This window comes from Methylomonas sp. BW4-1, from assembly GCF_052474385.1.
Window position 1 is genome coordinate 4,542,073 of the sequence record NZ_CP184125.1, and the last position, 459,339, is coordinate 5,001,411.

A 459,339-nucleotide genomic window follows, 5' to 3' on the forward strand; every position below is an offset into this window, starting at 1 on the left:
ACTCATCACCACCGCCTGTTGTGTACGTTTGTCGGCAAGAAATTCTGCCTTGCTTAAACCTTCAACGAAACCACAAGCATCGGATGCGGCTTGTCGCATGTGTTCCAGGTAATCGGCAAGGCGGTTGACCGTCATACGGGTTGAGCTTCGGCCAATATTTGTTCGCGGAATTTGGCGGGCAAATCGCCGGGAGTCAGAAGATCGACCGGAACTGCCAGCAAATCTTCCAGTTCAAGTTGTAGTCCGCCAAGATCAAATAGTGTGGCACCGGGCAACGTATCTACCAGCAAGTCCAGGTCGCTGCCGTCGCAGTCTGTACCGTAAAGCACCGATCCAAATACGCGCGGATTGGTCACTCTGTAACGATCCACAATTTGGCGTATCGCCATGCGTTTTGAATCTAATGCTTCCGACGGTTTCACCTGTCGGGTGCCATAATGATTGAAAAATGATCCATTGATTTTAAAGCGATTTTTCATTATTTGTGTCACACATAATATCCACTTTTGACACAATTAATGAAAAATTCCGGATTTTGTGCCACTAAAATTGAAAAATTTCGAGCCCATCATTCTGACAGAGCAAATTCGGGGATAAGCCGATCATCACGCTTTTGAAATCAATGATAAAAGGTGGCCTTAGACCGATCGCTCAACGTCCCGCTGGAGATAGTTAGAGCGGGTCGGCTTGAGCGTAATGTTAGACACCAACCGTTCGCGCACTAGATTTCACATCCCTTTCAACCTTAGCGCTTTGTGTTCGAAACTTTCCTTCTGGAAGAGTTTCTACGTGTATACCGAGAATTCTTGAGTGGAAATGAGACAAACAATCTTCTGCGTGTTCAATTAGTTCATCAAATAGTTGGGGGCAGTCTATGAGCAAGGTTTCATAAAACTCACGAGTTAGGCTAAGTAGGTCACGCTCAAATCTAGAACGCTTCTCATGCGTTAAATCGTGACTTATAGAATGAATCTCACGCAAAATAGCCGTTTTAGGATCTCGGCGACCAGTATTTTCCTCAACCAATGAGGTGACGCATGAACGAAAAAAATAACATACTGATTCGGCTTGAGTTTTATTGTATCCAGATGGGGGCATACAGGCACCTTTCGAGAGTTGGGTTAATTAAAAATTTGCAACTTATCTGTTCTGGCAAGCAAATTCATACATTATTCTAAGTGCTACAAATTTGGCTCGATTTACTAGTAGAGCTACAGCTATGCAAAATACGATAAAAGCCATTCCTAGTAAATATTGGGCTTCAGCGCGGGGTGTCCTATTTTGGGACTTTCCTGTGTTAGCACTTTTAGACTTAACGGGGTCAGAAACCAATGTGTCTAAAGCCTGAATGGTCGAAAATCCGACCACCGCTGACTGAAATGATGAGGAAACGTTTTGCAATTCAAATTTGCTATTATTTTGCGGATGGGAATTTTGCAAAAGAATCATTAATCCTAAAAACTGAATCAATAACAAAAACGAGGTCAAAATCAGCCAATTATCAATATTAAAGAGATGCGTCGCAGCTTTTATGCGTTGCTTCCAGGTATCTGTATAGATGTCTTTCAGGCTTTGTTCTTTCAATATTTCTCGATGAAGACGTCCGTATTCGCGAAAAACATCAGAGCCTTCCCGATAATATTGGAATAAGAGGATGGAAAGAATTCCTAAATACAATATCCACGCGATGGGTTCCCGAACATCCAAATGGCTAAGGGTGTCAAACTCTTTGAGAAAAAACTCCATTACTCTGCCCGCTGGATATTATCGTTTTGACTGGTAAACAAGCATCCAAATATGCTGATGACCGCGGACATTGATAGAGACCGCAAACGGTGGGAAAACATACCATGAGTCCATCGGCATATCGAAGAGTGGTTTTTCTGCCCAGATAGTCGTGTAAAAAGATGCAATCCATCCCGCCAATAGTCCGAATACGGAAAACCAAACATTACGGCGATGAACAGGGGCGAATATCGCCACCAAAACAGGCCCAAGAACAGATGCCTGGATAGCATAAATCGCGTAAACGATGCTGCTAAGTTTAGCTTGGTCGTCACCGTAGTGACTGCGTATACACCAATATAAAATACCAACCCCAATCAGGCAACTCATGGTTCCATAACGTGCCCAGTTCAGTTCTCGTTCGTCGTTGAAGGAGTTTTCTGGAAGCCAATGACGAGTGCCGTCGTAGTGAAACACAAACCCGGATGCAGCAATTAGTGTATCGAGTGTAGAAAGCATAAACGCAACTACAATATAGATAAATGCTGGAACAAGAAACCAAGTTTCACTTAACACAGAAAGTATATTAGGGCTTTCAACTCCACTTGCCTTTGTCAGAATTGCTAAAACCAGAACCAAGCACCAAGAGCCCGTTCCTTCCACCCCTGCGGCGATTAAGCCGCTCGATAATTTGTTACGTTCGCTTGGATTATCCGCATTGAATTTAAGGGACTGAAGTCTTTGGAGTGCTGAAATGTCGATCAACTGCCACGTAGCGTTAGTGACTACCAAGGCAATAACTCCCCATATGCCAAATCCCAAGGGTAGATTATTGGGTCTGGAAAAGACTTCTCTGCCGATAGGGATACCAGTGCTTGGTTCACCACGAATATAAAAACCATAAATAGCGGCGCTAAAAATTAGTATGGCAAGAACGTAGAAAATTCCTCGGTCGAACCTATGCGTCTCATAGGTTGGATCGATATGAAAGAGATAGGTACGACGATTAGCTGCATAAACACAAAAGGCTATAACGATGCAAGAGACTATTAGAGCCAGACACCAATTTCCAGATTTTGCCGCATTCAAAGATAACGAAGCAGCAACTATTCCTATGAAAATATATGCAACCTTAACCTGAAAAATATCGGTATCTATAGCTGCTCTATAACCACCCCACATAATGTACGAGCCTGCCGTCAAAAGAACTAAAACAAAACAAACAATGGCGAAACCGCCTTTTGGTGGCTCAACTGTAAGAGCGGGAAAAACAAAATATGTTAGGGCATAATCGATTTCGGCCAGCATGGTTCCGCCCAGTCCGCAAAGTGAGGTTATGGCTAACAATTTTGCCAACCATTTCCGTCCCAAAAACGCATCAGCTACATAACCGTGAATAGTGACGACCGAATCAGATTGGAATCTCAAAAACCGATCAAGGAGCTTTAGGCTTACAAGAATAGCAATTAAGACATAACCCGCAAACCAAGCTAGCGGGACAATGAAGGCGTAAATCCCATACGATTGGAACCATAGCAGGAATAAATAAATAGACGCCACCTGCATCGAGTAACCAACCGTCCCAGTTACAAACTTGCCAGTATCGAGTCCGCCATCATAAAGGAAAAAGTGGTGAGCACTTTCGGGTTTAACACTGGGTCTCAATGCCGAGCCAAAGGACAAAAGTAATGGAAGAAAGGCAGCGATAGCTGCTAAGGCAATACTCCCACCAGTGGCAGTATCAAGCAAATTTTGCGACATATGATGCTGACTCCTTTGACTGCCTAACTTGTAATTAAATAGCTTCCGTAAATCACCAAACTAAGACTCATTTGTGAGATAGTTGATCAGTTAGCATGCAATTTTCCTTTCTGTATATCATTCGGTGATCAAAAATGATGGCCGGGAAAGACCATACCCCTGCAATTGAATCACTTCAGAAGACAGACCGCAACGGGTCGATAAGGCCAATACTCTACACCCCAAAACCGACATTCATCTATGTCATAACCAAAATGTTATATCGCTTGGGCTTCGTACAATATTTTATCGCGCCACTTGGACGGAAGATCGCCAGGAGTCACAAGATCGACTCTTACAGCAAGTAAGTCTTGCAATTCGACCTGCAGACCACCAAGATCAAATAAAGTCGTACCAGACAAGATATCGACCAGTAAATCAAGATCGCTGTCGTCGCGGTCAGTCCCATGAAGCACAGATCCAAAAATCCTTGGATTGACTGCGCGAAACCGTTCAACCATCTGGCGTATCTCTATGCGATGCAATTCCAGCGCTTCTGATGGTCTCACGAGTGTAACTTTGTCATACAAAACACCATGTAATTTTCTCCTTCAATTCGAATGGGTTGCCCATTTCCATTGTCGCGGTTTCTATTAAAGCTGTCTTCGAAAATGAAAATTTTTCAGGTGATGTTAAACGCTTCTTTAACGTCGTCGAGTAGACGGAAATTCACCCTTGCCATCCCCCCTAAACTGTTGAATACTTCAGCTAATTGTTGGACATAGCCCAGCAATCTGCAACTATTAAAACGCCGAAGCCAAAAGAGACAAAGCAAGAGACCCGTGCGCGAGTTTCTCTATTTGTAATAGGTTCTCTATTACCTGAACAGAGTGAGATGAACGAAATCGAATATTTGAGTTGACACCATCGTATTGACATGTATTAGCTCAGACCTGATCTGACAGTTACCGTTTTTGCGGGGTGTCTGTCAGATTAGATTTGGTTCAGATTTTTTTGAGCCCAAATCTGTTTTCCATCCAGCAAGGTATCCATCGGCGTTCTGCCGTTGCACATTCTGCCCTGATGAGTTCGGTCATTGTTGTAATAAACCAGCCATTCGTCCAGATCTTTTTGGAGTTCATCCAGGTCGCTATAGAGCTTTTTGCGGAACGTGACCTGATAGAACTCCTGCAAGATGGTCTTGTGGAAGCGTTCGCAAATCCCATTGGTTTGCGGCGACATGGCCTTGGTTTTGGTATGGTCGATGTCGTTGATCGCCAGGTATAGCTGATAATCATGCTGTTCGACCTTGCCACAATATTCTGTGCCGCGATCCGTCAGAATGCGTAGAACGGGTAATGCGTTGGCTTCATAGAACGGCAATACTTTGTCATTCAGGATGTCCGCGGCAGTAATCGGCGTTTTGGTGGTGTACAGTTTGCAGTGAGCGACTTTGCTGTAGGTGTCCACGTAAGTCTGCTGGTAAATCCGCCCAACCCCTTTGAGGTTGCCAACGTAAAAGGTATCCTGCGAACCCAGGTAACCGGGATGGGCTGTTTCGATTTCGCCGCAGGCTTGATCATCCTGCTGCTTTTTCTCCAACGCCGCAATCTGCGCATCGCTCAGCATTAACCCTTCGGCGGCTACCTTGGCTTCCAGTGCTTTAAGCCTCTTTTTAAAGTTCTCCAGGTCATGCCGTAACCAGATGGAGCGAACGCCGCTGCCGGATACGAATACCCCTTGTTTACGCAGTTCATTACTGGTTCGATGCTGTCCATGCGCTGGCCACTCAACCGCATAGGCTTTCACTGCCAGCTCAATGCTTTCATCGACGCGATTCTTCAGATTCGGAGACCGGCGGTTTTTGTCGATTAAGGCATCAATGCCACCTTCGGCTACCAGCTCTTGATAACGATAAAACGTATCGCGCGAGACACCCATCACCTTGCAGGCTCTGGAGACGTTATTCAGTTCTTGGGCTAAATTTAACAGCCCCGCTTTGTGTTTAATGATCGGATTGTTTGTATGGATCATGAGAGTTACCTTTTGTGTTTTGTGTAAGGATTCGACACCCCTATCAAAACCGGTAACTCTCATCTTTTCAAGTCGATGTGTCAGATCAAGTCGTGACTAATACAGATAAAACAACGTAAAGAGCCACTTACGAACAACGTCCGGAACCCTATGTCCATTGGCAGTATAAAAACGGTAAACATAACCAAATAGGCTTTCCCCTTGCTCCAATTGTGGACTAACAGGGTAATCACTAAACGGAATCAACATACCGCCTCCTTACGACGTTTACGAGCACTACTGAAATTACCGGATTCGAACGGCTCATTACCCCGATCCAGGCGGCGGAACTCAAACTCTGGATTGAAGGGATTCAGCTTGCCTACGCCCTCCCACCAAAGCTCCTCGGTGAAGGCTTGCTCCAGCAATTGTGGCCCAATCTCCTTCACTTCCGTTTCCAATGCGATTCTCAACGCGGTGGCCAAGAGTTTCTTGATGTAGGCAACACGGCCATCGCTGGCGTAGTGCAAGCGCATACCCAGTTCATCCCAACCAAACCGGCCACACATCAGGGGGAGTGGTAGGCAGGAACCCAATGAACGAAACAACTGGAGGCATTCGGCGTGAATGGAACTTTTGTCACTTTGGCCCAAAGCTAAGCGAATTCGCCGGGAAAAGCGCCGCCGTAATTGTTCATTGACTTGTAAGATTTGTTCGAGACGAGGCAAGCCAAGAAACACGGTTGGAACACCGGTCTGATCGATTAACGATTTTAACCAGTCGCCTACCATGTAATGCGTGGTAGCTTTGCCTCGGTCGTGAATATGCTGGGCTTCGTCGAACAAGATCATTTCCACCCTGCAGGCCCTACATAACGTAATGACCCGCGACGTTTTCGCTGAAACTGTACCGGTGGTTGCTGCCGGATCACCCAGTTTTTCAAGCAGAGCCGAGGCCATGCTTGATATAGTGGCTGCCGAAGGAACCGACACAATCAGTACCGGAGTGACATCCCGATCCGGCAATGTAAACTTAGGATATTGCTGCTCGATCCATCGGCAAATACTGCTTTTTCCGGCCCCGCTTTCCCCAAGAACCAGCAAATGCTGAGCGATGCCGGTCTCTCGAAACAGCGCAAGATTCACTTTAACCGCATCGACCGCGACGACAAAGGGTGGAAAAGGAATGTATTCTTCATCAAAACGTTGTAGCTCGTCGAAAATTTCTTTGAAGTTCATTCTGGTTCTCCGGGATTGCGTTTCAGTTGGAACGAAGTGATGATGTCAGGTGCCGTCGGTTGCGATCCCTCGTCGAATAGCTTGGGAGATTTAAGTTTTTTAGGCTTCGGTAGCTGAGAGGTATCCGATTTTTTGATGGTTGGGGTTTCCGATCCGCTGGGTTTGCTGCTGCTAATACCGCGTAAAGCGGCACTACGACGTCTGGCCACATGTTTGCGATTGGTCATCAATTCTTCGATCGATCGTGACAATTCAGATCGTGCCCGTTCAAGGGCGACGCGATCAACTGTGGCTTCACCTTGCTCACGCAAATGTTTGCGAATAAATTCGTTCTGTTTGACGGTAAGCCCCTTAGCAAACTCGTAATCGAGTGCTTTCACCGCGACCGGCTCGGCATCATTAGGTCCCCATACCTGAATTTCGCCCAAATCTTCCGGATCATAGACCACACGGACTTTAACGCCTTCAGCAAAGGCTCGCAGTATGGGACCGAGTTCATCTGAGCTATAACGGATACCGTTTAAAAAAATCCCGTCGCGACGCAATGACCGTTCAGCAACTAGGCCAATACGGCGCTGCAAAGTGCGTAAATCATCAGGAAGTACCGGCTCATAATGGGAAATGCCTTCGTGCCATCGAGCCCAAGGCGTTGTATTTATCCCTCGATGCCTATCTTGGGCATAAATATCAACAAGCCATTTTTCGAAGATGTGATTGAATTCGGCAAAGGTCATCAAGGCGGCCTTTTGCGAATCGTAATCGCCGCGCAGATAAAACTTAGCAAAACTGGTACCCGGTAGCTGGTGGGCAAAGAAATAGTTAATCGTTTTGAGATAGCGCTCGACCACTCCTTTGAAACGCGGCGTATGTTTGGGGCAATATTGGATACGGATTCCCAAGTCGTAAGCGATGCTTTCCAAATCGTTGCTGTGGAATTCCAACCCATTGTCTGCCACTAAAACTTCTGGTAATCCGTAACAAGGCCAGCGATTTTCTGTTTTTAATGATGGCATCGCGGGGGTAGCCGGATTTTTGGGCAAAATGGCATGCCGAAGTGCGCCCATTACCGCAGCAGTCGAGGGACTATCGAAACTCAAATAGTAGCCAAGCAACATTCGGCTATAGTGGTCGATTATCACTGTCAATGTCGGCCTACCTAACGGCAGCCAAGTTTTTTCGTCGATCAGGAATAGATCAAGCGGCGTATGGTCAATTTCAACCCGCTCCAGGATACGGGAGGTTTTCGCACCGGCTTTGCCGATCCGAAAGCGATTATCGGCTACCGCCTTACTCTCTTTGAGGAGTGCTATTTCGTAAGCCCCCACTCTTGCAAGAAGCCGATAAAGCGTCCGCATCGTAAAGGGCTTGATCTGCTCATTCCGCGACGTCCTCGCATTCTCGGCTTCAAGCTTGGCCAGGAATTTGGTGTAAATAGTTGGAACGGAAGCCTGCGGCGATACTTTTAATGCCTCGTCCACTGCCTCGGATACGAGTTGAAGAATACGATCATTTTGCCGCGACTTCTTAAGCCCACGAAGATCGGTACGCGGAATCATCGCTCGAGTGTCATTTGTCGACCGGTAACGCCGGAACCAACGATATACAGAGGTTGCGCTGGGTGGCGTACGGTCCTCCATTTCAGCCGCAGCTTGTTCAATCAACGGTTTGAGGTAAGTCGTTGTGAAAACTGGATCACCATGTCCCAATATATGTTCAATGTAGCGGCGTCGACGTAAGGCTTCACATCGTACGCTTTCGGATAATTCATCCAGAGGTCGCGAAAATAATGGCGCCGAATCCCTTATGGTGAGCTGAGCCGGTTTCGCAGAAACATTACCCTCCCCATATTCGTTTAAAATCGTCTCCCGCGTGACGATGGACAAACAGCCATCGGTAACACGTTCTATCAGCAATTCGCCGTTGGGTTGAAGCCGAGCAATTCGATATTCAGCACCATTCCAATCAAAAACCGTATTCTTGTGCAATGCAAAACCAGCCATTGTCTGCCTCCATATTCAATTCAATCAGGGTGTCTTGAGAAATAGGTTGGTCCAAAGAACAGCGCAGATGGCCGGCTAGCAGTAGACTGTAAGGATCTATATCATTTACCTCGATAAATCGGCTGTAAGGATCAGTACACATTGTCAATGGCAAGTTTGTTGCCTTTGCAATCGATATAGGAAAACGATGACGTATCTTATTGATGGCAACCGTCATGGCATCCAGCGATGGTGGAATTCGTCGAGCCCGATGATAGATCCAGCGTAAATTTGATAATCGAGGTTCCTGCCGAATAACTTGATCGGTCAAAATGACAAAAGTGGTTTCCGATCGACGCAAGTACTCGGCTACACGGTCAAGTTTGTGCTGTACATCGTCATGTTGAAGGCTACGTGTCGGCTTCACCTCAATGAATATGATTTCTCCGGTAGTCAACACCAGCTCAAAATCAGGCGTATAGCGCCGCAACCTTGCTTCATCCGGATAGTGGATGGTGACGGGTTGTTCTCGATACCGAACGATATTCGGCGAAGTTTCGAAAAGATAAATCGCTTCCAGCTCAAGCAAACCTTCGTGGTGAACCATCCGCCCGTTCTTACGACTGGGAAATTTTCCACGAACGATCCCGCCGGATGGGGTGATGATATTTCTGGCTCTTTTATGGATGTCGCCATCAGGTTGACCTCCACGCCAAGCTCCCTGCCAAAGATTTTTTGACATGACTGCTCCTTCTGGAGATGAAAGCAGAGCAAGCTCAACCCTACATCTCCAGCTGCTGTATATGACATACCGATTTTTAGGCACAAAAAGACCTGAACACGGTCAAATGAACGTGTTGGAAACCGGTTATAAGATGAAAATGGCTTGACGCTGGGGGGAGGTTGTAGCGATACTGGAGATGCTAATCGGTAGTATCGTTAGATGCTTCCCAAAGCGGGGCAAGCCGCAAGGTTTGTCTCGCTTTACATGGCAGCCTCCTCGACTTTGTGACGTTTTGTTCTACGCATTGATCTGACAATTTGCGGCTTTTGCGGATCGCGAAAACGTACAATTTCGCGAATCACACGAACTTGCGCTTCCGACAGTTCCGATAGATATTCTCTTAAGTCCTTAAACATCCAGTACACGTCTTCCCTGGTATCCAAGTCGATTGTGAATTTGCGTTGAGATGCCTCCCGCGCCTCATGCAATTTTTGCCGTTCTTCAGGCGAAAGCGACAGCACGTCGCATATACGTTCTACAAGCTCTATTGTGGGCGGCCCCTTCAGGCCAACCTCGAGTGCGGAAATATAGCTTTGTTCATACCCAACCATTTCGGCAAGTTCGCCTTGGCGTATGCCATAGCGTGAACGAAGCGAAATTAAGCTTTGGGAAAATGGACTCATGCTTTAACTGAATCAGGAATTAGTCTTAACCCAAGAATAATAAAAATCCGACCAGTAAGCAACAGCCTTAAAAAGACAAATGCTTTGTGAATCAACCAAATACATGCATTTTGGTAGTACGGAAGTATATATTTTGGTACTGCGAATTAGGTATATTGGTCAGGGATATTCTATTTTTACGCAAGATTTTCCAGAAAAACCTTGTCCGACAAGCCGGCAAACTTACTTATAAATCAATCGTGAGCAGCCATATATGAAATGAATTTCTTACAAAATGGCGATAGCGCTGGGCCCAAACAATAATTTGATACCAAAATTTTTTTGAATTCGAGAGATTGGTACGCTGAAACTGTCTTGGATTTAGCGGCCGATATTGACCTGATGAATATGCAAAACAGGCCTTACAGGCCAGAGATCGAGAGGTTTGGAGACAAGTGGAGTTCGCGACACCGGCACGCTGAAATTGTCTTGTTTTTATAACGCAATTGCGAATTCCGATGAAATCCGTCACCTATTCCAATTTCAAAACCTCCAGGCATTTCAACCGAAACCTGCCAGTAGCGCCTACCGGCCACTTTACTAAATTCAACGATTTCAATGTATGTCCGCAATAAGACCGAAACCCGTCACATAACGTCTGAATTATCGATCTGGCACCTACAATGAAGGCCGGGGCAACCTTGATTCATAAGCCACCAGAAGAGCTCGTCCAGATTCATAAAACTCTCGGAACGTCGCTGCCAGGGTATCGCTTTGAATGCCTCTTGTACCAATCCATCCAGCGTGAATGCTTTGGGCAAACTGCGAGTTGGTGAGATATCGGGGTGCAGTCGTAAACGTAATTTGAGTGCCGCCACCAGAACCTTTAGGCCCATTGGGCCCGACTAAGAAATGCATGTATTCCCGAGGAATGTACATTCCCTTGATAAGTTCCCCAGACGCCGGTCTTAGACCAGTCGCGGGTACCAGCTTTAGCAAGAATCCATCGTCGTTAAGGCGATATTCTTGGTGAGACTGAATTGGAGCAGCGTTGTGGATGGATTTGTACACCTGGTCCATGCGTGCGAGTTCAGCACGGAACTGATTATCTGGCCGATATAGAACAACGCTTCCTTCTTCACGCATCAGCTTGTACTGAACCAAGGCAAAGAGTTGGAATTCTTCGTTGTAGTAGATGAGATCTACGCCGAGCGTGTGCTCGAGCGCATTTCTGTTTGCATAATGGACTTCAAGCCGCCTGCCACCTTGTTCAAATACCGATACGCCCGCTTCATGTTGTGGCGACATGCCCGGCCAGTTAAACAGGTCATGCTGTATTGCCGACTCTTCTTGAACGTAGCGCTGCGGAATTCCCTTCATGAATGACGAGCGCCCAGTTCCAAGGTTGGCTAGCTTCGCTGTTGCAGCGCTCTCGTTCACTTCAACGACAGTATCGTCGTAAGGAACCCATTCGCTCAATACCTGATTGCGGAGTAGGTTGCTTCCAGAAAAGATGTCCAAGGCAATGCCGAGAGCCTCGCGCTCTTGAAGTAGAATGTCTGCCGCCTCACCATTCAGGCGATAACCTGAATATCGCCGTAGGGACAAGATTCGGTCAATGTCTTCCACCAAATTTGGTCGCTCGGCTTTAATTGCGGAGATTAGTGCCGCCCAAGTGGCGGGTGGAATGATGCCACCTGCGCCTTGGGAGGTTTTAATGAAGTAGCGTTGAAGCCTTTCATTGAGACGCGATTCAACTGCACGAATGGAAATCGCATTCAGATTGACCAGTCCAGAGAAATCAATGCGGTTCTTAGACGTGACAACACGCTTCCCTTTCTTCGCCAATGATATGTAATCAATAGTCGAGTCAGTAAAGCTAAGCAGGGCAATGTTCAGTTTCCCAAGCTCCCAGTCTGGAACGCTCAGTGCATCGGAAAACGACTCGTAGCCTTCATCCGCTGTGTCTAGAATAAGATCATTTCGCCGCTCTTCGTCGAAGCGAAGCAGCAATCCGGTGGCTTTGGTAGACATGGATGGTTATCGATATGGAATAAGCTGGCTAGTATAGAGCTAAAGGGGCGCAAAGCGGAGCGTCCCTTTGAGCGAGGGGTTATGTGCTGCTTGGCAATGGGAATTTGCCTGCAGCGATTTCATCTTTCATGGCCGATATAAGTATGGCTACGGGGTTGCTCCCTGAAACCGATTTCATGTCACTGGCTACCTCGCCAGACATTTGGACGATACGATCACTAAAACCGCCCGAAGAAATGTAACCTTCTAAATGTCCATCTTCCTCTGCACGATAGACAACTAATTCGAATTCGTTGCCGTCGTATTCGTGAATTTCTTTGGCTGCAAGATTCATGTGATAAAACATCTTTTCTCCTATGGCAAATAACAAGCTATTAAGCTGTTAACCGAATATCTGGTTGATTTTGGGGTGAAAACGCAGTCAAACCCATAACTACCATTAACCAAAACATCACTTTCCTTGTGAAACCGGTAGACGATTAGGGGCTGTTGCCGTTTTACATGGGTAACCAAATAAAAGCGCAGGCCAAAGCGACAACGCCTTCAAAATTGCGTTTCAATTTGTCATATCGCGTCGCGATGGCTCTGAAATGTTTCAATCGCGCAAAGACATTTTCAACGCGGTGGCGATATTGGTAGAGGCACCAATCCATTCCGTCATTCCCGACGATTGAATTTTGTTTTCTAGGAATGATAGGGACACTCCCTTTCTCTCGAATTTGAATCCGTAGAGGTTCACTGTCATAGCCTTTGTCAGCGACCGTGTAGTCAGCCAAAGGCAGTTTAGCCACTAATTCCGGCGCTTCTTTGCAGTCATGGACTTCACCACCGGTGATCGAGAAATGAATAGGCAGCCCACAGACATCAACGGCCATATGGATTTTCGTGGTGTGACCCGCAACGGATTTCCCAATCGCGGCATCCTGTTCATGAGCCGCACCACTACTATGCTGATGCGCTTTCACGATACTGCCGTCAATAAAGGTCCATTCCAAATCCGGTGCCACAACCAGGCCTCGAAAGATGCCCATCAGTTTTTCTTGCAGTGACCACGCATTAAACCGTTTGTAGACTGCATTCCACTTACCAAACGTGGCAGGCAGGTCTCGCCAGGGGCAGCCGACTCGCATGCGATAAAAAATCCCTTCTACCGTTTGCCTGAGCGAAGGCTTGTCATAAATCCCCAGGCTTAACAGGATGGCTTTGAATTTATTCCAGTATGCATCCGTAAACATTTGTCGCGGCATAGCTCACTTGTCTTCTGATTGAAAAATCAATCAATGAGGCAGAGCCGTTCGATTTCAAGGCTATCGTTTCAAAATGGCAACAGCCCCTAGTTTCTTATTCTGACGATCAATATCATTTGTTCCGGCTCAATAAAAAACCAGACTGCCATTAGGTCATCTGGTTTTCTAAGGCGTTACTGAAAATTTAGCAGTAGGAGAAATTGCCGGATTTTTTCATTATCTACGTCACTATTTTTTCACTAACTTGTCATTTTTTTCATTAATAGTGTCATCCGACAATCACCGTTATACATCCAAGTTGGCCACATCCAAGGCGTTCTTAACTATGAAATCCCGACGTGGTTCCACCACATCGCCCATTAGGGTGGTGAAGATTTCGTCAGCGGCTACTACGTCGTTGATGGTAACTTGCAGCATGCGGCGGCCGTTGGCGTCGAGAGTGGTTTCCCAAAGCTGTTCCGGGTTCATTTCGCCTAAACCTTTGTAACGCTGGATGTGTTGGCCTTTTTTGACTTCTTTCATCATCCATTCGAATGCTTGCTTGAAGTTATCCACTTGCTGTTCGCGTTCGCCCATGCGCATGACGGAGGTTTCGCCGAACATGCTGAGGGTTTTTTCCACGTAGCGGGCGATTTTTTGATAATCGTTGCCGGCGAAGAAGGGCGCATGCAAGACAAAGCTTTTGGTAATGCCATGCAAGCGTTTGCTGACTTCCACATCGAAGTCGTCGCTGCCGCGATATTTTAGTTCGGTGTTGAATATGGCTTTATGGCCACCCTCGTTCAGATTTTTTTGCAGCAAATCCAACCAGGCTTGCAGTTTTTGTTGATCGGCTTTGATTTCGTCGCTTAGCACCTGCATGTAGGTCATTTGCTCTAAGTACAGGTCATCGTAGCGTCTGGACAGGCGATTGATGATGCTCATCACGTCGGCAAATTCTGTCGCCAGCTTTTCCAGGCCTTGGCCTTGGATGACCGGGGTATCGGCATCGGTTTGTAATTGCGCTTTATCCAAAGCCAGTTGAATCAGGTATTGGTTTAAAGCGTTGTCGTCTTTGACATAATGTTCTTGTTTGCCTTTTTTGACTTTATACAGCGGCGGCTGGGCGATGTAGATGTGGCCGCGCTCCACCAGCTCCGGCAATTGCCGATAGAAGAAGGTCAGTAACAGAGTACGAATGTGCGAACCGTCGACGTCCGCGTCGGTCATGATGATGATGCGGTGGTAGCGGAGTTTGTCGATGTTGTATTCGTCTTTACCGATACCGCAGCCCAGCGCGGTTATCAGGGTGCCGACTTCTTCCGATGAAATCATACGGTCAAAGCGGGCGCGTTCCACGTTAAGGATTTTACCTTTCAACGGCAGGATGGCTTGGGTGCGGCGATCACGGCCCTGTTTTGCGGAGCCGCCCGCCGAGTCCCCTTCCACTATGAACAGTTCAGATAGGGCTGGATCTTTTTCCTGGCAATCGGCGAGTTTGCCGGGTAAGCCGGCGATATCCAGCGTAGTTTTGCGGCGGGTCATTTCGCGGGCTTTTCTAGCGGCCTCGCGAGCTCTTGCGGCATCAATGATCTTGTTGACGATGGCTTTGGCGACTTGCGGCTGTTCCAGTAGGAACTCTTGCAACTTTTCGTTCATAGTCGATTCGACCAAGGGTTTTACTTCCGACGACACCAATTTGTCTTTGGTTTGCGAGGAGAACTTAGGATCGGGCACTTTTACCGATAACACGGCGGTTAAGCCTTCGCGAGCATCGTCACCGGTAGTGGCAACTTTCTCTTTTTTAGCCAAGCCGTTGGTTTCGATGTATTGATTGATGGTGCGAGTCAACGCGCCTCTAAAACCGGCCAAATGCGTGCCGCCGTCGCGCTGGGGGATATTGTTGGTGTAGCAAAACACGTTCTCCTGGTAGGAGTCGTTCCATTGCATCGCCACTTCCACCACCACGCCCTCTTTCTCAGCGATAAAGTGGAAAACTTTTTCAAACAGCGGGGTTTTGTTTTTATTCAGATGTTGCACGAAAGCGCTGATGCCGCCTTCGAATTCAAATACATCTTCTTTGCCGGTTCTTTCGTCGCGCAGGGAGATTCTTACGCCGGAATTCAAAAACGACAGTTCGCGCAAACGCTTGGCGAGGATGTCGTAGTGAAATTCGATATTGGTGAAGATAGTGGGGCTGGGTTTGAAGTTTATGTAGGTCCCGCTGCCTTCACAGTCACCTATTACTGCTAAGGGCGCTACTGGCTCGCCGAGGATGTATTTTTGCATGTGCAGCTTGCCGTTCTTACGAATCTTCAGCGTTAGCTCTTCAGACAAGGCATTTACCACCGAGACACCTACGCCGTGCAAGCCACCAGAGACTTTATAGGCGTTGTCGTCGAACTTACCGCCGGCGTGCAGGATAGTCATGATAACTTCAGCAGCGGAACGGCCTTCTTCTTTGTGTATATCAACCGGAATGCCGCGACCATCATCGTAAACGGATATCGAGCCATTTTCGTGAATCACGACATCGACGCCTTTGCAGTATCCGGCTAATGCTTCGTCGATGGAGTTATCGACGACTTCGAATACCATGTGATGCAAACCGGAGCCGTCATCGGTATCGCCGATGTACATGCCTGGACGTTTTCTGACTGCATCCAATCCTTTAAGTACTGTGATATTCGAACTGTCGTAATTTTCACTCATGGGTATATCCATTGTGTTGTGTTTTACCGCAACGATGCCTGGCTTTCATATCGCACATGAAGCCGTTGTATCGTGTGTGATGGGAGTTGTTAATTTTTTATTATTTGTTCCACGTGAAACATTAAAGTTGTTTTACGTCGCCTTGTTCCACGTGAAACCATTTATAGTTTTCTACTGAACTTAAATCACCAAAATCAGCTATATCGGTACTGCTGATAAAAACCTGGCAGTTCAATCCAACGAGGTATTTTATCAATTTTGCCCGGTTTTCTGTATCCAATTCGGACGCTAGATCGTCAATGAGAATACAGCAGGAGTATGGGCTTTCCTGATTCAATAAAGTCACTTGTGCCAACATCAGTGCCAAAACTAAGAGCTTTTGTTGTCCGCGTGACAGATAGTCTTTAGCCAATCTTTTATCTTGATAAGTGTGAAAGTCCGCCCGGTGCGGTCCGCTATGGGTAAAGCCGTAGCGTATGTCTCGCTCCAGATCGTTTTTCAAAATTAAGTCTAAGGCTTGCCTATCATCCCAGCCGGGCAAGAAGCGTAAATCAACATCCTCCTTATTTAAGAAATGGCTAGCCATTTCTAAAAACACCGGTTGCAAGCTCGCTAAATAGGCCAAGCGAAAATCGTTAATCACCTGCCCATATTCCACAAGTTCCTTATCCCACGCCGGAAACTGTTTGAGTTGCCGCGTTTTCAACAAGGCATTCCGTTGCTGCAAAGCCTTATTAAACTTGCGCCAACAAGGCAGAAAGTTTTTGTGTTGATTAAAAATACCCCAATCCAAAAACTCCCTTCTAATCTGCGGCCCGGAATCGAGTAAACGATAACTCTTGGGATGAATCAACTGCACCGGCAATGCATATGCCAAATCCGCTTTTTGTCTATCTTCCTGATCGATGCGGATTTGGCATTGTTTATTGTCAATCTGTATCCCCAGCGTACTGACCGAACCGGACTGTTGTCGATTTTGCGCGGAGATGGTCAATTGCGACTGCTCGAAAGCAATGGCCTGTTTGGTATGGGTAGTTCTAAAGGAGCGAGATCTACCCAAAATAAAAATGGCTTCCAACAGCGAACTCTTACCGCTGGCATTGGCACCAGTGATGAAATTAATAGCAGGAGACGGCGAAATACTAACAGAATGGATGTTTCTGACCGACAGCACATCCAGCTTTAACAAGGTCATAATCCCAGGACAACCTACATCCGCATTGGCATCACAATAAATTTAAATAATGGCTGTTCGGGTTCTTCGATGAAACAACTGCTGGCGTTGCCGGCTATGGTCAGCACCGCCATTTCTGAATCCAAGTTGGATACTGCATCCAGCATATATTGCGAATTAAACGAGATGCTCAACGGCTCGCCTTGATAATCGATGATCAATTCTTCCTCGGCCTCGTCATGCTCGGGATTATGGGTACTGAGTTTCAACAAATCGCCGGAAATATCGAAAGTCACACCCTTGTATTTTTCATTGGACAGAATCGCTACCCGCGTTAACGCATCTCTCAAGACTTGTTTTTGGATCAACAACGGACTCATAAAACTTTGATTGAACACTTTACTGAAATCCGGGAATTTGGCATCGATCAGCTTTGACGAGAACACTACATCCTTGTAATAAATTCGGATGTTGTTGCTGGAAAACTGGATGTTCAATTCTGCGTCTGCATCGTCCAGCAAACGACTCAATTCCTGCACCGCTTTTCTGGGCATGATGATGCGGGATTCATAGCCAGTCGCTTGACCGATATCATCTTCATAAATCGACAAACGATGACCATCTGAAGCCACCAGTTTGAGTTTGGAATTGCTAACGTTGAGCAATAAACCGTTCAAGTAATAGCGTACGTCCTGATTAGCCATGCAAAACACGGTTTTATCCAGGGCTTTCTTGAATTTGCCGGCATTCAGCAAAAAGCTATGCTCAAACTCGGACTCGTTGAACTCCGGATAATGTTCCGCCGGTAAAGTACTCAAAGAAAACCGGCTGCGGCCGGAGACGACCTTAACTTTATCGTCTTGCAACTCGAAATGAATTTCCGCGCCATTCGGTAATAAGCGGCAAATATCCAGAAATTTTCTAGCGGGAACGGTAATTTCCCCGGAATGCGCTATTGATTCGATATTTAATTTAGCAACAATCTGAATTTCGGTATCCGTACCGGTCATAACCAATTGTTCGTCGCTGGCTTGCAACAGCACGTTGGACAGAATCGGCATGGTCTGTCTTTTCTCGATAACGCTGACGATTTGCTGCAACGGCGGCAAAATTTGATCTCTGCTAATAATAAATTTCATATAAATATCTTTTATATATTGTTACTACTATGTAAACAAAAAGCTGTGGAAAACCTGTTTTACCTAATTTAAATCAAAATCTTAGCATGTATCAAACATTGTTGTCGGATACCTATTTAGCTTGTATGGGGTTTGTGGATAACCTAAAGGACGTATTTTCGGCACACTTTATCCACAACTTACACGCAATTAATGCGATAAGGTTCTCAACAGGTTTTTGTAATCTTCCGCCATCTTTACATCGTCGTCTTTCAACTCAGCCACGCGCTTGCAGGCATTGATGACCGTAGTGTGATCGCGCCCACCGAAGGCGTCGCCGATTTCTGGATAACTGTGAGAGGTCAACTCTCTAGCCAAACACATAGCGACCTGTCGTGGCCGAGTGATGGACTGCTTGCGGTTTTTTGAGGATAAATCGGCCACTCGGATCTTGAAATACTCGGCCACTGTCTTCTGAATGTTATCGATGCTGATCAACTTGTCTTGCAAACTAATCAAATCGTGCAACGCTTCCTTGGTAAATTCCAAGGTAATGTCGCGGCCGGTAAATTGCGAATTGGCTACCACGCGGCGCAAGGCACCTTCCAGATCTCTAACATTGGAAGGTATGCGTTTAGCAATAAAGAAGGCGATATCTTGATCCAGATCCACACCCACCTGCATAGCCTTTTTTATCAAGATCGCGGCCCGGGTTTCCAGATCCGGCGGTTCTATCGCCACCGGCAAGCCCCAACCGAAGCGAGATTTCAAACGGTCTTCCAGACCATCGATTTCCTTCGGATATTTATCGCAGGTTAAAACCACCTGATGTTTGTTATCCAGCAGGTTGTTAAAGGTGTGGAAAAACTCTTCTTGCGAACGTTCCTTGCCCGCCAGAAACTGGATGTCGTCCATCAATAAAATATCGATGCTGCGGTAGTACTCTTTAAACTGGTTGATGCTGTTTTGTTGCAGCGCCTTGACCATGTCCTGTACGAATTTCTCGGAATGCAGATAGACGATATTGGCATCCGGTTTTTTCAACAAAACCGCGTTGCCTATGGCATGCATCAAGTGGGTTTTACCCAAACCGGAACTGCCGTAGATAAACAGCGGGTTGTAGACCTTGCCGATGTTATCCGAAACCGTCATCGAAGCGGCTCTGGCCAATTGATTGGATTTACCTTCCACAAAGCTCTCAAAAGTGAAGGCTTTGTTTAAAAAATTCGGTTGATTCTTCTTTTGGGTCGGACTCTTGCTGAGTGTTGGTGCTTTGATAGCCGGCGATTTTTTACTGCCGATTTCAAACTGCACCGCCAAGGTTGCATTGGAAAACTCGTTGACCGCATCTTCGATGATCGCGAAAAAATGCTGTTTGATATGGTCGATAATAAAGCGGTTGGGAGCAAGTAATTTTAACTGGCTGTCGGTTTCCACTGCTTGCAGCGGCCTGATCCAGGTGCTGAAATCGGTACTGGGAATTTCATGTTCAAGCTTGGCCAGGCAGTTGTTCCAAATCACACTCATCGGCATTCAAGAAGGGGCTTAGAAAGGCCTTGCATGATACCACAGTGACCGCTTAGGGCTTGACTCTGTGGACGTTATCAGAAAAGAATGACGGCCGCATGGATAACCCTCATTACTACACATGATTTCGGGCAAACTTTATATTATTTCTGCGCCATCCGGGGCGGGCAAAACCAGTCTGGTTAAGCAACTGATTGCCGAGACTGACGATCTGGCCGTCTCGGTGTCGCACACTACCCGGGCAATGCGCAGCGGCGAACAAGATGGCGTCGATTATTTTTTCGTCTCTGTTGACGAATTTAAAGCCATGATCGAACGGCAAGCCTTTTTGGAGCACGCGCAAGTGTTCGATAATTTCTACGGCACCGCACAGCAGACCGTGGAAGATAATCTGGCCAAAGGCTTGGATGTGATCTTGGAAATCGATTGGCAAGGCGCACAGCAGGTAAGAAGAATGTTGCCGGAAAGCTTGTCGATCTTCATCCTGCCGCCATCCATTGAGGTATTGAGCCAGCGTTTGCAAAATCGCGGTCAGGATAATCCTGAAGTGATTGCCCGACGTATGCGCGATGCGGTGACTGAAATGAGCCATTATCCGGAGTACGACTATCTGATCGTTAACGACGATTTCAATCTGGCTTTGCATCAACTGAAAAGCATTGTTACCGCAAACCGCTTAACCCAAAGTCAACAACAACAAACCTTGGCGCCATTGCTGCAAGATTTACTTAACTAATAAAACTAACAACACTTATGAAAACTAGAAAAACTTCTTATCTCTTTACGACGTTGATTGTTTCGGCGTTGACCATTGCCGGCTGCTCCAGTGATGAAGCGGAAACCCCAAAAGCTAGCGCTAGCGCCGGCACTGCCAAAAAAGCGGTACACAGAGTAGATACCGGCGAAGCCACTGAACCCGAGAAACGCCAGTTCGAAAAAGAGTTTTCCGCCAAATGCGTTGAACGGGAACTGAAAAATTCGAATAACAAAGACGTCGATGAAAAACGTTTTCAAGAAAGCTGCGACTGCATCGCCGAACACATCATGAAAGACCTATCGGAAATCGATGCCGAGAAATATCTGGAAGACCACGAAGACACCCACACCTTGCAGATCAAATTCGACGCTGCGGCTTATTTCTGTTTGCAAAACAAACCGCAACCCAAAGGCCCGCATTTGTTTGGCAAACCGCAATAACAATGTAGGTTGGGTTGGGTCGATAACGCACAACTCAACATTCAAAGCCCCCGTGTTGGGTTACGGCTAGTGCCTAACCCAACCTACACGATTTCTCTATCCTTCATCCCCATGACCCAATCTTCCGAATTATTTTCTCAAGCCAAACAATACATTCCCGGCGGCGTCAATTCGCCGGTGCGTTCCTTCAGCGGCGTCGGCGGTACGCCGGTATATTTTGATCGCGCAGCCGGCGCTTATGTTTACGACAGCGAAGGCAAGCGTTACATCGATTATGTCGGTTCCTGGGGGCCGATGATTTTGGGCCACGCGCATCCGGCCGTGATCGAAGCCGTCAAGCACAGCGCCGAAAAAGGTTTGAGCTTTGGTGCGCCCACCGAGATCGAAACGCTAATGGCGCAAACAGTTTGCGAACTGCTGCCGTCGATAGACATGGTACGCATGGTCAGCTCCGGCACCGAAGCCACCATGAGCGCGTTGCGCCTGGCACGCGGTCATACCGGTCGCGACAAGATCGTTAAATTCGAAGGTTGCTACCACGGCCATTCCGATTCCTTGCTGGTCAAGGCCGGCTCCGGCGCGTTGACCTTCGGCGTCCCCAGCTCACCCGGCGTACCGGCCTCGGTCGCTGCCGACACCCTCACGCTGACTTACAACGACAGCGATGCGGTACGCAGCACCTTTGCCGAACTGGGCGACAAGATCGCTTGCATCATCGTCGAACCGGTGGCCGGCAACATGAACTGCATCCCGCCGGAACCGGGCTTCTTGCAAACCTTACGCGACGTCTGCGACCAATATGGCAGCGTACTAATTTTCGATGAAGTAATGACCGGCTTTCGCGTCGGCTTGCAAGGCGCGCAAGGTCTATACGGCATCAAGCCGGATTTGACTACGCTGGGTAAAATCATCGGCGGCGGCCTGCCGGTCGGTGCTTTCGGTGGCAGCCGCAAGATCATGGAATATCTGGCACCGCTGGGTCCTGTCTATCAAGCCGGCACTTTGTCCGGCTGCCCGGTGGCGATGGCCGCTGGCTTGAAAACTCTGGAATTGATCAACCAGCGCGGCTTTTACGACGCCCTGACTGCCAAAACCTCAACATTGCTGCAAGGCCTGCAAGCTGCCGCCGATCAAACCGGCATCGCCTTCACTACCAATCAGGTCGGTGGCATGTTCGGTTTGTTCTTTAGCAATGAGAAATCGGTCAGCCGTTTTTCCCAAGTGATGGCTTGCGATGTAAATCGCTTTAGGCAATTCTTCCATGCGATGCTGGACAAAGGTGTGTACCTGGCGCCGTCGGCTTTTGAAGCTGGATTTGTCTCTGCCGCGCATTCTGATGAGGACTTGCAGGCAACGGTGGATACGGCGGCTGAGGTGTTTAAAGGATTATAAAAAATGAGTTTGGTGGAACGATATACAGAAACCTTTTAGCTACTTGTTATGTTTTTCAGCAGTCTCACTCCCAATGGAAGAACCGAATGTATACACCTCTAAAGTGGCAACAAGCTAGCCAGCTTCCATCACATACTTATATTTGTGGTTATTGCGGGGTGTCAGTTGCATCTGAAAAAGGTTGGTATGCGCAAGCTCAGTCAGGCCAAACAGCCGGATTTCTTTATATTTGCCATAAATGCTCACGGCCAACTTTTTTCGACTACACCAATATCGGAAAACAAACCCCTGGGGTGGCCTTTGGTGAGACGGTTCAGTATATCCCTGATTCAGGTACTGAAACACTTTATAACGAGGCGAGAGCTTGTATTGGGGCTGGTTGCTATTCATCAGCGGTCCTGTCATGTAGAAAGCTACTAATGCATCTGGCAGTCTCTCTCGGAGCCAAAGCAGGAGAGCCGTTCATTAATTATGTGCAGTTCTTGACTGACAATCATTATGTGCCTCCTGGAGCTAAAGGTTGGGTTGACCATATTCGTAAAAAAGGTAACGAAGCAAATCATGAGATTACATTGATGACTCAAGCTGAAGCCGAGGAGCTATTGGCTTTCGTTCAGATGCTCCTAAAAGTTATATTTGAGTTTCCTGTTTCAATTCAAAATAAAATTGCACCATTAAAGTCTGTGTAGCTCCGATTAGCGAAGCGTAATCGGAGGCATGAAAGCCTGCCTTCGTGCGGTTACGCTACGCTAACCGCACCTACCAATCACTTTTCGACGCGGTGCTTGGGCCAGTCAAGTGGCTGGGTTTCGCGTTGCTCTCCCCAGCCTAACTATTCTCCGGTTTTGAGATAGATCGGTTTATTTCTAACAAACGATCATCGCGTTCACGCACCAGCCAATACGTCACGCCCAACACCAATGTCGCTGCTGCCAAGGCCAGCAATACATCGGCGGAAGTTTTGCTCAGATCCAGCACGATAAACTTGCGCGCCAATGCCAACATCGCAATCAACAGCACGACCTTGGTTTGAATGACACTTTGTTCGCGGGTCACGACGTATTGCAAGGTGTGATTAAACTCCAGCGCGATCAGTAAGGTCATGATTTCGCCGAACACCTGTTGAAATATTTCGTGGTCCAAAGGATTCAACGCATCGAATACTAATCCGCCGATTACGCCAACGAATAACCTGAACAACGCGACGCTGACCACCAACATCACCAAAAAAGTCAGGGCAAACGCCACACCGCTTTCGAAGCGTTGATAAAACGTCAATGCATTCCAGTCCCTACAAAAACTTCGCCAACTTGATATGTGATTTTTCATGCCGTGTACTCCGTGATCTTCAAAAGATAAATGCACTTAGTATGAATATGCGCGAAAGTAGTTGCCGCGAGTTAGAATTTCAATATCCCCCATTCTTGGCGCGGCAGCGGTTTTTACAGCTGTCAGCCAGCCCGCGTAAATCCGATTAGCGAAGCGTAATCGGAGGCATGTAAAGCTCCCATTCGTGCGGTTACGCTCCGCTAACCGCACCTACCAAACCTTGTTTTTTCTGACATAGCGAATAGCCGAGTGGCTAGGATCATTCATTACCGTAGCCCAATAACGACTTTCATCCTATAATGGTACGGAACTTCCGTACAGGAGAAAGCCATTATGGAAACCGTAAGCGTCAATCAATTTCGGGACAATTTAAAAAGCTACGTCGAGCAAGTGGTCGATAATCACGAGCCATTGAAAGTCACCCGCCGAGCAGGCGATGCATTTGTGGTGATCAGCGCAGACGATTGGGAACGGGAGCAGGAAACGCTTTATGTGCTGCAAAACGCCAACCTGATGGCACAAATCGCTGCTTCCGCCGCCACACATACTCAACAACAAGGCTACCGGCCAAGCGAAGAGCAATTCAATGAGATCGCTGGCATTTGAAGGTAACACTTGGGCTGTCTACGAAGAGCTTAGAGACAAAGACAAAGTTTTACACAAAGCGCTGTGCAAACTGCTCAAGGAAATGCTGCGCGGCGATCCCGCAACCGGTTTGGGCAAACCGGAGCCCTTGCGTCACAATCTTGCCGGACTTTGGTCCAAGCGGATTTCGCACAAAGACCGGCTGATTTATAAGTTCGACGATAACTGCATTTATATTTTTGCTATCGGCGGACATTACGACCAACATTGAAAGTGAGTAACTGAGCGTCGCCATCGCTCAGCGGTACAATTTTGATTTTCGCCATTCCCACCCGCTAATCCCAAGCCTACAATCTCTCCTGATAACTCAAAGCACGCTTTCCCAGCTTTGAAAACCAAAGATTTGTGCTTTCTGGCCAAATCGTATATTCCTTGTCTAACTGATTTGGACGAAATAGATGAATAAGCAGCCAACTAACTTGCCAGCCCCCTGCCCCAAAAAGCAGAGGTATCGCCTAAACCTGAGTAATTTAGCCCAGCGTAAGATTTCTGGTCGGAAACTGCTTTACGCCACTTGTCTACTTGTCGGGTTTTCCAATATAAGCCACGCCGATTTTGTTACCCATCCGCTAACCGACGCACCGTCTCCAAAGCCATCGGAACCAACAACGCCGGCCGCGCCGGAAACCACTGATACCGGCCAGCCTAACCAGGCCGAGATTGACTTTAACGAGCAGTTTGGCGAAAAGAAACTGGGTACCTGCAGCATGACCTACAAGATGGAGGGCTTTTCGCTGGCTTATAAGCAATACGACGGCACCGGCGAAATCACCTGTCGCAATGGCCAAAAGGCCGCAGTCAAGCTGTCCTCAAAAAGCATAGGCTTTACGATTGGTTATTCGGTTATCGAAGGCGAAGGCCATTTCACCGATGTGAAATATATCAGCGAAATTTTTGGCGATTACATTTCGCTGGGTAATCACTTTGGTATTAAAAACTCGGTGGATAGGCAAGTATTGACCCGTGGTGAAATTTCCCTGGTGTTGATGGGTAAAGGCAAGGGCTTTGACATTGGTTTTACGATTGGGGATTTGTCGATCAAGCCGCGGTAAACCGTCTGCTTGATTTATTAAGAGGATTTCGATGGAAACAGGAATAGGGATGGCACTGGCGGCAATACCGTTGGCGGCTTTGCTTGGTTACCTGACTTGCGCCTGGCTGAGCGTTAAGCGGCAGCGCGAATTGCAAAGTCAGTTAGAGCATCAGCAACAGCAAGTCCAGCAACAAGCCGTTAAATTGGCCGTGGCGGAAGAGCGGGTTTTGCTGTTGGCGCAAAAGGAATCCGAGTTGCAGATGTTACAGCAACAATTGTTAGAGTTGAAAACCGAAAACGCGGATCTCAACGCTCGTCAGCAAGAACAACACAAAAGCAACGCTGAGAAAATCCGCCTGCTGCAAGATGCGGAAAATCAGCTAAAAACCCAGTTCGAGAATCTGGCGCATAAGATCTTCGAAGAACGCGGCAAGCAATTTACCGAACACAATAAAGTCAGTATCGAAAGTTTGGTCGCGCCACTTAAGCAACAGCTCGGCGAATTCAAGAGCCGCGTCGAAAGTGTTTACGACAACGAAACCAAAGACCGCATTTCCTTACGCGAGGAAATCGTCTCGTTACGCCGCGATACGGCCAAAATGAATCAGGAAGCGCTGAACCTGACCCGCGCCTTGAAAGGCGATCATAAAATCCAAGGCAACTGGGGCGAAATGATCCTGGAAAAAGTCTTGGAACAATCCGGCTTGCGCAAAGGTATCGAATACGAAACTCAAGGCGCGTTTCGTGATGAAGACAATCGGGTGTTCAAGCCCGATGTCATCGTCCGCTTACCGGAAAACAAGGATGTGATCATCGATTCCAAAGTCTCTCTAGTAGCCTATGAGCGCTATTGCTCAGCAGAGGACGATACTCAGCGCATCGAAGCCCTGAAACAACACACCGAAGCGGTCAGAAACCACATCAAAGGCTTAAGCAATAAAGACTATTCCAGTTTGAAAGGTTTACGTTCACTGGATTTTGTATTGCTGTTCATGCCCATCGAAGCTGCCTTTATGGCGGCTTTCCAGGCCGACGAAAAGTTATTCAATGACGCTTTCGAACACAAGATCGTCGTCGTTACGCCGACTACCTTGTTGGCGACTTTGCGCACCGTGCAAAACATCTGGCGATACGAACAACAAAACGAAAACGCCCGCTTGATCGCCGATAAAGCCGGCAGCCTGTACGACAAGATCAGAGGTTTTGTCGAAGACATTGAAAAACTGGGTAACCAACTCAGCACGATACAAAAAACCTACGACGGCATCGTCAACAAATTGAGTAGCGGCAGCGGCAATCTGTTGCGTCAAGCCAGCGCTTTTGAAGAGTTGGGGGTTAAGGTCAAAAAGAAGCTACCTAAAAGCCTGACCGAACAAATGTCATCGGAGGATTGATGTTTCCGTGATCTGAAATACTCAGGTCCAATCATCGTAGTAATAATAACTTTATATATATCTTTAGATTGTTATTACTATTAAGGCGGAAAAATCTGTGGAAAACACTGTTTATATGAATTTATTCATAGCCTTATTAAAAATTAACGCTGTTATACAGCGGCGTTTTAGCTTGTTTACAGTCTGGGGATAACTAGAGTCCGGGTTTTTACAGACAACTTATCCACAAACTCCTAGCTGTTCGACCAACAAGTTTTCAACAGAAACTGTGTTTTTTGGCAGGCTTTTTTCCGGCGATACTCGCAACAGCTCATTAGATAGGAGTAGCACTATAAGCGCCATCTCTTAACATCGCCCGTTGAAATACACCTACCCGGACACTATGTCCGGGTAGACTCAAGAAAACCTTGTTGCGTGCTAACATGACCAAAATTTCCAAAAGCGGAATGTTTACTGAATTAGGCTAGAGATACTCATGGTCAACCCGGCAGAATTACGCCCCAAAATAAAAGCTTGCCTCAATGCACTGGATGCCACCCGTCCGGTGGTATTCGGCAAGCATCCCTTGATTGCGGACGGCGTCAGCGAAGACCTTTACGTGGCAGGTTTACACGGACCTGATAGGCCTCTGGTTAGGGTGTTGGCTGATCGCATAGATTTCGACGAAGGCGGCGGCACTTACTTATTTTCCGGTAACCGTGGCACCGGCAAAACCACCGAATTGATGCGTCTGGCGGAAATGTTGCGCGAGCAGGGCTGCGAAGTGTTTTATGTCGATATGGCCGAATACCTGAATTTAACCATGGCCGTGGAAATCACCGATTTTCTGATTAGCATGCTCGGCGGCTTATCGGAAAAAATCGAAGAACGCTACGGTCACGATCCCGCCAACATCGGCTTTTTCGAACGGGTTTGGAATTTTCTGCAAAGCGAAGTCAAAATCGAGGAACTTGGTTTGGAAGCCGGCGAGGATCTCAAAGCCAGCTTGAAAATGTCGCTACGGGAAAATCCCACCTTCAAGAAAAAGCTCCAGGAAGGCACCCGCGGTCACGTCGCCAGATTGGTACAGGAAGCGCGCAAATTCGTCGAAAACGTTGTGGCTGTCGCCCGCCGGAAAGCCAGTCAGCCGGATAAAAAAGTAGTGTTACTGTTGGATTCGGTGGAACGCTTGCGCGGGGTCGGCGACAGCGAAGATATAGGTAAAGTGTTCAAGAGCGTGGAAACCATTTTTTCCGGGCATGCCGACAAATTGCGTTTTCCGCCGTTGTATTTGGTTTGCACTATTCCACCGTATTTGACGGCCTTGGCCGGTAGCCTGGGGGCTTTGTATTCCGGCGGCAAAATCTATATGCTGCCCAGCGTGCATGTTTACGAAAACCGCCCGCAAGACGGCGCAGCGCCGGTACCTTCCGAAACCGGCCTGAATGCGATGGTGGATATTGTCGGCCGGCGTTTTCCTGAATGGAGCACATTTTTTACCAGGGAGCAATTGCTACGTTTAGCCGCCAACTCCGGTGGCGATTTGCGCGATTTTTTCCGTCTGGTCGGTTTATGCATCACCGAAGCGTTGTATCAGGAATCGCTACCGCTACCCGATACGGTATTAGCCAGCGCGGAAAGCGCCTTGCGTAACGATATGCCGCTGGCTCGCGACGACAAACAGGTGTTGGCGCGGGTTTTGGAAAAGCACGACCGGCAATTGGAAAGCCTGGACAAACTCCCGGACTTTGCCCGTCTGACCGAAGGCAAATACATCCTCAACTACCGCAACGGCGACGACTGGTTTGATGTGCATCCGCTGCTGCGCGACATCGTTGCCAAAGGTGACTGACACCGACTATCAAACCGAGCTGGACAGCATTTGGCGTAGGCTGCGCCCGCATCTGGAATGGGCGCGCGGCTTTACGCTGGCGGTGTTGTTCAGCCGGCATCCCGCACCGATCCAGGTCTTGAAACAGCGCCTGCAAGACTTGCTGAGCATCAATACCCTGCCGTTAAGGTATTTCGTTCTGCAACAGCCTGAAGAACTCGACACCACCTTGGCGGCGATACTCGCTGCCCGGCCGCTGGGCGACAAACGCCCGCCCTTGTGGTTGGAGTTAAGGCTGGATGGCGATAGCCAGCGCCGGGCGGTCTGGCAATTGCTGGCCCGCCTTAACGAAAGACGTTTTTTACTGGAACGCGACGTCGCCTGCCCGCTAATCTTGCTGCTGCCGGCCGAGTTTCGTCTCGATGTGCCTAGCATGCTGCCGGATTTATGGAGCATCCGCAGCTTTACCGCCGATTTACCGACGCCAGTGCCTATCGTCCCGGCCAGTCGCGCAGAGAATGTGCCGGCTCCGGCCAGTTTGGCGGCCAGCTGCGAATTGTCAGCTGCTGAACTGGAATGGCAGCGCTTGTGGGAACACACTACCGACAAACAGCGGTTGTCGGCGGATGCGGCTTTCGCCGCGCTCGACGCGGCTATTGAGAGAACGGATTATGCCGCCGCCGGGCAAGTTGTAGAACAAATGTCGCCGGTGTTGCGGCGGTTGGCTAATAAACCTGATGCATCCGACGCCGTGCGTAATTTCAGCATAATTCTGGATTACACCGGCGATATAGACCAAGCCTTGGGTCGGCTGGAAGCCGCGCGGGCGGCCTATGCCGAAAGCTTGGGCTTTTGTCGGCAATTGCGGGAGGCGCTGGGCGACAGCCCGCAAGCGCTACGCGATTTGAGTGTGTCGCTGGACAAGATCGGCGATGTGGATAATGCCCTGGGCCTCCTGGAAGCCGCGCGGGCGGCCTACGCCGAAAGTCTGGACTTGCGCCGGCAACTGCGGGAGGCGCTGGGCGACAGTCCGCAAGCGCTACGCGATTTGAGTGTGTCGCTGGACAAGATCGGCGATGTGGATAATGCCCTGGGTCTCCTGGAAGCCGCGCGGGCGGCCTACGCCGAAAGCTTGAGTTTGCGCCGGCAACTGCGGGAGGCGCTGGGCGACAGTCCGCAAGTGCAGCGCGATTTAAGTGTGTCGCTGGATAAGATCGGCAATGTGGAGCAAGCCTTGGGCCGCCTAGAAGCCGCGCGGGCGGCCTACGCCGAAAGCTTGAGTTTGCGCCGGCAATTGCGGGAGGGGCTGGGCGACAGTCCGCAAGCGCTGCGCGATTTGAGTGTGTCGCTGAACAAAATCGGCGACGTGGATAAGGCTCTGGGTCGCTTGGAAGCCGCGCGGGCGGCCTACGCCGAAAGCTTGAGTTTGCGCCGGCAACTGCGGGCGGTGCTGGGCGACAGTCCGCAAGCGCTGCGCGATTTGAGTGTGTCGCTGAACAACATCGGCGATGTGGATAATGCCCTGGGCCGCCTGGAAGCCGCGCGGGCGACTTACGCCGAAAGCCTGGGCTTGTTCCGGCAACTGCGAGAGGCGCTGGGCGACAGTCCGCAAGCACTGCGTGATTTGAGTATTTCGCTGGATAAGATCGGCAATGTGGAGCAAGCCTTGGGCCGTCTAGAAGCCGCGCGGGCGGCCTACGCCGAAAGCTCGAGTTTGCGCCGGCAACTGCGGGAGGCGCTGGGCGACAGTCCGCAAGCGCTGCGCGATTTGAGTGTGTCGCTGAACAACATCGGCGACGTGGATAATGCCCTGGGCCACCTGGAAGCCGCGCGGGCGGCCTACGCCGAAAGCTTGAGTTTGCGCCGGCAACTGCGGGAGGCGCTGGGCGACAGTCCGCAAGTGCAGCGCGATTTAAGTGTGTCGCTGGATAAGATCGGCAATGTGGAGCAAGCCTTGGGCCGCCTAGAAGCCGCGCGGGCGGCCTACGCCGAAAGCTTGAGTTTGCGCCGGCAATTGCGGGAGGCGCTGGGCGACAGTCCGCAAGTGCTGCGCGATTTAAGTGTGTCGCTGGATAAGATCGGCAATGTGGAGCAAGCCTTGGGCCGCCTGGAAGCCGCGCGGGCGGCCTACGCCGAAAGCTTGGGCTTGAGCCGGCAACTGCGGGAGGCGCTGGGCGACAGTCCGCAAGCGCTGCGCGATTTGAGTGTGTCGCTGGACAACATCGGCGACGTGGATAAGGCCCTGGGCCGCCTGGAACAGGCGCGGGCGGCCTACGCCGAAAGCTTGGGCTTGAGCCGGCAACTGCGGGGGGCGCTAGGTGACAGTCCGCAAGTGCGGCGCGATTTAAGTATTTCGCTGGCAAACGTCGGCGATGTCGAGCAAGCCCTCGGACTGTCGCGTCAGGCAGAGGTCTGTTTTAAGGAAAGTATGGAGCTAGCGGCGAAATTGGCTGAAGCTTTTCCCAATGTTCCGCAATACGCCAACGATCTGGCCTGGGTAAGTGCCCGTCTGAAAGCCCTGGATAGCGGCGATCAGCTAGACTAAGCTGCATACGCAGTATGTCGCCTTTGCCCAGTTTGTGATGCCGATGATAGGTGGTAGCATGCGGCGAGTTGAATTGCCTTGTATCCAAAGCCCAGCGGAGGCCGCTTCTATGAATCAATACAATCCGGACGTTTTCAGTCAGCTACATATCGACATCGCCCGCAATTCCACCGACGATTTCAATCTGTTTCACGATAGCCGGAAGTGGCAGAACATTAACGGCAATCCGTTTAATGGCCCGATTACCTTGGGGTTTCAGCTGGAGTCTTTAATTGAAGGCAAGATTGCCGACTATCGCCGGCAACATGACGAAGAAAAATTGCTAGCCGAACAGGGCTTGAACTTCAGCAATTACCAGTTTGCTTTTGCCAATGCCATTAAGCCGAACCAGGCGATTGAAGTGGATATTAAAGACTCGGTATTTAAAAATGAACCGTCGCCAAGCTTGAGCAATCGGATTATCGTCAAGGCCGACGGCAAACTGGCCTTGACCGGCTATAAAAAAGAAACCGCCGAACCGCTGTTTTTAGATCAGCCTGATTTGTCCCGGGTCGGCGAATTAAAAATCCAGCCTGACCGTTGTTTTTTGAGCAATGGTTTTTTTCTCAAACGCAAGTTCATGATGACCAGCAATGCCAAGAATTTTCTGTGTGCATCGCTGCGTGATCAAACCCAGTATTTCGACGAGCTACAGGATAAGGTGATTTTCCCGGAGATGTTTCCGTGCGCATTGCTCTCCAGTGCCTTACTGGAAAAGGCCTTGAAATGGCTGCACGATTTCGAGCGTAACCCCATGGTCTATACTTCGCACAAAATTTCCATCGACAGACGCTGTTTGTCGCAGCTTAAAAGTAACGACGCGGTGCATATTTTGATCAAACCCGCAGCGGATTGTGCAGCGCACGATTTCGGCGATTTGAACGCCACACCCTTGGATTACGAATGTTACGGCCTAGTCAACAATCACAACGCCTTGTTGTTTAGAGCATTGATTTCGCTGGTGCCGCTGGAGTTAATCCGCAAGGCCATGGCATAAATAACTCTGGATGCAGCTAGTGCCATTTTTTAGGGGATAAAATGAAATATTTGTTGTTGACGTTGCCGCTATTGCTGGCTGCTTGCGAAAAACCAGCGCCCACGGCATCAGCGCCCAGACCGGCTTTAGTGGTGACAGTAGGCGAACAAACTGCAGCCGCCCCTATTATATTGATAGGCGAAATTCGCTCCCGCTACGAAAGTGCTCAAGGTTTTCGCATCAACGGCAAAATTATCGAACGCAATGTCGATACAGGCGCAGTGGTGACGAAAGGTCAGCTGTTGGCCAAACTGGATAGTATGGATACCGGTTTATCCACCCAAGCGGCGCAGGCGGAAGTCCGGGCGGCGGAAGCCGATTTGGCCTTGGCCCAAGCAGAGCTGGACAGACAACGCCAATTACACGCCAGCAAATTCATTTCCAACCAGGCTTTGGATATTCAGGAAGCGCAATTCAAGGCGGCGGCGGCCAGGGTAAAGCAAACCCGCGCGCAAGCCGCGGTAACCGGTAACCAGTCGCGCTACACGCAGTTACTGGCGGAGCGGGATGGCGTGGTTACCCGCATTCAGGCCGAACCGGGCCAAGTGGTTGCCGCCGGCGAGCCTATTGTTCGTATCGCCGTGCCGGAGAATAAGGAAGTCGAAATAGCCGTTCCCGAGTCGCGCATGTTGGGCATCGCTGTCGATGTGCCGGCGGAAATCAGATTGTGGGCCAACCCCACTACCGTATATCAAGGTAAAGTTCGGGAAGTGGCACCGGCGGCCGATAATCTCACACGTACTTTTCAAGTACGTGTGGTTTTGCTGGATGCCGACGATTCGGTGCGTTTGGGCATGACGGCCGGCGTCCGTTTTTATCATCAGGACACCAAGGATTTTTTATTACCCACCACAGCGCTTACTCAGCGTGACGGTCAATCCGTCGTCTGGGTGGTGAATCCGGCGAACGGTGAAGTTCAGCCTAGAACCGTTCAGGCTGGCGCGTTTCGCGAAGATGGCGTGTTGATTGCCGGCGGTATCCAAAAAGGCGAACAAGTCGTGGTGGCGGGGGTGCAAACTTTGATACCCGGCCAGAAAGTTAGGGCAACGCCGCTGCGGAGCCAACCATGAAATCGGGCTTCAATCTCTCCGAGTGGGCTTTGCGGCACCCGGCATTGGTGTTATATGCCATGTTGATGCTGACCTTGGTGGGGATGCTTTCGTATACCAGGCTGGGCCAGTCTGAAGATCCGCCGTTCACTTTCAAAGTGATGGTTATCCGCACCGGTTGGCCCGGTGCCAGCGCGCAGGAAGTGGAACAACAAGTCACCGATAAACTGGAGAAAAAACTCCAGGAAGTACCCTGGCTGGACAATTTACGCAGCTATTCCAGACCGGGCGAATCCTTAATTTTTCTGTCGGCCAAGGACTCCACACCCGCGGCGCAAGTCCCGGACATTTTTTATCAGGTTCGCAAAAAAATCGGCGATATTGCTTACACCCTGCCGGCAGGCGTTGAAGGGCCGACATTCAACGACGAGTTTGGGGATGTATACGGAAACTTGTATGCCTTGACCGGCGACGGCTACGACTATGCGGAACTGAAGCGTCACGCGGAAACGTTGCGTGCCGAACTGCTCAGAGTGAACGATGTCGCCAAGGTTGACTTTTTCGGCGAGCAGAAACAACGCATTTACGTCGAATTGTCCAATGCCAAATTAGCGACCATCGGCATCGACGTTGCCACCTTGCTCCGCACCTTGCAAGCGCAAAATCTGGTGACGGGCAGCGGTAGTTTCGATTCTGAAAACGAGCATATTCGGATTGCGGTAACCGGTCGTTACGATAGATTGGAAGAACTGCGGGACGTGCGTTTTCGCGCCAATAACAACGAATTTCGGTTGGGCGATGTCGCCAAAGTCAGCCGCGGCTTTGAAGATCCCCCCAAGGACCGGGTGCGTTATAAAGGTCATGACGCGCTGTTGATCGGCGTGGCGATGCGTGCCGGCGGCGATATCATCAAGCTGGGCCGCGATTTGGACCAGGCCGTAAACACTACCCAAGCCCAATTGCCGGTGGGTTTGGAATTGCATACGGTGTCTTCGCAGCCGAAAGCGGTGCAGCGCTCGGTTAACGAGTTTGCCAAATCGCTGACCGAAGCGGTCGTCATAGTATTAGGCGTTAGCCTGCTGTCTTTGGGTTTACGCACCGGCATCGTGGTCGCGATCACGATTCCGGTAGTGTTGGCGGTCACTTTTTGGCTGATGCATCTGTTTGGCGTTGGCCTGCATAAAATTTCCCTGGGTGCATTGATTTTGGCTTTGGGCTTGTTGGTGGACGATGCCATTATTGCCGTGGAAATGATGGCGTCTAAGATGGAACAGGGTTGGGATAGAACCCGTGCTGCCGCATTTGCCTATACATCCACCGCGATGCCGATGCTGAGCGGCACATTGGTCACGGCTGCCGGCTTTTTGCCGATTGCCACGGCCGCGTCTTCTACCGGCGAATACACCCGCTCGATCTTTCAAGTGGTGGTCATCGCCTTGTTGGTCTCCTGGTTCGCGGCGGTAGTGTTTGTACCGTATTTGGGCCATCGCTTGTTGCCTGACTTGAGCAAGGGACAAGAGCAAGCGTCGAGCTGGGCGCGGATTTGGGCCAAATTGCGGAACAAACCACATACCGAACAGCCCAAGAACCACGCCCACGAGCTTTATCAAACTCCCTTTTATCTGCGCTTCCGAAAACTGGTGGCCGCTTGCGTTATCCACCGTTGGCTGGTGATTGTTTTAACCATAGCCATGTTTATTACCGCGATCTTCGGTTTTAAGTTTGTCCAGCAACAGTTTTTTCCGGATTCCACTCGGCCGGAGTTAATTGTCGACTTGCGCTTGGCGGAAGGCGTGTCGTATGCCGCCACCGAAGCCGATGTGAAAAAACTGGAGGCCTGGCTGGATGAGCAAAGCGGCATCGACAATTACGTGGCTTATGTCGGCAACGGCAGTCCGCGTTTTTATTTACCTTTGGATCAGCAATTACCGCAACGCAACTTTGCGCAGTTTGTGGTGTTGACCAATGGCCCAGCGGAACGAGAACAACTGCGCGATAAACTCATCCATTTGTTTGAACAGGATTTTCCGGATATGCGCGGCAGCGTATTACGTTTGGAGAACGGCCCGCCGGTAGGTTTTCCCGTGCAATTCAGAGTCTCCGGGCCGGATTTATCAACGCTACGCACGATTGCTCGCCAGGTGGCGGATGTGATGCGCGCCAACCCTTATCCGTCCAACGTGCAGTTGGATTGGGAAGAGCCGGTGAAAGTCGTGCGCGTGAATGTTGACCAATCGAAAGCCAGACTGCTGGGGATTAGTTCCAGTGATATTGCCAATATTGTCAACGGTGCGCTACAAGGCTTGTATGTGACCGAATTTCGTGAAGGCATCGAGCGCATCGACTTATTGGTGCGTGGCGCCGAAATCGAACGTAAGCATTTATCGCGTCTGCAAAATTTGATGATACCGATCCCCGGCGGACGCAGTGTGCCCCTGTCGCAAGTCGCGGAACTGGAATACGGTTTTGAGGAAGGTTTGATTTGGCGGCGTAATCGCATTCCTACCGTCACGGTGCGCGCGAATTTGTATGGCAATATGCAGGCGCCGATGGTGTCGGCTCAGATAGAAGAACAACTGGTCGACATAAAGCGGCAATTACCGCCCGGCTACCGCCTGGAGACCGGCGGCGCGGTGGAAGAATCGGCCAAAGGCGGCGATTCGGTCGCGGCCGGTATGCCTTTGTTCTTTCTGACGGTATTGACTGTGCTGATGATTCAGTTGCAAAGCTTTTCGCGGATGGCCTTGGTGTTATTAACAGCGCCGCTGGGACTAATCGGCGTGACCTTGTTTTTGTTGATTTTTCAACAACCGTTCGGTTTTGTGGCGATGTTGGGTACCATCGCACTTTCTGGCATGATCATGCGCAACTCCGTAATCCTGGTCGATCAAATCGATCAGGATAAGCAGGCCGGACGTTCGGATTTTGATGCGATTGTCGATTCGACGGTGCGCCGGTTTCGGCCTATCGTACTTACGGCGGCAGCGGCGATACTGGCTATGATTCCCCTCACCCACAGCGCGTTTTTCGGCCCGATGGCGGTGGCGATTATGGGAGGTTTGACCGTCGCGACTGCGTTGACGCTACTGTTTTTGCCGGCTTTGTATGCAGCTTGGTTCAGAATCACTGTTTAATTTTTAAGGTTTAAAAACCGGTGTTTTCGGGTGGGTGAAATTCAGGTTTCGAATGCCCCGGTATGAACTGGAGAAAAGCATTACAGGAACGACCGATTAATGGCTGGTCAATGAGTTGATCTTTCCAGTTGCCTTTTACATCTGCACTGGCATATCGGCAAAACTCAGTTTTGAAAATATCGATCATTTCAGTAAAGCAGTGACCATTTTATTTTGGTGATAAGCAACGTTGTAAACCGCTTATTCAAACGCGGTGATTACCTCGCTTTCCAACTTGCCGGCTTCCATCCAGGCGCTTACAGCCGGGCAAGCCAGCACTGAGTCCACATATGCCTGCGCCTCTTTATTGGTTGCCAGTTGATAGCTGTGAAATCGCAAGGCGACGGGGGCGAACATCGCATCGACTATGGTAAAACGCCCAAATAACCACGGACCGTCGTGGCGGTGCAGTTGCCGGTAGTGTTGCCAAATTTCACCGATATGTTCGATGTCCGGATGTACTGCTTCCGGCAAGGGTTTGGCTGAGGGTGTTCGCTTGCAATTCATCCCGCAATAGGTTCGCAGCGCCGTAAATCCGGAATGCATTTCGGCAGCCAAGGAGCGGGCCGCGGCGCGTTCGGCAAAATCCTCCGGCCAGCCTTGGGTTTGCGGAAAGCGTTCCGCCAGATATTCCAATATTGCCAGCGAATCCCAAACCTTAAGCTCAGCATCCAGCAAAACCGGTACTTTACCGGTCGGCGAGTATTGCAGCAGCTTGTCTTTCGAATCCTCTCGATACAGCGGAATGCGGATTTCCGTGAAATCGATGTCGTGATATTTCAAAAACAACCAAGGCCGTAACGACCAGGATGAGTAATTTTTGTTACCGATGACTAAGGACAGACTCATAAACGAAAACTCCTTTGCAGATTATGGATCGAGAATTTATTAAATCGGATATCGTCGTCCCAGAGAATGTGTAAACCCAGGGAAATGAGAAGCCCTGTTCCACTCTCGAAGGCTTGACAGCGAAGAAAGCCTTTAGGTACAGGCGCATCATTCTCGCCGTTTTATAATAAATAACCGCATAGAGCAATGCCATTTTGTAATGGATTTTTAGTTGGGTTCTACGGCTGTGCTATTCAACGGATGGAATCAGCGGCAAATCTTGGTTTAACAACAGTCCTCACCGATGTCTTCAAACCAAATCTTTGGCGATTGAGCAATAAAACGGCTCATCAACTCGATGCAGACGGGGTCGTTCAATTCCACAATCTTGACGCCGGCTTCTTTTAGCCAGTCCAGATGCCCGGAAAAGTTGCTTGATTCGCCGACAACCACCGTGCCGATATTGAATTGCCGAATCAATCCCGAGCAATACCAGCACGGTGCCAAGGTGGTGACCAAAATTTTGTCGCGGTAGCTGGTCTGCCGGCCGGCATTGCGGAAGGCATCGGTTTCGCCGTGCACGGACGGATCGTTATCTTGCACGCGGCGGTTGCGGCCCCGGCCCAGCAAGCTGCCATCAGCATCGAACAAGGCCGCGCCGACCGGCACGCCGCCTTCGTCAAAACCGGCTTTTGCTTCGGCAAACGCCACGGCGAGCATCTCCTGATAGTTCATCGCAACTCCTAAAATCAATTGGGTATGTTTGAAAATCCGTTCTACAAAGGCTGGGTAGATCAGTATGGGGTTAAGTCGAGTTTTAGGTCTCCAAAAACCTCTTTTAAAAAGGGGCTGGGGAGATTTTCCAAACCTAAGCGCCTCGATCCGTTATTGCCAATAAGCGAACACAATGCCAACAAACACCGCCAGACCGAACCAGTTGTTATTCAAAAAAGCCTTGAAACACTTGGGTTTATCGAAATGAAAAATCAATTTTTGCTGGTAAACTGCCAGACCGCTGGCGATCAACAGACCGGCGTAATAGGGCCAACTGAGCTGTTGCATTATGCCCACTGTAAGCAACAAGCCGATAATCACTACTTGTAGACCTGCGGTAATTTCCCGCACCCGTTTGCCGAACAAAATGGCCGTGGATTTGACACCGATTTTCAAATCATCGTCGATATCCACCATCGCATACATCGTGTCGTACACCAGAGCCCAGAGCAGCACCGCTAGATATAAAATCCAGCCCACCAAGGGGATTTCGTTGGTTTGCGCTGCAAACGCCATCGGCACCGCAAAACCAAACGCTGCGCCGAGAAAAGCCTGCGGCAAATGGGTAAAGCGCTTCATGAACGGATAACTGGCCGCCAGAAACGCGCCGATGAAGGACAAACCGATGGTGTACCAATTCAGAAGCAACACCAAACTAAAAGCGGTCAGACACAATACTGCGAACACGATCAAGGCCTCCTTCGGACTAACCTTGCCCGCCGCGATAGGCCTTAGTTTGCAACGATCCACATGCGGATCGAAATCCTTGTCGGCGTAATCGTTAATCACGCAACCGGCTGCCCGCATCAGCACCACGCCCGCGAAGAACACAGTCAGCACCAAACCGTCCGGCCTGCCGTCACTGGCAATCCACAAGGCCCATAATGTCGGCCACAGCAAAATGAAAATGCCAATGGGTTTATCGAAGCGGGCCAGGAGCCAGTATTGGTGGATGCGGTTTTTTAGGTTAATCATTCAAAAAGCGATTATTTTGGGAGAGCGATTGTCTGTTATTGAAGTTCGCGGCAAATTCAGGAAGATTGTTCCCAATCCCGCTGAGCTAGGGCAGATAAAGATTCTACAGACTCGTTCGGCCAGAGTTGTTTTTGCCACTGTGTGTAATCGAATTTGTCGCGCTTAATCAGCATGAGAAACCGCTCGGCATCAACCATGCATAAGGTTGAAAAAATCGATTCGAATCCGCTATGGATGATTTCGGCGTCAGTTTTCATGAGTTGCCTTCAGCACATGATTTATTGATGTCGCGACACTTCTTAAGTTTCCAATCGTATTTTGCCCGTCGCATATTGATGTACCAGCGAAGAAATTAGCGTTTGATACGGGATACCAACATCTTGAGCCCGGTTTTTAATTAATGTCACATCGCCCAAACTAAGGCGAATAGTGACGTTTTTTGATTTTGATAGATATTCTTTAGCGGCCTGTTTTGCCAAAGCAATTTCTTCATCCGCGCTGACACTACGCACCAGTTGTTCATTTTCCAATGCGGTTAATATCGACATTTCTTCGTCATCGAACATGGCTTTACCCTTTGTAACGTTTTTTGGCTTTACGGCTTGGAATGATGGTCTTAAGAAAAATGCCGTCTTCGTTCTTTAAAAATGGCACCAGATAGACATAATCAAGCGCTTCAACCACATAGATTTTTTGCTGCGGATACTGAATTTGATCGGGATGGTCGAACACATCCAGTATCTTACCGGCATTGATTGCCGCGATAATGTCCTCAAAGCCGATACCTCGGCTTTGCTTCAGCAATTCATTTTTTTCGCGTCCAAACGTAATCATCAAGCTCTTGCTCGGATACATACATTGTATTGCATTTTACGGGCGACAAGACCTAGCCACCAGCTTTATCTCTAATCGTCTGAATAATCGAAGTCGTCGAATGCCCCTCGATAAACGACAAAATCTTCACCTCGCCGCCGTTGGCCAAAACGCTTTCGTGGCCGGCGATACTGGTGATGTCGGTGTAGTCACCGCCTTTCACCAAGATGTCGGGCAGTAATTGGTCGATGACTTCTTTCGGGGTGTCTTGTTCAAACTCCACCACCCAATCGACGCATTCCAGAGCGGCCAGCATTTCCATGCGGTGATCCAGTTTGTTCACGGGCCGCTCAGGGCCTTTCAGGCGTTGCACCGAGGCATCACTATTGACCAGTACTACCAAGCGGTCGCCCAGGGTTTTGGCTTGTTGCAGGTAACGGACATGGCCGGGATGCAGGATGTCGAAGCAGCCGTTGGTGGCGACGATTTTTTCGCCGTTTTGCTTGGCGGCGGCGCGCTCGGCCAGCAATTCCGGCAAGGTGCATACACCCTTTCGATGGGCGCGGGGGCCTTGTAGCGCGGTGGCCAGTTCGTCGGTATTGACGGTGGCGGTACCCATTTTGCCGACGACAATGCCGGCGCCGATATTAGCCAGTTGCGTGGCTTCGGCCAGCGGTTTTTTCGCGGCCAGGCTGGCGGCCAGCACGGAAATGACGGTGTCGCCGGCGCCGGTGACATCGAAAACCTCGCGGGCGTGAGTCGGTAGGTGTAAGGGTTCGGCGTCCTTGCTGAGCAGGGTCATGCCATTTTCGCCGCGCGTGACCAACAGCGCTTGTAAATCCAACTCGGTCAACAAATTCATGCCGCGCTCGACGATTTGCTGCTGGTCGGCGCAGCGGCCCACCACCGCTTCAAATTCGCTGAGGTTGGGCGTGATCAGCGTGGCTTGCTGGTAAATCGAAAAATCGCTGCCTTTCGGATCGACTAACACCGGTTTGTTCAACTGCTTCGCCAATTTAATAAATTGTTGTACCTGGTTTAGAGTGCCTTTACCGTAATCGGAAAGAACGATCACTTGCGACTGCATCAATTCGGCATGGTATAGATGCAGTAACGCATCGCTATCGACATTGTTAAAACCGTCTTCAAAATCCAGCCGGATCAACTGCTGGTGCCGGCTCATCACCCGCAATTTAGTAATCGTCGGATAACCCGGCACCGCTTGAAACAGGCATAAAACCTTGGCCTGTTGCAGCAAAGCTTTCAACGCCGTCGCCGCTTCGTCTTCGCCGGTAAAACCCAGCAGCGATACTTTTGCACCCAGTGCGGCGATATTCAAAGCCACGTTACCGGCGCCGCCCGCCCGTTGTTCGTCTTGTTTGACGTGTACCACCGGCACCGGCGCTTCCGGGGAAATCCGTGAAGTGGCGCCGTGCCAGTAACGATCCAGCATCAGGTCGCCGACCACCAGCACGCGGGCGGTTGAATAGTTGGGTAATTGCATGGCTTTGGGAGCTTATCCGTGATTCGAAGGGTGCTATTATAGCCGCAACCCGTCATGATTAAGGTGCAAACCATGAGCGTCAAAATCTACCATAACCCGCGTTGCGGCAAATCCCGCGATACCTTGAAACTATTGGAAGCGCAAGGCGTCACGCCGGACATTGTCGAATATCTTAAATCGCCGCCCACCGCCGCTGAACTGCAGGACATTCTGACCAAGTTAAATATAAAGCCGCGCGACTTGATGCGCACCAAAGAGCCGGAATATAAAGAAAACGGTTTGGACGACAAGTCCTTGAGTGATGCGGATTTGATCGAAGCGATGATTAGAATCCCCAAATTGATCGAACGGCCCATCGTGCTAAAAGACGGCAAAGCCGCCATCGGTCGGCCGCCGGAAAACGTGTTGGCGATACTTTGATGGCGAAAATCTTGATTCTTTATTACAGCCGCGACGGCAGTACCGCGCGCATGGCGCAGCAGATCGGCCGGGGCGTGGAATCGGTAACCGGAGCGGCAGCGGTGTTGCGCACGGTGCCGGAAGTATCCGCGGTGTGCGAGAAAATCGCCGACAGCATTCCTGATGCCGGCGCGCCGTATGCTACTTTGCAAGACCTGGAAACCTGCGACGGCTTGGCGCTGGGTAGCCCTACGCATTTCGGCAATATGGCCGCCTCGTTAAAGCATTTTCTGGATGGGACGACGGCATTATGGTTTTCCGGCGCTTTGTCCGGTAAGCCCGCCGGCGTGTTCACCTCTACCGGCAGCATGCACGGCGGTCAGGAAACCACGCTGTTATCGATGATGCTGCCCTTGATGCATCACGGCATGTTCCTGATGAGCCTGCCGTGTAACGAGATCGCCTTGCGCGAGACGGTCAGCGGCGGCACACCTTACGGGCCCAGCCATGTCGCCGACAACGACACCGAACTCACCGAGCATGAAAAACGCCTGTGCTGGGTGCTGGGGGAACGTCTGGCGAAAACCGCATTGGCGTTGCGAGCCAAATAAGGCCTTACGGTTACAATATTCCCAAGGCCTTGAGACAGGCCTTGCCCAACTCTACCCGCTTGGGTGCGTCGGCGTCTTGAGTGATGTCGATGTTCAATGCAAAGCTGTACAGACGATTTCCGTGCATGATCCAGCCCACCCACCAGCCGATACCGGGGTTGGGCGCGTTTAACCAGCCGGTCTTGCCGTATAAAACCCGTTCGCCGCTTTGCTCGAGCATGGCGATTTCCCGGACTTTGCTCTGAACATCGGCAGAGAGCGGTAATTGATCCCGCGCCAAGCGGGCCAAAAATGCCGTCTGTTCCACCGCGCTGATTTGCAGCGGACCATCCAGCCAAAACCGATCGACTTTGTCTCCTATGTCGGCGTTACCGTAGCCCAGGTTGGCAACTCCCTCGCGCATCCGCTCGTGGCCGATGCGCCGGGCCAGTGCTTGATAAATCGGTACGTTGGATAGTTTGATCGCCTCGCGCAAGCCCATATCCCGTTCCCAGTCTTTGATCATTTGTGCTTGGCCGCCGTATGGCAACGGTTCGTCTACGCTACTGACCGCGCCTACCGACAAGCCGATCAAACTATTGGCAATCTTGAACGTTGAGGCCGGGATGAAGCGGGTTTCCGCGCGAATTTGGTCGTGGCCGATTAGCCTATCCGCATCGACATCGTAGGCTACGAAAGTGCCATGCACGCCGGCTTCGCTGAACAGTGTGGCGAGCGCAGGACTATCCACCCATTCGATGGCGTTAACCCGGCCGGCAAGTAGTAACAGTAGAGTGGCGAATAGCGGTTTCATCAGGATTGTGCGTAGGCTAGTTTTAAGGTGTCTATGTCTATTTTGGTCATTTTCAGCATGGCCTGCATCACCCGTCCGGCTTTTACCGGGTCGGGATCGCTGATCAATTCAAGCAGCACATTCGGCACGATCTGCCAGGTTATGCCGAATTTGTCTTCCAGCCAGGCGCATTGATTCTGCTTGCCGCCCGCGGATAGTTTTTCCCAATAGTGGTCCACTTCTGCTTGAGTTTCGCAGTGTACGACAAACGAAATTGCTGGGGAAAACGGTTGCATCGGGTACGTCGGGCCGCCGTTGAGCGCGGTAAATACTTGTCCGTCCAGCTCGAAATTGGCAGTCATCACGCTGCCCTTCGGTCCTGGTCCGGCGTCGCCGTAACAATTAACGCTTAAGACTTTCGAATGTTTAAAAATGGATACGTAAAAATTCATCGCCTCTTCGGCTTGGTCGTCGAACCATAAAAATGGGGTGATTTTGGGCATGGTGTTTACTCGGTAAGTTATAAAAGTGATGGCTGGTTTCCCGACTTACAAGCTAGCTACCAGCTCGGCTAGTTGGTCGGTGGCCTTGCCCCAGCCTTCGTGAAAGCCCATTTCTTCGTGGGTTTTCCGGTCTGCCGCGCTCCAATGCAACACGCGCGCGGTGTAGCGGGTTTTGCCGGCTTCAGGTGTAAACGTGATGATGCCGGTCATGAAGGGTTTGGCGGAGGGTTCCCAGGCGCTGGTGTAGGCGTCGGTGAACACCAAACGCTCGTTTGGCACGACTTCAAGATAGATTCCTTGGTTTGGAAACTCCTCGCCGTCCGGGCCACGCATCACGATGTTGCTGGTGCCGCCGGCTCTGACATCGAGTTCGGCTGCGGCCACGGTCCAGGGCTTCGGACAAAACCACTGCTTGAGCAGCGCCGGTTCGGTCCAGGCTTTATAGAGTTTCTCGGGTGGCGCATCGATCAGGCGCGTCAGCATTAATTCACGCGATTCAGCTGTTTGTTCTGTTGGCTTCATGGCTTGTCCTCTGAAATTGAAATAGATGATGACTTTTCGGCGATGGTCTTTAGCTCGGCTAAACCTTCCTCGAATTTGCCGCCTATCATTTTGTCCATGCTGAACACCAGGCTCATTACTTTAGACAGGAAGGGGCTGGGGCCGTATATGGCCTGCGTGACATGAGTAACACCGCCTTCGGTTTGTAGCGTAAATTCCACGCTGTTCTCGGCTGGAAATGGTTTAATAAAAGTCAGCCGCAGCATCAGCTTTACGGGCGGATTGGTTTCCAGAATCTCCATGCGACCCTGGCCTATCTCCTTGTTGCCGTCCCATTCATAGACCGCGCCGGGACCGCTGGCTGCGCCGCTGTATGAGCGCTTCATGCCCGGATCTACTTTCTCCCAAGCCGACCAGATTTGCATATTGTGTAAATCGTTGATCAACGGAAAAATCTTATCCGGGGCCGCTTTGATGGTGATCGAGCGTTGCACGCGGAAGGTATCGGGTTTGCTTGCCGCATAGATCAGCAGTGCCACGACTATGACGACGAGAACGATAAGGATGGTTTTGATCATGGTTTTCTCCTAAGGCATGGTAAGTTCAATCGCCGGGTAAACCCGGAATCTCGATCAGCGGCCGCACTTCGACGGTACCCTTGCGCGCCATCGGAATCTGCTCGGCGATAGCGAGAGCCGCGTCCAGATTCGGGACGTCGACCAGATAGTAGCCGCCCAGTTGTTCGCGGGTTTCCGCAAACGGGCCGTCGGTGATGAAGCGTTTGCCGTCGCGCACCCGCACGCTGGTCGCCATGGTTGTGGGCTGTAGCGGGCTGGCGGCCAGATATTGGCCGTTGACTTTGAGCTTGTGCGCGAGTTGGGTGGATTCGGCATAACAAGCTTGCCGGTCGGCTTCGTCCAGGCTGTGTTCTTCGAGATAAATCAGTAGCATATATTTCATCGCGTTCTCCGTTAGCCTGGGGAAATCGCACCCGGTGCCATGTAGACCAGTTCCCAGATATGGCCATCCAAATCCTGAAAACCGTGCGCATACATAAAGCCGTGGTCTTGCGGCTGGTTATAAGTGCTGCCGCCGCCGGCGACCGCCTTGCTTACCATGTCGTCCACCGCCTCGCGGCTTTGGCAGGACAAGCAAATCAACACCTCCGTGCTTTTCGTGGCGTCGCAAATGGCGTTAGGTGTGAAGGTGCGGAACTTGTCTTCCGTCAACAGCATGACGAAGATGTTCTCGCTGACGATCATGCAGGTCGCGGTCTCATCGGTAAATTGCGGGTTGAAGGTGTAGCCCAGCGCGGTAAAAAACGCCACGGATTGATCGAGGTTTTTTACCGCCAGATTGACGAATATTTGCGTGTTCATATTGCTCTCTTTGAAGGTACAAGGATGCCGAAATCGGCCGCGTTAAGGTTAATCGGTCGCCTGGGCCGCGAAGAAAGCCTCCATTCTGCCCTGGAACTCGTTGGGGTCGACATCTTCGATATGCGTGGCGATCAGCCATTTATGGCCGAATGGGTCGGTCACTGCGCCCATTCGGTCGCCCCAGAACTGGTTGGTGGGCGGCATGATTTCCGCCGCACCGGCTTGTATGGCAGCGGCGAACATCGCATCGCTATCAGTGACATAAAGGTGCAGTTTCACCGGCGTACCGCCCAGTGCCTGCGGCGAAATATCGCTGCAATTCGGATTCTCGTCGGCCAGCATGAAGTGCGAATCGCCGATTTTAAATTCGGCGTGGGCGATAAGTCCGCCGGGCGCGTTGAGGCGCATTAGCTCTGTGGCGGCAAAGGCTTTTGCATAAAATTCCAATGCCGCCGCCGCGCCGCGCACCACTAGGTAAGGAGTTAAGGTGTGGTGACCGTCGGGGATCGGTTTGATGTTGTTCATGGCTGTGCTCCTGGTATCGAGTGTTGATTGAGAAAAAGATTGCTTACATCTGTTGTCGAACCGCGAATGCCAAAATCGACAAGCCGCAGAAATTTTTTTCCACTAGTTGGCAAACTTGCCGGCTAACGCAAATTGTCCGGTTCCAAAAAACCCAACGCTTGCAGCGTTTGCCGGTCTTCCGCTATTGGCCGCACTTCCACGCAACCGTGTTTTGCCCCTGGAATCCGCGCGGCCACCTGGATCGCCTCGTTTAAATCGCTAGCCTCGATCAGATAATAGCCGCCGAGTTGTTCCTTGGTTTCCGCGAACGGGCCGTCGGTGATGCTGACTTTACCGCCGCGCACCCGCAGCGTGATGGCCGCATTGGCCGGCAGCAGCCGATTGCAGCTCAGGTAATGGCCGCTGTTGCGGATAGCTTGGGTAAATTCGGCGTATTCGTCAAAGTGTTTGGCTGAATCCTCATCGGTCATCTGTTCCATCACGGTTTCGGCGCAAATCAGGCATAGGTATTTCATGGTCAACTCCTGGGTTAAAAATAATGTTCGCACTGAGTAGTCGTTCGGCGCTGGGCATATTCGACAATTGGAACGTTTTTATCGTTGAAACAGGCTATCGAAAGTGGTGTCGATGCATGGCGACAATTTCCAGTGCTTGCCCTGAGCCGAAGCCGGCTGTCGCTTACCATGGAAAGATCGACCTCAATTTTTCGCAACCTAACCGGAGATGAACTATGACGCTTTGCCCTTGCGGCTCCAAACTAGATTATGCCGAATGCTGCGGCCCGATTATCGACGGTGCGCCGGCGCCCACCACCGAAGCCTTGATGCGTTCGCGTTACACGGCTTTCGTGCAACGCAAGCTGGATCATGTCGAGCGTACCCATGCGCCGGAAATCAAAGAGGATTTTAATCGGGCGGAAGCCGAGCGGATGGTGGAAGAATGCGAGTGGCGCAGCCTGGAAATCCGCAACGCCACGGAAATGGCGAATGGCTATATGTCACCAGCGGGGCGCCACGATAAAACTAGCCAACCGGAAAGAATTGGCGGCGCCGGTATTTGCCGACAAGAAAATCCTGTCTCGCGAGGATTTTGATGCAGAAAGGCAGGCCTTGGAGGAACAGATCCCGCAGATTCGCCGCTATGTGGACTATATGTTGAAGTACACGCCACAGCTGGTCGATAGTCTGGTCAAAGTGTCGCTTAAGCCCAAAGGGGGCAAGTGGTGACTAGCCTTTCGTCATTCTTGACCGCGATTCGCCACCTCAATGCCCAGCAGCAACTAGCGGTTTTGAAAGGTTATGTAGAAAAAATCGCATCGGAACCTGGCCTGGCGGAATTTCATCGTGATTATCTTAGCGGGGCCAAAGAAATGCAGTATTTAGCTGGGTAAGCCGGATAACTATTCGCCGATTGCCGGGTGCCACAAATAATGTAAAAACCGATTGGTTTCTGTCAATAGAACCTGAATGGGAGACATGTTTGCAAATATGCTGACATTATCAGCGAGCCAGTTACGCTCTACTTGGGAGACCGTAAAGATTCGTTGGCAAAGAGTAATATCCCCGATTTTGTTACATCTGGTACGTTACGCCGTAGTCGAGGTATAACAAGCAGCTAGCTGTGTCACCAGTCACCATTTTAAATTGGTTATGGTCCAGTGGTAGGGCTGAAAGGCTTATAAATCGGAAAATCACATGTGATGGCATGAAACCTACAAGGCATTTGGATACTGTGTTTTTCTGAAAGCCGAGGTTGCGGAACGACTATTTTCAGGCGCCTCAAATCACTGCTGCCGCCCCCCTGATCAGGCCCTACACAGTAAGCTTTATTGGCGTAAGTAGAATGTTATCTGCCTTTCAAGACAACATCAGTGGACAGGTCCAAGACCTGACCTCGTCGCTGTTGGCATACAAGAACACCGCCAAGTCTTCTTCAAACCCTATCACGACGTTTATGGCGTCGTTGGCGATAGAGTGTATGTTTAGCGGGTCGCCAATGGACGGCTGAACATGTAGGCGCCGCTGGCGCGGCGATTGTTAGGCGGATAAACTGTTAGGAGTTTTTGACTAGTAAGCGCTTGTCAGCCGTTGATGAAATTCATTCAACTGTGAACGACTCAAATTATAGGAATGCTGATTAAACATCAGCCAACTCGGTTGGCTAGTATGCTAATAAAAGTTCGGTACTATTTTTGGTAAAACGAAAAATTAGGGGCTGTTGCCGTTTTACATGGGTAACCAAATAAAAGCGCAGGCCAAAGCGACAACGCCTTCAAAATTGCGTTTCAATTTGTCATATCGCGTCGCGATGGCTCTGAAATGTTTCAATCGCGCAAAGACATTTTCAACGAGGTGGCGATATTGGTAGAGGCACCAATCCATTCCGTCATTCCCGACGATTGAATTTTGTTTTCTAGGAATGATAGGGACACTCCCTTTCTCTCGAATTTGAATCCGTAGAGGTTCACTGTCATAGCCTTTGTCAGCGACCGTGTAGTCAGCCAAAGGCAGTTTAGCCACTAATTCCGGCGCTTCTTTGCAGTCATGGACTTCACCACCGGTGATCGAGAAATGAATAGGCAGCCCACAGGCATCAACGGCCATATGGATTTTCGTGGTGTGACCCGCAACGGATTTCCCAATCGCGGCATCCTGTTCATGAGCCGCACCACTACTATGCTGATGCGCTTTCACGATACTGCCGTCAATAAAGGTCCATTCCAAATCCGGTGCCACAACCAGGCCTCGAAAGATGCCCATCAGTTTTTCTTGCAGTGACCACGCATTAAACCGTTTGTAGACTGCATTCCACTTACCAAACGTGGCAGGCAGGTCTCGCCAGGGGCAGCCGACTCGCATGCGATAAAAAATCCCTTCTACCGTTTGCCTGAGCGAAGGCTTGTCATAAATCCCCAGGCTTAACAGGATGGCTTTGAATTTATTCCAGTATGCATCCGTAAACATTTGTCGCGGCATAGCTCACTTGTCTTCTGATTGAAAAATCAATCAATGAGGCAGAGCCGTTCGATTTCAAGGCTATCGTTTCAAAATGGCAACAGCCCCTAATGTATTTTTGGAAAATTATTTATGGCTAGAGCGGATGTTTTAGTGAGCCTGATTCGCTCCGGCAGTCGAGGAGATCAGGTGGCTTTTCGCAAAGCCGCGGAATCCTTAATTGCTGACGAGCGTGACAAAGGGCATCGAATTCTGGCTGATCGCCTACAAAATTCGTTCGGTACCGAAATAGTTCCTCATCGTTCTGTTACGGCGCAAAAACAAAATGACTTGGTTTATGAAATAACGCCTAAGCGTTTGCTATCGACAGTCTTTGTTCCAGAGCTAGCTCTGGAACAAATTAATGATCTAATCGAAGAACAGCACCGTTCAGAATTGTTACACGCCTATAGTTTGTCAGCTAGAAATAGAATTTTATTGGTTGGCCCACCCGGTAACGGTAAAACCAGCTTGGCGGAAGCGATAGCAACCGAATTGATGTATCCCCTGGTTTCCATCCGCTACGATAGTTTAATTGGTAGCTACCTGGGTGAGACCGCCAGCCGGTTGAAACAAATCATCGATTACGTAAAAACTCAGCGTTGCGTTTTGTTTTTGGATGAATTTGAAACGATAGGTAAAGAGCGCGGCGATACCCATGAAACCGGCGAAATCAAACGTGTTGTAAGTTCTTTGCTACTGCAATTGGACGATTTGCCGGATTATGTAGTGGTCATCGCAGCCAGTAATCATCCTGAACTGCTGGACAAAGCTGTGTGGCGGCGTTTTCAGGTGAGAGTTGAACTGCCCCTTCCTTCACGGGATAAAATCGCTTTATTCATTGCCGCGATGGAACAAAAGACATCGGTCAAATTCGGCTTAGCCGCCGAAACGATGGCTAAAAAAATGCTGGGAACAAACTTTTCCGAAATTGAAGAAGTCTGTCTGACTATTGTCAGGCGAGCAATATTGAGTAAACAAACCGATAACGCCAAAAGTATTAGGGGCTGTTGCCATTTTGAAACGATAGCCTTGAAATCGAACGGCTCTGCCTCATTGATTGATTTTTCAATCAGAAGACAAGTGAGCTATGCCGCGACAAATGTTTACGGATGCATACTGGAATAAATTCAAAGCCATCCTGTTAAGCCTGGGGATTTATGACAAGCCTTCGCTCAGGCAAACGGTAGAAGGGATTTTTTATCGCATGCGAGTCGGCTGCCCCTGGCGAGACCTGCCTGCCACGTTTGGTAAGTGGAATGCAGTCTACAAACGGTTTAATGCGTGGTCACTGCAAGAAAAACTGATGGGCATCTTTCGAGGCCTGGTTGTGGCACCGGATTTGGAATGGACCTTTATTGACGGCAGTATCGTGAAAGCGCATCAGCATAGTAGTGGTGCGGCTCATGAACAGGATGCCGCGATTGGGAAATCCGTTGCGGGTCACACCACGAAAATCCATATGGCCGTTGATGCCTGTGGGCTGCCTATTCATTTCTCGATCACCGGTGGTGAAGTCCATGACTGCAAAGAAGCGCCGGAATTAGTGGCTAAACTGCCTTTGGCTGACTACACGGTCGCTGACAAAGGCTATGACAGTGAACCTCTACGGATTCAAATTCGAGAGAAAGGGAGTGTCCCTATCATTCCTAGAAAACAAAATTCAATCGTCGGGAATGACGGAATGGATTGGTGCCTCTACCAATATCGCCACCTCGTTGAAAATGTCTTTGCGCGATTGAAACATTTCAGAGCCATCGCGACGCGATATGACAAATTGAAACGCAATTTTGAAGGCGTTGTCGCTTTGGCCTGCGCTTTTATTTGGTTACCCATGTAAAACGGCAACAGCCCCTACTACTTCTGTGTTACATCAATGGCAAAGCCGATATAAGCCTAAACCACAAGGAACGGAGTAATGGCTGAATTACCTTTATTGATTTTTCCCCAAGCAAAAATTGTTGATCCTCCAAAGGGAAGGCCGGGATTCTCGACATCGAATGTCCCGCCAAAGCAAGTACAAATTTCACGGTTAACACCGCAGTTTGAAAACCTGGAAAAACAATTTCGAGCCGATCAGGCGATGTTGTCCGCTTCAATCGCAGGTTTGGAGCCGGAAATGGTGTTGGTAGTTGAAACGGCTGGTCGGATAGAAGATTTTCAACGCGCTATCGCCAATACGCCAGGGTTGGAATGGCTAGCCGAATGGGATGAAGAATTTGAGCCAGATGAGTATTTTTTCAACAAGGATAGTAAGCAACAGAAAACAGATAAGCAAGTTGAAGGCCGTTTATATCTTGCCATGACCAATCAGCAAGGTTTGGATGAGTTGCTAACTCTATGGAAATTATGGCAAAAAACCAACGACTTACCTCCGGGCAAAGCCAAGTGGAGAGATGTGTTTTCCCAGATCAAAGTTATTCGACGCTGGGGAATACAAGAGCAATTAATAGAAACCGGTGTTCTCGATAATTGGCGCGAGGACTTGGAATACGAGGATACCGCGCACCAACTCATCAATTTCCAAGTAGAGTTTTTTTACCGTAAGGACAGAAAAACCAGAAAACAAAACGAAGCAGTTTTTAAAACCTTACTGGAACAATTGTCCGGCCAGTTAATCAGTCCATTTCTTGAGTACTCGGAAATCGGCTTTCATGCGGTAAAAACCCAACTATCCAGAAATAGCATTCAAGCGATAGTCGAAAAGATTGATCGCAACGAGTTGGACATCCATTTACTGAAGCTGCCGTCGATAATGTTTTTTCGCCCAACCGGGCAATCGCTTGCCAGTTCCCCCGATGAGACGGCGCCAATAGAAACTGCGCCGGAATATCCCGTCAGCGGCGATCCGATAGTTGCAATTTTAGACGGCGTACCGTTCAGCCAACATACATGGTTAAAAGACCGGTTACTTTTGGACGATGCTGACGAACTGGAAAACGAATATCAGCCTGGCGACAGAAAACATGGCACTGCGATGGCTTCGTTGGTCATACACGGTGAGTTGGATGCCAACGAAGCTCCGTTAACTAGACCGATTTATTTTCGCCCGATTTTGCAACCTGACCCACATGCGAGAAATCGGCGTGAACATGTGCCGGATGAGGTTTTTTATGAGGATCGCATCGAACGTGCCGTCCGGCGTATGTTCGAAGGCGAAGGAGAGATTCCCGCCCAGGCCGATACGGTAAAGATCATTAACTGTATTAGTCACGACTTGATCTGACACATCGACTTGAAAAGATGAGAGTTACCGGTTTTGATAGGGGTGTCGAATCCTTACACAAAACACAAAAGGTAACTCTCATGATCCATACAAACAATCCGATCATTAAACACAAAGCGGGGCTGTTAAATTTAGCCCAAGAACTGAATAACGTCTCCAGAGCCTGCAAGGTGATGGGTGTCTCGCGCGATACGTTTTATCGTTATCAAGAGCTGGTAGCTGAAGGTGGTATCGATGCCTTAATCGACAAAAACCGCCGGTCTCCGAATCTGAAGAATCGCGTCGATGAAAGCATTGAGCTGGCAGTGAAAGCCTATGCGGTTGAGTGGCCAGCGCATGGACAGCATCGAACCAGTAATGAACTGCGTAAACAAGGGGTATTCGTATCCGGCAGCGGCGTTCGCTCCATCTGGTTACGGCATGACCTGGAGAACTTTAAAAAGAGGCTTAAAGCACTGGAAGCCAAGGTAGCCGCCGAAGGGTTAATGCTGAGCGATGCGCAGATTGCGGCGTTGGAGAAAAAGCAGCAGGATGATCAAGCCTGCGGCGAAATCGAAACAGCCCATCCCGGTTACCTGGGTTCGCAGGATACCTTTTACGTTGGCAACCTCAAAGGGGTTGGGCGGATTTACCAGCAGACTTACGTGGACACCTACAGCAAAGTCGCTCACTGCAAACTGTACACCACCAAAACGCCGATTACTGCCGCGGACATCCTGAATGACAAAGTATTGCCGTTCTATGAAGCCAACGCATTACCCGTTCTACGCATTCTGACGGATCGCGGCACAGAATATTGTGGCAAGGTCGAACAGCATGATTATCAGCTATACCTGGCGATCAACGACATCGACCATACCAAAACCAAGGCCATGTCGCCGCAAACCAATGGGATTTGCGAACGCTTCCACAAGACCATCTTGCAGGAGTTCTATCAGGTCACGTTCCGCAAAAAGCTCTATAGCGACCTGGATGAACTCCAAAAAGATCTGGACGAATGGCTGGTTTATTACAACAATGACCGAACTCATCAGGGCAGAATGTGCAACGGCAGAACGCCGATGGATACCTTGCTGGATGGAAAACAGATTTGGGCTCAAAAAAATCTGAACCAAATCTAATCTGACAGACACCCCGCAAAAACGGTAACTGTCAGATCAGGTCTGAGCTAATACAGCAGATTTTGCCTGAACTTGCTCTATCAGAATGAATGGCGCGAAAATTGTCACTATCGGTGTCAAAAAGAGGATATGAGTATGCGCTAAAACCATGAGATACCGCTTTAAAATCAATTGCCCATTTTTCACTAATTCTGTTACTCGACACGGATTTCCTGCAATCTGCGCGCCAAAAAGCGCCGTTCCGGCTCCTGGCGTGTTAAAGCCAGAGCTTGCTGGTACGCTGTGATCGCTTCGTCGGTTCTGCCCAAGAGTCGGTACAAATCTGCTCGGGCCGCGTGCGCAAGGTGATAATCGCTAAGGTCGCCGTTCTGTAAAATCGCATCGATCAAAGCCAGCCCGGCTGCCGGTCCATCCCGCATCGCTACCGCGACGGCCCGGTTTAATTCGATCACCGGCGAAGCAGCGATGCGCAACAAGACGTCGTAGAGTGCGACGATTTGCGGCCAGTCCGTGGCGGCGGCATGGCTGGCGTTAGCGTGCAGCGCAGCGATAGCGGCTTGCACGGTATAAGGGCCAAAGCGCCGCGATCCTAAGGCTTTCTTTACCAGCGCCGAGCCTTCCTCTATGCGTTTCCTGTCCCACAAGCTGCGGTCTTGGTCGTCCAACAAAATCAGTTCGCCGTCGGCGCCGGCTCTGGCGGCGCGGCGCGATTCGTGCAGCAGCATCAGCGCTAATAAGCCTTGCGCTTCCGGTTCTGGCAGCAACTCCACCAACAAACGTCCCAGCCGTATCGCTTCTTCCGACAAATCATGGCGGGTAAGTGAGTTGCCGGACGAAGCGGAGTAACCTTCGTTGAACACCAGATAAATTACCCGTAACACGGAATCCAAGCGTTGTGGTAGCTCGGCCGGCGCCGGCACTTGATAGGGAATCTTGGCATCACGGATCTTGGTTTTGGCGCGGACGATGCGTTGGGCCAGCGTCGGTGTCGGCGTCAGGAAGGCGCGGGCGATTTCCTCGGTCGCCAGGCCGCAAACTTCGCGTAGCGTCAATGCGACTTGGGCATCTGGGGACAGCGCTGGATGGCAACAGGTAAAGATCAGCCGCAGGCGGTCGTCTTCCAGGCCTTCGTCATCCGTGTCGCTGGGTTCGCTGGCTGGATCAGCCAAGGTATCGGCATCTTCCAGCACGTCGAAGCGGGCTTGCCGGCGCAGGCCGTCTATGGCCTTGAAGCGACCGGCCGACACCAACCAGGCGCGCGGATTGGCCGGTAAGCCGTCGCGCGGCCATTGTTCGAGCGCGGCGCGAAAGGCATCGTGCAACGCTTCCTCGGCCACATCGAAATCGCCGAGCAGCCGAATCAAGGTGGCCAGCACATGGCGGGATTCGCTTTGGTAGATGGCGTCGATTTTTTCGCGCACTGTCGTTTCGCCTCCGTCGGCTTTCAGCCTTGTGCACTCAAGCTGCGCATCACTTCATGCCAGCCGGCTTCAGCGTTGGCGCCGACTTGTGTGAACACCGTTTGCAGCTGTTGCATTTGGGTGCCGGTCAATTGCGCTTCCAATTTCGCGCCGTCCGGCGTTAAGCTGAGTTCGCGCACCCGTTTGTCGTGCACGGCCGTGTCTATCATGACCAGCTGCATGTCCATTAACTGCCGCAAAGGCGCGTTCAAAGCTTGTTTACTGACGCTGAGCATGCCCAGCAGCGCGTTCACGGAAATCCGCGGGTTGCGGCCGACGAAATACAAGATCCGGTGATGCACCCGCCCCAGTCCGCGCTCGGCCAGGATGCGGTCCGGCTGTACGGTAAAGGCACGATAGCCGAAGTAAAACTGTTCGATAGCCAAGCGTAACGCGGCTTCGCGCCTGTCCGGCGTCGGCATTTCATCAAGCGGGGAATTATCGATAGCTGCTATTTGGTCAACCATATTGACATTATAGGCAGGCAGCCGTTAGCATGGCTATAGGTCAACTTTATTGACATTTATCAATGCCCGCCATGAACTCATTATCGCCGCAATGCCCTATCCGTTTTTCCGCACGTACCCAAGACCTGCATACCTCGCCGATCCGCGAAATTCTGGCCGTCGTCGACCGCCCCGGCATGATTTCCTTTGCCGGCGGATTACCGTCGTTGGACAGCTTCCCGCAATTCACGCTAGATGCCATGCCGCAGCACATGTTGCAATACGGCGCCAGCGAAGGCGAAGCGGAGTTGCGCGAGCGGATCGCGGCAGACATGCAAGGCATGGGTGTTAAGTGCACGGCCGAACAGGTGTTGATCCTGTCCGGCTCGCAGCAAGGCATCGATCTGGTTGCCAAATTGTTCATCGATCCCGGCACGCCGGTGGCCGTGGAAGCGCCGACTTATCTGGCGGCCTTGCAGGTGTTCCGCTTTTTCGGGGCCCGCTTCCTGGCTTACGATGCCGGGGCGCCCGACCTGGATACGTTGCGGCGGGAACAACCGGCGTTTGCCTATGCGATCCCCACGTTCCAGAATCCCAGCGGTCGCTGCCTGGATGCCGGGGAACGGGCCGCTCTGGCCGCCGCTTGCGATGCCGGCAATATTCCGCTGTTCGAGGATGATCCCTACCGCGATTTGGTGTACGACGCTTGCGAACGCACGCCGGTATGCGCCAGGTTGCAACAAGCGCCATGGATTTATCAAGGCTCGTTTTCGAAAAGCCTGGCGCCGGGCTTGCGCTTGGGTTACCTGGTCGCGTCGCCGGAACTGATGCCTTTTTTGACCCGCTTGAAGCAGGCGGCCGATTTGCACAGCAATCGCCTTAGCCAATGGCTGGTACTACAACAACTGAACAATCCCGACCGCAGCCGGCAATTGGCGGATTTGGCCGGCCATTACCGCCAGCGCCGCGACGCTTTTGAAGCCGCACTGCGCCGGCATTTTGCGGATTTGGCAGTTTGGCAAACCCCGCCCGGAGGCCTGTTTTTCTGGCTGACGCTGAATCGCCGCATCGATACCCGCCAGCTGTTGCCTAAGGCTATCGAAGCCGGCGTGGCGTTTATGCCCGGCGAACCCTTCCTGCCAACGGCGGTGGATGCTTGTGGCCAACTGCGTCTGAATTTCAGCCATGCCAGTAGCCAGGATGCCGAATCAGGCTTGCGGATTTTGGCTGATTTGGTGCGAGAGTTTGCTTGAGTTAGCGTTGCAGCCGCGCCAGGTTATGCAAGCCCACAGTGGGCGCGGCGCCGAAGGTCTTACGAAATTCGTGGCTGAAATGGGCGGAATCGGAAAACCCGCTGGCATGGGCGGCGGTCGTGAAGTTGTGGCCCTTGATGACTTCTTGTATCGCCTGCCGCATGCGGTTCCAGCTGCGATAACGGCGAAACGGTACGCCGATCTGCTGGCTGAACAGATGCTGTAGCCGGGACGCGGATAGTCCAACATTCGCCGCCAGCGTCAGCACCGACGTCAGGTCGTCGCCCTGCGCGAATAAAAATTCGATGATTTGGCTGATGCGTGGATCTAATCTGTTGGCTTGCGACCGGCGTTTCGAAAAATCCAGCAGATCGGCCAGGGGCTGCGCGGTCCAATTCGGGCTGTAGCGATCTTCGTAGAGATCGCGCATGAAGGCGATTTCTCCGCCATTACCGACCAAGGCACCGTTCACCGAGCGGGTATCGCGGATTAAAGGTAACAGCGCCTCGGTGCCGGCGATGGTCGGTTCAATGTAAAACACCGCCAACGGGTCGCCGCCCACATCCAATTCGTGCCACACGCCTGCAGGAATCACCGCCGTGCGGCAAGACAGCCAATCGCTACCCGCTATTTTCAAACGAAATTTCCCATACAGACCGGCTAGAAACACCGGTGCACCGTGTTGGTGGTTGGCGTTGTAATACAACGGGCCGCAAAAAAACGTGCGGCCGCCGCTGATGTCCCACAACGCATCGAAAGGGACGGCGGTAGCACGTTCATACAAGCCTGGTGTATTAGTCATCGTTTAAGCTCCCTGTCGCGTCCGGCTCGCCGGCAGTTTGCCAGGCAGTCTAGTCAATGCACAGGTTGTTGGCAACGGGCTTGGGGCGTTTGCCTTAACCGGCATTCAATCAGCGGGGCTAAGCTCCCCATTACTTTGAGGATAATCATGAGCAAGCAAACATTTCCACCCGAACCGATGACCAACGTATTCCTACTGGCGTTTGCCATATTTTGCCTGGCGATAGCCTTGAGCATTGCCTGGGTATTGGGCTTTACGCTGTTTTTTCCTGACGGCGCGTTGGCCGGCCATTTGGTCGAAAGGGCGGACATTATCCGCGCTCACATCGATTACCTGATGATGGCCCAGTTTCTGTTCATTTTCTTTTTGCTGTTTCGGCAGTATGCGGTCACGCCGCCGGTTTGGGTGGTGAGTGCCTGTTGCTTTGGGGCGTTTTTCAACCCGCTGTCGTTTTTACTAAGGGGATTGTCGGCCAAGCCGGTGGCCTCCGCTTTACCGGTCGAACCGCACTTCCCGATTCAGGCCGGCATCAGTTTTACCCTGACCACGGTCGGTTTTCTAACGGCGGCGATTCTGGTAGCCCGAGCGGCCTGGAAATCGAGATCGGAACAGGATTAACCCAAATCGTTTGGAGGCGCTTGGGCAGCTAGACAAACCGACTGACAGAGGTTGAGCGTTGGAATATTCTTTGATTAGTTTGGGTCTTGGGTTATCTTTGCAAACAACACCGAGCCAAAATGTTTATTTCAGCGAAAGCGATAGTCTGGAAAACGCAGTAATAAGGAGTTATCCGGCAGATGGCTGGGATTATAAGACAAACGATGTCGTGCTCTTTTCAAGCGTTCCTGCTGAGTTGACCTTTAATTCGAACGTTGGGCGTAACCATAACTTATCCTGCTATGTGCATAGACTCGATCACTTCATTCCTATCTTCCGCGGGAACCGCTGGCTGGCAATTTTTGAACTCAAACATCGTCATAGCATTTGTCGGTGGTTTAACCGGCGCTATTGGTGGTGCCCTTGGTGCACAGCGCATTGTTGAGCGTTCACGGAAGCTAGAAGAAAGTCTAAAGGAGCTTCGATACACAAACGCCGCGATTATGGTCGCCCATACGATTTGCAATGCGGCACTCGCACTAAAGAAGCAGCATGTTCGACCAATGCATGATGCATTTCTACAGCTGAGGGGAGATTTGGAGGCATTTAAGGACAAACGGAATGCCAAGCAAATTGCATCGGATGTTGAGTTCCATCTCCAAATGGATATGCGCACTTACCCGGCTCCAATTTTGCCGGTTGAAACTTTGAAGCACTTAGTGTTCCAGGAACTCTCCGCAGTCGGCAGGCCATTGGCTCTCGTTGCAGTAATCGAGCAGTCCCTAATCGGTTTGAGTGGTGCAATAGCGAAGCGTGATCAACTTGTCCAAAAATTTGCATCGGGCGAAATTCCTGAGAACAACTACGCGCACTACTATTTCGGTCTACCTCTTCCGGGTGGTCATTTGAACCAGGAGTACCCGGATCTTGTTGAGGCCATATATAGCTATACCGATGATCTATCATACTTTAGCTATCAGCTTTGCAATGACCTCATGAAACATGGAGCCAAGGTAAGAGCAACCCTTACCAAGAAGCCGTCGAAACAATTGCCAAACGTAAGTGAGGCTGATTTTTCCGGGCCGCTAAAGTCAGGACTTTTGCCACCGGACTCACAATACAGCGACTGGGTGAACGCTTTCATCGAAAGGCCTGAAAAGTGACGCCCATCCAATCGGACGCATATTTTTTGTCGTTCCTCCGTTACGCTTCGCTAATCTGAGCTACTCGGGCTGTCGTCACCCCAACTCACGTTCTGTTCGCCGGCCACACCGAATAATCGAGTTGATGAGTTAGTAGTGCAAGAACTTAAATCGTCGGGCCGCTTATAAGGGTCGCTTTTGATTTTTACCAAAAATGGATACAGTGTCCGCCATGAACAATATCTCTATTACAGATATTCTCGAACTGCCGTTGCAGGAACGCATTCAGCTGGTTGAGCTTATTTGGGACAGCGTCGCCGCAGTACCTGAAGCCGTGGAAGTATCACCGGAGCTTAAAGCCAAACTGGGACGCCGCATGATTGAGTTCGAGCGGAATCCGGAGTCCGGCTATTCCTGGGATCAAGTAAAATCCCGACTTAAAGATGGCTCATGGCGTACCGCCTGAAATTTTCCGCAAGCGCTTTACGCGAAACGGGCGAAGCCCAAGAATAAAACCAATCCCCCTTTGACAAAGTCCATAAATAGACTTATTTTAACGTAAAGTTTAGATAAGTTGTTTTGGAGGGCTTATGTTGTCAACTGCTCAAGCGCAATTACCGGCCGACAGCGCGCTGGTGGCTGGCGCGGCATTACGGACCTTTTTTAATATTGCCGATGCCTGGGGTTTGAATGTCGAGCAGGCCATGGTTTTACTGGGGCTGGATTCGCGCAGCACTTATTTTAAATGGAAGAAAAACCCGGAAAGCGCCAGTCTTAACGCCGATAAACTGGAAAGGCTGTCTTATATCTTTGGGATTTATAAAGCCTTGCAGATTTTACTGCCCAAGCCGGAAGCGGCGGACGGCTGGCTGCATCAAGCCAATCAGGCCGCGCTGTTTTCCGGGCAATCCGCGTTGCAACGCATGCTGTCCGGGCGGGTGGCGGATTTGTATGTGGTGCGCCAATATCTGGATGCGCAGTGCGGTTGGGCCTAATGGCGGTAGCGAAAATCAGTCGGATAGATTGGCGACCTTGCTGGCGCTTGGTGCCCAGCCGGTTTCCGCCGACGGGTTTATTCGACCGAGTGGCCGATCCGGCCGATCTGGACGTGGTGTTCGCCATTGAAGCGCTGACTAACGACAGGCTGCGCGACGAAGCCGGCGAAATTAGCTTGGTCGCGGCGGCGGACCGGATTGCCGGGCCGGGGACTACGCCCATCATGGCTGCCTTCACTCATCTCAATCCGGAAGGCAGCCGGTTTTGCGACGGCAGTTACGGCGTGTATTACGCCGCCAGAGACATCGACACGGCGATAGCCGAGACCCGTTTTCATCGCAGCCGGTTTCTGGCTGCAACCCAACAAGCGCCGATTGACATCGACATGCGCAGCTATGCCTCGGATTTGAATGCCGAGCTGCATGACATTCGCGGCCAGCAAGCCGAATTACCGGAAATTTACGACGCCGACACCGGCAATTATGCTGCCGCGCAGGCCTGGGCTAGGCAGTTACGAGCGGACGGCGCGGATGGTATCGTCTATTCCAGCGTGCGGGCGGCGGGCGGCGAATGCGTGGCGGTGTTTAAACCGCGTTTGCTGGCGCCGGTCAAACAAGGCGCGCATTATTGCTACGTGTGGGACGGCCGGCAAATCAGCGCAGTTTATAAAAAAGAACTTTACCATCCCGGTGTGTAACGGATAGCCATGCTCGATTTGCCAGTACCCAGCCAAGAAAACGATTTTTACGAAACCCATATTCAATTGCTGCTCCAAAGCTATCAGCAATTACTGGGCAAGCCGCTGTTGGAACAGTCCGCAAGCATGGCGTTGGGCCGGCAAGTCTATGAAGCCGATTTTGCCTTGCTATCTCACGACACCGCAGCCGATCCGGTATTCAACTATGCCAACCGCACCGCACAAGATTTATTCGAGCTATCTTGGCCGGAATTTATCGGCATGCCGTCGCGTCTCTCGGCAGAACCGGTCAACCGCGAGGAACGGGAGCGCTTGCTGAATCAAGTGACCAGCCGGGGTTATATCGACAACTATTCCGGCATACGTATCGCCAAATCCGGCCAGCGCTTTTTGATCGAGCGCGCGGTGGTGTGGAATGTCCACGATAGCGCGCAACGCTATGTTGGTCAGGCGGCTTGTTTTAGCGACTGGCGCTTGTTACCCTGAGTCTGACCCTTTCGATCCACTCACTGTCTGCGAGAAATTTATGCTGAAAATATCCTTAAAACATAGCGGCCGCTTATGCTGCGGCTTGTTGCTCATGCTGGCGGGCGCGGCGCGGGCCGATGAAGTGGGTTGCGTGACCACGGCCTGGAAACTAATCGGTGCCAATCACAAGGTTTGTGTCGATGCGTTTGAAGATCCGAAAATCCCTAACGTGATTTGCCATATCAGCCAGGCCAGATCGGGGGGGATTTCCGGCGGCTTGGGTCTGTCGGAAGATCCGTCGGAATTTTCGCTGGCTTGCCGGCAAACCGGGCCGATCACATTGCCGGCCAAACTGAGCACGGAAGAAACCGTATTTTCGGAGAGCACCTCGCTGTTTTTCAAGTCCACCAACATTACCCGTTTATGGGATGCCAAGCACAACACCCTGGTATATCTCGCGATCAGCCGCAAAGTGATCGAGGGTGCGCCGGCCAACAGTGTATCGACGGTGCCGGTGATGCCTTGGGGTAAATAGGGCGTTGATCGTTATCCCAGGTCCAAAGGCTGGTCGGTAACCGGTTTAATCCATTTCAATAAGGTCTCGTAAAGCGTGGCCGGTAGAATCGGTTTGCCGATGAAGTCGTTCATGCCGGCGGCCAGACAGTGCTGATGATCGCCTTGCATCACGTTGGCGGTCATCGCAATGACGGGTAGGTCGCGGCAAGCCGGGATTTGCCGTAACAGCCGGGTGGCTTGATAGCCGTCCATCACCGGCATTTGTACATCCATCAGCACACAGTCGTAGTCGTGATGCCGCAGCTTGTCCAAGGCCAGTTCGCCGTTTTCGGCAATATCCACCGCTAATTGCGCTTGTTCCAACAGCTCGATGGCGACGATGCGGTTGATTTCGTTATCTTCCACCAGCAACACCCGCCGCCCCTGCAGCCGCGCCAATTTACCGATGTCTATGCTGGTACGGTGACGGCGGATTTGGAAATTACGGATGGTATTCAAATCGGTGGCGCCCAGCAGCACATTAAAGGTAAAGGTGGAGCCGATACCCGGTTCGCTGCTGACCTCTATCGTCCCGCCCATTTGTTCGATCAGCTGCTTGGAGATGATCAAGCCCAGGCCGGTACCGCCGTAATTGCGGGTTACGCTGCTGTCGCCTTGGCTAAAAGCTTGGAACAACTTGGTTTGCTGTTCGGCGGTGATGCCGATGCCGGTGTCGCTGATGGCAAATTGCAGACGCACCGAGTGCGCATCGCGGCTGATTTCGTTGAAACTGACGGTTATCTCGCCGTGCTCGGTAAACTTGATGGCGTTACCGATGAGATTGATTAACACCTGCCGCAGTCTTTGCGGATCGCCGACTACCGCGTGATACTCGCCGACCGGCGGCCTGATCAGTTGAATCCCCTTATTCGCGCTGAGTTGCAGCATGGTGGAAAACACATGCTCCAGCATCTCTTCCAGCAGAAAGGGTATGGTCTCCATCTGCATTTTGCCGGCTTCCATTTTGGAGAAATCCAGAATGTCGCCGATCAGTGTCATCAAGGACTGCGCGGACGACTCCACCCGTTTCAGATATTCGCGCTGTTTAAAGCTCAGTTCGCTATTCAGGCACAGTTCCACCAAGCCGACAATCGCGTTCATCGGCGTGCGGATTTCATGGCTCATATTGGCCAGGAACTGGCCCTTGGCCTGATTGGCGGATTCCGCCTCCCGTTTGGCGAGCTCAAGCTCCTGCGTGCGGCTTCGCACCTGGCTTTCCAAGTCGGTCTCGTGCGCCTGGATTTGCGCCAGCATATTGTTAAAGGCTTCGGCCAAATCGCTGATTTCGTCGTTACCGGCATAATCCGAGCGCCGGCTGTAATCGTGGTCTTTTTCGATTTGCCGCGCGGTATTGGCCAATTTCAACAGCGGGCCTAAAAACGAACGTTGCAAGCGCTGCACATACAAGGCCACCACGCTCAAGGCGATCAAGATAATACCGGTGTTAATCAGGGTATTGAACAGCAAGGAGTGGTAGGCGCGTTTCAGGTCGGCAACCAGGGTAATGTGGCCGACAATTTGTTTATTTTTATGCAAAATCGGCTGCGTGATCTGCCGGGTTTTCGATAGCCAGGCCGGCCACCAGCCGTGCCAATTGCTTGCCGGTTTTGCGTAACGGACCAGCGTGACGCCGCTGGGAGTTTGGATTTGCCCGGCGATGATGTCCGGGTCGTGGGCCAACGCATCCAATATTTCCTGGGCGGTTTGATTATCGTCGAACAACAAGGCAAAGCTGCTGTTTTGGCCGATCATATTCGCGGTCAAGGTCAATTTTTGCCCAATGTTCTGCTGCAAAGCCGAATATTCCCGAATCGACAGCGATACCGTCGCCACCATCAGGCTTAACATGACCATCACTCGCAGGATTTTACCCAGCTTGCGGCTGATGGAAATGCGAGGATTTGTTGACGCTGTCATTCTAGTATTTCGGCCATCCGCAGTAATTTCGAACTCAGCTTTAAATCGGCTGATTTCACCGCGGCTAAATTTACCACCAGTTTTAACCTGTTGTCGCGCAACGTAAATTGCACCATACCCCCGTGGTTAGCAAAGTTTTCCACGTCGCCGACCAACAACACATGATGCTGGCGGGCTTGCTCGGCTAATACCGGTGTTAAGCCGGCCAAGTCGCTTAGAAACAAGATGCTACATTGGGTGATGTCGGGGGCGTCGGCCAGATTGACATGAACCGCATTACCGTTGATTTGTTGGCCTTCTAAAACCGGCAAGTAGGCGCGTAACAGGCTGCGGCCTTGCAAACAAATCGTCACCGGCGCAGCGCTGGGCCACTGCGCCAGCTCGGCGAAATGAAACAGATAGGCGGTCTTTAATTGAAACTCCCGGCTTTGGCTATTTTCCTCCGCGCGCGCGAAACCGGCGAACCAAACGCAGACACTGAGTAGCAAAAGGGTGTGCAGACGCATCGGCGCAATAACCTGTCTTAAAAATGCCAGGAGATTTGCGCCAGATAGCCGCGTTGAATCTGGCTGGCGACCGGTATGTACAGCACGTCGCTGAATTCAGGATGTTGATCATCCAGCAGATTTTGCCCGCTTATCGATAACTCCAGATTTTTGTGCGGATGCCAGCCCAGGCGTAAGTCCAAGGAGATATAGGCCGGAATGCTGCGTCTATCGATATACACTTCATCGACATAGCGCGCCCAGGCATCCAGTTCGATTTCGCTGGTCAGGTTGTATAAAGAGCGCAGTGAGAGATTGTGTTGCGGATTGAAATGTTCTTCGGTGAGTGGATCGCGAAACCAGGGCTGGTTTTTATCGTAATTGACCGAGAATTGGTTGGCGCTGTAAGAGGCTTGTAGCCGCCAATCGTGGTTTACCCGGTAATTGAGCGCCAACTCCAGGCCGTAACTGTCCACTTGCCGGTAATTGGCCACAGTGGCCTGCTTGATGTTGCCGTACGTTGGGTTGTTATAGGTCACACTGGTAAATTTAGTGCCTTGCATCCGGTCATAGATGTTGTAAAACAAGGCGCTGTCGATATCCAGACTAGTGGAAACTTGCCAACGCCAGCCCAATTCGTAGGCCAGCAAGTTTTCCGTGAGCATGTCCGGGTTGGCTTTGGCTTCGAAAAATCGGTTGGTATCCGGGATTTGTTTGAATAAACGAATGCTGTGTTGCGCCCTATTCGGCAGGACCACGGCGCGCGACACCGCGGCCCACAGGCTGTGCTGTTTGTTGGGTGTCCACAGCAGCCGGGCGTTGGGCTCGGTTTCCCAGCCGGTGAAGGTGAAATGCTCCACCCGGTTGCCCAGCGTTAGGGTCAGGTCGTCGGTCAAGCCGATTTGATCCTGTAAAAATACCCCGACATTGTGCTGCGTTAATTGCTCGGGTTCGAAACCCAGGGTCAGCGTGTTATCGAAACTATCGGAGATATTTTGATAGTTCACCCCCCACATCAGTTTGTGGTTGTCGATGATGGCCGGCAGGGTGTGTTGAAAGTCCAAATCGTAATGCGAGCGGCTCATCCGATTCATCGCCAATTGCCATTCGGTTTGGGTAAACGCCATATTCAGGCGCCAATCGTGGCCGCTGTCGGTGCGATGAGACCAATTGCCCTGCAAACTGCCGGTCACGCCGTCCCTGCCGAAATCGTCGTTTTGCCACAGCGGCGCGGTCGTCGAGGTTTTGCCGATATAGTAGCCGCCCAGCCGGTAACGGGAGACGTTGGCTTCCAGCATCAATTTATCCTGGGCGCTGAGCTGGCTGTCCAACCGAAAATTGGCCGTCTCAGTATCGCCGGTGTCGTGGGTGTCTTGCCTGCCGGCTAAATCAATACTGGCGTCCCGGACCATCGTGCTGATGGTGCCGCGCAAGAATGTCGATTCCGATAACTTTTGGCCGTAGCGAATCCCGCCGAAGCCCCGTTCCTCGGTGCCGCCGCCGGCATTGAGCAAGCCGCCCTGGGTATCGCGGGCCGAACGGGTGATGATGTTGATGGTGCCGTTCACCGCATTAGCCCCCCACAAACTGCCACTGGGGCCGCGCAACACTTCGATGCGCTCTATATCCGGCAGCGAAGGATTTTGCTGGCCCCAATACACGCCGCTGATCAATGGATCGTAGATGCTGCGGCCGTCTATCATCACTTGCAGCTTGTTGGCGTATAGATCGTTAAAACCGCGCGCGCTGACCGCCCAATTCCAAGCATTGATTTTGGCGACGTTCATGCCCGGCACCATGCGCAAAACTTCCGGGAGGCTGGTGGCGCCGGAGCGGCGGATGTCTTCCGAGGTGATGACGAATGCGGCCGCCGGGCTGTCTTTAACCGTTTGTTCCTGCCGCGCCAGACTGGATACTTCCAACTCAGTGAGTTCTTCCCAACTTAGCGGCAGCAATTCGTTGGTTGCTTCGATGTCTGCCGGGTTTCCTTGAGCAAGCACGTTGGCATGCACCAGGCAAAGTCCGCTGCATAAGTAGGCGAATTGACGCAGATAAGGGTTAATCAGCATGACATTTGGGCTTGAAGAGGCAAGGTTCCCGTTATTATAAAAGCCTTAACCGTTAACTGGGCAAATCAGTTGATGATGGGTCAGGTCAATAGAGATCCATTACAAACTTGGCAGCTTGTGGGCTTTAATAAAAGCTTCTCTCCCCGGGGGTATCGTAAAAGAGGAGTTTTGTTCCTTCTCCCTTCGGGAGAAGGTTGGGATTAGGGTTATAAAACAGTGACTTACCACCGCTCTATAAGCCTCTGCCGGGGGAGAGGCTTTTTTTGGGAATTGGCTATTGATTCTTAGCGCCGTCGGACCATGCTTAAAGCAAGGCCTCCAATGCCTCGCATTCCGCGCTAGTCAATTCAAACTCGAAAATGGCCAAATCCTCAAGGATATGCTCGGCGGATGTGGTGCCGGTTAAAGGCACGATGCCTATCTGCGTTAAATAACGGAAGAATATTTGCGCCGGGCCGCGCTGGTATTTTTCCGCCAGTGTTTTCACCGCCGCGTCAGCCAAGATTTTGGGATTGGCCGTCAGCGTCCAGAAGCTTTGATAGACGATCTGCCGCTGCCGGCAAAACGCCCGCAGTTGTTTGTCGTAGCCGGTATCGGCATAAAACCGGTTCTGCAATACGGCCGGTTTAACCGTCGCATTGTCGTACAAAAATTCGAACAAGGCTGGATCGTAGCAATTGCTGATACCCAATTGCTTGGCGCCGCCGCTTTGCTGGATAACTTCCAGCGCTTGCCAAACCTCCAACAACTGCGCGCGATCCGCCAGCGGCGAATGCAGCACCAGACCATCCAGATAATCGGTTTGCAGATTCTTTAACGACACTTGGAAGGATTGTGCCACTTGCTCGGGCAGACCGGCTTTGGGGTCGTAAGGGATGCGTAACGGATCGTGGCCGTTCAATGGCGTGAACTTGGTTTGCAAATATAGCTCGGATCGCTCCAAGCCCAACGTCCGGCAAGCTGCCGACACGCCTTCGCCAACCCCGGCCTCGTGATAATGCTTGGGCTGGCAAGCCGTGTCGATTCCGCGAAACCCCAGTGTTAGCGCCTGTTCCACCAGTGCGGCGGTACGCTCCTGCTTCCAGGCCGTGCCGTAAATAATGCCCGGCATGCGCACGCCGGCGGCGGAGAGAATAAAGTCGTTGCTGCTCATCACGGCTCCCGAAAAAGCCTTGATCTTCGGTGATAGCGGCCTGGGCGTCAATTACTGAGGCTACTAAAATCCGGGATTGTTGAGTGAGCTTAGCGTGGGGTGATGGGTTGGGTGCTTGATATTGTCGGCTGAGTTCGGCCAAAGGCAGACAGATGGTTTTTCTGACGAAGGTCTGCTGATAGATCTATAACCGCCAGCCGTAATCCCAAAAAGGTGCGGCCACCTATAGGTTGTGCAGAGCTATGCGAGGCGCAACAATCACGAACGGTGCGCCTGACGGCAGCACCCTATAATCTGCGCACCTTATGGCCTTCATGCAATATGCGAGCTGTTATTGCCTTTAACTTGTCTTTGATAAGGGTTGCACGTTCAAGATCGGTTGGCTGAGTTTTACCGCTTCCAGGTTTTTGAAAGGGGGCGAGTTCGAAGATCGATACTAACAGGGCTGTTGATAGTTTCATCTCTTGTAACATCTGTAATCGCTGATCCGATTCCGCTAGTCTGACTTCTGATAATTGTTGTATCGCTTGTTTTAAGCCTGAAAGGTAAGTGTTTTTGATCTTTGAGTTCAACTCCGCTGCGGACATTTGGCCTCTGCGAAAAGTAACTATGTCGAGATCGAGTAAAACAAGTTCATGAAAAATACTATTAGCGCCCTGCACCAATAAGGCTTGATTTTTTAGCTCTGATTTAATGTTCAATGTTGCCTGGGGCGACATCGAGACTAAAGCTGTTGTAGCGATAACCGTCGACGACAGGCCTATTATTAGGTGTTTTTTGACGCGGTGTTTGAAACTTTCCATGTCCAAGCGTTCCGGTAACAGTAAACCCAATAAGCAACCAGTTAGCATACCGCCGATATGCGCCGCGTTATCAATGCCGCGATTGATAAATCCATACAGCAAAGCATAAAAAACAAACAACACTATGCCGCTCAACCTTCGTTTACTAAAAATTTTTGGTAAGCGCTCCCTGTGTTGATACATACCAACCATTAGCGCAATAGTAACGCCTAACACAGCCCCGGACGCACCTGCGGAGACTGCGTATTGCGCACCAAAATAGAGGCTGAGCCCATTGCCGATCAAACCGGAACCTAAATAAATCAGTGTAAAAGGCAGATGACCGTATATACGTTCCACCACCCCACCAACGACATATAGCCCCGCCATATTGATGCCTAAATGTATCAGGCTACCATGGAGAAACATGGCGGTTGCCATTCGCCACCATTCGCCACGTTGAACATCAAATGCAGTATTACCGCCCCAACTCAGTAGCTGCTCGGGTGGCGTTTGCTCTATTTTCGCCCCGGTATGCCACATTGCAATCCAAACCAATACGTTGACACCAATTAGCAACCAGGTGATCCACGCTATGGGAGCATAAGCCTCCAACTGATCATGAAACGCTTTTTCCTCGGCAAGCGGATTAGTGGCGAAATTGTTGGCCGATTGACTGGCGCTAGAATTAACTGTGGATTTGCTAGTTGATTGAGCGAAACCCAAACGCTGATTGATTATTTCCAGCAACTCGATTTGATCTTCTGCAGACAAAGACGATATAGGTAGCACTGGTCGCGCGGGGTTAATGCCAGTCCAGGTCATAGAGTCATCAATAACGCCTACCAAAGCTTGCAATCTGAATTGAATGAAAGGCATGTTCTTGAATTTGGAAACATTCGCCTCCACCAACTCGCCCCAGCTATGCCGTTTAATTGCGCCCGCAAACAGTAGCGATTCTATGCCATCGTCATCCAATGTAACAATTGGTTGGTCGTAGGGTAAACGGCGTTTAAGAAAGCTATCGAATATCGCCACAACCACATATGTGAAAACAATCGGAAGCCAAAGCCTGCCGTATTCGTGTTTCTTGCTGATGACAATAAGAAATACCCAGGAAGCAACCAGCCACCACCACAAGCTGTTTCGATATTTGGCCAAGGGGCTCTTGGGAGATGCATAAAATTGTTTGTTGGTTGTTGCAGATTGAGTTCTGTGCATGACGACCCGTTGTTGATAGTCTGCTCCAATTATAGGCAGAGGAATTGGAGAAATGTTGGCCTTGAAATATGCGATTACGTGAGCTAATCGTGCTTACATTTTGAAGGATGGCTTATTTCCCATTTGCTGCCCTGCAATTTAATCTTATTTGTCGGCTTAGGGGCGAGTCCGCCGATCCAGCAAAGCATGGACAGCAAATGATAGTTTGTTTCCCGTTTCGCTTTGGCTTGGACTCTCAAACTATCGGCCGGGATTCTCGGAAAGTCGGCTTGGCTCCTTGAAAGATCCACTTTGACGAGCAAAAAATCGAGGGGATACTTCCGCATATCGCTGGGGTACTTCGGGAACTGGACGAGGTCGCTTGGAAGGTCTAAGGGCAGCTTCGCAAGTACCCTGTTGATCTTCCGAAGTAAGCCTTCGGTGTGGCGTCGAAAGCGGCCTAAGCCCAACCACTATGCCAATCAAGATAACTCGGATCGTTGATATGAAAGCATAGCAGGCGGCATATGCTGTTGCTGTTTTATAATGCCATTTTGAAGCATGGGCTATTGCCTGTACAGCCATGAAAAAAATCATCCAGAAAATTTCCGCCGGGCTCTCCGAATCCACATTGCCAGAAAAAGCGCAGGCGCACTATGCCGCCGGGCGCTATAAGGAAGCGAGCGATTTATTCAAGGAACTGTTAAAGCAATCGGCCGACGCCGAAACCAAACGCTGCTTGGCCGATTGCTATCTGCAAAGAGCCTGGGCGATGGCCGGTAAGGCCATGTTCAAGGAAGCTTGCGTGCTTTGGGAAAATTACGCGGCTAACGCGCAACCGCCGCTGCAAGCGCAAGACGCTTACCTGTTATGGTTGCTGGCCGGCAAAAACGAGCGCAAAGCTTACGCCCTATTGGATGGGTTGAATGCTCGGCAGTTGGACGAAGAGTTTCCGGTGCTTTCGGCTTATCTGGGGATGCTGCTGGTCTCCGGGAGCACAGAGTTGTTGCCGCATTTGCCCCAGGATTCCGCGCTGCGTAAACATTGGGAATGGGTCAGCGAAGCGCTGGCGGCGTATCGCAACGGCGAGCGGGAACTTTGCGAGCAGGCCTTGAAACCATTGCCGTTTCGTTCGGCGTTTCGCGATTTGCGCAGCTTGCTGAAAGCGCAGCTGCTGGCTGGCGCGGACATCGAACAAGCACCGGCCCTGTTAGCCAAAATCCCCGACGAATCGCCTTATCAACCGCTGGCTAAGGCCTGCTTGGCGTATCGGCAATCCGGCGCGGATTTCGTCGCCAGCCTGTCGAGTCTGGAACACAATCAGCGCCGCATCGTTGCTCAGGCCAAAGGTCTCAATGCCCGTCAGAGCCAGTTATTGGAAGCGCTGGTCAAACTCAACGGCCAGCCCGACACCAAGACCCGCTTCAATCTGGTCCTACAATATCGCGACGTATTCGGCAACGCTGCCGCGCAAGCCTATTGCCTGGGGGCCTTGGCCGAGTATCCGGGCGGTGAAAAAGACTATTTCAAACACTTCGCCAGCAAGGACCCGTTCGAGGAAAACCGCTTGCAGGCCTTGTTGCACGAACAAGCCGAAAACGCCTACGACGCCGGCTTTTTCTGGCAACGCTGCATCGATATTCTGAAACAAGACCGGCCGGCCAATGACCGAAAAATTGCGTTGATCCTCAGGCGCATGGCCGATAAGGCTTATTCCGGCGAAGCGGCGGCGATGTTGGCCGACAGCCTGGAGTACGATCCCGACGACCGGCAAAGCTATCTGAAACTGTTAACGGTTTACCAGGAACAGCGGCCGAATGCGGCTCAGTACGAACACTGGTTGGAGCGTGGCCTGCAACGTTTCCCCAACGATACCGATCTGCTGGTGCGGGCAGCCAAATCCGCCGCCGCCAGAAAAGCCTTTAAAAAGGCGGCGGCCTATGCCAAAGCCTTGTTGCAGATAGACCCCGTTAATACCTTGGCTAAACAGCTATTGTTTGCCAATCATATGGCCCATGCCCGCCGCTTGGTGAAAGCCGAAAAATTTCATTTGGTGGAAAAGGAAATTCAAGCGGCCGAACAATTAACCATCGATAAAAGCCTGCGCCGCCAAGCCGAGTTGTTGCGCGGATTTTATCTGTGGCAGGCCGAGGACAAAGCCCAGGGCTTGCAACGCATCGCCGATACCCTGGCAAGCCTGTACGACGATCCGGTTAATATGCATGTGCAGGCGCAGATCGAAGCCGGATTGCTGGAACTGCCGACACAGGGGCTTAGCCGCGCGCTGCCCGCGTTTAAGGACTATCTGCTGTCCGCCCCGCAATTGCAGCGGCTGATCGGCTTGCTGGATTATTACGACGAGCAATTGGACGATAACAGCCTGTTGCTGAAAGCCCTGGACAAAGTCAAAGCGCCGCTGAAAAAGTCGGTGGAATGGCTGCTGGACCATGAAGCGCTGCTGCTCGCCTGGTGCCAGGCTTTAGAGAAGGTCGGCCATTACGAGCTATTGAAGCACTGCGCCAAAATGGCTCAGGCCCGCCGACACACGCCGGCCTTGATGTATTACCGGACGCTTGCCGAATGCCAGGGCGATGCCAGCCACTTGGATTTAATGAGCTTATACCGCTTGAAAATTGGGTTGGCAGACGCGCGGGCGGATAACGACAACAGGACCGCCGGGTTGATCGCGCGCTTGCTCGAACGGGTCAGCGGCACTCCCGAGCCGCTCGAAGATGATGCTGAGGACTTCGACCAGCCGTCAATCAGCGACGATCCGATAGAGGACTTGTTCGGCCCCATTCCGGATGCCATGTTCAAGCGCATCGAAAAGAAAATCGAGGAGATCATGCGCAAACGCGGTCCCGATTATTTCGCCGCCCAAATTATGCGTCAATACGGCGACCAGCTCGGCCAGCAACGTCTGGCGATCTTGTTTATGAACCAGGATTTCCTCTGGTCGGTGGCTATACTCGCCGGCGCGGAGGAACTTAAGGTCGAGATCGGCGTCGGTTTCGACGACATCCTCGCGCGATTTGAGAATAACTCCCCACAATATTCACTGCCTTTCAATTGAGTACCGATGATTTCACCGTACCGTATTCTGGGCGTGCCCGAACAAACTAGCGACGCCGACATCAAACAAGCCTATTTGCAGCGGGTCAAGGACAATCCGCCCGACCGCGATCCCGCGCGCTTTCGCGAAATCCAGGAGGCTTTCGAAGCGATCAAGGACCAAGACTGCCGCTTGCGCCACGCATTGTTTGCTATGCCGCGTGTCGAATTCGACACGTTGCTGGCGCAAGCCTTCGGCCAATCGGCTACTGGCGAGACTATGCCGGTGGACGATTTCCTAAAGCTGGCGAGCACGCTGACCATCGAAAAATCGCTCGCTCAATTGACTAAAACGCCATCATGACCACAGAAACCCCGCAAGACGAGTTGCTGACAGCCTTGCAGCACTATCTACAGGAAACCGACTTCGCCCATCTGACCGCTCTCGACCAACCGGATTTGACCGCCCTATTCAGCGATTTGGCCGGCTTGAAAACCGAAGTCAAGGCCGAGTCGCGGCAATTTAAAGCCACGCTGGAGAGCTTGAGCGAGGCGGTCGTTGCGCTGAAAGCCGACAATCAAGCCCTAGCGGAGGAACTGGCGAAAGCCAACGAACGCCTGCAGCAACAACGCCGGGAGGACGAGCGAGCCCTGCTGCGGGAATGGCTGGATATGTACGACCGGCTCGATGCCGGCTATCGGGCCGTGCAACAGTATCGGCCGGTCGATGGCTTGTTCCGACATTCCAAACCGCAGGACGTGCGCTTCATCGCCAGCGTTGGCGAAGGTCAGGAAATCACGCTGAAGCGTTTGGAACAGATGCTGCAACGCCGACGGGTGTTTGCGATCGATTGCGTCGGCCTGCCCTTCGACGCGCGGACGATGACGACCATCGCCATCGGCAACGATCCCACGCAGGCAAACGCGGTCGTGCTGGAAGAACTGCGCAAGGGCTTTTTAATCGACGATCAAGTGCTGCGCTTGGCGGAAGTCAAGGTCAATAAACTTTAAGCATTCAGGGAACACATATGAACGACATCATCATCGGCATCGATCTAGGGACCACCAACTCGGAAGTCGCCATCGTCGAAAACGGCAAAGTCACCGTGATCGCCGACAGAGGCACAAAAATATTGCCGTCTTTCGTCGGGCTGGACGATAACGGCGAGATTCTGGTCGGCGCCAGCGCCCGCAATCAATACCTGATTTATCCGGAGCGCACGGTCAAGTCGATCAAGCGCCTGATGGGCCAAGATACGCGAGTCACGATGGCCGGCCAGGCTTACACGCCGCAGGAAATTTCAGCGATTATCCTGAAACGCTTGAAAAGCATTGCCGAAGCCTATGTTGGTCGGCCGATAGCCAAGGCAGTGATTACCGTGCCGGCCTATTTTTCCGACGCTCAGCGCCAGGCGACCCGCGAAGCCGGCGAAATCGCCGGGCTAGAGGTGGTGCGGATGATTAACGAGCCGACCGCCGCCGCGCTGGTTTACGGCGCCGGTCAGCTCGAAGCCAAGCGCATGCTGGTTTACGACTTGGGTGGCGGCACCTTCGATGTGTCGGTGGTGAACGTGCAGAACGGCGTCGTCGAGGTGCTGGCCAGCCATGGCGACAATCACTTGGGCGGCGACGATTTCGACCAACTGATCGTTGAGCGGATTTTGGCGCATATTCGCCAGCAATTCGGCATCGAAGTCGAGCCGCACGGCAAGGCGATGGCGCGTATCGTGCGGGCGGCGGAACAGGCGAAACTGCGCTTGTCCGACGAGCCGTTTGCGACGATAGAGGAAGAATATTTGCTGGAACGCCAAGGCACGCCGCTGCATTTGACGCTGGAACTGGCGCGTTCGGAGTACGAAGACCTAATTGCCGACCACATCAACGCCACGCTGGACGCTACTCACATCGCGCTGAAGGGCGCCAAACTGATCGCCTCCGACATCGACGAAATCATTCTGGTCGGCGGCTCGACGCGCACGCCGTGCATCCGCGAGCGCCTGTTCGAGGAATTCGGTTTCGAGCCGCACGGCGAAGTCGATCCCGATCTGTGCGTGGCGATGGGCGCGGCGATGCAGGCGGCGATGATTAATGGCGAGGACATCGGCACGGTCTTGGTCGACGTAACGCCGTATACCTTCGGCACCTGCGCGGTCGGCTACCTGGACGGCATGCCCTATCCTTATCAATACATACCCATCGTGCATAAAAACAGCGTGTTGCCGGTGCGCAAGTCCGAAGCTTTCGAAACCTTTCACGACAATCAACGCGAAGTAAACGTGCGGATTTTTCAAGGCGAGGACCCGGATGCGCTGAACAACGTCGAAATCGGCGAATTTTTGGTCGAAGGCTTGTTGGACGTGCCGGCGGGCAACATTATCACCTTGACGCTGGAACTGGATTTGAACGGCATCTTGCATGTGTCGGCCCGGGAAAAAGCCTCCGGCAAGGAAAAAGCCATTACCATCAACAACGCGATTTCCCGCTTCGATAGCGGCGAACTGAGCAGCGCCAAACAGCGTATCGACGGCTTGTTCGGCGATTCGGCCGGTGGCGAGGCGGATTCGGTTCCGGAAAGCCCGGCCGTGGCTGCCGCGCGGCAAGTCATCAAGAAGGCCGAAGCCTTATTCGAAACCGTTTCCGCCGAAGACAAAGAAGACATGGTGGATCTGATCGAAGCTATCTCGACGTGTCTGGAAAGCGGTGACGAGGCCGGTCTGAAACAGCCGGTCGAGCGCTTGAACGACATCCTCTACTACTTGGAATCGTGATACCGCGCTGCCCGGCTTGCAACGCCCGGCTCGGCGCGGCCACGGCGTGCCCACGTTGCGGTGCGGAGTTGCAGCACATCTCTCGTAGCCAACGCTTGGCCGAGCAGTGGCTAGGCGTCGCATTACAAACTACGCGGGCCGGACGCTTGGCTATCGCGGTGCCTGCGGTGCTGCGCTCCTTGAGTTTCAAGCAAACGCCGGCAGCCAAGCTGTTACATGGTTTCTTGATCCAACAGTTGTATCGGGCGCTGTACGAAAATTTGGGCCGGCAGGATTGGCAAGAAGCGCGTGGCATTCTCAGTCTGTTACAAATGTTGCAAGCTGACAATGAAACCTTGCGCCGATTTGCCGAGATGATTGCCCAGTTGTCGGCGTAAGCGGAATCAAATCATAGTGTTGCTTAGGCTGTTAGCGGATTGCCGCTAAGCTACACATCCCGGCAATTCAAATCCTTTAAGACTTAAATTGGCGACAAGCGCAAGTGCGCTTGGTTATAGTGTCTGAGTCCAACTACGGGAAATAATCGTGAAAAAACTCCTGCTTACGCTGCTGGCCATCCTGCTGATCATTGAGGAATGGTTGTGGGATTTCCTGTCGGCTTGCGGACACTATCTGGCTCTGCTGCTCAGGCTGGAAAGTGTTGAGCGTTGGTTGGCGCAAACTTCGCCGGCCATGGCTTTGCTGGCATTTACGATTCCGGTATTGATCGTCACTCCGCTGAATCTGGCTGCGCTGTCTTTGATAGTACATGGCCTGTTGTTGCAAGGTATTTTATTAGAGGTGTTCGCCAAGTTACTCGGTACCTTGCTGGTGTCGCGGGTGTTTAAATTGACCAAGCCGCAGTTGCTGACCTTCGGACTTATCGCTTTTGTTTATCACACCGTGATGGGCTGGCTGCAATGGGCGCACGCCAAGATTGTCGATACCGAGATTTACCGTTGGTCGCGACAGGTAAAAGCGCAGGTGAAGGCCAAAGTGAAAGCGTGGTTGGGCTAAATTCTTTCCCGTTAATCGGTTTTCGCGCCAGTCAGCTTTTGCCGCTGTTTGAACAACACGTAGCCGCAGCCAATCAGGGCCGCTATCATCAACATCGCACCCAGCAGCTGCGCGAGTTTAGCCAACAGATGATCCTGCGCCATTAGGCCGGATTCGGTCAGTAAATATTCCCAATCGTGAAAACCGTAAGGGGCGGAATGGCCGAAATTGCCGCCCAGCAAGGGCAGTTGCCCGGCGCGAGCGTCGTTTATATATGGGGCAATGTCCAAGAAGTTCTCGCCCACCCACCATAAACACAAGCCGGCGCCGAACGGATCGCGGGTTTTTAGCAGCAAGGTCAACATGCAAATTGTCGGCATCAGAATTTGGCCGAGGGTGCCGCCCAGTGAGGTGATAAATTGCCCGAACGGCCGGAAAATCACATGGCCGGCTTCGTGAAACGGCAGGTTGACCAGATGCAGAAACGACGCGCCGACCGCGTTGCTAGCCAGGCCCGGGGTAATCAGCAACCAGCTCCACAGCAAAAATCCTGGTAATAATAGGCAGCGGCCGATAAAGATGGCTTCGTTGTCCCGGTAGGCGTCGTCGCTAAATACTGTGTCCGCGGGTGCATCAATAGTAATGACAACTTGTGGGCGTTCCACCGCCGGGGAGTTTGTATCGCCGTGGTATTTGTAATATTTGGCAAAGACGATGCCGCAGTGCGGGCAGGATTCCTCCGCGGGCAGCACATCCCGATGACACTTTGGGCATGGCTTCATGTTGGGGCTCCAGGCTTGGTGGGGGAAGATGAACACAGCTTATTGCCCATAAACCTTAGCAGCAAAGGCGGGGATTTTTTCTGCTTCGGCAAGGTTTTATTTGTGCGTAAGGTAGCTTGCCGAAGCAGCGAGTTTTTTGAGGTTAATCATGTTGGAACTGACATTTACCAGAGCCGAACCGGCTGATGCCGAGCAATTGGCGGAGCTTATCAATGCGGCGTATCGCGGCGAATCCAGCCGGCAGGGCTGGACCACCGAAGCCGATTTGCTGGATGGCCGGCGCACCGATGCGGCGGATATTCTGGACTTAATCGCCGGTGCGGGGTCTATGATTTTGCAGTGTCGGCGGCAGGGAGATTTGTTAGGTTCGGTGCATTTACAAAAAGTCGATCAACAGGGGCATATCGGCATGTTGGCGGTCGCGCCGGCTATGCAAGGTTTGGGGATTGGCAAGCGTTTGTTGGCGGCGGCGGAAGCAGAGGCCGTGCAAACTTGGGGAGTTAATCATTTGGTGATGGCGGTGATCCCTTGTCGGGCCGAGCTGATGGCGTTTTACGAACGGCGCGGCTATCGGCGTACCGGCATCAGCAAAGCGTTTCCGATAAATCCCGAGATGTGGACGCCAAAAGTGGCGGATTTGTCTCTGGAGTTATTGGAAAAGTGCCTGTAAGCCAGCTTGTTTAAGCGCAGAACCTAGGTCGGTAAATTAACGGTGGCAATCACTTGATTGCCGTTTCCAAGGTATTCCAGTGAGTCGAAACTCAGCATTCGCGACAAGGCTATGCCGCGGCCATGCAGATCGGAGGCGCGTTCCGGGGAGAAATCCAGGTAAGGAGATGGATCGAAGCCTTTGCCCTGGTCTTTGATGGTAAAGATGGTCTGAGTGGGTGTTCTAACGATTTTAACCTGCACGAATTTGTTTATATATTCGGGCAAACCCAGTCGGCGCTCGATTTCTTCCCGCCAACAACCTTGACTTACCAATTCGGTTTTTTCTTGATAACTAATGCCCAGATTGCCATGCTCGACGGCGTTGAGCAGCAATTCGGAAAGCCCGGTGGCGACTTTTTCCGGGTTGCATGACAACCCGGTCAGCAGTGCGGTCAAGCCATTGACCTCGCTCAAGGTCCGGAAAGAAAACTCCGCTTTTCTCAATAAACCTAGCGCCACCTTTTTGTTGCTAATCCGGGTTCTCAAAGTCTTGTGGCGGCGGCTGTCTTCCAGCGCTGCCGCTACGAAAGCCAGTAAAATTTTTTCGTCGTAGGGCTTGGTAAGGTAATGGTAAACCCCGGCTTGAATGCCTTCCACGATCGACTCCCGCGATGACTCGCCGGTCTGGAAAATAACCGGCAGATCGCTAAAGCGCGGGTCAGCTTTGATCTTGGCCAATAAGGCCATGCCATCCATCTGCGGCATGTTGCGGTCGGTAACCACAATGTCAAACGGCTTTTCGCTGCTGTTCAACATCTGCCAGGCTTCGAGCCCGTCCTCCGCGGATTGGACTTCGTAACCGGCAGATTGCAGATATGTGCGGAGAATGTCCCGCATCAGTTTCACATCGTCGGCGATGAGGATGCTGGCTTTATAGTCGGAATTGGATTTCAACGCCAAATCTCCTTGAGGCTACGGATAATGCAAACATTTTAGTAGCCCTGGCCTCATAGACAGTCTGCTGTGATAGAAAATAGCGTTTCGAAACAAAGTTTAGCGGCCAATCCCCATTTTGCCCACACAGTGAGTATCGATAATTTATTTTTGCGAATTTTCAAATATATGTTGAATGAATCATAAAAGCATACGGGCAAAAATGCTGCTTGCTTTCGGCGCGGCCCTGTTTGGCCTGTCATGGTTGAATCGCAAGCGCGACATGGCCTAGCTTCCGATAACTCTTTTGTATTCTAAGCGGCCTGGTTAGCCTTATCCGAATGTCTTCGATTAAGGCTAACCAGGTTTATTGAAGCCCGCGCTTTTAAGGGTTTGCCCTCACGTATGTCTCAGCTATAGTGAGCATTTTCAATCGGTTGCCACCGACTGCACGGGTTGTATCTTGCTGCAATCTTGGTTGATGAGCCGAGCGACGCGGCGTTATGCCCCGGTTTCCTTATCCTCGTCCACCGACATATCGGAAATTTCCTTTAAACGGGCGACGGCTTTGAAATTGACGCTGCCTTCCGGGTACTGGCCTTCCGCATTGATAGTGCCGGCTTCTTGTCCGGTGAGCAGGCTCAAGGCTTCATCGACGCTGGAAACAGTGTAAATGGCAAATAGGCCTTGCTCGACGGCATCCACCACTTGCTGTTTCAGCATCAGATTGCGTTTGTTCGATGCCGGAATGATCACGGCTTGTTTGCCGGTCAAACCGCGTGCCGCGCACAGTTCGAAAAAGCCTTCGATTTTTTCGTTGACGCCGCCGATGGCTTGTACTTCGCCGTACTGATTGATCGAGCCGGTCATCGCAAAGCCTTGCTGAATCGGCGTGCGGGTCAGTGCTGAAATCAGGCAGCACAGCTCGGCCAGCGAGGCGCTGTCGCCGTCGATGTGGCCGTAGGATTGTTCCATGGCAATGCTGGCGGAGATAGCTAGCGGAAATTGCTGGGCATAGCAATGGCCGAGATAGCCGCTCAAAATCATCACGCCTTTGGAATGGATGGGTTGGCCTAGTTCCACTTCGCGTTCGATATCGACAATGCCTCGGGAGCCCGGATGCACGGTAGCGGTGATCCGCGCCGGCGCGCCGAAGCTGCTGCCGCCGATGTCCATCACGGTCAGGCCGTTAACTTTACCGATGGCTTCACCGTCGGTGTCGATCAAAATGGTGCCTTCCAGCATTTCTTCCAGAATCGCTTCGGCGATGCGGCCGTTGCGTTGCTCACGCGCCGATAGTGCCAGTTCGATCTCGGCCTTACCGATGTTGGCCGCGTTGGTTTGGCCGGCCAACAAATTGGCTTCGGCGATGATTTCCAGGCAGCTGTTCACGTGAGCGGACAGGCGTTGCTGGTTTTCGGCTAAGCGGCAGCTGTATTCGATCAAGCGCAGCAAGGCGCCATCGGTCAAGGCTTTGGCGCCGGAGTCGGCGGCGTGGCGTTTTAGCAAGGTCACAAACTGGCTAACGTTGTCCGGGCTGCGTTTGATATGGTCATCAAAGTCGGCCAGCACCCGAAACATTTCGTTAAATTCGCTATCCAGCTCTTCCAGCAAATAATAAATATCGCGCGAGCCGACCAGAATCACTTTGACATTGAGCGGGATTACGCCGGGCTTTAGGGTGATGGTATTGATGCCCAACTCGGAATACGGTGATTCAATCTCGATGCGGCCGGCCTGTAATGCACGTTTCAGGCCCTCCCAAACGAACGGGTAAGTCAGCACTTTTTCCGCGTCCAGAATCAGGTAACCGCCGTTGGCGCGGTGCAAGGAGCCGGGGCAGATGCGCCGGTAACTGGTGACCAGCGTGCCTTGGTCACTAATGTATTCAATACGGCCAAACAAGTTTTGATAGATGGGGTGCGGTTCGTAGATCACCGGTGCGCCGTTGCCATCGTGTTTGCAATCGACCAATATGTTGGGTAGGTATTGCTCGATCAGTGCCAGGCGCTTGGCGATGATCTCCCGGCTGTCCTGGCTGCGGCTGGGCATCAGCAATTCGCCGATGGTATTGCTCAGGCTTTTTTCGATCTCCGCCAGATAAGTAATCACGTCATCGACGTTTTGGTATTTGTCGTTCAGTTCGGCCAGCAGCGGCTCCAACGCTTGCTTGATGGTGTCGTTGTCGAGCTGGCGGGTTTCTTCCACCAGCGTACGCCGCCATTGCGGCAGTTCTAGCAATACGTCGCCGAGAAATTCTTCCAACTCTTCCGTGTGTTGGTGGAAGGCATCGCGCTCCGCTTGCGGCAGTAGAGTGAATTGGTCTTCATCCAGCGCCTTGTCGTTGCGGATTGGTAGAAAAGTGATGGTGTCGCTGTCACGATACAGCGCCACGCTCATCTCGCGGGCTTTGGCGTCGACCAGGTCGATGGCGGCGTTGTAACGCTGGTTAAAGCGGCGCTCTATCGCCGTCTTTTTTTGTTGGTAACTCGGGCTTTCGAAGGCGGCGGGAAAGGTGGCCAGCACGTCGTCGATCAGCTTTTCGATGTCCTTGGCAAAAGCATGCCCTTCCCCGGATGGCAGTTCGATAGCCACCGGCTCGCGCTGATTCTCGAAGTTATCGACGTAGGCATAAGACAGCGGCGATTCTTGTTGTTCGGCATAGGTGCTTAAATAATGGCTGACCATGGACAGGCGGCCGGTGCCGGGGTCGCCCATCACGAAGATGTTGTAGCCCGGCGCCTTCATCGCAATGCCAAACGCTAAAGCGGATTGAGCGCGCGTTTGGCCGAGGATGACGTTGTGTTGTGCGCTTGGCACGGCACTGGGCAAGTCAATCGCCAGCTTTAGGGCCGAGACCGGCAATTTCAATTGTTCAAGCATGATGCGGGTTATTTGCTGTTAGGCATCGACAGCATGTGGCTCATGCGTTCGGCTTTGGTTTTCAGATATTCAAGATTGTCTTGATGAATGCGGGTTTCGATGGCGATGCGGTTGTTCACCTTGATGCCCAACTTGGTCAGTTCGTCTATTTTCAATGGATTGTTGGTGATCAGTTCGATAGAGCGGACTTGCAAGCTATTCAAAATCAGCGCGGCAATGTCGTATTGGCGTTCGTCGGCCAAATGACCTAGCTTGATATTGGCATCCACGGTATCCAGGCCCTGGTCTTGCAGGTTATACGCCTGAAGTTTTTTCAGCAAGCCGATGCCGCGGCCTTCCTGACGTAGATAAATCAGTACGCCGCAACCGGCGGTATTGATAAGATCCAGCGCCATGTCCAGCTGTTCGCCGCAGTCGCAACGCCGTGAGCCCAGCACATCGCCGGTAAAGCACTCGGAATGGATGCGGACCGGCACGTCTTCCTTGCCTGCTACCTCGCCTTTTACGAAGGCGACGTGTTCTTTTTTGTCGAGGCTGTTGCTGTAGTAGTGCAGGATGAATTCGCCGTGTTTGGTGGGAATTCGGGTTTGAACTTTATCTTCTATGCTTGCTTTCACTGCTGTGGGAGTCCTCAATCTGCGGCATTAAGCGGCAAGTGCCCGCTTCTGCTTGGCAGCAGAAGCGATGGCCACTGGCCTGGAGCCTTTCGTAATTGCTGAGTTGGCAACGATTACGAAAGGCTCCAGGCCAGCGTGTTTGGCTTTGCGGCGATAGCGGGTTTTGTCGGCGAAAACCTGCGCTTTGTTGAACTGATGGGCGAATTTCGCCACCGGGTTTTTATTGGGCTTGTCTTGCAAGTCCTTGTTGGGGTTTTGTTTTCTCATGCTTTTTTCTCCGCAAGCTATTAAAATAACGTTTTATTTGAACATAGATTGCCTGTGAAATTCCAGAAAGACTTTGATGTGATAGTAGTGGGTGGTGGCCATGCCGGTACCGAGGCAGCCTTGGCTGCTGCCCGTTCTGGGGCGCAAACTCTGTTGTTATCGCAAAACATTGAGACCCTAGGGCAGATGAGTTGCAACCCGGCCATCGGCGGGATTGGTAAGGGTCATCTGGTCAAGGAGGTGGATGCGCTGGGCGGCATTATGGCGCAGGCCATCGATAAAGGCGGCATCCAGTTCCGTATCTTGAATGCCAGCAAAGGCCCGGCGGTACGGGCGACCCGGGCGCAGGCGGACCGGATGCTTTACAAGCAAGCGGTGCGCACAGCGCTGGAAAATCAGCCCAATCTGGCGCTGTTTCAACAAACCGTATCCGATCTGATCGTGCAGGGCGACCGGGTGACCGGTGTCAAAACCCAGATGGGGCTGGAGTTCAACGCCAGAGCGGTGGTGTTGACCGCCGGTACCTTCTTGGCTGGCCGTATCCACATAGGCTTGGAAAATTACAGCGGCGGTCGCGCCGGCGATGCCGCATCGATTGCCTTGGCCGAGCGTTTGCGGGAGCTGCCGTTTCGTATTGGCCGTTTGAAAACCGGTACCCCGGCGCGTATCGACGGCCGAACCATCGATTACAGCAAGTTGCAGGAACAGCACGGCGACACGCCGCTGCCGGTATTTTCCTTCATGGGTAGCCGCGAACAGCATCCGCGGCAAATTTGCTGCCATATCACCCGCACCAATCAAGAAACCCACGACATCATTCGCTCCGGTCTGGATCGGTCGCCGATGTATTCCGGGATTATCGAAGGTGTCGGTCCGCGTTACTGTCCGTCTATCGAAGATAAGGTAGTGCGTTTTGCCGACCGCGATTCGCATCAGATTTTCGTCGAACCGGAAGGCTTGAATACCAACGAGGTTTACCCCAATGGTATTTCCACCAGTTTGCCGTTTGATATTCAGTACCGGTTCATCCGAACTATGCTCGGTTTTGAAAATGCCGAAATCGTCCGTCCCGGTTATGCCATCGAATACGATTTTTTCGATCCGCGCGATTTGAAAACCTCGCTGGAAACCAAGCACATGAACGCACTGTTCTTCGCCGGCCAAATCAATGGCACCACTGGCTACGAAGAAGCTGCTGCCCAAGGCTTGATCGCCGGTTTGAATGCGGCGCGTCTGGCCAAAGGCCTGGAAAGTTGGTGTCCTGGCCGTGACGAAGCCTACATCGGCGTAATGATCGATGATTTGATCACGCGCGGCACCGCCGAGCCGTACAGGATGTTTACCAGTCGCGCCGAATATCGTTTGCAACTGCGCGAAGACAATGCAGATCTGCGTTTGACTGAACAAGGCCGCGAGCTGGGCTTGGTTGACGATGCCCGCTGGCAGCGCTTTGAAGAAAAGCGTGAAGCCATCGCCAATTTACAAGGCAAGCTGGCAAAAAAATGGATACGCACCGAATCTGATGAAGCCGCACTGGCCGAGCAATTGTGGGGCAAAAAGTTGCTGAAAGAAGCCAGCCTGATGGAAATGCTGCGCCGAGCCGGAAGTGGATGTCGAGAATCTGCTGCGTTTCAGCGATGAAGCCGAAATCGATGAGCAAGTGGCCGAACAGGTGGCGATCCAAGCCAAATATGCCGGTTATATCGATCGTCAGCAAACCGAAATCAACCGTACTCAACGTTACGAACACTTGAAGTTGCCGGAAAATGTCGATTACAGCCTGGTCTCTGGGCTCTCCAATGAGGTCAGCGAAAAGCTCAAAAAACAACGCCCGGAAACCTTAGGGCAAGCCTCGCGGATTCCGGGTATTACCCCGGCGGCGATTTCATTGTTGTTGGTGCATTTGAAAAAGAAAAGCGCTTGATGGACGTCTGTCGCGAAAAACTGGAGCAAGGCTTAAGGGCCTTGTCGATAGAGATTGGTGGCGAGCGAATCGATGAGTTGCTGCGGTTCGTCAACTTAGTAGCAAAATGGAACAAAGCCTATAACCTGACGGCGGTGCGCGATCCGCTGGAGATGGTCAGTCTACACATTCTGGATAGTTTGGCGATTCTGCCGTATCTTCATGGTTCGCGTGTTGCCGACATCGGTACAGGTGCCGGCTTGCCGGGCATTCCGTTGGCGATTTGCCGGCCGGATTGTCATTTCACCTTAGTCGATTCCAACTCCAAGAAAACCCGCTTCGTCCAGCAGGCTTTGCTGGAGTTGAAGCTGAAAAATGTTGAGGTCGTGCATAGCCGCGTTGAACTGCTGGAGCCGGCAGAATTATTTTCCACTGTGCTTTGCCGGGCGTTTGCCAGCATGCCCGACATTCTGCAGCTCACCGGTCATTTGCTGGCGGAGGATGGTGTGCTGCTGGCGATGAAAGGTCAGCAGCCCGAGCAGGAACTGATAGACTTGGCCGCAACATACAGCGTGATTCCGCTGACGGTGCCCGGCATAGACGCCGAACGCTGCCTGATTCGACTGGAGAAACCCAAGCATGGCTAAGATTATCGCGATTACCAACCAAAAAGGCGGCGTCGGCAAAACCACCACTAGCGTCAATCTGGCGGCGGCATTGGCGGCTACCAAGCGCAAGGTGTTGTTAATCGACCTGGACCCGCAAGGCAATGCGGCGATGGGCTGCGGCGTGAATAAGGAAGAAATCGAATATTCCAGCTGCGAGTTGTTGCTGGAGGAAGTGCCGGTTTCGGAAATCGTCGTGAAAAACAAGCAGCTGGGTTTTGATTTGATTCCCGGCAATGCCGATTTAACCGCTGCCGAAGTGCAGCTGATGAGTGCGCAGCATCGTGAGCGGCGCTTGGCCGACGCTTTATTGGCTATAAAAGATCAGTACGACTATATCTTGATCGACTGTCCTCCATCGTTGAATATGTTGACCTTGAATGCGATGGTGGCCGCCAACAGCGTGTTGATTCCGATGCAGTGCGAGTATTATTCGCTGGAGGGATTGTCTTCACTGATGTCCACCCTGCGCAGCATCCGCGATAGCGTCAATCCCGGTTTGTATCTGGAAGGTATCCTCAGAACCATGGTGGATAGCCGCAGCCGGTTGGGCAAAGACGTCTCGGATCAACTGATTGAGTATTTCGGCGACAAAGTCTTCCGGACCACTATTCCCAGAAACATCCGTCTGGCAGAGGCGCCAAGTCATGGTGTGCCGGTGCTGGCTTACGATAAAGCTTCACGCGGCGCGATGGCCTACATCGCGTTGGCGGGTGAAATGATCAGAAAAGAAAAAGCGGCAAAAAAATGATACAAAAAAAACGCGGTTTAGGGCGAGGTTTGAGCGAGTTGCTGGGCGATGTGAGCGCGCCGGTGCCGGAAAAGTCTCAAGACACGCAAAGTTTGCCTATCGAGTTTTTACAGCGCGGCAAGTATCAGCCGCGCAAGGACATGGATCCGGAGAAGCTGAAGGAGTTGTCGGATTCGATTGCCGCGCAAGGCATCATACAACCTATCATTGTTCGAAAAATAGATAGCGAAAAATACGAAATCATCGCCGGCGAACGCCGGTGGCGAGCGGCGCAATTGGCCGAGTTGCAGGACGTGCCGGTATTGATCAAGGATTTGGATGATCGTTCGGTGATGGCGATAGCTTTGATTGAAAACATTCAGCGCGAGGATTTGAATGCGCTGGAAGAAGCCGAGGCTTTGCACCGTTTGCAGGACGAATTCGAACTCACCCATCAGCAGATCGCCACTGCGGTAGGCAAGTCGCGCACCACGGTCACCAATTTATTACGCTTGCTGGAGTTGGCGGGCGAAGTGAAAGGCATGTTGGGGAAGGGTTTGCTGGAAATGGGGCATGCCCGCGCCTTGCTGGGGTTGGACGAAGCCAAACAAGTCGAAATTGCCAACAAAGCTGTGAAACAAGGCTTGACCGTCAGAGCGGTAGAAAAGCTGGTGCGCGAACAGCATGAAGATAAGCCTGCGGTAGTAAAGAAAATAGATCCGGATACCTTGCGTTTGCAGCGTGACCTGAGTGAGCGGACTGGTGCCAAGGTGGAAATCAATCATCAGAGCAGTGGCAAAGGCAAATTGATTTTTACATACACCAGTTTGGAAGAGCTGGAAGGCATCATAAAAAAAATCAATTGAGTGCTTCGGGGCTGGCAAATGTCGTATTTCGGTCATGGTTCGGTGCTTTGTCGGATTTGCTACATTGCCGTTTTGGGTAACATTGCAGAAAATCAATATGTTACGAAATGGCATGTGTATTGCTATAAGCGTTGGGATTGAGCGTTTGGAATACGTCTGTAGTGGCTAGGTGTGGACAGTGGGCTCGTTGGGATAGTCTTGCCAAATCAACAAGGTGGCAATGCCAATTGGTTCCTACCGGACGTGCTTACCTTGCTTTAGAAGTGCTGGCTGGATATAATCGCCCAGCTCAAGACGAAAGGGGAAGTAAATGACAGCTAGAAATGATTTTTCTACTGTCAGAAAAGTAGTTTTTGGACAAGTCCTGATGGCTGCATTGGTGGCGTCGGGATTTTTATTGATAGGCGGTTGGAAAAGTGCAGTGTCTCCGTTACTCGGAGGATTCGTGGCTTTGCTGCCTAATCTGTATTTCGCCTACAAAATCTATCTTGCCAAGGATTTGGGCGCGCAGGGTATCGTTAATGCATTTTATGCAGGCGAAACGGTTAAGTTAATTTTGACGGTAGCCCTGTTTTCTATCGTGTTACAGATTCCCTCTGTTGATTTCTTAACGCTGATGGTGGGTTACATCGCAGTGTTGTCGGTTTTTTGGTTTGCGCTGTTTTTGTGGCGTGATTAGTTTTTTTGCGAGGACAAATGAGTACTGAAGGTGGCGCAACAGGTTATATAGTCCATCACTTGACACCATTGTCGGTGGGTGAGGGATTTTGGACATTGCATCTGGATACCTTGTTTTTCTCCGCGTTTTTAGGCGGATTGTTCATTCTGTTCTTCAAAACGGTGGCGGAAAGAGCAACATCCGGGGTGCCTGGCTTGGCGCAAAACATTGCGGAAACCTTGGTAGAGTTCGTCGATACCCAAGTTAAGGACAGTTTCCACGGTCGCAGTCCTTTGATCGCGCCGCTATCGTTGACGATCTTCTGCTGGGTGTTCATGTGGAACGCCATGGACATGTTGCCGGTGGATTTGTTGCCGATGATAGGTAGCTTGATGGGCATGGAATACATGCGTGTGGTGCCGAGTACTGATTTGAACGGTACCTTTGCATTGTCGATCAGCGTATTTTTCCTGATCTTCTTTTATAGCATCAAGGTTAAAGGCTTGATGGGGTTTGCCAAGGAAATGACTTGCACGCCTTTCGGTCCGAAAATGATGCCATTCAATCTGCTGCTGAAAACAGTCGAGGAATTGGCTAAACCCATCTCCCTGGGTCTGCGGTTATTCGGTAACTTGTATGCCGGTGAACTGGTATTTATCCTGATCGCCTTGCTACCGCCTATCGTTCAGCCGTTGCTGGGCTTCCCTTGGGCTGTATTTCATATTCTGGTTATTACCCTGCAAGCTTTCATATTCATGGTGTTGACCATCGTTTATTTGAGCTTGGCCCACGAAGATCATTAATAGTTTTATTTTCAACTTTCATATCAATACTTAGGAGACACTATGGAACTCGCATCATTAATTGCCAACGTACAAGGCTTCACCGTTATCGCAGTTGGCATCATTTTGGGCTTGGGCGCAATCGGTACTGCTATCGGCTTTGGTTTGCTGGGCGGTAAATTCCTGGAAGGCGCTGCTCGTCAACCTGAGTTGGTTCCTATGTTGCAGGTCAAAATGTTCATCATCGCCGGTTTGCTTGACGCGGTAACCATGATCGGTGTCGGTCTGGCTCTGATGTTGACCTTCGCAAACCCATTCCTTTCAGCCGTTCAATCTGTCGCAGGTTAATTAGCAATTATCGGATCAAGTTGAATGGGCTAATCCCTGTTCGCGTACCGATAGAATGACAACGGCATTACGAGGAAAGCATCAATGAGCATCAATGCTACTCTGATCGGGCAGATGATAACTTTCACACTTCTGGTTTGGTTTACCATGAAGTATGTCTGGCCACCGATCATTGCCGCTCTGGAAGAGCGCAAAACCAAAATTTCCGAAGGTTTGGCCGCGGCCGAGAAAGGCCAGGAAGAAATTAAATTGGCCGAGAAAAAAGCCAAGAGCCTGCTGAAGGAAGCTAAAGAACAATCGGCGGAAATCGTCAGCGCAGCGCAGAAACGCGCCAATCAGCTGGTTGAAGAGTCGAAAGATCAAGCCAAAAAAGAAGGCGAGCGTTTGCTTGAAGCAGCAAAAGCCCAGATAGAGCAGGAAATGCTGCAAGCCAAAGAGAGCTTGCGTAAAGAAGTATCCTCACTGGCTTTGCGTGCAGCTGAACAGATTTTGAAAGAAGAAATCGACAAAGCCAAGCATCAAGACATTCTCAGCAAAGCAGCTGATCAATTGGGTTAAGCAATGGCTGAGTTATCGACATTAGCAAGACCTTACGCGGAAGCAGCTTTCAAGCGTGCCAAGGAAACGGGGTCGTCCAAACAATGGTCCGATTCTTTGACGTTTTTGTCTTTGGTCATTCAGGATGAGGCATTGGCTAACATTGTCAAAAATCCTCGGGTTGGCAAACGGCATACAGCGCAGTTGATTCTGGATATTTGCCAGGATCAGATACATGACGAAGCCAAGAATCTTCTGAAAGTGTTGATAGAAAATGACAAGCTGCCCTTACTCCCGCAAATTTCGGTTATGTTTGAGCAGTACAAAGCGGATGATGAAGGCTACGTCAATGTTGATTTATACAGTGCGTACTCGCTAACAAAAGCCGAGCAAGGCAAATATGTCGCCATGCTGGAAAAGCTTTTGCATAAAAAGGTCAATGCATCCGTTTCTGTCGATAAATCGTTAATTGGGGGCATCCTCGCTAAAGCGGGCGATAAAGTCATCGACGGTTCTATCAAAGGCCAGCTTCATCAATTAGCTAAAAGACTTTAAGAGTTAGAGCGGGAAAATAAAATGCAATTAAATCCATCAGAAATAAGTGATCTGATCAAAAAGAAGATCGAGAACTTCGACGCCCATGTTGAGGCACATACCGAAGGCACCGTAGTCAGTGTCACCGACGGTATTGTTCGGGTTCACGGTCTGTCGGAAGCAATGCAAGGCGAAATGCTGGAATTCCCTGGCGGTCTCTTACGGCATGGCTTTGAACCTGGAAAGAGACTCGGTCGGTGTGGTAATGCTCGGTGCTTACCAACACATCACCGAAGGCGATACCGTTAAATGTACCGGTAGAATTTTAGAAGTGCCGGTGGGTGAAGCATTGTTGGGCCGTGTGGTCGATGCCTTGGGTAACCCTATCGACGGTAAAGGCGCCATCGAAACCAAATTGAGCTCCCCAATCGAAAAAATTGCCCCCGGCGTTATTGCCAGACAATCGGTAGATCAACCGGTGCAAATCGGTTTGAAAGCGATTGACTCGATGATTCCGGTTGGTCGCGGCCAACGTGAGTTAATCATCGGCGACAGACAAACCGGTAAAACAGCCATTGCGATTGATGCGATCATCAATCAAAAAGGTACCGGCATTAAATGTATCTATGTCGCTATCGGCCAAAAACGTTCTTCTATTGCCAACGTGGTTCGCAAACTGGAAGAGCACGGCGCGATGGAGCACACTATCATCGTGGTGGCTTCGGCTTCTGAATCGGCAGCGCTGCAATTTATTGCACCCTACACCGGTTGCTCAATGGGCGAATATTTCCGCGACATTGGTGAAGATGCGCTGATCATTTATGACGATTTGACCAAGCAAGCTTGGGCGTATCGCCAAATTTCCTTGCTGTTGCGTCGTCCGCCAGGTCGTGAAGCCTACCCTGGTGACGTGTTTTACATCCACTCACGTTTGCTGGAACGCGCTGCGCGTATTAACGCGGTTGAAGTCGAAAAACTGACCAACGGAAAAGTAAAAGGCAAAACCGGTTCATTAACTGCATTGCCGATTATCGAAACCCAAGGCGGCGACGTATCGGCTTTCGTACCGACCAACGTAATCTCCATCACCGACGGCCAGATCTTCCTGGAAACCGGTCTGTTCAATTCGGGTATTCGTCCTGCGGTTAACGCCGGTCTGTCAGTATCTCGGGTTGGCGGCGCGGCACAAACCAAGATCATCAAAAAGCTGGGCGGCGGTATTCGTCTGGATTTGGCGCAGTTCCGCGAATTGGCGGCGTTTGCGCAGTTCGCTTCCGATTTGGACGAAAGCACACGCAAGCAAATCGAACGCGGCCAACGGGTTACCGAGCTGATGAAACAAAACCAATACGCGCCGATGTCGGTTGCGGACATGAGTGTTTCCTTGTACGCGGCTAACGCTGGATTCCTTGATGGTCTGGAAGTTAAAAAAGTCCGCGATTTCGAAGCGGCCTTGCTGGACTTCATGCATGCCGACGAATCTGCTTTGATGGCTAAAATCAACGAGAAAGGCGACTACAACGACGACATTCAAAAAGGCATCCACAATGCCATTGAACGTTTCGTCAAAACCGGTAGCTGGTAAAGGGTCCGCACATGGCTGTTGGCAAAGAGATACGTACCAAGATCGCGAGTATTAAAAATACTCAGAAGATTACTCGGGCCATGGAAATGGTGGCGGCGAGCAAGATGCGTAAAACCAAAGACAGAATGCAGGCCACCCGGCCTTACGCGAAAAAGATAGGCCAGATCATCAAACATCTGGCTTATGCCAATCCCGAATACAAGCATCCTTTTTTGATCGAACGCGAAGTGAAGCGCATCGGCATCATCGTAGTGAGCTCCGATAGAGGTTTGTGCGGTGGTCTGAATGCCAACTTGTTTCGAAAAGTTTTAGGCGAAATGCAGCAATGGCAAAGCCGCCAGATTGAAGTAGACGTTTGTACCATCGGTAGCAAAGCGGCGGGTTTTTTCAGCATGATCAAAGCTAACCTGATAGGACAAGTCTCGAAATTGGGTGATACGCCACATCAGAGCGAAATTATCGGCACGATCAAAATCATGCTGGATGCGTTCACCGCCGGTGAAATTGACGAGTTGTTTTTGATTAGTAATGACTTCGTAAACACCATGACACAAAAACCGGTGGTACAAAAATTGTTGCCGGTTGCTGTGGGTGATTTGGCTGAAGAGTCCAAAGGTCGCTGGGATTACTTATACGAACCTGATGCTAAAGAAGTATTGGACAGTTTATTGATCCGATATGTGGAATCCGCGGTTTTCCAAGGTTTAGTGGAAAACAACGCCTGCGAGCAGGCTGCCCGAATGGTGGCAATGAAAAGCGCATCCGATAACGCAGGGAATATCATTAAAGAATTGCAACTGGTTTATAACAAAGCCAGACAGGCGGCAATTACGCAAGAGATTTCCGAAATCGTGGCCGGCGCTGCCGCTGTTTAGTGCATCAAGACAAGTTTAGAGATTTTAAAAGAGGACGACATAATGAGTTTGGGTAAAATCGTTCAGATCATCGGTGCGGTCGTAGACGTGGAGTTTCCACGCGATAACCTGCCGAAAGTATATGATGCGTTAAATGTTAAAGGCGGTCTGGTTTTGGAAGTTCAGCAGCAATTGGGCGACGGCGTAGTCCGGACCATTGCGATGGGTTCCACCGACGGTTTGAGCCGTGGTGTTGAAGTCAGCAACTCTGGCGAAGCGATCAAGGTACCGGTCGGTCAAGCAACTCTGGGACGCATCATGAATGTCCTCGGTGAAGCGATCGATGAAAAAGGGCCTATCGGTGAGAAAGAGAAGTGGACTATCCACCGTGACGCGCCTTCGTACGACGAACAAGCGCCAGCCAACGAATTGTTGGAAACCGGTATCAAAGTAATCGACTTGGTTTGCCCGTTCGCGAAAGGCGGTAAAGTCGGTCTGTTCGGCGGTGCCGGCGTAGGCAAGACTGTTAACATGATGGAATTGATCCGTAACATCGCGATTGAGCATAGCGGTTTCTCGGTATTTGCTGGCGTCGGTGAGCGGACTCGTGAAGGTAACGACTTCTATCACGAAATGACCGACTCCAACGTTATCGACAAAGTATCACTGGTTTACGGTCAAATGAACGAGCCACCTGGAAACCGTTTGCGCGTCGCGTTGACCGGTTTGACCATGGCGGAGTTTTTCCGTGACGAAGGTCGTGACGTACTGTTCTTCGTTGACAACATTTATCGTTATACCTTGGCGGGTACCGAAGTATCGGCGCTGCTGGGCCGTATGCCTTCCGCGGTAGGTTATCAGCCTACACTGGCTGAAGAGATGGGTGTGTTGCAGGAACGGATTACCTCGACTAAAACCGGTTCTATTACCTCTATCCAAGCGGTCTACGTACCCGCGGACGACTTGACCGACCCGTCGCCTGCTACAACATTTGCTCACTTGGACGCGACCGTGGTATTGTCCCGCCAAATCGCCGAGCTGGGTATTTATCCGGCTATTGATCCGCTGGATTCCGGCAGACCGTCAGCTTGATCCTTTGGTTATCGGTCAGGAACATTACGAAGTTGCCCGTTCGGTACAAGGTATTTTGCAACGCTACAAAGAACTGCGCGATATTATCGCCATCTTGGGCATGGACGAGTTGTCGGAAGACGACAAACTGACCGTATCCAGAGCGCGTAAAATCCAACGCTTCTTGTCGCAGCCGTTCTTCGTTGCCGAAGTCTTTACCGGTTCGCCTGGTAAATACGTATCTTTGAAAGATACTATTGCCGGCTTCAAAGGCATTATCAGCGGCGAATACGACAGTCTTCCCGAGCAAGCTTTCTACATGGTCGGCACAATCGACGAAGCCATTGAAAAAGCCAAAGGCATGTAAACCACCTCATAGGAGAGTTTTAACATGGCAATGACAATTCATGTGGACATCGTCAGCGCGGAGCAGGAAATTTTTTCCGGCTTGGCTGAAATGGTCTTTGCACCGGCGGAAATGGGTGATGTAGGCATTGCGCCGCGCCATGCGCCGTTAATCACCAAGCTTAAGCCCGGTGAAGTGCGGGTTAAGCTGAGCGATAAGGACTATCAAGCGTTTTACGTGTCCGGTGGCTTTCTGGAAGTTCAGCCGCATTTGGTGACCGTTTTGGCGGATACCGCGATCAGAGCAAAGGACATCGACGAAGCGGCGGCGCTACAAGCCAAAGCCAGAGCGGAAGAAATGCTCAGCGATAAATCGGGTAAATACGATTACGCGATTGCGCAAGCCGAATTGGCACAAGCTGTAAACCAATTAAGAACCTTGGAAAGATTAAGAAAACGTGGTGCGTAAACCAATTATCGCGTAAAAATATAAGCCCGATGACGCAACGTTATCGGGCTTTTTTTGTTTTAAGGAATAGCAATGTCGATTAAAACCATCATCTTGGCGGCCGGCCAAGGCACCAGAATGCGTTCGTCGCGGCCTAAAGTACTGCACGAAATCGCCAATAAAGCGTTGTTGCAGCATGTCTACGAAACAAGTCTTTCGCTGGAAAATAATCAGATTTTTATCATCTACGGCCACGGCGGCGAGACTGTCAAACAAGCTTTGATTAGCTTGGACGCTACCTGGATAGAGCAAAAGCAGCAACTAGGCACCGGGCACGCGGTACAGCAAGCCATTCACCACGTCGACGATCCGGACACCGTATTGATTCTATACGGCGATGTACCTTTATTAAAGGCCAAAACCATCCAAACCTTATTGCACAAGGTCAGCTTGACGTCCTTGGCATTGCTGACGGTTAACCTGGACGACCCCACCGGCTACGGCCGCATAGTCCGCGATAAAGATCATGCTGTTGTCAAAATAGTCGAGCAAAAAGACGCCAACGAAGTGGAATTACAAATCAGCGAAGGCAATACCGGCATCCTGGCCTGCAAAGGTAGCCAGTTGAAGCAATGGTTGTCCAGGCTGAGCAATAACAACGCCCAAAACGAATATTATTTAACCGATATTATCGAAATGGCCGTGGAAGATGGCCTTACCGTCGAAACCACTCAAGCCGGTAGCCAGGACGAAGTGCTGGGTGTAAACAATCGCAGCCAATTGGCGCATCTAGAGCGCGTGTATCAAGCGGAACAGGCGCAAGCATTGATGGAAAAAGGCGTTACCCTGCGCGATCCGGCCCGCGTGGATGTGCGGGGCAGCTTCGCCGAACTGGGTCAGGATATTGATGTGGACATCAACGTGATTTTCGAAGGCGTTAATCGCATCGGCTTCAATGTAAAAATCGGTCCCAATTGTCTGATTAAAAACGCCAGCATCGCCAACGATGTCGAAATTCTCGCTAACAGCGTGATCGAGGACGCCTCGGTCGGCGCCGGCAGCCGCATAGGCCCGTTCGCCCGGCTGCGGCCGCAAACCGAGCTGGCCGATCATGTGCATATCGGCAATTTTGTGGAAATCAAGAAGTCCACTGTCGGTACCGGCAGCAAAATTAACCATTTAAGCTATATTGGCGATAGCGAAGTGGGTAGCAAGGTCAATATCGGCGCCGGCACCATTACTTGCAATTACGACGGCGTGAATAAATTTAAAACCATCATCGAAGACGGCGCGTTTATCGGCTCCGATACCCAATTGGTGGCACCGGTAACGGTCGGAAAAAACGCGACAATCGGCGCCGGTTCGACCATAACCCGAGATACGCCGGAAAATCAATTAACCCTTAGCCGGAGTAAGCAGCTTAGCGTGCCTAGCTGGCAGCGTCCGGTCAAACTGGCGGAGATTGTTCCCGACAATTCTCCGCACTCGTTAGCTCCTAGTAAGTCGGAGAAATAGTATGTGTGGGATAGTCGCGGGCGTTGCCCAACGCAATGTGGTACCGATATTGATAGAGGGTTTGAAGCGTCTGGAATACCGGGGCTACGACTCTGCCGGCTTGGCTGTCGTCAATAGCGGAGAAATATTCCGCAAGCGCGAGTTGGGCAAGGTTAAAGGCCTGGAAGCCCTAATCGCCGCCGACCCGATCGAAGGCCGCATCGGCATCGCCCACACCCGCTGGGCTACTCACGGCAAGCCCAGCACCCGCAATGCCCACCCCCACGTCAGCAAGGACCGTGTCGCGGTGGTACATAATGGCATCATTGAAAACCACGATCATTTACGCACCGCATTACAGGAAAACGGCTACGTCTTCACCTCGGAGACTGACACCGAGGTCATCGTACATAAGGTTGCTGAAGAACTGAAAGACGCCGACAGCCTGCTCGACGCCGTCACCAAAACCGTCAAAAGCCTGCGCGGCGCTTATGCCTTGGGCGTCATCGACAGCGAACAACCGGATTTATTGGTTGCCTGCCGTAAAGGCAGCCCGCTGGTCATCGGTATCGGCATCGGCGAATATTTCATCGCCTCCGACATTGCCGCCTTGCTGCCGGTTACCCAGCGCTTCATCTTCCTGGAAGACGGTGATGTGGCCGAATTGACCATCAACGGTGTCACCATTTTCGACGAAGCAGGCCGCCGCGTGGTTCGCCCGGTCATCGAAAGCCAGCTGAAAGCCGACTCGGTCGACAAAGGCAAATACCGCCACTACATGCTCAAGGAAATCTACGAGCAAGCCTGGGCGGTTTCCGAAACCCTGGAAGGCCGCTTCATCGACAACCGCCTGCAGGACAACGCCTTTGGCCACAACGCCGGCGAAGTGTTCGATCAGATCAAATCGGTGCTGATCCTGGCCTGCGGCACCAGTTACCACGCCGGACTGGTCGCTCGCTACTGGTTCGAAAAATACGCCCGCGTGCCCTGCTCGATCGAAATTGCCAGCGAGTTTCGCTACCGCAACCCGGTGGTGGCGCCGAATACATTAGTAGTCACCATTTCCCAGTCCGGCGAAACTGCCGACACGCTGGCCGCATTACAGGAAGCCAAGAAGCTCGGCGTCAAACACTCGTTGGTGATCTGTAACGCGCCGGAAAGCTCGCTGGTGCGAGAATCAGATCTGGTGTTGATGACCCGCGCCGGCCCGGAAATCGGCGTTGCTTCGACCAAGGCCTTCACCACCCAGTTGGTGGCCTTGTTGATGCTGATCATCGCGGTCGGCCGCCGCTTCGAGCTCAGTGCCGACCAAGAGGAGCACATCGTCTCGCAACTGTTCGCCCTGCCCGGCAACATCGAAAAAGTGTTGAAGCTGGACAATGCCATCGAACTGTTGTCGCAGCGTTTCGCGGACAAGCACAACGCGCTGTTCCTCGGCCGTGGTACCCATTACCCGATCGCAATGGAAGGCGCGTTGAAGCTAAAGGAGATTTCCTATATCCACGCCGAAGCCTATCCGGCCGGCGAATTGAAGCACGGCCCGCTGGCCTTGATCGATGCCGAAATGCCGGTGGTCACGGTCGCGCCCAACAACAACCTGCTGGAAAAGCTGAAATCCAATATCCAGGAAGTCAGCGCCCGCGGCGGACAGTTGATCGTGTTCATGGACGAGGACTTGGCCGAAAGCGATGCCGCCGACGAAAACGTACAAATCGTCAAAATGCCCAGCGTCGCCAACGCCATCTCGCCGATTATCTACACCATCCCGCTACAACTGCTGTCCTACCACGTCGCCGTACTGAAAGGCACCGACGTTGACCAGCCCAGGAACCTAGCCAAGTCGGTGACGGTGGAATAGCGGCAGATTTGGCGGAATGGATTCCGAATATGTTGGGTTTGGGTTTAAGGGTTTGTCGGGTTAAGTCTCGGCAAATCCTTTTTTATTGGCTGTGATTTGCTCGTTGTGTTTTGAATTGTCCGACGACCGGGAGGAGAGATCGGACCCAAGCGGAAATTGGTGTATTTAATCCGGCACGCCGGTTTGATATTCAAATAACGAAAGTTGTAGGGTGGATAAGCGTAGCGTCATCCGCCATAGAGTAGAAGAATTTTAAATTAGGTGGATGGCGCTGCGCTTATCCACCCTACGGTCCTACTGAATCAAAATTTGGTTATTAAAATGAGCATTGACAAAGAAGTAAACAAAGCCAAGCAAGAGATAGTTAAAGACGGATTAGATATGTCTCTTGGTGAAATTATGCGTATCTATGAGCGCGGAGAGCTTGTCATTCGTCCAGAGTATCAACGTTTATATCGATGTGATGAGTCAAAACGCACAAGGTTTTTAGAGTCGCTTATTTTAGGTATACCTATTCCTCCTATATTTGTCTTTACCGATGAAAAGGGGAGGTGGGAGCTAATTGATGGATTGCAACGCTTATCCACTGTATTTCACTATGCAGGTATTCTTATGGACGAAAATGGCTCAAAAATTGCTCCATTTACTCCATCTGGCACAAAACTACTCCCCTCTCTGGATGGGTTACACTGGGAGCCTATTAACGATGATGATGAATCGGCTCTTCCGATGTCAATCAGGTTAGATGTAGAGCGTTCTCGAATTAGGGTTGAGATATTAAAGCGGGAAAGTGATCAACGAGCAAAATATGAACTCTTTCAGAGGTTAAATACCGGTGGAGCCAGACTATCAGAGCAAGAAGTAAGAAATTGCGTATTGGTAATGCTTAACAAGGAACTCTATGAAAAGCTTGTTGTGGCTGCTCAAAATGCAAAATTTGTCCAATGTACCGCTCAAACTGATAGGTCAATTTCCGAACAAAAACCTATGGAGCTGTTGATTCGATTTCTAGCCTATAGATACAAGAAGTATGATCAAAAAATTGATGTACATGATTGGCTTGATGAGGTGGCGATCGATATTGCTACGGATGATAGATATGATATTGATCATGAGTTAGAGATTTTCTACAGAATATTTGAAATTCTTGAAAAGTCTCTAGGAAGTGATAGCTTTAAAAAGTTTGATAATGGAGTTTTTGAAAGAGGATTCTTAATTTCGGCTTATGAAGCAATTACTCATGGAATGTCTCATAAAATAGATAATATTGAAAAATGTGGGATCAATTCTCTTGTCGATTCAATAAAAAAAATGTGGGGAGATGAAAGGTTTTCTAATAATGCAAGAGCAGGCGTTCGGGGTACAACTAGACTGGCAAATATTTTGCCAATAGCGAGTACTTGGTTTTAACATGAGAATCAAAACTATTCATCAGTTTTCAGCAGCCTTGAATGACGAAATAACTTGGCGTAAACGAGAAATTATTGAATTAAGGATGCATGCCGCTAAGAAAGATAATGTTGTTAATAAAACCATATTGAGAGCGGGAGTCGCTGTGCTGTATTCTCATTGGGAGGGTTTTATTAAAGCATCTTCTGAACTCCTTCTAAATTATATCTCTAACCAAAAGCTAAAAAATGATGAGTTGAGTGATGTGTATGTTATTCAATCATTTAAATCTCATTTATCAAACCTTGCAGAAACTAAAAATGCAAGTATTGCAGTAGAGTCATTGAGATTTATCTTAGATGAGATGAATAAAAGCGCCTGTATTAAGTACAAAAACTACGTAAATACGGAGTCTAATTTGAGTTCAGAAGTATTTGATCGTATTGCGAAATCGGTCGGTGTAGATGTGAATAAATATATGCATTTATACCCATTCATTGACGAATCAATAGTTAATAAGAGAAATTATATCGCTCACGGAGAATACATGGATGTAAACATTGATGAGTATAAGAGGATATCGGATAGAGTATTCGATCTCATTAGATACTATAAAGATGACATCGAGAATATTGCTGTTAGAAGGTCATACGCGAAAGGACCGTAGGATGTACTGAACAGCGTGAAGCGCATAGTTCGCGATTGGTTCGGTTCGTAGACGCACCACACACTACGCCTATTTTCGGCTAGGCAATTGCCATTGGCACTATTGTATTCGTCCGGCGGTTTTGGTCGCTTTAAGTGTATTAGTCACGACTTGATCTGACACATCGACTTGAAAAGATGAGAGTTACCGGTTTTGATAGGGGTGTCGAATCCTTACACAAAACACAAAAGGTAACTCTCATGATCCATACAAACAATCCGATCATTAAACACAAAGCGGGGCTGTTAAATTTAGCCCAAGAACTGAATAACGTCTCCAGAGCCTGCAAGGTGATGGGTGTCTCGCGCGATACGTTTTATCGTTATCAAGAGCTGGTAGCCGAAGGTGGCATTGATGCCTTAATCGACAAAAACCGCCGGTCTCCGAATCTGAAGAATCGCGTCGATGAAAGCATTGAGCTGGCAGTGAAAGCCTATGCGGTTGAGTGGCCAGCGCATGGACAGCATCGAACCAGTAATGAACTGCGTAAACAAGGGGTATTCGTATCCGGCAGCGGCGTTCGCTCCATCTGGTTACGGCATGACCTGGAGAACTTTAAAAAGAGGCTTAAAGCACTGGAAGCCAAGGTAGCCGCCGAAGGGTTAATGCTGAGCGATGCGCAGATTGCGGCGTTGGAGAAAAAGCAGCAGGATGATCAAGCCTGCGGCGAAATCGAAACAGCCCATCCCGGTTACCTGGGTTCGCAGGATACTTTTTACGTCGGCAACCTCAAAGGGGTTGGGCGGATATACCAGCAGACTTACGTGGACACCTACAGCAAAGTCGCACACTGCAAGTTGTATACAACCAAAACGCCCATTACCGCAGCGGATATCCTGAATGACAAAGTATTGCCGTTCTACGAAGCCAACGCATTACCCGTTCTACGCATTCTGACGGATCGCGGCACAGAATATTGTGGCAAGGTCGAACAGCATGATTATCAGCTATACCTGGCGATCAACGACATCGACCATACCAAAACCAAGGCCATGTCACCGCAAACCAATGGGATTTGCGAACGCTTCCATAAGACCATCTTGCAGGAGTTCTATCAGGTCACGTTCCGCAAAAAGCTCTATAGCGACCTGGATGAACTCCAAAAAGATCTGGACGAATGGCTGGTTTATTACAACAATGACCGAACTCATCAGGGCAGAATGTGCAACGGCAGAACGCCGATGGATACCTTGCTGGATGGAAAACAGATTTGGGCTCAAAAAAATCTGAACCAAATCTAATCTGACAGACACCCCGCAAAAACGGTAACTGTCAGATCAGGTCTGAGCTAATACACTTTAAGCCTTCCCTCTCAGGCCACAGCAAGTATGGCCTGAATCAAGAGCATCCATAAAAGTTAAATCTCAACCCCGAATTCCGCTTCGCTGCATCCAGGCTACGGGCTTTACCGAATTAAAAAGCCATTTCTAACATATAAAATCACTCCTTTTTAGAAAAATAGCCTACGCTTTTTCTCTGCGGACTGGTTTTGCCGGTTCGCGTATTCGGCAACTATTTAGGAGATTGAGATGAGTCAGAACTTGTTATCCTTAACTTTCAGCGACACGGCGTTGGCGGAGATAGACGCGGCTTTGAATACCTTGGAAACCCATTTCGCCGGCTTTGCATCGCTGTCGCCCGACCAGCGCCGCAATATTTTGAAGATGGGCGATAAGACTGAAGCGTTCTGCCGGCAGACTATGCTGCTGTCCGCGCAAAACGCCCAGGCCATTCCGCCCAATCTGAACATGCCCGAGGCGCAAGCGGACATGACCAGCCTCGACCAACTCCGCCCGCGCTTGCATCGGCTGCGGGATTTGCAGGCGCGCGGCGACGATACCGACATGGCGCTGGGCAGCGATATTTACAGCTTCTGCCTGGACGCTTACGCTTCGTTAAAAATCGCCGGCAAAGGCGCGGCGTTGGAAACGCTGCGGCAGGCGATGGCGGTACGTTTCAATCGCAGCGCCAAGAGCAAAGTGGAACCAGCCGCCGTCTAAGCTTGACGGTGGAGTTTGCAACCGGCCGCGGGGGACGGCCGACCGCAATGCTATACCGCTGAGGTTTAACGCTACTCACGCCAGGCTTTTTGCCCTTCCCGAATGCCTTTTAGCCTTAACCGATAAGCAATGTGGAATGGCGGCAAGCCAAAATGCCATGCTCGCAAGGTGAATAGCTGCAATCGCAAGCCGGCCTAAGCAAGTGCACAAGCTAAAACAGTTCTCGTCCATAGCAAATCCCTTTAATTGCCAGCCAATATAGCTTTGCGCGCGAGGCAAAAAGCTATTCGGGTACCCCAACTTGGTTGAAACTCAAACCTACTCAACCTTGCGCGCCAGCCATTTAGCCGTTCGTGCAAGGTAAATAGCTTCCATCGCAAACCTGCCTGGGTGAGCGCGCAAGCAGAAACAGTGTTCGCCGATAGCAAATCGCTTTAATCGCAAACCACGATAACGTTGCGGGCTAGGTAAAAGGCGATTCGGTTAAGCCAAATGGGTGTAACCCCAAGCCTGAAAGCCTCGCGGGCAGGCCAATAAACGATTCGCGCGAGGCTTGTGGCTTTGCCCTTAAGCAAGTGGAGGTGGCCCGTAAAGCGTTTGTTTCGTCAGGCGGATTGTGGCTGGTCTAGCGGGTTCAAAATCCGCCTGACTTTGTATCGGCAGCTTGCTGGGGGTGATCAGAACAGGCTTAAGCCGCGGGTTCTAGGCGCTCCAGTAGCTGCACTATTTGCAGATTGACTTCGCGTAATTGGCTGAAATCTGCGCTGTCGCCGTTTCTGCCGTCCAGCCGATGACGTTGGAGTTGTTCCGCCAGGATTTGTTGTCGGGCTTGGGCCCGCTCCAGTTGTTCCAGTAAGCGCGCATCAATGCCGCGTTCGTGTTTGAGCCGTTCCAGCCATCTACCCAGATGCGATTTTTTCGAGTTCAGGATAGGCCAGCGCGGACTGCTGCCGGTTGGGGGATGCAGACATTGCTCCAGACGGCGCAACCAATACTGCTGCTGAAGTTTCAGTAATTCCAATTGGTTTTGCCAATTCGTCAGGGAAAGTCTGGCGCAATCGGTCCAGGCCTGAGGGTTGCGATAGCTGTTGACCCAAGCCAACACCGCGTCAGCCGGCATCGCTTCGGCGATGGCGGAACCTTGGGCGATGCTGCATCCCAAATCGATCAGAAAAATCCCGTGTTCTATATCTTCCACGCCTTCGGCAACCGCTTCGCGCTTGAACGCCTTGGCCAGCGCAATCACACTTTCGACGATGGCCATGTCATCCGGGTCGTCTATCATGTTGCGGACAAAACTCTGATCGATCTTTACCGTGTTGATGGTCAAATGCCGCAAATGCGCCAGCGACGAATAACCGGTGCCGAAATCGTCGAGCGCACAGGGTACGCCCAGGTCGTGAAAGCATTGTTTCAGCGTCTCCCCAACCGAGATCAAATCCTCCAGTACGCTACTCTCCAGCACTTCCAATTCCAATTGCCAGGAAGGAATTTGCGGGTATTCCGTTAGTAAGGTTTCCAGGGTTTTTATGAAATCCGGCCATTGCAGATGGCGCGGGGAAATATTCACGCTCACTTGTAGATTCAGGCCGAGATCGTGCCAGATCTGCAATTGTTTAAAGGCTTGCCGTAGCACCCAGTTGCTCAGGTCAATTTCCAAGGTAGTGTTTTCCACTATGGGCAGAAATTCGGCCGGCGGCAATACGCCGCGTTGCGGATGATGCCAACGGATCAGCGCTTCCGCGCCGACCACTTCGCCGGTTTTGATATTGACTCTGGGCTGGTAATACATGCAAAACTGGTTATCCATCAGCGCCTGGCCGACTTCGGCCAAAGCTTGCTCCAAACGGCTGGGGCGATGATTGATGCTGCTCGATTGTCCCGGCAAATGATCGTAAATCCGATAGCGGTTGCGGCCATCCAATTTGGCCTGATACATGGCTTGGTCGGCGTGGCGCAATAGAATATCCGGATCTTCCAAATCCAGCGGATAGATGGTCACGCCGCTACTGGCGGCAATCCGCACATGGCGGTTTTCCAACTCGAACGGTTCGGCCATGGCCTGATGAATGCGGGTCAAGGCATCTTCGCATTGCTGCACCGATTGCAAATTTTCAAATAACAACGCAAATTCGTCGCCGCCCAGCCGGCAAACCGTATCGCCTTCGCGCAGCTTTAACTTGATGCGTTTGGCCACTTCCACCAATAACTGGTCGCCGGTTTCGTGGCCGAAGTTATCGTTAACCTGCTTGAATCCGTCCAAATCCAGATAGCATACCGCCAATAGCGATTCGGCGCGTTTGCTGTGGGCGATAGCCTGGGCAAAGCGGTCGGCAAACAAGGCGCGATTGGGCAATTGGGTGAGCGGATCGAAATGCGCCAGCACTTCCAGGGCTTGCTGCTGTTGCTTACTCTCGGTGATGTCCGAGAACAAACCCAGGTAATTGATAATATTGCCGGCGTCATCGCGCAAGGCCGAAACCGTTAACAGTTCGGCATACAAATCCCCATTTTTCCGCCGATTCCAGACTTCGCCTTGCCAATGTCCGGTCTGGTTTATGATGGCCCACATAGCTTCATAAAACTCCGGCGCTTGCCGGCCGGATTTCAGAAAGCTGGGATTTTGTCCCAATGCTTCCTCGCGGCTATAGCCGGTGATGTCCGTGAAGGCGGCGTTGACATCAATGATACAGGCGTTGAGGTCGGTAATGATGATGCCTTCGTGGGCGTCCGAAAAGACCCGCGCCGACAGCCGTAGTTTTTCCTCGGCCGCTTTGCGTTTACTAACATCATGGACAATCCCGCGCATCCGCACCGGTTTGCCGTTACCGTCGCGCTCGACCTGACCCACCGAGCGCATCCAGCGCTTTTCGCCGTTAGGGGTTTGGATACGGTACTCCACATCGTAATTGGCGCCGCGTTCAAGGTGCTCGCGGGTCGCTTCCAAAATTAAAGGCCTATCCTCCGGACAAACCACTTCCAGGAAATCATTCCAGGTATTGAGTGGCTTATGCGGAAAACCCAATTCAGTTGTGACGATTTCCGACCAGAACTGGCGGTTTTTCAGCAAATCTGCTTCCCAAATACCGACGCCGCCATAGATTTGGCTTATACGAAAGCGTTCTTCGCTCTCTTTTAGTGCCAGTTCGGTCTGTTTGCGCTCGGTAATATCCTGGACTAACACGACGAAACGGTCGGGGCCGGCTTTATAGCTATCGATGGCATACCAGCGGCCCAGATCGGTCACACAGTTTTCAAAATGTTGCGGCTCGCCACTGGTATCCAGCCCGTCAAAACTGGCGATCCAAGCTCCCTCGGTATTCGGCAAAACCTGCTTCACGGTTTTGCCTATCCAGTTCTCGCGGGCAATGCCGGTCATTTTTTCAAAGGCCGGGTTAATATCCAGATAGCGATAATCGACGATTTTGCCGCTGTCGTCGCGTATTACCTGATGTAGCGCAAAGCCCAGCGACATATTGGTGTAAAGCCGCGCCAGGTCGGCCTCGCTACGTTTGCGAGCCTTGATTTCCTTACGCAGCCTGAACACCCAATAGACGAAAAACAACAGGGCCAGCAGCGCAACGGCGGCGGATCGCAATAGCGCGTCCAGTTGAATGCCTTGCTCGACCTTCAAAGCCATCCAGCGGTTAATAATGGCATCGTGTTCGGCTTGGCTGATACTGGAAAGAGCTTTCTCCAGTAGCGACCGCAAGTGCGGCTGAGATGTGAGTGCGGCCATCCGGGTTTCGTTGACGTAGCCAGGTTGGCCGGCAATATGCAGATTCAATAAGCCTTGTTGTTTGATGGCGTAACTGGCCGAAGCCGCATCGCCGATATAAGCATCCACCTTGCCTTCGGCCAGCAGATTCAGTGCTTCTTGCACCGAGGGGGCGGTCAGCAACTGTATTCCTGGGTAGTCTCTGCTCAGCAATTCCTGCACAAAATACCCTTGCTCGATAGCGACCCGTCTCCCCGTCAGTAGTGGCAGGGAATCGATATAAGCACTGCTTTTGTCGCCGATGATTACCGTCGGCGTGCTTATATAAGGCTGGGTAAAGCTTAAATATTGTTCGCGATCCGGGGTTTTGGTCACCCCGGCGAGCATGTCCAGTTCGCCGCGTTTGGCCATGTCCAGCACTTCCTGCCAGGATTTGTCCATGATCAGCACGAACTTCACGCCCAATCTCTGCTCGATTAGCTTGAGGTGTTCTGCAACCATGCCTTGATGCAGGCCAGCGGCATCCAGCCATTCGTATGGCGGAAAATTCTTGTCTATGCCCACCCGAATTTCAGGATGCTCGGCCAGCCACTGCCGTTCCGCGTCGTTCAATGGCAAATCGGCGGATTGTCTGTTGCCATAGACAAACTCATTGAGTTGGCCGTCGCTTAAAGGACGCGCTAATTTCAGGTTGGCATAAATGTCGGCTACCCGGCGTAAGCGGGCAGCTTCTATCTGGCCCAGCGGGATGTAGTCCGGCATGATCAGCTTACGGGTTTCCTCGGCTTCGTAGCGCAGCTGTTCCGGACTGAGTTTGCTTGGGTATTTGTGCTGGATCAGCTCGATCAGCCAATCGGGGTGAGACAGCGCATATTCCCAGCCTTTCAGGCTGGCCCGGAGGAAGCGCTCGGCGCGGCCGGGATGTTGCTTTAGCTCGTTGTGGCTGGTGAAAAGCAAGTCGCCGTAAAAGTCGATACCGTAATTTTGCGGATTGATAATATTGAATTTGATACCGGCGGCGCGAAAGCTGAATGGCAGGTCGGTGATATAGCCGGACATCACATCGACTTTATCCGCAATAAAGTCGGCGTTGTTAAAGGTCTCGGCAATTTTTTGATAGCGGCTTTCGTTTAGATTGGCTTCGGCGAGTAAGGCGCGTATCTGCGCATTATTCTCGCCGACCACATCGTACATGATGCGCTTGCCGGCCATTTCATAAGGGCTGACGATGCCGGAAGCTTGTTTGCTGAACAGCACCAGCGCATCGTGCTGAAATAGGGCGGCTAGAGCCGATATGGGCTTGCCGTTGGCATACTGGGCAATGATGCCGGAATCGCCGATGCCGTATTCGGCTTCCCCGGATGCGACCTGTTCTACGTAGTCCTGGTCAGGATTGCGCTCACGTATCTCTACCTGCAAGCCTTCCTCGGCATAATAGCCTTGCTCGATAGCCGCGTAATAACCGGCAAATTGGAATTGGTGAAACCATTTTAATTGCAGCGTTACTGGTTCCAGCGGCCGGTTTGCTGCGGGTGTGCCAGCGGTGCTGGACGTACAAAACAGTAAAAAAAATACCGCGGACAGTCCGAAAATGGTTTTTTTCATAAATGCCAGTCGTGGCCTGTTTTGAAAGTAGGGTTATTCTACAGCCAAAGGCAAACGGGCCAGGCGGATTTAGTCGGCTGTCGCGGAAGTGAACAACGATTGAAATTTATTTTTGCCGGCGTTGGATTTACGTTGCTGGGTATGTGCCAGCGCCATTTTGGCTTCGTTTTGCAACTGGCTATCGGCAAATACTTGCTGTTTGCGCAGCGGGGCCTGGACGGCCTTGTGCAAATATTCCTCAGCTTCCGCGCTGCGATCCTGTTGCAGCAAATAATCGGCGTAGAAGTAATTGGCGTCGATACCGTTAGGGTTGATTTTCAGGCTGGCTTTCAACATTTGCTCCGCAAGCTGATTATCCCCAAAAGATACCGGCCAGCCAGGCACCATGTAATACAGCGTGCCCAGCGTGACATAGGCCGCGCCATCCAGCGCATTGGGATTTTGGGCGATGGCTTCTTCCAACAGCGTCTTGGCGGTTTGCAGGCTGGACAAGGCGCTCAACGAAGATTGAAACGCCGCATTGGTGGCGATAATCGTCGCTTGCCAGATTTTCGGCTCGGCGGCGTTTGGGTAGCGTTTGGTTAATTCCGCGGCTGTTTCCAGCAATTGCGGATAAGTTTGTCTTTGCCGGGTTTCGTCGCTTTGATAATAAACGCTGGCCCACTCGCTTTCCAAGCGGGCAATAGCGGTCGCCAGCTCCGATGCATGCAGCGGGTCGGCGAAAAGTATCAATAAAACAACAAAAGTAGCTTTGCTCATACACTCAATATAGAGCATTGCATTTTGGATTTCAATACGTCCTTTAAATTATTGTTTTAACAAAGTATTGCCTATCGCAAAAATTCGCTAAGCGCCAGGCTTTAGAGAGGCGGCTTAGGTCTATGTTTGTAGCGCTGTAGCGACTCTGCAAATATCTTGTCCCAGTTTTGCAACAAGCGCCGCAAACCTCAGAAAACGGCAGTTTTTATCGCCTATTTGGATTGTTGCCGCTTATTTATCCCAATCCTTGAACGGATACTTGCAGAGATTATTGTTGTAATAGCGTATGTCGTCGGTAACTTCCATGCCGACCCAGTCCGGCCTAACAAAGGCCTCTCCTACTGTCGACAATTCGATTTCAGCGACAATCAAACCTTGGTTATCGCCCATGAATTCGTCAATTTCCCAAACATGCCGGTCGCGATAGACAAAATGACGGATTTTTTCCACTAACGGCTTATGGCATAGCTCGTCGAGAATACTGTTGGCGTCATTCAACGGGATTTCATACTCAAACTCCTGACGATGGCTGCCGATAGTGGCGCTCTTGATATTCAGCCAAGCCTGCTTGTCGGAAATTCGCACGCGCACCGAACTGAGCGGGCTGCTGCTTAAATAGCCCTGTTTGTAGTGTACGGAATGATCGATTTCGCCGCGCCAGTCGTCGTTCGCCAGCAAAAACTTATGTTCAACCTCAAGTGCCATCGTTGTTTTCCTTAGATTAGGTAGTGTTAAGCAATAATTCTTTATTATAATGCTGGGTAATTAGGTTTGGGCGGTAAGCCCGCGCCTAATCACTGCTGCTGTTCAATCAATCTGGAGAATAAAGATGGCTTTTGAATTACCTGCATTACCGTACGCAAAAGACGCATTGGCGCCGCACATTTCCGCAGAAACGATCGAATTTCACTACGGCAAACATCACCAAACTTATGTCACCAACCTGAATAATCTGGTTCCCGGCACTGAGTTTGAAGGCTTGTCCCTGGAAGAGATCGTGAAAAAATCCTCTGGCGGCGTATTCAACAACGCAGCGCAAATCTGGAACCACACCTTTTATTGGAACAGCCTGTCTCCCAACGGCGGCGGCGAACCTACCGGTGGTTTGGCAAATGCCATTGACAGAACTTTCGGTTCTTTCGAGAAATTCAAAGAAGAATTCACCAAATGCGCAGTCACCACTTTCGGCTCAGGCTGGGCGTGGTTGGTGAAAAACGATAAAGGCGGTCTGGAACTGGTTAGCACCAGCAACGCCGGTTGCCCGTTGACCGCCGGCCAAACGCCGTTGTTAACTTGCGATGTTTGGGAACACGCTTATTACATCGATTTCCGCAATCTGCGTCCTAAATATCTGGAAGCGTTCTGGGCCTTGGTTAACTGGGAATTCGCCAGCGCCAACTACGAAGCTTAAGCTTTAGAAGGCGCGGGCCGGCGTCCTCACAGGCCCGTCCGCGCCGCTTTTGCCAGACTTATTTCTCGCGCTTTTCAATACAAGACTGGCGCTAGCCGAGCTTAAAAAGCCGCAAGCCTCTACCTCGTCCTCTCCAATTCAACCTATCGTTTCAACAACCAAGCTATCGCTATTATCGGCAAGGCAATCCCTTAAGCAGTATTAGCCTATGCCGAATAGCTGCGAAGTACTGTCACGGCTGTCTGGATTTTCCCGGTACGCCGAACAACAATATCAGCCAGAATATCATGCCGCTGCAGCAGCCGATTACCGCTCTTTGCGGCAAATTGAAGGCTTGATCGGGAGAGACAAAGCCTTCGATCAACCCGGCGAAAATCAGAAATGGGGTTACCGCAAGCAGTACTTTGCCGGCACTGATGCTGGTTTCCTGAAACGCTTGCAGTCGATTGCGGGCGCCGGGTCGTATTAGGGCTTCGCCGAGTTGCAAGCCCATCGCGCCGGCGATGATGATGACGCTCAATTCGACTACACCATGGCCAATGATGAAGGCAAACAACCGCCCGTCCAGCTGGTAAGCGGCGGTAAAGGCAAAGATTCCGCCCAGCATGAAACCGTTGAAGCCGATGATGTAGAGGGTGCCGACGCCGTAGAATGCCCCCAAGCCAAAAGCGAAGAGTGTCACCGTGATGTTGTTGGCGGCAATGCTAAGCGACAATACCGAGGACGGCGCGACGTTGAGCAGGCCGTCGGTCCATAATTCGCCTTTCTGAACGTGGTCTATCATCTTCGGCGAGGCCAGCAGACCGATCAGATCGGGATAGCTGCCAATCAGCCACCAGCCGGCGGCAATCCCCAGCGCGAACAGCGCAAAGGCGCTGAGGATAGCGGTTTTCAATTCCCGCATCAGCCGCGGTATTTCCCAATGATATAAATCGATCAGCCGCGCCAAAGGATGACTGGAGGGACGGTAGATTTCTTCGTGGGCTTTTAGGAACAGATTTTCCAGGTAACGGGTAATCATGGCTTTGCCGTTTACCCGGCGCGACAAGGACAAATCGCTCAACAGGGATCGATAGCCCGACAACAGCTGGCGGGCATCACCGATTTCCCGGTTGTGGCGGCTAGCCGTCGGTTTAAGGATGTTTTCCAAGCTTTCCCATTGGCTTTTCCGAGCATTTAACCAGTGGGACAGCGCTTGAGATTGGTTGTTTAACTGCTGCATCGCCGACTCAGGATTTGGTTAACAAGCTTTTCAGAGCCAGTTTTAAGGCCTTTTCTTGCGTGTGTCTGCCGCTTTCTTCAGGAATGTCGCGGCCGATTCTGCTTAAAAATTGTTTAGCGAACAAGACCCGGCGCTCGGTGGCCAGTTCGTCCCAGCGTTTCAACAAATCGAGCAGCAGGGCCTGATCGTCGCCACTTAAACGGGAATGCAGGGTTAACGTGGAAATTTGCTGTAAGGAATTGGTCTTGTCGACGCTGTCATACACCAGTACCAATCCCGCCGCCAAATCGCCAATCCGCTGGTGCTTGGCGGTGAAGGCGACAGCCACCAGGCCGAGAAAATAAAAGCCGGGTAGCGAGTCGATCAGGCGAAATACGTTGCGCAATAACAGGGCGCCGATACCGGGGGTGTGCCCTTGTAAATCCACCAGTCGAACACCGGTCATACGCTTACCTGGTGTTCGTCCTCCCATCAGAATTTCCAGCACCGGGTGATACAAAAAATATATCAGCAGTGTCGGTAAGATTAAAACCAGGCCGGTGTAGTCAGGATGTCCCAGTTTAAACACGTTGCGCAATTCTTCCCAGTTAAAAAACGCCAAGCCGCAGATCGCTACCCAGCTGATCGCCAACAAAAGCCGTATATGCCAGTCGATGACGAAGGCATAGGAACGCGCGCCCATTCCGGCAATTTCCAACTGGTAATCCATACCGTCCGCCGATTGGATGTGCAGATAATCCTGAAACGAACCGGGTTTATTCAAGGTGGTATTCATCATCTTATTAAAAACAGTTTGGTTGTTTATACAGGTTGGTAATCGCATCCGTTATCAGGCTGCGGCGATGGTGTCGCGCTTGTTCCGGTAATAAGCCAGTATCCGCCGGTCCAGATTCTGTGCGGTGGCGCTGGTTACCGCTACGCCGCTGCCCTGTAAACGCTTACGGGTCAATTCGCGGCCGCGCAGGTATTCCAGAATGGCGAATTTCCGATACGGGTCCTGCCAATAGAGCCCGCTTTGTTTCAGGTTGTCGCCAATCGCCGGCTCATCCAGAGTTGCGACCAAGACTTGATGTTTGGTGGAAAGCAATTTTCCGGCCTGAACTAGCTGCAAAGCGGCTTCCGGCTGTTCCAGTTCGGTCAGAAAAATCACCAGACCGCGCCTTTTCAGCAGTTGCTTGACCTCCAGTGCGGCATTGAGGGCATTGGCGTTCTCGTTAAAGACTGTGAGTCGGCTCAACAACTGGCGTATGGCCCGGACCGATTTCATCCCGCCGGCCATAGGGGTTTTATCGACGGTTTGTTGGGCGTAGGCCAGACAGGCGATCCGGTCGCCTTGGTAGCTGGCGAATTCCGTCAATTTGGCGGCGACGTTAATGTAATGATGTAAGCGATCCATGTGTTCGCTTTGCAGGCGGCTGCTCAAGCCGCAATCGATCAGCACCACAATTTCCAGCAAATGTTCGCGTTCGAAGTGCCGCACCATGGGCTTGCCGCGCCTGGCCGTGGCCTTCCAGTCCACGCTGCGCAGGGAATCACCGCGCCGATAATCGCTTAAATCCAAAAATTCAACGCCGCTACTGCGGGCCTGGGAGCTGCCGCGGCTACCAAGCTGTTGCATGCCGGATAGGTCTACGAAGTTGTTCAGCCGGGCGGGTTCTATCCGGATTGCGATGTCGTCGTCTATCCGCCGCGACCACCAGCACAAGCCGAACGCGCCCAGCTGTTTTACATACAAACGGCCCAAGGATGTGCTGCCCAAGCGGGTGGGTGTAATCGAAAACTGCCGGCTTTGGGTTTCATGCGCGCCCAGTAGCCAACGCTGCAACGAGTTGTCGCCGACAATGGCGGCGGGGTAGTCGCTTTGGGTTTCGAAGCGGACCTTGGAGCCGGCCCGGTTGCTGACTTGAACGCTGTAGCCAACCGACTCGCCCAACGCCAAGGTGGCCGAGACTTGCCTATGCAACTCGATATTGTCCGTCAACTTGAAGCGCTCCCAAGCCATCAGCGTAATCAGCAAGGCTGCCGGCCATCGCCAGAAACCTTGCAGTGGATCGCCGCTCCAGATACCGACGATGGCAAGCAGAACAATCAATCCGGCCAGCAGCAGTGTCAAACGCGATATCGACATTAACGATTTTCCGCACTGCGGGGAACGGCGACCTGGTTTTCGATTTCCCGGTAGATTTGAATGGTGGAGTAGCCTTCTAGCATAGCCTCGGAGCTGAGCAGTAACCGATGCCCGACTACCAGCGGCGCAACCGCTTTGATGTCATCGGGGATCAGGAAATCGCGGCCGTCCAGAACCGCTTCGACCCGTGCGCAGCGCATCACGGCAAGTGCGCCGCGGGTCGACAGGCCCAGGCTTAATCGCGGATGGTTGCGGCTGGCTTCCGCCAGCATGATGGCATAATGGTACAAACAGTCCTCAACATGAACAGCGGCGGCCTCTTGGCGCGCTTGCTGCAGCAGCGTATCGGGCAGGGCTTGGATTTGTTGCAACGCCGTGCCGTGCCCGCCGCCCGGTTTATCGTAGTGCCTGAGCACCGCCACCTCCGCCGGCATTTGCGGATAAGCAATATCCAGACGCACGAGGAAGCGATCCAATTGCGATTCCAGCAAGGGATAAACGCCCTCGAAATCGAAGGGGTTTTGGGCGGCAATCAGAAAAAAATTGTCCGCCAGCGGGTAGGTTTTTCTATCCAGCGTCACCAGTTTTTCTTCCATTGCCTGCAACAATGCCGACTGGGTCTTGGGGCCGGCACGGTTGATTTCGTCGACCAGCACTACTTCGTTAAACAACGGGCCGGGGACGAATTCGAAACTGTTAGCCTCGGTGTTGAATATATGCAGACCGGTAATATCGGACGGCATCAGGTCGGCGGTACCTTGGATGCGTCCGAAACTACCGCTGATCAATTGCGCCAGCGATTTGGCCAACAGGGTTTTTCCGAGGCCCGGCGCCCCCTCCAGCAGCACATGGCCGTCGGCAATCCAGGCGATGATCAAACCGTGCAGCACCTCATCCATGCCGAATACCACCTTGCCTATTTGTTGCCGCAGGTGAAGATCCAAATTTTGCGCCGCGTTGTTGCTCATAGCGTGACTGTCCTGATGTAAGTAATGGTGTTGGATAAACGCAGTAATGAAAGACGTTGTTTAGCCAACGCCTGTTTTAATAGCTTGATCTGGCCGTTGCTTACCCGGCTATGCTGTTCCAGCCAAAGCCAGACTTCCGCTTCGCTGCGCATTCCCCACCGAGCATGAATATCCGCCAACAGATGCTTGACCAGGGCCTCGGCCAATACAGGCTTGTTCAGGCGGCGCGCGAAAAATTCAGCGGTAACATTGATGAAATCCCGAGTGGACAGTTGGCTGCCTGTTTGGCGCACCGGCGCCAGGCGGCTGGTGTAGCCGGCCACGTAAAGCAGCCAGAATATGCCAAAGCACCACAAGGTTTTATGCAGCCGTTGGTCTTTAAAAAAGTGCTCGGGATCGTAGAGTTCGGACAAACCGAAATGGTAATCGTCAAACAGCAATCGCCCTTCCGGCGCCAGCGATTGTTTGAGTAGATTGCCGATAAACCGGGCGTTGTCTGCTTGCCCCAACCGCTGGTTACTAAACAAATCCGGGGTCAGCAGCAACACGATCCGGCCGGCGCCGGCATTCATCCACCAGGCGGTGGTGAGATGGCTATCGCGCTCGGACAGCAAGCGCAGCGAGAGATTCTCAGACTCGCTGCCGGTCAGCGTCCATGCGGCCTTTAACAAGTTTGCCGAGGTTTGGGTCTGTAGGCTAGTTACACCCTGTAACAGGGGATGCGAGGATTGAGCAAGCAACCGACTGTCTTGAGGAAGAGCGTCTTTGAGGTTGTTTTGTAGGGTGTTTAGAGTGCTTTGCAGGGTTTTATCATGCTCTGCTTCCGAGTCGCTTGGCTCGTGTTGCTGATCGGCCGAATCTAGGTTCCAGTCGTAACGCAACAAAAAATCCTTAACATCGCAAAAGCAATCCTCGGCAGAGGCCCAACCCGGGTGTTGATACACGGCGCCCAGAATGATCAGCGTGTTGCCTTGCTCCAGCCAGTCCGCCAGCGCCGGCCACTCCGTTTCTCGGATCTCTTTGGAAGCAGGCATGCTGGCAATCATTACATTGCCGTGCTCCGGAAGGGTTTTGTCCTTATGCAGATCGCTGTAGCGTTTGCGAAAACTGACGACATTCAGTCCTTCGCGTTGTAGCCAGCTAAAAAGCCCTTTCAGACCATCTGCTCCGCGGTCTTCGCTGGTCGGCAGCGATAGCGGCTTTTGCGCTTCAGGATGGCGCGGCGACAACAACAAAATCACTAGCGCCAATGCCGCCAGTGCGGTTAGAAGGGTAATCAGGCGTTCTTTCATGAGCGCAAATTGCCCAATAGCGCCTGCACCTCGCGCCGGTAATTGCCGACCAAGTCCGCATCAACAGGGCGATGGCCGTAAAGCAAGGGTTCGGCTTGGCGGACCAAACGGGAAAATGCCGAGTCCGCTTGTCGGGCTTGTTGTTGAAAGTGACTAACGAGTTGCCGATGGGTCAGGCTGGGGTCGGCCGGAAGCAGTTGGCGCTGGATTAGTGCGTTTATCAGTTGCGCCAGCAAGGCGCCGATTTGCTCTTGCGGTGTTAAGGTCTTAATCGCCGGATGCGAAGCCGATGATTGCGTTTCAGCGAGCTTATCGGCGGGAGTGACGGGTTGGCGCTTGCCGGCAAATTTGCGAAAAACCCCGGCCTGATACAACTCGCTAATCACCAGCCAGGCCGATAGCGCCAGCAATAAGGCAATCGACACGTAGATGATAATCTCTGCCGCTTGTTGCGATGGCTTCAAGGCCGCGAGCCAGCGCTGCAACTGCTGGTATTGGTCTTCATGGTCCGCCGGCTTGAGGCTATTCAGCCAGTTCAGGACGGCTTGCCACCAATTCGCTTGCGAGTCGTCGGTTGGCGTGATCAAAATTTCAGCTAACAATAGCGTCAGGCCTTCCTGGCGGATGGTCCCAGAATTATTCAGGCTGTCGGCTAAAAGCGCCAGTTGCGTGGCGCTAACGCCGGCAGTTAATGGTGGATCGAAACTGGTCAGCAGGCCCTGGTTTGCCAATTCCTTGAACAGAGCCGGACAGTGTTTTTTTATATCTAGCTGTTGCCCGGATTGTTGCCGGGCAAGGTTCAGGCAGGCTTGTAAGCTGTTGTCTTGCGCCTGGGATGAGCCGGCCAGACACAACAGCAGTAAAGCAGCAAACCGCATTATCTGCCTAGGCGAGAGGCAAGGTCGCTGCCCGATTTACGCAACTTCAAGTCGTGAAACTGCACGTAACCCAGCGCGAAAAAATAGGGCATGAAAAACACCGACAATAAATTCATCAAAATCTGCATCAAGACTTGATTGTCTGCCGGCGCCAGAAAGGCCATCAAAAACCCCAGCGCAAACAGTACCGCCATCCAGATGACCATCGGTACGGTAAAGATTGTCGCAGTCCGCCACCAATGCCCCCAAACTAAAGAGTGGCTGGCTCTAAGAGCTCTATAGCCGCCAAGGCCGTCGATGACGATGAAATAGAGATAAAACATCAGCGATAAGGTCACGATCAAGCCCGGTATCAGCAGCAAGATATAGCCCAGGATTATCGCAACCATATACAGGAACGCGGCAAAAAACATCGAGGGAAAGGCTCTGAATCCGGCCGTTATCGCTTCGGAAAAACTGTCTTCCCGTTCATTGGTCACATTATCCAAGCGGTAAATAAGGGCGGCATAGAGCACGAAAGACACCAAGGAGAAAACCATGACAAACGCTAATATCAGTGACAGGTTTTCAGACAATAATTCCAGCGCCGCAGTCTGTGGTGCGGCCGGATCGGGCTGCAAAGTTGCAGTCAGCAAACCCATGGCGATATACAGCACGGCAAGTATTGAAAGAATGCCCCATAGTCTGCTGAAGCAGGCCGAGTACAGTTTGATACTGGCATCCAAAATTTTCGCAATACTGGCGGGTTCAGTGGCTAATAGTCGCATGAGTAAATTCCTAAATTGAAGGTTGCGGATCTTGGCTCCCGCTAAATGTTCGAAAACAAATTGTGATAGCCGTTAGGAAGCGAAGTATAGACAATTAATTCTGAATTGGTCTATGCGTAAATGTCCTGAATAGCAGGCGCCGAAGCCCTAGCGCAGCAGGGACTCCACTCGGTCGGTCCGCCTTAACTGATTTGATCGGAATACGCAAATCACTATGGGAATGGCCGTCGGCATCATTACGCCGACGGCTTAATGCCAGAAAGTGATAAGAGGGTCTTGTGCTAAATCACCTGAGGAATAGCAGAGCGGGGCCTATTTATTCCGAAAAAAGGCTTCTAACGCCTTTGCCCGGTCGGCACCGACGATTTGCGCGTGCGGCCGGCTTTCGATCAGTTGTATATAAGCTTCAATGCCCGGAATATGCGTATTCACCAAATTCTCCCCGTAGATTTTTTGGGTGGCAAAGCCCACCAATTGCAGATGCGGCCAAGCCACGATGTCTGCCGTACTGAAACGGTCGCCCAGGGCATAGGGCGATAATTTCAGCAGTTTGGCTAAGCCCTTTAATCCGGTATCGAGCTTGGCTCTGACTTCGTCCTTGGTTTCTGCCGATACGGTGTTGCCGAACAGAAACTCCCCATACAGGCGGCGCGCAATCAGTTCGACGTTCAATTCAAGATGTTGGATAAACTCCCGGCATTTGCCGCGCTCATAAGCATCGGCCGGATACAGCGGATGTTCTGGAAATGCATCTTCCAGATACTCCAGTATCGCTTGCGATTCGGATAGATAACCGTCGCTGGTTTTGATGAACGGGACTTTTCCCAACGGCGAACGCAGTAACAATTCTTCGCTCTGGCTGGGCGGGGTAAACTCTTCGATGAATGCTATATCCTTTTCCATCAACGCAAATTTGACTTTGTTGTAATAGTTGCTGATTGCCACGCCGTACAAAGTAATCATCGAATAATCTCCAGTAGTTGAATTAAAGACTGCGCTATAACAGACCGGTCAGTCTATTGAAATAATACATACCGGTCTGTATAGTTGCAAGCTGTTTTTTCCAGGTACTTAAATTATGGCCCGTAATCTCCAAGATCACATTTTGCAAACTGCCTCTGCGTTGTTTTACAGCCAAGGCATCAAGACCACCGGCGTCGATGCAATAGTAAAAGCCGCCGGCACCACCAAAATGAGTCTGTATAAGTACTTTCCGTCAAAAGACGATCTAGTCTTGGCGCATCTAAGCAAAAGCCGGGAGGCCATGTTGAATCGTATCCTTATCGGTATGGAACAGCGCGCCAGCGGACCCAAGCAAAAGTTGCTGGCGGTGTTTGCGGTATTCGATGAATTATCATCCAGCCCGGAGTTTCGTGGCTGTCCGTTCATCAATGCTTCCGCCGAATTTGCGGAAGCCTCCAACCCGGTGCAATTGGCTGCCGCCGAATTTTCCGATACCTTCCGGGCAATATTGGCCGATTTGGCTCGGCAAGCCGGCGCGCAGGACCCGGAGCAACTGTCCCGGCAATTGGCCATGTTAATTTCCGGAGCCATCGTCAGTGAACAGATGCGTCGGCAGTCGGGAGCAATGCGCACCGCCTCGGCGGCTGCAAACATTCTGATTGAGCAAAGTCTAAGCCACGCGGAACCATCCTGTTAACACTGCTCGTCTTGATGTCCTGAGGGTACTGAGTCTATCTAAGGGCCAACCGCCTTAGGCTTCGACGAGTCCAGCCCGAACGGGGCGCCGGGGATAAATAGGGCCGGGTTAATAAGCCACGCTGCCCACAACTGACTTACAATATCGCTACCTTAGGCCTCACCCGGAGGTCCCATCATTCTTTGGACTTAAGCGCACTTGAGCTCACTACGCCAACTCGTCTCCCAAACCGCCATCTACGGTCTCAGCAGTATCGTCGGCCGTTTTTTGAATTATCTGCTGGTGCCGCTGTACACCTACACCTTCAGCGCCGGCGAATACGGCGTGGTCTCCGAGTTTTACGCCTATGCCGGATTTTTTGCGGTGCTGTTGGTACTGGGTCTGGAGACGGGTTATTTCCGGTTTCGGCAGCGGCCGGAGTTTAGCAGCGACGAGGTTTACCGCGGCGCTTTAAGCTTTTTGTTGATCGCCAATCTCGGTTTCATCGCAGCAATCTACTATTGGCAACAGCCATTGGCCGACTGGCTGCAATATCCGCAGCATCCGGAGTATTTGTTGTGGTTCGGTTGGATTCTGGCGCTGGATGCCCTGTCGGCACTGCCATTTGCCCGGCTGCGTGCCGAAAACCGGGCCTGGCGTTTCGCCGGCATCAAAATGACCGAGATATTCATCGCCATCGCCCTAAATCTGTTGTTTTTGCTGGTCTGGCCCAAATTGAAAAGCCTTTGGCCTGATAGCGAGCTGGCTGCCTATTACGACCCTAAACTGGGTGTGGGTTACATATTTTTAGCCAATCTAGCCGCCAGTGTTTTTAAGCTGCTGCTGTTACTGCCGCAATTTCGCGCGGTAAGATTTCAGCTCGATCCGCGAGTATTGGCGCCGATGCTACGCTACTCCTTGCCCATGGTCATTATCGGCTTTGCCGGCATGGTCAACGAAATGCTGGACCGGGCGATTCTGAAAGTCTTGCTGCCGTACGATTTGCCTACCAATCTGCAGATGCTGGGCATCTACGGCGCCTGCTACAAACTGTCGATTTTGATGAGTTTGTTCGTGCAGGCCTTTCGCTACGCCGGCGAACCGTTTTTCTTTTCCTATGCCGGTCGCGCAGACGCCAAACGCGCTTATGCACTGGTGATGCAGTATTTTGTGATTGCCGGGGTGTTTATCTTTTTAGTGGTGATGCTATTCATCGACCTGTTCAAGTATTTTATCGGCGAAGAGTATCGAGTGGGCCTGGAGGTGGTGCCGATATTACTGATGGCTAATTTGCTGCTGGGGATCTATGTCAATCTGTCAGTCTGGTACAAACTGAGCGACCGCACCGGCTTGGGTGCCTGGGTATCGCTGGCCGGAGCCGGCCTGACGATTGTTTTGAATATCTGCTGGATACCGATTTGGGGCTATGTCGGCTCGGCGTGGGCAACGCTGGCTTGTTATTTGTTTATGGTGGTTTGCTCTTGGGCTTTGGGCCGGCACTATTATCCGGTGAGCTATCCGCTCATGAAGATCACCGGTTATTTTGCATTGGGTTTGGCGCTATATTTTGCCAACCGCTACGTGTTGGATATTTATCAGGTGAATGTCTGGCTGGCCGGTAGCCTGGGCTTGGCTACTTATATAGGCATTGCCGCTTGGCTGGATGTCAGGCCGATATTACAAAGGCGGCGTAGCGCTTAAGCTTTCGGCAACTGTTCGACATAAACAGACCTCAACCGAGTGGCCTGCAAAATCTTGCTACGCCGCTCGGCAGCCTGCTGCAAAAACAGTTCGCGAGTCTGCGTGTCCGCGCTAGACCACAGGCGGATTTCATCCAGTGAGCGGTAACAGCCCAAGCAAATATCGTCGTCGTTCAGACAACAGTTACGGACACAAGGCGATGCCGGGAAGTTTGCGGAGTTAATCATTTCATATCCAATGTGTCACTGAAAAACTGCTGAGCCTGTTCGACATCCCGGCTGATTTGCAGTTTCAATTCGCTCAGCGAGGCAAAACGGATTTCGTCGCGCAGCTTCTTTTTAAAATGCACTTCCACGTAATGCCCATAAATGTCTTGATTGAAGTTGAATAAATGCGTTTCCAAGACCACTTTAGCGCCACCGTCGAAGGTGGGGCGGGTGCCGACATTGGCGACCCCTTGATACTCGTTGCCATTCAAACCAGTCATCGTCACCGCGAATACGCCCACGACCGGTGTATTTTTCCGAAACATCCGCACATTGGCCGTAGGAAAGCCCAACTCCCTGCCGCGTTTGTCGCCATGCGCCACCCGGCCGCAGACCGAATAATCCCGGCCCAGCATCAGCTTGGCCTGCTCCAATTGGCCTTCGCCCAGGGCATCGCGAATCAGCGTACTGCTGACTCGCAAACCGGCCAGCTCGAAAGAATGACTATCTTCCACCGCAAAACCATACTCCTGACCGCGATGCTGCAACAGCGCAAAATTGCCGCGCCGCGCCTTACCAAAGTGAAAATCGTCACCGACCACCAAATGCTTGACGCGCACGCGCTCGACCAAAATGTCGCGAATGAAATGCTCCGCATCGCAATCGGCCAGGCTGCGGTTAAAGGGTAAAACCAGCAATTCATCGACCGGTAATTTAGCAAACTGAATGGTTTTTTCGCGCAACCGGGTCAGTCTGGAGGGTGCGTGGTCGCCGAGGAAATACTCCAACGGCTGAGGTTCAAAGACCATTGCCACCGTTGGCAAATTCAACCGCCGGCCATGCTCGGCCAGCTTTTCGATGACCAACTGATGTCCAAGATGCAGACCGTCGAAGTTGCCTATGGTCAACACACAGCCGTCGCGTAACGGCTCAAGATGATTTAAACCCCTGATTAGGCGCATGATGGCTGTCTGACTAAAAAGCCTAATTCTATCAGTAACCACCGCTGAGCGACCATGCCGGCAGTTGCCCGTGCATGGGGCGGCAGTAAATTTCGTCTTGCCGCGTCATGGTTTTCCACCGAATATAAGCCACCCTAATTCTCCGGCATACCCGACATGACAACGATAAACAGCATTTGCATCTATTGCGGTTCCAGCGCGGGCCGGATCGAAGCATACGGCGCGGCCGCGCAAGCCTTGGCCGCCGCACTGGTCGATCACAACATTCGCTTGATTTATGGCGGCGCCGGCATCGGCATCATGGGCACGGTGGCCGATCAGGTGTTAAAGCTCGGCGGTCAGGCCATTGGCGTTATTCCTAAAGCCTTGGCGCACAAGGAAGTTGCCCATCCTAACCTCACCGAATTGCACGTCACCCAATCCATGCACGAGCGAAAAATGCTGATGGCCGAACTGGCGGACGGCTTTATCGCACTACCCGGCGGCATCGGCACGCTTGAAGAGTTATTCGAGATTTGGACCTGGGCGCAGCTAGGTTTTCACCAAAAGCCCTGCGGCGTGTTAAATGTGGCGGGTTATTACGATGCCTTAATCAGCTTTCTGGATCACGTCACGGCGGAGCAATTCGTCAAACCGCATCACCGCGGCATGTTAATGGTCGAGTCCGACCCAAATTTGTTGCTGGACCGCTATGTCAGTTACCAGGCGCCTGCCGTAAAACAGTGGGTCAGTAAAGACGACACCTGAGCAAACGCGCCAATCTGCGTCCGGGTTATTTTCATGCGGATTGAGAGTTTACGGTCTTGGACTATCATCGACAGTACGTAACAGGCGATTTTTAGGGTTTGATGAATATGGCTAAGGTAAACGGCAAGAAATTGAATCGCAGAGTGGCTTTTCGCATCCATGAGCAAGCCAATCTGTTCTATCGCAAGCTTGATCATGATGGACAAATGCAAGCGCCGGAAAATTTCCATGATTTACTCGGCAACAGCAATCCGCCCGATACCGTCTCGCCTGAAGCGCTACCCGATTCGCAAAGCCAGGAAAACGACACGCTCAACGTCAATATCAGCGCCAGCGGTATCGCTTTTACTGCGCAAGAGCCGCTGCAAGCCGGCGATTATCTAATGCTGCGAATATTGCTGTTATCCAATATGACCGCAATCATGACCTGCTGTAAGGTGGTGTATTGCAAGCCCAGCAACCCTTACGAAAACGACCGTTATCCGTATTTAATCGGCGCCCAATTCGTCAATTTGACGCCTGAAGACACGGCGCTGTTAAACAAGCATATCGACAAAACCAAAACACAACAGCGGGCCGTGAACGGCCTGCTGTTAAGCCTGGCCTTATTAATTCTGGCCATGCCGGATGCCGCATTCGGGTTGTTAATGGGCTTGGTCCATCATGTTCTCGAAGCGGTTTTGCATGTGGCACACTTGATGTTCGAGTATGCCGAATATAATCTGGATCATGTCATAGAACACGCATTCCATACTGATACGCATACTACCCAAGTCATCGTTTTTTACATTCTGTGTACGCTAGGCCTGATTGGCTTGTACTTCCTTTGGCGCATTATTCCCCGTCATTGTCGGCGGGCCGGCAATAGCCTGATAGCCTTCTGGTGCCGCAAAAAAGCCAGTTGTCTTTATTTTTGGAGCCAGCAAGCGCTGGTGGATAAGATCAAGATTGTCGGAATCGGCGTTATAGCCGTGACCGGCTATGCCTATTTTGGGATGTAGGGGCTATGGTTTGCCCCTGAATTAGGCTGGACCGACATAACAGCCCAGCCCTGTTCAAGCCTTACAGCGCTTTATACAGTTCGATAGTCTTGGTCAATTCTTCAGTCGCTTTAGCTACGTTACCGGCTTTAGACTGGATCTGTCCTTGCATCAAAGAGGCGTGAGCTTTTTTCGCGGCTTCGGAGTTGCCGGCAATCGCTTCGGAACTGGTTCTGGCGGCTTTCAGATGAATCTGCGCGGCGGAGAAATCGCTTTTGCTGACTTCAACCATCGCTTTTTCGATGTGAGCGATAATGCCTGCGGCGCCTGATTGTGCTGCTGCAACTGGCGCTTCTTCAGCAGCAAAGGCACAAACGTTGACCAGACTCAAAGATGCTGCCAATGACAGCGTTAAAACTGCTTTTGTAAATAATTTCATTAAGTAGATTTTGTGTGATGGTTAATAGGTCCAATGCCCTAAAAAACACGTCATCACAGAATAGATTTTTTGCACCGGCAACTTATGGGCCTAAGTTCGTCGTGAAGTAGCACCGGTACAGCACCCTTTGCCATATAGCCGGCAAAAGGCTTGAAGCAAATCCATGCTGATGGGAAGTATCTTTTTTCCTACTGGGTCCAATTGAAAAACGTTATTGCTTTTCAAGCGCCATCATAACGGATTTAGCGTGCCGGCAACGGACCATTTGCGCCGGGCAGTTGCGACAAGTGGCCGCAACGCGCCGATTTGCAGATTTATCGGGCGCAAGCTGGCGCCCCGTCGCCGGCAATCATTTATAATGCTCTCCCGCCTTTTGCCGCATTCAGCCATCATGATAGACACGCTATACATCGAATCCGCTATCGAGCAGCACCCGCGCGTAGCGACGATTCGGCGGCGTTTTCCGCAAGCGCGGACGGTGGTTTGTGAGCGATACGGTGAGGTGTTTAATCCAAAGGCGCAAAACTTTCGCTTACAAAAGCAACATCCGGCGCTGATTCTGGCGGAAAAATACCAAAAGTTCGTGTTGCCGGCGCCGGCCGGTTACGGTATCGGCGGCCAGCGCAATTATTACTTTTCGCACATGCTCAATTGCTTGTACGACTGCCGTTACTGTTTTTTACAGGGCATGTACCAGTCGGCCAATTATGTGTTGTTTGTGAATTACGAGGACTTTCAGGAGCAGATTCGCCAGACCTGTCTGCAATCGCCCGATCAGGATGTGTATTTTTTCTCGGGTTACGATTGCGATAGCTTGGCTTTTGAACCGGTCACCGATTTTGCCGAACAGTTTTTGCCGGTGTTTGCCGAATTACCCAATGCCTGGCTGGAGCTGCGTACCAAGAGCACACAGATCAGAAGCCTATTAAACCGTGAGGTGGTGCCGCGCTGCGTGGTGGCGTTTAGCCTGTCGCCGGATGCGGTAGCCGATAAAGTGGAAGCCAAGGCGCCAAACGTAGCCAAGCGCATCGAAGCCGCCGCCAAATTGCAGCAACAAGGCTGGCAAATCGGTTTGCGTTTCGACCCGTTGATTTATCAGCACGACTATCGGCAGCAATACCGGGCCTTGTTCGAGCAAGTCTTTGCGGCCATCGATGCCCAAGCCCTGCACTCTGTCAGTCTGGGGGTGTTTCGTTTGCCGGAACAATATTTCAAAAAAATGCATAAGCTATATCCGGATGAAAGATTGTTCGCCAGCCCGCTGCAAACCGCGTCCGGCATGGTGTCTTACCGCGCCGACCTGGAGCAGGCGATGATGGCCGATTGCGCGCAAATGCTGCTGGAATACATCCCGCACAGCGCCTATTTTCCATGCACACTGTAAAGCGCACGGTATTGGTGACCGGCGCCAGTTCCGGCATCGGTCGGGCGATTGCCCGGCAATTGCTGGCGCAAGGGCATCACGTGATTGGCACATCGCGCGACTGCCGGAAGTTTTCCAAACATCACCCCCATTTTATCGGCCGCGAGCTGGATCTAGCGCAATTGGCTGACGTGCCGCCGTTTGCCAAGCAACTGCAAAGCGATTTCCCGGCCTTGGATGCGGTGGTATTTGCCGCCGGTTACGGCCAATTTGGCGGTTTGGAGCAGTTTTCCTACGCGCAAATCGAGACGCTGATGACCGTCAACTTTACCGCCCAAGCCTATCTGACGCGGGCGTTGTTACCGAAACTGAAGCAAAAAGCCCATGCCAACCTGGTGTATATCGGTTCGGAAGCCGCGTTAAAAGGCAGCCGCAACGGCAGCATCTATTGCGCCAGCAAATTTGCCTTACGCGGCTTCAGCCAGGCCTTGCGTGACGAGTGCGGTAAAAGTTCGGTGCGGGTGTCCTTGGTTAATCCGGGCATGGTCGATACCGCATTTTTTGCTACCTTGTCATTCGCCCCCGGCAAACAGTCCGGCCAAGCCTTGCTGGCGGAGGATATTGCCGACGCGGTGTCTTATATCCTGCAAGCCGGCCCGCATTGCGTCATCGACGAAATCAATTTAAACCCCTCCAGCAAAGTGATCGAATTTAAGAAATAACCCCACATGCTAGCCAAACTCATCGTTTATTGCGCTTATTACCTCAAATCCGCCGACGGGTATCGCAGAGCCAAGCTGTTTTTTTACGATTTGTTAGAAAACAGCCATAGCCGCAAAAAGAAATATTTCGACGCGACAATGATCGGCTTGCTGATTTTGAGCGTGATTTTTCTGATTTACGATATAGAGCACGAAGACAGCAAAATGGGGGGGTATTTCGAGCTGGCGATTTTGATGATATTCATCATCGAATATCTGATCAGGGGTTGGATTTACTCGGACACCTATAAAGTCATTATCGAGGAATACGAGAAAGCGCTGTATTTGAATCTGGATTTCAATCTGCTCGGGGTGTTTCGCAAAGCCTTCGTCAGGGATATTGAGTACATCACCTCGCCGTTTGCGATTATCGATATTCTGGCCATTTTGCCCAGCTACCGGCCGTTGGCGATCCTGCGTATCTTCATCATATTCCGGCTGTTCAAGCTATTCCGCTATTCCAATAGCGCCAAATTGTTCGCCGACGCTTTGGCGAGCAAACGCTTCGAATTGATGACCTTGTTGATCTTCACCTGCTTTTTGGTGTTTATCGCCAGCGTGTCGATTTACATGTTCGAGTATCAGGCCACCGATAGCGGCATCCATAATTTATTCGACGCCTTTTATTGGACCATCGTGACTTTGGCGACGGTGGGCTTTGGCGACATTACCCCGCAGACCACAGGCGGCCGCTGGGTGACGATTTTTTTGATATTGGCCAGCTTGGGCGTGTTGTCGTTCTTCACCTCCATCCTGATTGCCGCCTTCAGCGAGAAAATGCTGTCGGTGCGTGAATCCAGAACCTACGCCGAACTGGACCGCTATGACAATTTCATCATCATTTGCGGTTTTGGCCGGGTAGGACAGGAAATTGCCCGGCATTTACACAACGACAGACAAAAATTTTTAATCATCGATAGGGTGCCGGCGCGGATTGATTTGGCCAAGAAACGCGGTTATCTGGCGATAGAAAGCGATGCCAGTAACAATGAAGTGTTGATCAACGCCGGTATTTGCCGCGGTGCCAGTGCCATCCTGTGCATCACCGGCGACGATGTGATTAACGTCTACGTGACCTTAACCAGCCGGCACTTGAATAAAAACCTGCGCATAATTTCCCGTGCCAATCGGCATGACAACGTCAATAAGCTCTACCAGGCCGGCGCTGATAATGTCATCAGGCCGTTTGAGATTGCCGGATTGCTGGCGGCGGAATTTGTCGGTCAGCCCGTTGCTTTCGAGGCCATCTCCGGCATTTTGCATAATCAAACCGAGACGGTGATGGAGTCGGTATTGGTCAGCGAAAAGTCGCCGCTGGATAATCAAAAAATCGGCCAACTGGATTTGCAGCAGCGTAAGCTCACCTTGTTGGGAGTGATCAGCGACAATCCGATTCATCTGAAACACAAGAATAAATACCAGGTGAATCAGCAACATTTTTATTTCAATCCGGAAGTGGACTTTATCCTGCGGCACGGCGACATGCTGGTGTTATTGGGCCGTAAGTACGGTATCGATCATTTTCGGGATCAGGTGGAACAGCGCCGTTTATTCAGCAGGCATCCCAAATGAAAAACATCGCCGTATTCGGTTACAACCGGCTGTCGTTCGAGGCCATTAGCCGGCTGGACAAAGAGCTCTATCAAATTACCGTGATCGATCACGACCCGGCCAAAGCGGCGCTGGCGCGGGAAAACGGCTTCGAAACCGCCAATATCGATTTCCGTAGCGACGACGATTTGAAGCTGATCGGCATTGGTGCGCATATCGATACGCTGTTTTGCTTTTTCGACACGGACTCGGAAAATGTATTTCTGACGCTATCAGCGCGGGCACTGGATAAGGCGTTGAATATCGTGGCGATTGTCGACAGTCCGGAGTCGGCGGAAAAACTGATAGCGGCGGGCGCCAACAAGATTATCGACCCGTATGAAATCTGCGGGCGCAAAATTCACGATATGCTGAAGCGGCCGGATATTAATGATATTTTCGATCACACTGTATTCGGCAGACACGATTTACATCTGGCCGAGGTGGCGATTCCGGAAAACAGCTATCTGGAGAATGCCCATGTCAGCCAGCTGCATTTAAGTTCGCAGTACAATTTGATACTGATCGGTATCGTCAATAAACAAGTCAGCGAACGCCTGCATTTTGTAGCAGAGGAATTTGATCGCCGTTTGAGTGTTGGCGATATATTGGTGATATTGGGGCCCTCGCGGGAAATTAGAGCGTTTAAGAAAGACGTCGAAAATGAGTTTTGTAAAATCTAGCCGGCACTTGAACTGCGCCCTGCCGATTTTATTTTTTTTCCGCCAATCCCAGCCAGCGCGCCAAAGCCGCTAGCGAAAAACCCTGAATCAACACCGACATCACCACAATAAAACTGATCAGGACAAAAATCTCCCCGGCTTCTTTGATGCCGGCCGCCAACGGGAACGTTGCCAGTACGATAGGAACGGAACCGCGCAGGCCCACCCAGGACACCAGCAGCTTTTCCTTAAAACTGATCTTGGCCCACAGTAAACTGATGAAGACGCTGACCGGGCGCGCTACAAACATCAGAAACAAACTGATCGCCACGGCCACACTGGCCAAGGACGACAATTCGGCGCGATAGGGTACCGACAGCATGCCCAAGGTTAAAAACATAATGATCTGCATCAGCCAGGCGAAGCTGTCATGGAAGGCATTGATGTAATGGTGGTGGGTAACTTCCCGGTTCCCGGCCACAATGCCGGCCACGTAAACGGCCAAAAAGCCATTGCCATGCATAAACGTAGCGCCGCTATATGTCAGCAGCACCAATGCTATGGAGGCGATGGCATACAGGCCGGCCGAACTTAAGCCCAAGCGATTAAGCAGCCAGACCATGAAACGACCGGCGCCATACCCAACGCCCACACCTATCAGCAGTTGCAACACCAGAAACATGCCGCCTTCCAGAAAGGCTGATTCGCCCCCGGTCGAATAGTTGAGCAAGGTGACTGTCAGCAACACTGCCATCGGGTCGTTGCTGCTTGATTCAAGTTCCAGAAGCGGTTGCAACTTGCCTTTTAAAACGATTTGACTGGAGCGCAACACGGAAAACACCGCAGCTGCGTCCGTGGAAGAGACAATGGCGGCCAGCAGCAGGCCCTGGGTTAGCGTGATGCCGTGCACCCCCAGCGAAAACGTGCTGAACGAGCCGAGGATAAACCAGGCAAAACTGCCCAGTAGCAGCATGGTGATAAACACGCCTAGCGTGGAGAGGCACAATCCCTGCCACAAAACCGGGCGAATATTGGGCCAATGCGAGTCAAGACCGCCGGTAAACAAAATAAAAATCAGCGCAAAATCGCCGATAAACTTTGCAATTTCCGGGCTATGAAGTTCAGGTCCACCGAATTCGCCAATCAGCCAGCCGGTCAATAGAAAAAACAGCAGCGAGGGAATTCCCACTTTGCTGGCCAGTTTGCTGGAAAACACGCTGATTAATAACAAGCTGGCGCCAACCAGGCTGACTAATTCAATGGAGGGCATGGGTGATTCTCTGTAATCCGGGATTCATGGTCTATTTGTGGTTGCAATTTATGCGCGGGTAAGGGTTAGAAAATTAGTAACTATTCAGCGAATCGCAAAATGCTACAAATCGCTGAGAAATTGCGCCCTCTCCCGCTGGAAAGGCTACGCTGTGCTTCGTGGTGAATAATTGGGAAAATTATTCATCGTGCTCATGATGTATGGGTAAATAAGCTATCTTGCAAGCCCGGACCGGCCTTTTCTGTCCCGTCCGAAATAGCGCCTTATGTCCCACGCCGAATTGTTCCGTGCCGGTAAACAAGGGCGATTGCCTCGCTCAGCGCGACGCGGTAAAGTCTAATGCTGGAGCAGAGCTGCATCAGCATGCTGAAAACGGCAATATTTCGCATAAGGAGCACATCCGCTACCAAAATGGCGAGTTCGATTGCCTGGACAATATAGCCGGAATGGAACCGGTTCGGCTATTTCTATGATCTCAATACCATGGCTATGAAACGTTTCAAAAACATCCTGTATGTCGCCGAGTTTGCCGTCGATCAGAGTCTGGCTATTGCGCGGGTGATTGCTCTGGCGGAAAACAACCAAGCCAGATTGACGTTTTTGCATGTCGTAGAACAACCGCGTCTGGGGGCTTTGCTTGATCTTTTTACCCCGGAGCAGATCGACATGCAGTTGCGCGAGCAGGAACGCCATAAGCTAGAGGCGTTAATGCTTGGCTATAGCAGCGTAAATCCCGTTGATTTGCAAATCCGGATTGGCAGCCCATTTATCGAAATCGTACGTCAGACATTGGATGGCGACCATGACTTGGTCATCAAATTGGCGAGGGGCGGCCAGGGTATTCAAGGCCATTTGTTCGGCAGTACGGACATGCATTTGTTGCGTAAATGTCCGCGCCCGGTCTGGTTGATGCGGCCGGCAGAAAAAGCCAATTATGCCAAAATCATGGCCGCCGTCGATTTCGATCCGTGGTCTGCGGACGGGACAGACGACAGCTTGAACCGCAGAATTTTGGAACTCGCCAGCTCGGTGGCGCTCTCCGATTTCGCGGAATTGCATCTGGTGCATGTTTGGGACTCGATGTTGAGCGCGTGGGCAGGCGAAATTCCCTATAAAACCGTCGAAACACAGATTGAAGCCGAAAGAGCCCGCTATCAGTCCGGACTCGATGACTTGGCGGTGAAATTACGGCATTGGATAGGCGATGAGGCTTACAATTACTTATCGCCACGACTTCATCTGATCAGAGGGAGTGCGCGGGACGATATTCCCGCTTTGGCGGCTAGGCTTGACGTAAATTTACTCGTGATGGGGACAGTAGCGCGTACCGGTATCAAAGGCCTGATCATCGGCAACACTGCCGAAGTCATCCTTAACGGTATCCTCTGTTCGGTACTTGCAGTCAAGCCGGACGGCTTTGTTTCTCCTTTAGCATGACGAGTCCATAGGACGTCGTTCTGCGAAAATCCGATATTATTAGCGGTATCCAAACATTCGCACCATTAATTCAAGACATAGAAAATGAATTTTTTAAAATTTAGTCCGCGTATTGGTTTTTTCCTGGCGTTTGCTGCCTGCGCTTCGCTGTTGGCGGTTGGCGCCTATTTGCAATTTGTTGAAGAGTTGGAGCCTTGCCCGCTGTGTATTTCGCAGAGGTTGGCCATTCTGGCGACAGGCGTGATTTTTTTAATCGCCGGCTTGCATAATCGCGGCCGCAAAGTTTACGCGCTGTGCAGTGCGGCTGCGGCGCTGATTGGCGCCAGTGTTTCGGCCCGCCATGTCTGGTTACAACATCTGCCGCCCGAAGAGGTGCCGGAATGCAGTCCGGGGCTGGAATACGTGTTTCAACATTTCCCGCTGGCGGATACGATCAAATTGATGCTGACCGGCACCGGCGAATGCGCGAAAGTCGATTGGACCTTGCTGGGCCTGAGTATTCCGGCCTGGACCTTATTCGCGTTTTTGTTGTTGGCGGGTTGGGCGGGCCTACAGTTTTTTAACGATGCCGATGCCGTCTAGCTACGGGATTCGCAAATAGGTACAGCCATGTCAAAAGTCGCCGGTGTTAGCTCCCTGATTTTTTCGCGGCACCCAATTGTTGCAACTGCAGCAGTTACCGCGTCGAATCGATACAGCTTCGCAACAGGTTATGCACAAAAACGGAGCATAGCCTGCGCGGCATTGCGATAGCGCCTGCGATATTTAACACAGATTAATTTTTTGCGTAAGTCATTGATTTATAATTGGCAAATCAGCTGGCTTAAATTTGCACAATTTAACAAATGTGTAATAAAAACCGACACTAAGCGATTCTCTCAAAAGCCTATCCACAGAGTTATCCACAGATTTTGTGGGTAACTCAGATTCCTCAATCCTGTTAAGCACTTAGCCGGCTAATATCAAAAAAACATCACGAGACATGCCTAACTGTGACACTTCCGGCAATTTAATTTTGAAAGTTGCCGTGCCAGTTCCGCTGGACCGCTTATTCGATTATTTGCCGCCACTTGGTGTTAATGTGCCCGCATTGCAAGCAGGTGTCAGAGTGTTGGTGCCCTTCGGTAAGCGCCAGCAGGTAGGGATTTTGCTGGCGGTCGCGGACAATTCCAGCGTCCGGATGGATAAACTCAAACCGGCTATCGCCGTTCTGGATACCCAGCCGCTATTGGCGGACACAGACATTCAGTTATTACGCTGGGCCAGCCGCTATTATCACCACCCGCTCGGTGAAGTGCTGGCCTGCGCATTTCCGGTGGCCTTACGTCAAGGCCGGCCGGCTTTACTGCAACACCAACCCTGTTTCGGCCTCAGCCCGCAGGGTCGGCTGGTTTCCCCGGAACAATTACGCCGCGCACCCAAGCAACAAGCACTATTGGCTTTGTTGCAGGCCACCGGGAGTGCGATGACAGGTACCGCGCTTAGCGCCTATAAGCCGGCGTTGAAAGCCTTGCTCGATAAGGGCTTGGTCACGGCGCAAGAATCCGTTCCGGGCGGCGGATTAGCCGTCACTAAGACCGCGTTACCGGCAAATCCCGACCAGCAGGCGGCTATCGATGCGGTCATCGCCAATCTGGGCCGCTTTGCCGTATCCTTGCTGGAGGGCGTGACCGGTAGCGGCAAAACCGAAGTGTATATGCAGATCATCGCCGAGGTGTTGGCGCAGGGCAAACAGGTGCTGGTTTTACTGCCGGAGATCAGCCTGACGCCGCAATTGGAGCAGCGTTTTCTAAAGCGTTTTGCCGTGAACATGGTGTCCACCCATTCCAAATTAACCGATAACCAGCGTTTGCAGGCCTGGCTGAGCATGCAACAAAGCCATGCCTCCATCATGCTCGGCACCCGTTCCGCACTGTTCACGCCGATGCCGCGCCCCGGCCTGATCATTCTCGACGAAGAGCACGACAGCTCGTTCAAACAACAGGAAGGTTTTCGCTTTTCCGCGCGGGACGTCGCCATCGCCAGGGCCAAGGGCTTGGGTATCCCGGTGTTGTTGGGTTCGGCGACGCCGTCGCTGGAGAGCATGGCGAACGTCGCCCAGCACCGCTACCAACTGTTGCATTTGCCTAATCGGGCCGGTAACGCCAAGGCCCCGAGTTTTCAGTTATTGGATATTCGCAATAAAAGAATGCAAGCCGGCCTGTCTGAACCGCTGCTCACGGAAATCCAAGCCACGCTGGCCAAAAAACAACAAGCGCTGATTTTTCTCAATCGCCGCGGCTACGCGCCGGTGCAGATTTGCCATGGCTGCGGCTGGGTGTCGCGCTGCCGGCGTTGCGATGCCAATCTGGTGATTCACGCCGCCGACCGCTTGCTGCGCTGCCATCACTGCGGCAGCGAACAACCCTTGCTCAAACAGTGTCCGGCCTGTAAAACCGGCGAACTACAGGCGCTAGGTTTGGGTACCGAACGTATCGAACAGACCCTGGCAAGCTTGTTTCCGGACAAGGTGGTGGTGCGTTTGGACCGGGACACCACACAACGCAAGGGTTCCCTGGAACAATATCTGGAGCGAATTAACGATGGCCAGGTCGATATAATTCTCGGGACGCAAATGCTCGCCAAGGGCCACCATTTTCCGGGGGTGACGCTGGTCGCCATTCTGGATATTGACAGCGGCCTGTTCAGTATTGATTACCACGGCAGCGAGCGACTGGCGCAATTGATCGTGCAGGTCGCCGGCCGTGCCGGCCGCGCCGATCAACCCGGCAAGGTGGTATTGCAAACCCGGCATCCGCAACATCCCTTGCTGGAGACCTTGCTAAGCAAGGGTTATCGGGCTTTCGCGCAAAGTGCCCTCCAGGAGCGGCGGCAGGCCGGCTTGCCGCCGTTCGGTCATCAGGCCTTGCTGCGGGTGCAAGCCGGCAAGGCCGAGGAACCGCAACAGTTTTTACAGGCGGTTTGCCGGAAAATCAGCGAGCTAAATCCCGGCAAAGTGCAGGTTCTGGGGCCGGTGACGGCACCGATGGCTAGGCGCGCAGGTTTATTCCGTTACCAGTTGCTGTTGCAGAGTCCGCAGCGCAAAGAATTGCATCATTTGCTGGACAATTTGTTACCCGCCATTTATGCGTTGAAGGAAGCCAAAAAGGTACGTTGGTCGCTGGATGTCGATCCGGTGGACTTGTACTAGCCTGTCCGCCAAAATCCGGCGATTTAGTCCGGTTTATGTAATAATTCCCGCCCTTTACGACGGACCGTAGCAAAACCCATAGACATCTAAATCAGTAACTTAAGCGCCGTTGGATGGCACGCTTACAAACTAGGTGTCTATGCCTATAACTAAAATAAAGAAGGTATTTTTCAATGTGTTGGAGTGGAGAAGCGTCAGGCGTGTTGGCTGCCGCAGGTTTAACGACCGCCGTTTACGTGGCTTACAAAGGCGAATCCAAGGAACTGTGGATTCCGTTAACTTACTTTGCCCTGATGGAACTACTACAGGCGGCAACGTATGTGTATATCAATCTGTGCGATAACCCCAATAATCAAGTGTTAACCCTGCTCGGTTATCTGCATATCGCTTTCCAGCCGTTTTTCGTGAACATGGTGGCAATGTACTTCATTCCGGAAAGCGTCAAATTAAAGATTAGAACCACGGTTTACACCTTGTGCGCGATCAGTTCGTTGGCAATGCTAATCAAGATGTATCCGTTCGCCTGGGCCGGCGACTGTGTTCCCGGTACTGAAGGCTTTTGCGGCGTGCAAACCTGTTCGGTGTCCGGCGAGTGGCATATTGCCTGGCAAATGCCTTTGAACGGATTGATGTCGCAACCCGTGACTTGGTTGTTTGGCTTTAATTGGGGCTTGCATGCGTTTTCGTATATTTTGGCGGCGTTCTATTTGCCGATCATTTATGGTTCCTGGCGCTTTGTGGCCTTCCATTATTTGATCGGTCCCTGGATTTCCGACGTCACCACCAACGATCCGAACGAGTATTGCGCGGTATGGTGTCTGTTCTCGATTGCGTTATGCGTGTCGGTGATCAAAACCCCGATCAGAAAACATTTGCATGTGAAGAAATGGCCGTTCTATCAACGTGAAGTAGGCGACAGCTTGTAACATGACTGTCAGTAAACAGGACATTCTCGACGCATTTCAATTTCGTCACGCCTGTAAGGAATTCGACGCCGAGCGCAAAATCGCCGGCGCGGATTTCGATTTTATTTTGGAAATTGCCAGGCTCTCGCCCAGTTCCTTTGGGTTGGAGCCTTGGCAGTTTCTGGTCGTACAAAATTCGGAATTACGGGAAAAACTGCGGGCGGTTACCTGGGGAGGGCAAAAGCAACTGCCTACCGCCAGCCATGTGGTGTTGACCTTGGTGCGGAAAAGCCATTTCATGCGCTACGACAGCGCCTATCTGCAACATATCATGCGCGAGGTGCAGAAGTTTCCGGAAGACATCATCGAATTGCGTAGCGGCTTGATTGAGAAATTTCAGCGCAGCGATTTTGATTTGCTGGGTTCCGAACGCACCCTGACCGACTGGGCAACCCGGCAAACCTATCTGCCGCTGGCGAATATGATGACGGCGGCGGCGCTGATCGGGATCGATTCCTGTCCGATAGAAGGTTTTGAGCGTGTGGAAGTAGAACGGATCTTGGCGGAAGACGCTGACGTGAACTTGGAACACTGGTCCGCGGCGTATATGGTGGCCTTCGGCTACCGGAAAAATCCGCCGGCGCGGCCGAAGACCCGGCAATCGCGCGGTGCGGTGGTACGCTGGCTGGCTTAATTCAGACGGCAGCCAATGAAATCGCTGTCGTTCAGCGACAAGGAATAACGTGCCACGGGTCGGCGCACACCGATAAAGCGCTCGCGCCAATACGGCTGTCTGAGGTCGGACACCATCACCTGCCCGGTCCGGCTACTCGGTGCATGCACGAACCTTTCATCGCCGATATAAATCCCCACATGCGAAAACGGCCGCTCGGTGGTGAAAAACAACAGATCGCCCGGTTGTTTTTGCTCGGGCTGTACGGCCGGCAATTGTCTGGCTAAGGATTTGGTGTCGCGCGGCAGGCGCACGCCCTGACGGTTATACACGTAATACACCAAACCGCTGCAGTCAAAGCCCTGGCTGGGCGACTCTCCTCCGTAAACATAAGGCGCACCTTGCAATTGCAGCGCATCATTTGCTGCGATCCGGTTGCCGCCTTCGGGAGCGGGCAACATCGTCAGCGGTGCTTTTTCCTTACTGGCGCAGCCAGTCAGCTGGCTGAGCATGGCAATCGCCGCTATCTGAACCAGCAGTAATAAAGCGCGGCGGTAAGATAGACAGATGGACATCGGTTTTATCGGCAATAAAATCATCAATTTGCATATTATAGACAGGCTATTCGCGGTCCGCTCGCCGTATATTGCTAACCGGCTATGCATTTGTAAACCCGATCCAGATATTGAGAGCCTTGAATCGGCCACTAGCTGACCATCGCACTTTGGCGTCATTGACCCAAGTGGAATGCATAGCTGCCTGATAGTGCTTATGATTGTACTACCGGCGCTGGTCTTGCGTAGCCTCGATGCAGCGTTAGCGGAATCGAGGGTGTCGACCATCCGTCATCAGAGTAACCTCTGCAAATTTTAAGGGTGTTGGCCTTCGAATCCTTGATTCCATCGAGGCTACTTGCTGCCTGTCAATGATGCCTTAGTTAAGCGTGCCTACGTCAATGGCATTTATTTTTCGCTTAATTTGTAAATAGCATTAACTCTTTTTTTAATTTTTATGGAAGATGGAACAAAAGTAATTGAATCGCCTTTGTAGGCGGATTTCTTAAACATTCTGTCCAATCTATCATTTGAACTTGACAGACCGAATGCATCCTCGATTGAACCAAAGCTTTTTTCTGATACGGCAAACACTGAACCCAATTGTCCGCCTGTACTATTTGCCATTACTTCCGCTTTGGTTTTTGCATCGGCACAAGCATCTATGGTTAATTGCTGTTCAATATCTTTGCGTTCTACAACATCAAACGTTGAATAAAAATCAGACACATTTTTGAGGCTGACTAGTTTGTTCATCAATAATTTATATTTATTTAAATCGCTCAGTCTAAGATTAAATTTCTGTTGAACATCGTAGCCTAATATCTTTAACTGTCTCCCGTTATCATCAGTTTCACGAACGGTAGTTTTATCAATATCGTATGACTCAATATTTTCATCAGAAATATCGATTCCATCGAATAACTCTTTTAGTTCAAGACTTTGTTTTTGTAAGTCTTTGAATGCCTTATCTGGATTTTCGTCAAAAGTTTTAATGTAAAACGTAAAGTCAACTAAGTTTGGTTGCACTTCTCTTTCAGCTTCGCCTTCTGAATAAATAAATGGGGTATCTGGCATTTGAATTGCGAAAGCAGAATAGGCAAACAACTGTAACGCTATAACAAAAATAAGTTTGTATATCATGTTAATCCTAAAATTTACTGTTGTAGTCAATGACAAACATAGCAGAAATAGGTAATTCAGTGGTCACCCGTATAAATCTTCCGCAACGGACGTAACGGATAATATATGACTGCTGTACCACGGTCAGTGGACATCCAAATAGCTGCTACAAAGGGCGGCTTGAGGTCGGTTGTGACAATTCATCACTTCCAGAAACCGCAATTCTCTACTGGCATAATCTTAAAGAAATTGGCGATTGACTGTAAATTTGGAACAGAGACGGTTTGGTTTGGTACGCTCAAACTGCAAAACGCCAAATTATTATTTGGCTTTTGCCAACCAGGGACGCGCCAGCAACAGTAAACTAAGCAGGCTGCAAAAAACCATGTAGTGTGAGTAACGAAAATCGGGTGAAGGGGCTGCCAGCATCAAGCCCAGCTCATGCAGGATGGCGCTGGAAGTTAGGCAAATGACTTCGATGTTGGCCGTCACGCCACGAAAAGCAGCGGCAAAAAATAGACAAATTGTCAGCACGAAATAAGGCCAGGGTTGAAAAAACCAGTATTCGACGTACTTCGACATACCCGCCTCCAGCCACTCTTGTAGTTTGGTCGTTTGTGGATGGGAACCATAGGCTTGCTCTAAGTCGCTGGGAAAGTCTTTGCCCATTATTACCGGGCTCCAACTGTTATCGGGCACCAAACCCAACACATATTTCGATACGGCCAAGCGGTGACGTAACCACAAAACCGGCTCTGCGAGTATGGTGTTTATCCACTGCGTATGCAGCGTTTGCCGTTGCAGGTCGGAGAGGCTTTCAAAGCCATGGATCTGCGATTCCATCGAGTTTTTTGGCAACTGCAAAGTGGGCGGCTTGGTACGGAAAACCTCCCGCCAATACATCGGCGTATAGGCCTTTAGCAAGGGTTCGACGGAACCCGTTGAATTTAGACTGCCCGCCAATTGATCGAAAATAGCTTGTTGTCGGCTTTTATCTTCAAGCCGTTTGATGACGCCGGCAATATCAAATGAGGCGTTGGCGACCCAGGGATAGGTATGTCGGGCGGCAAGCCGGTTGTTTATCTCTCCGGTCGCTACAAATAAGATCAGCGTAAGCGCCGCGCCGGGAACGACTGCGCGTAACAAGCCCAGTAGGCCATTTTTGGGATATAGGCGATATATCGCAAAGCTGAGTATGGGGATTGTGGCGAAAAAGGCATTGTGTCTGATCAGGATGGCTAACCATAAGACCAAAGCTGTCAGTGCGAACAGCAGAAACGCAATGCGCGGGAGTTGTTCGTCATGATTTTTTATCTGTCCCGCCATGCCAAAAGCGGTGAACAGCGCGCCCCACATCAGCATGTCTTTCAAAATCGCGCCGCTGATACCGAACAACGGCGGCAAAAATAATAGTGCGCCAAGTAGTGGCGCTAAGGCCTTGCCGCCATAGGGCTTAAAAAAGGCTTGAAAGCTCAGGTAGGCGCCGGTCCACACCAACCCAAGTTGCAGAAACAGCATGCCCGCAGGACCCGGCAGGATGCTATCGGTGAAACGCCAGATAATAGCCATTAACGGCGGATGCCAGTCGGAATAGACGCCTTCGCGGGCTTCAAGGATTTGATTGACCGCGTCATAGCACATGAAGCCCGGATACATGATGCCGAAATGGAAAAGGAATCCACCAATAAAAATCCATTCGGCCTGCCGCATTTCCGCCACCGCGCTAATTTTTCGAGCCAATGACATTAAGTTTGACAATATTTGAAACCGCAATGTTGAAACCGAAGTATTTCCGGTGGGTTCAAAGCTTGTTGAGCCGAACAATCCCCCACCCCGATTAAGACTGTCGTGAAAAGCCACTATCTTGAAGAAAGGAACTACCCCGATGATAGCCTCGTATTATGGCAAATCCGCTTCAGCCCAGGTCGAACAAATCCATCTGCTTATACTGACCCAAGCGCTTATCACCATTTTCCAACCCGGATAAGGTCACACCCAGTAATCGAACCTTGGTGGTGCCGATGCCGGTATTTTTCAGTAATTCGGTCAATAGCAGTATAGTGTTCGGGCTATCGCTGATCGGTTCTGCCAAGGTGCGTCCTCGGGTAATTTGCACAAAGTTTTGATATTTGATTTTCACAGTTAGCGTATAAGCTGTCAGCTGTTTTTCCGCCAATCTGATTAGGGCTTTTTCCAGCAAATCCTGCAAATAGTGCAGAATGGTGCTCAGGTCCGCGATGTCGTGGTCGAAGGTGGTTTCGATACCCACCGATTTGCGGGCTCGATTGGCATTGACCTGGCGCGGATCAATGCCCCGGGCGATGTTGTAATAATATTGGCCGGCCTTGCCGAAATGCCGTTGCAATTCCGCCAATGGCAGTTGCTTTAGATCCTTGCCGGTGACGATGCCCAAGTCGTACATTTTCTGTTCGGTAGCGCGGCCGATGCCATGAAACTTGCCGATAGCCAGATTTTCCACAAACTCCGGACCTTGTTCGGGCGTAATCAGATACAAGCCGTCCGGTTTGCCCAGATCCGAGGCGATTTTCGCGAGAAATTTATTGTAGGAAATGCCGGCGGATGCCACTAACTCGGTTTGTCGGCGTATCTCCTGCTTGATGTGCTTGGCCAGCAAAGTCGCCGAGCCTTGGTAAAGCTCGCTGTCGCTAACATCCAGATAGGCTTCGTCCAGCGACAAGGGTTCGAAACGCTCACAGTAACGAGCAAAAATACCCCTGATAATTTCGGAGGCTTCCCGGTAAACATCAAAACGCGGCTTAACGAAAATGGCTTGCGGGCAAAGCCGGTAAGCATGCGCGGAAGGCATGGCGGATCGCACGCCAAACTTGCGGGCTTCGTAACTACAGGTGGCAACTACACCGCGTGAATCGGGCTTGCCGCCGACAATGATGGGTTTATGACGATATTGGGGATGGTCGCGCTGTTCAACCGCCGCATAAAATGCATCCATGTCGATGTGGATGATTTTGCGCGGCGCTGACTCCATGGAGCTTACTGCTTGCCGAGCAATTCCAGTTTGGCGGTTTCATTCCAATCGGAAAACGGGAACGGCAGTTGCTCGGTGTTGAATGTCAAAAACAGCAGAATATGATAATGGTAAGTGGACAGGCTACGGCCGAAGTTAAGGATGTTGGCATTAGCATCGCCGCTAAACAGCACGGAACCGACCTGCAGCAAGATTACCAACCACAACAACAGTTTAACCAAGCTGTCGATGGCCGCGAACACCAGCATGAAAATGATGCGTTTCCACGTCTCGATTTTTTTCAGGTTTTCGTTAATTTGTTCCTGCATGATGGCATTAACCTCTGTTCATCACGTCCCGCAAGTCCAGCGCAGCGGCATTGGCGCGGGCTATATAGTTAGCCATCGCCAGCGAATAGTTGGCGAAGATACCAAAACCGTCGCCGTTCAAGACCACCGGACTCAGGGTTGGCGACAAGGCATTTTCCAGGGCCTGGATCATATTGTCCAAGGTATTCATCGCCCGCTTGTCCAACAAAATGTCGGAAAAGTCATGCTTGATGGCTTTCAGAATATGTAATAACGCCCAGCAGGAGCCGCGCGCTTCGTAGAATACGTTATCGATTTCCATCCAGGGCGTTTGGCCGATGGTCGGCATATTGATGTCGATCGGATTGGATGGATCGCCGTGGGTTGCGCCGGAAAATTTGTCGGTACTGGCCGCCAAGCGGGTCGAGAGACCACCCAGCCGCTTGATGACAACCTCGGTATATTGCCACAGGTTATCCGCTCTGGAGTGAAACTGCGCGGCCTTTGAAGTGGAAGACGGATTTTGCAGGCGAACCATGTAAGCGTGCAGTGCTTCGATACCTTTTACGTATTCGGATTCGGTGGACGGCAAAGCCCAGGAATTGCGTTCGTAGTAAAAATAAGGTTCGGCTTTTGCCAAATCAGGGTCTTCCGCGGATTGCGATTGGTCGCGGGCGAAATGGTTACGTAATGCGGTGGTGCCGTCGCGCAACATGACCAGTGCACCGTATTCGAAGTTTTGAATGTTATCGCAAAACAGACCGGGAGGCGCCACGTCGTTGGACAGGTAACCGCCGGATTTGAACAGAATCACGTCGGCGATATGCGCCAGCGTGTTGGCATACACGTAGCCAATCGGCATTTGATCGGTATGCGTGACATTCATCCGTTCGATCGCTTCGTCCTGAACGCTGAATTGCTCGGGCTCGCGGCTCCACCATTCGCCTAACACCAGCATGACAATCAGAACAACGCCTAACAGCGAACCAAAACCCCAAAGTATGCCCTTAGACTTTGCGTCTTCGTAAGCTAATGGATTATCTGACATGTGGTGCGTATCCTGGTCTGACTAAATAAGTGAGCAAAAACCGTGCTTTCCGATAAAGATTTTTTGTGACCATGTTAGCACGGATATACCAATATGGCGCGCCCGATTTCAGTGCAGTTGCTTGTCCAGCGACGCCGGCATGGCACTGATCAATGTCGGTGGTAATTGCACGAAAAAGCCTTTGCTTTGCAGGCTGGCAATGACTTTTTCCGGATTTTCCCGGGCTAATTTGCGATCCGGGCTCAACTGCAACTCCATCACAAATGTTAAGCGGCCAAGGCTTTTGAACAAGGCTTCCGGCACCGCGGAAAAGTCGTCCTTTTTGTCCAGATATAAATAGAGTTCGTCTTTTTTCAGGCTTTTATAGATGAAACATTGCATGATGATGACCAGTGATCGCTAATGCTGCCAATTCTAATGGTTTTTGTTTAGAATTTTCAGTCCCCCGTTTGCCTAAAGCCCAACATCATGGAAAACCAGTCCGCCGCTTCAAACGCTTTTTTCAGAATTGCCTGTTATTTCGAGGGTTCTTTAGCGGTATTGGCGCTGGCTTTGGGCTGGCTTGCCGACCTCGATCCGTTCGCCAATCTGGCGTTTTCCGAGGCAGCATTAGGGATTGGCTTATTCGCAACCGGGCCGCTACTGGTATTGTTTTTTGCGATGCAACAGCTTAGCTATCCGCCCATCCAAAAGATTCGCGATTTACTGCTGGAAACCTTGGGCGCTAGGCTGGCATATCGGCATTGGACCGATTTGCTGATACTGGCTGCGATTGCCGGCTTTGCCGAAGAAGCGCTGTTTCGCGGGTTTTTACAGCCTTGGCTGGAAAATGGCTGGGGTGCGAGTGTAGGCTTGTGGGTTAGCAATGTGCTGTTTGCCTTGGTGCATGCGGTTACGCCGCTTTACGCGGTTTTAGCGATGTTGATGGGCTTGTATATGGGGGTAATGCTGGATTACGGCGGCGAACGCAATCTGCTGATGCCCATGGTGATTCATGCCGTTTATGACTTTGTGGCGTTTGTTGTTATCCTCCGCGACTACCGCAACCGCGCTCGTTAGGAGTTATCGATGTCCGTTCAAACCCAGCCATCAGTCGAAGATTTGCGTCCGCACTGGCTTATCTGTGCAGGCGCGTTGCTAACGATAGTGGGCTACAACCTGGCTTGCCATTTCTGGGCCAGCGAATTGCAACTAGGCGTTGACGAAGCGCAGCGAGTGCTGATCAGGAGTGTGCTCTACGGCTTAGCGATTTTGTTGTTTCCTGTTACTAAACTGCTGCGGCACATCCTGCTGCGTCTGAATCAAACGATGCCGGGACCGAAAACCGCTAAGCAGCGCTACTTGTCTACGATAATAGTCACGCAGTTTCTGATCGAACTCGTAAGTTTGTTCGGCTTCGCGATGTTCTTTCTCGGCGATGGATTTAACACCTTGTATATTTTCAGTGCGATGGGCGTGCTGGGAGTTTTCCTGCATAAGCCCAATACCAGCGAATATTTAGCGATTGCGGCGGCACTCTCAAGCGAAAACCAGCACGGACCTAAATACCATTGACTATTTCCGATTTTTCGGATTGCAGGTTAAGTTGTACAATGGCTGGCTTATTTACGATTAGCCACCCGGTGTGATTATGCAAATCATTCAAGAAGCTCTCACCTTTGACGATGTTTTATTGGTGCCCGCCCACTCCAGCGTACTGCCGCGCGAAGTCGAACTAAAAACCCAGCTGACTCGCAAGATTAAGCTGAACATCCCGCTGGTGTCCGCGGCAATGGATACGGTAACCGAAGCCCGCCTGGCTATCGCGATTGCTCAGGAAGGCGGCATCGGTATCATCCATAAAAACATGACTGTCGAGCAGCAGGCAGCGGAAGTCAGAAGGGTTAAAAAATACGAAAGCGGCGTGATCAAAGACCCGATTACCGTCTCTCCTAACGTCACCGTTCGCGAGGTAATGGAATTAACCCGCGCTAAAAACATCTCCGGCGTGCCAGTGGTGGATGGCGAAGAATTGGTCGGCATCGTCACCAGCCGTGACTTGCGCTTCGAAACCCGGTTGGACGAATCGATTCGCTCAATCATGACGCCTAAGGACAAGCTGGTTACGGTCCACGAGTCGTTTAAGCATAAAGAAGTCATAGACTTGCTGCACAAGCACCGTATCGAGAAAGTGCTGGTCGTCAACGATGCCTTTCATTTGCGCGGCATGATCACCGTCAAAGACATTCAAAAAGCCAAAGACAACCCGCAAGCCTGCAAGGACGAACAGGAAAGACTGATCGTCGGTGCGGCGGTTGGCACCGGTGCCGATACCGGCGAACGGGTTGGCGCGTTGGTGGAAGCTGGCGTCGATGTCATCATCGTCGATACCGCTCACGGTCATTCGCAAGGCGTGCTGGATAAAGTGCGCTGGGTAAAACAAAACTTCCCGCAAGTCCAGGTGATCGGCGGCAATATTGCCACCGCAGCGGCCGCCTTGGCACTGGTCGAAGCGGGCGCTGATGGCGTCAAAGTCGGCATCGGTCCGGGCTCTATCTGTACCACGCGGATTGTCGCCGGTGTCGGCGTGCCGCAAATCACTGCCGTTAGCAATGTCGCAGATGCGTTAAGAGGAACAGGCGTACCTCTGATTGCCGACGGCGGCATCCGCTATTCCGGCGACGTTGCCAAAGCTTTGGCGGCCGGCGCGCATGCGGTGATGTTGGGCGGTTTGTTTGCCGGCACTGAAGAGGCGCCCGGCGAAGTGGAATTGTTCCAAGGCCGATCCTACAAATCTTATCGCGGCATGGGCTCTTTGGGTGCGATGTCGCAGCAGCAGGGCTCCAGCGACCGCTATTTCCAGGAAGATACTGAGCAAGTCGAAAAATTGGTGCCGGAAGGTATCGAAGGCCGGGTGCCCTATAAAGGCAGCGTGTTGGCGATTGTGCATCAATTGTTGGGTGGCATCCGCTCCAGTATGGGGTACACCGGCAACAGCACGATTGCTGCGATGCATGAGAATGCCCAGTTTGTGCGTGTCACCAGTGCCGGTATGCGCGAAAGCCATGTGCATGACGTGACGATTACCAAGGAAGCGCCGAATTACCATATGAACTAAACCGGCCCTCAGGCTGTTGCTCTCGGGTCTGCGCTTTCGCGTCGACCCGCTTTAATCGAACACAAATCACAGAAATAGCTCAATGTCCGAAACGTCTTCAACTCCATGCAATCTTTGCGGCGGCAACCACGTTGCCGTGTTATCCATGCGCAGCCGCAGCGGCGCAGAGTTACGCAGCGTCATCTGCAAGGACTGCGGACTGGTCTGGAGCGATCCGTTTCCGCACGATCCTCGCCAGTTTTACGAAGAAGATTATCGGCTGGCATACAAAAACACCTATGCCCCCAAAGCCAAACACATCTTGCGTGCCGGCCGAGTTGCGCTGACCAGGCATGAAAAAATCAAGCACTTATTGCATAAACCGCAAACCCTACTGGACGTAGGCACCGGCGGCGGCGAGTTTGCTTATTTAATCAAATCGCTGGGCCACGATTTGCACGGCATCGAACCGAACAAGGGTTACGGCCAATATTCCGCCGCGCAATACGATCTGAATTTGCAATTTGGCTTTATTCAAGATGCACAGTTCGAAGAAAGCAGTTTTGATGTGATCACCATTTGGCACGTATTGGAGCACACCGAAGATCCTTTCTTTGTTTTAGGTAAGTTGCGCAGCCTGTTGAAAGCCGACGGCGTGTTAGTAGTGGAAGTACCGAATATCGAGGCCACCTGTCAATCACCCAGCAGCACTTTTCATGAGGCGCATCTGTACAATTTCAATTTGGCAACACTGCGGCGCATGGGTGAAAAAGCCGGTTTAATTGAGGAAAGACATGTGTTTTCCGAAGACGGCGGTAACGTCACGCTATTCTTCAAAAAGGCCGAGTCGGTCGCCGATCAAGTCGCCAGCTGGGGAATTCCCGACAATGCCGAACGCATTTCTACGATTGTACGCGGCCATACCAATTTAAGACATTACATGCGCGCGGCGCCCTATTTACGGTTTATCAAACGCATGAGTCGTTCGCTGTTCGAAAATCGGGACGTCAAAGGTTTCGATAACAATAAAAGCCTGCTCGATCAGTTGTATCGAGGCTTGTAGTACGCTCGTCACTTAGATTTTCCGGTGGGCTCGTAGTCGGCTCACCCTACATTTTTGAAAGGTTTCCCGTCATGTCATCCCACGCGACCAACATCCATTCCGACAAGATCCTGATTCTCGACTTCGGTTCGCAATACACCCAACTGATCGCCCGCCGCATCCGCGAAATTGGTGTGTATTGCGAAATCTACTCCTGCGATTGCAGCGCCGATGAAGTCAAAAACTTCGCACCCAAAGGTATCATCCTCTCCGGCGGCCCGGAAACCGTGACCAGCAGCGACACCCCGCGCGCGCCGCAAATTGTTTTTGAGTTGGGCGTGCCGGTCTTGGGTATTTGCTACGGCATGCAAACCATGGCCGAGCAGCTGGGCGGCAGAGTGGAATCGTCCGATCACCGCGAATTCGGCTACGCGCAGATTCGTGCCCGCGGCCATTCCAAATTGTTGTTGAATATCGAAGATCACGCTTCACCGGAAGGTTTCGGCTTATTGGACGTCTGGATGAGCCACGGCGACCGCGTCGTCGAATTGCCAACCGGTTTTAAATTGATCGCCAGCTCAGACGGCGCGCCAATTGCCGGCATTGCCAACGAGGACAAACAGTTCTATGCCTTGCAATTCCACCCGGAAGTCACCCACACCAAACAGGGCGGACGGATTCTAAGCCGGTTTGTGTTGGAAATCTGCGGCTGCCAGGCGTTGTGGAATGCCAGCAATATCATTGAAGACAGCATATCCGCAGTCCGCGAAAAAGTCGGAGGCGATCAAGTTATTTTGGGCCTATCGGGCGGTGTCGATTCTTCGGTAGTCGCCGCCTTGCTGCATCGCGCTATCGGCGAGCAACTAACCTGCGTGTTCGTCGACACCGGCTTGCTACGCTTGCACGAAGGCGATCAGGTGATGGCGATGTTCGCCCAACATATGGGTATCAAAGTAATTCGCGTCGATGCCGAAGCCCGTTACATGGCGGCACTAGCCGGCGTTAGCGACCCCGAACAAAAACGCAAAATCATCGGTGGCCTGTTCGTGGAAATCTTCGACGAAGAAGCCGGCAAACTCACCGACGCCAAATGGCTGGCGCAAGGCACCATTTACCCGGACGTCATCGAATCGGCTGGCGCCAAAAGCGGCAAGGCGCATTTGATTAAATCGCATCATAATGTCGGCGGCCTACCGGAAAACATGAAGTTGAAACTGGTCGAGCCCTTGCGCGAATTGTTCAAGGACGAAGTACGCAAACTGGGCTTGGAGCTGGGCTTGCCTGCCGACATGATCCACCGCCATCCCTTCCCCGGCCCCGGCCTGGGCGTACGCATCCTCGGCGAAGTCAAAAAGCAATATGCAGATTTATTGCGCCAGGCCGATGCAATTTTCATCGAAGAACTGTATCGCCACGACCTATACCACAAAGTCAGCCAAGCCTTCGCGGTGTTCCTGCCGGTGAAATCGGTGGGCGTTATGGGCGACGGCCGCAAATACGACTATGTGATCGCGATCCGCGCTGTCGAAACCATAGATTTCATGACCGCGCGCTGGGCGCATCTGCCTTACGATTTCCTGGATTTAATCTCACGCCGCATCATCAACGAAGTGCCTGGCATTTCCCGCGTGACATATGACATTTCCGGCAAGCCGCCCGCGACGATAGAGTGGGAGTAATAGCTTCAAATTAAAATGGAACTTTGAAAATGACTTCAGGTCAGTGCAAGTGCGGGGTGTGAAAATTTGCTCCGCGCAATAGCTTATTCATTGTTTCTCCCAAGCCGGTAGTCAATTGTTTTGACTACCGGTTTTTTTTGCGATGAATGAGCAGTCTTGGTCGCCATGCCGAATTAAAGTTAATAAAACGCGGCTTAACCTACGCCGGTTCTTACAGGCAAACGTCCGTCATTCGCCTAACACCCCATCATTGGCGCCCCCCGGTCTTAGCAGGTATAGGCTGGGTCATGTCGATGTCGGCAGCTTCTTTTCTTGAATATTGAATGTTTCGTAACTGGGCTGTTTATGCTGCACGTTGCGAAAAAACTTAAGTTGAAGGTATGTCCAAATCATTTCCTTTGCGGCCGGTAACGGTCCGCCAAATCAACCAGTCATTCTCGATTTGTTGGCGATTTTGACGTTGGTCAAAGCCATCGAATAACAGCCTGTGTCCGATACGGCAATTGTTGGGTATTTAATGACAATAAGATGAATGCTCCCAGGCACATTTAGAATGGTTTTCAGGTGGAAAACGGTTAGATTATTTAGGCAAAAATGCAAGGGATTAATTTTAATTATGCACAAAAAACTACTTGACACTGTCGGCGGCCAAAGACTGCCTGGTCCTGGGCTCTAATGTTCGTATATTGCATGTAAGTTATTGATTTTAAATTGTATAAACTGTTGTCTAAAATTGAGTCAATTTAAGCAAAGGCCCCAAAAATTAGGCATTTAGAGCGCGAAAAAACTTTTTATCCCCAAGGTTATCCACAGCTTTTGTGGATAACACCATAACTTAGTTGCCTGTCAGTCAGTTAGCGCTAAAAGCTATATTCCCGTGCAGGTTTTTGTCTTATTTCCGACACGGTTGCAACTTGGCCTGCCTGGGATTTTGCAAAGGAATGTCAGCGGATGGTTACATTGGCGGAGGCTTTTGATTACAGTATTTTAAATGTGGAGTTCGTTGCGGTGCTGATTCTAGTGTTATGACAGGGCTCTTAAAAACCGTTCGCCTTATGCTCTTGAGCGAACTCAGTCTGTCGATGGACGCACCCACCTGGGCTCAGACGAGCTCAGCCCGGACGGATTACCCGAGATAAAATACTGCCGGGTTAATAAGCTATCGGCTCCAACTGCGCTGAATAGAAATTAACTATGTTAAATAACTTTTCCAATTAGGTCATATCCCGCATTATTTGTAGCGTGTTGCTCCGGTAATCCCGGGCAATTTGCCGCCAAATGCCCTAAATACCGCTATTTTAGTGCTCTGGCATGAATCTTGGTTGTTCGCCCAATTAACGACACCAAAATCCGCATATCCTAACCATGAGCAATGCTCTTCATATCTCCCGCCTGATCGAAACTTACGACGAGGAATTGCGCCGGGTGATGTTTAGACGCTGCGGCTGCCTGGATACCGCCGCCGACATCGTGCAGGAGACCTACCAGCGCATGTTTACCGGCAATTTGTGGCAGCAGGCCGACAACCCGCGCGCCTTGCTGCATCGCATCGCCGCCAATCTGGCCACCGATTACGAACGCCGCCGCAATACTCGCAATCAACATGTAGAGCATGACGATACCGGCGACGCGGCCTTGCAGGTTAGCGATGGTATCGATCCGGAGCAAATCAGTCTGGCGCGCGAGCGCCTGGACCGCTTGGTCGCGGCGATAGATAGACTCCCCGCCAAATGCCGGACGGTTTTCGTACTGCGCAAGTTCGAGGAACTGAGCCACGCCGAAATCGCCCAGCGCCTAGGCATATCCCGCAATATGGTGGAAAAGCATCTACGCAATGCCTTGGCCGCCTTGCAAGAACACGACGATTTTTAGCTGATTCGCTCCTGTTTTCACAGGGTTATGCGTCCTATAATGGCGAGCCACCAACCCTGAATTGCGTCCGATGAAAAACTTCAGCCCTTATCGCTCACCGCTACGCAGCAGGATGCATTGCCGCCTGTCGGCTGTAAATGGACATAGGCAATGAAAATCTCTGCCGAGATTAAAGCCGCTGCCCGCGACTGGTGGGTCAGGCTGGATAGCGGCAAACTTAGCCCTAATGAGCACGCCGAATTTACCCGCTGGTTGGCTGCCAATCCCTTGCATCGTCAGGCTTACGAGCAATTACGCGAGTTATGGGGAGCCCTGGACGCTATCGCGCCGAGAATAGCGATTCCGGCCGCCAGCAAACCCAAGCAGCTTGCTTGGCGATGGCAGTGGGCGCTGCCTGCCTTAGCCGGCGGCTGCCTAGCCTTGTGGTTGTTCAATCCGCTATGGCTTATATTGCGCGCCGATTTTCATACCGGCTTTGGCGAGAGGCGCGACGTGCATCTTAGCGACGGCTCGACGGTGCATCTGAACAGCAACAGCGCATTGGAAGTACATATCGACGGCGCACAGCGGCAATTGACCCTGCTACAAGGCGAAGCCTGGTTTGAAGTCAGCCCCGACAAAGCCAGGCCGTTTCGGGTAAATACTGAGCACGGCAGTGTCACCGCGCTGGGTACGGCATTTAACGTGCGGCTGCGTGACAGTAAAACCGAAGTCAGTGTCACGGAACACAGCGTGGCGGTGGACTTGCAACAAGCCGACGGCAAAACGCTGCACACCGTGGTTGCCGAAGGTCAGCAAATAGCCTATAGCGCCGAATCGGGACTGAGCAATGTGCAACACATCGATAGCCAGGCCGTTACCGCCTGGCAGCGTGGCAAGCTGGTGTTCGAGAACCGGCCCTTGGGCGAAGTGCTTGCCGAGCTGAATCGCTATCATCGCGGCTTTTTGCTGATCAACGATCCTGAACTGGCCCAACGCCGCGTCAATGGCGTGTTTCGTACCGACCAAGCCCTATCGGTGCTAGCGGCTTTGGAAACCTCTCTGCAACTGCACTCAACGCGGTTTGGTGATTATTTGATCGTGCTGCACCGCTAAACGAGTTTACGGCATCGGTGGCGTTTATTGACCGGGCAAAGGCATTGAGGCGAATGCTATTTAAGGGCCGGGTTAATAATGCTCCCGGCAAATTCCCGTTTTGATCTACTCGATAGTTGTTGTCAGCGCATTGCTGAAATTATCCCTCTACCAATTATCCGAAAAATAAATTTCAAACGCATTGAACTTGGCAACTACTTGGCGGAATTAACCTCGGAATGCAATTTGCTTTGAGCAAGTCCCCTATGTTGCCTCAAGGCAGAGCCGCATTCACCCTCGGCAGTTGGTCAATGCCGACGCAGCAGCATCGTTCCCATGGAACAAAAATCGCAGCCAACCTGAGGCTTGCCGCTGGTTAGCTGTACCTTAATGATCTTATCGACAGAGGATAGAGGTATGAGATTAAACATTGCTAAAACAGTAATTGCCGCCGTTTTGTTAATCGGTGCAGCGCCAGCGAATGCCAGTGCCGTGCATGATGCCGCCGGCGATTATCTGGCAACTTATTTCGGCAGTAAGACCGGCGATCTGGATGTGATCAGTGCCTCGGTTACTTACAATCCGGCCAGCGATCTTTTTCATTTCGAAAGTACCTTTGCCGGTAACCTCGGCGGCTCGCCGTCCGGTTTCTACATTTGGGGCTTCGACCGGGGCGCCGGCAGCGGGCGGTTTACCGCAAACGGCTTGCCGCAAGTACTGTTCGATTCGGTCGTGCGTTTCAACATGGACGGCAGCGGCGTGGTAAGCCTGTTGACACCGACTTCTTCCACTACCGCCTTCGCCGCGGGGACCGCCAAAATTAAAGACAACCAGTTGATTGCCGACATTGCCGCGAGCTTGCTGCCCTCGAATGGTCTTGCCAAATCGAGCTACACCTGGAATCTCTGGCCGCGCGACGGGGTTCTGCCTGCGGGTTTTGGACAAATCTCCGATTTCGCTCCCGATACCATCAACGCCCCCGTGCAAGTCGTACCGCTCCCCGGGGCGTTTTGGCTGTTTGGTTCGGTGTTTGCTATGTTCAAGTTAGCCGGCAACAGCAAGCAGCGTTTTGCGGTAACAGTAAAATCCATTTGATAGCAGCACATTGAAAGCTGGCAAACCCGTTCCTGTTGTTTTATAGAGGCTTGAGCGGGTTTGCGACTTCATTCCTCGCCGGACGGCGCTGCCAGATAACTTACCTCTACCTCCGTCAAGCCGCTGATGCCGATTTGCTTGGCCGCGCCTTGCGATAAATCGATCAACCGATTCGGGCTGAACGGACCTCTATCATTAATCAGCACATCCACATAACGGCCATTGCGTAAATTGGTAACCCGTACTTTTGACGGAATCGGCAAAGTTTTATGCGCCGCCGAAAAGCCTTGCGGATCAAAACGGCTGCCGTCGGCGGTACGATTGCCCGATTCCGCGCCGTACCAGGAAGCCAAGCCGATTTCCCGGTAACCATTTCCCGATGCCAAAGGGTAATACGTGATGCCTTTAACGGTGTAAGGCTTGTTATAAGCGGCGTTGCTTTGATACGCCGGCAACCGGGCCGGCATGGAAGGCTGCGGTGGCTCGGATGCGCAACCCGCCAGCAGGCTGAGTAAAATCAATAAAAAACCTGGATGGGCAAGCGCCTGGATTAGTTGGTTTCGCGACATTCGATTAACTCCACAGGGCGTAATTTATTGGGCGCGCATGCGCTGGCAATAATCTAAGCATAATTTAAAGCTCCCGTTAAAATCCGTTTGCTTTATCAGCGCCTTTCCAGTCTTCCGAGTAGTCGACCGTTGCCGGCGCGAGTTCATCCCGTCAAAATCGGTCAGCTCTGACCGGTTTGGTTATAATGCCGGCATCAGGAAATAGACAACTAGGGCCGGGATAGCGATTTCTTTGTTTGCCGACGCGGCAAACGCCACTTGAGGGGGAAAGATACATGGCGGGTGAATTACATAAAATCTTGATTGTTGGCGGCGGCGCGGCGGGATTGGAGTTGGCCACCGAATTGGGGCAAAAACTCGGCAAAGCCGGCAAGGCGCAAATCACTTTGCTGGATGCCGCGTCCACCCATATTTGGAAGCCTTTGCTGCACGAAGTGGCGTCCGGCACCTTAGCAGAAGCCGAGGAAATCGAATACTTGGCCCAAGCACACAGCAATCACTTCCGCTTCTTGTTCGGCAGAATGGAAGGTTTGGATCGGGCCAACAAGGAAATTATCGTCAGCGCGATTACCAACAAGAAAGGCGAAGAGATCATTCCGCAACGCCGCTTCAAGTACGACACGCTGGTGATGGCGGTCGGCAGTGTCAGCAATACCTTTGGTATCAAGGGCGTGGATAAATATTGCCGCTTTATCGATACCACCAAGGAAGCCTTCCGCTTTCAAAAACAGCTGGTGGAAACCTATTACATCCAGTCCTACGCCAACCAGAGCCATCAGCGTGACAAGCCGCTGTCTATCGTCATCATCGGCGCCGGCGCCACCGGCGTGGAATTGTCCGCCGAGTTGCACGAAGTCACCAAATTGCTGGCCACCTACGGCTTGGAAGGTTCGATAGACGTCAACATTACCATCATTGAAGCCGCGACTAAATTGTTGCCAGCCCTGCCGCCACGGCTGTCGCAAGCCACCCAGGAGCAATTGATCAAACTCGGCATTCAGTTAAAACTGGGCCGCAAGGTCACGGAAGTGACCGAAACCGAAGTACTCACTTACGATGGCGAAGTGTTCGATGCGGACTTAAAAGTCTGGGCCGCCGGTATCAAAGCGCCGGACTGGATGAAAGACCTGGATGGTTTGGAGTCCAATCACATCAACCAATTAGTGGTCGATCAAACTTTGCAAACCAGCGACCCCGACATTTTTGCTATCGGCGATTGCGCCGCTTGCGAATGGGTCGGCCACGGCAGCAATGTGCCACCGCGCGCTCAGTCCGCCCACCAAATGGCCTCTACCGTGGCCAAAACCATCATCAACCGCTTGAAAGGCAAACCGGCGGCGAAATTTGTTTATCGCGATTACGGTTCGCTGGTGTCGCTGGGTAAATTCAGCACGGTCGGCAGCTTGATGGGTAGCTTGATGGGCACGGTCAGCGTCGGCGGCTTGATTGCCTATGGCGTGTATTTGTCCTTGTACAAAATGCACCAAGTGGCCATCCACGGCTACTTCCGCACTGCGATGTTGACCTTATCCAATCTGTTCCGGCGCAGTACCCACGCCAAAATGAAAATGCACTAACCCACAACTCCATTGAGCGATACACATGTTAGAAATCGAATACGAATTCCGCGAAGAAGACCTGGTCCACTTTAATGAGGAAAGGCTGAAAAAAGACCCGGAAATGCAGAAAAAAATCCGCCAAAACCGTATCTTCGCGCCCGGCGTGATGATGGCTATCGCCTTGTTTTATTACGTGTATTACGTGGACATGACCACCACCGCCTACATCACGATCCTGGCGCTGGCTTGGGCGATTGCGTCGCCGTTCATCATGAAAATGGACATGCGCCGCCAGTTTTTCAACAAATACACCGAGGCGGAAAAAAAGGCCTTATTCGGCATTCATTGGCTGAGCATCGAGCCGGAGTTTTTACAAGAACGCGCCCCCGGTGGCAAAAGCAAAACCCCCTGGAAAGACATGTTGCGGGTGGAGAAGCATAAAGATTACGTTTACATCTATGTGGATATCGATGCGGCGATTGTGATTCCGCGCGCCACGGTTAAAAAAGGCGATTTGAAGGCGTTTGCCAAGCAGGCTGAGGGGATGATTGAGAGGGCAGGTTGATGATGCTTTTTCGTATATCTGGTGAATGTGGAAGATATACGGAAACCACATAACTACTTGTTGGAGCTCTAGGGGAAAAAGTCGGTGAACGCGAAAGAGAAGGTGGAGACTGGCCTTGCCGAGCTCGTCGAGGAAGGTGGCAAACTGCTCACCAAATTCGAAGATAAGAAAAAGCCTGAAGTGAGGCTCGACTATCAGGTTTGGTATTCGAAGGCACTGCGAGCCATGCAGCTTCTAGCAGCTGATCGCTACGAAGAGTTTCGTCGGTACTACGAGCCTGACCCTAAGCGAAAGAGCCTTGGTTATGGCACTTACGTAATTCATGATTACATCAAGGGGGTTGCTCCTGGCGCTTATCAGCTCCGAGACTTCGACACTCGCGGTCAAGCCGCAATGGGTGTCTATAATCAGCTTTTGCTCCTTACTTCCGTAGTCGCGCGTTCAAAGTCGGTTCTTGCAGACATTCAGGGGACTTTGTTGGCAGAACTACAAGACGAAGAAATTGATACAGCGGAAGCTCTTCTGAGGGTAAACGCTCGTGCTGCAGGTGCCTTGGCCGGAGTCATTTTGGAATCTCACCTTCAGAAAATAGCTGAGCATCGAGGGGTGAAAATCGCCAAGAAGTCTCCAACAATCGCAGATCTAAACGAGCCGTTGAAGACGGCCGGCGTTTACGACATTACGGTCTGGCGCAAACTCTCGTATTTTGCAGATATCCGCAACCTGTGCTCACATAAGAAGACGGAGGCACCGACGAACGAGCAAGTTCGGGAACTAATAGATGGCGTTCGGTGGGCTATCAAGAATGTTGCCTAGCAGCCCGTTCTATCGTTCCCACGCGGTCAATAGGCTTTCATTTTTGGTGTCGCTAACGCGACGGCTGGTTTAGAAGTCGGGTCTCGGCCCGACAGCCGAGATACTTTCTTTTGCATCGCCAAAAGAAAGTATCCAAAGAAAAGGCGACCCGGATGCTGCTTATTCCCTGCGCTCCTCGCTTTTGACCGGGGTTGCCGAAAGGGGCTTCCTGCCCCTTCGGCAACGCGCCGCATCCCTGCGGCGCCCCTAGCGGGCTGTTCCGTTCAAAAGCTCCGGTGCTCGGCGCAGCATACGGGAACAAAACCATCCCGATTTCACAGCACCTCTGTAGGTAAGATTCATCTCGTTCCCACGCGCCGCGTGGTAATGCAAACCAACCGCGCTGCGGTGAGCTAAAACCAATCCCGATTCCATCCTACCCGGCATAAATCCAGGCACTTTAATAACGCCAATGCTCCGGTAAATCAACATAACCGCATTTAACCGGATTCAGGTGGATATAATCCAAGGCCAAGGCGCAATTAGTAGGGCGTCAATAGGCGTAGCCGTGTTGCGCCGTCTGTTGGCCTTAAATCATTCGGCGCATTACATGCTAATGTTGGAGTTATTGCCTTGCAGCAGCCATGCTTTATCCTGCATGCGTAGCGGTCTGAACATCGCTCTCCACTACGCAATGATCCCCACAAAATATTAGAGCGTGCTAATCTATACATGCTTTGGATGTTAGAGCATGGCGAATTAGGTTAGACTCTGGCTGCATTTGCTTATGCTGACGGTTAAGCCACGACAAAAGACGCATCCGCTATCTAGGCCAAGGCTATGGGCCGCCCCGTCTCACTGACAGGGTGACTCAGTATCTATAAAGGCCTTCGCCGCAACGTCGTTCGAAAGCAGAGGACCTGCAAATTATTGGGAAATTAACGAAGCCCACCGGTTCATCGGGTGGGAGGAGCAAGCATGGAACTGTTACTGTTTCTAATTGGCGAAAAATATTTTTGCCTACCGCTATCCAGCGTCAAAAGGATTGTGCCCATTTCCCCGGTTTATCCCTACAGCGGGCAGAACTCCGATCCCTTCTACGGTATCGATGGCGAGGTTTTTCCTTATGTGTCGCTTTGGGATTTATTGGATATCAAGTCGAAATACTTTGAATATGAGGAATTAAAGTCCTTTTTGGAAATTCGCAGAAAAGATCACCTGGAATGGATTGCCGAACTGGAATATTCGGTCCGCAACCACGGCACCTTCAGCAAGGCCAGAAACCCCAGGGAATGCGCGTTCGGTAAGTGGTATTACGCTTACACACCCCGACACAAAAGACTGCATTTGCTGTTGTCTTGTTTCGAAAGGCCGCACGCCGCCATACATGAACTAGCGGATAAATTGCTGAATATGGCGGAAACCGGCCGTGTCGATGAAGCTTTGTCGGCTTTGAATCAGGCTAAACACTCCACGTTAATGGAGCTTTTGAATATTTTCGACTCAACGATTGAATTGGTTGTCGACCTGCAAAGACGCCTAGTCCTGCTTGCCAAACATGATGCCAATTACCTGGCTATCGGCATTGATGAGGTGTCTGACATTGTTAAAGTGAAGGCGTCGATGCGTCGTGACAACCCTATTACAAGGTCCGAGCATTTTTCTGAGTTCGTCTCCTTTGAAAATGGCCAGGCTGTGCCGATTATTAATCTTGCATCCTTAGCCAACAATGCGCCGGGGTTGACGGGTAAATCAGATAATCCGGTAATTTAGCGCCCGCAGTGCGGGGTGGATGATGAAATCATCCTGACTTCCAAGTTGTCGTTTTATATTTTAATACCGATGGCTTGGGCTATCAGTTTTTGATTCAGGGCGGTAGCGGTTCGTGATAAATTTCCATACATTCTCCTTCGTAGCCCGATGACCACCATGACCACCATTCGCCAAGCCGATTTCATCCAAAGCATCGCCGATGCCTTGCAGTTCATTTCCTATTACCACCCCAAGGATTTCATCAATGCCTTGTATGTAGCTTACCAAAAGGAGGAAAGCCCGGCGGCGAAAGATGCAATGGCGCAAATTCTCATCAATTCGCGGATGTGCGCCGAGGGCCGGCGGCCGATTTGCCAGGATACCGGAATTGTCACCGTGTTTTTAAAAATCGGCATGGACGTGCGCTGGGACGCGAAATTGAGCGTGACCGAGATGGTCAACGAAGGTGTGCGGTGGGCTTATCTGCATCCGGACAACGTCTTGCGCGCCTCGATTCTGTCCGATCCGGCCGGCAAGCGCATCAATACCAAGGACAATACGCCGGCGGTGGTGCATATGGAATTGGTGCCGGGTGACAAGGTGGACGTGGAAGTGGCCGCGAAAGGCGGCGGCTCCGAGGCTAAATCCAAATTCGTGATGTTGAACCCGGCCGACAACATCGTCGATTGGGTGATGAAAACCGTGCCGACCATGGGCGCGGGTTGGTGTCCGCCCGGCATTTTGGGCATCGGCATCGGCGGCACCGCCGAGAAAGCCATGATTTTGGCTAAGCAGGCGTGCATGGGCTCGATCGACATTCAGGAGCTGATCGCCCGCGGCCCATCGAATGCTATTGAAGAGTTGCGTCTGGAGCTGTATGACAAAGTCAACGCACTAGGCATCGGCGCGCAAGGTTTGGGCGGCCTGACCACGGTGTTGGACGTGAAAATCCTGGATTACCCGACTCACGCCGCCAATAAACCGGTGGCGATGATTCCCAACTGCGCTGCCACCCGCCATGCCCATTTCGTGTTAGACGGTTCCGGTCCAGCGCTGCTGACGCCGCCCAAACTAAGCGACTGGCCGGCAATCACCCAATCGGCCAGCAGCGCTCGCCGAGTCAACATCGATGGTCTGAGCAAGCAAGACGTTGCCGACTGGAAGCCCGGCGAAACCTTGCTGCTGAGCGGCACCTTGTTAACCGGCCGCGACGCCGCCCACAAGCGCATCGTCGATCTGTTGAACAAAGGCGAGTCCTTACCGGAAGGTGTCGATTTAAAAGATAAATTCATTTACTACGTCGGCCCGGTCGATGCGGTGCGCGATGAAGTGGTCGGCCCGGCCGGCCCCACTACCGCCACTCGGATGGACAGTTTCACCGACACGGTACTGGAAAAAACCGGCTTGCTAGGCATGATAGGCAAATCCGAACGCGGCCCAAAAGCGATTGAGGCCATCGCCAAGCATAAATCAGTGTATTTAATCGCGGTCGGCGGCGCGGCTTATTTGGTATCCAAGGCCATCAAACAGGCACGGGTCGTGGCTTTTCCCGAGCTGGGAATGGAAGCGATTCACGAGTTTGTCGTCGAAGATATGCCGGTGACGGTGGCGGTGGATAGTCGCGGCGAGTCGATTCACAACACCGCGCCGAAAGAGTGGCAATCAAAAATTGGGAAGATTCCGGTGGTGCTGGCTTAGGCTTTAGTGCGAGAGGGAGTTTACGCCGCGCCTTCAAACACGATGCCTTCATAAATCTCGGCGACCGGTATTTCCAGGCCGATGGATTGCAACAACGCCCGCTCGCCGGCTTGATATAGCCGTAAATCCCATTGCTCGGCGCGGCGGTAACACTCCACGCGCTGCGTGTCCTGAGCGATCAGCACATACTCTTCCAAACTGGGCAACTTCCGGTAGTGATGAAACTTTTCGGCTCGGTCATAGCGCTCAGTAGCGTCCGATAACACTTCAATAATCAGTTTCGGCTGGCTGTTGTAGTGCTCGGCGGTGTCGGCTGCCGAGCAGGTGACGTGTAAATCCGGGTAGAAGAAACAGTCGTCGTGGGCGGTTTGCACGCGAACTTTCATTTCTCCGGAATGAACCCGGCAAGGTGTTCCGCGCAGGTAAGTATGCAAAAAAGCGATTAAATTGGTTGCGACGGTGTCGTGTGCCCGTTTCACGCCGACCATCGCATACACCTCGCCATTAATATATTCATGCTTGATGTCGCTGACTAATTCGCCTTGCAGATAATCCGCGACGCTGATCGATAATTTTTCCGCTAAAGCCATGTGCATGTCCTCGTGTTTACCCGCCAGCGATTTTAACGGCTAGAGTCGTCAATAGATAGTGTCGGCCCAAACCTTGGCCGGCCTAAAAACTCGGGCTAAACTCAAAACTCTTTTTTTGCTTGGTCGTCCATGTCTATCGTTGCGTTGTTATTTATCGGTTTCTCGTTCGGTGCGGCCTTGCTGTTGCTGGCCGGCAATATCTTGCAAGCCAGGGAACCCGTACGCTTTACGTCGAAATTGGCCGGGTTTCTATTGATAGCCGGCTTGGCCGGTATCCAGAGCCTGCATTTAGGCCACTTGCTGAATCGATACGACCTGGTGCATTCCGCGCTGTACCTGTTTCTGCTGTACGGGATTGCTCCCAGCTTCTATTTTTACAGCCGGCAACTGTTACGTAATGCAGCCGGTTATAGCCGGTACGATGTATTGCATGTCTTGCCGTTTGCACTGTGCATGATTTTGCCTTATCGATTGGCACTGCCCGGCGCTTTTTTGGTTGGCGGCGGCTATTTGCTGTGGCTGGCGAAAACAGTCTATGCGCTACGCGGACAAAGACAGCGCTTTCATTGGGAGCTATTGGCGCTGGGGATATTGTTTGCCATCGCGGTTGCAGTTTTAGTGTTGGGCTTTATCTGGCCGCTACTGGATGAAGCAGACTTTATTACTGTTTACAGCATCTTGATCGGTTTGGCCTTTTTCGCGGTGGCGTTGACCTTGCTGCGTTTTCCCGGCATCGCCGCCGATGTGTCGGAAGCGGTGCAGGCGGCTTATGCGGAATCGACCTTAAAAAATATCGATAAACTGGCAGTGCTGGCCAAACTGGATGCATTGATGACACAGGACAAACTATATGCACTGGAAACCCTGAACCTAGGTTTGCTGGCCGAACAACTCGGATTGAGCCAGCACCAATTATCCGAACTGATCAATACCGAATTTCAACAAGGTTTTTCCCGCTACATTCGCGAACAACGCATCGCCGCTGCTAAAAAACTGCTATTGGCGGAACCCAATGCGTCGGTGTTGTCGATAGGCTTGACGGTGGGCTTTAGCACCCAGTCCAATTTCTACGCGGCGTTTCGAGACATCGTCGGCGTCGCGCCCGGACAGTATCGAAAAACACACGCCGGCTAAACAAAAAACTCCAGTTTTATCATTTTGTAAATCCGTAACACTTTGAAGTTTATCGGGTTATATCCCGCGTAAATTATTTCTATTCCTGTCCTATCAATTCGGAAGTTCGGCCGTTTCGTGGTCGTTAATCTGCTCCAGCCTCTCAACATTTGGAGCACAACCATGAATATTCTATTAACCGGCGCGACCGGTTTTATCGGTAGCGCCGTATTACACGAGTTGCTGCGACAGGGTCACCAGGTCACGGCCTGTTGCCGCCACCCCGAACGCCTACACATCGATAATCCAAACCTGACCCGATTAAACTTGGATTTTGCCCAAGCCGGCGTAATTGACTACTGGCTACCGCACCTGCAAGCTGTCGACGCAATCGTCAATTGCGTGGGCATTATTGCGGAGGACAAAAACCAAAGCTTTGCCCAATTGCATAGCCAAGCACCGATAGCCTTGTTTCAGGCGGGGGCACGCGCCGGCGTGAAAAAGATCGTGCAAGTTTCCGCTTTGGGTGCCGACGCGGGTGCCGAATCGAATTACCATCTCAGCAAAAAAGCCGCCGACGATGCCTTACGTGAGTTGGCCCTGGATTGGTTTGTACTGCAACCGTCGTTGGTTTACGGGCCCGGCGGGCAAAGTAGCGGTTTGTTTCATGCGTTGGCTGCCTTACCAGTGCATGTTCTGCCGGACGGTGGCTGCCAGCTTTTGCAACCCATTCATATCGCCGATGTAGTTGCCACCGTCTGCCGTTGTCTCGAGCCGGCGGTGTCCGGGCGTAAGACCTTGGCTTTGGTCGGTCCGAAGCCGATAGGTTATGCCGATTGGCTGCAAGGGCTTAGGCGACGATTAGGCAAACCCAAGGCCGGAACTTGCTCCGTACCGTACCAATTTGCTCTGAGCATGGCTGATATGGGCAAATGGCTGGGCGAGCCGATTTTGAGCAAAGACAACGTAGCGATGCTGAATCGCGGCAATTGCGCAGATTCGGGCCCACTTACGCAGTTTTTAGCTCGAGCGCCCATCAACGTGAACGAGCAATGGTTCGAACAAGCGGCCAGCCCAGCCGAGCGTTGGCATGCGGGTTTGTATTTTCTCAAGCCTTGGTTGCGATACGTGATTGCCTTCGTCTGGCTATGGAGCGGCATCACCTCGCTGTTTTTCTACCCGCATCAACTGAGCTATCAGTTATTGGCACCACTCGGCATCACCGGCGTGGGCGCGCCAATAAGCTTATACGGCTTGGCAGCCATGGATATGGGCTTGGGTTTGGCGACCTTGGCGCGGTTTAGGATTAGTCAGCTCATGCTTTGGCAGTTCTGGATCGTCCTCGGCTATAGCCTGACAGTGGCCGCATGTTTACCGGAATTTGTATTCCACCCATTCGGTCCGCTACTGAAAAACCTGCCGTTTTTAATGTGCTTGTTGATGTTTAGAGTAATGGAAGGAGAGCCGTCATGATGTATTTATCGTTAAAATTGATCCACATCCTCAGCGCCATCGTCCTGTTTGGCTTGGGTTCCGGCACGGTGTTTTATAAAGTGATGGCGGACAGAAGCGGCGATCATGCGGCAATCGCCACGACCAGTAAACATGTAGTGTTGGCCGATTGGTGGTTCACCACGCCGACCGTGATTATCCAACCGCTAACCGGCGTGTTATTGGCCGATCAATTGTCGGCTTCGTTCCGCGACGGCTGGCTGTGGTGGACAGTGGTGCTGTATTTAATCACCGGGCTGTGCTGGTTGCCGGTGGTGATTTTGCAGATCCGCATGCGCGACATCGCCACCGAGGCACTGGCCCAAGGCCGAGCCTTACCTTATCTGTACCACTATTATTCCAAGATCTGGCTATGGTTGGGCGTGCCGGCCTTCTTCGGCATGATAGGCATCACCACCTTGATGGTATTTCACAACTCACTCTGGAGCTAAGCCATGTCTGTGTCATTAATGCAAAAAGTGTTGGGCGCCGACTGGCAACAATTGCCTGAGGTTATTCAAAGACATTACCGAATTAGCGACGGCCAACAAAGCCGGCTAGTGGGAACGATGGAAATTGGCTATCCAATTTATCTGTTTCCCTTGATTTGGCTGATTCATTTGTTCGGTGGCTTGTTACTGTGGCGCGGGCAGGCGGCACAAGCCGAAGTGGACAAGACCGCCGACGGCGAACTATTGCATTGGCATAGGACGATGACTTACGCCGATGGTAAAACTGATTGCTTTAGTTCCAGGATGAGTTATGCGGCTGACCACGAGTTGGTCGAACTCATAGGCTTTGGTTTTGGTTTGCGCTTGCACGTCAGCGTCGAAAACGGCGAATTGCTGTATCGCAGTAACGGCCATTTCTGGCAATGCGGGTCGCTACGCCTGAATATTCCGGATTACTTATTGCTAGGTTCGGCCAGCATCAGCGAACGTGCTGTTTCAGAAGACGAGTTCTATCTGGATTTCAGCATCCGCCATCCCTGGTGGGGTGTGAGTTATTACTACCGGGGTAACTTTCGCTATGGCTGATAGGGTTTATCGATGGGAAGGGCGGCTACAGAGCGGGATACAAACGCGGCTCTTCCCAAGCATGCATGCCCGCTATACCTCTGTGTTCCGGTTTTCAAGACGACCCGGAATAATCGCGGATAAGTTCGAATATTGTGGGGTGAGCTCTTGCATGGCGGTGTAACCGGAATGGGTTTGAGCCTGGTTAGTCCAGGCACCATTCCGGCTGAGCGCGAACGGCTGCGACGTGTTGACTGAAGAAACCCAGCATGGCCGGTTGGCGCGTCTTGACCAACTGTTTTTACCAAGCCGGATGTCCAAAATATCGCCAGATTTGGTTGGAATTATTACAGGATATAGCGTTGTCTGAAGTTCCGGGTGGCGATTAAGCTTTCTCTGTGGGCCTCGCAAAACTCTGGCGTGTAGTATGTGTGGTTCCCGCTTGCGCGGGAACCACAAGATTTTTAGCCCACTTCCGCGACCAAACTCGGGTAATCGGTATAGCCAACTCTCGGATCCTGCCCCGCGGCCCCATAAAAGGTTTCTGCATGGTAGGGGTTAAGGGCCACATTTAGTTGCAGACGCCGGACTAAGTCGGGATTGGCAATATAGTCCTTGCCAAACGAAACGGCATCCGCTTCGCCGGCCGCAATGACTTGCTGCGCGGTTTCTCTATTAAAGCCTTCGTTGGCAATCAACACCCCGCCGAAACGCTTTTTCAACGCCGGGCTGATGCGGGTCTCTCCGAGCGATTCTCGGGTAAAAATGAACGCAATGCCGCGTTTGCCCAATTGCTCGGCTAGATAGCCAAAGGTATTTAAGGGATCGGAATCACCCATCGTATGCGAGTCGCCTCTGGGCGCAAGATGCACACCCACGCGACCCGGTCCCCATACCGAAATGGCCGCATCGGTTACTTCCAGCATTAAGCGGGCGCGGTTTTCCACCGAACCGCCGTAAGCATCGGTTCTTTTATTGGTGCTGTCCTGCAAAAATTGGTCTAACAGATAGCCATTGGCGCCGTGAATCTCCACCCCGTCAAAACCGGCAAGTTTGGCGTTTTCCGCGCCTTTGCGGTAAGTCTCGACAATCCCGGGGATTTCGCTGATGTCCAAGGCTCGGGGTGTCACGTAGTCCCGCATCGGCCGGAGCAGACTAACATGTCCCAAGGGCGCAATCGCACTGGGCGCGACGGGCAACTCGCCGTTTAGGTAGTCCGGATGCGACACCCGGCCGACGTGCCAGAGTTGCAGGAAAATTCGTCCGCCCGCTGCATGTACTGCTTGGGTGACCTTGGTCCAGCCTGCGACTTGCTCATCCGACCAAATGCCGGGCGTGTCCGGATAGCCCACACCTTGCGCGGACACGCTGGTGGCTTCGCTTAAAATCAGCCCGGCATCCGCTCGCTGTGCGTAGTATTCGGCCATCAGCTCGTTAGGCACCCGGCCGGCGCTGGCTCGGCAGCGTGTCAAAGGTGCCAGCACGATGCGGTTAGGTAAATTGATGTCCCCCACTTTGATGGGCTCAAACAGGTTGCTCATATCGTCTCCATGTTAAATGCAATTGTTAGCTGTTTTACCTGACACCATATCATCCAGCCAGGTATTTTATGGAAATATGCAATCAGGCGGCACCATTCATGCCGTGCGCGGAAAAGTCTTATTAAGAATTGTCCTTAGTTAAGAGATGTTTAAGCCTGCGGGTGAACAATGAGCCGCAACTGAAGATCCCGGATAAGGAGGGTTTATGTTCAGGCTTACCACACTATTGGCAACCATCTTGCTATTTTCGAGCGCAACATTTGCGCATGACGGCAACTGGGGCGGTAGACATCATCATAGTTACCAACGCGAGCACTACGGGTATCACTATAACAATCCGTATTACCGCGCATACGTGCCGCCGCCCGCAGTCGGCTATTACCAGGCGCCGGCAGATTATTACGGGTTGCCGCCAGTGAGAGGGTTTGTCTATCAACAACCCATCCCCGCACCGCGGTGTGACCGGAATATACGGCAAGGTTGGTAGTCGTGAACACGCGAATACGCCTTGCCCTGATGTTTTTGAGTCTGACGATGTTGAGCGGTTGTGTGGCTTACGCACCCTATGCCGAGTCTTATCCCGCGACGTATACGCCGTATGGTTACGGTAGCTATAGTTACGGCTATTCGGCGCCTGTTGTGCCGGTCCCTGTGCCAATGTACCGCGGCGGGTGGGGATACGGAGGCCATAGGGGCTATGGCGGGCATCACGGTCACGGACATTTTGGTCACCACGGGCATCATTAAACTGCGTTTCAGCCAGGTGGCGCGTGACATTATGTCGCATTCCAGGTATTAGGAAACACTGATACTATACTGACCATTGCAGAGATGTTCAGCGCAATAACTTCCTCCCTTAATCCGGCCTCGTGTCGGAATTTTTTTGCCTAAAAATCAGCCGTCCGATAAAGGGCAAATAAAGACCAGTCATATTAAGGACCAGCTTAATAGTCAGGACTTTATTTGTCTGAGCGGCTCGAGCAAAGGTTTTAGGCCGTTGTGATCCATTTCCTGCATCAATGCCAATAGTCTGCCTAATTCACCGGCAGGAAATCCCTCGCGCGCGAACCAATTGAGGTAGTGGCCGGGCAAATCGGCGATAACGCGGCCCTTGTATTTGCCGTAAGGCATAGTAACGCTGACCAGTTTTGGTAAATCTTCGGGTTTCATGGATAAGTTTCCCTGGCTATTCCCTCTGCCCTGTTAAGCTTAAATAACGTGCATCGTCCTACTTAGTTTGAAATGACAGGAAGTTGCACAAGATAGCGAAATGGTCCTCAAACAGCGCTTCTTCCAGTGCCGGCAGCTGCGTGATCGGTATCCAGGCCACGCTTTCAAGATCGTCCGCTGCTTTTATCTCCGGCCAAGTCTTATCCGGCCAAGGTGTTGCCAAAGCAAAGTGATGCGCATGCGTGATGACGCGGCCACGGCACGATCTTCTGGGGTGGGAAAACACTTTAACCTGTTGCAGGCAGTCTCGCAAAGCGGCATCCGGCAGGTTCAGGCTGGTTTCTTCCTTCAATTCGCGGATCGCGCCTTGCAGCAATGATTCGCGTTTTTCCAGAAAGCCGCCGGGGATAGCCCATAAACCTTTGCCAGGATGATTCTTGCGTTTACCAAGTAACACATGGTCGTTGAAGGTGACTACTGCATCAACAGTGGTTGAAATAATATCCCAGGGAATGTCGGCATAGACTTGATTCTCTGCATGGATTTTGGCGTATTCCGCTTTTAATACCGCGTACTCAGGATTCTTTGCCCAATCATTTAAAAAATCCCGCACCGGCACGGAAATCCGGCTGGCGATATTTGCCAACGCGGTCTCCGCGCTTTCCGCCGCAAACAATTGGTGGCGTAGCGCCGTGGCATCAATATCCAGCTCGGACTCTATCGCCTCCATCGCCCAATCGGGAAAATTATCCAGATAATACGTGGACTCGTCTTTGTTAAAGCCGACCAACGCAACCCGTTCGCCGTCGGCCACACATGCACCAACTTGCCGCCGGACATCGGCATTCCACAGCGTGTCGTCGTAGTAATCCCGCACCGGTAAAAACGTGAGGCGGGCTCGCTCGCTCTCCGGCAGCGTGGCGGTGATCATGGCCGCCCGTTCGGTCCATTTAAACGGATTGCGGATATTTCTGGACTGAAAGGACGAACCGACAATCACCAGCACCTCGTCAGCAATCTCCAAGGCCCGGCGGGTTAGTTGCTCGTGCCCCTTGTGATAAATTTGGTAACGGCCAATCACAATGGCTTTTTGGTGTTTTGTCATCGCTTTTAGCCTTAATGTTTGGCTGCTATCGGCATTTGCCGGCCGGCGCCAAACGCTCTGGGTCGCACCCGAATGATGGGCGGTGCTTGCCGGCGTTTGTATTCGTTGCGGGCTATCATGCCGACGATGCGTTGATACACCGCTTCACCGGCCGCGGTGGTTCGATAGCCAGCCACAAACTCTTGGGCTTGTTGATATTCATGGGCAGCCAGCTGCTTGCCTTCGATCAACAGTTTCAAGATTTCATCCAACACCTCGTAAGGCGGCAAGCTATCGGTATCTTTCTGATCGGGCGCCAATTCGGCGGAAGGCGGTTTGGTTAAAATCGCCGCGGGAATAATCTCGCGATTGGCGCGTTGGTTGATATAGGCGGACAGGCGGTACACCTCGGTTTTGTACAAGTCGCCAATCAGGCCCAAACCGCCGTTGGTGTCGCCGTACAGCGTGCAATATCCCACCGATATTTCGCTTTTGTTGCCGGTGGTGAGTACCATCGCTCCGGAGTGGTTGGAGTAAGCCATCAGGATGGTGCCGCGCAGCCGCGCCTGCAAGTTTTCCAAACTCAAACCGCGCAATTCGTCGCTAAAACTGCTGTTAAATTGCTCGGCAAAATCATTCACCAACGTCTTGATCGGATAGCTGTAAAGCGGTACGCCCAAAGCCTCGCACAGTAACTGCGAGTCGCTCACCGAACCGCTGCTGGAAAATGCCGACGGCATCGTGATAGCGATGACATTTTCCGGCCCCAAGGCCTCGGCGGCAATCGCAATCGTCAACGCCGAATCAATACCACCCGACGAACCCACCACCACTTTTTTGAATCCGCAGCGCCGCACATAATCGCGTAAGCCCAGCAGGATATGTTGCAGAATGAATTCCTGATCATTATCTGCTTGAGGTTCGGCCGGTGACGGACTGATTTGAAATCCGCCTTCTGCAAAACGCAGCGTGTCTATCACGGTTTCGAAAGCCGGCCATTCCCGCGCAATCTCACCATCGGCATTCACAGCAAAGGAAGCCCCGTCAAATACAATACTGTCTTGTCCGCCGACTTGATTGACATACAGTATCGGTAAGCCATGCCGGCGGGCGGCGCCGCAAATCACTTGTTGGCGTTGCGCGCGTTTGCCGATATTGGACGGGCTGGCATTGATGCTGACCACCAAGTCCGGGCGCATCCGGGCCAGTGCTTCGTAAGGATTAACCGGATAATCGTCGGCATTGTCGTTCCAACCGTCCTCGCAAATCATCAGCCCTACTTTATAACCGGCGACGTCGATACTCACCGCGCCCTGTTGACCCGGCTCGAAATGACGGCGCTCATCGAAAATATTGTAGGTGGGCAATAGTTGCTTGTGATATTCCGCAATAGTCTCGCCGTTACGGATGGCAATCAGCGCGTTATACAGCGGCTTGCCGGGCCCGCTTGCTTTTATGGGTGTGCCGACAATCGCAATGAGGTCAGGAAACTGTGTCGAGAAAGCGGTTAGCTCCGCCAGCGCCTCGTAAGCTTTGCGAATAAAGGCCGATTCGTTTAACAGGTCGCCGGGGTAATAACCGCACAATGACAACTCCGGGAATACTAACAGTTGCGCTTGCTGTGCGGCGGCTTGGCGATAAGCATCTTTGGCAATCACCAAGTTGCCGGCAAAATCGCCGACCATAGGATTGATTTGGGCGATGGCGACGGTCAAGGGACGTGTAGACATAACAATTCCTATGCAGAATTTAGGCGTAGTGATTAAAAATCTGCCGTAAATAGGCAATAAATGTTTGGTCGTTGCATAAGGTCTTGCCGGGGGCATCGGACAATTTCGCCACCGGGTCGCCGTTGCAGCGCACCAGTTTCATCACAATATTCAAAGGCTTGGGGCCGCCAAGATCGTTGGTTAAATTTGTGCCGATCCCAAAGCCCAACTGAATGCGGTCCCCAAAGTGCTGATAAAGACTGATTGCCTTGGGAATATCCAGCCCATCCGAGAACACCAAGCGTTTACCATGCGGATTGATGCGTAGTTTTTGATAATGGCCGATGGCTTTTTCGCCCCAAACCACCGGGTCGCCGGAGTCATGCCTCAGGCCGTCAAACAATTTGGCAAAATACAAATCAAAATCGCGCAGAAAGGCATCCATGCCAATGGTGTCGGTCAACGCCACACCCAAATCGCCGCGAAACTCCTGCGCCCAATCTTCCAAAGCCATGCGTTGAAATTCGCGCAGCCGCACCACGTGGGCTTGGTAGGATTGCAGATACTCGTGAGCCATCGTGCCTATCGGCGTTAAACCGAATTTTTTGGCCAGATACACATTGGACGTGCCTTTGAACAAGCTCGGCACTTCGGCTTGAAACGTCTGCACCACTTCTTCTTGCCAGCTACCCCAGGCGCGCCGGCGCAAACCAAAATCGAAAATCTCGAAGGCATGGGTTTTTGCGGGTTGCTCGGCAAAGGCTTTAAGAGTGGCTAATTTTGCCTGCAAGCGGCGGCGGCCTTCCGCCAATAACGCCGCTTGGTCGAAGCGGCGAAAATACAGTTCCGAGACGATGTACAAACAAAATATCTCGAAATTCATCACATGCACTTGCGGACCCTGGGCTTGAATTCTCAGGGTGTCGCCTTCGGCAAATGCCTTGATGTATTTGCTTCTAAACCGAAACAAGGACAGGAACTCGATGAAATCCGGCTTTAAGTACCGCAGCCCGGCTAAATAGGCCAGTTCGTCATCGGCAAATTGCAGGGAACACAGGTGATCCAGTTCTTGTTTGACATCATCCAGCAAGTCGGCCAGCGGATATTCCGGCGTGCTCCGGCAGATAAAATCGTATTCGGCGCTGGCTTCCGGCCGTTTATGCAGCATGGTTTGCCACATCGGAAATTTGTACAAGTCGTTTTCAAGCAGGCTTTTGACGATGGGAGTCATGTGCATTCCTTAGTATGGGTTATTTTCGGGGACCAGTTCCAAAGCCATTTCGGCGCTGGTTGCCAGACGAACGCCTTGTGCGCGCAGTTCGGTAAAAAATTGTTCGACGGTCACTTCGAATCCACTGACAGGACTCATGCAGTCAGTCAGGATCACCAGCTTGTGTTTTAGCTCGGCGGCGCCGAACTGCAAAATGTCGTTAATCGTTTCTTTGACGCAGTGGCTGCTGGCTTGGCCGGCGATTAATAAACGATCCGATTGAGCGAGCATTTCCAGTATGGCCCGATTCAACTGCGTGGCCTGATCGGCGGGATCAGGAATGACGGCTTTCAGTGCGGAAAAGCTTTCCGTCCAAATGTTTTCACCTTTTTGCACCAGCGTAACGGGTTTGGAGGTTCGCGTTTCCCAATGGCTTAAGGCTTGCGCCAATTCGGGGTTAAGCTTGTGTCCCGGCGTCCCGATTAAACAATGCGGCGGCCAAAGGATAAAAGGCCGCTGCATCTGCTCCAGTTGTTGCAGGTAGTTTAGAACATAATCGTTTTGCGCCGGTGACACCGGTGTGGCGGTCAGGCGGTAGCGGCCTGCTAAAAAGTCAGCGGCGGTCACCCGGGAAAATGGGGGTGGGGCTACACCCTCTTCAGTTAGCCAAGAGCTGTTGTGTGCCAGATCGATCATGTGATGGGTGTCGAGCGTGGCGATAACGCCGGCAATGGCAAGTCCGGCTTGTTCAATCAACTGCGCCAGTCTCAGGCAATCCTGATAGGCGCCCGGCACGGGCAGGGCCGGAGCATAGCCTTCGGGGGTGTTATCGCAAAAGTCGTTTTGCGCATCAATGATCAGTAACTGAGTATTTGCCATGAGCTTTAACCTGCGACGATAGTTGAGATGGGCTTAGCTTAACCTTGTTAGTTACATAATGCAACTAACAAAAATTTATCGTGCGCTATTTTGTATGCAGCTATAGTTATAATTCTTTACTAACTAAGATGCCTCAAGTAGCCCAACTCAATATTGCTATGCTCGAACCCATTATTTCAACTGTTGATATTGTCTTGCTGATCATCCAAGAAGATCGCTTGTGCGTCACGCTGTCCAAACGCGACAAAGAACCCTACGCAAACCAGGAAGCCTTGCCCGGCGGGTATATTCACGCGCAAGACGATAGGGATTGCCTGGACGCCGCGGTACGCATCCTGCAACAAAAAACCGGTTTGCTGCCGCCCTATTTAGAGCAACTGAAAACCTTTGCCGGCGCAGCGCGTGACCCGCGCGGCTGGTCGATCTCGGTGGTGTATTTTGCTTTGGTCGATGCCGATTTGATCCTGTCCGCAAACCATCCCGGCCTGACTATTTGTGCAGTGGATGCCTTGCGGCGCCTACCGTTTGACCATAACGACATCATTGCCGCGGCGGTGGAGCGGATTCGTAACAAGTCGCAGTATTCCTCCTTGCCTTGTTACTTGGCCGGTGAAACCTTTAGCCTGCCGAGATTGCAGAAAATTTACGAGGCTTGCTTAGGCGAAACCCTGAACAAAGTCAGTTTTCGACGAAAAATGGAGGAACTGGGGGTGCTGGAAACAGTAGAAGGGCAAACCGAAGCCGCCGGCGCGCATAGGCCCGCGCAGCTTTATCGGTTGAAAAGCGAATTTAAAAATCAGTTGAAGCTATTGGTGCGCGGATTATAGATTCCGGCCTTTTTCGGAGTCGCTTTTTTGCATTAAGCCATCCAGCGTCAAGCCGCAACTCGGCGCAAACGCCTGCATAAAAAACACTACTTCCGGCTGCTGCAATTCATGAATATTCTGAGCCAACTGCGCGGCGGCCATTTCAAACTCGGTGTTGCCGGCTTTGAGTTCGGCCTGGCATTTTAGATAAGCGGAAATCTTGTCGGCCGCTTTGATGATTTGCTGATGAGCATCCGGCAGGCTTTCGTGTTGAATAAACGAGCGGAAATCCTCGCGCAATGCGTCCGGCAACAAGTTCAACAGCTCGGTTTCGGCCTGTTGTTCGATTTGCTTGTAAGCGCCGAGTATCGCCGGTGAGTAGTATTTGATCGGTGTCGGCAAATCGCCGGTAATCACTTCCGTCACATCATGATACAGCGCGGCGGTGGCAACCGCATTGGCGTCGAGTTGGCCGTCAAAATAGCGATTTTTGATTAAGGCCAGCGTGTGGGCAATCACCGCCACTTCCCAGCTATGCTCCATGACATTTTCTTCATGCGCGTTGCGCTTCAAACCCCAGCGCTTGATCCAGCGCAAGCGCGATAGGTACGCATAGAAGCTGCTGCTAATGGCTGGCATTAATGATCGCTATAGGTTGTGGTGCAGACTTTGCGTTCATCGCAATGCACGGTTTTTTTGATGGTCGTGGGCTTTTTGGCAGATTGATTGGCGGCCAAGTTCTCCGGGCTGTCCACGTATTGGCTCGCCGGTCTGATGCCGGCTTGGTTATTGGCTAACAAAGTCAGCGTATTGCCGGTTTGCGTGATCTGGAAATATTTTAAAGTATTCATGCCAATCAACACTTCATCCAGATGGTCGTTGATGTGCGCATCAAGATTTTTAATGACAGCACTACCCAGAACCAAGCTGGTGATTTGAGTCGCGCGATCCGCTACTTTGCCGCCGGCAGTATTGGATTGCACCACGCCGCCGAAGGGCAAACCGGCTTGGATTGCCATACTGCTCGGAATCACGGTTTTGGTCGCTCCGGTGTCGATTAGAAAAGGCATAGGCACATTATTGACTAACACCGTACCGCGAAAATGGCCTTGCGGGTCGGTTTTTAAAACCACGCCGCCGGCTTTGGGAGTAATCAGATTAGATTGTGGTTGGGCTTGCGGAGCCATAGCCACCGGAAGCGGTATCTCCGTCTGCCTTTTGGACTGTTGGAACCTCAAAAAGGCATCGGCGCCGTACCACAGGGCGGCAATGGTTAAGACCGGAAACAAAAGATAGCGAATGCCGCTGTGACCGGATTTTCCGCGATCCCGCTGCGTCGTCCGATGAGCGACCACATCAGGGCCGGCAATATTAGACCCTGGTTGATATTTTTCCCGGTAGTAGTCGCGATCCTGTATGCCCATGTTCCGTTCCGACAATCTGCGTTCAGCGAAAAAACTCGTAGCATTCTCAGCTAGCGCCGATTATTACCTAAAACTTAGCATACCGGTGAGCGGGAGGGAGAAAACGGGGCTCCCGCTTAAGCGGGAGCAACGATGTTTGAGGGCCGGGTTAATAAAACCGGGTTAACCGGGTCCAGTGCCGATCAATCCACCGCTTATGCGAAATACAACGCGCGCAGCTCACTTTGCGATGCAGCGCTCAACTCTTTGCCATCGCTTTTGCGGGTGACTGTGTACACACCTTTACCGAGAACGATTTCCTCGCCATCGCTGGCAAAGCCAACGACGTTATGATTGGCGTCGAAAGGAATCCGATGCAAACCGCCGTTGTGGCTGTTGAAGTCGGCGATAATACCCATATGCGGCGGGTTTTTTACCGAATCCCACCAAGGCAGTTTGCCGGCATCCTGCGCCCAAGTTTCACTCAAGGCTTCCGGCGGCAGGCAACGTTCGACCAGGCGCTGGCCGATCACAGCAAATTGCATACGCGCGATTTTCTCGGGTTCGGTGCCGACCATATCTCGCGTTTCCAGAATATCACCACTCAGATACGCATCGCTTGTTGAAACAACGCGGTTCCATGTGCCGTCAAGATTTTTGTGTTCAAACATTTTATTCCCCTTAGTCGATTTGATTTGGACAGGCATTAACCGCCAAGCAAAATCATGACCAATTTCCGCCGGCGCCAAAATTCGGCAATAACTGTTTGTTTTTAAAACTTAAGGCCGCTTCGACTAAGTCTTACGTCGGGCTCAAGGCGAAGCATATGTTATTGATTCCGTTCGTGGTAAGTTTGTCGGGCCGCCAGTGCAATCAATGTGTTAAGAGTTTCCTTGTAAATACAAACCCAGCCCTTTCATCGCTATCTCAAAACCCGCAAAAAGCTCTATCTTCGGGAACGCTTGCCAACTGTCCGACAATTTATCGAATTCCCGACAAAAACGCTCAGTATCGTAAGGTCAATCTGAGTGAAGAGATGTCGAAAGCCTGGTGCCCCTTTTCATGCTAAAGATCAATAATTCGTTTTGCGGCTACCAGCGTCCGCGTTGGTGATTCTCGAATCCCGGCATTTGCTGAGGTTGCGGTGGGTAGACGAAACCCCTTACTGGCGGTAACCCATAATAGTCGGCAGGAGCCTGATAGCCGGTCGGAGGCTGAGGAACGTAGCCGCGATAGCCACCTCGATAGCCCTGAAAACCTTGATTTCTTTGATAGTTTTGAAAATCACGATCACGATCCTGTTCATAGTCATTGCTGTAATCGTCTCGGCGATTGTATTGCCGCAGTCTCGGGTTGCTGCCGGTATTGTCGTTGCTGCGTTTGCTGACGTGGCGTGTAGACCCAGTCATCTTGATCGCCGAAGGCCGTGCCTGACAAAAGCCAGCCAAATACCAAAACTATCGCTTGCTTAACCATAAATCCTCCTAAAGTTGGATTTTAGTGAATACTCGTCAGTTTACTAAAAGATGGCGTCGGACTCAGTCATTTAGGTGTTGAGCAATTGTGCGCTCAGACCGATAAATATCTAAAAATTAAATATACATATGCAATTTAATCATTAATAAGCTGAGTGACTGCGCTGGCATAATGAAGTCACTTATCGAATATTATGAAGTTTAAGGTGATTGTCTATGAATTTAATGTATACGGCATCCGGTTTTGCCGTGGGTATGTTGGTGGGTGTTACCGGGGTTGGCGGCGGTTCGTTGATGACGCCGCTTCTGGTCTTTTTGTTTGGCTTTAAACCCGCCGTCGCGGTAGGCACGGATTTACTGTATGCGTCGATTACGAAAACCGCAGGGGTGTTTGTTCATCACGGTAAGCACGGTTCGGTAGATTGGAAAATCGTCGGCTGGTTGGCGTTGGGTAGCTTGCCTTTTGCAGGTGTAACACTTTATGTGTTAAAAAATCTGATGGAGGTTGGCAAGGAAGTGACCGGTGCAATTACCTTTACCTTGGGTGTGGCCTTGTTGCTGACCGCTCTGGCCTTGCTGGTTCGCAGTATTTTGTTACGCAAAGCGTCCAAGAGTGCGGAGATTGATGACGAACACAGCAACCAGGGAAATAGTGGCCGATTTTCACCACGTTGGGAAAAAGTTGCCACGGTTTTTACTGGTGCGGTGCTGGGGGTGTTGGTGACATTGTCGTCGGTTGGTGCCGGAGCTTTGGGAACCGTTGCTTTGCTATTTCTTTATCCAAGAATGACGACCTTGAAAATTGTCGGTACCGATTTGGCGCATGCGATACCTTTGACCGCCGTGGCCGGTTTGGGACATTTGAGCCTGGGGAATTTCGACCTGGATTTGCTGATCAGCTTGCTGCTGGGGTCGGTGCCGGGTATTTGGGTCGGCAGCCATCTAAGTGCGAAGATTCCCGAATATTTTTTGCGTCCGGTGTTAGCGACTTTACTGCTGGTGATAGGCTTAAAATTCGTATTGCAATAAGCCCAATCTGGTTTTCTGAATAAAAAAGCCGTGCTCGTCTTTGTGACGAGCACGGCTTTTTTGTTTGCCTATTTCGGTGCGCGTTTGCGTTCGTTTTCAGTCAATAAGATTTTACGTAGACGAATTGATTTAGGCGTCACTTCGACCAACTCGTCATCGCTGATAAATTCCAAAGCTTGTTCCAGCGTCATTTTTTGAATTTTGGCGCAGGTCAAGCTGTCGTCAGAGCCGCCGCGCGAATGTTGGTTAAAGGTTTGGGCTTGGTCGGGTTAACCACTAAATCGTTACCGCGAGAATGGATACCGACCAATTGACCTTCGTAGATTTCATCGCCATTAACCACCAGCAACTCACCGCGAGCTTGCAGCGGATACAGTGAATAATCGACCGCTTTACCTTTGGCCATGGAGATCAACACGCCACGCACGCGATTGCCCACCGCGCCTTCTTTCACCGGACCATAATGATCGAATACGTGATAGAACAAACCCGAACCGGAGGTTGCGGTCAGGAATTCCGTTTGAAAGCCCAACAAACCGCGGGAAGGCACGACATATTCCAGACGGATGCGGCCTTTACCGTCCGGCACCATGTCTTTCAGGTCGCCTTTACGGTCACCCAATTTTTCCATGATGGTGCCTTGATGCTGCTCTTCCACTTCAATCGTGACATTTTCAAACGGTTCTTGTTTGATGCCGTCGATTTCCTTGATGATCACTTGCGGGCGCGAAACGCCCAGCTCGAAACCTTCGCGGCGCATGTTCTCGATCAATACCGACAAGTGCAATTCGCCACGACCGGACACTTTAAATTTATCCGGATCGTCGGTGGTTTCAACACGCAGGGCCACGTTGTGCTGCAACTCTTTTTGTAAGCGGTCGTAAATTTGGCGAGTGGTAATGAATTTGCCTTCTCTACCGGCAAACGGCGAATTGTTGACCTGAAAGGTCATGCTCACGGTCGGTTCGTCGACCGATAGCGGCGGCAAGGCAACTACATTGTTAGGGTCGCACAAGGTTTCCGAGATTTTCAGATTCTCGATACCGCAGAAGGCAATGATGTCGCCCGCTTGCGCGGTTTCCACTTCGACGCGCTCCAAGCCATGGAAACCATACAGTTTCAGCATGCGGCCACTACGGGTTTTGCCTTCGTTATCGATAATGGTCAATGGCATGTTGCGCGAGACTTTGCCGTGCTTGATACGGCCGATGCCGATTACGCCGACGTAGGAGTTGTAATCCAGACTGATGACTTGCATTTGGAACGGTGCGTCCACATCAACCGGCGGCGGCGCTACTTTATCGACAATAGTTTGGAACAGCGGTGTCATATCGCCGCCGGATACGTCGGCTTCCAGGCCGGCGAAACCATTTAACGCCGAGGCATACACAATCGGGAAATCCAATTGCTCGTCGGTGGCGCCGAGGTTATCGAACAAGTCAAAAGTTTGGTCGACGACCCAATCAGGGCGCGCGCCGGGACGGTCTACTTTATTGATCACCACAATCGGTTTTAAGCCCAAGGCAAAGGCTTTTTTGGTAACAAAGCGGGTTTGTGGCATTGGGCCGTCGACCGCGTCAACTAACAATAAAACCGAATCCACCATCGATAAAACCCGTTCGACTTCGCCGCCGAAGTCGGCGTGTCCTGGGGTGTCGACGATGTTGATGTGATAGCCGTTCCAGTCGATCGCGGTGTTTTTCGCCAGAATGGTAATGCCGCGTTCTTTTTCCAGCGCGTTGGAGTCCATCACCCGTTCGTCGACTTTGGTGTGTGCGTCGAAGGTGCCGGATTGCTGTAGAAGTTGGTCGACTAAGGTGGTTTTGCCGTGGTCGACGTGGGCGATGATCGCGATGTTTCTGAGTTTTTCTATCACAATAATTTATTAGATGATTTTTAAGGAACAGATAGGCCGAACGGACAAGCCGCCCAGCGGGATTTAGTTTTGGTTTTCGCGCGGGCGCGGACCGGTTGGCTGAGGGATTAACTTTGTTGCCAAGGCAAGCCGTGAAAACGCCAGCCGCCGGTATTGCCGCGATGTTTGTTTTCATCCAGCGGGCCTTCGAAGCCTTCCAAAATGTTGATCAGATGCTGATAACCTGCCGCTTCCAGGGCTTTGGCGGCATCTACAGAGCGTTGTCCGCTGCGGCATAAGAGCAGTATCGGCGCGGCTTTATCCGGGGCGTGCTGTTGTACTTGCTCCACAAAACCCGTATTTAACTGCATGCCGGGAAATTCTTTCCAGGCCACATGAATGGCTTGCGGCGGGTGGCCGACAAAGCTGTGCTCAATGGCTGTCCTGACATCGATCAGTACCGCTGCCGGGTTGCTTTGTAATACCGCCCAGGATTGTTTGGGGTCGAGATTTTCTATCATTAATTTACCGCTTCATTTTTGCCCGATAAAACAGGCTTCGTTTCTGTTGCCGAATTGCACATCGCCGAGTTTTGCGTATTCTTGGTAAAAAACTATGCTTAAGGGGCTGAATAGCCGCAATAACTCGTTGTTTGCCAGTAAATACTCGGGATTGCTGGGGCCTTGTTGGTCAAGTTTGTTGCGGGTAAATGTTTGATAAAACAGCAGGCCGCCCGGTTTCAAGGCTGCCATTATCGCATTACACAGGGTTCGGTCAAGAAAACGACTGATGACAATCACATCGTAAGTCTGCTTTGTAAGTGTTTCGGCGCTGATATGGCATTGCTGAGTGGTGATGGAAAGGCCTTTTTCGGCAGCCTGTTGTTGCAATATTCCCAGGCCGACCGAGGAAATATCCCAGGCATCGACGGCCAGCCCGGATTCGGCCAGTAATATCGCGTTGCCGCCCAGGCCGCAGGCCAACTCCAGCGCTTTACCTTGCTTGGGTAGCAAATACCGATGCCGCGCCAACACCTCGGCTGGCGCAGGTGCGGCGGTGGAATCTCGATAAATGGCGTCCCACTTACTCTGCAGATCGGTCATGGGTTCATGCCGATTCGATGCGGTAGCCAGGCTTGAATAAACTCTAAAAACGAACGGACTTTGGCCGACAAGTATTTGCGATGCGGGTAAACCGCATAAATTTCCAGCGGCGCGATACCGTATTGCTCCATCACTACTTGCAGCCGGCCTTGCTCAATGTCTCGGCCGACGATGTAGCGCGGCAACATGATCAGGCCCAAGCCATTCACTGCGGCGTTGCGGATCGGATCGGCCATGTTGGCTTGCATCCTGCCCGTGACGGTAACGGTGCGTTCGCCGAGTATGCCCTTGAATCGCCATTTGTTACGCGGCGGAATCGCCCAGTTAATCAGGCAGCTGTGGTCTTCCAGGTCTTCAGGGTCTTGTGGAGTGCCATGTGCTTTAAGATATTCCGGGGACGCGCAAACAACCAGCGACGAGCTGGCCAGTTTTCGGGCCACCAGGCTGGTATCGTTGAGTTGTCCCAAATAGATAGCCAGATCGACGCCCTCATCAATTAAATCGACTTGTCCGCCTTTCAGCACCATTTCCACCGATAGGTCAGGGTAGTTTTTTAGATATTCGGTCAAGCCCGGAGAAATATGGCTGGCGCCGATGACTGGCGGTGCCAGAATTTTCAGTGTGCCACGTGGCTCTGTTTGCAGGTGAGTGATCGCCGATTCCATCTCGGCCACGTCCAGTAGGACTTGCTGGCAGCGCTCCAGGTAAGCCTCGCCGGCTTCCGTCAGGCTTAAGCTGCGGGTTGTGCGATTGAATAAACGTGTGTTCAGTTCGCTTTCCAGCTGCATAATATGTTTGGTAGCCATCGCTCTGGAAATATCGAGATCTTTGGCTGCTCCGGCAAAGCTTGCCGGCTTTGGCGACGCGGACAAAGACATTCATGCTGGTTAGTTTGTCCATGGTATCTCCTGGAAAGTAAAAAATTCACTAAAAAGCGTTGACATTTTTATTGTTTCTAAATTGTATACAATTTATTTATTAAAAGCCTAATTGTAAACTTTTTTCTATCCTGTATAGTGCGCTGCAACTGAAGAGCAAGCACATGAAGTCTTGTCAAGCGCAAGATTTAAAAATAGAGAATTTGAGCACAATGAACGACTTTAAAAAAGACATCTTAATCGGCGCTCTTTTTATTGTCGGTGTTTGGAGCTTTATTTCCGGCTTGTTCGTCATCTCTACTGTGCTGTTCGCTGTCACCTCCATATTTAGCAATATGTCGACTAAGGCGCTGCTGAATAGCTGATCCAAGAATTTGTAACTACCTCCTGGTGTTGTAATAACGAGCGGAACCTCCTTCTAAGCACTCCGCTGGTTTTTTTGCCTTCCTCTGCGCAAGCATAGGGAGGCTTTTTTTTGCCGATAGATTTTTTTTGGCTGCTTCGGCAACGTGCTATGATTTTGCAATTTTCAATCCAAACAAAAGCTAATGAGCGAAGTATTACAGCAATTGGCCGAGGTTCTTGAGCAGCGCAAGTTGCAAACCGCCGATCAGTCCTACGTAGCCAGTTTATACGCCAAGGGCTTAGATCATATTTTGAAAAAAATCGGCGAAGAGGCTACCGAGACGGTGATTGCCGCCAAAGACGGCGATAAGGATAAAATAGTGTATGAAACCGCCGATCTTTGGTTTCATTGCATGGTGATGTTGGCGCATCAGGAACTCGGGCCGGAACATGTGATCAGTGAGTTGCAAAGGCGCTTCGGATTGTCCGGTTTACAGGAAAAAGCGCAGCGCGATATTTCCTGATAGTAAAAATTAAGGAGTGAACAATGGGTTTAAGCATCCCTCATTTATTAGTAGTGTTAGTTATCGTGATCTTGGTGTTTGGCACCAAGCGCCTGAAAAATATCGGCGCCGATCTTGGCGAAGCGATTAAGGGCTTTCGTTCTGCCGTTAAGGAAGGCAGCGAAGATAAGGCGATTGCAAGCAAGGAAGAGGAGCCTTTGGAAGGCGAAGTCACTAATAAAGAAAAAGACCGAGCTTAGTCTGCGATATGTTCGACGTCGGTTTTTCAGAATTGTTGATGGTGGGGTTGGTAGCGCTATTGGTGCTCGGCCCGGAAAAATTGCCGAAAGCGGCCCGCTTGGCTGGGTTTTGGGTAGGAAAAGCCCGTACTGTGTTGGCCACTGCTAAGGCGGAAATTAAACAGGAATTGCACGCCGAGGAAATGCGCCAGTTAATCCAGCAACAGTCCATAGCCGGCGAATTGCAGAAAGTGGTGCAGGATACTCAGTCGGCTCTCGACGATATTAACTTCAATGCTCAGGCAGCGACAGAAATCAATCAGGACGATGACAAGCCAAGCGCCGCTGGATAACGAGCAGTCATTTTTTAGCCATTTAGTCGAACTGCGCGACCGCTTGTTAAGGGTCGTGTTATGCGTGCTGCTGGTATTTGTTGGTACCGCAAGCTACGCCAACGAGATTTACGCCTATCTGGCCGAGCCGCTGTTAGTGCACATGCCGAAAAACAGCACGATGATTGCCATTGATGTGGCCTCGCCGTTTTTCACGCCGTTCAAGCTTGCGTTTGTGGTGGCGGTGTTCGTTTCCATTCCCTTCATTCTTTACCAGTTCTGGGGTTTTGTGGCGCCCGGCTTATATCGCCATGAAAAACTGATGGTGGCGCCACTGTTATTGGCTAGTACGCTGTTGTTTTATAGTGGTGCGGCCTTCGCCTATTTTTTGGTATTTCCTCTGGTATTCGGCTATCTCACGTCGGCGGCGCCGGCCGGCGTGGCGGTGATGACAGATATAGCCACTTATCTGGATTTTGTATTGGCGATGTTTTTTGCCTTCGGCTTATCGTTCGAAATTCCGATTTTCACTATTGTGTTGGTCTGGACCGGCATCATCACCCCGGAAACGCTGTCTGAAAAAAGGCCGTATGTCATCGTTGGGGTGTTTGTCATCGCGATGTTTTTGACGCCGCCCGACGCTTTGTCGCAAACCCTATTGGCAGTGCCAATGTGGTTGTTGTTTGAATCCGGATTGCTGTTTTCACGCTTATTTGTCAAAAAAGAATCGGCAGCTGAGAATCGTGAGTAGTATCGCTCAGCGTTTCGCCACGGTACGCAAGCAACTCCGTCAGGCCGAAATCAATTCGCAGCGTTCACCGGGGAGTGTGCAGTTATTGGCGGTCAGCAAGACCAAGCCCGCCGCCGATATTGCCGCAGCCTACCGTTTCGGTCAGCGCCATTTCGGCGAAAATTATTTACAGGAAGCGCTGAAAAAACAGCAGGAATTGGCGGCATTCAATATCAGCTGGCATTTCATTGGGCCGATTCAATCCAATAAAACCAAGCCTATTGCCCAGCACTTTGCCTGGGTGCACAGCGTTGACCGCCTAAAAATAGCCGAACGCCTCAGCGAGCAGCGTCCGGATTTTTTGCCGCCGCTGAATATCTGCTTGCAGGTCAATATCAGCGATGAAGCGAGCAAATCCGGCATTGAATTGGCCGATTTGCCGGTGCTGATCGAACAAGTCGGTAAGCTGCCCAATTTGCGTTTACGCGGGGTGATGGCGATTCCGGAGCCGCAGCAGGATTATCTGGCGCAATGCCTGCCGTATCGGCGGCTCTATCAGGCAGTGCGGCAACTTGATCGTCACGATCTCGATACTTTTTCGTTTGGCATGAGTGGCGATTTACAGGCGGCGGTTGCCGAAGGCTCAACGCTGGTGCGGATCGGCACGGCGCTGTTCGGCGAGCGTCCTAGCCAATAATTTGTTTTTCATGGATAATGCAGGGTATTTTCCGATAAATCCCCATTTTTCAACGCGATGAAACAAAAGCTGGAATCCCTGTTACAACAAGCCGTTACAGCCCTTAAAACTCAAGGTATTCTCGAAAACGATTTTATTGCGCAAATCAATTTGGAGCGCACCCGCGATGCGCAACACGGCGATTTCGCCACCAATTTGGCGATGTTGCTGGCCAAGCCGGCCAAACTTAATCCTAGACAGCTGGCCGAAAAAATCGTCGCGGCGCTGCCGAGCGATGCGCTGATCACCAAGGTTGATATCGCCGGCCCCGGATTTATCAATTTCTTCATCAATCCCGATAGCCAATTTCAGGTCGTCAAACAGATACTCGATACTGGGTCGGAATACGGTTTGAGCAAGATCGGCGTTGGCAAGCGAGTGCAAGTCGAATTCGTTTCCGCCAATCCCACCGGGCCTTTACATGTCGGCCACGGCCGCGGCGCGGCTTATGGTTCTGCGGTGGCGGATTTGCTGGCGGCAGCCGGTTTTGAAGTCGAACGCGAATACTATGTGAACGATGCCGGCCGGCAGATGGATATTCTCGCCACCAGCGTCTGGTTGCGGTATCTGGAAGCCTGTGGCGAAGTTCTGCCTTTCCCTAGCAATGGCTATCGCGGCGAGTATGTCCGAGATATTTCCGCGAATTTGCATAAGAAAGCCGGCGACGCCTACCGCAGAGCTGCCGCGCTAGTGATGGCGGATTTGCCCGCCGACGAACCGCAAGGCGGCGATAAGGAAAAACACATTGATGCGTTGATCGACCGAGCCAAAACCTTGCTCGGCGAGGCTTATAAAGAGGTATTTCAAGCCGGTCTGGACGAAATTCTGGACGACATCAAAGACGACTTGGCTGAATTCGGCGTGAGTTATCAACAGTGGTTTTCCGAGCGTTCGCTGATGGACGATCATTCCGTTGAGCAGGCTTTGCAGCGTCTGGATGCGGCCGGCTATCTTTATCAGCAGGAAGGTGCTACTTGGTTTGCCTCCAGTCGCCTGGGCGACGAAAAAGACAGAGTGGTTGTGCGCGACAACGGCCAGACCACCTATTTTGCTTCTGATATTGCCTATCACATGCACAAATTGGATCGGGGCTTCGATCAAATCGTCAACATCTGGGGTGCCGACCACCATGGCTATATTCCGCGCGTGAAAGCGGCGATGCAAGCCTTGGGCGCCGACGAATCCAAACTGAAAGTATTGCTGGTGCAATTTGCGATCTTGTATCGCGGCGACGAAAAAGTACAGATGTCGACCCGCTCCGGCGAATTTGTCACCCTAAGGCAACTGCGCAGCGAAGTGGGTAGAGATGCGTGCCGCTTTTTTTATGTGATGCGTAAATCCGAACAACATATGGATTTCGACTTGAAATTGGCTACTTCCAGAAGCAACGAAAATCCGGTTTATTATGTGCAGTATGCGCATGCCAGGGTGTGCAGCGTGTTGCGCCAGCTCGACGAAAAAGGCCGGCAACGCAATCCGCAGTTAGGTATGGAGCATCTGAATCTGTTGACCGAAGAGCAGGAAGCCGCGTTACTGACTACACTTTCCAAGTACCCGGAAACTTTGGAACGTGCTGCTGTGAATTACGAACCTCATCAATTGATTCATTACTTGCGTGAACTGGCCAATCAGTTCCACAGTTATTACAACGCGCACCAGTTCCTGGTGGACGACGATAAGCTCTGCAACGCACGCATCAATTTGATTTGTGCCGTGAAACAGGTATTGGTCAATGCCCTATCCCTATTGAAAATCAATGCACCCGAAGCGATGTAATGGCCAGAGACTATAAGCACCGCGTTCAAAGTCCCAGTTACACCAACAGCCGTAGAAAACCGAAAAAGTCCTCGGTCGCACCTTGGCGCTGGTTGCTGGTCATCGCGCTGATTGTAGCTTTTGGGGTGTTTTTGAACATGATCCGCAAAATGGTACCGGAGTTGGTGGCAGGCAAGTCGGAGGCGGAGATCCCGCAAGTAGTGGAGAAGTTAAAGCAAGAGTTACCGGTCAAACCGCAAACTCAAGCGGTCGTTGAGCCGGAAAAACCGGCGGAGCCGCCGCAACCAGCGGAGCCGGAAGAACCGCGTTACGATTTTTATACCATACTGCCACAAGCGGAAGTAGTGGTGCCCGACTACGAAATCAAAACCCGGGTGCGCGAGCAGCTAGTTGGTAAAACCAAGGCGGCCAAATACATTATGCAGGCAGGTTCCTTCCGGGAGGCAGCGGAGGCTGATCGCCATAAGGCCAAGCTGGCATCGCTCGGCATAGAGTCCCGGGTCGAAAAGGCTAAAGTCGGCAATGTTATCTGGCATCGGGTTAAGGTCGGTCCCTACGATAATCCCGCCAGCGTTTCCACGATTAAGGAATTGCTGCAGAAAAACGGCATCGGTGTGATTGTTACCGAAAGCGGTCAATAAGCGTTCAAAAAAATCCAGGGATTTGCCTGGCATTGTTCAAGCAATTCTCCAGCGCAATGCTGTGTATACTGCGGTAGTAAATTAGATTGACTGGCTTGCTGTTTTAAGCTCTGATAACTTCAACAATTACGAGAGGAGAGGTCTTATGGTTAACAAAAAGACGATGGCGCTGATGGCTTTGGCGCTGATCATGCTGAGCGGTTGTAGCCGGGGTTTTCGGGCTAGCGAAGTCAAAGATGACGATTTGGTCGAGGTAAGCTACGAGGCTGTCGATCAGCTCCTTCTCGATTTGCGCGAGCCTTTGCCCAGAGGTAGTCTGGTGGTTATCAATTCGCTGGTTAATCTCGGAGAACTGGAGCAAACACTGGCGTTTGGCCGAATTGTCTCCGATCAAATTTCCTCGGCCTTTCATCGTTCCGGTTACCGGGTGATGGGTATGGAACTGCCTACCGAAATTTTTGCTAAAAACGAAGCCGGTATCCTGCAACTGCCTGATAAAACCAAGGAAGCTTTAAATAACGTCGGGGCTAAAGCGGTCGTTGTAGGATCGTTTGCTCCTGGCTACAACAATGTCTATGTGTCGCTAAGGGTTGTGGACATCGCCAGTCAGAACGTGATTTCTTCCACCGACTATTCTGTGTCGATGGGGCCGGATGCCAAAGTTTTGGTTAAAAAGCCGCCAGCACCCGCGCCAGCTAAGCCATAGCACCCAGATATTAAGCGGATTGCCTTTAGGCAATCCGCTCCTCGCTATAGTTTAGCCATCAGGCTCGACGCACTAAAGTCCCCCTCTAATTACCCAGTTGCTCGTGGGCCAAGTTCTGTGCCAAATACCCAGAAATTGCCTGCGGCGTATCGAAATTGCCGTAAGCCAATAACAATTTAGCGTAAGCCGCTTCCAACGACGTATTCCAGATCATTTCCGCGCCCACATCCAGTAGCTCGCGAGTCGAGGCGTATGCGCTTTCCGAATATAGCGCCGGTGCCAGATAAGTTTTGATGCCCTGCCTGGTGCAGTGTTTGACGAATTCCACCAAGCTGTATTGCTCTCCTGCTGCGGCAGAGGCGCAAGCCGTCCCGGAGTGGTAGAGGTCGTGCAGTAATGCATCGACCTTGTCGAGATTGTAAGCAGCGTAATCCAGGCCTGGGTAAGGTCTGATCAACAATATTCGTTTGGAAAAGTCTGGTTTAAGCGCAATCGGCGAGCGCGCGCCGGGCGCCAAATTTTGCAGAGAGTGGAAGCATCCGTTCTCGAAGCACATCCAGGCCTGCGACTGCACGCTGATAAAATCGCTACTTAAGGGCAGGCAGGACGATAGTCGACTGCCGAGATGAATCAGCATCGCTTGGCCTGGATTGCGATAGGGCACAAACACGCCGGCCAGACCAATTTGGCGGATAAATTCCACCGCACACAAAAAGTTCGCCACGCCGTTGGCTTGCGGGTTATCCAGCGGCAAATCGCTGGAAACCAGCAGCAGCGGAATCGCCAATCCATTGAAATACAGGCTTAGTGCGGCGGCGCTAAAAGCCAGGCTGTCGGTGCCGTGGGTGACGATGATGCCGTCGAATTGGCTTAAGTCCTCAGTTTCAACTGCAGCGATGATCTGGGGCCAGTGGCTGGGATGCAGGTTTTCGCTGAGAATCTGCACGGGCTGCAAGGTTTTGAAGTTAACCGAATCCGGCTTGGCGTCGTGTTCCGCAAAGCGTTGCAATAACTTAAAATCGGCGCTGCCGTCGGTATTGATGGTGTCGCCGCTGAGCTGCGAACCGATGGTGCCGCCGGTAAATATCAGCAGGATGTTTTTCTTCATAAACGATGGTTTCTAGTATGATGTTTTGCTCACAAAGCCCATCTTAAACACTCCGCATGAAAATATCACTGATCGTGGCGATGGCCGGTAATCGCGCCATTGGCCTGAACGGCCAAATGCCCTGGCATCTCTCGGCCGACTTGAAACGCTTCAAACAAATCACCATGGGCGCGCCGATATTGATGGGGCGTAAAACGTTTGAGGCCCTCGGTCGGCCCTTACCGGGACGGGAGAATATCATTATCAGCCGCGACCCGAGTTATCAACAGCCCGGTTGCCGGGTGTTTGGCGACATCGATAGCGTGTTGCAATGCTATGCCGATAGCCCGGAGCTATTCGTGATTGGCGGCGCCACCTTATATGAAGCCATGCTGGCGTATGCCGATTATTTGTATCTGACCGAAATCCATAAAACCTTCGAGGGTGACACCTTTTTTCCGGAGATTGATGCCAGGCAATGGCGGGAGCTTGTCAGAGAGGATGTTGAAAATGATCAAGCCGTTGATTTTAGCTACAGTTTTTTAAAGTTGGAAAACGTCCGGCCTGGCTTTAGTGGCGTGCTGGATTTGCGCGGCCGCTCAGGATTAGGTGCGTTGTCATAAAACTGTCACATTTGCTTCATACTATTGTCACGCTAGGTTGGCAATATGAATCTTAAGTTTTAAACATTTCGAGAAAATATATGAAAAATACATTCAAGCTGAAATCGCTGGTTTTAGGATTTGGTTTTGCATCGGCCGCTTTAGTCGGCGGCGAAGCTGTGGCGGCTCCCGCGACTTTGGACCCCGCTTTGCCCGAATACGCGGCAGCTAGCGGCGTGTCCGGCAATATCTCCAGCGTTGGCTCGGATACTTTAGCTAACTTGATGACCTTGTGGGCCGAAGAATTCGGCAAGATTTACCCCAACGTCAACATTCAGATTCAAGCAGCCGGTTCGTCAACCGCGCCGCCAGCTTTGACCGAAGGCACCGCTAACCTGGGTCCGATGAGTCGGAAAATGAAAGACAACGAAATCGACGATTTCGAAAGCAAATACGGATACAAACCCACTGCGATTCCGGTTGCTATCGATGCGCTGGCGGTTTTCGTCAACAAGGACAATCCGGTTAAAGGCTTGAGCCTTCCGCAAGTGGATGCGATCTTGTCTTCAACCCGTAAATGCGGTTATGCCACTGACATCACCACCTGGGGCCAAGCCGGCCTGACGGGCGGCTGGGCAAACAAACCTATTCAGCTGTATGGCCGTAACTCGGTTTCCGGTACATACGGTTTCTTCAAAGACGAAGCACTGTGCAAAGGTGACTTCAAAAGTAACGTCAACGAACAGCCTGGTTCTGCGTCGGTCGTGCAATCGGTTACGACGTCGGCAAACGGCATCGGTTATTCCGGTATCGGTTATTCCACCTCGGGCGTAAAAGCCGTGCCACTGGCATTGAAGGATGGCCAGCCGTTTGTTGAGGCCACTCCGGAAAATGCCACATCCGGCGCGTACCCGCTGTCTCGTTTCTTGTACGTTTACGTGAACAAAAAACCTAACGAGCCGCTGGCCCCCATGGAAAAAGAGTTCATCAAAATGGTGTTGTCTAAAACCGGTCAACAAGTCGTGATCAAGGACGGCTACATTCCATTGCCAGCCAAGGCAGTCGAAAAAGCTCTAACTCTGATTCAGTAATTACATCAGCCAAGGATGCCTGATAAAGGGACAATTCTGCATGGATGCAGCAAGGGATTGGCTAATACCAACAATGTCATTGCCCCTCTCGCCAAGTAATGGTGGATGATCTTGTATACTATCAAGCCGATAATTCTGTAGTTTTATCGGCTTTTTTGTCTCTGAAGGCGTTGCGATTGTTCGGCGCCGCTTTTTGTTAACTCACGATACCTAGTTATGACTGAAGTCCATTCCACTCAAGCGAAAGCCACGCTGTTTCAGACGGCGACCAGTGAGCGCTATCAGCGTTGGCGGCTAGTAAAGGACAAAATGGTGGCTCGCGGCGTCGTAGCCGGCGGGTTGAGCATTATCCTGGCGGTGGTGTTAATCTTTTTCTATCTGCTGTATGTGGTTTTCCCGATACTGATGCCCTCCCACGCGGAAGTGGTCGGCCGTTATGACGTGCCCGAGCAGGTGCTGGGCAATACCGTTTTCCTGTCGATGGAAGAACAGAACGAAGTGGCGGTGCGGTTTACCGACACCGGCAAAGCGATATTTTTTAGCGTTGCCACGGGTCAACTGATTCGCGTGGATACCCTACCTATCCCCGAGCAAGTACAAATTACCAGTTACGCGCATGGCGGTGTCGATAAAGGCGTGATTGCCTTTGGTTTATCCGATGGTCGTGCCGTGGTCGTCAAGCATGATTACAAATTGTCTTATCCCGGCGGCAAGCGGGTCATTACCCCCGCTATTCAATATCCCTTAGGGGCCGAACCACTAGTGGTGGATAAGCAAGGCCAGGCGCTCACCAAGCTGGCGGTGAAGTTAGGCGATAAAAACAGCACTTTGCTGGCTAAAACCGCTGATAACCGTATGGTGCTGAGCAGTCTTAGTAAAAAAGAATCGCTGTTCGACGACGAAGGCACTTGGGAATCCACCGATTCACTGGTTGAGATGGCCGCGGATGACGTGGATTTTATCCTGTTGGATAAAGAGTTGCGCAACCTCTACCTGGCCAGCCGCGCAGGGGATTTGACTGTCGTTGATATTCTCGACAAGAGCAAACCCGAGATCAAACATAAATTGAATGTGCTAAACCAAGGCGTGCAAATCAGCAGCATGGAATTTCTGAACGGCGATATTTCTCTGCTGATCGGCGACACCAGCGGTGTGATGGCGCAATGGTCAATGGTCCGCGACCAGCAAAACCATTTCAGTATCGAGAAGCTACGGGCGTTTAAAGTATCCGACGCGCCGATTATTACCATCAATCCGGAACAGCGCCGCAAAGGTATGCTGGCGGCCGACGCCAACGGCGAGATCGGCATTTACAGTTCCACCGCCGAGCGGGAATTGATCAAGGAAAAAATTGCTGGCGGAAAACCTGTTGCCGTCACCTTATCGCCGCGCGCCAATGCCATGTTACTGCAAACCGAAGACGGCAAAATCAATCATTGGACTATCGAAAACGAACATCCGGAAGTATCGTGGCGTTCGTTATGGAACAAAGTCTGGTACGAAAGCTATCCAAAACCGGATTACATTTGGCAATCCTCGGCGGCCAGTAACGATTTCGAACCGAAAATGAGCTTGACGCCGCTGGTGTTCGGCACCTTAAAAGCCTCGTTCTACGCGATGCTGATGGGCGTGCCGTTGGCCTTATTTGGAGCGATTTATACCGGCTATTTCATGGCGCCCAGCGTGCGGCAGTACGTAAAGCCGGGCGTGGAAATCATGGGCGCCTTGCCGACCGTGATTTTGGGCTTTTTAGCCGGCTTGTGGCTGGCACCTTTCGTGGAAGCCAATCTCACCGGGATTTTTGCATTATTGATGGTTGTGCCGCTGTCCGTGATGATTTTTGCCTATTTCTGGCAATTCGTACCGGAACAAACCCGCCACAAAATCCCCGACGGTCTGGGATGCGGTAGTGCTGATCCCAGTGGTGATATTCGGCGCCTGGCTGGCTTTTCAGTTAAGTCCGACTATCGAAGCCTTGTGTTTTAAAGGCGATCTGCGCACCTGGATGCGCGAGGAATTTGGAATCGGTTACGACCAGCGCAACACCTTGGTCGTTGGTTTGGCCATGGGTTTTGCGGTCATTCCGATGATTTTCTCCATCGCCGAAGACGCGATTTTCAGTGTGCCCAAGCATTTAACCACCGGCTCGTTGGCGCTGGGTGCCACGCCTTGGCAAACCATGACCAAGGTGGTGTTGCTGACTGCCAGTCCGGGTATTTTCTCGGCCATTATGATCGGTTTCGGCCGTGCGGTCGGCGAGACGATGATCGTGCTGATGGCCACTGGCAATACTGCGGTGATGGATTTGAGCATCTTCCAGGGGCTGCGCACACTGTCGGCTAACATCGCGGTGGAAATGCCAGAATCGGAAGTCAACAGTACCCACTATCGCGTACTGTTTCTGGCGGCCTTGGTACTGTTCATGTTCACGTTTGTAGTCAACACGCTGGCTGAAGTCATTCGGCAGAATCTAAGACAAAAATACAGCTCATTATGATTAAAGCATGGTTTAAGAGCGGTTCGCCCTGGATATGGATGACCGCCGGCGCGGTCAGTTTAAATCTGATACTGGTGGTGGGTTTGCTACTGCTTATTGCGGTACGGGGCTTGGGGCATTTTTGGCCGGCCGACATTATCGAATATCGCTATCAAGACCGCGATGGCCCGGAGAGTTCTATCATTGGCGAAGCGGTGGCTACTTCGCTATTACCGGCCGCGCAAGCCAAGGCTGCCGGCCATGAGTTGCTGGATAACGGCGAATACCTGGTGCAGCATCTGGTAAAAACCGGTAACCGCGATATTCTCGGTAGCGATTTTCGCTGGATTCAGCAGCAATATATTCACAGCCAATCCACGCCGGACGATTTGATCATGGTCGAACGTCGCGAGTGGGGTAATTTCTACGGCCGCTTGTTAGCGGTTAAGGAAGACGGCGCGGTGATTGCCCAAGGCGATCAGGCCTGGCAAGTGGCGCAACAAAAACTGGCGACAGTCTTGGAGCAGCACGACGAAATCGATAGTTTACAAGACCACGAAGTTGGGGCGATCAACTATGAATTGGAGCGCTTGCGTTTGAAGCAACGCGCGCTGGAGTTGAAAAGTGCCTGGAACGATGCGGCCAAGCAGGAATTTGCCGCGCAAAAGCAGACATACGAAAAACAATACCAAGCCATCCAGCAACAAATCGGCAAGTTGAGCAAGGAAAGCAAACGCTACAGCTTGGTGGTGGCGGAAGCCGGACAAAAAGAAATTAGCCTGCCCTTGAATCGGGTGGTGAAAATGACCCGCCCCAACACGATGAGCGTGCTGGACAAATGTATCGAATATGTCGGCAATTTCGCCACGTTTGTTAGCGATGAGCCGCGTGAAGCCAACACCGAGGGCGGTATCTTTCCGGCTATTTTCGGTACCGTGTTGATGGTGATGCTGATGGCGGTTGTGGTGACGCCGTTCGGCGTCATCGCTGCGGTTTATCTGCGCGAATATGCCAAGCAAGGCTTTATCACCCGCGTGATCCGCATTGCCGTTAATAACTTGGCCGGCGTGCCGTCCATCGTTTACGGCGTGTTTGGTTTGGGCTTTTTCGTGTATATCATCGGCGGCAACATCGACCGCCTGTTTTTCCCGGAAGCGGCCCCGGCACCGGTGTTCGGTACGCCGGGCTTATTATGGGCTTCGCTGACGCTGGCTTTGATGACCTTGCCGGTGGTGATCGTCGCCACCGAGGAAGGTTTGTCGCGGATTCCCAAATCGATACGTGAAGGCAGCTTGGCGCTGGGCGCGACTAAAGCCGAAACGCTGTGGCGCACGGTATTGCCGATGGCTAGTCCGGCGATCATGACCGGCTTGATTCTAGCGGTGGCGCGCGCCGCCGGTGAAGTGGCGCCGTTGATGCTGGTTGGTGTGGTGAAATTGGCGCCGACCTTACCGTTGGACGGCAACTTTCCTTATCTGCATCTGGACAGAAAGTTTATGCATTTGGGATTTCATATTTATGACGTCGGCTTCCAGAGCCCGAATGTCGAAGCGGCCAGACCTTTGGTTTACGCGACGTCACTGCTACTGGTGATGGTGATTATCGGCTTGAACATGTTCGCTATCTCGATACGTAACAATTTGCGGGAAAAATACCGCGCCCTGGAAAATTAAATTCGCATATCCATCCGGAAGACTGGACCCTATATCATGACAACAGCCCAAAAGAATACCCACGCCATTGACATTAGCGCGTTGAAAAGGGAAGACAGAAAGAGCGTTGAGCAATTGGAAACCTGCATCAAAGTTGAAAATCTGGATTTGTTTTACGGCCAGAAGCAGGCCTTGCATGGCGTGAACATGGAAATGCCGCGTAAGAAAGTGACGGCCTATATCGGTCCCAGCGGCTGCGGTAAATCCACCTTATTACGCTGCATCAACCGGATGAACGATTTGGTCGATGGCGTCAGCATCAAAGGCAAGATTCTGCTGGACGGCGAGGATATATACGATAAATCGGTCAACGTTGCGGCTTTGCGCCGGCGCGTGGGCATGGTGTTTCAAAAACCCAATCCGTTTCCGAAAACCATTTACGAAAACGTGGCGTACGGGCTGCGGATTCAGGGGATTAACGACCGGCGCATCCTTGATGAAGTCGTGGAAAAATCCCTACGTGGCGCCGCGTTATGGGACGAGATGAAAGACCGTTTAAACGATAATGCCTTGGGTATGTCGGGTGGTCAGCAACAGCGGCTGGTGATCGCCCGCGCCATCGCGATCGAGCCGGAAGTGATTCTGTTGGACGAACCGGCCTCGGCGCTAGACCCGATCTCGACGCTAAAAATTGAAGAATTGATTAACGAATTGAAAGAAAAATATACGATAGTGATCGTTACTCACAACATGCAGCAGGCGGCGCGGGTATCCGATTTCACCGCTTTTATGTACATGGGTGAATTAATCGAATTTGGTGAAACCAGCGAGTTGTTTACCAATCCGGCAAAAAAACAAACTGAAGATTACATTACCGGCAGGTACGGCTAGGAGGTAAACAATGGATAACAGCAAAATCAAATCGCACATTTCCCGCCAATTCAACGAGGAGATGGAAGATATTCGCAACAAGGTGCTGACCATGGGCGGCCTGGTCGAGCAGCAAGTCGATCTGGCGACTAAGGCTTTCATGGGTAACGACATGGAAAATGCCGAAAAAGTGGTGTTGCAGGATCAGTATGTCAACGAGATGGAAAAAGACATCGACCACGAATGCACCGAAATCATGGCCAAACGTCAGCCGGCGGCTTTTGATTTACGCATGTTGATCGCCACCATCAAAATCATCACCGATCTGGAGCGGATTGGCGACGAAGCGGCGCGTATCGCCAAAATGACCATGCGTTTGGAAGGTGCCGATTATTATCAAGACAAGTACTACGAAATCGAACATCTGCTGAACTTGGTCAAGGATATGCTGAACGGCGCGCTGGATGCCTATGCCAGGAACGATGTCGAAGAGGTGATTGCCATCACCGAGCAGGACGCCAAGGTTGACCGGGAATACACCAGTATCACCCGGCAGTTGATCACGCAGATGATGGAAAACCCGCGTAACATCACCAGAGCTCTGGATATGCTATGGGCTGCGCGCGCGCTGGAAAGGATAGGCGACCACTCCTGCAATGTCTGCGAGCAGGTCATATACATGGTGAAAGGCAAGGATGTGCGCCATCTCAGCCGCGAAGAATTGGAGCGTACTGTTAATTCGGCTCGCTAGCGATAAGGTCAATTTGATTCAGGGTAACGGTTAATCCTTTACCCTGCTTTACTGATTTAGATACTTGGGGGTGCTGCTCACCAGTTTCAAAATCATTCGACGGCGCCGATGCAGATCCTTGTGCAGTGGCGAGTTCAGTAACTCATCAAGCCATGTTCAAAATTGCCCGGAAAATTGCTGCCGGCAGCTACTCAATTAGCCGCGAACTGCGCAATAGCTTGGAACTAATCGTCAAACCTATTCGCGTTACATTTTTCAGTTGTATGACCGGTTGAACACGGAGGCCGTCGTTAGCCAGTCGGATCATGCCGCCGCGGTGTTCGAAATCGGCAATATCGCTGACCGTCAACACTGGAAAGGGTCTGACAAACTCCAGGGTCGCCGCGAGAATTCTTTCCTGTTGTGCCGGAATATAAATCACCTGGCATTCGTGCAATTGTTCGGGTATCGGGTCGATAACCATCTGCATCGGTAGATCGTTTACCCGCTCACCTTCGATCAGCTTGGCCAGTACGCCGGTGACCGGCGAATTGGCGTAACTGCAAAACAAAAATTCCTTGTGGGTGGTCGGCCAAGTAACGAAATAGGCAAAGTTATATAAGTACGCCGCTTTAAGTTCCGTCTCGTTAAAGCGCGGTTCACCCGCTGTGCCCGATGATTGCAGCGGCGGTAAACAGGCCAACAACAGCATTAACAGGCACCGCCGCGCAACCGCGCCGGTGCGTGTCACAACTTTGCGTAGGCTTGGACGCCGCATCTAGTAGCGTACCGTGGCTTTAAGGTAATAATTGCGTTCAACTTCGCTACTGATTACCGCGTTATCTATATTTGGGCTGAATTCCAGATGCCGGTTGTCCAGCAAATTCTGCGCGCCGACAGCCAATTCAAAATGCAGATTCGGCTGCCAGCCCAAGCGCAGATCCAGCCGATGATAGGCCGGCACCTGATTGATTAGGTGGTCGGTGTAATACCAATGCGCATCAAATTCCAATTGATACGGCAGATTGAAGTAGGAACTGAGGTTGAAACGGTTACGGGCGCTATTGCCTTCAGCGACTGTCGCCGCGCTATCCAGGCTACCGTCGCGCTGGTGCAAGGCAATTGCAAACAGACTGTAACTACCTTGCACGCGCCAGCGTTCGGACATCCGCCAATTCAATGCGGTTTCCCAGCCGTAGGCTTCACCTTTTGCCTTGTTGGCAATCAGAAACGGGACAGTAGTGTTTTCGCCGTTTATGATCGGCGCTTGCGGTTCGGTGGTGCTCAGCCGGCCGTAATCGCTATAAAACAGCGTTGTATCCAGGTTAAAGATGTCGCTGGGGAAAAAGCGGTAGCCCAATTCGTAAGTGATTGCGCTCTCCGAGTCAAAATTATCGTCGCCCATGATGTTGGCTGTGGTTCCGGGGCCTACGTTGAATAAGACATTGACGTCGTGATCGGCTCTGGCCGGTACGCGAACTGCTCTGGATACCGCGCCCCACAGGCTGTGTTGTTGATTGGGCACCCACAACAGCCGCGCGGAAGGCTGGATCTCAAAACCGGTAAAATCGTTATGCTCGACTTTACTGCCGTATATCAAGCGCAGTTCGTCTGCCAGAAATCGCCATTCGTCCTGAGCAAAGACGTTGAACAAATGCACATCGCGTTCGGACGGATCGAAGTGAAGTAGCACCTGTTTTTGCTGAAGTTGATCGCTATTGAAGCGATAACCGGCCCCCCACGTTACGTGATGAGCGTGCCAATTGAAATCATGCTGTAAATCAAGGTCGAAGGTGCTGCGCCGATAATCCAGTCGGCTTTGGTTGCGGACGGCATGATCGAAATAACTGCGGATTTGTAGGCGGCTATCGTTTTCCAGGGTTTGTTGCCAACGTAACAGCAGGTTACCGCCATATTTTTTGGTGCTGTCGGGGCTAATGGGCGATGCCGGGTCGAGGCTATTCAGCGACTGCTGCATGTCGCCATTGAAATAGTCGCCCTGCACGATCAGGTTTTTGCGGGCGTCGGGGGTCCAGTCGCTGCGAAAACCGGCGCGGCCCATGTCCAGGCTGTCGTTGGCTTTTTCGCCGTTACCGAAATGAAAATCCTCGCGATGATTGTATTTGCCGTAGACGCGATAATTAAAATCCGGACTGAGTCGGCCGCCATAACGAAAGGTGCCGAATCCGGGTTCTTCCTTGCTGGTGCCGCCTGACAGCAATACGCCTTGTGATTCCTGGGCGGAACGAGTAACGATGTTGATGACGCCATTGACGGCGTTGGAGCCCCACAACGTTGCACCGGGGCCGCGAATCACCTCGATACGGTCGATGTCTTCCAGCGGGTAGTCTTGCTCGTTCCAGTAAACGCCGGAGTTCAGTGGGTCGTAAACGGTGCGGCCGTCCATCATCACCAACAGCTTGTTGGCATTTATCCCGTTAAAGCCGCGGCTACTGATCGCCCATTGATTGCCATCCACCCGCGCGACTTCCAGTCCGGGCACTTTGCGCAGCAGTTCCGGAATGGACTGCATCCCGGAACGCCTGATTTCTTCGTGGCTGATGACGAATACCGCCGATGGGGTTTCGCTGATAGGTTGTTGATTTTTCGACGCGATGGAAACGTTGGTCGCACTCAGCTCTTGGAGAGATAAGGCCTTTAAATGGGATAGGGTGTTGTCCGCCCCGGCTGGGGCGGCTGCTTGCAGGGCAATACACAAAAGCGTCAAGCGCTGAGTGTTGCCCGTCAATTTTAACTTGTTTGCCATAACTTCCGTCTTTTACGCCCGATTAAGCACGCGCGCATTGTAGACGCCGGCGATTGAATAGTAAAAATAACCCCAATTAACGGCGCTGCGACGAAGGGTTTATTTGATGGCGCGGATCAGTTTGATCATGTCGCTGCTGGCGGGATCGACGAATATTTTTTGGAACGGGCAAGCTTGTACGCTTTTTAACGTCTGTCGGTTAATATTGGCGCCAAAAGTATTCAAAATCAGCGGGTTGAATAAATTCATCATCATCGCCAAAGCTTTGTTGGAGCTTAAAACGTGTTCCAACAGCAGCACTTGACCGCCGGGTTTGCAAACGCGATAGAGCTCTTTCAGGCCTTTTCTGGGTTTCGGTACCGAACAAAACACAAAACTGGCGATGACCGTGTCGAAACTGTTATCGGCATAATCCAGCGCTTGCACGTCCATCAAAGCCAGATCGACCGCAATCTGTTTACGCTGTTGTTTGCGGCGGGCCATTTCCAGCATGTTCGGGCTGAAATCGATAGCGGTAATTCGGGCGTCATCAGGATAGAACGGGAAGTTTTTCCCCGTTCCTACCCCAACTTCCAAAATGTGGGCGCCGCTAGCCTGCGACCAGAGTTTTTTACGTAAACGGCGGAACAGCAAGCCTTCCAGAAAGCCTTCCAGACCATCGAAATAAGGTGCAAGCCTATCGTAGCGCTGCCTGACTTGAGTGCTGTCCGCCGACATGCCGGATTATTCTGCAAATTGCTGAATGCCGTCTAGGAACCAGCGGGTTTGATTGCTGTTGATGGGTTTGACGAAATGCCATACTTCTTTAATGGCTTCTGCCTTGCCACCGTCTTCGCTGATTAGCGCGTCGAACAAGACCACCGCTTCGAGTTCGGTGCCGGCTTCGCGGACATCCATTAATTCGGCGCTCAGTTTCAGGACATCGGTTTTATTAATATCATTGGATGCACGTAGCTGCTCTTGAATTTCTACAAACACCTTGTCGGTAGTTAAGCCGCGGATTTCCGCCAAGTCGCGTCTATCCCAAGCTGCTTGCAGGTAGCGGTAGGCACTTTCCGCACCGCTTAAAAACGCGCGCTGATCGAACCCGGCCGGCAAGTTGGTTGCATCGAAACTAGCGGCTTGTTGATAGTCATTGCTGCCTGATCCTGCTGTTCTGCCTTTTTTGAACAGCACATCGGTATCGAAACCGGAACCGCCGGCTGCCGGTTGCTGGTTCTCGCGATAATAGTTTTGCGATTCCGCTGGTTGCGAGTGCGCGGGCCCATAACCGGCCGGCGCGGCGGGTTGCTGACGTGATCTGGCCGCAAACAAGCGATACAGCAGATAAGCGACGCCGGCAAACAGCAGCATGTCCATCAGATTGATGTTTTCGAAGGCGCCGCCGAAGAACAATGAGCCCAATAACCCGCCTAAAGCCAAGCCGCCCAGCATGCCCATCAGGCCGCCGCGACCAGCCCAGTTTTGTCTGGCTGTTTGATTTTGTGCAGCCGCTTGTTGCTGGCTGGCCGAGCGGGTCGGCTGGCTGCTGGCTCCAGTGGGAGAGGTAGAGCGTTGAAACGGTGTGCTGTAGCTCGGCTTGCTACCGAAAGACTTGCCGCCGCCCATGCGTTTAGCCTGCGCTTCCTGGACACTGCCTAGCAGTAAGGCCAGTGCAATGAATAATGTTGCCAAGGTACCGATCTTTCTGTTCATAGGTGTTTGCCTAAAGTGAATAAATGTATGCCGATATTCGGGGTAAAATCGCGTAATTCAAGTAGAATAGCCTTTCGCATGGTCCTATACAACCGCCGTCTACCGATTAACGACACCCCACAGACATTCTGAAAACATAAATGGTTGCATATTTGCGTCAATTTCTAGTTATGTTTTTGCTGCTTTTGCAAGTGGCAGCGCCGCTGGTGCATGCCCATATCGGTAGAGATGCCATGCAGGGTGGCCTGCATCTGCACGAATTCGAAGTGCTGCATATCGATCATGATGGCGAAACCGCCTTGATGGCTGTCGATCACGATCTGCAAATTCAAAATAGTATTGTCAATCTGGGCTCTGCGATTAAACAGCAGCAATGGCTGGACAGGCTGGCGCCGGTTTTCTATCTGCTGGTCAGCGTGGTTGCCTATTTGGCGGTTACGCGGCAAATCCAACTCGTTAAGTTTTCTCCGCACATACCGCTGTTCGCGCCCGACCCCGTACTTAGTCACAATCCATCCCGCGCGCCGCCGCTCTGAAAGGGGCTGGCTTCGCTGTCGAAGCAGGCTGGGTCAACACCTGGCAGCCCCTCGTCCCCAAAATTGGCCAAAAGCCCGTTAGGCGTTTGGCTGCTAGTTCTATTCAATTACTGCTTTGGAGTGCTCCATGAATGGATACCGTTATCTAAAATGCGGTTTACCTGTATTACTGCTGGTTACGGCGCCTTGCCTTGCCGAAATGAATCCTGTCGGAGAGAGTTTGGCGGCGACTCACGGCGAAATGTTTTCGGAGAATTTGATTGTCGAACACATGGATCCTATCGAAACCGATCCGTCGCTAAGTTTGTCGCAATTAGTCGAAATAACCGTGGAAAAATATCCGGATCGCCTGGTCGGCGAAGCCTTGGCCCAGGAAGCTAATGCCTTAGCCGAACGCAGTGACGCTTGGGTGGCCGGCTCTACGGCTGTTGGATTGAATTACATGGATGACCGAATTGCCGACGACCTGGGTTCGCGCGAAGCCTCTGCTCAAGTCGAAATCACGACCTGGAAATGGGGGCAACGCGATGCCGGTCAGGCGGTAGCGGAACGGGCCGGCGTTGCCGCGCAAAAGCAATCGGCGGCGGTTAAGCTGGAAGTCACGCGCTTGATCAGAGACGCTTTGTGGAATATGGAAATCGCCAATATCGGTTTGCAACAAGCGCAAAATGCCTTGTCGATTTCCGAGCAATTGATGAAGAAAGTCGAGCGCCGGGTGGAATTGGGCGATTTGCCACGTGCGGATTTGTTGCTGGCCAAGGGTGAATACCTGCAAAACCGGGGGTTGGTCACCCAAGCCGAAGCGGAAGTGATGCATAGCCGTAAAGCCTATGCCAGCTTGACTACCTTGTCGCGGGTGCCGGGCAATTATCAGGAAAAACTAAGCGACATTACCTCGGTGAGCGGCAACCATCCGATGCTGGAAGCTATCAACGCCATCATCGACCGCAAACAGGCGGAAATTGAATGGACCAAAACCACTGATCCCATCAATCAACCCAAGCTCAGTGTAGGTGCGAAAAGCCAGCGGGATGGCCGCAGCGGGCAAGACATTGAGAGTGTTGGCGTCGGCGTGGTGATGCTATTCGGCGGCGAGGCCTATAACGCGCCGGAAATCGCGAAGGTGAATCTGGAGCTGAACAATGCCAAAGCCCAACGTGAGCATCTTTACCGGCAATTGGAGAAAAATCTGCACGAAGCCGAGCATGCTCTGGAAGTGACGCGGGCGGAGCTGGCAATCGCCAACGAGTTGAAACAAATCGCCGAAACCCAACTGAAAATGACAGAAATCAGCTTCTCGGCCGGCGAAATTAATCTGTTGGACCTCTTAAAAATTCAGGCTCGTAGTCTGGAAGCGATTCGCAACGCCAAATTGCAGGAGGTTAAATTACAGCGCAACATCGCTTTCTACAATCAAGCGGTAGGCATACAGCCATGAGGCGGTTAATCTTCGGCCTGTTGTTGGCGCAGGCCTTAAGCGCGTTTGCTCAAGATACCCAGATCAAAATTACCCAGCAGCAGATCGACAATTTGGATATAAAAGTCGCGCCGCTTACCGCCAGCCAACAGATTCCGTTGTTTTACGCGCCGGGCAAAGTGGTGGTGCCGGCTGATCGGGAGGTGTTGATCAGTAGCAGCCAGCCCGGCCTGGTTACCCAATTGCCGGTCAATATCGGCGACAAGATCCATAAAGGCCAACTATTGGCACAGTTGAATAGCCCGGAACTGGTCGGATTACAGCAAGCATTTTTAACCGCTACCAGCGAACTGAATTTATCCGGCCAAGAGCGCAACCGCGATCAAAAATTATTGCAGGAAGGTGTGATTGCGCAGCGGCGCTGGCAGGAAACCCAAATGCTGCACAGCAGCAAATCGGCCAAGGCCGACGAGGCCCGGCAGTTGTTATTGTTGGCCGGCATGTCGGCCGCCGAGATTAAAAGTTTGGGGCAAAGCCATAAGCTGGACAACCGTTTGACTATTCGCGCACCCATCGATGGGGTGGTATTGGAGCGTCTGACCAATTTGGGCGCCCGCTTGGATGTGCAGGCACCGCTGTATCGGATTGCCGATTTGTCTGAGCTTTGGCTGGAAATCAATATTCCGCAGGAGCGCTTGAGCGGCATCAGGTTAGGCGATTCGGTGCGGCTGAAAGGCAGCGAGACCACTGCCAAAATTAGTCTGCTGGGCCAAAGCGTCAACTACGACAATCAGACGGTATTGGCCAGGGCGGTGATTGACGGCAAAGCCGAGGGCTTGCGCGTGGGACAGAACGTCAATGTGCAGATCATGCAAAATAGCGCAGAGACCGGCTTCGTCGTACCCAATACCGCCATTGCGCAGAACGAAGGGCACGCCTATGTGTTTGTGCGCAATCAAGACGGTTTTGTGGTGACCGAAGTGACAGTCACCGGTAAACAGGATGCCAATTCCTTGATCAGTGGACCGTTGTCCGGCAACGAGCAAATCGCCATAAAAGGTGCGGTGGCCTTGAAAGCCAATTGGTTAGGATTGGGAGGCGACGAGTAATGGCGGGGTTAATTCGCTTTGCGTTGACTCAGCGGCTGTTGATTTTACTCGGCGTACTGTTGCTGGTGGGCGGCGGTTATTATGCGGTCAAGCATATTCCCATCGATGCCTTTCCCGAGGTGTCGCCTACGCAGGTCAAGATCATCGTCAAAGCCAATGGCATGACGCCGGAAGAAGTGGAAGCTCGGATTACCGCGCCGATTGAAGTTGAGTTGCTGGGCATTCCGCATCAAACCATGCTGCGCTCGTTGGCTAAATATGCCATTACCGATATTACGCTGGACTTTGAAGAAGGCACTGATATTTATTGGGCCAGGCAACAAGTCGCGGAACGGTTGAACGCCTTGTGGGGCAATTTGCCGGAGGGCGTACAAGGCGGCATCGCGCCGATGACCACGCCACTAGGAGAGATGTTTATGTTCGCCATAGAAGGCGGCGATTTAACGCTGATGCAACGGCGAGAATTACTGGATTGGACCATCCGCCCGGCTCTGCGTACCGTCAGCGGCGTGGCGGATGTGAATGCGCTGGGTGGACTGGTGCGCAGCTTTGAAGTGGTGCCCGACAATATCCGCATGGCGTCTCGCAATATCGATACCGAGCAATTAAAAGCGGCTTTGCAAAATAATAACCGCAACGACGGTGCCGGTCGGTTGAGCGAAGGCGAGGAAGCGTTGATTGTGCGCGCCGAAGGCCGTATCAAGAATGAGCAGGATGTGAAAGCCATTGTGGTGGCGCAACACGAAGGCCTGCCGACACGAGTGGACGATATAGCCGAGGTCAGAATCGGCGCGTTGACACGTTATGGAGCGGTCAGCAAGGACGGTGACGGCGAAGCCGTGACAGCGGTCGTGCTCAGTTTGCGCGGCGCCAATGCTCGGCAAACTATCGAGCGACTGGAAAGCAAGATGGCGGAATTGCAACCAAGCTTGCCGGAAGGCGTGCGCCTGAATGTGTTCTACAACCGGGGGGTGTTGGTGGGCAAGGCGGTGAACACCGTTTCCAAAGCCCTGCTGGAAGCCATTGTTTTGGTAGTGGTACTGCTGATTCTGTTTTTAGGCGATTTGCGCGCGGCTTTGACCGTCGCATTGGCTTTGCCGTTGGCGGCGCTGGTGACCTTCATCCTGATGCACGCTTTCGGTATGTCCGCCAACTTGATGAGTCTGGGCGGTCTGGCTATCGCTATCGGGATGTTGGTGGATGGTGCGGTGGTGGTCGTGGAAAACGTGATTACGCAACTGGCCGATCATCAAAAGGCCGAGAGGTTACCGCGGCTGCATCTAATTTATCGCGCTACCCGCGAAGTAGCGGTGCCGGTGACGTCGGGCATCTTGATCATTGTCATCGTGTTCTTACCGCTGCTGACCTTGCAGGGGCTGGAAGGCAAGTTGTTCGGGCCGGTGGCGATGACTATCGTGTTTGCCTTAACGGGTTCCTTGATTTTGTCATTGACGGTGATTCCGGTACTGGCATCGCTGTTGCTGAAACAGGTGTCGCATGAGGAGCCTTGGTTGCCGCGCAAACTATTGCAGTGGTATCAGCCTATTCTGGCCTGGTGTTTGGCTAATAGCAAAAAAGTCTTTATTGGCGCCGGTGCGATGTTGGCGGCAAGCGTTTTGGTCTTCACCCAGATCGGCAGCACTTTCATGCCGACGATGGATGAAGGTGACATTATCGTGCAGCTGGAAAAATTGCCGTCCATTACCTTACTGGATTCGGTGGCCTTGGATGGCCGTGTGCAGAAAAACATCCTCGAGCATATCCCGGAAGTGCAGACCGTGGTATCCAGGGTCGGTACCGACGAATTGGGCCTGGACCCGATGAGCTTGAACGATACCGACACGTTTCTGATCCTGAAACCTAAAGCGGAATGGCGGATGGAAACCAAGGAAGAATTGATCGAAGAAATCCGCAAGATTATGGATCACACCCCGGGCATAGCCTTTGGTTTTACTCAGCCTATCGAGATGCGGGTTTCGGAGATGCTAACGGGAACGCGCGGTGACGTGGCGATCAAATTATTCGGCCCCGAGCTGGATACTTTAAATCATAAAGCCGAGCAAATCGAAGCGGTGCTGAAGACCATCCCCGGTGCCAGTGATGTGTTTACCCGTAAAAATGAAGGCATGCAGTTTCTGCAGTTGAGCATTGATCGAGAAGCTGCCGGCCGGTTCGGGTTGGATAGCAATAGCATAGAAGATATGTTGCGCGCGCAGATTGAAGGCGTGCAACTGGGCATTGTCCAAGAAGGGGTGAAACGCACGCCTTTGCTGCTGCGCGGCGACAGTAACACCGCCAACTTCGAGAATTTACAAATCAGTTTGCCGAATGGTGAGCATGTGCCGATTACCGCAGTGGCGAAAATTCAAGCGGTAGAAGGCGTGGTGTCGATAGACCGGGAAAAGGGTCAGCGCTTCGTGGTCATCCGCTGTAATGTTGAGGGCCGCGATTTGGTTGGTTTTGTTGAAGAGGCGCGCAAGGCGGTGGCCGAGCGTGTTCAATTACCCAGCGGTTTTCATGTGGCGTTCGGCGGTCAGTTTGAAAATCAACAACGCGCTTCCGCGCGTCTTTCCCTGGTGATTCCATTGTCCTTAGGTTTGATATTTTTGTTGCTGTTTTCCACCTTCGGCTCGGTGCGGCAGGCGGTGCTGGTGCTGTCCAATATCCCGTTGGCCATGATAGGCGGCGTGTTCGCGCTGTGGTTGTCCGGCGAATATCTGTCGGTGCCGGCTTCAGTGGGTTTCATCGCTCTGCTCGGCATTGCGGTATTGAATGGGGTGGTGATGGTCAGTTATTTTAATCAGCTGTGCGCGACCGGTATGGAATTGTCGCGGGTGGTGATCATCGGTTCCGGGCGGCGGTTGCGGCCGGTATTGATGACGGCCAGCATCGCCGCCTTCGGCTTGATTCCGTTAATGTTTGCGTCGGGCCCCGGCTCGGAAATTCAACGGCCATTGGCTATTGTGGTCACTGGCGGTCTATTGTCTTCGACATTATTAACCCTAATCCTGTTGCCGATACTTTATCAATTATTCGGCCGCCATCCGGAGCGTTGCTGATGAGTCACGAAGCGTTTTTATTGACGGTGAATGTGCCGCCCAGCCTGGAGGAAGCGCTGGTCGATTGTTTGCTGTCATTGGAATGGTCGCAGGGTTTCACCAGTTTTCCGGCCAATGTTCACGATCACAATCAGCAGGGTTTGTCGCTGGCAGAACAGGTTGCCGGACATCAACGCAAAATTCGTTTTCAAATGTATGTCGAAAGACAAAACATTTCTGCATTATTGACTAAGCTAAAGGCGGATTTTACCGGTTCCGGCCTGCATTATTGGCTGGTACCGGCTATCGAACAAGGCATCATCTAAGCATAAAGCATGCAGAAAGCGACTGGGGATGCTACAGTTCGGACGAACAGCGGTTAAACATTTTTGAATGAGCTATTTTCCTTGCCACACATAGCCCTATGAATATCTTTTTGCGTCGCATTCCTGCTAATACCAGGCATACTGAAATTTCCGAATTTGTGGCCCCTGCTTTGAAACGCGGCTTGTTCAGAAAATCCGGCCGTATAGTCGATGTGCAGATTCTGGCCTTACAGGATACCCGCATAGGCACTATCGAATACCATGGCGTGGTAACGCTGGATTCTGAGCTTTCCGTGCAAAGAGTTGTTAAAGGTTTAAAAAATCGCCGGTTTAACGGCAGAATGGTGGTGGTTAGGCCTTATTACCACCGTAGTTGGTACAACGACCCTCGCCAAAATCAGACGCCTGTGTCTGCCGATATTATCGAAAAGCGCAAGGGTGATCGCAGGCGCGGTAAGTATCTGCAAGTGATCAAAAATGCGTCTGATCGTTTTAACAGTGAAGATGATTTTTTTCGAACCGTGCATCATCAACAGTTCTCCATCTCATTTATCGTGCCGCCTGTCATGGAGGGGCCGATGATGGAGTGCCTGACCAGTTTTGAGGAAGAGCTGCTTCATAGCGATACCGGTGAGCATAAGATCACCAAATTTCTCACCGAAGCCGACGATGCCGATCAGCAAACCGCGCGCTTTCAGATTTACGCCGAGAAAATGGCTATTTCCGCCTTGCTGGAAAAATTGAAGTCCGAATTTGCCGGGTCCGGTATCCATTACTGGATCATGCCGGTAGTCGAGAAGGGCGAAATTTAGCGCTTAATAATGCAAGCAAGCGCTAGGATGGTCGAGTATGGTGTAAGTATTAAGCGAATGGTTTGAGGCCATACCTGTTTATATTACCCAGTCAGACCGTATAAGGTGCAATAGCGTAAGCGTATTGCACCTATTCGCAAACAACACTCGGTGCATGCGGCTAGTGCCTATCGCACCCTACGGTTACCTCTTCGCGTTTTATAATTACTGCTTGTTGGATTTCTACTCAGTCTTGCTTAGACTGAACAAAATTTCTATTTTTACGAAACGAAAATACCAACCAACTCAACCCACTGCAGAAAAACCAAACAGCAGAAGGTACTGGGACTGCTGCGATTGGCGTTAAGAGGTAAGCGCGCTGCAAGCCGTTGAACATTCCCATCCCCACGATTTGACCATTGTCGTTAATGCCATCGGCCGAAAGCAGCTCCCAACCAGCGCCCCCTTCCGCTATAAGCAAATTCAGATCTGTCATTACGCCATCTCGCGTAGTAAATGCGTGATAACTGTATCCGCCAAGTTGCTGACCATTGACATAATTTGATGTGTAAGAAATGCTGGCTTTACCAACTACTTGTCCCAAATTATTAATATCCGCACCCTCACTTTCACCTATGTCTGGAATGAATGTACCCAGATCGACCATCTGGCCTCCTGCTGCCGTCAAGAATGCATGGGCCTTTCCGGTTTTTGTGTAAGCGTAACCCGTTACCTGGCCTGTGTCGTTAATAGCGCTTGCCCAACTCGCTGTTCCGCCCAACGTACCCAAATCTATTTGCTGACCGTTAGGGTTGAAAATATAAGCATGGGTAAAATGACCGTAGTTCGTCTCAGAAAAATAATAAGGGGTTCTAGAATAATCAAAACCAGCAACTTGCCCGGAAGAATTAATGTCATTCCCTGAACTGAAACTACTACAGCAAACATAATATCCGGGCGGGTTGTCCACAAAGGCATTGGCGTCGCCGGTATTGTGAATAACTTGACCTGCGACTTGCCCAGCATCATTAATCCCCAGGCCAACGCTACTGTTACCACCATAGGTGCCAAGATCGGATAAAGTGCCATGAGCATTGGTTAAAAAGGCACGCCTTTTGCTGCTTGTGTCTAACAAATAGCCAGTTATTTGACCGGCATTATTAATGTCAAGACCATAACTACTAAAACCGCTAGGTGTTACGACTTCTCGCATGGTCCCATTAGGATCAGCAATAAAAGCCCGGTAACTGCCGTCAGCGATTTGCGCTGAACCGGTGACTTGCCCGTTCGCGTTAATAGCTGTTGCCCAACTTGCCGAGCCACCCAAAGTACCCAGATTTGTTAGGCGAAAGGTTGGATCGGCTTGGGCGGCATTCGTCGCCAGCAAGCAGGCAACAAGCAAACTGGAATTTAAATAATAATTGGTCATATTGCTCCCTGGCCATCGGCCGTTATGTATGCGTTTCACCCTAGATACCTGGCGAGTCTCTAGGGAATTTATATGAATGGTGTTGATTTACCAAGTCTAGCTAGAGCGAAAATCATAGCACACAAGCATTCTTGGTCACTTACGCTATAAATCGGAGGGATGATTGTCCAACGGTTACCTACCTGACACTCACCCTCCCCGCCAAACTATTCCCTTGCACCGCCTCGTTATACATATCAAACCCGCTAGCAGGGGGGATCGACGCACTACCGGCTCTGGCGACACGCCAGACTTGATACAAGGTCAATTCGCCGCCGGCTTGCAGTTTGGCGACGCGGACGATGCGGTCCGGGTAGCGTTGGGTTTCCTTGATGTTGGCCCAGTAGCTGTCGTCCTTGGGCTGAATTTTGGCGTCGGCCAGGTAGGTTTCATCGTTTTCCTGACCTTCCGCCAAGCTGGGGATGCCGTCTTCAATGACCACAAACTCGCTGCCGGGTGCCGGTCGGCCGGCGGCGCTACGTTTGATGTGCACTTCGCTGACCACCACATCGCCGGGTTTCAAGGTCTGACTCATATCGATCAACTCGCTGCCTTTGGCGGTGATGCGGCGGAAGTTGCGTTGTACCTCCAGACCGGCAGCGCGAGCAGTGACCGCCGGATACGGTACTTCGACGTTGACTGTGGCGCTGGCGATTTCGTCGGCATTCAATTCGGCGAGATGAATTTCGCTAAGATCCGGGCTATTGCCGAATCGGTTGAAGTTGCCCAGATAGCCGCCGGGTATGCGCTGCAATGTGCCCAAGGCAACGCCGTCCTTGCTGCTGACCGAAATGCTGCGGGCGCTCTGCTTGGCCGCTGCCGCCGCTTCCTTAGATAACAATTCGCGGCTGTTGAAGATCACCTGCGCGGTATCGTAAGTCGATTGCCAGTAGCCGTTTTGCTGGGTTTGCAACAACCCGCGTTTCAGTTTGGCTTCCAATGTCGGAGGCAAGGCCTGCGCCTCGTTCAACGTGCCCAAACCGGCAGAAATCAAGCTGGGCACGCCAAATCCAAAGCCCAAGCTGTTATACAACTCGCCGCGCTGTTGTTGATAGTTCGCTGGATCAAGCGCGTCCAGCGCCAGTTGCAAGCGCTTTAGCAAATCGTTTTTCAGCTGTGGCCGGTCTTTGAACTGCTGATTGAAGCTGTGCCAGTTTTGACTTTCGTAAGCTTTGACGATATGCAGCGCGGCTATCAAATCACCCGCGCCGGCATGGGCATCGGCAAGCAGTTTTTCGACAAAATCTGCCTGTTGTTGCCAAGGTGCGTTGTAAGCATAACCAACTGTCGCAAAACCGCTCAACACAAAACCATCCGCTACCGTACTACCCTCGGCGTGATTGTTGAGCCAATCCATGCCTTTGAAATAGGCGTTATTCACGCCTTCTACTTGCAAGTCGTTGGCGTATTTCAAGGCTTGCAGGGCAATCAAGGTCACCGGCACCGTGGCTTCGCTATCGCTGGTCCACAAGGCAAAGCCGCCGTCCGATTTTTGGTTTTGAATCAATTTCCGAATACCCAGCGCCGCGTTCTGCTTGGCACGTTTTAAGGTGTTTTCCAGCGGACCCAATTGCTCGGGTTTCAGGCCGGCGCGCTCGATCAAATCCATTAACACCAGATTCGGCACGGTGCTATGCGCCAACTGCTCGGTGCAACCGTAAGGATATTGCACCAGCATGGCCGCCGCTTGCAGCGCGGCACCCAGCAGGCCGGAATTGACTCGCACCGTCACTTGTCGCGGCTCGGCTTGTGCAGGCAAAGCTATGCGCAACAGATTGTCCTGTTGCACGCTGCTAATCACCTGCGGCAGCGCGGCGGCTTTTAATGGAATCTCAAACTCCTCGGCACCGCCCACCCGCACACCGGTCGGCGCAGTTAAGGCCACCTTCAATGCCGGCGCACCTTGCCGGTCGTTGGCGCTCAAGCGCAACGGCCATAGTTGCTCGGCTTTGGCCGCTAGTTCAGCTTGCGGTACTGGTTCGCCGCTTTGCAAAGGCAGGGTGTCCGGCAGGCTGATGCTGCCGGCCAGTTTCACCGGCTGGGCCAAGTGATTGGTCAGTTTCACCGCTACGTCCACTTCGTCGCCCTGCCGCAAAAATTGCGGCCCAACCATGTCAACCGCCACATCGGTGACGCTGCGGAATTGGCCGGTGGTTTCGCCGATACGGCCGTCCTTGTCGCTGGCGACCGCTGTCACCAGCCATTCGGTGACGTTGGCCGGCATGTCCACATCAATAGTGGCATTGCCTTTGGCGTCGGTAACCACATGCGGAAACCAGCCGGCGGTGTCGCGCATGGCTTTTTTGGCCAACTTGCTTTGGCTTTTCAAGGCGCTGAGCGAGAAATTGGGTTTACGCAGCAAGTCGGCATAACCGTAGCCTTGCAGATCGTCGGAATAGAAAGTCGCTAAATTGCTGCGTTGCAGCGGATAGAAAAAATCGAAAATTCCGGGACGGAATTCCGCTTGCACCGCATACACGGCGCGATCGACGATGGACACGGCGATTTCGGTGTTCGCTGCCGGGCTGCCATCGGCGCGTTTGACTTGCAGCTTGATTTTGGTGGGTTTCAGCGGCTCGGTTTCGGCTTTTTCCGGCTCGATGGCGATCTGCAAACGCTTTTCCCAAGGCACGATTCTAAAGCCCAGGGTTTGTTCCTTGTATTTGCCGCCGGCCATCGGCACGGTCACGGTGTGGTAAAAACCGGTGCCGTATTCGGGTTTGGCGGTGACTTCAAACCAGCGGCTGCGGCCTTGAGCCTGTGCGCTGCGACTATCAAACAAACGCGCGCCAGCCACGGTTTCCCAAATCGCGCCGCTCTCGTTATTGCCCCAGGCCTTGGGCAATAAGGCGAATACCTTGGCTTGCTCGCCGGGGCTGAGAATAGTGGTGGGCGTGTACAGTTCCAGTTCCGGATTGTCGGCCACCGCCTCGCCGCCACTACCGGCCACGATTAAAGTGCTGGGTTGGGAACTGGCTGGATGGTTTAAATTGCGGCCGTCCAGACTTTCCAGACGAGCCACGGCGGTGAGTCGGCCAAATTCTTTCAAGGCCGGAATGGTCAGTTTTTGCTGACCGCGCTCGTCGGTCGCGAAATCCAGTTTCACCAGGCTACGCTTGCCGCTACCGGGCTGTTCCAGCATCACATCGACCACGCCGCCGGCCTTGGCAGCCGGCTTGCCGTCGGCATAGCTGGATTGCAACAGCAATTGCAAATCCTGATCGCCGACCGCCGCGACGGTTTTATTAAAGCGCACGGCCGGCTGCGCCTCGGACAAGGTGGCATAAATGCTTTCGGTCAAAATCGCATTGCCGCCGGCCGCATCCTGAGCGCGCACCATCAGGGAGTAAATCCATTCCTGATCCGGCGTTTCTTTGTCTGAGGCCGGCACGGTAAATTCAAAACTGCCGTCGCCGCTTTCATCCAGCTTGGCGGCGGTTTCCCAAGGGTTGCTGGCATCGACCGCCTGGCGCTCTTCGATAGAGCTATACAACCGTTGCGGTTGCGTCAACGGTGCGGCGGATTTCACCTGGCCGAAATAGTCATTGCCCGCGGATAATCCCGCGCCCGCTTCGGTGACAAATTGCGGGGCTTCGAATTTTTTCCGGTACAGAAACACTTCGAACTTGACGTTCTGCGGCACGCCACCGCTGTAACGTTTGGCGCGGAATTTTAACTTGAACGGCTGGCCAGCCTGCACCACCGAGCTGCGATCCAGCCATTCCAAATAAAAGGTGGGTTTAATGTAATCGCGCACCCGGAACTCGCCGCCGTAGGCTTTGTGGTCTATCTCGGCCAACAAACGGTACAAGCCCGGCGTCTGGCTGGAATCCAGATCGAAACTGCCGGAAAACGAACCAAAATCGGTGAGTGTAGTTTGACCTTGCAAACCTGTGGCATTGCCGTCGGCGCGAATCAAGGACACGTCGGTTTGTTTGGATTGAAAGGCCGGAATCCGCAACTGGCCGTCCTGCAAATTACGGACGATGCCTTTGTAATAAAAGGTCTCGCCGGGCTTAAAGATCGGCCGGTCGGTCATCACGAATACCGAGTCGTCTTTGGCTTGCGTCGGCAAGAAATCGGTCGCAGTCAGCGCGGTGCGCGCCGCTTCGCCGGGTTTTGCGGCCGGCGCATCGACCCGCACCAACAATTTGCCGTCCAACACCCCATCCGGACTGTTAAAGCTCAGTTCGCCGGCGGCATTGGTGCTGGCCGGCAAGGTTTGCCAATGGCCACGGCCATCGCGGTAACTGACTTTGGCGCCAGCCAGCGGCTGCAAGTCGCGGTTCATCGCCCGCACCAACAACTGCTCGCTGGATTGCTTGACCTGCACCGCCAGACTGCTGACCTGAATCAGACACTGCGCCTCGTTCTTGCCTTGCAGCGCTTGCAGCAAATAAATGCCATCCGGTAGTGGGTCGAGCGCCACTTGTCTAACCTTGTAGCGATGCTCGCTCCAGGTATCTTCGTTAAACCACCAACCCAAATCGTGAGTTTGCTGACCGTTGCGCAGCAAATCCAGATAGCTTTCCTTCACCACCGTAAAACCCTTCGGCGGTGCCACCAAAACTTGTTGCGGCACCGACACCAACGGTTTTTCGGTGACTGTCAGCACAGAGCCGCTGAAGTTGGTTTCTTTCAAGGATTTGCGAAACTCGACATCCAGCATGCCGCGCAACAACTGCAACGGCGATTGCGCGTTATTCAAACCTTTGGCGAAGTAATGGCCGGGGTTCAGCTCGCTGACCGGCTGCTCGTAACTACGGCTGACGTTGAACTGGCCATCCAGGAAGCTTTCCAGGTTATTGGCTTTTAGCACCCTGATCAGCATGGGCTGGTCGGTTAGGGTGTAGTCCAAGCGGATATTGGGGACTTCGGTGTTGGTGAAGCTGCGTTCGGCGGTTAGATAGAATGGGCTGCCGGCCCAGGCACATGTTGGACTCAGCAATGAAGCTAGCAGAAGTAGATAGCTAACAATCACAGCAAATAGATTTGGTGTCGCTATCGCGACGGTCTGTTTAATGTCGGTTCGCGGACCGACAGCCGCGATACTTTCTTTTGCATCGCCAAAAGAAAGTATCCAAAGAAAAGGCGACCCGGATACCGCTTTGATCCTGCGCGCTGAAGCTTTTGCCGAGGGTTTTCGGAAGGGGCTTCCCAGCCCCTCCGAAAACGAGCGGCATCCCTGCCGCTCCCCTATCGGGCTGATCTCGGCAAAAGCTTCGGTGCTCGGCGCGGCATAACGGGACAAACCCCGAGCATAATCATAATCAAGCTGCGTTATCATAGGATTTCCTTGGGCTCAGGAAAAAACTTCATGGATTACCATCATCTATCTGTTACGGACTTTATTCGTGGTCCTTTGTTAACCACACCACAAGGATGGGTAGTCTTTGGATTTTCAGTTATTTATCTAGGCATTGGTCTTTTAACGCTATTCGTTGAATTCCCAGCGACATTAGATCTGTCTTCGGATAAAACGAGCGCTGTTTGTATGCTTTGGCCTATTTTGTTGTTTGCTTACTTTATTAGGGACTCTGGCTTATCGAATTTTTCTCCATCTCTGGAAAATACGATTTGGTTAGTTTTCTGGGGCATTGCGCCCATAAGTTTTTGGCTTTACGACCACTGGCATATAGTTTTTTCGTAAGCCCATTCATCGGGGACTGGTGTTCCCCGTATGCCGCGCCGAGCACCGAAGCTTTTGCCGAGATCAGCCCGGTAGGGGAGCGGCAGGGATGCCGCTCGTTTTCGGAGGGGCTGGGAAGCCCCTTCTGAAAACCCTCGGCAAAAGCTTCGGCGCGCAGGAGAAAAACGGCATCCGGGTGGCTTTTCTTTTGGGTACTTTTCTTTGGCCAAGCAAAGAAAAGTACCTCGGCTGTCGGTCCGAGAACCGACATTAAAACATCCGTCGCGCTAGCGACACATTCTCTCAACAACTCAAAAACACGTAAAAACCCACTCATTTCCCACCTTCTTGACCTACCAACCTACCTTCCAAAACAGCCCCAGAATCCCCCTCAACCCTCCCCGCATAACTCAAAATCGGCAAACCATAAAACAACTTATCCCCCTCCTGCCGCATCGCGGCCTTGGCGGTCTCATAGTCTTGCTGCCAGCGCGGCGCAAATTCATTTGCTTCCTGAGAGTTACCCGCGCCGCCTGCCAGAAATAGTTCTCGTACCGCGGCGCCAGGATTAACAAAAGCGGTTAGTTGCGCGGCTTGCATACGCTGTTTCTCGACGCCGCGTTGCCAATCCAACGGACTCAAGGACTGCTTGTTACAGGCGTCTTTCATCCTCGTCAGCAAGCTCTCCGAACTGGCCGCCAGAAATAAACTGCCGCCGGCACATTCAGCGCCCAGGTCAGGGTTTTTCAGATATTGCGCATACGCGGCACTGGCTTGCGGTTGCTGGGGATTGGCGACGATGATGCCGACTGCGCCGGTTGGGCTGTCGGCGGTGAAATCCCAAACCAAGCCTACACCAGCCGGTTCGGGGCCGATCGGGTTGGTTGACGGGCCGTTTGCCGCCAGCGCTTGCCAGTCTTCCGTAGTTAAGTCCGGCGATAACGCTAGGCTGGCGGCCACACCGGCAAAGGCGTCGTGCGGGATACTGGCTAAAACGCCTTCGAACAACTGACCGTGCAATTGGTTTTGCCAGGCAGCCGCCGGTAAATTCAACACACCCAGTTGGCCGTCTGTTAAGGCAAAATCCCATTGCAACGGATACGTTGGCGAGCCGGTCAACACCGGCAGCAAATGGTCGATAAAAGCTTCGCTACGTAAGGTCAAACTTAGCGGCGCATCGCTGCGGCGGCTTTGCGGGGCGATGCTGTCAATGACATTGAGCAAGGCTTCCAGGCTTTGCGCCAGATAAATCCGCTCGCGGAATTGGGTGAAAAACAGCTTTTGCAAACCGATGCGGGTTTCCAGGATCGGTTCCGGCAATTTATTGAGGCGGTAACCACTAGTTGCCAAAACGCCAGCCAAGGCCGGCATGGCTTGATCGGCAAACTGGCTGTCGCTACGCGAGTAGCTGATGACCCAGCCCTGGCTGGCATGGGCCATGTCGTAATGCAGCTCGGCATTGGCGGCGACGGCGTCGCGCAGCAGTTGCGCCAGAAACTCGCCTTGCAGACCTTCCAGATTGAGTTGTTCGGCTTTGACTTTCAGACTTTGCAGCAAGCCGAAAAACAGGCCTTGCACGAAGCGATTGCCGACTAAGCTTTGCACTTGCGGCTGCGCATCCCACCAATTTAAAAACGTCTCGCCTTGATTGAAGTTAAGGGTAAAGGCCACCGGATGTTTCTTTACATACCAGGTTGCCTGTTTCGGACAATCGGCGGGACGTTGGACGGTGACGTCCATCGTGGTACCCGAGCCGACATCGCCGCCTGTCAAGGCTGGGCAATGTTCGTCGCCGGCCGGCACCTCGTCATTGCTGCCCACCAGCGAAGTACTGGCATCCAAATCGTTGTTGGCGGAATCGCGCAGTTTCACGGTCAAATCCAGCAGGGGCAGGCCGGTGCGCATCAAACGGCTTAACGGTTGTCGGGAGTAATCCTGATAGCCGACAATACCGGCGGTAGCGGTCAGCACCGCCGCCGAGGCAAGCACGGTCAGGCGTTTTGCGGGGCTAAGCGGTTCCATTCGTACACTCCAAGGAAATAGGGATTTTCCGGGCGGGGGATCCACACCGGATCGGGCGATTGCAATAATTCGGCGACGCTGACTACTCGCACTTGGGCCTCTTCGCCTTGCGCGCCGTTGTGGTACACCGCCAGATTTTGCGGATGACCGGCAGCGAACAGCATCAAATGATAGGGTTCGTCGTTGACCAGGGGTTTTTGATAAACCAGCAGATCGCCGCTTTTTGCTGCCGCCAGGTCGCGCGATTTCAGGCGAAAGTTGTAGCCAATCAGTGTCTCGGCATCGGCGAAGTGGCCGTAACGCGGCTGGCCGTTACTCAGGCCGGTTTGCCAAATTTGCGGGTACTCCGGGATGGCTTTGCGGGCCTGTTCGGACAAGGGTGGCAGCATCAGTTTGGCCGGCACGCCAAGTTTGGCGGTGCGGGCCGCGTCGCGTGGCTCTAAAGCGGTGCGGTAAGCAAAACGCACCAGGCCGGCGCAGTCGCGTTGTTTGGGCTCCCAGAGCGGGCTGAGTTTGCGGGCTTGCAGCAAGGCCACATCGGTGACGACTTGGCGCAGGGCGTCGGCATCTTGTGATGGTAGATAGGTTTGCTTATTTTTATTCTCCTCTCCCCAACCCTCTCCAGCAGGAGAGGGAGCAGATGCCAGCCCTGCCCCAGTAGGCGCCAATGCTCCCAAGTCCTCGCCGTTTTCTTCGCCTTCGCGCTTGGGTTCGTGTTTGATGTATTCCCTTACTTCCGCCGGCATGTCGCGCTCGGCGTCCTGTCCGGGCACATAGATTTTTGCCGGCTGGCGGTTGCCTTGGATCACCACATACGCCAGGGTTTTGGTTTCGCCGGGCCGGGCCAAGGGCTTTTGCACTCGCCGCCGGCTTTCCGTGGGCAAACCTTCATCCAGAATAATGTCCAGATTAGCCAAGGTATGCTGCACCGCGCCGCCCGGCCAGTAATTGGTATCGATGCGGAATACGCCGATGGGTGGGGCCGGATGTACGTACAAATAAGGCCCGTAGCCAGGCTGGTCGAAGTTGTCGCCGTTTTGATTTAAAAAGAAGATGCCGCCGCTGTTGGAATTGGTATCGGCCCAATACACATGGCTGTTGTCCGGCTCGTAGATATGCAAATCGGTGTAGACGCCGTCGCTGTCGCTGGTCAGTACCACTTTTAAGCCTATCGAAGCAATCACCGCATCAACGGTAGTTGAGGCTTTGGTGACACCCGCGCTGTTGGCGCATTCGGCGATGACGGTGTTCTTGCCCTTGGCGGCCGGAAACGCGCGGGAGAAGCTGCCATTGGCGTTGCGCACGTAATAACGCACGCCGTTGATATTCACCACAATCGGATCGGCGCTTGGGTCGGAACAGGTGCCGGCCACGGTGATTTGCAAACCGCTGGTCCAACCGCCGGCTGGTTTGCTCAGTGTTAAGGTTGGCGCTGTGGCTGGTCCGGTTGCCACGGGATGCTGCTGACCGCGGCGGGCCAGAATATCCGGGTCATCGCTAGGCGCGGCAAGGCTTTGAGCCGATAAAGATAGCCACAAGACAACATAGCTTCCCAGCCGGCGGGCATCGAACAATTGAGGTTTCCGCATCCACGCCTCCATTGGGCTAGGTGATTTAATCAGTGCTGGAAATGTAGCAAGCAAATTGGCTAACGGCAAATCTGCTGGACCGCGTTTCAGCATCTGATTGGTCGTTGCCCAACATTTTGCGAATCTATTTAGTCATTCGACACTGCCCTGCAAACGGGTAATCCAAGCGTCTTTCGCATTCGGGTCAACATGAAACGCCAGCGCCACCGGTTTGTGAAGCAGGCCGTCCTCGCCGGACGCATTGGGGTTGAGCTGGCGTTTTTCCACAAAATCGATCAAGCGCCGCAGATGGTAAACCAGTAATACCCGGTTGCCTTCGCTGCCTTTGTAGATTAAATAGCCGACGTTGTCTTCGCTCAAGTCCGGGTTCCGGGCGATCAGCGCGGTCAATCGGGTTTCGCAATCGCCGGCCAGGCTTTTCAACACCGAATCCGGATGTTGGCGGATAAACTCAAGTAGATGCCGGACCAAGTGGCCGGCCAACTGTTGCTGTTGCAATTGCTCCAGCTCAGCATCGCTAAGCAAGACACTTTCCGCCACCAAATAATGCTTATCCCGCTCACCGTCGTTGGCAAACAGCGAAATTTTTGCCAGCGCTGTGTCTTCAAGGGCATGCAGAAACTCTTGCGGCGAACGGATGTGTTTATCGATGGTGACCACCCAGGGCAAAGCCCGCCCCGTCGCTTCAAAGCGCGATTTGACGCTGCCGATCACGCCGGAGCGCGACAACTCCAGTTCCCGCCCGGCCGGCTTTACTAAGAAAGCATCGACCGCGGCAATCTGGGTACGAAAACCGGCAGCTTGAAATTGTTTAATTGCAGTTGAATAGCGCGGCGAATAGGGAATACCTGTGCCGTCGTAGAGGATATTGATCCGCAGCTCGCGGGCCTGTTGCGCTACCAGGTCGCGCAGGCGGTTGGCGAACGGTTCGACGTACACGTAGTCGTCGCTATGATGATTGGCGGCGGTCAGCAAACGGTACAGATCGCTGAGCTTTCTGAATTCGTCCAGGGAAGCGATCACGAAATTGTCGCCACACAGCGCCGTGGCAATTTCTTCGACTGCGGTTTTGCCGGCACCGGCGCCGCCCATGCTCATCAGAAAATGCGGTTGGTCCACCGGAGTTTTGCCGGCAAAAATCGCGTCTCGGGCGGCGATTAAAATGCGGCTAATCTTGGCTAAACGCTCGTAGGCAATTTCCACGGTACGGCGCAAGCGCACTTCGTGACGGGCGGCGACCAGCATTTTTTGTTTTAGGGCTTCGTTGTCCGCCAATAAAAATAGATTGGCTTGCTCGCCGGCGCACTGCTTCAACAAATCCATCAATTCGGCCTGGCTGGGGGAGCGCAAGCCGGTAAGCATATTCACGTCCAGGCAAAACAGCGGCGCAACGCCGTCTTCACGAATCGGGATCGCATCGATCTCGAATTTGCCGGGGGCGCGCAAATCTTCAGTACCCGGCAGATAGCCGATGATGTGTTCGGACACGCTTAACGGATTATCGGCAAAATGCTGGCCGGCAATGAGTTGTTCAGCGGTAATGCTGTTCAAGGGCACCAGGCCGCCGGTCACGGTGATCAGGCATTCGATGCCGTCGCTGGTGGTATGCGACAGAAACGGAATCCCTAATAGAAAGCGTTTGTTCTCCGGCCATTTGCCGTAGCGGTTGGCTTGGTTGTGCAGGCTTTTAATCCGCCTGGGATCGAGGGCGTGCGTAAAGGCGCGGCTCAGCGCCCGGTGTTGACTATTATGATCGTGCAGCACCAAAGCGTCTTCGGCAGTTAGGCGGCGAAAATCGATGCCTTGTTCGTAGACGGCCTTGAAGGCCGGCAGGTTACCCAGCGCGGTAATAAAAAAATCCAGCGTCATCCGATTGCCGTAGCCATAAGGCCGAATGATCCGCAAGGAATGATAAAAGTTGGCCAGTCGCTCGGCGATGTCCTCGCTGTGGATCACAAAGCCGTTGTTATCGAAAATCGCCGTATCGGCATTGCTGTCGCCATCCAGCACCAAGCGTTCGATAGCCACGCGGAATTGCTTGCGCTTATCGGCATCCGGCATCGTGCCGGGGCGGTGGGTGACCGTGGGCTGCTCCTTCCAGTCGCTGAACATTTCGCGATGGATGCGCGAGTACAAGCCGGTCATGTAAGTGACTCGCTTGGTCTGGTCGTGCGAGACGGTGATTTCCAGCTCTTGCAACAAGGTCGACAACAGTCCGGCGCCTTGGGCAATAGCCAGCGCGGTGCGTAGGCGTTTTAGCGGCCTGTAACCCGGAAGATTCCGGCTGGGGTTTTGCATAATCCACCCTCTTATTTTTTATAGTTATTATTTTCTGGGGCTGATCTTAACCGGTTATTGGCGGAGAAGGAATATTGGCTGAATGTCTTGCAACGGAAAACTACTATTATTGGCGGTTGAGTAAGTCGGTATGGCATTCCGGCTTGTGAGGACGCTAGTGGGGAGCCAGAGCGCACAGATTCTGCTTGCCTGGAGCGATGTTAGCAGGCTTGAGCGGGATTCTTTAAAGCCCCCTTGGCGCCTGTCTAGCGAGTACTTTTCAGGTACAATAAACTCATTTTTTATCTATCAAGTGGCTCCCGACGTGTCGATTAGCAAAAACGATGTCTCTACTTTTCAGGGCCTGATTCTGACCTTACAGGAATACTGGTCGAATCAGGGTTGTGTGTTGTTGCAACCTTTGGATCAGGAAGTGGGCGCCGGTACCTTTCACCCCGCCACTTTCTTGCGCGCCATCGGTCCGGAGCCTTGGAACAGCGCTTACGTGCAACCTTCGCGGCGCCCGACAGACGGCCGTTTCGGGGAAAATCCCAACCGCTTGCAGCATTATTACCAATTTCAGGTAATCATGAAGCCGTCGCCGGACAATATCCAGGAATTGTACCTGGGCTCATTGCGGCATTTGGGTCTGGATTTGCTGGAACACGACATCCGTTTTGTGGAGGACAACTGGGAGTCGCCAACCCTGGGCGCTTGGGGATTGGGTTGGGAAGTGTGGTTGAACGGCATGGAAGTCACGCAGTTTACTTATTTCCAACAAGTCGGCGGCCTGGAATGCCGGCCGGTAAGCGGTGAAATTACTTACGGCCTGGAGCGGATTGCGATGTATTTACAAGGCGTGGAGTCTGTGTACGACTTGGTCTGGACTCGCGGCCCGCAAGGCGTGGTCACCTACGGCGACGTGTTCCACCAAAACGAAGTAGAAATGTCCGAGTTCAACTTCGATCACGCCAATGTCGACTTCCTATTCCAATGCTTCGATACCTACGAGCGTGAATGCCTGATGCTGCTGGAGAAAAACCTGCCGCTGCCGGCTTACGAAATGGTGTTAAAAGCGTCCCACTCCTTTAATCTGCTCGATGCTCGCCACGCCATCTCGGTCACCGAGCGGCAACGCTACATTTTACGGGTACGCAACATGGCCAAATCGGTCGCCGAAGCCTATTACAACCGCCGGGAAGCGCTAGGCTTTCCGATTCTCGCCAGACAGGGAGCGTGACATGACCGAGACCAATCATTTATTGTTCGAACTGGGCTGCGAGGAGTTACCGCCGAAGTCCTTAAAAAAACTCAGTCAGGCCTTGCTGGACAATATTTTGGCCGGCTTGCAAGAGGCCGGTTTGAGCTACGGCCAAGGCCGTGCCTATGCCACGCCGCGCCGCTTGGCGGTATTGATCGACGATCTGCAAACCTTTCAGGCTGATAAAGTCGTGGAAAAGCGCGGCCCGGCCATCCAGGCAGCATACGGCTCCGATGGTACGCCCAGCAAAGCAGCATTAGGTTTTGCGGCCAGCTGCGGTGCGTCTTTTGAGGATTTGGAGAAACTGGAAACCGACAAGGGTTCATGGCTGATTTTCAAACAGGCGGTAAAAGGCCAAGCCACTGCCGAGTTGATCCCCGACATTATCCGCAAAAGTCTGGCCAATTTACCGATTGCCAAACGTATGCGCTGGGGAAGTTTCGATGCCGAATTTGCCCGGCCGGTACATTGGGCGGTTTTGCTGTTGGGCTCCGAAATTCTGATTACCGATATTCTCGGCCGCACGACCGGCCGCGTCACCCGTGGTCACCGCTTTCATTCACCATTGGATTTGAGCATCGGTAGTCCACACGAATATCTGGACATCCTCAAACAGCACGGCAAGGTGCTGGCCGATTTCGAAGAACGCATGACCATCATCCGCGATGCTGCCAATCAAGCGGCCAGCAATGTTGGCGGGATTGCCCATATCGAAGACGATTTGCTGGAAGAAGTGGCGGCACTAAACGAATGGCCGGTACCGGTCGTGGGTAATTTCGATGCGCGTTTTCTGGAGTTGCCGCAAGAGGTGTTGATCACCACCATGCAGGCCAACCAGAAATATTTTCCAGTCAAAAATGCTGCGGGCCGATTGTTGCCGCATTTCATTACCTTCGCTAATATCGAAAGCTCTAACCCCGATTCCATCCGTCAAGGCAATGAGCGCGTGGTATTGCCACGCCTGGTCGACGCTGAATTTTTCTGGAAACAGGATAGAAAACAATCGCTGGCCGATCGGGTTGAGAGCCTGAAAAGCATCGTCTTCCAAAAAGACCTGGGTACCTTGTTCGATAAAACCGAGCGCGTTGCGTATCTGGCGGCGTTGATCGCCGGGAAGTTAGGCGCCGATGTTGAATTAGCCAAGCGCGCCGCGCTGTTGGCTAAAACCGATTTGATGACCAATATGGTCGGCGAATTCGCCAATCTGCAAGGCACGATGGGTCGTTATTACGCCGCTGCGGACGGCGAACATGCCGACGTGGCTTTAGCCTTGGAAGAACATTATTACCCCAAACAATCCGGCGGCCCGACGCCGAGCGGTCAAATCGGCCAGGCGTTGGCGCTGGCGGAAAAAATCGACACCTTGGCCGGTATTTTCAGCGCAGGCTTAATTCCAACCGGCGATAAAGACCCTTATGCTTTGCGTCGAGCCACGCTGGGCATCTTGCGGGTACTGATCGAAAACGGTATTGCATTGGATGTCGTTGAACTGTTGGATGCGGCGCTGGATCAGTTCAGTCACGGCTTTAATAAAGCCGAAACCCGGCAAAAAGTGATAGGTTTTCTGTTTGACCGTCTAAAAGGCTATTGTCTGGATCAAGGCTATACCAGCCACGAGTTCGAAGCGGTATTGGCGGTTAATCCGACTAGTCCGTTGGATTTCATGCTGCGTATTCGCGCTGTGCAAGGTTTTAGAGCCTTGCCGGAAGCGGAAAGTCTGGCGGCGGCGAACAAACGCATTATCAACATCCTGAAAAAATCGGATCAAGCGCCTACGGAGAGCATTGGTACTTTGGTAGAAGCCGCCGAGAAAAACTTGTTGGCAGCCGCCGAGCAATCGGAAGCCGACATTTTGCCCTTGCTGGCCGAACAGAATTATCCGCTGGCTTTGAGTCGTTTGGCCCAATTGCGCGATAGCGTCGATGCGTTTTTCGATAATGTGATGGTGAATACCGACGACGAAGTTTTACGCAACAGTCGTTTGGCATTGCTGGCCAAATTGTCCAATCAATTCCTGAAAATCGCCGATATTTCCAAACTGCAATCGTGACCGAGCGTTACGTTATTCTGGATCGGGACGGCACCATCAATGTCGATTCCGACGATTTTATCAAATCACCGGAAGAATGGCTGCCGCTGGCCGGCAGCCTGGAAGCCATTGCGCTGTTAAATCGACATGGCTACAAAGTCGTGGTGATTACGAATCAGTCGGGGATTGCCAGGGGCTTATTCGATTTGGCAACGCTGGCGGCGATACATGCCAAAATGCGGCAATTGGCGTCCCAGGCCGACGGACACATAGAAGCCATTTATTTTTGCCCTCACGGCCCAAACGACACTTGTGACTGCCGCAAACCTCTGGACGGACTGTTTCGACGCTTTGCCGCCGATACGCAAGCTGATTTGAGCCGAACTTATGCGATTGGCGACTCCTTGCGCGATATTCAGGCCGCGGAATCGGCCGGTGCCAAACCTATTCTGGTCAAAACCGGGAAAGGCGAAAAAACTGCCCTTAATAATCCACAACGTAACGTTCCTATTTTCGATAATCTTTATGACGCAGCCACGCACATCGTCTCGACAAGCTGATTTTAGAGTCTATTTGGGCTCTACATTGTTGTTCATTTACATAGTATTCTCGACACTGATTGTCGGGGTGGCGATTTTGGGCGGATTTTTTCTGCCGTTTCCGATGCGCTATAAAATCGCCGATGTTTGGATCAATTGCCTGCTGTTTATGCTGAAGTTATGTTGCGGGCTAAGTTATGAAGTGGAAGGGCTGGAAAACATTCCTCGCGATAGCGCGGCGATTATTCTCAGCAAACATCAGTCGGCCTGGGAAACGGTGGCTTTGCGGCAATTTATTTTCCCGCAAACCGCGGTTTTGAAAAAATCGTTGCTGCAAATCCCATTTGGCGGTTGGGCGCTGGCGACATTAAAACCCATCGCGATAGATCGGCAAAATCAGAAAGAAGCGCTAAAAATGTTGATCGATCAAGGGATTCAGCGTTTGCAGGAAGGCTTGTTCGTGGTGGTGTTTCCGGAGGGAACCCGAGTGGCGCCGGGAGCGCATAAAAAATTTAATGCGGGTGGCGCAATGCTGGCGCAAAAATCCGGTTTTCCGGTGATTCCGCTGGCGCACAATGCAGGAGAATATTGGCCGCGCAACAGTTTTTTGAAATATCCGGGCGTGATTAAGGTCAAGATTGGGCCGGTTATCAGTAGCATTGATAAAAAATCGAAGGATATTAACGCAGAGGCCGAAGCCTGGATTAATAAAGCGATGTTGCAAATCGATGCAGAACGAATAGCAGGGTAATTCGAATTAGAGGGCTAAAATGTATTAGTCACGACTTGATCTGACACATCGACTTGAAAAGATGAGAGTTACCGGTTTTGATAGGGGTGTCGAATCCTTACACAAAACACAAAAGGTAACTCTCATGATCCATACAAACAATCCGATCATTAAACACAAAGCGGGGCTGTTAAATTTAGCCCAAGAACTGAATAACGTCTCCAGAGCCTGCAAGGTGATGGGTGTCTCGCGCGATACGTTTTATCGTTATCAAGAGCTGGTAGCCGAAGGTGGCATTGATGCCTTAATCGACAAAAACCGCCGGTCTCCGAATCTGAAGAATCGCGTCGATGAAAGCATTGAGCTGGCAGTGAAAGCCTATGCGGTTGAGTGGCCAGCGCATGGACAGCATCGAACCAGTAATGAACTGCGTAAACAAGGGGTATTCGTATCCGGCAGCGGCGTTCGCTCCATCTGGTTACGGCATGACCTGGAGAACTTTAAAAAGAGGCTTAAAGCACTGGAAGCCAAGGTAGCCGCCGAAGGGTTAATGCTGAGCGATGCGCAGATTGCGGCGTTGGAGAAAAAGCAGCAGGATGATCAAGCCTGCGGCGAAATCGAAACAACCCATCCCGGTTACCTGGGTTCGCAGGATACCTTTTACGTTGGCAACCTCAAAGGGGTTGGGCGGATTTACCAGCAGACTTACGTGGACACCTACAGCAAAGTCGCTCACTGCAAACTGTACACCACCAAAACGCCGATTACTGCCGCGGACATCCTGAATGACAAAGTATTGCCGTTCTATGAAGCCAACGCATTACCCGTTCTACGCATTCTGACGGATCGCGGCACAGAATATTGTGGCAAGGTCGAACAGCATGATTATCAGCTATACCTGGCGATCAACGACATCGACCATACCAAAACCAAGGCCATGTCGCCGCAAACCAATGGGATTTGCGAACGCTTCCACAAGACCATCTTGCAGGAGTTCTATCAGGTCACGTTCCGCAAAAAGCTCTATAGCGACCTGGATGAACTCCAAAAAGATCTGGACGAATGGCTGGTTTATTACAACAATGACCGAACTCATCAGGGCAAAATGTGCAACGGCAGAACGCCGATGGATACCTTGCTGGATGGAAAACAGATTTGGGCTCAAAAAAATCTGAACCAAATCTAATCTGACAGACACCCCGCAAAAACGGTAACTGTCAGATCAGGTCTGAGCTAATACAGCTAAAATTTAAGCTGCAAAAAAAAGGCCCGCATTCGCGGGCCTTTTTCTTCAAGCTTAAAGATTAAAGCGCTACAGAAGTAGAGCTAGAAACTTTTTGTTTTGATGCATCTGGATCGTCCATGCAACCGCTCAGGCCAGCAATCATCAGGGTCATAGCTAAAAGAGATAATACTTTTTTCATAACATCCTCCAAATAAAAGTTTTTTATATTTTTGCGTGTGCTGAATCTAAACAAAAAAATTAAGCACGGCGGGATTTAAACATGTCTACGCAGTTGCGCGCAAACTAAATCTGTTTGGAGGAAAAGAATCTTGAATATAAGGCCCACATGCGTGGGCCTTACTTAGGAAGGAATATCCTGCCAAGGCTGGATTATTTAACCCCTGAACCTTGTTGGTTAGGTGAACCATAGCCTTTTGGTTTTGGGTTGCCTTGGTCTGGGTCATCCATGCAACCGCTCAAGCTTACAATCATCATTACCATAGCCAAGACAGAAAATACTTTTTTCATAACATCCTCCGATTTAAAGGTTTTTATTTTTGTGTGTACTCAAATTCAAGCACGCAAAATTTATAGCATGACAAAACCGAGTATGCAATACCCTAGATGTTTACAAAATATCGATGTCTTTCGGCAGGTTGATCTTTATGTCCTTTCCAGTCCATTGTGCGGAGCCTATTGCTTGCCATTCTCCGGTCAAGTTGCTGTTCCTGAGATCTTTTTCCCACACAAACGGTGCTCGAATTCTCTTCATTTTGACGATAAATTGCGTGCTATCGAGCTCTAAACCACTCTTTTTTCCCCAGAACGCCGTGACTTTCATGATGAATTTTTTCAAGCGGAGCTCGTCGATATTTGGGGTTACCGCAATGTTGGCCCACATGGAATGCACCCGCCCCCAATTCGGCGCCAACAGGCGGCCTTGGCGATTAACAAACGGTAACCATTGCTCTTCGCCGTTGGCATCCAAATAGGTAATAGCCAGTAAACGGTCATAGCCTTCGAAATGGTCGTGAAGATACAGCGCGTGGGGGGTGATGCCCAAAAACGTGTGAGACATCATTAAGACCGCGTTGCTCATATCCGCCAGCATGCTGGTTATCGGCGACTGGCGGGTATCGACATGCAGGCGGTACAGCAAACCATAGTGAAAGCTGCTGTTGAACTGAAACAAGATCAACACCAGCAACACTTTGCTGATTTTGTGTACGCGACTTCTGGCCGGTAAGGCATGCTCCGCTTCGAAAATTCGCTCGTACAAACTCGGCGGCAGGTTTTCAACTGATACCGGCAGACAGCTCACATCGCACGCCAATCGCGTGCGCGAATCGGCAATCGCCCGGTAGCGCACGCATATCCACTGATAAAGCAGCGGCAGTTTCATGGCCCAACCTATCATCGCGGTGTAGCGCATCGAGATTAAAATTTGCGCGTAAGTATCAACGCCGGCATAAACCCGTCCATCGCCATCCACCGCGTACAAATCGGTCAGTAGTTGCTTTTCGCCCAATTCGGCTAGAGCTGGATAATCGATTGCAAACACTTGTGCGGGCTTGAAATCGACGCCGTGCAAAACGTCGAAATGATTCAGTGTTAAAACTGTGCGATTGCACAATGGGCATTGTTGGTCGTAAAACACCGTCAATAGTGGTTGTGTGATCCGTAGAAGTCCCCCGATTTTTCTATACCAGGCAAATGGCATTACCAGGGCATAGAAAATCAGCATTCCCATTCCGAACGGGTAAATATTGAAGGACAGGGTAATGCCCAAATGCAAGGAAATCCCAGTCAGAAAGTACAGCCATCTGAACTGGCGGCGATGAAAAAACAACAGGAAAGTAAACTGGAATGCGATGATGGTGTAGCCGATGATTTTTTGCAAAATCTCGATATTCAGCAGCCAGGACAAATCCAGCGCGGACATGTAATACGGAATCGAAGACGGCAACCAAGCACCCAAGCCGTTGCGCCAATGCTCGGCAAACATTTTGTGTATCGCGGAATCGAAATACAAAAAGCCCAGACAAATCGCGACAGGTAGATAATAAGTCAGTGCAGACACTTCCGGAGCTTGGTATTGAGAATAATGCGTGAAGGGGCGCAGCAATTTTTTCCTAAGGCCATCAATAGAAAAGGCTTGGTCCATAGGCATGAAGATCAGAAAGAAATTGGCGCCGATCATGAACAAATCGAAGCCGCCGTCGAAATCGCGCTGCATAGGTGTGAAATTAACGAATAGCAGCCAAAAAATGTAGTTAGCAACACTGGCCGCCTGGCAGCGGTAACCGATGGCTAGACAAAAAGCCACCGCGGCCCATAGCCAAAGGAAGAACGGAATCATCGGAAATTCGACATCCATGAATGGGATGGGGTCGAATATCAAGTGGTTGAAATACAGCAGAAAAAAAACTTCCTGCAGTGTCACCACCCCAAACAAAAGCCTGAAAAGGCCTACGCCGGTAGCGGGTACTTTTTTAGAATAAAGAGCATTGACTTTCTGAACTAACAGTTTGTACATGGCGGGTCGGCAGGCTAAAAGTCCACAGATTATAAGGGATTTGAAAATGGTATGCGTCAGGCAAAAAAAAAGCGGCTACGGGATCTATCCGTAGCCGCTTTTTCCAGAAAAGCTTTGTAAGCGAGGGGGTGTAGCTTACTCTTCGTCTTTAGGCTCAGCAAAAACCCATTTTACAAAGAAGTATCCTGCAGCGATGATAACTACCGCTCCAATCATGCCCGACGGTTCTTTCAGCATTTCTGTTAAATCTAAGATCGCTCCCATGGGTGCCTCCTACCTTTAGTTAGTTGTTATAAAATTTGCCATGTCTTTGGCGGTCGAGCTTCATATGTTACTTTAGCCACCTTCAAAGTCAAGCGATTCATGGCTATCGCGGAAACATCCGACCGCAATTGCCATCCAGGTGGATTATGGTAGTATGCTTTCTCAACCTGAATTTTGAGAATTATAAAAACAGTTTCAACAAGGGGAATAGAGATGATTGGTGGCGTAATAATGATTTTGACGGCAATCTGGGTATATCAAACCCTGATAAAAGCCAAAACGGGTAATGTGCTGATGTGGGTTGCCGGCTGTGCCATAGTGTTCTTGGTCATTCAGGTGTTGTTCTACAACATCAACATTATGATCATCGACGGCTTGGACGGTAAAGATGTCGGCGGCGAATATGATCGCGACTTGACCAGCGTCGGCGATAGAAAAACCCAGGAAGGCGCCGGCGGCTGGTTCATGCCGGTTTTCTTCGAATTACTACCGCCGTTTGCCGGTGTGTTGGCTGTCGCTCTGATTCGCTGTCAGTTTATTTTGAAACAAGCGTTGACACCAGCCAACCTGTTCAGCGGTATCAAAGAATTGTTTGTCAGCATCAAAAACAGCTTCAAAACCTCCAGCAACTAACCAACTTGGCTGGCTCCGAAGCCCAAGGCCGCTTGGGCTTCGTTACCGTCGAAATTCCTCAGCCGCCGGTAACTGCGGATACGATGCTGACTATCGTTAAAATAAACAGCACAGTCGCAATCAGCCCGACGACAATATAGGCAGGCAAAGAGCCGTGCTGAAAATCAAGCTCTCTATTCTTATTGCTTTGCACGCCGATCACGGCGGCAAACACGCTTTTTATGACATGCAATAGACTGGGTTTAGACATGATTTCCCTCAAAATTTGGTTTGATAATAAAGCGGACTAGCCCACCGATATTCACCCTTACGACCCTCAGGCAGTATGAACAGCACACAAAGATTACACCAGTTATTATCTCAACGGATTTTGTTTCTGGACGGTGCGATGGGCACCATGATTCAGAGCTACAAACTGGAGGAGAAGGATTATCGCGGCGTACGCTTTGCCGACTGGCCTGTCGATCTTAAGGGCAACAACGATTTATTATCGATTACCCAGTCCGAGGTAATCAAGGCGATTCATCGCGCCTATCTGGATGCCGGCTCGGATATTCTGGAAACCAATACCTTCAATTCCACCCGTATCGCGATGGCCGATTATCGGATGGAAGACCTGGCTTACGAGATCAACGTAGCTTCGGCCCGCGTCGCTAAACAGGCGGCTAACGAAGTCAGCGCGTTAACGCCGGACAAGCCGCGTTTCGTCGCCGGCGTCTTGGGCCCCACCAATCGCACGTCATCAATGTCGCCGGATGTCAACGATCCCGGCTTCCGTAACATCACGTTCGATGATTTGGTAAGCGCCTACAGCGAAGCCACTCAGGGCTTGATCGACGGTGGCGCCGACATCATCCTGATCGAAACCGTATTCGATACCTTGAACGCGAAAGCGGCGATATTCGCGGTTGAACAGACTTTCGACAAGCTAGGTTACAAATTGCCGGTGATGATCTCCGGCACGATTACCGACGCCTCCGGCCGTACGCTATCCGGCCAGACCGCCGCCGCGTTCTGGTATTCGTTAAAACACGTACAGCCTATCTCTATCGGCTTCAACTGCGCGCTCGGTGCTCAGGAACTGCGCCAGTACATCGAAGAACTGTCCAACATCGCCGACACCTACGTTTCCGCCCACCCGAACGCTGGCCTGCCCAACGAATTTGGCGAATACGACGAAACGCCGGAAATGATGGCCGCCGAGCTGGCAGACTGGGCGGCGAGCGGCTATCTCAACATCATCGGCGGTTGCTGCGGCACCTCGCCGGACACCATCCGCGCCATCGTTGCCGCGCTGGAAAAATATCCGCCACGTAAGATTCCGGAGCTGGAAAAACGCTGCCACCTGGCCGGCTTGGAAGCGATGAGCATCGGTCCGGAAACCCTGTTCGTGAACGTCGGCGAACGTACCAACGTTACCGGTTCGGCGATCTTCAAGAAAATGATCGTCGAAGAACGTTACGAAGAAGCCCTGGAAGTTGCCAAGCAACAAGTCGAAAACGGTGCACAAATCATCGACATTAACATGGATGAAGGCATGTTGGATTCGAAAGCCGCGATGGTGCGCTTTCTAAATCTGCTGGCCGCCGAGCCGGATATTGCCAAGGTGCCGATCATGCTGGACTCCTCGAAATGGGAGATTCTGGAAGCAGGCTTGAAATGCATTCAGGGCAAAGGCGTCGTCAACTCGATCTCGATCAAGGAAGGCGAAGAAAACTTCATCGAACACGCCAAACTGGTGCGCCGCTACGGCGCGGCGGTGATCGTGATGGCTTTCGACGAGCAAGGCCAGGCCGACACCATGGCGCGCAAGGTGGAAATCTGCAGCCGCGCTTACAAGATTTTGACCGAACAAATCGGCTTCCCGCCGGAAGACATCATCTTCGACCCGAACATTTTCGCGGTCGCCACCGGCATCGAAGAGCACAACAACTACGGCGTCGATTTCATCGAAGCTACCCGCATCATCAAGCAGACCCTGCCGCATGCCTTGATTTCCGGCGGCGTCTCCAACGTCTCGTTCTCGTTCCGCGGCAACAATCCGGTACGCGAGGCCATCCATGCTGTATTCCTGTACCACGCGGTGCAGGCCGGCATGGACATGGGCATCGTTAACGCCGGCCAATTGGCGATCTATGCCGACATTCCGGAAGAATTGCGCGACGCGGTCGAGGATGTGATCCTGAACCGCACTCCGGAAGGCACCGAAAAACTGCTGGAAATTGCCGAAAAATATCGCGGCAGCGGCCAGGCAGCCAAGGTGGAAACTCTGGAATGGCGCGAATGGCCGGTCACTAAACGTTTGGAACATGCGCTGGTCAAAGGTATCGCTGATTATATTGAGGAAGATACCGAAGCGGCGCGACTGGAAGCCGAAAAGCCGTTACACGTCATCGAAGGCCCGTTGATGGATGGCATGAACGTGGTCGGCGATTTGTTCGGCGAGGGCAAGATGTTTTTGCCGCAGGTGGTGAAGTCGGCAAGGGTGATGAAAAAAGCCGTGGCTTATCTGATGCCGTTCATGGACGCCGAAGTGGATGGCAGCGAAAGGCAAACCAACGGCAAGGTGCTGATGGCCACCGTCAAGGGTGACGTCCATGACATCGGCAAAAACATCGTCGCCGTGGTGCTGCAATGCAACAACTACGAAGTCATCGACCTCGGCGTGATGGTGCCTGCGGAGACTATTTTGAAAACCGCCCGCGAGGAAAAAGTCGACGTGATCGGCCTCAGTGGCTTGATCACACCGTCGCTGGACGAAATGGTACATGTGGCCAAGGAAATGCAGCGCCAAGGCTTCACGATTCCGTTGATGATAGGCGGTGCCACCACCTCGCGCGCGCATACCGCGGTGAAGATCGAACCTAATTATCAGGCAGCGCCGACGGTTTATGTCACCGACGCCTCGCGCGGCGTCGGCGTGGTCAGTGCCCTGCTCAGCGACGATTTGAAAGCCGATTTCGTCGAGAAAACCCGAGCCGAATACGAGTTGGTACGCGAAAGGCATAAGGGGCGGCATGCCAAGAATCCGCAACACAATCTTGAAGCGGCGCGGAAAAATAAATTCAATTACGCCGACCACCAGCCGGTTAAACCAAAATTCCTCGGCACCAAAGTCATAGCCAATTTTCCGTTGGATACGCTGGTTTGGTACATCGACTGGACGCCGTTCTTCCAGACTTGGGAATTGTCCGGCAGCTATCCGGCCATTCTCAGTGACCACGTGGTCGGCACCGAAGCGACCAAGTTGTTTGAAGACGCTCAAGAGATGTTGAAACAGCTGATCCGCGAGGAATGGTTGAGCGCCAAAGCCGTGATCGGTTTCTTTCCGGCCAATAGCGACGGCGACGACATCGTGCTGTACACCGACGACAGCCGAACCGAGCAACGCGAAGTGCTGCATCATTTGCGCCAGCAAAACGTCAAGGCACCGGGCCGGCCCAATTACTGCTTGTCCGACTTTATCGCGCCGGTCGGCAGCGGTGTCGCCGATTATTTGGGCGGCTTTGCGGTCACCTCCGGTATCGGTATCGAAACCAAACTGGCCGAATTCGAAAAGGACCACGACGACTATAGTTCGATTATGCTGAAAGCCTTGGCCGACCGTCTGGCCGAAGCGTTCGCCGAATACATGCATCAAGCGGTGCGCCGCGATTATTGGGGCTACGCCGAAGACGAAGAGCACGATAACCATGCCTTGATCGAGGAAGCCTATCAAGGCATTCGTCCGGCGCCCGGCTATCCAGCCTGCCCGGACCACACCGAAAAAGCCAAGTTGTTCGAATTGCTGAACGTCACCGAAAATACCACGATCGAGTTGACCGAAAACTTTGCTATGTATCCCACTGCGGCAGTCAGTGGCTGGTATTTCTCGCACCCGGACTCGCAGTATTTCAACGTCGGTAAGATCGATCAGGATCAGTTAGAGGACTACGCGCGGCGCAAAGGCCTTAAGCTTGAAGTAGCCGAACGTTGGTTGGCTGCGCATATGAATCATTGATCGATTCAACCGTGGTCGATTTTATTCTATTCGGCACCGAAGGCTGCCATTTGTGCGAAGAGGCGGAAGCGTTATTGGTAGCCGCCGGGCTGGATTTTACGAGCCGGGACATTATGGACAATGAGCAATGGCAGGTGGAGTATGGTGTGTTGATTCCGGTGTTGTGGCATGCCCTAAGCCAAAAGCAACTGAATTGGCCGTTCGACAGCCTGCAATTAAAAGCATTCAGCATCGCCATCGATCCAAGCGAATGCCAGTCAGCACGCCGGACCTAGTATCGGTTTGGCGGTCGCCGAATCGCACGTGCCGGAACAGTGCAACTCAAAACGGCGAACGATAAAATCAGCTAGGCAAAGCCCTCAGAATGGCAGGATAGTCAAAGTTATCAGCCAGATAGGCCAGGGTTTTGCGCAATTGAGGATCCTGCGGCGTTGCCAGAACTATGGCATTTGCTATACGTTCCGGCTCCAGACTCTCCAGTGCATTTTTCAATTCATCCCGTGCCGATGCCGGCAAGCCGGCTAACATGTTCGGCGTTAATGGCGCGATTGGCGGGGTTTGTTCTGGAACACCCTCGTAAACATAACGCACCCCCAAGTGCTTGGCCAGACATTCGTAGATTTCGTTGAAGCGATAAGGCTTGCGTACAAAATCGTTCATACCGGCTTCCAGAAGCTCGCTGCGCTGCTCCAGGAATGCCGAGGCTGTGACGGCAACAATGACGACCTCGTGCCCGCCAGGCAACTCCCGAATTCTTTTCGTGGCTTCCAAACCATCCATTACCGGCATTTGCCTATCCATCCAGATAAATTGCGGTTGCCAGGTTTGAAATAGCGATATGCCCTCCGCGCCGTTGCCGGCCACTTTGCAGGAGAATCCGACCGATTCCATCAATTTTGCCAGCAATAACTGATTTTCGAGCTGATCTTCAACGATTAATATGCGGTAGTCGCTTTGCCCTTCCACTAAGCCGATGACGGCGCCGGCTTCCGCTTTATCAGCACTGGGGCCGGTAATATCCGCCTGATTCACCTCCGCGAGTGGCAGATCTATTCTAAATAAAGCGCCTTGATTCGGGTGGCTTTCCAAGGTAAGCGTACCGCCCATCAATTCCACAAACTGGCGGGTAATGGTCAATCCCAAGCCGGTGCCTTGGCTATCCCTTTGCTCGCCTAGCTGTACGAATGGTTCGAATATACGTTGCTGATCGGCCAGCGGGATCCCCACACCGGAATCTTCGACCTCAATCTGTAGATGCGAAATGCGATTTTTGCGGGTGCCTAGGCGCAAGGTAACACCGCCTTGCTGCGTAAATTTAATAGCATTGCCCACGAGATTAATCAGCACTTGCCGCAAGCGGGCTTCGTCGCCGACAATGAAACGCGGAAACTGCGATGCCTGATCGACCAACAACCTCAGGCCTTTTTCGGCGGCGCGGACACTCATCATATCGGTAATATCGCGCACCATATTGCCCAAATCGAAAGGCGCGTTTTCCAGGTGTAGCCGGCCTACTTCGATTTTAGCCATTTCCAATACATCGTTAATCAACATCAACAGATGCTCGCCGCTGCGATTGATAATATCCAGGTTTTGCCTTTGCTCCTCCGACAGTTGGGGGTTTTTCCGCATCAATTTTGAGAACCCAAGAATAGCGTTTAGCGGGGTACGCAATTCGTGGCTCATATTGGCCAGGAATACGCTCTTGGCCCTATTGGCCGCTTCTGCCGCATCGCGCGCTATTATCAAGTCGGCGGTACGTTGCTGGATTTCATCTTCGAGGTGTTCTTTATAGCGCCGTAATTCTTCCTCGTTTTGCTTGCGATCATGGATGTCCATACGAATACCCAACATGCGTATGACCTTACCGTCCGAATCGCGCTGAATACCGAAACCGCGCACATACTGCCAACGATAACTGCCGTCGGCGTGGCGCATGCGCGCTTGATATTGATATTCCGTGAAATCAAGGGCTAACACGCCGCTCATTTTGTCGCTGACTTCCGCTTGATCGTCCGGATGAACGCTTTCGAACCATGCGCGCCGATCAGCCATGCCGGTCCGAACAGGATAGCCGAGCATCGTGTAATAGGTGGGCGAAGCGTACCATTGGTCGTTTTTTACATCCCAGTCCCAAACGCCGACCTGCGCGGCTTCCAACGTCAACCGCAAGCGCTCCTCCGAGTCGCGTAAATGCTCTTCCGTGCGTAAGCGCTCAGCCTTATCGCGGAGCACGGAAATGCCAAAGGCCAAATCTCCGGCCAGTTCCTCTAACAAGCGAATCTCCGCTGCCGTAATCGCATTGGGTTCTGCGGAATAAATCGTCAGCGCACCGAAAATATCCGCGTTCTGATCGGCCAAAGGCAAGGCAATAACCGAGCGATAGCCGCGCGCTAACGCTGCGTCTCGTGCCAAAGCCATCAACGCATCGGTGCAGACATCCTGAACATAGACTTTTTCGCCGCTGCAAATGGCGGCGGCAGCGGGACTTTGCGCGCCCGCCGCATCCCCGCCACTGTGATCGGTGACGGCCAGATAGCCGTCTTCAAAACCGGCCCAGGCCACCGGGCGTATTGTTTTGGGAGGGCCGTTTTCCAAGTAGCCGACCCAAGCCATGCGATATTCGGCTTCATCGCAGACGATACGGCAAATTTCTTTAAGCAGGCTTGGTTCGTTGTCATGTCGCAGCAAGGCCTGATTGCAATTGCTGATCGCGCGCAATTCGCGATTGAGCTTATATAAGGCCGCTTCCGTTTGCTTGGCTTCGGTGATGTCCGTGCGTAAATATAGATAATTGCAAACCTGATAAGCTTCGTCGTAAATCGGTGAGGCGGTGATCTGTTCCCAGCGCAACTCGCCGTTTTTGTGGCGATTGGTCAGCGAAGATTTCCATAGTTTGCCTGCTGCCAATTGTGCCTGGCAGGCTTGGTACGTATCGGCAGTTATTTCACTGGACAATAATGCGCGAGGCGTCATTTTGTAAGCCTCGCCGAACGTATACCCGGTAATCCGCGTATAAGCATGGTTGGTATAGGTCAATACGCCCTGCAGGTCGGTAATCTGGATGCCGGTCGGATTCTGATCCGCCGCTTGCGCCAGCCGATTGATTTCGGTGGCGAATAGATGGCGTTCTGTAATGTCGCGGTTAGTGATGCGCCGGCCTCGGTAGTTATTGTCCGCCCCGAACACGGCCTGGCAACAATGCGAGATCCAGCGTATTTCACCATCGCGGCGGACAATGCGAAAGTCTACTTCAGCGAGGCGTAAATGCTCGACATCGTGGCGATGATCGGTCATTAAGTGCCGGTCGTCGGCATGTATGATGCGCGGCAATAACCCGGCATCGGCCATAAACTCCTCGGCCGCATAACCGGTAACCCGCAAGCTGGAAGGCGTCATATACAAAATCTGCTGATCATCGCCTTCCCAATATTCCCAGTCGAAGGTGTAGTCCGCGACGGTATGGAACTTTTCCTCTTCGGCCGCCAACTTGGCTGCAACCAGCAATTGCTTTCGCCACGCACCGATGATGAACCGGGCGCTGCTAGCCGAAATCAAAGCAAACAGCAGGACCAGTCCGGCCATTTCCAGGACTTCGTTCCACCACTCCGCCAGAAAGTCGTCCCGAGCCAGGCCGACGCTGACCCATAACGGGTAGGCGTCCAGTTTGCGAAAAGATACCACCCTAGCAGTATTGTCGAAGCTGAAAGGCGTGTGGAACACACCCGAGGTGTGTCCGGATGCGAGCATCCGGCGAAATTCCGGCGAAATGGTTTTATCGCCAATCATGTTGCCGGGCTCGGCATGGGCGGGATAGCGAACGATCAAGCCCATGTCGGCATCTCTCAGGTTAATCGCCCCGCGACTGCCAATATCAACATTGGAAATCGCTTTACTCAAATTATCCAGTGAAACATTGGCAAAAACCACGCCGGCAAAACTGCCGTCGGCGCGGTTAAGGCGGCGTGCAAAATTTAGCACCCAAACCTTATTGATATGAGACATCACCGGTTTGTTGATAAATAGCCCAAGCGCCGGATTATCCCGCAAACTAGAAAAATAGAGCCGATCCGCCATGCTGAGCGGCTTATCTTTTGGTACATCCACGCCATAGGCTAGCCAACCTTGCGCGTCGGTAGCTCTAAGTCCGATAACCCATGGCAAACGCGCTTGTAAGCGCTGCATAAAAACCGACAGCGCCTCGGCGTCAACGCTCCCCAAAGCCTGTTGCCGCTGGATTTCCTCCACGGCCACCAACACGCCTAAGTCGACCTTTTCGATAAGGCTATCTAAGTTTTGCGCGATAACCTTGGTCAGGTTCTGCGTCGTGATTTCGGCGCGCTGTTGATATTTGTCGAAGCTGCGATACAGCGCAAACCCCACGGTGGCGATAACCAACAGGTTAAGGATTACCGCCCCGGCAATCAGCCGCCTCGAGACATTGTTTGGAAAATCAAGCTGACCTGGCATAGCTGAACTCACAAGACTGTTGTGGTGTATTGGCGGCCCGTAAGTGTGGGCGGGCGAACGGTCCCATCGTATTCCTTAAACGCGCTGCAAAACACCTAAGGATAGGGTTAAGTAACTTTTCTAGCGCGGATTAGCGGAACTTTCCTGTGCTTGTCGAAGGATCGCAGGGGAAATCAGGGCCTTCATAGCCCTTAACCGTTCATGCTTCGACTGCGCTCTCGGCAATTGCTACTGCATCCAGGCCAGTCGAGCACGAACGGTTTGCCGGGAATAGTCATTTCGGGAAGTTATTTTTAGCGGAATTCTAAGGAGCCGCTCAAGCGGGCAAGCAATAATCCCGTTCCCGAAAAAGCTTTAAACAAATCTCGACTACTTCGGCGTTATACAGCACACCGCGATTGTCGGAAATCTCCTGCAGTGCTGCATCCAGGCCTAAACCGGCGCGGTAAGGGCGATGAGACTTCATCGCTTCCACCACATCGGCAACCGCCAGAATCTCCGCTTCCAGCAATATCTCACCCTTCTTTAGGCCGCACGGGTAGCCACTGCCGTTGGGGCGTTCGTGATGTTGCAAGACGATTTGCGCGATAGGCCAGGGGAAGTTGATGGATTTGAGGATGTCGTAGCCGGTTTCGGCGTGCCGCTTGATCAGGCTGAACTCCAAATCGTCCAACCGACCGGGCTTGCATAGTATTTCGGCGGGGATCCGAATTTTGCCAATATCGTGTACCACACTCGCCAACGTCAGCCCCTCTATCCGCTCTTCCGGCAATTGCAAGCCGCGGGCGATAGCCGTGGCGAGGTGGGCGACGCGGCGTTGATGACCGGCGGTGTAGGGATCGCGCGCTTCGATAGTGGCCGCAATCGCGGTCACGAAATCCAGCATGCCGGCGCGCAAATTTCTCTCGCTTTCCATCAATTTACGGGTTCGCTCTTCCACCTGTTCTTCCAGATGGTTGCGCAGGCGGTCAAACTCCAAATGAGTACGCACCCTAACCAGCAATTCATCGCGCTGATAGGGCTTGGTGACAAAATCCACTGCACCCAAGTCAAAGCCGCGCACTTTTTCGTCGGTATCCATGATCGCGCTGACGAAGATAACCGGCACATCGCATGTATTCGGGTTAGCTTTGAGTTGTCGGCAAACTTCGAAGCCATCCATCTCCGGCATGCGAATATCCAACAGCACCAATTCCGGCGGGTGTTTGAAAGCGGAATTTAAGGCTAATTCGCCGCTAATAGCAGAACGGACTTCGTAGCCTTCGTCCTTCAGAATATCCGTTAACAACTTTAAGGAGGCAGGGGTGTCGTCAACGGCGAGAATGTTGCCTTTATATGTCATAAAACTCTTTAATCGGTTTGCCTTAATGCTGCCAGGATACCCTGCCAAACGCAGTTTTCAGCAAAATATGCCAAGGTTTTCCGGGGCTGGCTCATATCGGTTGCGATGCGCCGGAGCGCTAAGTCGTTAGAAACCATTCGGACGCCGTTCGATTTTGAAGGGGCCGCATAGCTGATGCCGCAGGACATTATAGTGTATGCCCCAAGGCGTAGGCAGAACGCAGGTAAGCAGTTATTTTTTATCGATAGCCTAAAGTTATCAGCTTGCGGTTCGATAACGTTTTTAGCCGTTACGGCAACCGCTTTCCAAAACCAACCCGACGAGGCCACGCCATGCTTGATTCCGTCTCTTCCGTCGCCGCGCTGGCGACACAAATGTCCACCCAAAAAACCGCGCAACAAGTCGAAGTTGCGATGCTGGTAAAAGCCAAGGAGATGCAGGAACAACAAGGCCAAAACGCCTTAAAGTTATTGGAGTCGGCCAGCGTACCGGCGAACGGTATCGATGTCCGGGTTTGAGCGGCGGAAGATTGCTGGAACTTAGCTGCCTTGCTTGTCCTGCATCGTCAGCGCCGCCTGATACAAGGTCTTTTTACGCTGGCCGGTAATTTCCGCAGCCAGTGCCGCGGCGGTTTTGGTAGAACATTCCGCCAGCAATATACCCAAAATCCGCCGTTGTTCGTCGGTTAATTCATCGTCTTGCTCACCAGCTTCGCGGCCGGCTACCAATACCACGAATTCGCCCTTGCGCATGTTTTCGTCGGTCTGCACTTTCTCCAACACCTTGGCCAGTTCGTCGCCGACAATCGTTTCATGCAATTTCGTGAGCTCCCGAGCAACGACAATTTGGTGATCAGCCGGAAATACCGTCAGCATATCTTCCAACGCAGCCTGGATGCGATGGCTGGATTCGTAAAAGGCCCAAGTCGAGCAGTCAGCCAACTTGTGTTCGAAGAAGCTGCGCCGCGCCGAGCCGGTGCGTGGCAAAAAGCCTTCGAAACTGAAACGGCTGGTCGGTAAACCCGCCACCGACAAGGCGGCGATCAGCGCGCAGGCGCCGGGTATTGGGCACACGTCTACGCCTTGTTGCCGCGCCAGTTTGACTAAAGGGAAGCCGGGATCGCTGATCATCGGCGTGCCGGCATCGGATACCAGCGCCACCGATAATCCTTCGCGGATTTTATCGATCAGGCCTTGCGAAGCGTGTTCTTCGTTATGTTGATGCAGCGATTGCAGCGGCTTATTGATGCCGTAATGTTGCAGCAACATCTTGACGTGGCGGGTATCTTCGGCGGCGATCAAATCCACTTGTTTCAATATGTCCACCGCCCGAAAACTGAAATCGGCCAGATTACCGATTGGCGTGGCAACCACGTATAATTTTCCGTACATTTATTCTTCGGTCCCCGTGCTATGTCTCATCGCAAATTTGCCGCCATTATGCCGCGTCGTGTTTTAAACCGCTGGTTTTTCGGCCTGTTGCTACTGGCTGCGTGTAGCGAGCAACCGGTCAAAAACAAGACCCAGCTGGAAGTGCGCCCGCAAACCAGTGCCCGCAAAGCCAAGCCGGCCGAGCCGCCGCGCAGTTACCGGATGGCCGACAATCAAAACAGCCTGCATCTGCTGGATGCCGACACCCGCCTGCAGGCTGGTGACACCCAGGCCGCGCAAAAAGCCTTGGATAAAATCAACGCCGAACAGTTACCGCCGGAATTGTTCAGCAAATACAAATTGCTCCAAGCTCAAGTAGCGTTGAGCATGGGCGATGCAGAACAAGCCTTGAAAAAGCTGGAGGGCGTGCGGCCCGCCATACTGACCGACGCCGATCAAATTGTTTATTACCAATCCGTGGCTTTTGTGCATGCTTTGTTGGGCGATGTTGTACCCAGCGTTAGAGCGCGCCTGAAACTGGGCCGACTGTTGCAAAAACCCGAGCAGCAAAAGCAAAACATTATCGCCATCCTCGATGCGCTTAGCGTGTTACCGCTGGAAACCCTTAGCGGCCCGTCTCCCATCGTTGACGAACTGAGCGGCTGGATGGCCTTGGCTAAAGTTCTGAAGCAACGTAACGTGGCGGGTTTTGACACAGCCGGTCAAATCCTGCAATGGCGGCAAATGTTTCCCGGCCATCCGGCCAACGCCGATTACCTGCAAGCCTATCTGAATCCGCCGCCCGTCAGTCAGCAAACCGTTCAAGAACCGGAGCAAGCTGCGCAACCACCTACTCCGGGTGCAACCATTGCCGTGTTGCTGCCTGGCTCGGGCTCTTACGCCAGCGCGGCTAAAGCCATCAGGGAAGGGCTGACGGTAGCCCATCGACTGGCCGCCAGCGCTGCGCCGCAAATGCCGCTAAAGTATTACGACAGCGAAAAAGACGATATAGCCAACATATATAAGCAAGCCGTTAGTGACGGCGCCAAACAGGTGATAGGCCCCTTGGTGAAAGAACAGATCCAAAGTTTGGCGCAATCCACCGAATTAAGCGTGCCGGTGTTGGCGCTGAATCATGTGGAAAATCTCAGCAAAACCAATCTCTATCAATTCGGCCTCAGCCCGATAGACGACGCGGAGCAATTGGTACAAAAAGCCAAGCGCGATGGCCAACAGAATGCCGTATTGCTGACGCCGAATACCACGCAAGGTGAGCGGGTGCGCCATTATCTAATGTCGGCTTGGCAAGCGGCTGGTGGCGCCGTGGTGGGTGTGGAAAGCTACGACCCGAAACAACACGATTTCGCAGCTATTGTAAAAACCTTGCTCAGCACCAGCGTCAGCGCGAATGGCCAGAAGCAACCCTTGGCCTTATTCGTTAGCGCCAGCCCGGAATTGGCCAGAGAGTTGGCGCCGCAACTCAAGTACTCGCAAAGCAGCGAGTTGTCGATTTATGCGATGCCGAATATCTACAGCGGCCGGCAAAATCCGGTGCGGGATAGCGAGTTGGGCAAGATTAATTTCTGCGATCTTCCTTGGGTGTTCGGCGACGCCTACACCGGCGCGCTCAGCCAGCAAGCCGTGCAGAATACTTGGCAAGGCCTCAGCGACAGCCAGGTTAAACTGGTCGCGTTGGGCATAGATGCTTACAACATCATCGGCCAATTACCGCAGCTGACCGGGGCGTCTTACGCCGGTGCTACCGGCCGATTGTCGTTGAACGGTGAAAACCGCATTACCCGCAAACTGGTCTGTGCGCAGTTTAAAGGCGGCGTGCCGGTCGCCTCGGGTTTTGTCGAATAGCATGTTATTCGGCAAAGCCAAGCCGGTCCATCTGCAAAAGGGCGATAGCGCCGAACGACAGGCCTTAACTTACCTACAGCAACAAGGCTTAACGCTGGTGTGCAGCAACTTTCGCTGCAAAATGGGTGAGCTGGATCTGGTGATGAAGGACGGTTCGGCGCTGGTGATTGTGGAAGTACGCTTTCGCAAATCGGAGCAATTTGGCGGCGCCCTGGCCAGTATCACCCGGCAAAAACAGGCGCGCATCGTCGCCGCGACTCAACACTATGTCATAATCAACAATCTGGGCAATGCTGCGATTCGCTTCGACGTGGTTGCCGTATCCGGCGACAACCGCCTGGACTGGATTAAAAACGCTTTTCAAACCTGAGTATTATGAGTTTACAAGACCGCATCATCGCCCATTTTTCCGACAGCATTCAAACCAAACAGGATGCGATGGCCAACCTGTGCGAGCTGATCGAATTCGCCTCGCAAAAAATCGTCGAGGCTTTGGTGAATGACAAAAAAGTGCTGACTTGCGGCAACGGCGGTTCGGCGGGCGATGCCCAGCATTTTTCTTCGGAGATGCTCAACCGTTTCGAACGGGAACGCCCCGCTCTGCCGGCGATTGCCTTGAGCACCGATACCTCAACCATCACCTCTATCGCCAACGACTACCACTACGACGAAATCTTTGCCAAGCAGTTGCGCGCGCTGGGGCAGGCTGGCGACATCTTGCTGGTCTACACCAGTAGCGGTAACTCCGGCAATATCATTAAAGCCGTGAAAGTGGCGCATGACCGGGACATGACGGTCATCGCGCTAAGCGGTAAAGACGGCGGTGTGCTGGCTGGCGCGTTGAACGAAGCCGATATTGAAATCCGCGTACCGTCTTATTCCACCGCCCGCATTCAGGAAGTGCATTTGTTGATCTCGCATTGCCTATGCGATTTAATCGATCATCAGTTATTTGGCGGCTAAGGCGCTCAGGCGCCCGTTATCACTCAATCGGATAGACGGGCGTTTGCATACTTGATTACCTGACGTAATGTAGTTTTTGCCCCAACATTTCGGCAGTTACCAGCACTACCCCGCCCTCGCTGACATAAAACCTGTTTTTGTCGTCGTCAAGATTCTCGCCAATCACCGTGCCTGCCGGCACCTCGCAACCTTTTTCAACGATGGCTTTGGTAATTCGGCAATTTTGGCCTATGCAGACTTGCGGCAACAGAATGCTGTCTTTGATAAGCGCTGACTCGTTTACGGTGACATTCGAAAACACCATGGAATGCTGAATGGTTGCGCCGGAAATAATTGAGCCGCCGGCAATCATCGAATCTACGGCCAGACCACGCCGGCCGTTGTCGTCGAACACAAATTTGGCCGGCGGTGTTTGTTCCTGATAGGTCCATATCGGCCAGGACGCATCGTATAAATTCAAATCCGGTTTGACGCCGATTAACTCCAAATTGGAAGCCCAATAGGCGTCTATGGTCCCGACATCGCGCCAATAACTTTGTTGACCGCTTTGTAAATCTAAAAAGGGATAGGCATTAACAATATGATCGTCAATGACGGCGGGAATAATATCTTTACCAAAGTCGTTAGTGGAATTTTCAGTGAGAGAATCTTTAATTAATTGCTCCCATAAAAAATCGGCGTTAAAGATATAAATACCCATTGAGGCCAACGCGGTATTGGTTCTACCCGGCATCACGGGTGGGTTGGCGGGTTTTTCGACAAACGCTCGAACGCGGCGATTTGCATCCACGTCCATTACCCCAAAAGCGGAGGCGTCTTTTAAGGATACTTCCAGACAACCTATGGTTAGGTCGGCGTTTTTTTCGACGTGGTCGATTAACATGGCCGCGTAATCCATTTTATAAATATGGTCGCCGGCCAGGATTAAAATATGATCCGGTTTACGAGCCCGCAGAATATCGATATTTTGCAAGACGGCGTCGGCGGTACCTTTGTACCAGGAAGTCTCGTCTATCCGTTGTTGTGCCGGCATGATGTCGACATATTCGCCAAATTCGCCGCGCATGAATCCCCAGCCTTTCTGAATATGCCGGATCAACGAATCGGCTTTGTATTGCGTCATCACGCCGATTTTACGGATACCGGAATTCACGCAATTGGATAACGGAAAATCGATAATCCGAAACTTGCCGCCAAAAGGCACCGCGGGCTTAGCCCGCCAATCCGTCATATTCATTAAGCGCGAACCGCGTCCGCCGGCAAGAATTAAAGCAATAGTATTTTTGGTTAATTGATGGATATTGTGTGTAGGCGCTGACATGGTTAAATCTTTAGAAAAATAAGCTGCTGGCCGAATAGGTTTTATAGGGTGTATCCAGTTTTCCCAAGGCTTTTTTCAAACCTAAAAATTACCGGTGAAAACTCAAAATACACGCATTGTTTCAAGCGAAGCAAACGCGCTTGAGTTGTTAATATCCGGAGTGATATGTAGTTCGATAATACTTACCGCAGGCAAGTCGACAACGTGTTGTTCCGATTCCGCCGTGCAGCCTTGCGGATTAAAATGCCATTGTTGGCGGACGATTTCGCGAAACGACTGTCCGCTATCCGCAGAAATATGCAGGACGTATTCCTGGGTTCTGGCGATAGCCGATTCCAAAAAATCCAGTTGAATACATTGCACAGGCTGGGCCTGCTTAAACAGTAAGCGGATAACTTGCGGGCCGGGCATGCCCGCTCGCCACCCGCCGCTAAAACCAGGCAGTAGCGCGGCTTCGATAGTGTGCTCCTTAGCCTCGGATGACACTTCAACGTCAGCAAGCGCTTCCAGATTTAACGGCTCTGTCATTGAGCTGGCTTTGTTGGGCCGACTGTCACCGATAATTCGTTTTTGCATGGTTTACCTGGCGTAGGACGGTATTAATCGATCGAAATGGTTTGAATCCGGTTTTTGTTTGTCGGGATTGAAATCTTTAACTTGAGTGCGATTGCTCCGTAATTGGATAGGCAAGCACCGCATGCCTAGCGTCCGGCTGTTTAGAAATAAGGAATTTCGGCATGGCTCGGTCCCGATGAGAGCTGAGTGTTTTACTGCGAATTTGCCTGGCGGCAATTGCTGATTGCAAATGGCTGTTGCTCCCAAACCGCAGCAGAAAAATATGGGCGCGTCCTTGCGCCCCAAGTCGAGAGGGAGGCTTAACCCTTTAAAAAGCTGGCCATGATGCCAGCCGGGTCAATACCTTGATGCGGGAATTGCTCCCACAGGCCGCCGCAACCTTCTTTATGCGTGGCAATATAGTTGTATTTTGGTGTGTAACCGCGTTCCAACAACCATGTGCCCATGCGGCTACCCAAACCGGTTTTACGGTTGAAGGACTCAACCACCAGCACTTTCGGTGACTTACCGATTTTGGCCAGCATGTCTTCATCGATGACGTTCAAGGTCGGTTTGTTGATCAAGCCTACATCCACGCCTTGTTGTTTCAGGCGTTCGACTGCATCCAGCGCCCTGTACAAGGCTTCACCGAAGCTGACGATATAACCGGCCGTGCCTTCGCGAATGACTTCGTCTTTGCCGGGCACGAATTTGTAGTCGCCGCCGAAAAACTCGTTGCCGTTGCTGTCCAGAATGGTGGGCACTTTGGAACGAGTGGAGAAGATGAAACGCAAGCCTGGATCGAAGAAGACTTTTTCCACGCAAGCTTTCATTTGCAAAGGATCTGCGGGGAAATACAGCTTGGTTTCGTAGCCGTCACTCAAACCGTTATCGGCGAACATATTGTTCAAACCGAAATGGCAGGTGTTGTCGGCCATGTCGTCGATACCGGAATGCGAGAAGTGGCTGAGCACGTTAGATTTGTTCAACCGGGCCATGGTGATTTCCGACATCAGCATTTCCAAGAATGCGCTGAAGGTGCCGAAAATACCTTGTTTGCCTGCTTCCATACCAAAGCCGGCTGCCGCGGAGAAGTTACCGCGCTCCATGATGCCGGAGGAGATAAACACTTCCGGGAAAGCTTTGTGGATTTTGAACAGACCACAAGAGCCTTCCAAGTCGCTGTCGACTACCCGCACTTTGGCAACCCGTTCTGCTTCGCTCAAACGGCCCAAGACTTCCACGCACGCATCGCCGAAGACGTTGCGGTTGGCATCCCATTTGTCGCTGGAACCCAAAAATACCGCGTCGTTTTTCGGTGCTTTGACTTCGCGCAGTGCATCGGCAGCGGCTTGTTGGCCATGTGACTCCAGGTATTCCAATGCCACTTTCACCGACACGACGTCATGGCCGTGGGTTGAGCCTTCCAGGTCGACAATGCCAGGACACATTGGGCGGTGGTTGATAACCGCAACCGGGCCTGGGGTGTTGATGGCGGTAATGATGCGTTTGTACAAATCGTCCAGATCTTCGCCGTCGCCTTCCAGTACGGTGACACCTTGACCAGCCAAGGTTTTGGCGGTGCTGCAGCCTTTCAAATACTCGGATGGGTGGCCGGCGATGGTGACGTTGTTGTCGTCGATGATCAGTTTGACGTTCAGGCCTTGCGCCACAGCCAGACGGGCCGCTTCGGCATCGTTACCTTCTTGCTGCGAGCCGTCTGAGCCCAGGCAGAACACAGTTTTGGCCGGGTTGGCGATGGCTACGCCGTTGACATACGGCCACATGTGGCCCAAACGGCCGGAGCTGAATTTCACGCCGGGGGTGAAATCCAATTCAGGATGGCCCGGTAAATGTGAATGCGCGGCGCGGTATTCGATCAAGCGTTCTGCCGGCAAATCGCCGTTCAGGGTGGACATCAGATACTGGGTGGCGACACGGTGGCCGGCTTCGTCAAAGAAGATGGGTACAAAATCATTGGAGCTGTGGAACAGCGCATCCATGATCATGACTTCCGGCACGGTATCGTATGGACCGCCGGTATGGCCGCCCACACCACGGGCTGCGCCGTTGGCTGTGAAATAGACAATAGCATCACGGCACAACTGAATGTTGGCTTTCAGGCTGGCACGTTGTGCATCGGTTAAAGTTGGGTTTTTTGGATCTAAGTTGATGCGCTGATAAGCGCCAAGATCGATTGGAAATTTGGACATAACTAATCTCATGGTGAGGACATTATTTTTATAGACGCGCAGCTAGTTGTTACGCTGTCATTTTTAAACGCGACATAGAACAAAGATAATATTTAGCCCCGGCAAATATTCGTTGCTAATTAACTACAATACCGCTGCTTTTTTACACAAGCCGTTGCAATTTTGTAGTCTTAAATTTGTTTTTTCATGCCGTCGTATCGAACCTTACACCCATTAAAATGGGCTTTGCAAGACTTATTAAATACCTACTAATTTGTATATAAATTGAAACGGATAGCCTGTATAGCCCTGAGACAAATAACAGAATACGTTCTATGGAAAATCAATTAGTTATTCAAGTCGCTTCTACTATCAAAGGATTATAAGCAGCAAAAAAATTTATTTTATTTTTCGCGGCAGTGCAGCTTTGCGGGACGAATTGATTGAATGGTAGTGTGTTGCCGAAACACGCCTCGCCTATACAATCCCAAATCGCCAGCGGAAAAATATCAAACATTTCGCCGGAGGGATCGGAACGCGGGCTTGGAACCATTAGTTTCGTTCTTGCTCTAATCAATGGGACAAAGGATGGCTTCGGCGGAGGAGAAGGGAGGCCGATTAGTCAAGCTTTCCGGTGCGGTGACCAAAACCATCGAGTTTTCAAACAGCCTGGGAAGGGAGAGTCGGCCAGACATCGCAAAACGGTGTAAGTGGTCTGTCAAAAGGGAAAAGTCGCGTTAGTTGTATTTATCCGCAACGTGGACTATGTTTCCAAAACCTAAAGTAAAGCAACTGGTTGACGCTATATAGGGTAAGCAAGAGGGCCCAAGCCAATCAACTTAGCGGCAATCCGGTAGCTTGATTTTCATGGTTTATGTATCGAGGGTAGTGAGCGTTGGCCCAAACCGTATTAACCAGCCTTGGGATACAGCTAAGTACCACCAGAGTGTCTTTATGATATTGATTATTAAAAATATCCCGTCGATTACGCAAGAAAGCGAGTTGGGAGACTTTGTCGCCCCCGCTCTCAAGTTTTGCCTGTTACTTCCCTTCAAGCTTGGCAATATTCTAAAAACCGACATCTTTTGTCTTAAAAATATCAAGACCAATGTGCTGTCGTTTCATGGCCGTATTTTTATTGACGATGACAAAGCTGGTAAGCTTGCCATCAAAAAACTGCATGGCAAGCGCTTCAAAAATAAAATCGTCGAGGTCAGAGAATATTTTATACGTTCGCACAAAAACGACAGACGCTTAACGCAGCAGCCGGTATCGACAGACATACTGGAAAAGCGTAAAGGCGAACGGCGTTGCAATATCAAGCATGAAGGGCAAGCCGCCGCTTACACGAATGTATTTGATACCGAGAACATCTATCAAATTAGCCGCCGCTTGCGAGATGACGCTTATGATTACTGAGTCGCGGCGCCGGCGACCTAAATTTCGTTCGCATGGCGAAGAGACAGTTGACTTGTGACCTTATAAAGACTGGATCAAACGATACCAGTTTGCTCGACTCTATCCCCGTCAATTTTCCCTTCAAACCGATGCGCTATGCCTTGCATCACCAAAATCAACACCACCCCAGCCAAAATAAAACCAATCTGTTGTAATGAAGTTTTAATATCGGTCTTCTGATGCAAAGACGGGATCAAATCGGCAACCGCGATATAAATAAAACTGGAAGCCGCTAGGGTTAAAAAGTAGGGCAAGATGTGATGTAGGTCGCCAAGACTGAAATACGCCAAAACGCCGCCAACTACCGTGCTCAAGCTGGCAAGAATGTTGTAAAACAAAGCCTCGCCGCGCTTGTAACCGCTATGCAGCAAAATCGCGAAGTCACCGACTTCTTGCGGAATTTCATGCGCGGCCACCGCCAAGCTGGTGACGATACCCAGTTGCACGTCGGTTAAAAACGCTGCGCCGATTAACACGCCATCGACAAAATTATGGATGCTGTCGCCGAGGATAATAAACATCCCGGCGGGGCGGTGGCCGGCCGCTTGGATTGCATGCGTATGGCCGTGTTCGTGGTGATGGTCTTCATGCGATTCTTCGCCGTGGGCTTCGCAGGCGTGGGAATGACAATGGCGCCAGACCAGCAGTTTTTCCAAGACAAAAAACAACAGAATGCCCGCCAGAATTGTAGCCGAGAGTGCTGACATATCCTCGACCGGTACTTCTTCGAAAGCGTGCGGGATCAAGCCGCAAAATGCGCCGGTCAACAACGCGCCAATTGCAAAACTGATGCCGTGCGGCAGTACATGCTTTTGTTTGTGTTCCGGCAACAATAAAAACACCGCAGCAGCCAGCACACTCAGCACGCCACCCAGCGCGGTAAACAAGATAATCGACAACAATACAGTCAAATTAGTCTCTCCAGATCAAACTGGCCATGCGGCCAGTATTCGCGCCGTCACGGCGATACGAGTAAAAACGTTGAGGATCGGCGACGGTGCATAGGTCACCGCCATAAACGTGTTCCACACCCAGTTCCGCCAGTTTAATACGCGCCAGCCGGTAAATATCCGCCAGCCATTTGCCAGGCTGGCCGGCACGAAACGCTACGGACGTAATCGGATTGTCCTTAATAAACGCATCGCGTACCTCGTCGCCGACTTCGAAATTATCCGGACCTATCGCCGGCCCCAGCCAAACATGCACATCTTCACAACTCATCGCATACAGGGTTTCGGCGATGATGCCGGCCTGCAAACCGCGCCAGCCGGCGTGGGCGGCGGCAACCACTTCGCCGTCGTCTCCACAGAACAGCACTGGCAGGCAATCCGCCGTCAGAATCGCGCATACCGTGCCGGATTGATCGGCAAAGCTGGCGTCCGCCTCCACTAAGCTCTCGGTTTCGTCGGCGTTCACCACGCGCGTCCCGTGCACTTGTTGCAGCCAGACCGGTTCGGACGGCAGTTGCAGCATGTCCTTGATGATGTAGCGGTTGGTTTTGACGTGCTGCGGGTTGTCATTAACGTGACTGGCCGGATTCAAACTGGCGTAAGGGCCGGTACTGACACCGCCGGTGCGCAAGGTGACGGCGGCATGCACATGCGCCGGCAGCGGCCAATCAGGCTTGATCCAATTCATTTTCGGCCAATAATTTCAACAGATTTTGCATGTCTTCGGGGATGGGTTGTTCCCATTCGCAGTATTCGCCGGTTTCCGGATGCTCCAAACCCAATTTCGCGGCATGCAGGGCTTGGCGCTTAAAATTGCGTAAGGCCTCTGCCAACGCGGGATTACAGTCAGCCGGCATTTGGAAGCGGCCGCCGTAGACTTGATCGCCGACCAGCGGATAATTGATGTGCGACATATGCACTCTAATCTGATGCGTGCGGCCGGTTTCCAGCTTGACGCGAATCAGCGTATGGCGCTTAAAGCGTTGTTCCAGCCGGTAATGGGTAATCGCTTCTTTACCGCCGCGCCGCACTACGGCATTGCGTTTACGATCCACCGGATGCCGGCCGATTGGTTCGTCGACGGTGCCACCGGCGGTCATCCAGCCCTTTACCAGCGCCAGATATTCACGATGGATGCTGCGTGCTTGGAGTTGCTCGACCAGGCTGTTATGAGCCTGCAAGGTTTTGGCGATCATCAGCAAGCCGCTGGTATCCTTGTCGATGCGGTGCACTATGCCGGCGCGGGGCAGGGTATCCAGATTGGGGGCGTGATTGAGCAAGGCATTAACTAAGGTGCCATCCCAGTTGCCGACCGCCGGATGCACGACCAAACCGGCCGGTTTGTTAACGATGAGCAAAGAATCGTCTTCATAAACAATGTCTAGCGGGATTTCCTGAGGCGCATATTCGATCACGCGCTCAGCTTCGGCATCCAGCTCGATTTCCTCACCGCCGTCCAATTTCTCGCGGCCTTTCATAACCTCACCATTCACCAATACCCGGCCGGCTTTGATCCAGGTTTGCAGTTTGCTGCGCGAATAATCCGGAAACACTTCGGCCAGACACTGGTCCAGTCGCATACCTGCCAGTTCCTCGGGAACCCTTGCCGTCAATATCGTCATAGTCGTTTTTAAGTTATACTCGCGGCCAGAATGCCGCCAAAAGCTGCAAAAAACCCGCAATATTACAACGTGTTGATAAACGTATGCGATTAGTTTTAGTAAAAACCGTTTTTATCGCCTGTCTGGCTTGGACGCTGCAAGGCTGCGAGACCCTGGATGCCTTTATGAGCAAGGATTCTTCGGCTAATAATAAAGATGAAGAATACGCCGGTTGGGACGATAAGATGTTCCATGAAAAAGCCAAGGAGGCGCTGGACAATAAAAACTATCAAAAAGCGGTGACTCTTTACGAAGCGCTGGAATCGCGTTATCCGTTCGGCGACTATGCGGCTCAGGCCCAATTAAATGTCGCTTACGCTTACTATAAAAACGACGATCCGGAAGCTGGCTTAGCCGCCGCCGACCGCTTCATTAAAATCCATCCACGTAACCCCAATGTCGATTATGCCTATTATCTGAAGGGCCTGATCAATTACAACCGCGGCATCGGCTTTATAGACCGCTTTCTGCCCACGGACTCTTCGCAACGCGATCCCGGTCCGGCCAAAGATTCTTATGATAATTTCCAGGAATTGATCCGCCGCTATCCCAATAGCCAATATGTTGCCGATGCCAAACTGCGGATGATCGCACTCCGTAACAATATGGCAATGTACGAAGTCCATGTCGCCGACTTTTACATGCGCCGTAAAGCCTATGTCGCCGCTGTTAACCGGGCTAATTACATCATTAAAGAATATCAGCGCACGCCGGCGGTGCCGTTTGCCTTGCAAATCATGCAGGACGGCTATCGGCAGTTGGGGATGGACGAGTTGGCCGCCGACGCCGAACGGATTTATACCTTAAATTATCCAGCCGGCGCACCGCAAGCCAATTACAAGGATGAAGGCGCCATTCAAAAAGTGTGGGACGCCATGGGCCTGGATAAATAAAACTTGCGCCGTTTGACCTTTTTGCGGCCTGCTTGCTTAGGCTGGCTGCTGTTAAATGCCGGCTTTGGATACGCAGCCGAACCGGTACCGTTGTTTCAAAACCGCTTTTTCGCGCTGTCGCAGAATACTGAGCTGGTCTGCGCTACCAGCCAGCAACACTTTACCCCTACCGCCGCACTGGCCGACATCATCCGCTTTTATGAAGCCGGCCACCCGGGCTTGCGCAAACAAGCGGTGGCGGTGCTGACCGATCATAAAAACCAGGATCATCTCGACGACTTGGCCGATTACCGCGAAGATTGCGCCAACAATATCGCCGGCGAACTCTGCGTACTGGAAAAATATTGGGACGACCGCGAAGCAGCTTGGCGGGCCTTGGCCTTGTTCTACGATACCAAAACCGTGGTCAAACACAGCGATGACTATCGCTACGAAGTACGGCGCTTCAACGCCGATCATCTGCGCCTGTTCGAAAAAGCGATTCGCAAAATCCCGGCGTTTTTAAGACAAACCATCAGCAAAGCCAAGCCGGTAGATAATTTGGAACAGGAAATCGCCGATAAACCCACGGTAATGCAAGAGTTGATTCGCGATGCGTTTCAAGAAGATTACAAAAACAGCATCTGGCAAGATCACACTCACCCGCTGACGCTGGTGCCGGGCATAGGCTTTCGCTCGCAGACCGTGGCTCAGGTATTCAGCGGTCAAAACCTGATCGTGTTTACCGTCATGGCCTTCGACAAGGGCAAGGAAGGCGGCGCTTATCGCGACATCGGCGTGCAGTATCTGGTGGATTTTAGGCTGCCCATCGTCGTGCACGAGATCGCTCACACCATCGATAATTTTCATTTCTGGAACGGCGAGGACGATCTGTACTTTTTCTACAAGTACCATAAGATTTCCAACGACGAAGAGATCATGAAAATCATCGCCGAGGCCAAACTGGCGCTGTGGCCGTCGAAATGGTTCGAAGCTTTCGAATATCTGGGCGAAGTCAACGAAGGCCGTTACGACGGTACTACCCAGGAAAAGCTGGCCGAACTGGTGGCGCAATACATCCTGATCCCGGAACGCTTGCAACAAAGTGCGCCGGCCGCCTACCGCTGGCTGCGCGACGAGATTTTTCGCGGCATCGAATACCAGGGCTACGACCGTTGCGAGATGCCGTTGACCAAGCCGCTGAGTTGGTGGCAGTATGCGACCGGGAAAGCATTGGGGCATTGATGCCGGCCACGCCCGCGAGTAAGGTTCCCGCGCCAGCACCACCTGTTCGTTCCCACAACAAGAATTTTATGACGTAAACCGGTAGCACATGAAAAAACCGCAAACCCTATCGCTGCAAGAACAACTGCTCAAATCAGGCCTCAGCAACGACGCCAAGCTGAAACAAGTCAAGGCCGAGAAACGCAAGCAAACCAAGCTGGAACGCAATAACGGCGTCGAAATCGTCGATGAGGTCAAGCTCAGCGCCGAACAATTGCGTCAACAGCAAGCGGAACGCGACCGCGAATTAAACCGACAGCGTAAACTGGCCGAGGAACAAAAAGCCTTGGCGGCGCAAATCAAGCAAATTGTCGAGATGAACCGGATCGCGCAAGACCCGAATGGCGTACCCTACAATTTCACTGACGACAGTAAAGTGAAAACTGTCTACGTGGCCGACAAAGTCCGCGAAGCCCTAATCAACGGTAGAGCCGGAATCGCCAAAGTGGATGGTCATTACCAGATTGTGCCGGCGGAAGTTGCCCGCAAAGTCCAAGCCCGAGACGCCGCCAGCGTAGTGGTCTTGAACGAGGCTACCCAAGATGTCGCTGCTGCCGATGATCCATATGCGGAATTTCAGATTCCGGACGATTTAATGTGGTGAGTCGCTAAACTTTACGAAAAATCAAATCCCAAACCCCATGACCCAAGCCCAGGCCACGGTTTTCAAACTTGGTTAACGGTCTGTAAGTGGGGCGCTCGCAAAAGTCATTGTTGGGGCTACTGTTTTGTAAGCCGGCGCCCTCGGAGAGAATGCCCAACATATCTTTGGCGTAATGCTCCCAATCCGTAGCGGCATGAAAATAACCGCCACTCAACAGTTTCTTGTTCAGCAATTCCACGAAACTGGGGCGGACGATGCGGCGTTTGTGATGTCGGCGCTTTTGCCAGGGATCGGGGAAGAACAGATGCACGCCAGCTAGGCTGTGATCGGCGATTTTCTGCTCCAAAATCTCAATGGCGTCGTGGTGATAAATCCGCACGTTGCTAATGCCGCGCTGTTCCAGCAACATCATCAAATGGCCGACGCCGGGGCGGTGCACTTCAATACCTAAATAATTCAAATCCGGATTGTCTGCCGCCATCGACGCCAGACTGTCGCCGTTGCCGAATCCGATTTCGACAATCAGCGGTGCTTGCCGGCAAAAGGCTTGCTCGGCATCAAAACTGGCTTGCGGCGACAGGCAATATTTATCCCAATGGCTTTCCAGTGCCTGCTTTTGGCCTGCGGTAGCGCGGCCTTGGCGGCGGATGAAGCTTTTAATTTTGGCGGGGTCGATTTTTTGGGGTGAGGTCATGAAAATAGGAAGTTAAATCATTGCGTTAAGTTCGTCAGTTCTTTTTATTGTAGCCACAGAAGTTTGATTCTGGAAATAAAGTAAGTATTGACTTAGCCAGCATCTTCAATCACCATTGTCAGATGTTGGCTGTTAGTAGAAATTTCTTGCACAAAATTTTTGGACAACAAACCAAAATTGATAAAGCCTTCCAAATAGAAGATAATTCAGCATCTTTTGTGATAAAAGTTATTTTTGAACAATTGAAAAATCTAAAGAAAAAGCGAACATCTTTAAATATTAGATGTAGAAACTAAAGGAGTTTATATAGATGTATGGTCAAATCTTCCAACAAACAGTTGGCAAGCCTGTCACTGATTTCAAAAACATTCTCGACATAGAAAAAGCGGCAGAAACATCCTTAAAACACCCATTGAAAGTCCAGTCAATTGAATCACCGCTTGTTACTCGACACGGCAATATTTTCCCGTATATGCCTGGTTTATTCTTGCAAATTTCTGAAAAAATTGACAACCTCTTGAGTCACCATACAAAGTAAAATTCATTGTTGTAGCCCTCCACGCCCCATCTAGCTCTTAAAACCCCAGCCTAGCAACAATGAAATCGGAAAATGATGTTTTTGATCTTTACCAAAACACATTTATGCCAATCTATGGTGATTTGGTCGTTGTTTCGGGTAAAAAACCTCCAGAACTGTTAGAGCAACTAGAAAGCTGTATGGCTCATTTTGCCGTTGCAAGAACCACACAAGACCCTGCGCTTATCCAGGAAAATATTGCGGCCGCATATCGACACATTGTTCGAGCATCGCTTGATGCTGCGAAACTTTTATGGACAACTCTTCATACAAATGTGGAAACATTTGTTATGAATGAAGAAATTCGTCGTTTTTGTGCAAATGCATCAGAAGGGCAAATTCATACGCAATATCAAAAAGCTCAGAATGCCTCAATTAACGCACGGCAAACAGAAATATCTAATGTTGGCATTGATCCTGAAAAGTCGATTCAGGATTGGTACAATGCGGCTCTTGAGTACAAAAACCTGCTTGAGTTGATAGATCTAGACAAAGTTCGACAATTCAAAAAGTACCGTTTGTTAGTGAACTATAAAACACATTTATTGGGTTTCGTTCTTGGTGTCCTAGCTAGTACTTTAGTGTCCTGGTTTTGGCCGCAATATCCTAATCGCGCTATTGCCAATGATGCTCAAGCCGCAGGTAAGCCATATTCAGTTGAGGCTCCAGGTCAACGATAAAAGGGCGTGGCTCAAAAGACTGGAGATGGAATTCCCTCAATCGCGAGCGATGCGCTTCACTTGGTTGAATATTTAACCACCAATCTGCCCCAACCTCGATTTCGCCGCCAACCCAAACTCCGAATCAGGCTCCTTTTCTAAAATCCGTTGCAATATCGACGCACTGGATTTTTCCAACAAGGCAATGGCTCGCAACCGCACCGAGGCGTGGTGGGCGTTTAGCGCCGCCAGTTCCGTCAGATAATTGCCGGAATCGTTCAGCAGCTTAAGAATTACTCTTTTCGGGTCTTCGGTAAATAGATCGCGGACCAGTTCGCCGTATTGCTCCTGTAAGCGGCAAATCCCGGCGGTCGAGTTTTTCGGTTCGGTGTGATCATCGTAGCAGTCCATTGCTTTAGGCTTCTTGATTATGCTCGGAAACGAGCCGGTGAAATTCGAATTCGCAGCCACCGCAACCCGATGCTGTACCGGTGATGCGAGAGATTCTTGCGGGTTCGACGACACCCTCGATTAACAGGGCTTTGATTTGCTGCACGGTGGTGCCGCTGCAATAGCAGATCACTTCATTTTCGGTATCTGGTTTTATGGCGTTCATAGCGTTTCAAGTCGAGAGCGGTGGTCGGGTTTGTCCAGCGGCATAAAAGCAGAGCGTAACCGGATACGTTGGTCATTCGTTGGGTTACGCCCTAAAGGGCTAACCTACATTCCGTATTTAAAAGTTACAAAGATAAAAAATCCAATTGAAGTTACTGCAACTATCAGTATTACTTTCTTGTGCAAACTCTCGAAATCCAAATTTGGGACAATAGTTTTAAATAAAAAATAGACCGCAAGAGCAATCGTTAAAATCAGAAGTTTTATTACCAACCGCTCTGATAGTTCCGCAGAGTCCCCATTACAGAAACAACCCATCAATCGGCGAAGAAGCCGAGGCAAAGCGTTTGCGGGGCATCCGTCCAGCCAGGAAGGCTTCGCGGCCGGCTTCGATGCCTTTTTTCATCGCCGAAGCCATCAATACAGGATTTTTCGCAGCGGCTATCGCGGTGTTCATCAGCACGCCGTCGCAGCCCAGTTCCATGGCGATGGCTGCATCGGAGGCGGTGCCGACGCCGGCATCGACCAGAATCGGCACTTTGGCGTTTTCGACGATGGTCAAAATGTTGTAGGGGTTGCGGATACCCAAGCCGGAACCGATCGGCGCTGCCAAAGGCATTACCGCCACGCAGCCAATTTCTTCCAGGCGCTTGGCGGCAATCGGGTCGTCATTGGTGTAGACCATCACGTCAAACCCCTCTTTGACCAGCAATTCGGCGGCTATGTAGGTTTGGGCCACATCGGGAAACAAGGTCAGTTGATCGGCCAATACTTCTAATTTGACCAATTTATGACCACCCAATAACTCGCGCGCCAAACGACAGGTGCGCACCGCATCTTCGGCAGTATAACAGCCGGCGGTGTTGGGCAAAATCGTGTATTTGTCCGGGGAGATCACGTCCAGCAAGCTCGGTTCACCGGGATTCTGGCCGATATTGGTGCGGCGAATCGCGACAGTGATAATCTCGGCGCCGCTGGCTTCGGTGGCCAGGCGGGTTTCTTCCAGATCCTTGTACTTGCCGCTACCGACCAACAAACGCGAGCGGTATTGTTTGCCGGCCAGCGTGAAATAATCGTCTTCGCCGCCGCCGATAGCCTGTACGATTTCCAATCTATCGTCAGCTTGCAGGCGTTGGCTGGCGTGTTGGGTAAACGGCAGGATTTCTTTGTTCAATTCCACGGCGATGCGTTTGCCGGTCAAGCCCAAATCGGCAATTACGTCGGCAACGGTGGCGTTTTCGCCATACTCGCGATGATCGCCATTGACCTGTATTTTCATGCGTTAAACCTTGTGTGTTTTGGCGGCACGGCGGCGTTCCACGGCGCCGGCCAGATGATGTAACAATTCTGCGCTATCGTCCCAACCCAGACAGGCGTCGGTGATGCTTTGGCCGTAAGTCAGCGGTTTACCGTCTTCGACATCCTGACGGCCGCCTACTAGGTGGCTTTCCACCATTGCGCCGATGATGCGGTTGTCGCCGCCGCGAATTTGGCTGGCCACGTCTTCGGACACCAGCATTTGCCGCTGGTATTTTTTCAGGCTGTTGGCGTGACTGAAATCAATCATGATGTTTGGGCGTAAACCGGCTTTCTCCAGACCTTCGGCGACTTGATCGACGCTGACTTCGTCATAGTTCGGCCGGCTGTTGCCGCCGCGCAGAATGATGTGGGCATCTTCGTTGCCGCGCGTCGAGAAAATCGCCGAGCGGCCTTCTTTGGTGAGCGACAGGAAGTGATGCGGACTCATCGCGGCATTAATCGCATCAATGGCGATTTGAATGCCGCCGTCGGTGGCGTTTTTGAAGCCGACCGGACAAGACAAGCCGGATGCCAACTCGCGATGCACCTGGCTTTCGGTGGTTCTGGCACCGATGGCGCCCCAGGAAATCAAGTCGGAGACGTATTGCGGCGTGATCAAGTCCAGATACTCGGTGGCGGCCGGCACGCCGAGATTGTTAACATCCAACAATACCTGGCGGGCCATCCGCAGGCCCTTGTTGATGTTGAAGCTGGAATTGAGGTCCGGGTCGTTGATCAAGCCTTTCCAACCTACCGTGGTCCGCGGCTTTTCGAAGTAAACCCGCATCACGATCACCAGGTCGTCTTTCAACTCGTCCATGATCAGTTTCAAGCGCCCTGCATATTCCACTGCCGCTGCCGGATCGTGGATGGAGCAAGGACCGATAATCACCAGCAATCTGTCGTCGGCACCGGTCAGAATGTTGTGAATCGCTTCCCTGGCATGCAGAATGGTGGCTGCGGCTTGCTCGGTCATCGGGATTTCTTCGTGAACCTGAATCGGCGCCACCACATCCTTGGTTTCACAAATTCTTAAATCATCGGTGTTATAGTTAATTGGCATGACACTCAGCAATACGCTTTCAGTAGAGGAATTAATTGGCTATTTTAACCGTTTTGCCTGTCGGTGTTACAAACTAATGCCGAAACCGACCTGAGAAAATACGGACATGACAGACGACAGACCCATTAAACGCTGCTTGACGGTGTGCCTGGCGCAATCGTTCGAATTCGCGCAATTGCGGGAAAAACTACTGGATACCACCCGCGCGCAACTGTTCAGAAACGCTCTGGTGGTCGATTACAAAACCGGCTGCGCGATGGTGTTTGCCTACGGCGTGATGGTGTGCTGGAACCTGAATCTCGACGACCGCCGGGCCTTGCAGGACTTATTGCTGGATTATGCAATCAAACCCGATGCTGAACCGCAGGAAGATAACTTCAGCTATGAAATAGGTTGCGAGCAGGACCGGATTCAGCACGATCATATCGAATTGCAATCTGCCGACTTCAAAGTGCTGTTGGCACTGTCGCACGCGATGGCGCAATCGATCAAATTAGCGGCGTTCGAAGGCCACGCCATCGACACGATCCGCGCCACCAGCCATTTGCCGCAGTCGCTGGCGCGGGAAGGCAAAATCAAGCTCAATCGCAAAACCATGGCGATGATCCGCGGCCAGTTGTTTCTCACCAAGAGCGACATCATCCTCAATTACGACTTGCTGGATACCCCGGAATTTTTTTGGGAACATCCCGAATACCAGCATATTTATTCAATGGCGGCCAATTATCTGGAAATTCAGCAACGCACCGACGTATTGTCAAAAAAGCTTGAGACGATACACGAGCTGCTGGAAATGCTGGCAGATGAACAAAAACACCAGCATTCCTCGGCCTTGGAGTGGATTATTATCTGGCTGATTGCCGTGGAAATCGTGATGTCGATTTTGGACAAGCTTTTTTAGTTAGCCCAACTCTCAGCGGCCCAATTCGGCACCGGGTTTGCAGCAAGCTAAAGCTTGCCCAGGAAAATCAAGGGTTGACGGTATCGACCGGCTGCCGCGATAATCGGTCCAGAGATTGAACTCGCTCACAAAAATATTGGTATCCCCTGCGCCTCCACTTAGTCTTGCTGCTAAGGATAAGAAGTCGCATCACTAAATTTACTTTAAGGACAAACCATGAAAATACTATCTGCCCTATTAGCGACGTTTTTTTATTCGGCTAACGCGACTGCGGCTCTTGAATTTACTTTTTCAGGCGATTTCGTCAATTTCAGCACCGGCAATTTTTCAGGACAAGTAACGGTCGATGCTTTGTCACCGAGCTCCAGCGACGTTTTTCCGGCGTCAGGCAGCGAATCCGCCAGTTTACGTTTGGGCTACTCGCTAAGCGCTCCGCTTTCCATATTAGCTAATGGACAAGCGTTGGCGATCGATAACGACCACGCTGTGCTAAATATCGTCGACAACGCCACCGTCAGCGAAGCTCAGATAAACAGTCAGGGGTTTACCAGTACCCAAGTAATGCCGGGCACTTATGACATCCTGACCCTTCATATGGAATCGGCTAGCAACCAATACGATGACAGTGGAATGTTGGTATCCGGTGCGGAATTTTCGGTGACAGGTTTTTTTGATCAGCTATTACTGGGTGGGGTAGACCTTGATCCGACTAAACTGCCCAGCCTGTTTGGCTTAGCATTTGCCGATAATTTGAAGTTTTTGGTTTTTGAAGTTAACCGAAAATTAGGCGACAGCGAAGATTTTCGTGGCGCTGGTGTCATTACCGCCAGTGACATTGTCGACACTCACGTGTTTACCCCTGTGCCGCTACCCGGCGCGGCGTGGTTATTTGCAAGCGTTATCGCCGGATTAGGTTATCGGATGCGCAAACAAGCTTAAACGCCTGATATCAGGATGAGTCAGCGCCTGTGCCAAGCGTTGCCAGGCTGACTCGTCCTTCGGTAGGCCGAAACGCACACTGGCCGGCTCCTGAAACAAGCGGGTCAGAATACCCTGCCCAGCCAATAAATCGTGCAGCTTAGCTGCCTGCTCGCACTTCACCCATTGAAATAAATCGCATCCACCGCTGGGTGACCAACCGCTGTCGGTCAATAGCTGCTGTAGTCGTTGCCCCTGCTTCGCTAACGATGCAGCAGCGGCGGATTGCCAGCTTCGATCAGCCAAGGCCAGTGCCGCGACATAACGGCCTGGATGGCTGATAGCCCAGGGCCCAAGCCGCTCAGCAAGTCTCGCCAATAAGTCCGATTGGGTAATCACGAAGCCGCAACGGATGCCGGCCAAACCAAAAAACTTACCGACAGACCGTAATATTATCAAGCCCGGCCGCACAGGTAGTGGTGCCAGACTGTATTCGGCGGGCAAACTATCGATAAACGCTTCGTCGACTAGTAGCCAGCCGCCACGCCGGCTAAGACTTTCGTGCCAAGTCAATAGCTGTTGCCGGTTCCATAGCCGGCCAGTGGGATTATTGGGATTGACCAAAATCAACACATCTAACTCGTCAAGCCGTTCGTCTATTGCCTCCGCTTCGACTCTGACAACTTGATGCTCCGCTTTTTGCCAACTGCCGGCATGCTCGGCATAGGCAGGATGCAGCAAGCCGACTCGTGATTTTGGTCGTAACAAAGGTAATGATTGAATCGCCGCTTGCGAGCCGGCTACCGCCAACAAGGAGTCGTTCTGATAGTAAGCGCGTGCCACCACTAATAACTCGTCATCGTCTTCCGGCAAGCGTTGCCAGCATGCGGCTGGAATGGCAGGCACCGGCCAGCCGTTAGGATTGATGCCGGTGGACAAATCCAGCCAGTCGGCCAAAGGAATGGCATATTGGCTTGCGGCTTGCCGTAAGAGGCCGCCATGTTCAAGCAAGGAAGTCTCCCGCGCCGATCACGACCAGCCATAACAGCAGCGTCCGGTACATCAATGCGCTGGCGCGTTCAATATCGCCGTTTTCCGGTAGTTGTGGGCCGCCGAACCAGGGTTTTTGTTTTAGTTGGCCGTGATAACAAGCCGGCCCGCCCAGCTGCAGCTGCAGAGCGCCGCCGCCAGCTGTCATCACCGGTCCGGCGTTAGGGCTGTCCAGTAGATGGGCTTGCGTCCGCCAGGACTTGATAGCCTGTGTGGTGTTGCCGAGCAGGGCATAGCTAAAGGCCGTCAAGCGTGCCGGCAACCAATTCAGCAGGTCGTCGAAGCGCGCGGCGGCCCAGCCGAAATATAAATAGCGTTGATTTTTATAGCCCCACATGGCGTCCAGGGTATTGCTGAAGCGGTAGAGCAAGGCGCCGAACGGCCCCAATACGACGAACCAGAACAAGGGCGCAAACACCGCGTCGGCACCGTTTTCCAGCACCGATTCGATAGTTGCACGGCGTACGTCGGCCTCGGTCATCGCTTCGGTCTGACGGCTGACGATTTTACCCACCTGTTGCCGCGCTAACGGTAAATCGCTATCCGCCAAGGCGGAATGAACGGCCAGCGCATGTTGCTGCAAGCTACGGGCGGCGATGCAAAAATACAAAACCAGTACATCGATTGTAGTTTGCAGCGGTGGCCAACTCGGTACAAGCCGCGACCATAGCAGACAGGGAATTAAGACTATTGCCACCGCCAAAAAGCCGCTGACTCGTTGACGAAAAACCGATTGCTCGTTGTTTAACAGCCGCATTTCTATAGCGCTAGCCCATTTGCCGAACATCACTAGCGGGTGATAAGTATTGCGCGGCTCGCCCAGCCAAAAATCGATGGTTACAGCCAACAAAATGCTGAGGGTGAGAATCATGATTTACGTTGGATAAACAGGTGTTGCAAAACTGGAAGAGCGGAAGGGCATGCTTGCCGACATAGTCCTGATCAGCGCGGCGATGAAAATCGCCGCGCTGGATTCTGGAATGCTGTTAGAGGGCTTCGCGAGTGGCTTTGGCAGCCAGTAAGGATTTTACGACAGTTACCAAGCCAAAAATGACCACGCCATAGATCAAGGTAGACGTCAGATAAGGCGGATAATACATGGCAACGCGCTCAATATATTGTGTGAATGAGCCGTTGGGATAGCGTCCGGATAGCCAGTAAAAGCTGCCGTTGGAAAACAGAAACGCGATGGATGTAGCCGCTACTAGAGCCATCAGGCGTTGCGCGGCGGTGGCTATCGACAACCCAGTGAATTGTCGGCACCATTTGCCACCCAACCACATCGCGCCGTAAGAGCCGATCAGAAATACATAGGCTTTGGAGACGCAAAAATCGCTGACACCGAGTTTGGTGATCGCCAAGTAATCAATCAGCACCGCTTCCGCCAGCAATAAGGCGAACAAATAGCGTCCACCAAGCCATAAGCCGGCGAAAAAAAACACCGCCAGCGAAGCGTCCGGCAATGCGAACGGGGTGCCGAAATGGTGAAAACGGGTGGCCGCCATCAACGCCATCAACGCGACCGCGCCGGGTTTAACAGCCAAGGTTTGATTCAAACTCATAGGGTTCTCCAAAAAAGGTTTAGTAATTGTAATGGATCGAAAAATAGAAATTTCTGCCGAAGCTGTTATAGGTGTTAACCGTTTGATAGCGTTTGTCGAACATATTATTCAGTTTGGCGCTTAACATCCAATTTTTGTCGATGCGATAAGCGGTACGCAGATCGGCGGTCATAAAGCTGCCCAGACGGACCCGGTTCGCGGCGTCGTCGAATCGTTCGCCCTGAGCCAGCACGGAGGCACCAATATCAATGTCACCGAACGAGCGCGAGACATCATAGGACAAGCTTTCCGTCACTCGACGCGGCAGGCGCAAATTGGTCTGCCTGTCCTTCGGTGTCATCAGGTTCATGCTTAGTTTGTTGTTCCAGCCGAGAATTTGCGTGGACACTTCGGCTTCTATGCCATCTATCTGCGCCTTGCCGATATTTCTGGCGGTGGACGGCGTGCCGCTAAATACAATCAAATCCTCGATATTGGTGTGATAAGCGCGCAGTTCCCAGTTGGCCCAATCGTGATGGCCGGCAAAACCGGCTTCGAAGCTGGTGGACTTTTCCGGGCGCAAGCCGGGGTTGCCGAAGCCTGGGAAGTATAACTGGTTAAAGGTCGGCGCCTTAAACGCATTGCCGAAACTGGCAAAAGCGCTGAGACCGTAATCCCAATTAAACCGCCAGCCGAAATTGCCGGTGACACTATCGCCGAAAGCCTGGTTTTCGTCCCACCGCAAGGAAGCGTTCAAAAAATGCTTGTCGAAAATCCGGCTGTGCAAATCAGCGAACACTCCGACATCGTAACGCGAGGTTTCGACATAGCGTGTGGTGCTGTCGACTTCGTCGAAGCGGTAATCGGCACCCACTGTCAATTGGTGATCCTTATGCAAGGCCAGTTCGTTCAGCCAACTGGCGTTCCAGCGTGTGGTGTTGAAACGACTGGTAAACCGACCGTTATGCCGAAACTGATCGGCATCGTCCATGCTTTGTCCCACCCGCAAAGTGGATTTCCACCTATCGCTGAAATTTGCGCTGGCTGTGGCTCCCAGCGTCTGATTGACAAACTCAGTGGTGCTACTGATGGAATTGTCGATCTCGGTTTCGCCTTCGGCTCGCAGGAAAAATGCTTCCAGTTCCGCGCCGTTGTCGAAGCGGTAACCGGCTTTGGCATTCAGACTGGTGTTGTTATAGCCGTCGCGGTCCGGATTATAGCCGCTCGCGACGCTGACACCGCTCAGCGCATTGATGCCCTGGCTACCGAGTTGAGCGGCGCTCAAGCTATACCAAGCCTTGCCCCATTTACCGTTGACGGCCGCCGAGCCGTTATAGGTGTCGTATGAGCCGCCGCCGGCTTCCAGCGCAATGTTCGGCCGTTCACTGGTGCCGCCCTTGCGAGTAAATATCTGAATCACCCCGCCGATCGCTTCCGAGCCATACAGGCTGGACTGCGGGCCTCGAGTGATTTCCACACGTTCGATTTGATCGATAGGAATAAACTGAAATGCGCTGGTGCCGGTGGTCACCGAGCCGGCCTTGATGCCGTCGATTAAAACCAGTACATGATCGGAGTTAGTGCCGCGCAGATAGACATTGGTGTCCTTGCCGTAACCACCGCTTTGCACCATATCAACGCCCGGCGTGCCTTTTAGTAACTCAGGAAGGGTTCTAACCTGAAGTTTCTCGATGTCCTGGCGATTATAAACCGTCATCGCCGTGGCTAATTCGTTCTGTCTAGTCTCGGTTCGGGTAGCCGTCACGACTGTTTCGGCAAGGTTGATAGCCTCATCGCCGGTTGCCGCCCACACTGTAAAAGGCGTACTCGCCAGCAATAAAGATCTGTATAGAATTGTTTGCATATTGTCCTCTGCGCCCGCCGCGCATCCGGGTGAAAAAGGACAGAGGAAAAACGGAAAACGAAAAAGACGGAGGCAGGCTAGGCATGGACTCAGACCATTCCGTCAACAGCCCTCCGCTGTCTCGAATGATCTTCCGGGCCAGTCTCCGGGCTTATAAGTGGCTTGACGCCTGATCTGCGACCTTCCCATGCAAAGCGCACAGTGGCAAAAAACGCAGCTCTTTACTTATCTACCGTTGCGGGGGCAGCGCCGGCATGGGCGGTTAAAACCGCCGCACCGACTTCCTGTTTAAGCTTGGCCGAGAAAACGGCGCAAACACCTGAAAGAAGCGAGCAATTGTAGGGAGTCGGCCGCGATAAAGCAAGAATACCTGGTCGGTTACCGACAATCCGCATTGCAAATACCCCTTTCCGTGCTATACATTGGTGCATTGATTAATGCTGTTAACTTAGACTTCAACGAATACGGGCGGGATCATGGAAATTCAATCGAAATTGTTAGGCAACCAAGACATCAATCCGGACACTATCATCAATTTTCCGCGCGGCCTACCCGGTTTTGAAGATCAGACCCGCTTTAAATTATTTCATCAGGAAGGCAGCGAGATTGTCTATTGGCTGCAATCGGTCGATAACGCGGAGCTGACTTTTTCCGCGGCTCATCCGTCGCACTTCAACATCAATTATAATTTTACGGTAACCGACCCCGAAGAAGCGCTGCTGCAACTAGAGCCGGGCGACGAACTGGTGATATTAATTCTGCTGCACAAAGACAACGAGCAGGATAATGGCAAGCCGACCATTAAAGGCTCGATCAAATCGCCAATCTTAATCAACGCCAACAAACGCATCGGCATGCAAAAAGTATTGGTGGCAATCGAACAAAGCATCACCCTGACCGAGAAGGTCAGTGAGATAGATGTATCTGAAGCTTAAAAAATGCAAACATCCACCGGCGATTGCGTTCGCCGGCGGATGTTTAAATCAGGCGGCCTGAACAGGAATGGAATGACTGGAATGGCTAATACGATTGTTGCCGTCGAAATACACCAAAGTCGGCTTGTAGTTCGTCAGTTCCTTCTCATCTAAGCTGGCGAACGCACAAACGATAATCAAATCGCCAGGGCACGCCAACCTTGCAGCTGCACCGTTAATCGAAAATACGCCGGAATCTTCTTCGGCGCGAATCGCATAGGTGGTAAAGCGTTGACCATTGTTAATATTGTAAATATGGATTTGCTCGTACTCCCTGATGCCGGAAAAATCCAGAATTTTACCGTCTATAGCACACGATCCTTCGTAATCCAGCTCGGAATGCGTTACCCGCGCACGGTGTAACTTAGCTTTAAGCATGTTTATGTTCATGGTAAACAAGGTCGAATACTAGGGCCGGCGATTATGCCTGAAATTGACTCTGCTATCAAATTTAAGCATTAGCTTTCAAAGGTAAAAACCAATGCAGTCAGTTGTTTATTTTAGAAAAATACAGGTTATCGATCAGGCGTGTAGTGCCCAGCTTGGCAGCAGCCAAAATCAGCAGATTAGCGTCGCTGGTGCTGGCGGGCAATAAATCCTTGCTACGGCAAATGCTGAAATAGTCGACGGCAAAACCGGCTTGCTGCAGATTTTGGCGCTGCCGTTCCGCCACAGCTAGATAATCGACATGCCCTGCTAAAATCTCGTCGCGTGCAGCGATCAAGGCTTGATAGAGCTTGGGCGCGTGCTGTCTTTGTTGGTCGTTCAGATAGCCGTTGCGGGAACTCATCGCCAAGCCATCGTCCTCCCTAACCGTTGCCACGCCTTGGACTGCAACGGGTATATTCAAATCGGCGACCATTTGCCGAATCAGCGTCAATTGTTGAAAATCCTTCTCGCCCAACAACAACAGGTCGGGCTGGACCATGTTCAACAGCTTGCAAACAACCAAGGCTACGCCGTCAAAGTGTCCGGGCCGGCTGGCACCGCAATGCAGGGCCGACAAGCCGCTGACTGAAATGCCGGTTTGCGTGGCTTGCGGATACATTTCCGTCACCGCCGGCAAGAACAGTAAATCGGCGCCGTTTGCTATCAACTTTTCCTGATCCTGCTGCTCGGTGCGCGGGTAACTGGCAAAATCTTCGTTCGGCCCAAACTGCGTGGGATTGACAAAAATACTGACCACCACTTTATCGGCCTGTTGCTTGGCCGTGCTAACCAGTTTGATATGCCCGGCATGCAGATTGCCCATGGTCGGCACGAAACCGACGCTATGGCCGGCTTGCCGCCATTGGCGGATGACTTCTCGCAACGCGGCGACGCTGGTGACTAATTGCATACGCTTAATAACTGTGTTCGGACGCTGGAAATTGCGCGGATTTAACCGCTTGGTGATAGCGGCGCACCGCCTCTTCTATGCTGGAGGCGTCGGCCATAAAGTCTTTAGAAAAGCGTGGTCGTTTGCCGGTGCTGATATTCAACATATCGTACAGCACCAACACCTGGCCATCGCAATCAACACCAGCGCCGATGCCTATGGTCGGAATACTTAGGCGCTGACTTATTTCGGCGGCCAGTCGCGCCGGCACGCATTCCAGCACTAAAAGGCTTGCGCCGGCTTGTTCGATTTTTTCCGCATCCGCCAAAATTTGTTTGGCTTGCTGTTCTTCACGACCCTGCACTTTATAACCGCCTAAGCGATTTACGGATTGCGGTAACAGACCTAGATGGCCGCAGACCGGAATGCCTTGATCCACCAGAAAGCGAATGACGTCGAGCTTGGCGCCTTCCAGTTTAACCATTTGCGCGCCGCCTGCCTGCATCAAGCTTGCCGCATTCGGTAAGGCCTGCTCCGGCGTGGCATAACTGGCAAACGGCAAGTCGGTAACCACAAAAGCGCGCTTTCTGGCCATTGCCACGCTACGGCTGTGATACACCATATCGTTCAGTGTGACCGGCAAGGTGCTGCCGTGTCCTTGAATCACCATGCCCAACGAATCGCCGATCAGCAGTACGTCGATACCCGCTCTGTCCAACAGCGCGCCGAAGCTGGCATCGTAAGCAGTCAGGCAACTGATTTTCTCGCCGGCTCGTTTCATTGCCGCCAGATCACTGATCGTCAGCGCCTTTAAGGCATCGGCATATAAGTTCATACTGTTATTTTCCGCAAGCCGTCGGGCGGACAAGCCGCCAAGAGTTGCGACAATGAATCCAGGCCCGGAATCTTCAAATCACTGCTAGTCACATCGGTCAATGGGTACAAAACAAAGGCGCGCTTAGCCAGCTCGGGATGCGGCACAACCAGGTCCGGTTCGTTAATGCGCTGTTGTGCGTAAAGCAATACATCCAAATCCAGGGTTCTGGCTCCCCAACGCACGTTGCGCAGCCGGCCATGCCGGTTTTCGATTTGCTGTAATTGTCTGAGCAAAACCAAAGGTCCCAGCTCGGTCGAAATTCGCAGCACCGCATTCACGTAATCGGGCTGATCTTGCGGCCCAACCGGCAAGCTGCGGTACAAGGGCGAGAAGGCAATTTCGACCACACCTGGCAAGGCCGCGATTTCCTGTCTGGCCCGATTGACATGATCGACAGAGTCTTCGAGATTGCTGCCCAAGCCTATATAGGCCTCGACAGCTGACTTAGCTAGCGTCATTGCCGACGGGGGCGGGTTTGCCTCGAGAACGGTAACGACCGGTTTTCCGGTTACGGGGTTTACCGCCGCCGGATTTTGGCGGCGCGGTCATTCTTTCCCGCTCCGCATCGTCGGCTTCCTGAAAACGTGTCCACCATTCGACCAGTTCCGGATCGGCGCCGCCGGTTTCCGCGCGTAGCCGCAAAAAGTCGTACGCTGCTCTGAATTTAGGCTGCTCCAGCAAACGATAAGGCCTTGGCCCAACCGTTCTGGAGAATTTGTTTTGCAAGAACCAAACTTCGCGCATCGATTGGGTGATGTGGCGCGGTAGCGCAGTGACCTTGATTTGTCTGGTCAGCACTTCGTTGGCGGCGTTCTGATAGGCTAGCGTTTCGTTTTCGCCGTGGGCGATGCGTCTTTGCGCGGCCAATTGCAGCGGCTCCCACAACAAGGCAGCTAATAAAAAATAAGGCGTCAGTGTTTTGCCGTCGTTGAAGCGGGTGTCGGAGTTTTCCAAGGCTCGGATCAAGAACAAGCGCGGAAAATCGTGATCTTCGCTGGCGAGGCAGCGGTCGGTTTCCGGAAACAAAATCGCAAACAAACCGTAATGCCTGAGCATCTCGAAGGATTGCAGACCGTAACCGGACAAAAACAATTTAATGACTTCATCGTAAAGACGCGCCGAGGGGATGCTCTTCAATAAATCGGCTTGGGCGTAAATCGGCTTTTCGGTATCCGGATGCAACGTAAAACCCAGCTTTACGGCAAAACGGATGGCGCGCAGCATCCGCACCGGGTCTTCTCTATAGCGTACTTCCGGGTCGCCGATGAGACGCATGACAGCCGCTGCGTGATCCTGCATGCCGCCGGTATAATCCACCACGGAAAAATCGCGGATATTGTAATACAGTGCGTTGACGGTGAAATCTCGGCGCCAGACATCCTGTTCCAGCGTGCCGAACACGTTGTCGCGCAATAACCGGCCGTCTTCATGAACGACTTGCTGGTCAGATTCTTCGGATTCGGAACCGCGAAACGTCGCCACCTCGATAATTTCGCGGCCGAAAAACACATGCGCCAGTCGAAAGCGCCGGCCAATAATTCGGCAATTACGAAATACTTGCTTGATTTGCTCCGGGCTGGCGTTAGTGGCCACGTCGAAATCCTTAGGCTCCCGCCCCAGCAGCAAATCCCTGACGCAGCCGCCCACCAAATAGGCCTCGTAATTGGCTTTTTTCAAGCGCTGCAGAACTTTCAGGGCGTTTTCGCTGATTTGTGCACGAGAAATGCAATGCTCTGAACGCGGATAAATCTTCACGGCACTCGACCCCGCCGATTCATTAACCGGTTCGGCAATTTGCTCAACCGGTGAAAAGATTTTTTTGAAGAAACTAAAAATGACTTTATCCCTTAATTTAGAATGACGTGTGCGAGCTTTTTCGAGGCTTCGGGCGCGAACGTCCTAGCGGTCTTATCATAACACCTCGCCAGATTTAAGCTCAATCCAGCACATTCTTTTACATTCCCTTGGGTTAAATGTAGAATTTCGCCATTCGCCGAATATTTTTGGTGTAATAACATAAAAATTGGCTGTACTTGTCGCCCTTAGGCCGGTGACGGGGAATTTATATCGGAGAGTGGAGCGTATGTTTAAAAAAATTTTACTGGGTTTTGTAGACCAGCCTGTATTTACTAGTCTATTCGTCGCCGATTTCGCATTATTGGTTTTCCATAGACCGCCCTTTTTATTTTCAATTGTCATGATGGGCGCGCTGGTGGCCATGAGCATGTACATGGGGCAAAAACTGGCGATTTTCGACAAATAATTGCGACAATCTGCTAAAGCAAACACCCCAAAGCCCGGCGTGGATTTACCCTCCGCGCCGGGTTTTTTGCGTCGGCTGGCCGCTGCTGGTTACGATGCTTTCTTACTGCTGGCGATATGGTTTTTCGCCACGGCCATCGCTCTGCCTTTTAACGCCGGCCAGGCATTCGCTAGCGATCAGTTTTTTTATCCACTTTATCTGCTCGGCATCAGCTTTGTTTTTTACGGCTGGTTTTGGACCCACGGCGGCCAGACCCTGGGTTTGCGCGCCTGGAAAGTTAAAGTCAGCGCCTTGGATGGCCGGCCTCCCGATTGGCGGCAAGCCGGCATCCGCTTCCTTGGCGGCTTATTATCCTGGGCTTGCTTGGGGCTGGGATTTGTCTGGTGCCTGTTCGATAAAAACGGACAATGCTGGCACGATTATCTATCAAAAACCCGGCTGGTTTTTCAGGAAGAAAAGCGCTGACGGCAAAAGCGGATATGCTATATTCGCCGCTCGATTAATCTCTCACCCGGGAGCATACAATGAAAACAATAACAATACTTTTATCCCTGTTTGCAGCATTGGGCGTCTCCACAGCCAGTGCCGAAATTAAGCTGCAAGACAATTCCAAACTGCTGGGTAAATGGCAGGTGACACACGAAGCTCTCGCACTTGATCGCGAAAAAAAGCCCTTGCACGTCACTTGGGAATTTCAGAAAGACGGTACGTTGATAACCACCGGCGAAGATGCGCGTAGCGGCATCGGTGAAATGACTATCCCAATCAAATATAGCGTCGCCGACGGCGTGATAAAAAAGCAAGTCACACCTGGCCGGGAAAAATACGAAGATTGCGCGGTGGTGGAAATGGACGAAAAAGATGCGATTTTGAAATGTAAGTTTCTTTATTTGTTCATGACGCGCAAATAACCGCCGTCATAACGCTCCACGGAACGGAAGCAAGGGTTTTCCGTTCCGTGGAGAGGCAACTATGCCGCCTAGCTGACCCGCTTAACCGCGATCAGCGCGCCTAAAAACACCAAAGCACTCGGCAATATCGCCATCAACATCGGATTCATGTCGTAAACCAAACCGACATGGCCGGCAATCTTGTCGAAAATGTTAAATGTCATCCCGATCACGATGCCCATCATGATCCGCGCGCCGGTGCTGGTGCCGCGACCGATGCCAATCACAAACGGCGCCGACACCATCAACATCACAAAGGTCACAAACGGGTTGATTAAACGGCTCCAAAATGCCAACTCGTAACTTTGCGACTTTTGATTGTTCTGCTTCAGGAAGTCGATGTACATGAACAAATCGTAAAGTGACAGGTTGTCGGATTTAACGACGGCCACTTTCAACAAATCCGAGTCGATACTGGATTTCCAGTTTTGTTCTGCTTGAGTGCCGGCATAAATTTGCTGCCGATTGATTTCGGATTGTTTGACGCTTTCCAAGCGCCATTGTTTGTCGCCTAAAAACTGCGCATGTTCGGCCTGAGTGATGCGGGCGAGTTTATGTGCATCGTCGACATCGTAAATGCGTACATCGGCCAGCGAGCCATCGTCGAGAATTTTGCGGACGTTGATAAAGCTGTTGCCTTCTCTCAGCCACATCCCGTATTGCGAGCGCATTACCACGCCGTCGTGCAGCGCCGTGGTTTTCAGCACTTGCGCGGCGCGTTCACAAGACGGCGCGACGAACTCGCCCACCAGTACGGCAACACTTACCAACAGCAAGCCTGCCAGCATAATGGTTCTGATAATCCAGGCGATGGATAAACCGGCGCCGCGCATCGCCACAATCTCGCGGTTATTCGCCATCGAGCCCACGACGAACAAGCTACCCAGCAACGCCGCCGACGGTACCAATTCGTAAAATACCCGTGGTGAGGTTAAGGTCAAAAACCATAAAATCTGTTTCAAGCCGTAACCGCCTTGCCCCAAATCTTTTAACTCGTCGCTGAAGCTGAACAGATTGAACAGCGTCAATAACAATATCACCGCAATTAAGGAGCCCTTGACGACTTCTTTGACGATGTAAATGGTCAATACGTTGATCATGACAGCTTCTCCTTAAGACTTTGCGACAACCATTGCCAGCCGTACAAACGCATCAACATTAACAAACCCAAGACCAGTAACAAGGCGTCTACCCAGAAATAGCCCAGCCAGGAGGGCAGCGCCCCGCTGATTACCCAACTGTGGTTGACCCGCTGCAAATTGCCGTAAACGAAATAAATCCCAAAAGCTACCAGCATACTGCCGTATATACCGCCGCGCGGCGACAGCTTAGCTAAGGGCACTGCCAGAAAAGCCAATAAAATAACCCCTAACGGCGTGCTGAAACGATCCTGTAACTCGGCGACATCGCGCAGTTCCGGAGACAGCCATAAATTTTCGGTAGTAGTAGCCTCGCGGCCCAAATTCAAAATGGTGACCTTTTTTTCGATCAGCACGGCATATTCTTTAAATGTCTCAATGGTGAAGTCCTTGTTACCCGGTACGCCTTGAATCCGTTCGCCATTTTCCAACACCAGATACAAGCCGCCGGGCAAATTTTTCAACCAACCGTATTCGGCGTTTACCACGCCGGCTTTGTCGCCTTGTTTGTTTTGCACGAACACCTTGTGCATGCGGCCTTCGTCATCGACGTTTTCGGTGTAAAAAATCAACTCGCCGTCGCTGTACTCGCTGAAGCGGCCGGCAGCGATGCCGCGAATATCGGCATTTTGTTTATCCTGATGCATCAACTGCTCGGTTTTGGCCTCCGCCCACGGCGAAGCCAGCATCGATAGCGCCATACCCGCCAGACTTAATGGTATGACCAGCATGAATATCGCCCGATAAATGGTAAACACGCTGCCGCCGGCCGAGGAAATTGCCGCCATCTCCTGCTCGCGGTACATGCGGCCCAATACCATCAACACCGCCATAAACAGCGCGGCAGGCAGGAAGGTGGTCGTGGCGACGACGATTTTCAAACCCAATAAGGTCATCACCGTATCGTTGGCGATATTGCCTTCGATGGCCTGCGCCAATACCTTGATAAATTTGCGGCTGACGATGATCACCACCAACACGACCAACACGGCGGTGACGGTGTGAAACAGCTCCTTGATTATCATTTTATCCAGCACTGTCAACAGCCGGAAAGGCCGGCCCGCGCTGGGTAATCCTCGCTCAATGCTCAACAACTCACTCCTAATTTCTAAGGTATAATCGAACCACAGACCGCTGCATCCGGCGCAAACCCTCAATCCCAGATACTTACAGACTACTCTCATGGACTATTCTATAGAAAGCTCACCCTTAGACAAACTGCAAAGCGACTGTCTGCTGGTCGGAATCTACGAAAATCAACAACTCAGCCCTGCGGCAACCCAACTGGACAGCCAATTAGGCGGTTTGTTGACCAAGCTAATCGGCCGCGGCGACATCAGGGGCAAAAACGCCGAAACCCTACTGATCAATAACCTGCCCGACGGCAATATCGCTCGCATCGTATTGCTCGGGTTTGGCGAGCGCGGCAAGGTCACGCGCAAGCAATACCGTAAAGCCTTGGCGGCTGCGATTAAAATCGTCAAGGACAGCAAAGTCAGCGCCGCCAGCTGCGCACTGCTGGATATAGACGTCAACGGTGCGGATAGCCAATGGAAAGCCCGCCAAGTGGTGGAAGTATTTAACGATGGCCTGTACCAATACAGCGCCACCAAAAAAGTCGACGACAAAAATCCGCTGCAAAAGCTGGCTGTAGTGGCCGACGATAGTCAACAAGGTTTGGCCGAATCGGGTCTGCAACAAGGTATCGCCATCGCCAGAGGCATGGAACTAGCTAAACACTTGGCCGACCTGCCCGGCAATATCTGTACGCCTACTCACCTGGCCGGACAAGCCCTGGCTCTGGCCGGCGAGCACGACAAACTCACCTGCGAGATTTTGGAAGAAAGCGACATGGAAGTCCTGGGCATGGGCTCATTTCTGTCAGTGTCGCGCGGTAGCCGCCAGCCTGCTAAATTGATTTGCCTGGATTACCAAGGCGGCGACAGCAACGCCAAACCCATTGTCTTGATCGGTAAAGGTCTAACTTTCGATGCCGGCGGCATTTCCTTGAAACCCGGCCTGGGCATGGACGAAATGAAATACGACATGTGCGGTGGCGCCAGCGTGTTAGGTCTGGTGCGCATGGCGACATTGTTGAATCTAAAATTAAACATCGTCGGCTTGATTCCGGCTTCGGAAAACCTGCCGGATGGTGCTGCCAACAAACCCGGCGACATCTGGACCAGCATGTCCGGCAAAACCATCGAAATCCTGAACACCGACGCTGAAGGCCGCTTGATTTTGTGCGACACGCTCACCTACGCAAAGAAATATAACCCGGATGTGGTCATTGATATGGCGACCTTGACCGGCGCCTGTATCGTCGCCTTGGGCCGGGTACCGAGCGGCTTGTTCGGCAACGACGACAAACTCTGCAACGATTTGCTGAGCGCCGGCGATGCCGCCTGCGACTTGGTGTGGCGCATGCCGATCTGGGAAGAATATCAGGAGCAACTAAAATCCAACTTCGCCGATCTGGCCAACATCGGCGGCCCGGACGGCGGCAGCATCACGGCAGCGGTGTTTTTATCCAAATTTGCTGAAGAATACCGCTGGGCGCATATCGACATCGCCGGCACCGCTTGGCGCACCGGCGCCAACAAAGGCGCAACCGGTCGGCCGGTCCCGCTGGTAAGCCAGTATTTGCTAAACCGCGCCTCGGCTTAAGGCCGAGCGTAACAGAGGCTTTCGCGGTGATCCGGTGTCGCGAAAGCCCCTGCTACTTTCCGCAGGCTTAAAACGACATGACCGACCCCAGTCATTCGCCATCCCTCCCCGAAGTCAGTTTCTACGTGCTGGCGACCCATGACCAGCAACAACGCCAGGATTTCGCCTGCAAGCTGATCGAGAAAATCTACCGCAGCGGCCATTTTCCCTATGTGCTGACCGACTCGGCGGAGCAAGCCGAGCAAATCGATAAAGCCTTGTGGACCTTCCGGGCCGGCAGTTTTATTCCGCACCAAACCTATCGCGGAGAAACCCCGGCATTTACCAGCACCATCCTAATTGGTGGCGAAAACATTCCTGAGGGCTGGCAGAAAATCGTCGTCAACCTATCCAGTTTGTACCCGCCGACCACCGCCCCGACCGAGCGTATCCTGGAAATATTGGACAACAGCGAAGTGTGTAAACAGGCCGGCCGCCAGCGTTACCGGCATTACCAGCAAGCCCAACTGGCGATTACTACCCACAAAATGTAGGGTGGTCACGTGGCGAACTAGAAAATGCAACGAGGACTTCGCCCCGGTTATCGCCAGCCAAAGCAAAGCTCAGAAAAGTGGAATCCCAATTTGTACAACGCATCCGCCCTCTCGCGCCATGAAAAGTAAAACGCTGATTGTTGCCGCCTTGCTTATAGCTGTCACCGCACTATTTCTCTATAGCCGCCGCCCGCAGCCGGTGGCAGTGGAGGCTTACACTGTGGTGGAAGGCGAGGTGCGGGCGACGGTAGCGAATACCCGGGTGGGTACGGTCAAAGCGTGTCGGCGGGCCTATCTGGCGCCGGCAACCGGCGGGCAAGTGGCGCAGCTGCGGGTTAAGGAGGGCGACAAAGTCAAGCAGGGTCAGGTGTTATTGGAGGTTTGGAACCAGGACTTAAAAGCTCAGGTTGAACTGCAAAAAGCCCAGATCAATGCCAGCCGAGCCAGCGCCGAACAAGCTTGCCAATTGGCCGGTGGCGCGGAGCGGGAAGCGGCCAGGATGACGCAATTGCAAAAACACAAAAACGTGGTATCTGTGGAGCAAGTCGATAAATCAGTGACGGGCGGCAAGTCGCAGCGCGCGGCGTGCCGGGCCGCGCTGCAAGCCATTGAGGTGGCAGAGGCGCAATTGGGCGTGGCGGAAGCGGCGGTGCTGCGTACCTTGGTGAAAGCGCCGTTTGACGGCACGGTGGCGGAAGTGAATGCCGAATTGGGTGAATTTGTTACACCGTCGCCGCCGGGGATTCCAACCTTGCCGCCCATTGACTTGCTGGATGTCAGCTGTTTGACCGTTTCCGCGCCTATCGATGAAGTGGATGCTGCCAGCATCAAGACCGGCATGAGCGCCTGCGTGTCCTTGGATGCGTTTCCGGATAAACGCTGTTCCGGCATCGTCACCCGCGTCGCGCCCTACGTGTTGGAAAAGGAAAAACAGGCGCGCACGGTGGAAGTGGAAGTGACCTTACGTGACCCTAAAGATCTGGCGGAGCTATTGCCGGGTTACAGCGCCGACATTGAAGTGTTACTCAGTCAAAAAGAGCGCACGCTGCGTTTGCCGGCCGAGGCGATTCTGGAGAATCATCGGGTGTTGTTGATAGGCGCAGATCATGCGTTGCATGAACAGAGCTTTCAGCCCGGTTTATCCAACTGGAGTTTTACGGAAGTACTGTCCGGGTTGAAAGCGGGCGACCAAGTAGTGACGTCGGTTGGCAAGGAAGGCGTGGCGGCCGGCGTAACCGTCCGCGTCAAGCCATGATTCAGCTCAATGGCATTCGCCGGGTATTTCAGGTCGGCGAGCAGGCCGTACAGGCCTTGAACGGTATAGACCTGTCTATCGGTCCCGGCGAATATGTATCGGTGATGGGGCCGTCCGGATCAGGCAAATCGACACTGTTAAACATTGTCGCGCTGCTTGACCAGCCCTCGGCCGGCCAATACTTATTAAACGGCACCGATGTCACCCGGCAAAGCGATGACGAGCTGGCGCGGATTCGCCGCGACAATATCGGCTTTGTGTTTCAGTTTTTTCATTTGATTCCCAGGCTCACCGCCTCAGAAAACATCGAAATGCCGATGATCCTGGCGGGCATCGATAGCAAACAGCGCAAGCAACGGGTGTTACAGGCATTGGCCTCGGTGAATTTATTGGATCGTGCCGAGCATAAGCCCAATCAATTGTCCGGCGGCCAGTTGCAGCGTATTGCCATTGCCAGGGCGATGATCATGCAACCCGGTATTTTGCTGGCCGACGAGCCGACCGGCAATCTGGACAGCCAATCCGGTCGGGACATCATCGAGCTGCTGGAGAATTTAAATCAGCAAGGTGTGACGTTAATCATCATCACTCACGATCAAAATATCGGCGGTAGAGCCAAGCGGCAGTTGCGCATTGTGGACGGCCGTTTGGCGGACGGCGCGGTTTAATTTTTCATTTAGAACGGTGCTAAAAAAGCTTGGCGGCGATAACTTTGTCGTTAGAGTTTTCCTGGTTGTGCGATACTGTCAACAGAGTTGACACGCCAGTAGGCTGAGGAGGGATGATGGAGCGATATAGATTAAGTTTTTGTAATGCCATCAAGCTGGATGAGGACTTGGCGGAGTTTATTGTCGATGAGGGAGTGGAACTCAACTTGGCGCTTGTCGACGAATATCATGCTTGGATCGTGGCGCATTTGCAGAGGCCCTATCTGCTGCTGGTGCACAAAGTAAACGCCTATCACTATGACTTTGCCTCGCAAACTGCTATGGGCACTTTGCTTGGTATTAAGGCGGCGGCATTTGTGGTGTATACCCATATCAGCCAGCTAACCACCCAAGTTATGCTGTCAATGCCGCGGGATGCCGATTGGGTTTATCGGATTTTCAATAATCGTGACGATGCGTTGATGTGGTTGGGAATGCAGCGGGAATCGAACGATCACGACGGAAAAATTTTAAAATCCACCTCCAAGTCATTAATTCGTTAGAATCTGTGTCTTTAGCCACAGATTGGGAAATTTTTTGTGACTCAGCTCAAATATCGTTCTATTTTTACGCCAGCCAGCGACGCGCAACGGCAGGAAAATTTTGCTGATTATTGGCTGTTTACCCAACAACATGGCGGTGAGTTATTGGAAGCGGACCGGGATTTGGCAAAAAAGCGCGAACGATTGGCGTATTTTCAAAATAATCCGGTGCACTTGCACAAGCCTTTGGCAGACCCGGAGGCGTTTTATCGCAATTATGTGAAGATGGTGGACGATCCAAAATCCTTGGACAGGCTGACCTTATTACTCTGCGGTATTTATAAATTCGCGCGCCACGAGTGGGTAGGTATCAAAGGCGCTTGGGATGTGGTGCCGGATATGGCTAATTCGCATAGCGTGGAAGACAAAATTTCCCGAGTGCATCTGGCCGAAGAGTTTTGCCATTGGCGTTTGTTCGACGAAATGCTGAAAACCTGCGGATTAGAGCGGGTGATATGGGAACCGTTGACCCCGTTTAAGGAAATGATCTACGAACAATTTCCGAAGTTGCCGGGGGTATTGATGGATACGCCGGCCTTCGTCACCGAGTTAATGGGCGTCAGCTTCTATTGTCATTTGTATCCCTTATTCGACGAGTTATTGGCCGACGAGCCGGAAGTTAGAGATCGTCTGAAAGCCTTGCTGGACGAAATCACCATCGACGAAGTCGCGCACGTCGGGCAACGCCGTAATTTCATCGGGCCGTTGGGCATTAAGATTGCCCGCTATCTGGTTAAGCCGTTTTACATACTGTTTTATCAGGACATTCCGGAAGTGGGCGAATTATTCGATGTCAAGCAAATGATCGCTCACGGCGAAGCGTTTGATTTTAATCAATTGCCGGACTACATGGTCGCCCGCAGTTGGGTTCCTTCTTATTGCAAGGTTGCCGCTTAAAATCTGGTCTCGAAAGCGACTGCCAATTCAGCAATGACATACCTTTGGTCAGGCGTTGCAAGCAACCCGGTATCTGAAGAACAGGCGTTTAGCCAGTTTGGCTTAACGCAGAAACGGCAACATCACCCCAAACACCAAAATCAGCGTAGTGCCGATCAGGGCGGTTTGGCCGGGAATTTGTTCGAATAGCAAGACGCTCCAGGCTAGGCTTAATACCGGGGCCAAATACCCTATGGAGCTCACCAAGGCTGCTGGCGCGGCTTGATAAGCCCGAGTCATATAATGTTGGGCACCGCTGCCCGACACGCCTACCAAGAGCAATAAGCCCCAACTTTCCGCCGAGCCCGGCAGGCGATAGCCAAACTGCGCAAAATAAATGCCGTGTAACGCCAAGCCCACCAGGCAAAAATAGAAAATTACCGTTTGCGGGGTATTGCTGCGCCCGGCACGCGCCACCATCAAATAGGCCAGCGCCGACAACAGGCCGGCCAGCAAGGCCATGGCTTGTCCGAATAAGTTGTGGCTATTTTCGAAATCAAATAGCAGCGATACCCCACTGAACGAGCCGATAATGGCCAGCCAAACCAATAGCGAGTTTTTTTGGCCCAAAACCAGTGGCCCTAACAACATGACGAACACACCGCTGCTGGCGGTCAGAAATGCGCTCTCGCCGGGGCCGATGCGGACGATGGCCGCAAACGACAGCATCAAGGCCGTGCTGCCGAACAAGCCGCGCAACCACAGCGAGGGGCGGGCGTCACCGAACAGGCCGAGCAGTCGGCCGCCGATCAGCGCCGGAATTGTCAGGATCAAGAAATTGGCCAGGATGCGGATAAAGCTGATCATGCTGGGCGGCAAGCCGGTATCGAATAGGCCGATGGCGTATGCGCCGGCGTTCATGACCGAAAACAAGACACAAGCGACCAGCATATAACTCAGACCGAGGCGGCTGTTAGGCAGCGGCAAGATAGGCGTGGGAGTTTGGATGGTTTGCGGCTGATTAGTGTCGGCGGGCACTGGTGGCTTGGCTTAAGAGCGTCGGTAAGGGCGAATAGGTTGAGGATAGGGCCGTATCGGTTCGGCCTGACGGCTTGCGAGTCCAAAATGCACATCATTGCGCCGGCTACCGACGCACGGATGGTCAGCGTCGCAGGTATATTAACCTCTTAAGGTTTGGATGTGTTGTTTTTGGCGATACTGCGGGGGGATATTCCGAAATATTTGCTAAAAGCAGTGCTGAAATTGCTGGCGTGATTGTAGCCGACATAGGCGGCGGCAACATCGATTTGACAGCGGCTGGATTCTAATAACTGATAGGCGGTTTTCATGCGAATATCTAATAATAAGCCATACGGCGTCGTATTAAAAAAGTGATGAAACAATTGTTTTAATTTAAATTGATTGGTGCCGACACGTCTGGATAATTCGGCAACCGATGGCGGGTTTTTATATTCATTTAGCAGAATGTTATGCGCGGCTTGGGCAATGGCTTGGTCTTTTTTTGAAAAAACCGGCGATGTCTTCCGATTATCTTGCCATAGATGAGTCATTTCCGCGGCTAATATCGACAGGGCTTGGCCGTGCATAAATACATGTCTTGCCGGATTATTCGGGTCGCAATTTAATAGCTGTCGCGTGGCTATTAATGCCGTATTTGAAATGGGTTTATAACTTATTAAACTAATGCCGTTCTTATTAAAAAATCGCGTTGCGGTATTTTCGCCGAAGTATCGACTCAACCAAGATTTACTCATCGAGAACCGCACTTGGGCCATTGGATTATTGGCTTGATATTGGCGCTCGCCAATACTGGAGCTGAATGCGGTGATCGACGTATAGCCTTCATTAAAAGTAATTTCTTGGCCCTGCGCATCAACGAATCGCGATTGCCCTTGCATGCCCAAAGTCACCACCAGGCGAGGGTTGTGCTGATCCATTCGGGTCAGAATAGCTAAATCCTGACTGGGCTGATAATGGGTTTCGATATAGTTCAAGTCTGGGTCGAGCGGAAATAATGTCGAGTAGCCTTTGCCTATGTCATCCGGCAGATACTCAGTCAGGCAATTGCCTTGCTGGCGGGATTGCAATTCGTCGTTTTTGATGCGCCAGCGTCCCGCCGTTTTCTTCGTCATGGCAATCCCTGTGTTGGTGCTAATAAGCAATTTTTATTTAAACTATGTTATTTGGCTTAATTAATAGTTGCTAAATAGGCCGCTGAGTTTTTTTGGATGAGGTAGTCGAAAATTCGGATATTACCGGCTGCTACTTATAGCATAAAAAATATTACTTTTAGCATATGAAAGTAACTCAGGCGGTTGCGAGTGATTCGTTAAAATCAGCATTGTGATAAACGCTTTCCATATTCGAACATTCAGCGATAAATGTTCGGTGGATAGGGTTTTATTTTTGCCGAATGTTGACTGGAATGATCATGAAATACGCCGTGCTGCCCTTACTGAATTTACCCAAATCCTTGCTGGTTTCATTGGCGCTACTGCAAGCCGGTACTGCCGTCCTGGCAGAGGAAAAGACTGACCAGCTCGACTCCACCGAGGTAGTCGCCAACCCTGTTATCGAAGAAAATCATGTGGACGAGTTCTCCGGCGTATCTGCGATCGTCACTGAAGAACAAATCCGCGACCAAAATGCCTTGGACTTGGCGTCCGTCCTGAAAAGAACGCCGGGCGTGCAGATCTCGCGTTACAACCCCGTCGGTGCGTTCGGCGGCGACCAGGGCGGTGCGGTGGCGATTCGTGGCCAGGGTGCCGGCCGGCCTGGTAGCGAGATCAAGACCTATATCGACGATATTCCTATGTATATGGCTACCTGGAACCATCCTTTGCTGGATTTGTTGCCCGTCAACGGCATGCAATCGATTACGGTTTACAAGGGCCCGCAGCCGGCTATCAACGGCAACAATTTCGGTTCGATCAATTTGCAAACCAAGGCTGCGGCGGAGGACGGTTTGCACGGTAGCGGCCGATTGTCTGGCGGCTTTTTCGGCACGATTACCGAACAAGCCGATGTGCAAGGCAAGTACGGCGATTTCGATTTCTCGTTGGCGCAAGGCTACGCCAAATCGGACGGCCACCGCCAAAACGGCTACGGCGAGTTACGCAATGTGATGGGAAAAGCCGGCTATCAGCTAAATCCGCAATGGCGCTCGGATGTGACTTTTCTTTACGCGGATAACAGAGCCGGCGATCCCGGACAATACGGGGTAACGCCGCCTATCGGCGAGTACGATACGGTTGCGGGTATGGTCGCCGCCAGCCTCAGCCACGCGCACGGCGATTGGCAGGGCAAATTTACGCTTTACCATAACGGCGGCGACGGTAACTGGTTGAGTCAAAATACGTACTTCACCGGCTTTGCCGACAACCGCTCGAATCTGCTCAGCCAATACAGCATGGACGGCTTTCGCTGGAAAGAACAGTTTTCGCCCTGGCAGGGCGGCACCTTAACGGCTGGGATAGATAACGAGTGGCTGAACGGTAAAGTGACTAACCTGGGTGCTCAAACCGGTAACCAAGTTTATCAATTTGCGACACCAACTTTCCGGCTTACCAGCCCTTACGTGGCATTGAGTCACGACTTGGTGCTGAGCAAAGAGTGGGTGATGGTCCCGTCTGTCGGAGTGCGCTTTTACGACCATAGCCATTACCAATCCAAAGCCTCGCCGCATGCCGGATTGTCATTTGTCTCCGACGATTTAACCGTGTTCGGCAACGTCTCAAACGGCGTCAACTATCCCGGTATTGACGCGGCGGCTAACTCAGGCGCCTTGTCGAACGTGCCGTTGAATCTATTTTCCGGCGGCTTTTTGCCGAATTTTTCAGCCGACGGCTGGCAAAACTTGTCGCCGGAAAACGTCGATCATGCTGAAGTGGGTTTGAAAGCTTCGCCGTTCAAAAGTACGCAAATCGATCTGAGCTTTTTCATCGATAACGTCAAGAATCGCTACGTATTCGACTTAACCCAGGGTGCTTATATCAATTACGGCTCGTACTGGATGCGTGGCTTGGAAGCGTCGGTAAAACAAGACCTGATCGCCGACTGGAGTCTATTTGCCGGATTGACGCTACTCAACCCCAGCATCCCGAATTTGCCCTACACCCCGGAACAAGCGGTGACCGCCGGCATCAACGGCCCGATTGGCCCGTTACGTTTTTCCTTCGATCTGCAATATCAATCAAGAACTTGGGCGTTGAACCGCGCCCGGAATGTCGCCGAGGTGAATAACCAACGTGTCGAAGCCTTTACCGTGGCAAACACCCGGCTGGCCTATCCGATTGCCGAGTTAGGCAAAAAAGGCGAAGTGTTTGTCAGCGTGGAAAACCTGTTCGACAAACGCTATGTCTATCGCCCTGGTTATCAAATGCCGGGTATTTGGGGGCAAATCGGTATTGCCGCCAGCTTCTAGGCGATTTAATCCATATCCACTCGACAGCGCCGGTTTTCGCCGGCGCTGCTTTTTTGAAATAGCCATGAAATCTCAATCTAGTTTAAAGCACTGCTACCGATTACTCTTGGTTTTGCTGTTGACGTTGCCGGGCAGCGTCGCCTGCGCCCAAGACCAACATTTGCTCATCGCGGCAGCGCGGGTTTTCGATGGCTATACGCTCAGAAGCGATACAGCGGTGCTGATCAGCGACGGCAAGGTCGCCAGGATAGACAGCCGGGAGGCATTTAACGATAGCGATGCGCCTCGGCTTGAGCTAGGCGATGCCACCTTATTGCCGGGCTTTATCGAATTGCACGCGCATCTTAGCTACCAACACGTACCGGCTGATACCGTGCTGCGCCATGGCATCACCACGGTGCGCGATGTCGGCGGGCCGCTGCATCAGCCTTACGGCGGCGACGGCAGCTTAAGACTGATGACGTCCGGGCCGATTATCACCGCGCCGGCAGGCTATCCGATCCCTAACTTGGGCGAAACTGACATTGCCATGCCGGTAGCCGATGAGCAGCAGGCGCGGCAAGCGGTGCGTAAACTGGTGGCAGGCGGCGCGGTAGTGATTAAAGTGGCGCTGGAGCCCGGCGGCGAAGCGGGCGCGCCTTGGTCTGGCGGACACACGCATGCACATTCCCACGCTCCTCACAGCAAAACCCACGATAAGCCCCGTAGTTGGCCGATGCTAGCGCCGGCGGTGTTGGCGGCCATTGTCGATGAAGCCCATCTACTTGGTCGTCGGGTGGCGGCTCATCTTGCCGAGCCCAAAGGTGCACAATTGGCCTTGGATGCCGGTGTCGATGAATGGGCTCACGCGCCCTGCGACAGATTGCCGGACGCGCAATTGCAGCGAGCCGCGGCGCAACAGGTCAGAATCGTCGGCACCATCGATACTTTGTCGAAATGTCCGGGCCTGAGCAGCAATGTCAGGCGCTTGGCCGAGTTGGGTGCGGAGTTTTTGTATGGCGCGGAAATCGCTCATCCCGACATTCCCTGGGGCATAGACGGCCAGGAATTACTGTACTTACAACATCTGGCCGGCATGACGCCGTTGGATGTGATGCGGACCGCAACTTCCAAAGCCGGTCAATACCTGAATATGCCCTTGCTTGGCTCCTTATTACCCGGCGCGCCGGCCGATCTGATCGCGGTAAAAGGTGATCCGACGCAAAAGCTTAAGTTGTTGGAATACCCTGATTTGGTGATGTCCGGTGGCAAGCTGATAATCAATTACTTCGAAAATTGATCGGTCCCGGTTCTATAGTGGCTCTGCTCAGCCTCTGGAAAACCAAAGTTCAAGGCTCTAACCCCGAGGTGTATGGAGTGCGTGCGTTTTAGCTGGGTATTTGTTGGCGGTTCCGGCTAAACTGCCGGCTGAGCTTATTACCCAATCGCCATGCTTAGTAAAGACTTACTTCTTCAGGCCGGCAAAGCCATCCAGACTCAACCCCTGCGCGCTGCACTGATTATTCTGGCGATGAGCATAGGCGTGGCTGCCGTGAACGTGTTGACTGCATTGGGCGACAGCGCCCGCAATTATGTGGTCCACGAATTCGAATCGTTGGGTACCCATCTGGTTATCGTCTTGCCCGGCCGCACCGAAACCACTGGCGGCCACCCACCCCTATTCGGCGAAACGCCGCGCGATTTGACCTTGGATGATGCTGCTGCCTTATTCCGCAGCAAACAAGTCGCGGCGATTGCCCCGGTCAGTATCGGCTCCGCGCCGGTATCGGTTGGCGGTCTGGAGCGGGAAACCAATATCATGGGCTCCACGCATGCCTTGCTGCGCGTGCGGCATCTCACCATGGCCCAAGGCCAGTTTCTGCCGGAGGCCGACGCGGATAAGGAAATCTCGGTGTGCGTGATCGGCAAAAAAATCAGCGAGGAACTGTTTGCCCATCAACAAGCGGTAGGGCAATGGCTGCGCATCAACGATCGGCGGTTTCGAGTGATTGGCGTGTTAGCCAAGGAAGGTCAATCGATAGGCACCGGCTTTGATGAACTAGTCATCGTACCGGTGGCTTCCGCGCAAGCCTTGTTCGACAGCCATTCCTTGTTTCGGATTTTAATTGAAGCCCACTCTGAAGCGGCCATGTATAAGGCCGTCGACGAGGTCCGCAATATCATCAAGTTACGCCACGAAGGCGAGGACGATGTGACGGTGATTACCCAGGACAGCGTGGTGAATACCTTCGATAAAATCCTCACCGCGTTGACTTTTACCGTGGCCGGTATTGCCGCCGTCAGTCTGGCGGTGGCCGGAGTGTTGGTGATGAATGTAATGTTGGTCAGCGTCAGCCAACGTACTGCCGAAATTGGTTTGCTGAAAGCCTTGGGTGCTACGCAAGGCCAGTTACAACGCTGGTTTTTATGCGAAGCGGCCTTGTTGTCGCTGGCCGGCGCGCTGGTCGGCAGCGTACTCGGTCAGTTCGGTATTTTGATCTTGCAGTGGTTGTATCCGAATTTTCCGGTTGCTCTACCGATTTGGGCCAGAGTGTCGGCCTTGGCCGTCGCTTTAGTGACGGGGCTAGTTTTTGGGGTGTTGCCGGCTCGCAAGGCTGCGCGACTCGACCCGGTCGCCGCTTTGGCGAGGCGCTAAGATGATCTGGCTGGATTTAGCCAAGCTGGCGTTACGCAGCATTAGCAGCCATAGGCAGCGCTCGTTGTTGACCGCCTTGGGCCTGATCATCGGCATCGCCGCTGTGGTGATTTTGACCTCCATAGGCCGGGGCATTCATAGTTTCGTGTTAGCGGAATTTACCCAGTTCGGCACGCATCTGATCGCGGTTTATCCCGGAAAAACCACCACGTTTGGCATGTCCGGTGCGACCATCAGCACGGTGCGGCCTTTGTCCACGGCCGATGCGGTCAGTCTGGAAAATCTCGATCACGTGTTGGCCGCCATGCCCATGGTACAGGGCAATGCCCGGATTGAGGCCGGCAACAAACAGCGCCGGGCCAATGTGTTTGGCGTCGGCGCCGCCTTGCCGCAAGTATGGCAATTAAAAGTCGATAGCGGCCGCTTTTTACCCGACGATGGTTTGGATAATCCGCGAGCGTTCGCGGTGTTGGGCAGTAAGATGCGCACGGAATTATTCGGCAATACCAACCCTCTGGGGCAACGGATTCGCATCGGTAGCGACCGGTTTCGGGTAATCGGCGTGATGCAGGCCAAAGGACAAATGTTGGGTTTTGATCTGGACGATACGGTGTTCGTTGCCAGCGGCAAGGCCATGGAGATGTTTGACCGGCAGAGTTTGATGGAAATCGATTTGCTATACAGCAGTGAGACCAGCGCGGAAACGGTGGAGCAAGCCATCAAACGCCGCTTGATAGCGCGGCACGGTGCCGAGGATTTTACGATAGTTACCCAAAACCAGATGCTGGAAAAAATGGATTCGGTATTGAGTGTATTGACCTTGGCGGTGGCGGCGCTGGGTAGTATCTCGTTACTGGTGGGCTCGGTCGGTATTCTCACCATCATGACCATCGCCGTGTCGGAACGAGTATCGGAGATTGGTTTGTTGCGGGCTATTGGTGCCGAGCGTGGCATGGTGTTTAAGCTGTTTCTCGGCGAAGCGATGTTGTTGAGTCTGGTCGGCGGTTCCGGTGGTGTTTTATTAGGCGTGGCACTGGTAAAGCTCGCCGCTGCTTTCGTGCCGGCATTACCGGTGCAATTGGCCTGGAATTACATCGTTGCCGCTTTTGCAATTTCCCTATTTATCGGCATTGCGGCCGGTGTGGTGCCGGCCATCAAGGCCGCTAGATTGAACCCGCTGGAAGCGTTGCGGGCGGAATGAGCTATGCCCGCCGTAAAAAATGAGAGTAATCAGGGCCTCTGTCAGCCTGGCGAATGGATTCGGCCAAGTCGGATTCTGGGCTATGCTTATCAGCATTGGTAGCCAATGTTTTTTAAGAGGCCTTTATGCTGAATATTAGTAATTATTACGAGCGATTGGTGATAGACCGGCTTTGGAAGCTTGCTGAGCAGGCTGACGAGCCTTTCAGTCAAGCGTTTCAGGAAGACGTGGCTTGTCTGGCGCTGAACCAATTACCGCCGTGTTATGTGCGGAACACCATCGATAAGGGTATTAATGTCAGCGAGCAGCAATATCAGGAGATGGCCGGTGCTGTCGATCTGGCGGTGGAGCAGGCGATAAAGCAGGTTTTGCGCCGTCCTCGCGAGCACCGCAATGATTGAGTTTTTGCCCTTAACCTTTGACGTCGCCGATTCGGTAAAGCCATGAAAAACGCTTTGATCTTTTTACTAATAGCTGGCGGTTTGCCGGCTTGCGATTCTTCGCCGCCAGACAAGGCGAATCCGCCAGTGGTGCAGCAACCGCTGGCTGATGCAATCAAGCAACCCATGGATCAGGCCAGGGATGCGGAAAAACAAATTTTTGAAAGCGCGGATCGGCAGAAACAGCAGGCAGACGAGATTTAAGATGGGGCAGAGATTCGATAACCGTGTTATTGAATCTCTGCCGCCAATTACCCTGCCGCTGGCGCGAGCAGGGTGGGTTGGGCTTACTTAAATTTAGGGCAGTCGAGATAGTCGGGATGTGCGGAAATAACCACGGCAACCCGGTGATTCTGATCCGCCGTGTTATCGGGGCCACCCGCTTCGCCGATAGCTTTGGAGACCAGTTGCGAGGCTCTGGCACCGTTTTTAATCAGCAGTTCGGTAACGGATTTAGCCCTTCTTTCCGATAAGGCTTGGTTAGCCGCAGGTTTACCCACTGTGTCGGTGGAAGCAGTGACAGTCGCTGTTGCATCCGGGTGGTCGTGTAAAAAGTGACCGATATGGCTGATGGTGTCTTCCTTGGTTTTAAACGGCACATGGCTGCCGGTTTTAAAGTAGGCCACGGTTTCGTGAATGGTTTCCACGTGATGGTGGTTTTGCGAATGGGCTTCGGTCAGCCATTGGCAATACTCTTTTTCCGAAGCCAAAACGTGTGCCGCGGCCGATTTTGCGGCCTCTTGCGCTTTCAGACTCTCGTCGATGTTCCAGTAATAATCGTTTTGCCAATGTTTCAACACATGATTGGCGGTTTTCAAGTCCTGTTCAGCTGCTGAAGCATGGAGCAAAGCTTGGCCGTAATGACCTTTGGATGCAGCATCAATCTCAGCGCTGAGCCCGGCCACATCCTTTTTCGGCGTGGAACAGGCGGCCAGCGACAGAGCCATAACGGCAAGCGGGATGTATACGTATTTTTTTGTCATGATCTTATCCTCAATATCGAGCGGTATCGTCCGCGTTACTTGCCATGATCCAGCGTGTCGGTATAGCCGTGATCCAGCGGGCCGAAATGAGTCCAGTAGCCGGGGTAATGCAGACCGAAGTAACGGGTATCTTCGCTAAAACGATCCCAGACGTAGGGCGGAGAGATAAATTCATCGGTGGGAATCGGCGAGGCAATCAGCTCCGCTACGCCTATTACGGTGCGGCTGACGGTGTGAGCTACGCCACGCAGCAGACCCCAACTTGAACCCAGCAGAATGTTTTGGTCGTGAGTGATGTTGACCACGTTTTTAGGGATTTCAATAAAACTGAAGGTGGTGTTAGCAAAGCCTTGGCTAACTCTGGAAGTGAAACCTGCCAGATAACCCGGATGGTTTTCGTCCGCATTTGCCATTTGGCTGGCCAATAATGCACCTGACAGCAAACAGGTGGTGAGGAATTTATTTTTATTCATGTTAGATACTCCCGTGGTGTTACAAATTTAATTCTACGTAGCATGCCTAAGCATAGCAGCAGAACGCCGAAAACACTGGAAGTTGGACAGTAACGCACGGCGCGGATAAATGCAAATACCTCATGAAGCCAGGTGTTTGTATTGGCCGGCTGGCAAACTAAAGTTATCGGGCGTCGATTTCTACGCGATTTCGGCCGTTTTTCTTGGCGCGGTAAAGGGCGTCGTCGGCTGCTTGAATAATGGCTTCCAGGGAGGTGTCGGCCATTATCCGGCACGAGCAGACGCCAATCGACAGGGTGGTCGGTATGGGCTGATTTTGGTGTTGAAACGCATGCCGCATCACCGTCAGTCTGATGCGCTCCGCCAAGGTGGTTGCAGCATCGCTGGAAATATCCCGCAACAACATGATGAATTCTTCGCCGCCGTAGCGGGCCAGGAAATCCTCCTGGCGCATTTCCGCATTGAGGATTTTCGCCAGTTCTTTAAGGACCTGATCGCCGGCGAGATGGCCGAAATTGTCGTTGGTGCGCTTGAAATGGTCGGCGTCGCACATCATCACCGTTAATCGGGTTTCGTTGCGTTTACAAAAAGACAATTCCTGTTGCGCGCGCAGCATGAAGGCGTTGCGGTTCAGAATGTTGGTCATCGCATCCAGATTCGCCGCCGCGTATAGCGCCTGTTCGGATTTGGCTTCGTTGGCGCGTTTGTAATCGATTTTTAAGTAAGTGTCGCCCAACAGGATTCGGTCGAGTAATTCGAGTTTATGTTTTGCGACCCGTTTGCCATTGACGTAGGTGCCGTTGGTGGAGTTTAAGTCTTCCAGCAGGATATGCTGGTTTTGTACCCAAAGTCTGCCGTGGCGCCGGGAGACCTTAGGGTCGGGAATCAGAATGTCCACGGCCGGTTCGCGGCCCAACACATGCTGATGATGGTGCAATTTGTATTGCTTGCCTTGATCGCTACCGGATAACACCACCAAATACGGCTCAAGCTCCGAAGTGTCACGACTGTTTTCGGATAATTTGCCTATTAAGGTGTTGGACAAGATTAACTGAGTTTTGTCGGGAGGCGTGGTCATCGGGCGAGTCCTAATCATCTCCTGGCTTGGGTAATGAAATATGCTTTTGGGGGTTACTCGGGCAATCGCGAGACTATCTTGCCAGTCAGGCGCGCTGTAAGAAACCTCCTACAAGGCCTCAGTGTCGCAGATAGCCGGATAGCTAGCAAGGGATGTGAGCACGTGGCCAAACGATTTGAGGCCATGTTCAGCGTGGCGCGGTAAGAACTGCTCAGCAGAGCCGAAGCGCGTGGCTTCGGCTCGAGCAATGGTTAAGCGAAGGCTTTTTTGAAAAACTCCGGCATTGCCAGGCTGGCTTTGTGGATGTCGCTGTTGTAATAAACGGTCTCGAAGCCTTTGTTGGCGGCGTCCTGCTCGCGGAACTTCGACAAGTCGGCTTTGCTGGCCATCGTCGCGCTCCACCAGCCGGATGGATAAATGCATTGCGGGAAGAATACGGTTTGGAAGTTTGCAAATCCGCCTGCTTTCATTTCATCGCGCATTTCTTTCAAGATTTTCATATGCAACAACGCGGATTCGCTTTGCTGTACCACGATGCCGTGTTCGCTCAAGGCTTTATAGCAGTCTTTGTAAAAATCGGCGCAGAACAAGCCTTCGGCGGGGCCAACCGGGTCGGTGCTGTCGACGATGATGATGTCCACGCTATTCGGCGCAGCGTCTTTCACCCATTTGATGCCGTCGATGAATTTCAGGTCGGCGCGCGGATCGTTGTTGGATTCGCACAACTCCGGAAAATAGATTTCCGCCAAGCGGGTGACGCGCTCGTCGATGTCGATTTGCACGGCCTTTTCGACGCCTGGGTGTTTCAATACCTCACGCAAAGTACCGCAGTCGCCGCCACCGATGATCAACACGTTTTTCGGGTTGGGATGGGTGAACAATACCGGATGGCTGATCATTTCGTGATAAAAGAAATTATCCCGAGTCGAGACCATGGTGCAGCCGTCGATCACCATCAGATTGCCGAACTGTTCGGTTTCGTAGATTTCCAGAAACTGAAATTCGGATTGCTCCTCGTGCAGTTTGCGTTTGATTTTTAACGAGAAGGCCGAACCGGAAGGCTCTTGGGCTTCGCTAAACCATTGATCGTCGAGCATGGGAAAGTCCTGTAAAAAGTCATATAACGTTCATCATTATACTTTAGAATTTCTACCTCTTTATGACAGTTAGGATACCGCGCGTGCCGACACAACCCTGGTCGATTGAACAATCCAAGCAGCTTTACGCTATCCAGCAATGGGGTAACGGTTATTTTTCAATTAACGACCAAGGCCATGTCTGCGTGAAGCCGCAAGCCGATTGCGCGACCGAAATCGATCTGTTCGACATTGCCCAGGCCTTGCGGGGCAAGGGCTTGAACTTCCCGGTGCTGGTGCGATTTACCGATATTTTGTGCGACCGCATCCGCCAGCTGCAGCAGGCCTTCGACCAAGCCAGAACCGCGAACCATTACAGCGGCCATTACACGCCGGTCTATCCGATTAAGGTTAATCAGCAAGGCAATGTGGTGGAAAGCATTGTTGCCGCCGAGCATATCGGCCTGGAAGCCGGCAGCAAACCGGAATTGTTGGCGATTTTGGGATTGGCCAAACCTGGTGGCATCATCGTCTGCAACGGTTACAAGGACCGGGCTTATATCCGCATGGCTTTGATGGGCCAGTTAATGGGCTTGTCGGTATTCATCGTCATCGAAAAGCCCTCCGAGCTGGAGATGATTATCGAAGAAGCCGCCAAGTTAAAGGTGACGCCATTGATTGGGCTGCGGGTGCGGCTATCGACCATCAGCGCCGGCAAATGGCAGAACAGCGGCGGCGAGAAATCCAAGTTTGGTTTGCACGCCAGTGAAGTGTTGCAACTGATCGCCCGCTTGCAACAAGTGGCTATGCTGCACTGCTTGCAGTTGATGCACTTTCATATGGGTTCGCAGATTGCCAATATCCACGACATCAAACTGGCCTTGAAAGAAGCCGGCCAGTTTTACCTGCAATTGCATCAATTGGGTGCCAACATTACCACGGTCGATGCCGGTGGCGGCTTGGGCGTGGATTACGACGGCAGCGGTTCGCGGCGGGAATGTTCGATCAACTACAGCGTCAACGAGTACGCGGAAAACATCGTCCGCGCCTTTGCGGAAATGGCGCAGCAACACGATTTGCCGCAGCCCAATATCATCACCGAATCCGGCCGGGCCATCACCGCCCACCATGCTGTTTTGATTACCAACGTCACCGAAGTGGAAAGCCTGCAAGGTGCGGCGACGGCGGTGACCATCAGCGGGCAAAATATCGCCGAGGCTTATCACAATGCCCAATTCAACATGGCCGAAGCCCGTGCCCAGTTCGTGCAAGGCGATTTGTCGCTGACCGAACTGGCCGAAGCCGAAAAGCACTATGTCAGTTTGTGTCAGCAAATTCAGCGCGAGCTGAATCTGGATAACCACCATCACCGCGAAATTTTGCAGGAGCTGGATGAAAAACTGGCGGACAAGGTGTTCTGCAATTTCTCCTTGTTTCAATCGATGCCGGACATTTGGGGTATAGACCAGATTTTTCCGATCATGCCTATTCATAATCTGCAGCAGCAACCCAACCGGCGTGCGGTCCTGCAAGACTTAACCTGCGATTCGGATGGCCGTATCGATCAATACGTCGATCATCAGAACATCGCCAACACCATGCCGCTGCATAGCATTGCCGAAGATCAGGACTATCTGATCGGCTTTTTCATGGTCGGCGCGTATCAGGAAATTTTGGGTGATATGCACAATCTATTCGGCGACACGCATTCGATCAATATCGAACTGGAGGGAGACAGCTATCGTTTCGGTGACTTCATGGAAGGCGAGGATGTCAGCGAACTGCTGGATTATGTGCATATCAATACCGAAGCGTTAAAAACCGCCTACCGGCAAAAGTTGGGCGTCAGCGGATTAACGGCTGCGCAAAAGCAGGCTTTCGAGCAGGAACTGTTAGCCGGGCTGAATGCTTATACCTACCTGGAAAAATAGCTAAGGCGATAGAAGGATAGATAAGGGTACTGCGCCCCAGGCGCTTAAAGGATCGAGGGCGTGCATGAAAATTGTTCTGATGGTTGTGGCATTGTTATTCGGTGGTATGGCTTGTAATAAATCAAAGCCAGCCTTAAGCAAGCTGCCGGATAACGCCGTCATTCTGGCCTTTGGCGATAGCTTGACTTATGGAACCGGTGCTTCGGCCCAGCATGATTACCCCAGCATACTCACGCAACTGACCGGCCGCGAGGTCATTAATGAAGGTGTTCCTGGAGAAATCAGCAGTGCAGGCTCGGCAGCGCTTACCGGCATTGCTGGATGAATACAGGCCCGATCTATTAATTTTGATACACGGCGGCAACGATATTTTGCAACAAATCGCGGCGGAGCAAACCCGCGATAATCTGAAAGCCATGATAGCCGAAGCCAGGCAACGCAATATCCCGGTAGTGATCTTCGGTGTGCCGGCGTTTGGGATCGTGTTTTTACATAGCGCGAAAATTTATGAAGAGCTGGCTGCATCTGAAGGCGTGCCGAGCGATCTGGATAGTTTGCCTAAGATTCTGGCAAATAACGAGCTTAAGTCGGATACGGTCCATCCTAATGATAGGGGGTATCGGCTTTTGGCGGAAAATGTTGTCGCGTTATTACAAAAACACGGAGCGTTATAATCGCCCGCACGGTCTGTTAGTACCCAACTAAGACGCTATAATGGTCCAGACCATATTTCGGGGGATATAACATGCGGGTAGGCTTGATCGGATTGGGGGCAATGGGCCTAGGCATGGCGCGTAATCTTGCCAAGGCCTGCCACTTAACCGCGGTTTACAATCGGACCTTTAGTAAAGCCGAGGCATTGGCGGCGGAATTGCAAATCCAGGCTTGCGAGACTATCGAACAACTGGCCGGTCAAGTCGATGTCGTGTTGATTTGTGTGTCGGCGGATAAAGACGTATTGATGGTGGTGGATGCAGTCGCTAAAACCGTTCGCCCTGGTAGTGTGGTGGTGGATATGTCCACGGTCAGCAGTGAAACGGCTACCGTCGCGGCGCAAAAACTTGCGGAAAAGCATGCGGCTTTCCTCGATGCACCGGTATCCGGCGGCGTGGAAGGCGCCAACAAAGGCACGTTGGCCATGATGGTCGGCGGCAGCGCGCAAACCTTGGAGCAGGTTCGGCCGGTTTTGGCGGCCATGACCGCACGTATCGAACACCTGGGCGATGTCGGTGCCGGGCAAGCCTGCAAGGCAGTGAACCAGATTATGTGTGCGGGGATTAACCAAGCGGTGACCGAAGCTTTGGCGTTTGCGGAAGCGCAAGGTTTGCCGATGGACAAAGTCATTGAGGTCGTCAGCGGCGGTGCGGCGGGTAACTGGTTTCTGGAGCATCGCGGCAAGAGCATGACGCAACACCAATTTCCGCCAGGATTTAAACTGGCGCTTCATCACAAAGACTTAAAAATTGCGCAACATATGGCGCAACATGCCGGCGTCGGTTGTCCGTTAACCGTCACCACGCTGGCCGATTATGCCAAGCTGATGGCTAAAGGTTATGGCGACGAGGATATTTCCGCGTTGTATCGATTAAAACAGAAACGATCTTCCAATTAGTTTACAAGGTGTAACGATGAAAATTACGGTGTTTGGCAGTGGATATGTAGGTTTGGTGACGGGCGCCTGTTTGGCAGAAGTGGGTAATCAAGTGCTGTGCATGGATGTCGATCAGCGCAAAATAGACCAACTCAAACAAGGGGTCATTCCGATTTACGAGCCGGGTTTGGACGAAATGGTCAAGGACAATGTCGCTGCCGGTCGCTTGAGCTTTACCACCGACGTGAAAGAAGCCGTGGACTTTGGTTTGTTTCAATTCATCGCGGTGGGTACGCCGCCGGACGAAGACGGCTCAGCCGATTTGAAATACGTGTTGGCGGTGGCGAAAAGCATCGCCGAACACATGAGCGATTACAAAATCGTCGTCGATAAATCTACCGTGCCGGTCGGCACTGCCGACAAGGTCAAACAGGCCATCAAGGATGTATTGGCCGAGCGCAGTCAGGAATTGGAGTTTGACGTCGTCTCCAATCCCGAGTTTTTGAAAGAAGGCTCGGCGTTGGACGATTTCATGAAGCCGGACCGTATCATCATCGGCACCGACAACCCCAGAACTGCCGAATTGCTGAAAGCGCTGTACGCGCCGTTCAACCGCAGCCGGGAGCGGGTGATCACGATGGACATCCGTTCCGCCGAGCTGACTAAATACGCTGCCAACGCCATGCTGGCGACCAAAATCAGCTTTATGAACGAGCTGGCCAATCTGGCGGAAAGACTGGGTGCCGACATCGAAAACGTCCGCCACGGCATTGGTTCCGACAGCCGCATCGGTTACAGCTTTATCTATCCCGGCTGCGGCTACGGCGGCTCCTGCTTTCCAAAAGACGTGAAAGCCCTGGAACGCACCGCCCGCGATTACGGCTATCAAGCCGAATTGCTCAGTGCGGTGGAAAACGTCAATGACCGGCAAAAGCACCGTCTGTTTGAAAAAGTTTCCACGCATTATCCGAACGGAGTGAAAGGCAAAACCTTTGCGTTGTGGGGCCTGGCGTTTAAACCCAACACCGACGACATGCGCGAAGCCCCTAGCCGGGTATTGCTGGAAGCCCTGATCGATGCCGGCGCGACAGTGCGAGCCTACGACCCGGAAGCCATGGAAGAAGCGCACCGCATCTATGGAGACAAAGCCGGATTAGTGTATTGCCCGAAACAGGCGGACACCTTAAGTGATGTGGATGCCTTGATCATCGTTACCGAATGGAAACAGTTCCGCAGTCCGGATTTCGATGACTTGAGTCGCTTGTTGAAAGACAAGGTGATATTCGACGGACGGAATATGTATGAGCCGAGGTTGGTTAGGCAGTTTGGGTTGCAGTATTACGCGATTGGGCGTTGATTAGTTTGGTATTTGACTCCGTTCGCCCTGAGCTTGTCTAACAGGCTGGTGAAAAACCCGCCGATATTTCCCCTTACCCACGATGTTCGTGATTTTTTCGAGTTGAAATCGGTCATGACATCGAGTTTCAAGCGTTTTGCCCCGGTTTCAAGGGCTTTTTATTCGCCTGAAGCCGTCTGTGGACGGTTTTCAGGCGAACTTCACCCTAGGCGGGCGCACTCCACGCCGGTTTCGGCGTGAACACCAATAGGTTGAGCATGCGCGTCAGGTTGTAGGCGGCAAAGCAAAACAAGGCCTGACCCGCGACGTTGGCTAAGCCGATGTGACGGGTTTTGCGCAGGCCGCCGACCGTTTTGACCCAGCCAAAGGCTTCTTCGACGATTTTGCGGCGCTTGAGACTTTGGGCGTAACCTTTGCCGCGAGCGGTCCGGCCATCGACGGCACTGCCGGTCTTTTTGCGGGCCACATGGGCTTTGATGTCACGGGACTCGAGTCCGTTGACGAACGCCGCTTGGTCGTAGCCTTTGTCGGCACCGACGCTGCCACCTTGGGGCACGCGGCGGTTGATCATTTTTTGCGCGGCTTCGATTTCGGCGGTGCCGGTGGCTTGAGTGGTTTCGACATCGACAATCAGGCCGTTGCGATTCTCGGACAAGGCATGGGTGATGTAACGCAGTTTGGCCTCGGTGTATTCGCCTTTCTTGTAAAGCCGGGCTTCGGGATCGGTCGTACTGTGGTGGGTGGCGTTGCTGCGCTTTTCGCCGCTGAAGTCGACCTCGGGATTGCGGCCGGCGGGTTTGTCCGGGCCGCTGCCGTCTTTTTTAACGAAGCTTTTATGCGAGGCCCAGGCTTCAATGAGGCTACCGTCGACGCTGAAGTGTTCGTCGGACACCAGGTTTTGCCATTCGGCAATCGCCAAGACTCGTTCAAAAAACTCTCGACTTAGCGCTTCAGACAACAGACGTTCGCGGTTGGCACTGAACACTGTGCGTTCCCACACGGCGTCGTCGATGCCCAGACCGACAAACCAGCGAAACAACAGGTTGTAGTCCAGTTGTTCCATCAACTGACGCTCGCTACGGACCGTATACAGGACTTGTAACAGCAAGGCGCGCAGCAGTTTTTCAGGGGCCATCGAGGGACGGCCTGTGTGCGAGTAACGCTCGGCAAAGACGGCATCCATAGAGGCCAATACGCCATCAACCAGTAGCCGTAAACGACGCAACGGATGCTGTTTGGGAATACGGTCTTCCAGGCTAACATAGCTGAACCAGCTGTTTTGAATGGCATCGTGTCCGCGCATTGAAAGGCTCCAAATTTAGGTAGCCTATTTTAACAGTTGGCCGCTCATCTATGCCTTAGCTTACTTGGCTTTTCGAGTTTTTCACCAGCCTGTTAAGGGGTATCGAAGTTGAGGTGTCGCTAGCGCGACGGTTTATTTAATGTCGGTTCGCGGACCGACGACCGCGATACTTTCTTTTGCTTGGCCAAAAGAAAGTATCCAAAGAAAAGGCCACCCGGATGCCGCTTGTTCACTGCGCTCCGAAGCTTTCGTCGGGGGTTGACGAAAGGGGCTTCCTGCCCCTTCGTCAACGTGCGGCATCCCTGCCGCACCCCTTCGGGCTATTCCCGCCGAAAGCTCCGGTGCTCGGCGCGGCATACGGGAGAATAACCTCCCCCAATTTTAGGAATATCAGAACAAGTTAGCTGCCCAGATAATTCAACTCCTGCTGACTTAGCATTACCAAATTCTACAGAGACAAAAATGACTGACTTTAAGGAGATAGCTCATTCTGGCGGCAAGATCACCTTCAGTATAATGACCGATTCAGAAGGGCGTAGGGGATTTCAAGTGGGAATCAGATCATCGCGCCCAAACCCAATGTCCATGATTGCGGTGTATGCTCTGCCACAGGGCATACCCGTTGGATCGATACAATTGGGAGGGATCGGCTCACCATGGAATCCGGCTCCTTTTCCGGGCTGCTATCCGGTGATGATCCAGTCGGATAGCGAGGGTAGGTTTGGTCATCACTGTCCAAGTTGTGATGGATATTGGCGAAGTGGGCCATGGCCCAACGTCTGTCCATATTGCTTATTTAATGCCGAAGGGTATCAGTTTTTATCAAACGCCCAGCGTGGATTTGTGCGTCATTACTGTGATGTTCTTACTCAAGCGTTCGAAGGCGAAGATGGTGAGGTATTAATCGACATGGACTTAGTCGCAGATGCCATAAATCAAGAGGTAGACAAGCCGCGTTTTTATGTTTCGGAGCAAAGTCAGCAACGCAAGTTCAATTGCATTGCATGCGATGAAGTTAATGACATCTTAGGGCGGTTTGGTTACTGCTCGCTTTGCGCAACGCGCAACGACCTTGCTGATTTTGAAATGTTCACTGTCCCTGCAATTCGGGAGCGGTTGAAGGCCGGCGCACCACCAGAAGATTGTGTTAGAGATGCGGTAGCATCTTTCGATTCGTTTGTAGCGCAATATGCTAAACAATTGGCAGTATTAGTGCCTCTTACAGAGCCAAGAGTGAACCGTTTGACTAAACAACGTTTCCACAATTTAAAAGACTGCCGCACAATCTTTAAAAATTGGTTTGACATTGAATTGTGTGCTGGTTTGAAGGAATCCGAGTGCCGTAGCGTTGAGTTAATGTTTCATCGTCGACACATCTATGAGCATAATGGTGGGGAGGTTGACCAGAAATATTTAGATGACAGCGGAGACAAAACCGTCAAGCTCAAACAAGCAATTTATGAGTCTAAGGAAACTGCTCATGATCTACTTGGAACTCTATTAAAAATGGCAAAGAATTTACATTATGGATTCCATGTATTATTTCCGCCAATTGATGCCCCCATACAAGAATTCAAAGATAAGAAAAAGCGCATGGGGAAGTAGCAAGAAAATTAGCGATCTGCTCCGTTTGCATTTTATTACATCAAAACTGTGTTGGTTATAAGTAAACATTTTCAAATTTCGGGATGGTTTTCTCACGTATGCCGCGCCGAGCACCGGAGCTTTTGAACGGATCAGCCCGCAGGGGTGCGGCATGGATGCCGCACGTTGCCGAAGGGGCAGGAAGCCCCTTTCGGCGACCCCGTTCAAAAGCGAGGAGCGCAGGGAACAAGCGGCATCCGGGCCGCCTTTTCACTCGTTCCCACGCGCTGCGTGGGAACGCAGTCTATCCGCGCCAGCGGTAACATGCGACAAAGCAAGCAAACGAGGTCAAACTCATGGGCGGCAGTTGTTACCGTATTCTCCAATCCCAACAGCCGTATTTCTTAACCTGCACTGTACTGAACTGGATACCGTTATTTACCCGACCGGCTACCGTGCAAATCGTTCTGTACGCCTTGTTTTACCGTCAACAACAGCGCAATTGGCTAATATACGGCTACGTCATTCTGGAAAATCATTTGCACCTATTACTACAAGCTGACGATTTACGTGAGCAATTAGCCCACTTCAAGTCATATACGGCGCGTTAGTTGATCAATTATCTGGAATCTATCAATGCCGAACGCTTGTTGCAGCAGTTACGCTGGTTCCGCAAAGCGCACAAAACTGACAGGGAATATCAGTTGTGGGAAGAAGGAAGTCATCCGCAGATGATCGAGAACCCCGAGGTCTTGCGGCAGAAACCGGACTATATCCACCTGAATCCGGTCAAACGCGGTTATGTTGATTTCCCGGAGCATTGGCGTTATTCGAGTGCCCGGAATTATGCAGGGCAGGAAGGGCTGTTGCCGGTTTATCGGGATTGGTTTTAGCTGACCGCAGCGCGGCAGGTTTGCATTCCCACGCGGCGCGTGGGAATGAGATGAGATCGTCGATTCGTTCATGGTTTAACTCCTTGATTGGTATGTAATACATCCATTATGAAATCACGCTTGGAACGGCCTACCACTCTCTGTGGAGGACACGACCAGCCCAGTCCGGTTTTAGCAAATGACCATGGCTGCCGGCCGCCAGCCACACTGCCGCCACCTCGATCATGTAAATAACCGATGCGCTCGCCCAGCAATTCGCCGGTCTGCAAATCGATGACTTTCAAGGCGCTGCCGGCAATCCACATCTTCCGCTCTTCCGGGGTCTCCAGGTCGTCGTAGGTCACGCCATAGCGCGGCGGCGGATCGCCGGCTGGTTCGCGAGTCAGCACTAAGTCGTACCAAGCTCTATCACCGGGTTTGGCCGGCACTAACTGTTCGCGCGGGATGTAGCCAACTTTACGAAGCAGTTCGCTCCATTCCTTGCCTTTAACCTTGTCGTTTCTTTGCCAACTGCCGGTATAGCGGTAACGTTTACCGTCGCCGGGGTCGATAGCCTCGACGTATTTGAACGCGGGCTGCTGCTTGCACCTATTGGTATCGCCAACCCAGCAATCACGCCCGAAACCGCCATCGTTCAAAAACGATTCAATATAGCCATCGAAACTCATATACCGAATAGAGTGGAAAGTTTTATACAGAACCCTGTCGAAATCCCCAAGACTTTCATAAGGACTCTTGGCCGCATTGCTGTACTGGCTAATGTCAGAATTCTCATCGAACTCGAGTTTCATCAAAAACACCCCATCGACATCATCGACGGTACGATAAATCTTCTCACCCGCGCCTTTACACAGTTCGTGATAGCGATCCAAGGCCTTGGTCATGGTGGCGAGCTTGGCGTCCAGCGCTTGTTGTTTCAGGTGGTTTTGATGGAGCTTGTAAGCCACAGGCATCAGAAATATCGCCAACACTAAACCCATGGCTAGATATCTGAGTTTAGGATTATCGATATTGCGCCGGGCGGCGGAAACGCTAAACCCCAGCACTACCAGAAAAGTCGCGACAGCGCCTATCGCCACTGCCCAGACGATTAAGCGCAAGGTCCCCGGAGCGATAAACAAATTTAAAAGGTCCCAACCCATGTTTTAATCTCGGTCATTGGTAAAGCCGTAAGGCAAAAGCAGCAGTGGGCTTTGCACTGTATTCCAGTGCGAATTGTATTTTTCAATTTCATATAAACCCCGGTTATATCCAGGACCGTAGATGTATTGAACGACGTGAAGCGCATTGATCGCGAACGATGCACCTCCTTATGTCAGCAGCATATATCTGATCGTAACTAATTGAATTTCAAATCCCCGGTGGGTTTTCTCCCGTATGCCGCACCGAGCACCGGAGCTTTTGGACGGATTAGCCCGAAGGGGTGCGGCAGGGATGCCGCACGTTGCCGAAGGGGCAGGAAGCCCCTTTCGGCGACCCCGTTCAAAAGCCAGGAGCGCAGGGAATAAGCGGCATCCGGGTGGCCTTTTCTTTGGATACTTTCTTTTGGCCATGCAAAAGAAAGTATCGCGGCTGTCGGGCCGAGACCCGACATTAAATTAAACCGTCGTGTTAGCGACACATTAGTAGCCCTTCGACAAATTCAGGGCGAACGGACTAGTTGAAAGCCAGTCAACTTCAAAAGTTAAGAAGATCGAAGCTGACTATGCTTCACCCCATACCCAAAATAAATCAAAAACCCAATCACCAGCCAAACGAATAACCGAATCCACGTATCAATCGGCAAGCCCGCCATCAAGCTCAAACACACTAAAATTCCGGCAATCGGCACATAAGGCACCGCCGGGCATTTGAAGTGGCGCTGCATTTCCGGATGGCTGTTTCGCAGGATCCAGACGCCGCCGCACACCAACACGAACGCAAACAAGGTGCCGATACTCACCAATTCGCCGAGCTTTTCGATAGGCATGAAGCCGGCCAGTAAAGACACTGCCACGCCGACCAGGATGGTGGACAAATGCGGGGTTTGGAACTTGGGATGGACTTGGGCGAACAACGGCGGTAGCAGCTGGTCTTTAGCCATCGAGAAGAAAATCCGGCTTTGGCCCATCAGCAGTACCAGCATCACCGAGGTTAAGCCGGCGATGGCGGCTATTTTAATGATCGGTGACAGCCAGCCCATGCCGACATGATCGACCGCCAGCGCAATGGGTGCGGGGACGTTGAGCTCGGTATAGGAAATGATGCCGGTCAACACACCGGCCACCAGAATGTACAGCAAGGTGCAGACCGCCAGCGAACCGATGATGCCGATAGGTACGTCGCGTTGCGGGTTGATGGCTTCCTGGGCGGCGGTGGAAACGGCGTCGAAGCCGATGTACGCAAAGAAAATTACCCCGGCCCCGGTCAATACGCCACCGAAGCCAAAAGGCATGAAGTTGGACCAATTCTCCCCGGTTTCGATGTGTTGGGAGCCGGCGACGATGAATACGATGATCACCGATAACTTGATCAGTACCATGACGAAATTGAAGATGGCTGATTGGCGGATGCCGATCACCAACAGGCCGGTCAGCAATAAAATGATTGCCACCGCCGGCAGATTGATGAAGCCGGCCGCGGGGTTGGCCAGATAGGCCGTGGTGAGATAAGTGGGTAAATGTACGCCAAAATTTTCCAGAAAGCTGGTGAGATAACCGGCCCAGCCGATCGCTACCGTGCTGCTGGCCAGAGCGTACTCCAGGATTAAATCCCAGCCTATGATCCAGGCCATCAATTCGCCCATCGTCGCGTAAGCGTAACTGTAGGCACTGCCGGAAACCGGAATCATCGCCGCCAGTTCGCTGTAACACATGGCCGCCAGGCCGCAGGCGATGCCGGCCAGAATGAACGATACTACGATGGCAGGACCGGCATATTTAGCGGCGGCGATGCCGGTCAGCACAAAGATGCCGGCGCCGATCACCGCGCCTATGCCCAGGATGGTCAAGTCTTTGGCCGTCAGTGTTTGCTTTAAGCCGTGCTGAACATCGGTCAAGGCTTCGACGGATTTGCGTTGCAGTAATTGCTTGGGGATTTGCATGAAGTGGTCTCGATTATTTGGAAGAGGTGGGCTTGACGGAATCGGGCAGGTTTTGGGCGCCGTCGAAGCGGGTGCCGGTCGTCACGGCCTCGGTAAAAATCGCGTCGTGCAATTTGGCTTGCGAGAAATTAGCGTTGGTCAAATTGGCGCCGGTCAGGTTGGCGCCGTCCATTTCGGCGGAATACAGATCGGCGTTTTGTAAGTTGGCGTTATTCAGTTTGGCGTGTTTTAACATGGCCCGGCCAAGCTGGGCGTTGCTGAGATTGGCACCGGTCAAATTGGCGCCTTTCAAGCTGGCGCGCATCAAGCCCATCGATTGATTCTTCATGTCCGCCGCCCACTGCACATTGCTCAGATTGGCGTGGCTTAAATTCGCGCCGTCCATGATCGCCACCACCCGGCTGCCGCTCATATCGGCGTTGCTCAGGTCGGCGTGCATCAGGCTGACGCCGAAGATGCTGGTGTTGGCTAGATTAGCGGCGCTCAGCTTGATATTGGTCATCACCGTTAAATCCAGCGTGAGGCCTTGCAGATTGCTTTTATTCAGATTGGAGCGTCGCAGATCGGCGCCCCATAAGTCGGCATTGCGAAAATCCAGATTCGACAAGTCCAGGTCGGTTAGGTCCTTACGGCGCAGGTCGGCGGGGTGTTGCTTGTCGGCCTTGGCCAGCATTTGCTCGACTTGGGCGCGGGTGAGATCGGCGGCATGGGCTATGCTTTGACTCGCCAGAAATAGCGCTAGAAATGTTTTGATCGATAAGTTTGTCATTAAAACCTCCGCAATATTGTCATTGTTGATTCGGATAATCCGCTTGGCAGGACCGTATTGTCGTTGATAGTAACAGGGTCACAGGCAGACTCAACGAGAAAAATGTTGCCCGGATTGTACTTGGATTTTTCTGGGGATTAAGCGGGACGCGGTCAAGGGAGGTTGTGGGTGGCCGCGCGGGCCCAGTTAAACGTAGCTTGCGGAATTGCTGTTACATTACAATGCCTTCGATGAGCCAGATATTTTCGATTTTTTCAGCGTTGCACCAATCAATCTAAAAGAAACATAACATGACAGAAACTTCGCTAGCCGCGCTTGTCGTTGATTTGGATGGCACGCTGACGCCCACCGACACCTTGGTCGAATCGGTATTACAGGTCTGTAAACGGGAGCCGCACGCTATATTCAAATTGCCGTTTTGGTTAGCGAAGGGGCGAGCGGCGTTTAAAGCGCGCGTGGCGCAAGCAGCGGCCCTTGATGTCGAGAGTTTGCCTTATCGGACTGATTTGCTGGAGTATTTGCGCGCGGAAAAACGCAAAGGTAGACAGTTGGTGTTGGCTACCGCTGCGCATACCAATATTGCCGATGCGGTTGCCAAGCATCTGGATTTGTTCGATAAAGTGTTAGGCAGCGACGAAAGCCGAAATTTAAAAGGTGTCAACAAGCTGGAGGCCATCCGCGAGGCAGTGGGGCCGAATTTTGTCTATGCGGGTGACAGCGAGGCCGATTTGCCGATTTGGCGAGCCGCGCAAGCCGCAATCCTGGTTAATACCTCAAAGCCGGTCGCGAAATTCGTGCGGGAACATACAGCAATAGAACAGGAATTTACCGCCAACCTGAATCAAATCCGGTTGTGGTTGCGCGCGCTGCGGGTGCACCAATGGCTGAAAAATTTGTTGATATTCGTGCCGCTGCTAACGGCATTTTCGTTTGATGATTTGGATAAGTTGGGTACCGTTGTACTGGGCTTCTTCGGGTTTTCCTTGGCCGCGTCCGCCACATATATGGGTAACGATTTGTGGGACCTGGACAGCGACCGTAATCATCCGCGTAAGAAATTTAGGCCGTTTGCCAGCGCTGAATTGCCCATTCTGAAAGGTCTGGCAGCCGCTTGCGGGCTATTGCTGACCGGCCTGGTGTTAGCGCTCGCCGTGTCGCAGGCCTTTTTGGGTATGTTGCTGCTGTATTTATTCGTCACCACTACGTATACATGGCTATTGAAATCCTATGTATTGATCGATGTAATGGTGCTATCTCTGCTGTATACGCTCAGGATTATTGCCGGCTCCGTGGCCGCGTCGGTAGCGACCAGTTCCTGGTTGTTGGCTTTTTCGGTGTTTATCTTTTTCAGTCTGGCTTTAGTCAAACGTTGTTCCGAACTGGTCGCTTTGCAACAAAAAGGCCGGGAAACCACACACGGCCGCGATTACCGGGCGGTGGATCTGGTCGTGCTCTGGCCCTTGGGCGTCAGTTCCGCGTTGTGCGCGGTGGTGGTGTTTGGTTTATTTATTACCTCGGCGGAGACTCAGATACGTTACCTAAATCCGCAGCTGTTATGGTTTGTGGCGATAGGCCTTATTTATTGGTTAGCACGCCTGTGGATTAAAACCGCTCGCGGGGAAATGCACGATGACCCGCTGGTGTTTGCGGTTCGCGACTTCGGTAGCCGGATCACAGTGCTCTTGATGCTGTTCGCCACATTAGCCGCTCATTTTTCACATTGGGAATAAGCCATGCAAATTCTACTGATCGCTATTTTTAGCATCGTCCTGTCTGTTGCCGCGCAGTTTATGCTGAAACTCGGCATGTCCAGTGTGGATGTCAAGCAGGCGATGGCCGGGCCGCTGACACCACGCCTGCCTTGGATCGTATTTACCAACAAATTTGTGTTTGCCGGGTTTACCTTATACGGTGTCGGCGCCATAGTTTGGTTGAAGGTTTTGGCATCCTGGGATGTCAGTAAAGCCTATCCCTTGGTAGGCCTGGGTTTCGCATTAACCGTGCTGATCGGCATGCTGCTCGGCGAGACTGTCACTGCTTTCCGCGTCTTGGGCATTTTGCTGATTTGCGAGGGCGTTTGGCTCGTAGCCAATTCCTGACCCTGTTACGAGATAACTAATAAGTAAGTATGACTTGGCAATTCAGAGCTCTTTTACATCAATTATGCATTCTGTCAGCGATATCGCTAGTGATGATGGTGCATATGCACTACCGGTCGCCGAGTTTTCCGTTTACGCCTGACAGCGCCAGCTATATCGAACAAGCCAGAAATTTTCTCAATTCAGGCAGCTTGCTGATTACTCCGTATGGCTTGGCGCCGGGAGATCAGGATCAGGTCGAGAATCGTTTGTTTCCCGTGGGTTTTGCTGTCGTTCTGGCGGCCGTTTCCAGTTTCGGTATCGATGCGAAAGATGCCGCGATAGGTTTGGCGCATTTTTCCGCCATTACATTGCCGTGGTTATTATTTTTCAGTTTTCGGCAGAGCCTTGGACCACTTTATGCTTTGCTGCTGGCCGGATTAGCAGCGTTATCACCCGGTGTGCTCAAGCATTCGCTGATGGGGCTGACCGATGTATTCGGTTTATGGTTAGCGGTGGCTGTTATTGGGTTGACGCTTAACTCGCGGTCCATCGTCGGCTTTATCTTCGCTGGTTTGCTTGCCGGTATAGCTTACGCAATCAGAAATGCGCATTTAGCGCTGCTGGCTAGCGTTATTTGTTATTTTTGCTACTGCTGGTTAAGCAGCGCCGCTGGGGAACGGCGCGTTGTTTTGCTGCGCGCTGTTGCGGCGATGTTTGGCATGGCCGTGGTCGTAGCGCCGCTGCTGCTCAGAAATATAGTGATGTTTGGGTCGCTGAATCCCTATGTGATGGGGCCAAGCACGATAGGTTTTGTCGAGAATTTACGCACCTATATCGAGGCTTTGCTAAAGGATGCAACGGCTTGTAGCGAATGTGCCCGGTATGTGGCTTGGTCGCTGCCTGGTTTACTGGGATTCGGGGTTTTGATTATCGCCGCTGCCTACGCGGCTTATAAATACCGTTGCTCCAATCTACCGACTTTCGGTAAAAAAACCTTGACTATTTCAACTATTTATCTGGTCATGGGGTCCTGCGTGGTCGTTGCTGCCCGTACCCGCTATCAATGGGGCGAGGTGATTAATCTTCGCCACACCCTGCAATATTCGCCTTTTTTATGGGCTGGAATGTTTGCGCTGTTGGCTGATCATGGCAGGCAGCCCGCTATTATTGCCTGGAAGCAGGCCAAATTGGCGATTTCGGTTTGCTTGGTGTTTTTCCATGCTAGCTATGCGGTCAATTCGGAGAGTTTCCGCAACAGCGATAACGACTACCCGAAATTGGCGCAGGCATTTTCAATTGGAAAAGCCTATTTGTGCGGCAATCAGGCAGATACTTACTTGGTATCGAACTGGGCGCATGTGTTTCGGATAGAGTGCGGCGCACGAGTCCGCCAGATTGAAGCCATTGCCGCAGGGACAAAGGGTGGTGAAATGCGAGCGTTCATGTCCGCAGGTGATGGGTATATGTCAGTGCTCGAAGCTGTCAGTGACATAAAACAGCAAGCCGGCAGCAGACCAATTCGCGTCGGTTTATTTCCGGGCCGATTCGGTGTGGAATCTGAAAATTTGCCTTTGTCAGCCGTTGATGAACGGCAAATAGTGGCAAATGGCTGGCATATTATTAAAAACGATCAACAGGGCCTGATTCTGGAATATCCAAAAGTCGGCTCAGAGCAAATGAATTAGCAATGACTCGTTATCGCAAAAATGTGTTTAAGACAGCGCTGGATTTTGACAACAAGCAGTTGAATCTGTGTGTGGCCAAAATTAACGCGCAACAGGCCTTGCTTACCATTGTCAGGACGGCGTTACCGGCTGAGATTGCTCCGCATGCTCAACATTGCGTGGCGTCAGGTGCGCAGATACTGTTGTACTGCGATTCGGCCAGCTGGGCATCGCAAATTCGGTTTTTCAATCGAGCGATTTTAGACAAATTGCATGATGTGGGGCATCCCTATATTGTCCGCTTGCAAGTACGGATTGTCCCGCCGACAGGCGAGCCGATTCGGCCAAAACGCACACCGCGCTTGCCGTCAGCGGAAAATGTCGGTTTGATCGCACAGCAGATTAAGCAGGCGGACCAACAGGATGTTTTGGCGGCGGCTTTGGCGCGTTTGGGTGCTACGTTGGCGAAACGCTTGCGGGAAGATTAGTAGGTTTTGGCAGGATTGTGGCCGATCAAGTTGACCGGCCACGGCACAGCTTAATGTCTGTGTGATGCGGGATTAGCCTGTCGCGCGTGCTGATGTTTGCGCGGAATGCATAAAGGAAATCGGTGCGTCCTCGGCATTTTCGAAAGTCACCATTTCCCAGGCGTCTTTGTCGTTCATCAGGCTCAGCAGTAACTTGTTGTTCAGCGCGTGGCCGGATTTAAAACCCTGGTATTCGCCAATCAGGCTGTAACCCAACAAATACAAGTCGCCGATGGCGTCGAGAATTTTGTGTTTCACGAATTCGTCCGCGTAACGCAGGCCGTCTTCGTTCAACACTTTATCGTCGTCCACCACGATGGCGTTATCCAGACTGCCGCCCAGCGCCAGATTGTTCTCGCGTAAAAACTCGATGTCCTTCATAAAGCCGAAAGTACGGGCCCGGCTGACTTCTTTAACGAAGGTCGTCGAAGAGAAATCCATCACCGCGGTTTTCAAATGCTCGGAAAACGCCGGATGTTCGAAATCGATGGTAAAGGTAACTTTAAAACCCTCGAAGGGTTCGAACGCCGCCCACTTGTCGCCGTCTTCCACGCGGATTGCGCGCTTGATACGGATATATTGTTTGGGTACGTCCTGTTCGACCACGCCGGCCGATTGCAACAGAAACACAAACGGACCGGCGCTGCCGTCCATGATAGGCACTTCGGCGGCGCTGACATCGACAATCGCATTGTCTATGCCCAAACCGGCCAAAGCTGACAGCAAATGTTCGACGGTGGACACCTTAACGCCGTCGCGGACCAGCGTGGTGGACAACTTGGTTTCGCCGACATTTTCAGGGCGCGCGGCTATCATCACCGGGGTTTCCAAATCCACGCGGCGAAAACGGATGCCGGTATCGGGCTCGGAGGGGTGCAGGGTCAGATACACTTTATCGCCGGTATGCAAACCAACGCCGGTGGCTCTGATGGTGTTTTTTAAAGTACGCTGTTTAATCATGAAATGCCGACAAATAGGTAAAACAAAGCCGGGGAGTCTATCACAGATTATGCGATAGCTCCCCCCGAACTTGGTTGTGCAGCCTCATAAGGACTCGTGGCAAGCGGACCTTAGTCTGCTTGACGTCTCAAGAAAGCCGGTACATCCAAGTAATCCAAATCGACGTCGTTTCTAGGTTGCGCGCCGAAACGGGATTCCCGAGTCGATTCCTGTTTTTGCTGGCGGACGATGGTCGGTTTGTCCAATTGATCGTAATTGATCTCGCCGGCCGCGACTTTTTTCACCAGGCTGATAGGCGAAGCCGCTTGCTTGGCTTTTTCACCCATACCGGTGGCGACGACGGTGACTTTAATTTCCTGGCCCATGGCTGGATTAACTGCCATACCGATTTTCATGTCGGCGTCTTCGGAAGCGAAGGCGTGCATGATGCTGCCGATTTCGTCGAACTCGTTCAAACCCAAGTCGCCGTTGGAGGTGACGTTCACCAAAATGCCGCGCGCGCCTTGCAGATTGTTGTCGTCCAGCAGTGGGCAGGCAATGGCTTTTTCCGCCGCTAAACGGGCGCGATTTTCGCCGCTGGCGACGCCGGTGCCCATGATGGCGCTGCCCATATTGGACATCACAGTCTTGACGTCGGCAAAGTCGACGTTCATCAAGCCAGGGTGAGTAATCAGCTCGGTGATACCTTGTACCGCGTCGCGCAACACGTCGTTAGCGGCGCGGAATGCTTCTACCAGCGATTTATTGTTGCCCAAAGTCGGCAGCAGTTTTTGGTTAGGAATGATGATCAAGGAATCGACCAGTTTTTCCAGTTCGCGTAAACCGGCATCGGCCACGCCTTTTTTCTTGGAACCTTCAAAATCAAAAGGTTTGGATACGACAGCGACTGTCAATACACCCAGTTCTTTCGCCACTTCGGCAAATACCGCGATGGCACCGGTACCGGTACCGCCACCCATGCCTGCGGTCAGAAACACCATGTCGGCGCCGGCAATGACTTCGCGGATGCGGTCACGATTTTCTTCCGCTGCGGCTCTACCGACTTCAGGGCGAGTGCCCGCTCCCAGGCCTTTGGTGAGTTCAACACCCAATTGCACGATGGACTCTACGTTCATTTCCCGCAGGGCTTGGGCATCGGTGTTGGCGCAGATAAACTGCACGCCGTCGATACCGTCTTCCACCATGTGGTTAACCGCGTTGCCGCCACCGCCACCCACGCCGATGACTTTGATAACCGCGGTGCCGCTACTATCCAATAATTCATATTTCATTTTCACACCCTCCAGACAAAAAATTAAAAATTTCCTTGAAACCAGCTTTTGATTTTTGACAACAGATCCGCGCCATCATCGTTCATGCCTAACGCCCGGCCGTGATGATCCTTGCCGTACAGCAACAAACCCACCGCGGTCGAATAAATCGGGTTTTCCGCTACATCGGTCAATCCGGATACATGCAGCGGTACCCCCATGCGAACCGGCATATGGAATATTTCCTCCGCCAATTCGACCAATCCCCTCACTTGCGAACTGCCGCCGGTAATCACCATGCCGGCGGCAATTAAATCTTCATAGCCACTTCTTCTTAACTCTGCTTGTACCAACAACATCAATTCTTCATAACGCGGCTCGACGATCTCCGCCAGATTCTGCGCCGAGATCTTGCGCGGCTCGCGGTCGCCGATGCTGGGCACCGCGATGGTTTGTTGCGGGTCAGCCAATTGCGTCAACGCGCAAGCGTATTGGCGTTTGATTTCTTCCGCGTTTTTGGTCGGTGTGCGCAACGCCACGGCGATGTCGTTGGTGACCTGATCACCGGCAATGGGAATCACCGCCGTGTGCTTGATCGCGCCTTCCGAGAAAATCGCGATGTCGGTGGTGCCGCCGCCGATGTCGATCAGGCAGACGCCCAAATCTTTTTCATCGTCAGTCAATACCGCCGCGCAGGAGGCCAGTTGCTCCAACACGATGTCGTCCACGTCCAGCCCGCATTTACGGATACATTTGACGATGTTTTGTTCGGCACTGACGCTGCTGGTGACCATATGCACCTTGGCTTCCAAACGAATACCGGACATGCCGATGGGCTCCTTGATGCCTTCCTGTTGGTCGATCACAAACTCCTGCGGCAGGATGTGCAGGATTTTCTGATCCGCCGGAATCGCCACTGCCCGCGCCGAATCGATCACTCTATCGATGTCGTGCTGGGTCACTTCCTTTTCCTTGATCGCCACGATGCCGTGCGAATTCAGGCTTTTGATATGGCTGCCGGCGATGCCCGCAAACACCGATTTGATCTGGCAACCCGCCATCAATTCGGCTTCTTCTATCGCGCGCTGGATGGAGTGCACTGTCGATTCCAGATTGACCACGATGCCTTTCTTCAAGCCCTTGGACGGTGCGGTGCCGATGCCAATCACTTCGATTTCGTCGCCACCCCGGTATTCACCAACGATAGCAGCCACTTTCGACGTGCCTATATCCAGCCCCACTAATAAATTTCGATCTGTCTTTTTGGCCATTGTTTATGCTCAGTAAGCGTTTAAATCAGGTTTTTATTTTTTTCCACGATTGCTTTCCAATCGATGTTGGTGACTTCCGGTTTCCAGGTCACTGCAAAGCCGTTCGGGTATCGAGTATCCACACTAGCTATTTGCGCCAGCTGTTCCTCGCCCAATAAATCCATGGTTTTTAAAAAGCGTTGCATATTTTCCAGCGGTGCTTTTCTGCCCAATTGCATTTCCATGCCGCTGGCTAACTTAATCCGCCAGGCTCGCCGTTCGTTGACATGAAATTCCGCGAGCTGCATCGATTTATCCTTCAGCACGATGTAGACGCCTTTCATGATCTCCAGCAGCTTCTTTTCCTGGCCGTCCGGGCCGGTAATCAGCGGCAAATTTTTAAATTCGTCGATATTGTCCGGCACCAATAAATCGCCTTGTTTGTTCAGCAGCGCCGATTTGCCCCAGCGTACCACCGGCTTTTGCTCGGTGATTTTGATATGCACCGCATCCGGCCACACCCGCTTCACATCGACCTTATCCACCAATGGCAGCGCTTTGATCGCTTGATGAATCGCGTTCATGTCGGCCTGGTAATAGCCCTGTTTCATTTGCGGCGCCAATACTTCTTTCAGCCTGTCTTTGCTGGTGTATTGGAACGCGCCTTCAATCTTGACGTAGCGGATCGGCTTGCTGCTCAGTGCGCTGACACCGAATTGCTGCCAAGTCCACCAGCCGCCGCCGATCAACAGCGAGGTCATTAAAATCACACTAAACCGGCTCACCTGTACCCGCCATACTGGTTTCCAAAATGCGCCAGACCAATTCCTCGAAACTGATGCCGACCGCTTTCGCCGCCATCGGCACCAAACTGTGGTCGGTCATGCCGGGTACGGTATTCACTTCGATCAGTTGCGATTGGCCATTGCTGTCGATAAACACATCCACCCGCGCCCAGCCTTTTACGTTCAAGGCCTGGCAGGCTTGTACCGCCAAGGCTTGCAATTGTTGTTCGCGCTCCGCGCTCAAGCCGCAGGGACAATGGTATTTCGTGGTATTGGCCCGATACTTGGCGTCGAAATCGTAAAAGGTATTCGGTGTTTCCAAACGGATAGCCGGCAGCGCTTCGCCGTCCAGCACGCCGACAGTGTATTCCTGACCCTGCACCCACTGCTCGGCATAAACGTCGCATAGATACTGCTTGGCCAATTGCAGCGCGGCGACCAGTTCGTCGCGGTTGTTAGCTTTGCTCATGCCAATGCTGGAGCCTTCCTGTGCCGGCTTGACGATCAGCGGAAAACCCAGTTTGGTGATGCAGGCGTCAATATCGGCAGCGCTTTTCAGCACAAACCAAAGCGGCGTGCTCAAGCCCAAACCTTGCCAGCATAGCTTGGTGCGCAATTTGTCCATGCTCAATGCTGACGCCATCACCCCGGAACCGGTGTAAGGCAAACCCAAAACTTGCAATACAGCTTGCAACACGCCGTCTTCGCCGCCCCGGCCGTGGATCACGTTGAATACTCTGTCGGCTTTAACACTCGCCAAGGCATCGATGGGGCTGGCGGTCACGTCTATCGCGACGGCGTCGATGCCTTGCGCTTTCAAAGCTTGATATACCGCGTTGCCGCTGTTCAAGGATATTTCGCGCTCGGCAGCGGAGCCGCCCAACAGCACGGCGACTTTGCCGAAATCGGCAGCATTTTTGATGCGTAATGGCTTCATGCTTTTTCACCTACCCGGCAGACTTCAGTTTGCAGACTGATGCCGAATTGCGTTTGTACTTGGGTTTGAATATGTTCGATCAAGGCTTCTATATCTTCCGAGCTGGCGTTGCCGCGATTCTCGATAAAATTGGCGTGTTTTTCCGACACCACCGCGCCGCCGATGGCAAAGCCTTTCAGGCCGCAGGCTTCGATCAAACGCGCCGCGTAATCGCCGGGCGGGTTCTTGAATACCGAGCCGCAAGTCGGCTTATTGGTCGGTTGCGAGGCGTTACGTTTTTCCAACAGCGCTTTGATATGTTGTTGGCTGGCTTCGCTGTTGCCTTTGCTCAACTTTAACTGAGCAGACAAAAACCATTCGTCGGCCAGTCCTTTGACTGAGCGGTAGGCCACTTCAAATTCGTGATGGTCGCGCAGAATGACTTCACCACGTGGGTTGATCATTTCCACTCGTTCCACAATGCTCCAGGTTTCACCGCCAAACGCTCCGGCATTCATTTTCAGCGCGCCGCCCATCGTGCCGGGGATGCCAGCCAGAAATTCGGCGCCGGTCAGGCCCAAATCCGCGCAAAAGCGGGCGACATGCGCGCAAGGCACGCCGGCTTCCACGTAAACCCGTTCGGAGTCGGCGAGATACATTTCTTTCAGTCGGCCGCGGGTGTTGATCACCGTGCCGCGAATACCACCGTCGCGCACCAATAAATTGCTACCCAAACCCATCCAGTACAGCGGTTCGCCGGCCGGCAGGCTGGCGATAAATTCGATCAGATCGGCCTTGTTTTCCGGGATGTACAGGTGCTGGGCCGGACCGCCGACCCGCCAGCTGGTGTATTTCGCCAACGGCTCGTTGTTTAATAAAGTGCCTCTAGCGACCATCACTTTAGGGCCTCGGCCAATTGTTGCGGCAACTCGGCGGCGATCTGGCCGACGTTACCGGCACCCATGGTCAATACCACGTCGTCTTTTTCGACGATGCCGGCCAGGATGGTCGCCAAGTCCTCGCGGTTTTGCACGAATACCGGGTCAACCTGGCCGCGCACCCTGATCGACCGGCTCAAGGCTTTGCCGTCGGCACCGGTGATCGGCGCTTCGCCGGTCTGAATACACGTCCAGCAAAATCAGCACATCGACGCTGGACAATACTTCCACGAAATCTTCGAACAAGTCGCGGGTGCGGGTGTAGCGGTGCGGTTGAAACACCACGACTTTACGGCGCGTCGGCCAGGCTTGGCGCAAGGCTTCCAGCGTGGCGGCCAGTTCGCGCGGATGGTGGCCATAATCGTCAACCAAGGTTAGCTTGCCGCCTTGGAAATCCACGTCGCCGTTGATTTGAAAACGCCTGCCTACGCCTTTGAATTCCGCCAGACTCTTTACAATAGCCGCATCGTCCACACCCAGGGCGGTGGCGATAGTCGTCGCTGCCAAGGCGTTCAGCATGTTGTGCCAGCCAGGTAGATTCAGAGTGACTTGCAAGGGCGGTAAATCACCCCAACGCAATACCGTGAAATGGGTGCGCAAGCCGTCCTGGCGAATATCGACAGCGCGCACGTCGGCGTAACTGCTGACGCCGTAGGTCTTCACCGGCTTGGATACATTAGGCAGCACGTCGCAGACGCCCGGATCGTCGATGCACATCACCGCCAAACCGTAGAATGGCAATTGATGCAGGAATTTCAGGAAAGTGTCCTTGAGTTTGCTGTAGCTGCCGCCATAGGTTTCCATATGGTCTTGGTCGATGTTGGTGACAATGGCCATCATTGGCTGCAGGAACAAGAACGACGCATCGCTTTCGTCGGCTTCGGCGACCAAATATTTACCCAAACCCAGTTTGGCGTTGGCGCCGGCGCTGTTTAAGCGGCCGCCGATCACAAAAGTGGGGTCCAGGCCACCTTCGGCCAGCATCATCGTGGTCAGGCTGGTGGTAGTGGTTTTGCCGTGGGTGCCGGCGACAGCGATACCAAATCTGAAACGCATCAATTCCGCCAACATTTCCGCACGCGGAATTACCGGGATGCGGTTTTCGTAGGCGGTGACGATTTCCGGGTTGGTTCTATCGACAGCGGTGGAGGTGACGACCACATCGACATCAGTCACATTGTCGGCGTGATGGCCAAAATAGACTTTCACGCCCATCGCTTGCAGGCGGTCGGTAACCGCCGAGCCTTTAATATCGGAGCCGGACACGCTATAGCCCAAGTTGGATAGCACTTCGGCGATACCGCTCATGCCGGTGCCGCCGATGCCGACGAAGTGGATTTTGTCGATGTCGCCCAGTGCTTGGTTTTCGATGTGGGGGCGGTTCATACGGCGGCCTCCGCAACGCAAATATCCGCTACGGTCTGAGTGGCGGCGAGTCTAGCCTTGGCTTTGGCGGCCCGGCTCATGGAAGTTAATGATGTCATGGCTTGTTCTAGGGTTTTACGCAGATTGTCCGCGTTTAATTCGGGTTGCGGCAGCAAGATGGCTGCACCGGCTTCGCTTAAATATTTGGCATTGGCGGTTTGATGATCGTCGATGGCGTGCAGCAAGGGCACAAAAATCGCCGGCAAACCGCAGGCCGCTACTTCGCTGACCGTCATTGCGCCGGCCCGGCAAATAATCAAATCAGCCCATTGATAGGCGCCGGCCATATCCTCGATAAAGGCCAGGGCTTCGGCATTCAGATCCAGCTTGCGGTAGCGCTCGGCCACTTCGGCTTGCATCGCGCTGCCGGTCTGGTGCTTTACCTCCAGATTGCTCAATCCGGCCAATGCTTCTGGCACAGTGTCGTTCAGGACTTTGGCGCCCTGGCTGCCGCCCAGGATCAAAACCCTTAAATTGCGTCCGGCTTGCGGGTGCCATTCGGATTTTTCCGGCAGATCAATGAACGCATCCCTTAATGGATTGCCGGTGCAGACGGCGTGTACCGACTTGGCGAAGCTGTCCGGAAACGCTTCCAAGACTTTGCTGGCAGCGAGCTTTACTAACAAGCGGTTGGTGGTGCCGGGGACCCGGTTTTGTTCGTGTATTACCAGTGGGATGCCCAGCCATTTCGCCATCAATCCGCCCGGTCCGGCCACAAAACCGCCCATGCCCAATACCACGTTAGGTTGGCGTTGCTTCAGTATGCGCCGTGCTTGCAGGCAGGCTTGGATCAATTTAAAACCGGCGCCGAGTTTGGACAGCAAGCCCTTGCCGCGCATGCCGGCTACCGCCAGCCAGTCGATGTCTATGTTGTTGGCGGGCACCACGCGGCTTTCTAAGCCTTTCTCGGTGCCAAGCCAGCTGACTTGCCAGCCGCGTGTTCGCATTTCCTGGGCGACCGCTAGTGCCGGAAACACGTGTCCGCCGGTGCCGCCCGCCATGATCACGATGCGGCCGCTCATGCGTGTTTCCCCTTCACATTGCTTCTATTGTGTTCGGTCACTTCGTAGTGAATCCGAAACAATACGGCCATTGCGCCGCACATCACGATCATACTGCCGCCACCGTAGCTCATCAGCGGCAAGGTCAAACCTTTGGTGGGCAGCATGCCCATGTTGACGCCCATATTCACGAAGGATTGGAAGCCAAACCAGATACCTAAGCCGTAAGCCGCCAAGGCGGAAAATTTTAGACCGGCTTGCTCGGCTTGCTCGCCAATCGCAAAGGCGCGCACGACCAGGGCGGCGAATAGGCCGATGATCAGCAGCACGCCGAGCAGGCCGAGTTCTTCACCCAATACGGAGAACAAAAAGTCGGTATGCGCTTCCGGCAGGTAAAACAGTTTTTGCAGACCGTTGCCCAAGCCAACGCCGAAAAATTCGCCGCGACCGAAAGAAATCAAGGCCTGGGTGAGCTGAAAGCCGGTATCTCTGGCATCGGCCCACGGGTCCATGAAGCTGGTGACCCGCGCCAGTCGATAGGGCGACTCAATGACCAAGATCACCGCCAAACTGGCGACCAGGCCCAATAAAATAATGAATTGAGAAATACGGGCGCCGCCGAGAAACATCATGCCCATAGCAATGATCAGAATCACCACCGCCGAGCCGAAGTCGGGCTCAAGCAATAACAGTACGCAAGCCACCGAAAACAGCATCAACGGCTTGACCAAGCCGAATGCGGAACGGCGGACGTGGTCGGCATGACGGGTGACGTAACCGGCCATATAAATCACCGAAATGAATTTCACGACTTCCGATACCTGGATCCGCAAACCCAGAATCGATAGCCAGCGGATACTGCCGTTAACCCTGATGCCTACACCGGGAATCAATACCACCAGCAGCAAGGCCAGGCCGGCGATGAACAGGGTTTGGCCCATTCTTTCCCAGCTTTGCATCGGTATGTTCAAAATGATCGCGGAAAAGCCCAAGCCAAAAGCAATATGAATGAGTTGCTTGAAGGGATAGTGCGAAATGTCGTCGGCCATTTTGACGCCCAAATGCAAAGAGGACGAGGTGACCAGCATAAAACCGATGCCCAGCAGGCTGAAGCACGCCAACATCAACACCGGGTCGACGTGCAGGCGGTTTTGCGCGCGGGGCTTGGGCGTCGGTTTCAACATAAGGGCAGACTCATCACGGCTTCGGCGAACTTATTGCCGCGGTCAACATAGCTGCGGTATTGATCCAGGCTGGCGCAGGCCGGTGACAGCAGCACGCTGTCGCCTTCGCTGGCCAAACTGGCGGCGATGGTGACCGCTTCTTTCATGTTGCCGGCGAAATGGACAGGCACACAGTTATTCAAAGCTTGTGCGATCAATGGTGCATCTTTGCCTATCAGGACCACGGCCTTGGTTTTTTCGGTGACGGCAGGCACTAATTCGCTCATGTCCGCACCTTTAGTTTCGCCGCCGGCAATTAAAACAACTTTATGCTCGTAGCCGTTTAGCGCGGCGATACACGCACCGATGTTGGTGGCTTTGGAATCGTTAACCCAATTAATGCCGCCTTTTTCCGCGACTTTTTGCATGCGATGCGGCAGGCCTTTGAATTTTCTAAGCGCATCGCACATTTTGGTGATGCTTAGGCCGGCAGCCGTGCCCAGGGCCAGCGCCGCCAACGCATTGGCGATGTTGTGGCTGCCTTCCAGGCGCAATTTACTGGCTGCCATCAGGGCTTGTTCGCCTTGCATTAAAGTATCGATTTCGCCGCGACGCAGATAAAAATCGGCTTGAGTTTGGGTGGAAAAAGTCAATGTTTGCCGGGCGGGATCGCGCATGGCCATGACCATCGGGTCGTCGGCATTCAAGATCATCACGCCGTCACCCCGAAACACCCGCTGCTTTTCCGCCGCATAACCGGCCATGCCGTCATGGCGATCCAGATGGTCCGGACTGACGTTTAATACTGTGGCGACTTTGGCGTTTAAAGCGGTGGTGCGCTCCAATTGGAAGCTGGACAGTTCCAATACGTAAAGTTCGGCGTCTTGTTGCAGCAAATCCAGCGCCGGTGTGCCGAGGTTGCCGCCGATGGCGGTTTTGACGCCGGCGGCGTTAGCCATTTCGCCCAGCATGGTGGTAACCGTGCTTTTACCGTTGGAGCCGGTGATGGCGATAGCCGGTTTATCAGTGGCGCAAGCGAATAAGTCGATGTCGCTGAGTACGGTAACGCCCGCCTGTACGGCCTTTTGGATGGCCGCTTCGTGTAAAGATACGCCAGGACTGACCAGCAAATGAGTGGCGACATCTAGTGCGGACTGGTCGAAACCGCCGGAAAATACCGGTACGTCCGGCATTTGTTCGCGCAAATTATCGATTAGCGGCGGATTTTTCCGGCTATCGATTACGGCGAATTTAATCGGGGTCTTTTGCAAAAATTGAGCAGCCGAATAGCCGGTAGCGCCTAGACCGACGATCAATAGGCGAGCGTTATCCGGATTTAAGTTGAAATGGGTTTCCAGATTACTGACTAGGGCGGTGGTGTTCATGCTTATCTCAGTTTCAAAGTGGCCAGACCGATCAACACCAAGATGACCGAGATAATCCAGAAACGCACGATGATGCGTGGCTCCGGCCAGCCTTTCAATTCGTAATGATGGTGAATCGGCGCCATCAGAAACACCCGCTTTTTACGGGTTTTGAAGGAGGCAACCTGGATAATCACCGAGATGGTTTCCATCACGAAAATACCGCCCATGATCACCAAAACGATTTCTTGTCTAACCAACACCGCGACGATGCCCAGCGCAGCACCCAGGGCCAGTGCGCCGACATCGCCCATGAACACCATGGCAGGATAAGTGTTGAACCACAAAAAGCCCAGGCCGGAACCGACCAGGGCCGCGCAGAACACCACCAACTCGCCGGCTTTGGGGATGTGCGGGATAGCCAGGTATTGCGAGAAATTAACGTGGCCGGATAAATACGCAAAAATCGCCAAGGCGGCGGCGATCATCACGGTCGGCATGATGGCCAGGCCATCCAGGCCGTCAGTCAAGTTGACGGCATTGCTGGAGCCGACGATGACGAAATAGGTCAGTACGACGTAGCCCCAGCCGATGTCGACGGTGACGTTTTTGAAAAACGGCACGATGAATTGGGTTTCCGCCGCTACTTGAGCGGTGTTGTATAAGTATAAGGCGGCGCTCAGTGCCACCAGCGATTGCCAGAAATATTTGGCGCGGGCGGATAGGCCGTCGCTATTGCCGAGCAGGACTTTTTTATAGTCGTCGATAAAGCCGATTACGCCATGTGCCAGTGTTACCAGCAACACCACCCAGACATAACGATTGCTCAAATCCGCGCAGAGCAGGGTGCTGATCGCTACGGCGAACAGAATCATCGCGCCGCCCATGGTTGGTGTGCCGGATTTGGAAAAATGGCTTTGCGGGCCGTCGTCGCGCACGCTTTGGCCGATTTTTTTGCGAGTCAATTTTTCGATCATGGCCGGGCCGACCATCAGGGAAATAATGAGCGCGGTCAGCACGCCCAAGATGGCGCGAAAGGTCAGGTAATGTAGCACCCTGAAGCCGCTGTCGATATTGCTTAAATAATCCGCGAGTAAAAGTAACATTAGGCTGCTCTGAAATTGTTGACCATCGCCGCCACCACGTTTTCCATTTTCTGGGCGCGCGAGCCTTTAACCAATAGGGTTTCCTTACCTGTGACAGCTGTTGTCAGTGTGTCTATTAATTGTTCCTGATCGTCGAAAAACTGGCCGCCGTCGCCAAAGGCTTCAACGGCATGTTTTGCCAATGCGCCGGTCGCGAACAAACGCTTCACTGATTTTGCTTTGATTAATTCGCCCATTTCCCGGTGTATCGCCGGGCTGTCCGGGCCGAGTTCGCCGAAAGCGCCCAATGCTACCCACGCTTCGCTGCCGCAATCGGTCAGTACGTCCAACGCGGCTTTCAAGGAGTTGGGATTGGCGTTGTAGGTGTCGTCGATGACGATGTTGCCCTTGCGGCCTAATAAAGGTTGCATGCGGCCGGTGACCGGTTGGAGTTGTTCCAGGCCTTGTTTAATGTCTGACAGGCTGATGCCGAATTGCAGTGCTACTGCCGCTGCGGCCAAAGCGTTTTTCACATTGTGGGTGCCGGCCAGATGCAGGCGGATTGGTAAACTGTCGGTCGCCGTTTTTAATTCGAAATAGGTGTTAAAGCCGTGCGAATCTAAGGCTGTGGCAATATTTAACGCAGTAACGTCGGCTGCGGGGTGCAAGCCGAAAGATACGCTGCGACGGTTGCCGGCCATGGTCAGCAAGAAATCGTAAAAAGCGTCATCGCGATTTAATACCGCCACGCCGCCCTCACCGAGGCTTTTGACGATTTCGCTTTTGGTTTTAGCCACGCCTTCGATGCTGCCGAAACCTTCGATATGGGCGGCGCCAATATTGGTGATGACGCTGACATCGGCTTGCGCATAGCGGCTGGTATAGGCAATTTCACCGGGATGATTGGCGCCCATTTCAATGACTGCGTAGCGATGAGAGTCATCCAGTTTGAGCAGTGTCAGCGGCACGCCGATGTCGTTGTTCAGATTGCCTTGGGTCGATAGGGTGTGGCCTTGGGTGGCGAAAATCGCCGCAATCATTTCCTTGACGGTGGTTTTGCCGTTGCTGCCGGTGACGCCGGCTACTTTGACCGACAAGGTTTTGCGCCAGTATCCAGCCAATTCCGCCAACGCCAAATGCGTATCGGCGACGATGATTTGCGGTAAAGCGGATGGCGCGGCTCGCTCGAGTAACAGCGCTGCCGCACCGGCTTGCTCGGCTTTATCGATAAAGCTGTGGCCGTCGAAGTTTTTGCCTTTTATTGCGATGTACAGCGCGCCGGCTTGTAAGGTGCGGGTATCGATGCCGGTGGCGCGAATTTCTTTGTCTTCCCCGATTAGCTTGCCGTTGACGGCTTGGGCTATTTCGCTGAGTTGCAGCTTCATGGTTTGCTCCACGCCGCCAGTGCTTGCTTGACGACAGCGCTATCGCTGAACGGTCGCTTTACGCCGCCGATTTCTTGGTAGTCCTCGTGGCCCTTGCCGGCTATCACCACGCAATCGTCTGGGTCTGCTTGTCGTATCACTGTGTTTATGGCCGTGGTTCTATCGTTAATGACCGTTATTTTTTGGCTTTGGCAGCCGCTCAAAATATCTTTAATAATCGCTGCCGATGCTTCGCTGCGCGGATTGTCGTCGGTGACGATGACTTGATCCGCCCAGGTTTCGGCAATCAGGCCCATTTCCGGACGCTTGCCTTTATCGCGGTCGCCGCCGCAACCGAATACCACTCGCAGATGGTGCGCGCCTTTTACTGCTTTAAGTACTTTTTCCAAAGCATCCGGGCTATGGGCATAATCCACGAATACCGTGGGTTTGCCGTTGCCGCCGAATTTTTCCATACGGCCGGCAATGGCGTTTAATTTGGCCAGTTGCGCGACGGCGGCGTCGAATTCGCTGCCGGTCGCCAGCAATACACAAAGCACGGCTAGCACGTTATCCAGGTTAAAGCCGCCAACCAGCGTTGTCGTTGCCCGGCGTCTTTGCTCGCGCCATATCACATCGAATTCGATGCCGGCAGCGCTATGTTTTACTTGCTCGGCACTTACGGCTTCCTTAGCAGTTCCGCGTTGGCCGGTCGCGCTATAGGTCCAGCTTTGCACGGCGTCCGGCAGGCTTTGCAATACCTCGGCGCTGCTGGCGTCGTCCAGGTTGACCACGGCAAACTGCAGGCCAGGCGTTTTAAACAAGGCCAGTTTGGCTTGCAGGTATTCCGCCATGCTGCCGTGATAATCCAGGTGGTCCCGGCTCAAATTGGTAAAAACCGCGCCTTTAAAGCTAACCCCGTTAACCCGGCCTTGGTGTAAACCGTGCGAGGAGACTTCCATGGCCGCGTTACGCTTATCCTGCTTTACGAATTCGTTCAGCATCCGCTGCACGGCCAATGCATCCGGCGTGGTGTTGGCGGTCGGCTGCAAATTGCCGACATCGCCCCAACCCAGCGTGCCTATCACGCCGCAAGCCGGCAAAGCTTGCGCGATTAATTGGCTGCAGGTGGTCTTGCCATTGGTGCCTGTTACACCGATCACATCCAATAGTTGCGACGGGTTGCCGTAAAATCTTGCGGCGATTTCGCCCAACTTTTGCGCTAAATCGGTTATAGCCACGCTTGGTACTGTTACTTTGCTGACGATCTGCGTCTCCGCGCCGCTTGGATCGTAAATTACCGCGACCGCGCCGTTGGCAACAGCTTGTTCCGCATGCGCAATACCATGCTGGACGGCACCGTTCAACGCAATGAATGCGTCGCCGGCTTGGATGTTTCGGCTGTCCAAACACAATCCGCTGATTGCCAAATCCGGCGGATTTACGGTCATTCCGTGTAGCAATTGGGCTAGCTTCATTGTTTGCTCAACAATAAATGCATGTTGTCCATGCCGTCCGGCTCAACGCCGTATACTCGTAATGCGCCCGCCATCACTTTCGAGAAAGCCGGTGCCGCCACCAGGCCACCGTAATATTGGCCGGTGGTAGGTTCGTCCACCACAATCGCGATAATGAAACGCGGATTGCTGGCCGGGGCCATGCCCACAAATACCGATAAATATTTGTCTTCGCTGTAACCGCCGGCTGCGGCTTTTTTCACGGTGCCGGTTTTACCTGCTACCCGGTAACCTTCGACTCTGGCCTGGTATGCCGTACCTTCTTTGCTGATCACGTGCTCCAGCATTTCCCTGACCTTTCTGGCGGTTTCGGGTTTGAAAATCCGTTGGGCATCGGGATCTTCATCGCGCTTGAGTAAAGTCACGGAATGAATGATGCCGTCGTCCGCCAAAGCGGTATACGCTCTGGCCAATTGTAAAATCGAGGTGGAAACCCCGTAACCGAACGATAAAATCGCCTGGTCGAATTCGTGCCAGCCCTGATAATCCAGCAAAGAGCCGCTGGCTTCTCCCGGAAAACCAACACCGGCGGAGGTGCCGAACCCCAGCCTGCTGTATACGCCCCAAAAATACTCCGGCGGCATGCTCATCGCGATTTGCGTGACCGCGATATTGCTGGATTTTTGCAGTACGTGGGTCAAATCCATTGTGCCGTAGTTATGCACGTCCTTAACGACGTTGCGACCCAAGTGATAGACACCATGGGTTTCTATCAACACGTTGGGTTTGATATAGCCACCATCCAGCGCCGCCGCTACCACGAAGGGTTTGACCGTCGAGCCGGGTTCGAAGCTATCCACCATGGCCCGATTCCGATAGCGGTTACTGCTCAATTCCTTACGGTTGTTGGGATTGAAAGCCGGTTGGCTGACCGTCGCCAATACATCACCGTTCTTGGCATCCAGTACCACCAAGGATGCCGAATGCGCTTTGTTCTGGATCATTGCGTTCTGCAATTCCCGATAAGCCAGGTATTGCAGGCGCTCGTCGATAGTCAACACCAGGTCGCGGCCCGGGATGGCTTCCTCAATATTTTCTACGTCCTTGATGATCTGCCCCTTGCCGTCCTTGATCACGCGCTTTTTGCCGGGCTGGCCGCGTAGAATGTGCTCGTAGCCGTGCTCTATGCCTTCCTGGCCGATGTCGTCGATATTGGTAAAGCCCAATAAATGGCCCGATACCGCGCCGGCTGGATAGTAACGCTTGAACTCCCGCTCGAAATACACACCGGTAATTTCCAGCGCTTTGACCTTTTCGGCTATATCCGGGTTAATCTGCCTGCGCAAATAGACGAAACGCTTATTGGCGTCTTTTTCCTTTTTTAACAGCGAACGCAGTTCCTTTTCCGGAAAACCGAGGATTTTCGCCATCGGTGTTAATTTGTCCTGTTCCGCATCTCGCAGTTGCCGCGGGTTGACCCAAATTGACTGCACCGGAGTGCTGATCGCCAGCGGTTCGCCGTTCCTATCCTTAATCTGCCCGCGATAAGCCGAAACCGACACCACGCCGACGTGCTGCATATCGCCTTTGTCCTGCAGGAATTCTTTATCGAGAATTTGCAGGTATACCGCGCGGCCCACCAAGGCCAACATGGCCAACAACATCACCGAAAGCAGCAATCTGCGCCGGATCACAAAATCTGTATTGTGGCGCGGTATCGTGCCCGCACCGGTGGCAATTCGCATTTACGGCTTTATATAAATAATTTTGTCTTGGGCCGGCAAAGTCAGCATCAGCCGTGTCCTTGCTTCGATTTCAACCCGGTTTTCTTCGGTGAGCGTCGTCAATTCCAGTTGTAGCCGACCCCATTCCACTTCGTAGTCGTCGAGCTCTTTTTCTTTTTTCTGAATGTCGATAAACAGCAGTCGCGATTGGTATTTGCTGTAGATCACGGCAATGCCGGAGATCATCAGCATCGCCACCAACAGTGTCAGCAGGATATTTCTTGCAATCGCCATCAACGTTTCTCCCCAACTCGCATGACCGCGCTACGTGCGCGTGGGTTTTGTTGCAATTCCTGTTGTTGTGCCCTTATCGACTTGCCTATTTTGCGTAACTGGCCTTGTTCTATGTCCTGCTCTTTAATCGGCAGCTTGCCGGGATTGGTTTTCGGGCCTGCTTGGTCGCGAATGAAGCGCTTGACGATGCGGTCTTCCAATGAGTGGAAAGCGATCACGACTAAACGTCCACCTGGCGCCAATACCTCCACAGCTTGTTTCAATCCGGTTTTAATCTGTTCGAGTTCTTGGTTAATCTCTATCCTGATCGCCTGGAAGCTGCGGGTGGCAGGATGTTTGTGTTTATCTCGAAACGGCACGCTATTTTCGATCAATTTTGCCAATTGCAGAGTTGTCTGCAGCGGCTGCTGTTGGCGTTGGCTGACAACCGCGTTGGCAATCCGTCTGGCAAAACGCTCTTCGCCATATTCAAACAGCACGCGAACCAATTCTTTTTCCTCGACTCGCGCCAAATAATCCGCTGCCGATAAGCCGTAATTGCTATCCATACGCATGTCTAAAGGACCATCGCGTAAAAAACTGAACCCGCGTTCCGCATTGTCTAGTTGCGGGGACGATACGCCCAAATCCATCAGAATGCCGTCGATTTTGCCCGTATAGCTGTGCTGTTCAATGACGGTACTCAGGTCTGCAAAGCTGGCGTGATTTAAACTAAAACGGCTGTCTTCCGATAGGCGTTTGGCTTCGTCGCTAGCGATGGCGTCCATGTCTCTGTCAAGCGCCAGTAATCTGCCGGTGCTATTCAGTAATTTCAGAATGCCGCTGCTGTGCCCGCCACGCCCGAACGTGCAGTCCAGATAAATACCGTCCGGTTTTATGTTGAGTTGCTCTAGGGCCTCTTCGTACAAAACCGTCTGATGGGCGGTCATCTCCGTCAAAACGACAGCGAGCCAAGTTCTTCAAGGCCCTCTGTGTCGTTACCGTCCATCCATTCCTGTTCTTTGGCCTTCCAGGCAGCTTCATTCCATATTTCAAATTTGTTGAGCTGACCAACCAGCATGATGTGCTTTTCCATGCCGGCAAACTCTCTGAGGGTTTCCGGCAGCAGCAGGCGGCCTTGGCTGTCCATTTCGCATTCCGAGGCATTGCCGATCACAAAACGCCGCAGCTTGCCGGCCATTTTGTTTAATGTCGGCAGTTTGCTGATGGTTTGTTCGAGCTTTTCCCATTCCGGTAACGGGTATAGCCATAGGCAACCCGGTTCGCCGACGCATTTGTCGTCAACTGCAACGGTCACAACCATTTGGCGGTCGCAGGACTCCTGTAACTCCTCCCGATAGCGGGTAGGAATTGCAATGCGCCCTTTCGCATCCAAACTGATTGAACTTATGCCTCGAAACAAGATGAACCTCAAAAATTCCAAAAAAATCCATTTTTGACCACTTTACATCACTTTTGCACCACTATAGTTTTCAACGGGTGCTTAGTCAAGAGGCATTTAAATTAAATTCTTTCTTTTTCTACAAGGACTTACGCAGGATTGGTGCGTATTAGGCGGTATATGCGAGGGTTTCGAGTAAAAATGATTTGTATCAAAAAGTTAATGATGGTTTTTGATGTGAATTGCAATTATTAGGTGCTAATTCTCACTTTTTGCACGCGGTTTGCTGTAGCAAGCTGTTTGGACGGTTAGCGGTAAGGCTGGTTTTTCTGAGCAAAAGATTGGCGGCTGTGGTTTGGGATAAATAGTGGTAGAGCCCTTAGATTGAGTTCGTTGGGCTATTTCAGACGAGATTTACAAACTTTCCGGCTTTTGATCGCGTGTCAGCAGGTTTTGGACGGCTTGTTTGGGGGAGAGTTGTTCGAATAAGACTTTGTAAACTTGTTCGGTGATTGGCATTTCGACACCGTATTTTTGCGATAAACGGTGCGCTTCTCGGGCTGCGGATACGCCTTCGACTTCCTGATTGATTTCGCTTAATGCGTACCTTTGGTCTTTGCCTTGGCCTAATGCCAAGCCAAAGCGGCGGTTTCTGGATTGATTGTCGGTACAAGTCAAAATCAGGTCGCCCAGACCGGCTAGGCCCATAAAAGTGTCGGCTTGGCCGCCAAGCTTGATGCCCAGTCTCATGATTTCCGTTAGGCCGCGCGTGATTAGTGCTGCCCTTGTGTTCGCGCCAAAGCCAAGGCCGTCGGCTATCCCGGCCGCGATCGCCAGAACATTTTTGCAGGCTCCGCCTACTTGAACGCCAATAATATCGTTGCTGGTGTAGATCCTAAATCGTTGGTTATGCAATCGTTCGCTAAGTTGGGCGGCGAAGCCTTCCGAGTTAGAGGCGATAGTGAGCGCGGTCGGAAGGTCGGCAGCTACTTCTTGGGCAAATGTCGGGCCGGAGAGTGCGGCGCATTCGATATTCGCCCCCAGTATTTGTGCTGCCACCTCGCTTAACAAGGCGCCGTTTTGGGAATCGAAACCCTTGGTGGCCCATGCGATGCGGGAGCTTTCACTGAGCGTGGGTTTGATTTGCGCCAATAAGTCCCTAAAGGCGTGGCTGGGGACCGAAATAAGCAATACCGCGCTGAACTCCACGGCTTCCGCAAGATTGTCGGTGAATTGCAGGTATTCTGGAAAATGGACGCCGGGTAAATAGCGTGCATTTTCGCCGGTTTGCTTTAATGCGGCTATGTGTTTGGGATTATGGCCCCACAACAGGGTGTTGCAGCCATTTCTGGCTGCCTGTACCGCTAAAGCGGTTCCCCATGAGCCGGCGCCAAGGATACTGATAGATGGTGGCATCCCGCTTAATTTAGCGTCTTCGCTTCAGGTTCCTGTTGAGTTTGCGCTTGTTGCAAGTGCTGCATATACAATGCGTCGAAATTGACTGGCGCCAAGATTAACTGTGGAAAACCGCCTTTATTCACTAGGTCGGAAATGACCTCTCTCGCATAAGGGAACAAGACGTTGGGGCAAAAGCTACCCAGCATTGGTCCCATTTCTTGTTCGCTGAAACCGGCTATTGAAAAAATTCCAGATTGATTGACTTCAACTAAATAGGCCGTTGTGTCGGCAATTTTTACGGTGACAGTTAATGTCAGCGATACTTCGTACATCGAGTTTTCGATGGGTTGAACGTGCGTGCCGAGATTAAGATCCAGCGCGGGTTCCCACTTTTGCGTGAATATTTTTGGAGCATTGGGGGTTTCAAAAGAAATGTCTTTGGTATAGATCTTTTGAATCGCGAACTGCTTTTCGCTGGATGCGTTGATTTCGGCCATGATGATTACTTGTTAAGGTTGGTTGATTAATCTTTAGTTTTTACTGCTGACTTTGATGGGGAGCTTGTTATCTTCCCAGGATTGCATGCCGCCCGTCATATTGAATACATGCTCAAATCCGGCTTTGGTCAGTGTTTTGCAAGCGGCTACCGAGCGGGCACCAGTCTGGCAGGTCACGATCATAGGATGATTTTTATGCTTTTCCAGAGAGCCCAGTTGTTCTTCTACTTTGCCTAAGGGAATGTTGATCGCGTTTTCGATGTGGCTTTTGGCGAATTCGTTGGTTTCTCGCACGTCAAGCACAACGACATCGTCACTGTTCATTTTGGTGACTGCAATCAACGGAGAAATGCTTTCGTACTTATTGAATGAGTTCGCGAGCAAATCCTGGATTAGCAAAAAAATAACGCATACCAGCGAGAATGCTAGCAAATAGTGAGTGGTGGCAAATTCTAAATATTGGTCCATCGCGTGGGTTTATTTTAGTGGTTATTGAATGCTGTTTACGTGCCGCAAAAAACGCTGCGCATCATTTGAATCAGGTGTATTACGCGCTCATCGTCGATAAAGTAGTAAACCCGATTGGCTTCTTTTTTGTAATCGAGAATGCCCTTGTCTCGCAGTATTGCTAAGTGCTGGGAAATATTGCTTTGACTCGTGCCAACTTGCTCAACGATGTCTTGCACGCTGATCGAGTTATTACCCAGTACGCACAGGATTTTTAGGCGCAACGGATGGGACATTGCTTTCAAACAGCGTGCCGCCCGGTTAATATCGTTGTCGTCGTAGTGGATGGTATCGTTTTTGTCTTCCATTTAATAACGATGATCGAGGCTAAGGTTAAGAACAGTGAGCGAACAATGGTACTTTTCGAACTATGACGACATCCTTGTGCTGGTATAATGTCGCTACGGTGCAAGTGGGTTTAATTGCTTGCGCTAAAGCAATAAAAGGTGAGCAAATCTAACAGAGTGGGCTTTATTGTTCAATACCCTCGGCTAGAGGCTTAGGAAAATAGCTCGGGGCTGCTTGGGTTGGCTCGTTTTTTGACTAGGCCAAATTTTATCTGCCTTAACGCCCGCAAAACTAATGTTTGGAGTCTGTAACACATGGTCAGTCCAGCAAAGCCATTATTGCTGCTCTCCGCGTCAATGATTGGACGGTTATTGCCGGTTGCCTAATCGATGCATGTTTACCGATATTTTTTGACCGCTTGGATTGCGATTGTCTGCGCATTGCCGGCTAAGGGCGATCCCGTAAATGCCCATAGCTTGGTAGAAGTGCAATCGCAAATCCAGCAAGTTGGCGATGACGTCAAAAGCCTGGGGGTTGAAAAGTCTCGGTTGTTAGAGCAGTTGCAAAAGCTGGAGCGGCAATACGGCGAGCTTGCGAATAGTCTGCGAGCTATCAAAGCTGAAATCAGGCAGCAAGAACAGGCATTGCAGGAAGTTCGGAATAAAAGCGTTGCCACGCAAAAAGACATGCGTAGTCAGGAGAAGGAGCTTGAGGGGCTGATTAAGTCGGTTTATGCAATGGGTGGCGATAAGGAAGGGCTGAAAGTTATCCTTAACCAACGTAATCCGGCGTTATCGAGTCGCATGTTGGTTTACTACGATTACATTAGTAAGGCCCGCTTACAAAAGCTTCAGGCCATGGCTGAGGATTTCAAGGTTTTGCGGCAGTTGGAGGCGCAAAAAGACACGGAAACTCAGTTATTGCAAGTGTCTCTCGACAAGAAACAACAAGAAACCGAGGCGATGCAGACGCTGAAAAAACAGCGAGAAGCCTTGCTTGCCGACATTCAGCAGGATTATGCGTCGAAAAGCGCCCTACTGGCTGGCTTGATGCGTGACGAGAAAAAATTGCAAGCCTTGGTAGCATCATTGCAGAAAACTGATGATAATGAACCTGCGGTTGCACCGGAGCGCGTGCTTGATAAGCACGAAAAGCCTGTCGAACAACCGGAGCCGCCAAAAAAATCCGAAGTCAATCCTGTTCGCGAACCGACGGGTCTTTCTTTTTCCGAGTTGCAAGGAAAGCTGCCTTGGCCGGTGCAAGGGGCGATAACCGATCGTTTTGGCAGTCGCCGCTACGAAACAACCTGGGACGGCGTGGTGATTAGCGCTCGCGAAGGTGCCGATATTCATGCGGTCAATGCCGGGAGAGTTGTTTACGCCGATTGGTTGCGGGGTTATGGTTTGATGATCATTGTTGATCACGGTAAGGGTTATATGAGTTTGTATGCATTCAATCAAAGCTTGCATAAAAGCGTGGGAGAGCATGTTAGAGCCGGTGAAACACTGGCTTCGGTTGGGCGTAGCGGGGGGCGTGCTGATGCGGCATTGTACTTCGGCATTAGGAAACAAGGTCGGCCCATAGATCCCGAGCAATGGTGCCGTAAGCCGGGCAAGGGTTAATCATTTACAGGAACAGGTTGTTGGAGTTTTAAAACACATGCTAAAAAACAGAAATATAGTGATTTTATTGGTCGGGTTTATTTTGGGTGCGACGCTGAGTTTGTGCAGCAGTGTCCTGGCGGAAAAGGAAGCACCTGTTTCGACCAAGGTAGATGATTTACAGGCTTTGCCGTTTGATGAGTTGCGGACATTTACCGAGATATTCGGACGTATCAAACAGGATTATGTCGAGCCTGTATCCGATAAAAAACTGTTGGAAGATGCGATTCGCGGTATGTTGTCCGGCCTTGATCCGCACTCGGCTTATTTGGCTAGCGAAGAATATAAAGAGTTGCAAGAAGGCACCACTGGTCAGTTCGGCGGTTTGGGAATTGAGGTGGGTATGGAAAATGGCTTTGTTAAAGTCGTTTCGCCGATTGATGATACACCTGCTCAGCGCGCCGGCATCAAGGCGGGCGATTTGATTGTACGCTTGGATGACAAGCCGGTTAAAGGCATGACTCTGGCCGACGCAGTCAAAATTATGCGTGGCGAGCCAGGTAGCGACATCGTGTTGACTGTGGTTCGGGAAGGCGAAGAAGCACCGCTTAAATTTACCTTGACCCGCGACATTATCAAAGTCAAAAGTGTTAAAAACAAACTGCTGGAAAAAAATTACGGTTACTTGAGGATCAGTAGTTTTCAATCCGGTACTGGTCAAGGTTTGTTGGATGCGGTCGACGAGCTGAAAAAAGAAAACGAAGGCCCTCTGAAAGGTATTGTGTTGGATTTGCGTAACAACCCCGGCGGTGTATTGAATGCTGCTGTTGATGTCAGTGATGCGTTTATCGAGTCCGGTTTGATCGTTTACACCGAAGGCAGAATCAAAAACTCAGAAATGCGTTTTAGTGCAACACCGGATGATATTATTAATGGTGCGCCGATTGTGGTGTTGATTAATGGCGGTTCGGCATCGGCATCCGAAATTGTTGCTGGTGCGTTGCAGGATCACAAACGAGCCATCATCATGGGTGAAAAGTCTTTCGGGAAGGGTTCGGTGCAAACCATTCTGCCGACCAGCAACGGTGCCGCGGTGAAATTGACCACAGCCCGGTACTTTACGCCTTCCGGTCGCTCAATTCAGGCGCAGGGCATCGAGCCTGATGTGACTTTGGCGAGAGTTAAGCTGGAATCATTGGAAAAAGCCAAGATAGAGTCGATTAAAGAAGCTGATCTGACGCACCACTTGACTAACGGTAACGCGAAGCCGGAGAAAAAGTCCGAAGAAGAGGATAAAGATGATGCGAAAGACCCTTCTGAAAAAGATGGCGATACCAACGAATCTTCAGAAGCGGAAATTCGAGACTATCCTTTGCATGAAGCGTTGAATCTGCTGAAAGGTATCAGCATTATGAAAAAGTAGCTCAGACATAGGGCAAAGAAAAACCCGCTTGACGATATTCGTCAAGCGGGTTTTTTATTGTGCGGCTTTTGTTTCTTGTCAGGTACTTAAGACAAGTCGCCGGTTTTGGCTTAGTTTGTCGATGCCTGATAGCGTACCGAGAAATTGTTCATGGCTGCCAGGGCCTCTTGGATATGGTTTGGGTCGGAAAACTCAAACGCATTCACGCCCACCCGCGCCAAATAAAATACCTGATCAGGCAGATAATCGCCGACGGCTCTAATTTCCCCTTGATAGCCGTCGCGGCTCCTTAGTAAGCGTGCTTGCGAAAAAAGCCTGCCATCGCCGAATATCGGAAAATTAAGTTCTATCACGCCAATTTTGCTTAAGTCGTTAGTCAGCGGTTCAATTTGATCGCTGGGAATGAGCCGAACGCCGGTTTGGCTGGAGCGTTTGAGTAGTTGTTCTTTATCTGTCAGCCAGCGCGCTAATGTGACTGTAATGTCACCATTTTCTGGTAACGGATTGTCGTCGGCAACAAAAGTCCAGGTGTTTTCTACCAACTGTCGATCTTTAATGATTTGCATAAACTCTTTCTTTGAATGGTTCCAGGCCAACACGCTTGACGGTCTCTAAAAATGCTTCGTCTTCAAGGCGTTGCTTGATGTAAACGTCTAATATCGTTGTGATGGTCGAGGTGATTTGGTCTTTGGGAACTGATGGTCCCAGGCGTTCGCCTATCGCTGCTTCGTTTTCAGAAGAGCCGCCCAAGGTGATTTGATACCACTCCTCACCATGTTTATCGACGCCCAGAATGCCGATATGGCCGACACTTTGATGGGCGCAGCCGTTCATGCAGCCAGACATATTAATTTTGATGTCGCCGATGTCGTGGATGTAATCCAAGTCGTCCAATGTTTCGTTGAGTTCTTTTGCTACGCCGATAGAGCCGGCATTGGCTAGCGAGCAAAAATCCAGGCCCGGGCAACAGATCATGTCGGTCACGGTGCCGATGTTGGGTGTAGCCAATTTAATGGCGTTTAGTTGCTGCCATACTGTCAACAGGTCGGCTTGTTTCACGTCAGCCAAGACCAAATTCTGTCTATGAGTGCTTCTAATTTCGCCAAAGCTGAATTGGTCAGCTAAATCGGCTACCGCTTCAAGCTGTTTATCAGTCATGTCGCCGGGAGGAGAATCCGGGGCTTTTAGTGAAACGTAGACACCGCGATAGCCGGTGATTTTGTGTTCGACGGTATTATATTTGAACCACTTCGCAAAATCGGCGTTGCCGACCAAATGCTCCGTCAGGGCGTTGTCATCCGCAGCGCTAGGATCGTAAGCGGGAGGTAAAAATTGCGCTTTAATTTCCTCAATGCGTTCATTGCTCAGGATCATATCTTCCTTAATGCGCAGCCATTCCTTTTCGACCATGGCGGTAAACTTCTCCAATCCGGTTTCCTTGACCAGAATTTTAATGCGCGCTTTATATTTGTTGTCGCGCCTGCCGAACAGGTTGTAGACTCGCAGGATCGCTTCCAAATAAGAAAGCAGATGTTGTTTTTCCAGAAAAGGTCTAACGGTTTGGCCAATGATGGGGGTTCTACCCAGACCGCCGCCGGCCAAAATTCTGAAGCCGATTTCACCAGCTTCGTTTTTGACCAAATAGACGCCAATATCATGAAATTGCACGGCGGCCCGATCATGCGTAGCGCCGCTAACGGCGATCTTGAATTTACGTGGTAAAAAGGCAAATTCCGGATGAAGGGTTGTCCATTGGCGAATGATTTCGCAATACGGACGCGGATCTTCGATTTCGTCCTTGCAAATGCCGGCTAAGGGGTCGGAGGTTGTATTTCTCAGACAATTGCCGCTGGTTTGAATGGCGTGCATTTGCACGGTCGCCAGTTCGGCGAGCAGGTCGGGTACTCGACTAAGTTCCGGCCAGTTGTATTGCACGTTTTGGCGGGTCGTAAAATGGCAATAGCCGCGATCATAGTCGCGAGCTACCGATGCCAGTTTGCGTAATTGCTTGGACGAAAGCAGTCCGTAAGGTACTGCGACACGGAGCATCGGCGCATGGGTTTGCACGTACAAACCGTTCATCAGCCGCAAGGCTCTAAATTGGTCGGGGCCGAGTTCGCCGCTTAAAAAGCGTTGGGTTTGACCGCGAAACTCGCTAACGCGCTCTTCGATAAGTGTTTGATCTTGCTTGTTATATTGATACATTTAAGGGCGATGCTTGGTTTACATACTATTTTGCTAGGTATCTGAATAATATACTGGCCGGGATTAAATGACAAAGAATATTGTATGGTGATAACATGCCGGGTTAGTTTTTTCCGCTTTCAATAATGACTAAAACATAGAGGATAAAGGGGGCTATCTTGTTGCGCTTACTGTTAATTTTGGCCGGCTTGCTGTTTTTGCCGGAAATCGCCATGGCTGAAGAGTTTCATAACCTGGGCTTAACCGGAACCGAGCGGGGTATTTATACCGTTCTGATCTTTTTGGTGGCGTATGGTTTCGTGATGGCAGAAGAGTTTACGCATTTGCGTAAATCCAAGCCGGTTATCTTTGCCGCTGCCGTGATTTGGGGGCATGTGGCGATATTGGCTCAAGAGGCCGGTGTTTCCGGTGAAGAACTGCATAAAGCTTTCGAACATGATTTGAAAGAGTACGCAGAGTTGATGTTGTTCTTGCTGGTGGCGATGACCTATATCAACACCATGGCGGAACGTAATGTGTTTGAAGCGCTACGCTCCTGGTTGATTCGTAAACAATTTGGCTACAAGCAATTGTTCTGGATCACCGGCATCATTACCTTCTTCCTGTCTTCGGTTGCTGACAACCTGACTTCTGCGCTGTTGGTCGGCGCCGTGGTGATGGCCGTGGGTGCGGATAACGAAAAATTCGTCTCTATCGGTTTCGTCAACTTGGTGATCGCGGCAAATGCCGGTGGCGCGTTTTGCCCATTCGGTGACATCACGACCTTGATGGTATGGCAAGCTGGTTATGCTGAGTTTTTCGATTTCTTCAAGTTGTTCATTCCCTCTGTCGTCAATTTCGTCGTGCCCGCCTTCTTCATGGCGCAAGCGATTCCAAGTGGTCAGCCAAAAGCAACCAACGAGGCCGCTGTTGAATTGAAGCCCGGTGGTTGGGTGGTTTGTGGTTTGTTCGGCGTTACCATCGGTTTGGCCGTCAGCTTCAAACAATTTCTGCATTTGCCACCGTTCATGGGCATGATGGCAGGGTTGTCCATATTGATGTTATTCATCTACTACATAAAGATGCGCTTCGCCTCAGCTGATGCGGTGCATCTTGATGTATTTGATCGCGTAAAGGAAGCTGAATGGGATACGTTGCTGTTCTTCTTTGGTGTGGTCTTCGCGGTAGGTGGTTTAGGTTATATCGGGTACCTGGAATTGTTGTCCGGCGCGATGTACGACGGCTTGGGTCAAACCACCGCCAACATCCTGGTCGGTATAATTTCAGCAATAGTTGATAACATCCCGGTGATGTTCGCGGTACTGAATATGAATCTGGATATGGATTTGTATCAATGGTTGTTGGTGACATTGACTGCCGGTGTGGGTGGTTCATTGTTCTCGGTGGGTTCTGCGGCAGGCGTAGCGTTGATGGGGCAATCCAATCACAAATACACCTTCTTCAGTCACTTGAAATGGACGCCGGTTATTGCTGCAGGCTATGCGGCGAGTATCGTTACCCACTATCTGATCAACGGTTAATTCGTCGATTTTTGATAAAACTGCAATAAAGTAAGGGAAAGCGCGTGACAAAGACTACTAATAGTTGGCGTAGCGCTTTCTCTATTTACGCGCAGTGGCGTGTTCTGAGTGTGATATTTCTCGGTTTCAGCCGGACTTCCTTTCTCGTTGGTTTCTTCGCCTGTATCGGTTTGGCTGGTCGATGGACAGGTTTCTCTATCGGTCATAAGCTTTTTCACTCTGGTGGGCGTAGGGCCTTACTCGATTAGAGTACTATTCCTGCATGAGCACACCGACGCACGGCCCTCCTAATTCGGCTGATAAGCCGTCCGCGGCAACCCGATCAACCCCCGTTGTGCGCCGCAAGCGCTCCGCTTTGGAAGTGTTGCATGAACTCAAGCAGCCCAAGGTGGCCGTCATGTTGGCGCTGGGCTTTGCTTCGGGCCTGCCCTTCCTGCTGACGGCCAACACCTTCGGCTACTGGCTGCGGGACGATGGCACGAGCCTGGTTGCCATCGGTTTCATGTCCTGGGTTGGCTTTGCGTACGCCTTTAAGGTGTACTGGTCGCCGCTGGTGGATCATATCGATGTGCCGCTGCTGGGCCGTCTGGGGCGTCGTCGCGGCTGGATGCTGCTGTGCCAGATATTGATCGCCGTCGGGCTGCTGGGCATGGCCACTGTTGGGACGGCAGGCGGGCTGGTGGCTATTGGTGCCTTCGCGTTGTTGACGGCCTTCGCGTCAGCCACGCAGGACATCGCCATCGACGCTTGGCGTATCGAATCCGCGTCCGACGACGCCGACGCGGGGTTGATGACTTCGGCAGCGCAGGTCGGATACCGTGTCGCTCTCATTATTACTGACGCCTTAATCATTGCTGCGGCGGCCCGTGTCGGGTGGAGCATGTCGTATGTTGCCATGGCGGTATTGATGGCGCTTTGCACCGTGGCAACCCTGTGTGCCTCTGAGCCAGCCCGCGCTGATGTGGTGAGGCGCCAGAAGTCTCCGCTATGGACCTTGCGCGGCCTCGCCGATGCGATCATCGGCCCGTTTATCGACTTTTTCGTCAATCACAAGGTTGCAGGACTCCTTATGCTGCTGATGGTGGCGCTCTATCGCCTGCCTGATTTCGTGATGGGGCCAATGTACAACCCGTATTATCATGATCTCGGGCTTTCTAAGGACACGGTGGCCTGGGTGCGAGGTTCGTTCGGGCTGGTTGCCACCTTTTTTGGTATTGCCTCGGCGGGGCTCAGTGCCGTGCGGTCCGGCCTGTTACCAACGCTGATCGCAGGGCTTGTGTTCGAGGGATTTGGCACGGCGGCATTCGCCTTACTCAGCGTCAATGCAGACACAGCGATTTTCGCCGCAGTCATGACGCTCGACGCTTTTGCCCAGTCCTTCGCGGGCGTCGCCTTGGTAATTTATATGTCGAGCCTGACCAGTTTGGGCTACACCGCCACTCAGTACGCCATGCTGTCGTCAACTTACGCCTTGCTTGGCAAATTCCTGAAAGGATTCTCCGGGGTTGCGGTCGAAACGCTCACGCCCATATACGGGTTACCCGGAGCCTATGCTACTGCGTTTGTGGCTACTGGCCTGACCGCGGTGCCGCCGCTGCTGCTATTGCTGCTGCTTTGGCGCGTGCAGAACATCAAGCGATAGTCCTTGTGACTAAAGTATTGATAGCCCCCTGATTTGATAGCAAATTACACGAAATGTTTAGTAGGCTTTTAGAAGCGCTATCTTGTTCTTAGCGTCTGTTCGTGATGCCGGTTCAATCCGGCACTGCCTGCTGGGGTTTTAATATGTTATTGATGCGGACTGGTGATTAGCGGTGATGGTCTGAGGCGCTAAGGTAGTGTTTAGCACTGTTTTTTGTGTTGCAGATTGCCTGTCGAGATCGTATCATAAGCAGTTCTCTATCAAGTATGTAGCCCGGAACGGGTATGTGAGCGCTATGAAACCAGAAATACATCCAGAATATAAACAAATTACCGTTACTTGCGGGTGCGGCAATACTTTTCAAACCGGTTCTGTGCTGGCTTCTGATTTACACATTGAGGTGTGTTCTTCTTGCCATCCGTTTTATACCGGTAAACAGCGCGTCGTCGATACCTCGGGTCGCGTTGATAAATTTCGTAAAAAATTCGGAAAATAATAGTTTTCGAGAAGTCTTGTTCGGCCGTCGGTCAACTGGCGGCCAGATTCTTCCCAGTTATACGAAGTGTTTTAAAATAACGCTTCTTCTGCAAATAATTCATCCTCTTCGGGTTCTTCAGTTTTTGGTGCCGATTTTGCCGTTGGTACGGTTTCTTCGCTGAAATATTCCCAAATGCCTCCCCTTGCTTCTTGATCTAGCAATAACCCGTCTGCTGGGTTGATGTAAGCCTGGACTATCCCAGCTGGTTGCGTTAATGGTTTTTCCGGGAAGTTTTGTTGTACGGCCTTCATGAATTTAATCCACATCGGTAAGGCGGCTTTGCCGCCAGTCTCACCATGTCCAAGCGGTAATGAATTATCGAAGCCTATCCATGCAGAGGCCACTATATCGGTAGCAAAACCGTTAAACCAAGCGTCTCTCTGTTCGTTCGTGGTGCCTGTTTTACCCGCCAAATCGTTACGGCCCAATTGTTTGGCCTGAGTTGCCGTGCCGCGCTGTACAACATCTCTCAGCAGGCTGTTTACTAGGAAATTAATTTTTGCTGAAATAGCGCGCGGCGCGCGGTTTGGTGGCGGCGGGTCTTGGGCGGGGCAATCGGCACACGCCAGGGGTGGGTTGGCTTGGAACAACAGGTTACCTTTGTGATCTTCGATGCGTTCGATGAAATAGGGTTTTACCAAAAAGCCGCCATTGGCAAAGACCGCATAGGCCGACGCCATACGCAACGGTGATGCATAGCCGCTACCCAAAGCCAGAGACAGCGTGCCGGGCAATTGTTCTTTATCGAAACCAAAGCGCATGGCTGTATCGATTGCCTGAGGTATTCCGATTTCCTGCAGCAATCGCACTGAGACCAGATTGATCGATTCCCGGAGCGCAACCCGCAATGATGTCGGCCCCAGAAAGCGGCGGCTATAGTTTTCCGGACGCCAGTCGTTTTCTTGCGAAGGGTCCTCGATTACGATGGGGGCGTCGTTAATGATGCTGGCCGCGGTGAAGCCTTTCTCCAAGGCAGCAGTATAAATAACAGGCTTGAATCCCGAGCCCGGTTGGCGTTTGGACTGCGTAGCCCTGTTATATTTGCTGTGATAAAAATCAAAGCCGCCACATAACGCCAAAATCGCGCCATTGTTGGGGTTAAGCGCTACAAAAGCAGCTTCAGCAGTCGGAATTTGCGTGAGTGCCCATTGGTTATTTTCTAACTGTCTAACCCAGATGATGTCGTTGGGTTTGAGAAAAGCTTTGCCGGTGCCGATATTTTTTTCCGGGTACGGTCTTGCCCATTCAATATTATTCCAGGTTATGTCGATCTGCGTATGGTCATAGAGTTTTGCGGTCACACCGGAATCGGCTACTGCTGTTACCAAGGCTTGCCGGGTATCTCCAATAACAGTGTCCTCAATTTGAATCCCCTTTTTTTGTACATTCTTATGTGGAACACCGCGATATCCGTGGCGCTCGTCATATTCATGCAAGGTTTTTTGCAAAGCGTCTTCTGCTGCTAACTGAAATTGACTAGGGATGGTGGTGAAAATTTTCAAACCCAAGGTATAGGCTGTCTCGCCATACTTGGACATAACTTCTTGCCTAACCATTTCCGCGATGTATGGCGCCTGTAGCTCGACATTTATCGGCTGAATCTCCGCATTATCAACTGCTTGCACGGCAATTTCGTAATCGCTCTGGCTTATATAGTTTAAATCCAGCATTCGGCGCAACACGTAGTTCCGTCGCTCTATAGCGCGCTGAGGATTGGCTATGGGATTGTAAATGGACGGCGCTTTCGGCAGGCCGGCAATCATCGCTTGTTGATGCAGAGTTAACTCGGAAATATCTTTACCGTAGTAGGTTTGTGCGGCTGCTGCGACGCCATAGGCACGTTGACCCATATAAATTTTGTTCAAATAAAGATCCATAATCTGATCTTTGGAATATTGCCGCTCTATTTTCAGGGCAAGAATGATCTCCTTGAGCTTACGTAAATAGGTTTTTTCGTTACTCAGCAGGAAATTGCGGGCAACTTGCATGGTGATGGTGCTGCCGCCTTGGCGCTTCTTGCCGGTGAGGGCTAATTGGCTTACCGCTCGCAGCAGACCTTTGAAATCGACGCCGTTGTGTTTGTAAAAGCGGTCGTCTTCCGCGGCGATAAACGCTTTGATCAATTGCGGCGGAACTTGCTCAATGTTGATCGGGATTCGGCGCTTCTCGCCAAACTGAGCTATCAATAGATTGTCTTGGCTGTAGATGTTCAACGGCATCTGATATTGAACATGCTGTAACTGGCCGATGTCCGGCAGTTCCTTGTCGAGTTCGATTAGGAAAAAATAAGTGGCGATCAGAAATGTGCCGATAAAAGCGAAAAAGAAGAAGGCCAGCCACTTAAAAAGTGTCTTGATCAGAGACTTGGGTTTGGGAGCTTTCTTAATGGGCACTGAAATTCAAACGCACTGCTAAAATACAAATTGCCGGTCAAAATAAACCCTTTTGATAATAGGAACAACCTAAAGTTACTTATAAAGTGGTTTATCTAAGAGGATGAAATTAAAAAAACCTACTATACTTCTGACCCATGTGGGTTCTGCACCTCGTCTGAGCATGCTTGAGCCAAATTCAATCATATTCGATCTAAAAAGGGTTCATTCATGAGCTGGTTGAGCAGGAATCCGTCGGCTGTGCTGGGTGTGGATATTAGTACAGCTGCGGTTAAATTGTTGGAATTGAGCCGGGTCGGTGCTCGTTACCGGGTAGAAAGTTACTCGGTGGCGCCCTTACCTCAAGATGCGATAGTCGATAAGAACATCACCAATATAGAGCAAATCGGCGCGGTAATAAAAGCGGCGGTCAAGCAATCCGGTACTCGGGCAAAGCAGGCGAGCGTTGCGGTTGCCGGTTCCTCGGTGATGACCAAAATCATTTCGATGCCCGCCTCCTTGTCTGATAGGGACATGGAGGAGCAGATCATGGTAGAAGCGGATCAGTACATTCCTTATTCGCTGGACGAAGTCAATCTCGATTTCGAAGTCCAGGGCATCACCAAAAATAACCCGGATATGGTTGATGTGTTGCTGGCGGCTTCTCGACGGGAAAACATTGAAGACAGGGTGGCTGCGCTGGCCTATGCCGGCCTGAAGGCTGTCGTCGTCGATGTGGAAGCTTTCGCGATGGAAAATGCGTTTTCGTTGTTGGCGGATCAGTTACCGGAAGGTGCCGGCAATATGACTGTTGCGATTGCCGACATTGGCGCAACCATGACCTCTCTGAACATTCTGCATGAAGGTAAAACTGTTTATACCCGGGAGCAAGGCTTTGGCGGAAAACAGCTAACTGAAGAGATTCAGCGCCGCTATGGCCTGTCGTATGAAGAAGCCGGTCTGGCCAAGAAGCACGGCGGCTTGCCGGATAATTACGTCACGGATGTGCTGGAGCCCTTCAAAAAAGCCATGTTGCAGCAAATCGCCAGATCGTTGCAATTCTTTGTTTCCTCTAGCGCCAATCGCGGCGTCGATGCCTTGGTACTTGCCGGTGGTTGCGCGTCAATCGCGGGTTTGGACAAATTGGTGGAACGCGACCTTGGCATCCCTTCTTACATTGCCAATCCGTTCATCAATATGGCGCTTTCTAACCGGGTCAAGCCGCAAAGTCTGAGCAACGATACGCCTGCGATGATGATAGCGTGCGGTTTAGCGCTAAGGAGTTTCGATTAATGGCAAGAATTAATTTACTCCCCTGGCGAGAAGAGCTGCGTAAAAAAAAGCAGCAGGATTTTGTGGCGGGTATTGGTGCCGGTATTTTGGTGACAGCACTGATTTTGGTCGTGGTCTATATGTATATCGAAGGGATCAAAGAGTATCAGACCCGCAGAAACACGCTACTACAAAACGAAATAGCCATCTTGGATAAGCGAATTCAAGAAATCAAAGAAATTGAAGATAAGAAAAACCGGTTATTGACCAAAATTGAAGTCATCCAAAAGTTGCAGGAAAGCCGTCCCGAGGTGGTGCATTTATTCGATGAATTGGCCAAAACCACGCCGGATGGTATTTACCTGACGAAGTTTGCCCAGGCAGGAGCGGTTTTGACGCTGGATGGGAAGGCGGAATCCAATGCGCGGGTGTCCGCTTATATGCGGGCTATCGATAACTCGCCGTGGATGAATACCTCGGTACTGACTGTTATCAAGGGCGAGGGTAAGAAGGATGGGCAGATGAATGACTTCACCCTAACTGCCAAGCAAGGTAAGAAGGTCGATAAGCCTCAACTAGGAGCCGTCAAATGAATTTGTCTGAAATCAATTGGGACATTAATTCGGCGGGCAGCTGGCCAACGCCACTAAAAATCATCGTCATTCTTATGTTTGCGGTATTAACAGCGGCGGCTGGCATTTATTTTGTGACGGTGCCGCAGTTGGATGAATTGGATGTGCTTGAAAAACAAGAAGAGAGTTTGAAAAGTGCGTTTGAAGTTAAGCAAAAAAAGGCTGTCAATCTCCAGGATTACCGCGATCAGCTGGATCAAATCGAAGCGTCGCTAGGTGAGATGCTGAAGCAGATGCCTACCAAAGCTGAAGTTGCCAGCTTGTTGGTTGATATTTCCCAAACCGGATTGGCAAGTGGCCTAGAGTTTAAATTGTTCCAACCCAGTACCGAAATTAACAGAGAGTTTTATTCTGAATTACCAATTGGTATCCATGTCGTCGGGAAGTATGAAGAGCTGGGATTATTTGTCAGCGGTTTAGCTTCCCTACCCCGGATTGTGACGGTGCACGATGTGGTCATGACGCCGATGGGTAAAGAAGGCAAAGATGGTATGAGCATGACGGCAACGATAAAAACCTATAACGAGGGCGAAACAGCGCAAGCCGCTGGCGGACCGGCTGCTAAGAAAAGGAGAGGGCAATGAGGTGCGTCGGTGTGAAAGTGTTTCCGACCCTGCCGATGTTGAGTTTGCTTTTGGTTGGGATGGTCGGATGCGGTGGCGACGATGTCAGCGACTTGACCAAATATATTGAAGAGGTAAAAGCTCGTCCCAAGTCTGCTATCGAACCCTTGCCTGAAATTAAAGTGGTTGAATCGTTTATATTCAAGCCCGATGGATTGAGGGATCCGTTTAGGTCAATTGAAAGAAAAGATGACGATAGCAATGTCGACGTCTCCGGTATCAACGGTATTAGACCTGATATAGAACGCCGGAAGGAAGAGTTGGAAGCCTACCCTCTGGACAGTCTGCGCATGGTTGGAACGCTACGTAACGACAAAGGCTATTGGGGTTTGGTAAGAGCTAGAGATGGGACTATCCACCGCGTACAGGTTGGGCATCACATGGGGCAAAATTACGGCAAGATACTGCGTATTCTTGACGACAAAATAGAGCTAATGGAAATCGTACCTGATAAACCGGGCACTTGGCGCGAACAACAGTCTTCACTAGCATTGGCCGATGAAAAAGGGTTATAGAAATGAGTATTAAACAAAATAAAAACGGATGGAAAGTGGCCGGCTTCGGTTTCTGGTGTTCAGTGTTGCTGAGTTGTTTTGTGCATGTTGCGCTGGTGCACGCCGATGATGGAGCAATAAACAACTTGGAGTTTTCCACCTTGGCCGGAAACCAAGTGCAAGTGCAACTGGAAATGGATGGCCCGATAGTGGAGCCGAAAATCTTCCAGACCGATAACCCTTCTAGAATCGCATTGGACTTTGCCGGCGTAAAAAGTAATCTGGCAAAAAAAAGCTTTCCGATCAATCAAGGTGCTGCAGGCACGGTATATGTGGTTGAGGCTTCGGGGCGGACTCGGGTTATTATCAATTTGGTAGAAAAAGTGCCTTACGAAACCAAAATCGAGGGCAATAAAATTTATGTGGTGTTGAAGTCCAGCGGGACCGTTGCTGCGGTAAACCGAGCCGTACAGCAAGCGCCTGCTGCGAAGGATTCGGTGATTAGTAAATTTTTGCCGGAACAAAACATAAAAAGTATTGATTTCCGACGGGGGCCAAACGGTGAGGGACGCTTGTTGTTGGGTTTATCAGCGGCAAATACTGTCGTGGACGCTAAACAAAATGCCGGTAAAGTGGTTTTAAGTTTCCTAAACACCAAGTTGCCGGAGTCTTTAGTTAAAAGTTTTGACGTATCCGATTTTGCGACACCTGTACAAAAAATCGAAGCCTCTCCCAGAGGCGATAGCGTCAACATTGTCATAACACCCAACAATGGTAATTACGATTACTCGTCCTATCAGTCCGATAATTTATTGACGGTTGAGTTTCGGCCGTTAACACCGGCGGAAAAAGAAGCGCAGCAAAAAGAAAAATTCCCGTATATCGGCAATAAGTTGTCATTGAATTTTCAAGATATCGAAGTGCGTTCGGTGTTGCAAATTCTGGCCGACTTTACCGAGCTGAATATCATTGCTGCTGATTCGGTCGCGGGCAATGTCACGCTTAGATTAAACGATGTACCTTGGGATCAGGCTTTGGAGTTGATTTTAAAATCCAAAGGCTTGGCAAAAAGACAGAACGGCAATGTGGTGATGGTGGCGCCGGTTGCTGAGATCATGAAAATCGAGCAGGAGGAGCTGGATTCGAAAAAAATATTCGAAGAGTTGGAACCGTTAAAAACCGAAAATATTCAGATCAATTACGCAAAAGCAGGGGAGATTTGCGGTGTATTAATGGGGGTGGGGAATAGCTCGCAAGGTGGTCAGTCCGGTGCAGGTGCAAGCAGTGGCGGAGGTGGTGGTTGCGGCGGTGGTAGTGGTAGTTCCGTCGCGTCGCAACAGGCCGGTTCCGGCCAGAATAGCCAAGGTGGCGGTCCAGCAAGTATGCGATTGCTATCGCCACGCGGTACGGCGATTGTCGATGCCAGAACCAATACGCTGATTGTCAAGGATACGGCAAAGGCTATGGAAGATGTACGCAGAATGATCAAACTATTGGACGTGCCTGTGCGCCAAGTGTTGATCGAATCGCGAATCGTCATAGCGGATACTTCGTTTGCGCAGAACTTGGGTACCAAATTTGGGGTGGCTCATAAAGCCGACGTAAATAGCGGAACGCAATACGGAATGACGGCCAGTGGTGCGGAAACCAGCGAAAATTCGCAAATTCTGTCGGATTTGGGATCTGCATTGGCAGCTTCCAGCGGAGGTGCTTTGGCCTTGACCTTGGCGCGCGGAGCGGATTATCTTTTGAACCTTGAGATCAGTGCATTGCAAGACGATGGTAAAGGTGAGTTGGTGTCCAATCCGCGGGTAATGACTAGCGACATGGTGCAAGCTTCAATCAAACAAGGTGTGCAGATTCCGTATCAAACCCAAAGCCAGGCGACTGGTCCGGTGACGGAGCTGGTCGATGCGGTGTTGGAGCTGAATGTCACGCCGCAGATTACGCCAAGCGGCAGTGTTATCATGCTGCTCGACATCAAAAAAGATTCGCCGGGAACACCTTTGGCTACAGGCGGTAACGCAACGGTACCTATCGATACCCGGCAGTTGAAAACCAAAGTTCAAGTTGAAGATGGCGAGACGGTAGTGTTGGGCGGCATCTATGAGTCGACTGTTCAGGAATCTTACAATACTGTGCCTTGGGTGTCGGATTTACCGGTGATTGGCTGGATGTTCAAGAAAAGTGTAAAAAACGATACCAAAAAAGAGTTGTTGGTGTTTATTACGCCTAAAGTGGTGAAAGAGTCGATGACGATAAAGTGAGTCTTCGTCTGGCCTAGCGACAAAAAGGGGCTTCATGCCCCTTTTTTTGTGGCTTGCCGAGATTGGTTAGCTGTCTTGCGTTCGTTCTTTTAAGCTGTCGGCTATGCTATATTCCGCATTCACCCGATAATCGTTACGAACATGACGACAAACAAAATTTTAACTCTAGTTCTTTGGGCGCTATTGTTGCAGGCCTGCGGTCAGACCGGACCTTTGTATATGCCGGATAGCCCGCCGCCAATTTACGTACCCAAACAAGATAAATAAACCATGGATTTTTTTAATTATCGGCAACACGAGCTGTTTGCCGAAAGCATTCCTGTTGACAAAATTGCCGAAAACTACGGTACTCCCTGCTATGTCTATTCGCGCGCGACCTTGGAGAGGCATTGGCAAGCCTTCGATCAAGGCTTTGCCGGGCACCCGCACCTTATTTGTTATGCCGTAAAAGCCAATTCAAATATTGCGATTCTCAACGTGCTGGCGCGACTTGGGTCTGGGTTCGACATCGTGTCGCTTGGCGAAATGCAGCGCGTGCTAGCTGCGGGCGGCAGTCCTGACAAAATTGTGTTTTCCGGTGTCGGTAAACGCGAGGACGAAATCTTAGCGGCGCTGAAAATAGGTATACGCTGTTTTAATGTTGAAGTCAGTGGCGAACTTGATCGGATCAACCGTTTAGCCGGTGAGCTGGGTGTTATTGCTCCCGTGTCTTTCCGGGTCAATCCGGATGTTGATGCTAAGACGCATCCCTATATTTCCACCGGCTTGAAAGAAAATAAATTCGGGATCGATATCAAGCAAGCCATTCATGAATATCGGCGCGCCGCGCAGATGCCGAATATCCAAATAGTCGGTATCGATTGCCATATTGGCTCTCAATTAACTGAAACAGTGCCGTTTTTGGATGCATTGGATAGGGTGTTGGCGTTAGTCGATGAGCTGCAAGAGGAAGGTATTGAATTGCACCATCTCGATTTAGGAGGCGGGCTGGGTATTTGTTATCGCGATGAGCACCCACCGCAACCTTCTGAATATATTTCAGCTCTGCTGCAGCGTTTGGCGGGACGGAGCTTTGAAATTCTATTGGAGCCGGGGCGCGCCATCGTCGGCAATGCGGGAATATTGTTAACCAGAGTGGAATACCTCAAGCCAACAGAGAATAAAAATTTTGCTATTGTGGATGCGGCCATGAATGATCTAGTCCGGCCGGCTTTATACGGGGCGTGGCAGGCAATCATTCCGGCGAATACCGAAAGCGATCAGTCCGAGTTGGATTGGGACATCGTGGGGCCGGTGTGCGAGACAGGTGACTTTCTGGGTAAAGCGCGGTGGTTAAAGTTGAAACAAGGCGATTTATTGGCGGTTCGTTCAGCGGGAGCCTACGGGTTTACGATGAGTTCAAACTATAACTCGAGGCCACGAGCGGCGGAGGTAATGGTGGATGGCGATAAAACGCATCTTATTCGATCCCGAGAAACTCTGGAGCAACTATGGGTTGGCGAGCAGCTTTTACCTGAGTAGCGATGATGATTAATTTCACCAAAATGCAGGGGCTGGGCAATGATTTTGTTGTGATCGACGCTATAAACCAGCCAATCCAATTGACGACCGGACAGATTCGATTTTTGGCGGATCGCCATTTTGGCGTGGGCTGCGATCAATTGTTATTGGTGGAAAAGCCGGTTAGCGATAACGCCGAGTTTAAATACCGGATTTTCAATGCTGACGGTAGCGAGGTTGCGCAATGTGGAAACGGTGCGCGTTGCTTCGCACGCTTTGTGCGCGACAAAGGCTTAAGTAATAAGGACGAAATTACTGTTGATACCGATGCGAGACAACTGACGCTTCGATTCGATGCGGGCGGTTTGATCACCGTTGACATGGGAGTTCCTGCGCTTGAGCCTGAGCAAATACCGCTAAATGTTTCCGAACAGTCCACGTTATATAACGTGACTTTGGCGGACACAGAAGTTGCATTCGCAGCTGTTTCTATGGGGAATCCTCATGCGGTTATCCAGGTCGATGATGTAATCAGCGCGCCCGTTTCATCTATCGGCGCTAGGTTGGAGAGTCATGAGCTGTTTCCGGAGCGAGCTAATATTGGTTTCATGCAAATTGTTAATCGTCGACAAATCAAGTTGCGAGTTTACGAGCGTGGCGCAGCCGAAACGCTGGCTTGTGGCAGCGGGGCTTGCGCTGCTGTTGTGGCCGGTATCGAGCAAGGTTTGTTGGAGCAGGATGTTCAGGTTCAACTGCCTGGCGGGGAATTAATCGTTAGCTGGCTTGGTAGTGGTCATCCTGTCATGATGACGGGAGCAGCGACTACGGTATTCGAAGGACAAATAAAGTTATGAGCAGTGAACCAAAAGTCTTATTGACCGAAGCCCTCGTTAAGGCCTATCTGCAAGAACATCCCGAGTTTTTCCAAAATCATTTGGATTTGCTGGAGAAGATGCATATCCCACATCCCAGTGGTAATGCAATATCGCTAATATCCAAGCAACTTGAAATTTTTCGGGCGAAGCATCAGGAGCAAGAAAATCAATTGACCGCGTTGATCGATATTGCCCGGGAAAATGACGCTTCTTTCAATCGCATGCATGAGTTGACTCTGGCCATGTTGGAAGCAAATACCCTGGAGGACGCGGTAGCAAATTTAAGTGAGGTGTTGGCTGAATGTTTTTTCACTGATTTCGTAGCCATTAAAATCATTAAAGAACAACCGCTCTCGCCTATCAGTAATTTATTCGTTGGAGCTGATGATGCTAACTTGAAGCATTTTTCCAATGAATTAACCACAAACCACCCGAAATGCGGTCGGCCGACCTTAGCGCAAGCGAGGTTTTTGTTTGGAGACGTGGCTGCGGAAGTTCGCTCGTGTGCGATCATTCCTATGGTGTTTACGCAGCTTGATGGGTTGTTGGCGATCGGCAGTCGCGATGAGTCGCGCTTTCACTATAGTATGGGCAGCATATTTCTTACTCAAATGAGTGAGATTATCGGGACTCGTCTTATATCATTGCTACACCAAACGGATTGATTGTCATGCATGCCGAAGCAGATGAGGCCTTGCTGCGGTATTTTCGCTATTTGGTTTCGGAAAAGCGCGTTGCAGATCATACGTCAACAAACTACCAAAGGGATTTAAAACGTTTTCAAAGTTTTTGCGCTAGGCAAGGGTTCGTGTATTGGCAGCAAGTTCAGGATCGTGATGTGCGGAATTATATTGCCGGGCGTCATAAAAACGGTATCGGCAGCAAGACGATTCAGCGCGAACTCGCTGCTTTACGCAGTTTTTATCGATTTTTACTCAAAGCTAAGCAAGTGGAGCATAACCCTGCTCAGCATGTGCAAGCGCCCAAAATTTCAAAAAGGCTGCCACATGTTTTGGATGTCGATCAGGTTGTGGGGATGTTAAATGCGACGCCGGATTCGATTTTGGAAATCCGCGATTTGGCAATGTTTGAATTGTTTTACTCATCTGGGTTGCGACTGAGCGAGTTGGTAATGCTTGATTTGTCTGACATCAATCTTAGCGAAGGCTTTTTGAGGGTGCGGTTTGGTAAAGGCGGCAAGCAAAGGCAATTGCCGGTTGGTAGCAAAGCGCTTGATGCGCTTAAGGTTTGGCTGGCAAGTCGGCCTGAGGGGGAGTGGCAGGCAGTGTTTGTTTCCCTGAAGGGGCTTCGATTATCTCAAAGAAGCGTGCAACTTAGATTGGATCGTTGGGGCAAAAAAAACGGAATAGCCGAGCACCTTCATCCTCATATGTTGAGGCATTCGTTCGCAAGCCATTTGCTTGAAGCCAGTAAAGATATTAGGGCTGTGCAAGAGTTGTTAGGGCATAGCAATATATCGACTACTCAGATATACACGCACCTGGATTTTCAACATTTAGCGGCTGTTTATGATCAAGCACATCCGCGCTCGCGCAAGGGTTGAAGGCTGTTGAATAAAAAAGTTCTTGACGTGGGGATGTTGGGTGATTAGAATGAGCGGCTCTTCACTGATCTGGCTTTTAAGTTTTAGCGGTGAAGCGGTCGGTTTAGTTCGGCAGGTTTGAAGCTGTTGATTGACGGGTTTGTTTTTTGAGTTTCGGTTTTTGAAATGACTTAAAAATAAATTTGACAAACACTGAAAACGCTGTAGAATATGTCGGCTCAACAGAGCGAAATGCTCTGGCTCTTTAACAAACGAAATCGAAATAATTTGTGTGGGTATGTGTAGCGACTATGTGCTGTTAGAAATAGTCGACACAGAAACCACGTCAATTCGCAAGAAAAGATGTTCTGTAGTCGAGCCAAGATTGGTCACTAATCTTATTTAGTGACAAGTTAAAATTAAACTGAAGAGTTTGATCATGGCTCAGATTGAACGCTGGCGGTATGCTTAACACATGCAAGTCGAACGGTAGCAGGCCTTCGGGCGCTGACGAGTGGCGGACGGGTGAGTAATGCATAGGAATCTGCCTATTAGTGGGGGACAACGTGGGGAAACTCACGCTAATACCGCATACGCCCTACGGGGGAAAGCTGGGGATCTTCGGACCTGGCGCTAATAGATGAGCCTATGTCGGATTAGCTAGTTGGTGGGGTAAAGGCCTACCAAGGCGACGATCCGTAGCTGGTCTGAGAGGATGATCAGCCACACTGGGACTGAGACACGGCCCAGACTCCTACGGGAGGCAGCAGTGGGGAATATTGGACAATGGGCGAAAGCCTGATCCAGCAATACCGCGTGTGTGAAGAAGGCCTGAGGGTTGTAAAGCACTTTCAATAGGAAGGAATACCTATCGGTTAATACCCGGTAGACTGACATTACCTATACAAGAAGCACCGGCTAACTCCGTGCCAGCAGCCGCGGTAATACGGAGGGTGCAAGCGTTAATCGGAATTACTGGGCGTAAAGCGTGCGTAGGCGGTTGTTTAAGTCAGATGTGAAAGCCCTGGGCTTAACCTGGGAACTGCATTTGATACTGGGCAACTAGAGTTTAGTAGAGGGGAGTGGAATTTCAGGTGTAGCGGTGAAATGCGTAGAGATCTGAAGGAACACCAGTGGCGAAGGCGGCTCCCTGGACTAAAACTGACGCTGAGGTACGAAAGCGTGGGTAGCAAACAGGATTAGATACCCTGGTAGTCCACGCCGTAAACGATGTCAACTAACTGTTGGGTTCTTAAAGAACTTAGTAGTGGAGCTAACGTATTAAGTTGACCGCCTGGGGAGTACGGCCGCAAGGCTAAAACTCAAATGAATTGACGGGGGCCCGCACAAGCGGTGGAGCATGTGGTTTAATTCGATGCAACGCGAAGAACCTTACCTACCCTTGACATCCAGAGAATCTGTTAGAGATAGCGGAGTGCCTTCGGGAACTCTGAGACAGGTGCTGCATGGCTGTCGTCAGCTCGTGTTGTGAAATGTTGGGTTAAGTCCCGTAACGAGCGCAACCCTTATCCTTAGTTGCCAGCGGGTCATGCCGGGAACTCTAGGGAGACTGCCGGTGATAAACCGGAGGAAGGTGGGGACGACGTCAAGTCATCATGGCCCTTATGGGTAGGGCTACACACGTGCTACAATGGCCGGTACAGAGGGCTGCGAACTCGCGAGAGTAAGCGAATCCCAAAAAGCCGGTCCCAGTCCGGATCGCAGTCTGCAACTCGACTGCGTGAAGTCGGAATCGCTAGTAATCGCGGATCAGAATGCCGCGGTGAATACGTTCCCGGGCCTTGTACACACCGCCCGTCACACCATGGGAGTGGGTTGCAAAAGAAGTAGGTAGTTTAACCTTCGGGAGGGCGCTTACCACTTTGTGATTCATGACTGGGGTGAAGTCGTAACAAGGTAGCCCTAGGGGAACCTGGGGCTGGATCACCTCCTTACAAAGACGGCACACCGTTACACGTACTCACAACAAATTATTTCGATTGAAAGACGCACCTGGGTCTGTAGCTCAGTTGGTTAGAGCGCACCCCTGATAAGGGTGAGGTCGGAGGTTCAACTCCTCCCAGACCCACCAACGCATAAAAGGCGAAAGCAATAAGGCGAAACACAATCAGACCACACGCCTGGTTAGAATAACTGGCGCTGTGCTTAGTCACGTTTCGGCTTGAGTCTTGGCTTTAGTCTGCTTTAGGGGCCATAGCTCAGCTGGGAGAGCGCCTGCCTTGCACGCAGGAGGTCGGGAGTTCGATCCTCCCTGGCTCCACCATCATGCTGAACGCTGAGGGTCAACCAGTTCGTCAAACGTAAGAAAAATAGTGGGTGAACATCAACGCTATAGGGTTTTATCGGCGGCAACAGATAAAGACTTTATAGCATTGGTATTCGTACCGATAGCTCTTTAACAATATGGAAATCTGTAACTATAGTAATGATCAGCAATGATCAACACTAAAACGAGTTGCGGTTTGAATGACGTCGTTCTCGAAAGGGAAAGGCAGAAAACAAACGGCATGTCGTTCTCAAGCAGAAAAAATCAGCGAAAATGTCAGCTGACAGTATAACCAAAGTACAGACGTATTCGGGTTATATGGTCAAGTGAATAAGCGCATACGGTGAATGCCTAGGCAGTAAGAGGCGATGAAGGACGTTGTAGCATGCGAAAAGCTTTGGGGAGCCTGCAAACCGGCTGTGATCCAGAGATGTCCGAATGGGGAAACCCGGCGCGCATAAGCGCGTCATCTTTGAGTGAATACATAGCTCACTGAAGCGAACCCGGAGAACTGAAACATCTAAGTACCCGGAGGAAAAGAAATCAACCGAGATTCCCTAAGTAGTGGCGAGCGAACGGGGACTAGCCCTTAAGCTAGGATAAGGTTAGTGGAACGGTCTGGAAAGTCCGGCGATACAGGGTGATAGCCCCGTACACGAAAACCTTTTTCTAGTGAAATCGAGTAGGTCGGAGCACGTGAAACTTTGACTGAATATGGGGGGACCATCCTCCAAGGCTAAATACTCCTTACTGACCGATAGTGAACCAGTACCGTGAGGGAAAGGCGAAAAGAACCGCGGAGAGCGGAGTGAAATAGAACCTGAAACCGTATGCGTACAAGCAGTGGGAGCCCCTTCGTGGGGTGACTGCGTACCTTTTGTATAATGGGTCAGCGACTTACATTTTGTGGCAAGCTTAACCGAATAGGGGAGGCGTAGCGAAAGCGAGTCTTAATAGGGCGTTTAGTCGCAAGGTGTAGACCCGAAACCGGGCGATCTATCCATGGCCAGGCTGAAGGTTGGGTAATACTAACTGGAGGGCCGAACCCACGTCTGTTGAAAAAGACGGGGATGAGCTGTGGATCGGAGTGAAAGGCTAATCAAGCTCGGAGATAGCTGGTTCTCCTCGAAAGCTATTTAGGTAGCGCCTCGTGTATCACTGCTGGGGGTAGAGCACTGTTTCGGCTAGGGGGTCATCCCGACTTACCAACCCGATGCAAACTCCGAATACCAGCAAGTGCCAGCACGGGAGACACACGGCGGGTGATAAGGTCCGTCGTGAAAAGGGAAACAGCCCAGACCGTCAGCTAAGGTCCCCAAATCTATGCTCAGTGGGAAACGATGTGGAAAGGCACAGACAGCCAGGAGGTTGGCTTAGAAGCAGCCATCCTTTAAAGAAAGCGTAATAGCTCACTGGTCGAGTCGGTCTGCGCGGAAGATTTACCGGGGCTAAGCATAGTACCGAAGCTACGGATTTACACGTAAGTGTGAGTGGTAGAGGAGCGTTCCGTACGCCTGCGAAGGTCGATTGAGAAGTCGGCTGGAGGTATCGGAAGTGCGAATGCTGACATAAGTAACGATAAAGGGGGTGAAAAACCCCCTCGCCGAAAACCCAAGGTTTCCTGCGCAACGTTAATCGACGCAGGGTTAGTCGGCACCTAAGGCGAGGCTGAAAAGCGTAGTCGATGGAAAACAGGTTAATATTCCTGTACCAGTAGTAACTGCGATGGGGTGACGGAGAAGGCTATATCAGCGGTCGGTTGGAAGTGGCCGTTTAAGCAGGTAGGCATGCATCTTAGGCAAATCCGGGGTGCTCTATGCCGAGACGTGATGACGAGCGGTTCGAAAGAACAGCGAAGTGATAGATGCCCTGCTTCCAGGAAAAACCTCTAAGCTTCAGGTTACTAGTGGCCGTACCCTAAACCGACACAGGTGGGTGGGATGAAAATTCTAAGGCGCTTGAGAGAACCCAGGTGAAGGAACTAGGCAAAATGATACCGTAACTTCGGGAGAAGGTATGCCCTCATTACGTGAAGGTCCTCGCGACTGGAGCGGAAGGGGGTTGCAAAAAATCGGTGGCTGCGACTGTTTAGCAAAAACATAGCACTCTGCAAACACGAAAGTGGACGTATAGGGTGTGACGCCTGCCCGGTGCTGGAAGGTTAATTGATGGGGTTATCTTCGGAGAAGCTCTTGATCGAAGCCCCAGTAAACGGCGGCCGTAACTATAACGGTCCTAAGGTAGCGAAATTCCTTGTCGGGTAAGTTCCGACCTGCACGAATGGCGTAACGATGGCCACACTGTCTCCACCTGGGACTCAGTGAAATTGAAATCGCTGTGAAGATGCAGTGTACCCGCGGCTAGACGGAAAGACCCCGTGCACCTTTACTATAGCTTGACACTGGACTTTGAACCTACTTGTGTAGGATAGGTGGGAGGCTTTGAAGCGGGAACGCCAGTTCTCGTGGAGCCAACCTTGAAATACCACCCTGGTATGTTTGGAGTTCTAACCTCGATCCATTATCTGGATTAGGGACAGTGTCTGGTGGGTAGTTTGACTGGGGCGGTCTCCTCCTAAAGAGTAACGGAGGAGCACGAAGGTACCCTCAGCCTGGTCGGAAATCAGGCAATGAGTGCAAAGGCATAAGGGTGCTTGACTGCGAGACGGACAAGTCGAGCAGGTACGAAAGTAGGTCTTAGTGATCCGGTGGTTCTGTATGGAAGGGCCATCGCTCAACGGATAAAAGGTACGCCGGGGATAACAGGCTGATACCGCCCAAGAGTTCATATCGACGGCGGTGTTTGGCACCTCGATGTCGGCTCATCACATCCTGGGGCTGAAGCAGGTCCCAAGGGTATGGCTGTTCGCCATTTAAAGTGGTACGCGAGCTGGGTTCAGAACGTCGTGAGACAGTTCGGTCCCTATCTGCCGTGGGCGTTTGAGATTTGAGGGAAGCTGCTTCTAGTACGAGAGGACCGAAGTGGACGAACCTCTGGTGTTCCGGTTGTCATGCCAATGGCATTGCCGGGTAGCCACGTTCGGACAGGATAACCGCTGAAAGCATCTAAGCGGGAAGCCCCTCCCAAGATGAGATCTCACTGGGACTTTAAGTCCCCTGAAGGGCCGTCGGAGACTACGACGTTGATAGGCACGGTGTGGAAGTCCAGTAATGGGCGTAGCTAACGTGTACTAATTGCCCGTGAGGCTTGACCATATAACACCCAATGCGTTTGGGTGTCACTGACACGCTGATAAACGTAAGATAACGACACACTCGATACAGATTTCCATGAAGACAGGTAAACGGCAAATGCCGGGAAGCGAATACGCTTCAAGCCTGTGCATGACGGCTGCAAAACAGCCAAACCAGTTTGCTTGGTGAACATAGCAAGCGTGAACCACCCGATCCCATCCCGAACTCGGAAGTGAAACCGCTTAGCGCCGATGATAGTGTGGCAGGTTGCCATGTGAAAGTAGGTCATCGCCAAGCTCTTAAACCAAAAGCCCTGCTTACCCATAGCAGGGCTTTTTTTTGACCCAAAATCACCCCACTGCTGCTCCCTTCTCTTTTGCGGACGGGGTTGTTAGAATCCCCTCTCATCAATGTTTAACGAGAAAACGCATGAGTGCAATAGACAGAATCCAAGCCCAATTAGCCAGCCATCCTGTGGTCTTATACATGAAAGGCACGCCAGATTTTCCCCAGTGTGGGTTTTCCAGCCGGGTGGTGCAAGTCTTGCGGGCATGCAATGCGGATTATGCCCATATCAATATCTTCGAAGACCCTGAAGTGCGTGAAGCCTTAAAAGAATACTCGCACTGGCCTACCTATCCCCAACTGTATATCAACGGCGAATTAATCGGTGGCTGCGACATCGTCATCGATCTCTTTAATAAAGGTGAGCTTAATAATATGCTGGCGAGCGTGACCGCAAAGCTATAGGTCTGCAGTCTTGGTTCTGTGTGCCAATTAAAGAAAACGCTACAGGAGAGTCGCTATTTTGCCGGCAGTTTTTTTAGGCATCTTGTTAGAAAAATCGGCAAAAATGACGCGACCGTTTATGCCTTCAGTGCTCCGATTTTGTCCACGTCACCTCGTTCCGACCCAGCACGAGGTCAGATGTTGACTGTCGCATGACTTGAAGTGGTGTCGCGATGCCATGCAGGTTTTTTACATTTTGCTGCGAAAACCTGCCCGGCCTGCGGCTTCTGGGGGCTATTCAACCTGCGTTTGATAATGTTTCGTTTCCACGGTTTCGCGGCGTTCGTTTGCTGAATCGAAATGCCAAACCAGCCGCTTCGCCAGCCAAACGGCCTGGACCCAAGCGAAAATATCAAGCCGAGGTGTTGCCAGGACCGTTGAAGTGCATCGGGTTCAACAGCGTCAACCGTTTGGCAGGCGCTTGAAGGCGGCGATCCTGGGCGCTTACCCAATCATTTGCGCGTCCTACATCCCAAGGGTTTGTCCGGCACTAAGCCTGGCTAGCTTTAACCGCTCAAAATGCCATTCGCAATCATCATTTAGACGAAGCTCCGCCAAGCTTAGTAGAGGTCGGTACGGTTGTTCACTGCGGCAATTTGGTGGCCTGGGATTTCGTCTGGACCTTAGCCATGACTGGGTTTTTAGCTGGCTGGACCGAAGTAAGGGCACTTGGAATAAGAGTTCTCAGGGCGTTTTGGAGTAGATCCGGTTTGTAACTGTTCCCGTTGAAGGGCTTCGATTGCGATACCCGGACTCGAGCAACGGTTCTGAATTTCTCAATCATCACTCGGTTCGCTATCTTACCGACCACCCTCGACACCCTGTCTTCAACCACTACAGAGAAAAATGCCACGACGGCACCAAAATCAATAAAAATACTACGCCCCGCAACGGCCGTACAAGCGCATCCGCGATCAACTCGACATTCCGGAATCCATCCAACAGACTCTTTGGGAGCATCATGCCAAGCTCAATCCCGTTACTAGCTCGCCTTTGAGCAATTTTTGAAACTGATTTTTTCAAAAGCTCAGGTTAGATCTAATGTGAGGATATAACTTTGATCCTTCGGGCACCTTTTTTCTTAGAGGCGCTAAGGGAGCAGTTAATCCGATAACGAATGCAAGTCTGGTTGTTCTAGAAATTGACGATATAGTCGGTTGCGTCTCGGATAGTCTCGGCGTGATTGGTAGTTGTCACGCTGTGCAACATCTTACAGTGGTAGGCTATTCTTGCTGTCGGCGGCAACTGCAATGCATAAGAGGCCGAGATCTATTTTAATAATTTGTTATCCGTCCGCAATTGCCGATTCGCGGTTGGTCCGATTGCTCGGCTTACACTTGCTTGCTCCTTCGACGCCCTATCTTCTCATTCTGCTAGAGGTCCAGGCAAATCTGGGTCACCGTTCAGTCGTTGCTCCTGAATCGTCTTCACTAATTGCAGCTTGAATACAGCATCATAATGCCGTCATTCTGTTTCATTGCGTTTCGCAAAGGGAAGGTTTATCAAGCTACTCGGGTGTGAATTTTTACTGGATCGCTACGTTTTGAGTTAGATGTTTTTTTTTGTGCCTGAAACACAAGTGGAGGGTAAGAAAAATGCGAGGCGATAGATGGCGGAGTTTGGATCCAATCAATTAGGCTGCGACTTATCACATGCACAGTATTTGGTAACCTATCTATCCTAATTGAATTCGAACGGGAATTTTATCGAAACGTCGCTTAAATAGGTGTTCGAGTTTTGTTAACAGTAAAATTGCAAATGGGTGACAGCGAGCACCCAGCTAAATTAGCTTAATTTATCTTGACAAGGATTTGGCAAGTGGTAGACTGCCACGCACCTCAAGGGACCGGGGTGTCTTCAATAAGAAGGCTAAATAACAAGGAAAAACAAAGAACTCCCGATTTGATCGGGGATTTAGATAATCTTTTAGGAGGTAGAAATGGCTGCTACAACTGAATCAGTTAAGGCTGATGCTGCGGAAGCACCGCTTTTAAATCAAAAAAACCTGTGGGCTGGTATCAGCCTGTATTTGGTTTTTTATTCTTTCATTCGTTGGTATGAAGGTGTTTACGGCTGGTCAGCTGGCTTAGACTCTTTTGCTCCAGAGTTTGAAACATACTGGATGAATATGTTGTACATCGAGATCGTTATCGAAGTGCTGCTGTTTGCTGGTATCAATGGCTATATCTGGAAAACTCGTGACCGTAAAGTTATGTCAATCACTCCACGTGAAGAGTTGAGAAGACACTTTACACACTGGACATGGTTGGTTTGCTACGGCTGGGCTATCTACTGGGGTGCTTCTTACTTCACAGAGCAAGACGGTACATGGCACCAAACTATCGTTCGTGATACTGACTTTACTCCAAGTCACATCATCGAGTTCTACCTGTCATACCCAATCTACATCATCACTGGTTCAGCTTCTTTCATGTATGCAAAAACAAGATTGCCTACATACCATGAAGGTCTGCACTTGATGTATTTGATCGCGGTTATCGGTCCATTCATGATCCTGCCTAACGTAGGTTTGAACGAATGGGGTCACACATTCTGGTTTATGGAAGAGTTGTTCGTTGCTCCATTGCACTACGGTTTCGTATTCTTTGGTTGGGCTGCTCTGGCTATAATGGGTGTTGTGAACACCGAAGTAATGGCAATTGCAAAATTGCTGAAAAAAGATCTGGCTTAATAGCTTATCTTTAAAAGTAAAAATACTATCTCCTTTCCTGCCGCTGCTTTGTTTAAGTGGCGGTAGGATAAAGAGAAGTGAAAAAAATATAATTTTAATTCTTTAGGAGGTAAGCTAATGAGCGCATCTCAATCAGCTGTACGTTCACGTGCGGAAGCGGTACAAGTTTCCCGTACGTTCGACTGGATGATTCTTTTTACACTGTTCACAGCGGTTCTGGGCGGTTACCACATTCACTATATGTTGACTGGCGGTGACTGGGATTTCTGGACCGACTGGAAAGATAGACGTCTATGGGTAACCGTAGCTCCTATCGTTTCTATTACGTTCCCTGCGGCTGTTCAAGCATGCTTGTGGTGGAGATACCGTTTACCAATTGGCGCAACTTTGTCTGTTGTTGCTCTGATGATTGGTGAGTGGATCAATCGTTACATGAACTTCTGGGGTTGGACATACTTCCCAGTTAACATCTGCTTCCCATCTAACCTGCTGCCAGGCGCTATCGTTCTTGACGTTATCCTGATGTTGGGTAACAGCATGACTCTGACTGCTGTATTAGGTGGTTTGGCTTACGGCTTGTTGTTCTACCCAGGTAACTGGCCTGTTATCGCTCCATTGCACGTGCCTGTAGAGTACAACGGCATGATGATGACTTTGGCTGACTTACAAGGTTACCACTATGTTCGTACCGGTACACCTGAGTACATCCGTATGGTAGAGAAAGGTACATTAAGAACTTTCGGTAAAGACGTTGCTCCAGTATCAGCGTTCTTCTCTGGATTCGTTTCTATCATTATTTACTTCTTGTGGCACTTCTTCGGCAGATGGTTCGCTAAAACCGACTTCATCGCTGACGACGCGTCTTAATTAGAAGAATAGTAAGAAAATGAACCTGGTGGTTCTAGATAGCTACCAGAAAGTCTTAATTAAAATTCTCTAGTGATAGAGGAGGAAATATGAAAATAATAAAAGACAAAGTTGCAAAACTGTCCTTTGTCGCACTGTTGGTCGCAATGACAGCAGCGATGTTCTATGCTCCAACAGCATCTGCTCACGGTGAAAAATCACAGGCTGCGTTCATGCGTATGCGGACGATTCACTGGTTTGACCTAAACTGGTCAAAAGAAGAAGTGCCTGTTAATGAAACTATGACAATTTCCGGTAAATTCCTGGTATTCGCAGGATGGCCAGAAACTGTTGATAAACCAGAAGTTTCATTTTTGAACGTTGGTATTCCTGGTCCTGTATTTATCCGTGCAGGTTCTTGGATCGGCGGTCAATTGGTTCCTCGTTCAGTGTCTCTGGAATTGGGCGAAGTTTATGAGTTTAAAGTTCTGTTGAAAGCTCGTCGTCCAGGTGACTGGCACGTTCACTCTATGATGAACGTACAAGGCGGTGGTCCTATCATCGGTCCAGGTAAATGGGTAACCATTACTGGTTCTATGAGCGAGTTTGTTAACCCAGTTACTACTTTGACTGGTCAAACAATCAACTTGGAAAACTATGCTCTGGACAACGTTTATTTCTGGCACGCAGTATGGTTTGCTATCGCGTTCGCATGGTTGTTGTTCTGGATCAAACGTCCATTGTTCGTTCCACGTCATATCGCTGTTAGCACAGGCAAAGCAGACTCTCTGATCTCAGCCGGCGACAAAAAAGTTGGTATGATCTTCGCTGTCGGTACGATGGTAATCGTTGCTGCCTCTATGGGTGCAACCAACGAAAAATACCCTGTAACAACTCCTTTGCAAGCTGGTTTGTTGCGCGGCATGAAAACTTATCAAATGCCTGAAGCTAACGTTTCAGTTAAAGTTGATGACGCTACATACCGTGTACCAGGTCGTGCAATGCAAATGACCTTGACCATCACAAACAACGGCGACTCAGCTGTACGTTTGGGCGAGTTCAACACTGCAGGTGTACGTTTCTTGGATCCAGCTGTTCATGAAGATGATACAGCTTACCCAGACGATTTGCTGGCTGAAGAAGGTTTAACTGTTAGCGATAACAGCCCTCTGGCTCCAGGCGAAACACGCACAATCGAAGTTACTGCTTCTGACGCTGCATGGGAAGTATATCGTTTAGCTGACTTGATCTACGATCCAGACAGCCGTTTCGCAGGTCTGTTGTTCTTCTGGGATGAAAAAGGTAACCGTCAATTGGTAACAGTTGATGCTCCTCTGATCCCAACTTTCATCTAACAGTGAAAGTGTTCTAAGTCGAAATACTTAGGAAGAAATTGAAAGCCCTCGCTATTGAAAAATAGCGGGGGTTTTTTTTAGGTAATATGCTCGGAAACCGCAGGAAAATGTTAAAAATGAAAAAAGTGCTAGTAATTGTGGGGGTTTTAGTGCTGGGCGGTTGCTCGGAAAAAGAAGAATATCAGTCCGTAGTATTGGAACAGATGAAGCAAGATAAAGATATTAAGGACTACGGAATTGAGCCGGAATTAATGACAAAATGTGTCGTCGATACTTCGTCGAATGCTATGCCAGGGTTATTCATATTAGATCCTGAAAGGCGTAAAGCATATAAAAATTACGCGAAAATGTTGGATATTAATAAGTCAACGGATCCACAAAAAACATTAATCGAATTACGAGAAAGTTTCGGTGCAGCCAAAGAGCTTGCAGAAGCACATTCAAATTATGTCGAAAGCGTAGTCGAATGTATGTCTGGTTTAGTGACTGGCGGAGAGGAAAAGTTAAAAAATACAAAATAGGATGACGTTTTAACGAAAGCTATTTTAGTTATTACTCAAAAGTGAAATGCAAACCCAAATATGAGCAAGGCGAGTCTTAGGAGGGTTGTTGGTATATTCAGGAAAAAATGAAATAAAAAGGAGTTTATGTTGCAAAGAACCTCTGATTACTTCGGTTTTGCAAGACAACTAGGTGCCCATCATTGATTTAATTTACGCTGAAATTCGATGTTACGAATTAATCAGAGACTCCCAAAGCGACGACATCAGAAAGGTAACTAATGGCCCGAAACGTTACCGAAACTGCCGCTAGTTTAATGTGTATTAGTCACGACTTGATCTGACACATCGACTTGAAAAGATGAGAGTTACCGGTTTTGATAGGGGTGTCGAATCCTTACACAAAACACAAAAGGTAACTCTCATGATCCATACAAACAATCCGATCATTAAACACAAAGCGGGGCTGTTAAATTTAGCCCAAGAACTGAATAACGTCTCCAGAGCCTGCAAGGTGATGGGTGTCTCGCGCGATACGTTTTATCGTTATCAAGAGCTGGTAGCTGAAGGTGGTATCGATGCCTTAATCGACAAAAACCGCCGGTCTCCGAATCTGAAGAATCGCGTCGATGAAAGCATTGAGCTGGCAGTGAAAGCCTATGCGGTTGAGTGGCCAGCGCATGGACAGCATCGAACCAGTAATGAACTGCGTAAACAAGGGGTATTCGTATCCGGCAGCGGCGTTCGCTCCATCTGGTTACGGCATGACCTGGAGAACTTTAAAAAGAGGCTTAAAGCACTGGAAGCCAAGGTAGCCGCCGAAGGGTTAATGCTGAGCGATGCGCAGATTGCGGCGTTGGAGAAAAAGCAGCAGGATGATCAAGCCTGCGGCGAAATCGAAACAGCCCATCCCGGTTACCTGGGTTCGCAGGATACCTTTTACGTCGGCAACCTCAAAGGGGTTGGGCGGATATACCAGCAGACTTACGTGGACACTTATAGCAAAGTCGCACACTGCAAACTGTACACCACCAAAACGCCGATTACTGCCGCGGACATCCTGAATGACAAAGTATTGCCGTTCTATGAAGCCAACGCATTACCCGTTCTACGCATTCTGACGGATCGCGGCACAGAATATTGTGGCAAGGTCGAACAGCATGATTATCAGCTATACCTGGCGATCAACGACATCGACCATACCAAAACCAAGGCCATGTCGCCGCAAACCAATGGGATTTGCGAACGCTTCCACAAGACCATCTTGCAGGAGTTCTATCAGGTCACGTTCCGCAAAAAGCTCTATAGCGACCTGGATGAACTCCAAAAAGATCTGGACGAATGGCTGGTTTATTACAACAATGACCGAACTCATCAGGGCAAAATGTGCAACGGCAGAACGCCGATGGATACCTTGCTGGATGGAAAACAGATTTGGGCTCAAAAAAATCTGAACCAAATCTAATCTGACAGACACCCCGCAAAAACGGTAACTGTCAGATCAGGTCTGAGCTAATACAAGCTACAAAAGCACGAGTTTTCCGTTCATCACATAACTATAATTTCGACAACTAACAATTTGCGATGACTGTTCTTCTGATTGAGAATCGCGTCAATTGATAAGATTAGACTGCTATAAAATGACTAAGTTTTTAGATAAAAGCTGACGTAAGTTGCTAAGCTATTTAACTAATGTTAACGGTAGGACGACAATCGTGCCAATTATCTTAAAAGTACTTTCTTACAAAGGTTTACCACTATCTACTGAATTGAGTGCCGAATTCGGTCAGTTAGGCGGAACAATAGGCAGAAAAGCAGGAAATACCTTGGTATTGCCTGATGCGGAAAACTTTGTATCAGGCCACCATGCTGAAATCATTTATGAGGACGGTGGTTACTTAATAAAAGACACAAGTAAAAATGGTACATATTTATCAAATGCCGGACTGAATATAAACGATTCGCAAGCAAGGTTATTAGATAGTGAAATTTTGCGGATCGGAGAATATGAGATTATTGTAGAGCTGCCATCAGCCGAAATATCACCAGCTTCACCCATTAGCGTCGAGAGTATTTCGCCTTCACCATTTGCTCAATCGTTTCAAAATGATCAACAGTCAATAGTCAACGAACCTCTGAATTTCTCGATTCCGCACAACGTAGCGAGTTCTCCCTTCGGAGAGCGTCCTCCTGCTTCCCCTTTTCACGATAGCTTTACCGCGCCCGAGGTGCTACCTCCCCAGAGAGATGGTAAAGATATTGCCGAGTTCTTAAAAGGCTTAGATTCCTTAGGTGCGTTGGATGCACCCCTCAGCGAGTCTTCCGGGTTAGACTTCCCGAGTTTGGAAGCAATAAATTTATCCGAGCCTATTCCTTCGAGCATAGCGTCAGATTCTAAAGACGTATTCCAAAATACGCCTAATATTGAGCGTGAAGATGGGCAGGCGACTTCGCAAGCCAGTGTAGAGATTACGCTAGCACCCAATACGGAACCATTTGTCAGGTCTAAATCGGATGATGCGACGCTCATGAAGATGTTTCTGGATGGTGCGGGAATAAAAGATCAATCGTTTTTGACGGAAGAGCAGTGGCCGGAGGCGATGAAAGCGACCGGTGTGTTATTCCGAAATTTGATCGAAGGCTTGATGGACGTTCTACGCGCACGCGCGGAAATGAAAAGTGAATTTCGAGTTTCCGTCACCACAATCCGCTCATTTGACAATAACCCGCTAAAATTCAACCCAGATGTGGAAAGCGTACTGAAGCTGATGCTCGCACCAAATAATCCCGCGTTTATAAATTCAAATGATGCGGTAACTGAAGCGTTCAGGGATGTTAAGTTTCATCAATTGGCGATGACGGCAGGTATTCAGGCTGCACTAGGGGAGATTTTGCATCGTTTCGACCCAGACACCTTCGAAAAGGTGTTGGGCGAAGGGATTGTTTTTCAGCGAAAAGCCAAGTGTTGGGAGCTTTTTTGCGAAAAATATCCGGAACTGAAAACACAAGCAATTGAAGGATTTTTTGGAGAAGAGTTCGCTGAAGCTTATGAAAAGCAGATGCGTCTATTTGCGAGGCGGTGAAAGTTTGCAACTCAATTGAATTGGTAGCGAAAATTTCATAAGTCATTGTTAATAAATAATAAACGGTACCGAATAGAGTATGTCAATCAATAACCGTATTGTTTGGTCAGAAGGCATGTTCCTTAGACCTCAGCACTTTCAACAACATGATCGTTATCTTGAAAGTCGTATTGATGGTCGTTGCTATGGAATCAGGGCTTATGATTGGGGATTTTCGTCGCTAAAACTAGATGCAGGGCAATTGGCGATAGGAAAAATCACTCTGGCAGCTGCTAGAGGGATTTTCCAGGATGGTACCCCATTCCATTTGCCAAACGAGGACGAACTGCCGCTACCACTTGATGTCTCTGAAGACATCGCCAATGAAGTAGTGTATTTAGCATTGCCGCTGAGTCGTCCTGACTCTGTTGAAGTTGATAGCGACAATAACCCCGATGGATTGGCGAGATACCGCATCACTCATAGGGATGTCAGAGACAACAATGCGGGGTACGACGCACGTTATCCCGTGCAAATAGGCAGTATTCGTCCGAGACTTATGCTTGGCAACCAAGAAAGATCAGGCTATCTGTGCTTAGGGGTCGCCAATATCATTGAGGTGCGCGCCGACAAAACAGTCGTACTGGATGAGAAATACATTCCCGTGGTGCTGCAGTCTTCAGCCAGTAGTATTTTGAACGGCTTCGTCCGGGAGTTGCAAGGTCTGTTGCATACCAGAGGGGAGGCGTTGGCAGCCCGCGTGGCGGGAACGTCGCAAGGTGCAGGCGTCGCAGAGGTTGCAGACTTTATGTTGCTGCAAACCATCAATCGGTACGAACCCTTGCTGGCACATTTGGCGGGGGATGCGCTGCTACATCCGGAGACTTTGTTTTCCTTGTGCCTGCAGTTGATGGGCGATCTAGCAACCTTCTACCGTCAAAATAAGCGACCCGCAGTGTTGCCCGAATATAGGCATGACGACTTGCGTATTTGCTTTATCCCGTTAATTGATGAGCTACGGCGCCTGTTAAGCATGGTGCTTGAACAAAATGCGATTCAAATTCCGTTAACCAAACATAGCCAGTCGGTTTATTACTCGGGTCGCCCCGATGTGAAATTATTGGAGCAGGCGATCTACGTATTGGCTGCCAGTGCGCAAGTATCTTCGGAGATGTTGCGCACGCATTTCCCGCCGCAGGTGAAAATTGGCCCGGTGGAAGAGATCACGCAATTGGTCACTGCTGCCCTGCCCGGTATTTCAATTCATCCATTGCCCGTGGCGCCAAGGCAATTGCCGTATCACGCCGGATGCTCTTATTTCGAATTGGATAAGCAAAGCCCGTACTGGAAGAAGATGATGGATTCCGGCGGTTTTGCCTTTCATATTGGGGGTAATTTTCCGGGATTGGAATTGGAATTCTGGGCAATAAAAAAAGGGTGATGACATGGTGCAACAAGGACCTTTCGGCGATGACGACAAAACAGTGTTGCGGCCTTCGCCAGGTGGACGAATGCCGCAGCAGCCATCAGTGACACAAATACCGCCATCTCCGCCGCCCCAGCAGCCGACCTCAAATATCAACATTCCGTCGCTCAGTGTGCTTTCCGGAGCGGATAGCGGTTCATTATTGACTTTATCAGCCGGCATTCTGTCCTTGGCGGCCAGGCTTAGAACAACCGTTAGCTATTCCGGGGTTGATGAACTAAAGCAAAAGTTGGCTAAAGAAGTCAGAGAATTCGAGAACCGTGGCTTGAATGCAGGGTTTCAGCAAGAAACCATGCGTATGGCGAGCTACGATTTATGTACTTTTCTGGATGAAATTATCCAAAACACGCCTTGGGGTTCGCAGAGTAATTGGGGGCATCAAAGCCTGCTTATCCTTTTTCATAAAGAAGCCTGGGGCGGCGAACGCTTTTTCCAATTACTCGAACATCTGGTGAAACAACCCGCGCAAAATTTACCGCTCATTGAGCTTTGCTATGTGTTGTTAAGTTTTGGGTTCGAAGGTAAATATAGGGTCATGGCCAATGGCGCCAACGAATTGGAGAAACAACGGCTTGAGTTGTACCAATTAATCCAGCGAGTAAGAGGGGATTTCCCCGCGGAGCTGTCGCCGCGCTGGCACGGGCAAAAAAGTGGTAATAGCTCGTTGATAACGCAAGTGCCCTTATGGGTGTTCGCCAGCGTAGCTGGTGGCCTGTTGCTCCTTTGTTATCTGGGTTTTGCGTTTTTTATTAATTCGGCATCCGATCCTGCCTATCGGGAGTTACTGAAATTGGCCAAGGAGCCGGTACAAATGGCAACGGCCGCTACGGTCACTCCGTCTGCACCGGTTATCGCCAACAGATTGGAACGCTTTAAACCGTTATTACGCGATGAAATTGCCCAGAATATGGTTGAAGTGGTCGACGATAGCATCATTCGCGTTCGTAATTCCTTCCCCTCCGGTAGCGATCAAGTTAAACCGGAGTTTTTACCGATGTTGAAAAAAATCGCCAAAGAACTCGAGAATGAACAAGACTCGATTTTGGTAACCGGGCATACCGACGACAAGCCCATTGTGTCGGCCCGCTTTCCGTCCAATTGGCATTTGTCTGCGGCACGCGCTAAAAACGTCTTGGCAATTTTGACTGCGTCCGCCCAACTAAAAGGTGCGGCCAGGGCAGAAGGCCGGGCCGATGGTGAGCCTTTGGCGCCTAATGATACGCCTGAACATCGAGCCCTAAATCGGCGCGTCGACATCTTGATTAAGTGAGAATACCGCGTGGAACGGATAATCAGTTTTTTTAAAACAAAGTGGGTACTTGAACTGATCGGTATCGTGATTTTGTCGGTACTGATTTGGTTTATCGGGCCTTTAATCGCAATTGCCGGCAGTGTGCCGTTGGAAACCGATTTAAGCCGGATTATAACGATAAGCGTCATAGTCGGATGTTGGTTGCTTTACCGCTTGGTCGCGTGGCTACTATCGCGTAAGCGCGAGCAGCGTTTGATGGCCGATTTGGCTGGCGGCGCCGATGCAAACGATGCGCAAACGGCCTCCGCAGCCGAGTTGGATGTATTGAATCGCGGTTTCGATGAGGCTTTGGCTTTACTGAAAACTACCAGTGCTAAACAACACGGTCGGAAGCAGTATCTTTACGAATTACCTTGGTACGCCATTATCGGTGCGCCAGGCTCCGGCAAAACCACAGCATTAATCAATTCCGGATTACATTTCCCATTGGCCGAACGCTTGGGCAAGCATTCGGTAAAAGGCGTCAGCGGCACGCGAGATTGTGATTGGTGGTTCGCCGACGAAGCGGTGTTATTGGATACTGCCGGTCGCTATACCACCCAAGATAGCCATCAAGAAGTGGATGCTACCGCCTGGCATGGTTTCTTGCAGTTGTTAAAAAAATATCGACCACGCCGCCCTCTGAACGGGGTATTTGTGGCGGTGAGCGTCAGCGATTTAATTCAGCAGACAGAGGAAGAGTTACGCCAGCATGCCGCAGCAATCAGGCGGCGGATTACGGAACTTAATGCGCAATTGGGTGTGCAATTGCCAGTCTACGTGCTGTTCACGAAAGTGGACCTCGTAGCGGGATTTAGCGATTTTTTTGCCAATTTAACCGAAGACGAGCGAAGCCAGGTGTGGGGTGAGACGTTTATTCGTGCCGACAACGATAAAGAAGATCTGGCCGCTCACTTGGTGCAATTTGAAAAGGCCTATGACGAATTGACCGAGAGGTTGGTACAACGCCGTTTGAAGCGTATCCAGGAAGAGCGCGATGTGCAGCGGCGTACGGCTATTTTCGATTTTCCGCAACAAATGATGCTGTTCAAATCGGTGGCAACCGGATTTTTGGATGCCGCATTTGCCACCAATCGCTACGAAGAGCCTTTCCTGTTACGCGGCGTTTATTTCAGTAGCGGCACCCAAGAGGGTACGCCGATAGATAGAGTGATGGCGGCGTTGGCCTCAAGCTTTAGATTGGAAAGGCAAGCAACACCGTTAATGAGCGGGCGCGGTAAAAGCTATTTTCTGACTAAGCTTCTGAAGCAAGTCGTGTTTCCCGAAGCCGAATTGGTTGGCGTGGATCCAAAGGTAGAGCGGCGTTTTCGTTTGATGAACCTCGCCGGTTTCGCCGCCACCTTTGCGCTGGTGGCGATAGCGGTAGTGGTGTGGATGGTCAGTTTTGCCACGAATAAGTCGGCGATTGCCGATGTCGAAAAACAGGTAGAAATTTACCGAGCCAGTAATCTTGTTCCCACCGATTCGCGTTCCGGTTTTTTGGCCTTGTTGCCCAAGCTTAATGCCTTACAAGCCGCCAAAGACGTGTATACACAAACCGGCTGGAGCAGTGGTTTTGGTTTATACCAAGGCGACAAAATCGATTCAGCCATCGATATTGCCTATCAGCGCTTGCTTCGTGAAAATTTTCAGGCCTTGATTACGCTGCGCTTGAAAGAGCGTATGCAAAGCGATGAAGGCAAAAATCTGGATGTACTTTACCAATTATTGCGTGTTTATCTGATGTTCGGCGAGCCGCAACGGATGGACGCCAAGGTTGCCCAGCCTTGGGTGAAATTGGATTGGGAGCAAATGTTTGCCACCGACCCGGAGACCCAAGCCAAATTACAGTTACATCTGGATAATTTGTTGGCTTTGAATTTGGATCCGGCTGCTATCGACAACAGCTTTGTCGACGCAGTGCGTAATAAATTGACGCAAATTCCTCTGGTCAATCAACTTTATAGCCGTTTTAAAAGTGAGGCGCTGTTTGATCGCAGTCACGACATTTCGGTCGCCGGACAATTGGTGCCGAACGGCGGCCGAGTGTTTACCGCGAACGGCAAGGAATTGGATACGTTGGTGGTACCCGGTTTGTTTAGCAGTTACGGATATACGGAGCTGTTTCTAAAAAAAGGCATGGTTTACGTCAAGGAAGCCAGCGAACAAAATTGGGTGCTCGGCGTAAACGGCGCAAGTACGCCTGTCGAAATTGATCGTTTATATAGCGATTTCAAACGCCTGTATTTGGGAGATTACCAAAAGACCTGGGATAGCGTGCTGACGGCGGTTAAGTTCCGCCCGCAGCCCAGCAATAATCAGCTGGTAGATACGCTGGATCTGCTGTCGCGCCCCGATTCGCCATTGAAGCTTTTGTTGGAGTTGGTCGAAAAAAATACCGCGTTAAGCAAGCTCTCGTCCGAATTGGCCGATGCGTTGGCAAAATCCACCGGCGGAGCCTTGGCGGTTCCAGAGGCCGCTACCCAAAAACTGCTGGCGATGGCTAAACAAAGCGACGGTGGCGTCGATCCGGTCAAGGCATTGGAAACTTACTTCGAACCTTACAATATGCAAGTACGGGGCGCTGCCGACAGGCCTGCTCCGATCAATGCGACGATGGCGAGTATCAAAAATCTGCACGATTATCTGATGCAGATTGGGTCGGCACCCAATAGTGGCGGTCAAGCCTTGTCTACCGAAGCGGCGCGATTTGCCGGCGGCGGTGTTGACCCTCTGCAAGCAGCCAAAATGGAATTTGCCCGTTTGCCCGGTCCGGTTGCAGCCTCGCTGAATGCGTTGACTAGCACGGGCGGGCAACAAATCAAAACCGGCGCGAAAGGGCAACTCAACGAAATGTTGAAAACCGCGGTGACGATGCCGTGTAAAAGCGCTTTGGCCGGCCGTTATCCGTTTGCAAAAAATACTCAGCAGGACGTGTTGATGGCTGATTTCGGCAAAGTTTTTGCCGCTAACGGGATTGTCGATCAGTTTTTTAACGCTAACCTCAAGGCATTTGTTGATACTGCAGCGGTGCAGTGGCAGGAGCTTAGTTCGGATAAGGCTTTAGGCTTATCGGCAGCCAGTATTCGCCAGTTTCAGATTGCATCGAAAATTCGTGACGCATTTTTTCCCGGCGGCGGCGCGGTGCCGCAAGTGCAATTCGAGTTAAAACCCTTGGCCTTGGACGACAAAGTCAGCACCTTCAGGTTAAATGTCGAAGGCCAGGAGTTGGTTTATCGCCATGGCCCTGAGCAACTCACTAAGTTTCAGTGGCCCGGCACCAATAATAGTGCCGGGGTCAGAGTGGTGTTCGAAGGTTTGGACGGCAAACAAGTCAGCAAATCTAAGGAAGGGGCCTGGGCATTGTTCAGGATGTTCGACGAATTCAACATCCAACCCACTGGCCTGCCCGACCGCTTTAATTTGACCGTACAACTGGAAGGCTATACCGCGAAATTTGAGTTACGCGCGGCCAGTGTCAATAATCCATTTGGCATCAGCGAATATCAAAGCTTTCGTTGTCCGGAGTCACTATGAGTTCTATGGATGGGTTGAGCGTCGGCTTTTTCGGAAAAGTGCCGGGCCTTGGCGATTTTGTCAGTCGGCGGCTGCCCAGGCACTTTATCGAGCCATGGGACCAGTGGTTACAGGCGTCGATGCGTTCCAGTCAGGAAACATTAGGAGAGAGTTGGTTATCCTTGTTTTTGGTTAGCCCGCTTTGGCGCTTTGCTTTGAGACCTGGCGTGTGCGGTGCTAGTGCCTGGGCCGGAGTCATGATGCCCAGTGTGGATAGGGTCGGTCGCTATTATCCGTTGACGTTGGCGCAAGCCGTCAGTGAGGAGTCTTTGTTGTCATTGTTTTCGCCGGAATCGGCATGGTTTGCACAATTGGAAGACGCTGCGCTATCAGTGTTGAATGACTCCTGTGATCTGGACCGGTTTGATAAGGGGCTGATGGAAATCGGTTCGGCTGACAGCCTGACACCGCAGTATTTTCAAGCTGATTCTAGCGGCGGATTAGGGGTATCTAACGGCAAGCTCGCATTTCGTTTCGATTTGGAGGGGCTGGATCAGACGGATGTAGTGTTTCCGCACTTGAGTCAGCGTTTGTTGGATCGCTTTATGCCGGGTTACAGTATTTGGGCAAGTGAAGGCGGTCAGTCGAATCGCCCCAATCTGCTGATTTGCGAAGGCTTGCCACCTATCGATGCTTACGCGAGTTTTTTGCAGGGTATGCCGCAGGCTGGCAGATCTTGGCATGTGCAGAGCTATCGCCAAGACCAAAGCGTCAAAAAAATCGAGAGAGAGCCGAGCGCCTCTGCGGTAGGCGCAACGGCGAGCCAGGACATAACGCTTCCGAACTCGACAAAGTGGGCTTCCTACGGGGTTACGGTGGTCGGCAATAAGCGTAAGCACAATGAGGATGCTTTGCTCGATTGCCCGTCACTGGGGCTGTGGGTGGTTGCTGATGGCATGGGGGGGCATCAATCCGGCGATGTTGCCAGCCGCTTGGTGGTGGATTCTTTATCGACGTTGGAATTTACCGAAAACCTGGATAATCAGGTCGAAGCCGTTTCCCGCAAATTACATAAGATTAACGACGATTTATGCCGTTTTGCTTCGGGCATTCAGCAAGGCAGTATTGTCGGAACCACGGTAGTCGCCTTGCTGGCCAAGGGTGACCAGTGCGCGGCCATTTGGGCGGGTGATAGCCGCTTATACCAATTACGCCAAGGCGAGTTTACGCAGATTACCCGCGACCATACCTTGATCGACGAATTGATGGATTCTGGTGTGATGACCCGGGAAGTCGCGGCCCAGCAAGTGGGAGCGAATGTGATTACCCGCGCGGTGGGTGGGCAATTGACGCTGGCGTTGGATGTGCTGCGCTTTCAGGCTGCCGGCGGTGATCGTTATCTGCTCTGTAGCGACGGCTTGGATAAAGAATTATCGGAAGCCGAAATTGCGGAATTGATGGGCTCAGGCAGTTGCCAGTCGGCCGCCGAAGCCCTGATTAACCAAGCTTTGAGCAGAAGCGGTCGAGATAATATTACCGTATTAGTCGCCGAATTTAGTGGTTAAGCCGAAATCAGGATGCTGCCCTTACGTCCGGATTCTTGGGTCTCGGTATCTTTTGGAAGAAATACGCTTCAACAATCTTAAAAGCGCGTAGATCCATCAGATGGATGGTTGTGGTTGGTAGTGTCTTTGGGGAATGGCTGTCAACGTGCGCTTAGTATAGATAGACCCAAGATGTGAAGCAGCCGATGTGAGCATTCGGCGACGCTAGAACGCGAGATGCTTTTGCGCCACGAAACAATGGACGGATTTTTTCAATGGAAAACGGTATTTCCCCTCGCGGTAGCCAGGCACCGCAAGTACCGAATATCGTATCCGTTACGAAATATCGTGCCGACTTGGCGCTGCAATGGTGTGTGCATGTTGTGATTTAGCACGCCGTTTGAATTTTTAATTATGTTATATCAATGTCTTACGGTTTTGTAGGCGTAGGGTTCATGAGTTGGCATGTTAAATGATCCCGATGCCTTATCTATTGATGAGCAAATGCAACTTGATAGGTATAAGATTCCGCGACATTTAGGGTTTTTTAGTTTAAAGCGTGACATGAAAAACCGACTAGACTAATGCGAATTGGTTTTGGGCTTAATACAGGCGTAACAAGTCCGGGGCACTATAGAATTGGGTCGATTGTAAGAAACGGGGCGCAAGGCACAAGGTTTCGTTACCGTTTTTCAATCGGTTGATGTTAACAATTGGATTACCATAGAGGCTTAAAAATGGCGGATTTGTCCGGATTACTAGAACCTGTTTCGGCGGAGCAGCCTTGTGGTGATAACCTTGAGTATGACAATGCCAGGGTGGCATTGGACACCAATATCTTAGGGACCCCGGAAAATCAGTTTTCTGGCGAGAAGGCGTTGCCGCCTAACTGGCGCGAGGTCTACAAGGAGGCTTTGGCGTTATTGCAGCGTTCCAAGGATTTGCAAGTCATTTTGTACTTGATCCGGACACTGATCAATGTTGAAGGTTGGAGAGGTTTTCGCGATGGACTGAGCTTTCTGGAAGAGTCCTTGACCCGTTATTGGGATTCCATACACCCTCAACTCGATCCCGACGACGGCATGGATCCGACGTCGCGAATCAATATTTTGGAAGAGCTTGCCAGCTTCGACCTGATAATCAGGCCTCTAAGTTTGGCGGTGCTGGTCGAGTCGAAAGCCATCGGCAGGTTTTGTTTGCGTGACATTCAGTACGCAACCGACCGGCTGGAAGTGCCCAAGGGCATGACAAAGCCAGACAACGGCGCTATCAACGCGGCTTTTCTGGATATGGATGACGCGGCGTTAGCTGATAATTATCAGGCATTGGTCGACAGTATCAAGATCGTCGAGCGGATCGATGCTTTCGTCAACGAAAAAGTCGGAGCCAGTCAAGGCGCGGTATTGACGCCGTTGAAAGCTTTACTGAAGGAAGTCAGGGATGATTTCGATCATTACGCGGGGTCGCGGTTGTCCAACGACGCCGAGACTGAGGCAAGCGACGATGGCGGCAGCACTGAGGCGGGTGATGAGGTAAAGCCCGTTAAATCCAAAGCGGTGAGCGGCGCCATTGAGTCGCGCCAAGATGTGGTGAGAACGTTGGATGCGCTTTGTAAATATTATGCGGACTACGAGCCGTCTAGCCCCGTGCCCATTTTGTTGCGTCGGGCCAAGCATCTGGCAACTGCAGATTTCTTGGAAATCGTCCAAAACTTAATGCCGGATGCGCTTTCCCAAATAAGTGCGATAAAGGGTCCCGACCCAAGTTAGAAACTGATTTTTGGTAGTCCTTCTTAATGTCAAGCGGAGAATACAATGGCTGAAAGTAGTCAGAAGTTTATACAACGAAACCGGGCACCCCGGGTACAGATTGAATACGATGTTGAACTCTACGGTTCCGAAAAAAAGGTGCAGTTGCCGTTCGTGATGGGCGTCATGTCAGATTTGTCGGGTAAACCAGCCGAACCTTTAGCACCAGTGGCGGATCGCAAATTGTTGGAAATCGATGTCGATAATTTCAATGATCGATTGAAATCGATGAAACCACGGGTCGCATTCCAAGTTCCCAATACCTTGACCGGCGAAGGTAATTTGAATGTCGATATCACCTTTGAAAGTATGGATGACTTTTCTCCAGCAGCGGTTGCCAAAAAAGTGGCGGGCTTGGATAAAGTCTTGGAAGCCAGAACCCAGTTGTCCAACTTGATTACCTATATGGACGGTAAAACCGGCGCGGAGGAATTAATCGCGAAGTTAGTTAACGACCCCGCGTTGCTACAAACCTTGGCGGCGTCAGCGAAACCGGCGGAAGCAACTGGTGATGCCGCTGAAGGAAAAGGGGAGTAAGCCATGGCCGAATTAGAAACCCAAGGCGGACAAGGCGCAACCCAAACCCTGGAGTTGGACGATTTTTCCGCATTATTGTCCAAGGAGTTCAAACCAGGCACCGAGGCAGCCAATCAGGTCAATACCGCAGTAACAACGTTGGCGCAATATGCGTTGCAGGATGTTTCCAAAGTATCCGACGATGCCATAAAAACGATCCAGTCGATTATCGCCAGCCTGGATCAGAAAATCACCGAACAATTAAATCTCGTCATACACCATCCCGATTTTCAAAAACTGGAAGGCGCCTGGCGCGGCTTGCATTACTTGGTCAACAACACCGAAACCGACGAAATGTTGAAAATTCGGGTGTTGAATATCACCAAAAACGAGTTGGGTAAAACCCTGAAAAAGTTCAAAGGTACCGCCTGGGACCAAAGCCCGCTGTTCAAAAAACTGTACGAAGAAGAATACGGCACGTTTGGCGGCGAACCCTTCGGTTGCTTGGTCGGCGACTACCATTTCGATCACAGTCCGCAAGATGTGGAATTGTTGGGCGAGATGGCAAAAATCAGTGCCTCCGCGCATACCCCGTTCATTTCCGGTGTGGCGCCATCGGTGCTGCAAATGGAAAGTTGGTCCGAATTGGCCAATCCGCGTGATTTGACCAAAATTTTTCAAACGCCGGAATACGCGGCTTGGCGCTCGTTGCGCGAGTCCGAAGATTCCCGTTACCTCGGTTTGGCTATGCCGCGTTTCCTGAGCCGTTTACCTTATGGCTCGAAAACCGATCCGGTCGAAGAGTTTGATTTCGAGGAAGATACCTCGGGCGCCGATAGCAGTAAATATACGTGGTCTAACGCTGCTTACGCGATGGCAGTCAACATCAATCGCTCGTTCAAATATTACGGCTGGTGTTCGCAGATTCGCGGTATTGAATCCGGTGGCGCAGTGGAAGGATTACCGGTGCATTCGTTTCCGACCGACGAAGGCGGCGTCGACATGAAGTGCCCGACCGAGATCGCCATTACCGACCGCCGTGAAGCGGAATTGGCCAAAAGCGGTTTCATGCCCTTGTTGCACAAAAAAAATACCGATTTCGCCGCATTCATCGGTGCGCAATCGCTGCAAAAACCGGCTGAATACACCGATCCGGATGCCACCGCCAACGCCAACTTGGCTGCGCGCCTGCCGTATTTGTTTGCCACCTGCCGGTTTGCGCACTATCTGAAATGCATCGTTCGAGACAAAATCGGCTCGTTCAAGGAGCGCCAAGACATGCAGGCGTGGTTGAACACCTGGATCAGCCAATACGTGTTGACCAATCCAGCAGTGGCCACCGAAAAAGACAAAGCGCGTCGGCCATTGGCCGGTGCGGAAGTGGTGGTCGAGGAAGTCGAGGGTAATCCTGGATATTATCAATCTAAGTTTTTCCTTAGACCGCACTATCAGTTGGAAGGGTTGACGGTTTCCTTGCGACTGACATCTAAATTACCGTCGCAAAAAGGTTAAGTCCTATTCGTTGAATAAGGCTAGGAAGTACGCTATTTGCCGGGGCAGCAATACGAAATTCCCGGCAGTGGCGGTTAGTCGTTTTATATCCCGGCTTGCCGGAGCTGTAAATCTGTGGGTGGATGCCCGTTTGTATTTTTATCACTAACTTCGAAAGGAGAGCACTATGATCTTATTAAAATTCGCGACCGAAATTAAAGGCGATAGCACCGTAGCCAGCCATACGGACTGGATTACCGTAGACAGTTTGCAAATGGGCGTAGGTCGTGCCATTTCGACCAGCGGCGTCGGCAAAGACCGCGATACCAGCAATCCTTCGTTTTCCGAAGTCACCCTGACTAAAAGCATGGACATCGCGTCCGTCGACCTGTGGATGCAGTCCATCTGCGGCAAAAGCTTGGGTACAGCAACATTCCATTTCATCCAAACCGGCGGCGCGGATGCCAAGGGTCAAGTGTATCTGGAAATCGAACTGGCCGACGCTATCATCAGCGGCTACAGCCAATCCAGCGGCGGTGACCGCCCTCACGAGAGCATATCCATCAACTTCAACGAAGTTAAAATGAAGTACAACACTTTCGGCGAAGGCGAAGCACCAGCCGCCGGCGCATTCAAAGGTTGGAACTTGATGAAAAACGAAACCGTGTAATCGCCGACCCCGGTGGAACCAACACCACTGGGGTTATTTTTGCACTCATCGGAGAATCGTATGCAGGACGTTTCACGTCTTATCGCCGAAGGCGAGCTGGATGCGGCATTGCAGCAAACCCAGCAGTACATCAGGAAAAATCCGGCCGATCCTAAATCGCGGATCCTGCTGTTTCAGCTGTATTGCGTGCAGGGCCTGTGGGATAAGGCGCTAAATCAACTTAATGTGTTGCGCGACTTGGATGCCTCCACCTTGTTGATGGTTAGTACCTACGAACAAGTTTTACTCTGTGAAGCATTACGTAAGGACGTGTTTGCCGCACGCAAAACGCCGCTGATTTTTGGCGAGCCGCCAGCATGGTTGGCTTTACTGTTAGAAGCGCTAATACGGGAAAACAGCGGCGATTTTCAGCAGGCCGTGGCATTACGAACTGAGGCCTTACAGCAGGCGCCGGCTACCGCTGGAGCGTTGGACGGTACACCGTTTGAATGGTTAGCAGACGCTGATAGCCGTTTGGGACCGGTGTTGGAGGCCGTCGTCAATGGTCGCTACTACTGGGTGCCGTTTATGCAGATCAGCAAGATACAGCTGGAAAAACCCACCGATTTACGCGATTTGGTATGGATACCGGCGCAATTTACCTGGATCAATGGCGGCGAAGCCAGTGGCTTGATACCTTGCCGTTATCCGGGTTCGGAAGCCGACTCGGACGCTCGCATCCGCCTGTCCCGTTTAACCGAATGGAATGAAGTCGCAGACGGTTTAATGCATGGCAAGGGACAGCGCCTATTGGCTACCGACGTCGACGATTACGCGCTGTTAGATGTCCGTACTATTGAATTCAATGCGCCGGCAGGGCTGGAATAATGGCCGATTTACTGCACGCGGAACGTCTCCAACCGTCCTTGCTGGATCGGTTGACCGACGAAGCTCCCGACAAACGCGCGGAAACCCGCGAGCAACGTGTCATGTCTCTGCGCCAGTTGCGGCAGAGCGTATTGCGCGATTTAAGCTGGCTGCTGAATACCGCAGCGTTCGAGAGCATGGTCAATTTGACCGACTATCCGTTTGTGGCTCGTTCCGTATTGAATTACGGGACACCGGTCTTGTCCGGCGTTTCGCTGACCGGGATCGACGTTAAAAAGATCGAACGTAAAGTCCGGCAGGCAATTAACGATTTCGAGCCGAGAATCTTGGCGGACTCGCTGTCGGTAGAATTGGCAAAAGCCGATGATCAAATGAATCACAAGGCGTTGTCGTTTCGTATCGAAGGCGATTTGTGGGCGCAGCCGTTGCCGATACATTTATACATTCGCAGCGATCTGGATCTGGAAACCGGCGAAATCAGCGTCAAGGAACTGGACGGTTAACCATGGATCCCCGGCTGCTTAAATACTATAACCGCGAGTTGCAATACGTCCGTGAAGTAGGCGCGGAGTTTGCCGCAGAGTTTCCGAAAATAGCCAATCGCTTGGGCTTGGATACTTTCGAATGTTCCGACCCCTACGTAGAACGCCTGTTCGAAGGCTTCGCCTTTATGGCGGCTCGGGTGCAATTGAAGGTCGATTCCGAGTTTCCCAACTTTACCCAGCAATTATTGCAGATTATCTATCCGCACTATTTGTCGGCTACGCCATCGATGACGGTGGTGGAGATGAAACCCGATTTTGCCGAAGCGGCTCTGGCAGACGGGATCACGATAGCCAAGGATACGGTGTTGCGCAGCCAGATCGCCAGAGGCGAACAAACGGCCTGCGAGTACCGTACTGCGCAAGACTTGCAACTGTTACCGTTGCAGATAGGCCAAATTGAATATCTACCGAGTCTGGCTGCCGTGTCCAGTCGCGGCTTGACGGCCAAACATTTTCGCGGACCGGTCAAAGCGGCCTTACGTATCGTCTTGAATAGTGTGGGCGGTTTAAAGTTCAACGAAATTGCCCTGGACCGGCTGCCGTTGTTTCTGCGCGGTGTCGGCAATATCCCGTATCGCTTGTACGAACAACTGTTGGCAAATGTAAGCGGCATTGTCGGCAGTTTCCATAACGGGGTCTCGACGGAAATTCGCACGCTGTCTGCTGGCGGGGTACGCGGTCTGGGCTTCGAACCGGACGAGGCTTTACTCAGACAGACGCCGCGCTCGTTCGACGGTTATCGAATATTGCAGGAATATTTCGCATTCCCGGACCGTTACCTGTTTGTCGAACTCGGTGGACTGGGAGAGCTAGCAAGTAACTGTGACAGTGAACAGATTGAGTTGTTCGTGCTATTCGACCGCAGCGAACCGCAACTGATTAATGTGTTGGATCAGAACAATTTGGCCTTGTTCTGCGTGCCGGCTATCAATTTGTTCCCTAAACGTGCCGACCGGATCCATATCGACCAGCGTCAGTCTGAATATCACATCGTGGTGGATCGCAGTAGGCCGATGGATTATGAAGTGCATAGCGTCAATGAAGCCACCGGTTTCGGTGCCGATCAGGAGAGCGAACAGGCCTTTCTGCCTTTTTACGGTTCTAAAGCGTCCTACCAGCACGCCGGGGAAACTGCGTTTTTCAGCTTACGGCGAGTGAATCGCGTGCTGTCTTCAAATCAACGTCGCAAGGGAGTGCGTTCCAGTTATATCGGCAGCGAAGTTTTTGTGTCCTTGGTCGATGCGGCCCAGGCGCCGTATTCCGGCAAGTTGGCGCAATTGGGGCTGGATACCTTATGTACCAATCGTGATTTGCCGCTGGTGATGCCGGTAGGCCAAGGTGATACCGATTTTACCTTGCAAGTTAGTGCACCGGTGAAATCGGTGCGTTGTATCGCCGGCCCGACCCGGCCGCTGCCGGCTGCGTATGAGGCGGATACCGTGTGGCGCCTGATCAATCATTTGTCGCTGAACTATCTGTCGCTGCTGGATACCGATGCCAAGAGCGGTGCGGCGGCATTGCGTGAATTGTTGGGCCTGTATGCCGACCAGCGCGAACCGGCCATCAAGAAACAGGTTGAGGGCGTGCTTTCCGTGGCTTCAAAAAATGTGGTCAGACGCATCGATGCAAAGGGGCCGATGGTGTTTGGGCGCGGCTTGGAAATTACCGTCATGCTGGACGAGTCGGCGTTTGAAGGTGGCGGCTATTTTCTGCTGGCAACGGTATTGGAGCGGTTTTTCGCTCGGTATGTATCGATCAATTCTTTCGTCGAGACGGTGATACGTACCAGCGACCGCGGTGAAGTGGCGCGTTGGCCTGCGAGGATGGGATGTCGCCACACGATTTAATCGGTGAATTGACGAAGGATGCGTCGCGCTTCGATTTTTTCGAGGCGGTGCGTTTAATCGAATGTCTGAATAGCGATAAGCCTCGTTTCGGGACCAGTGTAAAAGCGGCTGACGATGCGGTGCGTTTTTCCCAGGAGCCGGAACTGGAATTTCCTGCTACCGCTGTCGATTACTATTCGCCGGGCGGGACGGGTTTGGGTAAACCGAGATTGGCCGTCAATTTTATGGGTTTGTTCGGTCCCAACGGCCCGCTGCCGCTGCATTTGACCGAGTACGCCCGAGAGCGGCAGCGCCACCATCACGATCCGACCTTTGCTCGTTTTGCCGATGTTTTTCATCATCGCATGATTAGTTTGTTTTACCGGGCCTGGGCCAACGCCCGCCCGGAAGTGCATTACGACCGGCCGGATACGGATCGCTTCGGTTTTTACGTGGGTGCCATGCTGGGTATTTCCGGGGCGCCGTTTCAGAACCGGGACGCACTGACCGACCGAGGCAAATTGTTTTATGCCGGGCATTTTGCCGCGCAGACCAAACATCCTGGGGGTTTACAGGCCATTGTCTCGGATATTTTTAAAGTGCCGGTCCGCGTCGCCGAATTTGTTGGCGAATGGATGGACATTCAACCCCGTGAGCAAACTCGTTTGGGCTGGAGCACAGACACCTGTTCTCTGGGGAGCTCTGTTGTGATCGGCGCTAGCGTTTGGGGTTGCCAGCATAAGTTTCGTGTCGTTATCGGGCCGTTGCGCCGTAGCCTATATTTGGCCTTGCTGCCGGGCGGGGCGTTATTGCCCAAGTTGGTGGCCATCGTCCGCAATTATGTCGGCGACGAAATGGTCTGGGACGCACAATTGATTTTGGAAAAAGCCGAAGTACCGGAAGAGCTGGCCTTAGGAAAACCCGAAACGACCGGCGCGAATAGTATGAACGGCGATGCGCAATTGGGTTGGAGTACTTGGTTGGGACCGCGCCGCGGTGCAGGCGATGCCGATGATTTAACGCTTAATCCGTTTATACAGGCTGATGCTGCCTGCTGAACCACACTTAAACTTTAGCGAGGAATAACCACCATGGCGGAAATTAGCCGAGTCAAGTTGTTTGGGAAATTGAACAAGGTTTGTTACAAAGCCGTCGAGGGTGCGACGGTGTTTTGCAAACTAAGAGGCAACCCCTATGTCGAGTTGGTGCATTGGTTAAGCCAACTGCTACAACTGCAAGACTCCGATTTGCACCGCTTGGTGAAGCATTACGGTTTGGATGCCTCGGTGATTGCCAAGGACGTGACTAACGCGCTGGACCGCTTGCCGCGCGGTTCTACGGCTATTTCCGATTTTTCGCCGCATATCGAGGATAGTGTCGAACGCGGCTGGGTCTTCGGCACATTGTTGTTCGGTGAGTCTCAGGTGCGTAGCGGCCATTTATTGGTCGGTATGTTGAAAACCAAATCCTTGCGCAACGAGTTGCTGGGAATTTCCAAAGAGTTCGAAAAACTCAAACCGGATACGGTTTCCGACGAGTTGCCGAAGATTGTGTCCGGTTCACCGGAAGACGGCTTGGTTGCCAATGATGGTTCGCTGGTAGGCGCTACGCCCGGCGAAGCCAGCGGTGCTATCGCACCGGCAGCGATGGGTAAACAGGAGGCGCTGAAACAATTTACCGTTGACCTGACCGAACAGGCGCGTAACGGCAAAATCGATCCTATCGTGGGCCGTGAGGAAGAGATTCGGCAGGTCATCGATATTCTGATGCGCCGCCGGCAGAACAATCCGATTCTGACCGGTGAGGCCGGTGTCGGCAAAACCGCAGTCGTCGAAGGCTTTGCGCTGAAGATCGTCGCCGGCGACGTGCCGCCGTCATTACGCGATGTGAGCTTGCGGACTTTGGATGTCGGCTTGTTGCAAGCCGGCGCCAGTATGAAAGGCGAATTCGAAAACCGCCTGCGCCAAGTCATCGAAGAAGTGCAAGCCTCGCCAAAACCCATCATTCTGTTTATCGATGAAGCCCATACCTTGGTGGGTGCGGGCGGCGCGGCAGGTACCGGCGATGCCGCCAATCTATTAAAACCGGCGCTGGCACGCGGCCAATTGCGCACCGTCGCGGCCACTACCTGGGCGGAATACAAAAAACATATCGAAAAAGACCCGGCCTTGACCCGACGTTTTCAGGTCGTGCAAGTGCTGGAGCCGAGCGAAGCAAAAGCCATCGGCATGATGCGCGGCGTGGTCTCGGTGCAGGAAAAACATCACCAGGTGTTGATTCTGGATGAAGCGCTGGAAGCGGCCGTCAAATTATCCCATCGCTATATCCCGGCCCGGCAATTACCAGATAAGGCTGTCAGCTTATTAGACACCGCCTGTGCCCGAGTCGGCATCAGCCAACACGCGGTGCCCGCCGAAGTGGACGACTGTCGTAAACGCATAGAAGCCTTGGAAACTGAGTTGGCGATTATCGGCCGGGAAAAAGCCGTCGGTGTCGAAGTGGCTGCGCGGGAGCAAGTAGCTAACGAAAAATTGGCTGCCGAACAGGAGCGGCTGGCTGGTTTGGAAGAGCGTTGGAATGCCGAGAAGGAATTGGTCGGCAAGATTTTGGAATTGCGCGGCAAACTCAGATCGGCTGGACACGCTGTCGATACAGCCGAACCGGCGGAAGGCGATGCTGGTAGCGAAGCCAATGATCGCGACGCTTGGCTGACCGAATTGAAAGCCTTGCAGGCTCAACTCCACGCACAACAAGGCGAGTCGCCGCTAATTTTGCCAACCGTCGATCAGCAGGCTGTAGGCGCTGTTGTGCAAGATTGGACCGGCATTCCGGTTGGCCGGATGGTCAAAAATGAAATCGAAACGGTACTGAAGCTGCCGGATTTGCTGGAGCAGCGCATCATCGGTCAACGCCACGCACTGGAGATGATCGCCAAGCGCATCCAGACCTCGCGCGCAGGCCTGGATAATCCGAACAAGCCCATCGGTGTATTCATGCTGGCTGGTACTTCCGGTGTGGGTAAGACCGAAACCGCGTTGGCGTTAGCCGAAACCTTATATGGCGGCGAACAAAACGTCATCACCATCAACATGAGCGAATACCAGGAAGCGCATACCGTTTCCACCTTGAAAGGCGCACCTCCGGGGTACGTCGGCTATGGTGAAGGCGGGGTGTTGACCGAAGCGGTGCGCCGCAGGCCTTACAGTGTGGTATTGCTGGATGAAGTCGAAAAAGCTCATCCCGACGTGCACGAGATTTTCTTCCAGGTGTTCGACAAAGGCTGGATGGAAGACGGCGAAGGTCGGGTGATAGATTTCAAAAATACCTTGATCTTGCTGACCACCAATGCCGGCACCGACCTGATTGCCAATTTGTGCAAAGACCCGGATTTAATGCCGGAGCCGGAAGGCATTGCCAAGGCTTTGCGCGAACCGTTGTTAAAAGTATTTCCGCCAGCCTTGCTTGGACGTTTAGTCGTTATTCCTTACTACCCTCTCAACGACGAAATGATAGGCGCAATCGCCCGGTTGCAATTGGGCCGAATCAAAAAGCGCGTCGAAGAATCGCACAAAGTCCCGTTCAGTTACGACGACGAAGTCATCAAACTGATTGCCAGCCGTTGTACTGAATTGGAAAGCGGCGGACGGATGATAGACGCGATCTTGACCAATACCGTGTTGCCGAAGATTAGCGAGGAGTTTTTAACGCGGATGATGGAAGGCACGCCGATTGAGCGGGTGCATGTCAAGGTCGAGGATGGCGAGTTTGGGTATGGGTTTTCCTGACACCTTAAGTTGGTCTGATGCTCCACTCGGGGCCATAGATGACAAAGTTTAAGGGGCTCGTTGTAGTTTTCCGAATGTTCAATTTTAAGTAGAGGATAAAATCATGGCGGTCAGTAAGAGCATTGCGGAAGCGGCGGTGAGCGGTATTAATATGGATGTGGCGTCCGCTTTGGCAGGTTATTTCGCGGGTCATAAAGACGGCAAACATCGTTCTAAGACTTTGGCGATGGCTCATAAAACTGGAGCTGCACGAGTTACGTTTTTCCAAAAAAAAGTAACTCGTTCAGTTAAGACAGGGGAAAAGGAAGAGGTTGTTATAAAGAAGGGGTGGCATGGCACTTCCACCGAGGAGATTGTCAAGGTGCCTATTATGACTCCGCAGATTTTTTGGGAGGATCAGAAAGAGGAAGACGAGCAGCAACTTGTATCGTTAGCGCTTAAAAGTTCGCCGTCGCCGACCTACTATAAGCATGTTACGTATCCTGATAGCAGGTTTCATTTCGTAAGTCCGTTACCCAGTTTTGTTAAGGCTTATGAAGTGATACTAGGAAATGGAGGGAGTAAATCTATTGCCGAATTAGACAGGCTTAGCATAGTAATTATTGTGGGTCAGGGGACGAATCATCGGATAGTAACTGTGATGGCTGAGTCGTCGGTTGATGTTGCGAATTGGCAAAAACTTGTTTGAAATTTAAATATCGCTTTTTAGATTAGGTTCGAATCCTCGGTTGCGAGTTGGTTATTTGATTGTATTTTCATGCCTAAAGAGTGGCTGCTAGTGAATTAATACGGGCTGTCGGAAAACAGAGTAAAAGGTTGTTTAGAGAGTCTGGAGTGAAATCAATTTTTACAAGAAAATATAGGCCATAAAAAATTGATTTTAAATGCGCGTTTAAAGTTGATATGAAGAATTGATTTGATGATGGTTTGGCTTGTTTTTGGGGTATTTAATAATACGGAAGAGTGATTTTTGAATTATTCAGATGGGCTATTTTTTACGGCGTATTTGTTTGGTAAGTGGTTGAAAGACTATTTGTTAAAAGTAAGTTAGGATGCAAAATATTTGCAATTCCGAGTATTGGCTCAGGGTGTAGGGAAGCAGGCAGCATTAAAATTAGATGGGTCAATTGGCAGGCTTGTAACGCTAGACCCAAAATCGAGATTAGTGTCGGTTAATAATCTAGCACCCGGGGGGCTCAAACCCAGGTGAGCTATTTGGAACGGCTTGTTAATTTATAGTCGAATAGAGCGCGTTGATATTGTGTGAAAAATCTGCTTTAGGTTCCAGTGTCCGACACATCGGATGCGTATCCGTTGCTCAGTCCTTGTCGCTGGGTTTGTTACAAATGATTGAAGCTTTTAGATCATTAAACTATTTGCTCAATAAAAAATAGGGGAGTTGAAAATGAAATATTTTATGACAGGGCATGGTGGTTGGACTGTGTCGGATGGATACTTTGATCTGCCAAAAGGAACAACCGTTAAGTTTTATACTGAGAATGCAAAGCTCATGCTTTCGAGCGATGTTTATAAAATTGTCAATGGAACCTTTAAAGGTAGTCCAACGAACATCGTAGGTGAGTATCGTAGCTGCCAGAATATGACGCTGTATCCCGATGATGCAGAATATATCGGACCAACTGATGCTGCATTGGCTCAAAATCCGGATTCTGCCAATTGCAGAGTCTATCGAGTTACCGCAGCGAAGAAACTCAAGGATATTGTTAAGGACTTGGCTGGACATGAAATTATCTGGTGTTGCTGTCGAGACCTAAGCCTACGCGCCAGTGCAACTCAAGTTTACGACCCCAAGCTAAAGCAATTTGTCCCAGGTGTTGGCTCGAATTTGGCGACAAAATCTGGGATTAACGCCGGTGTCGAATTGGATACGGGGAAGTTCCTAAATTTCAATAAGGCTACGTGGAATTGGGATTAAATTTGTAAATAGAGATAGCGGTAACGCTTGCAGCGTATATAAAGACACAATTCTGGGGAATGTATTTTCGTAATTGTGGCCTGCGCGGTCCATATTTAGTTATCCAGGTCATTATTTTGTCATTATCACTCCATGCAAGAAAACCGTAAAAATCCAAGATTCCCGCTTATCGGGAGTAATGGCTAAGGGGTTCTAAGAACTGAAGGTCCGAGTAGTGAAACGTATTCGAGGAGTCATTCCTTCGAATACGTTAACGCTATTCTGAGCTACGAGAGCTTTCGCCTATTTTGACAATTTAAAAAAGTCTGGGGTACTTCACAATGATAATCTCTGTAAGTAAAGATGACTCAATTAAATTCAGTCAATGATTTGCGGGAATATATTAAGGGGCTGGGGGAGTTTCGGGCTCGGCCTATTATTGCCGTACAGCATCCGACTTTGTATTTGGATCAAAGTCAAGGAGCTATGATTAAATGTATACGGGAAAAGGATTGTTTGTTTTCGCCTTGTAAAAACAGGGTGGAGCCGCATGAACAAATGGGGCTTTTATTTTCGGCTGAATGGAATCATTTAAAAGATCGGATCACATTAAAACGTAAATAGAATAAAGATAAGTCGATTGATATTAACTGGTTATTGGCGAGCTTTGAATTGCCGGCTGGGTCAAGGTTTGTGCAAGATACTCGAGATAGTCAGCACTATTTGTTAAGGAACCTCTGATTAATTCCGCATAGCGGCAAGCGGTATAATGCTCCATCGAAATCGCATTAGAGACGACGCGCATGAACGAACCCCAACAACTCAGCTTTGCTGATGCTGAATACGCCAACAAAGGCAAAATCACCCGGCGCGAGAAGTTTCTCGACCAACTCGAAGGCTTATTGCCATGGGCGGTCATGCTGGCAGTGATTGCGCCGCATTATGCGCCAGGCAACGGGCGGGGGCGAAAACCGTTTCCGTTGGTTGCCATGCTGCATGTGCATGTGGCACAGATTGTTTACAACTACTCGGATCCGGGCATGGAAGAGGCGTTGTACGAAATAGAATCGCTACGGCGCTTTTGCGGTATTCGCCTGGCAGCGGTGCCGGATGAAAGCACCATTTTGCAGTTTCGGCATTTATTGGAAGCGCACGGTTTAAGCGAACAGATCTTCGTAGCTATCAACCAAACGCTGGGGGAGCGCGGGCTGTTTTTAAGAGCCGGCACCATTGTTGACGCCAGCCTGATTGCCGCGCCGACCTCGACCAAAAACCAAGACAAAGCGCGTGACCCAGAGATGCATTCGAGCAAGAAAGGCAATCAATGGTTTTTCGGCAGCAAATTCCACATCGGTGTCGATAGCGAAACCGGCTTGGTGCATACCTTGAAAGTCACCTCAGGCAACGTCAGTGACATTGCCGAAGCCGCGTCGTTACTGCACGGTGAGGAACAATTTGTACACGGCGATGCCGGGTATCAAGGCCTGGCAAACGTCCTGAGATGCCCAGCGAAAACACCCCTGTCTGCGTGATAGCCATGCGTCCGGGCAAATTGGCTAAGTTAACGCAAGACGAATGCGAGCATGCTCAGTTACTGCGCCAAGCTGCCCGCGAACTGGCCCGTCGCCGCGCCAAGGTCGAACACGTGTTCCGGGATATTAAAATTCGTTTCGGTTACGCCAAGAATCGGTACCGGGGCTTGGCCAAAAATGCGGCGCGTTTGGCCTTCCTGACGGCGATTGCCAACGTGCTGCGCGGTGACGCTTATGAACGTCGGAGCCTGATTGCGTCCGAAATTTGAAAATGAGCCCGAAAACGGGCTGATTTGCGAGGAAAAGCCACTTTTTTGATAATAAAACGGTCGAATATTGAAATTTTTGACTCACTTTGACAGTAACTGACGCTCAAAATGGTTGTTTTTCAGAGGTTCCTTAACAGTTACCGAGCGTATGACCATCGACGCCTTAGTGGCAAAATTATTGATGATTGCCGATAGAATGGCAGTATATCCGCATGTGGAAAGGTTCTTGAAATGATTGCCTACAAGTATCCTGAGGAAAAAGAAATACTCATGCACTATGCTCATAAACTACAAGCAAATAGCATCATCGAGATTATTGACAAAGGATATGTAAAAAACGCCAACGAGGCCAAACAGCTGACGGCGTTTTTCTGGCAGATGGTCGACGAGTCGATTAAAGATGCTGAGCAAGGAGTGGATGCCGCGGTTCATCGCGATCTTCAAGCCTATGATGAGTACATCATGAACACACTAAGATCTTATCTGGTTAACGCCGGATATGAAAAAGAATGGAGTGACGAAGATGAGTCTGTGCAGTGAGAGAAACGGCATAATAAGCTGAACGGTTTCTCGATTTATATTTGAAAGGTGAACGGAAAGTGGGGAATACATGGCTGGCGCAGTATCATTAACTAAAGTATCGATACCTAAAGCCTCGGCGATTTGCCAGGATATTCAACTGGATCAGCAGGCAACTGCAGGTCTACTTGCCGACCCTGCGCCGGTTGATTTTTTGAATAAATTGCTCGAACAGCAACTTTATCCCGATGCCGTGCGTTTTATGGCCAGAGCGTTACCCAAGCGCGAAGCGACCTGGTGGGCCTGCCTATCTGCGCGCAGTGTGGTGAGTCCGCAAACGCCCCCTGAAGTCGTTAAAGCGCTTGATGCCGCAGAGTTGTGGGTATTTAAGCCAACCGAGCCTAATCGCCGGGCCGCCAACGCTGCCGCTCACAGCGCATCCTTCGAAAATCCTGCTGCATGGGCAGCCATGGCCGCGTTTTGGAGTGATGGCAGTATGGCGCCGGAAGACGCACCATCGGTTCCGCCCGCGGATAATCTGACTGCCAAAGCCGTGGCTGGGGCGGTAATGTTGGCGGCGGTATTGACTCAGCCGGAAAAGGCTTATGAGAAATACCAATTTTTTATCGATCAGGCTATTGATATTGCCAACGGCGGTAACGGCCGACTTTGGCAGGCCGCTTAAGGAGATTACGATGGGACAGCCGGCTGCACGTATAACTGACATGCATGTTTGTCCAATGTTTACGGGACCGGTCCCGCATGTCGGTGGCCCGATTTTGCCTCCTGGTGCGCCCACGGTAATGATAGGCAAAATGCCGGCCGCACGCGCTACCGACATGGCGACATGCGTCGGGCCGCCAGATACCATCGCAAAAGGGTCGGCAACCGTGATGATAGCCAACATGCCGGCCGCCAGGATGGGTGATATGTGCGCCCATGGCGGCACCATTATCCTCGGTTACCCTACGGTACTGATCGGTGGCTGACGCCGGCTTTATCTCAAAATTATCGTTTTAGCGTTAGGATTTCACCATGCCACTTTCTCAAGAATCTCGCACCGCTTCGGTGGTGACAGCCGCCGGTGCGGATACCTTTGTGCTGTATCGGATGACTGGTAAAGAACAATTGAGCAGTTTGTTCGAGTACGAGTTGGAATTGCTGAGCGAGAACGGCGATATTGATCTGCAAACGGTGTTGGGCACCAGCATTACCGTCAAATTGCAACTGGATAACGGTGCGCTACGCCCGTTCAACGGCATTGTCACGCAGATTAACCAATTTGGTATGCTCGGCGACCTGTATTTCTACCGAGCTATTGTGCATCCGAAAGTGTGGTTACTAACGCAAGCCAGCAACTGTCGCGTTTTATCGCCGGCGCCGGCAACCAAAAATGTACCGGACATGGTTAAGGCTGTCCTCGCCGAGCATGGTTATACCGACGTAACGACAAAGTTTTCCACCACCTACCAGCCCCGCGATTTTTGCGTACAGTATCGGGAGACCGACTTCAATTTTATTAGCCGGCTGCTCGAAGAAGAAGGTATCTACTATTACTTCACGCATACCGACAGCATTCATTCGCTGGTGTTGTGCGACGACATTACCAAGTTGGCGGCAGCGACACCGGCCACGGTCAAATACTACCCTGCCGCAAACCAGGGCGGGCGCGACGAGGAGCATTTTTATGAATGGCGGCTTGGACGGCAAATTCGTTCCGGTAGTTACCGCTTAAAGGATTTCGATTTCGAGGCGACAACCGCGCCTTTGGACAAAGTCAAAGATTTGCCTGGCGAACATGCTCAAGCCAGCAAAACCGTCTACGACTATCCGGGGGAGTTCAAAGTAGACAGCGAGGGTGAGCGATACTCGCGCCTGCGCATGGAAGAGCTACGCGCGGAGCACGAGCAAACCGTTGCGCTCGGCAATGTGCGCACGCTGGCGGTAGGACAAAAATTCACCTTGTCGGAATTTCCGCGTGCCGATCAAAACCGTGAATATCTGACGGTATCCACCCAATTCCAGATTCAAAACAACGACTACGGTATCGCCGAAGCAGGTGGCATGGACGAGTTTCAATGTACCTATTCCGTTATCAGTACCGAATACGCCTACCGTCCGCCGCGGCGTACCCGTGTGCCGGTAGTGCAGGGTGTGCAAACCGCCATAGTCGTCGGCGGCAGCGGTGACGAAATCCTGACCGATCAATATGGCCGGGTTAAGGTGCAATTTCACTGGGATCGGCTTGGCACAAAAAATGAAAATAGCTCATTTTGGGTGCGGGTTGCGCAGATTTGGGCCGGCAATAACTGGGGATCGATGTTTATTCCGCGCGTCGGCCAGGAAGTGATCGTCGATTTTCTGGAAGGCAATCCGGATAATCCCATCATCACCGGGCGCGTGTATAACGCCCAACAAATGCCGCCGTATGCTTTGGATGCCAACAAAACCCAAAGCGGGATTAAAACCCGCAGCACGCCAAATGGGGCCGCTGAAAATTTCAACGAAATTCGCTTCGAAGACAAGAAAGGTAGCGAAGAGCTCTACATGCACGCCGAGAAAAACTTTACGCGCATTGTTGAAAACAACGACGTGCAAAAAATCGGCTTTGAGAAAAAAGATGCCGGCGACCAAACCGTGGACATCTACAATCACCGCACCATCACGCTGGACCAAGGCAACGACAAATTGACGGTCAAGACCGGCAATCACACCGTGGAAATCGACAAAGGCAACGACAGTTTGACCGTCACCCAAGGGAACCGGACCGTCAAAGTCAACGCCGGCAGCATTTCCGAAGAAGCCGGGCAGTCCATAGAGCTTAAAGTGGGCTCCAACAGCATTAAAATCGACAATAGTGGCGTCACGATCAAAGGCATGACCGTTAAAATCCAGGCAGACACCCAGGCCGAATTGAAGGGCTTGCAGACCACGGTGAGTGGCGATGGCATGCTGACCCTTAAAGGCGGGATGGTGATGATCAACTGATGATCATTTTTCCGCCGCGCGAAACCAACCGGACAGAGTAAGGATAATGCTGGAATACTACAGGGATAAGGGACGCCGGGCCGGCGTCGAGCTGGGTCGCGATGACAATGCGTCCATCCAGACTACAGCGTGTGCCTGGATGGAGTTATAGATGGCCGGATGGAAAGATCCCAGGCCAACGGGCTCCGAGATCCGGCCGCGCAACATCGATGCCGGCACGACGATCCGCGATGCTACGCCACGGCCGACACCCATAGGCGTATTACCCGGACAACCGGCCAAGGCAGCACCGCGCATAGTAGCGACTCGTAGCGGTTTACCTACATTAAAGCCCGGCTCGCAAGGTGCTGAGGTTCGGCAGTTGCAAGGCTTACTTAACGCCTGTCTTAGTCCATCGCCAAACTTGGTCCTTGATGGGCGGTTTGCTCAGGCTACCGCGAATGCCGTGAGCCAGTATCAACAAAGCGTCGGCATTAACGCTGACGGTATTGTCGGTAAAGACACCTGGTTTTATCTGCTGAAGGGGGATAAAGCGAAAGTCGCAGCGCCGATGCCTCCACCGCCACCCGCAACTGCCAGTAGTAGCGCGGTCCAATCGGCTCCCGCACCTAATATGTCTATGCCGATACCGGTGGAAACGGTGGGGAGCTGGACGCTGGAGCGCAAATTCTCCGAAGCCTTGCGTTTAACCGCACCCAAACTGCCCGGCAGTATGCGCCGCGAGTTTGAAGCGCTGCTCAGTCCGGAAAGCTTGGCGATCATGGCCGCAACATTGGTTATTTGGGCTGGCGCCCACGTGTTTGGCGTTGGCGAAATCGTCGATATTCTGATGCTGGTCGGCGGCATCCTGATGTTTGGGCTCGCGGTATTTGGCGTCGCCCGCGACCTGGGCGAATTTTTGGCGATCACCGCCACTGCCGGAAACGAACAAGATCTAGACGAAGCTGCCACGCATCTGGCGGACGCCATCGCGGTGATCGGCGTTGCGGCCTTCGTCGCGCTGTTGGCAAAAGTGCGTTCTTTACGCGGAAAAAAAGGCTTGGCCCGCGAATCGGGAGCCGCCTCGGAAGCGGTAACGCCATCGCAAGCAACTGGCAAATCGGCATCCGGTAAAGCGCCGGCTCGTGCGGGTGCGGCGGCGGAGGGGGAAGCTGCAGGTCCCGCAACTTCCAGTAAACCCGCCGAACCGGTTGGCAGCCAATGCGTCACTAAAGGCTGCCCAATCAGCATGGTGACCGGCGAGGAAATGCTTGAAAAGGTGGATTTTACCTGGGACGGACCGCTGCCTTTGGAATGGCGGCGTTTCTATCGAAGCGGCCAGTCCGACATCGACCGGCAACTGGGTTACGGGTGGCTGACGCCGCTGGACGAATGGCTGGAGATCGGCGAGGCCGTCACCTTTTGTAATGCCGACGGCCAGCGTGTCGAATTGCCGTTACCGAAGCCGGGCGCTCATAGCATTAATATATCCGAACAACTGCGCTTGTATCGGGAAAACGGCCAGTATCGCATCGTCGATCCTAGCGGCTTAGCAAGAACCTTTACCGGTCGGTCTGGCCGTTGCCCTCTGCGGGCCTGGCACAACAGCCAAGGCCAAAGCCTGTATTTTCACCGCGACGCCAACGGCGACGTCGAACGCATCTCCGCCAGCTGGAACAAGCATTTGCTGGTTGAACGGCAAGGCCGGCGCATCGTTTCTATTCGTCCCGGCAAGCGTAGCGGAAGCGGATTCGAAGCGGCCGGCGAGCCGCTGGTAAATTATCTTTATAGCGAAGAAGGCGATTTAATCGGTGCTCGCGACCGGCTTGAGCAAGGCGAAAGCTATGCCTATCGCAACCATGTCATCGCCCTCCGCACCCTGCCCACCGGCTTTAACTTTTACTTCGAATGGGATCAAGACACGCCGCAAGGCAAATGCCTGCACAACTGGGGTGATAACGGTGTTTACGACTACCGCTTCGAATGGTTGCCGGACGGCGTCAGCCATGCCATCGATTCGCGCGGCGGCGTCGCGGTGTATCATCACGATCCGCAAGGTTTGTTGCTCCTGGAGCGCAGCCCGGAAGGCCGCGAAATCCGCCACAGCTACAACGCCGACAATCAACTGGCGCAAACCGTGGCACCGGACGGCGGCGTCACCCGCTTTAACTACGATAAAGAAGGCCGCCTGATCGGCGTGTCCGATGCGCTGGGTTTTAGCCAGCGCGTCAAATACGACAAACAAGGCCGGCCGGTCGAACTGATCGATGCGCTGGATCAGCGCTGGCTGCGCCGCTACGACGCAGGCGGCCGTCTGGAAGAAACCGTCGCCGCCAACGGCGCGGTCACCCAATACCAATACAACGCCCAAGGCGTGCCGGTGCGCATCACCGATGCACTGGGCCGGACTCGCTCGCTGTTGTGGGACGAACAGTTGCGGCTGGTCGGCGAGATCGGCTTCGACGGCATCAAGACCCGCTACCAATACGACGATGATGATCGTATCGTCACCATCGTCGATCAAGACAAACGCACCACCCGTTACGGCTACGACGCGGCCGGCCGCGTTATCGCGGTGCAACACGCGGACGGCAGCACCGTGCAACTGCGCTACAACGCCGCCGGTTTATTGACCCATTACATCGATGGCCTGGGCCACACCACCGAATACCGCTACGACGACGGCCTGTCCCAACCCACCGCCCGCATCGATCCGCTGGGCCACACCACCGAATACCGCTACGACAGCGAACGCAACCTGATCGGCCTGATCAACCCGAAAGGCGAAACCTACAGCCTTAACTACGACCGCGACGAAAATCTCATCGAAGAAATCGGCTTCGACGGCCGTATCCAACGCTACCGCTACAACGCCGGCGGTGCGCTGGAAGCCTACCTGCAACCCGGCGCCGACGGCGATTGGAGCGTCACCCGCTTCGAACGCGACCGTCTCGGCCGCTTGCTGAAAAAGCATGCCGCCGACGGCAGCCTGAGCCAATACGGCTACGATCCTCTGGGCCGTTTGCAACTGGCCAAAAATGCTGATAGCACCGTTATCCTCGGTTACAACGCCCTGGGCCAGATCAACCAGGAAAACCAGAACGGCGCCATCGTCCGCCACAAATACGACCTGCTGGGCCGGCGCATTCAAACCGAGACTCCAGACCGGCATCGCATCGACTACCTATTTGGCGAGCGTTATCTGGATAGCATCGCATTCGACGGTCAAACCCTCACCAGCCACCGCTACGACGATCTGGGCCGGGAAATCGGCCGCAGTCAAGGCCAACTTAACACCGACTACGACTACGATCCGCTGGGCCGCCTATTGCGGCAGCGCGTCGCCGGCAAGGGCCAGGCGCCGCTGATCGGTCGCCAGTACAGCTACGATACGGCCGGCAAGCTCCGCGAACTGGACGACCTGCGCCAGGGCCGCAGCCAATACCACTACGATCCCGCCGCCCGCCTGATCCGCAGCGAAGGCCTCAGTCCGGAAAGTTTCGTCCACGACCCGGCCGGCAACCTGCTGGGCGCCAGCGCGGAGGGTGGCCGCGTCGAAGGCGACCGCTTGCTGATGATGGGCGACCGCCACTACAGCTACGACGCCGCCGGCAACCTGATCGAAGAAAAACGCGGCAAGGCCGGCCACATCGTCACCCGCTACCAATACGACGCCGACAATCGCCTGATCCGCGCCGAAACACCGCAAGGAATCAGCGAATACCGCTACGACGCGCTGGGCCGGCGTATCGCCAAGAACACCGCGCAAGGCGAAACCCGCTTTCAATACGACGGCCCGCGCCTGCTCACAGAAACCGATATCCAGCGCAGCCGCACCTATTTATTCGAACCCGGTAGTTTCCGGCCCTTGGCGTTGCACGAACAAGACAACACCCAAGCCAGCGGCAGCACCTACCACTACCACCTGGACCATCTCGGCACGCCTCGGGAGCTGACCGATACCGATGGCAGAATCGTCTGGTCCGCCCGCTACCGTGCCTACGGCAACCTGGCCCTGGCCGACGTCGAAGCCATCGACAACCCGCTGCGCTTTCAAGGCCAGTATTACGACCAAGAAACCGGTTTGCACTACAACCTGAATCGGTACTACGATCCGAATGCGGGGCGGTTTATTCATCAGGATCCGATTGGGGTAGATGGAGGAGTTAATCTTTACCAATACGTAAATAATCCCGTCAATTGGATTGATCCCTGGGGGTTAACAGGAACCTATATTTTTACCGATGGAACGACATCTTATATAGGTAAAGGTCCGATAAATAGAATGCAGACCTCTATGGGCGAAAGGATTGGAGGGGCTAGTAATGCCACCCAATCGGCTCATATGGATTTTGGTTCCGATGATATGGGGTTCATGGTCGAACATAAGATGATGGAGAAATATGACGCAAGAAATTCGCCTGATTTTGCGAACAGCCCAAATAGAAGTTCTCCAGGGAAGAAGTTGTACGAAGCTGCTGATCCAGAAACGAAGGCGAAAGTAGATGCGCATGCAGATGCATTAGATCGCAAGTATAAAAAATCCGGAGACTGTTAATAATGAATTCGAATAAATTTCGTTTCAACGAGAATACAAAAGAATTGGAGATTGATCCCAGATATATTAACGATGGGGCGGCTTTTGCGGAGCAGAATAAATATACCGCTATCAGAATGCTTGAGTTAAACGAGAAAAATGGAGGTGGCTGCGATTTGGATTTAACACCTCTTTTAGGAAATAAATCCATATGTTCATTATCGATAGCAGATAATTTTAAGGTTTTAAAGGCGAACATTGATGCGATATACACTATGGAAAACTTGAGCAAGTTGTCGTTTCAGGATAAGAAAATAAAGCCGGATTTCTCAAAATTATCTCAGTTGAAAGTGCTGTATATAAAATACAATGCGGATCTTTCGGGATTTTCGTACTTAAAAAACTTAACACACCTGCTGATAACCTCGTTGAGTGTCAAGGATTGCTCTTTTCTCGAAGGGCTTAATTCTTTGAAAGAATTGCGATTAAGCGGAGGAAGCGTAGAGTCGATGTCTGGTATCGAGAAGCTTACAAGTCTAGTTGATGTGAAAATTGATCATTGTTCCAAGTTGAATGACATTTCTTCCTTGGGCAAATTAAACAGTTTGACGACACTGCATGTGGAAAAATGCAAACTTTTGAATGACTTTTCTTTCCTATCAAATAATAAATCTATTGAAAATTTATTTGTATCGGACCTGGATTCTATTTCATTCGTTGCAAGTATGGAACGGATCAAGTCGCTACGATTTTGGAATTTGAAGGACGGTGATATTAGCCCTGTTCTAAAAACGAAGTCTTTGATAAGCGTAGATTTCTATCCAGATAAAAAACATTACAGTCATACTAAAGCCGAGATAAAGTCATTGATGGGTTAACGCGATTTAGCCTGAGTACATACGATTAGCGACAACGCAATTGTACATAAGGAAAAATATTGGCTCGCAGCCCTGTCTTGAATCAAAAAGCGTCGCTCGCTTACGGCCGGCCAAATCGTCACCCGCTACCAATACGATAGCGATAACCGCCTGGTTCGCGCCGAAACGCCGAATGGCACGACGCAATACCGCTACGACGCCCTGGGCCGGCGCATCGCCAAGCACACCGCGCAAGGCGAAACCCGCTTTCAATACGACGGCCCGCGTCTGCTGGCAGAAACCGATAGCCAGCGCAGCCGCACCTACCTAGTCGCCCCTGAAAAGTCATAAAATCAACACTAACACATTGAATTACATTGGATATTTAATAAAAAAGCCGGGTAATAATTGCAAGAAACGGGTAAAATAGATATTAATTTCTTGCAAATTTTTATTCAAAATGAAGCCAAAATCCCAAGAAACGAGCGGACAAATCGATTTATTCAACACGCCGCTGGCCGACCTGTTAAATCCAAAACACGAACTTTACCAACTGGCTCATCTGATCGACTGGAAAGTCCTGGATGACGCCTTTGGCGAGTTTTTCACAGAGAATCAAGGGGCGCACGCCTTGCCCACGCGACTGATTGCTGGACTTCATTACCTTAAACATGCGTTTGCCCGTTCCGACGAAGCGGTCGTGGCGCAATGGCTGGAAAATCCCTATTGGCAATATTTTTGTGGCGCAGAGTACTTCCAACACCAGATGCCTTGTCACCCCACCTCGCTGACCTATTGGCGGAAGCGGATCGGTGAAGCCGGTTGCGAGTGGATGTTAATGGTGACCATTCAAGCAGGTGTCGACAGTCAGACCGTGAAAAAACAGGATTTTGAATCGGTGACGGTCGATAGCACGGTTCAAGAAAAAGCCATCACGTATCCAACCGATGGCAAATTGTACGAACGCTGCCGCCAGCATCTGGTGCGTTTAGCCGAGCAGCATGAGATTCCGTTGCGGCAAAACTATAACCGCAAGGCTCCGTATTTGCTGCTAATGGCCAACCGCTACCATCATGCCAAGCACATGAAGCGCAAACGCAAAATGCTCAAACAACTGAAAACCCTGGTGGGTCGGGTTTACCGTGACATTGAGCGCCAATTGGACAATCAATCCGACGCTGTCAAAGGGGCGTTCAAAGAAACGCTGGAGAAAACCCAACGGATTTTGAATCAGCAACCGCAGGATAAAAACAAACTGTACAGTTTTCACGCCCCGGAAGTGGAATGCATTGCCAAAGGCAAGGTCCACAAAAAATATGAGTTCGGCGTTAAAGTGGGTATCACCGTCACCAACAAAAGCAATTTCGTGCTGGGTGCACGTAGCTTTCCCGGCAATCCCTATGATGGTCACACCCTGGAATCCTGTCTGGAACAGGCGGAAATTCTAAGCGGCACACGCGCCAAAGAAGCGTTTGTGGACTTGGGTTATCGTGGGGTCGAGGTACCCGGGGTCACGATTTACAAAGCCCGGCAAAAACGCGGCGTGGATACCCGACGACTCAAACGGGCCCTGAAACGTCGCAACGCCATCGAGCCGATCATCGGCCACTTGAAGAACGACGGATTATTGGGGCGCAACTACCTGAAAGGCGAACTGGGCGATGCATTGCATGCCATCCTGTGCGGTGCCGGCCACAACATCCGTTTGATCCTCAGGCGGTTGAGGATTTTTTGGCCTCATGTTTGGCAGTCGCTGTCTCGGCTTTGGGGCGCATTTTCATCCGAACCATTTTTATCGTTCGCCTGAGGGGCGTCGCTCCTGAAAAATTTCGGCTTTTTCAGGGACGACTACCTATTCGAACCCGGTAGCTTCCGGCCCTTGGCGTTGCACGAACAAGACAACACCCAAGCCAACGGCGCCACCTACCACTACCACCTGGACCATCTCGGCACGCCCAGGGAGTTGACCGATACTGATGGCAGAATCGTCTGGTCCGCCCGCTACCGCGCCTACGGCAACCTGGCCCTGGCGGATGTCGAAGTCATCGACAACCCGCTACGTTTTCAAGGCCAGTATTACGACCAAGAAACCGGTTTGCATTACAACCTGAATCGGTACTACGATCCGAATGCGGGGCGGTTTATTCATCAGGATCCGATTGGGTTGGCAGGCGGAGCTAACGTTTACCGATATGTGCCTAATCCGATCAACTGGATTGATCCGATCGGGCTGGATCCGCTTGAAACCCTAGCCGAGCGAGGTTTTTCAGGAGTAACCAAAACCGCTGGCGGGGGGCTGGATTATTCTGCGAGCAATGCGCTTTATACTAAGCCAGGGGTGAATCCAATACAGGAGATAACTTATTCTGGAGATTACATTCTTGATTTTGAGGCAGCTAGCCAGCAAGCTTTGGGCCAGAAATCTACGCCAAAGGGGTATGTCTGGCATCATTTGGACGATTATAATCCGCAAACTAATAAGGGAACGATGCAGCTTGTGAAGAGAGAGGCTCACCTTGGCATACCCCATTCAGGTGGGGTGGCGCAATATCAAAAGACTACGGGCGAAAAATATACATTTCCTTGTCGAGGATAGTGGTTATATAGATGATGCAATTTAGCGACACTGAAAGAGCTATTTCTGAAGAAGAGTTTTCTAAGTTTGAATCAAGTTTTTCAAGAAAACTGCCTTCTTCATTGAAGGCTCACTATTTGAGAAACAACGGAGGATTTCCGGATTCGAATTATGTGAAGGGAAGCAAACACGTATTTTCAATTGATGGATTTATCCCTATTAAATATGGAATCCTACCTATCGAGAGTTTAGTTCGGGATATGCGGGCACCTGAGCCCGTTGGTTGCTTTGTGCCTTTCGCCAATGATGCTGGTGGCAACATATTTTACATATCACTGCTGGATGATGACTATGAACGTGTTTATCTTTTTACCGCAGATACAGCCGAGAAGATATACGTATGCGGCTCCTTTGATGAGTTTATAGCCGCTCTTTATGACGACTGACTTATATTGCAAAAAGTTATATGTTGAAAACTCAAGTAGATAATACAAACTACTGTTGGCTTCAGCGTAATCTTAGGCCTGGAAGTGCGCTGATTAGCTACGAAGTCCTGAATCAGAAAGCTTCGTCCTCGTTCGGCCGGTAACCTGAGTGAAGAAAAACACGGAAAGACCGGCCAAATCGTCACCCGCTACCAATACGATGGCGACAACCGCCTGATCCGCGCCGAAACCCCGCAAGGGACCAGCGAATACTGCTACGACGCCCTGGGCCGGCGCATCGCCAAGCACACCGCGCAAGGCGAAACCCGTTTTCAATACGACGGCCCGCGCCTGCTGGCGGAAACCGATAGCCAGCGCAGCCGCACCTATTTATTCGAACCCGGTAGCTTCCGGCCCTTGGCGCTGCACGAACAGGACAACACCCAAGCCAGCAGCTCCACCTACCACTACCACCTGGACCATCTCGGCACGCCCAGGGAGCTGACCGATACCGATGGCAAAATCGTCTGGTCCGCCCGCTACCGCGCCTACGGCAACCTGGCCCTGGCTGATGTCCAAGAAATCGACAACCCGCTACGTTTTCAAGGCCAGTATTACGACCAAGAAACCGGTTTGCATTACAACCTGAACCGGTATTACGATCCTAATGCCGGGCGGTTTATTCATCAGGATCCGATAGGGTTGGAAGGTGGGGCCAACGTTTATCGGTATGCGCCGAATCCGATGAATTGGATTGATCCTTTGGGATTAACTTGCTCCGAAACACCGAACGAGACTGTTGGAAGCTTAAGGGCCGCAGGAAAGAAAGATGCGCATCACATTATTCAGGATGCCGCTGTGCGAGACCTACCGGGTTACAATACCAATGCAGCTCCAGGCGTGCAGCTCCCAGGACCATCGAATGTGTCAGGTACGCCTCACAACTTGGCTACAGCGGTTCAACGGCAGTCCGGAGGTGGAACATATGCTGCGGAACGCAGAATTGGTTACAAGGCATTGAGACGAAGCGGTATACCTGAAACGGATGCTCGCGCTTTGATTCGACAGGCAGACGACTATTTTCAAAGCATCGGTGTTAATCCAGACACCGTAACACGAATACCCGGGAACAGATAACATGGATTCTATTTTTCAACGAATTGTGGTCACGGTTAAACAGGTAGTTGAATGGCTGGTAACCGGTGATTTTGTTGCTATAGAGCGTTATACAAATGGTGAGCGCCTTACCGCGAATTTGATTTCAGAAGCAATATCCGAATATGGACATAAGTTGGTTATGCCTCCCTCTGATGCGTTTGATCAATTGGATTTGATAGAGGTGGTTGGCGTTTCACCAAGAAAATGGTCTGTTCGCTTTGATCTCTGGACGGAACGGGAGGGGCGGTCGGATTTGAGTCTTGAATGTACCTTAATTTATACCGATGAAGGATTACTGGCTGTCGAAGTCGATAATATCCACGTTCTCTAATTTTATTATTGCACTGACACTATTCAAACAGGACCGGAGATACGGTTAGCGCCAGTTTAATGGTAGACCTGGAAGTGCGCTGATTCGCTGCGAAGTCCTGAATCAGAAAGCTTCGTCCTCGTTCGGTCGGCACGTGATCTAAGAAAAACGCGGCAAGGCCGGCCAATCGTCACCCGCTACCAATACGATAGCGACAACCGCCTGGTCCGCGCCGAAACGCCGAATGGCACCGCCCAATACCGTTACGACGCCCTGGGCTGGCGCATCGCCAAACACAGCGCGCAAGGCGAAACTCGCTTTCAATACGACGGCCCGCGCCTGCTCGCAGAAACCGATAGCCAGCGCAGCCGCACCTACCTATTCGAACCCGGCAGCTTCCGGCCCTTGGCGCTACACGAGCAGGACAACACCCAAGCCGGCGGCAGCACCTACCACTACCACCTGGACCATCTCGGCACGCCCAGGGAGCTGACCGATACCGATGGCGGAATCGTCTGGTCCGCCCGCTACCGCGTCTAAGGCAACCTGGCCCTGGCCGACGTGGAAGCCATCGACAACCCCCTGCGCTTTCAAGGCCAGTATTACGACGCCGAAACCGGTTTGCATTACAACCTGAATCGGTATTACGATCCAAATGCCGGGAGGTTTATTCATCAGGATCCGATTGGGTTGGAAGGTGGGAATAACCTATACCAATATGTTTCGAATCCAATAAACTGGATTGATCCGCTTGGTCTCACGCCTACACCTTTGAATGCACCCGGCTACACAGTGTATGGTCTTTATGCTCCGGGGGCACAGATCCTTACTATATCGGGCACACGGTACAAGAGCCAGCTGTACGAGAAGCTCAACATGCCGATAAAGGCCGCCTAGGCGATGCTAGTTTGAGGCCAATTGAACTATACCGAAGCTAAGGGGAAAGAGCAGTTCTATCGTGAGCAATATAATACCAAAACAGGTTTTCCTGGCAATGTGATAGAGCCGATTGATAAGAGTAGAACAGATGACCGAGGAAAGTCACATATATCGGAATACGAAAAAGCGAAAAAAGCACATGGCAAGGGTGACTGTTAACGACAATAACAAATTGCCAATCAGAGAAAATATTAATATGAAACAACTGACAAGCAATGTAAAACCAGGTGATTTGTTCTATATCCCCGCTATTAATAAGGCGGAGGATTATGGTTTTGTTATAGCTCGATACATAGAGCTTATTCCTACGAATGTCGGTCATTTGATCGAGGTGTTTGAGAAGTTTTATTTGGTGCCGCCGGCAAATATTGAAAATGTCGATATCAGTCCACGATTATTCAGGCCAATTATGTGTTCGCTTAGATTCGCTGAAATTCCAAGATGGAAAGTGTTATTCAGTGATACTGGCTACGATAGAAGCAAATCCAATTATGAAAATATTACTTTTGCGTTTCATGATGATCTTTGGATAGTTGGAAAAGAAAAAATCAAACCTGCCTATAGTGGCCAATTGAATGAGTTTGAGGATTCTACCTGTTGGAGAATGTTCCATATTATATTTCGGGTCAATGCACATCTGGCAGGTATCTTTGGTCCCGATGAGTCATATGATTATCATCGTGTGCCGGCAAGCTTACGTGTGGATAATCCTGTCGCGAAAGAAAAGGTAATTGCCTTAGCAGAAGCATTGGACAAAAGTTTTAAACTTTGGGAGAAGGAGGCGTAAATACAATTACCTCGCAAGGCTTAATCTATTCAGCTCTGGGCAAAGCGTTGATTTATTAGATCTTTAACTATACCTCTGGTGGAACCCGGCCGACTAGCGTTGTCTATGATGTATTTGATACCAGTGGCAATAAAATAATGAGTCAAGAATTTTCAAATTAGGGGTAAAGTTGTGAGTGAAGATAGGTGTGATCATGCGATAAAGGTATTGCAAGCATTCATGAGCGAGATGTACCGCTGGGATGTAAAGTATTATGAACTTCTAGTTAATGCTCATGAAGCAAACAAGGGAGCAGCTAAACAAGAAATATCAGAGATATATAATAATTATTTAACTAAGAAAGAAAGGAAGTTTGGTCGGGAGGTGGCGTTAAATGCGTCAAGTCCCCCCGAATATGACCCAGATACTGAAATCATAGAGAAATGCGAAGATGTTGATGAAAAAAAACTCTTGATTTGTACAAAGCAGAGTGCTGGTTTTAAATTCGAATGCCGTTATACCCTCAGAAACATTAAAGACGAATGGCGGATTGATAAGCGTGAACGTTATTCCGTAGGCAAGAATAAATGGGTTGTCGAAACTTTCTAGGGCGATCTAATACAGTTTAGGGATGGTTAGTCCGTGTGGAACTGTTATGGTGTCGAAAATACCTTTTTCAAAGGGTGGATCGAATTTATCTCCGGAAGATATTGGAGATATTCAGCAACATTTGAATCTCGTTTTGCCGGAAGAATTGGTCAATCATTATTTAATACATAATGGCGGTATACCTTCAAACAGTTTTTGGATTTTGGAGGATGGCTGTTCTTTATGGGCAAAAAAATTTTTGCCTATGAAATTCCCGGTTGGAACCGAGCGGACTTTGGAAGATAGTTATTTACTGATGGTTGCAAAGAATGTAATGCCCAAAGGATTGATCCCGTTTGCCATTGATCATGGGGGAAATTACTTTTGCATCGATACATCTGGCGAAGTTTACTTTTATGCGGTTGACAGATGGGATGAAGCGCTGAATGACGAACAAAATCATGAGAAGGCAAAAAAGAAGTTAGGCGTGTCTTTTCAATTGTTTGTAAAGCAGCTTGTCGAAACTGACGAATTTGAAGATTAGGCCGCTTAGGCAAAATTAGCCGTATATTAGTCTTATCCAGGGAGACGTACTTATTTGTCGCCAAATCCCAAATCAGATAGTTTCTTCCTCGCCCGTGCGGCAACCTGATCGAAGAAAAACGCGGCAAGGCCGGTCGCAGCGTCACCCGCTACCAATACGATAGCGACAACCGCCTGATTCGCGCCGAAACCCCGCAAGGGACCAGCGAATACTGCTACGACGCCCTGGGCCGGCGCATCGCCAAACACACCGCGCAAGGCGAAACCCGTTTTCAATACGAAGGCCCGCGCAGCCGCCCTATCTATTAATCAAGAAGGATTTGGTCCTGCGATCCTTGATAAGTCCTCAACAAACAAAGCAGCCATAAGAGGTCGAGAGCAACAGCTAATTGACGCATATGGTGAAGCAAAGTCAGTGGGTGGGACTTCCGGTAACAAGATTAATGGCATTTCGCCCCATAATCCAAAAAAAGATTTTTACTTCGGTCAAGCTATAAAAGAATTTGGTGGATGATGAATAATAAAGTGTGTCGTAAAGAAGGTGACATTGTAAAAATAGATATGGGGGATGGAACATTCTGTTTTGGACGAGTTTTAGAAGAGCCGTTATTGGCTCTATATGGACTCAGAACAGACAGCATTCCTAGTTTTTCAGAAATAGAATCAGCACCTGTTTTGTTTAAGGTTTGGGTGATGAATTCCGCTGTGACCTCAGGACGTTGGCCCGTTATTGGAAATCAGCCGTTAGAAGAGAGTTTGCGACTGCCCGTTAAGTTTTTTAAGCAAGACCCTATAAGTAAAAAAATTTTTTTATATATAAACGCCCAAGAAATCCCCTCGACTAAAGAAGAATGCGAAGGCTTGGAACGCGCTGCGGTTTGGAGTCCTGAACACATAGAGGACCGTTTACGAGATCATTTTGCAGGGATTTCTAATAAATGGGTAGATTCGTTGAGAATTAAATAGCTTGGTGCCCAACTAGATACGATAGCGTCATCGTACAAAGGAAAGTGTCGCTAAGTCTTGAATCAAAAAGCTTCGCCCGCTTACCGCCGGCAACCTTATCGAAGAAAACTGCGGCAAGGCCGGCCAAATCGTCACCCGCTAGCAATACGATAGCGACAACCGTCTGATCCGCGCCGAAACTTACAAACGGCGTCAGCCAATACCGCTACGACGCCCTGGGTCGGCGCATCGTCAAGCATACCTAGCTGGGCGAAACCCGGTTTCAATACGACGGCCCACGCCTGCTCGCAGAAACCGATAGCCAGCGTAGCCGTACCTACCTGTTTGAGCCCGGCAGCTTCCGGCCCTTGGCGTTGCACGAACAAGACAACACCCAAGCCAACGGCGCCACCTACCACTACCACCTGGACCATCTCGGCACGCCCAGGGAGCTGACCGATACCGATGGCAGAATCGTCTGGTCCGCCCGCTACCGCGTCTAAGGCAACCTGGCCCTGGCAGATATTGAGGAAATCGACAACCCGCTACGTTTTCAAGGCCAGTATTACGACGCCGAAACCGGTTTGCATTACAACCTGAACCGGTATTACGATCCTAATGCAGGAAGGTTTATTCATCAGGATCCGGTTGGATTAAAAGGCGGTGCTAACGTTTACCGGTATGCGCCTAATCCGGTGAATTGGGTTGATCCGTTGGGATTAACCGGGAAAGACTGTAGCGGGGGAAGGTTACCTCAGGACGTAAATGTTAACCCGACACCACCCGCAGTTTTACCAACTAATAGGCCGATTGGCAGAAGTCCTACTCAAAATGCCGCCGCGCAAGCTGAAGTGCAAAGAATGCAGCAGGCAGGCTATAGAGATATTCGCGTCAATCAGCAGCAAGTAAATGCGGAAGGTGTGCGTGTTGGAACAAATCGTCCTGATGTTCAAGAAACTAGTCCTGCTGGTCAGCGCGAATATATTGAGTTCGATACATCCAGTTCTACACGCGGTCCGGCTCACGAAGTGAGAATACGAGCCAACGACCCATCTGGTTCAGTTGATCTTAGAACCCAAAATTAAACATATGATTGCGAATAGACATTTGGAACCCATCACCTCGTCGTGTGGACTGATTGATATGCCGTTAAACCAGGTTGTTGATGAGTTTATTGAATGGCAGCAGCCTATTTTGCAGCCCTTGAATAGTCGTCTGGAAATTGGCGATATAGTTGGGGGAGTCGATGTGGCTTTTCGATCACTTTTACCACTTACTTCCCCGGTTGCGACGAGATTTTTGTTCATGACGTCGAAGTCTGGTTGGACGGTATTTTTTGACAATGGATGGCGCGGAACCGATGCTGCTGGACCAATGGCTGTACTTGCTGGCAGATGTAGACGGCCAGCGCTACGTGTGGTCGCTCAGCGGCATACCATGCCGAGTATAGTGCTTCCTGAAAGTCGCGGTTATTTCGGCGCGTCAATTTTGGAGGTCTACAACGAAGATGGAACAGCCCGCAGAACTATTTTTGCGGCTAATGATGGTGGTAAGTGGAAGTTTGGACAGAGTGGTGAGCCGTTTGATTTCGAAGATATTTCTGTGTATTCGCGTAAGTCTCTGAAAGAACGGTTTACGATAGAGATGTTAGGTTCCTACTTGCGTTCGCTTGGTGTGGACGCTTTCGACAAGGACTGTTTTTTGTGTGACGAAACTTCGCCAGCAATTTTAATATCACGCAGAGGTGGGCTCCCACCAAATTTACAGGAGTATCAGTCCGCGTAGGTACTGTTAGCTTCAGCGTAATCGTAGGCTTGGAAGTGCGCTGATTCGCTGCGAAGTCCTGAATCAGAAAGCTTCTTCCTCGCCTGTGCGGCAGCCTGACCGAAGAAAACCGCGGCAAGGCCGGCCACAGCGTCACCCGCTACCAGTACGATAGTGACAACCGCGTGATTCGCGCCGAAACGCCGAATGGCAGCTTCCGGCCCTTGGCGCTACACGAACAAGATACCCTCCCAGGGTATCGCAGAAAATTAATAACATATTCAAAGTTAAAAAAACTCGGTATAAGCTCGCCTTAGAATGGACACGGCAGATTCTCATCTAAAAGAAAATGGAGTTAATAGCTGAGCGACCTAAAACCAATAAAGAGCGAATGAGGGGCGTAGTTGTATGAATGACGTAGATGAAAAAGCACTCCAGATATTGCGCAAGTATAATGTGACTCGCCCGGAAGATACTTTGCAAGCTGATTTCATATATGCAAAGGATAAAGGGCTAATGTTCGATAAGGAGAATATTGACCATGACGAAGCCGTCCGGGCTTGCTTTGAGATTTTTTCCGGTTGTCGCAAGGAACATGTTACAAATCTTTTTTTGGCTAGTCTTAGTACCAACAGACTTGATTATCGGAGTGGATTGGCGGCATATGCGATCATGCAGACATTTCCTCATCACCAATTTGACATGCTGGATGGGCACTATTGCAAATTGTGCTCCTATCCAAAGCAAAGGGTTGTAGATCTTTCCGCGCTTAACAATTTGCGCTTTTTTTGTGGTGGACTATTTTCTGGAAGTCCAGCGGAGATTAGTTTTTTTCTTTTGCAGCATCAAAAGTTGTCTGATGTATATCCAAATACTTTGGATTTCGAAATATTTGGAAACATTTTGCAGACAATCAGACGGGCAGAGCAATTAACTACAATTTCAACGCTTCAGAAGCAATTAAAAAGAATTCTATCTTTTAAAGCGACCAAGGAGCAGATAAAAGTTCTCCTCGAAACCCTTGGCTATTGTGGCGTTTTGCAAACACCAAGTCACCAAGGACTGTTGCATAGATATGTAAATATAAGTTTGGCTCCTAGAAAGACACGTAGTTCGGATTGGAAATACCCCGTGGATTTTTGGACAGGAAAAGATGGCGTGAATCGAGATAACTTTATGTATTGGTTCGGGCATTACAAAGAGCTGAAGCAGCAAATCAACTAGCCAATTATTCCGGGACAGCAACCTGAGCGAAGAAAAACCCGGTAAGGCCAGCCACGTCGTCACCCGACCCGGAAACAATGAGATCGAGAAATGGCTAAAAGAATCGTGTGGAAACATAATAATGTTGTCAGTCTTAAGCTTCGCGAGGACCTTTACTCGTTGGGGCAAATGTTGGGTCGAGCTACCATGCGGTTTTTCAATATTACTAGCGGCGATGGCAATTGGCATAATATTGATTTAAACGAAGTCGATCCAATATTTACGCTATTTATTGGAAATATCGTGTTACATAATTTGGCTGACAAAAAAGTTTCCGATAAAGATGTTAAGCCGAGCACTGCGTCCTGTGAACCATACTGGATAAAGCCCAAGCTTAATTTTGATGGAGGTTACCCCTTCAAGGGAGGGAATCTTATCGATATTGGTACGGAAGGGAATATCTGCACCACTGAGGGGCGAGTAGTGCAAGAAGACCTATCACTTCCAGCCGATAAGGAAATTATAGAGACATATCAATTGACGAATATGTGGGGTGATGTACATGTTAGAGATCGCCTGCTTCATTTTTTTGATACCGGCAAGGACGACGATTTTTTAAAGAAAAAAGTATTTCCTGGGTACGTGACAGAACATCCAGTGTAGATGCTGTTAGCGTAATCCTACGCGGTGACGTGTTGCCAAGTGTTGAATCAAAACGCTTCTCCCGCTACGGCCGACAACCTGATCGAAGAATAGCGCGTCAGCCGCTACCAATACGATAGCGACAACCGCCTGATTCACGCCGAAACGCCCAAACGCCGAATGGCACGACGCAATACCGCTACGGCGCCCTTGAGCCAGCGCAACCGCATCTAACCAAGTTGAAAAACTAGCCGACGCTGGGCGAGTAATTACCGGAAATGAATCCTTGTACTGTGACTGTGTGCCTATGGCAGAATGGCGTTAACTAATTTTTAAAGGGATAGTCGTATGTTGTTAGCCAGATTACTGCCAGTTTTTTTTGCCTCGTTGTTGGCTGCGTGTGCAGAGGTGCCTGAGCAACCGGCTCCGCCACCGCCAACAGTCGTTGAGCTTACGCTAAACAGCACCGCCTCAATTAACCCCGACGCCGACGGTAAAGCCTCGCCGGTAGTGTTAAGAATTTACGAATTGCGGGAGCAAAGTGGTTTTAACGGTGCCGATTTTTTTGCCATATTCGATAAAGAACAGGCTACTTTGGCCGCCGATCTGGTACGCAAACAAGAGTTGGTGATAAAGCCCGGCGAGAACAAATCCTTGCGGATCGAGCCGGCTGCGGATACCCGGGTATTAGGGTTTTTTGCGGCTTTTCGTAAATTGGATAATGCCGGCTGGCGCACTTTGACCGAGTTGAAGGCTCATCAGAACAATGCGGTGTTACTGAAGCTGGATGCCAATAGTCTAACCGTGACCAATACGCCAACGGAACCCGCACCCGCAGCACCTAAAGAAGATTAAGTGGGGAATAACGATAGGGGCTATGGGTTAGCTTTTAGTCCCTGAGCGTTTTAAGCAATTAAAAAACCGGCACCACCAGCACAAACACGAACGCGATTAAGGTCCAAATCACGATCTTGGTTTTTAAGGGCGTGTTGAACCACAGGGTTTTCAACGCAGCTCTCAGGGCTTGTGGGCGGTCTTCGGCGGCGCGAATGCGTTTAAGCGTACCTTTTAGCGTCAGGCTTTCCTGCTTTTGCTGTTCTGCGTACAGCAATTCGTCGAGCTGGGAATAAAACACGTCGCAACTCGGACATTTAAATGCCTCGCCCAACCTGGGCTGGCCGCATTGCGGGCAGTTTTTCATTTTCGCTCCTGAAAAACTCGATTGCCTTGATGACGAGCATCAAGGCAATCCAGGAAACATTTACGCGGCGATACCGTTATGTCTGAGCAGGGCGTCGATATTGGGTTCTCGGCCGCGGAAGTTTTTGAATAAGGTCATCGCATCGCTGCTGCCGCCTTGCTCCAGGATGTTGTGCAGGAAAGACTCACCTGTATCGCGGTCGAAAATGCCTTTCTCTTCGAACAAGGAAAATGCGTCCGCCGACAACACTTCCGCCCATTTGTAACTGTAATAACCGGCGGCGTAACCACCAGCGAAAATATGCGAGAAGCTATGGGCGAAACGGTTGAATTCCGGTACCTTGACCACGGCTACCTGGTCACGCACCTGTTTGAGGATGGTATAAATTTGTCCGCCCTTGGCCGGAGCGTAATCCCGATGCATCTTGAAATCGAATAGGCTGAATTCCAGTTGCCGCACCATCATCATGCCGGCTTGGAAGTTTTTTGCCGCCAACATTTTGTCGTACAACGTATCGGGCAGCGGTTCACCGGTTTGATAATGACCGGAGATTAAGCCCAGCGCTTCTTTTTCCCAGCACCAGTTTTCCATGAATTGGCTGGGCAGTTCTACCGCATCCCACTCGACGCCGTTGATGCCCGAGACACCGAGGTGATCGATCTGGGTCAACATGTGATGCAGACCGTGGCCGAATTCGTGAAACAGCGTTTCCACTTCGTCGTGGGTCAGCAAGGCCGGGTCGTTGCCAGTCGGCGGGGTAAAGTTGCAGGTTAAATACGCCACCGGTGTTTGTAGTGCATCGCCGACTTTTTTACGGCAGACGCAGTCGTCCATCCAGGCGCCGCCGCGCTTTTTGGCGCGGGCGTATAAGTCCAGGAAGAAGCGGCCGCGCAATTGGCCCTGTTTATCCAGGATTTGATAAAAGCGGGCGTCGGGGTGCCAGGTGTCGAAGTCTTTGATTTCGCTGATTTGCAAGCCATAGAGTTTTTCGACGATGGCAAACAGGCCGGGCACGACTTTGTTGTCGGGGAAATAGGCTTTCACTTCTTCTTGCGACAGTTGGTAGAAATGCTGGCGCATTTTTTCCGAGTAATAACCGATGTCCCAGGCTTGCAAGTCGTTTAGGCCGTGCTCGGCGGCAGCAAACTCTTTCAATTCAGTCAAATCCCGGCGGGCTTGGTGCCAGGATTTGTCGGCCAAATCTTCCAGAAACTTCACCACATCGTCGGTGGATTTGGCCATTTTAGTAGCCAGCGAATATTCGGCGTAGTTGTTAAAGCCCAGCAATTGGGCTTTCTCGTGGCGCAGCGCCAGGATTTGTTCCATCAGTTCGGAATTGTCCCATTGCCCGGCATGCGGGCCTTGATCGGAGGCTCGGGTGCAGAAGGCCTCATAATGTTCGCGGCGCAGTTCGCGGTTGTCGGCGTAGGTCATCACCGCCAGATACGACGGGAATTGCAGGTTGATCAACCAGCCGTCTTTGCCTTCCGCTTCGGCCGCTTGTTTCGCTTGCGCCAGGGCCGATTCCGGCAGTCCGGCCAAGTCTTCGATATGGGTGATCTGTTTATGCCAGGCGTTGGTGGCATCCAGCAAATTTTCTTCGTACTGGCTGGCTAGTTTTGATAGCTGTTGGTTGATGTCTTTGTAACGCGCTTGTTGCTCGGGCGGTAAGTCCACGCCGGATAAATGAAAATCGCGCAAGGCATTATTGACAATTTTTTGCTGCGCTTGGTCGAGTTTGGCAAAGTCCGCGCTGTCGTGGATGGCTTGGTAGGCCTCGTACAATGCGCGGTTTTGGCCGGTTTCGGTGGCATATTCGCTGAGTTTACCGAGGCAGGCATTGTAAGCATCGCGCATCGCTTCGCTGTTGACTACCGAATTCATATGGCTGACCGGCGACCAGGCTTTGTTGAGGCGATCCTCGGCGGCTTCAATCGGTTCGATCAGGTTTTGCCAGGTGTAAGGTCCGCCGGCTGCCAACTGCCGGGCGATGGTTTGTCGAGCGTCGCTAAGCAGCTGATTGATCGCAGGTTCCACGTGTTCGGGCAGAATTTTAGAAAATTGCGGCAGTTCGGTGTTTTCAAGCAAAGGATTGGTCATGTCGGTAGCCAGTCTGATATGAATATCGGGATGATTAGGATAATAAATGCATGGCGGCGTTGACCCGGTTTTGGGCTTTTTTCAACACCATCAAGGAAAAGTCAGGGTTCAGTTTACCGTGATTTAGTTTGCTGTAAGCCGGAATCGAGTTGATATAAGGCAGATCCCGGGCATTGCCGGAACCGAAATAGCTGTGCAATTTGGCGAGGATGACGATGTCGGTCATCGTTAGTTCCGGGCCGCTGTCGTACAGCCAGTTTTCTGCTTGATGCGGAATGTTGCCCAAATGTTCGGGAAATCCGAGGGTATGCAGCATCAGCACTCCGACCGGGCCGCGTAAATAGGGCAGCGCGGTTTTTAGTTCCTGAAAGCTGGGGCCGCCGTCGGGAAATTGTTCGGCAAAATGCAGTAAGGGAATCGCGCCGATGTCGGCAATCAAACCGCCCAGCAGGGCGTCCTCCGGGTTGATGTTGCTGCACTCCTGTGCCAACACGAAGCTTAAACTTGAGACATATAGGCTGTTTTTCCATAATGTCTGCATGCCTTTCATGAGTTCCGGGTCGGTGCAGCTGAATAATTGTTTCATACTGATGCCCATCACCAGATTCCGCGTCGCATTCAGGCCGATGCGGGCTACCGCGTCATGGCAATTGTTGATCGGTATTTCTGTGGCATACAAGGGGCTGTTCGCCACCTGGATTAATTTTGCCACGATAGGCGGGTCCAGTTGAATAATGTCAGCGGCCCCACGGATACCGATGTCCTTTTGCACCGCATCTTTCAGTTTCAGTGCTACGTCAGGTAAGGATGGCAGGCGGAGTTTGTTTTCCCGATAGGCTTGGGCGAAGCTGTTGAAGAAGCGGCTGCCGTTAATCGGTTCTGGCAGTTGAATATCGACCAGTTCCACGCAATTGGCGCTTTCCTGACTTTTATCCGTCCACAAACGGTTGAGTTGGATAGGGATTTCCAAAATGCGCACATCGCTGAGCGCCGTGGCGGTAGCGCCGCAGCGGCTACCGCTGTTCAGCGGCAGATTGGCTAACGTGGAATCGGCGTCGATTTGATAGCGGCTAGCACTATCCGGCTGCATAGACAGTTGTCCGGCCAACAAATACAGGACGCTGCTGGTCGGTTGCCCCAGGGTAAAAATAATCGCCCCCTTGGCGTAGGCCAAACTGAGATGCGGCAATGAGCTTAAGGCGGTGTCATCCAGATCACGCAAGGGAGCGAATTTTTTCAGTTGTGCGACTGTAAGAGTTTGCTGATGGGTGGTGTTGGGTTTGGATGCCGCGCTGTCGGTTGGCTGACTATACGGGCGTTCAGCGCCAGGTGTCACTGCTCTCGGGGTGGGCCTTTTGGCGGCGGTATTTTTTTCCAGTAGCTTGGAAAACCAGTTCATCTTATGTCCTGAAAAAGTTTATGGCCTCGGCAATTTGTTGTTTTGCGTCCTGTAGCGCTTTCAGCGACATGTCTGGCGTCAGTGCGCTATCGTCCAGTTTTTGAAAGGCCGGCAAGGTGTTGAGTGGCGGCAGTTTTTGGGTATTGGCGCCGCCGAGTTGGCTGTGAAATTTGGCTAACAAAACGACGTCATACAACTGCAAACCCTGGCCGTCGTCGAAGTACCAATTTGTGGTATTGACGGGAATTTGCTGAAAACTATCGGGGAAATGCCATTTTTTCAAAATATAGGTGCCTAACAAACCTTGCAGACAGGCGATGCTGGCCTGTAATTCTTCTTCGGTATACTTTGAAATACCAAGGCTTTCGGCAAAGGTGACGATAGGTAAAGCACCAATATTGTGAATTAACCCGGCCAGTAAGGCTTCGTCGGCGTTCACTTTTCGGGTTAGTCCGGCCAAGGTGTGGCTGAGGCTGGCAATCTGGATGCTTTGTTTCCAAAGTGTCTGAATAATGTTGTTCAATTGCCGGTTGCGGCTTCTGAACAACTGGTGCAGGCTGATGCTGGTCACCAGGTTTTGCGTGGTTTTAAAGCCTAGCCGATTCACTGCATCATGGCTACTGGTGATCGGGTTGCTGCCGCGGTAGATCGGGCTATTGGCCACCTGAATCAATTTGGAGGATATAACCGGGTCCAGGTTTAAAATTTTGACCGCATCGGCGATGCTGATGTCTTTTTGCAAGGCGCTGCGCAAACGCAAGGCAACATCCGGTAGGCTGGGAACATGCAGATTGTCGGCTCTGAACGCATCGCAAAAGCTGTCGAAAAAAAAGCTGTCTCGCAGCTTGGGCGGAATGCTCTCCGGGTTGATCAGCGGATTGTTGACGGGTTTGCTGCTGTGCTGCAAGTTGGACAGCGGCATGTAGATGATTTGGGTCGGTGATTTGGCAATCGCGCTGAACGCGTGTTCGCCGGATGTTGCCAGCGGATAACAGGCTTTAAAAGTATCGGCTTCGACCGTATAACCGGCGCCATTATTCGCTTCCAGATAGACGTTGCCGGTGTACAGATAGCTTAATTGTTCGGCCTCGGCGCCACGGTTAAATATGATGTCGCCGGGGTTGAAGTTCCGCATGGTCACCGGTATTGCCAACAAGTCTGCCGCCGGCAAGTCCCCCAGCGGGATGAGCTTTTGCAGGTAGCTCAAGGGCAATTGGTTGACGGTTGCTGCGGGGGGGCTGCTCTCTGTCGGCGTTTTGTCCGGGGATTTTTTTAAAAATTTCCAGATCATGCGGCTAGGAGGAAAAGATGCTCAAAGCTTCGTGAATTTTAGTTTTGGCATCGTGCAGGATGGCCAGCGTATTTTCCGGAGACAAAGAGAAGTTTTTCAATTTGGCCGCCGCCGGAATGGCGGTAATCGCCGGCAAATCGGCGGTCGCTGTTTTGCCGATCAGGGCATGGAGTCTGGACAGGACCACTATATCGGTCACCGTCAAGGTATCGCCGCTGTTTTGAAACCAGTCGCTGGACGATTTGGCTACGTCGATGAACTCTTCGGCAAAATCCCATTCCTTCAACACTACGGCGCCGACCGGACCTTTGATGATGGGCATGGCTTCCAGGATTTCGGCGTCATTATGGTATTCGGGTGGTAAGTTGGCGGTAAAACTTAGAAAGGGAATTACGCCGATGTCGCAGACCAGTCCGGCCAGTAAGGCATTTTCCGGATTTTGCTGCATGCTGTGGCTGGCCAGCACATGGCAGAGGCCGGACAGATAAAGGCTTTGTTTCCACAGATCTTCCAAATGATTTTTAATCAGCGGCGATTTGCTTTTGAAAATCTGCTTCATACTCAGCGCCGTAACCAGGTTGCGTGTGGCGTTTAAGCCGATACGCACCACCGCGTCTTTGCAGTTTTTCGCTGGCACGTTGGTTAGATATAACGGGCAATTGGCGACTTCTATCAATTTTGCGGAGATGGCAGGGTCAAGCTGGATAATCTTGACGGCTTCGTCGATGTTGACATCTCTTTGGATGGCTTTGCGCAAATTGATCGCCACTTCGGGTAATGAGGGGATTTCTATCTCGTGGTCGTTATTTTCGAAATGTTCTACGAATAAGCTCAATAGCCGGTTGTGATGCAATTCTTCCGGAATAGATAATTTGCCGTGGTCTTGGCGGCTGGGCGTCAGCATGATTTTCAGGGATACCCGCAACAGGTCTATCTCGGTTTTTGCGGTCGCGGTGGCGGTGTGCTTGATACCGCTGCATATCGGGAATTTCGCTTGTGCGCTGCCTGCCGATATTTCATAGCTTTTGCCGTTGTGGTCGGCCAAAATCACCGTGCCGCGCAACAAATACATTGCGCAAGTCGCCTGTTGATTGACGCTGAACAAAGTGCTGCCGGCTGCCAGGGTTTCGACGTGATTTTCAGTGGCGAAAGTTTGTAATATCTCGTCGCTTAAATTCCTGATGGGGAATAACTGTTTTAGAGTTTCCGGCGTAATGCGTTGCCCACCGCGCTGCGGTTTGCCTTTAGCATGGGATTTTTCAAAAAAAGCTCTAATTCCACTCATAGTATTCCAGTAAACGTTAATGGCGGGCGGTTTGGGGAGATTGTTACCATGGACATCGCCCCGGTCAATAATTTCATCCGTTCGTGTTGTTTAATGCTCTTTCGGCGTTTAGCAGGCTAATCACCGGCGAGGTTTGCGGACGCACGCCTCGCCAAATAAAGAACGCTTCGGCGGCCTGCTCTACCAACATGCCCAAGCCGTCCAGGCTGTGTGCGGCCTTATTCGCCAAGCCCCATGTCACAAATGCGGTGGCTTGGTTGGCGTAAGCCAGGTCGTAGCAACTGCCGCCCGCTTTCAACAGGTCGGCCGGCAAGGGTGGCAAATCGCCGCTGAGGCTGGCCGACGTGGCATTGATGATCAAATCAAATTGGCGATCTTTAAGATTAGCGTAATCGCAAGCTTGTACCGCGCCTAGTGCCGTGAAATCAACGGCAATTGCGTGGGCTTTGCTCACATTGCGATTGACGATGACCAATCCCGACGGCTGCTGTTCCAGTAGGGGAGGGACTATGCCGCGTGTGGCGCCTCCTGCCCCTAGAATCAAAATCTCGGCATCCTTCAGCGTGATGCCATGGTTTATGGTTAAGTCGTTAAGTAAGCCGATGCCGTCGGTGTTGTCGCCCAATATGCTGTCGTCCGCTTGGCGGGCTAAGGTGTTGACGGCTTTTGCTTGACGAGCGCGTTCTGTCAGTTGGTCGGCATATTGCCAAGCCAGTTCCTTGAGCGGGACGGTGCAATTCAGGCCTTTGCCGCCATCCGCAAAAAAACGGCTGGTAGCCGCGGCAAAAGTTTCCGCAGGCACCTCTTGGGCCCTATAGTCCATCAGTTGACCGGTTTGTTCGGCAAACAATTTATGGATACGCGGTGATTTACTGTGGCTGATCGGTTGGCCGAACACCGCATAATGTTCAATTTTCATCATCGGTACTGTATTTGCTGCGCCAATATTCCCAGAGGAAAGTGCAGGCTATCACCAGCACTCCCAGCCCTATACTGATGGGCATAAAGTTCTCGAAATAAGCCACGATCAGCGCGCAGGTTGCCAGGAAAAAACCGAGTAGGCTGTATTGCCAGCCGATGCGGATGCCATCCAGCAGGGTGGCTAAGGCCAGGATCAGCAAGATAACCAGGCTGGCGCTTCTGTCGGATAACTGCTCGGATTTGTTAAGCAATGCGGCGGCTATCACCACAACCAGCGTATGCAGCCAATGCAGCCCTTGGGCCTTGACGATGTCGCCAAAGTCGTTGTCGTTGGTTCGGGTTTGTAGCCAGGAGACGAAAATCGACAGCATGCCAAACACGATCACCATGAATAGCCAATAACCATAGCCGTCGTGCGGGTTGAATTCGGTAATCGCGATGCCGGTCAGCGATAAAACGACCAGCAGGATAAATACCGCCTGCTCCAGGCCGAAGTAACGTCGGCGCTGTTGGGGTGGATCGTCAGTCGAATGACTGTCATCAAAATCAAAGTCTTCGCTCATGCCGGGTCCGTTTGTCTGGTTGTTATGGTTGTTTTAGCCACTGGGCAGCGGATTTAGCGTAATAAGTCAGTATCGCGTCGCAGCCGGCTCTCTTAAATGCCAGTAGGGATTCCATCACCACCTGCTGTTCGTCCAGCCAGCCGTTTTGCGACGCGGCTTTCAACATCGCATATTCACCGCTGACCTGATAAGCAAAGGTCGGTACACCGAATTGTTCCTTGGCGCGGCGGATGATGTCCAGATAGGGCATGCCGGGTTTGACCATGATCATATCGGCGCCTTCGCGTAAATCCAGCGCAATCTCCCGCAAGGCTTCATCGGAATTGGCCGGGTCCATTTGATAGCTGTATTTATTCCCGCCGCCCAGATTACCGGCCGAGCCGACCGCATCGCGGAACGGGCCGTAGAAACTGGAGGCGTATTTGGCGGAATAGGCCAATATTCGGGTGTTGGTATGACCATGAGATTCCAACACGGCTCTGATCGCACCGATGCGGCCGTCCATCATGTCGGAAGGGGCGACGATGTCGGCGCCGGCTTCGGCATGCGACAAGGCCTGTTTGCACAGGACTTCGACGGTTTCGTCGTTGACGACATAACCTTGGTCATTCAGTAACCCGTCCTGACCGTGCGAAGTAAAAGGGTCCAAGGCGACGTCGGTGATGATCCCCAGTTCCGGCAGGGCGTCTTTCAAGGCCCGAACGCAGCGTTGTGCCAAGCCGTCAGGGTTGTAAGCTTCTTCCGCGCTTAAGGATTTTTTGTCCGGATTGGTTACCGGGAATAGAGCAATGGCGGGTACGCCCAGATTTAATAAGGTTTCTGCTTCGCGCAGCACCAGGTCAATGGATAATCGGTTGACGCCCGGCATGGAAGCGACGGCTTCTTGTTTGTTATTGCCCTCGATAACAAATAGCGGGCAGATTAAGTCGTCGCTGCTTAAGCGATTTTCCCGCATCAACCGTCGGGAAAATGCTTGGTAACGCATCCGGCGCATCCGGGTGCCCGGGAAAAAGTCGTTAGGGTATGACATCTCTTCCATAGTAATATAGTGAGGTATTTGCCGGTCCCGTAGGCTGGCAAGAATCTGGAGCCGGGTTAGTGCTTCGGCCTTTATTTTAGCAGTGTATCGAATGAAGGCGGTTGAAATTAGCCGGCGATACTTTTTTGAGATGGTTTTTATGAATATCAAACGTCACATGCATTTTATATTTGTAGTGGTTTTTAGCTTGTTTGCCGGCATGTTTTTCTCTTTGCCTGTTGCCGCAGCCGATTTGAGCGAGCCGCAACGCACCATTGAGGATGCGTCCAACAAGTTGAAGCAACGCTTACAGGATCCTGCCTTTCCGCATGATTTCCAAAAAATCAATGCCTTCGTCCAGGAAGTGATTTATCCGAATGTGGATTTCGATCTGATTTCTTCGCTGGTGTTGGGGAAAATGTGGAAGGATGCTTCGCCGGCGGAAAAGGAGAGCTTTAAAAAGGAGTTTCAAGTGTTGTTGATCAGAACCTACTCTCGAGCCTTCTTTGAGTTTAAAGACTGGTCTGTACGGTTTTTGCCGATCACCCCGGAAGAAGACGAAAGAAAAGTCCTGATTAAAACCGAAGTGCTGCAACCCGGTTTGCAGCCTATCGCTGTCAATTATCGGATGCTGAACGTCAAAGGCCAATGGAAAGCTTACGACATCATGATCGAAGGCGTCAGTTTGGTGACTAACTATCGCACCAGCTTCAAAAACGAAGTGGAGCGCACCGGTTCGTTGCAAGAGGTCATCAACCAATTGGCTAAACGCAATACCGAAGCATTAAACAGCAAAAATAATTCATAAGCTTTTCCCTCTCTCTTAGTGTTCCCGGGTGTGCCGTTTAGGGGCAGCCGGGAATGACCATCAGTATGCAATCCGCTAAAGACTCTCTGTACGCCAGTCCGCTAGGCGAAATCAACGCATTTGCTTTCGACGAAACTGTCGTCAACGTCTTTCCGGACATGATCCAGCGCTCTGTTCCCGGTTACAACACTATTATCTCGGCGATCGGTTTATTGGCGGCACGTTTTGCCAAGGAAGACAGCGTTTGCTACGACTTGGGCTGCTCGTTGGGGGCGGCGACCTTGGCTATGCATCAGCAAATCACCACTAAGAATTGCCGAATCGTTGCTGTGGATTGTTCCGCGGCAATGGTCGAGCAATGCAGGCAAAATCTGGCGGTTGCATCCGGTGGTGGGGCCGAGATAGAAATTTTATGTGCCGATGTTCGCGATATTGCGATTAGTAATGCCTCTGTAGTGGTGCTGAATTTTACGCTGCAGTTTATTCCGCTGGTTGATCGGCAGGCTTTTTTGACCACGATCTATCAAGGTTTGTTGCCGGGCGGGATTTTGATTTTGTCCGAAAAGCTGGCGTTCGACGATGCTCAACAGCAGGCTTTGCAGATTGATATGCATCATTTATTTAAAAAAGCCCAAGGCTATAGCGAACTGGAAATCAGCCAAAAGCGCAGTGCTCTCGAGAATGTGTTGATTCCGGAAACCTTTGCCGCGCATCAACAGCGCTTGAAGTTGGCGGGTTTCGCCAGCGCGGAAGTTTGGTTTCAGTATTTCAACTTCGCTTCAATAATTGCATTGAAATGACGCTTTACGAAGGTCTTTATCAAGCATTGGCGGCGGCCGGCGACGAAGTCTGGGTAAACCGTTTGCCTGAGCAATTGGCGGCGGCGTTTGCGGATTCGTCGCATGGCGATCTGAAACGCTGGCAACAGGTAGTAGACGATTTGCCGGATTTGATGCCGTCCAGTGTCGATTTGTTGGAGAGTGTCAGAGTAGGTCAGGCAGAGGATATTTCTGATGAGATGCGTGCTGGTTTGCGCGAACAGTTGATGCAACTGCATCCTTGGCGAAAAGGACCTTATCGGATATTCGACATTGACATCGATACCGAATGGCGTTCGGATTGGAAATGGGACAGGGTGAAAGACCAGATCGCACCGCTACGAAATCGCTTGGTTTTGGATGTTGGTTGCGGCAACGGCTATCATTGTTGGCGCATGCTCGGTGCGGGAGCGCGATTGGTGGTTGGAATTGATCCGACATTACTCAGCGTAATGCAGTTCCAGGCTATCCGAAAGCTGCACGGTGAGGCGCCGATTTATCTGTTGCCGCTGGGGATAGAAGATGTGCCGCCCAACATGGGGCTATTCGATACGGTGTTTTCGATGGGGGTGTTGTATCACCGCCGCTCGCCCATCGATCATTTGCTGGAATTAAAGGGCTGTTTGCGGGCTGGCGGTGAATTGATTTTGGAGACTTTGGTTGTTGAAGGGGACGCGCAGCATGTCTTGGTGCCTGAGGGGCGTTATGCGCAAATGCGCAATGTGTGGTTTTTGCCAAGCTGCGCAGCTTTGATGTTATGGATGCGCCGCTGCGGGTTTAAAAATATTCGCCTAGCGGATGTTTCCAAAACTTCTGTCGAGGAGCAGCGCAGTACCGAATGGATGCGGTTTCATTCTTTGGCGGAATTTTTGGATCCGCATTCTCCGGATTTAACTTGTGAAGGCTTGCCGGCGCCGGTTCGGGCTGTGATTGTGGCTAGTGCCGATTAATCAGTGGATTTTTGTTTTTGAATTGTAAAATTTAAAGAACAGGCTAAGATTGGCTAGCTTGAAAAGTCAGCTGATTAAGTGTGTGCTGATTAGTCCAGGCAGCCCTAAAATCCAATCGGAGAAAATCCATGAAAAAGTTATTTGTACTTTTTATGCTGTATTCTTTTGCCGTATTTGCTGAACCAATCAATATCAACCAAGCGGATGCCGAAACCATTTCCAAGGCCTTGACCGGGATAGGCCCGAAGAAGGCCGAGGCGGTGGTTCAATATCGTAAGGAACATGGCGATTTTAAGACATTGAAAGATCTGGAAAATGTGTCTGGAATTGGGGAGAAAACCGCGCAACAGAATGAGAAGAATATTTTGTTTGGGGATTCTGCTCCCGCTACGGCTGAAAAAATTGCTACGCCAGAGAAACCGGAAAAGCCTCAAGAAACTAAAAAGCCCAAATAAGGCGACTGAGTTGGCGCGCTTGGACTTGGTGCGCCAACTCATTGAGTCTGTTTTGTCTGAATACACGGTCGTATTTATTCGACGTCCGGGTCGTTTAGCCAAATGTCGAGCCGTTCCAGCCCCAAAAATCAGCCGGACAGTTACTGAACTCGATATAAATCCGATCCTGAGGGATTGAAAGCCGGGTATTGAGCAATTGGCATATCGATGCAGACAAGTTTTTGGCTTGGCTACTGCTCAGGCCAATGCTCTTGCATTCAAGATATGCCAAAGGGGTAGTGCTACCGGCAAACAGCATGGCGTCGTTTTGCTCAATGCTAATCATGACGTAGCGCTCCGGTTTGCCGGTCTCTTTGGACGCCAATTGCGACAGTTCGCCTAACAATTTTGATTTCAGTTCGGTATCGAGCACTGAGTTGGTGTTCAATCTTAAAAAGGGCATGATCAGTCTCCTGTTTTGGGGTGCTAAATTGCCGGCCAGCGTTGGATAATTCGATATTCAACGCCATCCGGACCTGAGCAGGATTCTACCAAGCAGAATCCTATTGATTGCCAAAGTATGGGGGCGAAATCGAAATCGATTGCCGAACTAGCCTTTTTAACTAAAGTGACATGCGGCTTGAATAGTCTGTTTTCGATGGGTATCCCTTGTTGTTTGGCTATGCGGGCCAAGTTTTCGTTTAATGTCGACACGCTTTGATCGAACTGGCTGGCGGTCAGGCATAGCACGGCAGGTTTTTTCCAGAAACTCAGGCGGTCAAAACTTAACGTTATCAGCGGTGTTGGCATTTTTCCTGCCTCCTTGGTGATTATGGCCTGTTGTTCTGCAGAAATTCTCCCTAAAAACAACACGGTGACATGTAAGTTTGCTTCCTTAACGGGTTTTCCGGTTCGGTTTAGTTGGCTGATTAAAGCCGCGCATTGTTGCCTGGCGTTTTGTTCCGGCCATAAGGCAAAAAAGAGACGTTTCAAGCTGTTCCTCTCCGGTTGTTGTTAGATCGAGGTGTGACTTTTTCATCTTTTCGATGGCAGGCAAAATGCTGCGATTTGGGTGTCGAGAGCTGGTGATCAGGCTAAAGGATGCTGTGTTATTGCGGCGAGGATAGACAATTAGCCAAAAAAATATCCAGATTTATCAGCTCGTAAGCGATGAATCCTAAAATTGAAATTGAATTTTGCTCGGTTTGCCTGCGGTTTTGTTCAGCCTAAGCTTACGCCGCGGACTTGTCTAGTAACAATTTGTTCGCATAACCTGTAGGCTGCGCGCAGTTGCTAAGCATTGACATATATCCCATTTCTACCTTACAGTTACAAATGCATCACACGTACGTGACAAGCCTAGCGGGTTGTGGCAATTTGCAAGAATCGGCTATTACTAAAAATTAAAACTTTCGGAGCACATCACATGGCAAGACCATTAATTCAAATGGCGTTGGATTCACTGGATTTCAACCAAACCGTTGCGTTGGCAGATCAAGTAGCACCCTATGTCGATATTTTTGAAATCGGCACTCCTTGCATTAAATACAACGGTATCAACCTGGTTAAAGAACTGAGACAACGTTACCCTGACAAATTGTTGTTGGTTGACCTGAAAACCATGGACGCAGGCGAATACGAAGCGGGTGCTTTCTATGCTGCTGGCGCGGACATCTGCACCGTATTGGGCGTATCCGGTTTGGCCACTATCGCTGGCGTTATCAAAGCTGCGAAAAAACACGGCGCTGAAACTCAAATCGACTTGATCAACGTGGCCGATAAAGCAGACTGCGCAAGAGAGTCTGTCAAATTGGGCGCGCAAATCGTTGGTATTCACACTGGTCTGGACGCGCAAGCAGCCGGTCATACACCTTTCACCGATTTGAACGATATCGCTCGTTTGGGTCTTAATGTGCGTATCTCTGTTGCTGGCGGTATCAAACAAGCGACTGTACAACAAGTCGTTGAAGCTGGCGCTAACATCATCGTGGTTGGTGCAGCTATCTACGGCGCGCCTTCACCTGCTGAAGCGGCTCGTGAAATCCGTGAATTGGTTGACGCGGCGGCGGTATAAGTCATGCATCAGCAGTTAATTATTGACAAAATCTCAGGGATTCTGGAAGCGACACCCGATTCGCATGACAAAACCTTGGTGGAAATGCTGGATCAGGCTAAGCGCATTTTTATATCGGGCGCTGGCCGTTCAAAGCTAGTCGGCAATTTCTTTGCCATGCGTTTGATGCATGGCGGCTACGACGTTAGCGTTGTCGGTGAAATTGTTACGCCAAGCATCAAAGCTGGCGATTTGTTGATCATTATTTCCGGCTCCGGTGAAACCGAGCAGTTGATTGCCTTTACCAAAAAAGCCAAAGAAGTCGGCGCAAAGATTGTGTTGATTTCGGCTAAGGACGATTCAACGATTGGCGACATGGCTGATGTCACTTTGCAAATCGGCAGATCAGAACAATACGGTAAAGTCAAAGGCATGCCTATGGGTACTGTGTTTGAATTATCTACCTTGTTTTTCCTGGAAGCGACAATTTCGCATGTAATCCATGACAAAGGTATTGCAGAAGAAGAAATGAGATCAAGACACGCCAATTTGGAATAACTTAGCGTGTAAACCTGTGGCCGGAGCATTTCGGTCACAGGTTTTTTACATTACATTCGGGTGTCAAGGCGATACCGATTCCAGCAGTCTGAATGAACGAGAGTGTGGTTTTGGTCTTCCTTGTATTTACCAGCCTCAGCCAGAGTGATATTTGAGTAATTGAATGTCGCAACTAAAATAACAAAATAAAAAGGAGACCAACATGCCTTCGCGCCGAGACTTAGCGAACGCCATCCGCGCACTTAGCATGGACGCCGTACAGAAAGCCAACTCCGGGCACCCCGGTGCCCCGATGGGGATGGCCGACATCGCAGAAGTATTGTGGAATGATTTTCTGCAACACAACCCCAGCAACCCTAAATGGCCCAACCGCGACCGCTTCATTTTGTCCAACGGCCACGGCTCCATGCTGATTTATTCCTTGCTGCACTTGGCCGGCTACAACCTGCCGATCGAAGAACTGAAACAGTTCCGCCAACTGCACTCCCAAACCCCAGGACACCCTGAATACGGTTACACCGAAGGTGTGGAAACCACCACAGGTCCCTTGGGACAAGGCATTACCAACGCGGTAGGCTTTGCTTTGGCCGAACGTACCCTGGCCGGTCAATTCAACCGTCCCGGTCACGACATCGTCGACCACCACACCTACGTATTCCTGGGTGACGGTTGCTTGATGGAAGGTATCTCCCACGAAGCCTGCTCCCTGGCCGGCTCCATGAAACTGGGCAAACTGATCGCCTTCTACGACGACAACAACATCTCCATCGATGGCGAAGTCCGTGGTCATGGCAACGTTGCCGGCTGGTTCCTCGACGACACCCCGAAACGCTTCGAAGCCTACGGCTGGCACGTCATTCCTAAAGTCGACGGCCACAACCCCGACGCCATCAAAGCCGCGATTGAAGAAGCCAAAAAAGTCACCGACAAGCCCAGCATCATCTGCTGCCAAACCATCATCGGTTTCGGCTCGCCGAACAAACAAGGCAAAGAAGAATGCCACGGTGCGGCCTTAGGTGAAGCTGAAATCGCCCTGACCCGCGAACAACTGGGCTGGCCGCACGCGCCGTTCGACATTCCTGCCGACATCAAAGCCGGTTGGGACGCCAATGCCAAAGGCGCCCAACTGGAAAGCGCCTGGAACGCCAAATTTGCTGCCTACAAAGCCGCACACCCTGAACTCGCGGCCGAATTCGAACGTCGCGTGATCAAAAACCAACTGCCTGCCGATTGGGCTGAAAAATCCAAAGCGTTTATCGCTGCGGTGGATGCCAAAGGCGAAACCATCGCCAGCCGCAAAGCCTCACAAAACACCTTGAACGGCTTTGGCCCCTTGTTGCCCGAACTGCTGGGCGGCTCTGCCGACTTGGCGGGCTCCAACCTGACCCTGTGGTCCGGCTGCAAAGACGTCAACCAACCGGGCTTCGATGGCAACTACGCCTACTACGGCGTGCGCGAATTCGGTATGTCCGCCATCATGAACGGCATCACCCTGCACGGTGGCTTCAAACCCTACGGCGCCACCTTCCTGATGTTCTCGGAATACGCCCGTAACGCCCTGCGCATGGCCGCGTTGATGAAAATCCCGACCATCTTCGTTTACACCCACGACTCCATCGGTCTGGGCGAAGACGGCCCGACCCACCAACCGGTCGAACAAACCGCCACCCTGCGCATGATTCCCAACATGCACGTCTGGCGTCCTTGCGACGCGGTCGAGTCGGCTGTTTGCTGGAAAGCCGCTATCGAACGTCAAGACGGACCGAGCACTCTGATCTTCTCCCGTCAAAACCTGCCGCACGTGCCTCGCACCGCCGCACAAATTGACGCGATCAGCAAAGGGGGCTACATCCTGAAAGACAGCGATGGCACGCCGGACGCGATCATCATTGCCACCGGCTCTGAAGTGGAATTGGCATTGAAAGCGGCCGATGCACTGGCTGCGAAAGGCAAAAAAATCCGCGTGGTGTCACTACCGTCTACCAACGTCTTCGAAGCGCAAGACCAAGCTTACAAAGACAGCGTATTGCCGCCAAGCGTGACCCAGCGCGTGGTAGTAGAAGCGGGAGTAACCGACAGCTGGTGGAAATACGCCGGCAGCGCGGGTAGAGTCGTAGGATTGGACCGTTTCGGCGAATCGGCCCCGGCAGGTCAGCTCTTCAAAGAGTTCGGCTTTACCGTGGACAATGTCGTCGCTAATGTGGAAGCCGTTCTTTAATTTTGTAAACTTAGGTGAGGTTTGGATTAAATGATCGAAGCCTCACGTTTCTAACAGCATAGGTGATAGACGTGAAAAGAAATGAATTAACGAAAGGCGTGATGGCAGCTCTAATGCTGACCAGTTCCTTAGCTATGGCGGGATCGGATTATCCGGCGGCTGATTATCAGCCAAAGGTGCTCTATACCAATCCTGAATATAACGACAGCAAAGCTGCCCCTGCGGCTGCCACAGCACCTGCAGCGAAACCAGCTGTAAAAGAAGTTGAAGCGGATCCAGCTTTCCCAGCGACGAATTTTCAACCTAAAGTGTTATATAGCGATGCTGACTACAAGCACAGCTCTGCAGCACCAAGTGCGGCCAAATCGTCAAGTTCGTCATCTGCTGCCTCCACAACTTCTGCGGAAGCAGCGGTAGATGTGATACAAACAGAAAAGGCTGCGTCCTCTGATTTTTCCTACATTGGTTTAATTTTGTTGGCTGTAGCCGGATTTTTTATCTACAACAAAAAATCGCCTAAAAGTGCCAAAGGTTCTTCAGCTGATGATTACCAAGTTGCATCTGGCGCAACCGGCGTTGAAAAGTATCTGGAAAAAATGGGTGCGAATAAAACCGGCGTTGCCAAATACTTGGAAAAACAAGATTCCAATCCTGCTACCGGTGTTGCCAAATACATGGCAAAGCAAATCGTAAGAGATCGGGAAGCTGCCGCTGCGAAAGCGACTGGCGTGGAAAAGTATTTACGTGATAAAGCTTAATAGCATCTGATTTCTGATGCTGATTGCTGGAACTTAAGGGTTAAACGTTAACTCTGAACCGGCAGATTTAAATGATCGCCACTTCGTATGTTTTAAAGCGTGTGTTTCGGCTTTGAATATATGCCAAGTGGCGATTCAGTCTTATCAATATAGCTAAAAATAGAGTTTCATCACCAGGGACTCTTTTGCAATCAATCTCCTGCAAGAATTGCTGAACATCTTTTGCTTGTAAAGCTCGGTTCAAACGAGGGGGAAGAATTAACAACACATCTGAGGATAATCCTATGGCAAAAAATTTACTCGAACAACTCCGTGAAATAACTGTGGTTGTCGCCGATACCGGTGATATTCAAGCGATCGAAACTTTCAAACCGCGCGACGCAACCACCAATCCTTCTTTGATCACCGCTGCTGCACAAATGCCGCAATATCAAGGAATTGTTGACGATACTTTGAAAGGTGCAAGAGCAACATTGGGTGCCGCTGCTTCGGCTGCAGAAGTTGTGACCCTGGCATTTGATCGTTTGGCCGTGTCTTTTGGCTTGAAAATTCTGGAAATTGTCGAAGGTCGTGTATCGACTGAAGTCGATGCGCGTTTGTCTTACGATACCGAAGCCACCATCGCTAAAGGTCGCGACTTGATCGCTCAATACGAAGCTGCAGGCATTTCCAAAGAGCGCGTTTTAATTAAAATCGCTGCTACCTGGGAAGGCATTCAAGCTGCCGCCGTATTGGAAAAAGAAGGTATTCATACCAACCTGACATTGTTGTTCGGTTTGCACCAAGCGATTGCTTGTGCGGAAAACGGTATCACACTGATTTCACCATTCGTTGGCCGTATCTTAGACTGGTATAAAAAAGACACCGGCCGTGATTCTTATGCGCCTGCTGAAGATCCAGGTGTATTGTCAGTGACCGAAGTCTATAACTACTACAAAAAATTCGGCTACAAAACCGAAGTCATGGGCGCCAGCTTCCGTAACATCGGCGAGATCACCGAATTGGCGGGCTGCGATTTGTTGACCATCGCGCCGTCTTTATTGGCAGAGTTGCAATCCGTTGAAGGTGACTTGCCGCGCAAACTGGATCCTGCCAAAGCAGCAACAGCTTCAATCGAAAAAATCTCAGTCGACAAAGCCACTTTTGACCGCATGCATGAAGAAAACCGGATGGCTAAAGAAAAATTGGCCGAAGGTATCGATGGTTTCGCCAAAGCGCTGGAAGCACTGGAAAAATTGTTGTCGGACCGTTTGGCTGCCTTGGAAGCCTAATCTTGGTCTAGCCGCCGAGTGCAGGCGCTCGGTTGTTTAAGATTTGCAAGGCCGCCGAATCGAGTACGCGGCCTTGATTTGTTATTAACAGGATAAAATTTATGCCACAAAAAATATTTGATGTTGTTAAGCCGGGTGTTGTCACCGGTGAAGATGTACAAAAAATCTTTGCTATCTGCAAAGAAAATAATTTTGCGTTGCCGGCTGTAAACGTCATCAGCACCGATACCATTAACTCGGTATTGGAAGCGGCAGCAAAAGCCAAGTCACCTGTCGTCATTCAATTTTCTAATGGCGGTGCCGCATTCGTTGCTGGTAAAGGTCTGAAACTGGAAGGCCAAGGTTGCTCTATCGTTGGCGCCATTTCCGGTGCTCACCATGTTCACCGCATGGCGGAACTGTATGGCGTACCTGTTATTTTGCATACAGATCACGCGGCAAAAAAATTGCTGCCATGGGTAGACGGCATGCTGGATGAAGGTGAAAAATTCTTCGCTGCAACTGGCAAGCCTTTGTTCAGCTCGCACATGCTGGATCTTTCCGAAGAAAGTTTGCAAGAAAACATTGAAATCTGCGGTAAGTATCTGGAGCGCATGTCCAAAATGGGTATGACTCTGGAAATCGAACTGGGTTGTACCGGTGGCGAGGAAGACGGCGTCGACAACAGCGGTATGGATCATTCTGCTTTGTATACCCAGCCGGAAGATGTTGCTTACGCTTACGAGCACCTGAGCAAAATCAGCCATCGTTTCACAATTGCCGCGTCATTCGGTAACGTGCATGGTGTTTACTCTCCAGGCAACGTCAAATTGACGCCGAAAATTTTGGACAACTCACAAAAGTATGTTTCAGAGAAATTCGGTCTGCCGCATAACAGTTTGAACTTCGTATTCCATGGCGGTTCAGGTTCTTCTCCTGAAGAAATTAAAGAATCCATCAGCTACGGCGTCGTTAAAATGAACATCGATACCGATACTCAATGGGCTAGCTGGGCCGGTGTGATGGAGTTTTACAAAAAGAACGAAGGCTATTTGCAAAGTCAAATCGGTAACCCGGAAGGTGCCGATAAACCGAACAAAAAATACTATGACCCACGTGTTTGGCAACGTGCCGGCCAAGTTGGCATGGTGACTCGTTTAGAGCAAGCCTTCCAAGAATTAAACGCAGTTAATTCGCTGTAATATCTTGATAAAGCTGCAAAGGCCGTGAGGTCTTTGCAGTTCTTTCTGCAAAACATCCGCAAGCTGAGTCAAAAATTTGACTTAACAGCTACAATTCCTCCAGGTATTTTGTGCATACCTGAGCTCCGCTTTTTGCCTAACTGCTTTCCAGTGACGGCTATACTATTATTCTAAAACGATGTTTTTTCTTGTATGATCAAATCCAGCTGATTTTCGTACAGTGGTCTGATTGAGCTTGAATATTTTGGCGCGTATTGTGCTGTAAAAATTTAAAAGGTGGAAAATGGCAGAAGCCCATGGGAAAGAAGAAGGTAAGAAGTCTTCCAAGAAAATAATCATAATAATCGTCGCGGTTGTCTTGGTTTTGGCTGGCGCGGGAGGTGGGGCTTATTTCTTTCTGAATAAGCCGGCCGACGCCGAGCATAAGGAAGAAGGTGATGCCAAGCACGACAAGGCGGAGCACAAGGATGAAGCCGCGCATGAAGAAGAGGCCGGCCACGAAAAGGTCGCTGAGCCTGATGTTTATTATGATTTACCAAGCCCCTTATTGGTTAATTTTCCCGCCGGTTCCGGCGCAAAAGTGATCAGAATATCCCTGACAATACTGATGAAAGGTGAGGCGAGTAAGGATGCGATGAAAAAGCATGAGCCGATGATACGCAACAATTTGTTGATGGCCATCAGTGCGGTGGGTGCGGAAAAGGCGAAAACCTTGGAAGGAAAACAAGAGTTAAAAGCCATGATGCAAGCCGAAATTGGTAAAGTTTTGGAAAAAATGGCCGGTAAAAATACCGTTAAAGATGTGTACTTCACTGAATTTGTAATGCAATAAATGTCAACCGCCGATCTATTATCACAAGACGAAATCGATGCGCTACTACATGGCGTGGACGATGGCGACGTCGATACAGGGGCTGATGAAGACTACAGTCGAGGCACAGCGAGAGTCTATGATTTTAACAGTCAGGAACGGATTGTTCGGGGGCGGATGCCCACCTTGGAAATGGTCAACGAGCGCTTCGCTCGCCATTTTCGGATAGCTTTATTTAACTTTTTGCGACGTGCTGCGGAAATCTCCGTATCCGGGATTCAAGTACAGAAGTTTTCCGAATTCATTCAGGGCTTATTCGTACCGACTAATTTGAATGTGATTCGGATGTCGCCTTTACGCGGGCGGGCATTGATCGTGATGGAGCCGCGATTGGTGTTTACCGCTGTCGATAACTTTTTCGGCGGTGGCGGTCAGTTTTATAACAAGGTTGAGGGCAGGGAGTTCACGCCGACCGAAATGCGTATTATTCGGCTGATTATCGACATGATTTTCAAGGATTTAGCCGAAGCCTGGAAACCCGTGATGGATATTGACTTTGAATACATCAATTCAGAAGTCAATCCGCAGTTCGCCAACATTGTCAGTCCTTCGGAAATCGTGGTGATTTCCACTATCCATGTGGAGTTGGAGGGCGGCGGCGGCGATATCAATATTGCAATGCCTTACTCCATGATTGAGCCTATCAGAGAATTGCTGGATGCGGTAACCAGCGACCGGGGTGAGGTGGATGGGCGTTGGCAAGATTCGCTAAGAGTTGAAATTATGCGTAGCGAAGTGGTCGTCAACAGTAAACTGATAGAAAAAGAAATGTCTATCAGCGAAGTGATTGAGCTTAAAAAAGGCGATGTGATTCCTATAGAAATGCCGGAAACCGTATTGCTCGAAGTTGAGGATGTGCCGGTCTTTCGGGGCAAATTGGGGCTTTCCGATGGTAACTATGCCATCGAAATTACAGAAAAAATGACGCTGGATAATATTTGACAGCAGGGAAGGATAAGCATGAGTGAAAACGACGAAATCGGTGACGACTGGGCCGCAGCGATGAACGAGCAAGCTGATGCTGAAGCTGATTGGGGCGATGCACTGAAGGAACAAGCAAACGCCGCAAAGAGCTCTCAGCAAGGTTTTGCCGCAGCGGAGTTTCCCGAGTTTAGCGAGCAAAAATCCAGAAATAACGGTCCCAGCAGCGATGAAGTCAAGCTGGACGTCATTCTCGATGTGCCGGTGACCGTGTCGCTGGAGATCGGTCGAACCAAAATTAATATCCGCAATTTATTGCAGCTAAACCAGGGCTCGGTTGTAGAGCTGGATCGTTTTGCCGGCGAACCGATGGATGTATTGGTGAATGGAACCTTAGTCGCTCACGGCGAAGTCGTGGTGGTTAACGACAAATTTGGTATTCGGCTGACCGACATTATCAGTCCGTCGGAACGAGTCAGAAAGCTCGGCTGATGTCTGTATCTCGCCTGGCTACCCAAATTATTTCGGTATTGATTGCACCTGTTGCATGGGCTGACGAAGCCGCTACGTTGCCCAGGCAGACCGCGAAAGTAGTGACTTCCGGGGATGTCGCACAATGGCTGTTGGCGTTGCTATTGGTGTTGGCGCTATTTTTTCTGTCGGTGTGGCTATTACGTAAAAGCGGCAGTTTGGCCTTTGTCGGTAAAAGTCAGTTGGCAGTGCTGGCCGGATTGTCATTGGGTATGCGTGAAAAATTGGTGTTGGTTAAAGTCGGTGAAAAACAGCTACTGTTAGGTGTTAGTAGCGGGCGTATCGATAAACTGCTTGAGCTTGAAGGCGACCAGCGCTTGTTTATTAATAGCGCAGACGGGCAGGAAACCAGCGTATTTGCCAAGAAATTGCTGCAGGTCATGCAAGGTAAGCACCATGATTAAGTTGATTTTTTCCTGCCTGATAATAGGCTTACTGTTTTTGCCGGAAGCTGTTTACGCCGCAGTAGGCATAGATGCTATTACGGTGACTAGCAACCCCAAAGGCGGCGAAACCTATACGGTCACCATCCAGATTTTAGCGTTGATGACTATGCTGACCTTATTGCCGGCATTGTTGTTATCGATGACTTCGTTTACTCGCATCATGATCGTACTGGGCTTGCTACGCCAAGCCATAGGTGCCGCACAAGCGCCAAGTAACCAAGTGTTATTGGGGCTATCTCTATTTCTAACTATTTTCATTATGATGCCGGTGTTGGAAAAAGTTAACGAAACCGCCGTGCAGCCGTACATGGAAGAAAAAATTGACGCAGTGACTGCCTTACAAAATGCCTCCGAGCCATTCAAGCAGTTCATGCTCAAGCAAACCCGCGAGGCGGATTTGGATACCTTTGTACGTATCTCTGGCCGTGAACAAATTGACAAACCGGAAGATGTGCCGTTTTCCTTGTTGGTGCCGGCTTATGTGACTAGCGAATTGAAAACCGCGTTTCAGATAGGCTTTCTAATTTTTCTGCCGTTCCTGGTCATCGATCTAGTGGTAGCCAGTGTATTGATGTCTATGGGTATGATGATGCTGTCACCGATGATCGTGTCGTTGCCGTTCAAGATTATGTTGTTTGTGCTGGCGGATGGTTGGACCATGGTGATGGAAATGCTGGCAGCCAGCTTTTACGTATAGGCCAAGCCGATGATGACACCGGAAACCATCTCGGCAATTGCCCAGGATACCGTATTGATTTCCCTGAAATTAATGGGTCCTATCCTGATTGCCTCCTTGGTTGTGGGTTTGCTGGTGTCCATGTTTCAGGCGGCGACTTCGATTCAAGAACAGACTCTGACCTTTATCCCAAAGCTGGCGACTATTATCGCCGTGTTGATGATAGCCGGTCCCGGCATGTTACAAATGCTCATCGATTATTTCCAAGATTTGATGCGCGATATTCCTACGCTAATAGGATGAACTTCGGCGAAGACGAGCTACTGCGGTATCTTGCTTCGTTTGTCTGGCCATTCTTTCGCATCAGTTCCATGTTCATCACCGTGCCGGTTTTTAGCGTCAAAGCGGTGCCGGCCAAAGTCAGATTAATCGCCAGTTTATTGATTACCTGGGTCATTATGCCAACTTTGCCGGCGATGCCGGATATTGAAATATTTGGCTACCAAGGGTTTATGGTGGCGGTACAGCAAGTCGCCTTGGGGTTGACCACTGGCTTTATTCTGCAAATGGTGTTTTCCATCATGTTGTTTGCCGGACAGACTATCGCTTACAGCATGGGCCTGGGCTTTGCCTCCATGGTCGATCCGGCAACTGGGGTGCAGGTGCCGGTGATCGCCCAACTATTTGTGATTAGCGGCAGCTTGTTATTTCTCGCGGTGGATGGCCATTTATTGCTGATCGAGATGTTGGCGCAAAGCTTCCATACATTACCGGTTGGTAGTATGGGTATGGATAAGAGCGATGTATGGCGAGTAATCAGTTGGAGCAGTCTGATATTTGCTGATGGCCTGCTACTGGCTATGCCGGTGATGGCGACCTTGTTATTCGTCAACATCAGCTTTGGTGTGGCGTCAAAAGCGGCGCCGCAGCTACAGATATTCGGCGTCGGCTTCCCTATCACCATCATGCTGGGTATGGGCTTAATCTGGATTGGCCTGCCGACTATGCTGGAAGGTTTTAGCGATATGCTGCACAACGGCTTCGCGCTGGTCCATGCATTATTGAGGTTGCAATAAATGGCGGAAGATTCCGGTCAAGATAAAACCGAAGACCCCACCGGCAAGCGACTTAGCGAGTCGCGTAAAAAAGGCCAGATTCCCCGTTCCAAGGAACTCAACACTTTTGTAACGTTGATTACCAGTTCGGCGCTGTTTTTCTATTTCGGGCAAGGCATGTGGCGCAGTATGCTGGAGATGATGAAGCATCCCTTGCAGTTGTCGCGGGAGGCTGTGTTCGATCCGGCGACTCCGCTGATTTATCTGAAGGCAGCGTTTGCCGAAGGTTTGTGGGTGATCCTGCCGTTTTTGGTGGTATTGGTGGTTGCCGATTTGGCGGCGGCGATGATGTTGGGTGGATGGAACTTTACCAGCGAAGCCTTCGAAATGAAGTTTTCCAAGCTCAATCCGCTGACTGGGATAAAAAAAATCATCGGGATTCAAGGCTTGGTCGAATTGGTCAAGGCCATCATCAAAACCATACTGGTTGCGATTGTCTCCTGGAATTTATTCAAACTGTACTTCGACGATTTCATGGGCTTGAGCCGCTTGCCGCTCGATCAAGCTATCCATCATGTCGGCGATATTATTTCCTTCTGTTTGGTGATTTTGAGCGCTACTTTTTTATTGTTGGTGATGCTGGATGCGCCCTATCAATTGTGGAATCACCAGCGCCAACTGAAAATGACCAAGCAGGAAGTTCGCGACGAGGCCAAGGATCAAGAGGGTAATCCGGAAGTTAAAGGCAAAATCCGCAGGATGCAGATGGAAGCCGCACAACGGCGGATGATGGATGCTGTGCCTAGTGCCGACGTCATCGTCACCAATCCTACTCATTTCGCGGTGGCCTTAAAATACGATCAGAACGGCAATGGGGCGCCTTTGCTGGTTGCCAAGGGGACGGATTTAGTTGCCGCGCAGATTCGCCAGCTGGCAATGGCCTCGCAAGTACCCTTGGTCGCAGCGCCGTCGCTGGCCAGGGCTTTGTATTATTCCACCGACCTGAATCAGGAAATACCGCGCGGCTTATTCTTGGCCGTCGCCCAAGTATTGGCCTATGTTTTTCAATTACGGGCTTCGACGCAATACGGCTGGAACAAACCGGTTCCGCCTACCGATGTGCAAGTACCCGACGACTTTAAGCAATAGCCCGGTATCGAGCTGAATTATGGATTTTACGAAAATACTCAACTCACTTAAGGCGCTGACCGGCTTGGGCTTGGGCGCGCCACTATTGATCGTGATGTTGCTGGCGTTGTTGATTTTGCCGCTACCGCCGTTTGTGCTGGATCTGTTTTTTACCTTCAATATCGCGTTTTCGCTGATCATCTTGTTGGTGGTGATTTACACCCTCAAGCCGCTGGAGTTTGCCTCATTTCCTACCGTCATTCTGGTGGCGACCTTGTTGCGGCTGTCCTTGAACGTGGCGTCCACCCGAGTCGTATTGATTCGCGGCCATGAGGGCGGAGATGCCGCCGGCAAAGTCATCGAAGCTTTCGGATCATTCGTCATCGGCGGTAATTTTGCGGTGGGTATCGTGGTGTTTGCGATTTTGGTGGTCATCAATTTTATGGTGGTCACCAAAGGTGCCGGACGGGTCGCGGAAGTGAGCGCCCGCTTTACCTTGGATGCGATGCCGGGTAAGCAGATGGCTATCGACGCCGATTTGAATTCGGGGTTGATCAATCAGGATGAAGCGCGTGCCCGCCGCGAAGAAGTGGCTGCCGAAGCCGATTTTTACGGTTCGATGGATGGTGCCAGTAAATTCGTGCGGGGTGACGCGGTAGCCGGCATTATCATTTTGTTCGTGAACATGATAGGCGGCTTGGCGATAGGCGTGGGCCAACACGGCATGAGCTTTGCCGACGCCGCCAATATTTATGTGTTGCTGACCATCGGTGACGGTTTGGTGGCGCAGATTCCGTCGCTGTTGTTGTCGGTGGCCGCGGCGATGGTGGTGACGCGGGTTCGCGGCAGCAAGCAGGATATTGGTAAACAGTTAAGTTCACAGCTGTTCGAAGATCCGCGCACGCTGCTGGTCACTGCGGCGGTGATGGGTATCCTGGGTATCATTCCCGGCATGCCGAATCTGGTGTTTATCCTGTTAGCGCTGACATTGGTCGGTGGCGCTTATTTGATCGACAGACGCCGTAAGTTGGAGGAAGAAAAAGCCCTGGAAATGGAGCGCATCGTTTCCCCGCAGCAACTAGCCAAAACCGAGATCAAGGAATTGGGCTGGGACGATGTGATGCCGGTCGATGCGATTGGTCTGGAAGTGGGGTATCGCTTGATTCCGCTGGTGGATAGAAATCAGGGCGGGCAATTGATGATGCGTATCAAGGGTGTGCGCAAGAAATTGTCGCAAGAGCTGGGTTTTCTAATTCCGTCGGTGCATATTCGGGACAACCTGGATTTGTCGCCTACCGAATACCGGATTTCCTTGATGGGCGTGAGCGTCGGCGAAGCCAATATTATGCCCGAGAAAGAAATGGCGATTAATCCCGGCCGGGTGTTCGGTGCTTTGCAAGGCGCGCCTTGTAAGGATCCGGCGTTTGGTTTGGATGCGATCTGGATTGATGCCAATCAAAAAGACCAAGCGCAAACCCTGGGTTACACGGTAGTCGACCCCAGCACGGTGGTTGCCACGCATCTCAGTCATATTTTGCAAAGTAATGCGCATGAATTGTTCGGTTACGAGGAGGCGCAGCAGTTGCTGGATAATTTGTCCAAAGTGGCGCCAAAGCTGGTCGAGGATCTGGTGCCGAAAACCTTGCCCTTGGGTATTTTGGTCAAGGTACTGCAAAATCTGCTGCAAGAGCGGGTTTCGATTCGCGATTTACGAACCATCGCCGAAACTTTGGCGGAGTACGGGGTGAAGAGTCAAGATCCGGACATCTTGACCTCAGCGGTGCGGGCGGCCTTGGGGCGCTCAATTGTCCATGAAATCAATGGTGTACAGACAGAGATTCCGGTTATTACCCTCGATCCGGGATTGGAACAGATATTGCATAGGTCATTGCAGACGGCGGGCGAAGGTGGTGCCGGTTTAGAACCGGGTCTAGCCGAGCAGATGCACAAATCCCTGGAGGAAAGTGCGCAAAGGATGGAAATGGAAGGACAAACCGCAGTATTGTTGGTGTCCTCTTATATCCGCCCTTGGTTGGCTCGCTTCGTTCGTCATTCGATATCCGGCTTACATGTGCTGGCCTATAATGAAATCCCGCAAGATCGGCAGATCAGGGTGGTTTCCACAGTGGGACAGCGGGGACAATAAAACAGAGGTTGCGCGATGAAAATTAAACGCTTTTTTGCAGCAGACATACGGCAGGCCATGCGCATGGTCAAAGAAGAATTGGGCGCCGATGCAGTGATTATGTCCAACCGTTCGGTGGATGGCGGCGTGGAAATCGTGGCGGCCCGCGACTTTGACGAGCAGGTCATTCATAAAAATCTCAAGCAACGCGAAGACGAAAAATCGCCGCCCAATGAAGTTAAAAAAGTCGATTTGCCTGATCTCGAAGTTGAAAAAAAATCGTTGCATGTTTTAAGCAGCGCCAGAAAACGCGGCGCGGAAGGCAGCATTCCAGAAAATCCGATCCGTCGCAACCTGGATCAATACGTCGGTTATGCCGAAAAATTGCAGGTTGGGCATAACAACGCGCAGAAAATCGCCGAAAAAGTTCGCCAAGTTGAAAAAATTGAAAAACCAGCCTGGGCAAGTGCCGATCCCAAAATTAAACCGTTGACCGAGCCACGGCAGGTTCAAGCGCACAACGGCGATAAATTCCTCGACGAAATGCGTGCGGAAATGAAAGAACTGCGGACGATGTTGGATAGCAAGTTGTCGAATATCGTCATGCAAATGCCGCAACACGGGCTACCTTTACACGATGATTTGCGCGACCGCATGTTGGAGTGCGGCTTCTCGAAAAATTTAGCGGGCAAGATAGCCAATCGGCTGGGTAGCCATAAACAATTCGATTTAGCCATCGGCAAAGCCCAGGAAATGTTGGCCAGGCTGGTGCCGATAGCCGACGACAACCTGTTGGATCAAGGCGGTATCGCCGCATTGGTTGGCTCCACCGGGGTCGGTAAAACTACGACAGTCGCTAAATTGGCCGCGCAGTTTATTTTAAAACATGGTTCTCGGCAGATTGCGTTGATTACCACCGATAATTATCGGATCGGCGCGCACGAGCAAATCAATACGTACGGCAGAATTTTGGATGTGCCGGTCAGAGTAGCGGGTGATGCGGAGGAGTTGCGCAGGCATATCAATAGTTTTTCCGATAAACGCCTGATTTTAATCGACACCGCCGGCATGAGTCAGCGCGATATGCGTTTGGCCGAGCAGCTGAAAACTTTGCAACACGGCGATTTGCCTATACGCTCATATTTGGTGATGTCCGCCACCACGCAATACAAAGCAATGCTGGAAATTATGGATGCGTTCCGAATACTCGAACCACAAGCGACTATACTAACCAAGTTTGATGAGGCAGTTAGCAAAGGTACCGCGTTGTCGGCGATTATCGAGCGGCGTATGCCATTGTCATTTATCACTGACGGTCAGCAGGTTCCGGAAGATATTTACTTGCCCGATGCCGATGCTTTGATTCGGCAGTGTATGGAAAGTGTCGATCAGGACCATGGCTATGGCGACGATGTGAATGTTGAAGACTGGATGGCGGAAAGCCATGCATAAGTCATTCGATCAGGCAGCTGGAATTAGACAAATGAGACATATGAAACCGGTGCGAGTAATCGCGGTAACAAGTGGCAAGGGCGGGGTTGGTAAAACCAATCTTTCCGTCAATATCGGCGTGGCGCTGTCTAAAATGGGTAGGCGGGTGGCTATACTCGATGCCGATATGGGCTTGGCTAATGTCGATATTTTGCTGGGCATGTTTCCCGAATTCAATTTGTCGCATGTATTGAGCGGCGAAAAAAGCTTGAAGGACATCATGATGACCGGACCTTCCGGGCTGAAAATCATTCCGGCGTCGTCAGGTATCCAGCGGATGTCCGATTTGTCGAGTATCGAGCAAGCCGGCGTGATAAGGGCTTTTAGCGAAATCGACCGAGAGTTGGATGTGTTGATCGTCGATACCGCTGCCGGTATTTCGGCAAGCGTGGTGAATTTTGCACGGGCTTGCCAAGAAATAATCGTGGTGGTCTGCGATGAGCCGACTTCATTGGCCGATGCATATGCCTATATCAAGTTGTTAAACAGAGATTACGGGTTGAATAGCTTTCATATCATTACGAATATGGTGCAGTCGGCTGAGCATGGGCAGGCTTTGTTCAATAAGCTGAGTAAAGTGACGGACCGTTATTTGGATGTGGCCTTGCAGTTTGTCGGCGCGGTGCCGCAGGACGAATATTTGAAAAAATCCGTGCAAAAACAAACGCCAGTGGTGGAAGCATTCCCGCAAAGTAAGGCGGCGCTGGCGATTAAGAATTTGGCGCGAAAAATCGACAGCTGGCCTATCAAGCCTAAAGCGGGCGGCTACCTGGAGTTTTTTGTCGAACGGATGATTCAGTACAGCGCGAAAGAGGATGTTGCATGAGCGGAGCGGCAATGTATGCTGCTGTGCAGGCTGGAAATGTTGATGCCTTGGTCATTCAACATGCGCCGCTGGTAAAACGCATTGCCTACCACTTGATGGGGCGGCTGCCCGACACAGTGCAGCTCGATGATTTGATTCAATCCGGCATGCTGGGCTTGCTGGAAGCGCTGAAACATTATGACGCCGGTCAGGGGGCGAGTTTCGATACTTACGCCGGTATCCGCATTCGCGGGGCCATGCTGGATGAATTGCGCCGTTCGGATTGGACGCCGCGTTCGGTGCATAAGAAAGCCCGGATGGTGGCGGAGGCGATACGCGAGGTTGAGAATCAGCTGGGACGTGATGCCAAGGATACCGAAGTGGCCGGACATATGGGTATCGATTTGACTGAATACCATCATATTTTGCAGGACGCGGTGTCTTGTAAGACCTTTAGCGTCGAAGAATTGGTGCAAGGCGAAGACAGTGTTATAGATGATGTGCACGGCAATCAGCAGCCGGAAGATGTGCTGATCCAACAGAATTTTCAAAAAGCCCTAGCCAAGGCCATCTCGGAATTACCGGAACGGGAGCGCTTAGTCATATCGCTGTATTACGACGAAGAGCTGAATTTGCGTGAGATAGGCAAGGTGCTTGATGTCAGCGAATCGCGGGTTAGCCAAATTTGTAGTCAGGCGATGTTGCGCTTACGCGCTAGACTTGCGGATTGGGTGGAAGGGAAAGATAATGAAAAGTGCAGCTAATGTGTGGTTATTGCAGGAATTTTTCGCAATTATTGGTCACAATTTAGCGGTTTCTTAACAATAAAGTAATCTGGGTGGAGATTATCCTTGGATAAAAATATGCGTATTCTGGTTGTCGATGACTTTTCGACAATGCGGAGAATAGTAAAAAACCTGTTGAAAGATCTGGGTTTTACCAACACCGTGGAAGCGGACGACGGTAAAACAGCACTGCCTATTCTGGAAAAAGGCGGTATCGATTTTTTGATCACCGATTGGAATATGCCGGGCATGACCGGCATCGATTTATTGAAGGCCGTCAGGTCTACTCCCAGTTTGGCCAATCTGCCGGTGTTGATGGTCACAGCCGAAGCCAAGCGCGAGCAAATCATTATGGCTGCACAGGCCGGTGTAAATGGTTATGTCATCAAGCCTTTTACGGCTGCTACGCTTAAAGAGAAAATCGAAAAGATTTTTGAACGCATCGACGGCTGAAGCACAGGGAGATTACCATGAATACTGACCTGCTGAGTTTGGCCCGAGATTTGGTCGCAGCATTAGAAAAGTGCGACGAAGCGGCTGCCGATGAAATTCTTGATCAAGTAGCCGGATTAAGAGAAACACAATTGTTTAAAGAAATTGGCCGCCTAACTCGCCAATTGCACGACACCATGGTGAGTTTTTCCGTCGACTCAAAAATAGCAGCCATGGCTGAGCACGATATACCGGATGCCAAGGAGCGTCTGCATTATGTGATCGCGATGACGGAGCAAGCCGCAGATCAAACCTTAACCGCCGTTGAAGAGTTGTTGCCGGTATCGGATGAACTGAACGGGCAGGTTAAACAATTGTCGGCGCAATGGAATCGCTTTTTGGATCGGGAAATGCCATTTGACGAGTTTAAGGCCATGAGCGCCGACCTCAGTCAGTATTTTGAGCAGTCGCAAGTGTCTCTGGAGAAAATCCAGGCGGGCCTAAGCGATATATTGATGGCGCAAGGGTTTCAAGATATTACCGGGCAGATTATCCGCCGGGTTATCGATTTGGTGCAGGATCTTGAAGGCAGCATGGTTAATCTGATCAAAATTTCCAGCCGCAAAATTACGCCAAGCAGCGGTGCCGCGTTGCAGCCCGAAGTGCCCGGACCGGTTGTCCCCGGAGTAGATGACAGAGCCGGTGATGTGGCCACCAGTCAGGTCGATGTTGATGACTTACTGTCTAGTCTAGGTTTCTGAGGAAAACAACATGGCGATCGATCTGGACGACGAAATATTGCAAGACTTCCTGGTCGAAGCCGGGGAGATTCTCGATTCTCTGGGTGAGCAGCTGGTGGAACTGGAGCAATCGCCTGGCGATCTCGATCTTCTGAATTCCATATTTCGCGGGTTCCACACCATAAAGGGCGGCGCCGGTTTTTTGGCTATTAGCGCCTTAGTCGATGTCTGTCACAACGCCGAAGACGTTTTTAACGTGCTCAGACAGGGTGATCGCCAAGTCACGCCGGATTTGATGGACGTGATTTTGCAAGTCGTGGACATCGTCAACGAGATGTTCGGGCAAGTCCGTTCCGGTAATACGCCAAAATCGGCGGATCAAGGTCTTTTGAAACGCTTGAAATCTTATGCGGGGCCGGCCGAAGTCGCTGCTGCCGCGCCTGCTGAGATAGCGGTTGAAGCCGCTGTCATCAACGAAACCTCCGAATCCACCCAGCCGCTATCCCCTCAAGAATCCGCAGCGCAAGCCTATGACGCAATGCTCGATCCAGAAGAGTTATTGGCCAGCGAATCCGCCTCGGAAGATGGCGATGAAATTACCGAGCAGGAATTCGAAGATTTGCTGGATGCGCTGCATGGTAAGGGCGGTTCTCCCACCGCGAACATCGCAGCGCAATCGGCAGTGCCGACGGCGGATGACGAAATCAGTGAAGACGAGTTTGAAAACCTGCTGGACGAGTTGCATGGCAAAGGCAAGTTTTCGGTAAAAACCGAGCCGTCTGTGCCCGCCAGCGATTCCGGCGATATTACCGACGAGGAGTTCGATAAGGTCCTCGATGCTTTGCACGGCAAAGGTAAATTCGATGCTGCCAATTTGGGCAAGATTGATGAGCCGGCTGCGGGTGAAAAAAACCCACCAATTAAAAATGTAGAGTTGCCTGTCGAGAAACCGTTCGTGGCGGCTAAACCTGAGCCGGTCGCGAAACCGTCCGTCGATGTGGAGCCGGAAAATAGCTTAGGCAAAGTAGCGTCGGTAGTAGATTCCGTTTCCGACAAGAGTAAAGCCGCCACACCCCAAGCCGATACCACCGTCAGGGTAGATACCCAGATTTTGGACGATATTATGAACATGGTCGGCGAGCTGGTTCTGGTGCGTAACCGTTTCCAGACGCTTAAAGCCAATGCTGAAGCAGGCGAGCAGTTGTCCAAGGCGATATCCAATCTGGACGTGGTGACCGCCGATTTGCAATTGGCGGTCATGAAAACCCGGATGCAGCCAATCAAAAAAGTCTTTGGACGTTTTCCGCGTGTGGTACGCGATTTGGCTAGAAGTCTGAAAAAAGAAATCAGGCTGGAGTTGGTGGGTGAAGAAACCGATCTCGATAAAAACCTGGTCGAGGCTCTGGCGGATCCTTTGGTGCATTTGGTCAGGAATGCGGTAGATCACGGAATCGAATCGCCGGATGAGCGCGAAGCCAACGGCAAACCTCGGGAAGGCGTGGTGATATTGAAAGCGTCTCAGGAAGGTGATCATATCCAGTTGTCCATCAAAGACGACGGCAAGGGGATGAACCCCGACATACTGCGCGCCAAAGTAGTGGAAAAAGGCTTGATGGATGAAGAAAGCGCCGCCCGTCTTGACGATAAAGAGTGTTACAACCTGATTTTTCTGCCCGGATTTTCCACCAAAACTGAAATTTCCGACGTATCCGGTCGTGGAGTCGGCATGGACGTGGTGAAAACACGGATCGCGCAAATGAACGGCGTGGTGGAAATTGATTCGGTGGAAGGCAAGGGCAGCACCATTATCATCAAGGTGCCGTTGACTTTGGCTATTATGCCGACCCTGATGGTGAAGTTGCGCGGGCAGGCTTTCGCGTTACCCTTGGCCAGCGTCTTGGAAATACTCGATCTGGATTTGAGCAAAACCAATAAGGTAGATGGTCAATTGGTGGTAATGGTCAGAAACAAGGCCTTACCGCTGTTTTATTTAAGCGAATGGCTGGTCAGAGGTTCTTACTTCACAGGCGAAACGCAGCCGACCAATCATGTTGTGGTGGTGAACGCTGGCGGCAGGCATGTCGGATTCGTGGTGGATCAATTAATCGGTCAGGAAGAAGTGGTGATTAAAGCGCTGGGTGCCAAGTTACATGGATTGGAAGGATTGGCGGGAGCAACCATCACCGGTGACGGCAAGATAGCGCTGATACTCGATGTGCCTGGCCTGATGAAGAAGTATGCGATGTGACGCGGCAATATGACCATTCGGGTGCTGATCGTCGACGACTCCAGTTTTATCTGTAAAAGAATTCGGGAAATTTTAGAAGAGGATCAAGAGTTTAAAGTGATAGGCGTCGCTCACGACGGTCGCGAAGCCATAGAACTTGCGGCAAGTCTGCAGCCGGACGTTATCACCATGGACGTGGAGATGCCAATCATGGATGGTATCACGGCAGTCAAAAAAATCATGGGCACCCGGCCCTGTCCGATACTGATGTTTTCTGCAATGACGCAAGTCGGCGCTCAAGCCACTCTGGATGCGTTGAATGCCGGCGCTATCGACTTTTTGCCCAAGCAGTTGGAAGACATCGATGCTAATCGTGAAACGGCCCGCTACTTGCTGAGATATCGGGTGAGGATGGTGGCTTCTCAGGCTACTAGAATGACTTCCCTTAGACCTCTGGCGCGCACGAGCCTAGAAGAGCATCAGAGCTCAACCGCAGAAAGCCCCGCAGCTAAGCCGATACGCGCTGCGTCGGCGTGGTCCAAGACAGCAACTAGCGGCAAAATCGAGCTTTTAGTGGTTGCCGCCTCGACCGGCGGTCCGGTCGCCATGCAATACGTGCTGAGCAAAATTCCGGCTGAGTGTTCGATACCCATATTGCTGGTGCAACACATGCCGCCTAATTTCACCAAAAGCTTTGCCGAACGCTTGAATTTGCTGTGCAACATTAATGTCAGGGAAGCGCGAGATGGTGACGTATTGCAGCCGGGTACCGCATTATTAGGGCCAGGGGCAATGCAGATGCAAGTAAAGCAAGTAGCCGGTGAGCGGCGGATTGCATTGAGGGCCAAGCAAAGCGGGGAAATTTACAGTCCCAGCGTCGATATTACTTTTGACTCGCTTGCCCAGGTGTTCGCCGGGCATGTGTTGGCGGTGGTGTTGACCGGCATGGGGGCCGACGGCAAGGCTGGTGCTATGAAGTTAAGGCAGCGCGGCGCGCAAATTTGGGCGCAGGACGAGGCGACAAGTACTATCTATGGCATGCCGAAAGCCATCGCAGAAGCCGGTCTGGCGGATCATATTTATTCTCTGGAAGAGATTGCCAACCAATTTAAAAAATTACATTGATGGATATTCTCAGTATTTTGGGCGTGTTGATAGGTTTTTCCGCGATTATCGGCGGTAACCTAATGGGCGGAGGAGAGCTCGGGTCCCTAATCAATTTTCATGCCTTCATTATTGTGGTGGGGGGTACGCTGGGAGCCACGCTGTTGCAATTTCCGCCCAAGGTATTTCTGCGCAGTTTACGAATTTTGAGTTGGATCTTTGTGCCGCAAAATTTGCAGCTTAAAAAGCAAATCGACAAGATCGTACGCTGGAGCTTCTCTGGCGCGCAAGGAGGGCTTGCTGGGGTTGGAATCCGTTATCGAAACCGAAAAAGACAGTTTTGCCAAAAAAGGGTTGCAGTTGCTGGTCGATGGTAACGAGCCGGAAGTAATACGCGATTGCCTTGAGGTTGAGCTAACGACCAAAGAGCATCTGGACACACAGGCCGCCAGGGTTTTCGAGGCTATGGGCGGTTATGCACCGACTATCGGCATTATCGGCGCGGTAATAGGCTTGATTCATGTAATGCAGAATTTAGCCAAACCGGAGTTGTTGGGTAGCGGCATCGCGACAGCCTTCGTCGCGACTATTTACGGTGTCGGCCTAGCCAATCTATTGTTTATTCCCATAGCCAATAAGCTGAAGAGTCTGATTTTCGAAGCATCGCAAGCCAGGGAGATGGTGATAGAAGGCATTTCCTCGATAGCCGAGGGCGAAAACCCGCGTAATATCGAATTGAAATTATCCGGTTTTTTATTGGAAAAATAATGGAGGCCTTATGAGTCGGCGCAGACGCAGGCCATTGCAAGAGGCCGATAATCACGATCGCTGGATGGTGTCTTACGCTGATTTTGTGACCTTGCTCTTTGCCTTTTTTGTGGTGATGTATTCGATTTCTTCGGTTAATAAGGGTAAATACGAAACATTCTCCGAATCGCTAGATCAGGCATTGTTTCATAACGAGAAGATTCAAAAGGAAGCCGAGCCGATTCAGATCGGTGTGATTCCTACTACGATCCAACCTATCGAGCTGCCTAATTTGGCTACAGCCGAAGAACGTGAACTAAGCGAGGAGATTTTGCAAGAAAAGCAGCGGCTTAGCGAAGTCTCCGAACAGTTTCAAGGCGCTTTGCAGCCTTATGTCGAAAGCAAGCTCGTCGGTATTAAAAAGCACGATTTCTGGGTGGAATTGGAAATGAACAGCGAATTGCTGTTCGCCAGCGGCAAGGCCGAACTGTCCGCTAAAGCGCTCCCCGTGCTGGCAAAAGTCGCGGAAGTGATACGAGATGTGCCTAATGTGATTAACGTGGAGGGTTACACGGATAACGTACCGATTTCTACCGGTTTTTACCCGTCCAATTGGGACTTATCCTCGGCCAGAGCGACCAGCGTGGTCAAGGAGTTGGTAAAAAACAATATTCCGGCGACACGATTATCGGCGGTGGGCTATGGAGAATTTCATCCGATCGCCGATAACAAAGACGAAGAAGGGCGCTTTAAGAATCGGCGAGTTGTATTAGTGCTGATGTCGCAAGCCTTTGCTCGTTACGGTATGACTGACGATGAACGCGCGAAAGTGCTTAATTTGGCGCCGTCGCAGCCCAGACCCTCCACCTGAAACCGCAGTTGAAAAGGCGCCGGAACTGCCGGCTCAGTTATGAAAATATGGTCCGTTTCCAATCAAAAAGGCGGAGTCGGTAAAACGACTACCGTGGTGACGCTGGGTGGCTTGCTGTCTTCCTGGGGGTTTAGGACTCTGCTGGTTGATTTGGATCCGCACGGTTCGTTGACCAGCTATTTCAAGATGAATCCGGATGAGATCGAGCTTGGTGTTTACAATTTATTTCTCGATGCCAGCGAGAAAAAGAAAAACATCGATCCTCAGGTCTATATCGCCAAGACCGACTTTGATGGAATCGATGTCTTGCCCGCATCGACTGCTATCGCCACTTTGGATAGGCAGGTCGCCGCAATCGGCGGCATGGGCTTGGTGGTTGCTACCGCATTAAACAAAGTGGCCGACCAATACGATTACGTGATTATCGATAGTCCGCCGATGTTGGGGGTGTTAATGATCAATGCGCTGGCGGCTTGCGATCATTTAATTATTCCGGTTTTAGCCGAATTTCTGGCCTTAAAAGGTCTGGATAGAATGGTGCACACCATAAAAATGGTGTTCCATTCCCGGAAAACGCCGCCTAAATTCACTATCGTGCCGACCATGTTTGACAAACGCACCAAGGCGGCCCGTGACAGTTTAGCGGCGTTACATCAGCAGTACCCGGACAATGCCTGGAGTTCGGTGGTACCGGTAGATACTAAAGTGCGGGATGCCAGCCAGGCCGGTATTCCATTACCCCTGTATGACAAAAGTGCACGTGCAGCGGAAGCGTATGCCGAATTGTTGGAACTGTTATTGCTTGATAAGAGTCCAGACAAAAACTTGGCGCCGCATAAATGACTCAGGCAAAACCACCCCCCAGTATCGTTCATCAACAGTTAGCGCTCGATGTTTACTTACAGACGCTGTTGGATGACGTGCCCGAAGCAGAGGAAACTGTTAGTGTAAAACCGGCGATAGCGCTGGAACGGCTTGTCGTTGAGGAGCCGATCAAGTTGCCGGATCCTGTTCCGGTCGTGACCGGCAGTCCGAAATCAACTTCCAAAGCACTGGTTAGGAACCGACAAACAAAGCTTGTAGAGCCGGAAATCCCGGCTAAACTACAGGCATTGTCTATTATGCCGGATTGGTCGCAGTACGAGTTTCAGGCTTTGTTTTTTAAGGTTGATAAGCTGATATTGGCAACGCCACTGATCGAGTTGTCGAGAACGATCAAAATCGACCGCAAACCCACGAAAATTCCCGGACAACCCTCTTGGTTCTTGGGTTTGCTGGATGAGCACGATAGCCGTATCGGCGTGCTTGATACTCGGCAGTTGATTTTCGGCAAAAGCCGAGGCTTGCAGCCCGATAGTGAAGAATATCCGTTCGAACGCATTTTAATAACCCAGGATAAAAAATGGGGTTTGGTGTGTGATGAAATTCTCTCCATTGGAAAAGTAAAGCCCGATGGGGTCAGATGGCGAACGGCCAGACAAAAAAAACCATGGTTAATCGGTACGGTAATAGACGAGTTGACAGCGATTATCGATGTTAAACAGCTGGTACCGCATAGAAAAAATAGTTAAACAGCATCTGGATACAGCAAAATGAGCGAAGATAAAAAACAAGGCGACCCTATCATGCAATGGGTGACTTTTTGTCTAGGCGACGAAAAGTACGGCATCAATGTCATGCAAGTGCAAGAGGTGTTGCGTATTACCGAGATTGCCCCGGTGCCCGGCGCGCCTTCCTACGTATTGGGTATCATCAATTTGCGCGGGAATGTGGTCACCGTCATCGATACCCGTAACCGTTTCGGCTTGCCTTCCAAGGACACGGACGATGCGTCGCGGGTGGTGATTATCGAAACCGACCGGCATATCATCGGTATTTTGGTGGATAGTGTCGCTGAAGTCGTGGAAATGCGCGCTTCAGAGATTGAGACTGCGCCCAACGTCGGAAATGAAGAAAGCTCAAAATACATTCAAGGTGTCACCAGTCGCGACAATCATTTGTTAATTCTGGTAGATTTGAATAAATTCCTTAGCGACGACGAAAAAGCCGAGCTGGATATGTTTTGATTGCCTAACTAGGCATGCGAGGTGCAACATGACCCAGATAACACCGATCACGCCTTTTTCTCCAGTGCACACGATATACAAGGTCGAGCGGGAAGAGCGCGAAAAACGCCCTCCGCAAAAACAACCGCAAACCAAACCCGACCCAAACAAAAACAATAAACAGCCTGCCGAGCATGTTGACGAAATAGTGTGATGAGCGAATATTTATTGCTGGTTTTGGCGGGGGTAGTCGTATGCATCCTAGCGATGTTAGTTTGGCTGTTGCGCCAGCAGCAAACACTAAAACGACAATTTCAACTCCTTGAAGAGCGGGTACAGCGTAGCAACGAGGACGTCGCCGGCCTTTGTTCCGCCGCGGTGGCTGTTGATCGGCGGCTAGCGGCCAACGACTCGCGCTTAAATAGCATTGTGGATCAAGTCAATACGCTGCGGCAAACTGTAACTAACGTGGCGCCCGCAGAACCTATTCCCGCAAGCGGCTATGAAGATGTGATCCAAAAAATCCGCAATGGCGTCGGTATTGAGGAACTGGTCAGGGATTGCGGACTAACCCGTGACGAAGCGGTTTTATTGATGCGCTTACATGGCGGCAGTAAACGTTCCGGCTTGGGTTAGCCGCAGTTCGTTTCCAGATATTGACTCACGCCCTGGTCCGCGCGAATCATCGTTGTATCCGCAACTCGCTGTAACAAGCGCTGATAGTTTGCATCGTGTTGGCTTCTATCGTTATGCCGGTGCCAAAGATGTAAAACCGGCGCCGCGAACCGGCCTTCCTTGCGTTTGACGCCTTGGTGAATCAAACGGATCACCAGATCCGAATCTTCATATCCCCAGCCTTCAAAAGCTTCATCAAACCCGTTAACTGCCAAAAAATCAGCTTTCCAGACCGCCAGATTGCAGGTCATGGCTTTTTGCCAATTCTGCGGTTGCCGATAACGCCAGTTGTACAGCGGTAAATACAGTAACGGCAGCAATCGGTTGATGCGGCCTTGTAGTCGTTGCAATAAAAAAAAGCCAAACGACTGCTCATGCAACGGTATTTTTTGCCGTAATACCTGCGCGGTGTATCGTTCGTTTAATAGCAGCCGGTTGCCCGGAACGAAATAACCGGTTTCCGCCAATTGTCGGTGATGGTGAATAAAGCCGGGTAGCGCTACGCAATCGCCGTCCATAAATAGCAGATAATCGCCGCGACTGTCGGCAACCGCCTTGTTACGGATAGTGCCGGCCCTAAATCCCTGATCCTCATGCCAAATATGCCGCAACGGAATTTCGCTGGTTTCGATAAAGTCTTTGATCAATTTCTGCGTTGCAGCGCCGGACCCGTCGTCGGCGACGATAATTTCGAACCGGCGATCTTGTTGAGCCATTAGTGCGAGTAAACAGGCGGAAAGCGCTTCCGGCCAGTTATAGGTGGTGACGATGACCGAGATCAAGCTGTTCATTTGCTGGCTGTTTTACTGCAAAGCTCGCGTAGTTTCAGGTATTTGTAATAACTGCCCTCGGCGTTGGATATGGCCAACATTAAGCCTTCCGCGCCATCCAGAATGGCTGCCTGGACGAAGTAAGTGCGGATGAAGGTCCACAGGCCCTTGCCGATGGCTTTGCCCAAGCTGGCGCGCTTACCACTTTTAAACATTTTCTCGGCGCCCAGCGAAGAATAAGCGTTGATCTTATGTAACACCTCTGCCGGGTCTACGAAGGCTTCATGCCAAAGCGGGTTATTAAGCCGACGGATAGCCCCTTTAACCTCAATACGCTCATGCACGACTTCGCTGCTGAACCGTCCGACATCGCGGCGAAACAGCCTAAGCACGTAATCCGGCCACCAGCCGCCATGCTTGATTGGCTTGCCGCAGTAGCTGGATAAGCGCGGGATTTCGAAGCCCTGCACCTCGTTTTGCTGCATGGCTTGCAGGATTTCGTCTTTTAATGCCGGCCCGACTTCCTCATCGGCATCGATAGACAGCACCCAGTCTCCTTGTGCCTTGTCCAATGCCCGCTGTTTTTGCGGTCCAAATCCGGGCCAGTCGGTGATGAAGACTTTATCGGTAAATTGTCGGCAAATCGCGACAGTCTCATCGCTACTACCCGAGTCGAGAACAATGATTTCATCGGCCCAAGCAACCGATGCCAGGCAGCGGCCGATATGTTGCGCCTCGTTTTTGGTGATGACGATAACGCTAAGCATTGGCCTGACGAAGGGTGGAATCGGCAGGATGACTGAGTAAGGCGCCGAGAAAAAACGCCAGCAAATAGCCTTCAGCAAAAGTTTTGAAATGCGAGTTGAACAGGCTTGAAGCACAAATTGCCACCAAAAAACTGGCGGCAATCGGCCCGTAGGGCTTGTTATTCATGCCTTGGCGCAATGCGACGACAATGTAAGCAAAGAACAGCAGCAAGCCGACCAAGCCGTTTTCCAGCCAAATAAACAGGTATTGATTATGCGGGTCGCTAGTGCTGGTGCCTTGCCAACCCTGGCTTTTGGCCGAAGCATACTGACTATAGGTCGGTTTGAACGACGAGGTGCCATAGCCAAACCAAGGCGCTTTCTCGATGAGTTCCAGGGTGTTTTTGTAAAAGACCACCCGAATGCCTACTGAGGTTAAATCCTGACTGCTTTGATAACTGGCTTGTTCGTCCCACGCCAGTCTGAATCGGTCTTGCAACGTGTTGGAGCTCAGGCCAAAGGCAATCAAGACAATCGCGGCTATCCCGATAATCTGCGGTAGTTTGCTATACCCATATATCGAGCCGAACGCAAAAACCGCGGCGATGGGGACAGCCAAATAGCCACTCCTACCGGTACTGATGAAGAAAATATTGAATAAAAATAGGGCAATTCCCGCCCACACGGCATATTTCCAACGTGGGGTCAGCGGTTCTTGCACCAGGAAGATAGCGCATAGCAGGGCCGCCACAAAAGCAGTGCTCTGGGTGGCGTGATTGGTCATGAAAATACCGGCTTCCCGGCCGTCTCTAACGATAAGATCCAACGCCCAAAGCGGCATCGCAATCATGCCAGCCACCACCATGGCGACAAAATAGCTGTAGACAAAACGTTTTTGCCACTGCGATTGCTGAAAAACACCGAGTAGCAGAAACACGTAAAGTAGTTTTTTCCAGCTGGATAAGGTTTCCAATTTGCTGTGCCAGTCTGTTTCGGCGTAAAGCGTGCCGATGATTAACCAGGCAAAGAAAAGCACGATCATTTTTCCGACAGGCTGTTGCCAGGATAACTTAAGGGTCTGCACTGCCTGGCCGGAAAGTAGCCAGAATATCAGTAATGCCACGCTGGCTATGCTGGCAACCGCCGTGGAAACGGGGGCGGCGATAGCAGCGGCAATAGTGAGGCAGCGACAGATGTTGAGCGATGTCTCGGATGTCAGGGGGGATGCAAGCATATTTTGTAGCCTTAGCGCCATAACTGATAAATGTATTTACGCTTGAGTTTTTCCCAGCGGAAAAACAGTCCTTTCAGCCAGGTGGGCGGATCGGCTTCCAAAGCACTTTTGAACAGGCCGTTTTTACTGCCTTGTTCGATGACAGGATCTTCCAGCCAAATCATTTGAATGCCGAGCTGTTTGTCGATTTTTTCGAACTGATTGTCAATCGGTTCGGCGATTTTGTGAGTTTTAATCCAGTCTAGTCTCTGGCGGGCGGTGCTGGAATCAATAAGATAGGAATCGGCAAAGCGACCGCGATGCCCGAGATACAGGTATTGATCCGGTTTGCGCTGACTCTTGGGCGTAAAAAAATTACCGCCGGAGCCGACGTAGATGACTTTGTTGCCGGGAAATTGCCCGCTCTGACTGAGTGCGCGTTGCAAACCGAGCTGAATATCCTTACTGAACACGGCATCGTCTTCCAGTACCAAACAGAAACCTTGGCCATTACCGTCCGCAATTCTCTGTAAGGCTGCCACATGCTTTAATGCGCAGGATTGCTGAGCCGTAGTCAGATGATGGTCGTCACGGAAATACTCGGCCACCAGGCTGTCTGTCAAATCGCCTATATCCCAGTCGAAAATAAATTCCGCTGATAGTCCGAAATCGCGCAGTTGTTGTTCCATGAACATACGGCGTTGACTGAACTCTCTGACATTCAAAACCAAAATGCGGTCAAGGCTAGGCGATTGCATCATGCGAAATTGTAGTTAGGCTGCTGACAAAAGCGGCGATTATCGACGGTTTTGTGGAAAATAACATCATCGTTATGGCCGTTTGGCTTGCAATGTCTGCGCGATCACGTCGATCACCCTGGCGCTGGAAAGCTGATCGAGGCAGGCGCTATGGCTGTCGCGGTGCCGGTCGCAACCTTCCAGTTGGCAGGGTAAGCAGTTTTGTTCGGTTTGGCCTTGCAGCAGATACACGTTATTTACTTGGCTTGAACCGCGAGACGCGAATGGCATTTTATCTTCGCCGTATTCGCACGGCCAGGGTGCCCATTTCTCCGGATCGGTGGGTCCGAATAAGGCAAAAGTCAGTGTGCCGGTGGCCGCCGCCAAGTGGGTGATGCCGGTGTCGGGGCCGACGAAGAATGCGGCTTTGCCAATCAATGCGGACAATTGCGCCAGCGAAAGCTGACCGGCAAGATTGAGCGCGCCTGCCGACAGTTGTTGCTGTATTTCTCGCAAGGCTGCCAACTCGGCGGGATTGCCGCTGCCGGTTAATACGACTTTAAAACCTTGCCGGTCTAAAAAGGCGATGAGCTCGCACCAGCCCTCGGCGTGCCACTGTTTATAGCGCCATTGCGGCATAATATGCAGAACGACGTAGGGATCAGCTATGCTGGGTATCGGCGTAGAGCTTTGCGGTGGAGTCAGGCGATAGCAAGGCGCTATTCCCAGTAACTTGCAGAAGCGCAAGTTTTCCAAGACGGCGTGACCGTAATCGCTGCTAAATACCAGCCAGCGCTTGAGTAGTGCTTTCTTCCACCAAGCCTTGCCAGCATCGTCAGGCACAAAGCCGATGCTGATTTTGCCGGCTATCGCTGCGCACAAAGTTGGCCGGTCGCCGGCTTGCGTGGAAATGGCCAAATCGTAACGGCGAAACAGGTTGAATAACAATTTGCCGAACGCCAAACCGCCTGGCTTGCCCGCTACGGTTAATAAGCGCCGGATGTCGGGATTGCCTTCCAGCATACCGGCGTTGCTGGCCGGTAGTAGAACGTCAATGTCGGCGTTTGGATAGGCTTGCTTCAGCGACGAGATGAGTGGGGTAACCAGCAGCGTATCGCCCAGATAACGCAGGGTTATCACCAAAATGCGTTTAGGTTGTATATTGAGCGGTTTTTGGTTGGGCATGGAACGCTGGCTGATCAACATGGCTGTACATTTTAAAGGTAAACAGTATTGAACACGTTACAAAATTCGCGCAAAACCATGACGGACAGCCAGGTGTACAAACGCTTACTTGCGTTTGTGTTGCCGTATTGGCGTTTATTTTTGGTAACTGCCATCGGTTTTGCGATCTATGCCGCGACCGAGCCGGCGGTGGTCATGATTATTCAGCGCATCATCGACAGCTTTGGGGCGCCGGATCGGGGAGATATTCAATATCTGCCGCTGGCCTTCGTGGTGTTGTTTCTGGTACGCGGCATAGGCTCGTTTTTGGGTAATTATTACCTGGCGCGAATTTCCGGCAATTTAATTCACAAGCTGCGTTGCGAAATTTTTAATCAGTACACCCGCTTGTCGGTGCAATATTTCGATGCGCATAACAGCGGCTACATGATTTCGCGGATTACCAATAACATCGGCGAAGTCACGCGGGCGACGTCCGATTCGATTCGTTCTTTCGTGCGCGAAGGTTTTACTGCGGTTGGCTTGCTGGGTTATCTGGCTTATACCAACTGGCAGCTCTCCTTGGTGTTTTTGGCGATAGCACCGGTGGTAGCGATCATGGTGCGTTATGTCGGCAAACGTTTAAAACGCTTAAGCCGCAACATGCAGGATACGGTCGGCGATTTGACGCATATCACCTCGGAAATGGTCTCCGGAAACCGTATCGTAAAAAGTTTCGGCGGGGAAGATTACGAGCGGCAACGCTTTAAGAAAGCCAGTCTGGAAAATCGTGGTCAACATCGCAAGCTGATCATGACAGTGTCGTTAAATAACCCATTGATGCAACTGGTCATTTCTTTTGCCTTGGCCGGCATGATGTATTTGGCCTTGATCATGATGAAATCGTCCAGTCCGGGGGAATTCGTCGGCTTTTTTACCGCGGCGTTCTTGTTACCCAAGCCGATTCGGCAATTGAGCGATGCTAATTCCGAGATTTTGCGCGGTATCGCGGCGGCGGAGTCTTTGTTCGAAGTATTGGACGAGCCGGCGGAAATCGATGGTGGCGACTATCAGGTTGAGCGTAGCCAGGGCCGCATCGAATTCAAAAATCTCAGTTTTAGCTATCCCGGCAGCGAAACCCCGGCCTTAAACAATATCAATGTGACTATTGAGCCGGGACAGACCGTTGCTTTGGTGGGGGCTTCGGGCGGCGGCAAAAGCACGATGATTAACCTGTTGCCGCGTTTTTACGACTACGAGCAGGGCGAGATTTTGATCGACGGCGTGGAGTTAAAACGTTACCGTCTGGACAGTTTGCGCCGACAGATTGCCTTGGTCACGCAGAATGTTACCTTGTTCAACGCTTCCGTCGCGAATAATATCGCCTATGGCGCGTTACAAGGCGCGGCCAGAGAGCAGATAGAGCAGGCCGCGGTCGATGCCTATGCGATGGACTTTATCAGCAAAATGCCGCAAGGATTGGAAACCGAAATCGGTGAGAACGGCGTGAAACTGTCCGGCGGCCAACGCCAGCGCTTGGCCTTGGCGCGAGCTTTGTTAAAAGATGCGCCGATTTTGATTCTGGATGAAGCCACCTCAGCGCTGGATACCGAATCGGAGCGCTATATTCAGGCGGCATTAAATCGGGTGATGCAAGGCCGCACGACTTTGGTGGTGGCGCATCGCTTGTCCACCATCGAGAGTGCGGACGTGATCTTGGTAATGGACAAAGGCCGGATTGTCGAACAAGGTTCGCATCGCGAACTGTTGGCTCGCGATGGGGCGTATGCCAAATTGCATAAGATGCAGTTTCAGGATGGCGGTCAAACAGAGCAGCCGGAGACTGCTGTCGGGCAGGAGTGAAGAGTCAGCCGGCGGCTCAGATGATCCGCCGGCTGGGATAGGCGTTTAAAATTGTTTGGAGTTTTTGCTGTTGCGAAATATCAACGGTTTTTCCCGGTCGGACAAGGCGAGTTCGCGCGCCGAATCAATCGCGGCGTCAATTCTGTGTCGCTCCGGCGATTTGCTGCATACCGGGTCAGTACTGTACATGTCGCCATTGAACAAGAAGGCCTGGCAGCGGCAACCGCCGAAGTCTTTAAGCTTCTCGTCGCAGCTGCGGCAAGGCTCCTGCATCCACTCGGTGCCGCGGAAGAAGTTGAAGGTTTTCGACTCATTCCAGATTTCTTCGATGCTGAAATCCTTGACGTTCGGGCAATCTAGGCCGGGCAATTCGCGAGCCGAATGGCAGGGCAACGCGGTACCGTCCGGGGCGATGGTCAAAAACGTCGTGCCCCAACCGTTCATGCAGGCTTTTGGCCGGTCTTCGTAGTAGTCTGGCACCACGTAATAAATTTTCATTTTGCCGGCTACTTTTTCTTTATAAGCCTGGGCAATTTTTTCCGCTTCCTGAAACTGCTCGCGGGTGGGCAGCAAGGCGTCTCGATTCAAATGCGCCCAGCCGTAATATTGGGTGTTGGCCAGTTCCAGATAATCGGCGCCGAGGTTTTCGGCCATCTGCAAAATTTCCGGCATTTGGTGAATATTTTCGCGGTGGATCACCACACACAGCACCATTGGATAGCCGTGTTTCTTGATCAGCTTTGCCACTTCTTGCTTATGCTGATAAGTCGAAGTGCCGGCGATGTGGTCGTTCAGTTCCTGGGTGCTGGCCTGAATACTGATCTGGATATGGTCCAAACCGGCTTGTTTCAATTCGACGATTTTTTCTTCGCTCAAGCCATAACCCGAAGTGATCAGGTTGGAGTAATAACCCAGTTCGCGCGCGTATGCTACCAATTCTGTCAAGTCCTGGCGGGTTAGCGGTTCGCCGCCGGAAAAGCCTAGCTGTACCGCACCCATTTTGCGCGCTTGGCTTAATACGCGCTTCCAATCCTCGGTACTTAATTCGTTCGGATATTTAGCGTAATCCAAGGGGTTGGAGCAATAAGGGCATTGCAGCGGGCACTTGTAGCTCAGTTCCGCCAGCAGCCAGCGCGGTGGGGTGATATTAAGCTTGTCTGATCCAGCCATTTTGCAATGCTACGTTCAAAAAATTAGTGATGTCGTTGGTCAGGCCGGAGGTGGCGAATTTCTCCTCCAGTTCGCTGACGATTTGTGCCAGCAGCCGGCTACCGTCGCATAGCTTGAGGATTTCTGCCGAACTTTGGTTTAACTCGACCATGCCTTCGGGATAGAGAATCACATATTTTTGCTGGGCTTCTTCCCATTGCAGCCTGTGCAGGGGCGAGAATTGGATAAGTTGGTCTGGGGCGATGGTCATGGGGTTCCGGTGTTTAAGCAAACGCCTGGAGAATCAGGTCGTTTCGATGTCTTCAAAAATTTCCGCGAGCGGCAGGCTGAGGCTCAAACTGTGTAGTTGGCAATCGACGTCGCCTATGTAATCGTGCAGTAGCCAATCGTTTTCGGCTGTGCGGCGGAAGCACTCGACGCGGCGCGCGTCGATGTCGACGATCAGGTATTCCTGTAGCGACGCGAGTTTGCGGTAGGCGGCGAATTTGCCGCCGCGGTCGTAAGCAGCGGTCGAGTCGGATAGAACTTCGACGATCAGCGTTGGGTTGGAAATATATTGCTGGTTGCCTAGATCGCCAGGATGGCAGGATACCATCACATCAGGATAGAAAAACGCTTCGGCTGCTTCGACTTTCAATTTCAAATCTGCGATATAAGGCCGGCAAAACGTGCCGCGTAAGCGTTGTTTCAAGGCGGATGCGATATTCAGGCTGACGACGACATGATCCTGTCGAGCTCCCGTCATCGCAAACACTTCGCCGGCGACGAACTCGTGCTTCTCGGCCTGGGTTGCTTCCCAAGCCAGATAATCCTCGGCACTAAAATGAAGTCGCTCGGCGGTTTGCATGGTTATTTTTCGATATTGAAATACGGCGGCATGTCGGCGACATAAGCCAGATACATCGCATCGGCCATGCTCCACAATACATCCAGTTTAAATTTCAGAATTTGCACCATGCGTTCCTGCTGTTCGCGGGTTTTGTACCAGTCTAGCGTCAGTTCCAAGCCGTGTTCCACATCGCGGCGGGCTTCGGTCAGGCGTTTGCGGAAGTAAGTGTAACCCTCTTGTTCTACCCAAGGATAGACGTCGGGCCAGTTGTCCAAGCGCTGTTGATGAATTTTGGGGGCGAATAGTTCCGTTAGAGAGGAACTGGCGGCTTCATGCCACTCGGCGCGGCGGGCGAAATTGACGTAAGCGTCCACGGCAAAACGTACGCCGGGCAGCACGTGTTCCAGCGAAGTAATTTCTTCGCGGCTCAGGCCAACCGCGATGCCTAAACGTATCCAGGCTTCGATGCCACCCGGGTCGCCGGGATGGCCGTCGTGGTCGAGTATGCGTTGAACCCATTTGGCGCGGGTTTCTCGATCAGGACAGTTGGCCATGATATTGGCGTCCTTGATCGGAATCATCACCTGGTAATAAAAGCGGTTGGCTACCCAGCCTTGCAATTGTTGCTTGGTCAGTTTGCCTTCATTCATCAGCGTGTGCATCGGATGATGGATGTGGTAGAACTTTTCCATCCCACGCAATTTGGCTTCGAATTCTTCGCGGCTCCACGGTTGATTATCTGCAGTCATGTCACACCTTTTTATAAGTCAATTTCCAGTCCGTCGTAAGCCACTTCGATGCCGTTGGCATCCAGGGTTTTACGCTCCGGCGAATCTTCGTCGAGAATCGGGTTGGTGTTGTTGATATGAATCAAAATCTTGCGAGCGTTCGCCACGCCATTCAATACTTCAATCATGCCGCCAGGCCCGGACTGCGGCAAGTGGCCAATGTCGCGAGCACGTTTTTGGCTAATGCCGCGTGTCACCATTTCGTCATCGGTCCAGAAGGTACCGTCTACCATTAGACAGTCAACGTTCAGCATCGCTTGCAGGACGTGAGGCTCGATCTCACCGAGGCCGGGTGAGTAATACAGTTTTTTACCGGTGGAAATTTGCTCGACGATGACGCCGATGTTGTCGCCGTCGTGCGGATCGTGGCGGTGCGGCGAATAGGGCGGTGCCTTGCTTTTCAGGGCGTGGGCATAAATGCGGATGTCATCAATGCCGGGAATCTCGAACGGGGTTTCGTCGCAGGCAATCGGATGGTGATTGACGGTGCAATAGTCTTTCAACATGTTGAATAGCGGAAAACCGCTAGTCAAATCCTGCCTGACCATCTCGGTACAATACACGTTCAACGGTTTGCCTTCGCGCAGCATCAGCATGCCGGTGGTATGGTCGATCTGGCTGTCGATCAAGAGCACGGCCTTGATACCGGTATCGCGGATGCCTTCTTTAGGCTGAATGGCGGGAAACGCCTCCAATTGGGCGCGAATGTCCGGCGAGGTGTTAAACAGCAGCCAGTTGCGGTTGTCGGTACTGATCGCGATTGATGACTGGGTGCGGGCTTTGCCGTTGAATTGGCCATTACGCAGGCGTCGGCAATTGTCGCAGTTGCAGTTCCATTGCGGAAAGCCGCCGCCGGCGCCGGCGCCGAGAACTCTAATCTTCATGTTTGCCTAAGGGGAATGATGAATGAGCGCCGCATGATACGGGATTAAAAAACGCCAGGCAAAAAAAAGGGGCAGGAAAATGCCCCTTTTTTATCGTCATCCCTAAGGATTAACGGTTGTAGATGTACATGGTAACTTCAAAACCGAAACGCATGTCATTGTAAGCTGGTGTTTCCCATTTCATTTATATACCCTCCAGAGGTTTTGTTGTTGTGTGCGATAGCTTGATCGAGAAAGCTGCGCCGAAGTATACGATGAAGTTTTTCTTTGCGCAACAGAGCAATCAAACCGGAACTAACAGCACTTGGAGCGATGTCTCTGCGCTTAAGTTCCCGGCCTTACCAGGCCATTTTCAGCGCAAGTGCCAACAGCACAATCGCAAAGTAACGCTTCAATTTTTGTGCCGGCAAACTGTGCGCCAATTTGGCGCCTAAAGGTGCGGTAAATATGCTGGTTAAGACTATGCCGGCGAAGGCGGGTAGGTACAGATAGCCGAAACTGCCAACCGGTAAATGATTATCTTGCCAACCCAATACCGCGTAACTGGTCGCAGCCGCTAGGGCAATAGGGATTGCGCAGGTGCTGGACGTGGCGACCGCGTTTTTCATCGGCAGGCCATTGCTCACCAAATAAGGTACGGTCATCGTGCCGCCGCCTATGCCTAAAATGGCTGATAGTACGCCGATCAACAGACCCATCGGGTAATCCAGGGAGAATTTGGCTGGGTGTGATGACGCTTTGTTGGGTTTGGGTATTGCCATTTGTGCGCTGGTATAAATTAGATAAGCAACAAAAAACCAACGTAGTGAGTCGGCGCTGATATATTCGGCCAATACGGCACCGCCAACGGCGCCCAGCAGCATGCTCGGCGCTAAATGTTTTGCCCGATGCCAGTCGATGTTCCCAAGTTTGTGGTGAGTACGCACAGAGGCCAGCGAAGTAAATATTGCGGTTGCTAAAGATGTGGCCACGGCGATCAGCATGATTTGCTCGGGATCGAACCGCTGAGCTTGGAACACCCACACTAGCACCGGCACAATCAATGCGCCGCCGCCTATACCGAACAAACCGGCGGCAACGCCGGCTAGAATGCCCAGTAAAAAGCTGGCTAAAAAAATTTCCGTCATGATGATTAATGGCTGGGGAATAAGCAAAGCACTATGATAGCGACTCATTTATACTGTGTCTTTTGATCCATTAAGTAGGCGAGTGGCTAAGGCATGAAAACGTATCTGGTCGGCGGCGCAGTTCGCGACCGTTTGCTGGATTTTCCGGTTAAGGAGCGTGACTGGCTGGTGGTAGGTGAGACTGCGGACAGTATGCTGGCCGCCGGTTTTCGGCCGGTCGGCAAAGACTTCCCGGTATTTTTGCATCCTATCGATCACGAAGAATATGCCTTGGCGCGTACCGAGCGTAAAACGGCCCCGGGTTACAAGGGATTTGCGGTGCATGCGTCACCGGATGTGACGCTGGAAGAGGATTTATTGCGACGGGATTTAACCGTCAATGCAATGGCAATGACGGATGACGGCGAATTGATTGATCCGTTTCATGGACGGCGCGATTTGGAAAACCGCATCTTGCGCCATGTGTCACCCGCTTTTAGTGAAGACCCGGTGCGGATCTTGCGTGTGGCCCGTTTCGCTGCCCGTTATGCCCATTTGGGCTTTAATGTCGCCGAGGAAACGCTGGAATTGATGCGCAAGATGGTGGTGGCCGGCGAAGCGGATTTTCTGGTTGCCGAGCGGGTGTGGGCCGAGTTGCACAAAGCCTTATTGGAGCGAACGCCGGCGGCGTTTTTCCAGGTGCTGAAAGACTGTGGCGCATTGCGAGTGGTTTTTCCCGAGCTCGACGCTTTATTCGGCGTGCCGCAACCGGAGAAATATCATCCGGAAATCGATACCGGCGTGCATGCCTTGATGGTGCTGGAGCAGGCGGCGCGGCTTTCCGAAAAGCCAGAGGTACGCCTAGCGGCCTTGTTACATGATCTAGGTAAGGCCTTGACCCCCAGCCAGCATTGGCCCAGCCATCATGGGCATGAGCAAAAAGGTTTGCCGGTGCTTGCCAAACTGTGCCAAAGATTGCGGGTGCCGAATCATTTTAAATCGCTGTGCGCGCAGGTCATGCAATACCACACCCATTGCCACCGGGCTTTGGAATTGCGGGCGGATACCTTGACCGATATGTTGCAAACCCTGGGCGCATTCAAGCCCGATAGCCATTTGGCTGAATTTCTCCAGGCGTGCGAAGCCGACGCGCGCGGCCGGACCGGATTCGAAGACCGGCCCTACCCGCAAGCCGACTACATTCGCTCGGCGGCACTGGCGGCCACGGCTGTCGATACCTCGGCGGCTTTGCTGAAAGGCTTGCAAGGCGAGCAGATTGGTATCGCTATCCGCAAATTGCGGGCCCAAGCCGTCAACGATTACAAACAACGCTATCAGCAACTAACAATTGAATCAGCATGAATGCCATCCTGGTCTCCGCCGGCTTATTGATTTGCAGCAACGTCTTTATGACCTTTGCCTGGTACGCACATCTAAAGGAATTGAATAACAAGCCCTGGTTGCTGGCCGCATTCGTCAGTTGGGGCATCGCCCTATTCGAATATCTGTTACAAGTGCCCGCCAATCGTATCGGATACACGCAGTGCAGTGTCGCCCAACTGAAAATTATGCAGGAAGTGATAGCGCTGAGCGTATTCGTACCCTTCTCGGTGTTCTACATGAAAGAGCCGTTGAAACTGGATTATCTCTGGGCCGGGCTATGTTTGCTGGGTGCGGTGTTTTTTATGTTCAGAGCCAAATTAAGCTGAAATTGAACGGAATGGAATAACAATAATAATGGGTGAACAGCATGCTTAGTTACCGCCACGGCTTCCACGCCGGCAATTTTGCCGATGTTTTAAAGCACAGTCTGCTGACGCTGGCGATCAACGCCTTGAAACAGAAAGACAAACCGTTTGTTTACATCGATACCCACGCCGGAGCCGGTAAATATTCTTTTAAATCCGAGTTTGCCCAAAAAACCGGCGAATACCAGCAAGGCATCGCCAAACTTTGGGACAGCCAGGACGCGCCGCCGGAATTAAAAGATTATCTATCCGCAGTACGTGCGGAAAACACCGGACGGCAACTGGTGCGCTACCCCGGCTCGCCGCAATTGGTCAAGCGTTTGGTCAGGCAACAAGATCGCTTGGTATTGTCCGAATTGCATAGCAGCGATGTCGAAGCCCTTCAGCAATTGTTCGCCGGCGACAAGCAGGTCAGCGTCTCCAAGGAAGACGGCTTGCAAACCTTGAGCAAAAAATTACCACCCAT

Annotated in this window: 437 protein-coding genes, 2 tRNA genes, 3 rRNA genes, 7 pseudogenes and 1 riboswitch (2 of these 450 cut by a window edge); of the genes and pseudogenes, 263 read left to right on the plus strand and 186 right to left on the minus strand. The window is 51.5% G+C overall.

Annotated elements, in window-relative coordinates; translation table 11 throughout:
* From ACH5Y9_RS20995 to dnaA, 17 genes are all read right to left on the minus strand, one after another.
* Nucleotides 1-135, minus strand: the 5' end (the start) of a protein-coding gene (locus tag ACH5Y9_RS20995; protein ID WP_319963242.1) for a HepT-like ribonuclease domain-containing protein. Its footprint begins 231 nt before the window's first position; the window shows 135 of its 366 coding nt (coding positions 1-135); it begins with the start codon at nt 133-135; its stop codon lies off the left edge, out of view.
* Nucleotides 132-389: a nucleotidyltransferase family protein gene (locus ACH5Y9_RS21000; protein WP_445367460.1), complete on the minus strand. Its 258-nt coding sequence runs from the start codon at nt 387-389 to the stop codon at nt 132-134. Before ACH5Y9_RS21000 ends, ACH5Y9_RS20995 begins: the two co-directional genes overlap by 4 nt.
* A gap of 751 nt (nt 390-1,140) precedes the next feature.
* Nucleotides 1,141-1,746 carry a hypothetical protein gene (locus ACH5Y9_RS21005; protein WP_445367461.1) on the minus strand — a complete coding sequence of 202 codons (606 nt, stop codon included), beginning with the start codon at nt 1,744-1,746 and terminating at the stop codon, nt 1,141-1,143.
* Between the two features lie 18 nt (nt 1,747-1,764).
* Nucleotides 1,765-3,486 carry a hypothetical protein gene (locus ACH5Y9_RS21010; protein ID WP_445367462.1) on the minus strand — a complete coding sequence of 574 codons (1,722 nt, stop codon included), beginning with the start codon at nt 3,484-3,486 and terminating at the stop codon, nt 1,765-1,767.
* A 257-nt stretch (nt 3,487-3,743) separates the two neighbouring features.
* Nucleotides 3,744-4,034, minus strand: coding sequence for a nucleotidyltransferase family protein (locus ACH5Y9_RS21015; RefSeq protein WP_445367463.1), 291 nt, complete (start codon nt 4,032-4,034; stop codon nt 3,744-3,746).
* A 424-nt stretch (nt 4,035-4,458) separates the two neighbouring features.
* The gene (locus ACH5Y9_RS21020; RefSeq protein ID WP_205450216.1) at nt 4,459-5,499 is read right to left on the minus strand and encodes an IS481 family transposase; all 1,041 of its coding nucleotides are present in this window, start codon (nt 5,497-5,499) and stop codon (nt 4,459-4,461) included.
* Nucleotides 5,500-5,741: 242 nt separating this feature from the next.
* The gene (locus tag ACH5Y9_RS21025; protein WP_445367464.1) at nt 5,742-6,716 is read right to left on the minus strand and encodes a TniB family NTP-binding protein; all 975 of its coding nucleotides are present in this window, start codon (nt 6,714-6,716) and stop codon (nt 5,742-5,744) included.
* Nucleotides 6,713-8,716, minus strand: coding sequence for a transposase (locus ACH5Y9_RS21030; RefSeq protein WP_445367465.1), 2,004 nt, complete (start codon nt 8,714-8,716; stop codon nt 6,713-6,715). The genes ACH5Y9_RS21025 and ACH5Y9_RS21030 overlap by 4 nt, the downstream gene beginning before the upstream one ends.
* On the minus strand, nt 8,679-9,437 hold the full coding sequence (locus ACH5Y9_RS21035) for a TnsA endonuclease N-terminal domain-containing protein (protein ID WP_445367466.1): 759 nt from the start codon (nt 9,435-9,437) through the stop codon (nt 8,679-8,681). The genes ACH5Y9_RS21030 and ACH5Y9_RS21035 overlap by 38 nt, the downstream gene beginning before the upstream one ends.
* Before the next feature lie 242 nt (nt 9,438-9,679).
* Nucleotides 9,680-10,102: a helix-turn-helix transcriptional regulator gene (locus ACH5Y9_RS21040; RefSeq protein ID WP_445367467.1), complete on the minus strand. Its 423-nt coding sequence runs from the start codon at nt 10,100-10,102 to the stop codon at nt 9,680-9,682.
* Between the two features lie 657 nt (nt 10,103-10,759).
* The gene (locus ACH5Y9_RS21045; RefSeq protein ID WP_445367468.1) at nt 10,760-12,115 is read right to left on the minus strand and encodes a hypothetical protein; all 1,356 of its coding nucleotides are present in this window, start codon (nt 12,113-12,115) and stop codon (nt 10,760-10,762) included.
* Nucleotides 12,116-12,194: 79 nt separating this feature from the next.
* Entirely contained in the window at nt 12,195-12,461 is a 267-nt protein-coding gene (locus ACH5Y9_RS21050; protein ID WP_445367469.1) for a hypothetical protein, read from the minus strand.
* A 151-nt stretch (nt 12,462-12,612) separates the two neighbouring features.
* Nucleotides 12,613-13,362 carry an IS5 family transposase gene (locus tag ACH5Y9_RS21055; RefSeq protein ID WP_445367470.1) on the minus strand — a complete coding sequence of 250 codons (750 nt, stop codon included), beginning with the start codon at nt 13,360-13,362 and terminating at the stop codon, nt 12,613-12,615.
* A gap of 285 nt (nt 13,363-13,647) precedes the next feature.
* A complete protein-coding gene (gyrB, locus tag ACH5Y9_RS21060; RefSeq protein WP_445367471.1) occupies nt 13,648-16,053 on the minus strand; it encodes a DNA topoisomerase (ATP-hydrolyzing) subunit B in 2,406 nt (801 codons plus the stop codon).
* 121 nt (nt 16,054-16,174) lie between these two features.
* On the minus strand, nt 16,175-17,248 hold the full coding sequence (gene recF / locus ACH5Y9_RS21065; protein WP_445367472.1) for a DNA replication/repair protein RecF: 1,074 nt from the start codon (nt 17,246-17,248) through the stop codon (nt 16,175-16,177).
* 14 nt (nt 17,249-17,262) lie between these two features.
* Complete coding sequence (gene dnaN, locus ACH5Y9_RS21070; RefSeq protein ID WP_020484043.1) at nt 17,263-18,366, minus strand: DNA polymerase III subunit beta; 1,104 nt, start codon at nt 18,364-18,366, stop codon at nt 17,263-17,265.
* A 189-nt stretch (nt 18,367-18,555) separates the two neighbouring features.
* The gene (gene dnaA, locus ACH5Y9_RS21075) at nt 18,556-19,872 is read right to left on the minus strand and encodes a chromosomal replication initiator protein DnaA (RefSeq protein WP_026147079.1); all 1,317 of its coding nucleotides are present in this window, start codon (nt 19,870-19,872) and stop codon (nt 18,556-18,558) included.
* Nucleotides 19,873-19,993: 121 nt separating this feature from the next.
* On the opposite strand from dnaA, the gene gmk reads away from it, so the two are divergent.
* The 4 genes from gmk (at nt 19,994) to ACH5Y9_RS21095 (ending at nt 23,150) form a co-directional block, all read left to right on the plus strand.
* The gene (gmk, locus tag ACH5Y9_RS21080; RefSeq protein ID WP_020484045.1) at nt 19,994-20,608 is read left to right on the plus strand and encodes a guanylate kinase; all 615 of its coding nucleotides are present in this window, start codon (nt 19,994-19,996) and stop codon (nt 20,606-20,608) included.
* A gap of 17 nt (nt 20,609-20,625) precedes the next feature.
* Nucleotides 20,626-21,069, plus strand: coding sequence for a hypothetical protein (locus tag ACH5Y9_RS21085; RefSeq protein ID WP_445367473.1), 444 nt, complete (start codon nt 20,626-20,628; stop codon nt 21,067-21,069).
* A gap of 111 nt (nt 21,070-21,180) precedes the next feature.
* Nucleotides 21,181-22,461, plus strand: coding sequence for a glutamate-1-semialdehyde 2,1-aminomutase (gene hemL, locus ACH5Y9_RS21090; RefSeq protein WP_445367474.1), 1,281 nt, complete (start codon nt 21,181-21,183; stop codon nt 22,459-22,461).
* A gap of 86 nt (nt 22,462-22,547) precedes the next feature.
* Nucleotides 22,548-23,150 carry a DUF4145 domain-containing protein gene (locus ACH5Y9_RS21095; protein WP_445367475.1) on the plus strand — a complete coding sequence of 201 codons (603 nt, stop codon included), beginning with the start codon at nt 22,548-22,550 and terminating at the stop codon, nt 23,148-23,150.
* 139 nt (nt 23,151-23,289) lie between these two features.
* Here the strand turns inward: ACH5Y9_RS21095 and ACH5Y9_RS21100 are convergent, their stop codons facing one another.
* Complete coding sequence (locus tag ACH5Y9_RS21100) at nt 23,290-23,790, minus strand: phosphate-starvation-inducible PsiE family protein (protein ID WP_445367476.1); 501 nt, start codon at nt 23,788-23,790, stop codon at nt 23,290-23,292.
* Nucleotides 23,791-24,123: 333 nt separating this feature from the next.
* Between ACH5Y9_RS21100 and ACH5Y9_RS21105 the strand changes: the two genes are divergently transcribed.
* The 9 genes from ACH5Y9_RS21105 (at nt 24,124) to ACH5Y9_RS21145 (ending at nt 36,475) form a co-directional block, all read left to right on the plus strand.
* Nucleotides 24,124-24,396, plus strand: coding sequence for a type II toxin-antitoxin system Phd/YefM family antitoxin (locus ACH5Y9_RS21105; protein ID WP_445367477.1), 273 nt, complete (start codon nt 24,124-24,126; stop codon nt 24,394-24,396).
* Nucleotides 24,377-24,646, plus strand: a complete 270-nt coding sequence (locus ACH5Y9_RS21110; protein WP_445367478.1) for a Txe/YoeB family addiction module toxin — start codon at nt 24,377-24,379, stop codon at nt 24,644-24,646. The genes ACH5Y9_RS21105 and ACH5Y9_RS21110 overlap by 20 nt, the downstream gene beginning before the upstream one ends.
* A 187-nt stretch (nt 24,647-24,833) precedes the next feature.
* Entirely contained in the window at nt 24,834-25,487 is a 654-nt protein-coding gene (locus ACH5Y9_RS21115; RefSeq protein WP_101053640.1) for a hypothetical protein, read from the plus strand.
* Between the two features lie 31 nt (nt 25,488-25,518).
* Complete coding sequence (locus tag ACH5Y9_RS21120) at nt 25,519-26,862, plus strand: DNA recombination protein RmuC (RefSeq protein ID WP_445367479.1); 1,344 nt, start codon at nt 25,519-25,521, stop codon at nt 26,860-26,862.
* A gap of 475 nt (nt 26,863-27,337) precedes the next feature.
* Nucleotides 27,338-28,693, plus strand: a complete 1,356-nt coding sequence (locus ACH5Y9_RS21125) for an ATP-binding protein (RefSeq protein ID WP_101053636.1) — start codon at nt 27,338-27,340, stop codon at nt 28,691-28,693.
* Complete coding sequence (locus tag ACH5Y9_RS21130) at nt 28,686-31,217, plus strand: tetratricopeptide repeat protein (RefSeq protein ID WP_445367480.1); 2,532 nt, start codon at nt 28,686-28,688, stop codon at nt 31,215-31,217. The genes ACH5Y9_RS21125 and ACH5Y9_RS21130 overlap by 8 nt, the downstream gene beginning before the upstream one ends.
* 109 nt (nt 31,218-31,326) lie before the next feature.
* Entirely contained in the window at nt 31,327-32,253 is a 927-nt protein-coding gene (locus ACH5Y9_RS21135; protein ID WP_101052880.1) for a hypothetical protein, read from the plus strand.
* A 41-nt stretch (nt 32,254-32,294) separates the two neighbouring features.
* On the plus strand, nt 32,295-33,362 hold the full coding sequence (locus ACH5Y9_RS21140) for an efflux RND transporter periplasmic adaptor subunit (protein WP_101052878.1): 1,068 nt from the start codon (nt 32,295-32,297) through the stop codon (nt 33,360-33,362).
* Complete coding sequence (locus tag ACH5Y9_RS21145; protein ID WP_445367481.1) at nt 33,359-36,475, plus strand: efflux RND transporter permease subunit; 3,117 nt, start codon at nt 33,359-33,361, stop codon at nt 36,473-36,475. Before ACH5Y9_RS21140 ends, ACH5Y9_RS21145 begins: the two co-directional genes overlap by 4 nt.
* Nucleotides 36,476-36,715: 240 nt before the next feature.
* Here the strand turns inward: ACH5Y9_RS21145 and ACH5Y9_RS21150 are convergent, their stop codons facing one another.
* The 7 genes from ACH5Y9_RS21150 to hldE all read right to left on the minus strand — a co-directional run bounded on the left by ACH5Y9_RS21150 (nt 36,716) and on the right by hldE (nt 41,408).
* Nucleotides 36,716-37,363, minus strand: a complete 648-nt coding sequence (locus tag ACH5Y9_RS21150) for a glutathione S-transferase family protein (RefSeq protein WP_445367482.1) — start codon at nt 37,361-37,363, stop codon at nt 36,716-36,718.
* Between the two features lie 264 nt (nt 37,364-37,627).
* Entirely contained in the window at nt 37,628-38,077 is a 450-nt protein-coding gene (locus ACH5Y9_RS21155; protein ID WP_171697028.1) for a nucleoside deaminase, read from the minus strand.
* 150 nt (nt 38,078-38,227) lie between these two features.
* Nucleotides 38,228-39,091, minus strand: a complete 864-nt coding sequence (ubiA, locus tag ACH5Y9_RS21160; RefSeq protein WP_445367483.1) for a 4-hydroxybenzoate octaprenyltransferase — start codon at nt 39,089-39,091, stop codon at nt 38,228-38,230.
* A 56-nt stretch (nt 39,092-39,147) separates the two neighbouring features.
* On the minus strand, nt 39,148-39,348 hold the full coding sequence (locus ACH5Y9_RS21165) for a hypothetical protein (RefSeq protein ID WP_445367484.1): 201 nt from the start codon (nt 39,346-39,348) through the stop codon (nt 39,148-39,150).
* 42 nt (nt 39,349-39,390) lie between these two features.
* Nucleotides 39,391-39,657: an antitoxin gene (locus tag ACH5Y9_RS21170; protein ID WP_445367485.1), complete on the minus strand. Its 267-nt coding sequence runs from the start codon at nt 39,655-39,657 to the stop codon at nt 39,391-39,393.
* Nucleotides 39,658-39,661: 4 nt separating this feature from the next.
* Nucleotides 39,662-39,925 carry a toxin gene (locus tag ACH5Y9_RS21175; RefSeq protein ID WP_445367486.1) on the minus strand — a complete coding sequence of 88 codons (264 nt, stop codon included), beginning with the start codon at nt 39,923-39,925 and terminating at the stop codon, nt 39,662-39,664.
* Between the two features lie 52 nt (nt 39,926-39,977).
* Nucleotides 39,978-41,408 (minus strand): bifunctional D-glycero-beta-D-manno-heptose-7-phosphate kinase/D-glycero-beta-D-manno-heptose 1-phosphate adenylyltransferase HldE, encoded by a 1,431-nt coding sequence (hldE, locus tag ACH5Y9_RS21180; protein ID WP_445367487.1) that lies wholly within the window; start codon nt 41,406-41,408, stop codon nt 39,978-39,980.
* A gap of 72 nt (nt 41,409-41,480) precedes the next feature.
* On the opposite strand from hldE, the gene arsC reads away from it, so the two are divergent.
* Together arsC and wrbA are read left to right on the plus strand one after the other, a co-directional pair.
* Nucleotides 41,481-41,828, plus strand: coding sequence for an arsenate reductase (glutaredoxin) (gene arsC / locus ACH5Y9_RS21185; RefSeq protein ID WP_445367488.1), 348 nt, complete (start codon nt 41,481-41,483; stop codon nt 41,826-41,828).
* The gene (gene wrbA / locus ACH5Y9_RS21190) at nt 41,828-42,418 is read left to right on the plus strand and encodes an NAD(P)H:quinone oxidoreductase (protein ID WP_445367489.1); all 591 of its coding nucleotides are present in this window, start codon (nt 41,828-41,830) and stop codon (nt 42,416-42,418) included. The genes arsC and wrbA overlap by 1 nt, the downstream gene beginning before the upstream one ends.
* 10 nt (nt 42,419-42,428) lie before the next feature.
* Here the strand turns inward: wrbA and blaOXA are convergent, their stop codons facing one another.
* The 8 genes from blaOXA to ACH5Y9_RS21230 form a co-directional block, all read right to left on the minus strand.
* Nucleotides 42,429-43,211 (minus strand): class D beta-lactamase, encoded by a 783-nt coding sequence (gene blaOXA, locus ACH5Y9_RS21195; protein ID WP_445367490.1) that lies wholly within the window; start codon nt 43,209-43,211, stop codon nt 42,429-42,431.
* Nucleotides 43,211-43,693: a VOC family protein gene (locus ACH5Y9_RS21200; protein WP_445367491.1), complete on the minus strand. Its 483-nt coding sequence runs from the start codon at nt 43,691-43,693 to the stop codon at nt 43,211-43,213. The genes blaOXA and ACH5Y9_RS21200 overlap by 1 nt, the downstream gene beginning before the upstream one ends.
* 45 nt (nt 43,694-43,738) lie before the next feature.
* The gene (locus tag ACH5Y9_RS21205; RefSeq protein WP_445367492.1) at nt 43,739-44,215 is read right to left on the minus strand and encodes an SRPBCC family protein; all 477 of its coding nucleotides are present in this window, start codon (nt 44,213-44,215) and stop codon (nt 43,739-43,741) included.
* Entirely contained in the window at nt 44,212-44,772 is a 561-nt protein-coding gene (locus ACH5Y9_RS21210) for an SRPBCC family protein (RefSeq protein WP_445367493.1), read from the minus strand. Before ACH5Y9_RS21210 ends, ACH5Y9_RS21205 begins: the two co-directional genes overlap by 4 nt.
* Nucleotides 44,773-44,797: 25 nt before the next feature.
* Nucleotides 44,798-45,154: a YciI family protein gene (locus ACH5Y9_RS21215; RefSeq protein WP_445367494.1), complete on the minus strand. Its 357-nt coding sequence runs from the start codon at nt 45,152-45,154 to the stop codon at nt 44,798-44,800.
* An 11-nt stretch (nt 45,155-45,165) separates the two neighbouring features.
* Nucleotides 45,166-45,573 (minus strand): VOC family protein, encoded by a 408-nt coding sequence (locus ACH5Y9_RS21220; RefSeq protein ID WP_445367495.1) that lies wholly within the window; start codon nt 45,571-45,573, stop codon nt 45,166-45,168.
* 48 nt (nt 45,574-45,621) lie between these two features.
* Nucleotides 45,622-46,098 (minus strand): VOC family protein, encoded by a 477-nt coding sequence (locus ACH5Y9_RS21225; RefSeq protein ID WP_445367496.1) that lies wholly within the window; start codon nt 46,096-46,098, stop codon nt 45,622-45,624.
* A gap of 122 nt (nt 46,099-46,220) precedes the next feature.
* Nucleotides 46,221-46,613, minus strand: coding sequence for a YciI family protein (locus tag ACH5Y9_RS21230; RefSeq protein WP_445367497.1), 393 nt, complete (start codon nt 46,611-46,613; stop codon nt 46,221-46,223).
* A 215-nt stretch (nt 46,614-46,828) separates the two neighbouring features.
* Between ACH5Y9_RS21230 and ACH5Y9_RS21235 the strand changes: the two genes are divergently transcribed.
* Nucleotides 46,829-47,191, plus strand: a complete 363-nt coding sequence (locus ACH5Y9_RS21235) for a YchJ family protein (RefSeq protein WP_445367498.1) — start codon at nt 46,829-46,831, stop codon at nt 47,189-47,191.
* 1,132 nt (nt 47,192-48,323) lie between these two features.
* Here ACH5Y9_RS21235 and ACH5Y9_RS21240 read toward each other — a convergent pair.
* Nucleotides 48,324-49,073 carry an IS5 family transposase gene (locus tag ACH5Y9_RS21240; RefSeq protein WP_445366335.1) on the minus strand — a complete coding sequence of 250 codons (750 nt, stop codon included), beginning with the start codon at nt 49,071-49,073 and terminating at the stop codon, nt 48,324-48,326.
* 168 nt (nt 49,074-49,241) lie between these two features.
* Here ACH5Y9_RS21240 and ACH5Y9_RS21245 point away from each other — a divergent pair, with 168 nt between their 5' ends.
* From ACH5Y9_RS21245 to ACH5Y9_RS21260, 4 genes are all read left to right on the plus strand, one after another.
* A complete protein-coding gene (locus ACH5Y9_RS21245; protein WP_445367499.1) occupies nt 49,242-50,219 on the plus strand; it encodes an AAA family ATPase in 978 nt (325 codons plus the stop codon).
* On the plus strand, nt 50,182-50,931 hold the full coding sequence (locus ACH5Y9_RS21250; RefSeq protein WP_445366335.1) for an IS5 family transposase: 750 nt from the start codon (nt 50,182-50,184) through the stop codon (nt 50,929-50,931). The genes ACH5Y9_RS21245 and ACH5Y9_RS21250 overlap by 38 nt, the downstream gene beginning before the upstream one ends.
* Nucleotides 50,932-51,009: 78 nt before the next feature.
* On the plus strand, nt 51,010-52,317 hold the full coding sequence (locus ACH5Y9_RS21255) for a hypothetical protein (protein ID WP_445367500.1): 1,308 nt from the start codon (nt 51,010-51,012) through the stop codon (nt 52,315-52,317).
* 80 nt (nt 52,318-52,397) lie between these two features.
* The gene (locus ACH5Y9_RS21260) at nt 52,398-53,438 is read left to right on the plus strand and encodes an IS481 family transposase (protein WP_205450216.1); all 1,041 of its coding nucleotides are present in this window, start codon (nt 52,398-52,400) and stop codon (nt 53,436-53,438) included.
* Nucleotides 53,439-53,632: 194 nt separating this feature from the next.
* On the opposite strand, the gene ACH5Y9_RS21265 is transcribed toward ACH5Y9_RS21260, so the two are convergent.
* Nucleotides 53,633-54,859, minus strand: coding sequence for an RNA polymerase sigma factor (locus ACH5Y9_RS21265; RefSeq protein WP_445367501.1), 1,227 nt, complete (start codon nt 54,857-54,859; stop codon nt 53,633-53,635).
* 23 nt (nt 54,860-54,882) lie between these two features.
* Nucleotides 54,883-55,365: a MarR family winged helix-turn-helix transcriptional regulator gene (locus ACH5Y9_RS21270; protein ID WP_445367502.1), complete on the minus strand. Its 483-nt coding sequence runs from the start codon at nt 55,363-55,365 to the stop codon at nt 54,883-54,885.
* A gap of 71 nt (nt 55,366-55,436) precedes the next feature.
* Between ACH5Y9_RS21270 and ACH5Y9_RS21275 the strand changes: the two genes are divergently transcribed.
* Nucleotides 55,437-56,597: an aminotransferase-like domain-containing protein gene (locus ACH5Y9_RS21275; protein ID WP_445367503.1), complete on the plus strand. Its 1,161-nt coding sequence runs from the start codon at nt 55,437-55,439 to the stop codon at nt 56,595-56,597.
* Nucleotide 56,598: 1 nt separating this feature from the next.
* On the opposite strand, the gene ACH5Y9_RS21280 is transcribed toward ACH5Y9_RS21275, so the two are convergent.
* Nucleotides 56,599-57,399: a helix-turn-helix domain-containing protein gene (locus ACH5Y9_RS21280; protein WP_445367504.1), complete on the minus strand. Its 801-nt coding sequence runs from the start codon at nt 57,397-57,399 to the stop codon at nt 56,599-56,601.
* A 147-nt stretch (nt 57,400-57,546) separates the two neighbouring features.
* Between ACH5Y9_RS21280 and ACH5Y9_RS21285 the strand changes: the two genes are divergently transcribed.
* From ACH5Y9_RS21285 to ACH5Y9_RS21315, 7 genes are all read left to right on the plus strand, one after another.
* Complete coding sequence (locus tag ACH5Y9_RS21285) at nt 57,547-58,017, plus strand: hypothetical protein (RefSeq protein ID WP_445367505.1); 471 nt, start codon at nt 57,547-57,549, stop codon at nt 58,015-58,017.
* A gap of 341 nt (nt 58,018-58,358) precedes the next feature.
* A complete protein-coding gene (locus tag ACH5Y9_RS21290; RefSeq protein ID WP_445367506.1) occupies nt 58,359-59,159 on the plus strand; it encodes a hypothetical protein in 801 nt (266 codons plus the stop codon).
* Nucleotides 59,160-59,370: 211 nt separating this feature from the next.
* Complete coding sequence (locus tag ACH5Y9_RS21295; RefSeq protein WP_445367507.1) at nt 59,371-59,604, plus strand: addiction module protein; 234 nt, start codon at nt 59,371-59,373, stop codon at nt 59,602-59,604.
* 124 nt (nt 59,605-59,728) lie between these two features.
* Entirely contained in the window at nt 59,729-60,133 is a 405-nt protein-coding gene (locus ACH5Y9_RS21300; RefSeq protein ID WP_445367508.1) for an MbcA/ParS/Xre antitoxin family protein, read from the plus strand.
* Entirely contained in the window at nt 60,133-60,831 is a 699-nt protein-coding gene (locus ACH5Y9_RS21305) for an RES family NAD+ phosphorylase (protein ID WP_445367509.1), read from the plus strand. Before ACH5Y9_RS21300 ends, ACH5Y9_RS21305 begins: the two co-directional genes overlap by 1 nt.
* Nucleotides 60,832-60,840: 9 nt before the next feature.
* Nucleotides 60,841-61,317 carry an MEKHLA domain-containing protein gene (locus ACH5Y9_RS21310; protein ID WP_445367510.1) on the plus strand — a complete coding sequence of 159 codons (477 nt, stop codon included), beginning with the start codon at nt 60,841-60,843 and terminating at the stop codon, nt 61,315-61,317.
* Nucleotides 61,318-61,357: 40 nt separating this feature from the next.
* Nucleotides 61,358-61,834, plus strand: coding sequence for a CreA family protein (locus ACH5Y9_RS21315; protein WP_445367511.1), 477 nt, complete (start codon nt 61,358-61,360; stop codon nt 61,832-61,834).
* Nucleotides 61,835-61,845: 11 nt separating this feature from the next.
* On the opposite strand, the gene ACH5Y9_RS21320 is transcribed toward ACH5Y9_RS21315, so the two are convergent.
* The 5 genes from ACH5Y9_RS21320 to ACH5Y9_RS21340 all read right to left on the minus strand — a co-directional run bounded on the left by ACH5Y9_RS21320 (nt 61,846) and on the right by ACH5Y9_RS21340 (nt 69,481).
* Nucleotides 61,846-63,771 (minus strand): ATP-binding protein, encoded by a 1,926-nt coding sequence (locus ACH5Y9_RS21320; RefSeq protein WP_445367512.1) that lies wholly within the window; start codon nt 63,769-63,771, stop codon nt 61,846-61,848.
* The gene (locus ACH5Y9_RS21325; protein ID WP_445367513.1) at nt 63,768-64,277 is read right to left on the minus strand and encodes a YfiR family protein; all 510 of its coding nucleotides are present in this window, start codon (nt 64,275-64,277) and stop codon (nt 63,768-63,770) included. The genes ACH5Y9_RS21320 and ACH5Y9_RS21325 overlap by 4 nt, the downstream gene beginning before the upstream one ends.
* A gap of 17 nt (nt 64,278-64,294) precedes the next feature.
* Nucleotides 64,295-66,325, minus strand: coding sequence for a TonB-dependent receptor plug domain-containing protein (locus tag ACH5Y9_RS21330; RefSeq protein ID WP_445367514.1), 2,031 nt, complete (start codon nt 66,323-66,325; stop codon nt 64,295-64,297).
* A gap of 304 nt (nt 66,326-66,629) precedes the next feature.
* The gene (locus ACH5Y9_RS21335) at nt 66,630-67,478 is read right to left on the minus strand and encodes an aldo/keto reductase family protein (protein ID WP_445367515.1); all 849 of its coding nucleotides are present in this window, start codon (nt 67,476-67,478) and stop codon (nt 66,630-66,632) included.
* Between the two features lie 287 nt (nt 67,479-67,765).
* Complete coding sequence (locus ACH5Y9_RS21340; protein ID WP_445367516.1) at nt 67,766-69,481, minus strand: rhomboid family intramembrane serine protease; 1,716 nt, start codon at nt 69,479-69,481, stop codon at nt 67,766-67,768.
* Between the two features lie 562 nt (nt 69,482-70,043).
* Between ACH5Y9_RS21340 and ACH5Y9_RS21345 the strand changes: the two genes are divergently transcribed.
* From ACH5Y9_RS21345 to ACH5Y9_RS21370, 6 genes are all read left to right on the plus strand, one after another.
* On the plus strand, nt 70,044-72,533 hold the full coding sequence (locus ACH5Y9_RS21345; RefSeq protein WP_445367517.1) for a hypothetical protein: 2,490 nt from the start codon (nt 70,044-70,046) through the stop codon (nt 72,531-72,533).
* 6 nt (nt 72,534-72,539) lie between these two features.
* The gene (locus ACH5Y9_RS21350; RefSeq protein WP_445367518.1) at nt 72,540-72,875 is read left to right on the plus strand and encodes a J domain-containing protein; all 336 of its coding nucleotides are present in this window, start codon (nt 72,540-72,542) and stop codon (nt 72,873-72,875) included.
* Nucleotides 72,872-73,522, plus strand: coding sequence for a nucleotide exchange factor GrpE (locus ACH5Y9_RS21355; protein ID WP_445367519.1), 651 nt, complete (start codon nt 72,872-72,874; stop codon nt 73,520-73,522). Before ACH5Y9_RS21350 ends, ACH5Y9_RS21355 begins: the two co-directional genes overlap by 4 nt.
* 17 nt (nt 73,523-73,539) lie before the next feature.
* Nucleotides 73,540-75,279 (plus strand): Hsp70 family protein, encoded by a 1,740-nt coding sequence (locus ACH5Y9_RS21360; protein WP_445367520.1) that lies wholly within the window; start codon nt 73,540-73,542, stop codon nt 75,277-75,279.
* A complete protein-coding gene (locus ACH5Y9_RS21365) occupies nt 75,276-75,656 on the plus strand; it encodes a hypothetical protein (RefSeq protein WP_445367521.1) in 381 nt (126 codons plus the stop codon). Before ACH5Y9_RS21360 ends, ACH5Y9_RS21365 begins: the two co-directional genes overlap by 4 nt.
* A gap of 148 nt (nt 75,657-75,804) precedes the next feature.
* Nucleotides 75,805-76,275 (plus strand): hypothetical protein, encoded by a 471-nt coding sequence (locus ACH5Y9_RS21370; RefSeq protein ID WP_192392320.1) that lies wholly within the window; start codon nt 75,805-75,807, stop codon nt 76,273-76,275.
* An 11-nt stretch (nt 76,276-76,286) separates the two neighbouring features.
* On the opposite strand, the gene ACH5Y9_RS21375 is transcribed toward ACH5Y9_RS21370, so the two are convergent.
* Entirely contained in the window at nt 76,287-77,036 is a 750-nt protein-coding gene (locus tag ACH5Y9_RS21375; RefSeq protein ID WP_445367522.1) for a zinc ribbon domain-containing protein, read from the minus strand.
* A 148-nt stretch (nt 77,037-77,184) separates the two neighbouring features.
* Between ACH5Y9_RS21375 and ACH5Y9_RS21380 the strand changes: the two genes are divergently transcribed.
* On the plus strand, nt 77,185-77,706 hold the full coding sequence (locus ACH5Y9_RS21380) for a GNAT family N-acetyltransferase (RefSeq protein WP_445367523.1): 522 nt from the start codon (nt 77,185-77,187) through the stop codon (nt 77,704-77,706).
* A 23-nt stretch (nt 77,707-77,729) separates the two neighbouring features.
* Here the strand turns inward: ACH5Y9_RS21380 and ACH5Y9_RS21385 are convergent, their stop codons facing one another.
* From ACH5Y9_RS21385 to ACH5Y9_RS21400, 4 genes are all read right to left on the minus strand, one after another.
* Complete coding sequence (locus ACH5Y9_RS21385) at nt 77,730-78,641, minus strand: response regulator (RefSeq protein ID WP_445367524.1); 912 nt, start codon at nt 78,639-78,641, stop codon at nt 77,730-77,732.
* Nucleotides 78,642-79,121: 480 nt separating this feature from the next.
* On the minus strand, nt 79,122-81,503 hold the full coding sequence (locus tag ACH5Y9_RS21390; RefSeq protein WP_445367525.1) for a Lon protease family protein: 2,382 nt from the start codon (nt 81,501-81,503) through the stop codon (nt 79,122-79,124).
* Nucleotides 81,504-81,511: 8 nt separating this feature from the next.
* Nucleotides 81,512-82,120 (minus strand): GTP cyclohydrolase II, encoded by a 609-nt coding sequence (gene ribA, locus ACH5Y9_RS21395; RefSeq protein WP_020484109.1) that lies wholly within the window; start codon nt 82,118-82,120, stop codon nt 81,512-81,514.
* A 27-nt stretch (nt 82,121-82,147) separates the two neighbouring features.
* Nucleotides 82,148-82,387 carry a DUF7230 family protein gene (locus tag ACH5Y9_RS21400; RefSeq protein WP_319962152.1) on the minus strand — a complete coding sequence of 80 codons (240 nt, stop codon included), beginning with the start codon at nt 82,385-82,387 and terminating at the stop codon, nt 82,148-82,150.
* Nucleotides 82,388-82,441: 54 nt separating this feature from the next.
* Between ACH5Y9_RS21400 and mnmG the strand changes: the two are divergent.
* From mnmG to ACH5Y9_RS21495, 19 genes and pseudogenes are all read left to right on the plus strand, one after another.
* Nucleotides 82,442-84,311: pseudogene (gene mnmG, locus ACH5Y9_RS21405) on the plus strand (tRNA uridine-5-carboxymethylaminomethyl(34) synthesis enzyme MnmG).
* Nucleotides 84,311-84,937, plus strand: coding sequence for a 16S rRNA (guanine(527)-N(7))-methyltransferase RsmG (gene rsmG, locus ACH5Y9_RS21410; protein WP_445367526.1), 627 nt, complete (start codon nt 84,311-84,313; stop codon nt 84,935-84,937). The pseudogene mnmG and the gene rsmG overlap by 1 nt, the downstream one beginning before the upstream one ends.
* Nucleotides 84,930-85,706: a ParA family protein gene (locus tag ACH5Y9_RS21415; protein WP_171696985.1), complete on the plus strand. Its 777-nt coding sequence runs from the start codon at nt 84,930-84,932 to the stop codon at nt 85,704-85,706. Before rsmG ends, ACH5Y9_RS21415 begins: the two co-directional genes overlap by 8 nt.
* On the plus strand, nt 85,703-86,551 hold the full coding sequence (locus tag ACH5Y9_RS21420) for a ParB/RepB/Spo0J family partition protein (RefSeq protein ID WP_445367527.1): 849 nt from the start codon (nt 85,703-85,705) through the stop codon (nt 86,549-86,551). The genes ACH5Y9_RS21415 and ACH5Y9_RS21420 overlap by 4 nt, the downstream gene beginning before the upstream one ends.
* A 310-nt stretch (nt 86,552-86,861) precedes the next feature.
* Entirely contained in the window at nt 86,862-87,230 is a 369-nt protein-coding gene (locus ACH5Y9_RS21425) for an ATP synthase subunit I (RefSeq protein WP_313732926.1), read from the plus strand.
* Between the two features lie 17 nt (nt 87,231-87,247).
* Nucleotides 87,248-88,012, plus strand: coding sequence for a F0F1 ATP synthase subunit A (atpB, locus tag ACH5Y9_RS21430; protein ID WP_026147085.1), 765 nt, complete (start codon nt 87,248-87,250; stop codon nt 88,010-88,012).
* Nucleotides 88,013-88,054: 42 nt separating this feature from the next.
* Complete coding sequence (gene atpE, locus ACH5Y9_RS21435; RefSeq protein WP_020484117.1) at nt 88,055-88,339, plus strand: F0F1 ATP synthase subunit C; 285 nt, start codon at nt 88,055-88,057, stop codon at nt 88,337-88,339.
* Between the two features lie 84 nt (nt 88,340-88,423).
* Nucleotides 88,424-88,897, plus strand: a complete 474-nt coding sequence (locus ACH5Y9_RS21440; RefSeq protein WP_026602690.1) for a F0F1 ATP synthase subunit B — start codon at nt 88,424-88,426, stop codon at nt 88,895-88,897.
* A gap of 3 nt (nt 88,898-88,900) precedes the next feature.
* Nucleotides 88,901-89,431, plus strand: a complete 531-nt coding sequence (locus ACH5Y9_RS21445) for a F0F1 ATP synthase subunit delta (protein WP_445367528.1) — start codon at nt 88,901-88,903, stop codon at nt 89,429-89,431.
* A 21-nt stretch (nt 89,432-89,452) separates the two neighbouring features.
* Nucleotides 89,453-90,995, plus strand: a pseudogene (gene atpA / locus ACH5Y9_RS21450) (F0F1 ATP synthase subunit alpha).
* An 11-nt stretch (nt 90,996-91,006) separates the two neighbouring features.
* Nucleotides 91,007-91,870, plus strand: a complete 864-nt coding sequence (atpG, locus tag ACH5Y9_RS21455; RefSeq protein ID WP_445367529.1) for a F0F1 ATP synthase subunit gamma — start codon at nt 91,007-91,009, stop codon at nt 91,868-91,870.
* Between the two features lie 42 nt (nt 91,871-91,912).
* A pseudogene (gene atpD / locus ACH5Y9_RS21460) lies at nt 91,913-93,287 on the plus strand (F0F1 ATP synthase subunit beta).
* A gap of 24 nt (nt 93,288-93,311) precedes the next feature.
* Nucleotides 93,312-93,734 (plus strand): F0F1 ATP synthase subunit epsilon, encoded by a 423-nt coding sequence (locus ACH5Y9_RS21465; protein WP_033156953.1) that lies wholly within the window; start codon nt 93,312-93,314, stop codon nt 93,732-93,734.
* Between the two features lie 72 nt (nt 93,735-93,806).
* Complete coding sequence (glmU, locus tag ACH5Y9_RS21470) at nt 93,807-95,228, plus strand: bifunctional UDP-N-acetylglucosamine diphosphorylase/glucosamine-1-phosphate N-acetyltransferase GlmU (protein WP_445367530.1); 1,422 nt, start codon at nt 93,807-93,809, stop codon at nt 95,226-95,228.
* A gap of 1 nt (nt 95,229) precedes the next feature.
* The gene (gene glmS, locus ACH5Y9_RS21475) at nt 95,230-97,065 is read left to right on the plus strand and encodes a glutamine--fructose-6-phosphate transaminase (isomerizing) (RefSeq protein ID WP_445367531.1); all 1,836 of its coding nucleotides are present in this window, start codon (nt 95,230-95,232) and stop codon (nt 97,063-97,065) included.
* A gap of 321 nt (nt 97,066-97,386) precedes the next feature.
* Nucleotides 97,387-98,475 carry a DUF262 domain-containing protein gene (locus ACH5Y9_RS21480; RefSeq protein WP_445367532.1) on the plus strand — a complete coding sequence of 363 codons (1,089 nt, stop codon included), beginning with the start codon at nt 97,387-97,389 and terminating at the stop codon, nt 98,473-98,475.
* 1 nt (nt 98,476) lies between these two features.
* The gene (locus ACH5Y9_RS21485) at nt 98,477-99,121 is read left to right on the plus strand and encodes an MAE_28990/MAE_18760 family HEPN-like nuclease (RefSeq protein ID WP_319962140.1); all 645 of its coding nucleotides are present in this window, start codon (nt 98,477-98,479) and stop codon (nt 99,119-99,121) included.
* Nucleotides 99,122-99,360: 239 nt separating this feature from the next.
* Nucleotides 99,361-100,401 carry an IS481 family transposase gene (locus ACH5Y9_RS21490; protein ID WP_205450216.1) on the plus strand — a complete coding sequence of 347 codons (1,041 nt, stop codon included), beginning with the start codon at nt 99,361-99,363 and terminating at the stop codon, nt 100,399-100,401.
* Nucleotides 100,402-100,689: 288 nt separating this feature from the next.
* Nucleotides 100,690-101,160: a hypothetical protein gene (locus tag ACH5Y9_RS21495; protein WP_445367533.1), complete on the plus strand. Its 471-nt coding sequence runs from the start codon at nt 100,690-100,692 to the stop codon at nt 101,158-101,160.
* A gap of 688 nt (nt 101,161-101,848) precedes the next feature.
* Here ACH5Y9_RS21495 and ACH5Y9_RS21500 read toward each other — a convergent pair.
* The 3 genes from ACH5Y9_RS21500 to ACH5Y9_RS21510 all read right to left on the minus strand — a co-directional run bounded on the left by ACH5Y9_RS21500 (nt 101,849) and on the right by ACH5Y9_RS21510 (nt 107,947).
* Nucleotides 101,849-106,483 (minus strand): EAL domain-containing protein, encoded by a 4,635-nt coding sequence (locus tag ACH5Y9_RS21500; protein ID WP_445367534.1) that lies wholly within the window; start codon nt 106,481-106,483, stop codon nt 101,849-101,851.
* A 69-nt stretch (nt 106,484-106,552) separates the two neighbouring features.
* Nucleotides 106,553-107,242, minus strand: coding sequence for a tetratricopeptide repeat protein (locus tag ACH5Y9_RS21505; protein WP_445367535.1), 690 nt, complete (start codon nt 107,240-107,242; stop codon nt 106,553-106,555).
* Between the two features lie 231 nt (nt 107,243-107,473).
* On the minus strand, nt 107,474-107,947 hold the full coding sequence (locus ACH5Y9_RS21510) for a CYTH domain-containing protein (RefSeq protein WP_171697113.1): 474 nt from the start codon (nt 107,945-107,947) through the stop codon (nt 107,474-107,476).
* 124 nt (nt 107,948-108,071) lie between these two features.
* Between ACH5Y9_RS21510 and sodB the strand changes: the two genes are divergently transcribed.
* A complete protein-coding gene (sodB, locus tag ACH5Y9_RS21515; RefSeq protein WP_033156944.1) occupies nt 108,072-108,653 on the plus strand; it encodes a superoxide dismutase [Fe] in 582 nt (193 codons plus the stop codon).
* Nucleotides 108,654-108,885: 232 nt separating this feature from the next.
* On the opposite strand, the gene ACH5Y9_RS21520 is transcribed toward sodB, so the two are convergent.
* The 8 genes from ACH5Y9_RS21520 to ACH5Y9_RS21555 form a co-directional block, all read right to left on the minus strand.
* On the minus strand, nt 108,886-109,875 hold the full coding sequence (locus ACH5Y9_RS21520; protein WP_445367536.1) for a stage II sporulation protein M: 990 nt from the start codon (nt 109,873-109,875) through the stop codon (nt 108,886-108,888).
* A gap of 7 nt (nt 109,876-109,882) precedes the next feature.
* A complete protein-coding gene (locus ACH5Y9_RS21525; protein ID WP_445367537.1) occupies nt 109,883-110,653 on the minus strand; it encodes an RDD family protein in 771 nt (256 codons plus the stop codon).
* A gap of 51 nt (nt 110,654-110,704) precedes the next feature.
* Entirely contained in the window at nt 110,705-112,003 is a 1,299-nt protein-coding gene (locus ACH5Y9_RS21530) for a DUF58 domain-containing protein (protein ID WP_445367538.1), read from the minus strand.
* On the minus strand, nt 112,003-112,971 hold the full coding sequence (locus ACH5Y9_RS21535) for an AAA family ATPase (protein WP_445367539.1): 969 nt from the start codon (nt 112,969-112,971) through the stop codon (nt 112,003-112,005). Before ACH5Y9_RS21535 ends, ACH5Y9_RS21530 begins: the two co-directional genes overlap by 1 nt.
* Nucleotides 112,968-114,263, minus strand: a complete 1,296-nt coding sequence (locus ACH5Y9_RS21540; RefSeq protein WP_445367540.1) for a DUF4350 domain-containing protein — start codon at nt 114,261-114,263, stop codon at nt 112,968-112,970. The genes ACH5Y9_RS21535 and ACH5Y9_RS21540 overlap by 4 nt, the downstream gene beginning before the upstream one ends.
* Nucleotides 114,260-115,141: a DUF4129 domain-containing protein gene (locus ACH5Y9_RS21545; RefSeq protein ID WP_445367541.1), complete on the minus strand. Its 882-nt coding sequence runs from the start codon at nt 115,139-115,141 to the stop codon at nt 114,260-114,262. The genes ACH5Y9_RS21540 and ACH5Y9_RS21545 overlap by 4 nt, the downstream gene beginning before the upstream one ends.
* Nucleotides 115,141-115,908, minus strand: a complete 768-nt coding sequence (locus ACH5Y9_RS21550; protein WP_445367542.1) for a YciC family protein — start codon at nt 115,906-115,908, stop codon at nt 115,141-115,143. Before ACH5Y9_RS21550 ends, ACH5Y9_RS21545 begins: the two co-directional genes overlap by 1 nt.
* A 312-nt stretch (nt 115,909-116,220) precedes the next feature.
* Nucleotides 116,221-116,871: a glutathione S-transferase family protein gene (locus tag ACH5Y9_RS21555; RefSeq protein ID WP_171697122.1), complete on the minus strand. Its 651-nt coding sequence runs from the start codon at nt 116,869-116,871 to the stop codon at nt 116,221-116,223.
* A 115-nt stretch (nt 116,872-116,986) separates the two neighbouring features.
* On the opposite strand from ACH5Y9_RS21555, the gene ACH5Y9_RS21560 reads away from it, so the two are divergent.
* The gene (locus ACH5Y9_RS21560; protein WP_445367543.1) at nt 116,987-117,568 is read left to right on the plus strand and encodes a TetR/AcrR family transcriptional regulator; all 582 of its coding nucleotides are present in this window, start codon (nt 116,987-116,989) and stop codon (nt 117,566-117,568) included.
* Nucleotides 117,569-117,766: 198 nt separating this feature from the next.
* Nucleotides 117,767-119,248, plus strand: coding sequence for a polysaccharide biosynthesis protein (locus tag ACH5Y9_RS21565; protein ID WP_445367544.1), 1,482 nt, complete (start codon nt 117,767-117,769; stop codon nt 119,246-119,248).
* Here ACH5Y9_RS21565 and ACH5Y9_RS21570 read toward each other — a convergent pair.
* Together ACH5Y9_RS21570 and ribF are read right to left on the minus strand one after the other, a co-directional pair.
* Nucleotides 119,245-119,475, minus strand: coding sequence for a DUF1289 domain-containing protein (locus tag ACH5Y9_RS21570; protein ID WP_171697125.1), 231 nt, complete (start codon nt 119,473-119,475; stop codon nt 119,245-119,247). The genes ACH5Y9_RS21565 and ACH5Y9_RS21570 overlap by 4 nt on opposite strands.
* Nucleotides 119,472-120,416, minus strand: a complete 945-nt coding sequence (gene ribF / locus ACH5Y9_RS21575) for a bifunctional riboflavin kinase/FAD synthetase (protein ID WP_445367545.1) — start codon at nt 120,414-120,416, stop codon at nt 119,472-119,474. Before ribF ends, ACH5Y9_RS21570 begins: the two co-directional genes overlap by 4 nt.
* A 156-nt stretch (nt 120,417-120,572) precedes the next feature.
* Here ribF and ACH5Y9_RS21580 point away from each other — a divergent pair, with 156 nt between their 5' ends.
* Nucleotides 120,573-121,163, plus strand: a complete 591-nt coding sequence (locus tag ACH5Y9_RS21580) for an LOG family protein (RefSeq protein ID WP_445367546.1) — start codon at nt 120,573-120,575, stop codon at nt 121,161-121,163.
* 107 nt (nt 121,164-121,270) lie between these two features.
* A complete protein-coding gene (locus ACH5Y9_RS21585; RefSeq protein WP_445367547.1) occupies nt 121,271-122,164 on the plus strand; it encodes a PilZ domain-containing protein in 894 nt (297 codons plus the stop codon).
* Between the two features lie 61 nt (nt 122,165-122,225).
* Here the strand turns inward: ACH5Y9_RS21585 and ACH5Y9_RS21590 are convergent, their stop codons facing one another.
* Nucleotides 122,226-122,582, minus strand: coding sequence for a hypothetical protein (locus ACH5Y9_RS21590; protein WP_445367548.1), 357 nt, complete (start codon nt 122,580-122,582; stop codon nt 122,226-122,228).
* Between the two features lie 391 nt (nt 122,583-122,973).
* On the opposite strand from ACH5Y9_RS21590, the gene ACH5Y9_RS21595 reads away from it, so the two are divergent.
* From ACH5Y9_RS21595 to ACH5Y9_RS21610, 4 genes are read left to right on the plus strand one after another with little or no spacing between them, the layout of a single operon-like run.
* On the plus strand, nt 122,974-123,966 hold the full coding sequence (locus ACH5Y9_RS21595) for an SPL family radical SAM protein (protein WP_445369914.1): 993 nt from the start codon (nt 122,974-122,976) through the stop codon (nt 123,964-123,966).
* Nucleotides 123,954-124,667, plus strand: a complete 714-nt coding sequence (locus ACH5Y9_RS21600) for an SDR family oxidoreductase (protein WP_445367549.1) — start codon at nt 123,954-123,956, stop codon at nt 124,665-124,667. The genes ACH5Y9_RS21595 and ACH5Y9_RS21600 overlap by 13 nt, the downstream gene beginning before the upstream one ends.
* 6 nt (nt 124,668-124,673) lie before the next feature.
* Nucleotides 124,674-126,278, plus strand: a complete 1,605-nt coding sequence (locus ACH5Y9_RS21605; protein ID WP_171697149.1) for an NAD-binding protein — start codon at nt 124,674-124,676, stop codon at nt 126,276-126,278.
* A complete protein-coding gene (locus ACH5Y9_RS21610) occupies nt 126,275-126,979 on the plus strand; it encodes a potassium channel family protein (RefSeq protein WP_033156927.1) in 705 nt (234 codons plus the stop codon). Before ACH5Y9_RS21605 ends, ACH5Y9_RS21610 begins: the two co-directional genes overlap by 4 nt.
* Before the next feature lie 28 nt (nt 126,980-127,007).
* Here the strand turns inward: ACH5Y9_RS21610 and ACH5Y9_RS21615 are convergent, their stop codons facing one another.
* The gene (locus ACH5Y9_RS21615; protein WP_445367550.1) at nt 127,008-128,228 is read right to left on the minus strand and encodes a potassium/proton antiporter; all 1,221 of its coding nucleotides are present in this window, start codon (nt 128,226-128,228) and stop codon (nt 127,008-127,010) included.
* A 483-nt stretch (nt 128,229-128,711) separates the two neighbouring features.
* Between ACH5Y9_RS21615 and ACH5Y9_RS21620 the strand changes: the two genes are divergently transcribed.
* From ACH5Y9_RS21620 to ACH5Y9_RS21640, 5 genes are all read left to right on the plus strand, one after another.
* Nucleotides 128,712-129,665 (plus strand): universal stress protein, encoded by a 954-nt coding sequence (locus ACH5Y9_RS21620; RefSeq protein ID WP_445367551.1) that lies wholly within the window; start codon nt 128,712-128,714, stop codon nt 129,663-129,665.
* Between the two features lie 84 nt (nt 129,666-129,749).
* Nucleotides 129,750-130,247, plus strand: coding sequence for a disulfide bond formation protein B (locus ACH5Y9_RS21625; protein WP_445367552.1), 498 nt, complete (start codon nt 129,750-129,752; stop codon nt 130,245-130,247).
* 400 nt (nt 130,248-130,647) lie between these two features.
* Entirely contained in the window at nt 130,648-132,855 is a 2,208-nt protein-coding gene (locus tag ACH5Y9_RS21630; RefSeq protein ID WP_445367553.1) for a primosomal protein N', read from the plus strand.
* Nucleotides 132,856-133,028: 173 nt separating this feature from the next.
* Nucleotides 133,029-133,781: a DUF5765 domain-containing protein gene (locus ACH5Y9_RS21635; protein ID WP_445367554.1), complete on the plus strand. Its 753-nt coding sequence runs from the start codon at nt 133,029-133,031 to the stop codon at nt 133,779-133,781.
* A gap of 1 nt (nt 133,782) precedes the next feature.
* Nucleotides 133,783-134,454 carry an NAD(P)H-dependent oxidoreductase gene (locus ACH5Y9_RS21640; protein WP_445367555.1) on the plus strand — a complete coding sequence of 224 codons (672 nt, stop codon included), beginning with the start codon at nt 133,783-133,785 and terminating at the stop codon, nt 134,452-134,454.
* On the opposite strand, the gene ACH5Y9_RS21645 is transcribed toward ACH5Y9_RS21640, so the two are convergent.
* From ACH5Y9_RS21645 to ACH5Y9_RS21675, 7 genes are all read right to left on the minus strand, one after another.
* Complete coding sequence (locus ACH5Y9_RS21645; RefSeq protein ID WP_445367556.1) at nt 134,451-135,008, minus strand: C40 family peptidase; 558 nt, start codon at nt 135,006-135,008, stop codon at nt 134,451-134,453. The genes ACH5Y9_RS21640 and ACH5Y9_RS21645 overlap by 4 nt on opposite strands.
* A 387-nt stretch (nt 135,009-135,395) precedes the next feature.
* Complete coding sequence (locus tag ACH5Y9_RS21650; RefSeq protein ID WP_445367557.1) at nt 135,396-136,130, minus strand: SIMPL domain-containing protein; 735 nt, start codon at nt 136,128-136,130, stop codon at nt 135,396-135,398.
* A 300-nt stretch (nt 136,131-136,430) separates the two neighbouring features.
* Nucleotides 136,431-137,855 (minus strand): hypothetical protein, encoded by a 1,425-nt coding sequence (locus tag ACH5Y9_RS21655; protein ID WP_445367558.1) that lies wholly within the window; start codon nt 137,853-137,855, stop codon nt 136,431-136,433.
* A 169-nt stretch (nt 137,856-138,024) separates the two neighbouring features.
* Nucleotides 138,025-139,116 carry a DNA polymerase IV gene (gene dinB, locus ACH5Y9_RS21660; RefSeq protein ID WP_445367559.1) on the minus strand — a complete coding sequence of 364 codons (1,092 nt, stop codon included), beginning with the start codon at nt 139,114-139,116 and terminating at the stop codon, nt 138,025-138,027.
* A 5-nt stretch (nt 139,117-139,121) separates the two neighbouring features.
* A complete protein-coding gene (locus ACH5Y9_RS21665; protein WP_445367560.1) occupies nt 139,122-139,424 on the minus strand; it encodes a DUF4389 domain-containing protein in 303 nt (100 codons plus the stop codon).
* Between the two features lie 7 nt (nt 139,425-139,431).
* Entirely contained in the window at nt 139,432-140,451 is a 1,020-nt protein-coding gene (locus ACH5Y9_RS21670; RefSeq protein ID WP_020484171.1) for a DUF2333 family protein, read from the minus strand.
* A gap of 108 nt (nt 140,452-140,559) precedes the next feature.
* Nucleotides 140,560-140,832 carry a YcgL domain-containing protein gene (locus ACH5Y9_RS21675; protein ID WP_101052774.1) on the minus strand — a complete coding sequence of 91 codons (273 nt, stop codon included), beginning with the start codon at nt 140,830-140,832 and terminating at the stop codon, nt 140,560-140,562.
* 87 nt (nt 140,833-140,919) lie between these two features.
* Here ACH5Y9_RS21675 and ACH5Y9_RS21680 point away from each other — a divergent pair, with 87 nt between their 5' ends.
* The 8 genes from ACH5Y9_RS21680 (at nt 140,920) to ACH5Y9_RS21715 (ending at nt 150,289) form a co-directional block, all read left to right on the plus strand.
* Nucleotides 140,920-141,510: a CPBP family intramembrane glutamic endopeptidase gene (locus tag ACH5Y9_RS21680; protein ID WP_171697158.1), complete on the plus strand. Its 591-nt coding sequence runs from the start codon at nt 140,920-140,922 to the stop codon at nt 141,508-141,510.
* A gap of 9 nt (nt 141,511-141,519) precedes the next feature.
* Nucleotides 141,520-142,005 (plus strand): hypothetical protein, encoded by a 486-nt coding sequence (locus ACH5Y9_RS21685; protein WP_445367561.1) that lies wholly within the window; start codon nt 141,520-141,522, stop codon nt 142,003-142,005.
* Between the two features lie 76 nt (nt 142,006-142,081).
* Nucleotides 142,082-143,548 carry an IMP dehydrogenase gene (gene guaB / locus ACH5Y9_RS21690; protein ID WP_171697159.1) on the plus strand — a complete coding sequence of 489 codons (1,467 nt, stop codon included), beginning with the start codon at nt 142,082-142,084 and terminating at the stop codon, nt 143,546-143,548.
* An 82-nt stretch (nt 143,549-143,630) separates the two neighbouring features.
* A complete protein-coding gene (locus ACH5Y9_RS21695) occupies nt 143,631-144,590 on the plus strand; it encodes a methyltransferase domain-containing protein (protein ID WP_445367562.1) in 960 nt (319 codons plus the stop codon).
* A gap of 71 nt (nt 144,591-144,661) precedes the next feature.
* Entirely contained in the window at nt 144,662-146,248 is a 1,587-nt protein-coding gene (guaA, locus tag ACH5Y9_RS21700; RefSeq protein WP_445367563.1) for a glutamine-hydrolyzing GMP synthase, read from the plus strand.
* Between the two features lie 1,365 nt (nt 146,249-147,613).
* Complete coding sequence (locus tag ACH5Y9_RS21705; protein WP_445367564.1) at nt 147,614-148,120, plus strand: RNA polymerase sigma factor; 507 nt, start codon at nt 147,614-147,616, stop codon at nt 148,118-148,120.
* Nucleotides 148,121-148,270: 150 nt separating this feature from the next.
* Nucleotides 148,271-149,215 carry a FecR family protein gene (locus ACH5Y9_RS21710; protein ID WP_445367565.1) on the plus strand — a complete coding sequence of 315 codons (945 nt, stop codon included), beginning with the start codon at nt 148,271-148,273 and terminating at the stop codon, nt 149,213-149,215.
* A 396-nt stretch (nt 149,216-149,611) separates the two neighbouring features.
* Nucleotides 149,612-150,289 (plus strand): hypothetical protein, encoded by a 678-nt coding sequence (locus ACH5Y9_RS21715; protein WP_445367566.1) that lies wholly within the window; start codon nt 149,612-149,614, stop codon nt 150,287-150,289.
* A 68-nt stretch (nt 150,290-150,357) separates the two neighbouring features.
* On the opposite strand, the gene ACH5Y9_RS21720 is transcribed toward ACH5Y9_RS21715, so the two are convergent.
* A complete protein-coding gene (locus tag ACH5Y9_RS21720; protein ID WP_445367567.1) occupies nt 150,358-150,858 on the minus strand; it encodes a septal ring lytic transglycosylase RlpA family protein in 501 nt (166 codons plus the stop codon).
* A gap of 275 nt (nt 150,859-151,133) precedes the next feature.
* Between ACH5Y9_RS21720 and ACH5Y9_RS21725 the strand changes: the two genes are divergently transcribed.
* The 5 genes from ACH5Y9_RS21725 (at nt 151,134) to ACH5Y9_RS21745 (ending at nt 157,227) form a co-directional block, all read left to right on the plus strand.
* A complete protein-coding gene (locus ACH5Y9_RS21725; protein ID WP_445367568.1) occupies nt 151,134-152,435 on the plus strand; it encodes an NAD(P)/FAD-dependent oxidoreductase in 1,302 nt (433 codons plus the stop codon).
* Between the two features lie 25 nt (nt 152,436-152,460).
* Nucleotides 152,461-152,982, plus strand: coding sequence for a YcxB family protein (locus tag ACH5Y9_RS21730; RefSeq protein WP_033156909.1), 522 nt, complete (start codon nt 152,461-152,463; stop codon nt 152,980-152,982).
* Between the two features lie 84 nt (nt 152,983-153,066).
* Nucleotides 153,067-153,798, plus strand: a complete 732-nt coding sequence (locus ACH5Y9_RS21735; protein WP_445367569.1) for a hypothetical protein — start codon at nt 153,067-153,069, stop codon at nt 153,796-153,798.
* Nucleotides 153,799-154,755: 957 nt separating this feature from the next.
* Complete coding sequence (locus ACH5Y9_RS21740; protein ID WP_445367570.1) at nt 154,756-155,550, plus strand: chemotaxis protein CheW; 795 nt, start codon at nt 154,756-154,758, stop codon at nt 155,548-155,550.
* A 156-nt stretch (nt 155,551-155,706) separates the two neighbouring features.
* Nucleotides 155,707-157,227 (plus strand): fumarate hydratase, encoded by a 1,521-nt coding sequence (locus ACH5Y9_RS21745; protein WP_445367571.1) that lies wholly within the window; start codon nt 155,707-155,709, stop codon nt 157,225-157,227.
* 20 nt (nt 157,228-157,247) lie between these two features.
* Here the strand turns inward: ACH5Y9_RS21745 and ACH5Y9_RS21750 are convergent, their stop codons facing one another.
* On the minus strand, nt 157,248-157,817 hold the full coding sequence (locus ACH5Y9_RS21750) for a Uma2 family endonuclease (RefSeq protein WP_445367572.1): 570 nt from the start codon (nt 157,815-157,817) through the stop codon (nt 157,248-157,250).
* A 129-nt stretch (nt 157,818-157,946) separates the two neighbouring features.
* On the opposite strand from ACH5Y9_RS21750, the gene ACH5Y9_RS21755 reads away from it, so the two are divergent.
* From ACH5Y9_RS21755 to ACH5Y9_RS21770, 4 genes are all read left to right on the plus strand, one after another.
* Complete coding sequence (locus ACH5Y9_RS21755; RefSeq protein ID WP_445367573.1) at nt 157,947-158,951, plus strand: helix-turn-helix domain-containing protein; 1,005 nt, start codon at nt 157,947-157,949, stop codon at nt 158,949-158,951.
* Between the two features lie 162 nt (nt 158,952-159,113).
* Complete coding sequence (locus tag ACH5Y9_RS21760) at nt 159,114-160,403, plus strand: NAD(P)H-binding protein (protein WP_445367574.1); 1,290 nt, start codon at nt 159,114-159,116, stop codon at nt 160,401-160,403.
* On the plus strand, nt 160,400-160,873 hold the full coding sequence (locus tag ACH5Y9_RS21765) for a DUF2269 family protein (RefSeq protein WP_445367575.1): 474 nt from the start codon (nt 160,400-160,402) through the stop codon (nt 160,871-160,873). The genes ACH5Y9_RS21760 and ACH5Y9_RS21765 overlap by 4 nt, the downstream gene beginning before the upstream one ends.
* 3 nt (nt 160,874-160,876) lie before the next feature.
* Nucleotides 160,877-161,458 carry a DUF4166 domain-containing protein gene (locus ACH5Y9_RS21770; protein WP_445367576.1) on the plus strand — a complete coding sequence of 194 codons (582 nt, stop codon included), beginning with the start codon at nt 160,877-160,879 and terminating at the stop codon, nt 161,456-161,458.
* A 443-nt stretch (nt 161,459-161,901) separates the two neighbouring features.
* Here ACH5Y9_RS21770 and ACH5Y9_RS21775 read toward each other — a convergent pair whose 3' ends face one another.
* Nucleotides 161,902-162,978 (minus strand): alkene reductase, encoded by a 1,077-nt coding sequence (locus ACH5Y9_RS21775; RefSeq protein ID WP_445367577.1) that lies wholly within the window; start codon nt 162,976-162,978, stop codon nt 161,902-161,904.
* Nucleotides 162,979-163,183: 205 nt separating this feature from the next.
* Between ACH5Y9_RS21775 and ACH5Y9_RS21780 the strand changes: the two genes are divergently transcribed.
* Complete coding sequence (locus tag ACH5Y9_RS21780; RefSeq protein WP_133120670.1) at nt 163,184-163,465, plus strand: hypothetical protein; 282 nt, start codon at nt 163,184-163,186, stop codon at nt 163,463-163,465.
* 464 nt (nt 163,466-163,929) lie between these two features.
* Here ACH5Y9_RS21780 and ACH5Y9_RS21785 read toward each other — a convergent pair whose 3' ends face one another.
* From ACH5Y9_RS21785 to ACH5Y9_RS21805, 5 genes are read right to left on the minus strand one after another with little or no spacing between them, the layout of a single operon-like run.
* On the minus strand, nt 163,930-164,148 hold the full coding sequence (locus tag ACH5Y9_RS21785; RefSeq protein ID WP_205452518.1) for a DUF3820 family protein: 219 nt from the start codon (nt 164,146-164,148) through the stop codon (nt 163,930-163,932).
* 58 nt (nt 164,149-164,206) lie between these two features.
* Nucleotides 164,207-165,253 carry an NUDIX domain-containing protein gene (locus ACH5Y9_RS21790; protein WP_445367578.1) on the minus strand — a complete coding sequence of 349 codons (1,047 nt, stop codon included), beginning with the start codon at nt 165,251-165,253 and terminating at the stop codon, nt 164,207-164,209.
* An 11-nt stretch (nt 165,254-165,264) separates the two neighbouring features.
* A complete protein-coding gene (locus tag ACH5Y9_RS21795; protein ID WP_445367579.1) occupies nt 165,265-166,962 on the minus strand; it encodes an NAD+ synthase in 1,698 nt (565 codons plus the stop codon).
* A 19-nt stretch (nt 166,963-166,981) separates the two neighbouring features.
* On the minus strand, nt 166,982-168,172 hold the full coding sequence (pncB, locus tag ACH5Y9_RS21800; RefSeq protein ID WP_445367580.1) for a nicotinate phosphoribosyltransferase: 1,191 nt from the start codon (nt 168,170-168,172) through the stop codon (nt 166,982-166,984).
* A 9-nt stretch (nt 168,173-168,181) separates the two neighbouring features.
* A complete protein-coding gene (locus ACH5Y9_RS21805; RefSeq protein WP_445367581.1) occupies nt 168,182-169,030 on the minus strand; it encodes a hypothetical protein in 849 nt (282 codons plus the stop codon).
* Between the two features lie 158 nt (nt 169,031-169,188).
* Between ACH5Y9_RS21805 and ACH5Y9_RS21810 the strand changes: the two genes are divergently transcribed.
* Nucleotides 169,189-169,857 carry an NUDIX hydrolase gene (locus tag ACH5Y9_RS21810; protein ID WP_445367582.1) on the plus strand — a complete coding sequence of 223 codons (669 nt, stop codon included), beginning with the start codon at nt 169,189-169,191 and terminating at the stop codon, nt 169,855-169,857.
* On the opposite strand, the gene yfbR is transcribed toward ACH5Y9_RS21810, so the two are convergent.
* The 4 genes from yfbR to ACH5Y9_RS21830 form a co-directional block, all read right to left on the minus strand.
* Nucleotides 169,852-170,475 (minus strand): 5'-deoxynucleotidase, encoded by a 624-nt coding sequence (yfbR, locus tag ACH5Y9_RS21815; RefSeq protein ID WP_445367583.1) that lies wholly within the window; start codon nt 170,473-170,475, stop codon nt 169,852-169,854. The genes ACH5Y9_RS21810 and yfbR overlap by 6 nt on opposite strands.
* A complete protein-coding gene (locus ACH5Y9_RS21820; protein WP_171697182.1) occupies nt 170,475-171,260 on the minus strand; it encodes a retropepsin-like aspartic protease family protein in 786 nt (261 codons plus the stop codon). The genes yfbR and ACH5Y9_RS21820 overlap by 1 nt, the downstream gene beginning before the upstream one ends.
* 194 nt (nt 171,261-171,454) lie before the next feature.
* Nucleotides 171,455-171,910 carry a hypothetical protein gene (locus ACH5Y9_RS21825; RefSeq protein WP_101052747.1) on the minus strand — a complete coding sequence of 152 codons (456 nt, stop codon included), beginning with the start codon at nt 171,908-171,910 and terminating at the stop codon, nt 171,455-171,457.
* Between the two features lie 420 nt (nt 171,911-172,330).
* On the minus strand, nt 172,331-172,648 hold the full coding sequence (locus ACH5Y9_RS21830) for a hypothetical protein (protein WP_445367584.1): 318 nt from the start codon (nt 172,646-172,648) through the stop codon (nt 172,331-172,333).
* Between the two features lie 282 nt (nt 172,649-172,930).
* On the opposite strand from ACH5Y9_RS21830, the gene ACH5Y9_RS21835 reads away from it, so the two are divergent.
* Nucleotides 172,931-173,743, plus strand: coding sequence for a sulfite exporter TauE/SafE family protein (locus ACH5Y9_RS21835; protein ID WP_033156889.1), 813 nt, complete (start codon nt 172,931-172,933; stop codon nt 173,741-173,743).
* Nucleotides 173,744-173,811: 68 nt separating this feature from the next.
* On the opposite strand, the pseudogene typA reads toward ACH5Y9_RS21835, so the two are convergent.
* From typA to ACH5Y9_RS21855, 4 genes and pseudogenes are all read right to left on the minus strand, one after another.
* Nucleotides 173,812-175,619, minus strand: a pseudogene (typA, locus tag ACH5Y9_RS21840) (translational GTPase TypA).
* A 107-nt stretch (nt 175,620-175,726) separates the two neighbouring features.
* The gene (locus tag ACH5Y9_RS21845) at nt 175,727-176,119 is read right to left on the minus strand and encodes a rhodanese-like domain-containing protein (protein WP_319961570.1); all 393 of its coding nucleotides are present in this window, start codon (nt 176,117-176,119) and stop codon (nt 175,727-175,729) included.
* A 12-nt stretch (nt 176,120-176,131) separates the two neighbouring features.
* On the minus strand, nt 176,132-176,701 hold the full coding sequence (locus ACH5Y9_RS21850) for a class I SAM-dependent methyltransferase (RefSeq protein WP_445367585.1): 570 nt from the start codon (nt 176,699-176,701) through the stop codon (nt 176,132-176,134).
* Nucleotides 176,698-177,601, minus strand: a pseudogene (locus ACH5Y9_RS21855) (LysR family transcriptional regulator). The gene ACH5Y9_RS21850 and the pseudogene ACH5Y9_RS21855 overlap by 4 nt, the downstream one beginning before the upstream one ends.
* Nucleotides 177,602-177,743: 142 nt before the next feature.
* On the opposite strand from ACH5Y9_RS21855, the gene ACH5Y9_RS21860 reads away from it, so the two are divergent.
* From ACH5Y9_RS21860 to ACH5Y9_RS21900, 9 genes are all read left to right on the plus strand, one after another.
* Complete coding sequence (locus ACH5Y9_RS21860) at nt 177,744-177,944, plus strand: hypothetical protein (protein WP_319961571.1); 201 nt, start codon at nt 177,744-177,746, stop codon at nt 177,942-177,944.
* Between the two features lie 183 nt (nt 177,945-178,127).
* On the plus strand, nt 178,128-178,448 hold the full coding sequence (locus ACH5Y9_RS21865; RefSeq protein ID WP_171697187.1) for a phosphoribosyl-ATP diphosphatase: 321 nt from the start codon (nt 178,128-178,130) through the stop codon (nt 178,446-178,448).
* A 23-nt stretch (nt 178,449-178,471) separates the two neighbouring features.
* A complete protein-coding gene (gene tatA, locus ACH5Y9_RS21870) occupies nt 178,472-178,687 on the plus strand; it encodes a Sec-independent protein translocase subunit TatA (RefSeq protein ID WP_033156884.1) in 216 nt (71 codons plus the stop codon).
* An 8-nt stretch (nt 178,688-178,695) separates the two neighbouring features.
* Complete coding sequence (gene tatB, locus ACH5Y9_RS21875; protein WP_026602621.1) at nt 178,696-179,019, plus strand: Sec-independent protein translocase protein TatB; 324 nt, start codon at nt 178,696-178,698, stop codon at nt 179,017-179,019.
* Nucleotides 178,994-179,749, plus strand: a complete 756-nt coding sequence (gene tatC / locus ACH5Y9_RS21880) for a twin-arginine translocase subunit TatC (protein ID WP_033156883.1) — start codon at nt 178,994-178,996, stop codon at nt 179,747-179,749. Before tatB ends, tatC begins: the two co-directional genes overlap by 26 nt.
* Nucleotides 179,742-180,425 carry a YggS family pyridoxal phosphate-dependent enzyme gene (locus tag ACH5Y9_RS21885; RefSeq protein ID WP_033156882.1) on the plus strand — a complete coding sequence of 228 codons (684 nt, stop codon included), beginning with the start codon at nt 179,742-179,744 and terminating at the stop codon, nt 180,423-180,425. The genes tatC and ACH5Y9_RS21885 overlap by 8 nt, the downstream gene beginning before the upstream one ends.
* Nucleotides 180,426-180,482: 57 nt before the next feature.
* The gene (gene argS, locus ACH5Y9_RS21890) at nt 180,483-182,240 is read left to right on the plus strand and encodes an arginine--tRNA ligase (RefSeq protein WP_033156881.1); all 1,758 of its coding nucleotides are present in this window, start codon (nt 180,483-180,485) and stop codon (nt 182,238-182,240) included.
* A complete protein-coding gene (locus ACH5Y9_RS21895; protein WP_033156880.1) occupies nt 182,240-182,881 on the plus strand; it encodes an SPOR domain-containing protein in 642 nt (213 codons plus the stop codon). The genes argS and ACH5Y9_RS21895 overlap by 1 nt, the downstream gene beginning before the upstream one ends.
* 145 nt (nt 182,882-183,026) lie before the next feature.
* Nucleotides 183,027-183,587, plus strand: coding sequence for a FlgO family outer membrane protein (locus ACH5Y9_RS21900; protein WP_033156879.1), 561 nt, complete (start codon nt 183,027-183,029; stop codon nt 183,585-183,587).
* Nucleotides 183,588-183,672: 85 nt separating this feature from the next.
* Here the strand turns inward: ACH5Y9_RS21900 and ACH5Y9_RS21905 are convergent, their stop codons facing one another.
* Nucleotides 183,673-184,695, minus strand: a complete 1,023-nt coding sequence (locus ACH5Y9_RS21905) for an asparaginase (RefSeq protein ID WP_101052741.1) — start codon at nt 184,693-184,695, stop codon at nt 183,673-183,675.
* Nucleotides 184,696-184,751: 56 nt separating this feature from the next.
* On the opposite strand from ACH5Y9_RS21905, the gene ACH5Y9_RS21910 reads away from it, so the two are divergent.
* The 7 genes from ACH5Y9_RS21910 (at nt 184,752) to phoU (ending at nt 192,116) form a co-directional block, all read left to right on the plus strand.
* Entirely contained in the window at nt 184,752-185,297 is a 546-nt protein-coding gene (locus tag ACH5Y9_RS21910) for a dihydrofolate reductase (RefSeq protein WP_101052739.1), read from the plus strand.
* Between the two features lie 80 nt (nt 185,298-185,377).
* Nucleotides 185,378-186,367 (plus strand): PstS family phosphate ABC transporter substrate-binding protein, encoded by a 990-nt coding sequence (locus tag ACH5Y9_RS21915; RefSeq protein WP_033156877.1) that lies wholly within the window; start codon nt 185,378-185,380, stop codon nt 186,365-186,367.
* A 216-nt stretch (nt 186,368-186,583) separates the two neighbouring features.
* A complete protein-coding gene (locus ACH5Y9_RS21920; RefSeq protein WP_445367586.1) occupies nt 186,584-188,353 on the plus strand; it encodes a phosphate ABC transporter permease in 1,770 nt (589 codons plus the stop codon).
* Complete coding sequence (locus ACH5Y9_RS21925) at nt 188,277-188,864, plus strand: ABC transporter permease subunit (RefSeq protein ID WP_445367587.1); 588 nt, start codon at nt 188,277-188,279, stop codon at nt 188,862-188,864. Before ACH5Y9_RS21920 ends, ACH5Y9_RS21925 begins: the two co-directional genes overlap by 77 nt.
* Nucleotides 188,861-190,516 carry a phosphate ABC transporter permease PstA gene (gene pstA, locus ACH5Y9_RS21930; RefSeq protein ID WP_033156875.1) on the plus strand — a complete coding sequence of 552 codons (1,656 nt, stop codon included), beginning with the start codon at nt 188,861-188,863 and terminating at the stop codon, nt 190,514-190,516. Before ACH5Y9_RS21925 ends, pstA begins: the two co-directional genes overlap by 4 nt.
* A gap of 36 nt (nt 190,517-190,552) precedes the next feature.
* Entirely contained in the window at nt 190,553-191,386 is an 834-nt protein-coding gene (gene pstB / locus ACH5Y9_RS21935) for a phosphate ABC transporter ATP-binding protein PstB (protein WP_033156874.1), read from the plus strand.
* Between the two features lie 10 nt (nt 191,387-191,396).
* Nucleotides 191,397-192,116, plus strand: coding sequence for a phosphate signaling complex protein PhoU (gene phoU / locus ACH5Y9_RS21940; RefSeq protein ID WP_033156873.1), 720 nt, complete (start codon nt 191,397-191,399; stop codon nt 192,114-192,116).
* A 187-nt stretch (nt 192,117-192,303) separates the two neighbouring features.
* Here the strand turns inward: phoU and ACH5Y9_RS21945 are convergent, their stop codons facing one another.
* The 4 genes from ACH5Y9_RS21945 to ACH5Y9_RS21960 all read right to left on the minus strand — a co-directional run bounded on the left by ACH5Y9_RS21945 (nt 192,304) and on the right by ACH5Y9_RS21960 (nt 196,557).
* Nucleotides 192,304-192,846 carry a YfiR family protein gene (locus ACH5Y9_RS21945; protein WP_165385998.1) on the minus strand — a complete coding sequence of 181 codons (543 nt, stop codon included), beginning with the start codon at nt 192,844-192,846 and terminating at the stop codon, nt 192,304-192,306.
* A 27-nt stretch (nt 192,847-192,873) separates the two neighbouring features.
* The gene (locus tag ACH5Y9_RS21950; RefSeq protein ID WP_445367588.1) at nt 192,874-194,862 is read right to left on the minus strand and encodes a TonB-dependent receptor plug domain-containing protein; all 1,989 of its coding nucleotides are present in this window, start codon (nt 194,860-194,862) and stop codon (nt 192,874-192,876) included.
* A 99-nt stretch (nt 194,863-194,961) separates the two neighbouring features.
* Nucleotides 194,962-195,579, minus strand: a complete 618-nt coding sequence (locus ACH5Y9_RS21955; protein ID WP_319961586.1) for a class I SAM-dependent methyltransferase — start codon at nt 195,577-195,579, stop codon at nt 194,962-194,964.
* A 6-nt stretch (nt 195,580-195,585) separates the two neighbouring features.
* A complete protein-coding gene (locus tag ACH5Y9_RS21960) occupies nt 195,586-196,557 on the minus strand; it encodes a Tim44 domain-containing protein (protein ID WP_319961587.1) in 972 nt (323 codons plus the stop codon).
* A 140-nt stretch (nt 196,558-196,697) separates the two neighbouring features.
* Between ACH5Y9_RS21960 and ACH5Y9_RS21965 the strand changes: the two genes are divergently transcribed.
* The 6 genes from ACH5Y9_RS21965 (at nt 196,698) to ACH5Y9_RS21990 (ending at nt 203,795) form a co-directional block, all read left to right on the plus strand.
* Complete coding sequence (locus ACH5Y9_RS21965; RefSeq protein WP_319961588.1) at nt 196,698-197,093, plus strand: hypothetical protein; 396 nt, start codon at nt 196,698-196,700, stop codon at nt 197,091-197,093.
* Nucleotides 197,094-197,220: 127 nt separating this feature from the next.
* Nucleotides 197,221-198,531, plus strand: a complete 1,311-nt coding sequence (locus ACH5Y9_RS21970; RefSeq protein WP_445367589.1) for a TolC family protein — start codon at nt 197,221-197,223, stop codon at nt 198,529-198,531.
* A complete protein-coding gene (locus tag ACH5Y9_RS21975) occupies nt 198,528-199,619 on the plus strand; it encodes an efflux RND transporter periplasmic adaptor subunit (RefSeq protein ID WP_445367590.1) in 1,092 nt (363 codons plus the stop codon). The genes ACH5Y9_RS21970 and ACH5Y9_RS21975 overlap by 4 nt, the downstream gene beginning before the upstream one ends.
* Nucleotides 199,619-202,678: an efflux RND transporter permease subunit gene (locus ACH5Y9_RS21980; RefSeq protein WP_445367591.1), complete on the plus strand. Its 3,060-nt coding sequence runs from the start codon at nt 199,619-199,621 to the stop codon at nt 202,676-202,678. Before ACH5Y9_RS21975 ends, ACH5Y9_RS21980 begins: the two co-directional genes overlap by 1 nt.
* Entirely contained in the window at nt 202,678-202,983 is a 306-nt protein-coding gene (locus tag ACH5Y9_RS21985) for a DUF3240 family protein (protein WP_101052728.1), read from the plus strand. The genes ACH5Y9_RS21980 and ACH5Y9_RS21985 overlap by 1 nt, the downstream gene beginning before the upstream one ends.
* Before the next feature lie 98 nt (nt 202,984-203,081).
* Nucleotides 203,082-203,795, plus strand: a complete 714-nt coding sequence (locus ACH5Y9_RS21990; RefSeq protein ID WP_415879371.1) for a DUF3240 domain-containing protein — start codon at nt 203,082-203,084, stop codon at nt 203,793-203,795.
* Nucleotides 203,796-204,021: 226 nt separating this feature from the next.
* On the opposite strand, the gene ACH5Y9_RS21995 is transcribed toward ACH5Y9_RS21990, so the two are convergent.
* The 6 genes from ACH5Y9_RS21995 to ACH5Y9_RS22020 form a co-directional block, all read right to left on the minus strand.
* Nucleotides 204,022-205,203: a DUF3466 family protein gene (locus ACH5Y9_RS21995; RefSeq protein ID WP_445367592.1), complete on the minus strand. Its 1,182-nt coding sequence runs from the start codon at nt 205,201-205,203 to the stop codon at nt 204,022-204,024.
* 178 nt (nt 205,204-205,381) lie between these two features.
* Nucleotides 205,382-210,190: an MG2 domain-containing protein gene (locus ACH5Y9_RS22000; RefSeq protein ID WP_445367593.1), complete on the minus strand. Its 4,809-nt coding sequence runs from the start codon at nt 210,188-210,190 to the stop codon at nt 205,382-205,384.
* A 580-nt stretch (nt 210,191-210,770) separates the two neighbouring features.
* Nucleotides 210,771-211,208: a hypothetical protein gene (locus tag ACH5Y9_RS22005; protein ID WP_445367594.1), complete on the minus strand. Its 438-nt coding sequence runs from the start codon at nt 211,206-211,208 to the stop codon at nt 210,771-210,773.
* The gene (locus tag ACH5Y9_RS22010; RefSeq protein ID WP_445367595.1) at nt 211,205-212,893 is read right to left on the minus strand and encodes a hypothetical protein; all 1,689 of its coding nucleotides are present in this window, start codon (nt 212,891-212,893) and stop codon (nt 211,205-211,207) included. The genes ACH5Y9_RS22005 and ACH5Y9_RS22010 overlap by 4 nt, the downstream gene beginning before the upstream one ends.
* A complete protein-coding gene (locus tag ACH5Y9_RS22015) occupies nt 212,863-214,482 on the minus strand; it encodes a DUF1175 family protein (protein ID WP_445367596.1) in 1,620 nt (539 codons plus the stop codon). Before ACH5Y9_RS22015 ends, ACH5Y9_RS22010 begins: the two co-directional genes overlap by 31 nt.
* 132 nt (nt 214,483-214,614) lie before the next feature.
* Complete coding sequence (locus ACH5Y9_RS22020) at nt 214,615-216,780, minus strand: zeta toxin family protein (RefSeq protein ID WP_445367597.1); 2,166 nt, start codon at nt 216,778-216,780, stop codon at nt 214,615-214,617.
* A gap of 304 nt (nt 216,781-217,084) precedes the next feature.
* On the opposite strand from ACH5Y9_RS22020, the gene glyQ reads away from it, so the two are divergent.
* The 5 genes from glyQ to ACH5Y9_RS22045 all read left to right on the plus strand — a co-directional run bounded on the left by glyQ (nt 217,085) and on the right by ACH5Y9_RS22045 (nt 222,504).
* Nucleotides 217,085-217,999: a glycine--tRNA ligase subunit alpha gene (gene glyQ / locus ACH5Y9_RS22025; protein WP_033156860.1), complete on the plus strand. Its 915-nt coding sequence runs from the start codon at nt 217,085-217,087 to the stop codon at nt 217,997-217,999.
* A 1-nt stretch (nt 218,000) separates the two neighbouring features.
* Nucleotides 218,001-220,070 (plus strand): glycine--tRNA ligase subunit beta, encoded by a 2,070-nt coding sequence (gene glyS, locus ACH5Y9_RS22030; RefSeq protein WP_445367598.1) that lies wholly within the window; start codon nt 218,001-218,003, stop codon nt 220,068-220,070.
* Entirely contained in the window at nt 220,067-220,609 is a 543-nt protein-coding gene (gene gmhB, locus ACH5Y9_RS22035) for a D-glycero-beta-D-manno-heptose 1,7-bisphosphate 7-phosphatase (protein ID WP_445367599.1), read from the plus strand. Before glyS ends, gmhB begins: the two co-directional genes overlap by 4 nt.
* A complete protein-coding gene (locus ACH5Y9_RS22040; RefSeq protein ID WP_445367600.1) occupies nt 220,575-221,339 on the plus strand; it encodes a lysophospholipid acyltransferase family protein in 765 nt (254 codons plus the stop codon). Before gmhB ends, ACH5Y9_RS22040 begins: the two co-directional genes overlap by 35 nt.
* A gap of 124 nt (nt 221,340-221,463) precedes the next feature.
* Entirely contained in the window at nt 221,464-222,504 is a 1,041-nt protein-coding gene (locus tag ACH5Y9_RS22045; protein WP_445367601.1) for an IS481 family transposase, read from the plus strand.
* Between the two features lie 429 nt (nt 222,505-222,933).
* Here the strand turns inward: ACH5Y9_RS22045 and ACH5Y9_RS22050 are convergent, their stop codons facing one another.
* From ACH5Y9_RS22050 to ACH5Y9_RS22060, 3 genes are all read right to left on the minus strand, one after another.
* Nucleotides 222,934-223,071, minus strand: a complete 138-nt coding sequence (locus ACH5Y9_RS22050; protein WP_165385996.1) for a hypothetical protein — start codon at nt 223,069-223,071, stop codon at nt 222,934-222,936.
* 100 nt (nt 223,072-223,171) lie between these two features.
* Nucleotides 223,172-225,079, minus strand: coding sequence for a DCC1-like thiol-disulfide oxidoreductase family protein (locus ACH5Y9_RS22055; RefSeq protein WP_445367602.1), 1,908 nt, complete (start codon nt 225,077-225,079; stop codon nt 223,172-223,174).
* 135 nt (nt 225,080-225,214) lie between these two features.
* Nucleotides 225,215-225,343, minus strand: a complete 129-nt coding sequence (locus tag ACH5Y9_RS22060) for a hypothetical protein (protein ID WP_255189959.1) — start codon at nt 225,341-225,343, stop codon at nt 225,215-225,217.
* Nucleotides 225,344-225,574: 231 nt separating this feature from the next.
* On the opposite strand from ACH5Y9_RS22060, the gene ACH5Y9_RS22065 reads away from it, so the two are divergent.
* The gene (locus ACH5Y9_RS22065; RefSeq protein WP_084153294.1) at nt 225,575-225,976 is read left to right on the plus strand and encodes a hypothetical protein; all 402 of its coding nucleotides are present in this window, start codon (nt 225,575-225,577) and stop codon (nt 225,974-225,976) included.
* 58 nt (nt 225,977-226,034) lie between these two features.
* Here the strand turns inward: ACH5Y9_RS22065 and ACH5Y9_RS22070 are convergent, their stop codons facing one another.
* Complete coding sequence (locus ACH5Y9_RS22070; protein ID WP_033156854.1) at nt 226,035-226,226, minus strand: DUF2970 domain-containing protein; 192 nt, start codon at nt 226,224-226,226, stop codon at nt 226,035-226,037.
* A gap of 75 nt (nt 226,227-226,301) precedes the next feature.
* Between ACH5Y9_RS22070 and metH the strand changes: the two genes are divergently transcribed.
* Together metH and ACH5Y9_RS22080 are read left to right on the plus strand one after the other, a co-directional pair.
* Nucleotides 226,302-229,976, plus strand: coding sequence for a methionine synthase (metH, locus tag ACH5Y9_RS22075; protein WP_445367603.1), 3,675 nt, complete (start codon nt 226,302-226,304; stop codon nt 229,974-229,976).
* Nucleotides 229,973-230,251: a glutaredoxin family protein gene (locus ACH5Y9_RS22080; RefSeq protein WP_445367604.1), complete on the plus strand. Its 279-nt coding sequence runs from the start codon at nt 229,973-229,975 to the stop codon at nt 230,249-230,251. The genes metH and ACH5Y9_RS22080 overlap by 4 nt, the downstream gene beginning before the upstream one ends.
* A gap of 67 nt (nt 230,252-230,318) precedes the next feature.
* On the opposite strand, the gene ACH5Y9_RS22085 is transcribed toward ACH5Y9_RS22080, so the two are convergent.
* Both ACH5Y9_RS22085 and ACH5Y9_RS22090 read right to left on the minus strand, forming a co-directional pair.
* Nucleotides 230,319-234,446, minus strand: coding sequence for a PAS domain-containing protein (locus ACH5Y9_RS22085; protein ID WP_445367605.1), 4,128 nt, complete (start codon nt 234,444-234,446; stop codon nt 230,319-230,321).
* A 316-nt stretch (nt 234,447-234,762) separates the two neighbouring features.
* Complete coding sequence (locus tag ACH5Y9_RS22090; protein WP_101052714.1) at nt 234,763-235,788, minus strand: HD-GYP domain-containing protein; 1,026 nt, start codon at nt 235,786-235,788, stop codon at nt 234,763-234,765.
* A gap of 332 nt (nt 235,789-236,120) precedes the next feature.
* Here ACH5Y9_RS22090 and ACH5Y9_RS22095 point away from each other — a divergent pair, with 332 nt between their 5' ends.
* Nucleotides 236,121-236,306 carry a YjfB family protein gene (locus ACH5Y9_RS22095; RefSeq protein ID WP_171697219.1) on the plus strand — a complete coding sequence of 62 codons (186 nt, stop codon included), beginning with the start codon at nt 236,121-236,123 and terminating at the stop codon, nt 236,304-236,306.
* 21 nt (nt 236,307-236,327) lie between these two features.
* Here ACH5Y9_RS22095 and rsmI read toward each other — a convergent pair whose 3' ends face one another.
* A complete protein-coding gene (gene rsmI / locus ACH5Y9_RS22100) occupies nt 236,328-237,179 on the minus strand; it encodes a 16S rRNA (cytidine(1402)-2'-O)-methyltransferase (RefSeq protein WP_445367606.1) in 852 nt (283 codons plus the stop codon).
* 21 nt (nt 237,180-237,200) lie between these two features.
* On the opposite strand from rsmI, the gene ACH5Y9_RS22105 reads away from it, so the two are divergent.
* Genes ACH5Y9_RS22105 through ACH5Y9_RS22115 form a run of 3 tightly spaced genes read left to right on the plus strand, consistent with a single transcriptional unit; the run spans nt 237,201 to nt 239,984 of the window.
* Complete coding sequence (locus tag ACH5Y9_RS22105; RefSeq protein ID WP_445367607.1) at nt 237,201-239,021, plus strand: penicillin-binding protein activator; 1,821 nt, start codon at nt 237,201-237,203, stop codon at nt 239,019-239,021.
* A 1-nt stretch (nt 239,022) separates the two neighbouring features.
* Nucleotides 239,023-239,391 (plus strand): YraN family protein, encoded by a 369-nt coding sequence (locus tag ACH5Y9_RS22110; protein WP_445367608.1) that lies wholly within the window; start codon nt 239,023-239,025, stop codon nt 239,389-239,391.
* 5 nt (nt 239,392-239,396) lie between these two features.
* Entirely contained in the window at nt 239,397-239,984 is a 588-nt protein-coding gene (locus tag ACH5Y9_RS22115; RefSeq protein WP_445367609.1) for a phosphoheptose isomerase, read from the plus strand.
* A gap of 55 nt (nt 239,985-240,039) precedes the next feature.
* On the opposite strand, the gene glgC is transcribed toward ACH5Y9_RS22115, so the two are convergent.
* The 3 genes from glgC to ACH5Y9_RS22130 form a co-directional block, all read right to left on the minus strand.
* Nucleotides 240,040-241,305: a glucose-1-phosphate adenylyltransferase gene (gene glgC / locus ACH5Y9_RS22120; protein WP_445367610.1), complete on the minus strand. Its 1,266-nt coding sequence runs from the start codon at nt 241,303-241,305 to the stop codon at nt 240,040-240,042.
* Nucleotides 241,306-241,407: 102 nt separating this feature from the next.
* On the minus strand, nt 241,408-241,881 hold the full coding sequence (locus ACH5Y9_RS22125) for a carbohydrate-binding protein (RefSeq protein ID WP_445367611.1): 474 nt from the start codon (nt 241,879-241,881) through the stop codon (nt 241,408-241,410).
* Between the two features lie 299 nt (nt 241,882-242,180).
* Nucleotides 242,181-244,073, minus strand: coding sequence for a transketolase C-terminal domain-containing protein (locus ACH5Y9_RS22130; RefSeq protein WP_445367612.1), 1,893 nt, complete (start codon nt 244,071-244,073; stop codon nt 242,181-242,183).
* Between the two features lie 837 nt (nt 244,074-244,910).
* Between ACH5Y9_RS22130 and ACH5Y9_RS22135 the strand changes: the two genes are divergently transcribed.
* Nucleotides 244,911-245,471 (plus strand): hypothetical protein, encoded by a 561-nt coding sequence (locus ACH5Y9_RS22135; protein ID WP_445367613.1) that lies wholly within the window; start codon nt 244,911-244,913, stop codon nt 245,469-245,471.
* Nucleotides 245,472-245,545: 74 nt separating this feature from the next.
* Here ACH5Y9_RS22135 and ACH5Y9_RS22140 read toward each other — a convergent pair whose 3' ends face one another.
* Genes ACH5Y9_RS22140 through rluD form a run of 3 tightly spaced genes read right to left on the minus strand, consistent with a single transcriptional unit; the run spans nt 245,546 to nt 248,082 of the window.
* Nucleotides 245,546-246,421, minus strand: a complete 876-nt coding sequence (locus tag ACH5Y9_RS22140; protein WP_101052695.1) for a ZIP family metal transporter — start codon at nt 246,419-246,421, stop codon at nt 245,546-245,548.
* A 1-nt stretch (nt 246,422) separates the two neighbouring features.
* A complete protein-coding gene (gene pgeF / locus ACH5Y9_RS22145) occupies nt 246,423-247,148 on the minus strand; it encodes a peptidoglycan editing factor PgeF (protein WP_101052693.1) in 726 nt (241 codons plus the stop codon).
* A complete protein-coding gene (rluD, locus tag ACH5Y9_RS22150; protein WP_319961612.1) occupies nt 247,129-248,082 on the minus strand; it encodes a 23S rRNA pseudouridine(1911/1915/1917) synthase RluD in 954 nt (317 codons plus the stop codon). The genes pgeF and rluD overlap by 20 nt, the downstream gene beginning before the upstream one ends.
* A gap of 83 nt (nt 248,083-248,165) precedes the next feature.
* Between rluD and ACH5Y9_RS22155 the strand changes: the two genes are divergently transcribed.
* The 3 genes from ACH5Y9_RS22155 (at nt 248,166) to ACH5Y9_RS22165 (ending at nt 250,881) form a co-directional block, all read left to right on the plus strand.
* Nucleotides 248,166-249,014: an outer membrane protein assembly factor BamD gene (locus tag ACH5Y9_RS22155; RefSeq protein WP_171697229.1), complete on the plus strand. Its 849-nt coding sequence runs from the start codon at nt 248,166-248,168 to the stop codon at nt 249,012-249,014.
* A 3-nt stretch (nt 249,015-249,017) separates the two neighbouring features.
* A complete protein-coding gene (locus tag ACH5Y9_RS22160; RefSeq protein WP_445367614.1) occupies nt 249,018-250,238 on the plus strand; it encodes a hypothetical protein in 1,221 nt (406 codons plus the stop codon).
* Between the two features lie 88 nt (nt 250,239-250,326).
* Nucleotides 250,327-250,881, plus strand: a complete 555-nt coding sequence (locus ACH5Y9_RS22165; RefSeq protein WP_445367615.1) for a DUF2058 domain-containing protein — start codon at nt 250,327-250,329, stop codon at nt 250,879-250,881.
* A 4-nt stretch (nt 250,882-250,885) separates the two neighbouring features.
* On the opposite strand, the gene trmB is transcribed toward ACH5Y9_RS22165, so the two are convergent.
* On the minus strand, nt 250,886-251,575 hold the full coding sequence (gene trmB, locus ACH5Y9_RS22170) for a tRNA (guanosine(46)-N7)-methyltransferase TrmB (RefSeq protein WP_445367616.1): 690 nt from the start codon (nt 251,573-251,575) through the stop codon (nt 250,886-250,888).
* 310 nt (nt 251,576-251,885) lie between these two features.
* Here trmB and ACH5Y9_RS22175 point away from each other — a divergent pair, with 310 nt between their 5' ends.
* Nucleotides 251,886-252,113 (plus strand): hypothetical protein, encoded by a 228-nt coding sequence (locus ACH5Y9_RS22175; RefSeq protein WP_445367617.1) that lies wholly within the window; start codon nt 251,886-251,888, stop codon nt 252,111-252,113.
* Nucleotides 252,114-252,172: 59 nt separating this feature from the next.
* Complete coding sequence (locus ACH5Y9_RS22180) at nt 252,173-252,832, plus strand: hypothetical protein (RefSeq protein ID WP_445367618.1); 660 nt, start codon at nt 252,173-252,175, stop codon at nt 252,830-252,832.
* A gap of 72 nt (nt 252,833-252,904) precedes the next feature.
* Here the strand turns inward: ACH5Y9_RS22180 and ACH5Y9_RS22185 are convergent, their stop codons facing one another.
* From ACH5Y9_RS22185 to aroG, 4 genes are all read right to left on the minus strand, one after another.
* The gene (locus ACH5Y9_RS22185) at nt 252,905-253,222 is read right to left on the minus strand and encodes a hypothetical protein (protein ID WP_445367619.1); all 318 of its coding nucleotides are present in this window, start codon (nt 253,220-253,222) and stop codon (nt 252,905-252,907) included.
* Nucleotides 253,223-253,226: 4 nt separating this feature from the next.
* The gene (locus ACH5Y9_RS22190; RefSeq protein WP_445367620.1) at nt 253,227-253,427 is read right to left on the minus strand and encodes a (2Fe-2S)-binding protein; all 201 of its coding nucleotides are present in this window, start codon (nt 253,425-253,427) and stop codon (nt 253,227-253,229) included.
* 300 nt (nt 253,428-253,727) lie between these two features.
* Nucleotides 253,728-254,705: a sulfur carrier protein ThiS gene (gene thiS, locus ACH5Y9_RS22195; protein ID WP_445367621.1), complete on the minus strand. Its 978-nt coding sequence runs from the start codon at nt 254,703-254,705 to the stop codon at nt 253,728-253,730.
* A 3-nt stretch (nt 254,706-254,708) separates the two neighbouring features.
* Nucleotides 254,709-255,788 carry a 3-deoxy-7-phosphoheptulonate synthase AroG gene (aroG, locus tag ACH5Y9_RS22200; protein WP_445367622.1) on the minus strand — a complete coding sequence of 360 codons (1,080 nt, stop codon included), beginning with the start codon at nt 255,786-255,788 and terminating at the stop codon, nt 254,709-254,711.
* Nucleotides 255,789-255,894: 106 nt separating this feature from the next.
* Between aroG and ACH5Y9_RS22205 the strand changes: the two genes are divergently transcribed.
* The gene (locus tag ACH5Y9_RS22205) at nt 255,895-256,689 is read left to right on the plus strand and encodes an RMD1 family protein (RefSeq protein WP_445367623.1); all 795 of its coding nucleotides are present in this window, start codon (nt 255,895-255,897) and stop codon (nt 256,687-256,689) included.
* A gap of 216 nt (nt 256,690-256,905) precedes the next feature.
* Nucleotides 256,906-257,628, plus strand: coding sequence for a hypothetical protein (locus tag ACH5Y9_RS22210; protein WP_445367624.1), 723 nt, complete (start codon nt 256,906-256,908; stop codon nt 257,626-257,628).
* On the opposite strand, the gene cobD is transcribed toward ACH5Y9_RS22210, so the two are convergent.
* The 4 genes from cobD to ACH5Y9_RS22230 form a co-directional block, all read right to left on the minus strand.
* Entirely contained in the window at nt 257,599-258,618 is a 1,020-nt protein-coding gene (gene cobD / locus ACH5Y9_RS22215) for a threonine-phosphate decarboxylase CobD (RefSeq protein WP_445367625.1), read from the minus strand. The genes ACH5Y9_RS22210 and cobD overlap by 30 nt on opposite strands.
* Nucleotides 258,611-259,528, minus strand: coding sequence for an adenosylcobinamide-phosphate synthase CbiB (gene cbiB, locus ACH5Y9_RS22220; RefSeq protein ID WP_445367626.1), 918 nt, complete (start codon nt 259,526-259,528; stop codon nt 258,611-258,613). The genes cobD and cbiB overlap by 8 nt, the downstream gene beginning before the upstream one ends.
* Before the next feature lie 115 nt (nt 259,529-259,643).
* Nucleotides 259,644-260,219, minus strand: a complete 576-nt coding sequence (locus tag ACH5Y9_RS22225) for a hypothetical protein (protein WP_445367627.1) — start codon at nt 260,217-260,219, stop codon at nt 259,644-259,646.
* Nucleotides 260,220-260,238: 19 nt separating this feature from the next.
* Nucleotides 260,239-262,062, minus strand: coding sequence for a TonB-dependent receptor domain-containing protein (locus tag ACH5Y9_RS22230; RefSeq protein WP_445367628.1), 1,824 nt, complete (start codon nt 262,060-262,062; stop codon nt 260,239-260,241).
* A 119-nt stretch (nt 262,063-262,181) separates the two neighbouring features.
* Nucleotides 262,182-262,400, minus strand: a riboswitch (cobalamin riboswitch).
* 138 nt (nt 262,401-262,538) lie between these two features.
* On the opposite strand from ACH5Y9_RS22230, the gene fliW reads away from it, so the two are divergent.
* A complete protein-coding gene (gene fliW, locus ACH5Y9_RS22235; RefSeq protein ID WP_033156828.1) occupies nt 262,539-262,997 on the plus strand; it encodes a flagellar assembly protein FliW in 459 nt (152 codons plus the stop codon).
* Nucleotides 262,998-263,045: 48 nt separating this feature from the next.
* On the opposite strand, the gene panD is transcribed toward fliW, so the two are convergent.
* From panD to pcnB, 5 genes are all read right to left on the minus strand, one after another.
* Complete coding sequence (gene panD / locus ACH5Y9_RS22240; RefSeq protein WP_033156827.1) at nt 263,046-263,426, minus strand: aspartate 1-decarboxylase; 381 nt, start codon at nt 263,424-263,426, stop codon at nt 263,046-263,048.
* A gap of 97 nt (nt 263,427-263,523) precedes the next feature.
* Nucleotides 263,524-264,375 carry a pantoate--beta-alanine ligase gene (gene panC / locus ACH5Y9_RS22245; RefSeq protein WP_445367629.1) on the minus strand — a complete coding sequence of 284 codons (852 nt, stop codon included), beginning with the start codon at nt 264,373-264,375 and terminating at the stop codon, nt 263,524-263,526.
* Nucleotides 264,376-264,379: 4 nt separating this feature from the next.
* Nucleotides 264,380-265,189 carry a 3-methyl-2-oxobutanoate hydroxymethyltransferase gene (panB, locus tag ACH5Y9_RS22250; RefSeq protein ID WP_445367630.1) on the minus strand — a complete coding sequence of 270 codons (810 nt, stop codon included), beginning with the start codon at nt 265,187-265,189 and terminating at the stop codon, nt 264,380-264,382.
* Nucleotides 265,186-265,689 carry a 2-amino-4-hydroxy-6-hydroxymethyldihydropteridine diphosphokinase gene (gene folK, locus ACH5Y9_RS22255; protein ID WP_445367631.1) on the minus strand — a complete coding sequence of 168 codons (504 nt, stop codon included), beginning with the start codon at nt 265,687-265,689 and terminating at the stop codon, nt 265,186-265,188. Before folK ends, panB begins: the two co-directional genes overlap by 4 nt.
* Nucleotides 265,676-266,986, minus strand: coding sequence for a polynucleotide adenylyltransferase PcnB (pcnB, locus tag ACH5Y9_RS22260; RefSeq protein ID WP_445367632.1), 1,311 nt, complete (start codon nt 266,984-266,986; stop codon nt 265,676-265,678). Before pcnB ends, folK begins: the two co-directional genes overlap by 14 nt.
* Nucleotides 266,987-267,314: 328 nt before the next feature.
* Here pcnB and ACH5Y9_RS22265 point away from each other — a divergent pair, with 328 nt between their 5' ends.
* Genes ACH5Y9_RS22265 through ACH5Y9_RS22275 form a run of 3 tightly spaced genes read left to right on the plus strand, consistent with a single transcriptional unit; the run spans nt 267,315 to nt 268,405 of the window.
* Nucleotides 267,315-267,494: a hypothetical protein gene (locus ACH5Y9_RS22265; protein ID WP_171697246.1), complete on the plus strand. Its 180-nt coding sequence runs from the start codon at nt 267,315-267,317 to the stop codon at nt 267,492-267,494.
* Nucleotides 267,495-267,959: an RDD family protein gene (locus ACH5Y9_RS22270; RefSeq protein ID WP_171697247.1), complete on the plus strand. Its 465-nt coding sequence runs from the start codon at nt 267,495-267,497 to the stop codon at nt 267,957-267,959.
* A gap of 59 nt (nt 267,960-268,018) precedes the next feature.
* Nucleotides 268,019-268,405, plus strand: coding sequence for a hypothetical protein (locus ACH5Y9_RS22275; RefSeq protein ID WP_171697248.1), 387 nt, complete (start codon nt 268,019-268,021; stop codon nt 268,403-268,405).
* A gap of 68 nt (nt 268,406-268,473) precedes the next feature.
* Here ACH5Y9_RS22275 and lptG read toward each other — a convergent pair whose 3' ends face one another.
* Together lptG and lptF are read right to left on the minus strand one after the other, a co-directional pair.
* On the minus strand, nt 268,474-269,541 hold the full coding sequence (gene lptG / locus ACH5Y9_RS22280) for an LPS export ABC transporter permease LptG (RefSeq protein WP_445369915.1): 1,068 nt from the start codon (nt 269,539-269,541) through the stop codon (nt 268,474-268,476).
* Nucleotides 269,541-270,674, minus strand: coding sequence for an LPS export ABC transporter permease LptF (lptF, locus tag ACH5Y9_RS22285; protein WP_319961629.1), 1,134 nt, complete (start codon nt 270,672-270,674; stop codon nt 269,541-269,543). The genes lptG and lptF overlap by 1 nt, the downstream gene beginning before the upstream one ends.
* A gap of 91 nt (nt 270,675-270,765) precedes the next feature.
* Between lptF and ACH5Y9_RS22290 the strand changes: the two genes are divergently transcribed.
* The 6 genes from ACH5Y9_RS22290 (at nt 270,766) to ACH5Y9_RS22315 (ending at nt 276,184) form a co-directional block, all read left to right on the plus strand.
* On the plus strand, nt 270,766-272,250 hold the full coding sequence (locus ACH5Y9_RS22290) for a leucyl aminopeptidase (protein ID WP_445367633.1): 1,485 nt from the start codon (nt 270,766-270,768) through the stop codon (nt 272,248-272,250).
* Between the two features lie 77 nt (nt 272,251-272,327).
* A complete protein-coding gene (locus ACH5Y9_RS22295; RefSeq protein WP_445367634.1) occupies nt 272,328-272,783 on the plus strand; it encodes a DNA polymerase III subunit chi in 456 nt (151 codons plus the stop codon).
* Between the two features lie 118 nt (nt 272,784-272,901).
* Nucleotides 272,902-274,038 carry an efflux RND transporter periplasmic adaptor subunit gene (locus tag ACH5Y9_RS22300; protein ID WP_445367635.1) on the plus strand — a complete coding sequence of 379 codons (1,137 nt, stop codon included), beginning with the start codon at nt 272,902-272,904 and terminating at the stop codon, nt 274,036-274,038.
* Nucleotides 274,035-274,706, plus strand: a complete 672-nt coding sequence (locus tag ACH5Y9_RS22305; RefSeq protein ID WP_445367636.1) for an ABC transporter ATP-binding protein — start codon at nt 274,035-274,037, stop codon at nt 274,704-274,706. Before ACH5Y9_RS22300 ends, ACH5Y9_RS22305 begins: the two co-directional genes overlap by 4 nt.
* A gap of 113 nt (nt 274,707-274,819) precedes the next feature.
* Nucleotides 274,820-275,248 carry a hypothetical protein gene (locus ACH5Y9_RS22310; protein WP_205452658.1) on the plus strand — a complete coding sequence of 143 codons (429 nt, stop codon included), beginning with the start codon at nt 274,820-274,822 and terminating at the stop codon, nt 275,246-275,248.
* Between the two features lie 36 nt (nt 275,249-275,284).
* On the plus strand, nt 275,285-276,184 hold the full coding sequence (locus ACH5Y9_RS22315) for a hypothetical protein (protein WP_445367637.1): 900 nt from the start codon (nt 275,285-275,287) through the stop codon (nt 276,182-276,184).
* Nucleotides 276,185-276,286: 102 nt separating this feature from the next.
* On the opposite strand, the gene ACH5Y9_RS22320 is transcribed toward ACH5Y9_RS22315, so the two are convergent.
* Nucleotides 276,287-277,201, minus strand: coding sequence for a DMT family transporter (locus tag ACH5Y9_RS22320; RefSeq protein WP_445367638.1), 915 nt, complete (start codon nt 277,199-277,201; stop codon nt 276,287-276,289).
* A 149-nt stretch (nt 277,202-277,350) separates the two neighbouring features.
* Nucleotides 277,351-278,316 carry a helix-turn-helix domain-containing protein gene (locus ACH5Y9_RS22325; protein WP_445367639.1) on the minus strand — a complete coding sequence of 322 codons (966 nt, stop codon included), beginning with the start codon at nt 278,314-278,316 and terminating at the stop codon, nt 277,351-277,353.
* 299 nt (nt 278,317-278,615) lie between these two features.
* On the opposite strand from ACH5Y9_RS22325, the gene ACH5Y9_RS22330 reads away from it, so the two are divergent.
* From ACH5Y9_RS22330 to ACH5Y9_RS22355, 6 genes are all read left to right on the plus strand, one after another.
* Nucleotides 278,616-280,607, plus strand: coding sequence for a TonB-dependent receptor (locus ACH5Y9_RS22330; RefSeq protein WP_445367640.1), 1,992 nt, complete (start codon nt 278,616-278,618; stop codon nt 280,605-280,607).
* A gap of 64 nt (nt 280,608-280,671) precedes the next feature.
* On the plus strand, nt 280,672-281,886 hold the full coding sequence (locus tag ACH5Y9_RS22335) for an amidohydrolase family protein (protein WP_445367641.1): 1,215 nt from the start codon (nt 280,672-280,674) through the stop codon (nt 281,884-281,886).
* 150 nt (nt 281,887-282,036) lie between these two features.
* Complete coding sequence (locus ACH5Y9_RS22340) at nt 282,037-283,242, plus strand: ABC transporter permease (protein ID WP_445367642.1); 1,206 nt, start codon at nt 282,037-282,039, stop codon at nt 283,240-283,242.
* A gap of 1 nt (nt 283,243) precedes the next feature.
* On the plus strand, nt 283,244-284,443 hold the full coding sequence (locus ACH5Y9_RS22345) for an ABC transporter permease (protein ID WP_445367643.1): 1,200 nt from the start codon (nt 283,244-283,246) through the stop codon (nt 284,441-284,443).
* Between the two features lie 125 nt (nt 284,444-284,568).
* The gene (locus ACH5Y9_RS22350; protein ID WP_101052679.1) at nt 284,569-284,844 is read left to right on the plus strand and encodes a late competence development ComFB family protein; all 276 of its coding nucleotides are present in this window, start codon (nt 284,569-284,571) and stop codon (nt 284,842-284,844) included.
* A gap of 42 nt (nt 284,845-284,886) precedes the next feature.
* The gene (locus ACH5Y9_RS22355) at nt 284,887-285,087 is read left to right on the plus strand and encodes a hypothetical protein (RefSeq protein ID WP_101052677.1); all 201 of its coding nucleotides are present in this window, start codon (nt 284,887-284,889) and stop codon (nt 285,085-285,087) included.
* An 83-nt stretch (nt 285,088-285,170) separates the two neighbouring features.
* Here the strand turns inward: ACH5Y9_RS22355 and ACH5Y9_RS22360 are convergent, their stop codons facing one another.
* From ACH5Y9_RS22360 to speE, 4 genes are all read right to left on the minus strand, one after another.
* Nucleotides 285,171-285,866 (minus strand): OmpA family protein, encoded by a 696-nt coding sequence (locus tag ACH5Y9_RS22360; RefSeq protein WP_033156808.1) that lies wholly within the window; start codon nt 285,864-285,866, stop codon nt 285,171-285,173.
* Between the two features lie 35 nt (nt 285,867-285,901).
* Entirely contained in the window at nt 285,902-286,339 is a 438-nt protein-coding gene (locus ACH5Y9_RS22365; RefSeq protein WP_033156807.1) for an exosortase system-associated protein, TIGR04073 family, read from the minus strand.
* Between the two features lie 163 nt (nt 286,340-286,502).
* Nucleotides 286,503-287,417, minus strand: coding sequence for a diguanylate cyclase domain-containing protein (locus ACH5Y9_RS22370; protein ID WP_445367644.1), 915 nt, complete (start codon nt 287,415-287,417; stop codon nt 286,503-286,505).
* Nucleotides 287,418-287,668: 251 nt separating this feature from the next.
* The gene (gene speE / locus ACH5Y9_RS22375) at nt 287,669-288,514 is read right to left on the minus strand and encodes a polyamine aminopropyltransferase (RefSeq protein WP_445367645.1); all 846 of its coding nucleotides are present in this window, start codon (nt 288,512-288,514) and stop codon (nt 287,669-287,671) included.
* A gap of 83 nt (nt 288,515-288,597) precedes the next feature.
* Here speE and speA point away from each other — a divergent pair, with 83 nt between their 5' ends.
* The 5 genes from speA to ACH5Y9_RS22400 all read left to right on the plus strand — a co-directional run bounded on the left by speA (nt 288,598) and on the right by ACH5Y9_RS22400 (nt 293,372).
* The gene (gene speA / locus ACH5Y9_RS22380; RefSeq protein ID WP_445367646.1) at nt 288,598-290,424 is read left to right on the plus strand and encodes a biosynthetic arginine decarboxylase; all 1,827 of its coding nucleotides are present in this window, start codon (nt 288,598-288,600) and stop codon (nt 290,422-290,424) included.
* Nucleotides 290,425-290,488: 64 nt separating this feature from the next.
* Complete coding sequence (locus tag ACH5Y9_RS22385; protein ID WP_445367647.1) at nt 290,489-290,749, plus strand: hypothetical protein; 261 nt, start codon at nt 290,489-290,491, stop codon at nt 290,747-290,749.
* Complete coding sequence (locus ACH5Y9_RS22390; RefSeq protein ID WP_445367648.1) at nt 290,685-291,098, plus strand: GDSL-type esterase/lipase family protein; 414 nt, start codon at nt 290,685-290,687, stop codon at nt 291,096-291,098. The genes ACH5Y9_RS22385 and ACH5Y9_RS22390 overlap by 65 nt, the downstream gene beginning before the upstream one ends.
* A gap of 71 nt (nt 291,099-291,169) precedes the next feature.
* Nucleotides 291,170-292,036, plus strand: a complete 867-nt coding sequence (locus ACH5Y9_RS22395; protein ID WP_445367649.1) for an NAD(P)-dependent oxidoreductase — start codon at nt 291,170-291,172, stop codon at nt 292,034-292,036.
* A 16-nt stretch (nt 292,037-292,052) separates the two neighbouring features.
* Nucleotides 292,053-293,372 carry a UDP-glucose dehydrogenase family protein gene (locus ACH5Y9_RS22400; protein WP_445367650.1) on the plus strand — a complete coding sequence of 440 codons (1,320 nt, stop codon included), beginning with the start codon at nt 292,053-292,055 and terminating at the stop codon, nt 293,370-293,372.
* Between the two features lie 205 nt (nt 293,373-293,577).
* On the opposite strand, the gene ACH5Y9_RS22405 is transcribed toward ACH5Y9_RS22400, so the two are convergent.
* Nucleotides 293,578-294,675 (minus strand): IS5 family transposase, encoded by a 1,098-nt coding sequence (locus ACH5Y9_RS22405; RefSeq protein ID WP_445367651.1) that lies wholly within the window; start codon nt 294,673-294,675, stop codon nt 293,578-293,580.
* A 462-nt stretch (nt 294,676-295,137) separates the two neighbouring features.
* Here ACH5Y9_RS22405 and ACH5Y9_RS22410 point away from each other — a divergent pair, with 462 nt between their 5' ends.
* Nucleotides 295,138-296,280 (plus strand): hypothetical protein, encoded by a 1,143-nt coding sequence (locus tag ACH5Y9_RS22410; RefSeq protein ID WP_445367652.1) that lies wholly within the window; start codon nt 295,138-295,140, stop codon nt 296,278-296,280.
* 335 nt (nt 296,281-296,615) lie between these two features.
* Nucleotides 296,616-297,152 (plus strand): annotated as a pseudogene (locus ACH5Y9_RS22415) (REP-associated tyrosine transposase).
* Between the two features lie 68 nt (nt 297,153-297,220).
* Here the strand turns inward: ACH5Y9_RS22415 and ACH5Y9_RS22420 are convergent.
* The 3 genes from ACH5Y9_RS22420 to ACH5Y9_RS22430 form a co-directional block, all read right to left on the minus strand.
* Nucleotides 297,221-298,294 (minus strand): hypothetical protein, encoded by a 1,074-nt coding sequence (locus ACH5Y9_RS22420; protein WP_445367653.1) that lies wholly within the window; start codon nt 298,292-298,294, stop codon nt 297,221-297,223.
* Nucleotides 298,295-298,836: 542 nt separating this feature from the next.
* Entirely contained in the window at nt 298,837-300,234 is a 1,398-nt protein-coding gene (locus tag ACH5Y9_RS22425) for an amino acid permease (RefSeq protein ID WP_445367654.1), read from the minus strand.
* 13 nt (nt 300,235-300,247) lie between these two features.
* Nucleotides 300,248-301,003, minus strand: coding sequence for a pentapeptide repeat-containing protein (locus ACH5Y9_RS22430; RefSeq protein WP_253734560.1), 756 nt, complete (start codon nt 301,001-301,003; stop codon nt 300,248-300,250).
* Between the two features lie 290 nt (nt 301,004-301,293).
* Here ACH5Y9_RS22430 and ACH5Y9_RS22435 point away from each other — a divergent pair, with 290 nt between their 5' ends.
* The 4 genes from ACH5Y9_RS22435 to ACH5Y9_RS22450 all read left to right on the plus strand — a co-directional run bounded on the left by ACH5Y9_RS22435 (nt 301,294) and on the right by ACH5Y9_RS22450 (nt 305,236).
* A complete protein-coding gene (locus tag ACH5Y9_RS22435) occupies nt 301,294-302,733 on the plus strand; it encodes a UbiA family prenyltransferase (protein WP_445367655.1) in 1,440 nt (479 codons plus the stop codon).
* A gap of 3 nt (nt 302,734-302,736) precedes the next feature.
* Nucleotides 302,737-303,102 (plus strand): membrane protein, encoded by a 366-nt coding sequence (locus tag ACH5Y9_RS22440; protein ID WP_033156796.1) that lies wholly within the window; start codon nt 302,737-302,739, stop codon nt 303,100-303,102.
* A 104-nt stretch (nt 303,103-303,206) separates the two neighbouring features.
* On the plus strand, nt 303,207-304,769 hold the full coding sequence (locus ACH5Y9_RS22445) for a hypothetical protein (protein ID WP_445367656.1): 1,563 nt from the start codon (nt 303,207-303,209) through the stop codon (nt 304,767-304,769).
* 2 nt (nt 304,770-304,771) lie between these two features.
* Nucleotides 304,772-305,236 (plus strand): DciA family protein, encoded by a 465-nt coding sequence (locus tag ACH5Y9_RS22450; protein ID WP_445367657.1) that lies wholly within the window; start codon nt 304,772-304,774, stop codon nt 305,234-305,236.
* A 72-nt stretch (nt 305,237-305,308) separates the two neighbouring features.
* Here ACH5Y9_RS22450 and lpxC read toward each other — a convergent pair whose 3' ends face one another.
* From lpxC to ACH5Y9_RS22555, 21 genes and pseudogenes are all read right to left on the minus strand, one after another.
* Nucleotides 305,309-306,235, minus strand: coding sequence for a UDP-3-O-acyl-N-acetylglucosamine deacetylase (gene lpxC, locus ACH5Y9_RS22455; RefSeq protein WP_033156794.1), 927 nt, complete (start codon nt 306,233-306,235; stop codon nt 305,309-305,311).
* Nucleotides 306,236-306,345: 110 nt separating this feature from the next.
* The gene (ftsZ, locus tag ACH5Y9_RS22460) at nt 306,346-307,506 is read right to left on the minus strand and encodes a cell division protein FtsZ (RefSeq protein WP_033156793.1); all 1,161 of its coding nucleotides are present in this window, start codon (nt 307,504-307,506) and stop codon (nt 306,346-306,348) included.
* Between the two features lie 23 nt (nt 307,507-307,529).
* Nucleotides 307,530-308,756: a cell division protein FtsA gene (gene ftsA, locus ACH5Y9_RS22465; RefSeq protein WP_020483769.1), complete on the minus strand. Its 1,227-nt coding sequence runs from the start codon at nt 308,754-308,756 to the stop codon at nt 307,530-307,532.
* Nucleotides 308,757-308,776: 20 nt separating this feature from the next.
* Nucleotides 308,777-309,520, minus strand: a complete 744-nt coding sequence (locus tag ACH5Y9_RS22470) for a cell division protein FtsQ/DivIB (protein WP_445367658.1) — start codon at nt 309,518-309,520, stop codon at nt 308,777-308,779.
* Nucleotides 309,507-310,457: a D-alanine--D-alanine ligase gene (locus ACH5Y9_RS22475; protein WP_445367659.1), complete on the minus strand. Its 951-nt coding sequence runs from the start codon at nt 310,455-310,457 to the stop codon at nt 309,507-309,509. The genes ACH5Y9_RS22470 and ACH5Y9_RS22475 overlap by 14 nt, the downstream gene beginning before the upstream one ends.
* The gene (gene murB / locus ACH5Y9_RS22480; RefSeq protein ID WP_033156791.1) at nt 310,454-311,332 is read right to left on the minus strand and encodes a UDP-N-acetylmuramate dehydrogenase; all 879 of its coding nucleotides are present in this window, start codon (nt 311,330-311,332) and stop codon (nt 310,454-310,456) included. The genes ACH5Y9_RS22475 and murB overlap by 4 nt, the downstream gene beginning before the upstream one ends.
* A pseudogene (murC, locus tag ACH5Y9_RS22485) lies at nt 311,332-312,760 on the minus strand (UDP-N-acetylmuramate--L-alanine ligase). The gene murB and the pseudogene murC overlap by 1 nt, the downstream one beginning before the upstream one ends.
* The gene (murG, locus tag ACH5Y9_RS22490) at nt 312,757-313,821 is read right to left on the minus strand and encodes an undecaprenyldiphospho-muramoylpentapeptide beta-N-acetylglucosaminyltransferase (RefSeq protein ID WP_445367660.1); all 1,065 of its coding nucleotides are present in this window, start codon (nt 313,819-313,821) and stop codon (nt 312,757-312,759) included. The pseudogene murC and the gene murG overlap by 4 nt, the downstream one beginning before the upstream one ends.
* Nucleotides 313,818-314,984, minus strand: coding sequence for a putative lipid II flippase FtsW (gene ftsW / locus ACH5Y9_RS22495; protein ID WP_445367661.1), 1,167 nt, complete (start codon nt 314,982-314,984; stop codon nt 313,818-313,820). The genes murG and ftsW overlap by 4 nt, the downstream gene beginning before the upstream one ends.
* Nucleotides 314,978-316,348 (minus strand): UDP-N-acetylmuramoyl-L-alanine--D-glutamate ligase, encoded by a 1,371-nt coding sequence (gene murD / locus ACH5Y9_RS22500; protein WP_445367662.1) that lies wholly within the window; start codon nt 316,346-316,348, stop codon nt 314,978-314,980. The genes ftsW and murD overlap by 7 nt, the downstream gene beginning before the upstream one ends.
* 2 nt (nt 316,349-316,350) lie before the next feature.
* Nucleotides 316,351-317,433, minus strand: a complete 1,083-nt coding sequence (gene mraY / locus ACH5Y9_RS22505) for a phospho-N-acetylmuramoyl-pentapeptide-transferase (RefSeq protein WP_033156788.1) — start codon at nt 317,431-317,433, stop codon at nt 316,351-316,353.
* The gene (locus tag ACH5Y9_RS22510) at nt 317,433-318,797 is read right to left on the minus strand and encodes a UDP-N-acetylmuramoyl-tripeptide--D-alanyl-D-alanine ligase (protein ID WP_445367663.1); all 1,365 of its coding nucleotides are present in this window, start codon (nt 318,795-318,797) and stop codon (nt 317,433-317,435) included. The genes mraY and ACH5Y9_RS22510 overlap by 1 nt, the downstream gene beginning before the upstream one ends.
* A complete protein-coding gene (locus ACH5Y9_RS22515; protein WP_445367664.1) occupies nt 318,794-320,254 on the minus strand; it encodes a UDP-N-acetylmuramoyl-L-alanyl-D-glutamate--2,6-diaminopimelate ligase in 1,461 nt (486 codons plus the stop codon). Before ACH5Y9_RS22515 ends, ACH5Y9_RS22510 begins: the two co-directional genes overlap by 4 nt.
* On the minus strand, nt 320,251-321,978 hold the full coding sequence (locus ACH5Y9_RS22520) for a peptidoglycan D,D-transpeptidase FtsI family protein (RefSeq protein WP_445367665.1): 1,728 nt from the start codon (nt 321,976-321,978) through the stop codon (nt 320,251-320,253). The genes ACH5Y9_RS22515 and ACH5Y9_RS22520 overlap by 4 nt, the downstream gene beginning before the upstream one ends.
* Nucleotides 321,979-322,251 (minus strand): cell division protein FtsL, encoded by a 273-nt coding sequence (gene ftsL / locus ACH5Y9_RS22525; RefSeq protein ID WP_020483757.1) that lies wholly within the window; start codon nt 322,249-322,251, stop codon nt 321,979-321,981. It abuts the gene before it with no gap.
* Nucleotides 322,251-323,180 (minus strand): 16S rRNA (cytosine(1402)-N(4))-methyltransferase RsmH, encoded by a 930-nt coding sequence (gene rsmH, locus ACH5Y9_RS22530; protein WP_445369916.1) that lies wholly within the window; start codon nt 323,178-323,180, stop codon nt 322,251-322,253. The genes ftsL and rsmH overlap by 1 nt, the downstream gene beginning before the upstream one ends.
* Before the next feature lie 5 nt (nt 323,181-323,185).
* A complete protein-coding gene (gene mraZ, locus ACH5Y9_RS22535; protein ID WP_026147052.1) occupies nt 323,186-323,653 on the minus strand; it encodes a division/cell wall cluster transcriptional repressor MraZ in 468 nt (155 codons plus the stop codon).
* 393 nt (nt 323,654-324,046) lie between these two features.
* Complete coding sequence (gene gpsA / locus ACH5Y9_RS22540) at nt 324,047-325,048, minus strand: NAD(P)H-dependent glycerol-3-phosphate dehydrogenase (RefSeq protein ID WP_445367666.1); 1,002 nt, start codon at nt 325,046-325,048, stop codon at nt 324,047-324,049.
* A 5-nt stretch (nt 325,049-325,053) separates the two neighbouring features.
* A complete protein-coding gene (gene secB / locus ACH5Y9_RS22545) occupies nt 325,054-325,527 on the minus strand; it encodes a protein-export chaperone SecB (protein WP_171697287.1) in 474 nt (157 codons plus the stop codon).
* Nucleotides 325,528-325,560: 33 nt separating this feature from the next.
* Nucleotides 325,561-325,851, minus strand: a complete 291-nt coding sequence (locus ACH5Y9_RS22550) for a rhodanese-like domain-containing protein (RefSeq protein WP_319961664.1) — start codon at nt 325,849-325,851, stop codon at nt 325,561-325,563.
* Nucleotides 325,852-326,030: 179 nt separating this feature from the next.
* The gene (locus ACH5Y9_RS22555) at nt 326,031-326,342 is read right to left on the minus strand and encodes an ArsR/SmtB family transcription factor (RefSeq protein WP_020483751.1); all 312 of its coding nucleotides are present in this window, start codon (nt 326,340-326,342) and stop codon (nt 326,031-326,033) included.
* Nucleotides 326,343-326,732: 390 nt separating this feature from the next.
* On the opposite strand from ACH5Y9_RS22555, the gene ACH5Y9_RS22560 reads away from it, so the two are divergent.
* Nucleotides 326,733-327,944: a murein hydrolase activator EnvC family protein gene (locus tag ACH5Y9_RS22560; protein ID WP_445367667.1), complete on the plus strand. Its 1,212-nt coding sequence runs from the start codon at nt 326,733-326,735 to the stop codon at nt 327,942-327,944.
* A 37-nt stretch (nt 327,945-327,981) separates the two neighbouring features.
* Nucleotides 327,982-329,346, plus strand: coding sequence for a S41 family peptidase (locus tag ACH5Y9_RS22565; RefSeq protein WP_033156778.1), 1,365 nt, complete (start codon nt 327,982-327,984; stop codon nt 329,344-329,346).
* A 110-nt stretch (nt 329,347-329,456) separates the two neighbouring features.
* On the opposite strand, the gene ACH5Y9_RS22570 is transcribed toward ACH5Y9_RS22565, so the two are convergent.
* Nucleotides 329,457-329,912, minus strand: coding sequence for a DUF934 domain-containing protein (locus ACH5Y9_RS22570; RefSeq protein ID WP_033156777.1), 456 nt, complete (start codon nt 329,910-329,912; stop codon nt 329,457-329,459).
* Nucleotides 329,899-331,551: a nitrite/sulfite reductase gene (locus ACH5Y9_RS22575; protein WP_445367668.1), complete on the minus strand. Its 1,653-nt coding sequence runs from the start codon at nt 331,549-331,551 to the stop codon at nt 329,899-329,901. Before ACH5Y9_RS22575 ends, ACH5Y9_RS22570 begins: the two co-directional genes overlap by 14 nt.
* A gap of 212 nt (nt 331,552-331,763) precedes the next feature.
* Here ACH5Y9_RS22575 and nhaD point away from each other — a divergent pair, with 212 nt between their 5' ends.
* On the plus strand, nt 331,764-333,071 hold the full coding sequence (nhaD, locus tag ACH5Y9_RS22580; RefSeq protein WP_225587310.1) for a sodium:proton antiporter NhaD: 1,308 nt from the start codon (nt 331,764-331,766) through the stop codon (nt 333,069-333,071).
* Here nhaD and ACH5Y9_RS22585 read toward each other — a convergent pair.
* Nucleotides 333,068-333,277 (minus strand): hypothetical protein, encoded by a 210-nt coding sequence (locus tag ACH5Y9_RS22585; RefSeq protein ID WP_445367669.1) that lies wholly within the window; start codon nt 333,275-333,277, stop codon nt 333,068-333,070. The genes nhaD and ACH5Y9_RS22585 overlap by 4 nt on opposite strands.
* 56 nt (nt 333,278-333,333) lie before the next feature.
* Between ACH5Y9_RS22585 and ACH5Y9_RS22590 the strand changes: the two genes are divergently transcribed.
* Nucleotides 333,334-334,713, plus strand: a complete 1,380-nt coding sequence (locus tag ACH5Y9_RS22590) for an AmpG family muropeptide MFS transporter (protein WP_445367670.1) — start codon at nt 333,334-333,336, stop codon at nt 334,711-334,713.
* A gap of 295 nt (nt 334,714-335,008) precedes the next feature.
* A complete protein-coding gene (rpmE, locus tag ACH5Y9_RS22595; RefSeq protein WP_081607938.1) occupies nt 335,009-335,209 on the plus strand; it encodes a 50S ribosomal protein L31 in 201 nt (66 codons plus the stop codon).
* A gap of 71 nt (nt 335,210-335,280) precedes the next feature.
* On the opposite strand, the gene ACH5Y9_RS22600 is transcribed toward rpmE, so the two are convergent.
* Nucleotides 335,281-337,644 (minus strand): penicillin-binding protein 1A, encoded by a 2,364-nt coding sequence (locus ACH5Y9_RS22600; protein WP_445367671.1) that lies wholly within the window; start codon nt 337,642-337,644, stop codon nt 335,281-335,283.
* 210 nt (nt 337,645-337,854) lie between these two features.
* Here ACH5Y9_RS22600 and ACH5Y9_RS22605 point away from each other — a divergent pair, with 210 nt between their 5' ends.
* The 48 genes from ACH5Y9_RS22605 to ACH5Y9_RS22840 all read left to right on the plus strand — a co-directional run bounded on the left by ACH5Y9_RS22605 (nt 337,855) and on the right by ACH5Y9_RS22840 (nt 396,516).
* A complete protein-coding gene (locus tag ACH5Y9_RS22605; RefSeq protein WP_020483743.1) occupies nt 337,855-338,916 on the plus strand; it encodes a pilus assembly protein PilM in 1,062 nt (353 codons plus the stop codon).
* Nucleotides 338,916-339,488 (plus strand): PilN domain-containing protein, encoded by a 573-nt coding sequence (locus tag ACH5Y9_RS22610; protein WP_445367672.1) that lies wholly within the window; start codon nt 338,916-338,918, stop codon nt 339,486-339,488. The genes ACH5Y9_RS22605 and ACH5Y9_RS22610 overlap by 1 nt, the downstream gene beginning before the upstream one ends.
* Nucleotides 339,485-340,111: a type IV pilus inner membrane component PilO gene (locus tag ACH5Y9_RS22615; RefSeq protein WP_033156771.1), complete on the plus strand. Its 627-nt coding sequence runs from the start codon at nt 339,485-339,487 to the stop codon at nt 340,109-340,111. Before ACH5Y9_RS22610 ends, ACH5Y9_RS22615 begins: the two co-directional genes overlap by 4 nt.
* Nucleotides 340,108-340,665: a pilus assembly protein PilP gene (locus ACH5Y9_RS22620; protein WP_101052641.1), complete on the plus strand. Its 558-nt coding sequence runs from the start codon at nt 340,108-340,110 to the stop codon at nt 340,663-340,665. Before ACH5Y9_RS22615 ends, ACH5Y9_RS22620 begins: the two co-directional genes overlap by 4 nt.
* 2 nt (nt 340,666-340,667) lie before the next feature.
* Nucleotides 340,668-342,911 (plus strand): type IV pilus secretin PilQ, encoded by a 2,244-nt coding sequence (gene pilQ / locus ACH5Y9_RS22625; RefSeq protein WP_445367673.1) that lies wholly within the window; start codon nt 340,668-340,670, stop codon nt 342,909-342,911.
* Nucleotides 342,912-343,052: 141 nt separating this feature from the next.
* The gene (gene lptM, locus ACH5Y9_RS22630) at nt 343,053-343,178 is read left to right on the plus strand and encodes an LPS translocon maturation chaperone LptM (RefSeq protein WP_084153286.1); all 126 of its coding nucleotides are present in this window, start codon (nt 343,053-343,055) and stop codon (nt 343,176-343,178) included.
* 3 nt (nt 343,179-343,181) lie between these two features.
* A complete protein-coding gene (gene lysA, locus ACH5Y9_RS22635) occupies nt 343,182-344,432 on the plus strand; it encodes a diaminopimelate decarboxylase (protein ID WP_445367674.1) in 1,251 nt (416 codons plus the stop codon).
* 5 nt (nt 344,433-344,437) lie between these two features.
* Nucleotides 344,438-345,265, plus strand: coding sequence for a diaminopimelate epimerase (gene dapF / locus ACH5Y9_RS22640; protein WP_445369917.1), 828 nt, complete (start codon nt 344,438-344,440; stop codon nt 345,263-345,265).
* Nucleotides 345,262-345,951, plus strand: coding sequence for a DUF484 family protein (locus tag ACH5Y9_RS22645; protein ID WP_445367675.1), 690 nt, complete (start codon nt 345,262-345,264; stop codon nt 345,949-345,951). The genes dapF and ACH5Y9_RS22645 overlap by 4 nt, the downstream gene beginning before the upstream one ends.
* 5 nt (nt 345,952-345,956) lie before the next feature.
* Nucleotides 345,957-346,850 carry a tyrosine recombinase XerC gene (gene xerC / locus ACH5Y9_RS22650; protein ID WP_445367676.1) on the plus strand — a complete coding sequence of 298 codons (894 nt, stop codon included), beginning with the start codon at nt 345,957-345,959 and terminating at the stop codon, nt 346,848-346,850.
* A 400-nt stretch (nt 346,851-347,250) separates the two neighbouring features.
* Nucleotides 347,251-348,784, plus strand: a 16S ribosomal RNA gene (locus ACH5Y9_RS22655).
* A gap of 60 nt (nt 348,785-348,844) precedes the next feature.
* Nucleotides 348,845-348,921: transfer RNA gene (locus tag ACH5Y9_RS22660), tRNA-Ile, on the plus strand.
* A gap of 116 nt (nt 348,922-349,037) precedes the next feature.
* Nucleotides 349,038-349,113, plus strand: a tRNA-Ala gene (locus ACH5Y9_RS22665).
* 323 nt (nt 349,114-349,436) lie between these two features.
* Nucleotides 349,437-352,331, plus strand: a 23S ribosomal RNA gene (locus ACH5Y9_RS22670).
* A 160-nt stretch (nt 352,332-352,491) separates the two neighbouring features.
* Nucleotides 352,492-352,607: ribosomal RNA gene (gene rrf / locus ACH5Y9_RS22675) — 5S ribosomal RNA — on the plus strand.
* The 16S, 23S and 5S rRNA genes sit together here with 2 tRNA genes alongside, the layout of an rRNA operon.
* Before the next feature lie 132 nt (nt 352,608-352,739).
* Complete coding sequence (gene grxD / locus ACH5Y9_RS22680; RefSeq protein WP_445367677.1) at nt 352,740-353,060, plus strand: Grx4 family monothiol glutaredoxin; 321 nt, start codon at nt 352,740-352,742, stop codon at nt 353,058-353,060.
* Nucleotides 353,061-355,038: 1,978 nt separating this feature from the next.
* Complete coding sequence (gene amoC, locus ACH5Y9_RS22685; protein WP_020483731.1) at nt 355,039-355,791, plus strand: bacterial ammonia monooxygenase, subunit AmoC; 753 nt, start codon at nt 355,039-355,041, stop codon at nt 355,789-355,791.
* 117 nt (nt 355,792-355,908) lie between these two features.
* Entirely contained in the window at nt 355,909-356,658 is a 750-nt protein-coding gene (amoA, locus tag ACH5Y9_RS22690) for a bacterial ammonia monooxygenase, subunit AmoA (protein WP_101053053.1), read from the plus strand.
* 89 nt (nt 356,659-356,747) lie between these two features.
* Nucleotides 356,748-357,992, plus strand: a complete 1,245-nt coding sequence (gene amoB / locus ACH5Y9_RS22695; protein ID WP_033159226.1) for a bacterial ammonia monooxygenase, subunit AmoB — start codon at nt 356,748-356,750, stop codon at nt 357,990-357,992.
* A gap of 116 nt (nt 357,993-358,108) precedes the next feature.
* The gene (locus ACH5Y9_RS22700; protein ID WP_445367678.1) at nt 358,109-358,513 is read left to right on the plus strand and encodes a hypothetical protein; all 405 of its coding nucleotides are present in this window, start codon (nt 358,109-358,111) and stop codon (nt 358,511-358,513) included.
* A 403-nt stretch (nt 358,514-358,916) separates the two neighbouring features.
* Entirely contained in the window at nt 358,917-359,957 is a 1,041-nt protein-coding gene (locus ACH5Y9_RS22705) for an IS481 family transposase (protein WP_445367679.1), read from the plus strand.
* Nucleotides 359,958-360,207: 250 nt separating this feature from the next.
* On the plus strand, nt 360,208-361,575 hold the full coding sequence (gene tagH, locus ACH5Y9_RS22710) for a type VI secretion system-associated FHA domain protein TagH (protein WP_445367680.1): 1,368 nt from the start codon (nt 360,208-360,210) through the stop codon (nt 361,573-361,575).
* 79 nt (nt 361,576-361,654) lie between these two features.
* Entirely contained in the window at nt 361,655-362,995 is a 1,341-nt protein-coding gene (gene tssK, locus ACH5Y9_RS22715; protein ID WP_445367681.1) for a type VI secretion system baseplate subunit TssK, read from the plus strand.
* A gap of 4 nt (nt 362,996-362,999) precedes the next feature.
* Nucleotides 363,000-364,310 carry a type IVB secretion system protein IcmH/DotU gene (icmH, locus tag ACH5Y9_RS22720; RefSeq protein WP_445367682.1) on the plus strand — a complete coding sequence of 437 codons (1,311 nt, stop codon included), beginning with the start codon at nt 363,000-363,002 and terminating at the stop codon, nt 364,308-364,310.
* 9 nt (nt 364,311-364,319) lie between these two features.
* Nucleotides 364,320-367,868 (plus strand): type VI secretion system membrane subunit TssM, encoded by a 3,549-nt coding sequence (gene tssM, locus ACH5Y9_RS22725; RefSeq protein WP_445367683.1) that lies wholly within the window; start codon nt 364,320-364,322, stop codon nt 367,866-367,868.
* Nucleotides 367,865-369,412 carry a type VI secretion system-associated protein TagF gene (tagF, locus tag ACH5Y9_RS22730; RefSeq protein WP_445367684.1) on the plus strand — a complete coding sequence of 516 codons (1,548 nt, stop codon included), beginning with the start codon at nt 367,865-367,867 and terminating at the stop codon, nt 369,410-369,412. Before tssM ends, tagF begins: the two co-directional genes overlap by 4 nt.
* A gap of 716 nt (nt 369,413-370,128) precedes the next feature.
* The gene (gene tssA, locus ACH5Y9_RS22735) at nt 370,129-371,160 is read left to right on the plus strand and encodes a type VI secretion system protein TssA (RefSeq protein ID WP_445367685.1); all 1,032 of its coding nucleotides are present in this window, start codon (nt 370,129-370,131) and stop codon (nt 371,158-371,160) included.
* Between the two features lie 45 nt (nt 371,161-371,205).
* Nucleotides 371,206-371,736 carry a type VI secretion system contractile sheath small subunit gene (gene tssB / locus ACH5Y9_RS22740; protein ID WP_445367686.1) on the plus strand — a complete coding sequence of 177 codons (531 nt, stop codon included), beginning with the start codon at nt 371,206-371,208 and terminating at the stop codon, nt 371,734-371,736.
* Between the two features lie 3 nt (nt 371,737-371,739).
* The gene (tssC, locus tag ACH5Y9_RS22745) at nt 371,740-373,227 is read left to right on the plus strand and encodes a type VI secretion system contractile sheath large subunit (protein WP_026603012.1); all 1,488 of its coding nucleotides are present in this window, start codon (nt 371,740-371,742) and stop codon (nt 373,225-373,227) included.
* Nucleotides 373,228-373,393: 166 nt separating this feature from the next.
* Nucleotides 373,394-373,876 carry an Hcp family type VI secretion system effector gene (locus ACH5Y9_RS22750; RefSeq protein WP_033159220.1) on the plus strand — a complete coding sequence of 161 codons (483 nt, stop codon included), beginning with the start codon at nt 373,394-373,396 and terminating at the stop codon, nt 373,874-373,876.
* A 60-nt stretch (nt 373,877-373,936) separates the two neighbouring features.
* Nucleotides 373,937-374,743 (plus strand): type VI secretion system accessory protein TagJ, encoded by an 807-nt coding sequence (locus ACH5Y9_RS22755; protein WP_445367687.1) that lies wholly within the window; start codon nt 373,937-373,939, stop codon nt 374,741-374,743.
* Complete coding sequence (gene tssE, locus ACH5Y9_RS22760) at nt 374,743-375,246, plus strand: type VI secretion system baseplate subunit TssE (protein ID WP_033159218.1); 504 nt, start codon at nt 374,743-374,745, stop codon at nt 375,244-375,246. Before ACH5Y9_RS22755 ends, tssE begins: the two co-directional genes overlap by 1 nt.
* Nucleotides 375,247-375,248: 2 nt before the next feature.
* Nucleotides 375,249-377,135 (plus strand): type VI secretion system baseplate subunit TssF, encoded by a 1,887-nt coding sequence (gene tssF / locus ACH5Y9_RS22765; RefSeq protein ID WP_445367688.1) that lies wholly within the window; start codon nt 375,249-375,251, stop codon nt 377,133-377,135.
* Entirely contained in the window at nt 377,117-378,172 is a 1,056-nt protein-coding gene (gene tssG / locus ACH5Y9_RS22770) for a type VI secretion system baseplate subunit TssG (protein WP_445367689.1), read from the plus strand. Before tssF ends, tssG begins: the two co-directional genes overlap by 19 nt.
* 33 nt (nt 378,173-378,205) lie before the next feature.
* Nucleotides 378,206-380,899: a type VI secretion system ATPase TssH gene (gene tssH / locus ACH5Y9_RS22775; RefSeq protein ID WP_445367690.1), complete on the plus strand. Its 2,694-nt coding sequence runs from the start codon at nt 378,206-378,208 to the stop codon at nt 380,897-380,899.
* A gap of 103 nt (nt 380,900-381,002) precedes the next feature.
* The gene (locus tag ACH5Y9_RS22780) at nt 381,003-381,587 is read left to right on the plus strand and encodes a hypothetical protein (RefSeq protein WP_205451567.1); all 585 of its coding nucleotides are present in this window, start codon (nt 381,003-381,005) and stop codon (nt 381,585-381,587) included.
* Between the two features lie 717 nt (nt 381,588-382,304).
* Nucleotides 382,305-382,835: a putative adhesin gene (locus ACH5Y9_RS22785; protein WP_205451566.1), complete on the plus strand. Its 531-nt coding sequence runs from the start codon at nt 382,305-382,307 to the stop codon at nt 382,833-382,835.
* Between the two features lie 342 nt (nt 382,836-383,177).
* Entirely contained in the window at nt 383,178-383,438 is a 261-nt protein-coding gene (locus tag ACH5Y9_RS22790; protein ID WP_445367691.1) for a hypothetical protein, read from the plus strand.
* Nucleotides 383,439-383,617: 179 nt separating this feature from the next.
* Nucleotides 383,618-384,615 (plus strand): IS5 family transposase gene (locus tag ACH5Y9_RS22795; protein ID WP_445367692.1). Its coding sequence is split into 2 segments (ribosomal slippage): nt 383,618-384,302 and nt 384,302-384,615, totalling 999 coding nucleotides; the frame shifts between segments, so codons are not numbered across the junction.
* A gap of 231 nt (nt 384,616-384,846) precedes the next feature.
* The gene (locus ACH5Y9_RS22800) at nt 384,847-385,155 is read left to right on the plus strand and encodes a hypothetical protein (protein ID WP_415879297.1); all 309 of its coding nucleotides are present in this window, start codon (nt 384,847-384,849) and stop codon (nt 385,153-385,155) included.
* Nucleotides 385,156-385,225: 70 nt separating this feature from the next.
* Entirely contained in the window at nt 385,226-385,819 is a 594-nt protein-coding gene (locus tag ACH5Y9_RS22805; protein ID WP_033159211.1) for a DUF6931 family protein, read from the plus strand.
* A 55-nt stretch (nt 385,820-385,874) separates the two neighbouring features.
* Complete coding sequence (locus tag ACH5Y9_RS22810; protein WP_445367693.1) at nt 385,875-386,123, plus strand: PAAR domain-containing protein; 249 nt, start codon at nt 385,875-385,877, stop codon at nt 386,121-386,123.
* Between the two features lie 46 nt (nt 386,124-386,169).
* Nucleotides 386,170-388,122, plus strand: a complete 1,953-nt coding sequence (locus ACH5Y9_RS22815) for a type VI secretion system Vgr family protein (protein WP_445367694.1) — start codon at nt 386,170-386,172, stop codon at nt 388,120-388,122.
* 151 nt (nt 388,123-388,273) lie between these two features.
* A complete protein-coding gene (locus tag ACH5Y9_RS22820; protein WP_445367695.1) occupies nt 388,274-392,659 on the plus strand; it encodes an RHS repeat-associated core domain-containing protein in 4,386 nt (1,461 codons plus the stop codon).
* A 2-nt stretch (nt 392,660-392,661) separates the two neighbouring features.
* The gene (locus ACH5Y9_RS22825) at nt 392,662-393,516 is read left to right on the plus strand and encodes a hypothetical protein (RefSeq protein WP_445367696.1); all 855 of its coding nucleotides are present in this window, start codon (nt 392,662-392,664) and stop codon (nt 393,514-393,516) included.
* Nucleotides 393,517-393,955: 439 nt separating this feature from the next.
* Nucleotides 393,956-395,302: an IS5 family transposase gene (locus tag ACH5Y9_RS22830; RefSeq protein ID WP_445367458.1), complete on the plus strand. Its 1,347-nt coding sequence runs from the start codon at nt 393,956-393,958 to the stop codon at nt 395,300-395,302.
* A 78-nt stretch (nt 395,303-395,380) separates the two neighbouring features.
* Nucleotides 395,381-396,091, plus strand: coding sequence for an RHS repeat-associated core domain-containing protein (locus ACH5Y9_RS22835; RefSeq protein ID WP_445367697.1), 711 nt, complete (start codon nt 395,381-395,383; stop codon nt 396,089-396,091).
* An 11-nt stretch (nt 396,092-396,102) separates the two neighbouring features.
* The gene (locus ACH5Y9_RS22840; protein ID WP_445367698.1) at nt 396,103-396,516 is read left to right on the plus strand and encodes an SMI1/KNR4 family protein; all 414 of its coding nucleotides are present in this window, start codon (nt 396,103-396,105) and stop codon (nt 396,514-396,516) included.
* Nucleotides 396,517-396,609: 93 nt separating this feature from the next.
* Here ACH5Y9_RS22840 and ACH5Y9_RS22845 read toward each other — a convergent pair whose 3' ends face one another.
* On the minus strand, nt 396,610-396,831 hold the full coding sequence (locus ACH5Y9_RS22845; RefSeq protein ID WP_445367699.1) for a hypothetical protein: 222 nt from the start codon (nt 396,829-396,831) through the stop codon (nt 396,610-396,612).
* 81 nt (nt 396,832-396,912) lie between these two features.
* On the opposite strand from ACH5Y9_RS22845, the gene ACH5Y9_RS22850 reads away from it, so the two are divergent.
* Both ACH5Y9_RS22850 and ACH5Y9_RS22855 read left to right on the plus strand, forming a co-directional pair.
* The gene (locus tag ACH5Y9_RS22850; RefSeq protein WP_445367700.1) at nt 396,913-397,632 is read left to right on the plus strand and encodes an RHS repeat-associated core domain-containing protein; all 720 of its coding nucleotides are present in this window, start codon (nt 396,913-396,915) and stop codon (nt 397,630-397,632) included.
* 1 nt (nt 397,633) lies between these two features.
* Nucleotides 397,634-397,984, plus strand: coding sequence for a DUF7668 domain-containing protein (locus tag ACH5Y9_RS22855; RefSeq protein ID WP_445367701.1), 351 nt, complete (start codon nt 397,634-397,636; stop codon nt 397,982-397,984).
* 138 nt (nt 397,985-398,122) lie between these two features.
* On the opposite strand, the gene ACH5Y9_RS22860 is transcribed toward ACH5Y9_RS22855, so the two are convergent.
* Nucleotides 398,123-398,287, minus strand: coding sequence for a hypothetical protein (locus ACH5Y9_RS22860; RefSeq protein WP_445367702.1), 165 nt, complete (start codon nt 398,285-398,287; stop codon nt 398,123-398,125).
* Nucleotides 398,288-398,368: 81 nt separating this feature from the next.
* On the opposite strand from ACH5Y9_RS22860, the gene ACH5Y9_RS22865 reads away from it, so the two are divergent.
* The 6 genes from ACH5Y9_RS22865 (at nt 398,369) to ACH5Y9_RS22890 (ending at nt 400,800) form a co-directional block, all read left to right on the plus strand.
* Nucleotides 398,369-398,503 (plus strand): RHS domain-containing protein, encoded by a 135-nt coding sequence (locus tag ACH5Y9_RS22865; protein WP_445367703.1) that lies wholly within the window; start codon nt 398,369-398,371, stop codon nt 398,501-398,503.
* 21 nt (nt 398,504-398,524) lie between these two features.
* Nucleotides 398,525-398,860 (plus strand): RHS repeat-associated core domain-containing protein, encoded by a 336-nt coding sequence (locus tag ACH5Y9_RS22870; RefSeq protein ID WP_445367704.1) that lies wholly within the window; start codon nt 398,525-398,527, stop codon nt 398,858-398,860.
* 21 nt (nt 398,861-398,881) lie between these two features.
* Complete coding sequence (locus ACH5Y9_RS22875) at nt 398,882-399,061, plus strand: hypothetical protein (protein ID WP_445367705.1); 180 nt, start codon at nt 398,882-398,884, stop codon at nt 399,059-399,061.
* Between the two features lie 37 nt (nt 399,062-399,098).
* Nucleotides 399,099-399,689, plus strand: a complete 591-nt coding sequence (locus tag ACH5Y9_RS22880) for a hypothetical protein (RefSeq protein ID WP_445367706.1) — start codon at nt 399,099-399,101, stop codon at nt 399,687-399,689.
* A gap of 171 nt (nt 399,690-399,860) precedes the next feature.
* On the plus strand, nt 399,861-400,277 hold the full coding sequence (locus ACH5Y9_RS22885) for an NTF2 fold immunity protein (protein ID WP_445367707.1): 417 nt from the start codon (nt 399,861-399,863) through the stop codon (nt 400,275-400,277).
* Nucleotides 400,278-400,323: 46 nt separating this feature from the next.
* Complete coding sequence (locus ACH5Y9_RS22890; RefSeq protein WP_445367708.1) at nt 400,324-400,800, plus strand: SMI1/KNR4 family protein; 477 nt, start codon at nt 400,324-400,326, stop codon at nt 400,798-400,800.
* A 50-nt stretch (nt 400,801-400,850) separates the two neighbouring features.
* On the opposite strand, the gene ACH5Y9_RS22895 is transcribed toward ACH5Y9_RS22890, so the two are convergent.
* Nucleotides 400,851-401,075 carry a hypothetical protein gene (locus ACH5Y9_RS22895; protein ID WP_445367709.1) on the minus strand — a complete coding sequence of 75 codons (225 nt, stop codon included), beginning with the start codon at nt 401,073-401,075 and terminating at the stop codon, nt 400,851-400,853.
* Between the two features lie 234 nt (nt 401,076-401,309).
* Here ACH5Y9_RS22895 and ACH5Y9_RS22900 point away from each other — a divergent pair, with 234 nt between their 5' ends.
* Nucleotides 401,310-401,765, plus strand: a complete 456-nt coding sequence (locus ACH5Y9_RS22900; RefSeq protein ID WP_445367710.1) for an immunity 26/phosphotriesterase HocA family protein — start codon at nt 401,310-401,312, stop codon at nt 401,763-401,765.
* A gap of 131 nt (nt 401,766-401,896) precedes the next feature.
* Here ACH5Y9_RS22900 and ACH5Y9_RS22905 read toward each other — a convergent pair whose 3' ends face one another.
* Nucleotides 401,897-402,178 carry a hypothetical protein gene (locus ACH5Y9_RS22905; protein ID WP_445369931.1) on the minus strand — a complete coding sequence of 94 codons (282 nt, stop codon included), beginning with the start codon at nt 402,176-402,178 and terminating at the stop codon, nt 401,897-401,899.
* Here ACH5Y9_RS22905 and ACH5Y9_RS22910 point away from each other — a divergent pair.
* From ACH5Y9_RS22910 to tssJ, 6 genes are all read left to right on the plus strand, one after another.
* On the plus strand, nt 402,119-402,247 hold the full coding sequence (locus ACH5Y9_RS22910) for an RHS domain-containing protein (protein WP_445369918.1): 129 nt from the start codon (nt 402,119-402,121) through the stop codon (nt 402,245-402,247). The two genes, ACH5Y9_RS22905 and ACH5Y9_RS22910, sit on opposite strands and share 60 nt — an antisense overlap.
* A gap of 81 nt (nt 402,248-402,328) precedes the next feature.
* Nucleotides 402,329-402,829 (plus strand): RHS repeat-associated core domain-containing protein, encoded by a 501-nt coding sequence (locus ACH5Y9_RS22915; protein ID WP_445367711.1) that lies wholly within the window; start codon nt 402,329-402,331, stop codon nt 402,827-402,829.
* A 22-nt stretch (nt 402,830-402,851) separates the two neighbouring features.
* Entirely contained in the window at nt 402,852-403,529 is a 678-nt protein-coding gene (locus tag ACH5Y9_RS22920) for a hypothetical protein (RefSeq protein WP_445367712.1), read from the plus strand.
* Nucleotides 403,530-403,916: 387 nt separating this feature from the next.
* Nucleotides 403,917-404,732: a hypothetical protein gene (locus tag ACH5Y9_RS22925; protein WP_445367713.1), complete on the plus strand. Its 816-nt coding sequence runs from the start codon at nt 403,917-403,919 to the stop codon at nt 404,730-404,732.
* Nucleotides 404,733-404,822: 90 nt separating this feature from the next.
* Entirely contained in the window at nt 404,823-405,374 is a 552-nt protein-coding gene (locus ACH5Y9_RS22930; RefSeq protein WP_445367714.1) for a hypothetical protein, read from the plus strand.
* Nucleotides 405,375-405,701: 327 nt separating this feature from the next.
* Nucleotides 405,702-406,208, plus strand: coding sequence for a type VI secretion system lipoprotein TssJ (gene tssJ / locus ACH5Y9_RS22935; protein ID WP_171697318.1), 507 nt, complete (start codon nt 405,702-405,704; stop codon nt 406,206-406,208).
* Between the two features lie 58 nt (nt 406,209-406,266).
* Here tssJ and ACH5Y9_RS22940 read toward each other — a convergent pair whose 3' ends face one another.
* The 8 genes from ACH5Y9_RS22940 to hemB form a co-directional block, all read right to left on the minus strand.
* Nucleotides 406,267-406,554 (minus strand): hypothetical protein, encoded by a 288-nt coding sequence (locus tag ACH5Y9_RS22940; protein ID WP_033159191.1) that lies wholly within the window; start codon nt 406,552-406,554, stop codon nt 406,267-406,269.
* A 60-nt stretch (nt 406,555-406,614) separates the two neighbouring features.
* Complete coding sequence (gene prlC, locus ACH5Y9_RS22945; RefSeq protein WP_445367715.1) at nt 406,615-408,654, minus strand: oligopeptidase A; 2,040 nt, start codon at nt 408,652-408,654, stop codon at nt 406,615-406,617.
* A 34-nt stretch (nt 408,655-408,688) separates the two neighbouring features.
* The gene (locus ACH5Y9_RS22950; RefSeq protein WP_445367716.1) at nt 408,689-410,053 is read right to left on the minus strand and encodes an HDOD domain-containing protein; all 1,365 of its coding nucleotides are present in this window, start codon (nt 410,051-410,053) and stop codon (nt 408,689-408,691) included.
* Nucleotide 410,054: 1 nt separating this feature from the next.
* Complete coding sequence (locus ACH5Y9_RS22955; RefSeq protein WP_445367717.1) at nt 410,055-411,344, minus strand: HDOD domain-containing protein; 1,290 nt, start codon at nt 411,342-411,344, stop codon at nt 410,055-410,057.
* A 4-nt stretch (nt 411,345-411,348) separates the two neighbouring features.
* Nucleotides 411,349-412,629 (minus strand): HDOD domain-containing protein, encoded by a 1,281-nt coding sequence (locus tag ACH5Y9_RS22960; RefSeq protein ID WP_171697323.1) that lies wholly within the window; start codon nt 412,627-412,629, stop codon nt 411,349-411,351.
* Between the two features lie 73 nt (nt 412,630-412,702).
* On the minus strand, nt 412,703-413,551 hold the full coding sequence (gene aroE / locus ACH5Y9_RS22965) for a shikimate dehydrogenase (protein ID WP_445367718.1): 849 nt from the start codon (nt 413,549-413,551) through the stop codon (nt 412,703-412,705).
* Nucleotides 413,538-414,113, minus strand: coding sequence for a hypothetical protein (locus ACH5Y9_RS22970; RefSeq protein ID WP_319962263.1), 576 nt, complete (start codon nt 414,111-414,113; stop codon nt 413,538-413,540). The genes aroE and ACH5Y9_RS22970 overlap by 14 nt, the downstream gene beginning before the upstream one ends.
* A gap of 22 nt (nt 414,114-414,135) precedes the next feature.
* On the minus strand, nt 414,136-415,152 hold the full coding sequence (gene hemB / locus ACH5Y9_RS22975) for a porphobilinogen synthase (RefSeq protein ID WP_445367719.1): 1,017 nt from the start codon (nt 415,150-415,152) through the stop codon (nt 414,136-414,138).
* Between the two features lie 139 nt (nt 415,153-415,291).
* Between hemB and ACH5Y9_RS22980 the strand changes: the two genes are divergently transcribed.
* The 4 genes from ACH5Y9_RS22980 to ACH5Y9_RS22995 all read left to right on the plus strand — a co-directional run bounded on the left by ACH5Y9_RS22980 (nt 415,292) and on the right by ACH5Y9_RS22995 (nt 418,162).
* Nucleotides 415,292-415,939 (plus strand): MlaC/ttg2D family ABC transporter substrate-binding protein, encoded by a 648-nt coding sequence (locus ACH5Y9_RS22980; protein ID WP_445367720.1) that lies wholly within the window; start codon nt 415,292-415,294, stop codon nt 415,937-415,939.
* A 53-nt stretch (nt 415,940-415,992) separates the two neighbouring features.
* Nucleotides 415,993-416,739: a carboxy-S-adenosyl-L-methionine synthase CmoA gene (cmoA, locus tag ACH5Y9_RS22985; RefSeq protein ID WP_445367721.1), complete on the plus strand. Its 747-nt coding sequence runs from the start codon at nt 415,993-415,995 to the stop codon at nt 416,737-416,739.
* A complete protein-coding gene (gene cmoB, locus ACH5Y9_RS22990; RefSeq protein WP_445367722.1) occupies nt 416,736-417,707 on the plus strand; it encodes a tRNA 5-methoxyuridine(34)/uridine 5-oxyacetic acid(34) synthase CmoB in 972 nt (323 codons plus the stop codon). Before cmoA ends, cmoB begins: the two co-directional genes overlap by 4 nt.
* Before the next feature lie 128 nt (nt 417,708-417,835).
* Complete coding sequence (locus ACH5Y9_RS22995; RefSeq protein WP_445367723.1) at nt 417,836-418,162, plus strand: ComEA family DNA-binding protein; 327 nt, start codon at nt 417,836-417,838, stop codon at nt 418,160-418,162.
* Between the two features lie 94 nt (nt 418,163-418,256).
* Here the strand turns inward: ACH5Y9_RS22995 and ACH5Y9_RS23000 are convergent, their stop codons facing one another.
* Both ACH5Y9_RS23000 and thpR read right to left on the minus strand, forming a co-directional pair.
* Nucleotides 418,257-418,604, minus strand: coding sequence for a phenylpyruvate tautomerase MIF-related protein (locus ACH5Y9_RS23000; protein ID WP_445367724.1), 348 nt, complete (start codon nt 418,602-418,604; stop codon nt 418,257-418,259).
* A gap of 23 nt (nt 418,605-418,627) precedes the next feature.
* Nucleotides 418,628-419,134, minus strand: coding sequence for an RNA 2',3'-cyclic phosphodiesterase (gene thpR / locus ACH5Y9_RS23005; protein ID WP_445367725.1), 507 nt, complete (start codon nt 419,132-419,134; stop codon nt 418,628-418,630).
* A 433-nt stretch (nt 419,135-419,567) separates the two neighbouring features.
* On the opposite strand from thpR, the gene hxlA reads away from it, so the two are divergent.
* From hxlA to ACH5Y9_RS23155, 30 genes are all read left to right on the plus strand, one after another.
* Entirely contained in the window at nt 419,568-420,215 is a 648-nt protein-coding gene (hxlA, locus tag ACH5Y9_RS23010; RefSeq protein ID WP_033159179.1) for a 3-hexulose-6-phosphate synthase, read from the plus strand.
* A gap of 3 nt (nt 420,216-420,218) precedes the next feature.
* The gene (hxlB, locus tag ACH5Y9_RS23015) at nt 420,219-420,752 is read left to right on the plus strand and encodes a 6-phospho-3-hexuloisomerase (RefSeq protein ID WP_445367726.1); all 534 of its coding nucleotides are present in this window, start codon (nt 420,219-420,221) and stop codon (nt 420,750-420,752) included.
* A 202-nt stretch (nt 420,753-420,954) separates the two neighbouring features.
* Nucleotides 420,955-422,970, plus strand: coding sequence for a transketolase (gene tkt / locus ACH5Y9_RS23020; RefSeq protein ID WP_445367727.1), 2,016 nt, complete (start codon nt 420,955-420,957; stop codon nt 422,968-422,970).
* Between the two features lie 71 nt (nt 422,971-423,041).
* A complete protein-coding gene (locus ACH5Y9_RS23025; RefSeq protein ID WP_445367728.1) occupies nt 423,042-423,728 on the plus strand; it encodes a hypothetical protein in 687 nt (228 codons plus the stop codon).
* A 284-nt stretch (nt 423,729-424,012) separates the two neighbouring features.
* A complete protein-coding gene (locus ACH5Y9_RS23030; protein ID WP_033159418.1) occupies nt 424,013-424,999 on the plus strand; it encodes a transaldolase in 987 nt (328 codons plus the stop codon).
* Between the two features lie 101 nt (nt 425,000-425,100).
* Complete coding sequence (gene fbaA / locus ACH5Y9_RS23035; RefSeq protein ID WP_101053281.1) at nt 425,101-426,180, plus strand: class II fructose-bisphosphate aldolase; 1,080 nt, start codon at nt 425,101-425,103, stop codon at nt 426,178-426,180.
* A gap of 283 nt (nt 426,181-426,463) precedes the next feature.
* On the plus strand, nt 426,464-427,012 hold the full coding sequence (locus ACH5Y9_RS23040; protein ID WP_445367729.1) for a flagellar basal body-associated FliL family protein: 549 nt from the start codon (nt 426,464-426,466) through the stop codon (nt 427,010-427,012).
* Nucleotides 427,013-427,993: a flagellar motor switch protein FliM gene (fliM, locus tag ACH5Y9_RS23045; RefSeq protein WP_033159415.1), complete on the plus strand. Its 981-nt coding sequence runs from the start codon at nt 427,013-427,015 to the stop codon at nt 427,991-427,993. It abuts the gene before it with no gap.
* A gap of 18 nt (nt 427,994-428,011) precedes the next feature.
* Nucleotides 428,012-428,464 (plus strand): flagellar motor switch protein FliN, encoded by a 453-nt coding sequence (gene fliN, locus ACH5Y9_RS23050; protein ID WP_020483679.1) that lies wholly within the window; start codon nt 428,012-428,014, stop codon nt 428,462-428,464.
* Complete coding sequence (gene fliO / locus ACH5Y9_RS23055; RefSeq protein ID WP_445367730.1) at nt 428,464-428,907, plus strand: flagellar biosynthetic protein FliO; 444 nt, start codon at nt 428,464-428,466, stop codon at nt 428,905-428,907. The genes fliN and fliO overlap by 1 nt, the downstream gene beginning before the upstream one ends.
* Nucleotides 428,900-429,646: a flagellar type III secretion system pore protein FliP gene (gene fliP / locus ACH5Y9_RS23060; RefSeq protein ID WP_033159413.1), complete on the plus strand. Its 747-nt coding sequence runs from the start codon at nt 428,900-428,902 to the stop codon at nt 429,644-429,646. Before fliO ends, fliP begins: the two co-directional genes overlap by 8 nt.
* A 9-nt stretch (nt 429,647-429,655) precedes the next feature.
* Entirely contained in the window at nt 429,656-429,928 is a 273-nt protein-coding gene (gene fliQ / locus ACH5Y9_RS23065; RefSeq protein ID WP_020483676.1) for a flagellar biosynthesis protein FliQ, read from the plus strand.
* Nucleotides 429,925-430,701, plus strand: coding sequence for a flagellar biosynthetic protein FliR (gene fliR, locus ACH5Y9_RS23070; RefSeq protein ID WP_445367731.1), 777 nt, complete (start codon nt 429,925-429,927; stop codon nt 430,699-430,701). The genes fliQ and fliR overlap by 4 nt, the downstream gene beginning before the upstream one ends.
* The gene (flhB, locus tag ACH5Y9_RS23075) at nt 430,702-431,829 is read left to right on the plus strand and encodes a flagellar biosynthesis protein FlhB (protein ID WP_205451542.1); all 1,128 of its coding nucleotides are present in this window, start codon (nt 430,702-430,704) and stop codon (nt 431,827-431,829) included.
* A 19-nt stretch (nt 431,830-431,848) separates the two neighbouring features.
* Complete coding sequence (gene flhA, locus ACH5Y9_RS23080; protein WP_445367732.1) at nt 431,849-433,954, plus strand: flagellar biosynthesis protein FlhA; 2,106 nt, start codon at nt 431,849-431,851, stop codon at nt 433,952-433,954.
* Nucleotides 433,955-433,969: 15 nt separating this feature from the next.
* Nucleotides 433,970-435,385 (plus strand): flagellar biosynthesis protein FlhF, encoded by a 1,416-nt coding sequence (gene flhF / locus ACH5Y9_RS23085; protein ID WP_445367733.1) that lies wholly within the window; start codon nt 433,970-433,972, stop codon nt 435,383-435,385.
* A 31-nt stretch (nt 435,386-435,416) separates the two neighbouring features.
* Nucleotides 435,417-436,250 carry a MinD/ParA family protein gene (locus tag ACH5Y9_RS23090; protein WP_223146802.1) on the plus strand — a complete coding sequence of 278 codons (834 nt, stop codon included), beginning with the start codon at nt 435,417-435,419 and terminating at the stop codon, nt 436,248-436,250.
* Entirely contained in the window at nt 436,247-436,993 is a 747-nt protein-coding gene (locus ACH5Y9_RS23095; RefSeq protein ID WP_033159407.1) for an RNA polymerase sigma factor FliA, read from the plus strand. The genes ACH5Y9_RS23090 and ACH5Y9_RS23095 overlap by 4 nt, the downstream gene beginning before the upstream one ends.
* A gap of 99 nt (nt 436,994-437,092) precedes the next feature.
* A complete protein-coding gene (locus ACH5Y9_RS23100) occupies nt 437,093-437,467 on the plus strand; it encodes a chemotaxis response regulator CheY (protein ID WP_033193930.1) in 375 nt (124 codons plus the stop codon).
* Nucleotides 437,468-437,484: 17 nt separating this feature from the next.
* Nucleotides 437,485-438,207, plus strand: a complete 723-nt coding sequence (locus ACH5Y9_RS23105; protein WP_319962278.1) for a protein phosphatase CheZ — start codon at nt 437,485-437,487, stop codon at nt 438,205-438,207.
* 10 nt (nt 438,208-438,217) lie between these two features.
* Nucleotides 438,218-440,434 (plus strand): chemotaxis protein CheA, encoded by a 2,217-nt coding sequence (locus tag ACH5Y9_RS23110; RefSeq protein ID WP_445367734.1) that lies wholly within the window; start codon nt 438,218-438,220, stop codon nt 440,432-440,434.
* A 9-nt stretch (nt 440,435-440,443) separates the two neighbouring features.
* Nucleotides 440,444-441,538 carry a protein-glutamate methylesterase/protein-glutamine glutaminase gene (locus ACH5Y9_RS23115; RefSeq protein WP_445367735.1) on the plus strand — a complete coding sequence of 365 codons (1,095 nt, stop codon included), beginning with the start codon at nt 440,444-440,446 and terminating at the stop codon, nt 441,536-441,538.
* A complete protein-coding gene (locus tag ACH5Y9_RS23120; RefSeq protein WP_445367736.1) occupies nt 441,538-441,894 on the plus strand; it encodes a motility-associated protein in 357 nt (118 codons plus the stop codon). The genes ACH5Y9_RS23115 and ACH5Y9_RS23120 overlap by 1 nt, the downstream gene beginning before the upstream one ends.
* A complete protein-coding gene (locus ACH5Y9_RS23125; protein WP_445367737.1) occupies nt 441,824-442,285 on the plus strand; it encodes a flagellar motor protein in 462 nt (153 codons plus the stop codon). The genes ACH5Y9_RS23120 and ACH5Y9_RS23125 overlap by 71 nt, the downstream gene beginning before the upstream one ends.
* 10 nt (nt 442,286-442,295) lie before the next feature.
* The gene (motD, locus tag ACH5Y9_RS23130) at nt 442,296-443,135 is read left to right on the plus strand and encodes a flagellar motor protein MotD (protein WP_445367738.1); all 840 of its coding nucleotides are present in this window, start codon (nt 442,296-442,298) and stop codon (nt 443,133-443,135) included.
* Between the two features lie 39 nt (nt 443,136-443,174).
* Nucleotides 443,175-443,978: a ParA family protein gene (locus ACH5Y9_RS23135; protein WP_020483663.1), complete on the plus strand. Its 804-nt coding sequence runs from the start codon at nt 443,175-443,177 to the stop codon at nt 443,976-443,978.
* Nucleotides 443,975-444,706: a chemotaxis protein CheW gene (locus tag ACH5Y9_RS23140; protein ID WP_445367739.1), complete on the plus strand. Its 732-nt coding sequence runs from the start codon at nt 443,975-443,977 to the stop codon at nt 444,704-444,706. Before ACH5Y9_RS23135 ends, ACH5Y9_RS23140 begins: the two co-directional genes overlap by 4 nt.
* A gap of 21 nt (nt 444,707-444,727) precedes the next feature.
* A complete protein-coding gene (locus tag ACH5Y9_RS23145; protein ID WP_020483661.1) occupies nt 444,728-445,201 on the plus strand; it encodes a chemotaxis protein CheW in 474 nt (157 codons plus the stop codon).
* A 28-nt stretch (nt 445,202-445,229) separates the two neighbouring features.
* Nucleotides 445,230-445,394 carry a hypothetical protein gene (locus ACH5Y9_RS23150; RefSeq protein WP_445367740.1) on the plus strand — a complete coding sequence of 55 codons (165 nt, stop codon included), beginning with the start codon at nt 445,230-445,232 and terminating at the stop codon, nt 445,392-445,394.
* The gene (locus tag ACH5Y9_RS23155) at nt 445,394-445,816 is read left to right on the plus strand and encodes a DUF2802 domain-containing protein (RefSeq protein ID WP_445367741.1); all 423 of its coding nucleotides are present in this window, start codon (nt 445,394-445,396) and stop codon (nt 445,814-445,816) included. The genes ACH5Y9_RS23150 and ACH5Y9_RS23155 overlap by 1 nt, the downstream gene beginning before the upstream one ends.
* On the opposite strand, the gene ACH5Y9_RS23160 is transcribed toward ACH5Y9_RS23155, so the two are convergent.
* From ACH5Y9_RS23160 to ACH5Y9_RS23180, 5 genes are all read right to left on the minus strand, one after another.
* The gene (locus ACH5Y9_RS23160; RefSeq protein WP_445367742.1) at nt 445,813-446,646 is read right to left on the minus strand and encodes a glycosyltransferase family 2 protein; all 834 of its coding nucleotides are present in this window, start codon (nt 446,644-446,646) and stop codon (nt 445,813-445,815) included. The genes ACH5Y9_RS23155 and ACH5Y9_RS23160 overlap by 4 nt on opposite strands.
* The gene (locus ACH5Y9_RS23165) at nt 446,643-447,392 is read right to left on the minus strand and encodes a glycosyltransferase family 2 protein (RefSeq protein WP_445367743.1); all 750 of its coding nucleotides are present in this window, start codon (nt 447,390-447,392) and stop codon (nt 446,643-446,645) included. The genes ACH5Y9_RS23160 and ACH5Y9_RS23165 overlap by 4 nt, the downstream gene beginning before the upstream one ends.
* Complete coding sequence (locus ACH5Y9_RS23170) at nt 447,385-448,605, minus strand: O-antigen ligase family protein (protein ID WP_445367744.1); 1,221 nt, start codon at nt 448,603-448,605, stop codon at nt 447,385-447,387. The genes ACH5Y9_RS23165 and ACH5Y9_RS23170 overlap by 8 nt, the downstream gene beginning before the upstream one ends.
* 11 nt (nt 448,606-448,616) lie before the next feature.
* Entirely contained in the window at nt 448,617-449,345 is a 729-nt protein-coding gene (locus ACH5Y9_RS23175) for a glycosyltransferase family 25 protein (RefSeq protein WP_445367745.1), read from the minus strand.
* 69 nt (nt 449,346-449,414) lie between these two features.
* The gene (locus ACH5Y9_RS23180) at nt 449,415-450,506 is read right to left on the minus strand and encodes a glycosyltransferase family 9 protein (RefSeq protein WP_445367746.1); all 1,092 of its coding nucleotides are present in this window, start codon (nt 450,504-450,506) and stop codon (nt 449,415-449,417) included.
* A 78-nt stretch (nt 450,507-450,584) separates the two neighbouring features.
* Here ACH5Y9_RS23180 and msbA point away from each other — a divergent pair, with 78 nt between their 5' ends.
* Entirely contained in the window at nt 450,585-452,348 is a 1,764-nt protein-coding gene (gene msbA, locus ACH5Y9_RS23185) for a lipid A export permease/ATP-binding protein MsbA (protein ID WP_445369919.1), read from the plus strand.
* Nucleotides 452,349-452,393: 45 nt separating this feature from the next.
* On the opposite strand, the gene pqqE is transcribed toward msbA, so the two are convergent.
* The 7 genes from pqqE to ACH5Y9_RS23220 all read right to left on the minus strand — a co-directional run bounded on the left by pqqE (nt 452,394) and on the right by ACH5Y9_RS23220 (nt 457,146).
* Nucleotides 452,394-453,518: a pyrroloquinoline quinone biosynthesis protein PqqE gene (gene pqqE / locus ACH5Y9_RS23190; protein WP_033159393.1), complete on the minus strand. Its 1,125-nt coding sequence runs from the start codon at nt 453,516-453,518 to the stop codon at nt 452,394-452,396.
* Nucleotides 453,496-453,768 (minus strand): pyrroloquinoline quinone biosynthesis peptide chaperone PqqD, encoded by a 273-nt coding sequence (gene pqqD, locus ACH5Y9_RS23195; protein WP_033159392.1) that lies wholly within the window; start codon nt 453,766-453,768, stop codon nt 453,496-453,498. Before pqqD ends, pqqE begins: the two co-directional genes overlap by 23 nt.
* 33 nt (nt 453,769-453,801) lie before the next feature.
* Nucleotides 453,802-454,365 carry a Uma2 family endonuclease gene (locus tag ACH5Y9_RS23200; protein WP_033159391.1) on the minus strand — a complete coding sequence of 188 codons (564 nt, stop codon included), beginning with the start codon at nt 454,363-454,365 and terminating at the stop codon, nt 453,802-453,804.
* Nucleotides 454,366-454,367: 2 nt separating this feature from the next.
* Nucleotides 454,368-455,096, minus strand: coding sequence for a pyrroloquinoline-quinone synthase PqqC (gene pqqC, locus ACH5Y9_RS23205; protein WP_033159390.1), 729 nt, complete (start codon nt 455,094-455,096; stop codon nt 454,368-454,370).
* A gap of 11 nt (nt 455,097-455,107) precedes the next feature.
* Nucleotides 455,108-456,019 (minus strand): pyrroloquinoline quinone biosynthesis protein PqqB, encoded by a 912-nt coding sequence (pqqB, locus tag ACH5Y9_RS23210; RefSeq protein ID WP_033159389.1) that lies wholly within the window; start codon nt 456,017-456,019, stop codon nt 455,108-455,110.
* 109 nt (nt 456,020-456,128) lie between these two features.
* Nucleotides 456,129-456,203: a pyrroloquinoline quinone precursor peptide PqqA gene (pqqA, locus tag ACH5Y9_RS23215; RefSeq protein WP_054760176.1), complete on the minus strand. Its 75-nt coding sequence runs from the start codon at nt 456,201-456,203 to the stop codon at nt 456,129-456,131.
* 154 nt (nt 456,204-456,357) lie between these two features.
* Nucleotides 456,358-457,146: a sulfite exporter TauE/SafE family protein gene (locus ACH5Y9_RS23220; protein WP_445367747.1), complete on the minus strand. Its 789-nt coding sequence runs from the start codon at nt 457,144-457,146 to the stop codon at nt 456,358-456,360.
* 93 nt (nt 457,147-457,239) lie between these two features.
* Between ACH5Y9_RS23220 and ACH5Y9_RS23225 the strand changes: the two genes are divergently transcribed.
* The 3 genes in view from ACH5Y9_RS23225 to ACH5Y9_RS23235 are tightly spaced (at most 41 nt apart) and all read left to right on the plus strand, a layout consistent with a single transcriptional unit that may run on beyond the window.
* The gene (locus tag ACH5Y9_RS23225) at nt 457,240-458,487 is read left to right on the plus strand and encodes a multifunctional CCA addition/repair protein (protein WP_445367748.1); all 1,248 of its coding nucleotides are present in this window, start codon (nt 457,240-457,242) and stop codon (nt 458,485-458,487) included.
* A complete protein-coding gene (locus ACH5Y9_RS23230; RefSeq protein ID WP_319962295.1) occupies nt 458,484-458,834 on the plus strand; it encodes a DMT family protein in 351 nt (116 codons plus the stop codon). The genes ACH5Y9_RS23225 and ACH5Y9_RS23230 overlap by 4 nt, the downstream gene beginning before the upstream one ends.
* Before the next feature lie 41 nt (nt 458,835-458,875).
* Nucleotides 458,876-459,339 carry the 5' portion of a 23S rRNA (adenine(2030)-N(6))-methyltransferase RlmJ gene (locus ACH5Y9_RS23235; RefSeq protein WP_445367749.1) on the plus strand. 403 nt of this gene lie beyond the right edge of the window, so only the first 464 of its 867 coding nucleotides appear in the window; its start codon is at nt 458,876-458,878; its stop codon lies beyond the right edge, outside the window.

Excerpts from the sequence above, each read along its gene's own strand:
- ACH5Y9_RS21000 (WP_445367460.1), bottom strand. The coding sequence starts at position 389 with ATGGCGATACGCCAAATTGTGGATCGTTACAGAGTGACCAATCCGCGC.
- ACH5Y9_RS21005 (WP_445367461.1), bottom strand. The coding sequence starts at position 1,746 with ATGGAGTTTTTTCTCAAAGAGTTTGACACCCTTAGCCATTTGGATGTT.
- ACH5Y9_RS21010 (WP_445367462.1), bottom strand. The coding sequence starts at position 3,486 with ATGTCGCAAAATTTGCTTGATACTGCCACTGGTGGGAGTATTGCCTTA.
- ACH5Y9_RS21020 (WP_205450216.1), bottom strand. The coding sequence starts at position 5,499 with ATGATCCATACAAACAATCCGATCATTAAACACAAAGCGGGGCTGTTA.
- ACH5Y9_RS21025 (WP_445367464.1), bottom strand. The coding sequence starts at position 6,716 with ATGAACTTCAAAGAAATTTTCGACGAGCTACAACGTTTTGATGAAGAA.
- ACH5Y9_RS21030 (WP_445367465.1), bottom strand. The coding sequence starts at position 8,716 with ATGGCTGGTTTTGCATTGCACAAGAATACGGTTTTTGATTGGAATGGT.
- ACH5Y9_RS21035 (WP_445367466.1), bottom strand. The coding sequence starts at position 9,437 with ATGTCAAAAAATCTTTGGCAGGGAGCTTGGCGTGGAGGTCAACCTGAT.
- ACH5Y9_RS21040 (WP_445367467.1), bottom strand. The coding sequence starts at position 10,102 with ATGAGTCCATTTTCCCAAAGCTTAATTTCGCTTCGTTCACGCTATGGC.
- ACH5Y9_RS21045 (WP_445367468.1), bottom strand. The coding sequence starts at position 12,115 with ATGTCTACCAAAGCCACCGGATTGCTGCTTCGCTTCGACGAAGAGCGG.
- ACH5Y9_RS21050 (WP_445367469.1), bottom strand. The coding sequence starts at position 12,461 with ATGTTTTATCACATGAATCTTGCAGCCAAAGAAATTCACGAATACGAC.
- ACH5Y9_RS21055 (WP_445367470.1), bottom strand. The coding sequence starts at position 13,362 with ATGCCGCGACAAATGTTTACGGATGCATACTGGAATAAATTCAAAGCC.
- gyrB (WP_445367471.1), bottom strand. The coding sequence starts at position 16,053 with ATGAGTGAAAATTACGACAGTTCGAATATCACAGTACTTAAAGGATTG.
- recF (WP_445367472.1), bottom strand. The coding sequence starts at position 17,248 with ATGACCTTGTTAAAGCTGGATGTGCTGTCGGTCAGAAACATCCATTCT.
- dnaN (WP_020484043.1), bottom strand. The coding sequence starts at position 18,366 with ATGAAATTTATTATTAGCAGAGATCAAATTTTGCCGCCGTTGCAGCAA.
- dnaA (WP_026147079.1), bottom strand. The coding sequence starts at position 19,872 with ATGAGTGTGATTTGGAACAACTGCCTGGCCAAGCTTGAACATGAAATT.
- gmk (WP_020484045.1), top strand. The coding sequence starts at position 19,994 with ATGATTTCGGGCAAACTTTATATTATTTCTGCGCCATCCGGGGCGGGC.
- ACH5Y9_RS21085 (WP_445367473.1), top strand. The coding sequence starts at position 20,626 with ATGAAAACTAGAAAAACTTCTTATCTCTTTACGACGTTGATTGTTTCG.
- hemL (WP_445367474.1), top strand. The coding sequence starts at position 21,181 with ATGACCCAATCTTCCGAATTATTTTCTCAAGCCAAACAATACATTCCC.
- ACH5Y9_RS21095 (WP_445367475.1), top strand. The coding sequence starts at position 22,548 with ATGTATACACCTCTAAAGTGGCAACAAGCTAGCCAGCTTCCATCACAT.
- ACH5Y9_RS21100 (WP_445367476.1), bottom strand. The coding sequence starts at position 23,790 with ATGAAAAATCACATATCAAGTTGGCGAAGTTTTTGTAGGGACTGGAAT.
- ACH5Y9_RS21105 (WP_445367477.1), top strand. The coding sequence starts at position 24,124 with ATGGAAACCGTAAGCGTCAATCAATTTCGGGACAATTTAAAAAGCTAC.
- ACH5Y9_RS21110 (WP_445367478.1), top strand. The coding sequence starts at position 24,377 with ATGAGATCGCTGGCATTTGAAGGTAACACTTGGGCTGTCTACGAAGAG.
- ACH5Y9_RS21115 (WP_101053640.1), top strand. The coding sequence starts at position 24,834 with ATGAATAAGCAGCCAACTAACTTGCCAGCCCCCTGCCCCAAAAAGCAG.
- ACH5Y9_RS21120 (WP_445367479.1), top strand. The coding sequence starts at position 25,519 with ATGGAAACAGGAATAGGGATGGCACTGGCGGCAATACCGTTGGCGGCT.
- ACH5Y9_RS21125 (WP_101053636.1), top strand. The coding sequence starts at position 27,338 with ATGGTCAACCCGGCAGAATTACGCCCCAAAATAAAAGCTTGCCTCAAT.
- ACH5Y9_RS21135 (WP_101052880.1), top strand. The coding sequence starts at position 31,327 with ATGAATCAATACAATCCGGACGTTTTCAGTCAGCTACATATCGACATC.
- ACH5Y9_RS21140 (WP_101052878.1), top strand. The coding sequence starts at position 32,295 with ATGAAATATTTGTTGTTGACGTTGCCGCTATTGCTGGCTGCTTGCGAA.
- ACH5Y9_RS21145 (WP_445367481.1), top strand. The coding sequence starts at position 33,359 with ATGAAATCGGGCTTCAATCTCTCCGAGTGGGCTTTGCGGCACCCGGCA.
- ACH5Y9_RS21150 (WP_445367482.1), bottom strand. The coding sequence starts at position 37,363 with ATGAGTCTGTCCTTAGTCATCGGTAACAAAAATTACTCATCCTGGTCG.
- ACH5Y9_RS21155 (WP_171697028.1), bottom strand. The coding sequence starts at position 38,077 with ATGAACTATCAGGAGATGCTCGCCGTGGCGTTTGCCGAAGCAAAAGCC.
- ubiA (WP_445367483.1), bottom strand. The coding sequence starts at position 39,091 with ATGATTAACCTAAAAAACCGCATCCACCAATACTGGCTCCTGGCCCGC.
- ACH5Y9_RS21165 (WP_445367484.1), bottom strand. The coding sequence starts at position 39,348 with ATGAAAACTGACGCCGAAATCATCCATAGCGGATTCGAATCGATTTTT.
- ACH5Y9_RS21170 (WP_445367485.1), bottom strand. The coding sequence starts at position 39,657 with ATGTTCGATGACGAAGAAATGTCGATATTAACCGCATTGGAAAATGAA.
- ACH5Y9_RS21175 (WP_445367486.1), bottom strand. The coding sequence starts at position 39,925 with ATGATTACGTTTGGACGCGAAAAAAATGAATTGCTGAAGCAAAGCCGA.
- hldE (WP_445367487.1), bottom strand. The coding sequence starts at position 41,408 with ATGCAATTACCCAACTATTCAACCGCCCGCGTGCTGGTGGTCGGCGAC.
- arsC (WP_445367488.1), top strand. The coding sequence starts at position 41,481 with ATGAGCGTCAAAATCTACCATAACCCGCGTTGCGGCAAATCCCGCGAT.
- wrbA (WP_445367489.1), top strand. The coding sequence starts at position 41,828 with ATGGCGAAAATCTTGATTCTTTATTACAGCCGCGACGGCAGTACCGCG.
- blaOXA (WP_445367490.1), bottom strand. The coding sequence starts at position 43,211 with ATGAAACCGCTATTCGCCACTCTACTGTTACTACTTGCCGGCCGGGTT.
- ACH5Y9_RS21200 (WP_445367491.1), bottom strand. The coding sequence starts at position 43,693 with ATGCCCAAAATCACCCCATTTTTATGGTTCGACGACCAAGCCGAAGAG.
- ACH5Y9_RS21205 (WP_445367492.1), bottom strand. The coding sequence starts at position 44,215 with ATGAAGCCAACAGAACAAACAGCTGAATCGCGTGAATTAATGCTGACG.
- ACH5Y9_RS21210 (WP_445367493.1), bottom strand. The coding sequence starts at position 44,772 with ATGATCAAAACCATCCTTATCGTTCTCGTCGTCATAGTCGTGGCACTG.
- ACH5Y9_RS21215 (WP_445367494.1), bottom strand. The coding sequence starts at position 45,154 with ATGAAATATATGCTACTGATTTATCTCGAAGAACACAGCCTGGACGAA.
- ACH5Y9_RS21220 (WP_445367495.1), bottom strand. The coding sequence starts at position 45,573 with ATGAACACGCAAATATTCGTCAATCTGGCGGTAAAAAACCTCGATCAA.
- ACH5Y9_RS21225 (WP_445367496.1), bottom strand. The coding sequence starts at position 46,098 with ATGAACAACATCAAACCGATCCCCGACGGTCACCACACCTTAACTCCT.
- ACH5Y9_RS21230 (WP_445367497.1), bottom strand. The coding sequence starts at position 46,613 with ATGAAATACCTATGCCTGATTTGCGCCGAAACCGTGATGGAACAGATG.
- ACH5Y9_RS21235 (WP_445367498.1), top strand. The coding sequence starts at position 46,829 with ATGACGCTTTGCCCTTGCGGCTCCAAACTAGATTATGCCGAATGCTGC.
- ACH5Y9_RS21240 (WP_445366335.1), bottom strand. The coding sequence starts at position 49,073 with ATGCCGCGACAAATGTTTACGGATGCATACTGGAATAAATTCAAAGCC.
- ACH5Y9_RS21250 (WP_445366335.1), top strand. The coding sequence starts at position 50,182 with ATGCCGCGACAAATGTTTACGGATGCATACTGGAATAAATTCAAAGCC.
- ACH5Y9_RS21255 (WP_445367500.1), top strand. The coding sequence starts at position 51,010 with ATGGCTGAATTACCTTTATTGATTTTTCCCCAAGCAAAAATTGTTGAT.
- ACH5Y9_RS21260 (WP_205450216.1), top strand. The coding sequence starts at position 52,398 with ATGATCCATACAAACAATCCGATCATTAAACACAAAGCGGGGCTGTTA.
- ACH5Y9_RS21270 (WP_445367502.1), bottom strand. The coding sequence starts at position 55,365 with ATGGTTGACCAAATAGCAGCTATCGATAATTCCCCGCTTGATGAAATG.
- ACH5Y9_RS21275 (WP_445367503.1), top strand. The coding sequence starts at position 55,437 with ATGAACTCATTATCGCCGCAATGCCCTATCCGTTTTTCCGCACGTACC.
- ACH5Y9_RS21280 (WP_445367504.1), bottom strand. The coding sequence starts at position 57,399 with ATGACTAATACACCAGGCTTGTATGAACGTGCTACCGCCGTCCCTTTC.
- ACH5Y9_RS21285 (WP_445367505.1), top strand. The coding sequence starts at position 57,547 with ATGAGCAAGCAAACATTTCCACCCGAACCGATGACCAACGTATTCCTA.
- ACH5Y9_RS21295 (WP_445367507.1), top strand. The coding sequence starts at position 59,371 with ATGAACAATATCTCTATTACAGATATTCTCGAACTGCCGTTGCAGGAA.
- ACH5Y9_RS21300 (WP_445367508.1), top strand. The coding sequence starts at position 59,729 with ATGTTGTCAACTGCTCAAGCGCAATTACCGGCCGACAGCGCGCTGGTG.
- ACH5Y9_RS21305 (WP_445367509.1), top strand. The coding sequence starts at position 60,133 with ATGGCGGTAGCGAAAATCAGTCGGATAGATTGGCGACCTTGCTGGCGC.
- ACH5Y9_RS21310 (WP_445367510.1), top strand. The coding sequence starts at position 60,841 with ATGCTCGATTTGCCAGTACCCAGCCAAGAAAACGATTTTTACGAAACC.
- ACH5Y9_RS21315 (WP_445367511.1), top strand. The coding sequence starts at position 61,358 with ATGCTGAAAATATCCTTAAAACATAGCGGCCGCTTATGCTGCGGCTTG.
- ACH5Y9_RS21320 (WP_445367512.1), bottom strand. The coding sequence starts at position 63,771 with ATGACAGCGTCAACAAATCCTCGCATTTCCATCAGCCGCAAGCTGGGT.
- ACH5Y9_RS21325 (WP_445367513.1), bottom strand. The coding sequence starts at position 64,277 with ATGCGTCTGCACACCCTTTTGCTACTCAGTGTCTGCGTTTGGTTCGCC.
- ACH5Y9_RS21330 (WP_445367514.1), bottom strand. The coding sequence starts at position 66,325 with ATGCTGATTAACCCTTATCTGCGTCAATTCGCCTACTTATGCAGCGGA.
- ACH5Y9_RS21335 (WP_445367515.1), bottom strand. The coding sequence starts at position 67,478 with ATGAGCAGCAACGACTTTATTCTCTCCGCCGCCGGCGTGCGCATGCCG.
- ACH5Y9_RS21340 (WP_445367516.1), bottom strand. The coding sequence starts at position 69,481 with ATGCACAGAACTCAATCTGCAACAACCAACAAACAATTTTATGCATCT.
- ACH5Y9_RS21345 (WP_445367517.1), top strand. The coding sequence starts at position 70,044 with ATGAAAAAAATCATCCAGAAAATTTCCGCCGGGCTCTCCGAATCCACA.
- ACH5Y9_RS21350 (WP_445367518.1), top strand. The coding sequence starts at position 72,540 with ATGATTTCACCGTACCGTATTCTGGGCGTGCCCGAACAAACTAGCGAC.
- ACH5Y9_RS21355 (WP_445367519.1), top strand. The coding sequence starts at position 72,872 with ATGACCACAGAAACCCCGCAAGACGAGTTGCTGACAGCCTTGCAGCAC.
- ACH5Y9_RS21360 (WP_445367520.1), top strand. The coding sequence starts at position 73,540 with ATGAACGACATCATCATCGGCATCGATCTAGGGACCACCAACTCGGAA.
- ACH5Y9_RS21375 (WP_445367522.1), bottom strand. The coding sequence starts at position 77,036 with ATGAAGCCATGCCCAAAGTGTCATCGGGATGTGCTGCCCGCGGAGGAA.
- ACH5Y9_RS21380 (WP_445367523.1), top strand. The coding sequence starts at position 77,185 with ATGTTGGAACTGACATTTACCAGAGCCGAACCGGCTGATGCCGAGCAA.
- ACH5Y9_RS21390 (WP_445367525.1), bottom strand. The coding sequence starts at position 81,503 with ATGCTTGAACAATTGAAATTGCCGGTCTCGGCCCTAAAGCTGGCGATT.
- ACH5Y9_RS21400 (WP_319962152.1), bottom strand. The coding sequence starts at position 82,387 with ATGAGAAAACAAAACCCCAACAAGGACTTGCAAGACAAGCCCAATAAA.
- rsmG (WP_445367526.1), top strand. The coding sequence starts at position 84,311 with ATGGACGTCTGTCGCGAAAAACTGGAGCAAGGCTTAAGGGCCTTGTCG.
- ACH5Y9_RS21415 (WP_171696985.1), top strand. The coding sequence starts at position 84,930 with ATGGCTAAGATTATCGCGATTACCAACCAAAAAGGCGGCGTCGGCAAA.
- ACH5Y9_RS21420 (WP_445367527.1), top strand. The coding sequence starts at position 85,703 with ATGATACAAAAAAAACGCGGTTTAGGGCGAGGTTTGAGCGAGTTGCTG.
- ACH5Y9_RS21425 (WP_313732926.1), top strand. The coding sequence starts at position 86,862 with ATGACAGCTAGAAATGATTTTTCTACTGTCAGAAAAGTAGTTTTTGGA.
- atpB (WP_026147085.1), top strand. The coding sequence starts at position 87,248 with ATGAGTACTGAAGGTGGCGCAACAGGTTATATAGTCCATCACTTGACA.
- atpE (WP_020484117.1), top strand. The coding sequence starts at position 88,055 with ATGGAACTCGCATCATTAATTGCCAACGTACAAGGCTTCACCGTTATC.
- ACH5Y9_RS21440 (WP_026602690.1), top strand. The coding sequence starts at position 88,424 with ATGAGCATCAATGCTACTCTGATCGGGCAGATGATAACTTTCACACTT.
- ACH5Y9_RS21445 (WP_445367528.1), top strand. The coding sequence starts at position 88,901 with ATGGCTGAGTTATCGACATTAGCAAGACCTTACGCGGAAGCAGCTTTC.
- atpG (WP_445367529.1), top strand. The coding sequence starts at position 91,007 with ATGGCTGTTGGCAAAGAGATACGTACCAAGATCGCGAGTATTAAAAAT.
- ACH5Y9_RS21465 (WP_033156953.1), top strand. The coding sequence starts at position 93,312 with ATGGCAATGACAATTCATGTGGACATCGTCAGCGCGGAGCAGGAAATT.
- glmU (WP_445367530.1), top strand. The coding sequence starts at position 93,807 with ATGTCGATTAAAACCATCATCTTGGCGGCCGGCCAAGGCACCAGAATG.
- glmS (WP_445367531.1), top strand. The coding sequence starts at position 95,230 with ATGTGTGGGATAGTCGCGGGCGTTGCCCAACGCAATGTGGTACCGATA.
- ACH5Y9_RS21480 (WP_445367532.1), top strand. The coding sequence starts at position 97,387 with ATGAGCATTGACAAAGAAGTAAACAAAGCCAAGCAAGAGATAGTTAAA.
- ACH5Y9_RS21485 (WP_319962140.1), top strand. The coding sequence starts at position 98,477 with ATGAGAATCAAAACTATTCATCAGTTTTCAGCAGCCTTGAATGACGAA.
- ACH5Y9_RS21490 (WP_205450216.1), top strand. The coding sequence starts at position 99,361 with ATGATCCATACAAACAATCCGATCATTAAACACAAAGCGGGGCTGTTA.
- ACH5Y9_RS21495 (WP_445367533.1), top strand. The coding sequence starts at position 100,690 with ATGAGTCAGAACTTGTTATCCTTAACTTTCAGCGACACGGCGTTGGCG.
- ACH5Y9_RS21500 (WP_445367534.1), bottom strand. The coding sequence starts at position 106,483 with ATGAAAAAAACCATTTTCGGACTGTCCGCGGTATTTTTTTTACTGTTT.
- ACH5Y9_RS21505 (WP_445367535.1), bottom strand. The coding sequence starts at position 107,242 with ATGAGCAAAGCTACTTTTGTTGTTTTATTGATACTTTTCGCCGACCCG.
- ACH5Y9_RS21510 (WP_171697113.1), bottom strand. The coding sequence starts at position 107,947 with ATGGCACTTGAGGTTGAACATAAGTTTTTGCTGGCGAACGACGACTGG.
- sodB (WP_033156944.1), top strand. The coding sequence starts at position 108,072 with ATGGCTTTTGAATTACCTGCATTACCGTACGCAAAAGACGCATTGGCG.
- ACH5Y9_RS21520 (WP_445367536.1), bottom strand. The coding sequence starts at position 109,875 with ATGCAGCAGTTAAACAACCAATCTCAAGCGCTGTCCCACTGGTTAAAT.
- ACH5Y9_RS21525 (WP_445367537.1), bottom strand. The coding sequence starts at position 110,653 with ATGATGAATACCACCTTGAATAAACCCGGTTCGTTTCAGGATTATCTG.
- ACH5Y9_RS21530 (WP_445367538.1), bottom strand. The coding sequence starts at position 112,003 with ATGTCGATATCGCGTTTGACACTGCTGCTGGCCGGATTGATTGTTCTG.
- ACH5Y9_RS21535 (WP_445367539.1), bottom strand. The coding sequence starts at position 112,971 with ATGAGCAACAACGCGGCGCAAAATTTGGATCTTCACCTGCGGCAACAA.
- ACH5Y9_RS21540 (WP_445367540.1), bottom strand. The coding sequence starts at position 114,263 with ATGAAAGAACGCCTGATTACCCTTCTAACCGCACTGGCGGCATTGGCG.
- ACH5Y9_RS21545 (WP_445367541.1), bottom strand. The coding sequence starts at position 115,141 with ATGCGGTTTGCTGCTTTACTGCTGTTGTGTCTGGCCGGCTCATCCCAG.
- ACH5Y9_RS21550 (WP_445367542.1), bottom strand. The coding sequence starts at position 115,908 with ATGCGACTATTAGCCACTGAACCCGCCAGTATTGCGAAAATTTTGGAT.
- ACH5Y9_RS21555 (WP_171697122.1), bottom strand. The coding sequence starts at position 116,871 with ATGATTACTTTGTACGGCGTGGCAATCAGCAACTATTACAACAAAGTC.
- ACH5Y9_RS21560 (WP_445367543.1), top strand. The coding sequence starts at position 116,987 with ATGGCCCGTAATCTCCAAGATCACATTTTGCAAACTGCCTCTGCGTTG.
- ACH5Y9_RS21570 (WP_171697125.1), bottom strand. The coding sequence starts at position 119,475 with ATGATTAACTCCGCAAACTTCCCGGCATCGCCTTGTGTCCGTAACTGT.
- ribF (WP_445367545.1), bottom strand. The coding sequence starts at position 120,416 with ATGCGCCTAATCAGGGGTTTAAATCATCTTGAGCCGTTACGCGACGGC.
- ACH5Y9_RS21580 (WP_445367546.1), top strand. The coding sequence starts at position 120,573 with ATGACAACGATAAACAGCATTTGCATCTATTGCGGTTCCAGCGCGGGC.
- ACH5Y9_RS21585 (WP_445367547.1), top strand. The coding sequence starts at position 121,271 with ATGGCTAAGGTAAACGGCAAGAAATTGAATCGCAGAGTGGCTTTTCGC.
- ACH5Y9_RS21590 (WP_445367548.1), bottom strand. The coding sequence starts at position 122,582 with ATGAAATTATTTACAAAAGCAGTTTTAACGCTGTCATTGGCAGCATCT.
- ACH5Y9_RS21595 (WP_445369914.1), top strand. The coding sequence starts at position 122,974 with ATGATAGACACGCTATACATCGAATCCGCTATCGAGCAGCACCCGCGC.
- ACH5Y9_RS21600 (WP_445367549.1), top strand. The coding sequence starts at position 123,954 with ATGCACACTGTAAAGCGCACGGTATTGGTGACCGGCGCCAGTTCCGGC.
- ACH5Y9_RS21605 (WP_171697149.1), top strand. The coding sequence starts at position 124,674 with ATGCTAGCCAAACTCATCGTTTATTGCGCTTATTACCTCAAATCCGCC.
- ACH5Y9_RS21610 (WP_033156927.1), top strand. The coding sequence starts at position 126,275 with ATGAAAAACATCGCCGTATTCGGTTACAACCGGCTGTCGTTCGAGGCC.
- ACH5Y9_RS21615 (WP_445367550.1), bottom strand. The coding sequence starts at position 128,228 with ATGCCCTCCATTGAATTAGTCAGCCTGGTTGGCGCCAGCTTGTTATTA.
- ACH5Y9_RS21620 (WP_445367551.1), top strand. The coding sequence starts at position 128,712 with ATGGCTATGAAACGTTTCAAAAACATCCTGTATGTCGCCGAGTTTGCC.
- ACH5Y9_RS21625 (WP_445367552.1), top strand. The coding sequence starts at position 129,750 with ATGAATTTTTTAAAATTTAGTCCGCGTATTGGTTTTTTCCTGGCGTTT.
- ACH5Y9_RS21630 (WP_445367553.1), top strand. The coding sequence starts at position 130,648 with ATGCCTAACTGTGACACTTCCGGCAATTTAATTTTGAAAGTTGCCGTG.
- ACH5Y9_RS21635 (WP_445367554.1), top strand. The coding sequence starts at position 133,029 with ATGTGTTGGAGTGGAGAAGCGTCAGGCGTGTTGGCTGCCGCAGGTTTA.
- ACH5Y9_RS21640 (WP_445367555.1), top strand. The coding sequence starts at position 133,783 with ATGACTGTCAGTAAACAGGACATTCTCGACGCATTTCAATTTCGTCAC.
- ACH5Y9_RS21645 (WP_445367556.1), bottom strand. The coding sequence starts at position 135,008 with ATGTCCATCTGTCTATCTTACCGCCGCGCTTTATTACTGCTGGTTCAG.
- ACH5Y9_RS21650 (WP_445367557.1), bottom strand. The coding sequence starts at position 136,130 with ATGATATACAAACTTATTTTTGTTATAGCGTTACAGTTGTTTGCCTAT.
- ACH5Y9_RS21655 (WP_445367558.1), bottom strand. The coding sequence starts at position 137,855 with ATGTCATTGGCTCGAAAAATTAGCGCGGTGGCGGAAATGCGGCAGGCC.
- dinB (WP_445367559.1), bottom strand. The coding sequence starts at position 139,116 with ATGGAGTCAGCGCCGCGCAAAATCATCCACATCGACATGGATGCATTT.
- ACH5Y9_RS21665 (WP_445367560.1), bottom strand. The coding sequence starts at position 139,424 with ATGCAGGAACAAATTAACGAAAACCTGAAAAAAATCGAGACGTGGAAA.
- ACH5Y9_RS21670 (WP_020484171.1), bottom strand. The coding sequence starts at position 140,451 with ATGTCAGATAATCCATTAGCTTACGAAGACGCAAAGTCTAAGGGCATA.
- ACH5Y9_RS21675 (WP_101052774.1), bottom strand. The coding sequence starts at position 140,832 with ATGCAATGTTTCATCTATAAAAGCCTGAAAAAAGACGAACTCTATTTA.
- ACH5Y9_RS21680 (WP_171697158.1), top strand. The coding sequence starts at position 140,920 with ATGGAAAACCAGTCCGCCGCTTCAAACGCTTTTTTCAGAATTGCCTGT.
- ACH5Y9_RS21685 (WP_445367561.1), top strand. The coding sequence starts at position 141,520 with ATGTCCGTTCAAACCCAGCCATCAGTCGAAGATTTGCGTCCGCACTGG.
- guaB (WP_171697159.1), top strand. The coding sequence starts at position 142,082 with ATGCAAATCATTCAAGAAGCTCTCACCTTTGACGATGTTTTATTGGTG.
- ACH5Y9_RS21695 (WP_445367562.1), top strand. The coding sequence starts at position 143,631 with ATGTCCGAAACGTCTTCAACTCCATGCAATCTTTGCGGCGGCAACCAC.
- guaA (WP_445367563.1), top strand. The coding sequence starts at position 144,662 with ATGTCATCCCACGCGACCAACATCCATTCCGACAAGATCCTGATTCTC.
- ACH5Y9_RS21705 (WP_445367564.1), top strand. The coding sequence starts at position 147,614 with ATGAGCAATGCTCTTCATATCTCCCGCCTGATCGAAACTTACGACGAG.
- ACH5Y9_RS21710 (WP_445367565.1), top strand. The coding sequence starts at position 148,271 with ATGAAAATCTCTGCCGAGATTAAAGCCGCTGCCCGCGACTGGTGGGTC.
- ACH5Y9_RS21715 (WP_445367566.1), top strand. The coding sequence starts at position 149,612 with ATGAGATTAAACATTGCTAAAACAGTAATTGCCGCCGTTTTGTTAATC.
- ACH5Y9_RS21720 (WP_445367567.1), bottom strand. The coding sequence starts at position 150,858 with ATGTCGCGAAACCAACTAATCCAGGCGCTTGCCCATCCAGGTTTTTTA.
- ACH5Y9_RS21725 (WP_445367568.1), top strand. The coding sequence starts at position 151,134 with ATGGCGGGTGAATTACATAAAATCTTGATTGTTGGCGGCGGCGCGGCG.
- ACH5Y9_RS21730 (WP_033156909.1), top strand. The coding sequence starts at position 152,461 with ATGTTAGAAATCGAATACGAATTCCGCGAAGAAGACCTGGTCCACTTT.
- ACH5Y9_RS21740 (WP_445367570.1), top strand. The coding sequence starts at position 154,756 with ATGGAACTGTTACTGTTTCTAATTGGCGAAAAATATTTTTGCCTACCG.
- ACH5Y9_RS21745 (WP_445367571.1), top strand. The coding sequence starts at position 155,707 with ATGACCACCATTCGCCAAGCCGATTTCATCCAAAGCATCGCCGATGCC.
- ACH5Y9_RS21750 (WP_445367572.1), bottom strand. The coding sequence starts at position 157,817 with ATGGCTTTAGCGGAAAAATTATCGATCAGCGTCGCGGATTATCTGCAA.
- ACH5Y9_RS21755 (WP_445367573.1), top strand. The coding sequence starts at position 157,947 with ATGTCTATCGTTGCGTTGTTATTTATCGGTTTCTCGTTCGGTGCGGCC.
- ACH5Y9_RS21760 (WP_445367574.1), top strand. The coding sequence starts at position 159,114 with ATGAATATTCTATTAACCGGCGCGACCGGTTTTATCGGTAGCGCCGTA.
- ACH5Y9_RS21765 (WP_445367575.1), top strand. The coding sequence starts at position 160,400 with ATGATGTATTTATCGTTAAAATTGATCCACATCCTCAGCGCCATCGTC.
- ACH5Y9_RS21770 (WP_445367576.1), top strand. The coding sequence starts at position 160,877 with ATGTCTGTGTCATTAATGCAAAAAGTGTTGGGCGCCGACTGGCAACAA.
- ACH5Y9_RS21775 (WP_445367577.1), bottom strand. The coding sequence starts at position 162,978 with ATGAGCAACCTGTTTGAGCCCATCAAAGTGGGGGACATCAATTTACCT.
- ACH5Y9_RS21780 (WP_133120670.1), top strand. The coding sequence starts at position 163,184 with ATGTTCAGGCTTACCACACTATTGGCAACCATCTTGCTATTTTCGAGC.
- ACH5Y9_RS21785 (WP_205452518.1), bottom strand. The coding sequence starts at position 164,148 with ATGAAACCCGAAGATTTACCAAAACTGGTCAGCGTTACTATGCCTTAC.
- ACH5Y9_RS21790 (WP_445367578.1), bottom strand. The coding sequence starts at position 165,253 with ATGACAAAACACCAAAAAGCCATTGTGATTGGCCGTTACCAAATTTAT.
- ACH5Y9_RS21795 (WP_445367579.1), bottom strand. The coding sequence starts at position 166,962 with ATGTCTACACGTCCCTTGACCGTCGCCATCGCCCAAATCAATCCTATG.
- pncB (WP_445367580.1), bottom strand. The coding sequence starts at position 168,172 with ATGACTCCCATCGTCAAAAGCCTGCTTGAAAACGACTTGTACAAATTT.
- ACH5Y9_RS21805 (WP_445367581.1), bottom strand. The coding sequence starts at position 169,030 with ATGGCAAATACTCAGTTACTGATCATTGATGCGCAAAACGACTTTTGC.
- ACH5Y9_RS21810 (WP_445367582.1), top strand. The coding sequence starts at position 169,189 with ATGCTCGAACCCATTATTTCAACTGTTGATATTGTCTTGCTGATCATC.
- yfbR (WP_445367583.1), bottom strand. The coding sequence starts at position 170,475 with ATGCCAGCCATTAGCAGCAGCTTCTATGCGTACCTATCGCGCTTGCGC.
- ACH5Y9_RS21820 (WP_171697182.1), bottom strand. The coding sequence starts at position 171,260 with ATGGGCATACAGGATCGCGACTACTACCGGGAAAAATATCAACCAGGG.
- ACH5Y9_RS21825 (WP_101052747.1), bottom strand. The coding sequence starts at position 171,910 with ATGTTTGAACACAAAAATCTTGACGGCACATGGAACCGCGTTGTTTCA.
- ACH5Y9_RS21830 (WP_445367584.1), bottom strand. The coding sequence starts at position 172,648 with ATGACTGGGTCTACACGCCACGTCAGCAAACGCAGCAACGACAATACC.
- ACH5Y9_RS21835 (WP_033156889.1), top strand. The coding sequence starts at position 172,931 with ATGAATTTAATGTATACGGCATCCGGTTTTGCCGTGGGTATGTTGGTG.
- ACH5Y9_RS21845 (WP_319961570.1), bottom strand. The coding sequence starts at position 176,119 with ATGATAGAAAATCTCGACCCCAAACAATCCTGGGCGGTATTACAAAGC.
- ACH5Y9_RS21850 (WP_445367585.1), bottom strand. The coding sequence starts at position 176,701 with ATGACCGATCTGCAGAGTAAGTGGGACGCCATTTATCGAGATTCCACC.
- ACH5Y9_RS21860 (WP_319961571.1), top strand. The coding sequence starts at position 177,744 with ATGAAGTCTTGTCAAGCGCAAGATTTAAAAATAGAGAATTTGAGCACA.
- ACH5Y9_RS21865 (WP_171697187.1), top strand. The coding sequence starts at position 178,128 with ATGAGCGAAGTATTACAGCAATTGGCCGAGGTTCTTGAGCAGCGCAAG.
- tatA (WP_033156884.1), top strand. The coding sequence starts at position 178,472 with ATGGGTTTAAGCATCCCTCATTTATTAGTAGTGTTAGTTATCGTGATC.
- tatB (WP_026602621.1), top strand. The coding sequence starts at position 178,696 with ATGTTCGACGTCGGTTTTTCAGAATTGTTGATGGTGGGGTTGGTAGCG.
- tatC (WP_033156883.1), top strand. The coding sequence starts at position 178,994 with ATGACAAGCCAAGCGCCGCTGGATAACGAGCAGTCATTTTTTAGCCAT.
- argS (WP_033156881.1), top strand. The coding sequence starts at position 180,483 with ATGAAACAAAAGCTGGAATCCCTGTTACAACAAGCCGTTACAGCCCTT.
- ACH5Y9_RS21895 (WP_033156880.1), top strand. The coding sequence starts at position 182,240 with ATGGCCAGAGACTATAAGCACCGCGTTCAAAGTCCCAGTTACACCAAC.
- ACH5Y9_RS21900 (WP_033156879.1), top strand. The coding sequence starts at position 183,027 with ATGGTTAACAAAAAGACGATGGCGCTGATGGCTTTGGCGCTGATCATG.
- ACH5Y9_RS21905 (WP_101052741.1), bottom strand. The coding sequence starts at position 184,695 with ATGAAGAAAAACATCCTGCTGATATTTACCGGCGGCACCATCGGTTCG.
- ACH5Y9_RS21910 (WP_101052739.1), top strand. The coding sequence starts at position 184,752 with ATGAAAATATCACTGATCGTGGCGATGGCCGGTAATCGCGCCATTGGC.
- ACH5Y9_RS21915 (WP_033156877.1), top strand. The coding sequence starts at position 185,378 with ATGAAAAATACATTCAAGCTGAAATCGCTGGTTTTAGGATTTGGTTTT.
- ACH5Y9_RS21920 (WP_445367586.1), top strand. The coding sequence starts at position 186,584 with ATGACTGAAGTCCATTCCACTCAAGCGAAAGCCACGCTGTTTCAGACG.
- pstA (WP_033156875.1), top strand. The coding sequence starts at position 188,861 with ATGATTAAAGCATGGTTTAAGAGCGGTTCGCCCTGGATATGGATGACC.
- pstB (WP_033156874.1), top strand. The coding sequence starts at position 190,553 with ATGACAACAGCCCAAAAGAATACCCACGCCATTGACATTAGCGCGTTG.
- phoU (WP_033156873.1), top strand. The coding sequence starts at position 191,397 with ATGGATAACAGCAAAATCAAATCGCACATTTCCCGCCAATTCAACGAG.
- ACH5Y9_RS21950 (WP_445367588.1), bottom strand. The coding sequence starts at position 194,862 with ATGGCAAACAAGTTAAAATTGACGGGCAACACTCAGCGCTTGACGCTT.
- ACH5Y9_RS21955 (WP_319961586.1), bottom strand. The coding sequence starts at position 195,579 with ATGTCGGCGGACAGCACTCAAGTCAGGCAGCGCTACGATAGGCTTGCA.
- ACH5Y9_RS21960 (WP_319961587.1), bottom strand. The coding sequence starts at position 196,557 with ATGAACAGAAAGATCGGTACCTTGGCAACATTATTCATTGCACTGGCC.
- ACH5Y9_RS21965 (WP_319961588.1), top strand. The coding sequence starts at position 196,698 with ATGGTTGCATATTTGCGTCAATTTCTAGTTATGTTTTTGCTGCTTTTG.
- ACH5Y9_RS21970 (WP_445367589.1), top strand. The coding sequence starts at position 197,221 with ATGAATGGATACCGTTATCTAAAATGCGGTTTACCTGTATTACTGCTG.
- ACH5Y9_RS21975 (WP_445367590.1), top strand. The coding sequence starts at position 198,528 with ATGAGGCGGTTAATCTTCGGCCTGTTGTTGGCGCAGGCCTTAAGCGCG.
- ACH5Y9_RS21980 (WP_445367591.1), top strand. The coding sequence starts at position 199,619 with ATGGCGGGGTTAATTCGCTTTGCGTTGACTCAGCGGCTGTTGATTTTA.
- ACH5Y9_RS21985 (WP_101052728.1), top strand. The coding sequence starts at position 202,678 with ATGAGTCACGAAGCGTTTTTATTGACGGTGAATGTGCCGCCCAGCCTG.
- ACH5Y9_RS21990 (WP_415879371.1), top strand. The coding sequence starts at position 203,082 with ATGAATATCTTTTTGCGTCGCATTCCTGCTAATACCAGGCATACTGAA.
- ACH5Y9_RS21995 (WP_445367592.1), bottom strand. The coding sequence starts at position 205,203 with ATGACCAATTATTATTTAAATTCCAGTTTGCTTGTTGCCTGCTTGCTG.
- ACH5Y9_RS22005 (WP_445367594.1), bottom strand. The coding sequence starts at position 211,208 with ATGAGTGGGTTTTTACGTGTTTTTGAGTTGTTGAGAGAATGTGTCGCT.
- ACH5Y9_RS22010 (WP_445367595.1), bottom strand. The coding sequence starts at position 212,893 with ATGGAACCGCTTAGCCCCGCAAAACGCCTGACCGTGCTTGCCTCGGCG.
- ACH5Y9_RS22015 (WP_445367596.1), bottom strand. The coding sequence starts at position 214,482 with ATGCGGAAACCTCAATTGTTCGATGCCCGCCGGCTGGGAAGCTATGTT.
- ACH5Y9_RS22020 (WP_445367597.1), bottom strand. The coding sequence starts at position 216,780 with ATGCAAAACCCCAGCCGGAATCTTCCGGGTTACAGGCCGCTAAAACGC.
- glyS (WP_445367598.1), top strand. The coding sequence starts at position 218,001 with ATGACCGAGACCAATCATTTATTGTTCGAACTGGGCTGCGAGGAGTTA.
- ACH5Y9_RS22040 (WP_445367600.1), top strand. The coding sequence starts at position 220,575 with ATGACGCAGCCACGCACATCGTCTCGACAAGCTGATTTTAGAGTCTAT.
- ACH5Y9_RS22045 (WP_445367601.1), top strand. The coding sequence starts at position 221,464 with ATGATCCATACAAACAATCCGATCATTAAACACAAAGCGGGGCTGTTA.
- ACH5Y9_RS22050 (WP_165385996.1), bottom strand. The coding sequence starts at position 223,071 with ATGAAAAAAGTATTTTCTGTCTTGGCTATGGTAATGATGATTGTAAGC.
- ACH5Y9_RS22055 (WP_445367602.1), bottom strand. The coding sequence starts at position 225,079 with ATGTACAAACTGTTAGTTCAGAAAGTCAATGCTCTTTATTCTAAAAAA.
- ACH5Y9_RS22060 (WP_255189959.1), bottom strand. The coding sequence starts at position 225,343 with ATGGGAGCGATCTTAGATTTAACAGAAATGCTGAAAGAACCGTCGGGC.
- ACH5Y9_RS22065 (WP_084153294.1), top strand. The coding sequence starts at position 225,575 with ATGATTTTGACGGCAATCTGGGTATATCAAACCCTGATAAAAGCCAAA.
- ACH5Y9_RS22070 (WP_033156854.1), bottom strand. The coding sequence starts at position 226,226 with ATGTCTAAACCCAGTCTATTGCATGTCATAAAAAGCGTGTTTGCCGCC.
- metH (WP_445367603.1), top strand. The coding sequence starts at position 226,302 with ATGAACAGCACACAAAGATTACACCAGTTATTATCTCAACGGATTTTG.
- ACH5Y9_RS22085 (WP_445367605.1), bottom strand. The coding sequence starts at position 234,446 with ATGCCAGGTCAGCTTGATTTTCCAAACAATGTCTCGAGGCGGCTGATT.
- ACH5Y9_RS22090 (WP_101052714.1), bottom strand. The coding sequence starts at position 235,788 with ATGACATATAAAGGCAACATTCTCGCCGTTGACGACACCCCTGCCTCC.
- ACH5Y9_RS22095 (WP_171697219.1), top strand. The coding sequence starts at position 236,121 with ATGCTTGATTCCGTCTCTTCCGTCGCCGCGCTGGCGACACAAATGTCC.
- rsmI (WP_445367606.1), bottom strand. The coding sequence starts at position 237,179 with ATGTACGGAAAATTATACGTGGTTGCCACGCCAATCGGTAATCTGGCC.
- ACH5Y9_RS22105 (WP_445367607.1), top strand. The coding sequence starts at position 237,201 with ATGTCTCATCGCAAATTTGCCGCCATTATGCCGCGTCGTGTTTTAAAC.
- ACH5Y9_RS22110 (WP_445367608.1), top strand. The coding sequence starts at position 239,023 with ATGTTATTCGGCAAAGCCAAGCCGGTCCATCTGCAAAAGGGCGATAGC.
- ACH5Y9_RS22115 (WP_445367609.1), top strand. The coding sequence starts at position 239,397 with ATGAGTTTACAAGACCGCATCATCGCCCATTTTTCCGACAGCATTCAA.
- glgC (WP_445367610.1), bottom strand. The coding sequence starts at position 241,305 with ATGTCAGCGCCTACACACAATATCCATCAATTAACCAAAAATACTATT.
- ACH5Y9_RS22125 (WP_445367611.1), bottom strand. The coding sequence starts at position 241,881 with ATGCAAAAACGAATTATCGGTGACAGTCGGCCCAACAAAGCCAGCTCA.
- ACH5Y9_RS22130 (WP_445367612.1), bottom strand. The coding sequence starts at position 244,073 with ATGTCCAAATTTCCAATCGATCTTGGCGCTTATCAGCGCATCAACTTA.
- pgeF (WP_101052693.1), bottom strand. The coding sequence starts at position 247,148 with ATGAATTGGATCAAGCCTGATTGGCCGCTGCCGGCGCATGTGCATGCC.
- rluD (WP_319961612.1), bottom strand. The coding sequence starts at position 248,082 with ATGACGATATTGACGGCAAGGGTTCCCGAGGAACTGGCAGGTATGCGA.
- ACH5Y9_RS22155 (WP_171697229.1), top strand. The coding sequence starts at position 248,166 with ATGCGATTAGTTTTAGTAAAAACCGTTTTTATCGCCTGTCTGGCTTGG.
- ACH5Y9_RS22165 (WP_445367615.1), top strand. The coding sequence starts at position 250,327 with ATGAAAAAACCGCAAACCCTATCGCTGCAAGAACAACTGCTCAAATCA.
- trmB (WP_445367616.1), bottom strand. The coding sequence starts at position 251,575 with ATGACCTCACCCCAAAAAATCGACCCCGCCAAAATTAAAAGCTTCATC.
- ACH5Y9_RS22175 (WP_445367617.1), top strand. The coding sequence starts at position 251,886 with ATGTATGGTCAAATCTTCCAACAAACAGTTGGCAAGCCTGTCACTGAT.
- ACH5Y9_RS22180 (WP_445367618.1), top strand. The coding sequence starts at position 252,173 with ATGAAATCGGAAAATGATGTTTTTGATCTTTACCAAAACACATTTATG.
- ACH5Y9_RS22185 (WP_445367619.1), bottom strand. The coding sequence starts at position 253,222 with ATGGACTGCTACGATGATCACACCGAACCGAAAAACTCGACCGCCGGG.
- ACH5Y9_RS22190 (WP_445367620.1), bottom strand. The coding sequence starts at position 253,427 with ATGAACGCCATAAAACCAGATACCGAAAATGAAGTGATCTGCTATTGC.
- thiS (WP_445367621.1), bottom strand. The coding sequence starts at position 254,705 with ATGAAAATACAGGTCAATGGCGATCATCGCGAGTATGGCGAAAACGCC.
- aroG (WP_445367622.1), bottom strand. The coding sequence starts at position 255,788 with ATGCCAATTAACTATAACACCGATGATTTAAGAATTTGTGAAACCAAG.
- ACH5Y9_RS22205 (WP_445367623.1), top strand. The coding sequence starts at position 255,895 with ATGACAGACGACAGACCCATTAAACGCTGCTTGACGGTGTGCCTGGCG.
- ACH5Y9_RS22210 (WP_445367624.1), top strand. The coding sequence starts at position 256,906 with ATGAAAATACTATCTGCCCTATTAGCGACGTTTTTTTATTCGGCTAAC.
- cbiB (WP_445367626.1), bottom strand. The coding sequence starts at position 259,528 with ATGATTCTCACCCTCAGCATTTTGTTGGCTGTAACCATCGATTTTTGG.
- ACH5Y9_RS22225 (WP_445367627.1), bottom strand. The coding sequence starts at position 260,219 with ATGAGTTTGAATCAAACCTTGGCTGTTAAACCCGGCGCGGTCGCGTTG.
- ACH5Y9_RS22230 (WP_445367628.1), bottom strand. The coding sequence starts at position 262,062 with ATGCAAACAATTCTATACAGATCTTTATTGCTGGCGAGTACGCCTTTT.
- fliW (WP_033156828.1), top strand. The coding sequence starts at position 262,539 with ATGGAAATTCAATCGAAATTGTTAGGCAACCAAGACATCAATCCGGAC.
- panD (WP_033156827.1), bottom strand. The coding sequence starts at position 263,426 with ATGAACATAAACATGCTTAAAGCTAAGTTACACCGTGCGCGGGTAACG.
- panC (WP_445367629.1), bottom strand. The coding sequence starts at position 264,375 with ATGCAATTAGTCACCAGCGTCGCCGCGTTGCGAGAAGTCATCCGCCAA.
- panB (WP_445367630.1), bottom strand. The coding sequence starts at position 265,189 with ATGAACTTATATGCCGATGCCTTAAAGGCGCTGACGATCAGTGATCTG.
- folK (WP_445367631.1), bottom strand. The coding sequence starts at position 265,689 with ATGACGCTAGCTAAGTCAGCTGTCGAGGCCTATATAGGCTTGGGCAGC.
- ACH5Y9_RS22265 (WP_171697246.1), top strand. The coding sequence starts at position 267,315 with ATGTTTAAAAAAATTTTACTGGGTTTTGTAGACCAGCCTGTATTTACT.
- ACH5Y9_RS22275 (WP_171697248.1), top strand. The coding sequence starts at position 268,019 with ATGAAAACAATAACAATACTTTTATCCCTGTTTGCAGCATTGGGCGTC.
- ACH5Y9_RS22290 (WP_445367633.1), top strand. The coding sequence starts at position 270,766 with ATGGACTATTCTATAGAAAGCTCACCCTTAGACAAACTGCAAAGCGAC.
- ACH5Y9_RS22295 (WP_445367634.1), top strand. The coding sequence starts at position 272,328 with ATGACCGACCCCAGTCATTCGCCATCCCTCCCCGAAGTCAGTTTCTAC.
- ACH5Y9_RS22300 (WP_445367635.1), top strand. The coding sequence starts at position 272,902 with ATGAAAAGTAAAACGCTGATTGTTGCCGCCTTGCTTATAGCTGTCACC.
- ACH5Y9_RS22305 (WP_445367636.1), top strand. The coding sequence starts at position 274,035 with ATGATTCAGCTCAATGGCATTCGCCGGGTATTTCAGGTCGGCGAGCAG.
- ACH5Y9_RS22310 (WP_205452658.1), top strand. The coding sequence starts at position 274,820 with ATGATGGAGCGATATAGATTAAGTTTTTGTAATGCCATCAAGCTGGAT.
- ACH5Y9_RS22325 (WP_445367639.1), bottom strand. The coding sequence starts at position 278,316 with ATGACGAAGAAAACGGCGGGACGCTGGCGCATCAAAAACGACGAATTG.
- ACH5Y9_RS22330 (WP_445367640.1), top strand. The coding sequence starts at position 278,616 with ATGAAATACGCCGTGCTGCCCTTACTGAATTTACCCAAATCCTTGCTG.
- ACH5Y9_RS22335 (WP_445367641.1), top strand. The coding sequence starts at position 280,672 with ATGAAATCTCAATCTAGTTTAAAGCACTGCTACCGATTACTCTTGGTT.
- ACH5Y9_RS22340 (WP_445367642.1), top strand. The coding sequence starts at position 282,037 with ATGCTTAGTAAAGACTTACTTCTTCAGGCCGGCAAAGCCATCCAGACT.
- ACH5Y9_RS22345 (WP_445367643.1), top strand. The coding sequence starts at position 283,244 with ATGATCTGGCTGGATTTAGCCAAGCTGGCGTTACGCAGCATTAGCAGC.
- ACH5Y9_RS22350 (WP_101052679.1), top strand. The coding sequence starts at position 284,569 with ATGCTGAATATTAGTAATTATTACGAGCGATTGGTGATAGACCGGCTT.
- ACH5Y9_RS22355 (WP_101052677.1), top strand. The coding sequence starts at position 284,887 with ATGAAAAACGCTTTGATCTTTTTACTAATAGCTGGCGGTTTGCCGGCT.
- ACH5Y9_RS22360 (WP_033156808.1), bottom strand. The coding sequence starts at position 285,866 with ATGACAAAAAAATACGTATACATCCCGCTTGCCGTTATGGCTCTGTCG.
- ACH5Y9_RS22365 (WP_033156807.1), bottom strand. The coding sequence starts at position 286,339 with ATGAATAAAAATAAATTCCTCACCACCTGTTTGCTGTCAGGTGCATTA.
- ACH5Y9_RS22370 (WP_445367644.1), bottom strand. The coding sequence starts at position 287,417 with ATGACCACGCCTCCCGACAAAACTCAGTTAATCTTGTCCAACACCTTA.
- speE (WP_445367645.1), bottom strand. The coding sequence starts at position 288,514 with ATGCTCGACGATCAATGGTTTAGCGAAGCCCAAGAGCCTTCCGGTTCG.
- ACH5Y9_RS22385 (WP_445367647.1), top strand. The coding sequence starts at position 290,489 with ATGAAAATTGTTCTGATGGTTGTGGCATTGTTATTCGGTGGTATGGCT.
- ACH5Y9_RS22390 (WP_445367648.1), top strand. The coding sequence starts at position 290,685 with ATGAAGGTGTTCCTGGAGAAATCAGCAGTGCAGGCTCGGCAGCGCTTA.
- ACH5Y9_RS22395 (WP_445367649.1), top strand. The coding sequence starts at position 291,170 with ATGCGGGTAGGCTTGATCGGATTGGGGGCAATGGGCCTAGGCATGGCG.
- ACH5Y9_RS22400 (WP_445367650.1), top strand. The coding sequence starts at position 292,053 with ATGAAAATTACGGTGTTTGGCAGTGGATATGTAGGTTTGGTGACGGGC.
- ACH5Y9_RS22405 (WP_445367651.1), bottom strand. The coding sequence starts at position 294,675 with ATGCGCGGACACGATGCCATTCAAAACAGCTGGTTCAGCTATGTTAGC.
- ACH5Y9_RS22410 (WP_445367652.1), top strand. The coding sequence starts at position 295,138 with ATGACTGACTTTAAGGAGATAGCTCATTCTGGCGGCAAGATCACCTTC.
- ACH5Y9_RS22420 (WP_445367653.1), bottom strand. The coding sequence starts at position 298,294 with ATGGGTTGGGACCTTTTAAATTTGTTTATCGCTCCGGGGACCTTGCGC.
- ACH5Y9_RS22425 (WP_445367654.1), bottom strand. The coding sequence starts at position 300,234 with ATGCAAATCCCCAAGCAATTACTGCAACGCAAATCCGTCGAAGCCTTG.
- ACH5Y9_RS22430 (WP_253734560.1), bottom strand. The coding sequence starts at position 301,003 with ATGACAAACTTATCGATCAAAACATTTCTAGCGCTATTTCTGGCGAGT.
- ACH5Y9_RS22435 (WP_445367655.1), top strand. The coding sequence starts at position 301,294 with ATGACAGAAACTTCGCTAGCCGCGCTTGTCGTTGATTTGGATGGCACG.
- ACH5Y9_RS22440 (WP_033156796.1), top strand. The coding sequence starts at position 302,737 with ATGCAAATTCTACTGATCGCTATTTTTAGCATCGTCCTGTCTGTTGCC.
- ACH5Y9_RS22445 (WP_445367656.1), top strand. The coding sequence starts at position 303,207 with ATGCACTACCGGTCGCCGAGTTTTCCGTTTACGCCTGACAGCGCCAGC.
- ACH5Y9_RS22450 (WP_445367657.1), top strand. The coding sequence starts at position 304,772 with ATGACTCGTTATCGCAAAAATGTGTTTAAGACAGCGCTGGATTTTGAC.
- lpxC (WP_033156794.1), bottom strand. The coding sequence starts at position 306,235 with ATGATTAAACAGCGTACTTTAAAAAACACCATCAGAGCCACCGGCGTT.
- ftsZ (WP_033156793.1), bottom strand. The coding sequence starts at position 307,506 with ATGAAATATGAATTATTGGATAGTAGCGGCACCGCGGTTATCAAAGTC.
- ftsA (WP_020483769.1), bottom strand. The coding sequence starts at position 308,756 with ATGGCCAAAAAGACAGATCGAAATTTATTAGTGGGGCTGGATATAGGC.
- ACH5Y9_RS22475 (WP_445367659.1), bottom strand. The coding sequence starts at position 310,457 with ATGAAGCCATTACGCATCAAAAATGCTGCCGATTTCGGCAAAGTCGCC.
- murB (WP_033156791.1), bottom strand. The coding sequence starts at position 311,332 with ATGGTCGCTAGAGGCACTTTATTAAACAACGAGCCGTTGGCGAAATAC.
- murG (WP_445367660.1), bottom strand. The coding sequence starts at position 313,821 with ATGAGCGGCCGCATCGTGATCATGGCGGGCGGCACCGGCGGACACGTG.
- ftsW (WP_445367661.1), bottom strand. The coding sequence starts at position 314,984 with ATGTTGAAACCGACGCCCAAGCCCCGCGCGCAAAACCGCCTGCACGTC.
- murD (WP_445367662.1), bottom strand. The coding sequence starts at position 316,348 with ATGAACACCACCGCCCTAGTCAGTAATCTGGAAACCCATTTCAACTTA.
- mraY (WP_033156788.1), bottom strand. The coding sequence starts at position 317,433 with ATGTTACTTTTACTCGCGGATTATTTAAGCAATATCGACAGCGGCTTC.
- ACH5Y9_RS22510 (WP_445367663.1), bottom strand. The coding sequence starts at position 318,797 with ATGAAGCTGCAACTCAGCGAAATAGCCCAAGCCGTCAACGGCAAGCTA.
- ACH5Y9_RS22515 (WP_445367664.1), bottom strand. The coding sequence starts at position 320,254 with ATGAAGCTAGCCCAATTGCTACACGGAATGACCGTAAATCCGCCGGAT.
- ACH5Y9_RS22520 (WP_445367665.1), bottom strand. The coding sequence starts at position 321,978 with ATGCGAATTGCCACCGGTGCGGGCACGATACCGCGCCACAATACAGAT.
- ftsL (WP_020483757.1), bottom strand. The coding sequence starts at position 322,251 with ATGGCGATTGCAAGAAATATCCTGCTGACACTGTTGGTGGCGATGCTG.
- rsmH (WP_445369916.1), bottom strand. The coding sequence starts at position 323,180 with ATGACCGCCCATCAGACGGTTTTGTACGAAGAGGCCCTAGAGCAACTC.
- gpsA (WP_445367666.1), bottom strand. The coding sequence starts at position 325,048 with ATGCCACCATCTATCAGTATCCTTGGCGCCGGCTCATGGGGAACCGCT.
- secB (WP_171697287.1), bottom strand. The coding sequence starts at position 325,527 with ATGGCCGAAATCAACGCATCCAGCGAAAAGCAGTTCGCGATTCAAAAG.
- ACH5Y9_RS22550 (WP_319961664.1), bottom strand. The coding sequence starts at position 325,851 with ATGAACAGTGACGATGTCGTTGTGCTTGACGTGCGAGAAACCAACGAA.
- ACH5Y9_RS22555 (WP_020483751.1), bottom strand. The coding sequence starts at position 326,342 with ATGGAAGACAAAAACGATACCATCCACTACGACGACAACGATATTAAC.
- ACH5Y9_RS22565 (WP_033156778.1), top strand. The coding sequence starts at position 327,982 with ATGCTAAAAAACAGAAATATAGTGATTTTATTGGTCGGGTTTATTTTG.
- ACH5Y9_RS22570 (WP_033156777.1), bottom strand. The coding sequence starts at position 329,912 with ATGCAAATCATTAAAGATCGACAGTTGGTAGAAAACACCTGGACTTTT.
- ACH5Y9_RS22575 (WP_445367668.1), bottom strand. The coding sequence starts at position 331,551 with ATGTATCAATATAACAAGCAAGATCAAACACTTATCGAAGAGCGCGTT.
- nhaD (WP_225587310.1), top strand. The coding sequence starts at position 331,764 with ATGGCTGAAGAGTTTCATAACCTGGGCTTAACCGGAACCGAGCGGGGT.
- ACH5Y9_RS22585 (WP_445367669.1), bottom strand. The coding sequence starts at position 333,277 with ATGACCGATAGAGAAACCTGTCCATCGACCAGCCAAACCGATACAGGC.
- ACH5Y9_RS22590 (WP_445367670.1), top strand. The coding sequence starts at position 333,334 with ATGAGCACACCGACGCACGGCCCTCCTAATTCGGCTGATAAGCCGTCC.
- rpmE (WP_081607938.1), top strand. The coding sequence starts at position 335,009 with ATGAAACCAGAAATACATCCAGAATATAAACAAATTACCGTTACTTGC.
- ACH5Y9_RS22605 (WP_020483743.1), top strand. The coding sequence starts at position 337,855 with ATGAGCTGGTTGAGCAGGAATCCGTCGGCTGTGCTGGGTGTGGATATT.
- ACH5Y9_RS22610 (WP_445367672.1), top strand. The coding sequence starts at position 338,916 with ATGGCAAGAATTAATTTACTCCCCTGGCGAGAAGAGCTGCGTAAAAAA.
- ACH5Y9_RS22615 (WP_033156771.1), top strand. The coding sequence starts at position 339,485 with ATGAATTTGTCTGAAATCAATTGGGACATTAATTCGGCGGGCAGCTGG.
- ACH5Y9_RS22620 (WP_101052641.1), top strand. The coding sequence starts at position 340,108 with ATGAGGTGCGTCGGTGTGAAAGTGTTTCCGACCCTGCCGATGTTGAGT.
- pilQ (WP_445367673.1), top strand. The coding sequence starts at position 340,668 with ATGAGTATTAAACAAAATAAAAACGGATGGAAAGTGGCCGGCTTCGGT.
- lptM (WP_084153286.1), top strand. The coding sequence starts at position 343,053 with ATGACGACAAACAAAATTTTAACTCTAGTTCTTTGGGCGCTATTGTTG.
- lysA (WP_445367674.1), top strand. The coding sequence starts at position 343,182 with ATGGATTTTTTTAATTATCGGCAACACGAGCTGTTTGCCGAAAGCATT.
- dapF (WP_445369917.1), top strand. The coding sequence starts at position 344,438 with ATGATTAATTTCACCAAAATGCAGGGGCTGGGCAATGATTTTGTTGTG.
- ACH5Y9_RS22645 (WP_445367675.1), top strand. The coding sequence starts at position 345,262 with ATGAGCAGTGAACCAAAAGTCTTATTGACCGAAGCCCTCGTTAAGGCC.
- xerC (WP_445367676.1), top strand. The coding sequence starts at position 345,957 with ATGCATGCCGAAGCAGATGAGGCCTTGCTGCGGTATTTTCGCTATTTG.
- grxD (WP_445367677.1), top strand. The coding sequence starts at position 352,740 with ATGAGTGCAATAGACAGAATCCAAGCCCAATTAGCCAGCCATCCTGTG.
- amoC (WP_020483731.1), top strand. The coding sequence starts at position 355,039 with ATGGCTGCTACAACTGAATCAGTTAAGGCTGATGCTGCGGAAGCACCG.
- amoA (WP_101053053.1), top strand. The coding sequence starts at position 355,909 with ATGAGCGCATCTCAATCAGCTGTACGTTCACGTGCGGAAGCGGTACAA.
- amoB (WP_033159226.1), top strand. The coding sequence starts at position 356,748 with ATGAAAATAATAAAAGACAAAGTTGCAAAACTGTCCTTTGTCGCACTG.
- ACH5Y9_RS22700 (WP_445367678.1), top strand. The coding sequence starts at position 358,109 with ATGAAAAAAGTGCTAGTAATTGTGGGGGTTTTAGTGCTGGGCGGTTGC.
- ACH5Y9_RS22705 (WP_445367679.1), top strand. The coding sequence starts at position 358,917 with ATGATCCATACAAACAATCCGATCATTAAACACAAAGCGGGGCTGTTA.
- tssK (WP_445367681.1), top strand. The coding sequence starts at position 361,655 with ATGTCAATCAATAACCGTATTGTTTGGTCAGAAGGCATGTTCCTTAGA.
- icmH (WP_445367682.1), top strand. The coding sequence starts at position 363,000 with ATGGTGCAACAAGGACCTTTCGGCGATGACGACAAAACAGTGTTGCGG.
- tagF (WP_445367684.1), top strand. The coding sequence starts at position 367,865 with ATGAGTTCTATGGATGGGTTGAGCGTCGGCTTTTTCGGAAAAGTGCCG.
- tssA (WP_445367685.1), top strand. The coding sequence starts at position 370,129 with ATGGCGGATTTGTCCGGATTACTAGAACCTGTTTCGGCGGAGCAGCCT.
- tssB (WP_445367686.1), top strand. The coding sequence starts at position 371,206 with ATGGCTGAAAGTAGTCAGAAGTTTATACAACGAAACCGGGCACCCCGG.
- tssC (WP_026603012.1), top strand. The coding sequence starts at position 371,740 with ATGGCCGAATTAGAAACCCAAGGCGGACAAGGCGCAACCCAAACCCTG.
- ACH5Y9_RS22750 (WP_033159220.1), top strand. The coding sequence starts at position 373,394 with ATGATCTTATTAAAATTCGCGACCGAAATTAAAGGCGATAGCACCGTA.
- ACH5Y9_RS22755 (WP_445367687.1), top strand. The coding sequence starts at position 373,937 with ATGCAGGACGTTTCACGTCTTATCGCCGAAGGCGAGCTGGATGCGGCA.
- tssE (WP_033159218.1), top strand. The coding sequence starts at position 374,743 with ATGGCCGATTTACTGCACGCGGAACGTCTCCAACCGTCCTTGCTGGAT.
- tssF (WP_445367688.1), top strand. The coding sequence starts at position 375,249 with ATGGATCCCCGGCTGCTTAAATACTATAACCGCGAGTTGCAATACGTC.
- tssG (WP_445367689.1), top strand. The coding sequence starts at position 377,117 with ATGTCGCCACACGATTTAATCGGTGAATTGACGAAGGATGCGTCGCGC.
- tssH (WP_445367690.1), top strand. The coding sequence starts at position 378,206 with ATGGCGGAAATTAGCCGAGTCAAGTTGTTTGGGAAATTGAACAAGGTT.
- ACH5Y9_RS22780 (WP_205451567.1), top strand. The coding sequence starts at position 381,003 with ATGGCGGTCAGTAAGAGCATTGCGGAAGCGGCGGTGAGCGGTATTAAT.
- ACH5Y9_RS22785 (WP_205451566.1), top strand. The coding sequence starts at position 382,305 with ATGAAATATTTTATGACAGGGCATGGTGGTTGGACTGTGTCGGATGGA.
- ACH5Y9_RS22790 (WP_445367691.1), top strand. The coding sequence starts at position 383,178 with ATGACTCAATTAAATTCAGTCAATGATTTGCGGGAATATATTAAGGGG.
- ACH5Y9_RS22800 (WP_415879297.1), top strand. The coding sequence starts at position 384,847 with ATGATTGCCTACAAGTATCCTGAGGAAAAAGAAATACTCATGCACTAT.
- ACH5Y9_RS22805 (WP_033159211.1), top strand. The coding sequence starts at position 385,226 with ATGGCTGGCGCAGTATCATTAACTAAAGTATCGATACCTAAAGCCTCG.
- ACH5Y9_RS22810 (WP_445367693.1), top strand. The coding sequence starts at position 385,875 with ATGTTTACGGGACCGGTCCCGCATGTCGGTGGCCCGATTTTGCCTCCT.
- ACH5Y9_RS22815 (WP_445367694.1), top strand. The coding sequence starts at position 386,170 with ATGCCACTTTCTCAAGAATCTCGCACCGCTTCGGTGGTGACAGCCGCC.
- ACH5Y9_RS22820 (WP_445367695.1), top strand. The coding sequence starts at position 388,274 with ATGGCCGGATGGAAAGATCCCAGGCCAACGGGCTCCGAGATCCGGCCG.
- ACH5Y9_RS22825 (WP_445367696.1), top strand. The coding sequence starts at position 392,662 with ATGAATTCGAATAAATTTCGTTTCAACGAGAATACAAAAGAATTGGAG.
- ACH5Y9_RS22830 (WP_445367458.1), top strand. The coding sequence starts at position 393,956 with ATGAAGCCAAAATCCCAAGAAACGAGCGGACAAATCGATTTATTCAAC.
- ACH5Y9_RS22840 (WP_445367698.1), top strand. The coding sequence starts at position 396,103 with ATGATGCAATTTAGCGACACTGAAAGAGCTATTTCTGAAGAAGAGTTT.
- ACH5Y9_RS22855 (WP_445367701.1), top strand. The coding sequence starts at position 397,634 with ATGGATTCTATTTTTCAACGAATTGTGGTCACGGTTAAACAGGTAGTT.
- ACH5Y9_RS22880 (WP_445367706.1), top strand. The coding sequence starts at position 399,099 with ATGAAACAACTGACAAGCAATGTAAAACCAGGTGATTTGTTCTATATC.
- ACH5Y9_RS22890 (WP_445367708.1), top strand. The coding sequence starts at position 400,324 with ATGGTGTCGAAAATACCTTTTTCAAAGGGTGGATCGAATTTATCTCCG.
- ACH5Y9_RS22900 (WP_445367710.1), top strand. The coding sequence starts at position 401,310 with ATGATGAATAATAAAGTGTGTCGTAAAGAAGGTGACATTGTAAAAATA.
- ACH5Y9_RS22905 (WP_445369931.1), bottom strand. The coding sequence starts at position 402,178 with ATGGTCCAGGTGGTAGTGGTAGGTGGCGCCGTTGGCTTGGGTGTTGTC.
- ACH5Y9_RS22925 (WP_445367713.1), top strand. The coding sequence starts at position 403,917 with ATGAATGACGTAGATGAAAAAGCACTCCAGATATTGCGCAAGTATAAT.
- ACH5Y9_RS22930 (WP_445367714.1), top strand. The coding sequence starts at position 404,823 with ATGGCTAAAAGAATCGTGTGGAAACATAATAATGTTGTCAGTCTTAAG.
- tssJ (WP_171697318.1), top strand. The coding sequence starts at position 405,702 with ATGTTGTTAGCCAGATTACTGCCAGTTTTTTTTGCCTCGTTGTTGGCT.
- ACH5Y9_RS22940 (WP_033159191.1), bottom strand. The coding sequence starts at position 406,554 with ATGAAAAACTGCCCGCAATGCGGCCAGCCCAGGTTGGGCGAGGCATTT.
- prlC (WP_445367715.1), bottom strand. The coding sequence starts at position 408,654 with ATGACCAATCCTTTGCTTGAAAACACCGAACTGCCGCAATTTTCTAAA.
- ACH5Y9_RS22950 (WP_445367716.1), bottom strand. The coding sequence starts at position 410,053 with ATGAACTGGTTTTCCAAGCTACTGGAAAAAAATACCGCCGCCAAAAGG.
- ACH5Y9_RS22955 (WP_445367717.1), bottom strand. The coding sequence starts at position 411,344 with ATGATCTGGAAATTTTTAAAAAAATCCCCGGACAAAACGCCGACAGAG.
- ACH5Y9_RS22960 (WP_171697323.1), bottom strand. The coding sequence starts at position 412,629 with ATGAGTGGAATTAGAGCTTTTTTTGAAAAATCCCATGCTAAAGGCAAA.
- aroE (WP_445367718.1), bottom strand. The coding sequence starts at position 413,551 with ATGATGAAAATTGAACATTATGCGGTGTTCGGCCAACCGATCAGCCAC.
- ACH5Y9_RS22970 (WP_319962263.1), bottom strand. The coding sequence starts at position 414,113 with ATGAGCGAAGACTTTGATTTTGATGACAGTCATTCGACTGACGATCCA.
- hemB (WP_445367719.1), bottom strand. The coding sequence starts at position 415,152 with ATGGAAGAGATGTCATACCCTAACGACTTTTTCCCGGGCACCCGGATG.
- ACH5Y9_RS22980 (WP_445367720.1), top strand. The coding sequence starts at position 415,292 with ATGAATATCAAACGTCACATGCATTTTATATTTGTAGTGGTTTTTAGC.
- cmoA (WP_445367721.1), top strand. The coding sequence starts at position 415,993 with ATGACCATCAGTATGCAATCCGCTAAAGACTCTCTGTACGCCAGTCCG.
- cmoB (WP_445367722.1), top strand. The coding sequence starts at position 416,736 with ATGACGCTTTACGAAGGTCTTTATCAAGCATTGGCGGCGGCCGGCGAC.
- ACH5Y9_RS22995 (WP_445367723.1), top strand. The coding sequence starts at position 417,836 with ATGAAAAAGTTATTTGTACTTTTTATGCTGTATTCTTTTGCCGTATTT.
- ACH5Y9_RS23000 (WP_445367724.1), bottom strand. The coding sequence starts at position 418,604 with ATGCCCTTTTTAAGATTGAACACCAACTCAGTGCTCGATACCGAACTG.
- hxlA (WP_033159179.1), top strand. The coding sequence starts at position 419,568 with ATGGCAAGACCATTAATTCAAATGGCGTTGGATTCACTGGATTTCAAC.
- hxlB (WP_445367726.1), top strand. The coding sequence starts at position 420,219 with ATGCATCAGCAGTTAATTATTGACAAAATCTCAGGGATTCTGGAAGCG.
- tkt (WP_445367727.1), top strand. The coding sequence starts at position 420,955 with ATGCCTTCGCGCCGAGACTTAGCGAACGCCATCCGCGCACTTAGCATG.
- ACH5Y9_RS23030 (WP_033159418.1), top strand. The coding sequence starts at position 424,013 with ATGGCAAAAAATTTACTCGAACAACTCCGTGAAATAACTGTGGTTGTC.
- fbaA (WP_101053281.1), top strand. The coding sequence starts at position 425,101 with ATGCCACAAAAAATATTTGATGTTGTTAAGCCGGGTGTTGTCACCGGT.
- ACH5Y9_RS23040 (WP_445367729.1), top strand. The coding sequence starts at position 426,464 with ATGGCAGAAGCCCATGGGAAAGAAGAAGGTAAGAAGTCTTCCAAGAAA.
- fliM (WP_033159415.1), top strand. The coding sequence starts at position 427,013 with ATGTCAACCGCCGATCTATTATCACAAGACGAAATCGATGCGCTACTA.
- fliN (WP_020483679.1), top strand. The coding sequence starts at position 428,012 with ATGAGTGAAAACGACGAAATCGGTGACGACTGGGCCGCAGCGATGAAC.
- fliO (WP_445367730.1), top strand. The coding sequence starts at position 428,464 with ATGTCTGTATCTCGCCTGGCTACCCAAATTATTTCGGTATTGATTGCA.
- fliP (WP_033159413.1), top strand. The coding sequence starts at position 428,900 with ATGATTAAGTTGATTTTTTCCTGCCTGATAATAGGCTTACTGTTTTTG.
- fliQ (WP_020483676.1), top strand. The coding sequence starts at position 429,656 with ATGATGACACCGGAAACCATCTCGGCAATTGCCCAGGATACCGTATTG.
- fliR (WP_445367731.1), top strand. The coding sequence starts at position 429,925 with ATGAACTTCGGCGAAGACGAGCTACTGCGGTATCTTGCTTCGTTTGTC.
- flhB (WP_205451542.1), top strand. The coding sequence starts at position 430,702 with ATGGCGGAAGATTCCGGTCAAGATAAAACCGAAGACCCCACCGGCAAG.
- flhA (WP_445367732.1), top strand. The coding sequence starts at position 431,849 with ATGGATTTTACGAAAATACTCAACTCACTTAAGGCGCTGACCGGCTTG.
- flhF (WP_445367733.1), top strand. The coding sequence starts at position 433,970 with ATGAAAATTAAACGCTTTTTTGCAGCAGACATACGGCAGGCCATGCGC.
- ACH5Y9_RS23090 (WP_223146802.1), top strand. The coding sequence starts at position 435,417 with ATGAGACATATGAAACCGGTGCGAGTAATCGCGGTAACAAGTGGCAAG.
- ACH5Y9_RS23095 (WP_033159407.1), top strand. The coding sequence starts at position 436,247 with ATGAGCGGAGCGGCAATGTATGCTGCTGTGCAGGCTGGAAATGTTGAT.
- ACH5Y9_RS23100 (WP_033193930.1), top strand. The coding sequence starts at position 437,093 with ATGCGTATTCTGGTTGTCGATGACTTTTCGACAATGCGGAGAATAGTA.
- ACH5Y9_RS23105 (WP_319962278.1), top strand. The coding sequence starts at position 437,485 with ATGAATACTGACCTGCTGAGTTTGGCCCGAGATTTGGTCGCAGCATTA.
- ACH5Y9_RS23110 (WP_445367734.1), top strand. The coding sequence starts at position 438,218 with ATGGCGATCGATCTGGACGACGAAATATTGCAAGACTTCCTGGTCGAA.
- ACH5Y9_RS23115 (WP_445367735.1), top strand. The coding sequence starts at position 440,444 with ATGACCATTCGGGTGCTGATCGTCGACGACTCCAGTTTTATCTGTAAA.
- ACH5Y9_RS23120 (WP_445367736.1), top strand. The coding sequence starts at position 441,538 with ATGGATATTCTCAGTATTTTGGGCGTGTTGATAGGTTTTTCCGCGATT.
- motD (WP_445367738.1), top strand. The coding sequence starts at position 442,296 with ATGAGTCGGCGCAGACGCAGGCCATTGCAAGAGGCCGATAATCACGAT.
- ACH5Y9_RS23135 (WP_020483663.1), top strand. The coding sequence starts at position 443,175 with ATGAAAATATGGTCCGTTTCCAATCAAAAAGGCGGAGTCGGTAAAACG.
- ACH5Y9_RS23140 (WP_445367739.1), top strand. The coding sequence starts at position 443,975 with ATGACTCAGGCAAAACCACCCCCCAGTATCGTTCATCAACAGTTAGCG.
- ACH5Y9_RS23145 (WP_020483661.1), top strand. The coding sequence starts at position 444,728 with ATGAGCGAAGATAAAAAACAAGGCGACCCTATCATGCAATGGGTGACT.
- ACH5Y9_RS23150 (WP_445367740.1), top strand. The coding sequence starts at position 445,230 with ATGACCCAGATAACACCGATCACGCCTTTTTCTCCAGTGCACACGATA.
- ACH5Y9_RS23155 (WP_445367741.1), top strand. The coding sequence starts at position 445,394 with ATGAGCGAATATTTATTGCTGGTTTTGGCGGGGGTAGTCGTATGCATC.
- ACH5Y9_RS23160 (WP_445367742.1), bottom strand. The coding sequence starts at position 446,646 with ATGAACAGCTTGATCTCGGTCATCGTCACCACCTATAACTGGCCGGAA.
- ACH5Y9_RS23165 (WP_445367743.1), bottom strand. The coding sequence starts at position 447,392 with ATGCTTAGCGTTATCGTCATCACCAAAAACGAGGCGCAACATATCGGC.
- ACH5Y9_RS23170 (WP_445367744.1), bottom strand. The coding sequence starts at position 448,605 with ATGCTTGCATCCCCCCTGACATCCGAGACATCGCTCAACATCTGTCGC.
- ACH5Y9_RS23175 (WP_445367745.1), bottom strand. The coding sequence starts at position 449,345 with ATGATGCAATCGCCTAGCCTTGACCGCATTTTGGTTTTGAATGTCAGA.
- ACH5Y9_RS23180 (WP_445367746.1), bottom strand. The coding sequence starts at position 450,506 with ATGCCCAACCAAAAACCGCTCAATATACAACCTAAACGCATTTTGGTG.
- msbA (WP_445369919.1), top strand. The coding sequence starts at position 450,585 with ATGACGGACAGCCAGGTGTACAAACGCTTACTTGCGTTTGTGTTGCCG.
- pqqE (WP_033159393.1), bottom strand. The coding sequence starts at position 453,518 with ATGGCTGGATCAGACAAGCTTAATATCACCCCACCGCGCTGGCTGCTG.
- pqqD (WP_033159392.1), bottom strand. The coding sequence starts at position 453,768 with ATGACCATCGCCCCAGACCAACTTATCCAATTCTCGCCCCTGCACAGG.
- ACH5Y9_RS23200 (WP_033159391.1), bottom strand. The coding sequence starts at position 454,365 with ATGCAAACCGCCGAGCGACTTCATTTTAGTGCCGAGGATTATCTGGCT.
- pqqC (WP_033159390.1), bottom strand. The coding sequence starts at position 455,096 with ATGACTGCAGATAATCAACCGTGGAGCCGCGAAGAATTCGAAGCCAAA.
- pqqB (WP_033159389.1), bottom strand. The coding sequence starts at position 456,019 with ATGAAGATTAGAGTTCTCGGCGCCGGCGCCGGCGGCGGCTTTCCGCAA.
- ACH5Y9_RS23220 (WP_445367747.1), bottom strand. The coding sequence starts at position 457,146 with ATGACGGAAATTTTTTTAGCCAGCTTTTTACTGGGCATTCTAGCCGGC.
- ACH5Y9_RS23225 (WP_445367748.1), top strand. The coding sequence starts at position 457,240 with ATGAAAACGTATCTGGTCGGCGGCGCAGTTCGCGACCGTTTGCTGGAT.
- ACH5Y9_RS23230 (WP_319962295.1), top strand. The coding sequence starts at position 458,484 with ATGAATGCCATCCTGGTCTCCGCCGGCTTATTGATTTGCAGCAACGTC.